We start from the raw sequence: 461,373 nt of genomic DNA on the forward strand, positions 1-461,373 counted from the left end.
TTTTTCAAAGAACTACAAGCCAACGTCATTCTGGAAGTCCTCGACTTACCCAACGGCGTTGAGCTACTCAGAAAATACTTAGCACACCAAGCCCGAAGGAGTTAAACCAATCCTTCGTACAGTACTGATTTTACATCAGTAGTGTACAAAGGATGCATTTTTTTCCACCCTCTTTGGCTGTTGGCGTAGAACGATCTTTAGAATGGTTTTTTCTGATACTGTAACGCGAATGAGGGGTGGTTGGCCGCGTAGCGGACGGATGTTTATAATGAAAAGACTACCCGGTTCCTCCCCCGTGCCTTTGGGTACGCAACAGGCAGGTGCAGGTGATTGCGTACCCAAAGGCACGCGGGCTTTCTTGATGGCACACTGTTGCTACAAACATCCGTCCGCTACGCGGCCAACCACCCCCTCATTTGCGTTAGCATCGACAAGAGTCTGCAAAAAAAATCGTGACCAAAAAAGGGAAGGAAAAACGGTTTACCAATCATCTTAAATCCTTCGTACAGTACTGATTTTACATTTGAAATTACCTTGTGCCTTTACCGCGTAAACATTCCTACCCGGCGGGAATCCAGTTTCAGGAAAATAAACAGCAGAATCGAAAACGACCAGAGTGAAGACCCGCCGTAACTGAAAAACGGCAGCGGAATGCCAATGACCGGCATCAGGCCGATCGTCATCCCGATGTTGATCATCAGGTGAAAAAAGAGAATACCCGCCACCGAATACCCATACACCCGGGCGAAGCGCGTTCGTTGTTTTTCGGCCAGGATTACAATCCGGCACAATAGAAAAACAAACATAATTAACACAACTGCACTGCCAATAAAACCGTGTTCTTCGCCAATTGTGCAGAAAATAAAATCCGTACTTTGTGCGGGTACAAAGTCCAGTTTGGTTTGGGTCCCTTCCAGAAAACCTTTTCCCTGTAATCGCCCGGAACCAATGGCAATCTTGGCCTGCGTCACGTTCCAGCCCACGCCCAGCGGATCGGCCGCCGGGTTGACCAGTACTTTGATCCGGTTCTGCTGGTGCTTTTGCAATACACTGTTCACAAAGAAATCGACACCGGCCACAATCGCAATCATCGAAACCGCCGTGATGCCGATGACCATCACATTCTGCACCGAACGCTGGTAGCGGGGCGTCAGGAAGAAAACCAGCAGACCGAGGGCCAGAATAACCCCAAACAAAATGAGTTTCGGCACAATCAGCGTCAGAATAAACAGGGCGACGATCACAATAGCGATCAGCGGGTAAAATCCCGGCAGCCCTTCCCGGTACAGCATGATGATGAAGGAGGCAAACACCAGCATCGAGCCGGTTTCGTTCGACGCAATGATGAGCAAAGCCGGCAAGGCAATGATCCCCGCACACGAGAGCTGGTCTTTCAGTTTGGTCAGGTTAACGTTTGGATAGTCGATATACCGCGCCAGTGCCAAAGCCGTCCCCAATTTGGCAAACTCGGCGGGTTGAAGGGAAAATGCCCCCAGTTTAAACCACGACCGCGAACCGTTGACATTGGATCCCGCTACCAACACCAGTAACAACAACAGAATCGTAATGCCGTAGATGACAAAGGCAAATGTATCCCAAAATCGGTAGTTGATAACCAGAATGGCAATAATGAGCAATACCGTTGTACCAATCCACATCAATTGTTTTCCCGCTTCCGTGGACATATCGAAGAGGTTCGTCTGGGTTTCGGGGCTGTAAACGGCCGCGTACACGTTCAGCCAGCCCATCAACACGCAGGCCATGTACAGCATGAGCGTTACCCAATCGATGTTTTGCGTAATTTGTGGTTCTCTCGAAACCAAAGGAATGATGACCGGGTCGCCGGTCTGCTTATAGACGATGAATACTTAATTTCCGTTGGTAGTCACCGGCCGGGAAGCCAGCGAGTGGGTTTCCGGTTGGGCAGGTGCCACCGGTCGGGCCGGAACCGTTTTTACGATCATCGGTTTGGCCGTACTATCCTTCGGCGGCTCTACAAACCTTTTGGGTGCCGGCTTCTTGGGTGGTGAAATCGCGGGAAGGTAGTTGGCTTCCTTCACTTTCTTGTCCAGCGCGTGGTTATCAACCCGTCGTTTGATGTATTTTTCAATCACCAGCGATGCCACCGATGCTGCGGCAATGCCGCCCCAACCCGCATTTTCGACAAAAACCGCAATGGCAATTTTCGGATTTTCGCGGGGTGCAAAAGCAACAAAGATGGAATGGTCTTTCCCTTTTTTGTTTTGGGAAGTACCGGTTTTTCCACACATCGTAATGCCCGGAATCACGGCGGCCAGGGTAGTAGTGCCGTGTTCAACCGCGCCCTGCATCCCTTCCGCGACAATTTCAAAATGGCGCGGATCAATACCGACATCGTGTTTTTCGAGGTATTTCGGGTCAATCCCTTTCCCCGGTTCCCCAATGCCACTCACGATGTGGGGGGTGTAGAACCAGCCCCGGTTAGCAATAATTGCAGCAACATTGGCCATTTTCAACGGACTGATCAACAACTCGCCTTCACCAATGCTGAGGGAATACACCGTCGAAAATTTCCAGTGTTTTTCACCGTAGAGTTTGTCATACAAGTCGGCATCCGGCAAACTTCCTCTCAGTTCACTCGGCAAATCGATGCCGAGCCGACTCCCGATCCCAAACTTCGAGACCATATCGTGCCAATGGTGCAAGCCCATCGCCGACGCCTTGAAGGTGTTGCGCTCGGCGTTGTTGTAGAGCAGCCGCCGGAAAACGTGGTAAAAGTAGGGATTGCAGGAATACTGAACCGCCCCGGAAAGATTCAACCGACCGGACCGGTTGCAGTGGCACTTCATCGGCGAACCCGCATGGCTGAAAATCGAACCGGGCGACACCGCGCCGTCCTGCAAAGCCACCAGGGCCTGGATCAGTTTAAACGTCGATCCGGGCCGGTAACTTGCCATCACCGGGCGGTTGATCAGCGGTTTATAGGGATTTTTGGCCAGTTTGGAATAGCTTTTGGAAAAAAACCGGCTCGACAAGGCATTGGGGTCGTAGGTTGGGGCCGAAACCATGCACAAAACCTGACCGGTCGAGGGTTCGATGGCGACAACACTGCCCACTTTGTTCTGCATCAGCGTATCGGCATACTGCTGAATTTCGACGTCGATCCCGGTGTGCAGGTTTTTGCCCGCAATGGCCAGTGAATCGAACGCACCGTCTTTCCAGGAGCCTTTCACCACACCGTGGACGTTCTGCATCACGAATTTGATACCTCGTTGCCCCCGCAAAACAGATTCGTATTGTTCTTCCAGGCCGCTTCGTCCAATATAATCCCCCTGACGGTAATAGGGCGTTTCCTGTTCTTCAAGCTGCTTGCGGCTGACCTCACTGACGTAGCCCAGCGCATTCGCCATGGTGTGGGCCGGATACGTCCGCATCGAACTCGTGACGTGCTCGAAACCCCGGTAATCCACCAGCGCATCCTGAATCCGGGCGAAATCTTCTTTCGACAATTGCCGCAAAAACAACGACGGTTTTCGGTAGGAATGCGCCTTGGCTGCCGCCATGATGCTGTCAAATTCCGTGCGCTCCAGGCTCAGTAACTGACAGAAGGCTGCGGTATCCGGAATTTGTACTTTTTGGGGGGTGACGTACAGATCGTATACCGGCGTATTGTAGACCATAAATTTCCCGTTCCGGTCATAAATCTGACCGCGATACGGGATCTCGATGACCCGTTTTATGGAGTTACTCGACGATTCCAGTGAATAACTGTCATCCAGGATTTGCAGATAAAACAAACGCGACAGATAGACCAGCCCAACCAGACAGAAAACGCCGATGACAATGTATTTTCTGTTCTCAATCATAACCTTATAACCCAGAAATCCTCACTACACATTTCATACCAGCTTCAGTACAAATATAGCGAGATTAAGAACAGCGTGAAGAATTATGAGTGAAGAGTTAAGAATAAAGTGATTGGCTCCCCGGAACCCCGGCTTTGACCCGGGGTTCCGGGGAGCCAATCGATGGCAGGTTTTAGAGGCCTCTGGTCAGGGTTTTGATCCGGATGAGGTACATATCGGCGGTAATGTAGAGCGTCGAGCCGTCGTTGCCGAAGGCGCAGTTGGCCGTGGCGACGCCGGTCCGAATCCGGCCCAGCAGCTTACCGGGACCGTCGGCCCGGTCGGGCGCAACGACGAGTATGCCACCCGGCCCGCTCGACCACACATTACCGGCTTTGTCGACTTTAAGACCATCGGGCAAACCCGGCAGTTTTTGTTTTATTCCATCACTGGCATCGTAAAAAATCCGCCCTTTGCCCACGGTTCCGTCGGCCTGAACGGGATAGGCCATGATGTACGGTTTTTCCGGATCCGACTGGGCAATGTACATCGTTTTTTCGTCGGGCGAAAAGGCAATTCCGTTCGGGCGGGTGAGGTCACTGATGAGCAAGGTCACTTTGCCGTCGGGTTCCACCCGGTAGACGCCGAAAACATCCAGTTCCCGCGCTTTGGTATCTTTTTCCCGGTTCGGCAAACCGTAGGGCGGGTCGGTAAAATAAACACTGCCGTTCGAATGCGGAGCCACATCGTTAGGGCTGTTGAAGCGTTTGCCCTTGTAATGGTCCGCCAGCGTTTTTTTACCGCCCGATGCGCCACCGAGTACGAGCACCGAGACGCGCCGGTCGCCGTGTTCCGCCGAAATCAGCCTTCCTTTGCCGTCCAGAGCCAGACCGTTGCTGCCGGGTTCGTCGCTGTAGTGACCAACCCCGGTGTAGCCCGACGGTTTGATAAACGGCAGACAACCGTCTTTCTCCGTCCATTTGTAAACCGTATTTTGCGGAACATCCGAGAACAGCAGATAACCGCCCTCCTCCCTGACCCAGACCGGCCCTTCGGACCAGACGAAACCGGAAGCCAGCACTTCCATTTGGGCGTCTTTTGCAATCAGCGCATCCAGTTTGGGGTCGAGTCGCTCGATGGAACCGATGGTGGGATAAGGCGTTTGGGCCAAAGCGGCACCGGCAAGTCCGGTCAGCAGGGCCGACAACATACTTCGTTTCATGATTTTCGGTAAGGCGTTAGGATTCAGGGGCAAATTACAAAAATATCCGGTTTCGGCCAGCCGACGTCTGTGGGCCATCCGAAACCGGAATAAACTCGGTAGACCGTATTTTAACGGGCCGACGTGAACCGGAAACTGTCCTTAAATTTTTTCCAGCAAGTTCAGAAACTCCTGTTTTTTGTTCCGCGACACCGGGATGTTCTTGTTGTTTTCCATGATCACCTCGCCCCCATCGCCCCGAATGTAACGCTGAACGTAACGCAGGTTGATCAGGTAACCGTGGTGAACGCGGCAGAACCCCTTGGTTTCCAGCACATCTTCCACTTCTTTCAATGTCTTGGAAATCAGAACGACCTTGCCGTTGGTCAGGAAAAACCGGGTGTAGCCGCCGTCCGATTCGCAGTAGTAAATTTCTTCACTGTTGATGATTTGCAACCCTTCGAGCGTGGGCAACGCGATGCGGTCACCGGTTTTCTGGCGGTGCAGGTAGTCGACAAAGCTCTCGACTTTGGCCGGGGTCCGGGTCAGGCGCTCCTGTTCGGCTTTCTGAACGGCCTTCACCAGTTCATCTTTGTCGATGGGCTTCAGGATGTAATCCAGGGCGTTGTGCCGAATGGCCTTGATGGCGTATTCGTTGTAGGCCGTTGTAAAAATAACGTCGAATGTATTGAAACGGCAGGCTTCGAGCATATCGAATCCGCTCATGCCGGGCATTTCGATGTCCAGAAAAACCAGATCCGGGTGGTGCATTTCAACGGCCTGGTAGCCTTCGGTTCCATCCACGCAGGACGCCAGCAGTTGTACTTGCGGGCAAAACCGCTGGAGCAACAGGGCAAGTACGTCCCGGCAATGTTTTTCGTCATCGACAATAATGGCTGTCATGGTTATTTGAGTTTCATGGTAAACGTTACGCAGGTTCCGGCCGACGCCCCCGCCGAATCGACCAGATCGGCCACATCGATTCGGGCATCGACGCCGTAAATTTCATTGACAATCTGCAAGCGTTCTTCCGCAATCCGGCTGCCGTGGGCTTTGTGGGCCATCAGTCCGTTGCCCTGCGACTGTTTCGACGCTTCGCGGCCAATGCCGTTGTCGGCAATGCAGATCACCAGAAAACCGGCCACCTGCTGACAATCGATCTGCAACAACGGTTTTTCGGTTTTCTGCTGCAACAAGCCGTGCCGGATCGCATTTTCGACGTACGGCTGCAACAGCAAAGGCGGTACATGAACGGTGTCCTGGCTGATGGTGGGATTGATCACCAGTGAAAAGTCAAAGGTATTATCACTCCGCAATTGTTCCAGTTCGATATACGTCTGCAAGGCCTTTAGTTCACTGCGCAACGACACCCACTCGGTTTGGGTGTTGTCGATCATCTGCCGCATCAGCCGCGAAAACTTGGTGAGATACAGCGAAGCTTCATCCACCTCGTTTTGCAGAATAAATTTATTGATGGCATTCAGGCTGTTGAACACAAAGTGCGGATTCATCTGCATCCGCAGGGCCAGCAGCTTGGTTTCCGCAATCCGTTTGTTATTTTCCAGCAATTGCCGCTCGGTTTGCTGATACGCCTGTTCGATCTGAACACGCCGGATTTTCTGGGCACACAGACGGGCAATGCTCGTCAGTATGTGCAGATGCCGGGGCTGAAAAAAGTCCTTGTCGGGGTGTTCAGCGTCGATGATTCCGATCACTTTTCCTTCCAGCAGAATCGGTACGGTAATTTCGGAATACCGCATTTCGTCATCCCGGAGATAGCGGGGGTCCTGCGAGGTATCGCCGATGATCTCGGCTTTTCCCGTCAGCAACACCGAGCCCACGATTCCCTGCCCGATGGGGATTTCAATGGGCTGGAGAATTTCGTACGACCGGGGATTTTTGGGTCCGTGGGCGGCTTTCTGCACCAGCACGTTCCGTTTCTCATCCAGCAGATAAACCACGCAGTCGAGGAAGTTAAGCCGGGCGATGCAGTTCTTGGCAACGTCCCACAGCACCTCTTCGACGGTCGTTTGATCAATGAGTGAAATCGCAAAAAAATTGATGGCCCGTTCGGTTTCGAGCTCTTCTTCTAACGTCTTTCTTTCGTGATCTGCCGTTTTGTGTTTCTCATGTTTTGACACATTTAGTCTGGTTGATGTCCTTAAAGCTATAGTGAATTCTTTAATCGAAAGTAGAGCTAATTGCGCTCTTTTGAAAGAACGGATAAATAACTGGTCGTTTCCGGCCCACAACTTGTCGAAATACGCCGGTAAGTCGCTTCCGGTTCTTATCCAGCGGCACAAAAAAACGCCCGGCCAGGGCCGGGCGCTTTAAACACTACAAAATACACACTACTTACTATCAACTACATAGGTCATCTTATCAGATTTCGACCAGCTATAGAGGTTTTGATTGAATGGCTTACTCAAAAGTAGCGGAGCTTCCCACGACCTCCCAACCGGAATCAACAACGGGGGTCTTCGGGTTGATAGTTGCCGGGTCTGAATCGGTAAGTAGCCTGCCAGCCGGTTTTCACGCACGATCGGGGAGCGTTATCTGAGACAAAACCGGACTCCCCTCCCCCCTTTACAGCACAATCCGGGGAAACGTAACCGTGTACTCGAAAGGTGTGGAAAGGATCAATTGAGCGTTCATAAGGTTATATGTATCCTGTTTTGTAACGTACCCATCGCCATTGATCGCGTACTGGTAATACGTATTGCTTAGCAAACTATACGGCGCAAAGGCTTCCCGCTTTTTGCCCCGCGCCAGGTGTTTGCTGTACTTGCCAAAAACCGTCACATACGGATCCACCTGCATCTCCTCCGGGTTTAGCGCATTCCGGTCGTTCTGAATCGGATCGCCAAAGGCCGTGTATTCAAACGTTGATTCACGGATTTTCACATTCTGGGCGTTATACTCCGTTGCCTTTGTTAAATCACCGGCAGCATTGTAGGCAAAGTCGATGCGTTTAAAAGGATAATACGTTCCCTGAAAGTTACTCAAATCCATCTTTGCCAGTTGTCCTTTGTCATTGTAGGTGTAGAGGTGTTCCGTTTTGATAATTTCATCCCCCTGCTTGTAGTGCATATACCTCTCGGTGCTAACCAGATAACACTGATCCGGATAATTTTTATAGTAGGCTCCGGCGGGCGGACTTGATTCGTACGGATAACCTCCGGCAACCTGTGCCCGGTGGATATAATAGGTCGTTGCCACATCCAGCTTGTTGTCATTGTACTCTTTGGTAAACACCCGCCGAAACTCCCCATCCTGGTAGGTATAGTCGATGTAATGGCCGGGGCTGAAGGTGACTTTCTTTAACTTCCCATCCGCAGCGTAGGCCAGCGTTTTCGTGCCGTGTTTTACCAAGGTGTATTTTTTGGACGCCACCACCAGAATTTCATCGTCAAGGCCAACGGTTTGGGGTTGTTCGGTCGCGGATTGACGTGGAAAAACCGGCGTTTCCCGCTCGCAGGATACCAACCCGGTCAACGCTGAAAAACAAAGAAAAAAGGTAAGTAGTCTGATCGATTGGTTCATTCTGATTGGTTGTGTTGGTTGGTGTGTGACTGATTGAACACAACAAAGGTAGAACCGCCCGATTCAGGCTTTCAACGGTAACTCACAGCGGGTAGTGAACGAGCCATACCGGGTCCCGCAATCCGGATAACGGGCTTGGAAGCAACCGGTTTAAACGCAAAAAAACGGCCTCTCGGCCGTTTCTGGGGCAATTTTCCAAAGATTTGTCACGCTTTCACCGGAACGCGGGGTTGATAAACTGGTTTTCGCTTCACTTCCTGACTGGCCGGCACCGGAACCCGCCGGGGCCGGGCTGCTGTTTTTTTGTATTTTTTCTGGTACCAGATCAGGAAACCGGTCCAGGGCAATGTAGCGGCAAAAAGGCTGGCCAGAAACATCAAAATCTTGCCAAATAAGCCAAAAGCCTGCCCGGTGTGCAGATCCCGGTTGGCGTGCTTGACGTTGTCGGCGGCCGAATAGTCGTTGAACAGCTCCGATTTCAGCAGCTTCCCGGAATATTGATCAAATTCGAACACGTTCTGTTTTTTAACGATCTCGTACGGATACCGCAGATTGACCTTGACCGCATCTTTTGAATGTTTGGCAAAATTGATGTGTGCTTCGTTCCAGCCGGGATGATGGGGCGCGACGGTTTCGAAAGCCTGCACCGGACTGAACGCCCGCCCCGGCTGAACGACGGAAACCGGCTTTTTTACCTCTTTTCTGGCATCGCCCAAAACCGCATACACCAGTTTCTGCGACGGTTTTATGGCCCACCAGATCCCCGTGAGGGTAATCAGCAGGAGCGGAAAGACGAAGTAAAAACCGAGAACGTTGTGGAAATCGTAATTGATCCGTTGCCATTTGGCATCAAATTTCAGCGTAAAAGCGGTTTTAACCTGATTTTTCTTCCGCGGAAACCACAGCACCAGCCCCGAAATCAGCATGACCAGGAAGATCACGATGTTTACCTTGATAATCCATTTGCCAACTTCTCCGAGCAACAGGGTCTTGTGCATTTTTTCAACCGCGTGCAGAAAATCCTGATCCATATTCCACGGCCCCAGCACGGCACCGGTATACGGATTCAGCGAAACGACTGTTCTCTTTCCTTCATACTCTTCCTCATCTTCTTTGCCCGGTTTCTTCTTGCTCACGGCATTTTTGTCGACCAGTTTGGCAATGATGGTTCGGTCGGCAGCCGAAAACAGCCGGATCTGCTCGATTTTCTGGTCGGGAAACCGCTGCGTCACCATCGACGTTGCCTGCGCCAGCGAGAGTTTAGGGCGGTTTTGCGGTTCGACAAAGCGAAATTCCTTCTGGGTAATGTTCCGGATTTCTTCTTCAAAAACGAAGAGGCAACCGGTAATGCTCACCACAAAAACTACGATCCCCGACGCCAGCCCAAGCCACAGGTGGAGCTGACCGCTTAGCCGTTTGAACGAACCTGTTGTTTTCATATCAGAAGCTGTACGAAAGATTGAGAAAAACCTGACGGCCCGGAATATCCTGGATTTTCTCGCTGGTCTGGGCGGTCGTATACTCGATGGTCTGCTTGTTGTTCGTGTTGAATACGTCCATCACGCGGACGCTCAACACCACTTTTTTCTGAACAAAATACCGGGATAAACTGGCATCCCAATACGCCAGTGTCTTTTCTTCTTTCTGGCTGGAAACCTTGGGGCCAATGCCGTTCCAGGCCACCTGAAAAAAGGTATTGCGTCCGATCGTCACGTCCGAAATCAGCTTGGCGCACCAGTCAAACTGGTCTTTGATGGCGTCTCCCCCACCCTGGTTTTCGTCTTTTAACTGGGAGTCGAACCGGGAATAACTTCCGTTGATACTCCAGAACGACAGCGGTTTAACGGCTGCAATCAACTCGACGCCCTGAATGTACGCGGCATTGAAATTGTCCGGTTTTTCGAGCACCACGCCCGGCGACACATCATACAACACTTTCTGGATCAGGCCGTCGATCTGGCGTCGGAAAAGGTTCATGCCCACATTCCATTTTGCCGCGGTTTTCATGTAGCCGAGTTCAAAACCCCAGGCTTTTTCCGGCCGCAACAACGGGTTGCCAGTTTTGATTTTAGCCACATCCGAGCTATCGACAAACGGACTCAGGTCCTTAAAACTGGCCCGCCGGATTTTCCGATCCACCGAAAATTTGATGAATTGTGTCGTATCCAGATTGAAGATAAACGACGCACTGGGCAGCGGAATAAAATAATTGCCGTGGGTGGAATAACTCTGTTCGAGCGTCTGGTTGTGAAAATCGGTATACTCCGCCCGAACGCCGATCACGCTCCGCAACCGGCCTTTGGTAATGGCCGACTGCACATAACCGGCCATGATTTTTTCGGAACTCGTAAAGTTATTGGCCGGGCTCTGGGTCCGAAGAAACTGGTTTTTAGCGTAGTCGAACTTGTCGACCAGTTGAATGTTTTCGCGGACGCGGCTGCTGTATTTTAAACCGGCGTTCCAGCTTACAATGTGATTGGTATGCAGTGAATAATCGGCCTGAACGAAGTCATTCCGGTCGTAATTATTCTCATACGTATTGGTTTTTGCCGGTTTGGCATCGGACGGCAATCCCTCGCCGTTTAATTTCTGATCGGTCTGGTATTTGGGTTTGGGATAATCGCCATCGACGTGGTTATAAGAAACCGTCAACCGGCTTTTGGGCGATAGTTTCTGCGAAAAATTGAGGATGTATTCGTTGAAACGCCAGTCTTCCGTCTGATCTTCCGTCCGCAGGGTGCGGCTCGAAAAGGAGCGGTCGGCTTTCAATACTTTGGTATCCTGGGTTTTGATTTTAAGCTCCCGCTGCCATCCTCTCACGTATTCGGCTTTCAGATCGGCGCCTTTCCACAAATCCCAGCGCGTTCCCAGCTTGATGTTATCACTCGTTATTTTCCGGCTTTCTTTGGAAAAAATGTCCTGATAACCCGTCACCTCCCCATTTTTCAACACCGTCACCCGGTTGGTTTCCGTCATGGAATTATCCCCGGTGAGCAGCACTTCGTTGCGATCATACGCCCCGTAAAACTCACCTTTGCCAAATTTGTGAGAAGCCTGCAACGAAGCATTGTAACCGCCCAGGCTGTTGATGCCGACCATCGCCTGCCCGTGGGTCCCATACCGCGAATTTTTCTTGAGAATGATGTTGACGACCCCGTTCATGCCGTCGCCATCGTATTGAGCGCCCGGACTGGCAATAATCTCGATGCGTTCAATGGCCGAAACCGGAATCTGGTTCAGCACGACTTCCCGGTTATTCCCCGTAATCCCCGCATTTTTTCCGTCGATCAACACCAACGTATACGATTTTTCCAGGCCCCGGTAGCGAATGTCGCGCGGCACACCCGGAGGGCCTCCCATCGCAACCGACGGCATCAGCCGCAACATATCGCCCACCGAAGATCCTTTGGCAATCGGCAAATCCGCTGCCTGATAAACAATCTTGCCCGGTTCGATTCTGGTCACACCAATCTCACCTTTGACCACAACTTCCGAAAGTTGTGATACGGCGGGCAGCAGATCCATGTTCAGACTGATCACCTGATTATCGCGTTCGATAACGATAGGTCCCTGTTCCCGGCTTTCGTAGCCGATGCCGCTCACTTTCAAGGTATAAGACCCTTTGCTCAGTTTATCAAAAAGATAATCTCCGTTCTCACCGGCAACCACCCCTTTTATGAAAACGCCCTTTTCGAAAAGTTGTAGTGAGCCATAACTCACCGATACGGTATTGTCTTTTTCCCCGATTTTGCCGCGAATCTGGGCCTTCTGCGCCCAGGCGAGTGAGCAGGTTAAACTGAAGAGTGCGAAGAATAGATATTTTGTCATTAAGTTACAGGATAGGCTTCCAGGCTATTATTAACTAGACTTGTTATTAATAGTGGCAAAGAAAAGCCCTGATCGCGTACCTGACAACTTAATTTAGATTTATTTTAAATAAACAACAGAAAAGCGTATCCCGTATACTGGAAGTACAATTTTTCAGGAGAGCAACACAAAATGCGGTTCCAGATGCTTCAGCATTCCACTGGCAAATTCGGCTGGTGTGCCGGTTTTCAGGATGTTAATCAGGTCCTGGTGCGTGACGGAACCGACGGCGTGAAACTGGTGGCTGGTTTCGTATTCAACTACGTATTCGAAAACCGGCATCAGCATCGTCTGAAACCGTTTGATGGTTTCATTCCCGGCCATTTCATACAAGGTGGAGTGAAATGCGATTTCGCATTCGACCTTTTCCGGTATGGAACTCACCTGACTTTCCCGCTTCACCACCTCCTGAAGTTTCTGAATGCCTTCCTCGGTTTTGCGGGCAAACAGCAAAGCCGCCTGCCCTACTTCCAGCACCAGCCGGAACTCAAAAATCTGCTTGCGGGTGTCGGCTCCCAGCATGTGCGGCTGCATCATGCGCTCCAGTCCGCTCAGGATGTCGGGCTGCGCCAGAATCATCCCCCTCCGTTTTTTGGTTTCAATGATGCCCAGCATCCGAAACCGGCTCAGGGCCTCACGCACCACATTCCGGCTGACACCCAGCGCTTCGGCCAGTTCAATTTCCTTCGGAATCGCGTCACCCGGTTTGAAGGCTTTGTTGGCTATGTATTCACGAAGCCGTAACTCAACCTGATCCGCCATGGAGGTTGAAATAATGGGCAACATCCCCAGCGAAGATTCTACTTTTTCCATTTTTTATGCACGTGTTGGTGTGCCTTTTGAAAAACTAAGGTATTATAAAAAAAGATATGTAGTACATTCCAACAAGCTCGGGTGATCAGAAACTTTTTAGGCCATCCTATAAAGCTGCAACCAGCGGGTAAATCCTTTTGGTTTGTAACTAAAACAGCTAAAGACTAAACTTCTGGTCGTTTGATTTGTCCAAACCCGAAATACGGATTTATGAAGGAGCGAGTCAACAAGCAACATCTCTTCTGGCGGGCGGGTTTTGGTGCCACCCCAGCCCAACTGCGGGAGGCTGATCGCCAGCCGCTGCGAAAAGTAGTGAGCCAGTTGTTCACCGACAGCCAGGCGTTTACACCCCTGTCGGTAGTCGCTGATGACCAACCCGACAAAAAAGAGCTAAAAAACCGGTTTAAAGAAGGCCAGCTAACCCGCGATATGCTGAAAGACCGCATCCGCGAAAACCGGGAATCCATCCGCGATCTGAATGTGCGCTGGGTGGAACAAATGACCTCGGGCCGGGCGGCCTTGCGGGAAAAAATGGCACTGTTCTGGCACGGCCATTTTGCCTGTCGCAATCAGAACAACGTCCGGATGGTGCAGCAGTATACGAACCTTATTCGTGAAAAGGCGCTGGGCAACTTCGGCGATTTGCTGATGGCGGTTTCGAAATCCCCGGCCATGCTGCAATTCCTGAACAACCAGCAAAACCGCAAGAACGCACCCAACGAAAATTTTGCCCGCGAGGTGATGGAATTGTTTACGCTCGGTCGCGCCAACTATACCGAACACGACATCAAAGAAGCGGCCCGGGCTTTCACTGGCTGGGGGTTCAATCCACAGGGCGAGTTTGTTTTTCGTCGGAATGTACACGACGAGGGCGAAAAAACCGTGTTCGGAAAAACCGGAAATTTCCAGGGCGACGACATCATCAAACTCCTGCTGGAACGGAAAGAAACCGCCACTTTCGTGACCACCAAACTCTACCGGTTTCTGGTTACCGATGAAATCGCCACGGATTCGGCAGATCAGCAACGGATCAGTCAACTGGCCGACCAGTTTTACCGGAGCGGCTACGACACAGCCGGTTTGCTGGAGACGATTTTCACGAGCGACTGGTTTTATGATCCGAAACACATCGGGGCGCACATCAAATCGCCGGTAGAACTACTGGCTGGCATGCAACACAGTCTCGGGATTCATTTTGAACAAAAACAGCCGATTTTATACGTTCAGCGCACATTGGGACAGGTTTTGCTCTATCCGCCGAACGTGGCTGGCTGGCCGGGCGGACGCAACTGGATCGACAGTTCGAGCCTGCTGTTCCGGATGAAACTCCCCGATCTGGTACTGAAAGCCGGTGAAGTGACGATCAAACCCAAAGACGATGGTGACGTGAATACGGCCCTGCTCGCCCGAAAAGTAAACCGCCTGTTTGCCTCCACCATCGACTGGTCGACCTTCGAAAAAGCCTTCCAGAAAGGCAGCGAGGAACACTTGTTAGACGAACTGGCTTTGTATTTTTTGCCGCAACCCCTGAGTCCTTCGCAACGGAATTTACTCTTGACAAAAGTAAAAAAAGAAGCCCCCCGCAGTGAACAAATCCGAACCCTAACAGCCCTGCTGCTCTCCTTACCTGAATATCAATTGTGTTAAAACCATTCAACCCATGCACCGTCGGAAATTTTTCAAACAGTCGGCCTTTGCCACAGTAGGAACCATGCTGATTCCCAGCTTCCTGAAGGCATATGAAAGCAAGCATCTGGGATTGAACCAGCCTGTGGGCAAAACGCTGGTGATCGTTCAGTTGTCGGGCGGCAACGATGGGTTGAATACCGTCGTACCTTTCCGCAATGACATTTATTACCGCGAACGGCCAACAATTGCCATTGCTCCGGAAAAAGTGTTGAAACTCAACGACGAAATTGGTTTTAATCCGGCCCTCGAAGCATTGAAAGGTCTCTACGATGACGGTTTGGTAACGGTGGTCAACAACGTCGGCTATCCGAACCCCGACCGTTCCCACTTTCGCTCGATGGACATCTGGCAAACCGCCAGCGATTCGGATAAATACCTGACAACGGGCTGGTTAGGACGCTATCTGGATGCCAACTGCCAGGGGAACGATTGCATCGCGCACCGGGCGATCGAGGTGGATGATACGCTGAGTCTGGCTCTGAAAGGCCAGGATCTGAACGGTTTGGCATTGCTCGACCCGAAGAAACTATACAACCAGACCCGCAGCGGTTTGGTAGCCGAGCTTTCCAACATAAAGCCCGCTGCGGAGGTAGTAGCCTCGCACCCGAACGTTTCGTATTTGTATAAAACCCTGGCCGAGACCGCTTCGTCGGCGGAAATTATTTACGACAAGTCGAAAGTCACGCACACGAAAACCGTCTATCCGGCCAGTGAACTCGGCAACCGACTCAAAACCGTCTCGGAACTGATTACGTCGGGCGTCAACACGAACGTCTATTACATTTCCATTTCGGGATTTGATACGCACATCAATCAGCCGGGGCAGCAGGAACGGCTGTTGCGTCAGTATGCCGAAGCCGTAGCGGCTTTTACCAAAGACTTGAAAACCAACGGAAAGCTAAACGACGTGCTGTTGATGACCTTCTCGGAATTTGGTCGCCGGGTGAAGCAGAACGCCAGCAACGGCACCGACCACGGCACGGCCAACAACCTGTTTCTGATTGGCGGAGGACTCACCCCGGGCCGGGTTTTCAACGAAGCACCGAACCTGACGAACCTGGATGAAGGGGATTTGAAATATACCGTCGATTTCCGGAGCATTTATGCGACCTTGCTCCGCGACTGGCTGAAAGTCGATGATCAGGCGGTTTTAGGGCGGCAGTTTGAAACTCTAAAAGTTGTTTCGCGGAGTTAAGCGGAGAAAAAGGGGAGTTACGCAGAGTTTTTTCTCTGATAAACTCTTTTTAACTCCGCTTAACTCTGCGAAACAATTTTAATTCTTATTTCTGCCACGACCCATCCACCAATCGAAAGATCGCCAGCGGGTTATCGGCTTTCAGTGCATCAGGCAATAACGCATCCGGGAAGTTCTGGTAACAAACCGGACGTGCAAACCGCCGGATCGCGTTCGTACCCACCGAGGTCGAGCGAACGTCGGTGGTGGCGGGATACGGCCCACCGTGGTTCATGGCGTGGCTCACTTCCACCCCGGTCGGAAAACCGTTGATCAGTACCCGGCCGACTTTCTGCTCCAGAATTTCCAGTAAATCAGCGTATTCCAGCAATTCTTCGGGTGTTCCGTACACCGTCGCGGTCAGGTGGCCTTCCAACCCCTGCGCCACCGCCAGCATTTCTTCTTTCGTATCGGCCGTCACCAACAAGCTGCTGGGTCCGAATACTTCTTCCGTTAATTCCGGATTTTCCAGTAATACATCGGCCGTTGTCGATAAAAGCGTCGGCTGGGCAGCCGCGAAACCATCGACGACGGTTTCGGATTTACTGGCGATGAGAACCCGCGAAAAGGAGTTCAGCTTTTCAATCCCGGCCGTATACGCCTGATAAATTCCTTTCGTCAGCATTGGCGTCGGCTGCGTCTGCGACATCGCCAGACGAGCCTGACTCACAAAAGCATCTCCTCCATCCGATTGTTTGACAATGGCCAAACCGGGATTGGTACAAAACTGCCCAACACCCAGCGTAACCGAATCGACGTAGGCTTTGGCCAAGTCCAAACCCTTCTGTTTCAGAATGGCGGGCAGGAAAAATACCGGATTCGTACTGCCCATTTCGGAATAAACCGGAATGGGTTCCGGACGGCGGACAGCGGCATCATAAATCGCCTTTCCACCCCGAAACGACCCCGTAAACCCGATGGCTTTGATCTGCGGGTGCAACACAATGGCCATTCCCACGTCAATACCCGTACCTTGAACCATTTGAAAAACGCCTTCCGGCAATCCGCTGGCTTCAACAGCTTTCCGAATAGCCTGACCCACCAGTTCCGAGGTGCCGGGGTGCGCCGGATGCGCCTTCACAACCACCGGACAACCGGACGCCAGGGCCGAAGTAGTGTCACCACCCGCCACCGAAAACGCCAGCGGGAAGTTACTCGCGCCAAAAATACCGACCGGTCCGAGCGCAATCAGCATCTGCCGCAAGTCGGGCCGGGGCAGCGGTTGACGGTCGGGCAGGGCGGTATCGATGCGGGCATCCACCCATGAGCCTTCGCGGAGGTATTGCGCAAACAACCGCAACTGGCCAGTGGTCCGACCGCGTTCTCCCGTCAGGCGGGGCAACGGCAGGGCGGTTTCGAGGTTGGCGCGTTCGAGCAGTTCCGGCCCCAGGGCCATAATTTCATCGGCAATCCGTTCCAGAAACTGCGCTTTGGCTTCGCCCGAAAGTTTGCGATAAATCGGAAAAGCTGCGGCTGCTAATTGGCAGGCCTGGTCAACTTCCTGACTCGTGGATTCACTGAAGGCCCCGTCTAATGCTTCGCCGGTGGCCGGATTAATGGCTTGAAAAGTCATGCTGCTAATTTTGTACCGTATTTACTAACGTACCGATTCCTTCAATCGTAATGTGTACTTCGTCACCCACCGCCAGCGTAAAATCATCGCCGGGAACAATGCCGGTGCCGGTCATTAAATAACACCCTTGGGGGAAAGTAGTTTCACGAAACAGGAACGAAACCAGTTCTGTGTGCTGGCGTTTCATGCGGTTGATGGCAATGCTTTCGTCAAAAACCGCCTTTCCGTTGCGCCGGATTTCAATTTTAATCATGGTTTCGGGCGAAATCGGAGCTTCCGGAACGTACAAACAGGGGCCAATCGCAGCCGCGCCATCGTAGGTTTTGGCCTGGGGCAGATACAGCGGATTTTCGCCCTCAATGCTCCGGGAACTCATGTCGTTACCAACGGTATAGCCCACGATTTTTCCGTTCGAGGTAATGAAAAGCGTCAGTTCCGGCTCGGGAACGTTCCAGACCGAATCTTTCCGGATGCGAACCGCATCGCCCGACCCAACGGCCCGCGCGGCTGTGGATTTGAAGAATAATTCGGGCCGTTCGGCGTCGTAAACGCGTTCGTAAAAATCACCGCCCCCGGCATCTTTCGACTCTTCCATGCGGGCGTTGCGGCTTTTGAGGTAGGTTACGCCCGACGCCCAGATTTCCTGCTGGCTGATCGGCGGTAACAATTGGGTTTCGGTCCAGACCCGGTATTCGTCGGAAGCGGCCGTTGAAGGGATTTCCTGTTGAAGAAATTGGAACAGATCATCCTGGTTAACGAGGTAATCCCAGTCGTCGCTCGGCGCGCGGTGAAAGCGGGATGGTCCGTCGGTGCGGTTATCTTCAACTACGATGCCCTGGCGGGTGCGGTACAGTTTCATGAAGGATCAAGGAATTGAGTGTTGACTTAAAGACCGCAAAAATGGACATTTTTACGGAGGATTTTAAGAAATTTCGAATGGAAAATCGCGCAAAAGGCATTAATTTAGGATGGAATTAGCAGCGCTCAACCGGCCATTCCCTCCTTCCACACCCATTGCCGGCTGAGATTTTTTTACTGAAAAAATGCTCCACAAAACCCGAGGCATCGTTCTGAGTTATTTTCGCTACCGCGAAACGTCGATTATTGTCCGCATTTACACGGAGGAATTTGGGTTACACAGCTACCTCGTCAACGGAGTACGGTCGGCCAAAAGCAAAACCAACCGAATCGCCTTTTTCCAGCCTTTGACCTTGCTGGACATGGTGGTTTATTACAAACCCGGCAAAGATTTGCACCGGCTTTCGGAGGTGAAGGTCAATTTTCCGTTTCAGCACATTCCGTTCGACATTGCCAAATCCAGCATGGCGTTGTTTGTTAGCGAAATGTTGACCAAAACCCTGAAAGAAGAAGCCAGCAACCAGGCGTTGTATTATTTTTTAGTTGACAGTATTCTGTACCTGGAAGAAGCGGAAGCCGACTACGAGAACTTTCACCTTTCTTTTTTGTTAAAACTGGCCTCCTTTCTGGGGTTTGGCCCGGCGAGTGCCCGTGAGTTTGAAGGGCAATTGCAGGAACAGAAATACCCATTTTTGCCCGACGATGCGGCCGAAAAAGCCCTGAATCACTTCCTGCGCCAGCCACTGGCCACGCCCATCAAAATCTCCCGGTCAACCCGCGCTGAATTGCTGGACGCACTCGTGGCGTTTTACCAGATTCACATCGACGGTTTGGGAGAAATCAAGTCGCTGTCGGTGCTGCGGGAGGTGCTGAGTTAAAAAAAGAGCTGTTTCGCGGAGTTAAGCGGAGAAACAGGGAGTTTAACGGAGTTATTATTTTTCTCTGCTTAACTCCTTTTTCTCTGCTCAACTCCGCGAAATAACCTCTTCAAATCTTCCGTTTTAACTCAAAATTCTGCCCCAGATACACGCGCCGAACCTGCTCGTCATTCGCCAGGTCCTCAGCAGTACCCTGCTTCAGAATTTTTCCTTCAAACAGCAGATAGGCCCGGTCAGTGATCGAGAGCGTCTCGTTGACATTGTGGTCGGTGATCAGAATGCCGATGTTCCGGTGTTTGAGCTGGGCGACAATGCTTTGAATATCCTCGACAGCGATGGGGTCAACCCCGGCGAAGGGTTCGTCCAGCAGAATAAATTTGGGGTCAACCGCCAGACTCCGGGCAATTTCGGTGCGTCGGCGTTCACCGCCCGACAACACTTTCCCCTTGTTTTTGCGAACGTGCGTCAGACTGAATTCTTCCAGCAACTGCTCCACCTTGTCTTTTTGCGCCTGCCGCGGCAGGTCGGTCATTTCCAGCACGGCCAGCACGTTTTCTTCCACCGTCAAATCCCGAAAAATCGACGCTTCCTGCGCCAGATAGCCGATTCCCAGCCGGGCACGCTTGTACATCGGGAGGCTCGTAATATCCTGATCGTCCAGATACACTTTGCCGCTATTCGGCTTGATCAAGCCCACCGCCATGTAAAAGGAGGTGGTTTTGCCCGCACCGTTGGGGCCGAGCAACCCGACGATTTCGCCCTGTTCGACCTGGTAGGTAACGCGGTCGTTGACCAGCCGGGAGCCGTATTTTTTAACTAAATTTTCGGTTCGAAGAATCATGGTTTTCGTGCTCCGTTTGTCGCCGGTTTTCCCAGCGACTGACGTTGTCTATTGCTCAACGCCCACGGTCGCCTTAATATCTTTCAAATATAACTGCAACGATTTGTTCCCGTTATAATTATTCTCTTCAATCTGGTAACAAATGGAAAAGGGCTGGTCGCGCCGGAGAAACAGGGCGTGGTGGGCCATGTTAAAGCCGATGGCCGTAAACCGCTGGTACGAACCGGCTTGCTGTACGGTCATTTTCAGGTGTTTTTCCTTCATGATATACGGTTCTCCCACCAGAAACACCTCGCTGGTTGAAAAAACCGGGGCCATATTTTGCGGCCCAAAAGGCGACATTTGTTTCAGAACGTTGTAGAACTTCTGGTCGATGGCGTCAAAATCAAGCGGCAAATCGATTTCAATCATCGGAACCAGTTGCTCCGCCTGAATGCGCCGGGTCACCACTTCCTCAAACTTTTGCTGAAACGCTTTGATGTTTTCCAGCTTAAGCGTCAAACCGGCCGCAAAGGTGTGACCGCCAAATTGTTCGAGCAGGTCGGAACATTCTTCAATGGCTTCGTAGACATCGAATCCCGGCACCGACCGCGCCGAGCCAGCCGCCCGGTTGTGCGATTCCGTCAAAATAATGGTGGGCCGGTGGTATTTTTCAATGCAGCGCGATGCCACGATGCCGATTACGCCCTTGTGCCAGGTATTGTTAAAAAGCACCGTACTTTTCGCGTTCAGCAGCCATTCATCGCCCTGAATCATAGCCAGCGCCTGTTCGGTAATGCTGGAGTCGTATTGCCGGCGGCTGTTGTTGTGTTCATTAATGGCAAACGCGAAGTCGGTGGCTTCTTCCTCGGTTTCGGCCAGCAACAACTGGACGGCGGCTTTGGCGTGCTTGATCCGACCGGCGGCATTGATCCGGGGCCCCAGTCCGAACACCACATTGGTAATGTCCAGTTCGGAGCTAAATCCGGCCACTTTGATGAGCGCCTGGAGTCCAAAACCGGGAGAAGCATTTAGCTTTTTGAGTCCGTAATACGCCAGAACCCGGTTTTCGCCCACAATCGGCACAATGTCCGACGCGATGCTGATTGCCAGCAAGTCCAGATAGTCAAACAAACGATCCAGCGGAATTCCCTTGAACACACACAAGGCCTGCAGCAATTTAAAGCCAACGCCACAACCGGTCAGTTCTTTGTAGGGATACTCGCAATCGGAACGCTTGGGGTCGAGCACAGCCGCTGCCCGGGGTAATTCGGCGCCGGGGCGGTGGTGATCGCAGATGATAAATTCAATGTCTTTTTCCAGGGCTTCGTCCACCCGATCGACGGATTTGATGCCGCAATCGAGGCTGACAATCAGCGAAAAACCGTTTTCGGCCGCCCACGCGATGCCCTGAGACGAAATACCGTAGCCTTCTTTATACCGATCGGGAATGTAATAATCCAGATGAGGATAAAGGGTTTTCATGAAGCCGTAGAACAACGCCACCGAGGTCGTTCCGTCTACGTCATAATCACCATAGACCAGAATCTTTTCCTCCCTGACCATCGCCATTTGCAACCGCTGAACCGCCTTGTCCATGTCCTTCATCAGAAAAGGGTCGTGGAGGTGTAGGAGTTCGGGGCGGAAATAGGTGCGGGCCTGGTCAAAAGTATGCACCCCCCGTTGGACCAGCAACATGGCCATAAACGGATTTACTTTCAGCTCGCGAGTCAAATTTTCAACCGCCAGTAACTCTTCCGGTGACTCCGGAACCGGTCGGTATAGCCAGCGTTTCTCACTCATTCTGCAAAGTAAAAAGAAAAGGGAGTACGGAAAACAAAAATCAGCAAGGTCACCCAGACGGTGCCTGTTTTGCTACCGGTTTTCCCAACGACGGTTTTATCGGACCAGAACCCGAACGGTCCGTTGCTGGTTCTGTTGTCCGGCACGAAGCAGATACAAACCCGGTTTTAACCGAACAGCCGGACGAACCCGCCAATCGGTTGCGGACAACTGAATCAACTGAAACGTAAGGAACTGGCCGGTGGTGGTTAGGAACTGCAAACTGGCCGGATCGACGTTGGCAACGTTTAGCCGGATTTCGTCTCCGGACGTTGGATTATCGCAAACCACGAACAACGCTTCGGAACGACTGACAAAAACCATTTTGGAAACCTGTGATGCCCCATCGTGATCGACCTGCCGAAGCCGGTAGTAGCTCGTTCCGGCGAGGGGTTCGCCATCGGTAAACGTATACAACCGCTTGCTGGCGGCATTACCAACGGCTGTCACCTGCCCGATCGCACCAAACTCTTTGGCATCAGTACTGCGTTCGATCACAAAATGACTGGTTCCCCGCTCCCAGACGGTTTCCCACGAAAGCTGATTGCCGTTGCGTTCTGCTGTTCCTCTAAAATAGGCTAATTCGACCGGAAGCGTACCATTCGAGCTTACCGTAAAATCATCGATTCGGAAGGCAGTCGCACAGGATGCCCCAGCCGGGGGCGTATACCGGAGACGAAAAGTCAGATTAGCCTGGTTTTCAGCGGCAGTAGGCAACGTAAAAACCGATAATCCCCAGGTGGTCGTTGCCACGCTCGAAACGTCGGAGGAGATGCTGGTCCAGTTTGTTCCCCCATCGGTGCTGAATTCAAAAATGACCACCTGTGGGCCAAACGCGTTCGTTTTTCGACGGCCGAAACCGACCATGATGTTGGTCTGCCCCACGGTGCTGATGGTTGGCGATGTGGCACTGTGCTCGGTATTGCCTCCGCATTCGCCAAAAGACAAATTATTGCCGCCCGAAGCGGTAAATGGCGTGGTGTAAGTATCGCTTGAGGAAGTGGAATTCACAACGATAGCCGTTGCGCTGCTTGGCGCCCACCCGCCCAGCCCAGACGTAAAATCCTGGGAATAAATAGTTTGTGCCAATACCGGTTTCGGCGCGAGGAAAATAAAAATTGCCAGACTGATCAATCGTAAAAAATGTCGCATGGTGTGGTGTTTCAAAGAGCGTGAGAAATGAATTGGATTGTACTGATTGGTTATTGAACCAGCAGATGCACAGCCTTCAAACCCGGTGCATGCAGGATGTACACGCCGGTTTTCAGCGGTTTTTGAGGTATTAGCCTAATCTGACCCGTGGTGGGTTCTACCAGTCGAAAGGCTATTTTTTGACCGGTCAGGTCGGTCAATTGCAAGGTGGCCGGATCGAGTTCGTTGCATTGCAAGCCCACGGAATGACCGTCGGACGGATTGGGATAAACGGCAAGGTCGGGCAGGCGGTTGTCGTGCCGAAGGGCGATGATTTTGGAATAGTGCTTCGAACCGTCTCTGTCGACCTGCTGCAAGCGGTAATAATTGGTCATCTGGTGCGACTGATCATCCACAAAGGAGTAAAATTGTGGGCGGGTCGCATCACCGCTGGCCATTACCCGGCCAATGGGTGTAAAGTCAGACACGTTTAAACTATGCTCCACCGAAAAATAGCTGGCATTTCGCTCCGAAGTGGTTTCCCACGTCAGTTGAACGACACTGCCGATGGGTTTGGCCCGAAAATAAGCAAGTTCAACCGGCAAGACGACGCCGGACCAATCCATGTGACCGATGGTGAAACCTTGTAAATTCGGATTGGAGCCTGCTAAAGGCCCATTTCCAAACATAATAGTTAGGGTTTTGACCTTTTCCGGAAAGAATACCTTATCAACACTTGAGGAGGTGGATGAAGTTGCCAGGATTTCATTACCACTAACACTGTATCCGGCCCCAGCCGGGATAACCGGTGTAACAGGATTACCAAATTCATCACTGGCAATAATGGTTATTTTATCTTGATAACGGTGATCAGGGTTTGTTATAGTGAGGTTGTATTGAAGAGCATTCAAAGAAAATTCTAAACCAACTACGGGATCGCCAAAAGTAAAGTTATAATTCTTTGTATCGCTTGATCTGTCGAAATCTACGCCTGGAGTATAAAAACCTGTACCTGCTATTCTTGGTGATCTATTTGAAAATTGACCAGGCCCACTGATGCTAATATCGACATTAACTGACGGCGTGCCTATGCCAATGTAAGAATGAGAGGTGGCTCCATCCGGATAAAGTGGCGCTGTAGTTTCAAAATTCAGATCCTGCGCAACAGCAGGTGACAAATTCAACAGAGCTAGAAGCCCGGCGAAAAGCAGATAACCGTATTTCATAGCACAGAAGTTTAGCTGTTCGAAATGCGAATTCTAACACTCCTGAGACGTACGGTTTTGAAAAAAGTAATGACCTTTTTTTATAATAATTTTAGAGTTGACAAATGCCACTTTTTAAGTAAAACCTATGCTTAATCCTGTAAACTTTAAGTAAACTGTTTGGCTTCCTGCCAATACACTTCCATTTCTTCCAGCGTCATATCTTTCAGGTGTTGGCCGTTGCTGCGAGCCTGTTCTTCGAGGTATTGAAAGCGTTTGATGAACTTTTTATTGGTGCGTTCCAGCGCGGTTTCGGGATTGATGTCGATGAAGCGGGCGTAGTTGACCAGCGAAAACAGCACATCGCCAAATTCCTTTTCGGCGCGTTCGCGGTCGATGATCTCGTCGGTTTCGGCATTAAATTCATCTTTAAACTCCTGCATTTCTTCCTCCACTTTTTCCCAAACCTGCTGTTTTTCCTCCCAGTCAAAACCGGCACCACGCGCTTTTTCCTGAATCCGCATGGCTTTCACCAGCGCGGGCAGCGAGCCCGGCACGCCCGCCAACACCGATGTATTGCCTTCTTTCAGCTTCAGTTGTTCCCAGTTCTGCTTCACCTTTTCCTCCGTGTCGGCCACGACGGTGTTGCCATTGGCGTCGCCATAGATGTGCGGATGACGCGAAATCAGTTTGTCGCAAACACTGTTCAGAACATCGCCGATGTCGAAGGTCGCCCCGGCTTGCGGCTCCGAAGCGATTCGGGCGTAAAAAACCAGGTGCAGCATCACATCGCCCAGTTCTTTCCGGATTTCGGACAGGTCTTTCTCCAGAATGGCGTCGGAAAGTTCGTAGGTTTCTTCGATGGTCAGGTGCCGGAGTGTGTCCATCGTTTGCTTGCGATCCCAGGGGCATTGTTCGCGCAGTTCGTCCATGATGGTCAGCAGGCGGTCGAAAGCCAGCAATTGTTCCTGCCGCCGGACGGGCATTGTTTCCAGTTGTTGATTCAGGTTGGTTTGCATCGGGATTATTTTTGACAAAGTTACGAAGCGGTTGGGAGGGTTTGGCGGTTTTTTGCATAGGAACACGGATCTAACGGATTTACACTGATCAAACCGGATTTTACTCGGTATAAATCCATCAGATCCGCTCAATCCGCGTTCCTATCCAATTTCTCACTAGAACAAACCCCGCTGGTTCAGGCAGCAAATCGAAAAAATCCTCCATTCCTAAATATTTTCCCCCATTCCCTTGCCCCGCATCACTTCAATGTGCTACTTTGTAGTTCAAAGTTCTTTCATGGTATGTTAAACAAACTACTTTCCGTTTACCGCTCCGGCGAAGGCCTGCGCATGTTGATCATGCTGTCCGTCATGAGCATCGCCATGGTGGTAGTCCGCCAGAATTACTGGTTCTTCAAAATGCTGAGCTGGAATCTGTTTCTGGCCTGGATTCCCCTCTTTGTTGCCCTGTTTCTGCGCGAAGGGCTGGAAGACCGTCAGTTGCCGAAATGGACGCTCTGGCCGGGGCTGGTCTTCTGGCTGCTGTTTCTGCCCAACTCCCCTTACATCATCACCGATCTGTTCCATGTCCGCCATGTTTCGGAAGAAACCGTGTGGTTCGATACGATGATGATTTTCATGTGTGCCCTCACGGGTTTACTCGCGGGCCTGTATTCCCAACTGCTGGTACACCGGATGCTCAGTGAGCGACTGGGTCGAACGCAGACATGGGTGGTCATGATCGGGTGTTTGGTGCTGACCAGTTTTGGCGTTTACCTCGGACGCTATATTCGCCTGAATAGCTGGGATTTATTCACCGATCCGCTGGAATTGGCCCAATTGATCGGCAAAAGCTTAGTGAATCCGTTTGCACTGAAACTCACACTTTCATATACATTTGCGTTGGTGACGCTTTATACGGGCTTCACCCAGTACGTTCAACGCCGAACGCATGAGCCGCTGGATTGATGTTCGGAAGAATTTGCGAAGCTTTCGGTTTGCCGCCGAGGGCATTCTCGCCCTCTTCCGGTTTGAGAATAATGCTAAAATTCATTTACTGGCGGCTTTGGCTGTCGTTGTCGCCGGCATCTGGCTCCGGTTGGATCGCGTTGAATGGGCGCTGGTGCTCACGCAGATGGGTCTGGTGCTGGCGGCCGAAGCGTTCAATACGGCCCTTGAAAAACTCGCCGATGTGGTTTCGCCGGAACATCACCCGATGATCAAAGCCGTCAAGGATCTGTCGGCGGGTGCGGTGTTGCTGGTAGTAATTGTGGCGGTTGTAGTAGGTATCTTGATTTTTGGCACTAAATTGATAAAAATGATGAATTGGAGTGAATGGTTTTGAAGGATTTCATGGTTACCAAGGTTAGGAAATGGTTTTATGGTTGAAATGGTTAGTATGGCTATTTATCCCGCTTATCCCCCACAAAAACCGTCCCTGATCCTAAAAAACCATTTCAACCATTTTAACCATTTAACCATTCTACAACCATTTAACCATTCTACAACCATTTAACCATTTTAACCATCAAAACCATTTTCAACCATTAAAACCATCTTAATTAGTTAACAATGTCCGATTCACACGAACATTTACAGACCCTGACGGAGATCCGGAGCCTGATGGAACGCTCCTCGAAATTCCTGTCGTTGAGCGGTTTATCGGGCATTTCGGCGGGTGTCGTAGCCCTCATCGGTGCGGGTGCCGCCTACGTCCGGCTGCACAACAACAACCTGACCCTGATGAGCTACGAGCGCATCACCCGGCTCAACGGCCCGGATCGCCAGGATATGGTTGATTTTCTGATTCTCGACGGTGCCCTGGTGCTGGTAGCCGCCCTATTGCTGGGCGTGTTTTTCACCGTTCGCAAAGCCCGCCGACAGGGCAATGGCGTCTGGAACAGCATTTCGAAGCGGCTGCTCTGGGCACTGGCGGTTCCGCTGGTTACGGGCGGTATTTTTTGTCTGGCCCTGATCCGGTTTAACCTGATCTGGCTGACGTTTCCAACTACCCTCATTTTTTACGGCATGGCGCTCTACAGCGGCAGTAAATACACCGTCCGCGATGTGGAATACCTCGGTTTGTCCGAAATTCTGCTGGGCCTGGTGGCTTTGTTCTGGACGGGGTATTCGCTGCTGACCTGGGCCGTTGGGTTTGGTATCCTGCACATTGTGTACGGAACCGTGATGTATCTCAAGTATGAACGAGACGAACTGAAGCGCTGATGGAGTTCCTGATAGGCTTTAACAAAGCGTTTGAAAGTAAGGCCCGGTTAGGCATCATGTCGGTTTTGATTGTGAATGAAACCCTGAGTTTCAATTCTCTCAAAGAACTGCTCGACATGACCGACGGGAATCTGGCGACGCACCTGCGGGCGCTGGAAGAGCAGGGCTATGTCTCCGTGAAAAAGCAGTTTGTGGGCCGAAAACCCAATACCACCTACACCGCCACCCCCGCCGGTCGTCAGGCCTTCACCGACCATTTGAACGCGCTGGAAGATTTTATTCGCGGTTCGGTATAAAAAAAGCGGTCAATCTAAATTGACCGCCGGGTGTATTCACTCTCTGGTTCTTATCAAAACAAATTCTGAATTTCTACTTTTCGTTGGGAGTGATGTCCGTCTTTAAACGGCAGATTGATCACCACATGGCCCTGCTCCTGAACCGCTTCAATGTGTTCCGCGTCGACAAAGTCCGGAATATCCAGTACCCTTAAAAACATCGGTACCGCCAGACTCTGGCCTTCCACGGGATTTTTTTGTTGGAGCAAAGTATATAGAACCAGTTTTTTGCCATCGATCAGAACATTGAACGCGTCCGGACCAACGCCGGGAGCCGACAATTTGATCAGCAAGCGGTCTGGCTCCTGCTCGGTTTCCATACGGGTCATGCTCGATCCGCCATACAGAGTATTCAGCAAATCGAATTGCCCACCCATTCCCTTCAGCGTGTTTTCTATCGGTTTCATAATCGTACTGGTTGGTTGTATACTGTTTAGTAAACAAATTACGTACCTAACTCGATCAGGCCGTATTTAGCGTCATTATGGCTGATAAAAAGCGATATGGCGGAAATTAGCGGACAATTGGTCAGTAATTTGTTTTATAACGCAAATAATCGTGATTTTTGATCCGTGAAAACCATAAAATATTTATGATCGGACTGGTAGCCAGTCTTCTGCTGGTTGGAATACTGTGGTATTTTTTCCGCACTTCGAACGCGGTACCTGTGTTAATGTTCCACAAAATTGACCCCGAACGCCAGGATTCATTAACGGTTTCGGTTCAACAGTTCGAACAGCGGTTGCAATGGCTCCTGGACCAAAGCTACCAACCCATTACGCTAAAACAGCTTGTGGCTGCGGTTGAACAAAACCAGCCATTGCCTCCCCGACCGGTTTTGATTACTTTCGATGATGCGTATGTCAACAACCTGACGTACGCGCTGCCGGTTTTGCAACGCCTGGGATTGAATGCGGTGCTGTTTGTACCCACGGCTTTTGTCGGCCAATGCAATCAGTGGGATGGTTGCACCGAAAAACTGATGACCACTGAACAGCTTAAACAACTGGCCCCCACGTTCGAACTTGCGTTACATTCACACCAGCACCTCAATTATAAAACCTTGCCCATCAGTGACATCCAGGCCGACTTGACGCAGAATATTATGGCTTTCGAATCACTGGGAATACCGTATGTTCGGGCCTTCGCGTATCCGTATGGCGGACGACCGAAAGATCCGGCGACCAAACAGGCGATGCAGGAAGCGATGCAACAGGCAGGCATCCGACTTGCGTTCCGGATCGGAAACCGCCTAAACCGTTTCCCGGTGAGCAACCGGTTTGAATGGCAACGACTGGACATTCGCGGAACTGATTCCATGGCCCGGTTTGTCCGGCAGGTGCGGTTTGGGAAACTCATTTAACTACATGACTCTATTCATCGATACGGAACGGCTTCGGGATTTAAACAGCGGTTTGGGGCAATTCTGCCTGCAACTGGGCCTGGAACTGGTGCGGCAGCGCCCTGATTCTGCCCAGCTCACATTTCTGGTTCCGGAAGGGCAACAGGGCATTTTCGGACCGGATGTAGCTTACCAAACGGCAACCTGGTGGCGAAAATGGTATTCGCCGGGCCGCTACGACATCTGGCATTGTTTGCACCAGGATTCCCGGTTTCTGCCCGCTTCGAAGAAAAACCGCCTGATTCTGACGATCCACGATCTTAATTTTCTGGAACGACCGGATTATGACGACGCAAAAAAAAACCGTAAACTGGCGGTTCTACAGCGTAAAGTCGACCGGGCCTCTGCCCTAACCACGATCTCGGAGTATACGGCTTCGGTTGTCCGCCAGCACCTGAAATTGCCCAACATTCCGCTGTCGGTCATTCACAACGGGTATTCAGCTCCTAGCGACTCAATCAATCAGCCAGCCACCCAACCGCTCCCCATCCAGAATCCGTATTTTCTGTTTGTCGGCGTCATTCATCCCCGAAAAAACCTGCACACGCTCCTGCCCTTGCTCGAAGCCTTCCCCGAATGGCGGCTGGTGCTGGCCGGACCCGACGGTCATCCGTATGCCGCACACCTGCGGAAACAGGCGCAACAACTCGACATTGCGGATCGGCTGATTATGACCGGTGCAGTTGACGAAGCGACCAAAAACAGCTTGTATCAGGCCTGCGATGCGTTTCTGTTTCCGTCGCTTTCCGAAGGATTCGGCCTGCCCGTGGTCGAGGCCATGAGTTATGGCAAACCGGTTTTCCTGTCGCGACGCACGAGCCTGCCCGAAATCGGTGGGAAAGATGCCTATTATTTTGATTCGGAAGAACCGGAGTCGATGGCCGAAACCATTTTTGACGGCCTGAATGATTTCCGCGCCAATCCCTTCCGTGCCGACCGGCTCCGCCAGCAAGCCGCCCGGTTTAGCTGGGAACGGTCGGCCCAACAGTATTGGAAGTTGTATTCAGAAGTCTTGTAATCGATTTTACCATCAGCTTGATAGGCGGATATACTTTGGCTACCTTTGCGGCTTATTGAACCATTTTAGCAGTATGCTACGTACTCATACCTGCGGAGAAATTCGCATCGAACACGTTACTAAACAGGTTATTCTTTGCGGCTGGGTGCAGCGCATTCGCGACAAAGGCGGTCTGATCTGGATCGACCTGCGCGACCGCTATGGCCTGACCCAATTGTTGCTCGAAGAAGGCAAAACCGACCCCGAAACCATTGCGATGGTTCGGACGCTGGGCCGCGAATTCGTTCTGAAAGCCACCGGCGAAGTGATCGAGCGCAAATCCAAAAACCCCAATCTGCCAACGGGCGACATCGAAATCCGGCTTGAAAAGCTGGAAATATTGAATCCCGCCAAACTCCCGCCGTTTCTGATTGAAGACGAAACCGACGGGGGCGACGACCTGCGGATGAAATACCGCTACCTCGATTTGCGCCGGAATCCCGTCCGGAAGAACCTCGAACTGCGTCATAAAATGGCCCAGCAAACGCGGATTTACATGGACGGCCAGGATTTTATCGAAGTCGAAACGCCGGTTTTGATCAAATCGACGCCGGAAGGTGCCCGCGATTTTGTGGTGCCGAGCCGCATGAATCCCGGCGAATTCTACGCCCTGCCGCAGTCGCCCCAGACCTTCAAGCAACTGCTGATGGTGTCGGGATTCGACCGGTATTACCAGATTGTCAAGTGTTTCCGCGATGAGGACCTCCGCGCCGACCGCCAGCCAGAATTCACGCAAATCGACTGCGAGATGTCGTTCATCGAGCAGGAAGATATTCTTCAGATGTTCGAGGGTCTGGTTCGGCATCTGTTTGAAACCGTAAAAGGAATCGGGCTGGACGAGGTACCCCGGATGACCTACGCCGAAGCCATGCGTCTCTACGGTTCCGACAAACCGGATACGCGCTTCGGCATGCCGTTCGTCGAGTTAAAAGGGTCTTTCGATACGGTGGATCTGACGTCGGGCAAAAACTTCGTGGTGTTCGATTCGGCCGAAATCGTGATCGGGATCAACGCCAAAGGCTGCGCCCACTACACGCGCAAGCAGATGGACGAACTGACCGACTTCATCAAACGTCCGCAGATCGGTGGAAAAGGATTGATTTACGTGCGGTATAATGAAGACGGAACGGTCAAATCATCGGTCGACAAGTTTTATTCGGAAGAAGACCTGAAACACTGGGTGGTCCAGTTTCAGGCCGAACCGGGTGATTTACTGCTGATTATGTCCGGCGAAACCAACAAGGCCCGCAAACAACTGAGCGAACTCCGGCTGGAAATGGGCAACCGTTTAGGCTTGCGTGATCCTAACACGTTCAGTGCGTTGTGGGTACTGGATTTTCCGTTACTGGAATACGGCGAAGAAGAAAAACGCTGGTTTGCGATGCACCACCCGTTCACATCGCCCAAGCCGGAAGATATTCAACTGCTGGAAACCGATCCCGGTGCCGTACGGGCCAATGCCTACGACATGGTGATCAATGGCACCGAAGTCGGTGGTGGTTCCATCCGGATTTTTCAGCGCGATTTGCAGTCGCGCATGTTCGATCTGCTCGGTTTCTCGCCCGAAGAGGCCAAGGCACAGTTCGGTTTTCTGCTGGATGCGTTCGAATTTGGTGCTCCCCCACACGGCGGTATTGCGTTCGGCTTCGACCGGCTTTGCTCCATTTTCGGCGGTGCCGATTCCATCCGCGACTTCATCGCTTTCCCGAAAAACAACTCGGGCCGCGACGTCATGATCGACTCCCCATCCGTGATTGCCCAGGGGCAGTTGGATGAGTTGCAGATTGCGGTGGCGAAAAAATGATGAGTTAAGAGTTAGGAATTAAGAGTTGCTGACGCATACTAATCCTGCGGAGCCAACTCTTAATTCCTAACTCTTAACTCATCACTCTAAAACAGCTTCTCATTCGGCGGTTTGATCCCCTTCATCCGGATGTAAATCGTGGCCTGTCCCCGGTGGTGGGTCTGATGTTCGAAGGCTTTGGCAAACATGGTTTCGCGGGACATTTCGCGCGGCCCCATTTTCACATTTTCCGCCAGTTGCGCATCGCTCAGGCCCTTAATACCTTCGAGTACAAAATCGTAGCTGTCCATGACGGTTTTGGTCAGGGCGGTTTTCGACTTCAATTCATCCATCGTCTCCAGTTTTTTCCCCTGCATGGGGTTGGCTTTCCCGGTCGCTGCCGCCGTGAAGTTGTAGTTTGCTGCGGTTAAGTGCAGCATCTGTTCCGCAAAGCTCCGGATTTCCGGTGTCGGTTTGTAGCCCATGCCGTCTTCCGGCATGGCGTCCAGGTATTCCTTCGTAAACTCCTTGGCGCGCTGCCATTCCGTCGTCATCTGGGCAACGGTTTTAGGTTTGATCGAAAAACCGCTGAATGTCATCCAGAACATCAGGGCGAGGGCCGTAAATCCAAGTTTTTGTTTCATGACGAAAAGGTAATGGTTTGAGTACCAAAGTTAAACTAGCTAAGCAGCTTTGCAAGTCCAAAGTCGGGAATTCTACTTAAGGAGATGTCGTAAAATAAATTATGAACGCAAAATGTAAATCGAATTGCTTTTTCGTTTAAAATGTAGTCCGGTAACTCAACAACAAATCGACTATGCTCCGACCTGCAGAATACGCCCGTTATGAAAAACACCTGAATCTTCCCGAAATTGGCGTGGAAGGCCAACTAAAATTACAACAGGCTCGTGTGCTGGTTGTAGGCGCAGGGGGGTTGGGTTGCCCGGTATTGTTGTATTTGACGGCGGCCGGCGTTGGCACGATTGGGGTCATCGATCCGGACACGGTTGCCATCAGCAACCTGCAACGGCAGGTTTTGTATACGACCGAGCAGGTGGGTAAACCCAAAGCTACGATTGCCGTAAATTCACTCAAAAAAATCAATCCCGAAATCAGCTTCAACTCCTATGCGTATGCCTTGGACCGTTCCAACGCCCGTTCGCTGATCGAGGAGTATGATGTGGTGGTGGATTGCACCGATAATTTTACCGTCCGTTATCTGGTCAACGACGTCTGCGTGATGCAGGAAAAACCGTTTATCTACGGTGCCATTCATCGTTTCGAGGGTCAGGTAGCGGTTTTGAATGCCCGGCTGGCGGCATCCGAAGTTCAACCCGAAGAAGTTCGGCGCGGCCCCACCTACCGGTGTTTGTTCCCCGAGTTTCCGAATCAGATGGAGATTCCGAATTGCGCCGAAACGGGTGTGATGGGCGTTTTGCCGGGGGTTATTGGAACCTATCAGGCCAATGAAGTCATCAAGCTCATCACCGGTATTGGCCATTTGCTGAACGAAGAACTGCTGATGGTGGATTTGCTGGCGATGTCGTTCCAGAAAATCCGCGTTCGTCGTCGGCTCGATGCTGAAGCTGCGGCCCAAAACGCCTGGGAAGAGGGCCAGCGGGTTGTCGTCAAAGCCGACGTTCGCAAAACCATCACCGCCACCGAACTAGCCGAGCGACTGGCGCAGGACGAAGATATTTTCCTGCTGGACGTCCGCGAGCGGCCTGAATACAACATTTGCCACCTCGACAATGCGGTATTGATTCCGGTCAACATCATCGCCAACAACGTCAAACGCATCCCCGTCGACCGCCCGGTGGTAGTCTATTGCCATCACGGTATTCGGAGTCAGTATGTGGTCGATTACCTGCAAAAAGAATTCAATTTCACCAACCTCATGAACCTTCAGGGCGGCATCAACAGTTGGGCCCGCGATGTGCAGCCGGAGATGGAGGTGTATTGATGATTGGATGATTCTGATGACTTAAACGGCTAAAAAAGGTTGGTCGAAGCCTCATTTTCCTCCAAACCGCTGCGGGGTAATAGGTCGCGGTTCGAGAATCTTCACCGAAACACGGCTTGATCCACTCCAAGCGCGCAAAAACTGCAGGCCGGAAGGCTGGCAGCTCACCTCAAACACCAGTCGCTCAATCCTGCCAGCCTTATCAATCTGAACCTGACTAACAAGCCGACTATTCACATCCGTCAAACCGTCTGGCGACAGGTGACCTGAAAGACCGTGGGTTCGGCTTTTCGGTGGTCTAAAAACCCTGCGCTGCCGCTCAATTCGTCATAAACCGCCACGTCACCTTCCCCACCGTATCCGGTTTTCCTTTTTCAGCCGCCGACATCCGGCCTTTCAGCGTGCCGTTTTTCTGCTTTTCAACCTCAATCAGTCGCCAGCTAAACTGGCCTTTTTCGTAATCGAACGTTTCGCCATCGTCGTCGTAGAGTCGGTATTGAGCCGGTTTTTGGCCGTAATGGCGGATTTCCAGGTCGACTTTCTGACCCGGTTTGGGCGCGTGCAAGAGCGGAGGCATCATCGGAATAATGCCGCCATCTTTCACGAAAACGGGAATCTTGTCCAGGCCTGGCGTCACCGTAATCACCTCCCCGGCCCCGGCATACTGCCCGGTGTAAAAGTCATACCAGTTGCCCTTCGGTAAAATCACCTTCCGCGACGTCTGCCCCGTAAACATCGGTGCCACCAGCAACTGATCGCCCGCCATATACTGGTCCTTAATTTCTTTCGTACTGGCTTCCTGATACGGATTTTCGCCCAGGTTCGTCACGGCGGTTTGCTTTTCCACCTTCTCGATAAAACCGTCTTCCAGATTCAGCGCCCGGAACGGCGGAGTGCCTTCATAGTGGTACTTGGCAAATTCGGTGTACCAGTACGGCATCATCTGCATCCGCAGTTGGGCCACGGCTTTCACCTGCCCGGCCACGTCCGGAAACGACCACGGTTTGGTGCCATCAGCCCAGGCGTTGATCATCGCCATCGGCGAAAAACAAACCGACTGAAACCGGCGCAACCATTCTTCGCTGGTTTTAGACGCACGAACTTCCGGTGTCCACAACACCCCGGCAAAACCGCTGTTGATCAGGCCCGTAATGAAATCCTGGTGGCTGTAATTGTCGTTGTAAATCACGTACGGAAACGACGAACCGCCGGCGTTGGACGCCCGCACCAGTCCGTAGGTTCGGGTGTTGCGGGCATGGTACAGATCCGTGCTTTGCTTCTGCACCAGCAAGCCGTAGGTCTGCCGCATCTGCTCGGCACTGATCCCCGACGGAAACGTGGCCACATCGGGCCACAACCACGAATCGTTGCCATCGACCTCATCAATCTTGTAACCGCTTACGCCAATTCCGACGTGATCTTTATCAAACTGACGCCAGTAAATAGCCTGCGCCTGCGGAATCGTCAGATCGGGCACGGCCCCCACCCAAACCGTGTGTGAGCCGGTAAACGGTTTGATCTGCGCGTAAATCGACGCGTCGGGCGAAACGTAGGGGTTGGTCCAGAGGTTAATCCGAACATTTTTGGTCAGCATGTCTTTTACAAAACCGGCCGGATCGGGAAACCGGGTTTGGTCCCATTCGAAGGTGCAGGGATACGATTTGCTCTGCCAGCCGGGTTCTAACCCGATGAAATCCAGTGGATACTGCCGGGCTTCAAACTCGGCGGCTTCTTTCCTGACGCTATCGGCGGTGTATAGCCGGTGAACGCGCTGTGTAAACCCCAGGCCCCAGCGCGGGGGCAGGCAACCGCCCCCGTTGAACAGGTTAAACCGCTGCACCACTTCCATCGGTTTGGGTCCGCCAAATACGTAGACCTCAACCCCCTCGGCCGGAACCAGCAGTTCGACGGCATCGGAATACGGGTGCGCCGACCAGTCTTTGTCGGTGTTCCGGTCCTGGGCCTGGGGCGGATTTTTACTATCCTGTCGAACCCCTGAACCGGCATATACGGTAATGTACCGGGCCGAATTGATGAAAACCCCGTAGCCGTTCGACGAAACGTAAAATGGTGTGGGCGAGTGCGTCCGGCCATTGTCGCGGTTGCCATAATGATCCATGTGCAGGGTAAGAATCTTGCCGCGCTGGTGAACCGTCTGGAAGTTCAGGCCAAAACCGTACAATTGCTCCCCGCGTTCCAGCGGAAACCGCAGATAGGTTTTTCCATCCAGAACCCGAACGGAAATATCGTCTTTGGGCAACGGGAAAGCGGTTTTGCCCAATTTTTCGAGCGCAGGCCGATTGGGCTGAACACCGGCTGCCGTGAGCAGGTTGTAGGCTTCCGGCTTGCCAACGGCCAATTTCCAGACGCCGGGTGCGGTTTCGGTCCAGATGGTTTGGGCGCGGAGGGCAACGCCGGTGGCCAGAAAAACCGTCAGGAGAAAGATACGGAGTTGTTTCATGGGGAAACGATGGGTGTTTTTTGAGAAAATATGGAGGGCAACGTTTCTACTCCTGAAACCAATTAAATTGTAAAAACGCCGATTTTCAATCGGCGACAGTGCTCTGCGGGATTTCTCAACCCAGAATCATTTTCCCCGGAAAAAAAACAAAAAACGATGTTACTTATTTGATTCTCCAGCGTCCTAATAACATTGCGTTTTTTATGCATTATTTTTCTCAAGGCATTTCCAACGCTCTATGCATTTTGGGTGTCTTTACCGAAGAATTGTCATTTCGTCTACCATACACCCATTTCCAAGATTACGATGAAACTCTTTACTCAATCCTGCCTGCTGCTGGCAAGCTTTATTCTTTTGTTTATTTCCTGTACGGTGCAAGATCATTTGCAACCTTCTTCGGTTTATCAGAATTGCCGTCTTTCCGTGGTGAGCCGCAACAATGCCGCGAAGCTCCTGCCAGGTGAAGACATAAAAGTGGGAGATCTGCATTACGCGGCTACCATCTATGATGCAGGAAAGCCATTCATTGTGAGGGAAATTACGGTTGAAGACGGCAAAACGTATGCAATAGGAGGCTCTCCTTATGATCTTATCTATGAATACGATGCTAATGGAAAAGTTCTAAAAACAGAAGATAATACCCCTAGTGATAAATACACAACGTACTATGAATATCTACCCAACCAAATAAAAACAAGGGAGACCGCTTTTAAGCGTAGCAATGATATATTGACGACTCATACCTTGAATAACCAAGGGCTTGTAACCAATACAAGTTTTGAATATGGAGCATTTGTAGCATCAACTCCAACCTATGATGAAAACGGATATGTGGTCGAGCGCAAAAATTCCTCAGGTGAAAGTATCAAATACACGATTAAAAATGGTAATACGATTAAAAAAGAATTTGCTGGTGCATCCACTGTCTATGAATATGATTTATCCCGGCCGAATTTACCAAATCCTCTCCCATTTTTTGGCAAAGAAAACCGTAATCTTTTGGTAAAAGAGTCTACCTCTACCGAAACCTCTCATATCGAATACAAATATTTATTTGATAATGACGGGCGCGTAAAAAGGATGATAACGAAAGTTATATCAGGAGGAGAAAGCTTTGTTCAAGGATTTACAGACTACGAATATAGCTGTCAATGATAGTTATTCCCTAATCTGCAGACGGTGTCGGTACCGTCTGCAGATTAGGGAATAACGAAAGTAATGCTCTTGATTGAGAAACCTGGTTTGAATTTTGTAACTTCGCACTATGTCAAAACCGGAATCGCTCGAAGATTTTTATCAGATCAAGTTCAACTGGTTGCCCGATAACCTGCAACAGGACATCGGGCATTTTAATGTTTTCCGGCTGGAAGATTGCATCGGAGAGGGCAAAGAACCGGTCCAGTACAGCCGCCGGGATTTTTATAAAGTCACCCTGATCCGAGGCCGGAACGTGTATCATTACGCCGATAAGAGCCTGGAAGTCAACGGAACGACGCTGATGTTTTTCAACCCGCAGGTACCCTACAGTTGGGAATCGCTTTCGGAAGATACCAGCGGTTTTTTCTGCATTTTTAAGGAAGCGTTTTTTACCGAAAAAATTAGGGGAAACCTGAACGAACTACCCATGTATGCCATCGGCGGCAAACCGGCCTACGTTCTGAACGACATTCAGGATCAGCAGGTGAGCCAGTTGTTCGAGAAAATGCTCGCGGAAATCAATTCGGATTACCTCTACAAATACGATCTGCTGCGGAATTATGTAACGGAACTGGTGCATTATGCGCTGAAAATGCAGCCCTCCGAAACGCTCTACCAGCATACGGATGCGAAATCCCGGATTACGGCCGTTTTCACGGAACTGCTCGAGCGGCAGTTCCCCATTGAATCGCCTTCGCAACGATTCCGGATGCGGTCGGCGAAGGATTTTGCCGACCAACTTGCCGTACACGTCAACCACCTCAACCGCTCCATCCGCGAAACCACCGGCAAAACGACCACCGACCACATTGCCGAGCGGCTGGCCAGTGAAGCGAAAGCCTTACTGAAGCACACCGACTGGAACATTTCCGAAATCAGCTACACCCTCGGTTTTGAAGAACCGGCCCATTTCAACAACTTTTTCAAGAAACACACCCACCTGACGCCTTCGGCGTTTCGCACTGTTTGAATTTTGCAAGGATCGGTTTGAAAACCGCAATGCCCGGCCTGCCAATCCAGCCTACTTTTGCTGCATCATAAAACAAACAAAATGATGAGCACGCAAAAAGTATGGTTTGTCACCGGAGCCTCCAAAGGCCTGGGACTTTCGCTGGTAAAACAATTGTTAAAAGATGGGTATCAGGTAGCCGCCACCTCCCGGAACCTCGACGACCTGCGCCGGGCTGTCGGCCCAACCCATGACCGCTTTCTGCCGCTGGCGGTCGATCTAAAAACCGAATCCAGCGTCGCCGAAGCGATTCAGAAAACCGTCGATCAGTTTGGCAGAATCGATGTGGTGGTCAATAACGCCGGTTATGGTTTGCTCGGCAGCATCGAAGAACTGAGCGACGAAGAATCCCGCGAAAATTTTGACGTCAACGTTTTTGGTTCCCTGAACGTCATTCGGAAAGTACTGCCCTATCTGCGCGAACAGAAATCGGGACACATCATCAACATCTCCTCCATTGGTGGTTTTACGGGTGCCTTCCCCGGTTTCGGGATTTACTGCGCCACCAAGTTTGCCGTCGAAGGATTTTCGGAATCGCTCGCGGCCGAAGCCAAACCACTGGGTATCAACGTAACCGTGGTTGAACCCGGTTATTTCCGCACGGACTTCCTGACTTCCAATTCATTAGGCGTTCCCAAAAACCAGATTGATGCCTACCAGGAGGTGCGGAATTCGCAGCAGGCCCACCAGCATCAGATCAATGGCAACCAGGCTGGCGACCCCGAAAAAGCCGTTGTCGCCCTGATCCGGATCGCGTCGGAAGCCAATCCGCCCCTGCATTTGTTTTTGGGTCAGGATGCGTATGATCTGGCGTATCAGAAAATCAACGCGGTTCAAAACGACCTGGAAACCTGGAAAGAAGTCACGGTTTCAACTGGTTTTGAAGCGGAAACAATCCGTGTCTGATGGGCTTTACAGAGACTCGAACCAGAGGAACAGAGCCGGGCGTTGACGCCCGGCTCTGTCTGTTTATATCGGATCAGCCTAGTTCTGTTCGTGATACACCCCAAATTCTGCAATGGCGGGTGGACTCGTAAACTCATCCAGCAAAATGCGTACCCGGCTGCCTTTGACGGTATTGAACCGATTAATCTTTGCGCGGCCGGTGTTGCTGCTGGTCAGAATGGGTTTCCAGTTTCCATTCGTAAAATACTCCAGCCGATACTGGGTGATGGCCGGTTGTTTCTCCAGAACTGTAATCAAATTGAAAGCCTTTTCCTGCTCAAAAACCACTTCGTACCACGGTTTTTTCACCGACGGATTGGACATCCAGGCGGTTTTAAAATTGTCGTCGTTGCCAAAATCCATGATCCACATGTCGTTGCTCCAACTGGCGTTGCTCGGCTGGTGCTTGGCCAGATTGGTCGAAATAATGGGTGCGTCAAAAACCGGCAGAATAGCCCGCAGATCGTTGTTTGGCCAGATTTCGCCGATTTTCGCCAGAGCCGCCAGCGCGTTGTCGTCGATCAACCCGTCGCGGTTCGGCGCCACATTCAGGATAAAATTGCAGTAGGCTTTGTTGAACGGAATCAGGTTATCGTTCACTAAAACCGCCGGATCTTTCACGGGTTCGGTCGGAAAGGCGGTTTTCCAGAACCAGGCTTTGTTGATCGGCAGGCACGACAGCGCGGGAAGCCGGTTGGTTTCCTTCGAAATATGCTGCCCCGCGCCCTGCTCATACGATTTGATGTCGGTATAAAACAAGGCTTCGGCGGGGTATTTGGCCGCGTTCAGATCCATGACCAGACAGTTCGGCTGGATAGACTTGATGTGCCGGTATACTTCTTCGAACGGTATGTCATCGTACGAAATCCGTGACCAGGGCGCATCCCAGCCGTCGATAATCAGCGCCGAAATTTCGCCGTAGTTGGTCAGCAATTCCGTCAATTGCGCTTTCACCATGGCGACGTGTTTCTTCGTAATAAAACCGGGGCGCAGTTTGTGGTGTGTATCAAGAATCGAATAATACAGCATGACTTTCAGCCCGTTAGCCCGAAAAGCCTCGGCGTATTCCTTCACGACGTCCCGTTTCAGCGGACTGTTCATGACGTTGTAATTGGTCGTTTTGGTGTCCCAGATGCAGAAACCGCTGTGGTGTTTGGTGGTCAGCGCGCCATACGACATTTTCGCCGATTTGGCGGCTTTGGCCCACTGACTACAATCCAGTTTAGTCGGATTAAAGAGCGTCGGCGACGCTTCCGGATCGGCCCAGTCGTCCTCCATGAACGTCGGGATGTTGAAGTGAATGAACATGCCAAACCGCAGATCGACAAAATCCTGCTGGCGCTGCGTCAAGGCAACGGGCTGCGACGGCTTCGTTTGGGCTTTCGAACCAAATGGCAGAAGCGAAACGACCAAAACCATTCCGATAAAGCTTCCTTTTATAACTTTTTTAAAAGACATTGCGTATAAAAAAGGTGAGTTCCGACAAATATACGTCAGTGTTCCCTATCCAGCTATTCCAAACCCGGTAAGATCATGCGCAGCCTTTTATCCCTTCTCCTCATCCTCCTGACGCCATCGGTTTTTGCGCAGGAACTGGTCAGCAATCGTCAGAAAGAAATTGTCTTTAAATCGGTCAACGTCATTCCGATGGATCAGGAGCGGGTTCTGGAAAACCAGACCGTGGTGGTCAAAAATGGCCGAATTACTGCTCTTGGCGCAGAAGGAAAAGTAAAATACAGCAAAGACGCTCAGGTGGTCGATGCCAAAGGAAAATACCTGACGCCCGGCTGGGCCGAAATTCACGCCCACGTGCCGCCCATCGACGACATCGAACCGATGAAGGAGGTGCTGATGCTGTATCTGGCCAACGGCATTACGACCATTCGCGGGATGCTGGGTCACCCCCGACACCTGGAACTCCGCAGCAAAATCAACAGCGGTGACATTCTGGGACCTCATTTTTACGCGTCCGGACCGTCGTTCAGCGGGCAAACCGTGAAGTCGGCGGAGCAGGGAGCCAAAATGGTGCGCGACCAGAAAGCCGCCGGGTATGACTTTCTGAAACTCCACCCCGGTTTGACCAAAGAGACGTTTCCGGCCATTGCCAAAACCGCCAAGGAAGTCGGCATTCCGTTTGTCGGCCACGTTTCGTTCAATGTCGGGGCCTGGATGGCGATCGATGCGGGCTATTCTTCCATCGATCATTTAGACAGTTTCATGGAAGCCATTACGCCCGGTTCGGACACGCTGGTGGAGCAGGAAACCGGTTTGTTCGGCTCCTGGATTGGCTACCGCGCTGACCCAGCGCTGATTCCGAAACTGGTGAAAGGCTTGCGCGACCAGAACATCCGCGTGGTTCCAACCGAAGCCCTCGCCGAACGGTGGCTCTCTCCCCTGCCGGCGGAAGAATTCACGAAAGACCCCGAAATGAAGTACATGAAACCGGAGGAAATTCAGAACTGGACGAGAACCAAAAACAACTACAACAACAACCCGAAATTCACGAAGGAACGTGCGGAAAAGTACATTGAAATGCGCCGGAAAATTCTGTACGAATGCCAGAAAAACGGCGTCGATATTTTGCTGGGTTCCGATGCGCCCCAGGTTTTCAACGTTCCCGGTTTTTCGATTCACCACGAAATGAAGTTCCTCGTCGGCGCCGGATTGACACCCTACGAAACCCTGCGCACCGGAACCGTCAATGTGGCTTCGTACTTCAAAAAACCGGATTCGGGCGTCATCAAAACCGGTAATGTGTCGGATCTGGTCTTGCTCAGCGGCAACCCGCTGAAAGACATCAGCCAAACCAAAAACATCGAAGGCGTCATGATCGGGACCAACTGGCTGTCGAAAGCGTATATCCAGAAGGAATTGAAGAAGCTGGAGAAGAATTGATGGGATATCAGTAAGTAAAATGAATAGTCCAACGTAATAGCTCCTCTAAAAAACATGAACATTTCGAACCTAAATCAGCAACTTCAAGGTGTTTACCAAACTTATCTTGATACCATATACAGTCAGACCTGGCCAGAAAACGTATCATCGCCTTTGCTGATGGATGTTTTTCAGGAATATGGTGAGATGGAAAAGAAAGTAATGTTTGTTGGTCAGGAAACCCACGGTTGGGGAAACATGAGTGGAAAATTCAGCGTAGAAAAATTACAGACCGAATACCATGAATTTGATTTAGGTAAACGGGCGAACTATCCAAATGGAAAACGTTACCTAAAAAGCCCATTTTGGAATTTTTCGAGAGCTTTTTTCTATAATCTGAACAAACAAAACGTGGCTGTTTCCCGAAAAACGAACGGTTTTCTTTGGACTAATATTTCAAAAATTGATCATAAAAGCACTACACCTTCATTTGAACTGCAACAACAAAATGAGTCCGGTTTCGAACTACTCAAGCACGAAATTGACATCACAAAACCTGATGTCGTAATTTTTCTTACAGGCACAAAATATGACAGTTGGCTCGAAAAGCTTTTTACAATAAAAAATGAAGTAATAATAGAAAATGGGTTTCTATCAATGCTTCACGATCAAAGCAAATTACTTCCGCTGCTGACGTTTAAAACGAAGCATCCACGAACACTAAGCAGTCAAAAAATGTACCATGCAGTTCTTCAAAAAATGACAGAAATGGCTACAGAACACAATTAAAATCTACGCAAATTATGAGTTTTTTGGCCGCATAGCGGACGGATGTTTATAGCAAAAAAGGGACCCAGTCCTCCTGCGTGCCTTTGGGTACGCAATCAGCAGTGGCGGTCGCGTACCCAAAGGCACGCAGGAGTAGTAAGATAATTGTTATTGCTACAAACATGTCGTGCCGATGGCACTTAGAGGGTATTTAGTCGAAGCATAAACTCCCATTATTTGCTTAAAAATTACTGTTTTATTTAATAATTCTTTCTCAATACGCCACATACGTCCGCTCCACCCAGCCATCGTCGAACAAGTCGATGAGGGCGTAACCGGCGCGGGTTTCGTGGTACATCGGTTTGTCCCACCAGTCGCCGGAAAGTGCGCCGTTGCAGAGGTAGGTCACGCCGTTGTAATCGACCCGGTCGAGCAGGTGTGTATGACCGCTCAGACAGACCTTTACGTTGGAACGTTTGTGAAACAACTGGATCAAATCCGGGGCGTCCGTGTGCAGCAAACCGCCCGAAATTTCCCGACGGCCGTTTTTCTGCACCCGCTGGTTGGAAAGCACCGACGCCGACAGAATGGGAATGTGCGACAGAATGAGCACCGGTTTTTTGGCATCGGTTTTCCGCAGGTCTTTTTCCAGCCAGTCGCGCTGTTTTTCGTCAAGCCGGGCCGTATACCAGCCGCCTTCGGGCCGGGGCTGCGTGCTGTCCAACACCACAAAATGCCAGCCGCTGTGGTCGAAACTGTAATACCGGTTGGAAAGCCCCAACTGCTCCACAGCCCACGCTTTGCCGTAGAGCGGATCTCTTTTGGAACCGTTATAACCCCACACATCGTGATTGCCGATGCAGGCATGAATGGGCAGTGAATTTTCCGCTTTGATGATCCGGTTCCAGACGTTCCACTGTTTCCGCACCGTGTTTTTATCCCGCGAAAGAGCGTCCATGATCGTGTCACCCCCGTTCAGAATAAATGCCGGACGGTCTTTCATCGACTGCAGGCGGTGCAAACATTTCGCCAGCGCGACTTCGGCGTTGGCGCGGGGCATCATGTGCATATCGGTGAGATGCGCCACCCGCAACACGCGTTTTCGCCGGTAGGTTTCGGGGAGTTCAGGTGTACTCAGGCTGGTGGTCAACAGCCCCAGGGAGGCAAGTGCTTCGCGACGATTCATGGCAGGTTGTTTAGCATTAGGTAGTCACTTTCGCAACGTCCTCCTTCTGCAACCTTATTTTCGGGCATCCTTCCCCAAAATCTTACTGAAAAAAGAAAAAATTGTATCTTGCGAAACGATGTTTTCAATTGTTGACGTAGAAACGACGGGGGGAATCGGTGGACAAACCCGTCTGACAGAGGTGGCCATTTTTCGGTATGATGGTGTTGAGGTAGTCGATAGCTTTCATTCGCTTTTGAACCCTCACTGCCCCATTCCGCCCTTTATTGCCCGCATGACCGGCATTTCGGATGAGATGGTGCAGGAAGCACCCGACTTTGCCGATGTCGCTCACCACATTGCGCGGGTGACGGAAGGGGCGGTTTTTGTGGCCCACAATGCCCCATTCGACTACGGTTTCCTGAAAAAAGAATTTGCCTGGATTGGCTTGCCTTTTGAGCGTCACCGGCTCTGCACGGTTCAATTAAGCCGCCGGATTTTTCCGGGATTGCCTTCGTATAGCCTCGGTAAATTGTGTCGTTCGCTCGAAATTCCGGTCAAAAACCGCCACCGCGCCGACGGCGATGCAGCCGCAACGGTGAAGCTTTTCGAACTGCTGCTGATGAACGACATGCACGGACTGATCAAAACCTGGCGGGTCAGCGTTTAGTCGTTACCGTTTTCCGGTTTATTCCACAATTTTATACACCTTTTTGGCTTCGGCACGGGACAGGGCGTTAAAGTGCCACCACTCGGTTTTCAGGGACGAGAAGCCCGCTGTTCGCATCACCGAGCGCAACAGCCGCCGGTTTTCCACCTGTTTTTGGGTCAATTTCCCCTGTTTCAATAGCTGAAGTTCTTTATCGGGATGTCCCAGTTCGCCGAAGTAATCGAATTCTGTTCCCATATCGAGCGGCTTTCCGGCCTGGGTCGCCAGCGTCAGATCGACGGCGCAACCGTAGTTATGAACTGATCCGTTGCGCGGGTTGGAAACATATTTTCCGCGTTCATTGGGCGGCAAATGGCCCAGCGTATTCCACAAATCCCACTGCACCGAGCGGGGCCGGGTGGCGTCATAGACGAGCAAACGAAAATCGGGGTGTTTTTGCTGAAGAAGTTTGCTCGCTTTCGCCAGTTTTTGAGCTGCCATCGGTTGCAAATACGCCCGCGTCAAATCGCCATAGACATCTTTTCCCACAAAATTATCAGTAGTAGAATACTTCAACTCGACCAGAATCGTCCGGTCAATTGTCTGAATATCAACCAATCCCTGCCGGATCATGGCCTGCTCCAGTTTCCCCTGAGCGAGAAGAAGCCGGGGAAACAACAAAAGAAACAAAGCGAGGTTTCTCATTATACAATCTCTGATAAACTCTGATGTTCTCTGCTTAACTCTGCGATACAACTCTTTTAACTGTTTCTCAGAGTTAATCAGAGAACATCAGAGGGAACCAGCGTTAATTCGTTGCGAAATAACGAAAAACCACCTATTTTGCCACGAACAACGTGTAAACATGGCCCTCAACTACATCTGGGTAGCTTTTTTCCTGATTGCCTTTCTGATTGCGCTCTTTAAACTGATTTTTCTGGGCGATACCGAGATTTTCAAAGTCATTGTCGAGGGGCTGTTCGATTCCTCCAAAACGGCGGTGATGGACATTGCCCTGCCCCTGGCGGGCGTGATGACCTTTTTTCTGGGTCTGCTCAACATTGGCGAAAAAGCCGGGGCCATCAATTTTCTGGCGCGCATCATCGGCCCGTTTTTCAACAAACTCTTCCCGGAAGTGCCGAAAGACCACCCCGCCAACGGGCAAATGATCATGAACTTTTCGGCCAACATGCTCGGCCTCGACAATGCCGCCACGCCCTTCGGCCTGAAAGCCATGCAGAGTTTGCAGGAACTGAACCCGGAGAAGGAAACCGCTTCCAACGCCCAGATCATGTTTCTGGTGCTGCACACCTCCGGGCTGACCATCGTTCCGCTCGGGATCATGGCGCAACGGGCTATTCTGGGGGCTAAAGACCCCTCCGACATTTTCATTCCCTGCCTGATCGGGACGTATGTAGCCACGGTTTTCAGTATGTTTCTGGTTGCCCTGAAACAACGGATCAACCTGTTCAACGGGCTGGTGATGGGCTGGCTGGGCGGTATTACGGCATTTCTTGCGCTGGCGTTGTGGTATTTGTCGTCGCTGCCGAAAGAAGAGATCGAGCAGATTTCGAAAGTCGTCGGCAACGTCATCCTGTTCGTGATCATCGTGGCGTTTCTGCTCGGTGCGATGCGAAAGAAGGTCGACATTTTCGACACGTTTATTGAGGGCGCCAAAGGCGGTTTTGAAACTTCGATCCGGATTATTCCATACCTGGTCGGGATGCTGGTTGCCATCAGCGCCCTGCGGAATTCCGGAGCAATGACCTACATCGTGGACGGGATGAAGTATGTCATTGGGTTGATGGGTGTCAACACGGATTTCACGGATGCCTTACCCGTCGCCCTGATGCGGCCCCTGAGCGGCAGCGCATCGCGGGCGTTGATGATCGACGCCATGAAAGAGTTTGGCCCGGATTCATTTGTGGGCCGGTTGTCCTGCATTTTTCAGGGGGCTGCCGATACGACGTTTTACATCGTCGCGTTGTATTTTGGGTCGGTCGGTATCAAGAAAACCCGCTATGCCATCGTCGCTGGCCTGATTGCCGATGCCGCGGGCGTCATCGCCGGGATTGCGCTGGGATACTTCTTTTTTCACTGAGCAAAACCCGATCGGAATTTGTTATCTTAAAAAAAAGATGGATTAATATGGCAACGATTGAAATAGAGGTAAGCGAAGAGGTGATCCGTGCTTATGGTATCAAGGCCATTCAGGAAAAATTTCAAAAACAGTTGGAATGGGAAAAACTGCGCTTGGCCGCATTGCATCTAAAATCGGCTCTGGACGAAGCCGGGCTGGATTACGATGAAATAGCAGAACAGGCAAGATCTCAGGCTTGGGAAAAATACAAATACAAGCTCAAAGATAAACTTCCCCCCGAAGCTTTCGAGTAATTTTTTCTCAAACAAGTCTGTAGAAATTGTTAAATGATCCATATACCCTCAGGAGATAATTTTGTTATTGACGCCAATATTCTGTTCAGTTGCTTGATAAGTGGTAAAGAAAATTATCTGACTTTTTTTGAATCAAACACCGTATATGTTCCCGATTTTCTCTATGAAGAAATTCAACTTCATCAGGAAGTAATTCGACTAAAAAGTAAATTGGCTGCCACAGAATTTAGACGGTATGCCTTAGCCGTTTTCAGAAGTTTAATCGTTATCCCAAATCTTCTAATTTCAGACCAGCATTTCTATCAGGCCTATTATTTATGCCGGGATGTCGATTTGAAAGATCTAAATTATGTGGCCTTATCCATTGAACTAAATTTTCCCTTGCTCACTCGAGACAAACCGCTTGCTGAGGGTCTTCGCGCCAAGGGGTACACAAACGTAATTTTATTGGATGAATTATTCGGTCAGTAGACCGAATCTTGCCTTACTTGCCATGAACATCAACGAAATACGCGAACAGTTGCACCTGCTCATCGACGAAGTGGACGACATCTACGTTCTGAATGGTTTATACCGCAACCTCTCGGCCGAAAAACGCCACCGCCAGGAATACGAACGGGAACAGGCGCAAAAGGCGCAGGCCGCTCGCCATAAACGCAGCAAATAAGCCCCTGATTTTGTTACTTTTGCTGAACCGTTGTATCAACAGGAATTCATCGCTTATGCTTTTCTTCGTCCGCTTACGTTTGCTGGCTTGTACGCTCTGTTTTTTAGTCTCCTTTCAGGCCGCTCATTCCCAGACGGTTCCATCCTTTCTGAAAGCAAATCCGCACTGGGTCGATTCGGTTTTTAACGCCCTGACGCCCGACCAGCGGATTGCCCAACTGATCATGGTAGCCGGTTTTTCCAACCGCAGCAAGGGCTACGAAGATTCGCTGATGGCGCTGATTCAAACGTACCAGATTGGCGGAGCGGTTTTCTTCCAGGGCGGTCCGATCCGGCAGGCCCGGCTGGTCAACCGGCTGCAAACCGTCGTGAAAGTCCCGATGCTCATTGCCATCGACGGCGAGTGGGGATTGGGGATGCGGCTCGATAGCACCGTGCGGTTTCCGTATCAGATGACGCTGGGGGCCATTCAGGGACGCGACGATTTGATCTATAAAATGGGTGCCGCCGTGGCCCGCCAAAGCAAGCGAATGGGCATCCACATCAATTTTGCCCCGGTAGCCGATGTCAACAACAACCCCAACAACCCGGTCATCAACTTCCGTTCGTTTGGCGAAGACAAAGAATCGGTGGCCCGCAAGGCACTGGCCTACATGAAAGGTATGCAGGACAACGGCTTGCTGACCTCGCTGAAACACTTTCCCGGCCATGGCGATACCAGTACGGATTCGCACTACGACCTGCCACTGATCTCGAAAAACCGCCAGCAACTGGACGAGTTGGAACTGTTTCCGTTTCGGAAACTGATCGACGCGGGGGCTTCCGGGGTCATGATTGCCCACCTGAACATCCCGGCGCTGGACTCCACACCCAACCTGCCCAGCACGCTTTCGCGCCGGGTGGTTTCTGACTTGTTGAAAAACGAACTCGGTTTTGGCGGTCTGGTCTTTTCCGATGCCATGAACATGAAAGGCGTTACGAAATATTTTCCGTCCGGAATAGCCGACCGGATGGGCATCGAAGCGGGTATGGATGTGCTCGAATACACCCTCGACATCCCGCGTGCCATTGCGGAGATCAAACAGGCCATTGCCGACGGGCGGCTATTGCAAACGGACGTCGACGCCCGCTGCCGCAAGGTGCTGGCGGCCAAAGCCTGGGCCGGGCTGGATCGGTACAAACCCGTCAACCTGATGAATCTGATTCGGGAGTTGAACGAACCCGAATCCAACCTGATCAATCGTCTGTTGACCGAAGAAGCCCTGACGGTGCTGAAAAACGACAAAGAGCCGTCTGGTGAGCCCATCATTCCGGTATTGAATCTGGGTACCAAACGGATTGCCTCTGTTTCGCTCGATGCTCCGAACGAAACCTATTTTCAGAAAATGCTCGCCAATTATACCGCCATCGATCATTTCAATCTGGCAGCCACGACCGCAGATACCACCGTTGAGCGGATTCGGAACGACTTGAAACAGTACGATTTGCTGCTCGTAGGCGTACATCTGAGCAACATTCGCCCGGCGGTGCAATACGGGGTTACGCCCAAAACCGTCGCGCTGTTGAAAGAATTGTGCGAAACCGGCAAAGCCGTCGTCTCGGTTTTTGGCAACCCCTATGCACTGGACAAGCTCGAAGGGCTGGACAAGGCAAAAGGTCTGATTATGGCCTACCAACTCACCCAATTCACGGAAGAACTGGCCGCTCAGCTCATTTTTGGCGCGATTCCGGCGAAAGGCAAACTGCCCGTAACGGTTAACCCGCAATTCAAACTGAACGACGGCATTACCACGCCCGCCATTGCCCGGTTGAAATACACCATTCCGGAAGAAGTCGGCGTCGATTCGTATTTCCTGACGGCCAGGATCGATTCGCTGGTGAAAGTGGCAATGGAGCAAAAAGCAACACCGGGTTGCGTTGTAGAAATGGCGAAAGATGGCAAAGTAATTTTTCGGAAAGCCTACGGAACGCACACCTACGAAGGGTTGACCCCGACGAAAGAAGACGATTTATTCGATCTGGCTTCCGTAACCAAAATCAGCACCTCGACGCTGGCACTGATGCGGCTGGTTGACGAAGGGAAGTTCGATCTGAACAAAACCATGGGTGACTACCTGCCGGATTTCAAACATTCGAACAAAGCCAATCTGGTCTGGCGGGACGTTTTGGCCCATCAGGCGGGTTTGAAAGCCTCCATTGCCTTCTGGACCGCGACCAAAAATCCCGACGGTACCTGGAAAGACCATACGTTTGACGACGAAAAACACGGCCCGTATAAAGTTGAGATTACGGATAATCTGTTCATGCATCGAAAATACCGGAAAACCATCTTCGAAACGATTCGTGACTCGCCGGTCAGTGCTAAAAAAGACTACGTCTACAGCGATCTGTCGTTTATTCTGTATCCGCAGATTGTTGAAAAAATGACGCACCAGCCCTTTGAAGACTATCTAAAACAGAACATTTACGAACCACTGGGCGCTACAACGCTTACGTTCAACCCGCTGCGGTTTTATCCCCTGCCGCGCATGGTGCCGACGGAATACGATTCGGTATTTCGCAAAACGCTGGTTTGGGGTCGCGTACACGACGAGGGAGCTGCCATGCTCGGCGGTGTTTCGGGCCATGCCGGTTTGTTCGGTTCGTCCAACGACTTGATGAAACTGGTCCAGATGTATTTGCAGAAGGGATATTACGGTGGAAAACAGTTCGTCAGTCCGGCCACCATTACGGAATTTACGCGCTATCAATTCCCGGAAAAAGGGAGTCGGCGCGGCCTGGGCTTCGACAAGCCGACGTTCAAATATTCAGGAAACGCGCCTAAATACGCCAGTCCACAGAGTTTCGGACACTCTGGTTTTACCGGACCCTTTATCTGGGTCGACCCGCAGTACAACACCTCCTACGTGTTCATGTCGAACCGGGTTTATCCGAGCCGGAGCCACACCAAGCTCATTACATTGAACATCCGGACCAGCATCGCCGATGCGTTGTACGAAGCGATTCGGCGGGGACCGACGTCCAATCTGGCGAGTATCCTGATGACGCCGTAAAAAGGAATCCATTTCGTATTTTTGTCTTGACTAATGCGGTAAAACGCCCGGCTTCGGATGAAAAACTACCTGATTCGCCTGGTTGACTACGAGCAGTGGGCCAACCGAACCGTGATCGATGCGCTCGACAGCGTGGCCAGTCCTCCGCTTCGGGCAGTGCAACTGATGGGGCATATCCTGTCTGCCCAGCAAATCTGGCTATCGCGGGTGACGGGAGAGATCAGTTACGTCGCCATTTGGGAAGACATTCCAATTGCCTGGATGGGGGAAACGTCCGACCGGAATTTCCTGCGCTTGAAAACCGTCCTGAATAGTGAATCGGACGACAGCCTGAACCGGATTGTTTCGTATACCACCTCAACCGGTCAGCCTTTTAAAAGCCCCCTGATCGACATTCTGACGCAGTTGAGTCACCATGCCGCCTACCACCGCGGGCAGATTGTCCAGTTGCTTCGACCGCAACTCGACCAGGCCCCGTTGACCGATTTTATTTTCTGGGCGCGGAACTGAGCCGCCGGGGTTGGCATCCGGTCGCTTGAGACTCCCCTCAGAACCTCATTATTTCAGGCGATAGGACAGCCTTGTCACCTCAATAACCGGGTCGAATCCGGGTTTCCACCGGATTTTTTCATTAAACACAATAGACGTAACCCGTTTATGGCGAACCTGTGACGTTTCCAGAAACTCTTTGGCATCCGCCAGATGATCGACCCGGGCGTTCACCACCATTCCCTTCTCCAGTAACACAGGCACCGCCCGGTAGGTAACGGCCCGGCTATTTTCTGCTCCAATGGTCATGGTCAGTTGCGGAGGCTGGAAAAGGACATTCAGGATTTTTCCATACAGGGAATAGTGGATTTTGGTATAAATGACATGCAACAGGGAGTCTTTTTCTGGAAGACGCAATGTTTCACCCATCCGCAGCCGGATGGTTTCTTTTCTGACAAGTTGCAGCGGCCGGATATCATCCGTTTTTTTCAGAAAAAGGCAACCATTGGCCTCATCGGCCACGCGGTAGCGTTGCAACACCGCCAACAGCGTTTGCGTCTCATCCGCAAGCGGGTATTTCCCGTCGATACTTTCGTAGGAGTAGATAATCCAGTCGGGAGCGGTTTTGGATAGATACTTCTCCCGATTCTTCGTATCGAGATACCAGTTGTAAGCCTGATAGGATTGAATAACCGGGCGGGGGTTGTAATTCAATCCGTTAAAATAAATTTCTGAAATTTCATTGGGGATCCGATCCGTCGTCTGATTCCCGATCTTTTGAAGAATCCGGGCGGGGAGTGTTGCCCTGGGAACGGGATATTTTTCCGTTAATGCTGACTGAAAATAATGCGTTAGAATGTATACTTTCTGGGTAAACATTGTCGTATAATTAACCGACATTTTCCCGAAAACCGGCGCATAAAAAACAAGATAAAAACTACCATTCAAGAGTAAATAGACAAAGAATGTTTTCCGGATCCAGCCTTCTTTTGCGGAAACGATAATCAGCACCAGCAATATGCTTGATTGCTTGATATAGACCGTTAAGTGGCCGCTATCGGCTCGGGTAAAAGCATACTTCAGGATAACAAAGGAAATGATCAGCATCCACACCAGGCTGAATAAGGCGGCATAAGGGTTGCTTTTAGGCTTGTAAACGGATGTCTTTATGGTATAAAAGTAAAGCAAGGTGGTTGCGATTTGCAGGAGATACATTCCATACGAAAGCAGTACGAGCCTGAGCCTGTTATCCGGATAAATAGCCTGAGATTCGTTATAACCACTGATTATATGCAGGCTGGAAATAAAGTAATTCACTAAATCGGTGTGCAAAAAATGAGCACCCGTCATCAGTAACACCAGCAGAATCGCTACCTGAAAAAGAAACCAACGCCCCGTTTTTTGCTTGCTCAAGTAAATATAAACCAACAATGAAACAATAAAACCCAGAATGAGAATGCCATAATTGGCCTTCATGAAAAAATTTACGGTGGAGAGGACCAATAGGTAGTAGAGCAAACCCTGCGTCGGCCGGTAGACATAGCGAACACCCCAGTAAATTACCGAATAAAACCACAGGAAATGCACCCATTCCCCATACATGTTGCTGATCAGGGCCCACAGGATAAAATAGACACCCAAATTCCACATTCTGAGCGGATTAGGCAACATATTGTAAAGCAAAACGGCCAAATTAACCGCGAAAAAAAGATCCACGGCCAAAAGCTCCAACCGACCGGTTGTAATCGTATATCGCTGAAGCCATCGGCCCAACGGCCCATACGTATAAATAATATCCTGCCCCCAGATCAGTTTCTTTTCCTGACTAAGCTCCAACGCAATACGCCATGAATTATCAATCCCGGCACTCGGTATATGGACGAAATCCAGGTACGGAAACGTCAGAATTAAAAGAAGTAATACGTAACTGATTTTTATAGTTTGATTCTCAATTTTCGTATTAATGAATCTTTCAAACGTCGGTAAGAGGTAGATTCTGCAATAGTTTATCGCTAATATCATACAAGAGTGGATAGAGGTTTTACATGGTCGGACGGGATAGAATTTATAAACTAGAAAATACGGCTATCAAGAATAAACGTAATCGATCATTCGGGTAAATATAATAAACCCAACTGATATATGTTTGCAAAAGCAAACATAATACCAATACGGCGAACTGATCAGCGAGATGGCGAGTTAATCAGAAAATCATCGAAAACGTGCTGCCTTGTCCGGGTGTGGAGGTCACTTTTAATTGCCCGTTATGAAGCTGCATAATCTGCCGCGAAAGGCTTAAACCGATGCCGGAACCGGTTTTCTTGGTGGTATAAAAGGGGATAAAAATTTTCTCGATGGCTTCCGGTTCGATGCCCGGCCCGTTGTCGGAAACGTAAATCATCAGCCGGTTGTCCTGCGATTTAACTTCCAGCCGGAGTTTCGGCTTTCGGTGTCCGTCCAGACTTTCCATCGCATTCTTGATCAGGTTGATCAACACCATTTCAATTTGCCCGGCATCGGCAAAAATCATCAGGTACGACGGCACGGGGGGAGCCTGTAAAATAATATGCCGCTGCTGCAACTCGGTCTGTACCAGCGCAATGACGTTTTTGAGTAGATTCTCGACGGAGATTTCGGCCAGTCTTGGTTGCGGAATGGCCGTGAAATTGCGGTAGGCATCCACAAACCGCATGATGCCGCGCCCCCGGTGTTCAATGGTCGTCAGGGCTTCGCGCAGGTCATTGACCGCTTCGGTATCCGCCCCAGCCAGTTCGGTGTTGACAATCTGCTGCATGGTGCCGACCAGCGAAACAATCGGCGTAACCGAATTCATAATTTCGTGCCGCAGTACCTTGGTCAGGTTCTGCCACGCTTCCAGTTCCTTCTGCTGCAGTTCGGAGCGAATGTTCTGAATCGACGCCACCGTGACCGGACGGCCCCGCAGGCTAACCGTCGCACAGCGCACCGAAAGCTCCTGCTCGAAGCTGGTCTGGTAAATGGCGGGCGTGCTGCTGGGGGTTCCGGTCAGAATATCATATAAACCGGCATGAACCGACTGTAAATCAGAAAGATTGCGGAGCCGGTAGATTCCCAGCAAACGCAAAGCAGCCTGGTTGGTCATCTCGACATTGCCGGCCATATCGAACGAAATCAGCCCCACGCTCACCTGCTGAACAATGGTGTTGAGGTAATGCAGATTCGCTTCTTTCTCGGCCCGCGCCTGCCGGAAAGCTTCCAGCACTTCGTTGAACTGCTGGTTCAACTCCTTAAAACTGGGACCCAACTCACTATCGGCTTTGAAGGCCACGGCAAAATCCGAATACCGTACGGACTCCATAAACCGGGTCAGTTTGCGGTTCAGGCTGGTGATGTAGCGGTGCAGATTGGCCGTTTGAATCGTCAATAGAATAATCCCGACCCCCACCAGCAACGACCGGCTGGCCGGAACCGTCCACCAGGCATACGCGATCAGCAGACAGGTAACCAGAATAATGGAAATCCGAATAAAAAGCCCGGTGGCGAATCGTTTCATGATTTAGAGTCCGTATTTCTCCAGACGGCGGTATAGTGCCTGCCGCGACAGACCCAGTTCGCGGGCGATGTCGGTGATGTTGCCGTGGTATTTCTGCATGGCCTGCTGAATCATTTTCTTCTCCATGTCTTCAATCTGAAGATTTTCCTGGAACGGCAAATCCTTGTCCGTCGGAATGGCCGCCGGTGTACTGGTGCCAAAGTAAAAATCTTCCGGTTCGAGCACATTGCCCTGCGCCAGAATAACCGCCCGCTCGATGGCGTGCTGCAATTCCCGGATGTTACCCGGCCAGCGGTATTGCTGCAATTGCCGCGTTAGGGCCGGACTGATCGAAGCGACTTTGCGGTTGTATTGCTTGCGGTATTGCTTCAGAAAATGCTCGGCCAGTGGCACAATATCTTCGGGCCGTTCGCGCAGGGGCGGAATGTGAATCTCGATGGTATTGATCCGGTACAGCAAATCCTGCCGAAATGTGCGGTCACTGACGTGCTGATAAATCGGTGAATTGGTGGCGCAAATCAGGCGGACATCAATGTTTTTGGGCTTGTTCGTTCCCAGTCGGGTCACCACCCGCTGTTGCAAAACCGTCAGCAGTTTGGCTTGCTGGGGCAGTGAAATGTTGCCGATTTCGTCCAGAAAAATCGTGCCACCCTGAGCTTCTTCAAACCGCCCGGTTCGGTCTTCGCGGGCATCAGTGAAAGCACCCTTGACGTGGCCGAACAATTCACTCTCGAACAGACTGTCGCTCAAAGCGCCCAGATCGACGCTCACAAACGGTTTGTCGCGTCGGAGCGATCGCTGGTGTAAGGCTCTGGCTACCACGTCCTTTCCGGTGCCGTTCTCACCCAGAATCAGCACATTGGCATCCGTTTCGGCCACCCGCTCTACGGTGGCAAACACCTGCCGCATGGAGGGACTGACGGCTATGTAGCTGGATTGGTTTTGCGACTTGCCGCCCACCGACGCCGATCCGGCCAGGCTACCGGTTTTCGACAGTCCGTTGCTGTCGTCCTTCCGCCCGTCCAGCGCACTCTGCAGGGTGGCCAGCAATTTATCGTTTTCCCAGGGTTTCAACACAAAATCCCGTGCACCGGATTTGATGGCCCGCACCGCCATTTCAACGTCGCCATACGCCGTGATTAACACAACCGCCGTGGTGGGTTTAATGTCGAGAATCCGGTCGAGCCACAGAAAACCCTCGCGACCACTGCTGTTGTCGCGCTGAAAGTTCATGTCGAGCAGCACGAGATCGTAGCTTCCGTTGGTGATCAGAAACGGAATTCTCTCGGGATTCTTTTCAATATCAACCTGGGGATAATGGCGTTTGAGCAGCAATTTGGCAGCACTCAACACATCGACGTCATCGTCGATAATCAGAAGTTTCGACATAAAATTTTCAAGACAGGGCCAGAAACAGTGCGGTTTTTTCCAGTCGGGATGTCCGTTTACCGCCTAAAGATAGGCAGTCTGTTGGTTCGCTGCAAAACGGCTTATCCGGAAGAAACAGCACGGCAAGATAAGGCGGTTTTGTCCGTGTCCGCTTTCGGACAAAACTTGTCCGCATGTGGACAGGAATTAGCCACCAAAACGACCATAACTTACTGTCTATCAGCACTTGTAAATTACTGGCACGTCAATTGGCATTAGACTGTCCGAGTGGATGATGCTGAAAAATCATTTTATTGCAGCCTTATTCAAGAATCAATTAGTCAACCAATCAATCAACGAATTAATGGATCGCGTATTACCTAAACGATTTTGGACAAGCCAGCGGATTGCCATCGCAGTCGGTGGAGTAGCCGTAATCGGATTGCTGGCTTACAACTTTCTATGGGCCGATCACCGTTCGAAACTGAACGTCGAAAAGGATAAAATTACGATTTCAACCGTTTCAACCGGCACTTTTGACGATTTCATTGTCGTAACCGGTGTGGTTCAGCCTTTGAAAACCATCCGGCTCGACGCCATCGCCGGGGGTTATGTGACGGAGAAACTCGTAGAAGGTGGGGCAATGGTGAAACAGGGCGAAGTATTGCTGAAGCTGGAAAACCAGAACCTGCGACTCAACTTCCTCCAGTCGGAAACCGAAGCCAACCGATTGGTGAACGATTTGCAAAATACCCGTCAACGCTTGCGGGTGGAACGCTACACGCTGCAAAAAACGCTCTCGGATCTGGATTTCCAACTCGACAAGGCCAAAGATGCCTATGACCGCCAGGCGAAATTATATAAAGACAAAGCCATTCCCGAACAGGATTACCTGACGGCCAAACGGGATTATGACCGGCTGGTGGAGCAACGGAAAATTGAAGTCGAATCGCAGAAATACCAGCAGGAAAACTCACTGATTCAGATCAAACAACTGGAGGAAACGCTGGCCCGGACGCAGAAAAACGTGGCCCTCTGGCAGCAAACGCTGAATAATCTGGTGGTGAAAGCACCGGTTTCGGGTCAGTTATCGTCGATGGACGTGGAAGTCGGTTCCAACATCAACCAGGGCCAGAACATTGGCCAGATCGATGACCTCAACGGTTTTAAAATGCGGGTCGGCATCGACGAACACTACAACAGCCGCATCTTCGCCGGTTTGAACGGAACGTTTGAATACAGCGGTACCAACAATGCCTTGCAGATCACGCGGGTTTATCCGGAAGTGCGGAACGGACGGTTTGAGGTAGACATGATTTTCCCGAAAGGCGCTCCGGCGGGGATCAAACGTGGCCAGTCGACGCCCATTCAACTGGAACTGGGCAAGGCTTCGAAAGCGACGCTGTTGCCCGTGGGCGGTTTCTTCTCCGATACGGGTGGCAACTGGGTCTATGTGGTTGATAAACTGGGCAACCGGGCGGTAAAACGGAGCATTACGCTGGGTCGTAAAAACCCCGAATACTTCGAAGTGCTGACCGGCCTGGAACCGGGCGAACAGGTCATTACGTCATCGTATGAGAACTTTGGGGATAACGAGGTATTGGAATTTTGAGGAGGATGGGATGAGAGGAGGAAGGAAAAAGGGGAAAAATGGCAATAATACCCACTCATCCTTTCCGCGCTTCCTCCTCTCTCCCGTTTTTAAAACTTTTCTAATCTTGTTTTTATTAAATTTTGCAGCATTGCAGAGATTAATCGTGTCTTTCCTAAGAGTTGTTCTCCAACTGGATTAGTAATGACACCGATAGCAATAGATAAATGAATTTGAGTTCGAAGTTCACCAGTTGATCCTTTGGCGATACGCAGATACCGGATAAATTCTTTATTTGAATGTCGTTCAAAACCTTCGGCGATATTGGAAGAAATTGAAACGGCAGCCCGACGCATTTGATCTTTTAAGCTATAATCTTGGCAGTCAATTAGTTCCTTATAAAGCGAAATAGCTAAATCAAGGCCTTCTCGCCAAACAATTAAATCTTCAAACTTTTCAATTTTAGACATGATTCAAAAAAGGAAGAATGGATGAAAGGATACAGGAAACCGGTTTTTAATTAGACGCGGATTTGTCTGAAAAGCAACGACTTTCCTTTTCTCCTTTCTTCCTTTCCTTCTCTAATCCTCAAACAAATGATACGTACCGTAAACCTACAAAAAGTTTTTGCGACTGAAGAAGTCGAAACCACCGCGCTGCACGGCATTTCCATGGATGTCAAGGATGGCGAATTTGTGGCTATGATGGGTCCGTCGGGCTGTGGAAAGTCCACGCTGCTCAACATCCTCGGCCTGCTGGACAACCCGTCGGAAGGCGAATACCATTTCTATGGCACCGAAGTGTCGAAGATGTCGGAACGCCAGCGGGCACAGTTGCGGAAAGGCTCCATCGGCTTTGTGTTTCAGAGCTTTAACCTCATCGACGAACTAACGGTTTACGAAAACGTCGAACTGCCGCTGCTGTACCTGAAAACCCCCGCCGAAGACCGTAAGAAAGCGGTGGAGGAAGTGCTCGAACGGATGAACATCATGCACCGACGCAACCACTTTCCGCAGCAGTTATCGGGTGGTCAGCAGCAACGGACGGCCATTGCCCGCGCGGTGGTTGCCAAACCCAAGATGATCCTGGCCGATGAGCCGACGGGTAACCTTGACTCCACCAACGGGGAGGAAGTGATGAAATTGCTGAACCAGTTGAACACGGAAGGAACGACGATCATCATGGTGACGCACTCACCCTACGATGCCGGTTTTGCCCACCGCATCGTCAACCTGTTCGATGGCAAGATTGTGACGGAGAATTTCCACGTATAATACATCTGAACCGGGATTCAACTGATTTCACTGATTCTTTTGATGATTCTGATTAAAAATCAGTTGAATCAATGAAATCAGCTTAATCCCGGTTCAGAAACCTTTTTATGAAAACGCTGATCCTTTTGTTTCTTATGGTTTGTATCGGCCAGTCGGCTTCGGCCATTGGTCATCCACACAACCTTTTTTCGGCCCACCGGAAGGTGAAACAGTATGTCCCAAAGACAAAGGATAGCCAGCGAACCCCTTGCCAGTTATCCCAACCGACGCTGGTGAAGTTCGTGCGGACTCTGGCACAGTAGTACGACGGCTCACCGACGATCCCGCTTTTTCTTATGCTTCTCAACTACACTAAAATTGCGCTGCGTAATCTGTGGAAACACAAAACGTTTGCGTTGGTCAATGTCATTGGCATGTCGGTAGCATTTGCAAGCTGCCTGTTGCTGTTTCTGGCCGCCTGGTCGCACCTGACGTTCGATAACTTCCACACCAACGGCAAGCAGTTGTTCATGGTGTATGAGCAGTCGGGACCCACCAGCAAATCGGCGACGATGCCCGCCCCTCTGGCTCCCTCACTCCGCAAAGAACTCCTGCCCGAGATCGCGCACATTACGCGGGTGGTCGATGGTGGTGGGGCGGTTCGGTACGGCGATCAGGAATTTGACAAGAGCGTCCGGTTTGTCGATCCCGATTTCTTCGAGATGTTTTCGTTCCCGATGCAGAAAGGCAATCCGTCCACGGTTCTGAACAGCCTGAGCAACATCGTTATCAGCGAAAAAACCGCCCGGTCTATTTTTGGTTCTACCGACCCCGTTGGAAAAACCCTGTCGCTGCGGCTAAACGAAACCTGGAAACCGTTCGTGGTGTCGGGCGTGATTGCCGATGCGCCTACCAATTCCAGCCTGAAATTTGACCTGCTGGCCCGGTTTGAAGCCTACCCGGAATACCAGCAGAACAAAGACCAGTGGGACAACCGGTTTCATTCGGTATTCGTCCAGGTCGATCCAAAAATCAGCGAAGCCACGTTTGAACAACGGCTCCGGCCTTTTGTCACCAAATACCTCGCCAATTCGATCCTGAACCTCAAACGCGACGGCGGGCAGCCCGACGAAAACGGCGACCTGACCAGCCTTCGGCTGTTGCCGATGACCGACCTGCACTTCGACACCGAGGTGGGCGGAGGCAATGGCTCGCCCGTCAAACGCTCCTACCCGATTCTGCTGCTGGTAGTGGCCGGTTTTATCGTGCTGATTGCCTGCATCAACTTCATCAATCTTTCCACAGCCCGGTCCATGACGCGCTCCCGCGAGGTCGGTATGCGCAAGGTGCTGGGGGCCTTAAAACAACAACTGGTCTTTCAATTCTGGGGCGAAGCCTTCATTCTTTGCCTGATTTCGCTGGTCTTGGGCGGTTTGCTGGTCACGGCTCTGGTAGCCGAGCTGAACAGCATTTTACGAACCAAAGCATCCCTCTCCTACCTCGCCGACCCTACGGTAATCGTCTCCATGCTGACGGCTTTCCTGGTGATCACCTTCGTGGCCGGTGGCTATCCGGCGTTGTTTGTGGCCCGGTTGAACACGACGCAGATTCTGAAAGGAAAAGTTTCACTGGGAAAAACCGGAGCGGTTCGCAACACCCTACTCATCGTTCAGTTTGCGATTGCCACATTCCTGATGGCATGTACGCTCATTGCCTGGCAACAAGTCAACTTCCTGCGCACCATGCCGCTTGGATTCAATGAAAATCAGGTCATTAGCATTCCGGTTGGCAGTTCGGTCAATGGGCGGCAGGCGTTAAACCTCTTCCGGGATAAGCTCGCACAACAGCCCCGGGTGCTGAGTGTGACGGGTGCGTATAAGAACTTTGGCCGTGGTCTGGATGGTTCCTCCGTGACGTCGATCGTGGGCTTTGACCACAAAAACCGGACGATTCGGAGCCACTGGCAACCCGTCGATTACGATTACCTGAAAACCCTGGACATCAAACTGCAGGCTGGACGCGATTTCTCCCGTCAGTACGCCACCGACACCACCACCAGCGTCATCATCAACGAAACGATGGCGAAGGAACTGGGCGAGAAAAACCCGGTCGGCACCTTGCTGAACGTGAGTGATGGCGAACCACCTTTGGTGGTCATCGGCGTGGTGAAAGACTACCACCACGAATCGCTCAAAAAAACCGTACAGCCCAACACGCTCCTCATGAGCCACGACTGGCCGATTGGGTATATTCTGGTCAAAATCGCGCCGGATAACGTGCCGGCCACGATGGCGGTTTTGAAAAAAGCGTGGGAGGAAGTTGCTCCAAAATCTGAATTTGAAGGCAGTTTCCTCGACGAAAATACCGACCGGCAATACCAGTCGGAAGAACAAATGGCCAAACTGTTCATTACGGCCGCCGGGGTGGCCATCGTGCTGTCGTGCATGGGCCTGTTTGCCATTGCCGTCATGATCATGGCACAGCGGATCAAAGAAATCGGGGTACGCAAAGTGCTGGGAGCCAGTGTTGGCAGTATTGTGATCCTGTTGTCGAAAGACTTCCTGAAACTGGTGTTGATCGGCATTGTCATTGCATCCCCGCTGGCGTGGTGGCTCATGAGTCAATGGCTGAAAGAATACGCGTTCAAGATCGAACTGGCGTGGTGGATGTTCGCCGTTGCGGGTTTGCTCGCCATTCTAATCGCCTTCGCCACGGTGAGTTTCCAGAGCATCAAAGCGGCCTTAACCAATCCGGTATCCTCACTTCGGTCGGAGTGAAAAGAGTGAAGAGTTAAGAGTTAAGAGTTAAGAGTTAAGAGTTAAAATGGATGTCTGCATTTCTAACTCTTAACTCATAACTCTTCACTCATAATTTTACACAACATGCTAACGAACTATTTCAAAATCGCGTTTCGGAATCTGGTGCGCCACAAGGTGTTCTCGGCCATCAACATTGTCGGGCTGTCCATCGGGATTGCGGCTTGTCTCCTGATTCTGCAATATGTGGATTTTGAGCTGAGCTACGACCAGTTTCACGCGAAGGGCGATCGGATTTACCGCGTCAAACAGGATCGGTATGACAAGGGCAAACTGAGCACGCAATGGGCCGGGGGTGCCCAGGCGGCTGGCAACTCGTTCAAAGCGACCTTCCCGGAGGTGGAAGATTACGTCAAAGTGCTGAAGCGCCGGGCATTGATTGCCGATTACGGCGAAAAAAGCCTGAAAGTTGAGAAGGTTTTTGTGGCCAGCCAATCGTTCTTCAAAATCTTCTCCTATCCCCTGCTCGCCGGTGATCCCACCACCGCCCTGGCCGAACCCAATACCGTTGTTCTTTCCGAAACCGTTGCTAAAAAGCTGTTTGGAAATGAACAGGCTATGGGCAAAACCATCCGGTTCAACCAGCGGAAGGCGGTTAAAGTAACGGGTGTTTACAAAGACATGCCAGCCAATACGCATCTGCACGCGGATCTGCTGATTCCGCACGTGACGTTTGTGAAAGAAATGGGGCCGGACAACAACCCGGACAATGCCTGGATGTGGGACGGGGCGATGTCGTATTTGCTGCTCCGCCCTGACGCGAATCCGAAAGCGCTCGAAGCCAAGTTTGTGCCGTACATTGAAAAAACCATTGGAGCCGAACTGAAAAAATACGATGCCGGTGCGGTCTATACGCTGCAACCCCTGAAAGACATTCACCTCTACTCGCACCTGATGGAGGAAGCCGAACCCAACGGCGACGGCAACACGGTTTATCTGCTGCTGGCGATTGCGTTTTTCATCGTCGTCATTGCCTGGGTCAACTACATCAATCTGGCGACGGCGCGGGCCATCAACCGCGCCAAGGAAGTCGGCATTCGCAAAGCCGTCGGGTCGCAGCGGGGGCAGTTGATCCGGCAATTTCTGATTGAATCGGTCTTGCTGAACGGCCTGGCGGTGGTTCTGGCGCTGGGGTTTGTCGTGGCCGTGATGCCCTTGTTCAATACGCTGTCGGGCCAGCACCTGACGCTGTCGCTGCTGGGAAACGGGTCGTTCTGGCTGGCGTTGGCAACCTTGTTCGTCATCGGAACCTTCTTTTCGGGCTTGTATCCGGCGTTTGTTTTGTCCGGTTTCCGGCCGGTCACGGTGTTGAAAGGCAAGATGGTGACGTCGCGGCAGGGCATCATTCTGCGGAAATCGCTGGTCATTTTTCAGTTTGCGGCTTCGCTGTTTCTGCTCGTCGGCACGCTGGCGGTTTTTCGGCAGATCAGCTTCATGCAGGAACAAAGTCTGGGTATCAACATCGATCAGACGCTGGTCGTCAATCCGCCCATCATCCGTCTGGATTCCACGTTTATGCGGCAGATGGTGGCTTTTAAAGAAGAACTGCTGCGCCAACCCGCCATCCGGCACGTGGCCGCGTCGTCGGTGGTGCCGGGTCAGGCGTCGGACTGGAACGCGGGCGGCATTCGATTGAAAGGCACCGACGAAAGCAAGGGAAGCCAATACCGGGTGATTGCCGTCGATTACGACTTCCTGAAAACCTTCGACCTGAAACTGCTGGCCGGGCGCGATTTTTCGAAAGAGTACGGCCTGGAAAAGAAAGCCGTCATTTTCAACAAAATGGCGATCAAGCAACTGGGTTTCAACAAGCCGGAAGAGTCGATTGGCAAAGAAATTGATTTCTGGGGCGAAACGTTTACCATCGTTGGCGTCACCGACAATTTTCACCAGCAATCGCTGCGGGATGCCTTCGAACCGCTGATTCTCCGGCTCATTCCGGATGCGGGCGGTTATTTTTCGATCAAGATGGCATCCAGTCAACTGAACACCACGATCGCTACCGTCCGAAGCGAATGGAACCGGTTTTTCCCCGGCAATCCGTTTGAATACTTCTTCCTGGATGAACATTTCAACGCGCAATACCAGGCCGATCAGCGGTTTGGGCAAGTGTTCGGTTTGTTCACCGGTTTAGCCATTCTGGTCGCGTGTCTGGGTCTATTCGGGCTGGCGTCGTTCACCACGGCCCAGCGGACCAAAGAAATTGGCATTCGCAAGGTGCTGGGGGCCACGGTGCCCGAGATCGTGCGGATGCTCTACAAAGAATTTGCGATTTTGATTCTGATTGCCTGCGTGGTAGCGACTCCGCTGGCGTGGCTGGCCGTGAGCCAATGGCTCAACACGTATGCGTTCCGGGCCGATATAAATTGGTGGCTTTTTGCACTGCCGTTCGTGCTGGTACTGGCGATTGCACTGTTGACGGTTTCGTTTCAGTCCGTGAAAGCGGCTCTGATGAATCCGGTTACTTCGTTGCGGTCGGAATAAGGAGTGAAGAGTTAATACTTCCGCTTTTTGCCCCTAAATCCCCTAAAGGGGACTTGGACGCAGCCTAATCCGGATGCTAAAAGTCCCCTTTAGGGGATTTAGGGGCAAAAAGCGGAAGTGCAATGAATTATCAGACGTAAATCCTAAGAGTGATGAGTTGGCTAATGCTCTTCACTCTTAACTAAAAAAAGGGTATGATTCGCAATTACTTCAAAACCGCCTGGCGGGGTCTGCTCAACAACAAAGGCTACTCGGCCATCAACATTGGCGGGTTGGCCGTGGCACTGGGAATCGGTATTCTGCTGCTCTGGTGGGTGAAAGACGAAATGAGTTTCGACCGCTTTCATGCGAATGCGGATCGGATTTACCGCGTCAACGGTGGTTTTGGCTCCGGCACGGCGCAGCAGTTTTCGGGCCAGATCGTGGCCCCCGTGGCGGCACATGCCAAACAGCAAATGCCGTCGGTGGAAGACGCCGTGCGCATCGTTGGAAACTACGATTCGTCGCCTTTCAAGGTGCAGGACAAAACGCTGGTGGAAGAAAAAGCCGTCTACGTCGATCCGGGTTTCTTCACGTTTTTTAGTTTCGAATGGGTTAAAGGGAACCGCGAGCGTCCTTTCCCCGACCGGCAATCGGTCGTTCTGACAGAATCGGCGGCTTTGAAATACTTTGGTTCGGCCGAACCGGTGGGAAAAATCCTGTATTCGGTTCCGAAAAAGCAGAACTTCGTCGTGAGCGGCATCATCCGCGATTTCCCGGACAACTCCAGCATCAAATGCAACATGCTGTTTCCGCTGGAGATCGTTGCCAAAGGCTATCAGGCCAACGATTACTGGAAGTCGATGGATTCGGATTGGGGAAACTGGTACGCCCAGACCTTTTTCCGGATCGATCCACGGGCCAATCTGGACAAGATCGTTAAAACCCTGAACGACGTTCATCACGCCAGCAACCAATACGATCAGGTGACGGTGTACCGCCTACAACCGCTGACCGACATCCACCTCTACCGGCCCGACGGCACGCCCGGTGCCATGCAGGAAGTGAAAATGATGGGCATCGTCGCCCTGATTCTGCTGGCCATCGGCTGTATCAACTACGTCAACCTGGCCACGGCGCGGGCCACACAACGGGCGAAGGAAGTGAGTGTCCGGAAGGTCGTCGGCGCGGGTCGCCAGCACCTGATCGGGCAGTTTCTGGCCGAATCACTCCTGATTTTTGTCGTCGCACTGCTGCTGGCCATCGGGCTGATCAAAGGGCTGGAATCTACTTATCAGGAACTGACCGGCAAAACCCAACCCTTCTCGCTGGCCGATCCGCAAACCTGGCTGGTGTTGGTGGGTGCTTTGGTATTTACCCTGGCCGTTGCGGGAATCTATCCGGCTCTGGTTTTGTCGTCGTTCGAACCCTTGAAAGTGTTGCGCGGAAAAATGGCAACGGGTGGCAAAGGCGTTACGTTCCGGCAAACGCTGGTGATCACCCAGTTTGCCTTTTCGACGGCTTTGATCGTGGGAACCCTCGTGATTGGCAACCAACTGCGGTTTATGCGCGAGCGAAATCTGGGCTATGACCGGGAAAATGTCTTCGCGTTCTGGATGACCGGCGATATGTTGAAGCATTTCGATGCGATCAAGGCCGAATTGTCGCGCCAGCCCAGTGTCCGGAGCGTAACCGCTTCGAATGGAAATCTGCTCAGTTTAGGCAATTCAACCGGCGATACGGACTGGGACGGAAAGCCCAAAAACAGCATGTTTATCATCAACCGGATGCAGGTTGAGAAAGATTTCATTTCCACCTTCGGTTTGAAAATGGTGCAGGGAGAAACCTTTACGGGCTCCCCCGCCGACTCGATGCACGTCATCCTGAACGAAACCGCCGTGAAAAATACGGGCATTAAAAATCCCATCGGCAAAAGTTTTACGCTCGGCCAAACGAAAGGAATCATCATCGGTGTCGTGAAAGATTTCCATTTTGCCTCCCTGCGCCAGAAAGTGGAACCGGCGGTTTTCTTTTACCGGAACAACACCAATTTGGGGCGGCTTTACATCAAAACCACGGGTCGGGATGCCTCCAAAGCCATTACGGCTACCGAAAAACTCTGGAAAAAATACAGTCCTGATTATCCGTTCGACTACCAGTTTATGGACGTGCAATACAACGAGCTGTATAAATCGGAACAGCGGACGGGGCAGTTGTTCAACTTCTTTGCGGGAATCGCCATTCTGGTTTCCTGCCTGGGGCTGTTCGGTTTAGCGACGTTTACGGCCCAGCAACGCACCAAGGAAATCGGAATCCGCAAGGTGCTGGGTGCGTCGATCGCGGGCATTGTCGCGCTGCTTTCCAGAGATTTCCTGAAGCTGGTGCTGATCGGCATTTTGATTGCGTCTCCGATTGCCTGGTGGACAATGAGCCAGTGGCTGACCGCCTTTGCCTATAAGATCGACCTGGAGTGGTGGGTGTTTGCGCTGGCGGGTCTGCTGGCCGTGCTGATTGCCTTTGCCACCGTCAGTTTTCAAAGCATCAAAGCCGCGTTGATGAATCCGGTGAAGTCACTGCGTTCGGAATGAAGAGTTAAGAATGTAAAGTTATGCTAGCGAACTACTTAAAAATTGCCGTCCGGAATCTCCTGCGAAGCAAGACATTCTCGGCCATCAACATTCTCGGTCTGTCGGTTGGCATGACGTGCTGTCTGTTGCTGTTGCTCTACATCCGGAGCGAATTATCGTTCGATCAACACCACCAACACGCGAAGCAATTGTATTTGATGTCGAGCGCCGTCAAATCGCCCGGATTAAATGAAGAATACCCCAGCCTTTCGGGGCCGATGGCAGCCGCGATTCAATCGGAATTTCCGGAGGTCGAAAAAGTCGCGCGGCTTTACGTCAACATCATGGATGACAAAACGTTGCTGCAGGTGCAGGAAGCGGGCAAGCCGATGAAGTCCTTTTACGAAACCCAGGGCTATCAGGTCGACTCGACGTTCTTTGATCTCTTTTCCTACGAATTCACGGAAGGCAATTCTAAAAAAGCCCTGTTTCAGCCCAACTCGATTGTATTATCGGAAGAAGTAGCCCATAAATTGTTCGGAAATACACCCGCCCTGAATAAAACCGTGCGGATCAGCGGCTCGACGGGCAACGGCTACAATTTCCGGGTGTCGGGCGTTTACCGCGATGAAAGTGCCCGTTCCCACATCAATGCCCGGTTTTTTGTACCGATGTATGTCGGCATGATCGGCGATTACCTTCGGCAGCCCAATCTGGATTATACCAATAACAACCTCTTTACTACTTACCTCCGGTTAAGACCGGATGCCGACGCGCAGCAGTTGGAACAGAAAATACCGGCGTTTGTCGAAAAATACATGCGCAGTGAACTGAAACGGTACGGTTACGATAAACGACTCTTCCTGATTCCGGTTCCGGAGCTTCATTTGTACAGCCAGATTCAGAGCATCGTAACGCCGACCAACAGCATGACGTACCTGTATATTCTGGCGTCGATTGCGGTTTTTACCCTCGTCATTGCCTGCATCAACTTCATGAATCTATCCACCGCCCGGTCGGCCAAAAGGGCGGCTGAAGTCGGTATTCGAAAAGTAATGGGCGCGCAGCGGGGTTCGCTGATCGGGCAGTTTCTGGGGGAGTCGATGGTTTTGTCGTTGATTGGGCTGGTAGTTGCCTTTACGCTGGTTTCGCTCCTGTTGCCGGTGTTTAACCAACTGGCTGGTAAATCATTACAAATGTCGGAGCTGATGGAGCCGCAGATCGCGCTGGCATTCATCGGGCTGGCGTTGCTGACCGGTTTAATAGCCGGCAGTTACCCGGCGTTTTTCCTGTCGATGTTCAATCCGGCTCAGGTGCTGAAGGGCAAGTTTGTCAACAGCCTGTCGGCGGTGGCTTTGCGTCGCGGGCTGGTGGTTTTTCAGTTTGTGGTCGCCATCGGGCTGGTGCTGGCCACGTTCGTGATTCAGGAACAGATGCGGTTTTTGCGGAATCAGTCGCTGGGTTTTACGCAGGATCAGCAAATTGCCATTCCGTTGCGGAGCATTGAGTCGCGCGGGATGTATACGGCGTTTCGGAACGAGATTTTACGGAATAACCAGGTGGTTTCGGCGGCCGGAACCCAGTATTATCCCGGCATTATGAACCCCACGACTTTTGGTTTGTATCGCCCGGATCAAACCGTCAATGAAATGCAGAATGTCAAAAACAGCGAGGTCGATTTTGAATATCTGCAAACGATGGGTTTCAAACTGGTGGCCGGACGGTTGTTCTCGCGGCAATTTCCCGGCGATACCAACAACCGGCTCGTTGTCAATGAATCAACCCTGCGAAAGCTTCAGATTCCACTCCGCAAAGCCATTGGGCAAAAACTGAATTTTAATTGGCACGGGCAGACGTACCAGTACGAAGTGATTGGTGTTCTGAAAGACTTTCACCACGAAAACCTCCATCAACCCATTGAGCCGTACGCTTTTATGCTGATGACCCGCCCGTACTTCAACTACATCATTGCGCACGTCAATTCAGACAATATGGAAAATGTGCTGGGTTTTCTGGAACGGAAATGGAAAGCCCTGCGCCCCGACGAACCGTTCGAATATTCGTTTCTGAACGAAGATTTCCAGAAAAATTACCAGGCCGAAGTCCGTACGTCGCGCATCGTGACTTATTTCACTGCCATTTCCATCCTGATTTCCTGCCTCGGGCTGTTCGGATTAGCGGCTTTTGCGGCCCAGCAACGCACCAAGGAAATTGGCGTCCGGAAGGTGCTGGGCGCTTCCATATCCCATATCGTGTTATTACTTTCCACCGATTTTCTAAAACTGGTCATCATCGCCATTCTAATTGCGTCACCGATGGCGTGGTGGGCCATGAATCGATGGTTGCAAAACTTTGCGTACAAGATCACAATTCCTTGGTGGATTTTCGTAGCCGCGGGCGGTTTGGCACTGCTTATTGCTTTTATTACCGTCAGTTTTCAAAGCATCAAAGCCGCGTTGATGAACCCGGTGAAGTCACTTCGGTCGGAATGAAGAGTTAAGAGTGAAAAGTTAAAAATTAAAATGTCTGCGGTTTTAACTCCTAACTCTTCATTCTTAACTCGTAACTAAAAAAGGACATGCTGCGTAACTACTTCAAAATCGCCTGGCGGAACCTGTTGAAACACCCGGCCACCACCAGTATTCACCTGATCGGGCTGACGCTCGGCCTAACGACCTGTTTGCTGATTCTGCTCTTTGTTCAGAACGAATGGGGTTACGACCGTCACCTGAAGCAGGGCGACCGGATCTACCGCGTGAACCTCATCCGAACGACGGGTGCCGAGGCCGAAAAGTCGGGAATTACCCCCTATCCGCTGGCACCCGCGATGCGTACCGACTTTGCCGACTGGCCGAAAGTGACCCGCATTCACGCTGACCGCGACCTTTCCGTGCTGGTTTCGCCCCAGAAAATTCTGAAAGAAGACAACGTCGTTTTTGCGGAACCCGACTTCATCGACCTGTTTGATATTGAAATGGTCGAAGGAAACGGGAAGAACGTTCTCGCCGAACCCAATAAAGTCATCTTAACCCAGAAAACCGCTCAAAAGTATTTCGGCTCGGCTTCGGCCCTCGGCAAAACGCTGCGAATCAGCAACGATCTAAAGGTGCAAGTGGCGGGTGTCATGCGGGACATGCCTTCCCAAACGAATTTTCCGGTAACGATGCTGGTGTCTTTTGTGTCGATGAAAACGTTCTTCTCGTTCGGCATCGACCAGTGGGGCCTTCGTTCGGGCGGGAGTGTGTTTACGGTTTTGCCCGAGGGCAAGTCGCCGGAGCAGTATGCCGCCCGGCTTCGGCAGGCTGAGAAAAAATACTTTTCCAGCCGCGACGGCGAAACCAGCACATTGGTTCTCCAGCCGCTCCACGACATTCATTTCAACCCCGACTACGAAGGCACCATCTTGACGGCTGCCATTTCGCCCACGTATCTCTACGTTTTCGGTGCCGTTGGTCTGTTTGTTTTGCTGATTGCCTGCGTTAATTTCATCAATATGTCGACGGCCCGCGCCATGACGCGCGCCAAGGAAGTGGGTGTCCGGAAAGTGATCGGTGCCACGCAAGGGCAGTTGGTCTGGCAGTTTTTGAGCGAGGCCCTGTGGCTGACCGGCATTTCGGCCCTGCTGTCGTTGCTGCTCACCAACTTCCTCTTGCCGGTTGTCAACGATTTTTTGCAGAAACAGATTACCTCGGAGTGGCTTCAGACCAGCGCTATTCTGGTGGCGCTGGCGTTGTTCACGGCCTTGCTAGCGGGTTTGTATCCGGCGTTTTTCCTCGCCCGTTTCCGACCGATTCGCGCGTTGAAAACCGCTACGGAAGCGGGTGGTCTTCGCTCCGGGCGCGTCTGGCTGCGGCAGGGACTGGTCGTTTTCCAGTTTTCCATATCCCTCATTCTGGCGGTGGGCGTCCTGATCATTTACCGGCAAATGAATTATTTCCGGCAGAAAGACCTGGGTTTCAAACGGGACGCCATTGTGACGGTTGCCATCCCGGATTCGAAGAAAATGGTGGTTTTGGGGCAGTCGCTGCGGCAGATTCCGGGGGTCGAGCACCTTTCGTTTGCGCTGGGAGCACCGACATCGCCCAACAATTTCGGTACCGACATGCGCCCCGACCCGGCGAATCCGACGAAGAAAATTAACATCTCGCTCAAACTGGCCGACGCTGATTACCTCAAGACGTACGGTTTAAAGCTGGTCGCCGGGCGTTTCCTCGAACACCGCGATACCGTGGCGATTTCGGGTTCCATACCGGAAGAAAAGCGCCGGTATGCGTTTGTGGTGAACGAAAATACCGTCAAGGCACTGGGCTATGCCAAACCTGAACAGATTCTGGGGCGTCGGATCCGGGTGGGTATCAACGACATTGAAGCCGAAGTCGTGGGCGTGGTGAAGGATTTTCACACCAGTTCACTCCACAATCCCATCGAGCCGATGGTGATGATGAACCTGCCGGAATTCTACTATTCCGTCGGACTCAACTTGCGGACGAGCAACTATACGGGCACGATGGCGGCTATTGAAACCGCCTGGAAAGAAATGTATCCGGAAAGCCTGTTTGACGCCAAATTCCTGGACGACAGCCTGCAGGAATTGTACCAAGACGAACAGCGGCAATTCGCGCTTCTCCGCGTATTTGCCGGTATTGCGCTGGTAATCTGCTGCCTTGGTTTATGGGGACTGGCCACGTTCACCATCGAACGGCGCACCAAAGAGATTGGCGTTCGGAAAGTGTTGGGAGCCTCCGTTACGGGAATTGTCGCCCTGATTTCCAAAGACTTTCTGAAACTGGTGCTGCTGGCGCTCGTCATTGCGACCCCGATTGCGTGGTATGCGATGGAAAGCTGGCTGAAGGAATTCAGTTACCGAATCGACGTGGAATGGTGGGTGTTTGGGCTGGTCGGCGTCGTTTCCATCCTGATCGCGTTTGCCACGGTTTCGTTTCAAAGCATCAAAGCGGCATTGATGAACCCGGTTACCTCACTTCGTTCGGAATGAAGAATAAAGAGTTATGAGTGAAGAGTTATGATTTGGCCGCCCGAGCGGTTGTCCGACGCATATAACTCTTCACTCATAACTCTTCACTCATAACTAAAAACCATATGCTACAAAATTACTTCAAAATCGCCTTTCGCAATCTGTGGAGAAACAAGGTTTTTTCCGGGATCAACGTGTTCGGACTGGCCGTCGGGCTGGCGTCCTGTCTGTTGCTGTATCTGTACATTTCGCACGAGTTGAGTTACGATTCCTTTCAGCAGAAAGCCGACCGGACGGTGCGGGTCGTGATGGAATACAGCATGGAAGGGCAGGTCAACAAAGTCCCGCAAACCGGAACGAAGGTAGCCCCGGAATTCGGGCGGCAGTTTCCCGAAGTAGAATCGGGCGTCCGGATGGAAAACCGGCAGGCTGTGGTCAGTTATGCCGACCGGAAATTCAGTGAGAAGAAAGTGGTCTACGCCGATTCAGCCTTGTTCCACATCTTCTCGTTTCGGTTGAAACAGGGAAATCCGAAAACCGCCCTGGCCGGCCCCAATCTGGTCGTCCTGTCGGAGTCGTCGGCCAAAAAGTATTTCGGGAACGAAAACCCGGTCGGGAAAACCGTCCGGATCAACGCCGGGGGTGGTGACAAAGACTATGCCGTCACGGGCGTGGTGGAAGATTGCCCGGACAATTCCCAAATCAAGTACGACCTGCTGGCTTCGTTTACGACCCTCTCCGCGTCGAAAAACGAGCAGTGGTTTTCGGCCAATTATGCCACCTATTTGCTGCTGCGCAAACCGGAGTCGATTGCCACGCTACAGGCCAAGATTCCGGGTTTCATGAAAACGCAGTTCAGCAAGGAAGAGATGACGGGCGGTAATTACCTGACCTACCACCTCGAACCGCTGCAAAAGGTGCATCTCCACTCCGACGTCGAGGGTAATTTCGAACCCAACGGCGATCTGGTTTACCTCTATATTTTCGGCTCTGTGGCGGTGTTGATCCTGATCATTGCCTGCGTCAATTACATCAACCTGGCCACCTCGCGGGCCGTGGAGCGGGCGCAGGAAGTGGGCGTTCGGAAGGTGATGGGCGCGTTGCAGGGACAATTGTTCGGGCAGTTCATCGGCGAGTCGGTGATCGTCACCTTTGCGGCTCTGGGGCTGGGTTTGTTGCTGGTTTACCTGGGTCTTCCACTTTTCAACGACTTGTCTGACCGGGAATTTTCGTTCGACGTTCTGATGGAATCCCGGAATCTGCTGCTTCTGATGGGAATTGTGCTGCTGGTCAGTTTCATAGCGGGCGGTTATCCGGCGCTGGTGCTGGCCCGCTATGAACCCGTTCATGTCCTGAAAGGGCATTTAAAAACCGCCGGAGCGGGGCAATTTCGCCGGGCGCTGATCGTGTTTCAATTTGCCATCACCGCCTTTTTGATTGTCTGCACGATGCTGGTTCGCAACCAGTTGTCCTACATTCAGGACAAAAAACTGGGTTACAGCAAAGATCATGTACTGGTGTTGCCCGCCGACCGGCAGGTGAACGAAAAAATCCGGGCCTTAAAGTCCGAATTCAAACGAAACGCCGATGTGCAGCAGGTGACACGGGCTTATGAATCACCGGTTTACATCAACGGCGGCTACGGCATGCACCGAACCGGCACCCCGGACGACCAGTACAAATCGGTGACGGCCCTGCCCGCCGATGAGGATTTCGTCAAAACGATGGACCTTCGGATTGTGGCGGGTCGCGACTGGACACCGACCGATCTGGAGCAGGCGACCACGCCCGGCAGCGACAGCCTGCTTCATTTTCATTTCATTCTGAACGAAGCCGCCGTGAAAGAAATGGGCTGGAAGACGCCCCAGGAAGCGGTTGGGCAGAAAATGGACATGGGTAGAGATCGGCCCGGTACGGTTGGCGCCGTGGTCGAAGATTTCCACTTTGCCTCCATGAAACAGAAAATCAGTTCGCTGGTCATTTTTCCGGAAGCCAGTGGCAATGTCCTGCTGGTCAAATTGTCGGGAAGCCGGTTGCCCGCTACGCTTCAGTTTATGGAAGAAAAGTGGAAAGCAGTCGTCCCCTCCCGCCCGTTCGAATACGAGTTTATGGACGAAGAATTCAACAAGCTCTATTCCGCCGAAACCCGTACGGGCCAGATTTTCAGCGTCTTTTCCTTTCTATCCATTCTGCTCGCGTGTTTAGGTTTGTTCGGCTTATCGGCCTATACAACCGCCCAGCGCACCAAAGAAATCGGCATTCGGAAAGTGCTGGGCGCATCGGTGCCGAACATCGTCCTGCTGCTTTCCAAAGATTTTCTAAAGCTGGTTCTGATCGCCATCGTGCTGGCTTCGCCCCTGGCGTGGTGGGCCATGAACCGGTGGTTGCAGGATTTTGCCTACAAAATTGAGGTCGAGTGGTGGGTATTTGTCATCGCCGGAGTCATTGCCGTTGCCATTGCGTTCTTAACGGTTTCGTTCCAAAGCATCAAAGCGGCTTTGATGAATCCGGTTAACTCACTGCGTTCGGAATGAAAAAGAATAATGAGTTAAGAGTGATGAGTTAAGAGTTGGCTGACGCACGTGTTTTCAGCTTGCGTCAGCCAACTCTTAACTCATCACTCTTAACTAAAAAAGCTTATGATCTGGAACTACTTCAAAATCGCCTGGCGGACGTTCTGGAAAAACCGCACCATCAGTCTGGTCAATGTGTTGGGTCTGGCCATTGGCCTGGTCGTGACCTTGCTGATCGTGCTCTATGTTGCCCATGAGTACAGCTACGACCGGTTTCACGCCAATGGCCGCCGGATCGTGAAGGTGGAACTCCGGCACGAGGAGGGCGAGCGGTCGTTTTCAGCCCCCACGATGTCATACCGGTTTGGCGAAAAGGTCAAAGCCGCCTGCCCCGGTGTTGACGACTTTGCCCGTTTGACGGAAAAAGGCTTTAACAGCAAACTGATTCAGAGCGATGCCGACCACAAAGCCTTTGAATCGGACTTCCGGTTTGCCGACCCCGGTTTTCTGCGGTTATTTTCTTTTCAACTCCTGAAAGGCGATCCCAAAACCGTGTTGACCCGCCCGGCCACGGTGGTGCTGACCGAGCGCATGGCCCGCAAGTATTTCGGTGATGCGGACCCGCTGGGAAAAACGATCCTGTACGATAAAGCCCACCGGTTACAAGTGGTCGGTGTGGTAAAAAATCCGCCGTTCAACTCGTCCATCCAGTTTGATTTTCTGGGCGATATGACCACCCATCGCGCGATTGAACGGAACTGGCATGCCGGTTTTCTGGGCGAAAAGAAAGCCGACGAAATTCAGGAGAGCGTGGGAACCGGCGGAAGTTATGAAACGTATTTTCTGCTCAGTGCCCGGACGACCACGCACGACATTGAACAGAAAATACCATCGCTGCTGAGTAAAGAAGAGATGATTAAAGATGGTAGAGACCGTTACCGGCTCTATCCGCTTTTCGATTATCATTTTCGCGTCCAGAACCTAACCTACAAACGGGTCGGTATCTTTTCAGTGGTCGGTGGACTCATTCTGCTCCTGGCACTCATCAATTACGTGAGTCTGACCACGGCGCGTTCTATAATCCGCGCGAAGGAAATTGGCATTCGGAAGGTGGTGGGAGCCGCCCGCAAAGCACTCGTCGTTCAGTTTTACCTGGAATCAGCACTGTATGTAACCCTCGCTTTCTGTCTTGCCATGCTGATTTTCACCGTATTGCAACCGGTTTTCTGCAATACACTCCAAATCACCATCGACCCGAACTTTTTGACAAGCCCCTTCTTCCTGATTCCGACGGCTGGATTTTTCATCCTGAGCATTCTGCTTTCGGGAAGTTACCCGGCTTTGCTGCTTTCCGGTTTTTCACCAATCCAGTCGTTAAAAGGCAAATTCAGCGCAGCGGGTAGTGCGCTCCGGATTCGGAAAGGGCTGACGGTTTTTCAGTTTACGGTTTCCATTGCGCTGATGATCGGTTCTATTCTGATTAAAAACCAGTTGGATCTGTTCCTGCAGAAAGACCTCGGCATTGATCGCGAGCGGGTGGTGACGGTACATCTGGACCCGGAAGACGGTCTGGATAAATACAGCAAAGCCATTCGGGCCGAGATCAATCAGTTGAAAGGCGTTGAATCGGTTGCGGCTTCAACCCTGCTGATGTATGGTCCCTTTTCGAGTAGCTGGCAGTTGAAACGAATGGATGGCAAAAAAGAAGTGATCGCTACCACTTATACGGTAGATGCTGAATTTATCGAAACCATGAACATCAAGTGGGCCATCGCTCCCCGAAAAGGGCTTGATTGGGCGACCACTAACCAGATCGTCCTCAATGAAAGTGCAGCGAAACAACTGGGAGTCGACCCAAAAAACTACGAACAAAGCCTTGATTTAGGGCGGGGAATGACAAAAACCGTAGTGGGCGTTGTGAAGGATTTTAATTTCATGACGATGGCTTATGGCATTGCACCCATGGCTTTGTTTGTCGGGAGTGATACGACTTTCCGGGATTATTTATACATAAAGCTGGCCAAAGGGGCACCCACTTCGGAAACGCTGGCGTCCATTCAGCAGGTGTATGATCGCTATAAAACCGCCAAACCGTTTTCGTATGCGTTTCTGGATCAAACCTACCGCCAACTGTACGTCAATGAGCTGAGTATGGGCAAAATCATTCTGGCTCTCACCGGCTTTGCCATCCTGATTGCCTGCCTGGGTTTGTTCGGGCTGGCGGCTTTTACCGCGGAACAGCGTACCAAGGAAATCGGCGTTCGGAAGGTATTAGGAGCCAGTGTTACCAACATTGTCCGGTTGCTTTCTGTAGATTTTCTGAAACTGGTTCTGATTTCCATCGGAATAGCCACGCCCATTGCGGGATACGTGATGAAAAACTGGTTGCAGGATTTTGCGTATAAAGTAGAATTGTCGTGGTGGGTTTTCGCGCTGGCGGGGTCGCTGGCGGTTTTCATTGCGTTCTTAACGGTTTCGTTCCAAAGTGTTAAAGCGGCTTTGATGAATCCGGTTACCTCACTGCGTTCGGAATAAGGAGTTAAGAATGAAGAGTTAAGAGTTGGCTGACGCATTCTTCTTTAATCGCACGGGCGCCCCGTCATAACTCATCACTCTTAACTCATCACTCTTAACTAAAAAAGCTTATGATCCGGAACTACTTCAAAATCGCCCTTCGCCAGTTGCGATACAACCCGTTGTTCAGCCTCCTGAACATCCTCGGCTTAACCGTCGGACTGGCCGTCAGCACGTTCATTGCCCTGTACGTCTGGCACGAATTCCATTACGACCGCCATCATCCGTTTGCCGAGCGAACCTACCGTCTGCTTTCCGTTGCCAACTACGGAGGTGAGGAATTTATGATGGCCGGTTTGCACGAGTCGTTCGCTACGGCCATCAAGCAACAGATTCCGGAAGCGGAAGAGGTGGTGCGGTTATCCGAAGGGTTTGGCGATGTTGTGTTGCAATCGGATGAAAAACACCGGTTTAAGGAAGAAAAGATCGGTGTTGCCGACAGCCCGGCTCTGTCGGTTCTGGGCGTTCGATTGCTCAGCGGAAATCCGAAGACGGCGCTCAGCGAACCGGGCCGCATCGTGCTGACCCGCGCGCTGGCCGAAAAGTATTTCGGAAACCAGTATCCCATCGGACGCCCGTTGGTCTACGACAAACACTACACGCTCACGGTTTCCGGCGTGCTCGACGACCTGCCGACCAACTCGGTTATTCAGTTCAACGCGCTGGTTTCACTCAGTTCAATGCCCACGCTGGGAGCAACGGCGCAAAGCGTCTATAAATCAGCCGGTTTTCTGACCCATTACCTGGTACTGCGTCCGGGAACCCATGTCGCCCAGGTTGAAGCCAAGCTCAAAAAAGTAAAAGCCGGGATTCAGTTCGTGGATATGACGGCCAACTACATTTTGGAAGCCATGCCTGCGCTGCACCTCGACAGCCGGATGGCACCCAAAACCGGCCGGCAATCACTCTATATTCTCCTGACCGTCGCCCTCGTCATTCTGGCGTTGGCAGTCATCAACTACGTGAGCCTGACCACCGCCCGCGCCACCAAACGCGCCCGGGAGGTGGGCGTTCGGAAAGCGGTCGGCGGACAACGCGGGGAACTGATCGGCCAGTTTTTTACGGAATCGTTCCTGACCACCACGCTGGCGTTTGCGCTGTCGCTGGGCATTTTGCAGGCGCTGTTTCCGTGGGCCAATCAGGCGCTGGACCTGCACATGGACAACCGGGTGTTGCAACAGGGATCCTACTGGATGTTGCTGCTGACGTTGTGGCTGGGCTGTTCGCTGCTGGCGGGTAGCTATCCGGCCCTGCTGCTGTCGCGGTTTCGGCCGCAGGAAGTCCTGAAAGGCACGATGAGTTCGGGACGAAGCGGGGCCGCGGTTCGGCGGGTGTTCACCACCGTACAGTTTGCCACCTCGATTGGCCTGTTGATTTGCAGCATCGTGTTGTATACCCAGATGCGGTTTTTACGCACTAAAAACCTGGGCATCAACCGATCACAAGTTGTAGCGATGAAAATCGATGCTGAAATGGCGACGCAATTTCCGGCCCTTCGTGACGCCGTTCGGCAATGGGCGGGTCCCGAAAACGTGGCGGTTTCCAATACGGCGTTGTTTACCGACAACATTTCTACCTGGTTTATGAAGACGGAAAAAACCAAAAAACAGGTCATGGTGAATGTCCTGTCGGTGGACAAAACGTTCTTCAAAATGATGGGCATTCGCTGGTTGTACGCGCCCGTCGGCTGGGAACAAAAACCGGTGACAAACGAACTGACAGTTTTCAACCAGACGCTGATGAAAGAAGCCGGGATCAAGGGCAATCCGCAGCAACAGGCTCCGCCGTTTAAAGGGGCGAAAACCGCCGGTGTGGTCGCCGATTTCCACGTACGAAGTCTGCACGGGCCGGTTTCGCCCATGCAACTGAGCGTTGTCAGTGATTCGGCCCGGGCGCTGGTTGCCAACGGCGGTTTTCTGCTGGTTCGGCTCAATGCTCATACGGACGTGGAAAAATCGCTGGAAAAACTGAAAGCCCTTTACGACGGCAGCAAGCCCATTGTGCCCTTCGATTATTATTTCCTCGACGATGCCTACGACAGACTGTACGCCAAGGAACAGCAACTGATGCGCTTGTTCAACGGGTTTACGGGCCTGACGTTGCTGGTGGCCAGTCTGGGCCTGCTCGGCCTGATCACGTTCTCGGTGGAGGCTCGTACCAAGGAAATCGGCATCCGCAAAGTGCTGGGAGCCTCCGTTTCCGGTATTGTCACGCTGCTGTCGAAAGACTTCCTGAAACTCGTGGTGCTGTCGATGCTGATTGCTTCGCCCATTGCCTGGTACGCGATGGACAAGTGGTTGCAGGATTTTGAATACAAAGTGGAAATCCAATGGTGGATGTTCGCGCTGGCGGGTGGTTCAGCCCTGGTCATTGCCGGTCTGACGGTCAGCTTTCAAAGCATCAAAGCCGCCTTGATGAACCCGGTTAACTCACTTCGTTCGGAATAACAAAGAGTGAAGAGTGAAGAATTAAGAGTTGGCTGACGCAAGCTGAAAACACGTGCGTCAGCCAACTCTTAATTCTTCACTCTTAATTCCTAACTCATAACTCTTCACTAAAAATGCTCCGTAACTACTTCAAAATCGCCTGGCGGACGTTGTGGAAAAACCGCTCCTACAGCCTGATCAACGTGCTCGGTTTGTCGTTGGGAATCACCTGCTGTTTGGTCATTTACGTATTCATCCGGTATGAACTGAGCTTCGATCATTTCCATTCAAATGCCGATCGAACATACCGGATTGTGGAGCACAACCGGAAAGCCGACGGGGTTCAATACTGGTCGAGCACCGCCTATCCGCTGGCCGAAGCCATTCGCCGGGAGATTCCGGGGGTGGGCGTGACGCAAACCGCTGGCCCCGATTCGCGCATCATCAGTTCGACGGATGGAAATGGAACGGTGTACCGGTTTGATGAAAAACGGGTGCTATTTGCCGACGCCCACTACCTGAAAACGTTCGATTTTAAAGCGATTTCACCGGACGGAATCTGGCTGGCGGGCAATGCCACCACAGCCTTTCAGCAACCCAACGCCGTGGTGCTGACCCAGAAAATGGCCGAACGGTATTTTGCCGGAGCCGCCCTTCCCTACGAAAGTTTGCTTGGGAAAACGCTGACCATCAACAATTCAGACCCGCTGGTGGTGTCGGGAATCATTCAAAACCCACCCCGAAATACCAATCTGCTGTTTGATATCCTGATCAATTACCAATTCTACAAAGCCAATAACCCGTATTATGCGACGAACTGGTCGGGCAACTACCAGGGTACCACCTACGTCACGCTACCGGTTGGTGCTGATCCGCAGGCGTTTGAGGAAAAACTGGTGGCCTTGCAGAAAAAATACATGAACGCCGAAGACATTCGCCGTAAAACCTACGTGCTGCAACCGCTGGCCGATGTGCATACCGAAACGCGTTATGGCGAGAATATTGGCAGTTACGTCATCAGCCGCACGGTTTTGGGCGGGCTGGCGAGTCTGGCGGTTTTTCTGATTCTGATCGGAGCGTTTAATTTCATCAACCTCAGCGTTGCGCAGGCCATTCAACGGCGCAAGGAAGTGGGCGTCCGGAAAGTAGTGGGCAGTTCGCAACGGCAATTGTTCGTTCAGTTCATTGGCGAAAGTCTGGTGATCACGGTGGTTGCGGGAATCCTGTCGCTGGGTGCGCTGAACGGGTTGCTTGCTTTGATCAACCAATCCATGACCCTCATCGAACTCGATCTGCATGCCGATTACACAGTCTGGTGGTTTGGGGCGGGTCTGGTGGGCGTCGTGGCGGTTTTAGCGGGTTCCTATCCGGCGGTTGTGTTGTCGAGGTTCCAGCCCATCAAAGCCCTGAAAAATACGTTTTCGGCCCCCCAAAAAGGGTTTTCGCTGCGCCAGGGGCTGATTGTTCTCCAGTTTTGCATTACCTACAGCTTGCTGGTCGGCACGCTGGTGGTTTCGCGACAGATGGCATTTTTCCAGCAAAAGGAATTGGGTTTTACGAAAGATGCGGTGATGACGATCAATAGTCCGCGCAACCAGCAGGACAGCAAGCTGACGGTATTTCGGGAACGGTTACTGCAAAATCCGGCTGTCAAAAACGTGAGCTTTTCGTCGGGCACTCCCCTGACTGAAAATCATTACGGAACGGATTTTCGCCTGAAATCGGAGTCGGAGCAAATGAAACGGCAGGCCGAATTCAAAGTAGTGGACCTGAACTATCAATCCCTTTTTGGCCTTCAGCTAGTCAGCGGCCGTTGGTTCACGACCTCGAATATCGTACCCAACGGCCAGCCTTTTAACGGGTTTGTCGTCAACGAAACGATGGTGAAGATGCTGGGACTCACGCCCGAAACCGCTATTGGTCAAACCGTTGTCATCAACGAAGGAGAAGCGCCGATTCTGGGTGTGGTGAAGAATTTTCACAACCGGTCGTTGCAAAACGTCATTGAACCGTGTGTCATGCTCTGCTGGAATACCGGATTTTACGGACAGATTCACCTCCAACTCATCCCGCACACCGGCAATGAACCGAACCTGCGACAAGCCCTCCAGGCGATTGAACAAACCTGGAAACAGATTTTCCCGGACGATGTGTATCGATATACCTTCCTCGACGAAGATCTGGCGAGAAATTACCTGATCGAGCAACTGGTATTCGACGCCTTCCGGATTTTTGCCGCCATCTCCATTTTCATTTCCTGCCTGGGTCTGTTCGGCCTCATTACGTTTGCGGCCAACCAGCGAACGAAAGAAATCGGCGTTCGCAAGGTGCTGGGCGCGTCGGTGGGCAACATCGTCGGATTGTTGTCGACAGACTTCCTGAAACTGGTTCTGGTCTCCATTCTGATTGCGACGCCCATCGCCTGGTACGGCATGAACCAGTGGCTACAGGATTTTGCCTACAAAATCGACGTAGAATGGTGGATGTTCGCCCTCGCCGGTTTTGCCGCCGTCGCCATTGCCTTTGCCACGGTTTCATTTCAAAGCATCAAAGCCGCGTTGATGAATCCGGTGAAGAGTTTGCGGTCGGAATAAAAACCAGGGACTAATCGTTCCAACGGTTCCTACAAAATGAATCATCCCGATGGGATTGTTTCGGTGTTCCTGCAAAGACGCGGTTCCTACAAAATGGGCCATCCCGACGGGATTCATCCTCCATAGAAGCAGACATGGTTCCTACAAAATGGACCATCCCGACGGGATTCATCCTCCGCAGAAGCGGACTTGGTTTCTACAAAATGGGTCATCCCGACGGGACGGATGGCATAACAGGTTGCCCGAATGAAAACCAAAAAAATCCCGGAGGGATGGTTCATTTTGTAGAAATTGGTTCGCGCAAAACCAAAAAATCCCGGAGGGATGGCCCATTTTGTAGAAATTGGTTCGCTTCTACGGTAGAAAGTCCCGTAGGGACGTGTCATTTTGTAGCTCCCGTGTAACCAGTTATTTATCACGATCCCACCGTCTGGCGATAGGCTGTCGGCGTCACGCCTTCCAGCATTTTGAACAGCCGCGAAAAATAATGCAGGTTGTTGAACCCTACCTGATAGCACACCTCGGTGACCGTAGCCGTTGGATTAGTCAGCAGGCGTTTGGCCAATCCGATCCGTTCGCGGATGATAAACTCCACCGGCGATAACCCAAAAGTCTCTTTGAAGGTTCGGAAAAAACCGGATTTGCTCATGCAGGCTTTCTGACACAGCACCTCGACGCTGATTTTCGCCGTCAGGTTTTCGCGGATGTATTCAACCACGGCGGCAAACCGGTTGTTCATCGCCAGCCCGTCTTCGATCAGCGCCATATTCTGCGTCTGAATCACCCGGATCAGCAGGGATTTGAGCGTCAGGTCGGCCAGGGCGTCTTTGGCCAGATCGTCTTCCATGCTGATGTTGATCAGCTTGTTCATGACGTTGGCCAGCTCCCGATTGTTGTAAAAATGATACTGACTAAAATTCAGCTTCCACTCCCCTCCCTCATCTTTTCGGGGATAGCGCTCGTTCAGAAAATCCAGCATTTGCGTCACCACATGCCAGTCGAGGGCAATGGTGGCACATTGTACCGGGTGCCGCTCGTCGGCTTCCGGGAAATCCACTTTCATCGAAATGCCTTCCGGCAAAATGACGGTTTCGCCGGGCAGAAAATCAAAACCGGGTTTCTGGGATAAATGCATCACCTTTTTCCCGCGCAACATGCTTGTAATAACCAGGCCGTTGTACGACAACACCACGTCGGAACATGGCCGATAAGTTTCGAAAATATTCAATTCGCAGTGATTCAGCGTAAAAACCCGCCGGTGTTCGACCAGCGAATCCAGCTCTCGGGTGTCCGACAAATTGATGGTCTGTAAGGGAAATCCGTTGTTCATCATGTTTCAGGGTATGCCTTATAAACGTTTTTTGATAAGAAAATTTACTGATCACTACGATAGGATTGGATAATAGTAGTATTTGTTGGTATTATCGTGTAACTAGAAGCTTTTCTGATTGCCTAGTTTTGCTCAGGTTCACCGAAGGAACCAACAGATTGGTCACTTTATCTAAAAGAACGAAATCATGAGCACAACTGGCATCACATTAGAACAGGCTGAGGTTGCGGTAAAAGCCGCCAAAGCCAAAGCCGTAGAATTGGGAACCGTCATGAACATCACGGTGGTCGACGCTGGGGCCAACCTGACGGCTTTTGCCCGCATGGACGGCGCCTGGCTGGGATCGGTCGATATTTCGCAGAAGAAGGCGAAAACCGCCCGCTTTTTTGATATGAACACGGGTGAACTCGGAAAGTTATCACAACCGGGTGGCTCGCTGTTTAACATCGAACACGCGAACGGTGGACTGATCACTTTTCCGGGCGGTATTCCGATCAAGAATGCCGACGGCGACGTGATTGGAGCCATCGGCGTATCTGGCAGCACCGTCGAAAACGACCATGCCGTCGCCAAAGCCGGGGCCGAAGCAGTTCAGTAAATCAGTACCATTGTTTGAATTTCTAAACCCTCTAAACCCTTGAAGTATGTGTCAAAACCACGGTGTTGCGTACATTAAACCCGGTGTGGTGGAAGTACAGTCCATTGAATACCCCAAACTGGCGATCGGCGACCGGATGTGCCACCACGGCGTCATTCTGCAAATCGTTTCAACCAACATCTGCGGCAGCGACCAGCACATGGTGCGGGGCCGGACCACCGCCCCGGCGGGCCTGGTGCTGGGCCATGAAATCACGGGCCTGGTGATCGAAGCCGGGCGCGATGTGGAATTTGTCAAAGAAGGGGACCTGGTGTCGGTTCCGTTCAACATTGCCTGCGGACGTTGCCGGAATTGCAAAGTGGGCCAAACTGGTATCTGCCTGAATGTCAACCCCGCCCGGCCCGGCGCGGCCTACGGTTACGTCGATATGGGCGGTTGGGTTGGCGGTCAGGCCGAATATGTGATGGTTCCTTATGCCGATTTTAACCTGCTGAAATTTCCAGATAAAGACCAGGCAATGGCCAAAATTCGGGACCTGACCTTGCTGTCGGACATTTTCCCGACGGGCTACCACGGTGCCGTCACGGCGGGTGTGGGACCGGGTTCCATTGTCTACGTGGCCGGAGCGGGTCCGGTCGGGCTGGCTTGTGCGGCTTCGTGTCACCTGCTGGGCGCGGCTGTCGTCATTGTTGGCGACATGATTCCCGAGCGGCTGGAACAGGCCAAAAGCTTTGGTTGCGAAATTGTCGACTTGCGGAAAGATACGCCACTAGCCGACCAGATTGCTGAAATTATTGGGGTGCCGGAGGTCGATTGCGCCGTCGATTGTGTCGGTTTTGAAGCCCGCGGCCACGGTTCGGATGCCGGTACGGAACGGCCGGCCACGGTTCTGAATGCCATCATGAGCGTTACCCGGGCGGGGGGCGCACTCGGTATTCCGGGGCTGTACGTAACGGGCGATCCGGGAGCCGCCGACGATGCCGCCAAGGAAGGAAGCCTCAGCATCCGGATTGGTTTGGGCTGGGCCAAATCGCACTCGTTCTATACGGGTCAGTGTCCGGTCATGAAATACCACCGGCAGTTGATGAACGCCATTCTGTACGACAAAATCCAGATTGCCAAAGCCGTGAATGTGGAGGTGATCAGCCTGGACAAAGCGCCGAAAGGCTACCAGGATTTTGATAAAGGAGCGGCTAAGAAATTCGTAATCGATCCGCACGGCATGATTCCGAATTAAAAGTTAAAAGTGAAGAGTTATGAGTTAACTTACACGCATAACTCTTCATTTTCTTTTTCGGGCAATAGTAAACTATTTCTGTCCAACTTGCTGCTGTTCAAAACCAACTTTCCGGTAAATATCGTCCATCAGCAGCGTACAGGCCCCGACCTTAACAACCTCATCCTGAGGAAGGTAATCGTGTAGCAACCATTCGTTCGACTCGGTTCGCCGAAAAACTTCCACCTTTTTCTTTTTGGATGCGACCAGCACGTATTCTTTCACGCTGGCAATTTGCTTGTAGCAGTCAAATTTCTCCGTACGATCAAACAGTTCCGTTGAATCCGACAGGATCTCGACAATAATTTCCGGATTTTCCAGCACATCCAAGCCGTGGCACTCCGTCAGAATGGGTTTTTGACAGACAATGGCCAGATCCGGAAAGACGTATTTGTAGCAATCCGCCAGATGCACCAGTTGATCGCTGTTTAGAACAAGGCAATCTCCGTCTTTAAGACAGTTCCATAAGGATGCAATCAGATTACTGGCGATGAGATTATGCGGTAGTTGAGCACCGGCCATCGCGACAACCTCGCCATCGTGGTATTCCAGTTTCTCAGTAGATTCTTTCAGGAGCGCAAAGTATTCTTCTTCGGACACGCGCGTAACGGGTGGTGCAGGTATCATAAGCTACTGTTTTGATCAAATATAGACAAAATTGACCAGGCTGGCAAGCCCGAATAGGGCCGATTCGACGCCCGGAGGTCGATGCCAAACACCACCAAAACCAACCTGTCCGTAAATGTACGGTCCGCGTCCGTTTACGGACATTTTATTTTATTTCCAATCCCTATAAAATTGATTATCAACGGATTAAAAATCTGGTATATCATTTGGTCGGGCTAGGTCGGTACCTGTCTCAATTCCTTTGATCCGGCCGATTATGCTACAAAACTATTTCAAAATCGCCTGGCGGAACCTTGTCAAAAACAAGGTGTTTTCGCTCATCAACATCATCGGTTTATCGGTCGGATTAACCTGTTGCATCCTCATTACCGCGTTTGTTGTAGACGAACTACGCTATGACCGGTATCCGGCACAAGCCGACCAGATTTACCGGGTTGGTCTGCATCTGACGGTCAATGATGCCATCACCGACTTCCCCAACGTCGATGTTGCCGTGGGTCAGGGCATCAAAAATGCGTTCCCGGAGGTCGAGGCAACCACCCGGCTGCTGCGGTGGAACCAGGTTTTTATTCGCTACAAAGAGAAGCAGATCAAGGAAAAATCCATTGCCGTGGTGGACTCCAATTTCCTGACGATTTTCTCGCTGCCGTTTCTGGAAGGTGACTCAAAAACCGCCCTGAAAGAGCCGAATTCCGTAGTAGTAACGAAAGAATTTGCTACACGTTTTTTTGGAAATGAATCCGCGCTCGGCAAACTGCTAACCTTTGGCAGTAACGGCGATGTCCGCAAAATCACCGGTATCATTCGCGAAATTCCGAAGAATTCGCACTTTCACTTTAGCCTGTTTTTCAGCACCGCCGACGTAAAATACGCCCAGAACCAGACCTGGAGCAACGTGGGCTGCTACACGTATCTGGTGCTCAAAAAAGGCACCGATCCGCAGAAACTGGAAGCGAAATTCCCACAACTGGTTGCCGAACACGTTGTGCCGGAAATTCAGCACGACATGGGCGTTAGCCGGGCCGAAGCGCAGAAATCGGTCGATACCTTCCGGTTTTTCCTCCAGCCGCTGACCGACATTCATTTGCACTCGGCCACGAAGTACGAACTGGAACCCAACGGCAACATCAGCTACGTCTATATTTTCAGCGTTCTGGCGGTTTTCATCCTCCTGCTGGCCATCGTCAACTTCACCAACCTGTCTACGACGGGAGCCGCCAAACGCTCCAAAGAAATTGGTATCCGGAAGGTGATGGGGTCGATCAAGGCCCAGTTGATGGGGCAGTTTCTGCTCGAATCGGTCATCATTACGTTTCTGGCCCTGCTGCTTTCGGTTGGGCTGGTGACGGTGCTTCTCCCCTTTTTCAATGACCTGGCCGGGAAACAAATTGAAGGGTCTGCGGTATTCAACCCGAAAAGCATTGCCGGTTTTCTGGCGTTCGGTGTTGTCGTCGGTATTCTGGCGGGCATCTACCCGGCTTTTTTCCTCGCTTTCTCCAAAATTACCGCCGTTCTCAAAGGCGGATCGGTTCTCCAGAGCGCCGGTCGCGGTGGCTTACGGAGTAGCCTGGTGGTTTTTCAGTTCGCCATTTCCGGGGCGCTCATCGTTGCCACCCTGGTGTCGTACCAGCAACTGAAATTCATGCAAACCAAAACGCAGGGCTTTGATAAAGAGCAGGTTCTGGTCATTCACGACACCTACATGCTGGGAACGAACGAAACCGCCTTTAAAGATCAGTTACGGCAGGACAGCCGCGTGGTTCAGGCGAGTCTTTCCCGCAGCATTCCGCTCAGTACCGAGACGCAGGAAAGTACCCAGATCTTCGGGAAAGATCCGGTCAAAAAGGCCAATACCAACGATATTCAGGCTACGGTTTTTCGCATCGACGACGCGTATCTGCCCACGCTGGGCATTTCATTGCGGGCGGGGCGGAATTTCTCGAAGGCGTTTTCAACGGATTCTTCCGCCGTGATCATCAACGAAGCCACGGTTCGGGATTTGGGCTGGGGGCGCAGCAATCCGATCGGCAAAACCATCGTCCGTTCCGGGCGTCGGGAATTTACGGTAATCGGCGTCGTTAAGGATTTTCATTATGCCTCGGCCCGGCAAAAAATCGCTCCGCTCATGCTAATTCTGGGTGGTAATTCGGGGGCCATTCAGGTGAAGGTGAAAGCCGACGATGCTTCCGGTGTTGTCGAATCGTTCAAACAGAAGTGGGCCGCGCTGAGTCCTCCGGCACCCTTTACCTACACGTTTCTGGATGATCGCTTTGCGGCATTGTATGAAGCGGAGCAAAAAACCGGTCGGCTCTTCACGGTTTTTGCCGGCATTTCGATCATTATCGCCTGCCTGGGCCTGTTCGGGCTGGCCACGTTCACCGCCGAGCAGCGCACGAAGGAAATTGGCGTTCGGAAGGTCATGGGTGCCACCTCGTCCAGCATCGTTGTGCTGCTCTCGAAAGACTTCCTGAAACTGGTTTTCATTTCGGTTCTGATTGCCTTCCCCATCGCGGGCTGGACGATGAATTACTGGTTGCAGGATTTTGCGTACCGCATCGAAATCGCCTGGTGGATCTACGTCCTGGCGGCTTTTCTGGCGGTTGGCATCGCGTTGCTAACGGTTTCGTTCCAGTCGATCAGGGCGTCGTTGATGAATCCCGTGAAGAGTTTAAAAAGTGAATAAAGTCCTCAGTACCAAACCTATCCTATGAGATGATTAAGAATTACTTGAAAATCGCCTGGCGAAACCTGCTGCGGCAGAAGACGTTTTCCTTCATCAACATCGTCGGTTTAACCGTCGGCCTGACCTGCTGTTTCCTGATTCTGCTCTTCGTGCGGCACGAACTCAGCTACGACACCTTTCAGCAGAAATTTGACCGGATTTACCGCATCAGCTACCTGCCCAAATTCGCAGGACTTGAAGAACCGCTGGCCCTGACGCCCCCCACGGTTTCGCCCTTGTTGACCTCCAATTTTTCGGAAATCGAGAAATCAGCCCGGGTCTACCGCAGCAGCGCCACCATCGAGCTGATGGACAACCGGCAATCACAACCCGTCAAATTCGACGAGGAACGGTTTTTCTTCAGCGATTCAACCCTGCTCGACATATTCTCTTTCAAGTTCCTGCAAGGCGATCCGCGTACGGCCCTGAAGGACAAATTCACGGTGGTGATTACCGATGAAATGGCTGCGAAATATTTCGGCAAAACCAGTCCGCTGGGCAAAACCCTGCTCTACGAAGGCCAGCATCCGCTGCGGGTGACAGGCGTGGTGGAAAAATTTCCGGACAACTCGCACATTCACATCGACCTGCTGTCGAATTACGAAACCATGTTTGCTACTGAAAGTGAGAATGTTCGGCAAAACCTTCCGCAAAACTGGGTCATTTCCCACGGCTACACCTACGTCCTGTTGCGCCCCGGAACCTCGCCGGAGTCGGTCAATGCCCGGTTTCCGCAGTTTCTGCTGACGCATGCCGACAAGCAGTTCGCCAAAGATATTGTATATGCGCTGGACCCGATGCGGGACTTTCACCTGCGCTCGCGGGCGCAGGGTGCCCCGGAAGCCCCCGGCAGCATGACCTACATTTACGTTTTTCTCGGCATTGCAGTGATTACCCTGCTGATTGCCTGCATCAATTTTGTAAACCTCTCGACGGCCCGCTCCCTCAAACGGGCGAAAGAAGTCGGTATTCGGAAAGTCTTAGGCAGTGAAAAACAGCAACTGATTGCGCAATTTCTGGGCGAATCTCTCCTGCTGAGCGTCATCGCCCTGGTGATTTCCTTCGTTCTGATTGCGGTTTTGTTGCCGGTTCTCAACAACCTGACCGGCAAAGAACTGACCATTCGCTACTTCCTGTCCGACGCCGGTTTGCTGGTGCTATTTGTCGGCATTGCGTTGTTGACCGGTTTATTATCCGGCAGTTATCCCGCTTTCTTCGTATCCGGTTTTCAGCCTATCGCGACCCTGAAAGGCAGTTTCGTCAGTGGAAAAGCCCGGGGAGGGCGGTTGCGGCAGGTGTTGCTCGGCGCGCAGTTTGTGGCCTCAATTGCGCTGATCATCGGCGCGTTGGTGGCTTTCCAGCAACTGGAATACATGAAAAACCGCCCGCTCGGGTTTGAAAAGGACTTCATGATCACGGCCAATACGCGAAACGAAAAGATTACCAACGTTTTCGCCAACCGCTCCGACAGCACGTATTTGCGGTTACGGACGTTCCGGGATATTCTGCTCAAAAACCCGCAGATCAGGCAGGTAACGCTGTCGACCCAGCAGATGGGTTCTGGTTCGGTTCGGCGGAATGTCATCGCCGAGGGCCATTCGCCCGACGAGAATGTTTTTATTGGAACAATGGGCGTCGATCACAACTTTGCCCAAACCTACGGACTTAAATTTGTGGCCGGGCGGGATTTCTCGGAGTCGTTTCCAACCGATAAAACGGCGGCTTTTCTGATCAACGAAACCGGGGTGAAACAACTGGGCTGGAAATCGGCCACCGAAGCCGTCGGCAAGTCGGTCAATCTGGAAGGCAAACAGGGCAAGATCGTCGGCGTTCTGAAAGATTTCCACAACCAGTCGCTGCAACGCCCCATCGAAGGCATGTTGATGACCATCGACCAGCCGTTGCTGCGGCTTTTCTCGATCAAGATTCAGTCGCAAAACCGGGCCGAAACCCTGAAATACATTCAGCAGGAATGGGATCGGTATTTTCCCGAAAAAGGCTTCGCTTCGCAGTTTCTGGACGATAACCTCGCCCGGCTGTATGAAAACGAGCAACGGCTGAGTCAACTCATCGGCTACTTTGCCGGGCTGGCGGTTCTCATTTCGTGCCTGGGTTTATACGGTCTGGTGTCGCTCGTTACGCAGCAGAAAACCAAGGAAATCGGCATTCGCAAAGTGCTGGGTGCCACCGTCAGCAGCATTGTCGGGCTGGTCTCGCGTGATTTTGTCATTCTGGTGATCATCGCGCTGGTCATTGCCTCACCGCTGGCGTGGTGGGCCATGACGAAATGGCTGGCGGAGTTTGCCTATAAAATTGACATCGAATGGTGGATGTTCGCGCTGGCAGGCATTCTGGCGGTTTTGGTAACCCTGCTGACGGTGAGTTTCCAAAGCATCAAAGCCGCCCTGAAAAATCCGGTCACCTCACTTCGTTCGGAGTGAAGAATTAAGAGTGATGAGTTAAGAGTTGCTGACGCAGTTCTATTTAACTCTTAGAGATTGTCCAAAAATTATAAATCATACTTTCTATGCCGCCCCCAACCCCCTGAAGGGAGCTTCTGATCCGGATGTTTTAGCCCCCTTCAGGGGGTTGGGGGCAAATCCGAAAGAGAGAGAATAAGATTTTTGAACAGTCTCTTAATTCTTCACTCTTAACTTTTAACTAAAATGTTCAAAAGCTATCTCAAAATCGCCTGGCGGAACTTCCGCAATCAGCGGTTTTTCTCGCTCATCAACCTGCTGGGGCTTTCTGTTGGGATGGCTGCCTGCATGGTTATCGGACTGTATGTGACGTTCGAGAGAAGTTACGACAATTTTCACACCGACGCCGACCGGATTTACCGCGTTGAACTTGATGGGTATCAGGAAGGAAAGCTGGCCTGGCGGTCGGCGACGTCGTATCCGGCTATCGCGCCGACGATGAAAAAAGACTATCCCGAAGTCGAGGATTTTACCCGGCTCTACGATGCCAATAACGGCGTTGTCAGCTTTGGTGATAAGCATTTTCGGGAAACGAATTTCTTCTTTGCCGACTCCAATGCGTTGTCGTTTTTCAACATCGGTTTGTTGAAGGGCGATCCGAAAACCGCTTTGGTGGGCACCAAAAAGGTGGTTTTGTCGGAATCGACGGCCCGGAAATACTTCGGTGCGGCCGACCCGGTGAATAAAATGGTGAAGCTGGATAGTGATTCGTATCTGGTAACGGGCGTATTCAAAGATTACCCCAAAAACTCCCACCTCGAAATTGACCTTCTGTTTTCGTACCGCACGGAACCAGACGCGCAAACCAGTTGGGGCTGGTACGACTTTTTCTCCTACGTCAAACTCCGGCCCACGGCTGATCCGCAACGGCTGGAAGCCAAATTACCGGCCATGCTGATGAAATACAACGGCGACTGGTACCGGCGGTCGGGCAAACGGAGCGTTCTGCTGCTGCAACCGCTGCGCACCATTCACCTGGAATCACACCTGAATCAGGAAGCCGAAGTGAATGGCGACGGCCAAACCGTGCAGTTTCTGGTGTGGGTAGCCTTTGCCATCCTGATCATTGCCTGGATCAATTACATCAACCTCTCGACCTCCCGAGCGCTCGACCGGGCGAAGGAAGTTGGTATTCGCAAGGTGGTTGGTGCCTTGCGCGCGGGCCTGATCCGGCAGTTTGTTTTCGAATCCTTCCTGTTGAATCTGCTGGCATTTGGGGTAGCGGTTAGCCTCGTTTGGGCACTCCTTCCGGCCTTTAACGACTTGACCGGAAAACCGCTCGATTTTACACAATTTTCAGAAAACCGGCTGTGGATCAACGGGTTTTTGATCTTTTTCGGGGGAACGATTTTGTCCAGTTTATACCCGGCTTTTATCCTGTCCGACTATCAGCCAATTGCAGTTCTGAAAGGCCGGTTTGCCCAAACCACACGGGGTGCGGGGCTGCGGCAGGGCCTGATTGTGGTGCAGTTTGCGGCTTCGGTCACGCTGATCATCGGAACGCTGACGGTTTACAAACAACTCCGGTTTATGCAGCAGCAGGAGTTGGGTTTCGCGAAAGAACAGACGCTGGTGGTCAATGCGCCCGGTGTGACGGATTCTACGTTGGCAACCCGCTCCGAAACCTTCAAGCAAATGCTCCGGCAGCAGAATCTGGCCGAAAGCGCAACGGCTTCGGCGTATGTGCCGGGCATTGAAATTCTGTGGACGAGCAGTTTCCGTCGAAAAGACCAACGTCGGGAAAATTTCACCACCATGTTTATGACCTCGATCGACAACGACTTTCTGAGTAGCTACAAAATTGGTTTGGTGGCCGGCCGGAATTTTGACCGCAGTTTCGGAACCGATACGATGGCGATTCTGCTGAACGAAACAGCCGCCAGGACGTTCGGTTTCCAATCGCCGGAAGATGCGTTGAACAAAGAGATCATTTCGGGCGATACGCCCCTCCATATTGTTGGCGTTGTGAAGGATTATCACCAGCAGGGGTTGAAACGGGCCAATGACCCGATGGCTTTTCTGTCCATATATGGCCGACAGAATGCGCTCCGGAATTTGAATTATTATTCACTAAAAGTCAAAGCGAACGATTTGCCCGCTACGATCGCAGGCGTTGAGCGTCAGTTTACGCAGGCATTTCCCGGAAACCCGTTCGAATATTTCTTTCTGGACGAATTTTTCAACCAGCAATACCAATCGGATCAGCAATTTGGTACGGTTTTCGGTTTGTTTGCCGGACTCGCCATTTTTATTGCCTCGCTGGGCTTGCTGGGCCTGATTTCATTCACCGTGGCCCGCCGGACGCGCGAGATTGGAATTCGGAAAGTGCTGGGAGCCGATGTTTCGACCCTTGTCTTTTTATTGACGAAAGATTTCATCCGGTTGGTGCTGTGTTCCATTGTTATTGCGGTGCCACTCGCCTGGTATTTAATGACCGGCTGGCTGGCCGGGTTTGCCTACCGTACCTCGATTGGTGTCGGCATTCTCGTTGTTTCCGGTGTACTGGCGTTGGCGATTGCCGTACTAACGGTTTCATTTCAATCCCTTAAGGCGGCTTTCATGAATCCGGTAACCTCACTTCGTTCGGAATAATCAGTGAAGAGTTAAGAGTGATGAGTTGCTGACGCATTTCTTTTTAACTCTTAACTCTTCACTCTTAACTCATCACTAAAATGCTTCACAACTACCTCACAACCACCCTGCGTCATCTCTGGCGGAACCGGTTATTCACTGCCCTCAACATCCTGGGACTGGCCATTGGCATCAGCGGGTGCTGGGTCATTTACCGGATTGTCAGCTATGAATTCAGCTTCGATACCCAACAGCCCAATCGTGAGCGGATTTACCGGGTGGTCAGCCATTTCAAGTCGGAGGGAAATGAGGGAAAAAATGCCGGGGTGCCGATGCCGATGGCCGAAGCGATCAATGAGCAGGTGCCGGGTCTGGAGAAGGTAGTGCCAGTTTGGGATCACTGGAAACAGAGCGTTCTCATTCCGGGCGGAAAAGCCGGTTCCAATCAGTTTTCAGAACCGGAAAAGCTCATTGTCACCAACAACCAGTATTTTGAAATGGTGCCGCACCGCTGGCTGGCCGGCAACCTGGCCACGGCCCTGGATGCGCCCAACCAGGTGGTTCTGACGCAAAGTCGGGCGGAAAAATATTTTCCGGGCGTTCCCATGACCAAGGTGCTGGGCCGCACGATCATCTACGACGATACCGTCACCGTGCGGGTTTCGGGCGTGGTGGCCGACCTCGGTTTTCCGAGCAGTTTCGATGCCCAGGAGTTCTTTCCCATAAAAGGAACGACCAACCGGAACCCGAACTGGGGCGGGGTCAGCTCCAACAACATGCTGTATATCCAACTGGTACCAAATGCGGTTCCGGCGAAGGTGTTGAAGCAGATCAATGCGATTTCTGCCCTGAATGGCGCGGAAAATATGAAAAAATACCACTTTAAACGCTGGCATGAACTGCTTCCGCTGGCGCAGGTGCATTTTTCGACGGAATACGGCGAAAACATGCGCAAGGCCAACCGGAATGTGCTCTACGGTTTGATGGGTATTGCGGCTTTCCTGCTGCTGCTGGCCTGTATCAATTACATTAACCTCACCACGGCGCAGATGCCGCAACGGGCCAAAGAGGTTGGCATCCGCAAAACGCTGGGCAGCTCGCGCTGGCACCTGATCCGGCAGTTTCTGGGCGAAACGCTGGTGATCACAATCCTGGCGGTTGTGCTTTCGGCTTTCCTGTCGCAGTGGACGCTGACGTATTTTGAGAAGTTGATTCCGGACGGCATGAATGCCTATCCAGCTTACGGAAAGATGGCCCTTTTTCTGGTGGTATTGGTGGTGGGGGTTACCGGTTTTTCCGGCCTGTATCCCGGCTGGCTCGTCACCCGCGTTCAGGCCGTGAGCATGATGCGCGGACAGGTCACGGCGGAAGTCGGAAAAGGCGGTTTGACGATGCGCAAAAGCCTGATTGTCTTTCAGTTTGTGATCGCCCAACTGTTCATTGTCGGAACGATGCTGGTGGGACGTCAACTGAATTACCTGCTCCATAAGGACCTGGGATTCAACCGGGAAGCAGTTCTGCTGGTCAACGTTCCCTGGAAACTGAGCGACAAACCCGCCTACAAGCATCGCCAGTTTACCATGCAGCAGGAACTGGCCAAACAACCCGGTATTGCCGGTGTCGCGCTGGGCAATGCGCCCATGAACCAGTCGTTCAGCAGCAACAGTTATCAGTATAAAACGAAGAAAGGCGAGGTGATTGAAAAGGGAATGTATCTCAAATACATCGATACGACCTTGCTGGCGATGTATAAAATTCCGCTGCTGGCCGGTCGGAATCTGACGGCATCCGACACCGCCCGCGAATACATCATCAACGAAACAGCCCTGCACGAATTCGGGATTGCGTCACCCCAGGAAGCGATTGGAAAATACATTCAACAGCTTGATGGACATCCGATCCCGATTGTCGGCGTGGTGAAAGATTTTCACATCGGCTCATTCTACCAGAAAATTGATCCGGTTCTGCTGATGACGAACAAAAATAGCCTGACGACCTTCAACATCAAACTTAACACATCGAATCCGGAACAGTGGCAGACAGCCATCCAGCAGATCGGAAAAATCTGGAAGAGCTTCTACCCCACCGAACCGTTTGAATACAAGTTCTACGACAGCACGCTGGAAGAAATCTACGCCAGTGATCGGAATATGTCCCAGGTCATTAATCTGGCAACGGCGGTGGCCGTGGTGATCAGTTGCCTGGGCTTGTTTGGGTTGTCGACCCTGATTGCCTATCAACGAATAAAAGAGGTGGGGGTTCGTAAGGTTTTGGGAGCCACGGTCGTTGGTATTGTGGGATTGCTGACCCGTGATTTTCTGAAGCTGGTGCTGGTCGCCATCCTGATTGCGTCGCCGATCGCGTATTACTTTACCGACAAGTGGTTGCAGGATTTCGCGTACAAAGTTGATATTGAATGGTGGATTTTTGGAGCCGGAGCCGTTTTGGCCCTTGTCATTGCTTTTGCAACCGTGAGTTTCCAGAGCATTAAAGCGGCTTTGACGAACCCGGTAAAAAGTCTTCGGAGTGAATAACTGAACTATCCAATCTCCTATACTATGGCAGCACATATCGCTATTCCCATTCCCATGATGCCCGGCAAACAGGACATCGAAATCGAAGTCACCATCAACGGCAAGCGGCAGGAATTGCACTACCGCGTGGAGCTGTTTTACTGGGAAGACTGCAATATTCCGACCATCGACCGCGTGGATTGCATCCGGCAGATGCTGGCGCACTATGATCAGGACTGGACGCTCTACTACATCGGCTCGCCCACCGACCAGTTTGTGCCGATCACCTTCGTGAAGCGGGAGGATCTGGTGAAACAACGGCGTATGCTGGTGGAGTCTTGAGTAGAAGAGATTATTTCGCGGAGTTGAGCAGAGAAAAAAAGAGGAGTTAAGCAGAGATTTATACCTCCGCTTAACTCCTTTCTTCTCTGCTCAACTCCGCGAAATAATCTCTTATTTATTCTTATCCCACCACAACGGCGTTGCCGCGTTGTCCGGGCCACCTAGCAATGCAACAGCCGCTTTAACCGCTGCCGTGTTGGAGTTTTCTTCCAGCAGCAGGAACGGAATCCGGCGGGGATAGGCCGTCGTCGGAACGTCGGTGTTGACCGAGTTGACGACCGGGTACAATTTCGGAAACCGCGTCCGACGAACTTCGGCCCACGCTTCGATGCCATCGGGATACACCGCCAGCCATTTCTGCGTACCAATCTGCTCCCGCTGAATCGCTTCGGTAGCGCCCCATTTAACCGGGATTGTCGACAAAGCCGGTGATTTCTGTTGATCCTGCGGAGCAACCGGCGTTTTGGTGCTGACGATGTAGGCATCGGTCAGGGCGCTGCTGATTCCCCATCCATCCATCGACGCCCGAATGCCTTTTTCGTAGGCCTGTTGCGCCGTCGTACCACCCACATTCCAGCCATTCAGAGCGGCCTCAGCCACCAGAAAATACGCTTCAGCCGTGTGCATAATATCCTGTTTGGTAGCGTATTGCTGCGCCCAAGCCGATCCGGCACCGGTATTTCTCACCCAACGCTCTCCGATGTTGGAGTTGTTGTCGTTGTTGTTGAGTGGATCGGTCAACTCGACGGAACCCAGCCCGTTGCGGACGCCTTCATACGTTTTGGTGTTGAAAGCCGGCTGGAAATAAATTCCGATCCGGGGATCATCGAAGCCTTTCAGGATCGACTCCATCGACGCACTCATCCGAAACTCACCCCAGCCCGAAATCGTCGCCAGACCGTTGTAATCATTCCCTACCTGGTTTTTGGTCATCAGCGCATTATCGGCAACGTCGGTCAGCAAACCGCCCGCAATGGCAGCTTCGGCCTCGGTTTTAGCCCGGGCCGGGTCTACTTTCGAAATCCGCATCGCCAGCCGCAGCCGCAACGTGTTGGCAAATTTGATCCATTTGTTGACATCGCCCGCATAGATAATGTCGTAGTTGCCATACGGTTTTTCCGCTGTTTTGCCTTTCAAAACCGTCGTAGCAGCCGCCAGACGTTTGAAGAAGTCGTCGTAAATTTTGTCCTGTGGATCGTATTTAACGCTGTTGGCCGGAATACCCGCGTCGAAATACGGCACTGGGCCGTAGTAATCCGTCAGGCGGTGAAACGCAAACACCCACCAGATGCTGGCCAGGGCATACTGCGACGAAGTCGGGTCGGTCTGGTCGAACAAGGTTTTCAACTGCGGCACCACCTGCGTATAAATCGGGTTCCAGTGCGAGTTGATCCAGGTCCGGTGCATAAAGTACCGGTCCGACTGGAAGTTCGGCGTCGTCGTCGCGTAGTATTGGGCGTACAGATCCGCAAACAGGTTCTGGGCTGTCTGGTACGTACCGGCTGCATATGACGCCTGTTGTTGCGCCCGCGAAAACAAATACGGAAGTTCGGTAGCACTCAGCGTGGTAAGAGCGGTTTTGCTGGTATTGATTTCGTCAAAATCGCTCGTACAGCCACTCCAAATGCCGGCCGCTCCGGCAATCAGGCCCACAATTGACAACTTGGTAAATTTATTGACGGGTATTTTCATGATTCGTTCAATATTGATTATTGATTCTGAAAAATTAGCCCCCACCCCCCTAAAGGGGGCTCAAAAATCCGGATTGTTAAAGCCTCCTTTAGGGGGGTGGGGGCTTTTATCGGACAATTCTTTTGTTTCAGAATGCCGATTAGAATCCTAATTTTAGGTTAAGACCAACGGTCCGGGTTGATGGCAGCGCGCCATATTCGGAACCCTGGTAGTTGGCCGCACTCAGGTTCACATCGGGGTCAAACGGCAGCTTGCGGGTTTTCAAACCGGGAATGTCCATCGTGGCGTTGCCCCGGTAGAAGAAAAACAGGTTGCGGGCCGTGAGCGACAGCCGGGCGTTTTTGATGAAAAAACCTTGCGGGAACGGAATGTTATAGCCCAGAGTCGCTTCTCTCAAGCGCACATTCGTAGTCGAATACGAGAAAAACTCACCCCAGGTATAGCGTCCCTGCGATACGGTTTGCCAGAATTGCTCGGAGGTAATCGCCTTCGTGTTGGTTTCGCCGGTTGCCGTTACACCCGGCAGTACCCAGCCTCCCTCACGTTTCTCAAGCGTGTACTCGGCCGTTCCGTCATACGCCAGGTTGCCATCCGTTCCGGAAACCATGATGCCACCCACCCGGCCGTCGACCAGGAAGCTCATCACAAAGTTCTTGTAGGAGAACGTGTTGCTGAAACCAAACGTAAATTTAGGGTTGAAGTTACCGATAATACCAAAAGCACTGACAACCGGAAGACCATTGGCATTTACCAACAAACGCCCCTGTGCATCTTTGGCCCATCCGTAGGCTTCCAGATCACCGTAAGAGCCGCCTTCAACAACCACGGCGGTGGTCGTACGCGTGTTACCGCCGAGGGTAGCCCGCTTGATGTTCGGGTGGAGTTCGACGATGGTGTTGACGTTCCGGGCAAAGTTCAGTGAGGCATCCCAGGTAAAGCGGTTGCCTTTTAACGGCGATGCGCTCAGGGTCAGTTCAAACCCTTTGTTGTTGATTTTCCCGGCATTGACAAACTGGCTGGCAAAACCCGATGCCGGAGCCAGACCCAATGAAAGCAACTGGTTGACCGTGTTGCTGTTGTAGTACGTAAAATCAACCCCTAAACGGCCACCCAAAAACCGGACATCGGCCCCAAATTCGGTGGATGACGAAATTTCAGGTTTCAGGTTTTCAGCCGGGCGGGTCGTGCTGCGGGAAATATAACCGCCCGTTCCACCCTGTGAGAACGCATACGTCTGGAGCAGGCTATACGGCGCGGCATCGTTCCCCACCTGCGCCCACGACCCCCGCAGTTTGGCAAAACTGATCCAGCTCGGCAGTTTTACCGCATCAGAAAGAATGACGTTAGCCCCGAATGACGAGTAGATGTAGGAATACGGTTTGGGCAGCGTAGACGACCAGTCGTTTCGCACCGAAGCATCGACTGTCAGGTAATCGCGGAACGAAACCGAAGCGGTTCCGAACACATATTGCAGTTCTTTTTCGCTATACCCGGTGATCTGGGTCAGGTTCGACGCAAAAGACAGGTCGAAGCGGTTGGCAACCGACAGGCCGTTGGTGCTGGCTCCCACCTGCGAGAAACGGTTGTAGGTAGACCCCGCTCCCACGTTGTAGGTCACGGCGAAATCCTTCCCAATGTTGTTGTTCCCGGAAATGATCACGTCCATGTTGCGTTCCAGTTGCTCACCCGTATAATCCGAATACGATCCACCCGCTCCGGCAAACAGCAGCGTGTTGTTCGCATACCCGAAGTTGTAGCGATCGGCATACCAGTCATAACTGAGCCGTCCCTGCACATTCAGCCAGTCGGTCAACTGATATTTGGCCGACCCGAGGGCAATCACCCGGTTCCGTTTTTCGAGCGCAAACGTTTTGTTGAGCGTCCAGTAAGGGTTCATATAAATCCCCGAACTGGTCCAGTAGGTCGGTTTGCCGTTGGCATCTTCATACGTATTGTAGACGTTGTTCAGATCCACACTGCGCGGCACCTTGTAGAGGTTCATTGTCACCGAGCTTTCCTCGCCGGAGCGGGGTTTGTTGTCAATCTTCTGGTTGACGTAGGTAATCTTGGCATCGGTCGAAAACCGCTTGGTGATCTGCGAAGTAAGCCGGAGGTTCAGCGTGTGACGCATCAGCTCGTTGTTCGGCAGAATGCCCTGGTTGTAGTTGTTGGTGTAGGACGTATAGGTCTGTACCTTTTCGCTACCAGCCGCGATGCCCACCGAATTGTTGGTCGAAACCGCATCCCGGAAAAAGTCTTTGATGTTGTCGGGATAGGTCGTGGCAGCGGCTCCCCAGCTATACGGCGAGTTGGCGCTGGTTTTGCCACCGGCACCCTGTCCAAACGTATTCTGTAGTTTGGGCAATACGAACGGCGATTCCATCACCACGCCCGAATTGACGTCCACCGAAACTTTCCCGGCTTTCCCTTTTTTCGTCGTGATCATGATGACCCCATTGGCAGCACGGCTGCCGTAGAGGGCCGAGGCTGCCGGGCCTTTCAGCACGTTCATCGACTCGATGTCGTCGGGGTTGATGTTGTTGGCACCGTCGCTGCCGTTGATGCCACCGAAGTCGCCGGTTACCTGGCCACGGACGGTGTTGTCGACCGGAACGCCGTCGATCACAAACAGGGCGTTGTTGTTACCGGTAATGGAGCGGTTTCCGCGCAGCACGACCCGCGTAGCCGAGCCCGGTCCCGAAGAGGCCTGCGTCACGACCATCCCGGCCACTTTTCCGGAAAGCGTGTTGACAAAGTTGGCATCCCGGACATCGACCAGTTTTTTGCCGTCGATCTGCTGGGTAGAATACGTCAGGGTTTTCGCATTCCGTTCGATCCCAAGTGCCGTCACGACGATTTCGTTCAACTGCTTGGCATCTTCCTGAAGCGTTACATCGACTACCGAACGATCGCCGACGGTAACTTCCTGCGACAAAGCCCCGATGAATGAGAAAATCAAAACCGTAGCGTCGTTGTCGACCATCAATGTATATTTTCCGACGCTGTTGGTAGTGGTGCCTTTGGTTGTGCCTTTGATGACGACGTTAACCCCCGGCAGCGCGTTGCCATTGTTATCCTTAACGGTTCCGGTTACTTCTTTTTCAAGGGTGACCACCGCTCCGGCTTTGGCCGGGTTGGCATAGGTTGAAGCCGGCGGAGCAGACAATGCCATTCCGATGGCCAGCAGAACAAGGGTGTAGGACCGAGACCGGCGGTTGAATGGCGCTTTCCGGTTCAAAAAAAGTACTGGTTTTCGCATGGGGGAAATGAAGTTAGAAATGGTAAAAGAGAATTACAGGTGGGTTGTTGAGTACGATTGGGAAACGAACAATTGTTTTGCTGAATAGTGACATTACTCTATTTAATTTCCCATTATGGCGGTAATTTAATAGGAAATTGGGGATTTTTCGCCAATCCCTATCCCAGAAATTATTTTTGCCGTTTTTGGATTATTCTCCTTTAAAAGATTTTTAAAGAATTAGAAGCGATTTCTTAAAAAAAGTTTGGCTCTTCCGACTCCAACGGTAACCATCGGATAGAAAGCCTTTTAATGACTGAATAGAAAGCTTTTACATTTCGTTTACAATGTTTTACGGGCATTGATTGGCTGCATTTGGAATGGGCCATACATTTGGTTCATTGTCCACTTAACGAAAAACCGCCATGTCAAAAAAATGGATTTTTCTCGCCTTCTTGTTCGGTGCGTTTCCCCAGCCATCCGTTTTTAGTGGTTCCGTACTATTGACCGAAAACCGGGTAACTGATTCTCACGAAAGCAGTAAGTCAACTGCTGAGAAAAAAACGAAAGAATTTTCCGATAATCCCTTGCTATTAGATGGCATTCCACTGGATTATTCCTTTTTCTCGCTCAATAGCCGGGGCAAATTGACCGTTGTAGCCGGCGACCCCTATTCGCCCGATGCCATCAAAATACCATTCCGGGTTTATCTGCGACGGGACGGAAAACCGCTCAATATGGCCAAAGCGGATGGGCGTTGCGAAAAGGCTGAAATTGAGCTATCAGACGTTCTGGCCTACGCGCACGTCGGCGACGATCTGGTGATTGAACCAATCCGAAAAGAAGATGAAGTAGCCCGACGGATCATCCGGTTGAAACTTTTCTGGTTTCTCAAACTCCCATACAGAAAAGGGGAAGGTTGTTAACCCGTGCCTTAAACACGATGAGAAAAATCTTAATTTTGGTGCTTGCACTACCGGTCTTTGGATTTGCCCAAACCCCGGAAAAATGGATTCAGAAACCGGTCGAACAGTGGCCGCCGATTGCCCTGGTCAATGAGGTATTATATAAAAACGGGGATCGATACGAGGACCCGACGATCACCTATGCCGCCAGCGGTTTTTTGCTCGATACCGGAAAAGACACGCTGGCGGTAACGGCGAAACACATTTTGTGGGTCGCCCGCAACAAAGCGTCGAAGCGGGTGATGATCAACGACCAGCTTAAAACGTGGAAGATGTACCCGAAACACCACCCCGCCGATTCGGTGGTCATCGATCGGTTGATGAACGAAGATTCCACGGAAAAACTGTGGGATGGTTTTGACAACGGGGTATTGCAGCGGGATTGGCTTGTTTTCTCAACCAAGTCGGTTTCACCAAAAATTCAGCCGGTCAGGATGCGGGAAAAGGCGGTTTCGGTCGGAGAAAACGTGTATCTAACGGGTAATCCCTACCGGTTTCAACAGACGCTGACGGCAAAAGGGACGGTTGTCAAAACGGAAGGCCCCGTCTTTTATGTCCAGTTTGAGGGCGCGGGCATGGATACGGTTTTTCTGGGTGGTGCCAGCGGATCGCCAATGATCGACACCAACGGGCGGCTGGTCGGCATCTATTCCAACGGCCGCACGGATGCGGAAACGGGTCGGCGGGTCAATGTCATCAATTCGACGGCTTATCTCAAAAAGATACTCGCCGGCGATAAACCGCTTAACGTCAACCGAAAACCGGTTTCGGTGTACCTCGATTCGTTGCTTCAGACAATACCGGTTGAAAAAGCATTGCCGGTATTCGATCGTTTTCTAAAAAATGAGTCGTTGTATTATACGTACGAATTGACGTATTTTAATCACGATAACCTCATCAAATCCGGCGAAAAACTGATCGAATCCAGCCGGAAAGCAGAAGCCGTTCCGTATTTTGAGTATTTCGTTGCGAAGTACGACTACCACGTCTATCTGCTGTCGTTGGCAAAGGCTTTGCTTCAGATTAATCAAAAACCGGAAGCCATCAGCCGGCTGGAGAAGGAACTGAAAAAAGAACGGATGGATCCCTACGTCAAAGCCGAATTGCAGAAATTTCTGACGGAGGTCAGGCGTACGGAATAAAAAGAATGGGCTATGGGAAAAGCAAACCGCATCATCGCAATCATCCTCGTTCTGCTAACGGGACTGCTGTTTGTGCAGTTCGTTCGGTCGACCCCCAACCCGGCGCAGGCCGACCAGAACCGTTTTGCGGAGAAGGCCAATCTCGCCCTTCGCCGGACGGCGCACCGGTTGCTGGCTGCCGCCGGTGATTCGACCTCCCGGATTTCGCCCGTTCAGCAAACCGATGCCAACACGTTCCTGATCCGGCTGAATCAGACCTTCGACTACAGCCAACTGCCCGATGTTTTGCAGGCATCCCTCCGGCTGCATGGGGTCACGCGACCGTATGACGTCGCCATCCTGAATTGTTCGAATGGCAAAATCGAGCTGGGTTATACGGTTTTGGATGTAACGAAAAAGCAGAAAGTAGCCTGCACCGGTCGCGAACAGGCCAAAGGCTGCTACAATCTCCAGATTCGGTTTACGGCTTCCGAAACACCCCCGCAAACGGCTTCTGCCTGGTGGATGATGGCTTTCGGAAGTTTGTTGACCGCCTTGGTTTTCACGGTTTTGCGCCGGTCGTCCCCGCCGAAGGAACCCATAGATCCGGATTCGGTTCCTAACGACGACCACCAGCTTCATTTTGGAAATTCCAGCCTTGACACCACCAATCTGACGCTGAGCGCCGGGGGGCATGTCCACAACCTGACCTACCGCGAAGCCAAGCTGCTCCGCCTTTTTGCCATGAATCCGAACCAACTGCTGGAACGTGATTTTATTCTCAAATCGGTCTGGGAAGACGAAGGCATCATCGTCGGGCGCAGTGTAGACGTGTTCGTATCACGTCTGCGGAAACTATTGCAGGATGACCCGACGCTCAAGATCGTTGCCGTCCACGGCGTGGGGTATCGCCTGGAATCCCGTCCTAACGCATCGGGAACCGCTTAATCCATATTTTTTTCCCTTTAGAACTTTCGCTTATATTCTCAGGACTGTGAAAAGTCCTCCGGCACGTTTATGCTCCAAAATTACCTCAAAATCGCCTTCCGCCACTTGTGGCAAAACCGGCTGTATTCGGTCATTAACGTCGTTGGCCTGGCCGTTGGAATCACCTGCCTGTTGCTGGCGATTCTCTACCTAAAAGACGAACGAAGCTATGACCGGTTTCACGAGAAAAACCCAAACCTCTACCGGATCACAACGACCGTGACCGAAACCCGGGGCGGAACCGGCGAGACGAACGGCGGCACGGGTCAGGTGCAGGGACCGGCCTTCAAAGCGGAGGTGCCCGAAGTACAGAACTACGTGCGGGTGATGGGCGGTGACATTCAGGGAATGTTCGTAGCCAACCATAAATCGTTTGTACTGCACCCCTTTTTTGTTGACTCTACTTTTTTCAACGTGTTTTCTTTCAGGCTATTAAGTGGCAATCTGAAAACCGCCTTACGGGGTGCAGGCACGGTCGTCATCACCGAACGGACAGCGCGGAAACTGTTCAACAGCCTTGATGTAATCGGGAAAACGTTGCTGGAAGATGGGCCTTCCGGCAAGCGGGTGGGGGCATCGATCATCACCGGTGTGGTGCAGGACCCACCCAAAAATTCCTCCCTTCAGTTCGATCTGCTGTTTCCGTTCCGGTTCATGCAGGTTTCTTTTGACGATACCAGTTGGCTGAACTCCTATCTGAGCACCTTTGTCGTGCTGCATCCACAGGCCGATCGCGATTTGGTTGTCCGAAAATTCAGTACCGTTTACGCGGTACACGCCCGGCAGCAGGTGGCGGAAAACCGGAAGAATTACGGTTTTGATCCGGCGATTCGGTATGGATTACAACCCATAACCGACATTCATCTCAACCCGTTATATCACAGCGAAGGGAACCGGGAAGGGGGTATCACCAATGGCAGTAATCCGGTTTTTTCGTACCTCTTTTTGGGTATTTCGGCCTTTATTCTGCTGATGGCTTCCATTAATTTCATCAACATCAGTCTGGCGAACTCGCTGAAACGGACCAAAGAAATCGGGATTCGGAAATTAACGGGGAGCAGTTCGCAACGCATCATGGCTCAATTCCTGGGAGAGTCGGCCCTTCTGTGTCTGGGTGCTTTTGGAGTGGCGATTCTACTGGCGCAGTTGACATTACCGGTTTTCAATCAGTTAGCTGGCAAAGCCATCGTTTTCCGTGAAATTCTGGATGGCGAACTTCTGCTTTATTTCATTATCTTATTGATTTTTAATATTTTAGTAACAGGTCTTTATCCGGCACTCGTTCTGTCCAATTTTAAACCCACCGATGTATTGTACAATAAACCGCGACTTTCGGGGCGGAGTTGGCTGGGACAAACGCTTGTCATGCTTCAGTTTGCCTTGTCGGTTTTTCTGGTGATTGCGACCACGGTTTTCTATCATCAGATGGATTATGTGCGGACGAAGGACCTGGGCTACGATCCGTATCAGGTCATCGGAACGTATATTCCTTTCAGCAATGATTTAAAAGTCGATCAGGCTTTTTTACGGACCGAACTGGCGGGCGAACCCTTGATCCGAACAGTTTCGTTTAGCAGTGATTTGGGGGGATCGTACGAGACCCGCGTGGGGAACCGGAAAATTGAAAGCCGCTACCAGTACATTGACGAAAACTACCTGCCGGTTTTGGGCATCCGTCTGAAAGCCGGGCGCAATCTATCCCCTGCTTTCGTGTCTGACAAAACCGAAGCGGTTCTGGTCAATGAAACGTTCGTAAAGACTGCGGGTCTTGAGAAGCCGATTGGAAAAACCATTCGATTGCACGAGAATTTCAGCCAGAAACCGCTGACCATCGTTGGGGTGGTCAAGGATTTTCATGCCAGTTCGTTGCGGGAGCGCATTCGGCCGATGGCCCTGTTCATGCGGGAAGATCAATCCAGCGGTATTTTGGTAAAAATTGACAAAAACCGCCAAAAAGAAGCCCTGGCCGTTTTGAAGAACGTATACCGGAAAGCCTACCCTTCATTTGAAATGGACTACGGTTTTCAGGATGAGCTGAATGCCAAAGCCTACGAATTGGAGCAGAAATGGCAGCGAATTATAAGCTATGCAACCCTGCTGGCGACCCTGATTTGCGGCCTCGGCGTGTTCGGCCTGGCGAAACTGGCCACCCAACAGCGGACGCGGGAGATCGGTGTGCGGAAAGTGCTGGGTGCCACGGTTTTGGACATTGTCGCCCTGCTGTCGAAAGACTTTCTGAAACCGGTGCTGGTTGCCATTGCCGTGGCCTCGCCTGTAGCAGGTTGGGCCATGAGTCGCTGGCTGCAAAGCTTTGTCTATCGCGTTGAGATTCAAGGGTGGATGTTTGCCCTGGCTGGTTTGCTGGCCATCGGCATCACCTTGCTGACGGTTTCGCTCCAATCGGCAAAAACCGCCCTGATGAATCCGGTGGAAAGTTTGAGGAGTGAGTGAGTTATTTCGCAGAGTTGAGCGGAGGAAATCAGAGTTACGCAGAGTAAAAAGAAAAATATTTCTCTGCTTAACTCTTTTTTCTCCGCTCAACTCTGCGAAATAACCTCTTTTTCCTGTCCGCCAGCGAACGGCCAACCGTCCGTAAACGGACAAACGAACCCGCAAATAGAATGTAAATATTTAATAATCAGCCTATTGGATATTATGGTATACAGTTTGAGCATTCTGAAAGCGTGCCTTGTACGGACAGTGAACGACGAACCTTATGCTGAGAAATTACCTGAAAATTGCGTTTCGCAATTTACTGAAACACAAAACATTCGGCTTTATCAACATTGTCGGTGTGGCCATCGGACTGGCCTGTTTCCTGCTGATCGCCCTCTACGTGCGCGACGAGGTTAGTTTCGACCGTTACAATACCAAAGCCGACCGGACCTACCGCGTTTTGCGCACTTTTCTCAACTCCAATGACGGTACCGTCGAGCTGAAACTCGGCACCGTGGCTCCTCCGTTCGGGCCGCTCATCAAACAGGATTTTCCGCAGGCCGAAGAGGTCGTTCGGACCCTCAGCACCAGTTCGTTGCTCAAATACGGTGAGCACACCTACAACGAAAGCCGGGTGCTTTTTGCCGAAGAAGCTATTTTTAACGTGCTGGATTTCAAGGTAATCAGCGGGAATCCGGCGCAGGCCCTGGCGCAACCTTTTTCCATCATGCTGTCGCGGCCAATGGCGGAGAAATATTTCGGAAACGAATCGCCAATGGGAAAAAGCCTGCGGAGTAACAACCAGTTTGAATTGATGGTGACGGGCGTATTTGAACCGTTGCCCACGCAGTCGCACATTCGTCCGGATTTTCTGATCTCATTCAACACGCTGAACGACAACCGGGTTTATGGTGCCGAAGGCCTGCGGACCAATTGGGGCAACAACTCGTTTCTGACGTATGTTTTGCTGGCCAAAGGCACCGATCCGGACAAACTGGTCAAGGCGTTTCCGGCGTTTCAAAACCGCCGGATCGAACCCAAAGCATCGACCTATTCGGTTCTGAATCTGCAAAAACTGACCGATATTCACCTGCGCTCCGACACGGACGATGCGCTGGAGGCCGATGGCGACATTCGCTACGTCTACATGTTTTCGGCCATTGGCCTGTTCATTCTGCTGATTGCCTGCATCAACTACATGAACCTGGCAACGGCCCGCTCGGCGGGTCGGGCAAAGGAGGTCGGAATGCGAAAAGTGGTTGGCGCTCACCGGAGTCAACTCGTGGGCCAGTTTCTGAGCGAATCCCTTATGCTGGTGGTTTTTGCATTGAGTCTGGCGGTGGTTCTGGTCGTTTTTTGTCTGCCTTTCCTGAACGATTTCACCCAAAAACAACTGACACTGAACCAATTGACACACCCGGTTTTTCTGGGCATCGTGGCCGGCATCACGCTGTTAACGGGTCTGGTGTCGGGGAGTTACCCAGCTTTTTTCCTGACCTCGTTTCAACCCATCAGTGTTCTGAAAGGGAAAATTGCGTCGGCCATGCGAACGGGGCGATTCCGGCAGGCGCTGGTGGTGACCCAGTTTGCCATTGCGGTGGTGCTCATTATCAGCACGATGGTAGTCTACAACCAGATGGATTACATTCGAAATTACAAACTGGGGTACCAGAAAGACCAGATCGTTTTGCTGCGGACGGTAGAAGACTCGACGGTCAATGTCGAAGCGCTGAAGCAGGAATTGAAGAGCAATAGCGCGGTGCTGGAAGTGGGGCAGTCATCGCGGATTCCGTCGGGTCGGCTGCTGGATTCCTGGGATGCCTATGTGGCCAAAGGCGACAGCATGGCACCTTCCAAAGTGATTCTAAAGGCCTTATCGATCGATCACGATTTTATTCCCACCTACGCTATGAAAATGGCGGCCGGGCGAAACTTCTCCCGCGCCTACGCAACGGATGACACGGCGGCTTTCATTCTGAACGAAACCGCAGCCCGCATGTTGGGCTGGAAAAATCCCGAACAAGCCATCGGAAAGGCGTTTGGCTACGGCCAACGGCGCGGTCAGGTGGTGGGCGTCACCAAAGATTTTCATTTTGAATCCCTCCGCCAGGCCATTCCGCCCATTGCGATGTTTATGTTGCCCGAGCGAAATAGCTGGATTTCGGTTCACGTGGCGGGTGGAGCCGGTTTGCAGACGGCCCTGGCGCACATCGAATCCGTCTGGAAACGGCGTTTTTCCAGCCAGCCTTTTTCCTATGAGTTTCTGGATCAGCGGTTTGGGCGGCTCTATACCACCGAGCAGACGCAACAGCAACTTTTCGGTATTTTTGCCGGTATTGCCATCCTGATTTCCTGCCTCGGTTTGTTCGGCTTATCGATGTTTATGGCCGAACAGCGCACCAAGGAAATTGGCATCCGCAAGGTGCTGGGGGCTTCGACGCCCAGTCTGGTGACGCTGCTTTCCAAAGATCTGCTGAAGCTGGTCCTGGTTGCCCTCCTGCTGGCGTCGCCGGTGGCGTGGTGGGTCATGAATCAATGGCTGGAGGGCTTCGTGTATCGAACCAGCATCAGCCCGTGGGTTTTCGTTCTGACGGCGGTCACCGCCATCGCGATTGCCTTTGCGACGGTTTCATTCCAGAGTATCAAAGCCGCGTTGATGAATCCGGTGAAGAGTTTGAAATCGGAATAGTTTTGATGAGCTGGTCAAGACCGGGCGGCCGGTGCCGTTGCAATCTTGACCAGCCCCAGCCTTGACCAGCATACACGCACCATTCAGCAAAGCAGATAACCTCCCCTGTAAAAAATAAACCGTCCTAAACGGTTGCTTCTTACTTTGCCCGAATGATGATGGCGGTTATTCGGGTTACCCGATTGCGCCCTGATCGTATGCCCGGTAACGATTCGTAACTTCAGATTCTGTCAACTCATGCGCAACGCCCAAACCAAGCCGGCCAAACCAAAAAAATCGTTCCTGCGGGAATGGCTCGATTCAATTCTGTTTGCGGTGATTGCCGCGACGCTGATCCGGTTTCTGACCTTTGAAGCCTACGCCATTCCGACGCCGTCGATGGAGAACAGCCTGCTGGTAGGCGATTTCCTGTTTGTCAGCAAACTGCACTACGGTTCCCGGACGCCCCAGACGCCTTTGCAGGTACCACTTACGCATCAGAAGATTTGGGGAACGGAAATCCCGTCGTACAGCGACCTGATTCAATTGCCAACGTATCGACTGCCCGGTTTTACGACCGTAAAAAACGGCGATGTCGTGGTCTTCAATTTTCCCCCGCCCAAAGCTGGCGAACCGGATTACCCGATGGATTTGCGAACCAACCTCATCAAGCGCTGCATCGGCATTCCGGGCGACCAACTTGAAATCCGGCAGGAGCAGGTTTACGTCAACGGCAAAGCGTTTCCGACGCCGGTTCGGGCCGAAACCAGTTATTTTATGAGAACGACGGAGATGCTGAACGAGCGGTTTTTCCGGAAATACAACATCATCAACGATTATAAATCGGCGGAAGGGCCGTTTATCAACTGGCAACCCATCGAAGAATACAACGAAACCACAAAAGCATCCGTTCTGGTGGGCTACAGCGTCACGACCACGCCGGATGTCATTGCCAAACTGAAAGAACTGGCGTGGGTGAAGGGAGTCGAGCGAATGACGGAACCGGCCGGACAGGTGGCTCCGGGCATTTATGGCGGCTCGGCGTATGCCTGGAACCGCGACAATTTCGGTCCGCTGGCCGTTCCGAAAAAGGGGCAAACCGTCCCGATCAACTCGCAAACCATCGCTGTTTACGGTACGTTGATTAGCCGCCATGAAGACAATGAGAAGGTGGAAATGACCGCAAACAGCCTCACGATCAACGGCCAGCCGATTACGTCCTATATTTTCAAACAGGATTATTACTTCATGATGGGCGACAACCGCCACAATTCCGACGACTCCCGCTACTGGGGTTTTGTGCCGGAAAATCACATCGTTGGCAAGGCGGTTTTCGTCTGGATGTCGATCGATCCCGACCCGGCGACGGTTTGGGCTAAAATCCGTTGGAACCGGCGGTTTCGCTTAATTGAATAAACCATGCTGCACCCTTTCCAACGCAGCTTTTACCCAGTTTAATTGTCTCAGATATAGCGGGATTGGTGTGGATTGGTAAAGGTTTTCCAAGAGCGGCAGGGCTTTCTGGTAATAAGCGCGCGCTTTATCCGGTATTCCGCTTTTTTCATATTGCCAGCCAATCCAGATATAGGATGTGGCTAAGCCATAAATCAAATTTACATTTTTCGGATTGTCCCGGTACAACTCTTCAGTTACTTGATTGTATTTCTGAAAGAAATCCAGGGCCTGGTCGGTTTTGCCCAGCGCCTGATGAATCGAGCCTAACTTCTCATAGGAAATGGCTAAGCCGTTTTTCAAGGACTCATTTTTTGGATTGTCCCGGTACAACTCCTCCGTTACTTGTAAGTCTTTCTGAAAGAAATCCAGGGCCTGGTCGGTTTTGCCCAGCGCCTGATGAATCGAGCCTAACTTCTCATAGGAAATGGCTAAGCCGTTTTTCAAGGACTCATTTTTTGGATTGTCCCGGTACAACTCTTCAGTTACTTGATTGTATTTCTGAAAGAAATCCAGGGCCTGGTCGGTTTTGCCCAGCGCCTGATGAATCGAGCCTAACTTCGAATAGGAAATGGCTAAGCCGTTTTTCAAGGACTCATTTTTTGGATTGTCCCGGTACAACTCTTCAAATAAGTCGGTTTCTTTCTGAAAGAAATCCAGGGCCTGGTCGGTTTTGCCCAGTGCCTGATGAATCTCGCCTAACTTCTCATAGGAAATGGCTAAGCCGTTTTTCAAGGACTCATTTTTCGGATTGTCCCGGTACAACTCTTCAAATAAGTCGGTTTCTTTCTGAAAGAAATCCAGGGCCTGGTCGGTTTTGCCCAGCGCCTGATGAATCTCGCCTAACTTCGAATAGGAAATAGCTAAGCCGTTTTTCAAGGACTCATTTTTCGGATTGTCCCGGTACAACTCTTCAAATAAGTCGGTTTCTTTCTGAAAGAAATCCAGGGCCTGATCGGTTTTGCCCAGCGCCTGATGAATCGAGCCTAACTTCTGATAGGAAATGGCTAAGCCGTTTTTCAAGGACTCATTTTTTGGATTGTCCCGGTACAACTCCTCCGTTACTTGTAAGTCTTTCTGAAAGAAATCCAGGGCCTGGTCGGTTTTGCCCAGCGCCTGATGAATCGAGCCTAATCGTTCCAGACAAACTGAATAATTATACGAATTGTCGGTTTTCTGATAAATGGAACTGCTCTTTTGAACAAAAGAAATAGCCAACTCCAGATTACCGGTTTCCCGATAAAAATCGGCCAGTTTTAAGGATAGGTAGGCCATTTCATCTTCTTCCATTTTCAAGGTTAGGATCAAATGCCGGGTCCATTCGGCAAATTCCTGTACCGCCGTATGGTTGAGTAATTCAAAACGCGTCGTCAGATGGGTGATGAATGGCCTACAGGTTTCAAATAGGTTTTCTTCATTTTTGCGGAGGATCACCGCCTGCACCACCGGGCTGATTTTCACCACCAGGTCTTCTTTTTTCCTCAGGTCGATCCAACCCTTCCGATACAGGTCATTGAGAACGTCTTCATCCGACTCGTCCAGCTCCAGTAATGCCGCCAGTTGGGCGAAGGAAATCTGCTCGGGCGGCAATACCGCCAGGTTGGTCAGGATGCGGAGTTCGGCAGGGGATAAGGGGCTGATGTCGTACATGGCCGCAATAATCACCTCGGGTTCGGCCCTGGCCAGGCCGTACCGGTGGCCGTAGTCGCTGGAAACTTTTCTGGTTTTAGGTACTTTCAAGAGTCCCTGGGTTTGCAGGTCGTGGAGCAAATCGGCCAGGTGATATTTTTTTATCCTATTGTAGTTGTTTTCGTGGTAGTTTTTGGCCAGTAGCGTCAGAACCAGAGTGTTATAACCAATGGCTTGCAATAGCGCTTTCAGCGTTTTCTGTTCTTCGTCCGAAAACAGACTGGCTGGTTTGGCGTGGTGGCAAAACAGCGCAACGGCTTTGGTTTCGGGCAAGGTATCGATTTGTAGAAAATGCCAGTCATCGAACGGATTCACCCGGGTGGTTACCAATGTCCGAAAATTACTACCCGCGAGTTCATAGAGAGTTTGTTCCAGATCGGGCAGGTCGTTGGCATTGTCGAGCACCAGCAGCGAGGGAGCCGGGAGCGTGGCCATCTTCGCCATCAGTTTTTCAAACCGTTGCGCTTCCGGTTCCTGTTCGCTAAAGGTCAAGTCCAGCGGGCCGGAAAGAGCTGCCAGCAGGGCGGTTTTGATCCCTTTATCGGCTACCACGAAGGCCAGGTGTTGGTAGGCGTGTTCCTGATTTCGGTAATAATGAGCCGCCAGCGTGGTTTTTCCGATGCCGCCTTCGCCGTTCATCAGCAACAACACCTTGTTCTGACCAAACTGCGCATCGATGTTTTTCAGATCATTTTCCCGCCCAATAAAATAATTGACTTCAAAAGGCAGTTTTATGAGGTGCTTCGGGATGAAAGGCGAGATTTTATTTTCAATCCGATCCAGCGTTTGTAGAGCGGTTTCCTGTCGGTCGGCAAACTTACCGATCTTCTGATCGATGCCCAAAACCAGGTCATAAATCTTGCCCAGCTTTTCATGAACCCGCTCAAACTCAGACTCAAAATACGAGCGGGCAACAGATAAACTCCGAGCGTTTTGCTCATTTCTCAAGGCCTGAATTTCGGCCAGCAAAACCGCTTGCATGGCCTGATTTTCATCCGATTGCTGGGTCAACCGATTGAGTTGTTGGATCACTCCTTCGAGGCTCTTGATCAGAAAAGCTTTGAGCGGTTTTTCGTCGTCCGGGTTTTTCATTCCTTCCGTAAAAACCAGTTTGAAGCAATCGGCAAAATGGGCTTCAAAACAGGTGCCTAGATAGATTAGGAGCGGATCGGACGCATCGCGGCCCAGAAAGAGGTAATCCGTAATGTCGCTGAGCCAGGCATCCCGATCTTCCAGCATGTTAAGCTGGTCGGTGGTTTTGGATGGCCGGATGCCTGCGTCATCGATCAGGCTTTTAAAAACCGCTTCAACGTCGGCATGGTCGTAGGAATGTTCTTCTAAAAACTTCTTTTTTAGAAGCATCAGCGCACCCGGCACCGAGGCTGTCATCAGCTTTTCGATGTCGTGATTCAGTTCATGCGAACCGTTCAGGTAGTTCAGTAATTCTTCGGGATCGTAATTCGATAAATACTGGTGGACAAAGTTGGGGATGACATCCGAACCGACCGAATGCAGCAATTTGGCAATGAAGGAAAAACCAGTGGGATCGATGAATGATGTCAGAGCGGCTGCCCCCAGCGAAGCCCCTAATTTAGTCGCATTGAGTACTGGTCTTTTCATTCGTTACATTGTATAGGTAGGATAGGGTAATGACGCATAAAATTCTTTCCCAAGATAGTGATTTAAACAACGTTGGCAATGTACTTTACTGGTCGGGATTTTTAACTTTGCTTGTCGAAAACGCACCGCCAGTAACGGAACAAAACCATGCTGTACTACACCCAGATTCTGTTTGTAAAACCAGGGCAGGAAACGGTTTTTCATACTTTCGAAGATCACGTTTTGCCTTTGCTTGGTCAGTATGGGGGCGAATTACTTTACCGAGTTCGGCCACCCCAATCGGCGGTGATCGCGACCACGCTGGGTTATGCGTACGAACTTCACCTCGTTACCTTTCCAACGAAGGCCGACTTTGAAGCGTACCGGGATGATCCGCAACGCCAGCAGTATCTGGCGTTGAAAGACCAGTCGATTGAACGAGTTCTGCTGATTGAAGGAGTGGCACTGTAGCCCGTCAGAGGTGATAATTTTCAGTTTTATGCCCAATATCGATCAGTTTCCGCTACTTTGTATCCGTTTAGCTTTGTAAATCGAATTTAGTAATCACTACAAACCGTACCATTGTACACCATGAAAACTGAAAAAGTAATCTTGAGCGTTTTGCTGGCAGCCACTGCCGGTGTGGCCCTGGGCATCTTGTTTGCACCGGAAAAAGGGGAAAAGGTCCGCAGAAAAATCCGGGAAAAGGGAGAGGATTATCTGGAAGATCTGAAAGATGAATACAACCATTCCGTCAAAAGCCTCAAGCGGAAAGTCGATGCCGCCTACGACGATATCGCCACGAAATTCAAAAGCCACGCGGAAGAGCCGAAAGAAAGTAAAACCGCGTAATTTTCACCTCACCGGGCAAGGTTCTTGTCCGGTGAGGTGAACTTCTGCATAATTTTCGGTAAAGTTGCCGGATTATCGATTCACTATAGCCCGCTCCAACCGAAAAAACATGGAAACCGCCATTGACCTCCGACTCGCGGTATTGATCGACGCCGACAATGTGCCTTATTCTAACGTCCGGGGTATGCTGGAAGAAATTGCCAAATACGGAACGCCGACGTTTAAACGCATTTATGCCGACTGGACTAAACCGACCGTGGCCGGCTGGAAAACCGTGCTGCTCGAAAATGCGATCACGCCGATTCAGCAATACAGCTATACCACCGGCAAAAACGCGACGGATTCCGCCATGATCATCGATGCGATGGACATTCTGTATACCGGGCGGGTCGACGGATTTTGCATTGTTTCGAGCGACAGCGATTTTACGCGCCTGGCCACGCGCCTGCGCGAAGCCGGGATGAAGGTGTTTGGCATCGGCGAAAAGAAAACGCCAACGCCGTTTATCTCCGCCTGTAACAAATTCATTTACCTCGAAATCCTGAAAAAAAACGAGCACGTTCCTGTTCTCGTACCGGCGGCTGCCAAAACCCGTTCCCGGAAAAAAGCCACGCCGAGACCCGTCGAGGTGCCGGTAAAACCGGCGAAAGAACCGGAACCGATTGCTGTTGTGGAACCCGAAGCGATTGGCAAAGTCAATAAAGACGTCATCAAGATGATTGCCGATAGCATCAACGACCTCGCCGACGAAACCGGCTGGGCGTTTCTGGGTGAACTCGGGAATCTCCTACCCAAAAAACAGGCCGACTTCGACCCCCGCAATTACGGATTTAAAAAGCTGGTTCCGCTGTTGAAAAGCATCGACCTGTTCGAAATTGACGAGCGAGAAACCGGAAAGGGCAATTTTAAACTCGTGTATGTGCGGGTAAAATCCTAGCGGTTTATGAAAAAACCGGGCGTTTTCAGTACCCGGTTTTTTCATATCCTCTAGTGTCCTCCTCCGTAGGAAGGCTTGTCGATTTGGGGTTTACCGTCCCGGTTGCGATTCGGGTGCGTCTCGCGGACATTAGCGGCTGTACGGTCTTCATCGCCGTCGAGATACCGGTCTTCGATGTCGGTTGGCGAAATGTCCTGAATTTCTTCATCCGGAAACTGGCTTCCGGGTCCACTGGTTCCGTTCGCCGACTGGTTGGCCAGTCCGGCCGGACCAATTGCCTTTTTGGCTTCGATCTCCTCTTTGCTCTTCTCTGCCATGCTACTGCTCTTTTCAGGTGAAAAAAGAAATTGATTGTCTTCAGGATAACCAATCAGAGCAGCTTCTGTTTGCTTCGTTTTTGTAATTCGTGCTTGTATGAGGTTTAAAAAGAACGAAAACTCCCCTCTCTCACTTCTTTTTCTTGTAAAAATTATAGATAATCGAAACCTGAAACGTCCGGTTGCGGTATTCGACAATGGAGCTGTTGGAGACGTCGTTCAATCCGTGAATATACCGGAGGTTCAGACTGAATTTTTCGGCCATGTCCAGGAAATCGTAGTGGACACCAATGGCAATACCGGTATCCTGCTTCTTTCCGGGGCCGTAGGGCGTGTCGATGGCGTAGCTGAACTCTGGCCCGGCCTGGAGCACAACGCCTTCGGTGGGAATCCAACCCAGCATCAGCGGAACACTCAGGTAGTTGTAATTATTCCGGATCGTTTGCGGATTGACACCCAGGCGTTTGAACGTACCTCCCTTGATGGAATACAATACTTCCGGCTGTGCTACGAAGCGTTTGTAGCGAAGGCGGTACACACCGCCCAGATGAAAGGCGGTTTTGTAGCGGGAAATATACGGGGTAATTCCTTCCTGCGCGGTGATGGACGAACTGGCACCGGCTTTTATACCAAATACACCCTGAAGCTGAGCAAATGAAGTAAACGAAGCGAACAAAAACGCCACTAGTATAAGTAGTCTGACTTTCAACATACGGTTTTGGAGAAATAAACAAATCCGTTCACCCCTGAGAGCGTGAACCGGCAGACAAATAACGGGAGAAATTCAGTTATCTTACGGATACAGCCCGAAGTTTCGGGCCATTTTCACAAAAATTAAGAGAATAGACAAGAGAGGTGAGACAAGAGAGTAACGAGTAGAATCGCCGGTTTTCAGGAATTTCGTCTTTACTCTCTTGTCTCATCTCTCTTGTCTACCCTGAATCAATTCAACCGCGGATCGACGGGGTAATGCGAGAGCACCCGGTATTGCCCGCCCATCTGGCGCAGAATGCCCCGCCAGAACTGGTCGGAGGGCGTATCAAAAATGTAGTTTGAATCGGCTTGGGTCACAATCCAGGCATTCTGGGCCATTTCGTCGGCCAGTTGCCCCCCCGACCAGCCGGAATAGCCGACAAAAAACCGGACGTCGGATTCTTTCACGGCACCGGCGTTGATGAGTTGCCGCAACCGCTCGAAATTCCCGCTCCAGTAGAGGCCGTTGGGCAGTTCGATGGATTCGTCCACCGTGTGGCCCAGTCGGTGGATGTAGTGCAGGGTGTTTTGCTGCACCGGCCCGCCAACATACAGGGAATAATCGTGGTACATTTCATCGGTCAGCACGTCGTTCAGCTTCACCTGCGCAATCTGGTTCAGAACCAGCCCGAACGTGCCCTCCTCGTTATGGTCGCACACCAGCACGACACTTCGTTCAAAATTCGGATCGCCCAGAAACGGTTCAGCGATCAGCAGACATCCATTGGTGATCGGTTGTGCGCTCATATCGGTTGTATTCAGGTTGAGACTAACGTGAATTTAAGAATATATACGAAAGAGTGGCCCACTTCGGTATACAGTTTTCTGTCTTTATGTAACACAATCTTAATACCAAAAAACCGCATAGGCCGGGAAGTCTCCCGAATTTTGATTTTTAGGTTCCGGCGCGTATTCTATTCATAAATCCTGTGTAATTTGTGATCAAAGCTACCCGAATGCTCAACAAATCCATTTTACGAAATCCGATCTTCTTCATTGCTTTCGGCGCAGTCGCTGCGTTTTGCACCTACGCCTGCATGTATGCGTTCCGGAAAGGCATCACAGCCGTCATTTTCGAAGGCATGAGTTACGCCGGTATCAGCTACAAAATCTGGCTCATCACGGCGCAGGTGCTGGGCTATGCGGTTTCCAAACGGATTGGGGTGAAAGTGGTTTCGGAGATGAGACCGGCCCAACGCGCCTTGTACATCTTGGTTTTTATCGGGTTGGCCGAACTGGCGTTGCTGGGTTTTGCACTGACTCCGCCCCCCTACAACATCGTTTTCCTGTTCCTGAACGGCTTGCCATTGGGCATGGTTTATGGCATTATGCTGGGCTTTCTGGAAGGTCGCCGACAAACCGACGCCCTCGTTGCCGGACTAACGGCCTCTTTCATCTTCGCGTCGGGATTTGTCAAAACCGTTGCCCTGACCATCCGGAGTGCCTGGGGCATTTCGGAGTTCTGGCTCCCCTTCGTCACGGGTCTGCTGTTTGTCGTGCCGTTGCTGATTTCGGTCTGGATGATGACGCTTCTCCCCGCTCCTACGCCCGAAGACCGCGACCTCCGCACCGAACGGCGACCGATGAACCAGACCGAACGGCGTCATTTTCTGCAAACGTTTTCGGTGGGACTCACCACACTCATCGTCTCCTACGTGCTGCTGTCGGCCTTCCGGGATTTTCGCGACAATTTTGCCCCCGAAATTCTCTCGGCCGTCGGTATTACGAATCCGGGCGTGTTTACCAAAACGGAAACCACGGTCGCGTTCGGAATTCTGGTGGTGATGGGGGCTTTGCAACTCATTAAGGACAACTTTCTGGCATTCAGGCTGATCAACATCGTGATGCTGCTGTCGGCGGTGCTGATTGGCGTCAGTACCTGGTTTTTTCAGCAGGGCATCCTGTCGCCCGGAACCTGGTTTACACTGGTGGGGCTGGGCCTCTACGGGGCTTACGTGCCGTGTAACGGGCTGTATTTCGAGCGGCTGGTGGCGTCGTTCCGCTACGTGAGCACGGTGGGCTTCATCGTGACCCTGGCGGATTATTACGGCTACATGGGGAGTGTCGCCGTCGTATTGTATAAAAACTTCGGCCAGCCCAACATCAGTTTCCTCGATTTTTTCATCTACTCGGCCTATGTAATTTCCGTGGTCTACGGTGTTCTGATTGTCGTTTCTTTCGGGTATTTTCAGCGGAAATACAAGGCGGTTGTTTCGCAGCGTTTGGAGGAAAGTGTTTCGCGGAGTTAAGCAGAGAAAAAAAAGAGTTGAGCAGAGAAGTTTTGAATATCCTCCGCTCAACTCCTTTTTCTCCGCTTAACTCCGCGAAACAACTCTTCTCTCTTTACTCCACGACACTCAGCTTCACCGTATTCGTTTTCAGGTTTTCCATCAACGGCATACTGAGCGTATTGATGAAAATATCACCTGACTTCAGCACGCCCTGCTTCACCAGCAGGTCCTTGATTTCAGAAACCGTTTGATCCACCGTGTTTTCCGGGTTGGGTTCATACGGCATCACCTGAACACCCCAATAGAGCGCCAGGGCGTTCATCATGATTTTGTTGGACGTAAAAACGTACAGTCCAGCTTTCGGGCGGTGGTGCGACAACCGGAAGGCCGTGTAGCCCGAGGTTGTAATCCCGATAATGGCTTTGGCTTTGGTATCACGCGCCAACCGGCATGCGCTCATCACGACGTTGTCGTTCAGGACGTTCTTGCCTGGCTGTTCGTTGACGAAAGCGTGGTAGCGGTAGTAGATTTTATCGCTCAGTTCTTCCACTTTCAGGATGGTGTTGGCCATGTTTTCGACCGCCAGAATCGGGTATTTGCCCGACGCGGTTTCGGCACTGAGCATCACGGCATCGGCTCCGTCTAACACGGAGTTGGCAACGTCGTTGATCTCCGCCCGGGTTGGACGGGGGGCGTCGATCATACTTTCGAGCATTTGCGTCGCCACGATCACCGGTTTTGCGGCCTTGTTCGATTTCTCGACGATCATTTTCTGAATCATCGGAACCTCTTCGGCGGGCAGTTCAACGCCCAGGTCACCCCGGGCTACCATGACACCGTCGGTAGCGGCAATGATTTCGTCGATGTTCTGAATCGCTTCCGGTTTTTCGAGTTTGGCAATTACCAGGCAGGATTTACCCCGCGCCCGGATGTACTCTTTAATTTCCAGAATTTCGGACGCCTGCCGAACGAACGACAGGGCAATCCAGTCTACTTCGTGTTCCAGACCAAAATCGAGGTCCTCGAAATCTTTTTCGGTTACCGAGGGCATCGAAACCTTTGTATTCGGCAGGTTGACCCCTTTTTTCGATTTCAGCGGTCCGCCATACACCACTTCCGTGATGACATCGGTGCCGTCTGTTCCAATTACTTTTACCTCCAGTTTACCATCATCCAGCAGGATGCGTTCGCCGTTCCGAACGTCGCGGTACATGCCTTTGTAGGGCGTACTGACGCGTTCAGCCGTTCCAATGATTTCGTCATTGGTAAAGACCAGCTTATTTCCGGAATAAATCATTACCCCGTTTTCATCCTCGACTTTACCGATGCGGATCTTGGGGCCCTGCAAATCCTGCAGGATCGCGAGGTTCAAACCGTATTCAGCGTTGATTTCCCGGATGCTCTTGATGCGGGCTAAATGATCTTCGTGTGTGCCGTGGGAAAAATTCAGCCGGAAAACATTCACACCGGCGCGAGCCAAAGCCAGCAGTTTTTCTTTGGTGTCGGACGCCGGGCCGACCGTGGCAACAATCTTGGTTTTTTTCAATGACATAGAATTTGACAGAAGTCAGTAGACCATACAGGTGCAAAATAAGCAACCCTTTCCGACAATCCAGCAAATTTTCTGTAAAGGTTGTATAATCAATGTTAAAAAATGCCTTTCAACCCCGTTTTTTCGGCTATACCGGTTGATCTGCCAGCGCGGTTTCACCCAGTTTTTCGCGCATCAATTGCCGGTAAACACCATTGGTCCAGCCAAAACCGTCCTGATTTGGGTAATAGCCCCCGCCCGCCGTCAGCGTATCGTCCTCTACATTATATTTTTCCATCATTTTACCGGTTTCCCGGAAAACCCGGTCGTTGAGGGCCAGCCAGCGGTCGCGCCCTTCGGCGGCCGTTTCTGAAAAACCGTAGTTCATAAGTCCCTTATACACAATCCACTGCAAGGGCGCCCAGCCGTTCGGCGAATCCCACTGCTGCCCGGATCGGACCAGGGTCGTCACCCAGCCACCGGGTTTCAAAAAACCGTCCCGCAGCCGGTCATGAACACCCTCCGCCTGTTCGGGCGTGGCCAGCCCGAAAAACAACGGAAAAGCAGCCGCCAGCGTTTGGGCAGTCGCCCGCCGGTTAGTAACCAGGTCATAATCAAAATAAAAGCCCCGGTCCTGATCCCAAAACGTCTGCAAAAGGGCGGTTTTCCGGTTTTCGGCCAGGTGTTCAAACCGTTCCGACGCCGGCCCGTCACCAGTTTGGCGGTAGGCGTCCCGCAACGTCAGTTCCAGCGAATACAGGAGACAGTTCAGATCGACTGGCAACAGGGTGGCTGCGCTGGTGGTCGCCATCGTCTGGCCGTCGCTGAACCAGCGGCTGCTGAAATCCCAACCCGACTCACACGCTGCCCGCAAATGACCGTAAAAAGCCGTGGACTCGATTCCAACCGCATTGGCGGCTTCGGTCAGTTCCACTTCCTTGTGATAAGCCTCGGCGCGGGGGCGTGGTGTCGCATCGAAATACCGGTTCAGCACCATGCCGTTTTTCAGCCGGGCCACGCGCTGGTCGAACGGATGATCCACGTCTAATAGTTCACTGCCTTTCATCCAGAACGTATACTCCTGCTGCAAATGAGGCAGATAGCGGGTCAGAACGTCCGGGCCGTCCAGTTCGGCCAGCAACTGCACCATCAGCGCAAAAACCGGCGGTTGTGAGCGGCTGAGAAAATAGGTGCGGTTGCCGTTTGGAATAAAACCGTAGGTGTCGATCAGGTACGCAAAATTATCGACCATGTTCCGAATCAGATTGATCCGCCCCGCCTGTTTGAGTCCCAGCAACGTAAAGTAACTATCCCAGTAGAAAATCTCGCGAAACCGCCCGCCCGGCACGACATACGGATGGGGCAATGGCAACCGCGAACTGCCTTCCACCGGCACATCCGGGTCGCGCGTCAGGACATCCCAAAGCTGATCGATGTGGGCCGTGGTCGTCATCGTGGCGTCGCTTACATAGCCGGACGCGGGGGAATCGGGCAGCGTAAAATACTGATCGACAAACGCTTTTAGGTAGAAATTCGGTTTGTCTTTTTGGGCTTCATACTGGGCCAGAATAGCCTCCGGAGCCATCAGCGGAACACTGTCGACGAAGGTTTTCGAGTCGGGAAATAGGCGGCTCAATTGAACGTCGAGAAATAATTCGCCAAAAAGTTCATCCGGCGCCGGAGCCGTCTGATAGGTTGGTGGGAGCATTGTACCGTTTTTTTGTGTTTCTATTTCAGTAACTCCGAAAGACATCTCGGGGTTTTCCGGATCATATCACCACGACAGCGGTTACTACGACTCGGAACACCAAGCCCCAACGGGGCGACTATCAATAGCCCCGGATGTAATCCGGGGACACGGACCGGGTTGCACCCAGGGACGCGGATATGACCAGAATAAGCGGTTTTCCCAAACATCTCGCTCCCGTATAAGTTAGTTTTAATAGGTAGACTGATTGAAACGGGACTTTTGACGAGAGAAATATGGCGACGAACAAAGCAGGCTTAGACGATAAACTTCACTGGTATAAGGATGCCATCATTTATGAATTACACATCAAAGCCTTTCGCGACAGCAGTGGCGACGGCATAGGGGATTTCGGGGGATTGCTGGAAAAACTGGATTATTTGCAGGATCTGGGCGTTACGGCCATCTGGGTGCTGCCTTTTTATCCGTCGCCCCTGCGCGACGACGGCTACGACATCGCCGATTATTACAGCATCAATCCGTCGTATGGCAACATTGAGCAGTTTCAGGAATTTTTGCAGGAAGCGCACAACCGCAACCTGAAAGTGATTACGGAACTCGTCATCAACCACACCTCCGATCAGCATCCGTGGTTTCAGCGGGCACGGAGAGCACCGAAAGGCTCACCGGAACGCGACTATTACGTCTGGACCGACGACCCCAGTCAATACAAGGATGTCCGGATTATTTTTCAGGATTTTGAAGCCTCCAACTGGACCTGGGACCCCGTGGCCCAGCAATACTACTGGCACCGGTTTTTCCACCACCAACCCGATTTGAACTACGACAATCCGCTGGTTCAGGACGAAATTATCAAAATTCTGGATTACTGGTGTAAGATGGGCGTGGACGGTTTTCGGCTCGATGCGGTTCCCTATCTCTTTGAACGCGAAGGCACCAACGGCGAAAATCTGGCGGAAACGCACGCGTACCTGAAAACACTGCGGAAACATGTCGACGAGCATTTTCCGGGAACCATCTTTCTGGCTGAAGCCAATATGTGGCCGGAAGATTCGGCTTCGTACTTTGGCGACGGCGACGAGTGTCATATGAACTACCACTTTCCGGTGATGCCCCGAATGTTTATGGCCGTTCAGATGGAAGACCGCTATCCGATTACCGACATTTTCGATCAGACGCCCGACATCCCGGAAACCTGCCAGTGGGCCATTTTTCTCCGAAACCACGACGAGTTGACGCTCGAAATGGTGACCGACGACGAGCGGGATTACATGTATAAGATGTACGCCAAAAACCCGAAAGCGCGCATCAACCTGGGCATCCGGCACCGGCTGGCTCCGCTGATGGATAACGACCGGCGGAAAATCGAGTTGCTGAATAGTCTGCTGTTTTCGCTGGCTGGCACCCCGGTTTTGTATTACGGCGACGAAATCGGCATGGGCGACAATGTGTACCTGGGCGACCGCGACGGCGTTCGAACCCCGATGCAGTGGTCGCCCGACCGGAATGCCGGTTTTTCGGTAACCAATCCGCAGAAGCTCTATCTGCCGGTGATTCTCGATCCGGCCTATCATTACGAAGCCGTGAATGTGGAAACCCAGTGGCAGAACACCTCGTCGCTGCTGTGGTTTACGAAACGGATGATCAACATGCGCAAGCGGTACAAAGCGTTTGGGCGTGGCAACCTGACGTTTCTGAACGTCGAAAATCCGAAAGTGCTGGCCTTTACCCGCAGCTACGAAAACGAGACGCTGCTGATTGTAGTCAACCTGTCCAAACACTCGCAACCGGCGGAGATCGACCTGATCGACTACAAAGGCTACCGGCCGGTTGAACTGTTCAGCAAAAACCGGTTCCCGGTCATTCGGGAAGACAGCCCGTATCCGTTTACGCTCGCGCCCTATGATTACCAGTGGTTTTCGCTGCAAAAAGCACACCCGGATATCGACCTCGAGAATGCGCTGCCGTCGCTGACGCTGGCGAAATGGGAAGACCTGACGCTGACCAAAGCCCGAACGACGCTCGAAAACGAGATTCTGCCGAACTACATCACAAAGGCCCACTGGTTTATCGGCAAAGGCCGGGAAATCGATAGTTTTGCCATCACCGACCAGGCCGTTATCCATCTGGACGACAAAACCGGCTCGCTCCTGCTGGTAGAGGTGTCGTATGAACAGGGGTTACCCGAATTGTATCAGGTGCCGGTCGTGTTCGTACAGGGTGACCGGGCCAGCCAGATCGCTACGAGTTGTCCGCAGGCGGTTTTGGCATCCTTAAGGCTCGGTGATCAGGACGGGTTGCTCTGCGATGCTTTCTTTACCGTCAAGTTGCATCAGTTGCTCTTTACCGGAATGGCCGCGAATCAGGCCATTCCGGCCAAAAATGGCAAGCTGGTTTTTACCGGGAATGACAAGTTGAAAAGCTATCCGTTGAACGCCGGGGAGATCAAATCCAAAATGCACACCGCCGACCGGGATTATACGGCCATTGCCTACGACAACCAGTTTTTCCTGAAGATGTACCGAAAAGTGGACTGGAATCTGAACCCGGACGTGGAAATAACCCGGTTTTTGAGTGATGAAGCCCATTTTGAGTACGTTCCATCGTTTATCGGTACCATCGAATGGCAGTCTGAGAAAGGCTCGATTGCATTGGGAATGATGGAGGTGATGGTGGAAAACCACGGCGACGGCCACAGCTTCATGCTGGAACGGATTCACAACTTCATCGAGCGGATTCTGGCGCGAAACAAAGAAACGCTGGCTTCGATTGGCCGCCAGGGCAGTTGGAGCGAACCCCTCAGTTTTGATGATTTAACCATCGAAAGCCGGGAATTGCTGGGCGGCACGGCTTCGGAAGAGGCCCGTCTGCTGGGCATCCGGACGGGTCAGATGCATCTGGCGCTGGCCAACACCACCAACAAGGACTTTGCCCCCGAAGAATTTTCGCTGCACTACCAGCGGTCGCTGTTTTCCGGTATGCAGTCGCTTGTTCGGGAAAGTTACCAGAGCCAGACCAAAAACCTGAAGGATTTGCCAGACGACAGCCGCCGGGAAGTGGAGGACATTCTGGGTAAAAAGCAGGCGGTTTTGGCCGCCATGAAACGGATTTATGACCACAAACTGGATGCGCTGAAAATTCGGATTCACGGGAATTACCACCTGGGACAGGTGCTGCTGACGGGCCGTGATCTTGCCATTCAGGATTTTGGCGGCAATCCGCTGCGGAGTTTCAGCACCCGGCGCATCAAGCGGTCGCCGTTGCGGGATGCTGCCGCCATGATCCGGTCATTTTATTACGTTGCTTACGATGGTATTCTGGCCACCAACCAGGTTCCGAAGGAGGACATCAAAACCCTGCTGCCGTTTGCCGACTGGTGGGCGTACCAGATCAGCCAGATCTTCCTGAAAGCGTACCTCGACACCGTTGAGGAAGCGAATTTCTATCCAAAAAACCGGGCTGATCTTCGGGTCATGCTGGAAGCTTATCTGTTGGAACGCGCCATGTTTGACCTCAATGATGACTTGGCCAACCGCCCGGACCGGGTTCTGGCACCGATCCGAATCATGAAAGCAATCCTTGATTGAAAGCCGTTCACAACCAATCAGACGAACCTCTGACGATTACACAATTTATTACAAATCAGAAGTTTAAATAAAAAATTTAGCATTCTGGAGATGGCTGTTACCCGGATTAGAATTTTTCTAATCCGGGTGTTTTCCGAACCATTCCACGCTAAATGGTCTTATTTAATTACCCGACGTGATTAGTATAAACCATTCATTATGAAGAACAATAGACTTATCATCGTTTCGTATCGGCTCCCTTTTGCCTTTGAAACCACCTCCGGTAGTACGACGCTGAAAGCCTCCTCAGGGGGATTGGTGACGGCCATGAAATCGCTGGATTTCAAAGGCGCCCGTGAAAAACCGGTTTGGGTGGGCTGTGCCGATTTCTCCCGCCGAACCTGGGAAAAACACAAACACCTCCTCAACGATGACTTTGAGTATGTCCCGGTTTTTTTAGACCGCAAGATTCAGCAGGATTTCTACAACGGTTTCTCCAATTCGGTCATCTGGCCCCTTTTTCACTATTTCACGACCTACGTCGACTACCAGGAAAAGGATTTTGTAGCCTACCAGAAAGCCAACGAGGCCGTCAGCGAAGCCGTTGCGCAACTGATGAAACCCCAGGACATCGTTTGGGTACACGACTATCACTTCATGGGTTTGCCGAGGTTGATCCGTGAAAAAAAGCCCGATGCGACGATCGGTTTTTTCCTGCATATTCCCTTCCCTTCCTACGAATTAATCCGGATTCTGCCCCAGAAATGCAAGCAATACCTGTTGACGGGCCTGCTGGGGGCCGATCTGGTCGGTTTTCATACCAACGACTACAACATCCATTTTCTGCAATCCGTCCAGATCAACCTCGGCGTTCAGCACAAAATCTGGAAGATCAACTACCAGAACCGGCTTATTCAGTCGGATGCGTTTCCCGTCGGCATCAACTATTCGCTCTACCACGACGCCTACGACAACGCGGATGTGGTGGAAGAACGGGCGGCTTTGAAGAATGCCTACAAAGATAATAAGATCATTTTTTCGGTCGATCGGCTGGACTATACCAAGGGTGTTATGCAACGGCTCGATGCGCTGGAAGCCTTCTTGCAACGCTACCCCGAATGGACGGAGCGGTTGACGTTTATTCTGGTGGTGGTGCCCTCCCGCGATGAAATTCTGAAATACGGCGAACGGAAAGTGATGATCGAACAGGCCGTCGGGCGAATCAACGGCAAATACGGAACCCTGATCTGGCGGCCCATTGTCTATCGCTACGGTTCGGTGCCTTTTCCGCAGTTGCTCGCACTCTATACGGCCTGCGACGTAGCCCTGATCACGCCCATTCGCGACGGGATGAATCTGGTTGCCAAGGAGTTTGTTGCGGCCCGCAAAGACCATCAGGGCGTATTGATCCTGAGTGAAATGACCGGAGCCGCCAACGAAATGAGCACCGCCCTGCACATCAATCCGATGGATGAAAATGAAGTGGCCGACCAAATGAAAATCGCCCTGGAAATGGAACCGGAAGAGCAGGCCCGCCGGATTGCCATCATGCAGCGCCGATTGAAGGAATATGATGTCAAAAAATGGGCCGGCAGTTTTGTCGAAAGTTTATTGAATATGCAAAGTACCCAACAGATTGAACCCGCTCCGCTCTTAAAATCACAACCCAACTTCTCCCTCCAAGAACGGTACGCCCAGGCCCGCTCGCGGCTGCTGCTGCTCGATTATGACGGCACGCTGGTGAACTACAAGACCAAACCGGAACTGGCTGCTCCGCCCATCGAAGTGATCAACGTGCTGGGCAGGCTGGCCAGCCGCCGGGAAAATTACGTGGTGATCATCAGCGGGCGCGACCAGCAGACGCTCGACGAATGGCTGGGTTTTCTGCCCATCGACATGGTGGCCGAACACGGTTCGTATATTAAGCAACAGGGATTGTGGCGACGGGACATTCTGGACGACGGTTCGTGGAAACAGATTGTCAGTCCGGTTCTGATCGATTTTGTGACCCGCTGCCCCGGCTCTTTTATTGAAGAAAAAAGCCATTCGCTGGCCTGGCATTACCGCTCTGCCGAATCGGAAACCGGCTTTGTGCGGTCCCGCGAGTTGATCACCACGCTCGAAAACCTGCTGCCCTACCAGTTGCGGGTGATCGATGGCAATTGCGTGGTCGAAATCAAAAGTACCGAAACTGATAAAGGCAAGGTTGCCAAGCAATTATCCCTGGCCAGACCCTACGACTTTGTGCTGGCCATCGGCGACGATCGCACCGATGAAGATATGTTTACGGCTCTGACGCTGGAAAACCAATATACCGTCAAGGTTGGCCCCGGCAGCACCCATGCTGCTCATCGGGTCGAAAATGTCCAGGAAGTCCTGGCGTTGCTGAAAGACTTCAGTGCTGAAAATATGCCGCTTTAATTAACCCGGATAGATACCAAAAAAAGGCAGTAAAATACAACGACTTTCTCCTTCTGCTAGCTTAACTCTCTAAGCAAACGCATCGGATGGATGTCCTCCTGGTTTTACTGCCTTTGGCTTTTTTGATTGTTGTTGCCTACCGCGGATTCAATGTTATCTTATTTGCACCCATTGCTGCTTTGCTGGCCGTTCTGCTAGCCAATCCGGCTTACGTCCTGCCGTTTTTTTCGGGCGTTTTTCTCGATAAAATGGCCGGTTTTATCAAGCTCTATTTCCCGGTGTTTTTGTTGGGGGCGGTGTTGGGAAAGCTCATCGAAATGGCGGGGTATGCCAAATCCATTTCCACGGCGGTGATTGATGTTATTGGCAAAAACCGGGCGATGCTTGCCGTGGTGCTGGTGGGAGCCATTCTCAGCTACGGCGGGGTGTCGCTGTTCGTCGTGGTGTTTGCCATTTACCCCTTCGCGGCCGAACTCTTCAAAGCCAGCGACATTCCCAAACGCCTGATTCCCGCGACCATTGGCCTCGGCTCGTTCACCTTTACGATGGACGCCCTGCCGGGAACTCCTCAGATTCAGAACATTATCCCAACTACATTTTTCAATACCGATGCCTGGGCCGCTCCCTGGCTGGGCATTTGCGGGAGTATCTTTATCTTTTCGATTGGCATGTTCTACCTGCAATGGCAACGAAACCTGGCGATCCAAACCGGCGAAGGTTACGGAAAAAACCACCTCAATGAACCCGAAAGACGGGCCGAAACGACGCTGCCTTCCGTCGCCCTTGCGGTGATCCCGTTGCTCGTTGTGACGGTTTTCAACAAGGTTTTCACCGTACTGATTCCCCAACACTACGGCAAAACGTTCGACTTCGCCAACCTGGGGATGGAAGGAATTCCATCCATTGAGATTTCAAAATTAACGGCTGTCTGGGCGGTGGAAGGGGCACTGATTCTGGGCATCATCACCGTTCTCCTTTTTGCCTTCCGGGCCATCAAAGCCGGTTTTACGGCGGGGCTTAACCTCGCCATCGGTGGTGCCTTGCTGGCCACGCTGAATACCGCATCCGAATACGGTTTTGGAGCCGTGATTGCGGCTCTTCCGGGATTTAAAGTGGTGAGCGCAGGCATCGCGTCCCTTTTCAAAGACCCGCTGGTCAACGAAGCCGTTACGACCACGACGCTGGCCGGGATTACGGGTTCCGGTTCGGGCGGTTTGAGCATCAGCCTGGCACTCATGAGCAAAACCTACCTCGAACAGGCCGCCCAACGGGGCATCGATCCGGAAGTGCTGCACCGGGTGGCGGCCATGGCCTGTGGCGGCATGGACTCCCTGCCGCACAACGGTGCGCTGATCACCCTACTGGCCGTAACCGGACTGACGCATAAACAGGCTTATAAGGACATTTTTATCCTGACCCTCGTCAAAACCGCAGCCGTGTTCTTTGTGATTGCCCTGTATTATGTCTTCGGTATCGTTTAAAAGTCCCGAAGCCTGACACCGATATTATATGAACCATCCCTACGGGATTCATCCCCGAATAATCGGACACGGTTCCTACAAAATGAGCCGTCCCGATGGGACGTGTCGTGCAACCCGGTTTCCGCAGGAATACCAATCAATCCCGTAGGGATGATTCATTTTGTAGAAACGGGCACACGAAAATTTAAAAACAATCCCGTAGGGATGATCCATTTTGTAGAATCGCACCACAGGAAATTCAAACCAATCCCGTAGGGATGGCCCATTTTGTAGGATCTTTTTTTATTTTCTCTTTTCTTCAAAAACACCCTTATAAAACAAGGCAGCTACAATTCCGCCCACAATCGGAGCCACGATAAAAAGCCACAATTGTTTCAGGGCCAGACCACCGGCAAAAATCGCCGGGCCAAAACTCCGCGCGGGGTTGACCGACGTTCCCGTGACTGGAATGGCCACCAGGTGAATCAGCACCAGCGTCAGACCGATGGCCAGACCAGCCATGTTGCTGTTGCCCAACCGCGACGTCGTTTTGAAAATAACCAGCAGAAACAGGAACGTCAGGACAGCTTCCGTAATGAATGCGGAGGAGGTGCTGTAGGCTCCCAGATAGCCGGGGCCCCAGCCGTTGGAACCGAGCGCCCATTGGCCCATCGAAAAACCGGGAGCCCCGCTCTGGATCAGATACAATACGCCCGCCCCCAGCGTGGCCCCGATAAACTGGGCAATGATGTAGGCGATGGCATCACTGACGCTGATTTTCCCGGCCACCAGCATGGCAATCGTAATGGCCGGATTGATGTGGCAACCCGAAACCGGGCCGATGGCGTAGGCCATTACCACCACCGCCAGACCAAAGGCAAACGAAATGCCCAACAAGCCGATACCGGCGGGTCCGGTGGTCGAAATTCCGGAAATACTGGCGGCTCCGCAGCCAAAGAGAACCAGGGAAAAGGTGCCGATCAGTTCGGCCAGTGACTTTTTCATAGACAGTTTTTAAGTTTAAGAGAAAGGGTTTGTTGGCCCATTCTTTTGACCTCAAAAACCGGATTAAGTCACAGGTAACCGAAGAAAAACACTACTGGTAATTTTCAAACCAGTTAAAGCGCTCCTGTATGATTGCATCCTTCTGCTTTTTAACGTAGGCCAGATACATACCGGCAACGGGCGACATTTTTTTGTGGGAAAGCCAGATCAGACTCCAAACCGATTTGATGGGAAAATTCTCAACCGGGATAATCCGGAGCTGACCGTTTTCAAGCTCATTTTTAATGCCGATCAGCGGCATAACGGAATAGCCTAACCCGGCAATAACCGCCTGTTTTACGGCTTCATTGGAAGTCAGTTCCATCTTTTTCAAAACCGTTAGCCCGTTGTTTTCCAAATACCGCTCCATCACCAGCCGGGTACCGGAGCCTGCTTCCCGGTAAATTAGTGGAATGGTTTCGAACAGGCGCATCGTGTACGGTTTCGGGCCAACGTCCGTCTCCTGACTCCCCACCAGATACAGCTTATTCTGCATCAGTTCAATCTGGCTGATGGCCAACTGAGTCGGCAAGACGGAAACCAGCGAGAAGTCAACTTCATTGTTCTCCAGACTGCTGATCACTTTCGATTTGTTCGTCACATCCAGCACCAGTTCGATGCCCGGATGCTGCTTCATAAAATCGGTCAAAAAATACGGCATTACGTATTTACCGGTACTAACCACCGAAATTTTCAAGCGCCCCGTTAGTTGCCCTTTATAGGCCAGTGTTTTGTAATTAATGGCGTAGACTTCATTCAGGATATTTTCGGCCGCAATGGCCATTTCTTTCCCAAAATCCGTGATGTATAACTTCTTTCCGATCACTTCCGTCAGCGGAATTTCAAATTGATTCTGAAAATTTTTCAGTTGGATTGAAACGGCCGGCTGGGTCAGATGCAATACTTCGGCGGCCTTGGTAATACTCTGGGTTTGAACAATCGTTGAAAAAATGCGAAGCTGATTCAGCGTATAATTCATAAATATCTTTTATACATATCATTACAAACATAAATAAAAATATATAATTCTGACACTGCAATTTTGTCGCATCAATAACTGCTTATTAAAATGACACGGATTACAGTAGCAAAGGGCGACGGCATCGGTCCCGAAATCATGGATGCCACGCTCGACATTATTCTGGCGGCAGGTGCGCAACTCGAACTGGATGAGATTCAGGTGGGCGAACAGGTCTACCTGGCCGGTAATTCAGCCGGGATTGCCAAAGAATCGTGGGAAGTCATCCGGCGAAACAAGGTATTTTTGAAAGCGCCCATCACCACCCCGCAGGGCGGAGGGTACAAAAGCCTGAACGTCACCACCCGCAAATTTTTAGGTCTCTACGCCAATGTCCGGCCCTGCCTGAGTCTCCACCCCTACGTAAAAACCAAACACCCGCACATGGATCTGGTGATTGTGCGGGAAAACGAAGAAGATCTGTATGCCGGTATTGAGCACCAGCAAACCGACGAAGTGGTGCAATGCCTCAAGCTCATCAGCCGACCGGGTTGCGAAAAAATTATCCGGTATGCGTTCGAATACGCCCGTCAGTATGAGCGCAAAAAAGTAACCTGCTTCACGAAAGACAACATTATGAAGCAAACGGATGGCTTGTTCCACCAGGTGTTCGACGAGATTGCCGCCGAATACCCCGACATCGAAAATGAACACTGGATTATTGATATTGGAGCCGCCAAGATGGCCGATACGCCCGAACTTTTCGATGTAATTGTCATGCCCAATTTATACGGCGATGTGCTTTCGGATGTAGCGGCTCAAATTGCGGGATCGGTGGGGCTGGCCGGATCAGCGAACCTGGGTGAAGAATGCGCCATGTTTGAAGCCATTCACGGATCGGCTCCGCGCCGGGCCGGGCAAAATCTGGCCAATCCGTCGGGGTTGCTTCAGGGCGCGGTCATGATGCTGATTCACATCGGGCAAACCGATGTGGCCGAAAAGGTGCAGAATGCCTGGCTTAAAACCATCGAAGACGGTATTCACACGTATGATCTCTACAAGGAAGGCATCAGCACGCAAAAAGTGGGCACAAAAGAATTTGCGCAGGCGGTTATTGCCAATCTGGGCCAGAAACCCTCGACCCTGAAAGCCGTTAATCTGGCCAATGGAACGCCGTTAAATCTGCCTAAATACCAGCGAAAACCGCCCGCCCGAAAAGAATTGGTAGGTGTCGATGTCTTTGTTCATTGGAATGGCACCAATCCAGACGAGCTTGCCCGGTTGCTGAAACCGCTGGAATCCGAAAAAACGACCCTTTCCATGATCACCAACCGGGGCATCAAAGTATGGCCGGACGGCTTTTCGGAAACGTTTTGTACCGACCACTGGCGGTGTCGTTTCAAACCCGCAAAAGGCAACACCCTGGGTAAACTGGATCTTATTTTCCTGCTGGTCAAAGCCGTCGAGAACAACATTGACACCATCAAGACGGAGAATCTGTACGATTTTAACGGAAAACCCGCCTTTTCGCTGGGGCAAGGCCAATAACTCATCAAATTCGCTCAAATCATCATGGAAATGCAGCTCATTCAGGGTCAGTTTTCGGCTCAGGATTCCATTCAACTCCTCACGGAGATGGTGCATGTTAAAATCAAATACCACGAAAGTAAGATCGGCAGCAACAGCAGCGAGGAAGACGTCAAAATGCGGGAAAAGCGGATCAAAACCTTGCAGAAAGATCTCTTTGACCTTCGGCAGGCCATTCAATCCAGCAGCGGGCCGGTTTCGATTGATTCAGTTCTAACGATCAGGCTATCATGAAAAAGCTCATGCACAATGCCCGGATGCTGAGTACCCGGCTCGAGTCCCGCTTACCGGTTTTACCGATCATGTTCCAGTTCAGTGTGTCAGTAGCCTGTCTGGTGGCGGCTTTCGTGATCCGGGACGATGTTTTGGCGAGTGAAGTCGTCAAAGTGCTGTCGATTATATGCAGCGCAAACCTGCTGCGAAGTCTGACGACTCACTAAACTTTTGACCAGTCTGCCGACCCGGTTGCGTTTTACCGGGTCGGCAACCTCTGGCAACATGGGTTATGGCAACGCTTTAATTTTCATGTTCTTGAAGTAAATCGGCGCTCCGGCGTGTTTGCCCTGAAAACCAACATACCCTTCATTCGGCAGCGTGGCCCAGGGCTTGTTGAGCCAGTTCGGAATTTCCGACCCGTCGGGGTTGGTCTTGCCGGAGGTCCACAGGCTCATGTCGATCTGGTTGATAAGCTGACCGTTCAGCAAAACCGTGATGTTTTTCCCCTGGCAGGTGATCGTGTAGCGGTTCCACTCGCCCGCCGATTTGACCACCTTGGGCAGCATGGCGGGTTTGTGGCCGAAAAACGCTCCGCATTGCCACGACGCCGGGGCTTTCGACCACTGTTCGCTATAGTCGTCGGCAATTTGGATCTCCACCGAGTTCGGAATAAAATTGGCGGTATCGCTGCAATACACGAAAACCCCGCTGTTGGTGCCGGGCGCGTTCTTGAATTCCAGGTCCAGCACGAAATTTTTATACGTTTTTTTGGTCCAGATCGGGATGTCTTCCGTGGCCGTCAAAACGCCGTTTTCAACGCTCCAGATGCCTTTTGGAAAACCGGCGTCGGACAAATCGGCGGCAAAAAGCGGTTGCCAGTCGTTCCCGGACGTATCGGGATGTTTCGGCGCGGTTTGGGCAACGGCCAGCCCGGTTAGCAAACAGCAAATCAGTACTAGAATTTTGTTCATGGAATTGGTTGGTTTCAAACTCGATTTAGCGACCCGAAGTTGAGGGTCTTTTTTGAAAAAGAAAAGTTTTATCAAACCATCCGGGCGTTCCGGCGTGAATTATGAACGAATCAATGTTCGAAAACAGGGACATGAACCTGAAGATTTCGTATTTCTTTTTTACCGGGGACCAATGACCTCACTGACCGTTGATACGCCGTTTTCATTGAACGACTCGATGGCGAAATAATACGGCACACCCACATTCAACGCCCTCAACTCCAGTTTATTCGGTTGATCATCCCAGATTTGATAGGTCTGGTACAGCTTGTCTCTGGCAATGCCCCACAGAATGTTGTAGCCCACCGCGCCGGGCACTTTCTCCCAGACAATATCGGCATTTCGCTGGTCTTTCTGCCGGATAGCCGATAGTTTTACGGGCGTCGCCGGGGCTTTCCCCAACCCGTTTCCAAAAACCCGAAAACCGTTGATGGCCACGTAGGGACCCGCCGTGTAGACGTGTTCATACCGCACATACCGCCCGCGCACCGGACGGGGCAGTTCCACATACGCACAGGCGCGGTCGCGTTTGGGCTCCGACGTCAGATCGGCAATTTTGTCCCACTTCTTTCCATCTTTCGACGCATATAGCCGAAACTGGGTATAAACCGTTGAATCACTGTCGAAAATGGTGTTTTTGTAATCAACATAATTGACCTGCACCGCCCGAATGTCGTGGTCGGCGCCGAGGTCGGTGGTCAGGGTTTCGCCGGGTTTGTTTTGGGTCGGCACCCAGAACGTCCGGGGGTTTTCGTCCACCGTCAATTCCGCGCGCAGGGTATCCAGTGTCGAGGAAGCCGTGACCGGTTTTTTGTAATTCAGCAACATCCAGCCCGTAAAGAGCGCATTGCTATCTTCCCATTTTTGGGTGGAAAGATGGTGCGGAAAGTCCCCAAACCGAGTGTTGGCGTAAAGCTGGTCGTCTTTGTCAAAACCGGCGGGGTGCATCACAATCCGTCGTTCCATACCCCAGACAATACCCAGCCAGGTGGTGCCAGTATTCCAGTAGTTACCAAAATTGTCCTGAAAGGTGTTTCCGTGGCCGGTGCCGGTGGCGTAGCCCCCCGGTTTGTAGGCAATGGGATTGTAGGGCGCGTATTCAAACGGCCCCAGCGGATCTTTGCCGACGTAGGTGCCGTTGGCGTACACGTTGTATTCGGTTCCGGGCGCTCCGTATTGCAGGTAATATTTGCCGTTGTGTTTGGTCATCCAGGCTCCTTCCGTAAACGGTTTGATGGGGTCGGAATGGTTCGGGCCGAAACGCTCCCAGCCGTGTTGCCAGGGGTCGAGCCAGAGCATGGGCTGGTAGGCTTTCGACGGTTCCGGGTTCATGTAGGTCAGCCGACGGCGGTGGTCGAGTTCGGCGCCAAAAATGGGGTAAACGTTCGAAGAACCCCAATACATAAACCACTTGTCGGTATCCGGATCGTGGAAGAGAGCCGGGTCCCAGGGGCCAATGTCTTTGGGCAGGCGCGGTAGCCAGCGGTTGTAGAACTTGAGCTTGCCTTTTTCGGGTTCGGTCGAATAAAAAATGGGGCGTTGCTCGAACGTCGACTGGAACAGAAACAGCGTATCGCGCACCGACAGGGCCGCCGGTGCGCACATGTCTTCCATCGGCCATTTATCAGGCACAACGTATTGCCAACTGACCAGATCCTTTGATTTCCACCAGCCCCCGGAAATGGTGACGAACAGAAAGAACTCGCCCGGTTTGTTGCCCACTTTGTGGTTGATAATGACGGGATCGGCCCCGGAACGGTACGAAATCCGTTCGTTCAACTGCTCAAAATTATACCGGTAACTGATGTCCATCGGGTTGCAGTAGGTTCGTTGCTGAGCCAGGCCGGAGGCTCCGGCGAACAAAAGAAGAGAAAGCTGCAAGACCTTTTTCAAAACGTTTTTTTTCATAACTCTCCTGTTTTCGATAACCAATTCACCCGCCAGTAGACGCCTTTTCTCCACTTGTAAGTACGGGACAAAAAATCGTTTCGATTTCGGGATGCTGGAAAATAGTTTTCAAAAAAACACCTGTTTGCGTTACATGCCAATCGGATCATTTACCCGGATTTACTTTAAACAAAATCAGCAACTTAGCGGTTTTAATAGACATAAAAAATACGTTGACCAGAGCGTCGGCTCAGCGGTTTTTTCGGGATTATCAACTTATTTCCTCCGATTCATAAGAGGATATTTTTTCGGCAACTGTCTTTTAGAAAGACTACGGTGGGTGAACCATCATCTCCTGACAGCCGTAGCGCATACCCTGTTTCTGTTATGTACGAACTCACTAAAGTTTCGCTGGATGATGAGCAGGATCTAATTCTTGCGCATAAACGCACGTTGAAACTGGGCGAACTGGCGGGGCTTTCGCTGGTGGTCCAAACGACTTTTGCAACGGCGGTTCTGGAAGTTTCCCGCGATGCCCTCCAACATGGCAGTGATGTGTCTCTAACGCTCGGGATTGTGACCCCAAACGGCTCCAGAGCCCGGATTATGGCCAAAATCATTGACAGCCGCATTCCGATTACCGGACAAAAAAATGAACGGATCGAGGTGGCCAGCCGCCTGGTAGACGAGGTTCAGATTTCCAAATCCGAAAAAGGATCGGAAGTACGGCTCAGTATTCCGGTTTTAGCCGATCAGTGCGTCAATGAAACCAACGTGGCCCTTTGGAAGCACCACTTCAACACCGAGCCGACCGAACTGGTAGCCGATGAAATCAAACGAAAAAATAACCAGCTACAGGAACTGGCCGAGCGGCTTCGCACGTCGGAACGGCAGTATCAGGTGCTGAGCGATTCGTTGCCGCTCATGATTTTTACGGCCACGGCAAAAGGCAAACTCCTGTATGCCAACGAATGGTTGCGAAAATACACCGGCGAATCGGTGGCCCAGTTGAATAAAACGAAATGGGAGACGGTTCTGTATGAAGATGACGCAGCCGTGTGGTGGGAAAAATGGGCCGAAACCGCTTCGGTCGACCACGCGTTCCAGATCGAAATCCGAATCCGGAATGCCGAAACTGGTGCTTACGTCTGGCACCGGATGACCGCCACCGCGCTGCTGGATGAGAAGAAGGAAGTGGTATACTGGAGCGGTTTTCTGGTGGATATTCAGGCCCAGAGAATGGTGGAACGAACCCTGCAGGACAACCGCGAACTGACCGAAACCAAGCAGAAACTGGAACAATACCAGCACGAACTGAAACTGAACATTGGCGAACTAAACCGCAGCAACCAGGAACTGGCCGAATTTGCCTACATTGCTTCCCATGATTTGCAGGAACCGTTACGGAAAATTCAGTCCTTTGGAACGCTGCTCGTCGAACAGTTTGCCAATGAGCTAAACCCAACGGCCCAGGATTTGATTCAGCGGATGCACCACGCAGCCGAACGCATGCACGTTCTGATCAAGGATATTTTGGCCTATTCGCGGCTAAACACCCACCACCAGCCCTTTCGACAGGTCGACCTCAATGCGCTGATCCAAGAGGTGTTAGGCGATTTGGAACTAACCATTCGTGAAAAAAAGACGCAGGTTTTTGTTGACTTTTTGCCCACTATCTACGGCAATCCGCTGCAACTGCGGCAACTGTTCCAGAACCTCCTCTCGAATGCCCTGAAATTCATCGCACCCGATCGCCCTCCACAGGTACGGATTTCCGCCCGGGACGTTACCATTTTCGACATTCCGGTTCCAATGCGGCAACGGGAACCGTCGTACCTGGCCATCAGCGTGGAAGACAACGGCATCGGTTTCGACGAACGGTATCACAACCGGATTTTCCAGCTTTTCCAACGGCTGCACGGCAAAGACTTATATGCCGGCACGGGCATCGGCCTGACCATTTGCAAGAAAGTGGCCGAAATGCACGGCGGCACCATCGCGGCCCAGTCGCAACCCGGTCAGGGAGCCACATTTACGGTATTTCTGCCCCAAAGTGTGGCGGTGTCTGTTCCGGCCAAATGAACTCCTCAACGCGAAACCCGCGTTTTGCTTTGCCGGATTTTGACCAGCAAGTCCGTTAACTCCCGCACTTTTTCGGGATTCTGCTGGTAAAGGTCAGTGGTCTCCGCACCATCCGTTGCCAGATTGTAAAGCTGCCCTTTAGGCCCCTGCTCCGGAGCTTTGATCTGTCTGGGTTCCGTAAAACCGCCCGAACCCAGCCCTTCGATCAGTTTCCAGTCGCCTTTTCGAATCGCAAAAAAACCGATGGATGAACTGTGCACCACGGCGGGTTGATCGGCAACCTGGCTGGTTTTTCCCAGCAACACGGGCAAAATGCTGTAGCTGTCTTCGGGCATGGCAGTACGGTTTTTCAGTCCAAGCACGTCATTACAGGTCGCCATCAGGTTGGTTAAAGTCGTGGTTGCCGCACTGGTCGTTCCCGGTTTTACGTGGCCCGGCCAGCGAACGATAAACGGAATGCGGTGGCCACCTTCAAACGCGTCGCCTTTCATGCCCCGGAATCCACCAGCCGCTTTGTGGTTGAACTGCTTCACAAAATTTTCCCGCCAGTAAGGGCCGTTATCGCTCGCAAACATAACGATCGTATTGTCAGCAAGTCCCGATTCGGCCAGGGTTCGCAGAACCTCTCCGACGGCGGCATCGACCTGCTGAACAAAATCGCCGTATTCCCCGGCTTTCGACTTCCCGGTATAGTCGCCAGTTGGCACCCAGGGCGTGTGCGGAGCAGCCAGTGGAAGATACAGAAAGAACGGTTTTTGCGTCGATTGCTTTTTCAGAAAATCCACAGCTTTAGACACAAACGTGGGCAGTACGCCATAGAAATCGAATGAGGGAGCCTTCTTGCCTTCGCGCCAGAACGGGCCGGTATAGCCAGTTTCCAGCTTATTACCGTCGGTGTAACCCGTCGGCAAGTCGGTGAGCTTCTGGTTTTCAAGGTAACAATAGGGCGGCATATCGAGCGAAGCAGGCAGGATGTAGGAATAGTCGAAGCCGACGGTTTTCGGCCCCTGCGCCGGTTCCCGCGAAAAATCAATATCACCGGGATTCATCTCGGTTTTGATCCCGTATCCTTCCGCCGTCAAAACCGCTTCACGGCCTTTTTGCACTTCCCAATCCAGCCCCAAATGCCATTTGCCAACAACCGCCGTTTGATACCCCTGGCTTTTCAACAACGAAGCCACCGTTGGGCGATCGGCTTCGATCAGCGTCCGGCTGTACCCCCGCAACACCCCGACCGGCAGACGGCTCCGCCAGGGATAGCGACCGGTCAGCAAACCGTAGCGCGTGGGCGTGCAAACCGATGAGGGCGAATGCGCATCCGTAAACCGCATGCCCTCCGACGCCAGTTTGTCGATATGGGGCGTCTTGATCTGCCCTTCCGGATTATACACCGACACGTCGCCATACCCCAGATCATCCGCCAGAATGTAGACGATGTTGGGCGGCTGTTTTTTGTCGGGTTGTGATGGATTCATGCCGATTAAAAAACCGGCCATCCCACAAATTAATACGCCTAAACTGAAAAATCTGATCATTTTCTAAATGCTTAAGGGATGGGAACACGGATTAATTTTACCGAACCGGAAACAGCCTGAGCAGGGCCACTCCATGATGCCGGATGTCGGTTTTAAATGTCCTTTCAAACACACCAAGATCCTTTTGCCGCCACACATCGCGCAGCCGGTAGTTACTTTTCAGTCCCGCTTTAGCCAGGTCAAATGTAAAGGTTTTAGCCGTCTCATTACCCCAGCGAAAATACGATTCGGGGGTTTTGCCATACTCCGCAACGTTGAACAGGCCTACCGCAAACGAGCCGTCTTCCAGCGGTTTGAGCCAGATTTGTACGCCATTTTCAGTCGAAACCAACCGGGCCGATTTCCCCAGCGGGTCCTGATTGATTTCAATGACCTCATCGTTGGTTAGTAAATTTAGCGTAAATACGTCCAGTTGCTCGATGGGGCAACCAATCAGCAAGGGCGCTGACAGTAAGCTAAATAGACTCACGTGGCTGTATTGCTCGTCGGGTGTCAAGCGGGTCGGATGAAGTTCAGGACCCGTGGATACATTGCCCAAAATCATCATGTCGGGGTCGTTCCAGTGGCCGGGGCCGTTGTAGGGTGCCCACTTGTCGAGCGTAAACGCCAGTTGGTACAGGCTCGTCCAGCTATCCCGAATATCGGGGCCGGTCCGATACATATTCGATAACCGCATCCAGTCGGTCACGTTGGCAAACGGGGCCGAGTTGGACAAACTGAACACAATATCCCGGCCCGATTGCCGCAGCGCTGTCGACATTCGTTCGGTCGAGTTCACATCGATTCGCCAGTCGTATTTCAGGAAATCAATGCCCCATTCGGCCATCTGCCGGGCGTCTTCGGTTTCAAACCGATAGGGGGCGATGTGATTAAACGCGCGTCGGTTTACCATGATCGACTCATGCGATTCTCCGCCCTTTGCAAAATCGGAGGAAGCCCCAACATAACCGCCGTAACTGGAAATATAAGGCGTCGAATACAGCCCCGCTTTCAAGCCCAGCGCGTGAATGTAATCCACCATTTCCTTGAAATCCGGAAACTTTTCGTTGGGCTGCAGGGCGTTCAGTGGCCCAGCCCGGACGCCCTGCCAGGCATCGTCGATGTTGATGTAGGTCCAGCCGTGGTTGATCAGCCCCATTTTGACCATCGCGTCGGCCGATGCAATAACCTTTTCCCGGTCAATCCGCGTTTCCCACGAATTCCAGCCGTTCCAACCAATGGGTGGCGTCAGCGCAATCGTATCGCCGATCCGGATCGTTACGTGCCGGATCGCTTCGCCCAATGCATTTTTGGCTTTCAGCGTGGTTTTATACGTGCCGCGCTGGCTAACTTTTCCCGTAATGATGCCGGTTTTTCGATCCAGTTCCAGCCCGGTGGGCAAACCCGTGGCCGAAAAAAGCATCGGACGTTTTCCGGTCGTCGCAATCGTGTACAGAAACGGATTTCCGGGTGTGGCCCCTACAATTTTTGCAGAATTGATCCGGGGTTTTTCGCCCGGTTTGGGCGTCAGAATGTATTTTTCGTCTGCGTTGGGAAGGTGTTCGGGTCGGTTTTCCCCCTTCATGATCAACTGCGCATTGGCCCAGTTGGCGTAGGTCCGTTTGTTGTTGGAACCCCCGACCGGATCGGTGATCAACAGGCCCAGTCGTTCGATCCCCGTCAGGTCCACCGTCACGTTCTGGGGAGCGTCGCCCACCTTCATTGCCCGGCTTTCAAAAAGGATTTTCCGGTCGCCGACGACGTAGAATTTGACCGGTATTTCTGTATTGCCCAGGTCATCGGCTCCAATCACGGCACTGAACCGCGTGGCATTTTTATTCAGGTAAAACGTCAGCACGCTAACGCTTTGCGCACCCACGCCCCGGCTGAAATACGTCCGGTTGATCCGCATCGAATCGTTGCTGTAATTTCGTTTCGCCGTCACCGGACGAATGCCTTCGGAAAACGTTTGAATCAGCAGATCATCCAGCCAAACCGTACTTGTCTTTTGCGCATACGTTGCGGTTGCGATAAACAGACATAAAACCGTAAACGACTTTGACATTGTAGGCATGTTTGTGGTGTATTTAGAGCTTTCACTTTTTGCCCCGTTCCCCTAAAGGGGACTTGGACACGGTTGAGCCAGATGCTAAAAGTCCCCTTTAGGGCCGGGCCGTCGTTACGGATTTAGGGGTGTACGGAAACAACCGGAGCAAAACCACCCCGTGATGCCGAATCTCGGTTTTGAATGTCCTTTCAAACACACCCAGATCCTTTTGCCGCCACACATCGCGCAGCCGGTAATTGCCTTTTAATCCTGCTTTCGCCAGATCAAATGTATACGGTTTGGCCGTTTCATCACCCCAGCGAAAATACGATTCGGGGGTTTTGCCAAAGTCGCCGACGTTGAACAGCCCGACGGCAAACGAACCGTCTTCCAGCGGTTTGAGCCAGATTTGCACACCATTTTCAGTCAAAACCAGCCGGGCCGATTTCCCCAGCGGGTCCTGGTCAATTTCGATCACTTCGTCGTTGGTCAGCAAATTCAATGTAAACGCATCGAGCTGTTCAATCGGGCAACCGATGAGCAACGGAGCCGCCAGCAGACTGAATAAACTCACGTGGCTGTATTGTTCGTCGGGCGTCAGGCGCGTGGGGTGAAGCTGCGTTCCGGTGGTGACATTGCCCAGAATCATCATGTCGGGGTCGTTCCAGTGGCCGGGGCCGCCGTAGGGTGCCCACTTGTCGAGCGTAAAGGCCGAAACATAGAGGCTGTTCCAGCTATCCCGGATGTCGGGACCGGTGCGGTAACTATTCGTTAATCGAACCCAGTCGTTAACATTCGCAAACGGGGCCGAATTGGAAATGCTGTAAAAAATATCCCGGCCCGACTGCTTGAGGGCTGCCGACATTCGCTCGGCAGACGGTACGTCAATCCGCCAGTCGTATTTGAGGTAATCGATTCCCCACGCGGCCAGTTGCCGGGCGTCCTGGGTTTCAAACCGGTATTTCCCGACGTAACGGAATGCGCGCTTGTTGGCCTGAATCGAATCGGGAAAATCGCCGTTTTCCAAATCGGAAGAACCGCCGATGTAACCCGCGTAACTCGTAATCATCGGCGTCGAGTATACGCCCACTTTCAGCCCCAAACCGTGAATATAGTCCACCATTTCCCGGAATTTCGGAAACTTTTCGTTGGGCTGAATGGCGTTGAATTTTCCTCCGCGCTTGCCCTGCCAGGCGTCGTCGATGTTGATGTAGGTCCAGCCATGCTGGCTCAATCCCATTTTCACCATCGCATCAGCGGAGGCCACTACTTTCTCCTGATCGATGTTTCGGGCCCAGGAATTCCAGCCGTTCCAGCCAATCGGGGGCGTCAGCGCAATCGTATCGCCAATCTTTATTTTCAATAGTTTCGTCGCTTCGCCGTGTGCATTTTTGGCGCGGATGGTCACGGGATACGTTCCGGGCAGCGACACTTTGCCTGTGATAATTCCCGTCTTTTCGTCCAGCAAAAGCCCCGTTGGTAGTCCTTTGGCCGAAAACCGCATCGGTCGTTCGCCCGTTGCCGCGATGGTATACAGAAATGGATTACCGGGCCTGGCTCCAAAAACCGCTGCCGAATTGATTCGGGGTGATGGGGCCGGAGCCGGGGTCAAAATGTACTTTTCATCCGAATTGGGAATGTTTTCAGGACGGTGACCCGCCAGCATGACCAGACGGGCATTGGCCCAGTTGGAATACAGTTTCGTCCGCCCCGCGTCATCGACCTTCACCAGAAGCCCCAGCCGTTTGATCCCGTTCAGCTTCACCGTGACGTTTTTGGGCACGTCGCCGAGCCGCATTTCACCGCTGTCGAACAGAATTTTCCGGTCGCCGATCACGTAAAAAGTATGCGGCAGTTCTTTAATTCCCTTGTCGTCAACGCCCACGGTTGCGGTAATTTCCGTCGCTTTTCCGTCCAGAAAAAACGCCAGAATGCTGGTCGCATTCACACCGACGCCCCGGTTAAAATACTGTCCGCGCATGACGATGGAATCACCAGCCGCCGTCGTTTTGGGCAACACCGCCGGAATGCCTTCCGAAAAGGATTTGATGGGTAAATCGTCCAGCCAGATTGCGCTGGTTTTCTGGGCGTTCGTGGCTGTAACACAACTAAATCCCCAGACCACGAGCAGCCAGAATCGCTTCGTCACGCTCATTGATCCTTCGTTTTTACTACCCCTTTGGCCTTCCTGACCGGTATTTTCAGCATTTTCATTTTTCGGATTTTGACGACATCGACACCGGTGCCTGCTCCGGTTTACTGCCCCACGCTTTATTCGGTTTTCCACCCATTTGCAGCCGCAGGGTTCCGCCGTTGACAACGGTTTCGTGCGTCACCCACGGCTGGTCGAGGGCTTTGCCGTTCACCTGTGCCGACTGGATGTAGAGGTTCCGGGGCGAGTTGTCTTTTGCTTCAATCACAAACTGCTTTCCCTTGTAATACCGGGGGTTAAGGTGAATCGTGATTTTGTTGAAAAGCGGGCTACTGATTTCGTAAAATGGCTCGGGCGTCGTGCCACCGTTGGTCGAAAACAAACCGGTTTTCAGCAAAACCGACAAACTGCCCATCAAGCCCTGATCTTCGTCGCCACTGTAGCCGAAATCAGGTGAAATACCGCTGTAGACTTTCTCGATGATCTGCCGCGTCCAGTGCTGGGTCAGCCAGGGCGAACCGGCGTAATTGAACAGAAAAGGCGTCTGCATGCAGGGCTGATTGCCGTAGTTGATAAACACCCGGCGCAACTCTTCCAGCGTCTCTTTGTCGTGCGATTTGCCCGACACGAAATCGTGTTTTTCGGCTTTCTCAAACGAACTGTTCAACTTGGCCGTAAAGGCTTCCCGACCGCCCATCAGGTTGATCAGGCCCTGCACATCGTGCGGCACAAACCAGGTGTATTGGGCCGCATTGCCTTCTTCCCAGCCGTTGTCATACCGCAAAATATCGGCGGGTTCACCCCACTTCCCGTCCAGCGTCCGGTTCCACATCCAGCCCAGTTCGGGGTTCCAGATGTTCTTATAATTTTCCGCCCGCTTCATAAACAGGCTGTAATCGTCGGTTTTGCCCAGTTTCTGCGCCATCTGCGCCAGCGTGTAATCCTGATAGGCGTATTCCAGCGTTTGGGTCGAACCGTCCTGATGAAAACCATAGCGGGTTTTGCCCATCGGGTGCGGCACATACCCTCGTTCCAGGTAAAATTCAAGACCGCCCCCTTTGAAGGTGTTGTGCTCATACCCCGCCTTGCTCATCATACCGCCGGGGAAGTGGTTTTTCCGCAAACCTTCGTAGGCTTTCTGGTGGTCGAAACCTTTGATTCCTTTCAGATACGCGCTGACAATGAAGGGAGTAGACGAAGCGCCTGTCATCACATAGGTGTAGTTGCCGCCCGCCGGTCCGCGCGGAATCAGCCCACCATCGTCGTACATCAGCAGCATCGAATTCACGAACGATTCCGTCACTTCGGGGTAAACCAGGTGCCAGAGCGTGTTGAGCGACCACTGCGCTCCCCACATCGAATCGAAATTGTGGTGATTGAATCGGGGTTTCCCGTTGGCATCCAGCGGAATCTGTTTGATGCGCCGTTCGGGACCGGTCATGTCACTGTATTTCCCGTTAACGTCCGAAATGATCCGTCGTCCCTGCAGCGCGTGCCACAAATCCGTGTAAAACCGGCTGCGTTCGGTTTCGGTGCCGCCCTGCACCTCGATCCGGCTCAGCCAGTTGTTCCAGTCGGTGCGGCTTTCCTGCACGGTTTTTTCAAAATCCCAATGCGGCAGTTCGGCCGTCAGGTTCAACCGGGCCTGTGCTTCGCTGACGTACGAAATCGCCACTTTCATTTTCCGGACGTCACCCGCCCCGGTTTTGAAACTGAGGTAGGCTCCCGTGCGTTCGCCCTCGATCAGGTCGCCGGGCGTTTCCAGTGTGCCGTTTCGCCAGCCCTTGAAGGACTCAAACGGTTTGTCAAAAACCGCCACGAAAAATACCGTCAGCGTTTTGGGCCGGCGAATGGTCGGAGCCATGATCGCGTAGCCTTCAATCTCCTGATTGCTAACCTTTTTCACGTATCCTTTCTGCGTATCGGATGGCCCCAGAAACGTCGAAAAATCAAACAGAATGTGGCTTTGGGCCGAGGCCGGAAAGGTGTATTGGTGAAAACCGACCCGGGTGGTCGAGGTTAGTTCGGCGGTAATTTTGTAACGATCCAGCACCACTTTATGATAACCGGCTTTGATGACTTCGCTGGCGTGCGAAAACGGCGAACCGTACTGCCCCGCGCCCAAATGCCCTTTAAATTCTCCCGTCGTGGGCATCACCGGAATGCCCGACAACTGCCAGCCGTGGATGTGGCTGAAACACTTGATGCTGTCGAGGTGAAACCGGTAGCCCGCGTTCCAGTCGGCGTTGACGGCATTGTCGGGGCTCAAATTGACCATGCCGAACGGTCGGCTAGCCGAATTAAAAAAGAACCAGCGGGAGTTGGCCGCATCCACCAGCGGATTCACCAGATCGACCGGTTTTGGGGGTTCTGTCTGCGCCCAAGAAGGCGTTGTTCCGATTTCAAGAACAAGCAGAAACAGGAGACTATAGAAGGGGGATTTAAACATGTTGAGGTGAATCTTATGCGTGTAGAGCAAGTTGTGTCCGATGACAAATCTACACGACTATCCTCTGGTTATAAAGGGGAACGCAAAACCGCTCCCCTTTTTTGGCATTGGGTTATCGATTAGTAGCCTTCGTTCTGTTTCATGGCCGGAAACGACAGGTCAATCTCGCCCTGCGGAATGGGTCGCAAATAGTGAATGTCTTTGATGGTGTTGCTTTTGGCCGCCCAGGGATTGTATTTTTTCACCCGTTCGACCAGTTTGCCGGTTCGTTTCAGATCGAACCACCGGGAATATTCGCCCATGAGTTCGCGGGCGCGTTCGTCCAGAATCAGGTCGACCGAGATGTTGGCCGCCGTGGCGCGGTACGACACCGCTTCCAGCGATTTTACATTGCCCGGATCTTTGGCACACAGCGGATCGGTCCCTTTTTTCACCAGCGCCCGGTCCAGCACTTTGTTGTAATAGACTTCAGCACCGCCCAGTTTTCCGTTTTTTGCCCCTTTCACCAGCGCTTCGGCCGCAATCAGATAGGCTTCCGCCGAGCGGAAAACCGCTTCGTTGAAGGTGCCAAATGCATCACCGTAGGCAATACCGGGCTGCCAGAACTTCCACATCATCGGCTGGTCCGACGGAAAACCGCTCACGCTAACCGCACTGCCGTTCACAAAACCGTATCCTCCGCTAAACTCATCCAGATTCACCACCGAATAATTCTTCTTGCCGCCCAAATCGATGCCGCGTTCATTCAACGAGGTGGCCGGTTTGTTCCAGGGCCGGAAATACACGACGGTATCGCCCGCTTTGATGTCAACTCTCAGATTCGGATTAACGACCGGCAAGGGTTTGAAACCGGTGACCGGCAATAAGGCATAGCCCACTTCCACAAAATTATGATCGTATCGCGAATCATTTTCCGGATCGAACAACCGGTACATGGCCGGATTGGTAATGTGAAAAGGTTGGTGCCGGTTATAGTCCGACGTACGGCCTTTCGTGCCCGGATAGCCTTCACCACCACCGCCAAAAACCGAATGCAGGTTGTTGCCACCAGCCGCATCCACGGCAAAAGCCGGGTCGGTTTTGTTGGTCAGCACATCCGAATTGTATTGCACGGCAAACACAATTTCCGGATTCTTGTCGTTCTGAGCGCCGGTGTACTGTTTCAGCGGATTTTCGGAATGAACCGGGAACAGTTGGGTGTAGGCCGTCGCCAGTGGATAGGCTTCAATCACTTTATCGGCGTATTGCAGCGCCAGATCAAAATCGGCATTGCTCCCACCCAACGAACTCTTGAAGTTCCAGCCCCTCGTCAGATACACCCGGGCCAGCAAAAACTGAGCGGCCCCTTTGGTGATCCTTCCGTAGTTGGAAGCGGTCACCGGCAATTTGGCTTCCGCATCGAGCAAATCATCAATAATCTGTTTGTATATCTCCGCCGAAGGCACCCGAATGGCTTCTTTGCTCGGGCTCAGCGATTCGGTCAGCGGCATCGGCACATCGCCCCACTGCTGAACCAGATAGAAATAGGACAACGCCCGCAGGAATTTCGCTTCCGAAACCCGCGTGTCCTTCAGTGCAGTCGCCATCGTCGTGATGCCTTCGGCCCGGCTAATGGCCGTGTTGGTTCGGGCCACTTCGGCATACAGGAGCGTCCAGAGGCTTTGCAATTCCGCCAGCGTGGCATTCAGGCGCACGTCATATTGCTCCAGCGGACCGCCCGTGACGGCCGGCGTGGCAAATTTGGGGTCGCCGAAACCGCTCTGCGAAAAAATATCGGTGCCGTTCAAAACCAGCGTCCGGTTCTGGTGGATATTCCGCAACAGGGAATAACAGGACCGAACCAGATCTTCGAAACCGGCTTCCGTTTTGTAGTATACGTCGGTGGTCAGGGTGGTAACCGGTTTTTCAACCAAAAATTCGTCTTTGCAGCCGGAAGCCACCATGCCAAGGAAGGCAAGGGACAGGGCCGTATATCGGATCGAGAGGAAAGGTCTCATGGGAATTACGCGTTGATTTCGGGGTTAGAAACTGATATTGACACCTACGGTATACGTCATCGACGGCACATCATCCTGGTAAATCGCCGAGTTAAATTCAGGGTCAAATCCCGTGAATTTGGTAAACACAAACGGATTCATAACCTGCGCATACAGGCGGGCATTGGCCAGTTTCCAGGAATTCATCACGCCTTTCGGCAAGGTGTAGCCTACCGTAATGTCCGAAATCCGCAAAAAGCTGGCATCCTGATAGTTGATGGCGTTTCGGTACGGATTGGCCGCGACTACGCCAAAATAGGTGTTCGACGGATTGTCGCTTCGCCAGTAGTCCAGCGAGGCCAGTTTATTGTAGCGGGTGCCGCTGATTTCGCCGAAGGTGCCCGACAGGGAACTGTTGTAATATTGAACGCCATCCCGGTAGTAGACGAAAAAGGACAGGTCCAGGTTTTTGTATTTGAAACGGTTGGTGATGCCCAAAATCCAGTTTGGCAACTGTGTTCCCAGCACCACGCGGTCGTCGATGGCATCGGTTGAGGAAATAACGCCGTCGTTGTTTTGATCGACCACGCGTACCGAGCCGGGCACCTGCTTGTATTTGGTCGCCTGCTCCTGCTGGGCGGTTTGCCAGATGCCATCGAACTCGTAATCGAAATTCGACCGGATCGGGTAGCCGACAAACAGCTTGTTGCCTTTATCGACGGTCTGGCCGTCGCCGTACAGTTGCAGCAGTTTATTCCGGTTGCGGGTGAACGCAAACGTGCTGTTCCAGCTAAAATCGTTGCGGGCGATGTTGACGGTATTGAGTGTCAGTTCCACGCCTTTGTTCTCGATCTGCCCGACGTTGGCAATGACCTGTGAAAACCCGGTTACGGTCGGAATCTTCTGATTCAGAATCAGATCGGCGGTTTTCCGGTTGTACAATTCCAGCGAAGCCGAAATGCGGTTTTTAAAGAACCCGAAGTCCAGCCCCAGGTTGTATTCCGTACTCCGCTCCCACTTCAGATCCTTGTTGGCCAGGTTGGAAGGCGCGAAACCGTAAGCCGCCGTGCCGTCAAAGTCATACCCGGTGTTGAGCAAACCGGCCTGCGTGCTGTAGGGACTCACCGTCGAGTTGCCCACCTGCCCGTAGCTCAGGCGCAGTTTGAGGTTCGAAAACACGTTGAGGTTGCTGATAAACGGTTCGTCACCCATCCGCCAGGCCAGGGCCACCGACGGAAAAAAGGCCCATTTGTTGCCTTCCGAAAGCTGCGAAGCACCGTCTGAACGACCCGTTACCGTCAACAGATACTTGTCATTGTAGGAATAGTTGACGCGCCCCATGAACGACAACAACGAACGCTCGACCAGCGAACTGTTGATGCCCGTCACGGTTCCGGTATTCAGGGCATACCAGTCTGAATTGTAGGGCAGGTCTTTGGCGGCAATCTGATAGGCTTCGTTGCGCTGGTAAAAGGCGCTTTGCAAACCCGTTACGCCAAATTTATGCTTGCCCAGATCCAGGTTATACGTGATAATGTTGTCCAGGGTGTAGTTTCCCTGCGTCCGGTTGTCATACTGCGCCCGGGGTTTGGACCCAATCTGCGATTTGGACCACTGCCCCCGGAAATCGCCAATCCGGTCGGTGTTATACGAAGCCGAAAGCGACGAGCGGAAACTGAGCCCTTTGATGGGGGTAAACTCAACGTAGCCGTTGCTCATCACCGACATTGTGGTGGTCTGCAGTTTCGAGGTTTTGGGGTCGACGTCCGCCAGCGGATTGGGCACCTGCTTGTCGTTGATTCCCATCCAGAACGCATACCCGTCGACATTGAAATCGCCGTTTTCGGACGGGTTGGCGAGGTCGCTAAAGTAGGGGGTTCCCGTCGGACGCGCCCGATACGCTCCCCGCAGCGACTCCTGCGACCCCACGTTCTGGTTGCTGTAGGTCAGGTAGGAAGTAAACCCCACCTTGAAGCGGTTCCCCAACTTGCTGTCCAGACCGGCGTTCAGGTTGTAGCGTTTGTAGCCCGTATGGAGCACATTGCCATTTTCGTTCAGATAACCACCTGAAAACCGGTAGGTTGTCTTGTCATTTCCACCCGCCACGCTGATGTTCTGGCTCATTTGCAGGGCCGGGTCGGTAATCAAATCCACCCAGTCAGCGGTTTTTCCCGCCTTGATGTTCGCCATTTCGGCGGCTGTGAATGTAGCCCCTGTGGCACCTTCCAGCACCCGGTCGGTGTAGGTCGCTTTGTAGAACTGCTCGCTCGACATCAGCTCAGGAATGTGGGCGGGCATTTTTACGCCCACGTAGCTGTCGTAACTGACGCGCGGTTTGCCGGAAATCCCTTTTTTCGTCGTGACGATGATGACGCCGTTGGCCCCCCGCGCCCCGTAAATGGCGGTCGACGATGCATCTTTCAGGATGTCCATCGACTGGATGTCGTTGGGGTTGAGGTTGTTGAGATTGCCACCCATCAGCCCGTCAATCACCACCAGGGGTTCGGTGGAGTTGTTGATGGTGTTTTCGCCCCGAATGGTGATGTTGTAGCCCGCCCCCGGTTTGTTGCTTGATTTGGTGACGGTTGCGCCTGCGACCTGCCCCTGAATCGCTTTGGAAGCCATCACCGGATTGGCCCGGACAATGTCCCGCGTTTGCACGGAGGCCACCGCACCGGTCAGGTCGGTCTTCTTGATTTCGCCGTAGCCAACCACCACGATTTCTTCCAGTTGCTTTAGATCCGCCTTTAAAACCACATCGAAAACCGTCCGTTTCCCAACGGCCAGTTCCTGTGATTCATACCCGATGAAACTGACGATCAATACCGCATCCTCGTTGGGAACCGACAGCGAAAACCGGCCTTCCGCGTCGGTGGTCGTACCTTTATTCAGGCCTTTGATGATGATGCTGGCCCCGACAATGGCCTCGTTTTTGTCATCTTTAATCAGGCCCTTAACGGATACATCCAGGGGCAGCATGGGCTGTAGACTGGCCTCGTTTTCCGGCGTTGCTACGGGTTTTACTTCAACCCGATTGAGAACAATCTGTTTCCCCAAAATCCGGTAGCCCAATTGAAGCGGTTCGAGGACGCTGGTCAGCACATCGCCAAGTGGTAAATTGTTAATCGTTAGATTAACCTTGTGCGCTGATTTTAACAAATTGGGATTATAAATAAACCGCACTTCGGCATTTTTCTCGATCTCAATCAATACCTTTTTGACGGATTGATTTTCGATTTTCAGGCTAATCCGTTTTTTCAGTACTTCCTGCGAATCGGCTCTGTATGCAAACAATGGCCCCATGAAGAGAACCGAAAGAAATAGCTGGCAAACAAAAGCAGGCAGAAAGCCCATGCCTTGTTTGCAATTTCGTAGCGCTATGTTCATAAAATTAGGGGTTAAGGGTTAGGAATAATGGGAGGCAGTGGTAATTACTTTTGCAAACACTTACACATTTAGGACTTACGTCTGTTAATTTTTTATACTTTCGTTTTTGCCCCTAAATCCCCTAAAGGGGACTTCTAGCATCTGGGTTAAGCTGTGTCCAAGTCCCCTTTAGGGGATTTAGGGGCAAAAACGAAAGTCTCAACATTCTAGAAACCGGTTTATTTACATCCGTTCGACTTGATCAGTATCCGACCGTCGTTTTCGACGTAACTGGCTTCAAGCGCAATGCAGATCAATTCAATTTTTTGCAATAAAGGTTCGTCCGACAAATGAGCAGTCAGTTTGCAGGAAGACAAGCGGGTGCTATCATAAACGATGTTCGCATGATAGGCCTTGTTTAACGTCTCGATAACGGTAATAGCCGCCGTCTCATCGAAATTAAAGCTCAGGCTTTGTATGGGGAGTTTCAGGTTGGTTTTATCGACCGTCAGCGGTTTGTTTAAGGAATGCTGATTCGGGTCCGTATTGATGCGTTCATCTTCTTTTAAAACCAGACCCTCCAGTTGGTTGCTGGTCATTTTCTTCTCCTTGTTTTTATCGCTATGCAGAAACACCTCGACTTTCCCGGTTTTTACCACGACTTCCGAAAATTCGGCCTGCGTTTTTACCAGAAAACTGGTCCCTAACACTTTGGTAATCAACCCTCTTGTGTACACAAAAAAGGGTTTTTCGGGATTTTTCTGTACTTCAAAAAAAGCTTCACCAACCAGAACTATTTCCCGTTTCCGATTATTAAATAGCTTCGGCGAATAACTAATCCGGCTTTGGGGCTGTAGAATGACGGAGCTTTTGTCGGGTAAGTTTACCAGAATAGGGCCATTGGTCAGGTTCTCTTTTTCGTAAATTTCGCCCGTTCCTTCCTTCACTGTATTGATGAGCGTTCGGTAAGTAATGGCAGGAGACTTTGCGTATTTAGTCCAGCCTATCCAACCCAGCACTAAAACAATGGAAGCCACGGAAAGCCATTTGAAAAGTGAATTTAACCGGAATGGTTTGGCCTGAACTACACTTATTTTTTGTCCGGTTTCCGGTGCCTGAATGGATCGGTATACTTTTTCCAATCCCCGGTCCGGATCAAAATTATACTGGGGATGTTGTGACTCCCATTCATCCAGATATTGGTGAAACAGATCAAGATTATTTTTATCAGCAAGCCACTCTTCAATCAGTTTCCGTTGAATCGAGGTACACTTATGATCAAAATAATCAAATACGATTTTCTTTATTAATGAAGATTCCATAATGGCGGGATTTGGACCGTATTACTCACTGACTTAGAGAATAAACAGCAGAAATAAACTGAGTAAGTACTCGTGTTTCAGCTCCTCTCTGATCCGGGATAACGCTCTGCTGATCAAGCGTTCTACCGCGCTAACCGACAATTCCATTTCGGAAGCGACTTCCGCATATTTCTTACCTTCCAGCCGGTTTAGCTGAAACGCTTTTCTGGATTGTTTGGGCAGGTGTTGAATGGCTACTTCCAGCTTTCGGCTTAGTTCATGGAAATGCAGGATTTCGTCCGGCTGCAATACCGCAATGGATTTAAAATAATCCGCGTCCTCATCACTGGTATCCAGGTTTTCATTCCGGTTTAACTCCTGTTTTATGTAGTTGTAGGAGCGGTTTTTGACGGAAGTATATAAGTAGGAACGGTACGAAATGGCGATGGTTTCATACACCTTATTATTCCAGAAATTCGTGAATACTTCCGCAACAACGTCTTCCGCTATTTCTTTCGAATACACATACCGAATGGCGTGGTTGCATAAATTGGTGTAGTACTTTCTGAAAAGCAACTCAAACCCTTTTTGGGGAGACGAAGCGAAATAATTCTGAATAAAATACTCGTCAGAAATCACCCGGGGTTCTTCCGGTTCTTTCGAAATCCGTGGCCCGGTTCGGTCGGCGTGATACTCTTCTAAAGGCTGCTCTTCAGGGTTCATCGGGTCAGAGAATACACGCTGCGCAAGTTGTACAGAATGGTTGACGTTGTGCCTACCACGCCGGAAAAATATTCTAATTCAAAGACAAAGTTTTGTTATTTTACCCCACACTAAAAAAACATTTCTTTTCTCCTATTTTTCAACACCTCCTTCCCAGCCTGAATTCGGGGTTTTGGGTGGCTCGTCAGATTGAAATCAGAGAAGAAGGCCTGAAGAAATGGCAAGAAAATAGCCGGTATACAGCGCAGCGAAAAGGCTGTCGCGTATACCGGCTAACGTTTACTGATCAGATCTTAAAAATAGCTCTGTACGGTTTTTCCGCCGTTCTATTTATCGGGTACGCAGTTGGCCAGTTTATAAACCCGGCCATCGGCTTTGGTATAGATGAAGAAATCCTGATTCAGCCCCAGGCCAAACCGCAGATCCGTTTTTTTGCTCTGGCTCAATTCCTGAAACGTAGCGGTTTTACCCGCCACTTCCACTTTCAACTCCTTGATTTCGGCCTGTTTGCCGGGCTGTAACTGGCTGCTTTCCACGTAGTAAACCTTCCCGCTGACAATATCGCCAAAGATGTATTTTCCCGTCAGGGCCGGAATGGCGGTTCCAGAATAGACAAAACCGGCGGAGAACGCGTTGCCCTCGTCGTGGTCATACTGCACGACGGGATACGTATACTTGAAGGTCGCGTCGTTGGCGGGCAGGGCGTAAACCCGGTCCATGCGGCCCCGATAATTGATGACAAAGGTGCCTTCGCGATCCGGCCAGCCGTAATTCGCCCCGGCAACGCCCAGGTTCAGCTCTTCCGATTGCGCCTGACCGATGTCCGAAATCAGCATCTTGCCGTCGGGCGTCCAGCTAATCCGGTTGGGATTCCGGAATCCCTGGCAAAAAATCTCTTTCAGCGCCGTCGGATCCTTCGCAAATGGGTTGTGGGGCGGAATACCGTACTTTCCGTTCGTGCTGTTGGTGCCTTTCGGGTCGATGCGCAGCACTTTCCCCCAAGGCCGACTCCGGTCTTTGCAGATAAAATAGAATCCGTTTTCGGTGGCTCCGCCATCGCCCACGCCTATGTACAACATGCCGTAATCGGCGGTGCCCGGTTTTGCCATCGGGTTAAACGTAATCTCCTGAACGCCGTGGATCGGGCTTACCATGTTGAGCCGCAGCAGCTCCCGGCCCGTGCCAGCAAAGGTCGGGGCCGTCGGGTCGGGCAGTTTCCACTCGGTCAGCACCCATTGCAGCGTCACCTTGATGGAGTCGGGATAGGCAAAATCGGCCGGGGCGGTGTTGGCTTTTTCGGTATGGGTCGTATAGAACAGGCCGTTGGTGTAGAAATCCGGGTGGAAGGCGTAGCTGCCAAAACCGGTAGCCAATCCGGGAACGTGAATGAAATTCGGGCGTTCTTTCGCCATCGACATATACGGCCGCAGCGAATTGCCCTCCATTTCGTACAGCGTTCCCCGCAGATCCTCCAGAAACAGCCGGTTTTTCGTTCCGGGCAGCACCTGCATCTTGTTGATGCGGGCCAGCGGTATTTTTTCGGCACTGGCCGGGGCGGTGGTCACCTCTTCCAACTGAATCCGCAACCCGGAGGGCGGTATTTTCGTCGGAATGGGGTCCTTCAGCACCGCACCGAGGTTTTCGCTGCCGACATCGACCGTCGACACTTTGCGTTTCGAGTGAAGGTAGGCCGTCAGGGCGGTGATGTCGCCCTCGCTGAGTTGCGTGAACGGCGGCATCATCTGCTTGTATTCTTCAAAAAGCTCGTGCGCCCGGGCGTCGCCACTGTTGATCACCTCCGGGGCGTTGCGAATGAACTTCCGGAGCCAGTCCACCGGCACTTCCGTCGTCACGCTGGCCAGATTCGGCCCGATGCCTTTTTGCAGGAAATTGTGGCAGGCCGTACAATTCTGCTGGAACAACTGCTGGCCTTTGGTCAAAACCGCCTTGTCGGTGGAGTATGCCGTGGTGGCGGTGACGGGCGGTTTGGCTGCGGTGGGCTTTTTGGCGGGTTTTTGCGCGTAGGTGTGGGTGCCAATTCCCAACCCATTGATCAGGACAAAGACCCAAAGGCCGATCCTATTAAAAACCCCTAAATCCCCTAAAGGGGACTTGGACACCGAATTATCCGGATCGATAAAGTCCCCTTTAGGGGATTTAGGGGCAAAAAGCATTCGTAATTTCATGCTGTGATTTAATTTTCAAAGGAGGTTTGAAAATTAGGTCATTTCTTTGCGAAAATCAAACGCGGGTCGCTTTTCAATCAGCCATGTTCACTAAAAATGCACTGCGCCAATTGGCCGGTAGTACGGTATTCGGTCGGGGTGAAGACTATTACCGGCAGGGTGCCGTAAAAAAACTCAAACAGCGGGGCAACACGTTTGAGGCAATCGTCTATGGCTCCGATCGATACAACGTCAGCCTGACCTTGCGGGGGAAGGAATTTGATGTGGAATGCGATTGCCCATACGGTTACGAATACGAGGGTATATGCAAGCATTGTGTCGCGCTGGGTTTGGCCGTTCTCGACCAGTTTGGCACAAAACAGCTCGCTGCGGAAGCGGTTTCATCCACGGATAGTCTGCCGCCTGTCCATCTGGACACGCTTTGGCAACAAACCACCGTCGAGCAGAAAACCGCCTTTCTACGCCAGCTTCTCGACAAACAACCGGATTTACGCGCTCAGTTGGCGCAGTTTGTCGGACTAAAAAACAACCCGGTTCCGTCCACAGAGCCCGCCAGCGTCGAGGCCGTCAGTACGGAAGTGTTCGAAGCCCTGTCGGATCTGCGGTTTGATGACGAGACGCTGGAGATGGACGATGACGATTATTATTCGGAAGAAAATCCCGACCCGGAACCGCTGATCGAAGACGTATTACGCCCCTACGCCGAGCAGGTGGGCACGGCTTTTCGGCAAGGGCGGCTACTGGATGCCATGCGGATTTACCTCGGCGTTTATGAGGGAACGCAGGCGGCTTTTGAACCGGCACACGACGAATATAGCTCCATTGAGGACTATCCAAGTCAATCCCTAAAAGTCTGGCATCGGCTACTTGAACCTGACTATCAGCGACTTTCGCAGCAGGTGATCAGTTCGGAGGATGTGCGTTGGGCGATGAATCAACTGGGCGAACGGGTTCATTTTTTTGACGAAGCCGAAAACAACGATGAGGAGCTTTACTACGACCTGAAAGCCTTCGAACCGTTGATGCTGGCGCTGTCGACCGACCGCGTTATGGCCGCCGAAGTGCGTCGGGCCATCGAAAATTTCCACTGGGAGCGAATGGGCGTTGAGTATGTGCTGCTGCGCATTGCCGACACCACCGGCGACACCGTGCTCTGGGTAAAAACCGCCGAGCAATTTTCGGAGCGAGATGCCCTAATTGGTTTGCAACTGCTTCAGCATCATCACCGTTCCGGCGATCATCCGGCACTCATCAACGCGCTGCTACGACTTACCAAACGGTTTCCCGGCACCTTCGATGCGTTTATTCTCGAAAATCTGAACGACCCGTTGCTCACGCCCGGCGATGCGCTGAACCTGTATTTGCAGGCGCTCGAAAACCGCAGCCGGTCGCAGGGCAGTCTGGCCGATTACCAGAAACTGCGCACGTTCTGGAGCGAAGACCAGCGCAACCGGTTTGTCGATAGTCTGAAAAGTAAAAGTGGGATGGTCCATAACCAGTTGTTTTACGCCCAGGTGCTGCAGGTCGAAAACCGTCCGGCCGAGCTTTTGAAACTGGTCAAAAATGCCGACTGGCTATATGTCCAAGGGATGAACACGATTCTGACCTTAACCGCGAAGTTTTACCCCAACGAGTGCATGGATCTGGTGATGGAGCGCAGCGCGCAATACCTCGACAACGGTCAGCGGGGCCGCGCAACGTACGTGTCCATCGCGAGCTGGCTGACGGCGCTCAACGGTTTCCAGTCGCTGAAACCGCAGGTAGCGATTTACGCCGAGCATTTGTATAAGACGTACAGCCGGTTGAACGCGTTGCGCGAGGAGTTAAGGAATGGGGGGCTGGTGCGGGGGAAGTGAGTTTGACAGGAATCGGATGTTGAACCACCAAAAAATAGTTGAACCTTGTGTCCGGTTTTCAACGGCTCAATCGTCTTTAGAAAGAAAGGATCAATCGTACTTAAAACTCACCACAAAATGACGTTCCCGAACATTTTCACCACCGCCGTTTCAGAAAAAGTAGTTCAACGCATCAACCAACTAAAACCGGACACCCAACCTCTGTGGGGTAAAATGACCGTCGCCCAGATGCTGGCGCATTGCAACGTCACGTATGAAATGACGTACGAAAACCAGCATCCCAGGCCCAATTTTCTGATGAAGTTCATCCTCAAGACCTTCGTCAAGAAAGCCGTCACCGGTCCGGCACCCTACCAACGCAATTCGCAAACCGCTCCCGCTTTTCTCATCAAAGACGCCCGGGATTTTGAAGCCGAACGAAACCGGCTGATCGCTTACCTCTCCAAAACGCAGCAACTGGGCGAAAACCATTTTGACAACAAGGAATCACACTCCTTCGGCAACCTGAGTAAAGACGAATGGAATACGATGTTTTATAAGCACCTGGATCATCATTTGGGGCAGTTTGGGGTGTGAGTTGCTGTCTCAAATGTCAAAGAGAGCATAGCAACGTGAAAGTTCAGGAATGTTAACTAGCCATTTTTATTCTCCTCAATCCAACCAATAACACAAGCAACATAGTCCAGGAAAGTCAGTCGTTCTTCGTCTAAGCGGGAAGCCTGGCAAATCGCAGACAGGTCATTTTCAAATGATTCATAACGGTCAGCAAAAAATGCCGCACCGGGCAACCGACGGCGGGAACTCGTTGACAAAAAATCTCTTACGTGACGGATTACCTGATCAATTTCTAAATTATGTGCTTTAATATCCTGCCCGCTCAGATCTGAAATGAATCGTTGATAGCGGTATTGTTCGACGTCCATCACAACGTACCGCTTGTTCCGATTGTAGCTTTTCGGAGGAGCAAAGTGATGAGCACCAATAAAAATTCCCAGTTCTAAAGGCATGTTAAACCGGGCGAGCTGCGAACGTTGATCGAGGTCTGCTTTTGAGATGTCGTGAATACCGTACCGGCACTCGTCAATTAACTTGATAATCTTCTGGATGCGAACGTCGCCCGTACTGTCTTCTTCCAATGCACAGCGGGCCGTGAAACCGCAGTCGTGAATCGTAAACGTGATGGCCCGGAAAAGAGGTTGGTAGGTTTCGTCAAAGGGACAATTGATAAAAACGTTATCCAGATAAGAACTCGGCTCGGTCATTTCTTCTTGATCGTCTTGACAGCCTTCCGGATCTTGTTGACCTCCGAAGATTTCACTTTAGGATGCCCTTTTACCTGTATTTTAGCCGCTAGCTTCTGATCAGGCGTCAGTTCGGCTTGTTGTTGCTTACGGGCCTCGCCCAATGTTTTGTCCTTCCGGATCTTCCGGCCATTTGCCCCATAGAGCGGGATGCCCAATTCTTTTTCAATCGTGCCTATCTTCTTGTCGGACCGGGTTCTGCGCTCTGTACTCATGGGCTTGCTTTTTCTGTTTAAAAATACAGGAATAACCGTAGTTTTCAAATTCAAGGCTATTTCTGAGTGACTTCGGAGCGTCATCTAGCGCAGTGCCTTACATTTGAACTGATCGTTGACTTTCAAAACACCCTATTATTCATCTGGGCGGTAATGTCTCAGTTTGGGAATAATTTCTTTTTTTGCTGGTTTCCAGCGTATCAATTCTTACTCGCATTGCGTTGATTGTTGAGTCAGTCTTTGTATCTATTGAGTCTTTTGTCAACAGCGGGGGTAGTAAAAAAGCAATTATTGCTGCGACTGCCGAAACGTAGGCTGCATACTTTGATTCCTTTGCGGATTTGGCAGCATCAACCGTTGCTTTTGCTGTATCAAGAGTAGCTTGGTGTATCTCGTTCTCTCTTTTCTTGTTGGCGGCTACCCAATTATCAAAGCCACCTGCTTCGTGGACTTCAATTCCTATCTGAGTTATGTCATAAGTTTTTTCTCGTGGCACAATAAGCCCGTAGGCTTTCATTTTACGGTAAGCACTACGATACAATTCAGTGCTGTTGCCGGTAATGGCTATATATTCGCCATCAATAATGTCCTGCAAAATTTGATTTATCTGTTCAGATTCGGTCATTTGTCCGTCAGTTCAACTAATTGCTGAATCGTCATTAGTCGGGTTGCCAACTGTGCTTCCATTGCTGGGGTGACGCGTAAGGTCTTATGTACCTTGCAGAAGTTGTAATATACAAAATGCAGTGCAATCGCATGGCAATGGTTTTCAACCTTCTTTGAAAAGCCGTTAGTCAGCCGCATAAACCGTCGCATGTGCATTCGCATCGTCAGTTTTTGACGTTCAACGTAGGAAGTAGAAATATGCGCTTCATCCGGGCGACCGTCGATAATAGTCTTTTTCGCCCCGGCGTATTCTACTGAACTATACCGCTTGTCATTTCCTCCCTGTGCTGAACCGTAAATCTTGACCAGTTGAGCGAAGTCAATATCACCTTCAAACGTCGCTTCAACCGCCGTTAAAGATGGCTTGAATCCGTCTGTAGTTAATTGAAGGCGGTTAGTGATGCGGCTTTTAACATCCTGTATGAATTCATAGGCAGATTCCGCGTCACGATTGCCCACAAACCAGCTAACAATCAACTTGCTATCCACTTCTATGCCTATCCAAGTCCAAACGTCACCTGCTTTATCCGGTGCAGCTATCGCACTTTCTACGTTCTTTTCTTTGGCATAAACGAAGCTCCAAATTTCGTCACACTGAACGCGCTAGCTATCCACACCAATAACCGTTACATCGTGGAACCGTTGGCAAGCCGCACCCACATCAACCAGTAACTTTGTAACGGTGTTGATCGAAACGTCCGCAACGCGTGAGGTAGCGCGTAGACTCAGGCCTTCAACTAGGAGTTGAATGATTTGGGTGCTTTTGGCAATTGGTAGCTTGTTCATGAGGTAAACACACAACATTATGCTTAGTCAGTCAAGCATTTAATCAGTTTAATTTTAACTGTTTTATTGTAATTAAACGGACGTGTTTATTGACATAAACTGTTGATAAACACTTGCTTCGTAACAAAACGTGTCGTATTATTGCAGTCAGAAAACGCTATATAGCGTAACGGGCAATTGCAAAAAGCGAACCCAAAAGTTGGACCGCATTGCAATTGAATGTAAAGAAAGTCAGGGGATTACGTTTAAGGAATTTGAGCGAAACAATTAGGAATTGTAACAGCGAAAGTGCCGAAAATGGACTCTTCTAAAGATAAGGGCTGACAAAAGCGCCAACTTCTGCCAGCCCCCGTCGCCTAGCGACGTTTACGTTGGTGACGACATGGACGGTCGTTGCCGATTCTGATTAACCCACGCTTCTTACGTGGGGGAAACGTTGGTCGTGTAACACCAAAGTGCTCACGGGCAATAGACTTGTTTTTTGTTTTCACAGTCTACTAGTTAACCCTGACGTTTGTCCGTCAGGTTGTGGAATGGGTGGGATTCGAACCCACGGCGTAGAGGTCTCTAATCTGTACGCGCCGTACCAAACGACTCCATCCTTTTCCCTTCACTCAACCCCGGATTCGGCTCGAACCTTGTCCGGGGTTATTTTTAACTCTCTTTTTCCTCACTAACTGGTATCTCACCACCTTCTGCTATTATTTCCTCTGCCGTCAAGTAATTCAAACTTAGACGCTTTTGCTCTAGTGCTGATTTATAGTTTGGCAGCAGGTCGTTTGGGCTCGTACCCCCATTTTCAAAAAATCGGGGCAAACCATGTATATAGTGTTTTCTTGCCTTTTTGCCTTTCCCTATGGCACGAGTATAAAATGGTAGGCCAATTATGGTTTTACGAATCCTCGATTCTTTCATTGCACTACGCATAACACCTTGCATAGCTTTGTCTGTCATTTGGTAGTATTCATAGAACTCCTCGGTAATCAACAGGGTGTCTAATTCGTTTAGAGCTATAAAAACCGAGTCCCGCCAATATTCACTTTCTGGTCTTACACGGGTTTTATATATCCCTGCCGGTGTTGGCGGTATTTGGTTGTCAGTCTCTGGGTTTTCTTTTTTAGGCTCTGTTTCAGCATCACCATCTTTAATATCATCAGTAGAAATAGGCGGGTCTGTTACTGTTTCCGGGGTTGTCACAACCACTTCGGACGGCGTAATAGCTTCTTTTATTCCATTCTTTGCCTTAGTGAATTCTTCCCTTATTTCGTCTGCTAACTTCTGAATGAGTTCCAGCTCAACTTTTGCCGCATTTGCCGCATCAGCGGCATCTTTTTCTTTGGTAACGATCTCACCCCATCTTTTGAGAACAAAAGAGAATTCAGCAGATATACCCTGTTTCCTTACTTCCTCTGGAATGAGGGATTCTCTAGGACTACGAGATATTGTCATGTTTGTTGTAGTTATAGGCAAATCTACGTAGAACCCATGTACTACACAAGGAGTTTCAACAAAGAATTTTTTTGTTGTAGCCACATAGTACGATTCGTACTATGTGGCTTGTACTGCTCTGGTAGTTACCTGGTACTTATTTGGTATGAGGTTGTTATAAACTGCGTATAGGTGTTTTGGGTAAGAAAAAACCAAATTGTAGAATCTGAGTCTACTTAGAATACCTTGTATTATTTCTGGAGCCATTATGCAGTACTACAACAAAGTCTAGCTGAATGTTCATGGCAGATTCCAAAATATTTTCTGGGATAAACGTGATAGTTTTACGCTCTATACAATTTCAACAAAAAAACCGCCGTGTCTGGGCGGTTTTAGCAAATCATTTCGTAGGTCTATATGCCTTATTACCCCTTCTTCCACCGCTTCGCTGCCGCCTTCTTCGCTATCTCTTTCCGTTGTTCAGGGGTTAGACTCTTCGCCCCTCGCTTCACCGCCCTTCAAACCTCCTAACCTTCCCAATGCCACCGCTGCCAGATTTTTTGTATCTTCGGGGTATCATTTGGTGCTTCGCCGGTTGCTATGTCAACAATGAGCTTTGCAAGCTGGTTTGCGTCTTTGGGTCTATCTTTCTTTGCCATACTACAAAGCCAAAAGGCTTCCTTGAACGATCAAGCAATTTCCAAATCGAAGAAATTCAAACTGAGACATTACCCGAATGTGGTCCGCTAATTCCCATAAGCTTGACACACAAACATAGACAGTATCAGCCTGTTCAATGGCTTTCACTGACCTGGTCGACAGTGCTTTTTGATTGCGAGTCAGGTAATCCAACACGATGGTATCGATAATGATCTCGTCCATCAAAAACTAAAATTACCTTCTCCCGTTTGAATATCCTTCTCCCAGATATTCTCGGGGCTTTTACCAAAAAACGGTTTTAGGGTCGAGTTATCCAGATTCCGCTTCTTCTTCGGTTTTGCTATTTTCTCCGGCTCCCGGGCGCGAACGGTTTTTGTCGGCTTCATCGGTTCATCATCGTTTACTAAATCAAATTTACATAATAATAAACTATCAAGACAACTTTGCTAATTGATCAACCAACCAAGTTGGTTCCGGTGACAGCTTCATAAAACCGCATGAGCATCACTTTGTCAATCAGCATTCCCACCCTCCCTACAACCCCTTCTCCGAAAACGTAATCATCGGAAAACACTCCGGCACGTGGGAATCCCAGACGCGGTGGGAATTCCAGGCCCAGCCGCCGTGGTCGCCGGAAGGGGCGGCTTCCTTGTAGGTGTTGAAGCGTGAAAAATCGATTCGCCATGGGTCGTTGTTTTTCGGAGGTAGCGCCCGGTTGTCGGCTTTGGCGAGGTCGCCCATGCTTTTCCAGGGGAAGGCCAGTTCAACCGTCCATTTTCGGTCCCGATCCTGGTTGTTGTTGAGGGTGCCGTCCACGAAAACCGCACTCTGTAGTCCCGGAAACCGGAAATCCCAGGAACCGTAGCGCAGCCCCCGGGGGTGGTTTTTGAACCCAACGCCGTTGAATTTTCGAACCGCCGGATTGGAAAGGGCAAAGCGGGGATCCTGCCCAAAACCGCCTTTTTCGTAAGCATCCTGCCAGATAAAAAACGCTTCGTAGCGCGTGCCTAACGCATTGATTTCAAATTCGTAATAGGTGTCCTTCCCGGCAATAAACACCTCCACGTCGTTTTCCGAATAAATCGGATCGTTGTGATTCGCCAGTTTGGCGTTGATGTAGGGCTCTTCCACCCAGAAGGCCACGTAGAGATTCTCCTGATCCCAACAGACGGCCGCCCGCGTGTCGTGCAACGTCTTCCCGCCCGAAACCAGATCGACAAACCGGGGTGAACGCGGGACTTTAGTCCAGATTTCCTCGTCCAGGTTTCCGTCGATCACGGGCGGTTTGGAGGTTCGGTAAGCGGTATACTGTTCAATGGTATTTTTGTCACACGGAAACGCCCATTTTGCCGTATCGGCAGCCGAGGGATTGGTGGGATGAAACGATTTTTGCGAACCCGAACCTTGAAAGAAGAGGAAACTGAGAGTCAAAATCAGGATTGTGGGGAAACCAGCCGGGCGGTATTTTTTCATTTGTGTATTGTAGCGTTATCCGTAAAAATAGGGATTCTACCCGGATTTCGCCCATTTCTGCCAGAAAAGACGGGGAAGTATTTCTTTGTATTCATGAATGAAACACAACTATTGTTGCAGCCATTAACGCTATGTCGGATAGACAGTCAGTAGTTGTTCCAATACCCAGTTACCTTCCAGCCGCTCCTGCTCAACCCGCCAATTGTTCACTAATAGCCGTTCATAAAGCCGCCGTTCCGGCTCCGTCAGATTAGTCAATTCCAGCGCGAGAAAGTCCCCGCCGATTCCGCTCCGGTGAAACCGGATGAAGGTCGTTTCGTCCATCAGCATGGACTGAATTTCGGGGTAATGGCCCCGAATCTGGGAGAGAATCTGAAAACCATGGACATCGATGTCACCCCAGTAAAACAGTTGTTTTTCGGACAGCCAATCGATGCCCCCGAGAAGGTTAACTGCAAAACCGCCACCCCAAATAGCCAGGCTATTGGGAATAGCCGGAAAAGTCAGGAAGGAAGTCAGGTTTTCGATGATGTAGATCCGCTCACAAGCCAGGTTCAGACCACGAAACTCGCTCAGCCACACGCTGATGTGCGACAGCGTGGCCTGGATGCGGAGGGTATTGTCCAGAAACCGGATTTTTACCATCGGCTCTTCAATTTCCAGGTGAAACCGTCTGTAGAAGTCGGTTTCGTCGGCGTTGATGTGGGACGGAATCAGGTGATCAAGCAAAATCCGGAGAATGGGCCGGTTCGTTTCGATAAACTTTGTGGGCAGGTCGATGGGCAGGTTCCGGACGTACTGCCGGGGCTGGGGATTTTGCTGGAAATACCGGACAACCCGCAATAAATCAGGCCATTTGCCCAATTGTTCGATTACCAGCCGGGGCATTCGTTCGAGCAGAGCAAGCAATTCCGGCACTTCGATCCGAATCTGGCTAACCGCCTGAACAAAAGCCGTATACTCGTCTTCTTTTCCCAGAAAAACCAGAAAATCATCCAGCGATTCAAACGAAATCCGGCTGATTTCGCTCTGCTTCGTGCGGCTATTTTGTTTGAGTTGAAGCGTGTAACCCCGACCGGTTTTGTTCTTCGAGTGAAGTAATAATTCCTGCTGCTGGGCAAAAATATGCTCGCTTCCCTGCCGACGATCCAGGGCTTTATTGGCGGAAATGACCAGCGGAAACCGGTTTTCGCCCGTCAGATGCCCCTTCAACAGGTTGATGTACTGCCGGTTGGCCTTGGTTGTCAATTCTGCTAACGTAATCATGCTTCGCTCGCGTCGGCCAGCAGGGTTTCTTTCTTCTCTTTGTATTCCAGAATCGGAATATCCCGAACCGTCGATTTGCGCCGGTCTTTCTGGGCGCGGGTTACCCAATGAATCACCGACACGTCGTTTTCCAGCAGGTGAATGGAGGTCAGGGGCGTCACGACCATCAGTTGCAGACCCAGACTGCGGCAGAGTTGCAGCAGGTACTTCGACTTGTCTTCGTCCAGTTTGCTAAACGCTTCATCGACCACAATAAACCGGAACGACTTATACGTATTAGCGTCGCGGTTGATACCAAACTGAAAAGCAATGGCCGCACCCAGCACGGTATAGGCCAGTTGAGCCGCTTCTCCCCCCGACAAACTGCCCGAACTTTCGTAAACCTGTTTCGGTGTCTGATCGGTTTTGAAATACTCACGGGCTTTGAAATCCGACCAATTGCGCACGTCACTTACCTCCTGTCTCCATTTTTCATCAGCTTGTAATTCGTTAATAAACGGCTGAATCCGGCTAACAAAATGCTCAATTTCAGCCTCTTTCGGATTAGTTGCCAGCGCCATTTGTGTACGGTCAGGCTGCCAGCTATTGAGTTTGCCAAACCGGAAATCCCGAATCCGGGGTTTACGCGTGTCGGTGCGCTCCAACTGAATATAGGTGTCAGGGTTGAGGTTGAATGCAATACCCCGCAGCGACTCGTTGATCTGGTCGATGGTTTCACAAATCCGCTCGTGTTGCAGTTCGAGCGAGTTACAATAATCGCTTAATGCTTTGGTCGCGCCACTCTTGAATTCCTCCTGAAACCGGCTTTCCAACTCAACCAGATTCTCATCCCGGATTTGCTCGTAACGATCGACGTATTCGGCCAACTGGTCAATGTCAGGCTCCAGATTGTTGGTTTCACTTTCCCAATCCGGGAATTTTAGCCGCACCTCTTTTTTCGGTATTTTAAAATCAGACATCCTTTTTTCAATGTCCTTTTCAAGTTTGTTCCGACTGCTTTTTAACGCAGCGATTTCGGCACTCAACTGGTTTTCCAGCTTTTGTTTTTCCTGAATAAAGTTGCCAAAATTCAACTGCCCGACCAGTGTACTCGTCAAATCATCGAGACGGTTTAATTCGATGTCAATATCCTCTGAATCAAAGTTATCCAGAAAATATTCGCCACCTCTTTTCTCTTCCTGCAAGGTCTTTATAGTCCGCTCAGTATCCTTGAATTCATCCCGCGTTGAGTCTTTTTTAGCACTCAGATTAGCAATATTTTTCCTCAGCATTTCGAGTTGTTCCAGCAACGTTTTCAGTGTCTGGTTCGAATTTTCGAGTTGTTCTTTTTGTCTCGATAAATCGGCAATTTTCAACGCGTCGGCTTGCCAGTCCAGTTTCGAAAATTGATCCATAGTCAGAAACAGCATCAGGCGTTTTTCGTCTTCATCGATCTTTTTCTCTTCACTAACTAATCGGTTTAAAGCCTGGTTGAGCTTGGTTATGTCGTCGCTCAACTCCCGGCCTTTGCGTTGTTTTTCACGGAGAAGTTCACGGTTATCCCAGCCCAGAATATGCCGGTGATTTGTTGAATCGTCGCGCTCGTGACGGTTCTTTGTCCGGTTCAGTCCCGATGGTAACAGGGCTTTTTCGGCCCGTTCAAACTCGCTCCGGTTTTCAGTACACAGGTAATTGAACCGGCTGAAGATGTGATTTTCAACCCAGTCGATATACCGGCTTTTAGGGTTAAAATCCAGTTTGGCCACCAACGTGCGGGGGTCCGGAAAAATCGGCGGGCCCGGTTTACCGGCTACAAGCTGAAAAACCACCTTTCCCCGCAAATCGGTCTGCGCGTTCACGTATTCCGTAACGGCCGAATAGTAGTCCGTCGGCACCAACAGGTTCAGTCCCAGGCTGTGCAATACTTTTTCGATGGCGTTGTTCCAAACCGCCTTTTGGTCGTCGCGCACCTGCATCACCTCAGCGACAAACGGAATATCGGCTTCGGTTGCGTTCACAGCCTCCAGAATTTCCTGCCGGATTTCGGCGGGTCGTCCGGTCACTTTTCCCGTGCTGTTCAGAAGTTGAGTGATTTCAGCCGTCAGTTTGTCGAAGTCGGTTTTCAAACCGTTCACCTTCGTTTGTGTATCGAATTTCTGCTGGCCAACCCGCTCCCTATCCTGAACCAGCGATTGTTGCAGGGTCACGGCGCGCTCGGTATTTTCACGAAAAGTCACTTCGTCGGGATTCTCGACAAATCCCAGCGGACGGGCGAAACGATTATAGTCTATTAGTTTCTCTTTCTTATCTGTCTTTATTTCCTCTAATCCTTTAATTTTCTGGGCTAACTCCTTGATTTTCTGATCAACTTTGTTGTTTTCTTTTGCGGCATAAACCTGTTTTTCCTGCTCACGCAGTTCTTCCAGTTGCTGTTCCTGGGTGGCCAGTTTGTCTTCCAGCCGCTTTAATTCGCGTTCCTGGCGGGCAATTTCTGCCTGCCAGATTCCGCCCTGTTGCCGGGCAAACCACGGTTCCAGCAAACGTTGCTGACCTTCAGCTTCCCGGATGCGATTTTCCAGTTCGGCGTAGGCATGACTGAGGTCATAAACCGGTTTTAGCAAACTGAGCTGAATCCGGGCTTTTTCGAGTGCCTGATAGGCCACCAAAAGCGTTTGGTAGTTATCCATCAGCTTTTTAAATGTGTCCTCGGCCGTACTCTCTTCGAGCATGTTGGTACGAATAAACTCGTCCAGATCGCCCAGAATTTTCATGCCCACCGTCTGGTTAAATAGCGTCAGTGCTTTGTCGCTCCGCATTCCGAACAACTGCTGAAACCGGGCTGCGTATTTCGGAAACGCATCAAAGTCGTCGATGCGGTCGGCAAACTGCCGCTTGAGTTTGCGGAGCCAGTTGCCGTCGGTACTGAACTGAATATGGTCGGCAATGGTGAGTTCGAGTTTGGCAATGACGTATTTTCGTTGCAAACCGCTGTTGTTGAACCACCGAATCTGCGCCAGCGTAACGGGCGTACTGGCAGCACCCTCATTGGTGAACACGCCCAGAATAATGGAATAGGTAGCCGAGCGGTTTGGACGCAGTTTTTCAACGCGCGAGTTCTGCTGGTCTTCGCTTTGCGTCCGGGAATAATGTCCCTCCACGTAGGATTCTTCGGTGCGTTCCCGGGCACTTTTCGCCCCTGACGACTGATTGAAAAACCGCTTTTGCGGATTGACCAATAAGGCCAGCAGCCCATCGACAAGCGTCGTTTTGCCCGATCCATTCGCGCCCGTCAGCAAGGTATTGTTTCCATCCAGCGACAATTTCCAGATGTCGCTCCGGTTATTGCCTTCATGAAACGTCCCCCAGTTGAACACTTCCAGCGTTTTCAGTCGGTAGCCCGTCCGCGTAGCAGCGGAGTTCCGCCCACCGGTGTCAAACAGACTCAACATAGTTGCGTAGTTTATCTCTGAATTCTTCGAGTTTCTCGTTGGTAATTTTGGCTTTTAGCAACGTTTTTACTTCGTATTGGGTGTTATCGAGATTGACTTCATCTTTCCGGGAAACCTTCAAAAAACCGTGATCGACCAGTTTTTCGATCAGGTTGTCCAGTTTTCCCAGCAAAGCCTTCTGATTCGTCTGGTTTTTGAAAAACAGTTCGATCCGATCCCGCAACTGCTCCCGCGTCACGAAAAGCCGACTGCTGCTCAGGTGAGCACTGATTTCGTGCTCTTCCAGCCATTCCCGCAACAGAATACACAACAGACTCTGTTCGTAACTGAGCGGCACCCGGCGAATCAGCCGGATGGGTGGATTGCCTTCATCCTCCGCAAACTCCTTCTGAGTGAGTCGGGCGTAGCCTTCCCGCCGGTTCAGATCGAGCGTGACGCCAATGACCTGAAAATAGTCGCGGATGGCCGATTCATACTGCTCCAGCAACAGCCAGTAGGACCGGTCATCGTCGTAAATGGCGTGCGTCTGAATGAGCTTGACCAACACGGAGGCATACGGTTTTTGCATGGCAGTTAACGGCAAAAGATAATTTCCGGGAAATCGACCATTCGTTGAGGTACGGAATTGGTCGGACTGATGACAAAAATTTCTTTTCGGGCATCGTTGATGATATGCTTCTCCGACGACGCGGCAATGCTTCCGTAGGCCATCAATTCCGTTAGCCCGTGAGTCAGCCCAAACTCGTCGACTACCCGGCGCAACGTTACCTGGGCCTCACTCCGGAGCAGGTATTTGATGTTTGCCAGCAATACCGACTTATCGATAACCCACTGGCTGACCAGCAAATCAAAATCAGTTTCTTCGCTTTCGGCAACAGACAAGGCACGCGGCATAATCTTGCTTTCGCGTTCCTGCAATGATATCGTCGTATCGGTGGACAGGTAATCCGGTCGTCCGTCAATTTCCAGAAAGGCTTCGTCTTTGGGCGGATTGTCCATCATTTCGAACGCCAAAGCTCTGATTTCGTTGATGAGCATCAGCGACTTTCGACGCTCCATCCTATTTTTTTCGGAGATAATTTTCTCCAATTTCTTCGCCAGCAGGTAAAAAGACGCGTTCACTTTTTGTCCTTCGCTGTGCAGGTAAAATTTAATTTTCCGGACAAACGTATCCTCCGGTGGCAGTCCCCGTTTGTTCAGGAGTTCAAACACTTGCCGAATCAGGTTATCGAGTTCAGCCTTCTGGGCCGGATCGGTCAGATGCTGATAAAAAGCCTCGAAACTACGTCCCTGATCGGTTTGACGCAGTTCATACAGTGCGTCGAGTGCATAACCGAGAAGACCGCCCTTCGTCTGGTCAAGGGCCGCCTGTTTCTGGTAAATCCGTTGGGTAATATCACGAAAATTGGATTCAACTTCCCGAAAATCGCGCAGCATACTCCGCGACAATAGATTCACTTCCTGAAACCGTTCTTTAATCTGATAATCTTCAAACGTCTGAACGGTTTGCGTCAACGTCAGTTGGCGAATCTGCTCATCGATCGCCAGTTTCTGTTTTTCCAATTCGGTCACCTTCGTCTGCCAGTCCTCCGACGTATTCTGAACCAGATCCCGCAGCTTGTTAACAATGTCCAGAAACCGGGATTCCGTCCCAACGAAACTCTGTTTTCGCATCAGCGATGCCACCCAATCCAGCACATTTTCCATGTCGGGCGTGAGCGAATGCATGTCCTGGCCCTGATCATCGGAGTACAATGTCAGGTATCCTTCCCGTACCCAGTCCCGGATAAATTTAGCAGCCCGGTCGTCAAAACCCAGCACCGCGCTGGCCAGATCACCTTCGTCGTCACGGGTATTCCAGGTTTCCAGAAAATCAGCCAGATTATTTACCAGTCGTTCATTCGTGAGAGCCGGTGTATAATCGGTATTTTTAAAATTTTCCTGTAAAAAACTGAGAATTAAGGGTGCTGTTCGGGCTCGCAATACCTTTAGCGGAACGGGGGTTCGTTCCGGGTTGAAGAATGCCTGGTATTTTGGGTAGAGCATAGTGGCGATTCAGACATTTACCAATAGTGAATATACCGAGATTTCTACCGATCAACAAACAGTTCATTTCCAAATGCCTCGTCAATACCGCCCCAGCGTCGCCCGCAACGACTCCGTAATGGTCTGCGCCAGACTCGCCGGTTTTAGCACTTTGACGTGTTCGCCGTAGCTGCGGAGGTGCATCAGCAGATCGCGGTTGGGGGCCAGCCGGAGCCGGACGACGCACTCAGTTTCATCGTCGCGCAACACCTCCTGTGTTTGGTGAATCGGCTTGGCTTTCACGTAATAACCGAACAGGGGCGTAAACGACAGCAATATTTCCTCCACCGGATCAGTGGTGTCCGTGATGCCGTAAATGTGGTCGAACAACTCGGCGACATAAGCCAGAACCGATGGCGGCACGGCGCAGGGTTCGTCCAGAATCTCCAGTTCGGCCATGCGGTCGAGGGCGTAGGTTTTCTCCTTGCCGCTCAGGGCATCATACCCAATCACATACCAGCTATCGGCCACCTCCCGCAGCAAAATCGGGTGCAGGGTGCGGGCCGACGCGGACGACTCGATTTCGGGATCGGCGTGTTTGCGGTACTGAAACGACACCTGCCGGTTTTGATTCACGGCCCGAATCAGCACCGGAACGTACTGCCGGTTTCCGCCCAGAATTTTCTCTTCCACATACACCACTTTCCGCTGCATCCCCGACGCATTGCCATCTTCGGGCCGCACTTCCCGGACAATGTCCAGACTTTGCCGGACTTTCTGGAGGGCGTTGGTCAGTTCGGCCACCACCGACGCGCCCTGTGTGGCCGCCAGCACCTCGCGGGCGTAGTCGAGGGCTTCCATGTCGTCGGGCGTGAGCATCAGCCGGAGCAGCCGAAACTGCGGATTCGTATAGTAATAGCCGTTCCTGCGTTTGTCGTAGGCAATGGGCGCGTTGTGGTCTTCGCGCAGCCGCTGAATGTCTTTTTCCAGCGACGAAACCGACCGGATGCCGCAACGGTCCTGGAGCAGTTCAAACAGCGCCTGTTTGGAATACCGGCGGGGGTAGCGGCTGATCACCTCGTCGATCAGGCGGTAGCGTTGGAAGGCGGAGCGGGTAATGGGCATGGGTTCCTTTTTGTCGAGGCAAAGAAGCGAAAAAAAATCGCAGAAAAATAAAAGGCCGTAAAAAGATTACGTTCTGGCAAAATCAATTTTGTAGTGTTCGAATTACCCAGCCGAACAGAAACAACACGACGATGAACACGCTATCTGCTTCTCCCCAACCAGCACCGCACCCGGTTTTAACCGATCAGCGCACCGCCCGGCGGTCGGTCCGGCTTTCTGCCCGCCAACTTTTGGATGTTGAACTGGGACTTTTTCTGCTCTCGCAACTCTTGCCGAGTGCCCCCCCTGACGCCCTGCCCGGTTTGCTCAGCGACCAACATCCGACCAGCTTTGCCTGCCTGAACTGGACCACCCGCCAGCACAAACTGCGCAACCGGGGTCTGGCGTTGTTGACGCATCTGACCCGGGAAACCTGCTGGCATGATCTGCTGGAACTGTACGTTGCCGTTCCGGTTCATCTGCAGGCCTACGACATCAGTTGTGACCGCTCCGGATTTCGCTTGAAAACCGTGGGCTTTTCGCGCAATCGCCTGACGGTTTTACGGAGCGTTCTTGGATGAAAGAAAAGTTAAAAATTAATTGACAACGTAAAAAGATTACGTTCTGGTGGGTTTATTTTTGTATACAACGAACGGTAAACAACCATACTCATGAACGCACTGCCCCTATCCAATTCACCCCTTGCCCGCCAACTGAGCCCGTTTCCGTTGCACTGGCAGGAGCCGCTGGCGACGCAACTCCGGTTTCAGCACGAGTTGCCCGGCCAGTTGGCCAACCGGCTGTTGAATGTTGAACTGGGGCTTTTTCTGCTGTCGGAACTGTTGCCCCTGGCGCCCCCCCAGGCCCTGCCCAACCTGCTCAACGGCGAGGGACTGGTCTACGGGGAGCGCCCCGTCTGGAAACCCCGGCAACACAGGTATCTGAACCGCGCCCGGGCGCTGCTGGCTCCCTACCAGGACCGCAGCGTCTGGCTGATGGCCCTGGCGCGCTACGATGCGCTGCCGACCAGCCTGCGGGCGTTCTGCTCGCAAAGTCCGGGGAGCTGCGGGTCGGAAGTAAGCCGGAGTATTTTTCGCAGTCGGGAAGAATTGTTCAGGAAAGCACTGGCTTAAGACGATGGTTCCTTTTTCTCAATCCGCACCCGCCCACACCCTCATGGCTTTGAAAATCGCACTCTTTATCGTGTTTCAGAATAAACCGCTGATGGTTTTCAGACTGTCCTGCTATTCGGTCCTGATTCGAGTACTGGTATTCACGCATGTCCTGATTTTACCTCCGGGGTTTTATCGGCGGTAATCACAGTTTTCGCTGCCGAATTCCATCTTCGTCAATGACCGTAAAATGGTTTAGAATGTCAATCTTACCGGTCGAAAGTAAGTCAATCAAAATTTTAGCAGCATCATCAGGAGTGTTGCCTTTTCGACGAAAATAAACAACCGCCGGTGGGGATTCCAATCGATAACGGAATAAAAGCTCTCCGTAATCCCGGTCAAAAGTCAAGATGATCAGTTGCTCAGCAACGGCCTGAGCCAGAACCTGCGTATCTTTCCACCCACCATTTGTTTCGGAGATACTAATCACGTCATAGCCTTCCGCACGCAGCCGTCGAATACTTGGACCCGGAAAATTTTCATTGGCAAGAAACCGCATCAGGCAGTGGCTTTAAACGGGAAATAGAGTTCCTGACGCAAACACTCGTTCAGGTAGAAAAAAACCGCCCGAATGTCTTCGCGTGTCAGTCTTGGATAGCTTTCCAATATCATTTCTTCCGTCCACCCCTTCCCGTAAAGTTCAAGCAGTAACTCTACTGAAATGCGGGTGTTTTTAATGACCGGTTTGCCAAGCAGTATCTCAGGGTCAGAATGTATATAATTTCTCCAGTTCATCGTACAATGTATAGACAATTTTACAAACAATCCACATCCGCCACCACCGTCACGGCTTTCAACCCCTTGTCGCTCAACAACTCATTGATTTTTTCCAGGATAAACACCTTGGCGGCTTTGGGACTGATGGTGCGTTCGAGCTTGATCAGAATCGTGTACAGATACTGGTTGCGAATACGCTCAACCAGCGGCACTTCCGGCCCCAAAACCCGCGCTTCACCGAGCTTTTCGGTCAGCGTGTCAACCAGCCGCTGGGCCGCGTTCTGACTGACGCTCTGCTCGGCGTGCCGGACCGTCAGCTTGATGAGCCGCGAAAAGGGCGGATAGTTGTAGTTTTCCCGCTCCACAATTTCTTCCTCAAACAGCCCCCGGTAATCGTTTTCCAGAATTTTGAGCAAAACCGCCTGCTGCGGATTGCTGGTCTGAATCAGCACTTTGCCGCGCCGGTCGGCGCGACGACCGGCGCGGCCGCTGACCTGCGTAATCATCTGAAACGCCCGTTCGATGGCCCGGAATTCCGGGTAGTGAATCATCCGGTCGGAGTCGAAAATGCCAACCAGGCTGACGTTGCCGAAATCCAGCCCCTTGCTGATCATCTGCGTTCCGACCAGAATATCGACGTTGCCGCCTTCAAACTCCGAGATAATCTGCTGATACGCATTCTTGGCTCGCGTCGTGTCCAGATCCATCCGCTGAATCCGGGCTTCGGGAAACACAATCTGAAGCTGATCTTCCAGTTTTTCCGTCCCAAAACCGATGGTCCGCACCTTGAACGAACCGCAGGCCGGGCAGCTTTTCGGCACCGGATCTTTGTGGCCGCAATAGTGACAACGCATCTCGGCATCGCGCATGTGGTAAGTCAGGCTGACGTCGCAGTTGGGACACCGGCCCGTCCATTCACAGTCTTCACATTGCAGATAGGGTGAATACCCACGCCGGTTCTGAAACAGAATGCTCTGCTCTTTCCGCTCCAGATTTTGCCGCAACTGATCGAGCAAGACCGACGAAAACTCGTTTTTCATCTTCTTCTGCTGCTTTTCCAGCCGGGTGTTCACCAGCACAATGTCGGGCAGCATGGCGTCGCCGTAGCGTTGCAGCAGTTCAACAAAACCGTAGCGGCCCTGTTGGGCGTGGTAGTAGCTTTCGATGGAAGGCGTGGCCGAACCCAACAGCACCTTGGCTTTTTGCCAATGCGCAATCATCATGGACACGTCGCGGGCGTGGTAGCGCGGGGCCGGGTCATGCTGCTTATACGACGTTTCATGTTCTTCATCCACGATGATCAGCCCGAGGTTATCGAACGGCAGAAAAATAGCCGAGCGAACGCCCACCACAAACTGGTATTGCCCGTCTACAATGCCCTTCCAGACTTCCACCCGTTCGTTGTCCGAGAATTTGGAGTGGTAAATCCCCATTTTATCGCCAAAAACCTTTTTCAGACGAACGACGATCTGGGTGGTCAGCGCAATTTCGGGCAGCAGATACAACACCTGCGAACCACTCTCCAGCGCATTCTGAATGAGGTTGATGTAGACTTCCGTTTTGCCGCTTCCGGTAATACCGTGGAGCAGCACAATGTCTTTTTCGTTGAACTGGCTGATGACGTCGTCGCAGGCTTTTTGCTGAATGTCAGTCAGTTTCACCTCTACATTTTGCATATCTTCGTCGCCAAAACGCGGAACGATGATCTCGAAGGTTTCAAATACCTGGTTTTTGATCAGCGTTTGCAGCGACGACTGCGACACCTCATCGTCCTGATTCAGAATGGTTTTATCGAGTCCTTTGCGGTTTAGCGCGGGATTGTTCAAAACCGGCACGTAGCTCAGGTATTTCATGACCACTTCCTGCTGCTTCGGCGACTTTTCCAGTCCGTTAATCAGACTCAGCATCACTTCCCGGTTTTCGTATTTTTCCGTCAGCCGGACTTTCCGCACCATCTTTGGCACGTACTTCTCCCGCACTTCGTCGAAAACGATCACCGCCCGTTTGCCCACGAGGAGTTTAATCGTGCCCGGCACGTTGGTCTCTCCCACCAGCCGACCCAGTTCTTCGTACGACAGCGACGAATGCTTTTTGAGTTCGTCCAGCAAGCGCACTTCGTCATCCGTCAGCAATTCGGGATAATCGAAATCCGGGTTATACTGCACTTTCGACTGGCTCGTAATTTTCAGTCCCGACGGCAGGGCCACGTTCAGCACATCGCCGATGTTGCAGAGGTAATATTCAGCCATCCAGGCAAATAGCTCCAGTTGATAGCCGGTAATCAACGGGTATTCATCCAGCAATTCGAGGATGTATTTGGCCTGATAGGCATTCGGTGGCTGGTGATGAATGCGCCCCACCACCGCCGTATAGACCCGGTTTTTGCCAAACGGCACAATCACCCGCGCGCCCACTTTCAGCTTTTCCACCATGTCGCGCGGCACGCGGTAGGTAAAAAGTTTCGGAATCGGAACGGGGATAATCAGGTCAGCGAAATAGGTAGTCTCTTCGTCGAAAGCAAATGTCTGGGGCAGCGATTGCACAATGGGTACGGCTTTATTTCTTATAGCAAGTTAGCAATTGCCACGATAAGTTCCTTTGTTACTTTCTTCGGCTGGCTCTTCCGGAACGTAAAATCGTTACTACTAACTATTGATTCATGGCGCATTTGCCAGCAATTTTAGGAGGATTTCACACCGCCTACATGCCGTACATACCTGAATATCAGCACGCAAAAAGCACTCCATTCAAATTTCCTACCAAAACCGCTGACATGCGCCGGGAAAGCCGGATGAATCATTGACGAAGCAATTGGTCTGTTCATTCGCAGCCTGCACAACCTTTACATCCGTGTTTTATGCAAACGCAACTTCTTACCTACACATTAAGCCAGAAATTGGGGGAAGGCGGTATGGCCACCGTCTGGTATGCCGAGAATTCGCTCGGGAAACGCTTTGCGATCAAGATCCTCAAACCCGGCATGGAAGTCAAAGAAAAACTGGCCGAACGGTTTCGGCTCGAAGCGAAGATGATGGTGAGCCTGGAACATCCGCACATCCGGCAGGTCATCGACTACCACGAAGATGCGACGACAATGGCCATCATCATGGAATACCTGGAAGGCCAGGACCTGGGGCAGTATCTGATCGAGCAAGGCCCGGTTTCGGAAAAGCAGGCGATTCAGTGGTTTACCGACATGCTGGATGCGGTGGCCTACGTGCATCAGAAAAACTACATCCACCGGGACATCAAACCCACCAACCTGTTTCTGACCCGCAACGGCTCCATCAAGGTGATGGATTTCGGAATTGCCAAGATCGTGGATGCCAACCTGGAACTGACCGAAACCAACACCAACATCGGCTCCCCGCAGTATATGAGTCCGGAACAAATCACGACGCCCAAAGCGATCGATCACCGAACCGATATTTATTCCCTGGGCGTGACGCTCTACGCACTCCTGACGGGCAAAAAACCGTATGACGACTCGTTGGGTTCAGCCTTCACCGTTCAGGCCGAAATCGTAAAAAAAACACTGCCGGTGGTTCCGGGCGTATCCGACCGCGTCAATGCCGTCATTCAGAAAGCCACCCGGAAGAAGCCCGCGGATCGTTTTCAGAGCTGCGACGAATTCAAGGAAGCCCTGACGGGGGTTAAGTCCATCGTCGTGGATCTGGAAGACGAAAAAACGTTGATCCGAAACCAGGATCAGAATCTGCGGAACCTGCCCGAAGATATTCGGAAAAATACCGCCCTGCCTTTGGAGGAAACCGTGAACAAAGAAGCCGATCAGCCCAAAAAAACGGACACGAAGCAAAACGAAAAAGAGAAAAAACCGAAGACGAGCCGCAACCTGCTGATCGGACTCGGTTCGCTGATTGTTTTGGTTGGACTTCTTTTGGGGGGCTGGACGTATCTGGTGAAGGCGGACATTACCAAAGGCATCGAACTGGCGAACAAGGGCGATTATACCGAAGCCTTTCACCTACTCTACAAACACCGCGAATCGCCCTTTATGACGCCCGAAGGCATCAATCACCTGGGCTATATGTACGGAACGGGAACAGGAACCCAGCGCGACTACACGGAGGCTTTGCGCTGGTACTGGAAAGCCGCCGATCAGGGGTATCTGCTCAGTTTGAACAACATCGGTGCCCTGTACCAATACGGTTTAGGCGTCGGCATCGACTACTACAAAGCCCGGGACTGCTACGAAAGAGCGGCTGCCGGTGGGATTGTCAAAGCCAAATACAATCTGGGTGAACTGTATTTCAACGGCAACGGTGTCAACCGGAATTATTACGAATCGGTTCGTCTGTTCCGGGAGGGTGCCGATGGCGGGGATGCCAGCGCCCAGTTTAAATTGGGGTTGTCGTACCAGTATGGTTATGGGATCAACCGGGATTATCAGCAGGCGGAATACTGGTTCCGGAAATCGGCGGCCCAACGCAATGCCGAAGCCCAGAATTCGCTGGGCGTCCTGTATTATTCCGGCAACATCGGCAGCAACGGCGTCGATTACGGAACGGCCCGGTTCTGGTATGAGAAAGCGGCTGAGCAGAACAACATCTATTCGCTCTACAACCTGGGCGTTTTGTACGATAACGGGCTGGGCGTCATCAAAAACTGGCCGGTGGCCGTCGCCTATTACCAGAGAGCTGCCCGGCTGGGGTATGCCGATGCGCAGAAACGATTGAATCAATACGCCATTCGCTGGTAGAAGATCCTAAACCCCTGAACGACATGACACCCGATGGTTCCAGGCGGTCGGCCCTGCGCGTGATCCGCATTGGAAAGAACAAAGACAACGATGTGGTTCTCGAAAAACCGGGAATCAGCCGGTATCACGCCCGACTCACGCTCTACACCGACTTTCTGGGGTTGCTGGAAGACCTCGACTCTACCTACGGAACGGAGGTGGACGGACGCCGGATTGTGCAGAAAATGATTACGCCCGGCAGTGCCGTGGTGCTGGGAACCATCGTGCGGCTGGACGTCAAAACGCTGTTCGATCAGGTTAGTCCACGGGTTTTGCCGCCCCCGGTTCCACCCCTGCCGAACCTGGGGCCAGGTTCTCAACCGGGTCTGACCGGAGGAAAACCGCCGGTTTTTGCGGAAGAATTCAAACGGCTAAGCTGGCACTTTGAACAGTATACCGGAGCCAAACAGGAAATTCTAACCGGTGATCCGAAGAAAAAAGCCTGGGTTCGCGTGGCCGTTGGCTGGGTTCCTTTCGCCGGGTTTCCCCTCGCATCACTCATCGATGCCTACGTTTTCAATACCAGCGAACGGGTTCAGGTGCTGGATGAAGCGTTCCGGCGCGACTACAAATGCCCGAACCCCGCTTGTCAGCAGTTTCTGGGTTACGTTCCCTATGCCGAGTTGCTCCGTCAGCGCCAATGCCGGTTTTGCAAATGCCTGTGGGTCGATTCGTGACCAATAAAAACTTTTTTCGCTCAGGCACTGACATCCGGGCTGCTCCCCGGATAAAAACGTAGAAACCGCTTCAAACGCGGCTCAAAAAACTCACTGATTAAATCTTCCGACGATGAACTCCTCTTCCGAATCCTTCGACCATCCGACGCAAGCAGGAAAACCCGGTGGCAAAAAACTGACCGCCCAACAAAAAGCCACCATTTTCGCCGGTCTGGGTGGCGTGACCCTGCTGGCCGGTGGCAGCGCCCTCGCCTGGGGCATGAGCCAGGACGGGGAAATCAACGAAAACCACCCGGAAACCGAAACCAAACCAGCTTCTGAAACCAGGGTTGAAAAACCGAAACCGGCTACCGAATCAACGCCATCAAAAACTGAAACCAACAACCCTACTCCTTCCGGCGAACCCATGATTGCTACGCATGTTACCGATGAAATGTCTTTCGAAGACGCTTTCAAAACCGCTCGCCAGGAAGTTGGCCCCGGCGGTTATTTTGAGTGGAATGGTCAGCTTTACAATACCTATTACAAGGAAGAATGGAATGCGCTTTCGGTGGAAGAACGTCAGGAGTATGCCGCGACCGTTCGCGATGAGCAGACGCCCGAAACGGATCATACCACCCCGCCTTCGTCATCGACCAGTTCTCCTGCCGGCCAGGCCGACATTCAGGTGGGTGATTATGAGGGTCGTAACGTCGCGCTGGCCGACATTGATCACGACGGCGACGCGGAAGTCATTGCTTTCGATGCAACGACGGGCGTTGTCGACATCAACAACGACGGCCTGATGGACACCCGCGTTGAGCTTGACCCCGACACCCACCAAATCGTTGCCCGGGCTCCGCTGGCCACGCCCTTCGAAGCCCCGAAAATGAGCAATCTGAATACCGACACGACCACCCCGGTTTCGACCGAACCGACACCGGAAGTGGAAGTGATCACGGTGACGCACGAAGGCGTTGAGCTCAACATGGCGGATTACGACCACGATGGCTATGTGGATGTGGCGGTTTACGATCATAAAATTGCAGTGGCCGATACCGATGGCGACCATGTGTTCGACACCAAAATGGCCCTGGATTCGACCGGAAACGTGGTGGCCACCGCTCCGTTGGAAAAGCCGTTCGAGGCTCCGACCGTGGAGAGTGTGTCGCCCGAAGAAGACCCGACCGTCGCCACGGATTATGACAACAATGCCGACGTCAGTGAGTGGGTTGCCTGATTCTTTTCGCCTGTAACATCCTTTCCTTCGACTCATCATGAACGTTCAGGAACTCACGCTCACGTGCGGAAATCCAGCCTGCCGGGCGCGGCTTACGGTTCGGGTTAAAGTCCCGACGCAGGCCAAGGAGGTCAAATGCCCGAAATGCGGTTACCTCAATCCCCTCCCCCAGACTCTGTCGGCACCCGAACAACCCGCGGATGGAGAAACGCTGATCCGGGAAAAAGACAACGAGGAGACGTGGATTAAAACGCCCGGTGACGCCAAACCGCCCCTGCCGGAAATCCTGGGCTGGCTGATCGTTCATGATGAAAAGACGGCCGCGCAAACCTTCAATCTAAAAAAAGGACGCAACACCGTAGGTCGGGTTTCCCAAAAATCACCTTCTGATCTGATGATTCAAACGGAAGACCGGTATATGAGCCGCCCGCATTGTACGCTCGACGTGAAGATCAACAAGATGGGACAGGTCGATTACGTGCTTCAGGATGGAGCCGCCCAACCCGATGGTACCCGAAAAAACAGCCAGAACGGAACCTTCCTCAACGGCCAGGAACCCGCCCTGCACCCTTCGGAACAAATCTATCTGAAAGATGGCGACACCATCCAGATCGGCGAAACCAAAATGGTGCTGAAAACCTTCCGGATGTCCGAATCCCTGCAAAAAGCCCATCGCCAGGTGGAAGGAAGTGACTACACCCGCACCATTTTATCCTTTACCTAAAACCGGCCCACGCCCATGAAACTCACCATTCACCAGCCTTTGGGCTATTCCAGCCAAGGTGGACGCAGCAATAATGAAGACACCATTTTTCCCGGAGCCGACGACGCCACCCCATTCCAGCCGTGGTTTATGGTGTGCGATGGGGTAGGCGGAGCCGCCCGGGGCGAAATCGCGAGCCATATCGCCACCGAAGGGTTTAACGACTACTTCATCCAGAATCCGGAGCCGGTGGCCACGCCGGTTTACGTGCAGTCGGCCCTGGATTATGTGCAGACCCGGTTCGACGAATACCTCGCCCGGCACCCCGAAGCCCACGGCATGGCCACCACCCTGACGCTGGTGTTTTTCCACGAAGCCGGGGCCACCGTAGCCCACCTGGGCGACAGCCGGGTGTATCACCTCCGCGACGGAAAAGTGATCTGGCGGACCGAAGATCATTCGCTGGTGAACCAATTGCTGCGCGCCGGGGTCATCACCCGCGAAGAAGCCCGCGAACATCCCCAGCGGAACGTCATCGAACGGGCCATTCAGGGCAGCAGCAAAACCGTGAAAGCCGATGTTCAGCTCCTGAACGACGTTCGGCCCGGCGACTATTTTTTCCTCTGTACCGACGGTGTACTGGAACGGGTCAGCGATGAACTGCTGGAAAACGTGTTGGGCAGCGATGCTTCCAATGAGCAGAAAAAGCAGACGCTGATCGACTGTTGCACCGGCAAAACCAAAGATAATTTTTCGGCGTATCTGATCCAGATCGAAACCGTTCAGGGCGAAGTGGCCGACGAATACCGGGTCCCCCAGCCCACCTTTTCGTTGCCCGAAACCGTACCGGACGAAACGATTGCCGTGGTGGCTGTCGACGCAAAGCGAACGACTCCTAGCCAGGAACATGACCCTGTACGCCCTGAGCCGAAGCGGTATACCGCACCGAGGCATGCACCGGAAGAGCCCGTTAAAAACGCCAAACTCCGAACCGATCTCCATTCACTGTTTCCATTGTTGACCATCGCCTTGCTGGCGGTCCTGCTAACGCTGGGCGGAGTCTATGCGTTTCGGCAATGGCGCCAGCCCGACACGACCGAAACCGTGGTGACAGAACCCGAAAACCGGTCAGAACAGCCACCGGGGTCTCCTCAAAAAACCACCGGTTTGCCTTCGCCGACAAAGCCCAAACCCGCCCCCGACCCCACACCGGGTGCCGAAGCTGTTCAGGGCATCACAACACAGGCTTTTGGCGACGGGGATCCCTACATTCTGATTACCGACGATCTTTTCAGAAAGAAAACCGGCAGTGGCTGGGTTCTGGTGGATAAAAAAGGCCATCAGAAGAATAAAAATGTCTACGATGAAGTCCGGGAACCCCGCGAGAATTTTATAGCCGTTCGAAAAAAGGGCAAATGGGGATACGTTACCGCAACGGGCATTCCGGCAATTTACTGCCAATTTGATCGGGCGGGCGATTTTGAGGACGGCCAGGCGCGGGTCATGGAAAAGGGCGAAGAATTCTACATCGACAAAACCGGCAAGCGTTTTTTATAAACCGATCCAGGCATGAAAGGATTTCTCATCAGTGCTTTGATGCTGGCAACGATCACCAGCGGATTCGCCCGGCAAACGTACGCGGTTGTGGTGGGTGTGGCCGACTATGTGGGAACGGTCAACGACCTGAAATACGCCGATGCCGATGCCCGGTTGATCACCCGGTTTCTGCAAAGCCCCCGGGGTGGCAGTGTCCCCCCCAACCACATCATCACGCTGGTGAACGGCCAGGCCACCCACGCCAACAGCCTCCGGGCGCTCCGGCTTTTTCAGTCGGCCCAGCGCGACGACCGGATTATTTTTTTCTTTTCCGGTCATGGCTTCGAAGGCACGTTTTTCACCGCCGACGGCATGGAATTACGGCACGAAGAACTGAAGGCGGCTTTTCGGAAATCAGCGGCCACAACCAAGATGGTCTGGGCCGACGCCTGCCATTCGGGAAGCCTCCGGCAATCTGCACACGTTCGTCCGGTGTCCCGCAAAACGTACCGCCCGCTCAGGGAGCCTTCGCTCAATATCATGGTCATGGCCTCTTCGCGATCCAGCCAGAAATCGGGGGAATATGGGTACCTCAAGCACGGTGCGTTCACCTATTATCTGGTGAAAGGTGCGCAGGGAGAAGCTGATCAGAACCGCGACAAGATCGTGACCATCGACGAACATTTTCAGTACGTCTATAACCGGGTTCGGGCGTTTACGCATAACCGGCAGATTCCGATTATCTACGGCAAATTCTCGAATGCAACCCCCGTTACGAGTTTGTTAACAAGCTGACAACCTGTAATGTAACACCCAATCCATTATTCAGTCGTATGATTTTGCCTTCCAATCCGTGCAGTGCGTTTTCGACCGACGAACTGCTATATGCCGGTTTAAAGAACAACGACGACCGGGCCTACGCCTGTCTGTATGCGCAGACGTTTCGCTCGTTCGCCCATTATGTGCAAACCAACCAGGGAACGATGGAACACGCGCAGGATGCCTTTCAACAGGGAATCGCCGAATTCTACGTCGCCGTCAAATCCGGGCGTTATCAGTTGTCGCCGTCGGCCCGGCTGAAAAGCGTCCTTTTTGAATTTTGCAAGCGCAAATGGATCAATGAGTTGCAAAGCGCCCGGCACCGCCGGACGCAAACGCTGGAAGTGTATGTGGACCAGCAGGAAGAGAATTTGTCGGACGAACTGATGACGTTTTCGGAAAATGTCAACAAAGTAAACCGGTTGCTCGAACGGATGGGTGCCAATTGCCAGCGGGTGATCGACCTGTTTTACATTCAGGGAAAACCGCTGGTCGAAATTGCCCGGCTGATGAACTATACGCCCCAAACGGCCCGCACCAAACGGTATGAATGTACCGAGCAGTTGAAGAAGCTCTTTTGGGGGAAAAGCCAATTAAACTACTGACCTCATGACATTAACGGAAGCAGAATTCGACCGCGTGGAAGCGTATCTGGACGGCAATCTCTCCCCCGACGAAAACCGTCAGATGGAGGAGGATCTGGCCCGCGATAGTGACCTGAAACAAGCCTTTGAAGAACATCGGGTGGTCTGGGAAGGCTTGCAGGTTCCGGTGGCAGTGGCGTATTTTCAGGATATGCACGAGCAACTGGAGGAGCAGGGCCTGCTGCAACTGGATGCGTTTTGGGTGGAAACCGACGAACCGGAGGTTTTTGTAATGCCCGAGCCGGATGAAACCACGTCTCCCATCGAAGTGGCGGTTCATGACGAGCCGGAATGGGATGACAAACCCGGTGGCTGGGACGGCCCGACCGAACCGGATGCCCCCGATGCCCATTTTGACGATTCCAACCCGTAAAGTCCACCCCTAAACGGAACGGTCTGGTGTTCTTACTTTTTCATCTCCATTGTCTACTATCCCAAAGGATACCGGTATCCTTTGGGATAGTGCTATCTTTTGCATAGTGATCCTCCGTACTTTTACAGCCGAACAAACGACGCCTTTCGGATCATTCTGGAAGACGTTCGCATTTAACCAAAGGAAGATCATGAATGCAAAAACGAAACGAATTATCACCATCCTGTTTACGGTTATCGCCAGTGGCATGGTCATTCTCAGCGGTGTTATGAAACTGATGGGGAACACCGAAATCGTAAAGTCCATGACGAACGCGGGCGTAGGCCCCTACATTCCGGTGCTGGGCATCATGGAAATTGCCTTTGCCGGCCTGTTTCTGTATCCCAAAACCATGAAGTTGGGCTTCGTGCTGTTGTGTTGTTATTTTGCCGGGGCAATGGCCACGGAGCTATCCCACGGTGGGCCACTCGCCGGGGCCGTTATGGTTATGGTGCTGGTCTGGATAGCCGCTTTCCTGCGTGACAAAACCGTCTTCTTTCCAACCGCCATCCAGGAAGGAATTTGAGGAGTTTTCAACCTTAGGACTTTCGCTTTCTGCCCCGTTCCCCTAAAGGGCAGGGCTGTTAAGTTCTTCCGCTTTTCGCCCCCAACCCCCTAAAGGGGGCTTCGAAATCCGGATGTTTTAGCCCCCTTTAGGGGGTTGGGGGCGAAAAGCGGATCGATATTGCTAACTTCAACGATCCTAATTTCCAGAACTTAACAGCCCTGCCCTTTAGGGGACTTGGACGTAGCTTATATCCGGATGCTAAAAGTCCCCTAAAGGGGAACGGGGCAGAAAGCGAAAGTGTAACAGAATTATCAGATACAAGTCCTACAACCTGATAACCAGCCGAAAAGCCAGACTGTTTCTGATTTAGAATCGGGATAAATTTACACTTTAAAGATTCTGCTGTTTAAACTCGTTCCGCAGGGATTCCGGGTCCCAGCCGTCTTCAATATCTTTCAGCCAGCGGTCTTTTTCGTCGGAACTGAGCAGGTCTTCAAGCTCCCGAATACGCTGTCTGGCACTGCTGAAATACTGCTTCCGGTCGTGCCGGACGGCAGCCAGCCCCGCCAGGGCTTTTTCGTCGTGTTTCAGAAATAACCGGGCCGCCCGCTGCGACTGGTAGGCCCGAAACCCAAGCAAGGTCATGGCATCGACGCCCATCCGGAGTGAACTGTCGACGGTTTCGCGGTAGATGTGCGTCAACCCCGCATCCATTAGATCGTAGGTATCTTCCCGGTCGGCGGCCCGCACCAGAACTTTCAAATGGGGAAAGTGTTTCTTAACGGTTTCGACCAGTTCCAACGATTTTTCCGCCGAATCCAGGGCAATGACCATCAGTTTGGCATCCTCCGCCCCGGCCGATTTCAGCAGGTCATAGCGGGACGCATCACCGTAATAGACTTTCATACCCAGTTTCCGCAACGTATCGACCCGGTCCGAATCAAAATCCAGAACCGTGGTTCCGATGTTGTTGGCCCGTAAAAACCGCCCGACGATGTTGCCGTACCGCCCGAAACCCGCGACAATCACCGCGTTCTTTTCGTCAATCGTATCCTGCTCTTTCTCAACCACTTCCTTCGTACCCAGTCGCGGCAACAGGAGCTTTTCGTTGGCCAGAAAAACCAGCGGAGTCAGCCCCATGCTGATGGCCACCACCGCCGTCATCAGATCCACCGTTTCCTTCGCCAGAATTCCGTTTTGCGACGCAAAGGAAAACAGCACGAAGGCAAATTCGCCCACCTGACAAAGTCCCAGCGAAAACAGCAGATTCTGATCGGTTTTTAATCGAAAAACCTTCCCCAAAACCGCCAGAACCAGCGCTTTGGCAACCATAACCGCCAGCACGATGCCGACCACCAGCAACGGATTTTCGGCAATCAGTTCAAAATTGATGGCGGCCCCGACGGAGATAAAAAACAATCCCAACAACAGTCCCTTGAACGGATCGATGTCACTTTCCAGCTCGTGTTTATACTCGCTGTTGGCCAGCACCACCCCCGCCACAAAAGCGCCCAGGGCCGGGCTGAGCCCCACCATTTCCATCAAAACCGAAATACCCGCTACCATCAGCAAGGCCGTAGCGATGAAAACTTCCCGCATACCGGTTCGGGCGATGATGCGAAAAACCGGCTGCATGACGTAGCGCCCCATCAGCACCAGCCCCACCACCGCGCTCACGACCACGATGGGACGCAACCAGCCCGGCAGACCGTCGATGAACGCAACATGCTCGTGCTCATTGGCACTGATCGGGAGTGGATAGGTGGCCAGCAGCGGCATGATGGCCAGAATGGGAATCACGGCGATGTCCTGAAACAGCAAAACCGCAAAGGTATTTTGCCCGGCGGCCGTTTGCATCAGCCCTTTTTCGTTCAGCGTTTGCAGCACGATGGCGGTGGACGACATGGCCAGAATCATGCCCAGCGCCAGCGACGGCTGCCACGGCAAACCGGTCGTCAGGGCCAGTCCGCTCGTCAGCAGTGCCGTCAGCAGCACCTGCAAACCGCCCAGGCCCAAAACCGGCATGCGCAGTTTCCAAAGCCGCTCCGGCTCAAGTTCCAGCCCCACCAGAAACAGCATGATGATGACGCCGAACTCGGCGAAGTGCATGATGTCGTGGCCCTCTTCGCCCACCAGCCCCAACACAGCGGGGCCGATCATGACCCCGGCGATCAGGTAGCCCAACACCGAGCCCAGCCCAAGCCGTTTGGCAATTGGGACAAAAAAAACACCCGAAGCCAGATAAACGATGGCCTGAATAAGTACGGATTGATTCATAAGGTTTTAATCGACGAGTAATTCATTCAAATACCGACGCGTTTTGGCGTCTTCGAGGTCAATCTGGTCGGTGGTCAGCATCGTCAACAGGCTTTTGTACTGACTCGCATACCGGCGCATTTCGGGTTCGGAAAGCCGGTGGGTGCCGTGGACCACGAAGGGCGGCAGGTAAATCATCTTGCACAAATACGCCGTTTGATCGAATGGAGCCAGAAATTGCTGCATGGTGAAGCGGTTATAGCCGCCTTCTTCGTAGGCTTCGTGGCGCCCGCCGGTGGTCAGAACGTTCAGTATTTTTTTACCCACCAGCGCCTTGCCTTCCCGCCCATACGCCCAGCCGTGTTCGAGCACCAGGTCTTCCCATTGTTTCACGATGGCGGGGGAACTGTACCAGTAAAACGGATGATGCAGGAGGATGTAATCGTGATCCAGTAACAACTGCTGCTCCCGGTCCACGTCGATGTCAAAATCCGGGTATTCTTCGTAAAGGTCATTGACGGTGACGCCCTCCACCGACCGGCAGGCTTCCAGCAAAAGCCGGTTGGTTCGGGATTTTTCTAAAGCGGGATGCGCAAAAAGGATCAGTACGGACGACATGCGATTCGGAAAAAAGATGGATTCAGACCAACCGCGCGACCGGTTTGCCGGTCCGGCACAGGAGGGCTGTCTACTCAAATTTAAGCCAAATCTAAAGAAATAAAAACCGATGAGGAGCGCGGGCGACTGTTTGAATACAGCTTCAGTCAACGGAATCCAGGCTATTTCGGGGAAATATCCCGCGAATCAGAACTTCTTTGGCTAATTTTGGTATTCTTTATTTGTCCATCTGATCCCAACTTGCTCAACGGGCAACGCTATATGTACGACGTGATTATCATTGGCGGAGGGCCTTGCGGTCTGGCGGCCGCTATCGAAGCTTCCAAAGCCGGACTGAGCCATCTGATTCTGGAAAAAGGCAGCCTGACCGAATCCATCCGCCGGTATCCGAAAATGATGCGGTTTTTCTCGACGGCCGAAAACATCGAGATCGGCGGCATTCCGTTTCCGATTGCGGGCGTAAAAGCCAACCGCACCGAAGCCTTGCAGTATTACCGAAAGGTGGCCGGTTATTTCAAGCTGAATTTCAAGCTGTTCACCGAAGTCAAGCACATCACCCGGTATCAACCGCCCCAGGAAGAAGGAAAAGAATCGGTAGACCTGTTTACGGTTTTCACGACCAACGACCGCACCTACCAGGCCCACAAAATCATTCTGGCGACGGGTTATTTCGACAAACCGCGCACGCTGGCGATTCCGGGCGAGGATCTGCCGCACGTCAGCCACTATTACGACGAACCCTTTCTGTATTCCTACACCAATGTGGTCATCATCGGCGCGTCGAACTCGGCGGTGGAAGCGGCTCTGGAGCTGTATCGGGCCGATGCCCACGTAACGATTGTACACCGGGCCGATGATTTTCGAAAAACCGTTAAATACTGGCTGGTGCCGGATGTTAAAAACCGGGTCAAGGAAGGGAAAATCCACACCCGGTTTAGCACCTGTGTCACCCGCATCGAACCCGGAAAAGTGTGCCTGACCCAGGTGGAAACCGGTGAAGAAAGCGAATTGCCCGCCGATTTTGTACTCATGCTGACGGGCTACATTCCCGATGCCGATCTGCTGAAAGAATGTGGCGTTTCGCTGAACCCCGAAACCCAGGTGCCGACCTACGACAAGGAAACGTTCGAAACCAACGTGCCGGGTCTGTACGTTTGCGGTACGGTGATGGCCGGGATTTACACCGAAAAAGTGTTTATCGAAAACGGCCGCGACCACGCCAAAGCGATCATCGACCACATCACGGGCAAGCCGGTGCGGAAAGTAGCGGAGTTAATTGAGCGGATTTGAGGAGGGGGTTCTTCGAAAACCCCTTACTCAAATCCAGCCTCAGGAAGCACAATTTTAAACGTAGTGCCCTGATTCGGGAAACTTTCAAAGGTGATTTTTCCCGCGTGGGCTTCAACAATCTGTTTGGTGATGGAAAGACCCAGTCCGAACGACTCTTCGCCGGACGTTCCTTTCCGTTTTGATTCGGTAAAGACATCGAAAATTTTGCTCCCCACCTCCGGTGGTATCCCAATTCCCTCGTCCTTGACGATGAGGTGAACAGATTCCCGGTTTTTTTCAATCGCTATTTCGATCACCGAGCCTTCCGGACTAAACTTGATCGCGTTGGAAATCAAATTACTAACCACCCGCCACATCTTTTCATAGTTGAGCCAGAGCACGGCGGGCTGGAGATTCAACCGGATGTGCTGCTGCTTATCGGCAGCCCGCAGGGACAGCATATCGGCACAATGCTGAACCAGATCGGCCAGGTTCACCTCTTCTTTGGCGAAGTGTTTCTCCGACGTGCCGCTCATGTGCAGCAGGTTGTTGACCAGTTCCAGAGAGTTGGTGCCGGAGTCTTTGATCAGCTTCAGAAACCCCCGATCCTCTTCGGCCCGGTTGTCATCGTCCAGCATCAGCTCGGCCATTGACGACATGGCGCCGATGGGGTTGCGCAGGTCGTGGGCCACAATTTTCATCAGCCGGGCATTTTCCCGCTGGCTGTTCTCCAGGGCCGAAAGCGCCTGCTGCATCTGGCTGTTGAGTTCCGTCAGGTTTTTCACATTGGTCCGGGAGCGGTGGTAGGAAAGCCAGATGACGAACGCCAGACACAGGGCCATTCCCAGAAAAACCGACAATCCAATCACATACGTATTCTGCAATTCACTGCTTTTCTCCAGCAACGAAAGCCGGTATTTCTGGTCGTGCTCCCGCAATACCTGATCGATGTCAACATTCTTCAATCCGTTGTTCAGGTGATCCAGCGAATCCCGGTAGGCATGGTATTTCTTTGAAAACCGGTAGGCCCCGGCCAAATCGCCCACCTTGTCGTAATACTGCCATTTTAACTGGTACCAGCTTTCCCAGATTTCCCCGTGCGAACTGCTCTTTCCGCGACCCGATACCAGATCCGACTCCAGTTCGTCGAGCAACGATTTGGCTTTGGGCAGGTGATTGTGGCCGATGTATAATTTGACCAACTTGGTTTTGCCCGTCTGGGCATCTTCAATCGAAAAGCCGGGCCGGTCATTGAGCCGGATGTTCGTCTGCAAATGCTTTTCGGCTTCCTCAAACCGGTTCAATCGGCCATACGCGCCCCCTAAATTCCCCTCAACCACGGCGCGGGCGGTGGTGATGAAATCCTGTTTGTGCGGATGCTGTTTGAAACTCGCTTTGATAAATGCCAGGGCGCGGTTGTAATAGAAGATAGCCGAATCGGACCTGCCGGTTTTTTCAAAACACAGCGCAATCGAATTGAGCGCGCTCTGGGGTTGAATAAAACTGTATTGAAAAGCCGGATTAGAACACGAGCTTACCTCCCGGTAAGCCTGTTTAAAATACGGAATAGCCTGCTGATATTGTTCCTGTCTGTAGCGGATAATTCCCAGGGCATTACTGAAATCACTCAGGCTACAATTGTCCAGACTTCCTTTCGAAAAGTTGCGCCCATCGTAATACACTTTAAAAGCGTGGTTATACTTTTTCTCTTCCTGCAAGAGATTAGCCATCGTATACAGGGTGTGGGCATATTCATACGGGTAGGTCGTTTCCTTGCTTTTCAGGATGGTAAACATGCTGTCGATATACAGCCTCCTGTTTACAAAATCTTGTTTGTAATAGGTATAGTAGGTCGCTTTTACCTTGTATTTTTTCCACAAATCGCCAATACCGGCGTTGGGCAGGGCATGATAAGCCGAGTCCACATAGCGCAGGGATAAAGCCGGATTTCTCCCGTCCATGAGGTTGGTAGCGCGTTCGGCCGTGCTGTCGGCCCAGGCAATGTGGTCAGAGTGGTGGTTGGGAGATTTTTCGCAGGCTATCGCTAATCCTAAAATAACTACAATAAAAAGAGTATATGTTTTTATCATACTTTCTATACACGTTGAGCACGCTAATCGCTATCAAACTACTCATATTTTTTTGGTAATTAAAATAGATTTTTTTCTGATTACAATAAAACGAGATACCAATTACTCGGGTAAACAAACAAATTCTATGTCTGTTTACCCGAGTATTCTGCCAAAAAAAACTTCGGTATATTAATGAAATAATCGACCTTTATAGATATTTTAAACCGTAATCCTGATGAGTCGCCTACGGTTTTTCCGGCTCGGCTTTTTCCAGATCGAGGTAATCTTTCAAACGTCCTTCCGTATCGTAGACTTTGAAATTCAGGTGACCGTCGGCCAGCGTTAGGGTGCCGTAATGGTAGCCCCGGAACGCTTTGGCCGTAAACCAGGGCCGGGTGGGTGCAAAGTCCTCCAGATTGCCGCCCGCTCCACCGACCTGAATGTAGGTAATGCCCTTTTTGCGGTTTACTTTCCCTTCCCGCAGCGGCAGCGTCCGGTGGTAGGTGTGCAAATGGCCGTAGAACACCAGATCGACGCCGTACTTTTCGTATAACGGAATGATTTTCCGGATTTGAACATCGCCCATGTCGGTGGATCGCGTCCAGGCATTGCCATAATCGTCTTCATCCGGTGAATAGGGCGCGTGGTGGTGGGCCACAAATTTCCAGCGGGCGGTCGATTTTTTCAGTTGCTCTTCCAGCCACACATATTGTTTGCCACCCGGCGCAAATTCTTTCTCTTCGTTGCTGTTGAGCATAAAAAACTCCGCGTCGCCATACCGGAAACTGTAGTACGCTTTCGGTTCGGGCAGCGCGTGGTATTGCTTATACCAGTACAAATCGCCTTCGCCGTTGCCCGGAACCGGAAAAAATGGAACGCGGCCCGAAAGCTGTCGGTTGCCGGTAAAAAACTCGTAGTTCCATTCAAATTTATACGGTTGCTCGCCCCCGTCGGTCAGGTCGCCCACGTGCAGCACAAAGTTGGGTCGTTCATCCCACAACAGACCCGCAACGCGGTTGTTGACGTGCGGTCGCGCTTCCGTATCGCCGATCACCCCAAACGTAAAAGCCTCGCCTTCCTTCACAGCCGTGCTGAAGGTCAGGATGCCCGACGAAATGGTTTCGCCGGTTTTCGATTTCGCTTCGATCTCGTAGAAATAGGGCGTTCCGGGTTTCAGGTCTTTCAGCATAACCTCCTGAATGTAACTGTGTACTTTTCCTTCGTTGTGGGTTTTGCCCTCGCTCAGCGGAACCGTTACGGTATGGGTCAAAGGCTGCCGGTCGCCGTAGCGAATTACCGCCGACGCCGGTCGATCCGTTTCCCAAACCAGCCGAATGCTTTCCTGCTGAACGCCATTCAGATACGGCCCGGCGTTGAAATGAAACAGATCCGGGTACAACCGCCCGTCTTCAACCAGTTGTTGCAGTTCAGCAAACCGGCCGGCGATGGCTTGTTCCGTCAGGGCCGCATTGTGAATTCGTACATTTTTGACGAGATCACCCCACTGCATATACGGTTCGTGACGCAGGTAAGCCGCCATTTCGAGTTGCAGTGAGTCGGTTCCGGAAGCAGTCAGGGAAGCCTGGGAAATTTCGCCGATTTTTTTGCCGTTCAGGTAGAGTTGCAAACCGGTTCCGTCGTAGCTGCCAACCAGGTGGCTCCAGCGTTTTTTCCAGCCTCTTTCCTGCACAGTTCGCAGGATGGATGCCTTGGTTGTCAGTTCCTGCCCGCCTTTGGGCTGTTTTTTGCCGATCGGGAGTTGCGACAGTTCATCGGGTTTCAGCGAAAACAGCATCGTCTGTCCGTAGCAACCGAGCAGCCAACTTCCCTGATCGGGCCGTTGCCGACGCCGAAGCGTCACCAGTGCGCCAACGGGCTCGTTGACGTGATTGAGCAGCCAGAGTTCAACAGCAAACGCCTTCCCGGACAGGGCAACGCCAGGCAGCAGGTTGGTGATGCGCTCCGTCGGGGATTCTCCGAAAAACGTGAGGGCAGGGGTTTCGACCACAGCCGCCACCACCGGCGTTGTTGGGGATTCTTTTCGGGGGCCGGGATAATTCCGGGCGTTTCGTTCCAGCGTATAATCGGGCCAGAACCACCAGTCGCCCAGAACGGTTTTCGGAGCGGGTTGCGCCAGAGCAGCAAAAATAGGAAGGAGCGAAAAGGCCAGCAGGGCCAATCCGAACGGTTTACGAAGAGGTTGTTTCATTCGTTAAAAATAGGGATTTATCGGGTTACGGCGGTGTTAAGAAATTGGGTATTATGGGGATCAGCGGGGCGAATAGAGAGGAAATGATCACTGGAGGAACCAATCTTCGATACGGACATCTTGCTCAAGTGCGGGCCGTTCCTGCGTATTCCAATGTAAACTTGCTTTTTTTGAAACCGCCAACAGAACAGTATGCTGAAAAGCTTCGCCGGAGGGACGATATAGCCGACCAATGAGTTGGCGAAAATGGCGGGAAACAAACGCTTCCAGTGTACTCGATTTGGGCGTAAGCGTAAAGAAATCGTAATGCTCGTTCAGGTAACCAACCATCCGTTCGCGGAATTGACTGCGGGCGGTTTTACGGAAACCTTCGCGTCCGGCTTTGTTGCCTGCCACGTAGGCATTCAATACATACAAAAAGTTGATGTTGTAGGCCTGCAACAACAACGTATCGCGGTCGAACAAGCGGTTTTCAAAATGGCGGTTGTGGTCGTAGTCTTTCCGAAACACCAGCCCATCGCGGGAAAAATCCAGGTCTTCCACCAACGCGCTGATGAAGAAATTGGGCGTTGGATTATAGCCTTCGGTCAGGTCATCCCGGTATCGTAACGGGTCGAGTACCAATCCCCGATTCAACAGGTCGATATTGTGCTGAATAACATTTCGGGCATACGTAAATTGCTTAAAAACCGATGCGTCGCCCACCTCATTCTCGGCTTTATAATACTTACTGTCGCCAATGTGGTAAATCTGATCAACATCGGGCCGAATCAAATCCCGGTAGGCGTAAATGTGATCGACCCGTTTGCCGTCGGGCTGGTCTTTCAGCTTAGTCGGCAGTTTTTCTTTTGGGTCAGAAAGCAGGTAGTCGATCATGTCCTCAAACACGATGTTGAAATCCCGCACCAGCAGCAACTCGCGGAAGGGTTTTCCTGAGCGTAGCCGCTCCTGCCGGTCGTAATACTGGTAAAGCAGCGTCCAGACCCGCACGAGTTTGTCCGAAAAATACCGGCTCCGAATTTCCTTCAACCGGCGGGTAGCCCGCTTCTGAAACTGCGCAAACGCCCGAGCCGACAATCGCTCGTACAACGGATTCAACTCCAGCCGAAAACCGTATTGCTGTTGCAGATGATCCAGCGTACTCAGGTACAGCACCAGCAATTCTTCATCATACTGGACGTGCTTTTGCTTCACCACCGGTTCGGTATACACGGGTCGCCCGTTTTGCAGGATGGGCTGTTGCCGCGACACCGTCCGGCTCCAGCTAACGGTATGCCGCTGGGCGGTATTGAACCGTTTGATGTAGGTTAGCAGGCTGTTGTTGTCGCGGTGAAATCGCACCAACGCCATCACCAGTTCGAGTTCTGACAGGGCCGTATCCCCCGCGTCCGAGACATCGAGCAAGGCCGCCCGTTCGGGCAGATCGGATTCGGGATGCCGCTGGCGGAACTGCCGGATGGCGCGGTAGAGCCAGACCGAAAACCGGAACAGGAAGTCGAGTTTCCCCTCAGTTTTGAGGGTTTTATACACCGCCGACTCCGGTTCGTGCAAAGTCAGGAGTTGTTCGGGTGAGTAACCACCCAACAGCGTCCGGCTGGCGTTTAGAAACACTTTGGGCAGGATGATGACCGATTTTTTCTGCCCCGCTTCAGCCAAATACCCCACATAATTGAGTTTAACCCGGCCACCCGGCGCGGGGGTCCTGTCAAGCGAATCAATCAATCCGTCCAGGTCGGTGGGTTGATAGGCGTAGGCTTCGACAAGGATGGTCATTGGGGGGATGAGATCGGTTCCAAGCCAAGTTGTCGCAAAAATGAGGGAAGAATTTCGAGGTCCAAAGCTGTTCCATCAGGCAACTTTTGGTAAAGTTGAGAAAACGTAAACAGCTCAACATCTGGCTTATCGGCAGGTTGATAAACAAAAATATTGGTCTCTTTATCAGGCTCATTTTTGTAAATTTCCGACCAGAGGTAAAACAAGACCTTCGATTTAAACATCGCCAGCCGGATAATTTTGTCAGCCGGATTGACAAACCGGTTTCCTAATTGCTTGTCTTCGCTCCCGGTCAAGTGCAAAATCCGCTGATTGATTACCTCGATAAATCTTCCCCACCGGTATTGAAAATCGTCACTCAAAACGATGGTGAATTGGTCAGCGTCTGCATAATCAATCGGTATATATTCCCAATCCCACCGCCGTTTGAACGCGCTATCCATCGGAAACAGCGACTGGTCAGAGGTGTTCATGGTGGCATAGAGGTAGAGATTGGGAGGGAAGGCCATGATGGCAAAACCGTCTTCGCATGTCATGTTTTGCTTTGCCGCATAGAACTCTTTTATTCTTTCTTCGTAATCCGAGCCAGAAAATACCTGTTTCAAATACCGGGACAAATCACTACCGATGGTCAGAAAATAATCAGAATAGTGCCGATCATCGCGGTCGAGCAGCAGAAAAAGATCACCAAAAATCTGAGCGCAGTTCCCCCGGTTAATTTCTTCAATCACCACAAAATGTTTGCGGGACGGATTTTTCCAGGCTGCAACGTAAGCAGTAACGAGGACGTTTGGCTCAAAACGATACGTAATTTTTCCGATCTCATCCTCGCTCTCAGCCGGCTTGTAAGCCCCGACAAAGTCATGGTAGTCGTAGTCCGGATGGAATGTCGTGGTGAAGGTGCGATGTCCGTTGGTCAGTTGGCGCACGGTTCTGGATTTACCGCTACCGGGACTACCAAAAAATAAGCGGTTTCGTTCGGAAGGGTCCTGGGGGAAATTGTTCAGAGATGAGGTGAGGGAAACAGGAACAGACGGTCGAACTAACTTATCTCCTTCACTTGAGTCTCCGATCTTCAGATCGGCAGCAGAAAGAAATCGAACTCTGCTTGCACTGAGCAAATTTTCTATTGATTCTGACATCTCTTATTTACAAATCGTGGTGTTCGCCAAAAACCGTACCGGTTAAGTAATTAATTTCACTATCATACAGTTCTTCAAATTCTTTTGACGGTCCCCCTTCCTCTAGATAACCAAACTCAGATTGGAAAATGTATATAAGTTTGGGTGGATTCATATCTACAGCCAAGAAACCGAAATCCCTGTATAAAAATGATGCCAATGCAAAGACTGGTATCTTCTTCCCATTCAACAAGTTCTTTTTAGCAGTCTGCCAATGCTTTTCTTTTAAACTGTAAGTAGCTTTTGAGCCTACTCCATTTACACCAATAACAGTATTGACAGGATTATCAGGTCTAATTGAGCTTGGTGCAAATGAACCTGCCAAGTTGTTATTAAGCCAAATTCTTGTACTTGACGATTCAAAAGGAATAATGTAAGGCTTATCTGCCGGGGCATTTCTGACCGTTAAATACCGATCAAAAAACTCCCGAAAATGTATTTTTAAATTTTCGTTTGAATGTTGAATTGTAGCGAATCTTTTAACGCATAAATACATTGTCAAGTTTCTGTGTGCACCAAGACTACGTAGTGTTTGCAATGAATCTGCGACAACTTCTGTGGATAGAATATACATTATTTCTCAGCAGCTAAACAGCCATAAATTAATCAAATGTACCAGGCTTATGTAGGTCAATCCCATAACCAGAGCGGTTTAGCCTTACAGCAACGTCAATAGACGTACCAGTACCCATGAATGGGTCCAGAATAACGCCTGGCACGGTAGGCCCTCCACATTTGCATTCCTGCCAACCAGTTGTTATTCGTTTCGCAAATGTAAACTCACGAAAGTAGCCTCCGAGAATTTCTTTAGCTTCGGCAGCCAAACGCTTTACTTCTTCTGAGTTTTTGCCCGTTCCGGTTTGGTAAACTTGTGCTTTACCGGCATCCGAAATACCCGTCGCCTGAATTGCTCTAATGTGTTGAGGACTTAGGTTGTACTCACGGGCTATTTCCATTGCCCGACGAGCTTGAGGGCGGGATTCATCTAAATCCGCCGTTTTACTTACAATACGCTCAATAGGTTGACCACATACAGTACAAACAGAATAGGGACATGCCAGTGTGATTGCCCGCTCAACTAACTCTTCAGGAAAAGGTGCTAAATGGCGTCCTGTATCGCGCGTTAAACCAACGTTCCATATATCGCCTGGATTTGTTCCATTTCCATACTTTTGCGCATAGCCAAATAAATCGTAATAGTAGTTTCTCTTTTTTACGAAGTGTATAATGTATTCGTGCCGGGAAACTAAGCGGTTTTTAACTGGATCTGGCATACCACTATTTTTTGCCCAAATGATCCGGTTTCGAACCATCCATCCGTCATCGATTGCGGCTGCTTCCAAACGGCCGGGAATTCCAATTAATCCATTGTTGTAATAGGTATCGCCCACATTAATAAAGATTGAGCCGGTATTACGTAATACCTTTTTCCAATCCTTCATGGCTTCAATCATGGCATTTACATACTCTTGCGGAGTATTTTCTTGGCCAATCTGACCTGCAATTCCATAATCACGCTTTTTCCAGTACGGGGGAGAGGTAATAATTAAATCAACCGAATTCGTTTCAATTACTAATGATACGTTACGAGCATCACCTTGAAAAAGCTTTTTAAAAGGAAGAATATCCGCGTTCGGCGGTGGTATATCACCGGGCGTTTCGCCCTGATTTTCGGCTTGTCTATAATTAAGCTGGACAGGATTGACATTCTTTTTCAGAACATCAAATAATTGGGTTTGACCAAAAACGTTTTCACCATTCATCATTAAAATAGGTCTTGTAATTGATACTCTTAAAACTCCAACTCCCCCTGCTTCACATTCTTACTCCGCAGGTACTTAATTTTTTCTTCCGCCACGCGCAGCACGTCGTCCGAGCAGCGTTCGGAAGCCAGTTCGTAGGCCACCCGGTCCGAGAGGTACAAGACCAGAACGTCGTCAAATGGCTCGTCAAACAACTCGGCCAGGCGTTGCAGGTGTATTCGGTTGGGGTGGCGCTGCCCTTTCTCCATCTTGGCGACAATGCTCGTGTCCACATCCAGATGGGCGGCTACTTTGCGCAAGGGTAACTGCCGGGCTTCCCGGCATTGCCGCATCCACTCTCCGAGCGTTCGGCGGCTGTTCACTGTCTTATCCATACGGTTTGGATAATGAATTTTGGACAAATAATGTCAATTATTCAAATCGATGCAAGACCTGCTATCAAAATAGTGTAAATAATGCCATTTTTGTAAAAAGAATCCTTCTCAACTCCGGTCTATGATTCGATTGTTGCTTTTTGGCCTGCTCCTGGTTGCCAACCCTATCTTCGCCCAACCCCCCGCGCCCCAACTGGCCAAGCCCTCCCCCCGCTGGCAAACGGACTTCTGGAAAGCCCAGTGGATTGGACACCCAACGGCTCCCATCCGGGCCTATGGTGTGTATCACTTCCGCAAGAGTTTTGATCTGGCCCAAAAACCGGCCCGCTTCGTCATCAATGTCTCCGGCGATAACCGCTACCGGCTGTTTGTCAATGGCAAAGCTGTGATTTCCGGCCCCGCCCGCAGCGATCTGCAAAACTGGAATTACGAAACCGTCGACATCGCCCCGTATCTGAGTACCGGCAAAAACACCCTGGCCGCCGTGGTGACGTACATGGCCGAATACGCCCCGTTTGCCCAGATGCACTACCAGTTTGGGTTTATCGTGCAGGGCGATGGCGACGCCGAACAGGTGGTCAATACCAACAACACCTGGAAAATCTTCCAGAATCCGGCCTATTCGCCGGTGATCAACGACATTCCGAAACTACGGACGTACATTGTCATGGGTGCGGGCGACCGGGTCGAAGCCGCCAAATATCCCTGGGGCTGGGAGGAACCGGCGTTTGACGATGCCGCCTGGGCACCCGCCAAACCGATCGGCTGGCCCGCCAAACCGCGGGGTCTGGGGACGGATGGCAACTGGAATCTGGTGGCACGCACCATCCCGTTCATGGAAGAAACTCCGCAACGGCTGGCCACGGTTCGGCGGTCGGAAGGCGTCGATGTGGACGATGATTTTTTGCAGGGCAAAAACGCGTTTACCGTGCACCGCAACTCGAAAACCGTCATCCTCTGCGATCAGGGGCATTTGACCAACGCTTTTCCTGAACTGACCGTCAGCCGGGGGAAAGATGCCGTCATTACGCTGGGCTACGCCGAAGCAATGGTGGACGATAAACGGCAAAAAGGCAACCGCAACCAGGTGGAAGGCAAGCAGTTGATCGGGTTTGAAGACCAGTTTGTGGGCGATGGCAGCAAGCAAAAGCGCACTTTCCGGCCGCTGCTGTTCCGGACCTACCGGTATTTGCAAATCACCATCGAAACCAAAGGCGACCCGCTGGAAGTTCATGATTTGATGGGCCACTTTACGGGCTACCCGTTTCAGGAAAAAGCCCGGTTTGCCAGTAGCGACGAAAGCCTGAAACCCATCTGGAACGTCGGCTGGCGGACGGCCCGGCTCTGTGCCGGTGAAACCTATTACGATTGCCCGTATTACGAACAATTGCAGTACACCGGCGATACGCGCATTCAGTCGTTCATTTCGCTATATGTAACCGGCGACGACCGGCTGATGCGGAAAGCCATTTCGGATTACGACCACAGCCGTTTCAGCGACGGGCTAACGCAAAGCCGCTATCCGAGTGCTGATTTTCAGGTCATTCCGCCGTTTTCGCTGTATTGGGTCACGATGGTGTACGATTACTGGATGCACCGCAAAGACGATGCGTTTGTGGAATCCATGCTGCCAGGCATCACGGGCGTGCTGGACTGGCACGAAAAACGGCTGGCAACCAACGGCCTGAATGGCCCGCTGGAATGGTGGAATTTTGTCGACTGGGCGAAGTGGGATGCGCCGGAAGAAGGCATGGGCGGGGTGCCGAAGGGCGCGCGGAAAGGCGGTTCGGCCATTCTGACGTTGCAACAGGCCTACACGATGCAGCGGATTTCGCAGGTGTTTTACCATTACGGCAAAAACCAGCAGGCCGAGCATTACCGCCTGGTTGGGCTCCGGCTGGCCAAAAATGTGTATGACCGCTGCTGGGATGCGGGCCGGGGCCTAATGGCCGACACGCCCGACAAAACCGGCTTCAGCCAGCACGCCAACATCTGGGCGATTTTGACCGACGCCGTGCCGGTGGCGCAACAAAAAGTACTGATGCAGAAGATCATGGCCGACCCAAGCTTGATTCAGGCGACGTTTTACTTCAAATTCTATCTGTTTCAGGCCCTGAAAAAAACCGGGATGGCCGATCAGTTTCTGCCGATGCTGAAACCGTGGCACGACATGCTGGCAATGGGCCTGACGACGTTTGCCGAAAACCCCGAACCCACCCGCTCCGACTGCCACGCCTGGAGTGCAGCCCCGAATTACGAGTTTCTGTCGACGGTTTGTGGCATCAATCCGGCATCGCCCGGTTTTGGTTCGGTCCTCATCACCCCGTATCTGGGGAATCTACAATTTGCGGAAGGCGCGATGCCGCATCCGGCGGGGGAAATTGCGGTCCGGTTCGATAAAACACCCACCGGCGGTTTGAAAGGCACCGTCACCCTACCCGAAGGCCTGACCGGAACGTTGAAATGGAAAGGGAAAACGGTGGTTTTGAAGGAAGGGCAGCAGACGGTTAGTTTGTAACCTTTTAAAAGACAAGCCTTTAAATGGTAATGATAAATTATAAATGTAAAATGATGAATGTTAAATGTAAAAGTCTCGCAATCCAGCACTTTTACATTTAACGTTCATCATTTTACATTTATAATTTATTCCTCTCCTTCTTCTTCCGCTCAAAAATCCGGACGTCTTCGATGGTTTTCACCAACTGATATTGCCGGTCGATATAGGTTTTGATGGCGGGGAAGTTTTCAAATTCAAAGGCGTCATCCGCAAACATGGAGATTCTGGGCGTCATCGCATCGACAAACAGAAGCGGTTTATTCCGTTCCATATCGGCCAGAAATTCCTTCATGCGGAAAGGCTGGGTCGAGGTCGGATAATACACCCAGAAGGTGTCGGACGCCCGATAGCCCATCGGTCGACGGGTATACACGTAAAGCCGGTCGACATACCCCCAAACAACCAGACCATCGTCCGGTTGGCTCCGTTGCTTTATTTCAGCCGAAACGGCCTGAAACAAAGGCTCACCGGGATGGATGGGAAGCGGTTTTCGGAAAAAACCGTTCACCGAAGCCTGCACGACAACCAGCCCTAAGCTGATGCCTATCCATTTCCAGTTCGTGGCAACACCCTGGATTTCGTACAAAACCGCGAGCAGAAACAGGCCCGGGAAAACCAGGAAAAGAAGGTAATGGGTGTAGTTGTTGCCCGCTTGCAGAGCGGCATAAAAGCTGGCCACCAGCCAGACCGTCCCCAACCAGAGCCGTTCCATTTGATCGGTCGATCGGAAAACCGGGCGACGAACCAGATGCCAGACACCCAGCAGCCCCCCCCCGAAAACACCAACCCAAAAGAGAGTAAGCTGTTGGGAATGAAACAGATAGCGAACTATGCGAACAGGAGAAAACCGGTCGCCGGTCGATAAGGCAGAATACTGGGTGGTGTAGGAATAGACGAAATAGTTGCTGAAATAATCACCCCAGAACGATTCCAGGTCATTCTGGCTGAAATAGTAAAGTGTTAGCAGCAAAACCGGCAGCAAGGCTGCACCCACCAACACCGGCACGCTGGTAAACCGACGGGTCCGATACAGTTTCCAGGCCGTAAACAGCCCTAGAACCAGCCCCATCGGTACGGTCTGGAATTTCACGAAGGGCAGACACCCCAGCCAGAAACCGAGGGCGAGAACGGACCCCATTGAGCGGAGGCTAAGGTTCAAAATCCAGAAAAGCCCGGTGATTAGCCAGAGATTTCCCATGATTTCGGTATTGTAACTCGCAAAGTCGTGATTAAAAACCGTACTGATGATCAGGATGGGTAACCAGACCAGCACGACCGCCGTTTCTTCAGCCAGGTATTTTTTCAGAATTCGCCAGAAAAGCCAGAGCGTCAGGCACCACAGCAATACCCCCATGAAGTCGGTAAGGCGGTAATCCAGCGGAATGCCCACCAGCTCGGCGATGGCCAGCGGCAGAACGGCCAGCGGTCGGCCATCCGAATAGTTGAGTAGTGTCGACAGCGGATTTTCGGCCTTGCCGACCGTCAGGGCCGTGGCAATCCAGGTGCTGGTATCCACATTTTGTTCCCGATCCGGGGCATAGAGCAGCCGAATTCCGATGAACAGCACGAACGAAAGGCCCAGGATGCTCCGCCCCGAAAGCCGGGGCCGGGAGTCCGGCGACCGGGCTTTCCACCCGAGCAGAAGACTCCAGCCCATGAGCAGAAAAATACCAAAAAGCCGGAAGGGAAGCGAATAAAGAAGGTTTTCCATCAACGCATCACCGTGAAAAGGGAACTCCCGAAAGGAGGAGTGCGAAAAAAGCGGTTTTCGACCATCAGCCAGTTGAAAATCAGTTCATTCATCCACAACGGCGGCAATTTTACATCGGATTGAACGGACGGGGAAGGGCTCAGGCGCTGCCCCAGAAGCTGCGCTTTGCGGAGCAGCCAGATCGGAACGGTCAGGCAGAAATTCCAGTATTCCAACTGCTCAACCGAAAAACCCGCCTGAGGAGCAAATTGGATAAACTCCGCTTTGACAAACCGCCTGAGAATGTTCAGCGCCATATCATGCGTGCCGCGCAAAGCCGGAAAAGCGTTGTTGTTGCTGATGAAAATTCCGCCGGGGCGAAGTCGCTTTCTGAAGCTGTTTAAAACCGCCAGAAGTTCTTCGTCCCTGAAGTAACAAAGCACATCGTTGCAGATGATGACATCGAACGTTTCGCCGGGATGGAAGGACGCAAACGCCCGCAAATCATGCAGTTCAGCGGCCACCTGCCGTTCGCGGGCGAAGGCAACCGCATCGACCGACGCATCGAAGCCCGCGATCTGTGCATAGCCCGCCTGACGCAACGCGTCCAGCAAACCGCCCGTTCCGCAACCGGCATCCAGAATATGAATGGACTGACTACCCGGAAAATGGGATTGAATTTGTTGGATAACTTTCTGGTGTAAAATGCGATACCACCAGAGTTTACGCTCCACTTGGAACATACTTTCGTACTCGTCCCGGTTTCCGATCATAGTTGAAATGTTCCGATTTAACCACGTATTGCGGCAGTCCGCTTTGCATCATAAAAAGTCGGCCGACGTACTCGCCGAGCAGTCCCATGCCAAAGAGCTGAATCCCGCCGATCAGGCAAATTGTCACCCATAGCAGGTGATCTGTTGCGGGCCAATGCTGCGTTAGCAACGAACCGACGGTTTCGGCCAGACCCGCGACCATACTCAGCAGGATCATGAAAATACCCAGCGTGGTCAGCAGGCGCAGCGGCTGAACCGAATAGCCGAAAAAGATGGTCAGAAAAAGCGAAATCAGCCGCTGGAAGGTATAGTTCGAATCGCCCTCCTGGCGTTTGTGGTGCTGCACGATCACGCGGCCGATGTTGCGGGTGGTCCGGAAAATCAGGCCGTCCAGATACGGATACGGGCCATTATACTGAATGATTTCCTGCACCACTTCCTGCCGGATCAGTTTGAAACTGGACAGGTATAAATCAGACGGTTTTCTCAACAGCCAGGTAGTCAGTCGGTTCACGAGCCAACTGCCCATGTTGCGGAACAGAACGTGGTTCTTTTTCTCATACTGTGAATACACCACATCGTAGTTGCCCTGCTGGGCTTCGCGGAGCAGCTTGATGATTTCCTGCGGGGGATTCTGGAAGTCGTCGTCGATAATCACGCAGTATTCGCCCCGGGCGTGATTCAACCCGCACATGACGGCCTGAAATTCGCCAAAGTTCTTGCGCAGGGAGATAAACTGAACCTGGGGAAACGTTTGGGCCAGCGTTTCACAGATTTCTTCGGAAGCATCGCGACTGCCGTCGTTCACCAGCACGATCTCGAAGGGATAGGCTGCGAGTTCGTAGGTAAGGCATTCCACCAGCGGAAAGATGGTGCGTTCGCTGTTATAGACCGGGATAACGACAGAGAGTAACATCAGTAAGGGGATTCATTGATGGTTTCGATAATATAATCCGCTTCGGCATCGGTCAGGACTGTATTGAGGGGCAAGCTCAACACTTCCCGGTGTAGTTGTTCGGTCAGGGGTAAATCCAGATAACGGTATTCCCTATAGGCGTCCTGCTGGTGGGGTGCCACGGGATAGTGAATCACCGTGCCGATGTTTTTCTGGCGCAGATACGTCATGAAAGCCTCCCGCTGCGGGTGCCGCACCACAAAGAGATGCCAGACATCCTGATCGATGGCGTCGGCGGGGGGCATTTGGAGCGAAGGATGATGAATTTCAGCCAGATACCGGGCTGCCAGGGCTTGCCGACGCCGGTTATCCGCGTCGAGGTGGGATAATTTGACCCTCAGAAATGCCGCCTGCAGTTCATCGAGCCGGCTGTTCATGCCCGGAATCCGGTGAATGTATTTCTGCTCGGAGCCATAGTTGCGGAGCAGCCGAACCTGATGCGCCAGTTCGTCGTCATTGGTAACCACCCCGCCCGCATCGCCCAGAGCACCCAGGTTTTTGGTCGGATAAAAACTAAATGCGGCCGCGTCGGAGAGGTTCCCGGCTTTGCGGTTTTGATAGGTAGCCCCGTGAGCCTGGGCCGCGTCTTCAATCAGTTTCAGGTTGTATTTCCGGGCCAGTTCCTCAATGGGAGCCATGTCGCAGCAGCGTCCGTAGAGGTGGACGACGACGATGGCGCGGGTTTTTTCCGTAATCAGGGGTTCAATCTGCGGTGCCGCCAGGGTATAGGTTCGCGGATCGGGCTCGGCCCAGACCGGTGTCAGCCCCAAAGCCGTAATGGGCAGGATGGTGGCAATGTAAGTATTGGCAGGCACGATGATTTCACTCCCTTCCGGAAAATTCATGGCCTTGAAAATCAAATGAATAGCTTCCAGCCCGTTGCCGACGCCAATGCAATGTTTGACGCCACAATAGGCCGCAAAACCGGTTTCGAAAGCCTCCACTTCGTGCCCCAGCACAAACCAGCCCGACGACAGCACCCGACAGGCCGCGGCCTGCAGAGCCTCTGCGTAGGGCTGATTCACCTGCCTGAGGTCTAAATGCGGAATCATGGGCGATCGAAGAAGTAATCGGATGGGTCATAGCACTCGTTCGAGAGCACCAGCAGAACGGTATCTTTCGTAAACTCGTCAATAATATGCCAGTCGCCGGGTTCGATCACCAGACATTCATTCGGTACGGTGAGATGAAAATACTTTTCTTCTTCTCCATTGGTAACGAATATCCGGCATTGGCCGGCCAGTGCAATCAAAGCATTCGACTCTTTTCGATGGCCATGCAATGCTCGTTCCTGGGTTGGCGACCCCACATTATAGATATAGAAAGCCCTTTTTATTTCACCGGGTAATATTTTTTCAAAAACGGTAAGATCTCCCCGCGCTGAGGAATGCGTTGCGAGTTGTATAAGTTTGGACATATTGGACAGGGTTACTCGTGCTAAATTTAATTATATTTTTCAGAATTTTGTGGTCGAAAAATGTTCGGAATAAGTGAAGATCGCATCATAAGTATTTTCTGCAATAAGCCCGCGTTCTTCATAAGGTATCATTTTTTGATGATTAAACCGGGGATCGGTTCCAGGGGTTTGTCTTACTACTATTGCAAAACCAGATGGACAAAGCCCCATTATCTTCCCAAAATCGACAGGAAACCCCGGCAGTTGTTCAAAAGTCCGCCTTTTGTCTCAGCCGTCAAACGGCTTCAGCCCCCATTTTTGACACTTGTTGCGGGGATCGAACCTGGATTGCTCCAGCCCCGGCCGACTTCGTAGCGCAACCCTACGTCTGCTCATAAAATACTGATAAACAACCGGTTTCTATTCAAGAATCGCTTTCCATCCGTTTCGGTATGGCTGCTTTCATCGCGTTGGTGCCAGCCGATGGCACTGGTTTGGTCAACGCGCTGCCCTCGCCGTCGTGGTGCATTTCCGCCGTTCATCGGGGAATTTCGGACAGACTGGTTTGGAAAGCTCCAGATTCCCACCCGAACGCCCGCCTTGTCTGATAAGGTGTTTTTTTTCGAACCGTTAAAGGCGGAAGAAATCACGGGTATGTACCATTTTCCCGATCGTTGTTAACGAAAAAATAATGAATAAAACGAGTGGGCGGTCACGAAAAAGAAGCCGACGGGAAAGAAAATAAGGGATTTCGACTCCTAATGTGATCAACGGACGGTTCAGTTGCGCACCAGTAATGAAACGATGTTTTTAGTTAGACTACCAGCCGTTAAGTAGGTGTAAATCCGGAATTGAAGATCTGAATCTACTCACTAAAAGGTAGGTTTTATAGGAAGGATCGCTACCAGACAATCGCGTCCTGATTGTTAAAAACCGACTGAAAATGTGCAAAAAAAAGACCGACATATGTCGGTCTTTTCAAAAAAACACAATCTATACTGAATTACATCGGCGCGGCAAAGAACGGGCCGGCAATGGCCAGTACCTGTTCTGCAGTCAACGCTTCGTCGAATGATTCGTACACGCTCCGGGTAGACATATCGGGGCTATACAACTTCATTTTATTTTCCTGCATGTTGAAGAAATCAACCAGGTTGGCACCGCCTTGTGTTCCCTGATCTTCATCCATATAAACTTTCGGATCCGGTTCTGTTCCGTTCTGACCTCCTGATGGCCATACGCGCAGATCCCGCATGTAGCGAACGGCGGCCGCGTGACGGGCTTCGACCGAGTGAATCCGCAGGGCTACCGCCAGAACGGTCCGGGATGTTGCCGTATCTTCTTCCAGCAAACAGGCGGCCTGTCCTTTATACGCCCGAACACCGGTGTCTTCCAAAGCCTGCGCATAAGTCAGGAAAGTTGGGTAGTCGGCCAGGGCAGCGTTCAGCGTAGCCATGTTGTATTTCGGCTGCATGGCATTCGGTTTGATCCCCAACACACCTTCCAGCAAATCAACGTGCTGCGCTTCGTGTTTGGCAATCTGCACCACGTAGGGACGGGTTCCCGCAGGAAGCAAACCCGCTTTGAATTGACCGGCACGGTAGAAATCACGTTCCAGGTATTCCAGCGTCAAGGCGTATTTGACAATGGCAATGGCATCACCGGCACAACCTTCAGCGGCAAAGGCCTTATTCACCATCGCGGCAAAAAACATCGGCGTAGCCGCAGCCGCTACCGAGGTGGTTTTCAACATTTTCCGGCGCGAATAATCCATTTTTTCGCCAATTTCCGGATCAGCTTTTTCAATTTGTGAGAATATTCCGAGAAGATTCATGATCGTTCGTAAGGTTTATGATTTGGATGATTCCAGGGCAAGCAGTGAAGCGGGGTTGATGGCGGTTTTGATGTATCGACCCGCTCTGCCCAATACTTCCGAAACCGTTAGGGCTTTCTCCAACCCGTTGTTATCCACAACGTAGTCACCGGCAAACAGTCCACCACCCGGTTGCAGAATGGAACTGATCAGGGAAGCGTGACGCGCTTCAACCGATACAATTTTTCCGGCAATGGTCAGGTAAATAGAGTTCGCTTTCGAGATCAGCGGACCCGCACCGTTGTAGGCGGCCACCCCGGTATCTTCCAGCACCCGCGCCGTGTTCAACACTTCCCGGCGGTTGGTGAAATCAATACTGCTTACGTCGAATTCCAGATCACCAATGCGCTTGTCGGCCGGAATCGCCAGTTTGAAAAACTCACGGTGAATCAGCTCATGATCGTGAATATCCTTGAAAATCATTTCTTCTTTGCTCCCGGCAGCGAACGTTTTCTTCTCGATAACGGCCATGTAGAATGCCGTTTCCAGTTGCTCCAGGGCATAGGCGTAGTTCAGAATGGCAAAATCACCTTCTCCGAAACTCACACCATCGGCCGAAAGCCGGGCTCCCGAATACTTGGGAGCAACATCGTTCATTGAATTTTGACAAGCCGTCAGAAAGGCAGCCGCCGAAACAGTAGTTAAGCCTAATGCGCGTAGAAACATCCGACGTTCAACTGATGGAATGGCGGGTACGCTCGGGCCTTTCTTGGGGGTAGAGGTACTTGTTAATTCTTCCATAAGAAAAGTGAATTTGTTAATAGGGTGTATAAAAAGGATCTTCTTAAAAGACACCCATACGAACGAGTCAACTTGATTTTTGGATTTCGCAACGATCAAAAAAGATTTTATCAGGGCCGTATTCGAGGGAACGGGACAAAAAAGGGCGGTTTTCGGGGAAAATAAGCCAGTTCAGGCCAAAGATTATTTTTTACCTGAAATCTGGATGCGGGAGCAGGAGCCGACCACGGGAGCAAAAAAACGAGCCGGTTCAGGGAGAATTCGTAACTGAAATTAGATGGGCAAATGATTCACTTCTTCGGCCAGAAACTGTTGAAACCGTTCCTGAAGTCCGCGGTAATACGTCAGGTATTTGAGGCCTTCTTCGGTCACGCTGGCTCCCCCACCCCGCTCACCACCGGTTTGGGTGCTCACCAGGGGCGCGTCGGCCTGGCAGTTCATGGATTGAACCAGTTCCCAGGCCCGTTTGTAAGACATTTTCATTTCCTTGGCCGCCTGGTTGATCGACCCCGTCTGCTGAATGTGTTCCAGCAGTTCCATCCGGCCGATGCCGAAAAACCGCTCCTGGGCTTCCAGCCAGACTCTTCCGTTGATGTGCAAATTGGTCATACCACCCTTAAGACGGAGTTAAAACAAAGCCGTCACTTTTTTGATCGACCGCTCCAGCCGGTTCAGCGAAAACCGGCTCGTCGGCCGGTAGGTTAATGTTACAATGGCCCGCGTACCATCGCCGGGCGTCGATTGCCAGTCGATTTCGCCGTTGATCAGCGCCACCCGCGACTCGATGTTGCCGATACCCAACCCCCGCCGGGCTTCTTTGTAGTCGAAACCCTGGCCGTCGTCGTTGTAATACAGTTTCAAAAGCGGTTCTTCATACACCAGCCGAATGCTCACCTGCCGCGCGTTGGCGTGTTTCAACGTGTTGTTCAGCAATTCCTGCGTAATCCGGTACAGCATCAGTTCGGTTTCCGGATTCAGCCGCGACGGCAGTTCGTCGGCCCAGAAGTGCGTTTCGATCGTAGATTTGTCGATGCGCGAAAGCAGTTCCTCCACGGCAGCCGCGTAGCCATACTGCTCGAGCGTCCGCGGACTCAACTCCCGCAGCAGGTTGCGGATGTTGCCAATGATGTCGCTAATGAGTTGCCGCGCCAGCTCGCTCAAAGAGGTCGATCGCACGGGATGACTGGGCGGATCGACCAGCCGACCGACGTACAGTTTCAGTGTTGCCAGTTGGGTGCCGATCTCGTCGTGCAGGTCGCGGGCCAGGTTTTTCTTGATCTGCTCCTGCAACTCCACGGCCAGCCGGGTGTTCCGCTGGTGCTGCCGGTGAATCCGGTTTTCGCGCCGGCGAAGCCAGTAAAAACCGATCGCGCCGACCAGCAATCCCAGCAACACCAGAAACCACGCCCGTTGCCAGAACGGCGGCTGAATCACCACCGTCAACCGCTTGATTTTCGGACTCCACTGACCATCCTTGTTGGCCGCTTTCACCCGGAAGGTATAGGTTCCCGGCGGCAGATTGGCATACCGGACGTAGGTGTCCAGCCCCGACTGCACCCACTGGTCATCATAGCCCACGAGCTGATACTGATACTGGTTTCGACCGTTGCTGTAATAGTCCAGGGCCGTAAATTCAAGCGCTACGGTATTCTGATTGAAAGGCAGTTCGACGCGGGCCACCTCTCCAATATAACCATCTGACTGATAAGGCTTTTCATTGACACTCATCGTGTGAATGTGAACCGCCGGCATATAGGAACTGGTTCGGAACTGCTCCGGATAAAACCGGTTGAATCCGTTTACACCACCAAAAAACAGCTCGCCGTCCTGGGTTCGGAAATACGCATTGCCGTTGAACTCGTAGCCCTGCAACCCGTCGGACATGTCGAAGTTCTTGAACTTTTTCGTGGTGGGATTAAAAAAGGCCAGGCCCCGGTTTGTGCTCATCCACAGCCGGTTCTGATGATCCGGCAGAATTCCGTAAATGAACGGATTCGCCAGGCCGTGCTGCTGGTCATAGAGGCTGATGCGGCCGGTTTTGGTGTTCAAAGCCGCCAGCCCTTTGTCCGTCGCCATCCAGACAATGGGATGCACAGGATCTTCGTAAAAATAAAGAACCGTGTAGCCGTCCAGACCTTTCACAATTTGCTGAGGTTCAGGATTTTTTCCGATGGGTGGCCGCTCATAACAGTAGAATCCGGCCGAGTAGGTTCCCACCCAGTAGCGACCGGCGCGATCGCGGGCCAGGCTGAAAATATTCTGATGAACCATTGTCGGCAGCAGGGTAAACTTCTTCTGGCGAACATCGAGCAGAAAAAGGCCATCTTCAGTGGCCGCCAGCATGGTATTGTCATCGATGGACAGCAGCCGACGTACAAAATTTTCGACCACCTTGCTGTTGGGCGAACCCGGCAGCGGAATTTTCCGGAAGGTGGATTTCTCTTTATCGAAAGTAAAAACACCCCCGTTCGTGCCGACCCAGATTCGGCCCTGCGGGTCTTTATACAGACATTTGATGAGGGTTCGGGAGGGTAAATCGCTGTATCTGGCCTGCGTCAGATACCGCCGGATGATGCGGTTTTGGGAGCGATCCAACACGTCGAGGCTTCGTTCGGTAGCAATCCACAACTCCGTTGGGGAAGTTTCCAGAAAACCGCGCACCACAAAATGGCTGAGCGTCGACGGGTCTTTGGCCACGTGCGGTTCGTTTTTGGAAACGGCCATGCCGCCAAAAAAAGTACTGCCCGGCACGATGCGGGCCAGGCCATCGGGGTCGGTATTCGCCCAGATAATGCCCTGTCGGTCGATATAGATTTTACAGATTTCGTAATCGGCCAGATGCCGGGAGCTGTTGGTAAAACCGCTCACGGGGCTGAACCGGCTGGTCTGTTTATCAAACAGCCAGATTCCGCTGCGCTGGGTGCCGAGCCACAACCGACCGTCGTGATCTTCCGCAATTGTATAAATCGAAGTCAGAGAACGCCCGCCATCCGGCATAAACGTTTGATAACGACCCGTTTGCGGCTCAAACCGAATCATACCGGCTGCGGTTCCGAGCCAGACCACCCCCGCCGTATCGCAATGAAACGAGAAAACGCCCACCGCCGGACCTGCTTCGTTTGTGGGGTGATTGCTGAAATAATAGTGAGCCCGCCGTTCGTAGAGATTATACCGAATCAGACCGGTTGGCGCGTGGAGCCACACATCGCCCAGTGGGGTCCGAACGGTTGAATTCAGTTGGTCGTATTCATGCGTGGGCCGCACGCCCGGGTCCAGCACCAGCTTCTGGCGGGTTTTGATCGTCAACGAAACCAGCCCTTCGGTTTCACTGTAATACAACACCTCCTGCCCGTTGGCGTAGAACGGAATGGTTTTGCTCTTTAGCGGTTTTTTGGCTTTCGAATAGGAATAAATGCAGGTGAAATGGTCGGTCGCCCGGTCGTAGTAGTTGAGTCCGTATTCCGTGCCAATCCAGAGATTGCCGTTGCGATCTTCCACAATCCCGGAGATATTGATGCCGACAATGGCGGTGGAATCGGTCAGATTGGGGCGGTAATGCCGAAAATGCGCCCCGTCATACCGGTTCAGGCCGTCCTGTGTACCCAACCACAGAAACCCCCGGCTGTCGGTCAGCATGTGATACACCGACCCTTGCGTCAGACCATCGTCAACGCCAATGTGATCAATCCGGAGGGACTGACTGAGCGGGTCTTTCGGGGTTCCCGAAGCCACCGGCGACCCGAGGACGATCAGCCAGCAGAGCAGGAACAAGATACGGGTTAGTTTCATTTGTCACCGAAACGGAAACATCAGGGTAAATTAACAGATAGATCGGTAACCTGCAAATGTTGTTAAGACAAGAGAGGAAAGACAAGAGAGAAAAGACAAAAAACCGCTACCGGCTGTCTTTATTCCCTCGTCTTTCCTCTCTTGTCTCTTGTCTTACCTCTCTTGTCTTTCTACGGTTTCAGCACCTTGACGGTAACCGCCTGCTGACCGCTCACGACCCGCAGCAAAAGCAAGCCCGTCGGCTGTCGTCCTACCGGCAAATGCTGAATTTCAACCGTCCCGGCTTCGGCCACGTCCTGTCCCGCCAACATGCGGCCATTCAGGTCGGAAAGCTGCAAATGCAGGAATTGTCCTTCGGCTCCGCGGACTTCCACCCCAACGGTTTCGCCCACCGGATTGCCCAAAACCGTCACCGTCAGGTTCCGCTCCGAAACACCCGCCGACACGCGGGCCGCCGGGGGCGCGCACGTCAGTGGTTTTGGCGCACCTTTCAGGGTATAACTGCTGTTCAGGATTTTTGCACTGATTTGATGTGTGGCATTATTCTTCAGACTGGCTGGCGTCGTAAAGCTGTAAGCATGAGCGCCGTTGCCCTTGGCGGCATCCTTCAGATCCTGCCGGTAGATGTTGGCTTCGGTCGTGCCGATGGAAACGCCGTTGGCATAAAATTCAATCGTCATCGGTGTGTTGGGCTTGTTCCGATCCCAGACCCAGCCCCGCATGGTGCCGCACTCCACTTTGTCCAGGTAGCCCTCGAAGCTCCCCGTCACCGTGGTCGACGACGGCGGTTGCGTCGTCGGAGGCTGTATCGTCAAGGTTACCGGTGTTGAGCCGGTGCCGCCCCGCGGATCGGTTGCCGTATACGTCAGGGTAAACGTGCCATTGACCGTGGGCGTCCCGCTCAGCACCCGGCTGGCCGGATTGAAGCCCAGGCCAGTCGGCACGGGTGACAAACCGTAGGTGAGCGTTTCTCCATCTGAATCCGAAAAAACCGGTAACGTGGTCGAATAGGCTACACCCTGCTGGGCCGACAACGCGGATACTGTGGGCGATTGGGGCGGGTTGTTGGCCGGTGGTGGTGTGCCGGTTCCCTGACACTCAATCACTTTGGGGCCACTTTTCAACACAAAACTGCTGCCCGTTACGCGGGCCGAAAGGCTGTGTTTCGCCCCGTTTTTCAGGCTGTTGTCGATGAAGTAGCGAAACGCATGGCGTCCGTCGCCTTTGCCGGCGTTGGCCAGATCCTGCCGGAATTCGTCGGCGGTCAGGGTGGCAATAACCGTTGTTCCGTCCAGAATCTGGACCGAAATCGGGGTATTTTTCTGGTTGGCATCCCAGGCCCAGCCCCGGAATGTTTCGCAGTCAGCACCGTAGAGATACCCATCGAAATTACCGCTAACTACGGGTGGCGTCGTCGGATTACACGCTACGTTGGTCGGCACACCGGTCGTTTCACCCTTGTTGAGCATCGGTACCGAAGCGTTGAAAAAGTTCTGCCCGTTATACGGCGTCGTCAGGGCCTTGTTCCATTCTGTCGCAACGGCACTCTGTCCCAGGTTGTTAAAGTGTGTTTTATCAGGATCCGGTTGCCGGTACGAATTGCCAAACTGGTCGGTATTGGGGCCGTTGAAAATGTTGGCCCGGCCATAGGGCGACACAAACGGATCGCCAAACGCTTTGGGTGCAGCGACCGGATTGCTGTTGTCGTGGGTGGCATACCCGATCACTTTAACCTGCCGCTGAATGACCAGCGGATCGGTGATGCCGCGCAGATGACTGGCCTGCGCGATAACCCAGGGAACGTCGGCACCCAGATCGGCCCGGCTTTGCCCAATCAATTCATTCAACAGGTTGTCATCGGTTTCTGACATATTGATTGCATTGGTCCGTACATCATAATACCGCGTCGCTCTCGGAAAACCGCCCGTCGTGTTGGCGGGCGAGTTGTTTGGCGTAGAGGGATCCCCGCGGATGTCGTTTTCGCCCTGGTGCCAGAGAATAGCCCGCAACCCCGTCTGTTTGGCCCGGCCCGTCAGAAAATTCTTCAAATTCCGGTACGGAAACCCGTTGATAAAACGGGGCTGTCCATCGTTGAAGGGCGTATTGCGGTTCTGGCTGCTGTTTCGCCATTCCACCACACTTGTCGACGACATGGAGTTCTGGTAGAATGCCACCGGCACATTCAGCGTCTGTATCAGCTTGTTGCCCAATCCGCCCCAATACCATTGAAAATAAACCGTTTCGGGCGAACAACCGGCACATTTTCCCGGATCATTTTCCTCAAAGCCTTGCAAATTATTGCTCTGATCCTTTTCGTTGAAAAACCGGACGAAGGTCGCATTCCCCGTTTCATAAGCCGGGTTGTTTGCATTCACAATGCCCGACGCATTGGATTGGCCGGCAATGGCAAACACCTCCCCGACCCCGAGATCGAACTCGGCCGTTTCCCGACCGCTGTTGTCCTTCGCCCTGACTTTGTACATGCCACCGGCCACGTCGATCTGCGCCGTGACCTGACACGTCCCGGCCCCCGAAATCGGTACCGTGGTCCAGCTTTGCGAATTACCCGTCACCGGATTGAGTGGCCCTTGCGTGTTGCCGGTCAGGGTATACTTGTAAAACAGCAGTTGCAGGGAGGAGATGGTCTGCCCGTTGGTCGAGGTGATGATGCATTTTACGCTCGCCTTGTTGTCGAACCCACGCTGAAAGACCATCCCGTTCTGCGGCCACGAAACCGCCACCTGGGCGCGGAGCGTTGCGGCTCCCAACAGCAATACCAAGACAATTCCAACTTTTGAAAGTAGATTTTTAGGCATACAATGCGGTTTATGGTAACTAGAAAGATAGGAATGAAGACAAACTCGTTTCGATTGCGAAATTGATTCGGTATCGATCACGCTGCAATACTATTTCATTTCCCGCTTTTATAAACTATTTCGTTTCACTATTTTATTCGGAAAGCTGAACGCTTTATACGTAAAAACCGGTGAAGTTGATACGCAGGCCGTGAAGAATTGGTGGGATATTTTGTAAAGGATTGGAACACGGATTGGGCGGATTGAACGGATCAAAACAGATTTTTATCTGCGTTAATCCGTTTAATCCGCCCAATCAGCGTTCCAATCAGATCAAAAGTCGTAATTTGGATTTTATCGACTCATTTTCTTATTAACCTATTTGATAGGCATGTTCTTAAAATCCATCCTGACTGGTCTGTTTATTATGCTTGAAATCTCCGGGGCTACAGCCCAATCCACTCCCCTAAACTATCCAAAAACCCGCAAAACGGATCAGATCGACGACTATCACGGCACAAAAGTGGCCGATCCATACCGCTGGCTCGAAGACGACCGTTCGGCGGAAACCGGTGCGTGGGTGAAAGCCCAGAATGCCGTTACCTTCGGGTATCTGGAGCAGATTCCTTACCGGAAGCAACTGGAAAAGCGGCTCGAACAGATCATCAATTACCCCCGTTTTTCGGCTCCGGGTCGTAAAAAGGAGTGGTTTTACTTCTACAAAAACGACGGACTGCAAAACCAGTCGGTTTTATATCGCCAGAAGGGCCTGACCGGCACGCCCGAGGTGGTGATCGACCCCAACCAGCTTTCGGCCGACGGCACGACGCGGCTCACGAGTTTCGATCTGTCGAAAAACGGCCGGTATGCGGCCTATGCGCTGTCGAAAGCAGGGTCCGACTGGCAGGAAATCTACGTGATGGACATGCAGACCTTAAAACCGCTGCCCGACAAGCTCGAATGGGTGAAATTCACGGGGGCGGCCTGGAAAGGCGACGGTTTTTATTACAGCCGGTATGACAAACCCGCTGCCGGACAGGAGTTATCGTCCAAAAATGAGTTCATGAAGGTGTATTTCCACCGGCAGGGAACCGCTCAGACCCAGGACGAACTGGTGTATGAAGACAAAGCGCATCCGTTGCGGTATTTCTTTTCACAAACTACTGAGGATGAGCGGTTTTTGATTCTGAACATTTCCGAGGGTACGGACGGGTCCGAGGTCTGGTACAAAGACCTGCAAGCCGGTGACAAGCAATTCAAACGACTTTTCGAAGGCTTTAAATACAACTACTCGGTTGTCGACAATGTGGGCGATCAGTTGCTGGTGTATCACAACAACGGCGCACCAAATTACAAGCTTTCCAGAGTGATGCCCAAAACCGGTGCGCTCAGTGATCTGATTCTGGAAAAGCCCGAAAAACTGGATGGCGCTTCGGTTGCCGGTGACAAAGTCTTTGCGAATTATCTGAAAGATGCCACCTCGCGTATTTACGTGTATGACCTGAACGGCAAGCTCGAAAATGAAGTGTCGCTGCCGGGCCTGGGAACCGTGAGCGGTTTTGATGGAGAGCGCGACGATAAATTCGTATTCTACACCTTCACCTCCTTTACGTTTCCGGCCACGATTTACCGCTACGACCTGGCGACGAAGAAAACCACCCTATTCCGGGCGCCGGAAGTCGATTTCAAACCGGCAGATTACGAAACCAAACAGGTGTTTTTCACCAGCAAGGACGGCACCCGCGTACCGATGTTCCTGACCTATCGGAAGGGCCTGCAACTGGACGGCAACAACCCGACCATGCTCTACGGCTATGGCGGTTTTAACGTCACCCTCACCCCCGGATTTAGCGCTTTGCTGATTCCGTTTCTGGAACAGGGCGGCATTTACGCATCCGTGAACCTGCGTGGAGGCAGCGAATACGGTGAAACCTGGCACGAACAGGGCATGAAACTCAAGAAACAGAATGTGTTCGACGATTGCATTGCGGCTGCCGAGTACCTGATCGCTCAAAAGTACACCTCACCACAAAAGCTGGCGCTGCGGGGCGGTTCCAACGGCGGTTTGCTGGTGGGCGCGGTCATCAACCAGCGGCCGGATTTGTTCCGGGTTGCCATTCCGCAGGTGGGCGTGATGGACATGCTGCGGTTTCATAAATTCACCGTTGGCTGGGGCTGGGTATCGGATTATGGCAGCAGCGATAATGCCGACGAATTCAAGGCGATTTATGCCTATTCGCCGATTCATAATATTAAAGAGGGAATCCCGTATCCGGCCACGATGATCACCACCGCCGACCACGACGACCGGGTGGTTCCGGCCCATTCGTTCAAGTATGCGGCCACGTTGCAGGAACACTACAAAGGCCCGAATCCGGCCCTGATCCGGATCGAAACCAATTCCGGCCACGGTGCCAGCAACACGAAGAAAAACATCGAGTCGACGGCGGATATTTACGCGTTTATGCTCTGGAATATGGGCGTGAAGAGTTTGAAATAGACGTGAGAGCAGAGACAAGAGAGTAGAGACAACAAAGCTGTTGGTCTTTATTCTCACCTCTCTGCTCTCACGTCTCACAACAAAAAACCGCCGGAAGCGTGCTTCCGGCGGTTTTTTGTTGTGGCGATGCCTGATTAAAATTTGAAGGCAACCCCTAATTTCAGTGCAGAAACACCGTAACCAACTTCTGCAAAGGCACCTAAATTCGGTTTGAAATAATACCGGCCACCCAAGTGGACACCAAACAGCACCTGGTTACCATAGGCATTATCATAAAATCCCGAGTAACCTGAATTGTCTTTGAAGCTTGAGATGTAATAGCCCAATGCCAGACCACCGTACAAGTCCAATTTGTCATTGTTCAGATTCAGGAGTTCGTTGACGTGGTAAGAACCGCGTACCGCTATCGGAAGAAAGGTATACCGCCATTTGTAACCACCGAAGTTGTAACCCCAGGTGTAAAAATCGACTTGTGCACCAACACTGATTTCGTCGGTTATTCCCACTTCAAAAGAAGCTCCGATCGGAAGACCACCACCATAGTAGCTTGACAAACCAATACCGGCATTCAATAATTTATCGCCTTTCTGATATTGTGCGAATGATTGCGTACCTACCAGCAGCAGGGACATTACGAGGAGTGAGGAGAATAATTTTTTCATTAGTATGAATGAGTTAGATGTGAAACTTAGGCCAAAATAAGGGAGTTTCTCAGGTTCTTACAAGTGGTGAATGGTTAGTTGGGCGCTTTTCGGTGAAAAACGGGTAGAATTCCCTTAAATTCTCGTAGTAGTTACCCTTATTTCTTTTTTAGTAGCAAGTAGTTCTACGTATGCTTCCGTTGTATTCCATGTAGTTACAATAATTACAACGGGCTTTTGAACGCTCCCGGACGGGCGGTTCCCAGACTATAATAGGTAGGGTGTCGAAAAAAAAATCGAATTTTCGCACAACCCCTGTAATGAATGCCCTCTTCCGTCGTCTTTGTCTCTGAAATGGATTTACAAGCCTTCAAACAAATCGTACTCCCCGTTCAGGGCCGGCTATTTCGGCTGGCCAAACTGTTTCTGCGCAACCGCGAAGAAGCCGAGGATACGTTGCAGGAGGTATTGATGCGGCTTTGGACGAAACGGCAGCAGTTGGATTCGTACCACAGCGTTGAAGCACTGGCGGTGCAGATGACGCGAAACCTGTGTCTGGACAAACTAAAATCCCAGGCAAACCGGACAACGGACGGCAATACCGACCTGACAACCGTTCAGGCAGACGATGTTTCGCCGTATCGCCAGACCGAATTAGCAGACAGCAGTGCGTTGCTGCGTCGCATCATCGGCGATTTGCCGGACCCGCAAAAGCTGATTCTGCATCTGCGCGATGTGGAGGAGTATTCGTTTGAAGAAATTGAACAAGTAACGGGCCTGACTATCAACAACATCCGCGTGATTTTGTCGAGAGCCCGGCAGCGGGTGCGGGACAGTTACTTAAAGACCAACGATTATGAAGCAGGATATTGAAAAGCTGCTCGAAAAATACTACGCCGGGGAGAGCACCCTGGAAGAAGAAAAAGCCTTGCGGGATTTTTTTCGCGGCCCCTCGGTTCCCGCCCATCTGGAGAACCAGGCCGGGCCGTTTCGCTACTTCGCCGAAGCCCGGAACGAGCAGCCATCCCCCGCTTTCAACAACCGGTTGGCTAACCGGCTGGGTTCGGAGGGTCGCATCCGAAGTCTGACGACCTGGGGGCTCCGAATGGCGGCCAGTGTGGCCCTGCTGGCGGGCGGTTTTGTGGGCGGTTTTTATTATAGTAACCGGGTTTCTGAACAAACCAATTCGCTCGAAACCTCGTCGACGGTGGCCATCAAAAAGGTGCTGAACTTCGACCCGGCGGCCCAGACATCGGCCAGCGAGCGCATTCAGGCCGTCAACCAGAGCTACGAGCTGGCGGAAGTCGATCAGGCAATTACCCAGTTGCTGATCAATACGCTGAATTTTGACGAAAACGTCAACGTACGGCTGGCGGCTTGTGAAGCCCTGATGCGGTTGCCCAACGAGCCGGGCGTTCGGGAAGCCCTGATTCAATCGCTGAAGATTCAGACCGATCCCTACGTCCAGATCATGCTCATCGAAACCCTGGTTTCGATTCAGGAAAAACGGGCCGTCGACGCGATGCAGCGACTCGCCCAAAACCGGCAACTCCTGGAAGCGGTCCGGCTGAAAGCGGAAGAAGGGCTGAATCGCCTGGCTCAGCCCAAAAACCGCTCTGCTTCCTGATTTTATTCGATTTCCACTTTTTACAGACCAAACCAATGAGAAAAATCAGTTTATTGATTGTCACGGCTTTATGCTGCCTTCCGGATGCCAACGCACAGGAATACAAGGCTAAACTCGCCAATGCCAAAGACCGGAAAATCGTTATCGAGATGGACGCCGGTGAATACAAAATTGAAGGATACGACGGCGATGAGGTCATCATCCGGGCGTCGTCGGGACTGGAAGCACCGCCGGAACGGGCCAAAGGACTGAAACCGCTGTATTATTCGGCCGTGGACAATTCCGGCATTGGGCTGGCCGTAACCCCGGAAAACGGCGGGTTAAAGATCGAAAAAGCCACCCGCAAAGACATTGACTACACGATTCGGGTGCCCAAAAAAGTCGCCATTCTCTTCCGGCAAATCAACTGGCGGAACGGAGCAGTCACCATCAGCAACATGGACGGCGACCTGGAAGTGCGAACCACCAACTCGCCCATCACGCTCAAAAGTGTGACCGGCCCCGTGGTCGCCAACACCACCAACGGCGAAGTCAACGTCTTTTTTACGAATCTAAGCCAGGAAAAACCGACGTCGATCACCACCATTTCGGGAGCGGTAGACGTGACGCTACCCGCCAATGCGAAGGCCAATATGAAGCTTCGGTCGATCAACGGCGAGATGTACACCGACTTTGATCTGGGCCTGAAAAGCGCGAAGGAAGGCTTGTCGCGTGTGGGTGGAGGCAACCACATCGAAGGAACGGCCAACGGCGGAGGAGTTGAAATTCAGCTCAATACCATCAGCAGCAACATCTACATCCGCAAGCAAAAGTAAGCCACCAAAAACTGCACTACTCCCGTGAAAAAGCTCCTCTTTTTGCTCCTGACCGGCCTGACTATCGGCCCGGCCTTCGCCCAAAAAATTATTGACAAAACCTTTCCGTTCACGCCGAACCAGCTCGTCAACCTCCACCTGAAGTTTGCCGACAGCATTCAGGTCCGGTATTGGGACAAACCGGAGGTTTACGTCCGCATTGCGGTGACCATCAACAGCGGTCAGCTCAACAATGCCCTGCTGGTTGAATCGGCGTCTACGGCGACTGAAATCAGCGTCAAAACCGATTACGACCGGGAGCTTTTGCGACTGGGCAAAGCCGAGGACTGTCCGGGCAAAAAAACGTCGACCTGGCGCACCGAAAAGAATGGTCAGGATTTTTACGTCTGCAGCACCATCCACTACCAGGTTTTTCTGCCCCGCAAAGCCAAACTGCGCGTCGAAACCATCAACGGCAACATCGACATCGAAGGCGCCAGCGAAGAGGTGTTTGCCAAAACCATCAGCGGTTTTGTCGACCTGAACTGGTCCGGAACCAAGGGCGCTAATCTGTCCATGAAAACCATCACCGGCGAGGTCTATTCCGATTTAAACATCGACTTCAAAAACAAAAAGCAGAAGAATCCGATGGTCGGTTATCTGCTGGAAGGAACCGTCAATGGCGGTGGGCCGGCAGTGCGGCTGGAGTCGATCAGCAACAATGTGTATGTTCGGAAGAAGTAGAAACTGGAACGCAAAGAACGCATCCAGTTTCGTATTCTTCTGACGGATTTTCACTATATACCGTTTGCTCAAAAACTACTGGTAGAACTGTGCATTATGGGTAGGTTGAGGGATCATAACCCGTTGGTTCAATGATCGATCCGACGGGGTTGTGAACCACCTAGACAAGCTTGCACCATGGTATTACTACTCAGGATCTGGATCTTTATCACCTTGGGAATCCTTCTGGCCGGAGCATCGGTCTGGTATGTGAACAGTTTATGGCAAACCTTTCGTCATAGCACGCGGGCCAGGGTCATTTTACCTTTCAATATTATCAATTCCAAAGCTGCCGGAACGGATGGTGAAAAGTTAGGTTCAGTGATGGCGCACATGCTCTCAGCCCGCCTTTCCCAACTTCAGCAGGAATTGATCGCAACGGCTGATGCGCTTGACACAAAAAATCAGAAAATCGTTGAAGATCAAAAAGTTCCACAGGATTTAACCAGAGTTCAACCCATTTCGATCGGTTATAGCGGGGTTGCCTTCAAAGAGGTGGACCTAAAGATGTCAGTGGGTGGCATTGATCTATCCGGTATCTTTTCGTTGGCACAACGGTTTTTCTCCGAAAGAAACGGCCTGCAGCTTTCTGTCAATTATGAAGAAGCGACCTCCGTTGTGGTTGGAACGCTGGAGGAAAGTAAGGGTTCCATCTGGTTGGCGGGAAGTGATAAAACCGGGGATATCATCGATCGGGTTGCCTATTATCTGGCCTATCAACGTTTTATTGAAGTCGTAAAGGAGGCTGAAGCCATTACCCCGGAAGAGTTTAAAGACCTGATGCTGGCTCTAAAAAAAGTGAAGGAATTAAACCGCCTTATTTCCAAAGGTCGACAACCCGAACAGCAAACGTTTCAAGAAATCATCACGACCTTGGATTCACTGGCGCAAAAAACGCCTAATTGGAGTGCGTTACTGCATGTCACAGCCGAAACGGCTGAAAACGCTAAAAACACCCCAAAGGCACTCGATTATTACAAATTAGAATATGCCCAGCTCCAGAAAGACCCCCAATCGGCTGAAAAAGAAGCGCAATCGAAACACATTCAGAACAAGATTGCGCTCCTCACCAAAGAATTTGATGAAAAACTAAAACTTTCCTTTCCTACGGCAACCACAAAGTCCGAACTGGAAACGAGTTCCATTACGGAGCGATCGGCCACCGAACGTCTCCTTGATCCGGTTCGCCGATTAATCGGGTATGTTCCCAATCAAGCCGAGAATACCAGACCGGTTCGAGTGGCCATTCTGGGAGGGGTACCGCCCAAAAATTTATTAAAAAGGGAGCAAATGGAAGTATTGAATAGTTCGTCGGCTGACACCGAGAATCAAGAGTCGTATTTGACGGATTATACAGCCTCCGTTACACAGGCGGTTCTACTAAGCGCTCCTCACGCTCATTTTATTTTCTCAAATGTTCATGCCAGCTCGGGCGGTATGGGAACAACAGCCCTGCTGGACATGATCAATGATCTGGCCAGGGCCAAACCCGATATTCTTGTGATCACCTACGGGCCGTTGGAAGGAAAAGTTTTTGAGAACGCTTTTGAAAGTTTTACCGAAGGAGGAATTCTCGTTTTACTGGCGGCCGGCAATGAACCCAAACGGCCCTTCCCGTTTGCAGGACGGCCTATCCTGAACAAAATCATGGTGGTGTCATCGGTCGATGAAAAGGGGTTTGCTTCCAGTTTTTCGCCAAGCGATCCGAAAAGTTTCTGGGCTCCCGGAGAAAAAATTCCGGTTCAAAAATACAAACTTCAGGATGGCCAATTCAGCGTCGAAACCGCTCCTGATTTCGTAAGCGGCACCTCTTTTGCTACGGCGGTTGCAGCCGGCATTGCGGCTACGGTTTTATCCGTACGCGCCCTTTCTCCGGATGCGGTCATCAAATTACTAAGAGAGACCGCCACGCCCTTCACCTCGTCAACTAACGCTACGCCTGCCATTCTTAACCAGAAAATGGCGCTGACAAAACTAGCCGATAGACCACATTAATGACGCTTACCGAATCCATTGAGAATCACGAAAGTTTGACCAAAACAAAAACGGCTTAACCGCATACAAGATGCGGTTAAGCCGTTTTTGGCAATCAGGTTTAGGATTATTCGTTCTCCTGTGGCAAGGTTCCTTTCGGCGTGTTCCCGGCCACTTCTGTCGCCGGTGCTTCCTGACCCGCTACGTTGAAATGCTGAATTTTGTAGTTCCGGTTGGCCAGATTTTCCTCAGCCGTATGCGGCACCAGAATACCGTTGACCGGTTCCGTATTGAGTCTTGGTTGCTTGTAGTTGGCTACCGCCCGGTTATTCACCGCCGGGGCGCTAATGCCTTCCCCTTTCTGGTTGGCCCACTTTTGGGCAACAGCCGCTTTGTTGGGGTGTTTGTAATTATGGGTCGAGTAGGTGACATCCTTCCGACGTTTGGTGTCGTCCTGGGCTGCTGCATTCAAAATCGTTAATCCACTAAGAGCTAGAGCAAAAATGTATGTTTTCATGGCTTTTTCTGTCTTTATAATAAATCAACCACTCGGTTTCAGGTTCATTTATATCCTACTGCCTGGTTGACTTTACAAAGGTCGTAAGCCGGTGTTAAGCTCGTGTTAGAACGACATTAGAACGGGGTTAGAAATGCAATTAGCGGGGAAGCGTGACGATAAAAGTGGTTCCGGCGCCTTCTTTCGACTCAACCCGGATATCGCCTTTGTGCAAGCGGACAATGCGCTCCGTCAGCGAAAGTCCAATCCCGAACCCCGGCAGTCCGCTGGCATTACGCCCCCGCTGAAACGGGATGAACACCTCCGCTAGCTGGTCGGGCGGAATCACCGACCCGGCATTATGCACCCGCAGTTCGACCGACTTCGGTTGTACGGATGCGTGAAGGGTTACCGTATGGTCGGTCGAAAATTTGCCGCCGTTATCGAGCAGGTTGAAAAAAGCCGTCCGCAGCAGGGGTTCGCTGCCCGTCAGTTGCCAGTCGGCGGGGGATGCATTCGGCGATTCGATGCGAAGGTGAACGGTATAGGTCGGTTGAAGCCGCTGAACGTCGAGTTGAACCTGTTCCAGCAAACGATCCAGTGGCACGGGTCCCATCGGCACGGCAGACGAGTCCATGCTGGCATTGGCCAACGCCAGCAGTCCATTGGCCATGCGGTTGAGCCCCCGGACATCGTCCAGCACCGAACGGAGCGTCGCCCGCAGTTCGTCGGGCTCATCGTCGGCCAGCAGCGACACTTCCAACTGCCCCGTAATGGCGGTCAGCGGAGTTCGCAACTCGTGCGACGCGTGCGACACAAACGACCGTTGCAGCCGAAACGCTTCCTCCAGCCGGTTGAGCATCCGGTTGAACCGCTGCGCCAGTTGGGTCAGTTCGTCGGCACTTTCACCTTCGGGCAAACGGAGCGACAGATTCGAGGCCGTAATTTCGTCGATCCGCTGATTGATCCGGCTGATGGGCTCCAGAATACGGCCCATGAAGTAGCGGGCCGCAATCAGCATGACGCCAATCATGACAAACCACCCCCCACTCAGCAACCGCGCCAAATCCTGCATGGATCGCACGCCATAGATGTCCACCGCCGAGGCAAAAATGACAAACGGAGCGGCTTTTTCGGTAAACATAATCCCTACGATTTCGCGATTTCCCTCCCGCCACTGCGTCGTTTGCAGTTCCCGCACCCGGTCTAAAACCGCGGGTGTTACCGTCAGAAAGTCCGTTCCGCTTTCGTAAATCAGGCGGTTTTGGGCGTTGTAGATAATGATTTCCTCGTCGGGTAAAACCGTCAGTTGATTCTTGTCGATCAGGTTGTAGAGGGCCGGACCCAGGTGCTCCTGCCCCACCAGCAGATGCCCCGCCGTCAGGGCTTCCGACCGCAGCCGGGTCAGGAATTCTTTTTTCCGGTACTGTTCCGCCACCAAATACAGAAACAGGCAGAAGAAGGCCAGCAAAATGGAAACGATGGCGGTTGATAAAAGGGTCAGTCGGTTTTGAAGGCTCATTTTTCTTTCAGCACGTAGCCCATTCCGATCAGCGTGTGGATGAGCTTGGTGGGATAATCCTTGTCGATCTTAGCGCGCAGGTAACTTACGTACACATCAATGACGTTCGTGCCGGTATCGAACCCGATGTCCCACACCTGCTCGGCAATGTCTACCCGCGAAACCACCCGTCCAGCGTTGCGCATCAGATACTCCAGCAGGGCAAATTCGCGGGCGGTCAGCTCAATGGTCTGCCCCTGCCGACGGGCCACGCGTTCGTGCAGGTCGAGTTCCAGATCAGCCACGCGTAAAACGCGATCCGCTTCTTCCGTCGTTCCTGCCCGGCGCAGGAGTGCTTTCACGCGGGCCACCAGTTCCAGAAAATCAAACGGTTTAGCCAGATAGTCGTCGGCACCGGCTTCAAATCCCAGCAGTTTATCGGCGGTCGTATCCAGCGCCGTCAACATCAGAATTGGCACCCGGCGGTTTTGCTGCCGGATGTACTCAGCCACATCGAGGCCGCTGATGTCGGGCAGGTTTACGTCCAGAATAATGAGGTCGAATGCCGTTTTATTGAACAACTCTTTTCCCAGCTCACCTGTCAGCGCCACCTCCACCGTATAGGCCTGCGTCTGCAATCCTTTTTTAATGAACGTTGCCACCTTGGGTTCGTCTTCAACCAAAAGCAAATGTGCAGTAGAACCTGTCGTCATAAGTCAGCGTGATGGTTCACAAGATAGTAAAGCAAAACCGGTTGTAAAGTACGAATCGAATGATTAGTAATCTACACCCGGCTTGATCGGGTAAAAAGTATTCATCAGTTATTCTAAATTATATAATCCTATCTTTGAGACTCTGAGAACCCAGCAGACCGTTTTCTCTTTTCTTCTGCTGCGTTTCTTATCACCCCAATCAGAGGGTTGCAGGTAAACTCATTTTTATAGCACGATGAATAAGACAGGGGCAATCGTAATCATAGAAGACGATGAAGATGATCAGGAGATGTTGACTCAAGTATTTAAGCAACTTGACTACAAGAATGATCTTGTCTTTTTCATGGATGCCGAGGAAGCCCTCCGCTATTTAGTCTCCACGTCCATCGAACCCTTTATCGTTATTTCGGATATCAACATGCCGAAGCTGAACGGATTGGAATTGAGGGAACAAATTCACGCGAACGAAGACTTACGATTGAAATGCATTCCGTATCTGTTTTTCACGACAAGCGCCGAACAGGAGCACGTTATTGACGCCTATTCCAAATCGGTTCAGGGATTTTTTATCAAACCCTCCAAATTTGACAAACTGAAGGAAACCATCCGAAAGATCGTAGAATACTGGCAGGAGTGTGTGTCTCCAAATTATATCAAGTAATCAAAAAAGCCCCTTCCGGGGCTTTTTTGATGTCAGGCATTACTCGTGATTGGACGTCACTTTGTCATTGCTCTTCAGCTTGTCTTTAAACACCTTGCGGAACTTGTCGAGCTTCGGCGCAATCACAAACGAGCAGTAGCCCTGCTCCGGGTTGTTGGCGAAATAGCTCTGGTGATACGCTTCGGCTTCGTAAAATTTCTCGGCCGGGCTGATTTCCGTTACAATCGGCTTGTCATACGCACCCGATGCGTTCAGCTCTTTCTTCACGGTTTCGGCCAGTTGCTTCTGCTCGTCGTTGTGGTAAAAAATCACCGAGCGGTATTGCGTTCCGATGTCGGCCCCCTGCCGGTTGAGCGAAGTGGGGTCGTGGCTGCGGAAAAAGGCCTGCAACAGTTCGGCATACGTTACTTTTTTCGGGTCATACGTCACCTCGACGCACTCGGCGTGGCCGGTGTTGCCGGTGCAGACCTCTTTGTAAGTAGGGTTCACTTTGGAACCGCCTTCGTAGCCGGAAACGGCATCCGAAACGCCGTCCAGCGATTCAAACATGGCTTCCGTACACCAGAAGCAGCCCGTGCCGAAGGTGGCTTTTTCCATGCCGGCGGCAGTTGATACAGGGTTGTTGGTATTCATAATTTTAGATTTTTTCTCGGATGATTGTTGTTTCGTTGACTGGCCACAGGCCGACAAAGACGCCAGGGGCAACAGGGCCAGCAGCCAGGTACTAACGCGTTTTAGATGCATGGGTTTAAACATTGTACGAAGTTGAGGGTTTTATTCCGACCTTACACCGGTATAACAAAATCGAGTTCCAGCCTGTATCTACGCGGGAATCAATCCAACGGTTTTTAAAGAACAGAATCTATTTTAAGACGGTTCGCCGGAAAAAGAAATTGCCCGGCGTAACCCGAATACCGCAAACCATGACAATAAAACCCATGACGGAATCATTTGCCCTGAAAACAGAGTCGTTTCGTTTCGACGGCCGCGGATCTGAAAAATTCGCCATCGCCGATTTCCCCACCAAACTAGACGATTTGTACGAAGATTCGGATCATTACGAGGTCTTACTGCGCAACCTGACCACCGAACTGAATGAATTGCAGGAGAAAATGTACGCCCACAACCGCTACGGTTTGCTGACGGTTTTTCAGGCGATGGATGCCGCCGGCAAAGACAGCACCATTCAGCACGTTTTTTCTGGTGTCAACCCGCTGGGTATGCGCGTCCACTCGTTCAAACGACCGACCGATCAGGAACTGGACCACGATTTTCTCTGGCGCAACCTCATCAACCTGCCCGAACGCGGCACCATCGGTATTTTCAACCGCTCCTATTACGAAGAAGTGCTGGTGGTGAAAGTCCACCCCGAAATTCTGACCCAAACCCAGCGGCTGCCCGAGGAACGCACCGTCGAACTGGACAAACTCTGGAAACAGCGTTACAAAGACATCAGCAACTTCGAGACGTACCTGAACCGCAACGGTTTTCCGGTGTTGAAATTTTTCCTGAACGTGTCGAAAAAAGAACAGGGCGAGCGACTCATCAGCCGCATCGAAGACCCGTCGAAGAACTGGAAATTCGACGATCAGGACGTGGTGGAGCGCGGTTTCTGGAACCAGTACATGCAGGCTTACGAGGATGCAATCAACGCAACCGCCAGCAAAAAAGCGCCCTGGTACATCATTCCAGCCGATGACAAGAAAAACATGCGGCTGATCGTCGCTAAAATTCTGGTCGAAGAAGTGAAAAATCTCAAAACCGACTATCCGAAAGTGAACAAGCGTCAGAAAAAGAGTTTGCAGGATCTGGTCGCCGTTATCAAGGGCGAGTAATCCGGCCTTCTTTTCGCCAAACCGTCTGAACCGGAGTGTCTTCCGGTTCTTTTTTTCGTCTAAGCAACTGAGAGAAGTTCTTTCAGCCGGAACGGGCCGTCCGGCGGAGGTGCGGCCTTCCCCGTTGCCACGACGATTTGAAATACCGTTCTACCCTTTGGCTGATCTGCGGTTTTCTGCTCATCCGGTCGTTTGCCGTCGCGCAGGAATACCGTCGGCGCGAAACCAACCTCACGGCGTTCATTCAGAACCTGTTTCCGGTTCAAACCGAAGGCATTGACTACCAGGCGGTTTACGAGAATCTGTACCAGCTTTACACCAACCCGCTCGATCTCAACACCGCCACCCGCGACGAACTGGCGGGCACCTCCCTGCTGACCGAACGCCAGCTCAATAGCCTGGCGGAATACCGCACCCGCTTTGGCAGCCTGCTTTCGATTTATGAACTCCAGGCCGTCCCGGATTTCGACCTGCCCACCATCCGCCGATTGCTGCCTTTTGTTACCGTCGATGCCCAAAACCGCTCGCTTTCGGTTCGCAACCCCACCGACCATTACCTGATCATGCGGGTGGAACGCGTTCTGGAAAAGCAAAAGGGATTTACGTCGGCAGAACCGGACAAAAACGGCAACCTGCCCCGGCGCTACGACGGCAGTCGGCAGCAGTGGTACTGGCGGTATCGCTACAGCCGCCCGCGCGAGTTCAGCTTCGGGCTGACGCTGGAGCAGGACCCCGGCGAACCGTTTCGCTGGAAACCGGGCCATTATCAGTACGGCATCGACTACGTTTCGTTTCACGCCCAATTCCAGAACCGGGGCCGCTGGCGGAACCTTCTGATCGGCGATTACCAACTGCAAATCGGTCAGGGGCTCATCCTGGCGTCGGGCTTTTCGCTGGGCAAAGGCACCGAAACCGTCGCGGGCGTCCGGCGGCCCTCGCTGGGCGGACGGCCTTACAGTTCGCTGAGCGAATCCGGTTTTCTGCGCGGGCTGACGGCCACCTATTCCCTGCACAAAAACTGGGACATTACTTTGCTGGCGGCTCGCAATTGGCGGGATGGCAACGTGGTGGAAGACCCTGAAAATCAGGAAGACAAGATCAGCTCACTCCAGACCAGCGGCCTGCACCGCACCACGTCCGAACTGGCCGACCGCGCCAGTCTGCTGGAACAGAATCTGGGCATTCACCTGCTTTACCACCGGGAGCAACGGTGGCAACTGGGCGCGACGGTTCTGCACACGGTTTTCGACAAAACCCTGCAAAAACGCGATCTGCCGTATAATCGTTTTGAGTTTGTGGGGAAACAAAACACGGTTTTGGGGCTGCACGGCAGTTATTTATGGCAAAACGTCAATTTTTTTGGGGAAGCCGCCCGTTCGTCGAGTGGGGGCGTTGGGGCCGTTGGTGGCGCGGTCGCCAGCCTGACCAAGCGGTTTGACGTCGCGATTCTGGGCCGGTATTACGCCCGAAATTTTCACAGTTTTTACGCCAATGCGTTCGGCGAAAACACGCGCAACAGCAACGAACGCGGCATTTATACCGGTTTTCGGTATGTCATCTATCGCAAGCTGACGCTGGGTGCCTTCATGGATTACTACCGGTTTCCGTGGTGGAAATACCTGGTCGATAAACCGTCGCAGGGGTACGATTACCTGCTGCAAACCACCTACACGCCCACCAAAAAGCTTACGGTCTACGGGATTTACCACGAAGAACACAAAGAGAAAAACCTGCCGACGCGGCTTAGCAAAGGCCAGGAAACCGTTGAAACCGTCCGGAAAAACTACGCGTTCAACGCCGACTACTCCCCTTCCAGAATCTGGTCATTCCGAACCCGGATTCAGTGGGGCAGCTTCCGGTACGCAGGATATTCCGCGTCAAACGGGCTGGCCATCGTGCAGGATGCTACGGCGGACTTCGGAAGATTATCCCTCAGTGGGCGGCTGGCGTGGTTCAGCACGAACGATTACGACAGCCGCCAGTATGTCTACGAGCGGGATGTGCTCTCCGCGTTTTCGATTCCAGCCTACGCCAACAAAGGCATCCGGAATTACCTGTTGATGCAGTACACCCTCAACAAACACCTGGACGTCTGGCTCCGCTGGAGCCGAACGGATTTCCGAAAACAGGAAACCGTCGGCTCCGATCTGGACGAGATTGACAAACCGCACAAGAGCGAGGTGAAAGTGCAGGTGCGGTGGAAGCTATGAAGGTTACGCCATCAGCTTGTAGTGATTTGACATTTTTGTTAATGATGTCAAATAATATTACTATATTTGTAGTGCAGTTGAGAGGCCCTGCCATTTTGGGCCGCGAGAACATGGTTTCTCCTTGGCTGTTTTTTTATGCATTTACTTTACGCTGACGAGTCCGGGAGCGCGGCTGATCCTAACCAAATACACTTTGTCCTGGCAGGGATTTCCTTCTTTGAAAGACAAACCTTTTGGATATCGAATGAACTCGACCGGATTGCCGAACGCTTCAATCCTGCAGAAATAAATTCCGTCGAGTTGCATGGCAGCCCCATGATGGGAGGACGGAACAGTTGGAAACCTTTTCCAAAACAAGATAGGGTACAAGCGATCAAAGATGCCCTTTCAGTATTAGCAAATTCGCATCCATCCAATCGTATTTTCGCTTGTGTCATCAACAAAGCAAAGGTTAGCCCACATGATCCTGTAGAGATGGCCTTTGAACAATTGGCCAGTAGATTTGATCATTACTTGGGCCGGTTACATAAAAAGAATGATCCACAACGCGGCATCATTATTTTTGATAAATCCACTTACGAAAGCACTATTCAGGGATTAGCTACAAACTTCCGGACGTTGGGACATACATGGGGAGTATTGCGTAATTTGTCAGAAGTACCTCTGTTCCTTGATTCCCGTGCGTCGCGGCTTATACAATTGGCTGACCTGGTGTCTTACGCAATATTTCGATATTATGAACGTCAGGACACCCAGTTTTTCTCCATTATTGCAGATCGATTCGATCAAGAGAGCGGTGTTCGTCATGGCCTTTGCGAACGGCTTTGAGTTAAGTTCGTTGCATTTTCAGAAGACGAAAAATAATTGAAGATATTCTTATTCTATGTTTGTTGGCTAACATACACTACTTCGTTGTCGCTCGCATGTCGCGAGCGACAACGAAGTAGTTGCATTTCCTATCTTCCTTTCAATCCTCGCTCGGCCGAATGTTTACCTCCTCCACTTTCACCGTCTTGCTGCTAACCGCCGAAACGCCGAAGAAACCGACGGCTTTGGGGCCGCTGGCGTTGCGGTTCACCACATTGGTGGGTACGTTGGCGGGCGGTGAGGCAAACAGCCCGCCGTTGTTGATCTGGGTGCTGAGCTGCTGGAAGAAATAGAACGCATCCGGCGTGATCGACAACACTTCCACTTTCACCGAGTCGTTCCGGTTGTACAAACTGTCAGGGTTGATCGACGTCCGGATGGGCTGGATAAACAACAAACCGTCTGTATCAGCCGAACCGTTGAACGAACCATTGTACGACACGACAATGTCGCTGGTTTCGTCGAGCCGCTTGCCGTTGCGATACGTCCGAATCCAGTAATAATCCGTCTGGTTCGGCAGGTCCGTTGCGTAAAACTCGCCCGCGAAACCCTTCCGATCCTCCAGCGGATTGGGTTTTTCTTCCCGGAAAACCAGCGAATCGATGGCGGGAACCGCATTCATCTGGGAAATGGCGTAATATTCCTGCCCTTCAAACCGGATGCCCAAGAGGTATTTTTTACCGATTTTTCCGAATACTTCGCCGGGTTTCGGGGTCCAGACGTAGGTACCGTTCCCTTTTACATCGATAAATTCGTGAATCACGCTGTCTTCGTCGGCCACAATCACCGTGGCACCCAAAGCGGCCGGGGGCTGCGCTGCGTCAAAATACCCGGTGGTTTTCGTGAGTTTGATGGTTTGTGGCCCCGGCTGATCGGTCAGCCAGCCATCGATGGCCAGTTGCGACGGGCCGGTTTGCAGGTCAATATCAATCGGATCTTCGCAGGACGACAGCCCCAGCAGGAGCAACCCCAGCAAGATTACGTGGATGACCGAAAAACCGAAAATGTGTATATTTTTCATGGCGGTTTCTATCGTCTAAAACTTGAAATTGTAGGTTGCCGACGGAATCAGCGTGGCAAAAACCGAATAGCGCACGGCTTCGGCGACCGGAATCTGCACCTGTTCGCCGTTCAGCGTCACCGTCCGTTTGTCTTCGGCCTGCCGGAAAAAGACCGAGAATGGGTTCTTCCGACCATAGGCGTTGTAGACCGAAAATACCCAGTTACTCTCCCACTTCTGCGTCGGTTTTTTCTTGCGGTTTTGTAACGTAGCCGCCAGGTCTAAGCGGTGGTAGGGCGGAATCCGGTAATTATTCCTGGAATTCTCGGCGTTGTGCGGTACCAGATACCCCTGAAAAAGGTAGCCATTCGTCGGGAACGTGGCGGGTGTCCCCGTCGCAAAAGCGAAGGTGGCCGAGAAACTCCAGCGTTTGTTCAGGTCATACAAAGCCACGGCATTCAGCGTGTGCCGCTTGTCGAAACGCGTCGGAAACCAGCGGTTGTTGTTGATGCCGTCCACAAACCGTTCGGTTTTCGCCAGCGTGTAGCTCACCCAGCCCGTCAGGTCGCCTTTGTTCTTTTTCACGAAAAACTCAGCGCCGTAGGCACGGCCTTTGCCGTTCAGCAAGTCGCCTTCGAGGTATTTGTTGAGCAACAGGTCGGCACCGTCGATGTAGTCGACCTGGTTTTGCAGCCATTTGTAGTAGAGTTCCACCGACACTTCATACTCCGTACCGGTTTTGCCCAGATTCCGGAAATAGCCCCCTGCAATTTGGTCGGCAATCTGCGGTTTGATGTTGTTGGTCGATGGTGTCCAGACATCCAGGGGCGTGGAAGCCGAGGTGTTCGAAACCAGGTGAATGTATTGCGCCAGCCGGTTGTAACTCATTTTCAACGAACTAACCTCATTCAACTCATACTTGGCCGAAAACCGGGGTTCCCAGTTACCGTACGTTTTGATGGTTTCGTTGCGGTCGTAGGTCGTGGTGGAAACCGGAAACCGGCGCTGGTTGGGCGGCACATCGGTCTGAAATTCGTAGGCTTCGCCGGGGCCGAGGTAATTATAGAGTGAATACCGCAATCCGTATTGCAACTGCAACCGCTTGGAAACCAGTTGCTCATTGCCTATGTAGAGCGCACTTTCCAGGGCATATTTATTCTCCAGCCCAAACGTCCGCACGTCGCCCCCACTGGCAGCATTGGCCAGCCCCGGCTGGAAATCGTAGACAATGGCCTGACCACCAAACGTCAGGGTGTTGTTTTTGAGGAACAGCGTAAAGTCCGGTTTGATGCTGTAATTGACGATGGACGATTTCCAGTTGAAATAATCTTTGGGATCTTTCCGCTTCAAATCACTGTCGAGCAGGTAGTCGTAATTGCTGTAAAAAGCCGTGGTGTTCAGGAAAAGCTTGTCGCTGAATACGTGATTCCAGCGCAAACTGGTCGTGGTATTGCCCCAGTTAAATCCAAAATCGGCCCCAAACACATCGCGACCCAGATAACCGGACAGGTAAATCGTATTTTTGTCGTTGATGCGGTAATTGGCCTTGGCGGTCAGGTCGTAGAAGAAAAACCGGGAGCCTTTCAAATCGCCGGACAGAAACGGTTTGGCCAGAATGTCGGCATACGACCGGCGACCGGCGATGATGAAAGAACCCCGGGCCTGCCCGTCTTTATCTTTAAACAGCGGCTGCTCCAGTGTCAACCGGCTAAAGATCAGGCCGATTCCGCCCGAAACCGTGGTTTTCTTGGAATTTCCTTCCTTCATCCGAACGTCGAGGATCGACGAAATCCGTCCGCCATACACCGCCGGAATACCGCCCTTGACCAGTTTCACGTCCTTGACCGCATCGGGGTTGAAAACCGAGAAAAAACCGAACAGGTGGGAAGAGTTATAAACCGGCGCTTCGTCTAATAATACTAAATTCTGATCGACGTTGCCGCCCCGGACGTTGAAACCCGTTGCGCCCTCGCCGACCGTCGAGACGCCCGGCAGCAGTTGAATGCTCCGGATGACGTCGACCTCGCCCAGCAACGCCGGAATTTTCTGAATCGTCTTCATTTCCACCGTATTGACGCTCATTGCAATGTCTTTCACATTGTCGTCTTCGCGTTTGGTCGAAACAACAACTTCCTGAAGGTCACGCCCTTCTTCTTTCAATTCCATATCCAGCCGGACGTTCTGGCTGGTCAGGTCGATGGTGCGGTTCTGTTTGGTGAACCCAACGTAGGTATACACCAGATTGTAGGTTCCCAGGGGTAAGGTCAGCGAGTAAAAGCCGTAAGAGTTGGTGGTGATGCCGGAACCGGTTTCTTTCACGAACACCGAAACGCCAATCAGGCCTTCGCCGTTGGCAGCATCTTTAATATAGCCGCTCACAGTGGCCTGCCCATTGGTTCGCCGACTTGCAGGAGCCGGATCGGGGGTGCCCTGCGCCAGAACAGCCGGGCCGACCAGCAACAGCAACAGGCCAATTTGTACGATTTTTTTCATAAGGCGTGTTTCATAGGATGGTGGTTTAACGTATATCGTGCGTTACGACGACATTGACGGAATGACAGCAAAGGTCGGCTTTCCCCCCATCCCGTAGGACAAAAAAATGATGAACCGCCAAAATCCAGCCCTGAAAGGCATGAGGTGTAGTATAAAATTAATCCTGCCTTTTTTTTCTCTTCTCCCTCTGATGAAGTACGGTTTTTCACGCTCTGCGGTGTAGGAAAAATTTGCCCCTTCAACCTACCAAATGCGTCCCAACGACAGATTGTTCCGGAAAGTCAGACATATTGTTAGAAAACTAATTACCTGCTGGCTAAGTATATACCATTCAATCTCAACAGTTGTGCCGGTTTATGGTTAGGATATAGCGTACTTACGGTTTTACGGCCCGGAGCGAAAACCACTTCTCACGTTTAACATCCACAATCTGAACGGTATCATGAGTAAAATAAAAGAACTGGGTTTAGGCATTATCGGTTTCGGCGGCTTCGGTCTTTTTGCCGCCCAGCATTTCCTCCAGACCCCCAATGTGAAGCTAATCGGCATTGCCGGTTCCCAGCGCGAAGAAGCCACCAAGGCCGCCAACCGCTTCGGAGCCACGCATTTCGACACCATCGACGAATTGCTGGACCAGCCGGATCTGGATATCGTTTACATTGCCACGCCCCCTTTTCTGCACTACGAACAGTCGATGCAGGCATTGCGGGCTGGCAAACACGTGATCTGCGAAAAACCGCTGGCGATGAATGCCGAACAGGGCCACGAAATGGTCAGCTTCGCCGAGAGCAAAGGCTTGTTGATGGTCACCAACCTGATGCAACGGTACAATCCGATGTTCGAGCGGGTTAAAAAACTGATTGACAAGAAGATACTCGGTGAATTCCTACACGGTTATTTCGAAAACTACGCGGGTGACGAAGGGCTTTCGCCCCAGCACTGGTTTTGGGACCGGGAACTTAGTGGCGGTATTTTTATCGAACATGGCGTTCACTTCTTCGATATGTTTGCGGGCTGGCTGGGCGAAGGCCGGGTGGAAGCCGCTCAGGTTTGCAAACGCGAGGGCAGCGACCTCGAAGACCAGGTGAACGCGACCGTTCGCTACGGCGATGCGCTGGTCAATTTCTACCACGGTTTTACGCAGGTGGGCCGGATGGACCGCCAGGAAATGCGGCTTTTGTTTGAGCGGGGCGACGTTACGTTGCAGGAGTGGGTGCCTACGCGGGCCGTTATCCGGGGGCTGGTCGACGAAGCCGGAACGCGGGCGCTGATGGATTTATTTCCGGGTTCTATTCTGGATATTACGGCCAATTATGGTGGTAAAGACCGGGCTGCGCGGGGACGCAACAAGGACTTTGAAATCGCCCAGCAGGTTCAGATCAGCTACGGTTTCGACCACCAGAAAATGCACCTCTACGGCGAGTTGCTCCGGCAGATGTTCATCGACCAGACATCGGCCATTCGCTATCCCGAAACCCACCGGAAGATCACCGAACAAAATGGGTTGGTTTCGCTGCTGACGGCGGTGGATGCCGATCGGCTGGCGCGTTCCTGATGTTATTCCACACCATCACCAACCATATTCAACCATACCAACCATATCAACCATACCCAACCCCCCCGGCCATCCCCCCCCCGGCCTATAGCCGGGGCTAGTGATGTGAGCCTTTCAGGCTCGTGGGATGAATCTAATCCGTAACCCATTGTAATTTATACGGTAAGCCCTTACCTTTGCGGCACTGCTGCATCGAATCATCACATACCGCCAACCTTCCCCGAAAATTCCCACCGAAATCCGGTAGGGTGTTTTCGCACGCCCTTTCTTTGGGGTAAATCAGGCTTTTCCTGGTAGTCTGACGATTTTTCAGTTTCATTCAATTCCTTCTTTTTTTCCTCATGAAATCAAACGGTTTCATGGTAGCGCTGCTATGCGCAGCGGTTTTTCGGATCGTTTCGTGTTCCAGAGCCATTTCCAAACAGACACTAATCATGCAAAATACAGAACGCAATAAATCCATCATCCGGGATTTCTACCGGCGCACGGTTGCCCACGGCGACCTCGATTATGCCGAACAAATCATTGCCGACGATTACATCCAACACAGCCTGATGGTGAAACCGGGCAAAGCGGGGCTACTGGAAGCCCTGAAAGCCATGCAGCAAATGCCCAAACCAACCACTCCGGCCAAACCGTTCATGCGACTTATTGCGGAAAATGATTACGTGGTGACAAACCTGCGCTTTGAATTCGGCGGGAAGCCAATGGTCGTCGTTGATCTGTTCCGGCTTCGGAACGGGCAGGTCATTGAACATTGGGACGCCATTCAGCAACAGCCCGAAACCACCCTGAACAGGCATCCGATGATGGACGGAGCCGTTGACATGGAGGACATTGGGGCAACCGAAGCGAATAAAAACGTAGTGAGCGCGTTTTTTCAACGCGTTCTGATCGAGCGGAAAATTGACGCACTTTCGGACTATGTCACGTCGGATTTGATTCAGCACAAGCCCGAAATTGCCAACGGGCGGGATGGGTTATGGCAGTATTTGCAGGAAAAAAAAGGCGATTTCGACATTCAAAAAGTCCTGCGGATTATTGGCGAGGGCAATTTTGTGGTGGTGCAATCCGAAGGTCAGCTTGATCAAAAACCGGGTGCGTTCTATGACATTTTCCGGTTGAGCCAGGGGAAAATTGTGGAGCAGTGGGGCGTTCAGCAACCAATGTCCTAACGTCATCCCGGTTTTAAGCTACAAAATGGGTCATCCCTACGGGATTCTTAGACCTACTTTGTTCAATCTATACCCCCGGTTAAAACCGAGGGCTACAAAATGAATCATCCCTACGGGATTATGAATACAACAATCCCGTAGGGATAAGTCATTTTGTAGGGGTGGGTTTCAACCCGCCCAACAAGGTAAAGATCGAATTCACAAAATCCCGTAGGGATGATTCATTTTGTAGCCCTCTTCACAACCGCGCCCCTCGCAAGCGCAGGCTATTACTAACGACCGACACCGAGCTGAGCGCCATTGCAGCTCCGGCAATCATCGGATTGAGCAGAAAACCGTTGATTGGAAACAGAATCCCGGCCGCAATCGGAATGCCAATGAGGTTGTAAATAAACGCCCAGAACAAATTCTGACGAATCACCCGCACGGTTTTCCGCGACAGTTCCAGTGCCTTCGGAATGCTGCCCAAATCGGACGTGATGAGCGTCATCCGGGCTACATCCATCGCAATATCGGAGCCTTTGCCCATTGCGATGCTGACGTCGGCCTGCGCCAGCGCCTGGGAATCGTTGATTCCATCGCCCACCATCGCCACCACCTTGCCCCGGCTTTGCAATTCCTGGATGAAGGCGGCTTTATCGGACGGCATCACCTCGGCGCGAAAATCAGTCAGCCCGACGGCTTGGGCCACGGCACGGGCGGTTTGCGGATTGTCGCCCGTCAGCATATACACGTCAATGCCCCGGTTTTTCAAAGTCTCAATCGCGGCTTTGGATGTTTCCTTGATCTGGTCGGCAATGGCGATGATCGCCAGCACGTTTTTTTCATCGGTGAAATACACCACCGTTCGAGCCTCGTCCTGCCACTGCTTCACGCGTTTTTCAACCACAGCATCAACCGAAATACCGTGTTCGTCCAGCAAACGAAGGTTGCCCACCCGATAGGTAACGCCCTCATACCGCGCCGAAACCCCGCGCCCGGTCAGGCTCTCGAACGATTCCAGCGGCAGACTTTTCACGGATAAACCGGTCAGATACTCAACGACGGCTTCGGCCAGCGGGTGTTCCGATTGGTTTTCCAGCGCGTATAGAACGGAGGATGCCTGAGCGATGTCGGAACGTTGCCATTCCAGGTTGGTAACCGTAGGTTTTCCGGCGGTAATGGTACCGGTTTTGTCCAGCACAACGGCGTTCACTTTGTGGCCTAATTCCAGACTTTCGGCGTCTTTGATCAGAATCTGGTTGTCGGCACCTTTGCCCACACCCACCATAATGGCCGTGGGCGTCGCGAGTCCCAACGCACACGGACAGGCGATGACCAAAACGGTTACGGATGTCAGCAAGGCCTGCGCAAACGCGTTTTCACCCGCGAATAACATCCAGACGAGGAAGGTCAACAGGGCGATGCTGATGACAACCGGCACGAAAATACCGGCAATCCGGTCGACCAGTTTCTGCACCGGTGCTTTGCTGCCCTGCGCGTCCTGCACCATACGAATGATCTGCGCCAGAACCGTGTCGGCACCGACCTTTTCGGCCCGAAACCGGAAGCTGCCTTTCTGGTTGATTGTTCCGGCAAAAACTGTCTGTTCCGCCTTCTTTTCCACCGGAACCGGCTCGCCCGAAATCATGCTTTCATCGACGAACGACGTACCGGCAACCACGACGCCGTCCACGGGAATTTTCTCACCGGGCCGCACCACAATCACCTGACCCACCCGAACCGACGCTACCGGAATCTCCGTTTCCACGTCGTTTTCCACGATCCGGACGGTTTTGGGTTGCAATCCCATCAGTTTTTTAATGGCCGAAGAGGTGTTCGATTTGGCCCGTTCTTCAAGCAGTTTTCCCAGTAAAATAAAGACGACGATCACCGCAGCGGTTTCAAAATAGACGTGCGGGTGAATGTTGCGCCGGTGCCAGAAATCCGGGTTGAGCGTGTTGAACGTGCTGAACAGAAAAGCAATGCCGGTCGACAAGGCAACCAGCGTATCCATGTTGGTTTTTCCGTGCCGGGCCTGTTTCCAGGCATTGACGAAAAACGAGCGGCCCAGACCAAACACAACCGGTGCCGACAACACCAGCATGATTTCGTTGGCGTACGGAATATTCATGAAAAACATCCCGATCACCACCACCGGAACCGACAGAACAGCCGCCCAGATCATCCGCTTTTTCAGGGATTCATACTGGCGTTCCTGCGCTTCGGCCTGCACCGCCTGTGGGTCTTCCACATCCATCACGAGGTCGTAGCCGATGGAACGGATGGCGGTTTGGAGTTCCTGCTGCGTAACAACCTGGGGATCAAACTCCACCCAGGCCTGCTGGTTGGCATAATTGACGCCCGCATCGACCACCCCCGGCGTCGTTTTCAGCATCGACTCCACGCTGACGGCACAGGCCGCGCAGCTCATTTCCAGAACGGGGTAGGTTTTCCGAACCGGTTTGGAGACGGCACCGGCCCGGGCGGTTTTCGCCACCGCCGTGGGTTGCGCGTTCATACCGGTTCCGCTTTATAACCAGCTTCTTTCAGCGCTTCCTTCACCTGATCGACCGTGGCGCCTTCCACCGTCAGCAGTTTGTTTGGATTCAGGGTATCGACCTGCCAATGAGTTTCGCCAACGGCTTTGTTCAAAAAGGGTGTTACGGTGGCCACGCAGGCGGCACACTTGATATTGGTTTTGAATTGTATCGTTTCCATGCTCTTGTTTTTGTGATTTGATACGGCAAAGATCAGTGATAGAACAAGAGCAAATGGTACAGAATTCCGGATGATTCGTGTAGAATTGTGTTACATCGCCAGGAATAAGGGAATGATCTCTTAATATTCTGCCAAACGGGGCAGTTCCACCGTCCGCAACCAATACCGCAAAGTGGTTTGTAACTGTTCCTGCCAGTCTTCAAACAAAACCGGCTTGGTGTGAAACGCCCGCGCACCGAGCCGGTAGGCCTGGCTGATGTCTTCGGGCCGCGATGATCCCGACCACATCACGACCGGAATCTGCTGGTAGTTTTCGTTGGCTTTCAATTGCCGGAGGGTCTTCAGCCCGTCCAGAACCGGCATAAAAAAATCCAGCATGATCAGCGACGGATATTCTTCCGGGAGAATGCTCTGAAGATGCGTCAGCAGAGCCGCGCCGTGCAAAAACCGGCGAATTTTCAGATCCGGCTGTATTTCATGAATGGCCCGATCGATGTAACTAAAATCGGTCTGATCGTCTTCCACAACGTAAAAAGTAATACTCGTTTCCATAGCGTTTTTGCCCTTCTAGATAATAGAAATTAGACCAGAGACAAAAGACTTAACAATCAGGCATTGAGAAGTTTGCACTAACTCCGGCCCCTCTTTATGCCTTTATCTTTTGTCTTTAATCTCTTGTCTTTAATCTCTTGTCTTTTGTCTTCTGCCTACTTCATCCAATCAAAATAAAATGTACTTCCTTTACCCATTTCCGATTCCACCCACACCTTGCCCCCCTGCTCCTCGACCAGCATTTTCAGAATAAACAACCCGACGCCGGTGCTGCTTTCGGCCTGGGCAACGTTGGAGGTGGTGCGAAATAATTTAAAAATCGCTTCGTGTTCATCCGGTGCAATTCCCGGGCCATTGTCTTTGACGTAAAATTCGATGGAACGGCCCCGGTCGCGGCAGCCGATTTCAACAAGGCCAGCGGGTTTGTCATTGTATTTGATCGCATTGCTGATCAGGTTTTGAAAGATCTGATGCAGCTTGATTTTTTTGGTATTTAACACCGGCAATTGCCCTTTAATTTCGATGGAAATGTGCCGGGGCGGAAAAATCAGCAGGGCAATCTGATCGACCAGTTCGTGAACATTCACCTCCTCGACGGTTTGTTGCGCCACATTTTTCCGCGAATACTCCAGCAGGGAATTGATCATGTCGGACAAATGAAAAGCCGCCGACTTCGAGTGTCCCACATATTCCTGAATTTCTTCGCGCGGAACCACCTCTTCCTCGTTTTTCATTTCGAGCAACGACAGAGCCGCAATCATGCCCACCAAAGGCGACTTCAGATCGTGCGCGACGATGTAGACAAACTTCTCCAGTTGCTTATTTATTTTCTCAAGTTGGAGCGCCGTCTGCTTCAATTCCTGCTGGTAGTGATACAATTGTTCAAATACATTCACTTTCGCTTTGGTCACGTTGACGTCCAGCGGTTTTTGCAGGTAATCGACCGCCCCTTCGTCAAATCCTTTCAGAATATACTGCTCTTCCTTGTTGATGGCGGTAACGAAAATGATGGAGATGTCCCTGGTTTTTGGATTTGATTTCAGAATCCGGGCCACTTCAAAACCGTCCATTTCGGGCATCTGAACATCCAGCATAACCAGCCCAATCCGATCGTTTTTCAGGGCGTACCGCAACGCTTCGTTGCCCGACGTCGCCTTGATGAACGTTCGCTGGTCGTTCGCCAGCATTTCTTCGAGCACAAGCAAGTTCTCCTCGCGGTCGTCGACCAGCATGATCGTCATATCGGGAGAGTGGTTCGCTGTTACCATTGTTTTTCAGTTAATCGTTGAGTGTGTGTAAAAAAGAGGCAATGTGTTCGGGTGTCAAAACGACCGCATTTTTATTTCGGTTAATGGCGGCCTGCGGCATCACGGGATACTCGGCGGTGGCCGGATCCTGAACAATGGCCACCCCACCCTGCCGGACAATGGCCAGCAACCCGTCGGCACCGTCCTGGTTGGCTCCGCTCAGCAAAATCGCCACCGCACTTCCGGCGTAGGCCATCGCAATGCTCTCAAACGTGACGTCAATCGACGGACGGCTGTAATGAACCGGCTCAGAATAATCCAGACTGATCGTCCGGTCGGCTTCAATCAGCAAATGGTAATTCTGCGGAGCCAGATAGACGCGGTGCGCCACAATAGCCTCCTTGTCGTCGGGTTCGCCAATCACAAGCCCCCGGCCTTTGCTGGTCAGGATCGTGTCCATGCTGCTGGTAACGTTCTTCAGCCGGTGCAAAACCACGAAAACCGCAAACGGAAAGCTCGTCGGCAGGGCCTGCAACAAAGCCGTTACGACCGGTATACTACCCGCCGAACCGCCAATTGCCACCACTCTACATCCGGTCATCGGTTTTTCTGGTTTATGGTTGCCCCCAACCCCCTGAAGGGCAGGGCTGTTAAGTGCTTTCGCTTTTCGCCCCCAACCCCCTAAAGGCCGGGCGGCCGGTGCCGGGCTTTAAAATCCGGATGTTTTAGCCCGGCACCGGCCGCCCGGCCTTTAGGGGGTTGGGGGTTTAAGTCTTACTCCGGTAAATCCGAACCACCGGGCTCACGACATCGAACTGATCCCGGGCCTCCGAAAACAGCAGCGATTCTTTCATGCCCAGCGCCAGATAGCCCAGCGGAGCCAGGCTGTTGCTGAACAGCGTCATAACCCGGTTTTGCAACTCCCGGTTGAAATAGATCAGCACATTCCGGCAACAAACCAGTTGAAACTCATTGAAAACCTGATCGGTTGCCAGATTATGGGTCGCAAAAACGATGTTCTTCCGGTATTCCTTGTGAATAATTGCGTTCTCATACCGGGCCGTGTAATACGATGAAAAATCGTTGGTTCCGCCCGACTGAATGTAGTTGGACGTATACTCTTTCATGTTCTGCAACGGCACGATGCCCTGCCGCGCCCGCTCCAGATTGGCCGGATTCAGGTCGGTGGCATACAGGCGCGTCCGGTTGAGCAAACCCGCTTCATGCAACAGAATCGCCATCGAAAACACCTCCTCGCCCGTCGAGCAGCCCGCATGCCAGATTTTTAGGATCGGATACGACGCCAGCTTGGGCAATACGGTATTCCTCAGTTCTTTATAAAAAGCCGGATCACGAAACATCTCCGTGACGTTCACCGTCAGCGACTCGATAAACCAGGCAAAAAACCGCTCATCGTTCGTCAGTTGGTACTTCAGTTCAAAGGCCGTCAGACAGCCCGCTTTTTGCATACACCGGATGACGCGACGCTGAAGCGACGCCCGGGCGTAATCGCCGAAATCGTAGCCATACTGCCGCCGAACCAGGTGAACGACCTCTTCCAGATCCTCCGCTGAAATGTAAATCGGTACGGTCATGCTTTGACGGATAACCAGACACGCATTAACGAAAATAACCGGCCGCTGTCGATCGGTTTGGTGATGTAATCCGACGCCCCGGCTTCGATGGTTTTTTCGCGGTCACCGGGCATGGCCTTGGCCGTCAGGGCAATCACCGGCAAATGCAGCAGTTTCAAATCCGAGCGAATCCGGCGGGTGGCTTCATACCCATCCATTTCGGGCATCATGATGTCCATCAGCACAATGTCCGTATCCGGGTGCTGCTGCAACACCTCCAGCGCTTCCCGACCGTCGACGGCGGTCAAAACGTTCATTTGCTGGTCTTCCAGCAAAGTACTGAGCGCAAAAACGTTCCGCATATCGTCGTCTACCAGCAACACTTTTTTCCCTTGCAGGCTCTGGTCGTTGATTTTAGTCAGCGGTTTAGGCAACTCCTTCTTCTCAACTTCCTGCACTTTATACAAAAACAGTTCCAGTTCATCCATCAGCCGGTCGATGGCCTGCGACGACTCCCGGATCACGACGTCGGACAGTTTTTTGAGCTGCCATTCGTCTGCCGGTTTCAAATCCTTGTCCATGTAAATGATCACCGGCAGCGATTCCATCGGCATGGCTTCGCGCAGGTCTTTCAATTGCCGGACACCTTTCTCCAGATCGCCCCCCATGTCGACAATCAGGCAGTCATACGGTTCTTTCCGCAGTTTTTCCAGTGCTTCCGCGTTGGTGGCGACGTATTCGCACTCCAGATCGAATTTTCGCTGTCCGATAAATTGCCGCAGCGAATCGTCGTTCAGGTAATTGCCCGACAACACCAGCACCTTCTTGATCTGCCCCTGCAAGTGGTCGCTGATCCGGTCAAACGCCTTCTCCAGATCGTCTTTTTCGACCGGTTTCCGGATATACGCCAGCGCACTCCCGATGCCCAGCTTCGGCTCGTCGGCCGCCGACATCACGTGTACCGGAATCGATTTCAGACTCTCGTCGTTTTTCAACCAGTTGATCACGCTCCAGCCATCCACCACCGGCAGTTGCATGTCCAGAATGATGGCCGACGGTTTGTATTTTCGGGCGTAATAAATGCCTTCGTCGCCCCGTAAAGCCACAATCGTCTTGTACTTTTTGTTGCGGGCAAAATCCTGCACAACCCCGGCAAAAATGGGATCGTCTTCCACAATCAGCATTACTTTGTCGCCTTTTTCCAGTGTGTTCCGGTCGTCTTTCAGCGTGTTCTGTTCAACAATGCCGTTTTGCAAACGCGGCATTGTTCCGTTCATAGGTGTCGAAGAAACACTTTCCTTTTTCGGTTCGGGGGCAACGGTGCTGGTTTTATCGCCGGTTTGTGCTTCGGTCAGCGGCAAATAAACCGTAAACGTGCTCCCCTGCCCTTCTTCACTTTGCAGCCGCATTTCGCCACCGAGCCGCTTCACCAGTTCCTTACTGATGGAAAGTCCGAGACCCGTGCCGCCATACTTGCGGCTGGTCGAACCGTCGGCCTGCTGAAACGCGTCAAAAATGACCTGCTGCTTGTCCGGCGAAATGCCGATGCCGGTGTCTTTGACGGCAATCACCAGCCACCGGTCGGCTTTCAGGAGGGGTTCGTTGGCAAAACCGTCCATCGGATTCCTGGTGCTGAACGACAGCGTGATCACTCCGCGCTGGGGTGTAAACTTGAAGGCGTTGGACAACAGGTTTTTGATAACCTGCTCCAGTCGCTGTTTGGCAATGAACAAAACCGGCGGCACCGACTCGTCGACTTCGGTGATGAGGGTGACGCCTTTCTGCTCCGCCACCACGCTGAACAGTTGCTCCTGATCGTAAACCATCCCGCTGACCGTCGCGTTTTCGGCCACCATGTCAATTTTTCCGGCTTCAATCTTGGACAAATCCAGAATGTCGTTGATCAGATTGAGCAGATCCGAACCCGATTTATGGATCACATTGGCGTACTCGACCTGTTTGCCCGTCAAATTACCGGCCTTGTTCTCAGACAGCATTTTGGCCAGAATCAGGACGCTGTTCAGCGGAGTCCGCAGTTCGTGCGACATATTGGCCAGAAATTCCGACTTATAGCGACCGGTTTCTTCCAGCTCACGCGCCTTCAGGGCGAGCGTCTGTCGACCCACCTCAACAGCTTCATTTTTCTCTTCCAGTTCGGCGTTGATCTGCCGCAATTCTTCCTCCTGCACCTTCAGTTCCTCTTCCGATGCCTGCAAAATTTCCGCCTGCCGCGTCAGTTCTTCGTTCGATTGCCGGAGTTCTTCCTGCTGGTTTTCCAGAATTTCTTTCTGTTCCTGCACCTGTTCCAGCAAGCGGTTTACCCTTCGGCGGGCATCGGCTGCGTTCAGCGCAATGGCAATGTTGTTGGCAACGGATTTCAGCAAATCGAGTTGCGTGGGGGTCAGCGGCTGGAACGTCGCCAGTTCAATGACGCCTTTCAGTTCTTTTTTGTACCAGAGCGGCACACAGACCACCTGCCCCGGAACGGCTTTTCCGCTGCCCGACTGAATGGCCCAATAGTCGGCCGGAACGTGGCTGGTCACGGCCACATCCGACCCCGTGGCCGACTGCCCCACCAGGCCTTCTCCAATTGCATAATACCGGGTTGAGTGGGTCGGCAGCGCAACCGATGCGTTCAGTTCCAGATGGTGTTTTTCGTCATCGTAGCAGTAAAAACCGCCCGCCTGAACGTCGAGATACCGGGTCAGCTTTCGCAGGACTTCCTGCGCCAGCGACTCCGATTCGCCCACGCCCTGAACCGAATCGTTCACCACCGTCATGCCGGTCAGCAGCCAGTTTTTTTCCGTGCTGACCTGGTTGAGCTGTTCGACCTCTTCCAGATTCTGCACCAGCCGGGCTTCCGCTTTCTGGCGCTTATTCATCTCATACCAAAACAGATAGGAAACAACGACGCCCAGAATCAACAGAATAACCGCCCCGACACTGAAGACATAAATGGCCGTGATAACGGCCTTGTCGCTTTCTTTTTCACGGTTGTTCAGGAGCAATTCCTCCGCCAGAATCATCTCGTCCAGCGTTTTCCGAACCTGGTCCATCCGGGCTTTTTCGCCGTCGGTGACGCGGACAATATCGGCCCTGGTGTAGAGAGCCGCATCATCGCCCAATCCTTTCCAGTAGTACAACAATTCCCGAATATGCCTTTCGGCTTCCACCACCCTTTCCGTTTGTTCGGGACTGTCGATCACCAGCTTCCGAATGGCGTCAGCCGATCCTTCGATTTTCCCAACGGCCTCATAATACGATTTTAGAAACCGCTTTTCGTTCGTGCCCCGGAAGCCCCGCCGGCCGGTTTCCATGTCAACCAGCAACTGTTCCGTAATGGCTATACTTTTCAGAACCTGATAGCTATGCCGAACCCACCGGGCTTCATCAAACTGATTTCGAATGGTTCGAAACGCGATGATACCAAGCGCAACAAAGAGAAACAGAGCCAGGACAATCCCAATATACAACCGATTGGTCGACGATAATTTCATACAGTTGAAGCGTCAAAACGGCGGGCAACAGAGGCCGAATATGCGCAAAGTAGTTTCGCCAAATATGCGGCTAATACGGGATTTGGCAACCCCGGCTTAGCCGTGACACGATCCAGTTGGCATACGATAAAACCCGATGATGAAGCCATTCAATAAATTACAAAAAGGCAAAAATCGTACCGCTATTGTTACTACATTTACAAAGCTGTAGATTTAATAGTATTCCCTAAAGCTAGTAAGGAATTCAGTTTATCAGACAAAGAATCATAAAAAAATATCAGACTATTGTTCCTAAAAATAGTGTTGTGTATTTTGCCGGCATCCCGATTTTGAATATGAACCCTCCAGGTGTGCAACAAACCAGAAAAACTGACTTGACTGTTCGGGTTCTGATCGTTGAAGACAATTTCATTAACCAGACATTTTTATCCACCCTCCTCCGCAAATACGGAATCCCCAGTGTGGTGGTCAACAATGGGCTGGAAGCCGTTAATTTCCTGAAAAAAGAAACCGTCGATCTGATCTTGATGGACATCCAGATGCCGGTGATGGACGGCCTGACGGCAACGCAACAGATTCGGGAAGAATTAGGCTTATCGATTCCGGTGGTGGCCGTTACATCCAATCCGGAGTTCGAGGTGCGGCCCCGGTGTCAGGAAGCCGGCATGGATGATTTTCTGGCAAAACCCATCCAAAAAAAGCAACTGGAGGCCATTCTGGAGCGGTTTTTACCCCGAAAAGACGAACAAACGCCGGTGGTAGATCAAACGTATTTACGGGAAATAACCGGTGGTGATCACGATTTAATCAACGACCTGATTGCCTTTTTTAAAGTAGAACTCCCGATCAATAAGCAAGCCCTGTTCGAGGCTCTGGACCAGAATAACCGCGATGAGTTCGATCACCTGGCGCACCGTTTCCGCTCGTCGCTCAACTCCGTCGCCATGCTCGACATTGCCGCCGGGCTAAAAAAGATTGAGAAAAATCCGGCCCTGACTGACCAGCAGGTTCGGGAAAGTCTGACGGATTTGTTCCGGCAAATTGCAATTGGTCTCGAAACGCTGGAAGTCTTGATCAAGCGCTAAGCCGCTCAAATCGATCCGCGAACGATCAGCTTACTCTCCAGAACCACCCGTTCGTAAGCAACCCTCGTATTTTTCAACTCACTTATCGATGGTCACTTTCGAACAGTTGATTTCCTCACAATCGCGGTTGAACAGCACCAGCGGGACGTTCTTGTTCTGAATCCTGTGTAAATGATCGAATTGCGTGGTGTTGGCCGAAACCGACAGAATAATGCCCGAAACCCGCGAACTCAGCAGACTCTGCACCTGCCGCACTTCCTTCTCATAGCTGTCGTCGGTCTGACAAATCAACAATTGATAGCCGTGCCGCTCCGACACGTCGACCATGCCCGGAATGGCCTGTGAATACAGCGAATAGGTGATTTTGGGAACCACCACACCGATGGTGTTGCTCCGGCGGTTGAGGAGTTGAAAGGCCAGTTGATTCGGCTCATATTCCAGTTGCCCGGCCAGTTCAAAAACCGCCTTCTTCGTGCTTTCCTTGATATCCGGATGATTCCGGAGCGCCCGCGAAACCGTTGAAATCGAAATACCGAGTTGGGTAAAGCCGGCGTAACGTCCTTGTTGATTGGTGCCTATGCCGCGCTCGACGGACAGGGCGCTTTCGGTGGAAACATCAGCGGTGGTACGGCCTGGGCCACACCGCCCGACAACTGGATTTACGGCAGCGAATACGGCGGTGAAGCCCACGCCAACGCCCTGGCCACCAGCATCGAAGCGACCAACGCGTTTTTCAACGAAAAATGGAAAGCCGATTACGCGGGGGTTAGTCGCTGCAATGCGGTGTTGCGGGTGGTCAATAAAGCCAGCGACATGACCGATGCCGAAAAGAACAATGTGATCGGGCAGGCCCGGTTCCTGCGGGGATATTTCTATTTTGACCTGAAGAAAATGTTCAACATGGTGCCGTGGATCGACGAAACGATGACAGATTACAAACAGCCCAACGACAAGGATATCTGGCCGAACGTCATGGCCAACTTCAAGTTCGGGATGGACAACATGCCTGAAAACCAGAAAGATGCGGCCAGTGCGAATAAATGGGCTGCGGCTGCGTTCCTGGCAAAGTCGTACCTGGACCAGCATAAATACGCCGAAGCGAAAGCGTTGTTCGATCAGGTGATTGCCAGCGGAAAAACCGCCAAAGGCCTTGCGTATGACCTGAACCCCGAATTTGAAGACAACTACCGTCCCGAGAAAGAACTGACCAGTCCCGAAGCGCTGTTCTCGGTGGAAATGTCGGCCAACGTCGGCAATGGAACCATCGCGACGGCCAATCAGGGCAGCATGTTGAACTTCCCGATCAACAGCCCCTTCCGGTGTTGCGGCAACTTCATGCCATCGTTCGATCTGGTCAATTCATTTCGCACCAACCCGGCGACCGGTTTGCCGTATCTGGATGAGTACAATGCGAATGCGATCAAAAGCGATCAGGGCATTCTGTCCACTCAGCCGTTTACGCCCGATGCCGGCACCGTCGATCCGCGTCTCGACTGGACGGCGGGTCGGCGCGGACTTCCGTTCAAAGACTGGGGCCTGATGCCGGGACAGGCCTGGATCCGGAACCAGTCGGCAACGGGGCCGTACGTCAACCTGAAGAACATTTACTGGAAAGCTACCAGCGACAAATATTACGACGGTATTTCGTGGGCACCCGGCTCGGCCATCAATTACATCGTCATCGGGTTTGCCGATGTGCTGCTGATGGCTGCCGAAGCCGAAGCGCAACTGGGTAATCTGGACAAGGCACAGACGTACGTCAACCGGGTCCGAAACCGGGCGGCCAATCCGGCGGGATTTCTCTACAAATACGTCGATGAAGCCAAGCCGGAAGCTGGTTTTTCCAAAAATCCTGCGGCCAATTACAAGGTTGCTCCCTATCCCACCGGAACGTTCGCGACCGGCGGAAAAGACTTTGCCTTAAAAGCTATTTATTTCGAGCGAAAACTGGAATTAGCCATGCAGGGCCACCGGTTTTTCGATCTGGTGCGCTGGGGCAATGCGGATAAAATGCTGAACAGTTATTATGCCTATGAATCGAAGCTGGTCACGGAAGCCATCGGCATGAGTTTTATCCCGAATAAAAACGAATATTATCCGATTCCGCAGGCCTAGATCGACATCAGCACCATCAACGGGAAGCCCACGTTGATCCAGAATCCGGGGTATAAATAATGAAGAAGTCCGCTCTGTTGCCCCGCTAGGGGCGTAACAGCGTAGCGTCGGTAGAGATTACTCATAAAATCGAAAGGTTGGTTAAAAGCTAATCACCTATCGGTAATGGTAGTGATTTTTCGAGAAACAACCTGAAGAGTAATGAAAAAAGCGTATCGGTATTTGGTGCTATTATGGATGAGTTGGACAGTATCACCCGTGGTATTTGCGCAGAAGGAGCGCAATCTGTTAAGCCGTTTTTCGACAGACGAAATCGCACGTTCGCTGCTGCCTAGGGAGCAATGGAAACCGTTTTCGAAAACCGGTATTGAATGGCAAAAAATACTGCCCGATTCCGTCCGAAACTCTATCATTCTGGACGCCGAAAAATACCGTCAGGCACCATTTGAAGCCATTCCCGCATCGCTGATGCTGGAATACCAACGAACCGGCATCCGCATCAATTACGAGAACGTTTCGCTCAAAAAAAGAGCACAGTTATTCACGCTGCTGCTGGCCGAAGTGATGGACAATAAAGGCCTATTCCTGGATGCCATTACGGACGGAATCTGGTCGATTTGTGAAGAGAGTTTCTGGGGCGTTCCGGCGCATTTATACCAGCAGAAGGCGGGTCTTGGTCTGGTCGATACGGAAGACCCTTCGGTCGATTTATTCGTCAGTGATACCGGAACACTCTTGGCGTTAGCCGATTATTTTTTAGGGTCGAAGTTGGATAGCATTTCGCCACTCATTCGAAAGCGAATTTACAAGGAGGTGAACACCCGGATGTTTACGCCTTTTGAAAAAGACAGCGGGCGGTATTGGTATCTGCAAAAAGGGCGGAAAGAAGCTCCCGTTAACAACTGGAATCCGTGGGTGATCAGCAACTGGATGGCGAGTGTATTGCTGTTGGAAAAGGACGATACACGTCGGGCAAAAGAGCTTCATCACGCCTTAACGTTGCTGGACCATTACCTCAACTGGCTGGGCGATGACGGCGCCATCGACGAAGGGCCAAGTTACTGGAATGGCGCCATCGGACGGTTATTCGACGCGCTGGTGGTGCTGGAAAGTGCCTCGGCCGGTCGCCTGACGATTTATCAGGAACCGCTCATTCAAAACGCCGGAACCTACCTCTACAAAATGCACATTGCCGGCAACTATTTCATCAATGTGGCCGACGCGTCGCCGGTTGTTCATCCCGACGGGGTGCAGTTGTATCGGATTGGGAAAACCGTTCAGGATACCATCATGCGCGATTTTGGAGCCTGGACGTTCCACAATGGCCTGGAGAAAAGAGCCCTTTCCAATGGGTCCACCCGCCTGTCTGTGCTCTGGAATTTGCTGGCTTTTCAGGAATGCGTGAGCCGGAAAGGCCGCCCGCCGATGTTGGCGGATGTCTGGTTACCGAGCATTCAGCAGATGGCGGGCCGGACACCGGGCGGTTTATTCGTGGCTTCACACGGTGGTCACAATGCCGAAAGTCACAACCACAACGACGTTGGCGATTTCATCGCTTACGCCAACGGCCAACCGGTGATCATCGATGTCGGCTTCGGAACCTATACCGCCAAAACGTTTTCCAAAGAACGGTATTCGCTCTGGTACAACAGCTCGGCATACCATAACCTGCCGGTAATCAACGGGTTTCAACAGGCAGCGGGTGGGCAATATGAAGCCCGGAATGTAACGTACAACAAAACCACGGGCAATTCTATCTTACAAATGGACCTTGCGGCCGCGTATCCGGCCGAAGCGGGTGTTCAGAAATGGCAACGAACCGTGGCCCTGGAAAAAACCGCGCATACCGTTTCCATCACGGATGATTATGTGCTTCAACAGCCTGTCCGGGAATTAACCCAAACGTTCATGACGGTTTGTCCGGTCGATCTGAGCCAGGCGGGAAAAATCCGGTTTGACATACCGGGTTCCAAACCGGCTTCGCTGGACTACGATGCCTCCGCCTGGACGGTTAAAAAAGAGTTGATGCCGGGTGATGCCCCGGACGAAAAACGCCTGGTCGAAAACTGGGGCCGTCGCCCGATCTGGCGGATTTTACTGGTCAGTAAAACCAAGCAGAAAGCAGGAAAATTTAAGTATGTAATTACGCAGTAAGCACCCTGTCAGCGGTCGGAGACCCTGACAGGGGTGAATTACCAGACTTAAACTTGACCACTGTCAGGGTCTCTGACCGTACGACGGCCCGACCCTGACAGGGTGTAAACCCGACTATTCCTAAACCTAACTATGTATAGCTTTCCAAAAATCAGAGCGGTCATAAGACTTCTTTTGATCGCTCTTTTTCTGCCTTTTTGGGCTCTCGCTCAGGACGATGCGTCTCAACAACCGTATCAGGATCTGACGCACGAAAGCCGGGTTTTCGGCCATTCAAAATACTATCGATTATACCTTCCAAAAAGCTACGGAAAATCGGCGAAACGCTATCCGGTCGTCTATTTTTTTCACGGTTGGGGTGGGCGACATTCCAGTGATGACAATGCCAAACTGGCATATGCGAAACTGAAACAACTGGTGGATCAATATGACCTGATTCTGGTAATGTGGGATGGCAATATCGACGGAAAAGAACCGCGTCCCTACAACATTGGCAACCACGAAGATGTCAAGTTTTCGGTGCAGATGAAGGATTATTTCCCGGAACTGGTTTCGCATATCGACCAGACGTATCGCACGCTAACCGACCGAAATCACCGGGGCATTATCGGTTTTAGCATGGGCGGTTTCATGTCTTTATTTTTGTCCGGCAAATACCCCGATCAGGTGTGCGCGGGCGTCAGTATGATGGGCAGTCCTGAGTTCTTTGTCGGAACGCCTGAAAATCACACGCTTTACCCTGTTCGCTACACGTTTAAAAACCTGCAGGATGTGGATTTCCGGATTCACACCAGCGATAACGACATCTTATTCAATCTGAATGAAGAAGTCAAACAGGGTGCGATCTGGGAAGGAAAACCGGTCGAATTTGAGCAGTTTCCCGGCGGGCATCGGGTCGACAACGCCGGCGAAACCCTCATCTTCGAAAAAGCACTAAAATTCGTTGCGGAATCGTTTAAAAAAGAACACAAAACACCCGAACGCTGGTCACATTATGACCTCTATCCGAGCTTCAGCTTGTGGGGTTATTCGGTGGAAAGTAACAAACAGCAACCCGGTTTTATTTTCCTGAAAAACGTGGATAAAAAAGGATTTGGCGGGTATACGAATCAGTGGCTACCCGACGGGCCTCCCCTGGCTATCGGCCCATTGAAAGTAACGACGGCGCCGGTTTATACGCCCACTAAAACGTATCAGATTGCCACGTATTCGGCTTCGTCCGGAAAAACCGTGTTGAGCGAAAAACAAAGTAGTTCAAACGGTCAGTTGACAATCGAAGTGGACGCTCTGGGCGGTGAAGTGGGGGTATTTGAAAAAAACGATGCGCCGGAATGGGTTTGTCTGGATTATAAAATAGACGAAAAAAGCCGGTTTTTGAATGTCGGTTCTGCGAATAAACTGGCTCTTCGTTTGTTTAACCGGGGCGGTGAAAGGGAGATTTTCCAACCGATTCGGGTGGTAGTCAGCACAATGGACGGCGAAGTCGTTGTACAAGATTCCGTCATTCAAATCAATCCTGTCGCTGCGGATCACATCCTGCGTTTGCCTCCTTTACGCATTGCCTGCTCCAAAAAACCGCCCCTGCACGCGGAGCCGTCGGCGGTTAAATTCAAGGTGACGGTTTATGCAGGGGATCAGGTGTTTAACGACGAAATCAACGTGCCGATCTGGTATGACATGCCGGTTTTCAATGAAGTTAGTGTCGATGATGGGAAGATCATTCGCGGAAAAGCCCAGGGGAAAGGTAATGCCGACGGCATCGTTAATGCGGGCGAAAACGTGATGGTGTACGAAGGAAAAAACCGGCTCCGGCTCTACACCGAAAATCCGTGGGTCCGGGAAGCATGGGCCGACGAAATGATTCCGGCCCGCTGGCCGGACGGTTTTACGCAAAATACCGTGCTGCATATTGCCCCCGATTGCTCGGATGGTCACCAGATCGAGTGCCTGGCCAGTTACGAAACCAAGACGTTCAACCCCATCGAGCGGAAAGTAACCTGGGGAAAGGTAAAATTTACGGTTCGTCGGAAATAACCGTTCAAAAAAATAGGGCATCATTCGAATGATGCCCTATTTTTTTGAACGGTCAGTACACCCCTAAATCCCCTAAAGGGGACTTATAGCATTCGGATTAAACGTGTCCAAGTCCCCTTTAGGGAATTTAGGGGCAAAAAGCGAAAGCCCTAGTCTGGTTTACAACAAGAATTTAAGCCGAATCACTTCCTTCTCGTTCAAATACCGCCAGGTTCCGCGCGGCAGTTCTTTTTTGTTCAAACCGGCATACACCGTCCGGTCCAGTTTCGTCACGACGTAGTCGAAATGCTCGAAAATCCGGCGAACAATGCGGTTGCGACCGCTGTGAATTTCGATGCCGATAACCTGGGCATCCGGCGTCACAATTCCCAGATCGTCAGGTTTAATATAACCATCTTCCAGTTCAAAACCGTCCCGAATCGCTTCAAAATGTTCGTTGGTCAACGGTTTGTCGAGTTCAACCTGGTATACTTTCTTGATTTCGTTCGATGGATGAGTCAGTTTTTCGACCAGTTCACCGTCGTTTGTCAGCAGCAGCAAACCGGTGGTGTTGCGGTCCAGACGGCCCACCGGATAAATCCGGTACGGCGTTGCTCCGGCCACCAGATCCATCACCGTGTTGCGGTCTTCCGGATCTTCTGTCGTCGTGATATAATCTTTCGGTTTATTCAACAACACGTAGGTCATTTTCTCCGGATTCAGCACCCGGGTACCGTATTTGATCACATCCGTGGGCTGCACTTTGTAGCCCATTTCGGTCACCACTTTGCCGTTCACGCTGACATCGCCTTTGGCAATCAGTTCATCGGCATCCCGGCGCGAGCAAATCCCGGCGTTGGCAACATACCGGTTCAGCCGGATCAATCCCGAGTCGGCATCGCGCGGTTTTTTATCACGGTCACCACTTCCGGCTTGCTCACGAACTTTCTCATGACCTACCCGCTTCGGGCGTTTGTCGCGCGAATTGCGGCCTCCCAACGCCTGCTCCTTCATCTTGTCGATGTCGTATTCCGGTGCCCGCGAACGGCCCACCTGACGACCCCGACTGTCTTCAATTTTTTGCTGTTTGGCCGCATCACTGTCGTCCTGACGGGGGCGGTCATAACGCGAGGGCTGATCGTCCCGGCGTTCCCGATCGCCCGGGCGACTGTCCCGGCTGAATCCTTTGTTCTCGTCACGCGGTCCCCGCGGACGGTCAAAATCCCGGCGCTCGCGGTCGGCGGGACGGTCTTCGCGCGATCCGCGATCATCCCGGCGCGGGCGGTCAAATTCCCGTCGTTCACCGCTGGACGGGCGGTCGTCCCGGCGGGGCCGATCAAACTCCCGGCGTTCGCGCGGTTCTGCTCCGGGTTCGGTGTTGCGGTCATCGCGCGGTTCGCTCTCGCGGCTCCGTTCGGTGCGCTCACCGTAGCTGCGTTCCGACCCAAACCGGCTTTCCCGGCGCTCGGGCCGGTCAGTATGTGGCCTTGCCTCGTCATTCCGCGACCGGTCACCGTGCGATTTTTCACTACCGAAACGGCTGTTGCGGGTTTCCGACTGACCGCCGTTGCGGCCATACCGGGGTTTGTCATCCCGCGAACCCGAACCGCCAAACCGGCTGCTGCGGTTATCCGGGCGGTCATCCCGGCGGAAATCTTTATTTTCATCCCGTGGTCCGCGCGGACGGTCAAAATCACGGCGGGGTCCACCGCCTTCAAACCGGCCACCACGCGGGCTATCACTGCGGGATCTTTCATTCCGATCCGGGCGATCCGATGACGGACCGGACGACCGGCGATCATCATTCCGTTCAAAACGCGGACGATCCGGGCGCGAACCCGCGTAATTAGAGCCACCCGTCCGGGGCCGTTCCGATCGTTTATCATCAAACCGGCGTTCACCGGACGAAGGACGTTCTCCCCGCGGTTTGTCGAAACCCGGTTTGTCGAAACTGCGCTCTTTGCGTTCATCCTTACGGTCTCCGGAGTCCTTGCGTTTGACGACGTTGCTGTAGAATTTATTCGTCGTCTCCGTCTGACCGTAGCCTCCCGATCTGCCTTCCCGGCGGCTCTGGGGTTCTTCTCTTTTCTTACTCATGAAAGTTGCAGTATCACTACTGTAGTTATTGTAGATTCTATTGATTATCAGCCAGTTCGAAAACGCATCCTGAAATGGGCTGCAAAGTTAGCGTATTTTAATGTAACTTCTGTCTTTGTTCTGAAACGGAACACCATTTTGTCCGGAAACAATTCCTAACCTCACAACAATTCCCATTCTGATTTCTCTTACCAATGGCTTCTGCAACTACTTCTATACAACCTGACTCCAAAGAACCAATCTGGAAACCCGACCGGCGGATGATCGACCAATCGCAGATGAAACGATACCTGGACTGGCTGTTTGTCAAGAAAGGTTTGTATTTCCGCGATTACCACGACTTGTGGGACTGGTCGACCACAGACCTCGAAGATTTCTGGCGAAGCATCTGGCAGTTTTTCAATATCCAAAGCCACCGCGATTACCAGGAGGTGATCGAAAAACCGGCTTCGGGCATGATCGGGACCCGTTGGTTTACCGGAGCGACCCTGAACTACGCCGAACATATTTTCCGCAACAAAACCAGCGAACGCCCGGCCATCCTTTTCCAGTCGGAACAACAGTCACTGACGTCGTTAAGCTGGTCGGAACTGGAACAACAGGTGACGGCCATCGCCCATTTTCTGCGCGAAAACAACGTCCGCCCCGGCGACCGCGTCGTGTCGGTGTTGCCCAACATCCCGGAAGCCGTCGTGGCCTTTCTGGCCACCAACAGCGTGGGCGCCATCTGGTCGAGTTGTTCACCGGATTTCGGTACGCCCAGCATCATCGACCGCTTCCGGCAAATCGAGCCCAAGGTGCTGTTTGCCATCGATGGCTACCATTATAACGGAAAACCGATCGACAAAACCGACGCGCTGAGCGACTTGCAGACGGCATTGCCCACGTTAAAGAAAGTGGTCTGGGTAGCCAATCTCGATCCTGATTTCGAACCGCCAACCGGCCCCCGCAGCAAGTCGGTTTTGTGGAATTCGGTCCTGCAAACCAACACGGCGATTCCCCTGGTTTTTGAACCGGTGCCGTTCGAACACCCAATCTGGATTCTGTTTTCGTCGGGAACAACCGGCAAACCGAAGGCCATTACCCACAGCGTCGGGGGCTGTTTGCTGGAACACCTGAAAGCGCTGGCTCTACACCAGGATGTTCAGCCCGGCGACCGGTATTTCTGGTACTCCACGACGGGCTGGATGATGTGGAATTATTCGGTGGCGTCGTTGCTGGTCGGGGCCACGCTAGTCATTTACGACGGTTCGGCGGGGTATCCCAACATGGACGTACTCTGGAATCTGGCCGAGCGCGCGCGGGTCAATCATTTCGGCGCGGGGGCGGCCTACCTGCTGGCCTGTATGCGGGCGGGGCTGTCCTACGTCGGAAGTTCAAAGTTAGTTCACCTGAAAACCATTGGCTCCACGGGCTCGCCGTTGCCGCCCGAAGGCTTCCGCTGGGTGTATGAATCGGTCAAAAAAGACGTCTGGCTGGTGTCGCTCAGTGGCGGTACGGACATTTGCAGCGGTTTTGTCGGCGGTTGTCCGCTGCTACCGGTTTACGAAGGCGAAATTCAGTGCCGGATGCTGGGGTGTAAACTCGAATCGTTCGACGAAAACGCGAAACCGATCCGCAACGAACTGGGCGAAATGGTGATTCTGGAACCCATGCCGTCGATGCCGATCTATTTCTGGAATGACAACCACAATGATCCGGCGGGTAACCAACGCTACAAATCCAGTTACTTTGACCAGTACGACGGCATCTGGCGGCACGGCGACTGGATCAAGATTACCGACCGCAAAACCGTCGTCATCTACGGTCGCTCCGACGCCACGCTCAACCGCGACGGCGTTCGGATCGGCACGAGCGAGGTGTATAGCGCCGTCGAGAGTGTTCCCGACGTAGCCGACAGCCTCGTGGTTTGCCTCGAACTCCCCGGCGGACGGTATTTTATGCCCCTGTTTGTGGTGCTCGAAGGCCAGACCACCGATCCGGCGACCGAACTCAACGCGGAAATGGCCCAGCGAATCCGGCTCGCGCTCCGAACCCAATACAGCCCCCGGCACGTTCCCGACGCCATTTTTCAGGTACCGGAAATACCGTATACGATCAGCGGGAAAAAAGTAGAGGCCCCCGTCAAAAAGATTCTGATGGGCATCTCGCCCGAACGGGTAACGAGTCGCGATACACTCCGGAATCCGTCGGCGCTGGATACCTTTATTCTGCTGGCAGACAGCATGAAATCTGATTTGTTGGTGAAATAGGAGAGTCGGAATAAATTCTATATCTTTCATTCAATTTCGGCAAACATTTTGCCCGTATTTTATCGTTATGCAGTAAGTGCGCACGGACTTCCGGGCAGTCGGGTTTTGGGCGTGTTAGTCGAGTAAACTAGTATCAACAACCTATAGAATGTTTTGCGGACGACTGTCCGTGGGTACGACTATGAGAGAACCTGAACGCGAAAAAATTCAGAACGACAAGGCGACCGTCCGGTTGCCGATGCTCCTGGGCATCACGCTGGCAGCCGGCATGTTGATCGGCGCTACATTTTTTAGTGGCGGAAAAAGCCTCAACAACATCGGACGCGGGTATTCTAAGTTCAAGGAAGTTCTTCAACTGATTGAGAATAACTACGTTGATTCGGTCAATACGGACGATCTGGTGGATTATTCCATCTCCAAAATGCTGGAGAAACTGGACCCGCACACCACCTACATGAACCCGACGGATGCCGTGGCCGCCCGAACGCAACTGGAAGGCGGTTTTGACGGAATCGGTGTCGAATTCAATATTTACAAAGACACGGTTTACGTCGTAACGCCCATGGCCGGTGGCCCGTCCGAAACCGCCGGGATTCTGAGTGGCGATAAGATCATCAAGGTCGACGAGACCGATATGACCGGCAGCAAACTGGACAATGCCCTCGTTTTCAAGAAACTACGCGGCAAAAAAGGATCGTCCGTCAAATTGTTCGTCCTGCGCAAAGGCGAGAAAAAACCGCTGACCTTCACGGTTCAGCGCGACCGGATTCCGACCTATTCCGTCGATGCGGCATACATGATCGATGACAAAACCGGGTATATCAAGGTAAACCGGTTCTCGGAGACGACCTACGACGAGTTCAAAAAAGCCCTGGGAACCCTGAAGCAAAAAGGCATGAGGCAGATGGTGCTCGACCTGCGCAACAACCCCGGCGGCTACATGGACCGGGCGACGAGCCTGGCCGACGAGTTCATCTCCGGTGATAAACTACTGGTGTATACCGATGGCAAGGATGACCGCTACGACCGCCAGACCAAAGCCCGCATTGCCGGCCAATTTGAAGAAGGCCCGGTGATCGTGCTGATGGACGAAGGCAGCGCGTCGGCGTCAGAGATTGTGGCGGGTGCCTTGCAGGATCAGGATCGGGCGCTGATTGTCGGACGGCGGTCGTTTGGCAAAGGGCTGGTGCAAATGCCGGTCATGTTATCCGACGGTTCCGAATTGCGGCTAACGATTTCCCGCTATTATACGCCAAGCGGCCGGAGTATTCAGAAACCGTATGTGGCCGGTCACGGTGAAGATTACGAAAAAGAACTGGAAGCCCGTTCGAAGAGCGGGGAATATTACATTGCCGACAGCATCAAGAACAACGCGAAATACAAATTTAAAACGTCGGGTGGCCGGACGGTTTTCGGAGCCGGTGGCATCACGCCCGATGTGTTCGTACCCCGCGATACGCTGTTCATGACCAAGTATCTGATTCAGTTGTTTAACAAAAACATTGTTCGTGAACAGGCGATGGAATACGCCAACGATCACCGCAAACAACTGGAAAAAGACGGTTTTAACAGCTACAAGAAGAATTTTGTCATCACAGACGCCATGCTGAAACGCCTGACGGACGACGCCACGGCGCAGGGCATCAAGTTTAACGAAGCCGAATACAAGCGGTCGAAGAAATACATCCAGACGCAGTTGAAAGCCTACATCGCGCAGTATGCGTGGCGGCAGGGCCACCGCGACGGTCTCAACAACGAATTCTTCGAAATGCTGTCGGAGGGCGACGAAACGTACAAGAAAGCCCTGACGCTCTTCGATCAGGCGCGGTTATTGGAAAAAGGCGGGTATGCCGCCCAAAAGTAGAAAGCAAAAAAGTAGAACGGAGGATCTCCGTTCTACTTCATCATTTTACTGAGCTTGCCCGACGACTGCATCTGATTCATTTTCTTCATCATCTTCCGCATTTCGTCAAACTGTTTCAGCAGATTGTTCACTTCCTGAATCGACGTACCGCTGCCGTTCGCAATGCGCTTTTTGCGGTTTCCGTCGATGATATCGGGGCGTTCGCGTTCGATCGGCGTCATGGAGCCGATGATGGCTTCGATGGGTTTGAACGAATCGTTATCGATATCGACATCCTTCATCATCTTGCCCATGCCGGGAATCATACCGATGAGGTCTTTGATGTTCCCCATCTTTTTGATTTGCTGCAACTGCCCCCGGAAGTCGTTGAAATCGAACTTGTTCTGGCGCATTTTTGAGCTAATGCGCTTGGCTTCGTCTTCATCGAAAGCCTGTTGCGCCCGCTCAACGAGTGAGATCACGTCACCCATGCCCAGAATCCGGCTGGCCATCCGGTCGGGGTAGAAGATGTCAAGGGCTTCCATCTTCTCGCCCGTACTCATGAACTTGATCGGTTTCTGGACGACGCCCCGAATCGAGAGCGCGGCCCCACCGCGGGCGTCACCGTCGAGTTTTGTCAGCACCACGCCGTCGAAGTTCAGCCGGTCGTTGAAGGTTTTGGCCGTATTGACCGCATCCTGCCCCGTCATCGAATCCACCACGAATAGCGTTTCCGACGGATTTAACGCTTTTTTGAGGTTTTCCACCTCTTTCATCATCACCTCATCCACGGCCAGACGACCGGCGGTATCGACAATAACGACTTTCTTGCCGGTTTTACGGGCGTGCGCCAGGGCATTCTGGGCAATCTCGACGGCATTTTTGTTTTCCGGTTCGGCATAGACCTCCACACCCACCTGCTCGCCCAGCACTTTCAACTGGTCGATGGCGGCCGGGCGGTAAATGTCGCAGGCCGTTAGCAGCACGTTGCGGCCCTGTTTTTTCAGGAAAGCTGCCAGTTTGCCCGAGAACGTTGTTTTACCGGAACCCTGCAAACCCGCAATCAGGATGATGGCCGGATCGCCTTTGAGGTTAATGCCTTCGGCTTCGCCCCCCATCAGTTCGGTCAGTTCTTCCTGAACGATCTTGACGAACAGTTGCCCCGGCTCAACGGCGATCAGCACCTTGCGGTCGAGGGCTTTCTCCTTGACGCGGTCGGTAACCTCTTTGGCAACTTTGTAGTTTACGTCGGCGTCGGTCAAGGCCCGGCGCACTTCCTTTACGGTCGCGGCAACGTTGATTTCGGTAATCCGACCCTGTCCTTTTAAGGTCTTGAAAGCCTGATTAAGCTTATCCTGAAGATTTTCAAACATGATTCGATGCTTATTTACCTCTGATTCCCTCTGATCGTCTCTGGTTAGCTCTGTGTACTAGCTATTAAATTGTTACACAGAGTTAACCAGAGAGTATCGGAGAAATCAGAGAACTGCAAAGTTAATGAATTTTAGGAGAGGGAGGAAATACCTGTTTGGTTGGTTAACGTTGACTTAATCGCAAATCTATCGTCTAAAGAGATATTAAAATGCGGCAATGATGAATGGAAGGCTACTCAAGCAAATTTCTGAAGTACGAATCAAAGAAGCGGCTGTCTTGTTATCAACAAAAAACTATTGTGGTGCCTATTATTTGGCTGGATATGCTATGGAATGTGCGCTAAAAGCCTGTATCGCTCAAAAGACAAAAAGACATGTTTTTCCGGATAAGAACTTTGCCCAAAAATGCTATACCCATGATTTAAAAGAATTGGTAAAACTAGCAGATTTAGAGGCACAACGACTAAATTTGAAAAAGCACAACTGCACTTTCGCTACCAATTGGACCATCGTGAAAGACTGGAACGAAAGTAGCCGGTATCGAATGATTACAAAAGCCGAGGCTAAAAATTTACTTGATTCAGTAACCGACCCGATTAGTGGAATATTAATATGGATACAGCACTATTGGTAAACAAACAACTGGAAGAAGGAAAGAAACTGCTCGAAAAGCTGGATGCTTCGGGTGCTTCCATTCCGGTTGCTCTCTGGATTAATCTTCCGGATACCGAAAATTGGCGTTTATTGTTTGCCATGAAAGGTATTGATCGGGACGGATCAAGAATGGCCTACACTAAAATATACAAGGTCATCAAAGAAAATGAAATCGACCTTTCATTAGGCGATGTATCGGTGATTGATACGCATAATACGTTGTGCCGTCAATTGAAACACATGATCCATACTGAACCCGGAATCAGTAACATTCCATTTTTTGGCAACTACATACACGGTCAGCGGTTTCCTGATTCGGTGCTTTATCGGGTAAATTGATAGACCCTACCCTATGGCCCAAACCCCTGCGGTTTTCACAACAGCAACCCGTGCCAGCCTTCCCGCAACTTATTCACCGCACGGTGTAGCAGATTACCGACGGACTGGTAGCTGAGCCCCATCACTTCCGCAATTTTATCGTTCGGCAAAGCCGCAAAAAACTTCAGGTGAACGGCTTCCTGCTGGCGGTCGGTCAGGGTTTTCAGGAGTGTTTCCAGGCGGCTGCGCTGGTAGGCCGATAATTCCGTTCGGATCAGTTCGTCCTCGAAGCTCTCGGCGTGGAGAAAACCGTCGGCCATCCCGTCTTCAAACGGCTCCGTCTGTCCCCTTCGGAGGGCATCTTTATACAATTTCCGGCGTAACGATTTGAAGAGATACACCCGCACATACTCCGTCTGGGCAATGTTTCGGCGGTAGGCCCAGAGTTCCACAAACAAGTCCTGTATACAATCTTTTAACAGGTCTGCGTCGCGGGTAAACTTAAAACCGTAGTGGTGCAGCGGGCGGTAGAAACGCCGGATCAGTTCTTCAAAAGCCACTTCGTCTCCCATTCGAACCTGATTCCACAGATCCGGGTCCGATATCGTTTCTTTCATACGGACGGAGAATTAAGCATACGAATGAATCAGTTCACGAAGATAAACCAAATGCCGTTCTTCTCAAAAAGTAGTAGTTTATCCGTAAAAATTTGCAGCGAGCTGCGAAAATGAGCGATGATCACCCCCAACAAAAATTTACCCGTCCGTGGGTATGAACTTCAAAAACCGTTCTATCTACCTAAACAAGACCGGAGAACTCACCCCGTTACATGCAGGCCTACCATTCCTATAAAGCCGAAGATTTTCTGACCGACGATTCCTTCATCGCCTGGGTTTATAACCGCGACGCAGCGGCTGCGGCTTTCTGGTCCGGCTGGATGGCGCAACCGCAGCCGAACCGGGCGGAAGCCTTGCTGGCGAAAGACATTCTGGAAGCCCTGAACCTGCCGGAAACGGAGGTGACCGAAGCCACCCTCACGCACGAAACCGGGCAGATTCTTCGGCGCGTAAGCCAGCAGCCGGAAACGCGCAGCCTGCCGGTTTTTAGGAGATCATGGTGGCTGGCGGCTGCAACGCTCATTCTATTGCTGGGTGCGGGCTGGCTGGTGTGGCGGATTCCTCAAAAGTCGCCGTGGCTAACCAGCCTCTTACCGGAAGCCCGGCCCAACGACGGCGTGGTGGAGCAGGCCAACCGCACCAGCAAACCGGTTCGGGTGACGTTACCGGATGGAAGCACGGTTCGGCTCCAGCCCAACAGCCGGATTCAGCACGTCGCCGGTTTTGGACAACAGGTCCGGGCCGTCGTGCTGACGGGGGAAGCGTTTTTCGACGTGGTTCCCAATCCGAAAGTGCCGTTTCTGGTCTACGCCCGTGATGTGGTGACGCGCGTGGTCGGAACCAGTTTCACGGTGAAAGCCTACGACGATCTGCCGCAGGTGACGGTGGCCGTGCGAACCGGACGCGTGACGGTGTATTCCCGGAAAGAACTGGAGCAACAGCGAAACGTCGAAAAACCGGAAGTCACCGGCGTGGTGCTAACGCCCAATCAGCAGGTGGTTTTTAACGCGAAACAGGAGATTTTTCGCAAGGAACTGGTTGAAAATCCGGTTTTTATCGCCAAAAATGCCACGTCGGTTTCCTTTGAATTTGACGACGTTCCGCTTACCGAAGTGTTTCGGCGCATCGAGGAAACGTACGAAATCGACATTGTGTACAACGAATCCCTCCTGCAAAAATGCAGCCTGACGGCGTCCCTGACCGGTTTGTCGCTGTATGAACAGCTTCGTTTGATCAGCAAATCGCTCCAGGGTTCCTACGAAGTAACCGATGGAAAAGTCCTCATCCTGGCAACGGGATGTGGCGAATAGACCTTAATCAGTACCAATGCGACACCTTTAGTTTATAAACCATGAAAAAACGACTACCAACCCGACCGTTTGGGTCTTACCTCCGTCGGATGACGTACCTGCTCCTGCTGATCACAGTCAGCCACGCCGGTTTTTCGTTCAACCCGGATCAGGCCACGAAAGAATTGCTTAGCCAGCGCGTCAGTTTACAACTGAAAAACAAATCGCTGAAACAGGTTTTGGCCACGATTGAAAAGCAGGCCCAGGTCAAATTTGTTTACATCCCGCAAAACATCCGGGTCGACCACGACCTTTCCGTGACCGCGACCAATGAACTGCTGTCCGGTGTGCTGGAACGCCTGTTTGCGCCCCTCGGCATCACGTATGAAGTAACCGAAAACCGCATCATTCTGACCAAAGGCAAGACCAGCGACCTGCAACCCATCGAACCCGCCACCGCAGCCGTGGATCAGGCGGTTTCGGGAACGGTTTCCGACGACAAAGGTGAGGGCCTACCCGGCGTCAGCATCACCGTCAAAGGCACCACGCAGGGAACGACCACCGACGCGCAGGGGGCTTTCAAACTCAATGTGGCCGATGGCAATGCGGTGCTGGTTTTCAGCTTCGTGGGCTATGCCAAACAGGAAATTACCGTAGGCACCCAGAGTGTCCTTACGGTTCGTTTACTGCCTGGTGACCAGACGCTGAACGAAGTGGTTGTCACGGCATTGGGGATCAAACGTGAGAAAAAAGCGCTGACCTATGCCGCCGGTGAAATCAAGGGCACCGACCTGGCGCAGGCGAATGTGACGAACCTGGGAACGGCGTTGTCCGGAAAAGTGTCGGGGGTTCAGGTCACTTCGTCGGCGGGCGGGATGGCCGGTTCGTCGCGGATCGTGATTCGGGGCAACTCGTCACTGTCGGGCAACTCGCAGCCTTTATACGTGATCGACGGCGTTCCCATCGACAATTCCAACCGCCGGGCCATCAGCTCGTTTCAGTTGCAGGGCGGTCTGGACGGCGGTGACGGTATTTCCAACATCAACCCCAACGACATCGAATCCATGACCATCCTGAAAGGCCCCAACGGTGCGGCTTTATACGGTCAGTTGGGCGCCAACGGGGTGGTGATCATCACGACCAAATCGGGTCGGCGCAACCGGCGGCCTTCCATTCAATACAGCGGCAGTTATTCCGTCGGTAACGCGCTCGTCAAACCGGATTACCAGAACGAATACGGACAGGGTTACAACGGACAGTTTACGTTTTACCGGCAGGCCAACGGCGTCGTTGTGCCTTTCAATGCCGCGTTAACGGGCGGTGTGCCCAAACTCAGTGCGGGCCGGAACCCGACGACACGCGGAAGCTGGGGTCCTAAAATGCAGGGTCAAACCATCGAAGACATGTGGGGTGATACGGTGAGCTATTCGCCCATTACTGACCCCTATTCGGCTTTTTTCCGTCCGGAAAAACAGGCCATGAATACCGTGAGCGTCGATGGCGGGGGTGAGAAAGTGAACTATTATTTTTCGCTGACCAACCTGACCAACGACGGCTTTACGCCCACCAACAAGCTGAACCGTAACTCGGTGACGGTGAAACTCTCGGCGGATATTGCCAAAGGACTGAACCTGGACACGAAAGTCAATTACGTCAACCAGTTTGTCAACAACCGTCCCTATGTGGGTGACGACGGTCTGAACCCGGTTTACCGGTTTTTGTACGTTCCCCGCAGTCTGAACATGGACGGTCTGAAGCGGTATGCCTACTCGGCCAAGGACATTCGCTATTCGCAGGACCTCGGCGGCAACGGGTATTTTGTCGGCGGTGAGAAAATCTTTGAAAGCAACTCCGTGACGTCCAACCCGTTCTGGACCATCAACAACACGCACAACGAGGACACCCGCGATCGCATCATCGCCTACGCCAAGCTGAATTACGAGTTCATAAAAGGCGTCAACCTGCAGGTGCGCTACGGAACGGATTTGTATTACGAGCGCCAGTATGGCTGGAAAGCCGTCGGAACGCGGATCTCGCAAACCGGCGATGTGTTTGAGAATGTAGAGTTTAGCAAAACCGAAAACGTGGACGCCTTGCTGATGATCAACAAAGAAGTCGGCGAATTTTCGATCAACGCCAACTTTGGGGCGAATCACCTGAGCAACAAATACCGGATTACGGGCAATACCGGCACGCAATTGAGCATTCCGGGCTTGTATGCCGTGGGTCGGACGGTGTTGAATACGCCCCGGCTGGGGGTTTCCGAGTCCATCATCAACTCGGTATATGGGCAGGCCAGCGTCGGCTTCCGCAATTACCTGTTCCTCGACGTGTCGGCGCGAAATGACTGGTCGTCGACCTTGCCAATCTCCAACAGCTCGTTTTTCTACCCATCCGTGGGGTTGAGCTGGGCCGTAACGGATGCCATTCCGCTGAACATTCCGGCGCTGGATTACTTCAAACTCCGGGCTTCCTACGCGCAGGCCGGCCGTTCGGGCGATCCGTATTCGACCACCGGCTATTACGGTCTGAATGCCAATACGTTCCTGAACCAGCCGCTGGCAACCTACACCAGCACGATTGTGGACCCGAACCTGAAAAACGAACTGAAAACGTCGTACGAAGCCGGGGCCGAGTTACGATTTTTCAAAAACCGCCTGAACCTGGATTTTACGTATTATCATTCCGTAACGAGCAACCAGATTTTGCCGATTGTCATCTCGCAATCAACGGGTTACAGCAGCAAACTCACCAATGCCGGCCGGATTGAGAATAAAGGGATCGAATTCCTGATTGCCGGAACGCCCATCAAACTGGCAAACGGGTTTACGTGGGATGCGGGTTTTAACTTCTCCGCCAACCGCAACAAAGTGCTTGAACTGATCGACGGCGTGAACGAAATCGTGGTCGGTTCCGACCGCAACATCCGGGTCGTCGCGGCACCGGGACAACCCTACGGCCAGTTGAAAGCCGCCGATTATGCCTGGCTAAAAGACGCCAACGGCAACCGGCTGATCGACGATAAAGGCCTTCCCATTGTGCAGAGCATCGGAACCGTGGCCATCGGCAACGCTACGCCCAAATGGATCGGTGGTTTTACCAACACCTTCTCGTACAAAGGCTTATCGCTGAGCGGCTTAATCGACATCCGGCAGGGTGGTCAGATTTTCTCGCAGGGACGCGTGCAGGAAGCTGCTTACGGTACGTCTAAACGGACGCTGGAAGGACGCGAAGGCGGTTTGATTGCCGCCGGGGTGAAAGCACGCCGGGAAGGCAACCAGTGGATCAGCACGGGCCAGGCCAACGACATTCCGGTGACGGCGCAGGCCTACTGGAACCGGGTAGCTTCGGACAAGGGTTTTGCCGTCGCCGAAGAATTCCTGTACGACGCCAGCTACATTGCGATCCGGGAATTACGGCTTTCCTACCAGCTTCCGTCGGCCATTCTCAAAAACAACAAGGTGGTTCGGGGCGCTTCACTGGCTTTGTATGGCCGGAACCTGGGCTACATCGAACGGCATACCGACGGTTTTTCGCCGGAAAATTCATCCATCAACGTCAACTCCGGCACGATGGGCATGGAACAACACTCGCTCCCGCTGCTGCGAACCATTGGTGTAGACCTCAACCTGAACTTCTGATCGGAACCCAAACGGCATCACAATCATGAAACGATTCTCTAAAAAAATACGCCTTTCGGTACTGGGTTTGCTCCTTACGGCATCAGCCTGTACCAATAACTTCGAGGAAATCAACATCTCCCCCACCCAGCCCCGCAGCGTTCCGGCTGAGTACCTGTATTCGCAGGCGCAACTCAGCGGTTTTCTGGCCGACGGCACCAACTGGTGGCAGGTCGGTTCGTGGGTGCAGCAGTGGGCCAGCGGCTCGTTGTCGGCCCCTTCGCAGTATCTCGAAGACCGCGATATTTACGAAACCAACAACTGGACCGCCCATTACGAACTGATCAAGAACCTGTCGCAGATTCGGAATCAACTTTTGAAAGGCCAGGAAGCTACGCCCACCGGCCGGACGAAACTGGCCATTGCCAAGATCACGGAAATCTATTTCTGGCAACGCATGACCGATTTCTGGGGCGATATTCCGTATACCCAGGCCGGTTTGCCCGACGACAACCTGATTCTGCTGCCGAAATATGACAAGCAGGAAGACATTTACAAATCCCTCATCACGGAGTTGGATGCGGCTGTCGCCCAACTGACGGCCACGGATGTGTCGTATGGCAACGCGGATTTTGTGTACAAGGGCGATGTCACCAAATGGCGGAAGTTTGCCAACTCGCTGAAACTCCGGATGGGCATGCGGCTTCGTTTTGCCGATGCGGCTCTGGCGCGTAAAACCGTCGAAGAGGCCCTGAAAGCGCCTTTGATCGAAAGCAACGCCGACAACGGGGCCATGCCGACGGTGACACAGGACGGCAATCCGTTTGGCTACCACCCGACCATCGGCGGTTACAACAGCAGTAAAGAGCTGAACCAACTGGCCGCTCCGTTCATCGACGTTCTGCTCGCCAAAAATGACCCGCGTCTGCCCCGCATCGCCGAGCCAACCGAGAACTCCAAGAAAGCCGGAAAACCCGTTTACCGGGGTCTGGGGGTTGCCTTGGGCGGCAGTGTCATCATCAACCGCGACGACTATTCGTACGGCACCATTGCTATTTACAACGACCGGAAAGCCACCTTTCCGTACGTTTTTCTGGCGTATTCCGACAACCTGTTTTTCAAGGCCGAAGCTGCTTTGCTGGGCTGGGGCGGTTTGACGCCGGCACAGGCTGAAGGTTTTTATCAGGCCGGCATCCGGGCCACAATGCAGATTCAGCCGTATGCCATTGCCGAAACCGCCATTACGGAATACCTGAGCCGGGAAGGCAAACTGACGGGCACTGAGGAGCAGCAGTTGGAGCAGATCATGAACCAGAAGTGGATCAGCCTATTCATGCGGCACTACGAAGCCTACGCCGAATGGCGACGCACGGGCTACCCCAAACTGAAACCCGGTCCGAATCCCGGCACGACCAACGGCCAGATTCCGCGCCGGGGCGTTTACTCAAGCACCGAGCGGCTCCGGAATGCCACCAACTACAACGAGGCCTCGTCGAGAATGGCCAACGGCGACACGTATTTGAGCAAAGTCTGGTGGGATAAGCGGTAATTTTTCTTTGAGCGTAAAGAGCATAGACAAGAGAATAAAGACTGCACGAAACGTCTTTACTCTCTTGTCTATGCTCTCTTGTCTTCTCTACTCTCTTGTCTCTACTCTTTACTCTCAAAAACCCTTTTTATCTTTGCGTTCAGGTTAACAGCTCCGGAAATTGAACGCGGTTTTTCACAGGAAACGATGGGTATGGCTGGTGTATCTCCTCATCGCATTGACCGTGGTGCTGGTGACAAACGATACGCCGTTCCGCGAGCGAATCCGGCTGCCGAGTTTCTACACCGATGTGCTGTTCGCCCTGGCTTATACTTTTGCCATAGGCTGGTACTTGAACCGGGTGACGGAAAAACTCAATCAAAAATACCCCTGGACCACCGACCGCCAGAACCGGATCCGGTGGCAGGTGCTTTGGGGCATTGCAATCCCCCTGCTTGTTCTGGTGTTTCTGGAGGTCGTTTACGTCCGGTTTTTCCTGCAATTGAGCCCGAATTTTAGCTCCATTTTTCTGGCCGAATTACCCCTCTCCGCCACGTTTTTGTTGCTGCTGAACATGCTGCATTCGCTGGTTTCCCTGCCTACTCCCGCCCAGCCGGTCACGCTTCCGGTTTTGGAAAAACCGCAGACGGCACCGTCGTTTCTGGTCAGCACGGGACACACCCAAAAACCGGTGTTGATGGATGACATCGCCTACTTTATCATCCTCGAAAAAGTGGTTTATCTGGTCAGCATCCGACAGGAAAAATTTGTGGTGTGGGAAACGCTGGACGAGGTTATGGAGAAGGTCGATGCCACCCGGTTTTTCAAGCTGAATCGCCAGGTCATCGCCCAGATTCGCAGCATCGAGTCCGTCGAACAGACGCCCACCCGAAAACTCCTCGTGACGCTCTGCCCGCCTATTCCGGAAGCGGTGTATGTCTCGAAAGACCGGGCCACGGTTTTTCTGACCTGGCTGGGGAAATAGCCGTCCGTTTCAGCGGCTATTTTGCCGGTTTGGGTTCCATTCTCCCGCCAAAACACCCGCTGTGCGCCATCAGACCGGTATTTTTGCAGCGCAATTCAGACATCCCGTTCCGAACTGCCCGACTGTAAACAACATCCACATTCGCACATGAAACAGTACCCGGCCTTCCTGAAGGCGCTTCTATGGGCTGGCTTTCTGGGAGCCGCCAGCCCGGTTTTAGCCCAGAAAACGAGCGGTTCGCTCCCCGTTCGCCTGACCCTTTTTTCCGAAAGCACGTCCATTCCTTTTGCCGACGGGCTGGTCACCAAACCGCTCCATCCCGGCGTGTCGATCGGGACCGAGTGGGCGTTGAAACGACGGTCAAAATCCCGCCTGGTTCAGGGTCTAACCGCCGGGTATTACCATCACAAAGAAGTAGCGCAGGGTATTTTTCTGGGCACGGATTTCCGCTACGAACGGCAATTGCCGCTTTCACTGTATGCCTCCATCGGGCTCGGCATCGGCTATCTGCATACGTTCCGAACGCAGGACGAATTCCGGCTGGAAGATGGGCGTTACGTCCTGAAAAAAGACCGGGGGACGCCCCACCTCCTGCTTTCCGTTCCGCTGGAAATCGGGTTGCGGCTTCGTCCCAACAGCCCCCGGTCTCCCCGGCTTTTTGTGCAGTATCAACCCTGGATCGAATATCCGTTTTCCCCGGATTTCATCCCCCTCATGACGCACACCAATCTGGCGGTTGGGTATGAATTTTTCCCCTTTCGTTAACCCCACACCCATGAACACAACCACCCATTTACTCAGAACCTTCCCCCTTTTCCTGCTGGCCTTCCTGTTGAGTTGCACGCACTCCGAAGTCATTGCCCCGGCTACCTTCGCCTGTTCCGTCGATTTCAACGACCAGAGCGACACGCACCCCAAACGGAGCCGTTTTCAGGCCCTGCTCGATCAGAAAGTCAGTCGGGGCGTACCGGGGATTATATTGTCCGTTCAGGACCCAGTCAACGGCGAATGGCTGGGAGCCGCCGGGATGGCCGACCTCTACAACCAGATTCCCTTGCAGAAATGCAACATCACCCGCGTCGGCAGCACCGTGAAAACGTTCACCGCCGTGACGGTTTTGATGCTTTACGACGAAGGACTTCTGTCACTGGATGATGCCGTTAGTAAATACCTGCCGAATTCGGTGCTCAGCAAGCTCGACAATGGCACGAAAGTGACCGTTCGCCAACTCCTGAATCACTCAAGCGGGCTGTATAATTACATCCAGAATCTGCAATTCCAGACGGCTTCGTTGAATGACCTGAAGAAAGAATGGTCGCCCGGCGAATTGCTGGCGTATGCGAACGGGAAGAAGGCCTATTTCGCGCCGGGAGCCGACATGCGGTATTCCAACACCAATTACATTTTGCTGGGAATGCTCATCGAGCAGATCACACAGAAGCCTTTTTATCAGGTATTTGAAGAAAAAATCTTTCGCCCGTTGCACCTGACCAGCACGCAGTTTGCCGCCCGAAACCCGGTTCCGAAAACCATTATCCGGGGTTACGTCGATCTGTACAATGATCTGAATGTGGTGGAAAGCACGTATTACAGCGGCTGGGATTATTACACGGCCGATGGCGGACTGATTTCCAATCCGCACGACATGGCGGTTTTTCTGCGCACCTTGTTCGACGGTAAGCTACTCAAACCGGCCACGCTGGCCGAAGCCATGCAGTGGAAAGAACCGCTCAAACAGGAACCGGAAACCTACAAAACAGCCGCCGGTCTGGGATTTTTCAGGATTGAAACGCCCTACGGAATCGCGTATACCCACAGCGGAGACGCCATTGGTTATTACGCCAACATGCTCTATTTCCCGCAACAAAAAACGACGGTGGTCTACGGCGTCAACGGCAACTACGGGCAAATCGACCCGCTGGTTTCGTCGCCGGAAGCCATCAATGGCATGCTGGAAACGGTGTTTCGGTAAGGTGTTCACGGGTTTTGGAGGAGGTTGCGCAGAAAGGAGTTGCCACTCCATCAATTCAGCAGGCAGTGGGGAACGTTACGGTTTAGGCTATGGTTAGAAAAAACCGTTAGTTTGTTCCGTGGAGCAGCCCGCAAACCGAAAAATCATCCACATCGACATGGATGCGTTTTACGCATCGGTGGAGCAGCGCGACAATCCTGCGTTGCGCCAGAAACCCGTGGCCGTCGGCGGATCGCGCCAGCGGGGCGTCGTGGCAGCGGCCAGTTATGAAGCCCGGCAATTTGGCGTTCGTTCCGCGATGGCGTCGTCGGTTGCCCTCCGCAAATGTCCCGACCTGATTTTTGTCAAACCCCGCTTCGATGTCTACAAGGCCGTTTCCAGCGAAATCCGCGCCATTTTTGCGGAATATACACCCCTGATCGAACCCTTATCGCTGGACGAAGCCTATCTGGATGTGACGGATAACTTAAAAAACATGCCTTCAGCCACGCAGATCGCGGAGGAAATCCGGGCAAAAATCCTGCAAAAAACGCAACTGACGGCTTCTGCCGGGATTTCGTACAACAAGTTTCTGGCCAAACTGGCCTCCGATTATCGCAAACCCAACGGTCAGTATGTGATCAAACCGTCGCAGGGTCTGGCGTTTGTCGAAACCCTGACCGTCGGGCAATTCCACGGCATTGGCCGCGTCACGGCCGCCAGGCTCAACCAGCTTGGTATTTTTACCGGCTGGGACTTACGGCAACAGTCCGAAGCCTTCCTGAAACAGCATTTTGGAAAAGCGGGCAGTTATTATTACACCATCGCCCGCGCCATCGACAACCGGCCCGTGACGCCCGACCGGCTTCGGAAATCGATTGGGTCGGAAACGACCTTCGACCGGGATTTAACCACCGAAGCCGACCTTCTGGCGGGTTTACAACCCCTGCTCGACTCGGTCTGGCGGTTGTGCGAACGCATTCAGGTGGTGGGGCGCACGGTTACGCTGAAAGTAAAATTTGCCGATTTTGAGCAAATTACCCGCAGCCGAACCACGCTGGGGCCGGTTTCCCAGAAAACTTTTCTGGATCGCATCGGCGTCGAATTGCTCACGTCACTTTTTCCCCTTTCCAAAGGCGTCCGGCTATTGGGCATTTCACTCTCCAACCTCGACGCTTCCGACCAGCCATCCGGCCAGCAATTGGTGCTTCCATTTTAGCCGCCGACGGGACTGAAACCGGGCAAAAAGCGCCATTCTTCCGAATACTGGAATTCGTCCTTTTATTTTCGCCGTTCGATAAATAGATCGCTTTCTGTACAGATTGTTTCGCCTAAATTATATTCGGTTTTGAACCGGCTGTAAAAGCGTACCTCATCCCCGATTTTTCCAAAAATCCGACCGGTCTTCCCGGCCCTTCTCCCTACCTCAACCATGAACACGACTCCTAAACCAAAACTCTACGCCCTGATCGTGGGCATCAACGACTACCGGGCTGATCTGATTTTGCAGGGGCAAATCCGGTTTCCGGCCCTCGGCGGATGCGTCATGGATGCCCTCAAGGTGCAGCGCTACCTCAAAAACGATCCCGCTTTTGAACCGCACGTTTTATTATTGCAGGACAGGAAAGCCGACAAGGCCAGCGTTGTCAGTGCTTTTCGTGAGCATTTGGGACAGGCGAAAGAAGGTGATGTAGCCCTGTTCTATTTCTCTGGACACGGCACGCAGGAATGGGCCGATCCGACGGTCTGGAAGCACGAAACCGATGGCCGGCTGGAGTGCCTGGCCTGTCATTATGACGAACAAACCGCTTCCGACTTTCTACTGGCAGACAAGGAATTACGGTATCTTATCCAGCAACTTTCGGCAAAAAAACCGCATGTCGTTACCATTTTTGACTGCTGTCATTCGGGCGACAATACCCGCAACGGGGCGCTGGTGCAAACCGTGTTCAAAGACGAAGCCCCCCGCGAAAAACGCATCCCATTTGCCTTCGCCAAACGTCCCTGGGAGCAGTTTATTTTCGGACAGACGATTGCTGCGGATACGATCCGGCAGCAGGGCGATGCGGTTGCCTTGCCCGAAGGAACGCACGTCCAGTTATCGGCCTGCGAATCCGACGAATCGGCGGTAGAGGTCAGCGGTGAAGGTGTTTTTACCAAAACGCTGCTGACGGTTTTGCGAGCGTCGGCGGGCGACCTGAGCTACTACACGCTGCGGAGCCGGGTCCGGCAATATCTGCGGAATGTGTACGAGCAAAAACCGCGCATTTACGTCGCCAACGGGGATGATTCGCTGCTGCATACCACCTTTCTCAACCGGCCGGGCCAACGGGGGCAATCGGCCATTGGCGAGGTGACCTACAACCGAAAAACCGGCTGGCAGTTGAACCTGGGCGCGATTCACGGCATTACGATGGAAACCAAAACCATCACGGTTTTCAATCCCGACGACCCCGGCCAGAAATACTCCGCCCAACCGGGCCTCATTCGGGTCGACTCGACGCAATTGCGGTTCGAGCCGTCGGTCAACCTGAACCAGAATGCGGTTTTTCAGGCCACCATCGACGGCCTGATGATGCTTCCGCTGCCCATTACCCTCAAAAACAGGGGCGGTTTGCTGGAAGACCAGCAAACACTGCTCGACAAGCTCTCCAACGAAAGCGGAGGACTTATTGTGACCGAAGAACGGGAAGAGTTGGCGAAGTATGTGGTTCACGATCAGGATGGTCGCTATTACATCACCTACCCCAATGACCCTTACCGCCCGCTGACGAACGTGATTGAAACCGCATCCGAAACGGCCATCCCGGAACTGGTGGAACAGTTGAAACACCTGTCCCGCTGGGAATTTATGAACAACCTGACCAATTCGGGCACCAACCAGCTACCGGGAAAACCGCTGACGGTGGAATTTGCCCGGATCGGGGCAGACGGGCAAACAACGGCGATTTTTCCGGAAAATGACCTCCTTCCGATTCACTATGAAAAACAGGCCAATGGCCGTTGGCAAAGCAACCTTCAGGTCAAGATCACCAATCCCGTCAGCAACCAGCGTTCGATGTACTGCTCGGCCCTATATCTCTCGTCTACGTTTGAATCGTTCACCGGTTTTCTGAACCCCAAAGCGTATTTGCTGGAACCGGGCAATTCGGTTTGTCTGGGTTTGAACAGACAGGATTACCTGCCCGCCACGTTGCAGGACACGATGCGGTTTTACAACTGGCCAACCCGTTTGGAACACATCAAACTGATTGTTAGCACGGATGAGTTCGATCCACAGGCACTGACGCTGGCAACCCTGCCCGACCCGCCCCTGCCCGGCGATGAAAACCGGGGTGGCAATCGGGGCAGTTTTGCAACCGATGACCGTTCGATTCAACTGACGGGCTGGACAACGCAGTCGTATACCCTGAAGCTGGTCAATCCGGAGCCCAATGTGATTCTGGATACTGAACTCAACGCGATGCTCCACGATCCGGTTACAACACCCTTTGCGTTGGGGATCTATTTCGATGCCCATCCGGGAACGAACTGGGAAACCGATTACCAGCTCAAACCGGACATTGAAGTGCTGGATTCGGCGCACCTGGACGAACGCGGGCTGATTAGCGACCTGGGTCTGGCTGCGGCCAACACGCTGGCCAACCGGTTGCGCAACCGGCAGTATGCGCAGGTAACCAAACGTTTCCCCAACCGCGTCCGGCTGGTTTCGGAGGGCGATTCGTGGTTTCAGCATCCGCTCGTGACCGACACCATCGACCACCTCTCGCGGGCGTTCGCCATCTATTGCGTGGCAGCCGCGGGCGATACGCTCCGGAATTACCAGAAAACCGGTGAATACCTCGATGCCATCGACGAACAGAATCCGGCCTTTTTTCTCATCAGCGGGGGCGGCAACGACATCCTCGGCGACCAGTTCCGCACATTTCTGAAAGCAAATCCGGATATGAGCGAACCACCGGGCCAGAATCCGCGTCGGTTTCTGAATGACAAGGTATTCGCCGAACTGGATGCGCTGCGCGACCTGTACAAAGCGATGTTTGGCCACCTGAAAATCTATAAACCGAACCTTCAGATTCTGGTGCATGGCTACGACTACGTGATTCCGTTGCAAGTGACCAACAAAGGCTGGCTGGGCCGCTATATGATCGAAATAGGCATCAATCGGCAGGAGGACCGATTTGCCACGATTCAATTTATTCTGGACGAGTTCAACAGCCGGATCAAAACGGTGGCCGAAGCCTTCGAAAATGTTTCCTACCTCGACCTCCGCAAAACCGTCCGGCCCGACCAGTGGTATGACGAAATTCACCCGAACAGCGACGGTTATCAGCAGGTGGCGATGAAGTTCATGGAACGCATCAACGTTGTTCTCGCTAAACACCCGGACCTTGCGCAGCCCCTGAACCAGAGCCGGGGCGAGGACTTTTTTTTCCCCCTCAGTGGTCGGGGACAGGTAGTGGCGTCAGAAAACCAAAAGCCCCAGTCACAACCCAGGACAGTAATTGGTTCGGCGGCACCGGAGAAAGTCCGGGGGGCAAACCGGATTACCATCAACCTGGAAAATGTCGAATATGAAACGGCCCCTTCCAGGTCGTCGCACATTCCTTCACCTGCTTTTATGCCCCCGCCCGCTCCGCCGGTCACTAGCCCGGCTGAAGCCAAACCCACGCATTCTCCGCTTCGCGAAGGCCAGCTTGATTATGACATCCCCGGTTCCATGAAGGTGAATTCGCAAACGACCTGCACGGTGCGGATTGCGGGGAAGGAAGTAGAAGCTGCCTTGTTGAAGATCAGCGAAGGCAGTGTTCATCAGGACATTATCATCGGCAACGAAATGAGTGTTCGGCTGGTCGATAGTTCGGGTGGGGAGTATTTCAAAATTACCACGATCAGCACCGAGCGGCAGGAAATCTGGACCGGCGACGACACCCAATGGAAGTTTTTTGTGCGCCCGCTCAAAGCCGGTCGCCATCCGTTGCTGCTTCAGATTACAGTTCACCTCGGAAACCGCTCCAGAGATCTGGATGTGCTCGAAAAAGAAGTACTGATCAGCAGTGACGATTTGGCCGTTCCCACGCCCGACACGAAAGCCTGGAAACGAATTTTATTTCTTTCGGCCAACCCCATGACCCACGAACCGCTGCGGCTGGGTGCCGAAGCCCGCGAGATTCAGGAGGAACTGCGGGGGAGCGACGGGATTCTGTTTTCCACCAGCCTGGCCGTTACTCCCCGCACGTTGACGCGCTCTATTTTGCAGGAAAAACCGACTATTGTGCATTTTTCCGGCCACGGCACCGATCAAGGGCTGTGTCTGGAAACGGAAAGCGGGCAGTTGAAAACCGTCAGTGCCGAGGCTTTGGGTCGACTTTTTGCGGTTTTCGACGACTCGGTGCAGTGCGTGCTCTTGAATGCCTGTTACTCCGAAACGCAGGCCCGCGCCATCGGCCAACACATTCCGTACGTGATCGGGATGCAACGTTCGATTGGCGACGAAGCTGCGATTGCTTTTTCGGCGACATTTTATCAGGCCCTGGGTTCGGGGCTGTCGATTGTGGATGCCTATGAGCTGGCCGTTGCCGGAATGGGCCTGGAAGACAACCGACAGGCCGCGATCCCGGTTTTGCTAAAAAAGAACCCCGTCAGCGGTCGAAGACCCTGAAAGCGGTTCTTTTTTAGCAAAACCGGGACCAAACTAAAGATTGCGTTGTTGTCTAACCCTGTCAGGGTCTTCGACCGCTGACAGGGTTAGACAACAACGCAATCTTTCCGTCCATCGTCGTCACCAGTACCCGGCGGTTTTTCAACGGCCAAACGCGGTTGAGCATGGCATTCGACAGCTTGTGAGACCAGACCAGTTTACGGTTCTGGCGGTCGATGACGTACAGCGCACCTTCGTCGGTCGGCACGTAAATCAGTCTGTCGCGCTCGGTCAGCGGCCCCGGACTGATTTCGTAGCCATACTGACAATTGACAAACCACGCGCCTTGCCCATTGGCCGAGTTCGTCGGAATGGCCCAAACGGAATCCTGCATACACTTGACGTAAATCAGCGAACGGTCTTCCGACACGCCCATCGACTCGAAGCCTTTGTGCTGGCTGGCTTTCCAGATTTCCTTCCCGGTTTCGGCGTCGATGGCCGTCACGGTGCGGTCGGGCGTCTGGATGAACAGGCGGTTTTTGACCAGAACCGGCACACAGGCTGCGGGCGAGAAATTGCGCATTTTCCCGTTGGTCCACCGCCAGACCGAATCGCCGGTTTTCCGGTTCAGGGCATACAACGACGAGCCCCACGAACCAAAATACACGCGCTTTTTGTCGACCACCGGCACCGATTCCACAAAGCCTTTGACGCCCGTGAACGTCCAGCGTACCGAGCCATCCGCCAGCGACAACGCCCGGAATTTCCCTTCGGAACTACCAATAAAAACCGTGTTCCGATCCATGACGGGCGACGCCACGATGGGTTGGCCGGTTTCCTGCTTCCAGAGCAGGGTGCCGCTGCGTTTGTCGAGGCAATAGATCGTGCCGTCGGTCGAAGCGACCACGACCCGGTTTTTGCGAATGGCCGGAGTTGAATAGACTTTTCCGCCCGTGGCAAACCGCCAGCGCACCGCTCCGTCAGCCGTGGAGAGTGCCACGATCTGCCCGCTGGTGTTGGGATAGATGCAAAAACCGTCGCTTTCAACGATACCCGCGCCAATATCGCTGCTGTCCTGTTTGGCCCAAACCGGTTTTACGCTGGCGTATTGCTCGTTCATGCTATAGTCGGGACGGGGATAGCTTTTGGCTGGTTGCTGACTGAAGTGATGGTTTTCCAGCACGATGGTTCGCCAGACGGTTTTTGTTGCCAGGCCGGGCGTCCGTTCGGCAAACGTCATGGTGTCGTTCTGCATCGTGACGATGTTGTATCCGCCCACTTGATCCTTCGCCCGCAGGTTGGAACGGCCCATCGTTCCCGGAATGCCTTCAAAATTAAGTTCGCGGTTGGCGTGTCCATGTCCGCAGAAAGCCGCCTGAACGTTGGTTTTCTTGAGTTCGTCAATCAGCAAATACCAGTTTTCCAGCGACTCATCGAGTGGATAGTGGTTCATAAAAATAACCGGCTGGTCGGAACCCTTCAGTTTCTCGACCTCAGTCCGGAGCCACAGCACGTCTTCGCGGGCCACCAGCCCCGGCGACATCCGCATGTTGGGGCCACTGCCGCAGCCAATAAACCGGTATTTGCCAAACGTGAAGGAAAACCGCTCCGCTCCAAACACCTTCCGGAAGCTATTGCAGCCGTTCTCCGACCATTTCGTGTCGTGATTACCTGGGAAGATATACCACTTCTTGTTCAGTCCATCCAGAATTTGTTTGGCAATTTGGAATTCTTCCTCCGAGCCAAAATCGGTGACATCGCCCGTAAAAACCGCAAAATCAAGGTCGGCCTGGGCATTGATGTCGTTGACGGTTCGCTGCAAATCGTCGGCAGCGGTGGCGGGTGCGCCCACGTGGGTGTCGGTTACAAACGCAAACCGGATGGGTTGGGTGAGTGCCGGTTTTAACCCGAGCAGGGAAACCAGCAGGAGGGCGAGATACTTCATACCGCAAATTACAACCGACAAAACCAGAAACAAGACGCGGGATGAAACCGATCGGCGGGAAGTTCAGTTATGGAAAATAACCGCCGATTGCTTATCTTTTGATTCTCAAACCGCTTTTTCATGGATTGCCTGACCGAACTGAAAAACAATCCGAGATTTACGGGTGTGCCGGACGAACAGCTCCTCTGGCTGGTCGATCGCTCGGAATGCCGCGAGTATCCGGCTGATGCCATGATTTACAAGCCCGGCGACCCGACCGATCATTTTTTGATTGTCCTGAAAGGTCACATCCGGTTTTACCTCATCCAGCAAGGGCAGCAGCAGGAATTGCGGGTGTCGGAAGATGGTTCGCTGGAGGGCGTCCTGCCGTTTTCGCGGATGGTAGAATCCGTGGCCTTTTGGCAAACCATCGGCCCAACGGCGGTTTTGGCCCTGCACCGCGACCACTTCCGCGAAATGATTCAGACGCAATTCGAACTGACCGAAACGCTGGTGCATGTCATGACCACCCGGGTGCGCGAAACGACACGGCAGTTACAGCAGAACGATAAAATGATGGCGCTGGGACGAATGTCGGCGGGGCTGGCCCACGAGCTGAACAACCCGGTTTCGGCCATTGTCCGGAGTTCCGACACGCTGAAATCACATTTGCACAACACCCCCCAACGGTTTAAGGACGTGATGGCGCTCCGGGTCACCGACGAGATGGTCGACCGGGTCAGCAACCTGCTCTTCCGCAAAACCCAGGGTCCGGCGGAGGGAAAGCGGTTGTCGCTGATGGAACGCAGCAGCCTGGAAGATGAACTGCTCGACTGGTTTGACGATAACGACGTGGCGGATGGCAGCGAGCTGACCGAATCGCTGGTTGATTTTGGCTTCACGACCGACGATCTGGACACCCTCCTGGTGGACGTTGCACCGGATAACCGGGCCACGGTTTTGAACTGGCTGGTCAATAATCTGGTGACGGAGCGGCTGGTCACCGACATCGAGGAAGCATCCAAACGCATTGCCATTCTGGTAAATGCCATCAAGTCGTATACGCACATGGATCGCGGAACCGGTCGGGAATGCATTCACCTGCGCGAAGGCATCGACAGCACGCTTGTTTTGCTGAAACATAAACTGAAAGAAAAAAGTATTCAGGTTGAGGTTACGATCCCGGACGATTTGCCGCAGATCGAAGCCTATCCCAGCGAACTGAACCAGATCTGGACCAACCTGATCGACAACGCCATCGACGCCATGCCCAACGGCGGTCAGTTGCAGATAACCGGCGAAGTGGACCACGAATTTGAACTGATTCGCGTGATCGACGATGGCTCGGGGATTCCGGCCGAACACCTCGACCATATTTTCGATCCGTTTTATACCACCAAAGCCATTGGCAAAGGAACCGGGCTCGGCCTCGACATCGTCCAGGGCATTGTCCGTCACCACAATGGCCGGATTTACGTCAACTCCAAACCGGGAAGAACCGAATTCAAAGTCTGTCTGCCCATTACATCCTAACGCATGAAACTCCCCATCATCCTTGCCATTGACGACGATCAGGCGGTTTTGCAGGCCATCCAGCGGGATTTACGGCAGCAATACCGGAAAAATTACAAGATTCTGGCCACCAACTCCGCCAGCGAAGCCCTGGAGACGCTGGTTGAACTGAAGAAGAAAAACGAGGAAGTAGCCCTGTTTCTGTCCGATCAGCGGATGCCGGAAATGCTGGGCGTCGACTTTCTGCTCAAAGCCCGCAAGACGTTTCCCAACGCTAAAACGGTGTTGCTGACGGCCTATTCCGACATTGAAGCCGCCATCCGGGCCATCAACGACGTTCAACTGGATTACTACCTGAACAAACCCTGGGACCCGCCCACAGAAAAACTGTACCCGATTCTGGACGAATTGCTGAGCGACTGGCAGTCGAATTACCGCCCGCCGTTTGAAGGACTCAAGCTGATCGGGTATCAGTTTTCACCCCAGACGCACGAGTTGAAAGACTTTCTGGCGGGCAACCTGTTTCCGTACCAATGGCTTGATTTTGAAACGAATCCGGAGGCCAAACGACTGGCTGACTTACACGGTATTCAGCCGAAAGAGTTGCCTGCGGTCTTGCTGGAAAATGGTGCGGTTTTGAAGCAGCCGTCGATGCCTGCCGTTGGTGAAATGCTGGGACTGAGTGCCAAAGCCACCCAATCGCTGTATGATCTGGCGATTATTGGTGCGGGGCCGGCCGGTTTGGCGGCCGCCGTTTACGCCGGATCGGAAGGGCTTCGGGCCATTCTGATCGACAAACGTGCGCCCGGTGGTCAGGCCGGAACCAGTTCACGGATTGAGAATTACCTCGGTTTCCCGTCGGGGCTGAGCGGTTCCGAACTGGCCCGACGGGCCATTACGCAGGCCACCCGCTTCGGGGTCGAGTTTCTGGCTCCGCACGAGGTGGTTGCCATCAAACCGAAAGGCCAGTACAAACACATCGAGCTGAGCGACGGAAGCGAGGTGGTAGCCCGGAGTATTGTGCTGAGTACGGGCGTTGCTTATCACAAACTGGACTGTCCGGGGCTGGATAAACTGACGGGCGCGGGGGTGTATTACGGCGCAGCGACCACCGAAGCCTACGCTTTCAAGGGCAAACCGGTTTACGTCGTGGGCGGGGGCAATTCGGCCGGGCAGGGTGCCATGTACCTTTCCCGAATGGCTTCCGACGTCCACATCATCATCCGGCGTCCTGATCTGACGGCCACCATGTCGCAGTATCTGATCGACCAGATCGAAAAAACGCCGAATATTCACGTCCATCCCTGCACCGCCATTGCCGAAGGGCTGGGTGAATCGCACCTGGAATGCCTGATCCTGGAGGACCTGCAAACTCAGGAGCGAACGAAGGTTCCGGCCAGCGCCTTGTTCATTTTCATCGGTACCAAACCGTATACCGACTGGATCCAAATGAACATTATCAAGGATCCCAAAGGCTTCATTGAAACGGGCCGCGACCTTGCAAGGTACGACGATTACAAAGAATTCTGGAAGTTAGACCGCGATCCGTTCCTGCTCGAAACGTGCAGCGTAGGCATTTTTGCCGCGGGCGACGTACGCGCCGGCGCCATGAACCGCGTGGCGTCGGCGGTGGGCGAAGGGGCGATGGCGGTCAGTTTTGTTCATAAATATTTAGCCGAAACCTAGTTCCGTTGCCGGAAATCCGACGACTGATTTTTCTTTACCATGAGACAAAAAGCCTGCTCCCATCTCCTTGCTGTTGAATCCGTTATACTACCGGATCGTCCGGCGGTTTGCGTGGAATGCGTCAAAACCGGTGATCGTTGGGTACATCTGCGGACCTGCCAGACCTGTGGGCAGACGCACTGCTGCGATTCGTCGCCCAACCAACACGCGACCAAACACTTTTACGCCACCAATCACCCGGTTATTGCCTCGGCCGAACCCGGCGAGTCGTGGCTGTGGTGCTTTGTCGATGAGCAGATTATGCCCTATATCTTACCCACAGCCTGAAGGCTGTGATTACATTATTTCGGAACCGGCAAAGTCACGTCAAGCGCGAGCGGCTGGCCAAACTGCGGCATTCCGTCGGATGTCCACGTAAATTTCTGCGCCCTCGGCGAGCGGTGTCCTCCGCAACCCTGCCCCGGATCGGGGTTGGCGTGATACAGAATCCAGTCTTCCGTGCCGTCGGGTGATTTGAAAAAGGAGTTGTGACCGGCGGCATGCGTTCCCGAAACGTTCACGGCTTTGAAAACCGGCTGATTCAGTTTGGTCCAGTTCCGGGTGTCCATCAGGTCTTTGTCACCATCAACATACAGCATCCCCAGGGCATAACTGTCGGTCCAGCAACCGCTGGCCGAAAACACCACAAACAGGCGGTTGCCGTGCGCCAGGGGTTGCGGCCCTTCGTTGACGAGCACGACTGGTTTGTCGTCAGGTCCCGGCCTGGGAATTTTGCCATCTACTTCCCAGGCGAAGGTCGGCGACGAAATTCGGACACGCTTGCCCGTTGCCGTCCAGGGGTTTTCCATCTGGCACAGGTAAATGTCCTGTTGTCCATTTTCGTCCCCTTCCCAGCCCGACCAAGTCAGGTACAGTTTACCTTTGTGCTCAAAAACCGACCCGTCGATCGCCCATTTGTCATCGGGTGTTTTAATCTGGCCTTTCATCGTCCAGGTGCCCAGCAAGGGGTCGGCAGATTCGTTTTCCAGCACCCACAGGCGGTGGTTGCGGTTTTTGCCGTCATCGGCGGCAAAAATCAGGTACCATTTCCCCCGGATAAAATGCAGTTCGGGTGCCCAGATTTCTTTGGAATACATCCCCGATGCCGGAGGTGTCCAGACGATTTTCTTCTCAGCGGTTTTCAAATCCGCCAGCGAACGCGTTTTCCAGAGCGTCAGGTTGCGCCCGGTGGTGTGCGTGTAGTAATAAAAACCGTCTTTGTGAATGCTCCACGGGTCGGCCCCCGATGGCAACAACGGATTGGACAACGTTTGCCCGAAGGCCAGCGAAGCAGAAAATAAGAGTAAAAGGAAGAATGCTTTTTTCATGAGACGAAACCCCTAAATCCCCTTCAGGGGATTTGGACGCAACCACATCCGGATGCAGAAAGTCCCCTTCAGGCCGGGCCGACGTTTCGGGATTTAGGGGCATTTTTATCAATACCCTTTCGACAACTCAACCTGGTTTTCCAGCGGTTTTCCGTTGATAAACCGGTTCAGATTCTGAAAAAACAGGTCGACTTTACCTTTGTCTTCCGTCGCCTGCCCTCCGCCCGTGTGCTGCGTCAGAATCACGTTGGACATCTCCCACAGCGGGTTGTCGAGCGGAAGCGGTTCCACTTCGGTGACGTCCAGCACCGCACCGGCTAATTGTCCACTTTGCAGGGCGTCGATCAGAGCCTTTTCGTCGGTCGTGCTGCCCCGGCCAATGTTGGCATAAACACTGCCGGTTTTCATAGCCGCAATCAGTTCGGCCGAGAAAAAGCCTTTGGCCGTTCCGGGTAAGCAATTGACCACCAGATCAGTTTCGGGCAGGGCGGCTTTCAGTTCTTCGGGCGTGTGCAGTTCGGCTTCCGGATTGGTTCGGGCCAGGAATTTAACCTCGCACTGAAAACCGGTCAGCATTTGCCGGACGGCTTGCCCGATGGTTCCCGATCCCAGAATGATCACTTTCTTGTTTTTGAGTAATCCCAGTTTAAACCGCAGCGGTACACCCACCCATTTCTTCTGCGTTTGCAACACGGCCAGTCCGTGAATATCCCGGTAAAACGCGATAATTCCGGCCACAATCGTTTCGGCGCAGGGCCAGGCAAAATAATCGCCCATATTCGTCACTGGCGCACTGAGTTGAATATTTTTATACCCGTCGAACCCCGCTGAATCTAACTGCCACCATTTCAGACTGGTACCGCCCGAAAACCAGGCCAGGGGCGGGTTTCCCAGCACCAGGTCGGCGCGTTGAAAAGCCGCTGGCTGTTCGCCTTCGGGAAGGTCTTTTTTGAAGATTACTTCATAGTTATCAGGCAATTGCGCACGGAAATACGCTTTATCGGACTCATTCAAGGGGGTGTTTACAAAAACAATCATGCCAGCGGTGTTAGGTGTATGAGGGTAAAAGTAATCAATCCCCCTTTTTTACTTCGACAAAACTACCTTCTGGTGCCGAACGGGTTGCCCCTCTCGCATCAACCGGATCAAATAAACGCCAATCGGCAGGGTTCCCAAATCCAGCGTAGCCTCGGTATGTGCCTGCACTGCCAGCCGGGCCGTCACGGGTTGGCCGAGCAGATTCATGACCTGAACGACGCCGTTGTTGGGCGATTTTACCCGCAAAAACCGGTCGGTCGGACTCGGATACACCCACGGCAGCTTTGCTTCTTCGTCTTCAAGACCGGTGATGATCACTTTTTCCGACGTGTTGCGGAGATACCGAACCCCACCGGTGCTGGTTCCGGCCAGCACATCCGCCAAACCGTCGTCGTTCAGATCGGCAGCCGTCAGGACCAGATTGGCACCGGGCGTGGCCTTGTCCGTGGTCTGGGTAATCTCGTTGATCACCAGCGTGGAGTCCAGCAATACCATTTTGTCGGTAGGTTTTTCCGGCAGTTGATAGAGTCGCAGGCTTCCGTCGCGGGTGCCGGTCAGCAGTTCGGGGCGCTGGTCGCCATTGAGGTCGATGACGACAATAGAGGGGCTGGTCGCGCCGGGCACCACGTTGATTTGGCCGTAATTCTGTTGCTGAAGTTCGTATTTGGGAGCGGTTGTCGTGCCGGTATTGCGGTGATACTCAATGGTTCCATTTTGCTTTCCGATCAGCAAGTCGGTTTTTCCGTCCCGATCCACGTCATACCAGGTCGGCATATCGATCACGCCCAGCCGGTCGGGCGTCGGGATTTGCTGCACCTTGGTCGGGTCAAGTTGAAAAGCCGCACCCCGGCCAGCCTGATTCAGAATGTACCGGATTTCCGGTGCGCGGTTGATCGAATTGCCGGTGAAAACCAGGTCGAAGCTGTTGTTGCCGTCGATGTCGGCCACGGCCACTTTCAGATCGGTCAACAGAAATTGCTCCGAAAGTTTCAGGTAGTCCGTGGTCCGCAACTCAAAAACCGGTTTACTTTTAGTGCCGGTATTTTCGAAATGCGCGATGCTGGCCCGGTAGCCATTCGCGGCCCGAACACCCGCGTTGCCCACCAGCAAGTCCATGTCGCCGTCGCCGTCGAGATCGGCCAGAACCGGGGTTGCCCCTTCGCCCAAATCAATCATGTCTTCCTGCAAAAAGCTTTTGCTGACGTACTGAAAATTGGGCAGTTTATTGGTTCCGGCATTTTTATAGAACCAGTTGGACGCCCGGTAATCGATCAGGTTGCCTTCATTTCCATACGTATTGGGCGACGCGACAAGGTCTTTAATCCCATCAAAATCAAGGTCTTCGGCGTAGAGGGCCGGAAAAATATCGAAGGAGATCGGGGTAACCGCCGGAAAGCGGCTGGTCGACGTGATGAAACGGGCCGAAGCACCGTTGCCGCCGACGTTAGTCAGCATCGAAACGTTGGGACAGGTGACGTGGGCCGTCAGCAAGTCTTTGTTGCCATCGCCGTCGAGGTCGATCACAAGCATGGAATTTCCGTTGTGCTTCACCCGCGCACCCGAATTGTCGCCCCCGGTTTCGTTGCCGACGTAGATACAATCCAGTCCGAAAATGAATTCGTCGCAGTGATCGTCGCTCTTAAAATTGCCCCAACAAAACCCGATTCGCTTGAAATCCAAGCCATTGGGATCGTTTTTCCGCTCAACGCTCATGTTCTGGTACAGATTCGCCGTTCCCCCGTTGATGTCGTAGGTCAGAATGTCGATGTCGCCATCGTTGTCGACATCCAGAATCGCCGGAATATCGACCGAGTTGATGTACAAATTCAGCGTGCCGGAAAGTCCTTCGTGATAAACCGGGTCGGCAATGGTTTTCCACGACAATTGGCCGTTTGCCGAGGTGTTTTGCAGAATCCGAAGCCCGCCGTTGGTGTGTGTAAAGAGGTCTTTTTTGCCGTCGTGGTCATAGTCGGCCAACAGCATCCAGGTGCCGAACGTAATGGCCGGAAACTGTTCCTCATACTGCGGAGCATACCGCCAGACGTAGCTCGCATCAGCCTGTCTTTCAGCCACAAATGTCATAATCCGACTGGTCTGCCGGTCGTATACCACCAGGTCTTCAACCGTATCGGTGTTGAGGTGAAGGGTAGAATATTGCGCCCCGTTGATGCCGCCCGCCCACGGATTAGCCAGGTTCCGGCCCACGATTTTGACGGTGGCCCCGGCCTCATAGCGGAAGGAAAAAGAACCGCCGGTTTGAGCCTGGGCGATTTGAAGAATCAGAAAACAAAGTACGGTAAACAGCTTTTTCATGTAACTTTGGCTCATTAACCGCGTGAAAGCGGCCGACTAGGAGGTCGTGCGGTTAACTGATAACGAACAGACTCATAACGTTGGTTTACTTCTTTCCGGAAAATGGTAATATCCATTCCTGAATTGTACGATCGCTTCCGCGAATGCGCGGGCGTATCGACTGATACCCGTAAAATTACAGAAGGTTGTCTGTATGTCGCGCTCAAAGGTGAGAAGTTCGACGGAAATTTATTCGCGAATGATGCGCTGGAAAAAGGCGCGCGCTACGCCCTGGTCGATACGCCGGAACTGGCGACCGACAGCCGGTATTTGCTGGTCGACGACGGTCTGACGGCTTTGCAGGAACTGGCTCGTTACCACCGGAATACGCTGACCATTCCCGTCGTCGGCCTGACTGGTTCGAACGGAAAAACGACCACCAAAGAACTGATCGCCAGCGTTGTGTCCCGAAAATACCGGACCTATGCGACGCAGGGAAATCTCAACAACCACATTGGCGTGCCGCTCACCCTGCTGGCCATCGATGAAAATTACGAGATGGCGGTTGTGGAAATGGGCGCTAATCACCAGGGCGAAATCCGGCTTCTGTGCTCCATCGCCCGACCGACGCACGGGCTGATTACCAACGTCGGGAAAGCGCATCTGGAAGGGTTCGGGGGCGTTGAAGGGGTTCGCAAAGGCAAAGGTGAGTTGTTCGATTTTCTGGCCGAAACGGGCGGCACGGTTTTTATCAACGCCCACAGCCCGGTTTTGATGGAAATGGCGGCCGAACGGCTGTTCCGCGAGGCTGTTTTTTACCAGCTTACCGATCAGTACGAAATTCTCAGCGACAATCCAGTGGTTTACAAGGATGAAGTCGGTCATGTCATCACCACGCACCTGCCGGGTCGTTACAACTTTGACAACATGGCGGCCGCGCTCTGCATCGGGAAGTTTTTTGGTGTTCCGGCGGAAGAAGCGAACGAAGCGGTGGCGGGGTATAATCCGACCAACAATCGGTCGCAGTTCATCCGGAAAGGCAGCAACACCATTTTGATGGACGCCTATAATGCCAATCCGAGTTCGATGGCTGCGGCCATTCAGCATTTCATGAAGCAGGATGCGACTCACAAAGTCGTGATTCTGGGCGACATGTACGAACTCGGACCCGAAAGCCCCGCCGAACACGCGGCTTTGGGCGAGTTGATTGCCCAAGGGAAATTCGACACCGTGATTCTGGCCGGGCAGGACATGCGGTATGCGCTGGGGGCGCTGCCGAAAGCATATTATTTCCCCGACAAATTTTCGTTACACAACTGGATTATGGACAATCCGTTTCAGAACACGGCCATCCTGATCAAAGGGTCGCGCGGCATGGGGTTGGAGTCGGTTGTGCAGTTTTTGTGATCAACTCATTAGTCAGGAAGATATGCTACAGGTAAGTAAAAAAACGGTTGGTCAATGGCTCTTACTGAGTCTGTTAGCTGAACAACGGGAGCTTCTGGAACGCACCCGACAACTTGAAATGAAGTACAGCCTTGGCTTCACTGATTTCGAGAAAAAGCTCCATCAGCAAGAACATGAAGTTTTTGGCCAATGGGACGATTTCATTGAATGGCAATCGCTTAATACAGCATTGGCAGAACTTCGTACCAAAATTGATGATGTAGAAAATGGAGCTATTCGAGTGGTTGACTGACACCCGCGTTGTTTCAGTTTATTTTATCAACCTTCCTAAACGATTCGTTATGAAAAAAATTCCCTTCCTTTTTCTGCTGACGTTCACGATTTCAATCGCTTCGTTTGCTCAGGAAGCCATTCCCTTTGAAAACGAGATCAAGGCTTTTGAGGAACAGGACCGCAGCGCGTCGCCCCCCCAGGATGTGATTCTGTTTACCGGCAGTTCGTCCATCAAGCTCTGGCAAACCCTCCAGGCCGATTTTCCGGACAAAAAGGTGCTCAACCGCGGTTTTGGCGGTTCTAAATTGACCGATGTCATTTACTTCGCCGACCGCGTGACGGTTCCCTACAAACCCAAACAGATTGTGATTTATGCCGGTGAAAACGATGTCGCCAGCGGCACCGTGACGGCTCAGGAAGTGCGCGACCGGTTTGTTACGCTGTTTACGAAAATCCGGAAATCGTTGCCCAAAACGCCCATCGTTTTCATTTCGATGAAGCCCAGCCCGTCGCGCCGGAAGTTTTTACCGGTTACGATGGAAGCCAACGACCTCATTAAGAACTACATTGCCAAACAAAAACAGGCGCAATACCTCGATATTTATACACCCATGCTCGATGCCAACGGCCAGATCCGGGGCGAACTGTTCCGGGCCGACAGCCTGCACATGAGCCCGAAAGGCTACGAAATCTGGACGGCCAAACTGAAACCGCTCCTGAAGTAAGAATGATTAAAACCAAACGCATTGACCAGTACCGCATTGATTAACACCGCATCCCTGGAAGAAATTTTTGAAGCGTTCAATTCGCTCCGCGTCCTGATCGTCGGCGACGTGATGCTCGACTCCTACGTCTGGGGTCGCGTGGATCGGATTTCGCCGGAAGCCCCCGTGCCGGTTGTAACCGTTCAACGGCGGGAACTGCGGCTGGGCGGTGCCGGTAATGTGATTCTGAATGTCCAGGCGCTGGGTGCCGAACCCATCATTTGCTCCGTGATCGGAACCGACGAACCGGGCGACCGGCTGATCGGTCAACTCCGGGGAAACGGCTTAAACTGCGACGGACTGATTCGGAGCGACGCACGCATTACCACCATCAAGGAGCGGATCATGGCCGGTTCGCAGCAGGTGGTTCGGGTGGATACGGAAACCGATCAATACATCTCCGAACCGGAACGGAATCTTCTGATTGCGAAAGCAAAAGAGCTAATCCCGACGTGTCAGGTAGTTATTTTTCAGGATTACGACAAGGGTGTTCTGAGCCAGGAAGCCATTGCCGAAATTACGAATTTTGCCAACGAACAGGGTGTTCCGACGGTGGTGGATCCCAAAAAGCGGAATTTTATGGCCTACCATCACACCACGCTTTTCAAGCCCAATCTGAAAGAGTTGAAGGAAGGATTGAAAATTGATTTCGATGTAACGAAAACCGGTGAATTTCAGGCTGCTATCGACAAGTTGAAAGCCCGGATGAACCTGAAAGGTGCCTTGATTACCCTCTCGGAGCGGGGCGTTTTTATCGATTTTCAGGGCGAAATTCACCGGTTTCCGGCCCACATCCGCCAGATTTCGGATGTTTCGGGCGCGGGTGATACCGTCATCAGCGTAGCCGCCTGTTGCGTGGCCCTCGGATTGCCGCCCCGTTTCATCGCCGGTCTGTCGAACCTGGCCGGAGGGCTGGTCTGCGAATCGCTGGGCGTCGTACCCATCGACAAGCAACGGCTGAAAACGGAAGCCATCAAGGAAGCACTATTGTAAACCAATGGAAGTTCAGAAAGAAAACTACACCATTTCGACCGATCCGGCGCGGCTCCAATTTGAAGTTATCTTCGATTTTCTGACCAACCGCTCCTATTGGGCCACCGGCATCAGCCGCGAAACGCTGCAAAAGCAACTGGAGCACACGACTTTGCATTTTGGCCTCTATGATGGCGAAAACCAGATTGGTTATGCGCAGGTGCTGACTAATTTTACGTCCTTTGCCTACCTCGGCAACGTTTTCGTGCTGGAAGACTACCGTGGCCAAGGGCTGTCGAAGTGGCTCATGGCGACCATTCTGGGCCATCCTGAGTTGCAAGTCATCCGGCGCTGGCTCCTGGCCACCCGCGACGCCCACGGTTTATACCGGCAATTCGGTTTCACGGAACTCACCAAACCGGAAACCATGATGGAGAAATTCGACGATTCGGCCATTCGGCGCTGAAACCGACTGATTTACTCCGCCTGTCTTCTGATTTCGTTGATGTAATCGTCGGTGTAGTCTTTACCCCGGTTGTTGTGGTATCGCCACACCACCTTGTAATTAAAAATCACCGCGACTGGCTGAATCGTCTTCTCCCTGGCTCCTTGCTCCAGAAATTGAATCGCTTCTTCTGAGGTATCGAACGGTTGAATTTCCGCTTCGGAATGCCGGGTAAATACGGCGTCGGCTTTCTTCTTCTCGCTCATGCGGTGAATTCTTTTACGGTTTCGATAAAATACTTAACCTTCTGCGGATCGGTATCGGGATAGACCCCGTGACCCAGATTGGCAATGTACCGCTGTGTTCCGAAAGTCTGCAGCATCTTCGTCACTTCCGTTTTGATCTGCCCATAATCGGCGTACAATACACAGGGATCGAGATTGCCTTGCAGGGTTTTGCCCGGAATCAACTGCCGCGATTCGGCCGCGTCCATGTTCCAGTCCAGCCCCACCACCGAGCAGCTCAACTGCCCGATTTCCTGGCGGGCGAAAAACGCGCCTTTCGCAAAAACCGTCACCGGAACGCTGGTGGTTTCGGCCAAGGCGTCGCAAATCTGTTTGATGTAAGGCAGTGAAAACGTTCGGTATTGATCGGGCGACAAAATGCCGGCCCAGGAATCGAAGATTTGCACCAGATCGGCACCCGCCCGGATTTGGGCTTTCAGATAGTCAATGGTGCTATCGGTAATTTTTTGCAGCAAGGCATGCGAAAAGGCCGGATCGGCATACAGCAATTTCTTCGCCACCGAGAAGGTCTTGGAGCCTTTGCCTTCGGTCATGTAGCAAAAAATCGTGAACGGCGCACCGGCAAAACCGATCAGCGGAACCCGGCCATTCAGCTCTTTTTTAACGATTTTGATGGCATCCAGCACATAGGCCAGATCGCTTTCGGCATCGGCAATTTTGATTCGATCCAGTTCCGTCTGGTTGCGTACGATTTGCGGAAAAACCGGCCCCCGTTGCTCGGCCATTTCGTATGGCAGCCCCATCGCTTCCGGGACTACGAGAATATCCGAAAAGATAATAGCAGCATCAACACCCAGAATATCAACGGGTTGAATAGTAACTTCGGCGGCTAACTCCGGCGTTGTCGCCAGTTTGATGAAGCTCCCGGCTTTCTCCCGAACGGCGCGGTATTCGGGCAGAATCCGGCCCGCTTGCCGCATCAGCCAGATGGGAACACGTTCTACGTTTTCGCCACGGGCAGCCCGTAGGAACAGGTCATTTTGTAAAATCATGGTGCAAAGATAGTCTGGTTAACAGGTTATTTCGCAGAGTTTAGCGGAGTACAAAAGAGTTTAGCGAAGTTTTTTCTCTGCTAAACTCCCTTAACTCCGCTAAACTCTGCGAAACAACCCCAAAACTGGTATCGTTTTATCAAACAAACGTTTGGTAAAAACAAATCAACCTTTTACCTTTGCACCATGCCAGTTCAGAAAGTCACGCGGGAGGAGATTTTGCAGAAAGCCATGCTGGTTTTCAAACGGCAAGGCTACCACCGAACCACGATGGAGGATCTGGCGCAAGCCTGCGGTTTGTTAAAAGGCAGTTTTTACCACTACTTTCGCAGCAAGGAAGTCCTGATGAACGAGGTGCTGCTGTATTTCAATGCGGTTAACGAAAAGCAGCTTTTTTCGATTGCTTATGATGAAGATAAGCCTCCGAAAAAGCGGCTGGAACACCTGATCGATGCCTTGTTCAACGGCATTGTGCGGTCGGAAGGCGGTTGTCTGATTGGTAATACGGCGCTGGAAACGACTTTAGTAACTGAAGCGTTTACCGAACCGTTGCGCGTTCATTTTAACAACGCCCTGGCGGCTCTCGCACACCTTTACCGGACGAACCATCCGCCGGAAAAAGCGCGTGAACTGGCCGAACAGGCTACTGCCGAAATCCAGGGCTCTCTGGTCTTGGTAAAAGTGTTTGGGAATGAACAATTGCTGACCGACTGCCGCAATCGCGCCGTCGAACGTCTGTAAAATCACCTCAGGTAGTTGACTATCAGACGGTTAAAAAACTATTATCTATTAAAAGACCGGATGAATAAATCCGGATGATCAAATGAAAAGAGTCGTCGTAACGGGATTAGGGGCTTTGACGCCCATTGGAAATACCGTAGAAGAATATTGGAACGGACTGGTTCAGGGGCGTAGTGGGGCGGCTTTGATCACCAAATTCGATGCCACGCTGTTTAAAACCAAGTTTGCCTGCGAGGTAAAAGGCTTCGATCCACTCCAGTTTCTGGATAAAAAAGAAGCCCGCAAAATGGACGAATACAGCCAGTATGCGCTGGTGGTGGCCGACGAAGCCGTCCGGGATGCGCATCTGATTGAGGATAAAGTCGACCAGAACCGCGTGGGCGTTATCTGGGCGTCGGGCATTGGCGGGATGTACAGCTTTCAGGAGGAGGTCATTGCCTACGGCGCCAGTGGCCGGAATCCGCGCTTTAATCCGTTTTTTATTACCAAAATGATCGCCAACATGGCGTCGGGCCTCATTTCGATCCGGTACGGTTTTCGGGGCGTCAACTTTGCGCCGGTTTCGGCTTGTGCCTCTGCGACGCACGCCCTGATTGATGCCTTCAACTACATCCGGTTGGGCAAGGCCGAGGTCATCATCGCCGGGGGTTCGGAAGCGGTCGTCACGGAAGTCGCCGTCGGTGGGTTCAATGCCATGAAAGCCCTGTCGGAACGCAACGATGACCCGGCTACGGCATCGCGCCCGTTCGATGCCAACCGCGACGGTTTTGTACTGGGCGAAGGGGCAGCCGCGATTGTTTTGGAAGAATATGAACACGCCAAAGCACGGGGTGCCAAAATCTACGCCGAACTGGTGGGCACCGGTGCCACCGCCGACGCCTATCACATGACGGCCACCCACCCCGAAGGTCTGGGGGCCACACTGGCGATGAATGAAGCCCTGCGGGAAGCCAACCTAAAACCGGAAGACGTTGACTATCTGAACGTTCACGCCACCTCAACGCCGGTTGGTGACCTCAGCGAAGCCCAGGCCATTCAGAAGGTATTTGGGCAGAATCCTGCACGACTGCACCTCAGCGCCACCAAATCGATGACGGGCCACCTGCTCGGAGCCGCCGGTGCCATCGAAGCCGTTGCCGGAATTCTGGCGATTCAGCACAACACGATTCCCCCCACGATCAACTTGCAGGAGCGCGACGAACGCATCAGTCCGGACCTGAATCTGACGCCCAACGTCGCGGTTCAAACGCCGGTGAATGTGGTCATGAGTAACACCTTCGGCTTTGGCGGACACAACGCGATTGTGGCCTTTCAGAGGGTGTAAGGTCCCCGAACACCATAAAACCTGTAAGGTATTTGAGACCTTACAGGTTTTTATATTTCCTAGTATTTCCTAATTTTGGTAAAATTTGGAAATACTGTGAAAAGACTTGAAAAACCTCCAAAGACAAAAAAGTTGGTGGAGTTTCTCATCGACCCCGTTAGTACAATAATCATAGAGCAATTCAGCGAATACAATCAGCTAGTTAAACAAATCAACGATGAATATCTTTATTGGGATAAAGCAAAATATAAGCTCCCAAATTCATTAAAAAATGCTGATATAAATTATGCGGAAGGATTGTGGCAGTTAGCCAAAGTCAGGCGTGAAATTGGACAGAAATCACTAAAATTCGCAAAACATCCATTTATTCTGTCTTTACCTGATCTTCTTTATAGCCAACTTCATCATTTCGATTTACATCTAGGCGGTTCGCTGGGTGGCCAATCTGAACTTTCTGAATCCGATAAACACCAATACCTGATTGGCTCGATCATGGAAGAATCCATTGCTTCCAGCCAGATTGAGGGAGCGATAACTTCGCGGATTGTGGCAAAAGATATGCTGCGAAAAAACCGTCCTCCTCGCAACAAGTCGGAGCAAATGATTTTAAATAATTACCAAACTATTCAGCATATTCTTCAGATTAAAAGCCAACCGCTTACTTCGGAGTCATTGTTGGAAATTCATCGGTTAATAACTGCCGACACAATGGAGAAGCCGGAAGAAACGGGGCAGTTTCGCCAACATGATGATATTCACGTAGTTGATGCGATTGAGGGTGAGGTAATTCACACTCCACCCAGCCACACAACGCTACCCGCTTTTATCGAAGATTTATGCGGCTTTTTCAATGATGAAACACCGAAATTCTTCATCCACCCCGTTGTTAAAGCCAGCATTATCCATTTTTTAATCGGTTATTTTCACCCCTTTACCGACGGAAATGGTCGAACGGCAAGAGCGTTATTTTACTGGTATTTGTTAAAAAAAGGCTATTGGCTGACCGAATACCTGTCTATTTCGAGAGTCATTTTACAATCCAGAATGCAATATTACCGGGCTTTTCAGTATACGGAAGCTGACGAAAATGACTTGACTTATTTTGTCATTTATCAGGTCAAAACATTACGGAAAGCCTACGAAGAGTTGAAGAAATATATTGATCGGAAGAATACCGAAAAGAAACAATTGGTTTCCTTTCAACGGATCGAAGGGATTTCACTACGGCAAGCCCAAATTATCAAGCTGATTCAGGAAGATGCGGATCGCATTCTAAATGTGAAAGAAATTGAGAACCGGTTTGGAGTCTCGAACCAAACCGCACGAAACGATTTGCAACAATTAGTCGATATGGCGTTTCTGGAAAAGGTATCGGTGAACCGGAAAGAACAGCGATTCGTGAAAAGTCGGCAATTTGATCAGGTATTGAAAAAACACCTTTCCCGTTAAGCCGTTAATGCCAGTATGCCAGCCATCGAAAAAGACCTCAAAAAAGAAATTCTGAAACTGCCGCCGGGCGAGAAAGACAAGTTGTTGCTGCGGCTGATTGCCAAAGACAAGGACCTGGTCGAACGGCTGAATTTTGTGCTGATCGAGGGCGAAACCACAACCGAGGAACGACGGCACAACCTGAAAGAGAAAATTGCCGAAACCGCCCACGGCCACTACACCCACCCCGACGGCTGGATGCTGAAAGCCCTGCGTTCGCTCACGTCGGCGATTGCCCACCACGTCAAAATCACGAAGGACAAGTACGGCGAAGTTGAACTAAACATCTACATCCTGACGGCTTTCTTCAACGTTCAGCCGAGTCTTTTTGCTCACCTGAACCACCACAACCAAAATTCGTGCGCCTTTGTGGCCAAAAAAGCGGAGACGATTTTGAAAAAACTCCAGAAAATCGATCCCGATTATTACATCGAATTCGAAACCGATGTTAACCAGGCCCTCGATTTCATTTATACCCACGGGCCGGGGCTGTATGCCCGACAGCTTGGCCTGCCGAAACAGTGGAAACCCTAGTACCGAATACTAGCCGTTTACAGTCAAAACCGGTCGATTTTTACGTCTGATAACCAACAAAAGGATAACACCAGCCAGAATAGCCGGAATGCTTAGAATCTGACCCATGTTAAGCACCATAGAATTCTCAAAATCTTCCTGACTGGTTTTTAAAAATTCGACCAGAAACCGGAAGCTAAACAGTAGGATCAGAAAGATGCCGGTTATAAAACCGTTGGGAAGTCGATAGCGTTTCTGCTTCCACAAGGCGAAGGTCAACGCGAGCAAAAACAGGCAAAAAAGCGACTCGTAGAGTTGCGTCGGATGACGGGGCACCAGGGGCAGTAAGGCCGGGTCGGTTTCCCGAACAAAGACAAAACCCCAGGGCAGCGTGGTCGGTTTTCCATAAATCTCGGAGTTCAATAAATTCCCCAGCCGAATCAGCGCTCCACCCAGGCTGACGGCAATCACCAACCGATCGACGACCCAAAGGTAAGGCTGATCACTCCGCTTTCGACTATACAGATACAATGCCACAGGAATAACGATTGTCGCTCCGTGGCTCGCCAGTCCTTCAAACGGTAAGCTCAGCATGGATTTTAGCCATCGACCGGGCTGCGAAATCAATAACTCCCACTCATAGAACAGGTAATGACCCAGTCGTGCGCCAATCACCGTAGCCAGCACGACATACAGAATCAGGATTTCCAGGTCTTCAACCGGTTTCTGGTCGCGTTTATAGAGGTATCGCATCACCATTTGGCCACCCAAAAAACTGGCGGCAAACAACAAACCGTACCAGGCAATCGGCCATTCAAGCCCGAAAATGTCCAGGGTGTAAATTCGGGAATCAAAGTCCCAAACGATAAATCCCAATGCGTGAGAAACCATAGAAATCCGGAGGTTAACAGCCCGTGGTGATACCCAATAAAAAAAGACTGACGCAAAAATTTAGGGCCGCGTGTCGATACGGTTTATACCACGGATAGACGACGGTTTTCGATTGAATCAGGCGCAAAAGATCATCCTCGCTCCACCGGGATTGTTTGCCCACCTGATCTTTATAGGCATTCCAGATCGGTTTCAAATCGTCGGTATTCATAGCGGTTCTTTTTTTAATAGTTTACCCAATCTGGCTTTAATTCGATTAATTTTCGTACTGACATTCGTTCGACTCATTGCCAAAATCGTCGCCATTTCCTCGTAACTGTGTTCGTCCAGGTAGAGCATAATGATGGCTTTATCGACGTCTGACAATTGACTAATGGCCCGATACAACCCCTGCGTTTCGTCATCGTCTGTTTCCGACGACGGAAGAAGAAACTCCTGCTCCGAAAAGGGCACACGCTCGGGTTGCGCTTTATCCTTCCGGATGCGGGCAAAAACCGTGTTAAGTGCTACGCGGTAAATCCAGGTGGAGACTTTAGACTGGTGATTAAATGAAGGATAGGACTTCCAGAGTTGCAGTACGATTTCCTGAAAAAGATCCTTTCGGTCTTCCGGCAACTGATAATACAGGCTGCAAAGGCTGTGGATCAGCTTCTGGTGCTGCGCAATGAGCTGTACAAATTCCTGTTGTATGGATGCTTTGGCCACAGACGGAGTCAACAAATGGATTCAGGGGTATTAGTTGTCCAAAGTCGGAAAAAGTCACACGCAGCCTTACTTTTTTAGCTGAACCCTTCCAGTTCCGATAAAATCTTCGAAACTGATTCTTCTTTTGCCGTGATTTCCAGCCGCTTGTGGGGATTGGTAAAACCGGAAACAATTTCAACCGAGGATTTAGAGATTCCGAATTGACGCGCCAGAAATTCTACCAGATACGCATTGGCCTTGCCCTCCTGCGCCGGAGCCTTGATTTTGGCGTTCAATTGTCCGGCCGCGTCGAAAAAGAGTTTGTCGATTTTGCTGCCGGGTTTCACTTTCAGATGCAGCACCATAGACGAACGGTTACACGTTGATTTTGTAATTTATTGCTGCTTCATCGCCGGTTTTGCCCCGAAAACCCCAGTTATGGGCGGGGCTTTCCAGAATGCAGATTTCAATGTCGGCCAACGCCAGGCCAATCTGCTGGCTGATGCGTTCAAAAAGCAGGTTGATCAGCTTCTTTTTCGTCTCAATCGTCCGGCCTTCAATCATTAGAATTTCGATGATGATGTACTGTTCCGAGCGACCTTCCGGCATGAAAAAATCGTCCGGTTCGAGATACAAAAACCGGTGGGCGCGTTTGTTCGACGGAAATTGCAGCGCATCGACCACACAGGAATGAATGACATCCGACAAGGCATTTCGGATGGCCCGCAACGGTTCCTGAAGACCGTAAATCTTGACCTGGCTCATGGTGAGGGACAAGAGAAGTTAGAGAAGAGACAAAAGAAATATTCTCCTAATATACAAACGTTCCGACTTCACTCTGAATGGTTACGCGCTTTCCTTCGAATGCTTCGACATGACCAATAATCCGGCCTTCGATGCCGAACTGGGCGGCAATGTCGATCACGCGCTGGGCGTTCGCTTCCGAAAGATAGATTTCCAACCGGTGGCCCATGTTGAATACCTTGTACATTTCCTGCCAATCCGTGCCGCTTTCCTGCTGAATCAACGCAAACAAAGGTGGTATCGGAAAGAGATTATCCTTTATAACATGCAGGTTATCAATAAAATGCAGCACTTTGGTCTGGGCTCCCCCGCTGCAATGCACCATACCGTGAATCTGAGAACGCAATTCATCCAACAGAGCTTTCGCGACGGGTGCGTACGTCCGCGTTGGCGACAGAATCAACTGTCCGACGTTCAGACCGGTTTCATCAACCGGGTCGGTTAACTGCTTCGAACCGCTGTAGACCAGGCTCCGGTCCACGGCGGGATCGAAACTTTCGGCGTATTTGTCGGCCAGATAATGCCCCAGCACATCGTGCCGCGCGGAGGTCAGGCCGTTGCTGCCCATGCCGCCGTTGTAGGTTTTTTCGTAGGTCGCCTGCCCGAACGACGCCAGGCCGACCACCACATCCCCGGCCTGAATCCGGTCGTTGCTAATGACTTCATCCCGGCGCATCCGGGCAATTACCGTGCTGTCGACAATGATCGTTCTGACCAGATCGCCTACATCGGCGGTTTCGCCCCCGGTGCTGAAAATGTCAATACCGTGTTGCCGCAACATCGCCAGAATCTCTTCGGTTCCGTCGATAATTTCGGCAATGACTTCGCCCGGAATGAGGTTTTTATTCCGCCCAATGGTCGACGACAACAGCATCGGACCAGTGGACCCCACGCAAATCAGGTCGTCGGTATTCATCACGACGGCGTCCTGCGCAATGCCCCGCCAGACCGACAGATCACCGGTTTCTTTCCAGTAGAGATACGCCAGCGACGACTTGGTTCCGGCGCCATCGGCGTGCATGATAGTGCAATAGTCCGGGTCGCCCGCCAGCGCATCGGGAACAATTTTGCAGAACGCTTTGGGAAACAGCCCTTTATCTAAGTTGGCAATGGCTTTGTGAACGTCTTCCTTGGAAGCCGAAACACCCCGCTGCGCGTAACGATCAGTTGGTTGATTCATTGGTTATTTTAAAACTTCAACGGTATTCAGTTCCGGGCCACCGCCGTGGTTGGCCGATCCGGCCAGGATGTAAATGTTATTTTTGTAGACCACCGCCTGCGTACCGTGCCGTCCTTCGTTCAGTTTCGGCCCCGACGTCCAGCGGTTGGTTTTGGGGTCGAGAATTTCGGCTTCGTTGTGCGACAACAACTGTTCACTTTCGCCCCCAATCACCCACACTTTATTGTCTTTCGTCACCGCCGTGCTGCCCGCCCGCAACGTCGGGAAGTTGCTTTCGGCCGGCAGGGTTTCCCATTTGCCGGTTTTGAAATCATAGACATCCACTTCCGGCATGGTCGTATCGATCACGTGACCGGTTTTGGCCGACGAGCGACGTCCACCCGCCAGATACATTTTGTTGCCCACCACGGCGGCACTGATGTGATCACGCGAACGGGGCGCGTCGGCCAGTTGTTTCCAGGTATTCGTTTTCGGATCGTATTCGTCCAGGCGGGAAACGTGGCCGTCAAAATGGCCGTCGATGATGCCGCAAACCATGTAAATCTTGTCGTTATACACCACCACGCCCGCCGAGCCACGAAGCTGGTCTTTCGGAATTTCCGGCCCCTTGCGCCAGACGCCGGTTTTGGGGCTATAGATATAAATGTTCGGAATGGGTGTTTCGTGCGGGTATTTCCCCTCAAACGCGCCCATCACGTAGATTTCTCCTTTGTAGTTAATAGCCTGAAAATGATTCATTTCTACCGGTGGCGTCGGCAGCTTTTTCCACATCAGGGTCTTGAGGTTCAGCGCTTCCAGCGGTTTCATGCCGCGACCGCCGATGGCATACAGACTATCGCCAACGAGGGCGGCTGCGTTTTCGTGACGCTTTTCGCACTCGTTTTTGTACTTGACCTGCTCCCAGGTTTGGGCCACCACCCAGGATTGACTCAGAAGCGTCAGGACGGAAAAGACAAGGCGTTTTTTGTTCATAATAATAGGGGTTTTGGGTTTACGGTATACGGTTGGCTGACGCATTCTTGTTGCTACGATAGCCAGCATGCGTCAGCCACCGTAAACTGAAAACCGAATACCGAAAACTATTTATCTTCCTCATATACAATCCCCGCTTCGGCCCGTACGGCATCCAGCAAACCGATCAGGTTCAGGCTGTCGTCGAGCGACCACAACGGACTTTCGGTTTTCTTCCGGCGCAAACAGTCCGAAACATGCTCGGCTTCGTAATCGTAGCCCCAGGTCATTCGGGAAAACGTAAAAGTCTGCGGTTCGCCATCCGCGGGTTGGTGAACGACGGAATCCCCTTCGTGGAAGCGACCGGGTAAATACAGATTTCCGGTTTCGCCGTACAGCACCGCGTCGGTTTCGGTTTTCGATACCACCGTGCTGTTCAAAACCGCCAGTTGGTTTTCGGCGTAGGTCAACACCATGCCGCATTGTTCATCGACCCCCGTTGAACCAAAAACCGCCGTAGCTTTAATCGTTTGGGGAACTCCTAGAAATACATACGACAAAAATAGCGGATAAATCCCAATGTCCAGCAGTGAACCACCGCCCAACGCCTTGTTGTACATCCGTTTTTCGGGAACAACGGGCGCAATAAATCCAAAATCCGCCCGCAATCCCTTCACCCGGCCAATCGCCTGATTTTCGGCCAGTTCCCGGGCTTTCTGCACCGACGGCATAAACCGGCTCCAGAGCGCTTCCATCAGAAACACCTGCTTCGATCGCGCCGTTTCGACCATCTGCCGAACCTGACCGGCATTCATGGCAAACGGTTTTTCGCACAAAACCGCAATGCCCGCATTCAGGCACAGGAGCGTGTTTTCGAAGTGGTGATTGTGCGTCGTGGCGATGTAGACCACGTCCAGCCCCTCGCAGGTCAGCAGGTCTTCGTAAGAACCGTAGGCGTGTTTGGCACCGTATTGGGCCGCAAATTCATCGGCCCGTTCCTGGCTGGTGGAGGCCACCGCGAGCAGTTCGACATCCGGGACGGTTTGGAGATCCTGAACAAATTTATGGGCAATCCGGCCCAGGCCGAGAACACCCCAACGAATCACGGCCATAAGCAGGGCAATTGAAACATTTTGGGAACAACTATAGACCAAATGTACGGCATCAGGGGTTATAGACAAGAAGCCATCGTATTTTTGCCTATGACTTTCTTTAAAATCAGCCTTCTATTCGGCCTGTTTTTACCGCTAATGGGCCACGCTCAAGTTGTTAAGCCAGACACCCTGAAATCGGCCGCGCCCGTCGACTCGGTCGCATCAGACTCCACCGCCCGTCTGAAAAAAGAGGAAGCAGCCAAGGCTGCACCGGTCGCAGCCAGCGACCCGACGGGTTTTCACTACAAAATTACAGCCGACGGCACCGTGACCGCCGGGAACGTCAACCGGGCGTTGATTCAGGTTGGCGGAGCGTTCGACTGGGCGGTGAGTCAGCTTTTCCGGTTTGCCAGCAACCCTTCTTTTGCCTACGGACGCCAGAATCAGCAGTTGAATGAACGGGAAATTCTAGCCGATTTTCGCACGACTTACCTCCACGAACGCAAGTTTTATTACCTCGGTTTTGGAGCCGTCGAAGTCAGCAACCTCCGCAAAATCCACCAGCGGCTCACCGGTGGAGCGGGCGTTGGCTACAAACTGCTCAGCCGCAAGAATGCTTACCTGTCCGTCACCAATGTGTTGTTGTATGAGTACACGGATTTTATCACCAACTCTGCCGAAGTACAGGATGTCAATGTGTTACGGAATTCTACGCGGGTTTTCGGGGAGTACCAGTGGAACAATGGCCGGTATTCGATCACGCACACGATTTTTATGCAACCGGCCCTCAACCAGCCCAACCTCCGCTGGAACGGCAATCTGGCTTTCCAGATCCGGCTGACCTCGCTCATCGGCGTACGCACGGCGGTTCAGAATTCGTATGAAAGCGTGGTGGCCGCGGGTCGGAAAAACAACGATTTCCGGTGGACAACGGGCCTGGTGCTGGAGGTGAAATAACGGGGTATTGTTGGTAACTATCCGCAAACCGCTTATCTTTTCCACTTTCGTGAACTCACCCACACTATACGTAACAGCCCCCACAGGCCCATTTTCATGAATTTGAACCAATCCTACACGGACTACCTGCAGCACACGTCGGTTTCGGCGCGGCCATTTCCGGCGGCCTGTCTGGAAGTGTTTTTGCTCGACCAGGCTCAGGATCGTCAACACCGGCGCGAAGTGGACACACTGAACGAATTCGCCGAGGTTTTTGACTGGAAACTCACCCGCGACTACGAGAAGGCGCTCAACGACGGCTACACGCTCATCGTTTCGAACGCAGCCCGGTCGATTCTATGGGTCAGTCACCGGTTTTTGGCCATGACGGGTTATACCCCAACGGAAGTCATTGGCCGCACACCCCGGTTTTTGCAGGGACCAAATACCGACCCCGTCCGCATCCGCCAGTTATCATTAGACCTGGAACTGGCCCAAAACGGTCAGCGTACGCAACCCATTCTTCAACGGCTTGTCAACTACCGGAAAGGTGGCACTCCGTATCTCTGTGACATTGAAATTGACCCGATCTGGAACAGGCAGGGCGAACTGACCCACTACATTGCCGTGGAAAAAGAAGTGTAACGGACGGGACAAAACCGCTTATTTCACCTCAAAAACCGCCTTCCCAACACCCGGTCGGCCATCGGTCGACGCGCCTTCGGCTACCACCCGAACCGGGGTGCGGGCGTCGGAAGCGAAAAAGGTGAGTTGGGCTTTCCCGTCGTCTCCGGTTTGAATCATCGGTGCCCAGTGCAGGGTCGACCGAAAATCCGGCCGGACGTGCTCGGGTTTGGTTTCATCGTAGCGCGGGGCATAAAACGCCCGGATGGCCCGATAACCCGGCACCACGGCCACCAGCGTTCCGGGCGACTTGTCCTTGGTATAGTCATAATCCGGTGATCCGCGTTTGGTGTACACGGCAATTGCTCCACCACTCGCCCGGCTGCCGAAGATCGTGGCTGAAGCTCCTTTCAGCACGTCGATGGACTCCACATCATACACCGACACCGTTAGGATGCTTTCTTTGGAAACCGGCATACCGTCGATGAGAAACAGGGGTTCAACAACCCCCGAAAAATTGGCGGAACCGCGAATCTGAACGGTTGGATTCATGGCACTGCCCGACACGTTGACGCCCGCAACCCGCCCCCGCAGCATATCCAGCACCGTCATGGCTCCGCCCGTCATGGTTTGGTCCACTTTGATGGTATTGCTGGCCTGCCCGTAAATTTTCCGGGAGTCCGTGGGGACTTCCCGTCTTTTACGAATCGTTACTTCTTTCAGTAGTATCTCCCGATTTCGCCGGATTTGGGCTTCAATTTCCTGGTATTCCTTCACGTGTTTCAGATAATCGGCCAGTTCATCCCGCTGAAAAACCAGGGGATTGTATGGTATTTTCGTCAGCTTCACCGCCGGATTGATCAGATTATCGAGTTGTATTTCCAGATTCCGGTTGTTTTTGCCCATCACCGCCTGAATCATCACCCGCGTCGAATCCTGAAACGACAGGCCGTATACGCCGAAACGGCCGTTTTCGTCGGCTTCGCCCGACAGGATGTCGCGGCTGCTATCGGGCTGCATCACCAGCACTGTCAACGTGACTTTGCCGGGCGTCTTCTGATTGGGACGAACCACCCGTCCCGACAGCACCAGCCCCTGTTCGATCGGATGCTGCGGAGCCGGATAGGTTTCCTGTAACACCTCTTTCCAGACAAACCGACGCCAGCCCTGCGTCATCATCAGCACATCCAGATCCGGCAAGCGCTCTTTGTTCGCGGGATCAAAATAATAACCGGGTTGCTCCACGCTGCCTTTCAGGTCGGAGTTGAGCAGCAGATGCGACACCAGATCGGCGGCATACGGTTCTTTCTCCAGCACCTGACCGGCATCAGTGGCCGCCAGCGCAAGGTTAGCCCGGACCGGTTTTTCCGACTCATCCGTCACGGAAATGTTCAACTCCACTTTCTCGCGCGGGCTGAACGTGGGTTTAGACGGTTTCAGGTGAATGGTCAGGCGGTTATTTTTTTCGATAAAAACGAGTCGTTCACAAACCGGCTGGTTGGCTTCGTCGAACAAGGTCAATTGCGAAATCCCCTCGGGGAACAACTGCCGGGGAATCTGGACCACGACAGCTTTTTTCGTGACCTCCCCCTGCGCTGCCTGAACGGCTTTCCCCCGCGATTGTGCAATCACGGTAAACCGCCCCTGAACGCTGGCCGGTTTGTTGTTTCGGACATAGATGCGCACATTTTCGCGGTTGGTAATGTTATCGACCACCATCATGTAGCCTTCCGGCTGGGCGGCTGGCAACGGATATTGATGCGTACTGCCATCGCCAAGTTTAACAAAAGCCGTATAGGTCTGACCGGTTTCCGGCTTGATCGAAAAATAACCCATACCCAGGTGTTTGGTCGAAAAACCGGTGACAGTATCACCCGCTGAACTCAGCACAAAACCGGATGTTTCCAGCCCTTTCCCCGCCGGACTCACCGTTTTGAAAGCCACCCGCCCTTCGATCCCGTTTACCAGTTGGCCCCCTTCTGGAAAAAACTGCACGTCCGGTTGCAGCGAACCCGGCGCAGTGGTCATGGCCTGAACAGGGCCGACGTCGGTTCGCAGCAACGTTAGCGGTTTACTGAAAAAATACTCTTCCGGAAAATTCCGCATCCAGCCCGTATAGGCCCGCAGCACGTACGCGCCCGACGCCAGGGAGTCGCCCAGGGCAATATCACCGGTGGCATATCCGTTTTCTGCTTTTAAAATTCGGTGAACCACCACTTTCTGGCTCTCGATTTGCAGCAGATCCACATACAGAACCTTGCTGACAGAATCGGCCAGGTGCGACGGCCCATCGAACAAATAGCCTTTCAGCCAGATCGTTTCGCCGACAGTATAATACGGTTTGTCGGTCTGAACGTAGACTTTTTCTTTCGGGTAGGCCGTGTTAAACGCCTGTAACCGTTCGACCAGGTAGACCGGAAAGGTGTCATCGGCCAAACTGAATGCCAGCAAAACCGATGCGGCAACAAACCATCCGAGACGTCGAAACGAAGTACTTAGTAGATTCATTTAGTAGTTTTTCAAAATAATGTGGTAAAAAAACAAATACTCGCTCATAAATTAGCAATCTTAACGGCCACTAACCCTAAATAATGACAAAGCCCACTCTTAAAACCGCGCTTGTTGTTGGAGCGACTGGTCTTGTTGGAAATGTACTGACCCATCGCCTGCTGGATTCGTCAGCCTACGAAAAAGTAAAAGTGCTGGTCCGGCATTCGTTAGGATGGCAACACCCCCGTTTACAGGAAATCCAGTACGATTTTGACCATCCGAACGGTTTACTGGTGCAGGCCGACGATGTTTTTTGCTGCCTCGGCACCACCATGAAAAAAGCGGGCTCTAAAGATGCCTTTCGAAAAATTGATTATAAATATCCATTAGACGTTGCGCAACGGGCTTTGGTCAACCGGGCGAAGCAATTTTTTTTAGTTTCGTCGATGGGAGCCAATCCGGACTCATCGATTTTCTACAACCGCATCAAGGGCGAACTGGAACGCGACCTGACCGCCCTGAACTATCCGGCCCTGTTTATTTTCCGGCCTTCCCTCCTGCTCGGCGACCGCAATGAATTCCGGTTGGGCGAACGCATCGGGGAAGGATTGATGAAGTTGCTCAATCCGCTGATTCCCGCCAAATACAAAGGCATCCGGGTGGAAAGCGTAGCCAACGCCATGTTTCAAAAAGCCCAGGAAGGACTGACCGGGAAGCACATCATTGAATCGGATCAGTTGCAGAATTTCTAACCTATGTACGCTACTTCCCTGATTCAGTACGGCCAGTCCGAGCCGCTGCCGGAACCCCTTATACTCCGCGCCGGACCGCTGACGATGCAGTATGAACACGGTTTTCTCCGGTATATCCGCCTGGGCAACCACGAAGTTCTCCGCCTGATTTACCACGCCGTCCGCGACCCCAACTGGGCCACGGCCCCGATGGTGATCGAAGACGAAACCATTGACCAACAGGCCGATTCGTTTCACATTCGCTATACGAGTGTTTGCCAAAATGAGACTGTCCACCTGCGCTGGCAATGCGAAATCATCGGCGAACCGGACGGAACAATCCAATTCAATATCGACGGTGAAGCCCTCGCCGACTTCCAGCGAAACCGCGCCGGTTTCTGCATCCTGCATCCCATTCCCGAATGTGCCGGTCAGCCCTGCACCCTTACGCACCCCGACGGTAGCCAGACCGTCGCTCCGTTTCCGGAAGGCATCAGCCCTCACCAGCCTTTTCTGAACATCCGGGAAATGCAGTGGCCAGTTTCCGACGACAGCTCGGCGGTCTTGTGGTTTGTGGGTGATGTTTTCGAAACCGAAGACCAGCGCAACTGGACCGATGCTTCCTATAAAACGTATTGTACGCCCCTTTCGCGTGCGTTTCCGGTGCTGCTCCAAACCGGTGATACCATTCAGCAATCGGTTGAACTCCGGCTGGTCGGTTCGTTTGCCCAGCCTTTGCCTTCAGAATCTGAAACAGACAAAACCGCTATTACCTTTGATTCAGAAACCCTTTCACTGCCCGTCATCGGGCTGGGTGCCAACCCGGAAGTGTTGACGGATTCGGTGGTGCATTTGCTCAAAGAAGCCCGCTTCCACCACCTGCGCGTGGAGGTTAACTTCCAGCATCCCGATTGGCACGGGACCTTCCGGAAAGCCGTCAACGATGCGGTTTTGCTGGGTTTAAAGCTTGAACTGGTTTTGATTTTCAACCAGTTGGCGAATTACGAGCTGTACAGTTTTTTGAAAGAGCCGGTCGATCCGTCGCTGGTTTATTCCATAACAATTCTCAGCAATTTTGCCAAATCAACCCCGGCGACGCTGCTGCATGAAGTGACGTCGCCAATCCGTCAGGCTTTTCCCGATGCCCGGATCGGTGCCGGAACCAACGTTTTTTTTGTGGCCGTCAACCGGCAAACGCCCCCGCTCGAAACCGTCGATTTTCTCAGCTACGCCATCAGCCCGCAGGCCCACGCGGTTGATAACCTGACGTTAATGGAAAACACCACGGCCCAACCCGACACCGTCCGGGATGCCCGGCACTGGACGCCGAACGTTCACGTTTCGCCCGTTACGCTGCGACCGCGTTTTAATCCCGACGCAACGGGCAACGATGCCGATTCTACGAACAATCAGATGCCTTTTTCGACGGATCCCCGGCAAATGTCGCTGTTCGGAGCTGCCTGGACGCTGGCCAGTCTGAAGGGATTGATTCAGGCCGGAGCCCATTCAGTTACCTATTACGAAACCGTAGGTGAAGAGGGGATTGTCCAGGGCGATTTCCCGTCGGCTTACCCCAACCAATTCGTTGCCGAAGCTGGTATGGTTTTTCCGCTGTACTGGATTTTTCGATTCGTGAACGATTTTCGGGAAGGAAAGGCGATTCCGACCACCAGCAGCCAGCCGTTCAAGGTCGAAGCCCTGTGCCTGCAAAAGGACGACAAAGCGGTTTTGATTCTGACCAACCTGACCGATGAACCGCAAACGGTTTCTGCTCCGATTACCCGGACAGTCAGGATGCGGACGCTGGATGAATCCTCTTTCATGAAAGCCTGTTTTTCGCCGGAATCCTTTTGGGAGGAACTGGGCAAAAGTCTCAGTCCTGATAATGAAGAGCAGTTGCGGTTTAGCTTACCCCCGTACGCAACGGTTTTCGCGGAATGGGAAACCAGGGCAGTATAATGTTCAGCCCACGGTTCAAACCGTGGGCTGGTATATTTTTTCAGACTAGCCAATAAGCCCTGAGCCGTTGTCCGGTTTATCAAAACGCATTTACAATTTCCGCTAATGTCACCCCCAGCCATTGCCGGGCCATTTTGTCGAGTTGCGATTCATCGCCCTGGATATGCAGCGTCGTGTGCGTATGCGTCAGGCGACCACCGGGCGCGAGCGCGGAAGCGGGCGACGAGCTTTCCAGTTCGTAGAATTTTCCCATCTGCGGCTGACCCGGTTTCATCGGCCCGTCGTTGTAGGCGTTAGCGACATCCCCCGCATACGGTTCTTTCTGGATTTCCCAGGCCGAATTGACGTAGTCGCGGTTGGCCGGATCGAACGTAAACGTGACCAGCGTGAGGGTTTGAGAACCGGGATCGTAGCTACCCAGCCGGTTTTTGACGCGGGCGGGCGGCACCCCGATTTTGCCACGGGCATTGGCATCGGCCTTAAAGAAAGCCACGCTGTCGTTCACCACCAGCCGCGACGCCGGTATTTTACCAAAATAACTGTCGTTGATGGCCTGCCCCGGGCCGGGTTGAAATGGCACCACAATCGTGGCTTCCGGCGACGCGTTGAACATGCCCAGAATCCAGACCGACAATAGCCCTTTTTCTTTCGTCCACGGCTCTTTTCCGGTATTGATGAGGGTATTGACGGATTCAACCCCCACGATCTTCAGTGAGTCGTTTAAAGACGCAGTCGTTGCGCCCAAAACCTGGCTGATCTGCTCCGCGCGCAACAGCCGGACTTCACGTTCCACGCCGACACTAAACTTTGTCCCGGAATAATTCGTCAGCTCAAAGGCTTTCGTAAACCGGGCCGAACGCTCATCTTTCGACGCCAGCACGAACGGTTCGGAGTCGATGGCTGCGGGCGTTTGCCAGTCGTCGCCGGTAAATTTTGCACCCGGTTTGAAGTAAATGGCAAATTGTCCACCCTCGGGTCCGAGCCAAAACCGGTCTTCTCCGCCAAACGCATTCATGTGCGGCAGTAATTTCCCCGATTGAATCAGCTCGCGGTTGATCCAGCCGTAGCTCGTTTCGCCATCGGCGGTGCTGGTCATGATCCGTCCCTGATACGCCGGACAGATGAGAACCTGGGATTTACCGTCTTGCAAGGTCACTAAATCGGGGTGGTATTGCTGGAGAAAAGCTGCGTCGGAAGCAAACATACGGGTTTGGGTAGTATCGGTTGGGGATGTTTTTTCTTCATTCGAAGAATTGGATTGGCAGGACAGCGCGCCCGCCAGAAAGGGCAAGACTACCCAAAAACTCATTTTTTTCATCATTTGGCTTAGGATTTGTCAGAATTTTCCGAAATTAACCACTTCTTATTCACTTCCCGAAAACCTCATTTAATCTTTCTCCGAATATGACCTTCGAGGCAACCATTCGCCCGGCTGATTATCAGGATGTTGGAACGCTTTACCGTTTCATTTGCGAACTGGAAGAAACCCAACTCAATGCGGTGGCGTTTCGGGCGGTTTTTCAACGGAACCTGACCGACAAACGGGTGCATTATTTGGTCGCGGAAGTCAACGAAGATATTGTTGGTTTCATTAGCTGCCATGTGCAATACCTGCTGCATCATACCGGTAAAGTAGGCGAAATTCAGGAGCTGTACGTTGTGCCGGAATACCGGAATCAGCAGATTGGTCGCCAACTCGTGGCCGCGATGGAGGAACTCGCCGAAGCCCACGGTTTTGTCAATCTCGAAGTGACGGCCAACCAGAAACGGACGCTCACGCACCGGTTTTACCAGCAACTAACGTTCCGGCCCTCGCATTTCAAGTTTGTGAAAGAGTTTCAGTAGGACGATCCTCCACTTGCGCCCCGTTCCCCTAAAGGGGACTTAGACGTTCCAGATGCAAAAAGTCCCCTTTAGGGGATTTAGGGGCGGCAGAAGTAGATCCGCTCTCCTACTCCCGCTTCGAGAAGTAATCATTCACGTCTTTGTAGCCTTCTTTCACCGTTTTGGTGCGGGTCGAAATGCGGTATTGGCTGAACAAATCGCCGTAGTCGCGGGCGGCTTTTTGCCCGGCGGCATCGTTGTCGAAGTAAAAACAGACCTCGAACCGCCGGAAGAGTTTCATCCACTCCCGCTTGAACATCGTCGCGCTGCCCAGGCTGACGGCGGGCATGCCTTCCTGCATCAGCGTCATGCAGTCGAGAGCGCCTTCGGTGACGTACAGCGTCTGCCCGGTTTTGATCAGGTCGGTTACATCCGCATTGAACAACTCGACCGGAACACCGCTCAAAAACTGATACCGGGATACGGTTTCGGACGGGTTTCGGATCACGCGACCCTGTAAATAAACGATGTGGCCCTTTCGGTAGTAGGGAATAATGATCGGATGCCGGTAAAAAATCAGGTTGCCTTTTTCGTTGAACAACCCGCATTCCTGCAAATCCGGCAGCGAGTAGGTCCTTCGCAGATACGCCTGTGCCGCCTGGTAATCATTGACGATAAACAGGCGAAACTTCCGCAAGGTGGTTTCTGAAAACCCACGACTTAGTAAATACTGCCAGGCTTCCTCCCGCACAGCATTAGTGGGTTGTAACGTACAAATCCGTTGAAAATCCTCGTAAATCGTGCTGTGCAGCGGTTGGTAAACGTAGGCATTCGTGTCGGTCGGCAGGGCTATTTTCGGCGGTTTTGCTGAAATCGGTGCCTGTATTTTGTTCAGATGGCCTTTCCTGTATAGCTCCGGCTTGTAATCTGGCAAGTAATTGAACGCCAGTTCGTGCATGGCCGCCGTATACTCCAGATTGGCAACTCCGGCGTAGAAGTTAATGACGTCTCCGTGTTTGCCGCATCCGAAGCAGTGATACGAGTTGTTTTGCGGATAAATGACCAGCGACGGCGTTTTTTCGGCATGAAACGGACACACGATCTTGCGGTTTTCGTGCAGTTCATACCCCAAATCCGTTACAACGCGGACGATGTCGATGGTACGGGTTTGTGTGAGCAGATCCATTTAGTAACCGTTTGACTCTGCATGTTAACAAAAAAAACCGGACATCGAAGCAGGTGCTTCGATGTCCGGTTTTTTGTTATGGAGTAAAGAAGTGAGAGCTAAGACTTAACCGCTCAGGTGGTATTTGTCTTACTTCTCTTGTCTATTCTCTTTTGTCTCAAAAAATCAATTCAGGAAGCTCAACCGCAGTTCAGCCAGTTGGTTACGGATCGATGCATCGATCTGTTGATCACCAATGCGGAGAATATATCCACCAATCAGTTTTGGATCAATGGCTTCTTCGAGTTCGATTTGCTTTCCGGTTGCTTTGGCAACGACACCGATAAACTGCTGCCGAATTTCCTCCGTCAGCGGCAGTGTTGTCGTGACCTGAATCTTCTGGATGCCTTTCAGTTCGTTATACTGCCGGACGAATTCGGTAGCGATGCTATCCATGATTCCTTCCCGGTTTTTCTTCGAAATGATGTTGAAGATCGTAAACGATAGCGGATCGACGCGGCTTTCAAAGATCGCCCGCAACACGTTTAGTTTCTTCTCATGACGCAAAATCGGGCTTTTCAGGGCCAGCATCAGGTCGCGGTTTTTACGAACCACGTCGCTGAAAAACAACATATCTTTGTACACCTCTTCGACCTTCTGCTTCTCTTTCGCGAGGTCGATCAGCGATTTAGCGTATCGGAATGCTACTGTAGATTCTGCCATCTTGGAGTGATGAATTAAGAGTTAAGACGGGGCCGCCCGTGCGGTGAAGAGTTGGCTGACGCACATAACTCTTCACTCTTAACTCTCAATTCTTAATTTAGTCGTGCTTCTGCTACCAGGCTTTTAACCAGTTCTTCCTGTGATTTTTTATCGCTCAATTCCTTTTTCAGAATTTTTTCGGCGATGTCCAGCGACAACGTGATCACTTCACGCTTCACTTCGGCGACCATGGCCTGGCGTTCGGTCTGCAATTCTTCGCGGGCTTTCAGAATGATGCGATTGCCTTCTTCCGTTGCCTTATCGCGTGAATCGGCAATAACGCGGTCGGCGGTTTCTTTGGCTCCCCGCAGGATAGCATCCCGTTCGGCGCGGGCTTCGGCCAGCAGTTTCTGGTTGTCGGCCTGCAGTTTCGCCATTTCGATCCGGGTTTTCTCGGCCATATCCAGGGCTTTCTGAATATCGTCTTCCCGTTCTTTCAGGCTTTCCGTAATCGGTGCCCAGGCAAATTTTGATAGAATGAAGTACAGCAGTCCAAAAACGACCACCATCCAGAATAGCAACCCAATGTCGGGAATGAGCAGATCCATTGACGTACGAAATTAGGATATATGAATACGTTGAATTTCTTTTTTTGATTGAAATCAGCCCGTCGGCTGACTAATTCATACCGACGGGCTTTTTCCAGTTTTGTGAGTCGTATGCCAACGCCTAATGCAATCAGCGACCCGGATGCGGTTTCCTGGTTAGCCCAGTGAGATCAGCAGACAAATAACGGCTGCGAACAGAGCCACGGCCTCGATCAAGGCTGCGATGATCAACATCGCGGTCTGAATCCGACCAGCAGCTTCCGGTTGGCGGGCGATACCTTCCATCGCCGAACCACCAATACGGCCAATACCCAGACCTGCACCGATAGCGGCCAGACCTGCGCCAATGGCGGCACCCATTACTGCGAAGCTACCCGTAGCTTCCAGAAGAATAGAGAGCAACATTGCAAACATGCTCGATAAATTGATTTATGGTTAAACAAAAAAATACAAACTAAAAACTCAATGCCCGTGATCGGCTTCGTGACTGTCTTCAATCGCGCTACCGATGTACATCGACGTGAGCAGGGTAAAAATGAACGCTTGCAGGAACGCAACCAGCAATTCGATCAGGTTCATGAAGAGCGAGAAAACGATAATCAGCGGGCTAACACCCCAGCCCATGCCGGAACCGCCCAGGTCATTGGCAATAAAAATCAGGCCTAACAAGCTCAAAATGATGATGTGACCCGCCGTGATGTTGGCAAACAACCGCACCATCAGGGAGAACGGTTTCATGAAAACGCCCACGATTTCGACCGGAATCATGATCGGCAGCAGCGCCACCGGCACGCCGGTCGGCTTGAAAAGGTGAGCCCAGTAATGCTTGTTTCCGCTCAGGTTGACGATCAGGAAGGTGATCACGGCCAGCGTCATTGTGATGGCGATGTTGCCGGTCAGGTTGGCACCACCCGGTAACAGTCCGAGCAGGTTATTGAACAGAATAAAGAAAAACAGCGTCAGCAGGAACGGCAGGTATTTGGCGTATTTCGGGCCGATGTTCGGTTTGGCAATCTCGTCGCGAACAAACAGGATGACGGGTTCCAGAAACGATTGCAGGCCTTTGGGTGCTTTGCCCCGGTTTTTCTCGTAGCCTTTCCGAACGGAGAAAAATACAAGTAAAAGCAGAGCCGCACTCAACAATAGAGAAGCTACGTTTTTCGTGATGGAAAAATCGTAGACCTTAATCGTCTTGTCGGCCTCACCGTTGGCACCGGCGCGGTAAATTTTATTGTGCTCTTTTACGTAACCATTGTAGTTGGCTTCGTGGGCGAAATGGGAAGACGAAAACACATCTAAGCCCTTGTCCTGCGTATACAGAATAACCGGCAAAGGCAGTGTTAATCCGTGCGCAAATTCCCAACCGTGGTCGTCTTTAATGTGGTGCATGATCATGTCGCCCACATTGAATTTCTTCTTCTCCCCGGTTGCGCCGTGGTCGTGATGCTCGTCGTGCTGTGCCGTAACGGCGGCCAACGTGCTCAAAAACAATACAATACTTAAAAATGCTTTACGAATCAGGAAACGAGACATATGAAGTAAATGGTATATATCACAAACCGCGTCGCAAGTTACGACTCAAAATGTAGATTTCAAAGGCTGTGTAAAATATATATAGTGCAAGAAAGTCCAGAATGAACAGTTTCACGCCATCGACTCCCCGCCACAAAAAGAACCCGACAAAAACAAGGCACAGAATCAGCCGGGCCACGATGGTCGCCATGTAAAACGGGATGAATTTTTCGCGATTATTCTGAAAACCAACCTCCATCAACCGGTGAATCAGGAAGGAGATACTGAGAAAAAAAATCAGCATGAACTTCCAGTAGGGATGTAACCAGCGTTCGGCTCCGTACTGTTCGGCTACAAAAAATACAATTGCAAGCAGGGCGGTGGCCCCAAGACTCGGGAGCATATCAGGGTTGTTTGGGTAAACTGCGGATAAAGAGGTACAAAGACGAGCCAATGGCGACCAGCGACAGCACCAGCGTCCAGATGGGTTTCTGGTTGCCCTGCCACTCGTCCAGTTTGATGCCGCCCCAAACGCCCAGACCAATCGTGGCCAACATTTGAAAACCGATCGCGGAGTATTGCACGAACGAGCTGGTCTTGCGGGTGACCTTCCGGAACGGCTTTTCCGGATCGTCGGAATGGGAATTATCGGGTTCCATGCGTCAGGTCTTCGGATTTGGTGTCAGTTATTTCGTATTTTTGTAGGCGTGGCACACTTTTCGATACGGATTTTGCGTCGACGTCGTTACTCTGTAGTGTTGGTTCTGCGAAGGTAGAAAGCCTTCCGTCGGTTACCAAGTATCTTACCATTTTCCATGCAAGGCGGGTTTTTCAACCGATATTTCATTTCTCCATCCGTAGCTGACGGTTTCCGGCTTTTTCTGCTGTGGGTGGTCTTGACGGTTTGGGTCAGTGGCTGTTCGCAATACAGCCAGAAAAAGCTTCCGGTGGCCTATCACAACCTGAACGCCCGCTACAATGCGTACCTCATTGCGCGCGACCGGCTTCGGGAGGTCGAACGTTACCAACAGAAAACCTACCAGGAAAATTACAACCAGCCGCTGCCCATTCTGTTGCCGCTCGATTCCACCAAACTGGAACCCGTGAAAGCGCAACTGGACGACGCCATCAAGAAAGCATCGCTGGTGGCCGAACGCCATCAGAACAGCAAGTGGCTGGACAATAGCTATATTTTGTTGGGAACCGCCCGCATGTATCGCCAGGATTACGGCAATGCGATGGAGGTGTTCAAATACGTGAATACAAAAGGCGAAAGCGAGGACGAAAAGCACGAAGCGTTGATTCTCCTGATGCGGACTTATGTCGAAATCGCTGACTATGCAAATGGGTTGAATGTGGCGGAATACCTTCGCGTTCAGCCGCTTAATAAGGTCAATACGCGGAATTATTATTTAACGAAAGCGTATCTGCACCAGAAAAAACAGGAATATGCCGTGTCGGCGGCTTTGCTGGATGCCACCTTCCCCTTCCTGAAAAAGGGAGAAACCACAGCCCGCTTGCATTTGATTGCGGGTCAGCTCTATGATTTAACCGGCAAATCGGAGAAAGCCGTTGCGCATTATCGCTCAGTGTTACGAAACCGCCCCACCTACGAGCAGTCGTTTTATGCTACGATTTATTCCATTCAGGGCGGACGAACCAGCAGCGAACGGTTTAGCAGGATGCTGAACGACCGGAAAAATATCGACCTGAAAGATAAGATTTATTATACGATGGGTTTGCTGGAAGCCCGAAACGAACGGTATCCGAAAGCCATCGAATACTGGAAAAAATCCATTAAGGAAACGACGACGAACACCCTCCAGATTCCGTATACTTACCAGGAAATGGGGAAACTGTACTTTGAAAAGTTACTGGATTTTCCCACCGCCAAGGCTTATTACGACAGTGCGCTGGCGCTGCTGCCCCAGCAATCGGCCGACTACAAACTGCTGGCCGGTCGAAAAGTGTTTCTCGATGAGTTCGTTGCCCAGCAGCAAACGATTCTGACGGAAGACAGCCTGCAAAAATTGGCGCAGATGAACCCGGCGGCTCTGGACCGTCATCTGGACGAAGCCATCGACCGCAAACTGAAACAGCAACAGGCTTTACTCAAACAGGCGCAGGAAATTGCCGCTCAGGCGTCGAATCGCCCTGCCACCTCGTCCGACATTCCGGCCGACCAGCGGTGGCTTCTGTACAATCCCATCATGATTACGCAGGGAAAAACCGAGTTCACGCAGAAATGGGGCAACCGGCAACTGGAAGATAACTGGCGCCGGAGCCAGAAAGAATCGACGGCGCAACTGGCCGCGGTTGACTCGGCCCCCCAAACCGGTACGGCCCTGAATGCGACGGGGGCCGACGGCTCTGCTCCGGCTACCCTGACGGCCGAAGAGCGAAAAGCGCAAAAAGATGCGCTGTATGCGACCATACCGTTCAGCCCGGAAGCCCGGAACCAATCGAACCAGCGGCTCGAAGACGCGTATTACCGACTGGGGAAATTGTATAAATTTCAGTTCAATCAGCCGGACAAAGCCATTCCGACGTTTGAAACCCTATTGACCCGTTTTCCGAATACTTCCGTGAAACCGGAAGTGTATTACCTGCTAATGGTTTCGAACGACCAGTTGAACCGGCCTTCGACCTGGAAAGACAAACTGCTAACCGAATTCCCGACGTCGTCGTATGCCCGGCAGGTCGGAAAAACCGGCACGAATGGTGCCCCCACGGCGACCGGCGAATCCGAAGCCCAGCGCGTTTATACGGAAATCTACGGACTGTATAAAGCCAACAATCTGAGTGAAGCCCTCAGCCGGGCCGAAACCGCCCTGGGTGCATTGACCGGCAGTTTGATTGAAGACAAGATGGCCGTTTTGCGCGTCATTCTGATTGGCAAAGTGCGCGGTGTGGAGCCTTACCGTCAGGCGCTGATCGAGTTCATCCGCGATTATCCAACCAGTTCATTGCTTCCGAAAGTGCGAGAAATGCAGGTAGCCGCCGAGCAGCAGACGGCCAAGCGAAAGTAACGTTTTTGGTTAAAATGTGTACATTTGACAAAAGCGGAAGTGTATCCCAGTATCAAGTTTAATCCCTGATTCCCCTATGTTTGAGTTACAACCGGGTTTGTATCGACGCCTGATTGCAAGACTCTGGAAATTGACCCTGGCCGGCGTTGTCCTGCTCATTCTGTATATCGTTGCGGTTAGTTTCAATTTTCTGTGGTTGTTTGGCGGAATGCCCAGTCTGAAAGCACTCGAAAACCCGCAGAGTTACCTGGCTTCGGAAATTTATACCGAAGACGGGGTTCTGCTCAGCAAATATTACCTCGAAAACCGGACGCCCATTGAGATTTCCCAGGTTTCGCCCAACGTCATTTCGGCCCTACTGGCAACGGAAGATGCGCGGTTTGTGAAGCATTCCGGAATCGACGCCCGCAGTATTTTCCGGGCGGTCAACGGCGTTCTGACGGGCCGGAGCAGTTCGGGCGGGGGCAGTACGCTCACCCAGCAGGTGGCCAAAAACCTGTTTGAAACCCGGACTGAAAAATTCCGGGGCGTCTTCGGCAGCATTCCCTACGTGCGGGTCATCATCGACAAAACCAAGGAGTGGATTCTGGCGGTACGTCTCGAACGTAACTATACCAAACAGGAAATCCTGATGATGTACCTGAACACGGTATCGTTTGGGAACAACACGTTTGGGATCAAAACAGCCGCCAAGACGTATTTTAACAAGGAACCCTGGCAACTGAACGTCGAGGAAGCAGCCATGCTGGTCGGGATGCTCCAGAATCCGTCGCGGTTCAACCCCCGGCTGTATGAAGACCGTTCGCTCTTACGGCGTAATGTGGTGCTGTTTCAGATGCGGAAATACGGTTTTCTGTCCGACGACCAGTTTGCGCTCTACAAACAGAAACCGATCAAGCTCGATTTTAACATCGAAAACCAGAATACCGGCCGGGCGGCTTATTTCCGTTCCGTTATCAAAAGCGATATTCAGAAGTGGCTGGATGAATACAACGAAGCCCACCCGGACGATGAACTGGATCTGGAAACCAGCGGTCTGAAAATCCGGACGACCATCGACTCCCGCTTGCAAAAAGCCGCCGAAGAATCGGTTTACGAACACATGCGCGAACAGCAGCGGAAGTTCTACGAACACTGGCGGGGCCGGAATCCTTGGACCCAGAAAATCGGCGGTAAATACCGCGAAATACCGGGTTTCATTGAGCAGGTAGCCAAACGAACGCCCCGGTATATTGCGCTGAAACGCGAATACGGCGACGACGAGAAGGCAATCTGGGCCGAAATGCGGAAACCGGTGAAGATGAAGGTATTCGTGTATGGCGGTCGGCGGAACGAGAAAGACACCGTGATGAGTCCGCTCGATTCGATCAAATACTACAAGCGGTTTCTGAATGTTGGTTTCATGTCGATGGACCCGCGCAACGGCCACGTGAAAGCCTGGGTGGGCGGGATCAACTTCAAATATTTCAAATTCGACCACGTTAAACAGGCCAAACGGCAGCCGGGTTCGACCTTCAAGCCGTTTGTCTACCTGACGGCCATCGACAAAAACTTCCTGACACCCTGCGACCGCGTAACCGATCAGCCCGTTCGGTTTGAACCGCAGGAAGACAACAACGGTCCCCGCGCTTGGGTACCGCATAATTCTAACGGCAAGTGGAGCTATCAGCAACTGTCGCTCCGACAGGCGCTAGGTCGTTCGGTAAACTCGGTCAGCGCGTACCTGATCAAGCAGGCCAAATCGGCATCAGTGGTCGAATATGCCCACAAACTCGGTATTGAAAGCAAACTGACCGAAAACCCAACCCTGTGTCTGGGAACAAGCGACGTGTCGGTCTACGAAATGGTGGCGGCCTATTGCACCTTCGCCAATGCCGGTTACCGGGTGAAACCGTTGACGGTTCTGGAGATCCGCGACAAAAACGGTAATTTGTTGAAGAGCTTTTTTGCCGAAAATAAACTGGTCATCAACGCCAATACGGCTTACCAGATGCTGTACCTGATGCGCGGTGCGGTGGAAGATCCCGATGGAACCTCACAACGGCTCCGAACCCAGTATAAACTGCTGGAAGGCGGTAACGAAATTGCGGCCAAAACCGGGACGACTTCCAGCTATTCCGATGGCTGGTTTATGGGCATGACGCAGAATCTGGTGTCGGGCTTGTGGGTGGGTGGCGACGACCGCAGCATTCACTTTCGCGATATGGCACTGGGACAAGGCGCGCGGGTGGCCATGCCGGCCTGGGGCATGTACATGCAGAAGGTCTACGCAGATCCCACGTTGCGACGTTCTTATCCAAAAGTTCCGTTCCGAAAACCCGACGGTTTCAACCTGTCGCTGGATTGTGGCGGTTATGCCATCGACTCCAGCCAGCGGTACATTGCGCCCAAAGTCGTTGAGTCGGAAGAAGAAGAAATTTTGAATTAACGTGTGAGACAAAAGAGGTGAGATAAAAGACAAGAGACTACTCAATCCACTACTACTTTAGTCTCTTGTCTCACCTCTAGCCTCTTTTATCTATTCATGAAAATCCTGCTGGCTCCTGATAAATTCAAAGGCTCACTGACTGCCCGGCAGGTTTGTGACGCCATGACGGAAGGCATTCGGCTCGCTCATCCCGACGCCGAAATCGTGGCCTTGCCGATGGCCGACGGCGGAGAAGGAACCGCCGAAGTGCTGACACAGGCCACCGGCGGGCAATGGATTACGGTTTCGGCTCTCGATCCGTTCGACCGACCCATTCAGGCTTCCTACGGTATTTCCTCCGACCAGCAGACGGCTTTTATTGAAATGTCCCAGGCTTCGGGCCTGCGGCTGCTCCACCGAAATGAGCTGAATCCGCTGAAAGCAAGCACATTCGGCACCGGTCAACTCATTCTGGATGCCATTAGCCGGGGTGTTACGCACCTGGTGCTGGGCATCGGCGGCAGTGCTACCAACGATGCCGGTATCGGTATGGCAGCGGCTTTGGGGTGGCAGTTCCTGGATGATCAGGGTGAACCCGTTACTCCCTACGGTAGGAATCTGGAGCAGATTGCCCAGCTCGTTCCACCGGTTTTGCCCCTGAATCTTTCCGTAGAAGTTGCCTGTGATGTGACCAATCCGCTTTTTGGCCCTACCGGGGCGGCTTATGTGTATGGCCCCCAAAAAGGCGCTTCGGCTGACGATGTTGCGAAACTGGATCAGGGCTTACGGCATCTGGCGCATCGGATTCAGGACCAGTTTGGCGTCGATTTAGCCGATATACCGGGAGCCGGGGCGGCTGGTGGACTGGGTGCCGGTGCGCTGTTTTTTCTGAAGGCTACGCTGAAAGAGGGGGTAAAAGTGGTCATGGAGCAAACCCGCTTCGCGGAAAATCTGCCGGGTACGGATCTGGTGCTGACCGGCGAAGGCAAGATCGACAACCAGACTTTGCAGGGTAAACTCATCAACGGCATTGCGCAGGAAGCCAAAAAGTTTGCCGTGCCGACCGTTGCCCTCTGCGGAACGCTGGAAGCCAAACCGCAGGAGTTGAAGGCCTTAGGACTAACAGCCGCCTTCTCAGTTTTGACCCATCCCCAATCGCTCGACGAAGCGTTATCCGGTGCCTACGACGCCGTCAGGCAGACAACTTTTAATGTTCTTCGTTTGTTAAATAGGAACACGGATTAAACGGATCAGACAGATTAAAACTGATTCTATCCGTGAAAATCCGTTTAATCCGTTACATCCGCGTTCCCATCCCAAAAAATGGCCGAATTCGATTATAAACCAGAACTGGCGAAGGTTCCGCACGAACCGGGCGTATACCGGTATTTTGATGCGTCAGGAGAAGTCATTTATGTCGGCAAAGCCAAGGATCTGAAAAACCGGGTCAGTAGCTATTTTGCCAAATCCAACCAACACGACCGCAAGACCCTCAGACTGGTTAGCCAGATTCGCAAGATCGAATTCACCATTGTCCATACGGAATTTGACGCGCTGTTGCTGGAAAACCAGTTGATCAAGCGGTTTCAGCCCCGGTATAACATTCTACTGCGCGATGATAAAACCTATCCGTTCATCTGCGTCACCAACGAGCGGTTTCCGCGTGTGATCACCACTCGTCGCATCGACCGTAAGATGGGCACGTTTTATGGCCCTTACGCCCAACTCCGACCCATGTATACCCTGCTGGAGATGTTCAGCCAGTTGTTTACGCTCCGGACCTGTAACCTTAATCTGACACCGGAAAACATCGAAGCCAAAAAATTCAAGGTGTGTCTGGAATACCACATCGGGAATTGCAAAGGCCCCTGCGAAGGGCTGGTTAGCGAGGCCGACTACCTGAAAGACATCGATCAAATCCATTCCATTTTGAAGGGGAATGTGGCACCGGCCCAGCAGTATTTCAAAGAACGCATGTTGGAATCGGCCAATCAACTGGCATTTGAGCAGGCCCAGCAATTCAAGGAAAAGCTGAATGTCCTGCAAAATTTCCAAAGCAAATCGACGGTTGTCAACCCCAAGATTTCGGATGCGGATGTGTATACGATTGCCTCGGATGAGTCGGCGGCTTACATCAATTTCATGAAGGTGGTGAACGGGACCATCACCCAGACGAATACGGTGGAGGTCAAAAAGAAACTGGACGAATCCGATATGGATCTGCTGACCATGCTGATTGTCGAATTTCGGACGCAATACGGCAGCGAGGCTAAGGAGATTATCACCAACATTCCGCTGGAGGCCGATCTGAAAGCCGAAATTACCGTACCGCAGATTGGGGATAAGAAGAAGCTGCTCGACATGTCGATGAAGAACGTGTTGTATTTCCGACGTGAACGGGCCGAGCGTGCAGCCGCCGAAGCCACCGGAAATGCCAGCAAAAAAGACCGGGTGCTGATTCGGCTAAAGCAGGATTTGCAGCTCAAGACCTTACCCAACCGCATCGAATGTTTCGATAACTCCAACATTCAGGGAACCAACCCGGTTTCGGCGATGGTTTGTTTCATCGATGGAAAACCGTCACCCAAGAATTACCGTCATTTTTCGATCAAAACCGTTGTCGGCCCCAACGACTTTGCGTCGATGCACGAGGTGGTTTCCCGGCGGTATATCCGCGTGCTGGACGAGCAAAGCGGTCTGCCTGATCTGATTGTGATTGACGGTGGTAAAGGCCAGTTAAGTGCCGCCTGTGAAGCACTGAAGGAGTTGAATCTGTATGGTCAGGTACCGATTATCGGCATTGCCAAACGATTGGAAGAGATTTACTTCCCGGAAGATAGCCTTCCGCTGTATATCGATAAAAAGTCCGAGTCGTTGAAGCTGATTCAGCGCATTCGCGACGAAGCGCACCGGTTTGCCATCACCTACCACCGCGACAAACGCAGCCGAAACAGTTTGATCAGTGAACTGGAAAACATCGAAGGCATTGGCAAAAAAACGGCAGCTAAACTCCTGAAATATTTCAAAGGCGTGAAAAAGATCCGGGAAGCACCGATCGATGACATTGTAACCGTCGTGGGAGCCGACAAAGCGCAGAAAGTCAAGCAATACTTCGAAACGATCGATCAGGTGTGATCAGTAGACAAGAGAATAAAGACGGAACGCTGACTTTTAGTCATAACAAAAAAGGGAGCTTAGGCTCCCTTTTTTGTTATGACTGGATTGGGATTAATATTCCCACAAACCGTGTTCCTGTTCCATCAACTGCTGTTCGAGTTGATATGATTTCAGCAAGCCTTCCCGTTCGCTACCGTACTGACCGATCAGGTCACGGTCTTTTGGGTTCGACACTTTATAAATCCGTCCGTAGAACAACCGCAGATCGAAGGCATCAGCCAGGTTCTTGTGCTGGGCCTGATTCTGTGAGTTATACCAGATGAACTTCTTCGGATCACTGCGGAACAGTTTGTCCAAATCTTTGTATTTAAAATAGGCCACCTGCGTTTCCAGACCCGATGGACTTTTATCGGCCGGAATCACAATGCCGACGGTTTGAATGTCGTAATACAAGCGGGAGCGTTTGCGATCGAAAACCCAATCTTCCTTGATATCCAGAACACTATATTCGTCACTCAGCCGTTCGATACCTGTAAACGGATTCGCCTTTGCCATCGCGCTTGAATCCACTTTTGGCACTTCCGGAACTACCGGAGCGGGTTTTACAGGCTTTTTACCTTTGGTATTTTTAGCCGTTGTCTTTTTCTTGGGAGCGGGGGTTCCCCAGCCATCGTCTACCGGTTTAGCCTTGGCGGTTTGCGGGGCAGGTGTTCCCCAGCCATCATCCGCCGGCTTTTTAGCTGCCGTATTTTTATCCTTAGCAGCATCGCCCCAGCCATCGGTTGCCTTGTCTTCATTGCCAAAACCGGCGGCTCTTTCTTCAGCCGTCAGGGTAGCGCCCTGTTCGGGTGCGGCCAGTTTTTCGGCGAATTTTTCTACCGGCATCGGCGTATTGACAGAATCATTGGGATAAGCAACCAGAACCCCGGCTTTCACGGCATCAATCAGATATTTGGTAATCTGATTGTTCTTGGAAAACATGGCCTGATTCTGCTTTTCGTTCAGATCGACGCGACGCCATAATGTTTTCTTCATCATGACATCATTTTCGTTGATCTCCCGAACCGACAATGGATTGGTTTTCGTATTGTCTCTTTCCTGCGCCTGTGCCACCCCTCCTGCCATTACTGCCAATACAGCAGCTACTGCTACGCTTCCCGCCTGTTTCATGACCTTGTGCTTTTTGCGTTTATTCTTCACAATAACGAACTGATTGTCAGCTATCGTACTGACTAATTCAAATTAATTTGATATACCTTCTGAATGACGGGAACATCACTAATCTCTCCCCGGAAGTTCCGGCGTTCGACCCCTTCAACCTCGATGACATACCGCATCCCTGGTTGGGCATCAGCCGCCAAAGCTCCAACCGACCCCCCGTTTGGCCCTAACGAAACCGGAGCCCCAATGGGGCGGCCGCCCTGCGCCAAACGAACCGTGAAGCCTTTTACCCGGAAATTCGCATCGTCCGGCATAAAGTTTTTAAAGCTTTCATCCGGAATCGCCCGAACCTGAATACTCCGTACACTGGATACCGGCATCCCCCGGCGCTCATCGATTTCGGCCCCACCGGCATATACCCGTAAGGTCGGGCGAGGCACCCGGTTTACCTTGAACTGATTGGTCCCCAACAGGCTACCGCCGTTGTTAACGTTCAGGCTTACCTGAGCCGAACTTGGAATAACCGTAATTTTACCCCGTTCACTGCTGGTTAAAACCGCTGCGCCATTGGCCGTAAACGTTGGGTTCCACAAGGCACCCAACTGCGGACTCTGAATGCTCAATTTGTTGGCACAACCCAGATACAGCGGAGGCATGGAAGCCGTTTCTATTTCGTAAGACGGTTTGGCGACAAAGTATTCCTGATTGAAGTTAACGGTTTTCATGCCGTCCGGTGCCTGATAACTGATCGAACCAACCAGGGAACGTTTGGCCAGCCCACTTTTATCGTAAGTGCCGCCCTGCGCCGTAAACTCAATTTTACCAACACCGTCTTCCACCCGAACCGCACCACCATTCAGGCTCATGCGGGGAGAAATTCCGCTCGACGAAGCTGCCAGGAACATTTCACCCTTGAACTTGGTGCCAGCCACAACCACTTTTGACTCCATGCTGACCCGGGCCAGAATCTTGTCAAACTTGATGTCCTGCGCGCCCACTTTGCTCGCCAGATAGTCCAGGATTTCGCCTTCCATCCGCCGGATGTCCGACTGACGCTGACTCAACACGGCCAAAGCCGCCGGAACCGGTGTTTGCTCAAAGTTCAGTTCAGCAAAATCCTTGTTGCGTTGTTCTTTGGAACGACTGGCGATTGGATCATCTTTGGCATCAGCCGCCAGCGATGTAAATTTGGCGTTGGGATTGTATTTCTGAAGTTGCTGGGTAAACTGGTTCAGCTTTTCTTTCAGTTCATAGGCTTTCCCGTTTTTGCGGCCACCCACCATGATAATCCCAACTTTGTCTTCTTCATTCGGGTTTTTCAGTCGGCCTTCCTCATCGAGTCCGCCCCCCGCTTCCGTGATCAACTGCTGTTTCACGGCTTCCAGTTCATCCACGATTTTGGAGGTCATGGTTCGAACTTCTTCCGCCTGTTTAACAACAGCCACATCGGCGGCCCGGTTTCCTGATTTATCAACGGTGGCCTTGATATTGTCTAACGTGGATTGGTTGATGCGGTTTGCAGAACCCGTCGACGTTTCCAGACTGCTATTCAATAAGATAAATTTCTCCAGTAAAGCCGAACTGACTTGTAAGGCCAGCATCGCGGTCAATACCAGATACATCATCCCGATCATTTTCTGACGGGGTGTTTCTTTTGCGCCTGCCATTAGTTTATGGTAGAGTAACTTGTAATGTAGATAAAAAAGTGTCGCTTAAAGTCTATAGTTGGTATTTAACGATACGATTGTAAGTCGTTAAATACCAACTTTCTTACTTTCAACGATTATTTAGCACCATTTCCGCGCATGGCCGTCAACATACTGCCGTATACGTTGTTGAGTGACGACAGGTTGTTGGTCAATTTTGACATTTCGCTTTTGAACTGCTGCGTGTCACGGCTGGCTTCCGACATGTTTTCCATCGCGCTGGTCAGATTGCCATAAAACGCATTCATGGCTTTCAGGTGCTTGTTGGTATCCTGTAATTCCAGTTCATACACGGCGTTCAGAGCGCCCATACTCTGGGTGATTTTCTGGAATTGCGTACGGTATTCTTTGGCATCCTGCGTTGCATCGGCCATCGCGTTCATCGAAGTGACCGCGACACCATACGATTTGTTCATTTCATTGATAGAACTAGCCGCCTGCCGAACATTCTGGGTGTATTCGTTGGTGGCAATGGTGGCATCCGAAACGTCACGCATTTTGCCAACTGTATCCGTAAAGCTGCGCAAACCCGTTCCCAGTTTTTCAAAAATCTCCGGCGACACTTTCGCATCAGCCAGCATTTTATCCATATTGGCGGTCAAACCGTTGCTTTGCAAAGCCGGGCGACGTTGGGGCAATTCACCATCGTAATCGTCGGATAATTCGGGATAAACCCGCTCCCAATCCGGCTCTTTCTGCGTTTTTTGAGCGAAGGTTTGAAAAGCAAACAAAACGAAGATCGCCACTTCGGTCAGCAGACCAATGGTCAAGATGGTGCCTCCACCCTCCCAGTGCTGAATTTTACCCAGTGCGCCGAGAATAACGACGGCAGCACCCAGACTATACATTGTCGGAAGGATTTTGTCAAAGAAAACACTCGAACCGTTACCGTTCTTTTTAGCCATGATTAAAGCAAAAATTAAATGGGTATTATGTGTTGTGTATAGTTATTAAATCAGGGGTTGAGTCTATTCCATTCCGAAAACGAACCGGATTAACGGCGGGCTCCCCGGGAAGCGGTTCTTCCCTGCAGGTTGTCCATCACACACCGGAAGCCGATGTACGACCGTTTGTTGTTTTCGAGTTCATAATACCGCGTTCCTGTTTCCAGATAATACGCGATATCTTTCCAGGAGCCACCCCGCACCACTTTCCGGGGCTCGTCGGCGTTCTGGTTGTCCGGGTTCATATCCCAAACAATGGCCGATGCGTTTTCGGCGTAGGCATCGCGGGTCCACTCGGCCACGTTGCCGGCCATGTTGTAGAGACCGTAATCGTTCGGATTGTAAGCGTTGGCCGGAGCGGTGTACGGATAACCGTCGGCGTCGAAATTCCCGCGTTGCGGTTTAAAGTTGGCCAGATAACAGCCTTTTCCGTTGGCGACATACGGCCCACCCCAGGGATACTTAGCGGAGTTGTGACCACCACGGGCCGCCCATTCCCATTCTGCTTCGGAAGGCAGACGATACCGGGGAGAAACAAACTGGCCTTCTTTCGTGCGGTAATCGTTGTACAGGTTCGTGCGCCAGGTGCAGAAATACTGGGCTGCCTGCCAGCTTACCCCAACCACCGGATAGGTGTCGAATGCCGGGTGTGAAAAATAGTACTCCAGCATGGGGTCCCCGTTGTGATAGGTGAAGTCGTTTTTCCAAACGGTCGTATCCGGGTAGAATTTCGTCATGATTTCTTCTTCGCCCAGCACCGAAACCGAATCGGTCAGCAAGGCATTGACAAACTGACGGTATTCGTGGTTGGTAATTTCCGTATCATCCATATAGAATGAACTGATCGTTACCCGCCGGTTCATGTTCGTCTGGGTTGCTGCTAAATCTTCATCGGCCTGTCCCATCATAAACGAACCCGACGGAACCAGCACCATACCATAAGGAGTGGTTTGTTTCCAGCCTTTTCGTCCATTGGCAGTGACTTCTCCATTGACAACGCCGACATCCTCGCCCTTGCCTTTTCCACCACCAAATTTTGATTTGATAAACCCGCAACCCTGCATCAGCAGAATCGTTGCCACCACCATCACCCCTCGGGCTGCGTTGCCGGTAAACCACTTGTTACTCATAGTTGTAGGGTACGTTAAAATCTGTTTCGCGTGCAAACCAGTCTTAGAACGAAAATAAAGCATTTTATTGTATACGTACATTTGAATTGATTAAATGCATCTATTATTCAAAAAAAGTACAAACTAACCTGCGATCAGTTCCATCACGTAGCCTACTAATTTTCTCAAAATTATCACTTTGGCCTTTAACAGCCTAACAATAATTACGCCAATCGTAGAAATGGCAACGGAGTAATGAAACGACGTCAGTTTGTGTAGTTGTTCTCTCAATAGCGGAATCGGGGCGTTCTGATGATCGGTTTACGGCCTGAGCGGGGTTCGGGAAGTGAATAAGACAAGAGTATTTCGTGCGACGTCGGGCTTTTCGCATCGCGGTTGCTCACCACAAAATCGAACGCATACCCGAAGCGCAGGGCATTATTCCGGAGTAAACTAAGGCCGGCCGTTGCAGTGAAAGCATCGCCCTGGCGGTAGCCAAAACCGACCCAGTGTCGCTTGTCGTACATGGCCAATGCGCTGACTTCGATCGACGAATACGTTGCGTTGGTGTTGAATTTGTAAATGGCTGATGGCATGATGTCGATGAGTTCATTCCACGCATACCGATACCCCGCCGTCAGGTAAGCAGTCCGGTAAAGTGGGTTGAGGCCCGTGTCGTTGCCTAGTTTAAAATCGGGCTGGGTCAGGTGTTTCATGCTGGCACCAATATAATAGGTGTCGGCATTGTAATAAACTCCCGCGCCCAGATCCGGCTGTGTCTGGTTGACGCGTCCGTTCTGAATCAGCGGATCGCCGGGATCGTTGGGCCGAAACCGGTCATAATTGATCGACCGGTTGTGAATACCACCCTCTGCCCCAAACGAAAGTGTTCCTTTTTTCAGGGGTACCCGAAAAGCGTAGGCGACCTGAACCTTCTGAAATCCCTGTGGACCAAATGTTTCGTTCACCGCGTTTAAACCGATCCCTCCCCGGATTTTATTCAGGGGCATATTGAACGAGAACAATTGGGTACTGGGAGCTCCTCCTTCGTCAAAAGTGCCCTGATAACCCAGGTATTGCGTCCGGTGTACCAACTGAAACCGGGTCACCCCTTCCGAACCGACTGCGGCTGGATTGTAGTAGACCGGATTGAACATGTACAAGCTAAACTGCGGATCCTGATCCTGAGCCTGAACGCCCAATGCCATCATGAAACAGGCTAAACCAAGCAGGACAACGTAAAACTTACGATTCATATACTATCAGAACAATCACCAGACTAATTTCAGAAAGCGGCCGAACGGATCAACCGCCCGATCAGTTGCCAAACCTGCTTAAGCGCATGTTACCTATTAAACGGAGATTTTCCAAAAATATTGGTATAAAAAAAGAGACTCCATTAAACTCCGATTGCGCGGTCTGAATGACTTACCGGATTCAAAAAAAATCACGGTTGTAGCTCATTCGGACAGCGCAATCATCACGCAGAATCGTTGCCATTTAGTGGCTGTTGGCCTTCTTCATATACAGTTCCAGGGCACCCGCCATCGACGGGGCATTGGGCAGCGGAGCTTCAATGTCCAGAATAAAACCGGCCTCTGTAACGGCTCGCGCCGTAGTGGGCCCAAAAGCCGCCATCCGGATGCCATTTTGCGTAAAATCGGGGAAATTATGCAGCAGCGAATTGACGCCGGACGGGCTGAAAAACGCAATGATATCGAACGAATGAATGTCCAGATCCGAAAGATCGGCCGGAACGGTTTCATACATCACGGCTTCGGCCAGGTGCAAACCGCTGGTGTCCATAAAATCCGGAATATCGTTGCCCCGGATGTTGGAACACGGAAACAGAAACTTCTCATTCTTGTGTTTCCGGATCAGGTCGAACAGATCGGCAGCGGTTTTATTGCCGGTAAAAATTTTCCGTTTCCGAATCACGATGTACTTCTGCAGATAGTTGGCGGTTTGCTCCGTCACGCAGAAATACTTCATATCGGCCGGCATTTCCAGTTTCGCTTCCTGACAGATTCGGAAGAAGTGATCGACGGCGTTACGGCTCGTAAAAATGATGGCCGTATGGTCGAGGATATTGATTTTCTGCTTGCGAAAGTCTTTGTAGGAAACGCCCTGAATCTGAATAAACGGACGAAAATCAATTTGCAGGTTGTATTTCCCTGCGATTTCAAAATAGGGCGAATTAGCGTCGGCAGGTCGGGCTTGGGTAACTAAAATACTGGCTACTTTGGTCAGCCTTTCCTGGTCGTACTTAGCAGAAATCTCACTCATCGAATACCTCGCGTTTTGTGTTTAAAGCTTGCCCACTGGCTACAGTGCGAACCGTACCCCAATGGTTAGCGGGATCAATTCAACGATGCAAAGGTACGAAAATAAATACAGATTTTTGATAACGGCTTTGTTTGCAATGACAACATATAACAGGGCCAGCCGAATGACATAGAAGCCGACAAAGGGAACAATCAGCCAGAGGCTGGGCCAGGTGTTGGTGGCGGAGGTGTTGGCGGCAATCGTAGCTACGCAAATGGTGCCGCCTGTAAAAAAAATCAGGGAAGACTGCATGACCTTGAAGAAGTGCAAATTCACTACCTCTTCCAGCCGGTATAAGCCCCCAATGGTCACGATAAAAAGATATTTTGCCAGCAACAGAAAAAAGGCCAGAAAACTCAATTCAAAAAACGTAAGGGTCAGATCCAGCAGCCCCTGCCCCCGCAGCAACAGGGCGCGCGACAGAAAGAGATCGATGTTTTTGCTCTGAATAATCAGGTATAAATACGCCGTGATAAACCCCAGATTCATCAAAAAAAGAAGATTCGTTCGGCTCAGCGGTCGGTTGACCAGAAACAATTCATCCCGAACCGTTACCGACAGCAAATCAGCCAGATTGAAAAACCGCAGGAAAGCCCGGTGGTGAAAATTGAACAAATACGCATTGACGGCCACAATGAATAGCAGGCAGAGCGTGAAAAAATTGGTGTACATCGACAACCGGCGGGGCAGAATACTGAGCCGGGTGTCGGTCACGACCACATCTTTCTGGGTGGCCGATTTCTGATGGCCGATAAACACCAGCTTGTCTTCGACACCGGGACTACCGTGGAGCGTCAGAAACAGTTCCGGTTTGCGGTAAGCGCGGTACAAACTGTCCAGGTTCAACACCAGCCAGTCATTAGCCACCAGTTTGTGTTTAAGAGCCGCGTCGATGAAGAGATAACCGTCCTGCCGGGTCGAAATCAGCAGACTGTACCGGCGGTTGCTTTCAATATCCAGAAAAAAACTAACGGAGGAAACCAGGGCGTGCTGTTCGTCGATGAAAGGCACGTAGGATTTGTAGGACTGATCATAGACCAACCAGTCGTTGCGGAAGTCGTGGACGGGAAAAAACTGTTGATTCGGCCCGACTCCCTGTGCAATACTTCCCAACGCCCACAGAACGAGGGCCAGGGTGGACAAAATAAAACGGATCCGCACGAGTCAGGAATAATGAGTTAAGAGTTAAGAATTAAGAGTTAATGCATCAGCCAACCGCATGGGCGGCCCCGTCTTAACTCTTAATTCTTAACTCTTAATTCTTAACTATCAATTCTTCCCGATGGCTTTCAACATCGTTTCACCAATCAGGGCTGGTGATTCGACGACGTGAATGCCGCATTCGGACATAATACGCATTTTGGCGGCTGCGGTGTCGTCCGCACCACCGATGATGGCTCCGGCGTGGCCCATCCGGCGGCCTTTCGGGGCGGTTTGTCCGGCAATGAAGCCAACAACCGGTTTGCGGTTTCCGTCGGCTTTGATCCAGCGTGCGGCTTCGGCTTCCATGCCTCCGCCAATTTCGCCGATCATTACGATACCTTCGGTTTCGGGGTCGTTCATCAGCAGTTCAACGGCTTCTTTGGTCGTTGTACCGATGATGGGATCACCACCGATCCCGATGGCCGTGGTTTGGCCAAGTCCCACTTTCGAAAGCTGATCAACGGCTTCGTAGGTCAGGGTACCGGATTTGGAAACAATGCCGATGGTGCCTTTTTTGAAGATGAAACCGGGCATGATGCCCACTTTACACTCCTCGGCGGTCATCACACCGGGGCAGTTCGGCCCAATCAGCCGGACGTCTTTTCCGGTCAGATAGTCCTTGGCCACCATCATATCTTTCGTCGGAATTCCTTCCGTAATGCAGATAATCACTTTGATACCGGCGTCGGCGGCTTCCATGATGGCGTCAGCGGCAAAAGCCGGTGGTACAAAAATAATCGAGACATCGGCCCCGCCCTTTTCAACAGCTTCCTTCACGGTGTTGAATACAGGTCGGTCGAGATGGGTCTGTCCGCCTTTGCCCGGAGTGACTCCGCCAATGACGTTGGTACCATACTCGATCATCTGTTGAGCATGGAATGAACCTTCAGAGCCCGTAAAGCCCTGGACGATAACCTTGGAATTTTTGTTAACTAATACGCTCATGATGAATGAAAAGCTGTGCTATGCGTGTGAAGGTATAAGCCCTTGGAACCGGCGCAAAAGTAGAGGGAAATGGCTAAAGAAAAAAGTTATGAGTTAAGAGTTAAGAATTAAGAGTTAAAACGCGTCAGCCAACTCTTCACTCATAACTCTTCACTCATAACTCTTCACTCATAACTCCCTTTTGCCTTTTTCCCCGAAAAATTGTTATTTCCAGCATGAACCTTTCAAACATGGTGTCAGATGCCGTCCTGGCTTTCACGGGTATCTGGGTCTTCTGGCGGTATTTTATGGCATTGAGCTGGTACAATCGGGTACTCTGGGGCTTATTTCTGATTACCATTTCGATGACCGCTCTGGTCGGCGTTCTGGTGTTTGCGGGCATCCAGGGCGTGGTGCCGCTGCACCGCTCGCTGGAAACGCTGGCGGCCAGTATGGGGGTCGTGTGCGTCATCGTCGGGGTGTGGGGCCTGATTCTCAAGCAGAGAATTACGAGATCCGGTTTTGTCATCACCGTTACGCTGGGCATTGTTTTATTTCTGCTTTTGCTGCTGAGTCCCACCATCCGGGCCTTTGAGCCGGTCATTCCGTCGATGGGCATGGTGATCGTGCTGCTGATCGCGTTTCTGGGCGTCGTTCGTCGGGATCCCCGCGCCACCTGGGTGGTGCTGGCCGTGATGATTCTAGCGCTGGCAACCCGCATGGGCCAATTAAAAAATCTGCCCATTCATCCCATCGATTTTTACCACTATACGCTTTCATTATCACTACTTTGCTTCGGAAAATCGGCTCAAAAGACGGACGCAGAAAACCGGCCGGGAGGAAAGTAATTTTGGAGAGCAGGGTTCCAAATCCTACGGCGGACCATTTTTTTTGGCTAACTTGCCGACATGGATAACTTCGTTGTCTCGGCCCGGAAATACCGTCCGGCTACCTTCGATACCGTCGTCGGACAGGCACATATTACGACTACACTCAAGAACGCGATTTTAACCAATCACCTGGCGCAGGCATTTCTGTTTTGCGGACCACGGGGGGTTGGAAAAACGACCTGCGCCCGGATTCTGGCCAAAACCATCAACTGCCAGAACCTTGGAAAAAGCGAAGCCGTCGAACCGTGTGACCACTGTGACTCGTGTGTGAGTTTCAATCAGAATGCTTCGTTCAACATCCATGAACTCGATGCGGCTTCCAACAACTCGGTGGAAGATATCCGGAACCTGATCGATCAGGTGCGCTATCCGCCCCAGTCGGGTCAGTATAAAATTTACATCATCGATGAGGTTCACATGCTGTCACAGGCCGCTTTCAACGCGTTCCTGAAAACACTGGAAGAGCCTCCCTCCTACGCCATTTTTATTCTGGCGACCACCGAAAAGCACAAAATCCTGCCGACGATTCTGTCGCGTTGCCAGCTCTTCGACTTCAACCGGATTCAGCCGCGCGACATCGCCGACCATCTGGCCAGCATTGCTCAGAAAGAAGGCATTCAGACCGAATACGAAGCCCTGGAACTCATCGCTCAGAAAGCCGACGGCGGTTTGCGGGATGCGCTTTCGATGTTCGACCTGAACGTGACCTTCTCGGAAGACCGGATTCTGCGCTACAAAGAAGTGCTGGAAAACCTCCACATCCTCGACTACGACTACTATTTCCGGCTAACCGACCTGCTGCTGGCGGGCAATTTGCCGCAAAGCATGTTGTTGTTCGACGAAATTCTGCGGAAAGGATTCGACGGGCATCAGTTCATTGTCGGGCTGAGCGAGCATTTTCGGAACCTGCTGGTTTGCAAGGATGTAGCGACCATTCAGTTGTTGCAGGTGACGGAAAGCATTCAGCAAAAGTATCTGCAACAGGCCGCCGAAGCGCCCCTGAGTTTTCTGCTCTCGGCCCTGAGCGTCGGGGCACAATGCGACCTGAACTACAAATCGGCCAAAAACCAGCGGCTACACGTGGAAGTTTGCCTGATGAAACTGGCGAATCTGCCGAATGTGCTGGACATCCATGCCGTACCGGTTTTAAGCAGTCATTCGGAACCTGGCGAAACCCGGAACCCGGAACAGGCTGAAAAAAAAAAGGACAGCTCAGCCGACCGTGACGCCTTAACCACAAGCCGGGAACCCGTCGCCCTGCCGTCGCATACCAGCGAACCTACGAACGGCTATCATCCCCAGCCGAATGGCAACGGAACCGCCAAACCGCTCCCGGAACGGAGTCCGGTGATCGCCGGGATTCCAAAACCGGTTGGTAGTAAGCTCCGGACCACGTCTAATCTGGTCACCGTCGAACGGCCGGTGGCCACAATGGCTGATGCCGTCGCGACGGCTTTGGCCGAGGCTCCCGAAATGATCAAAGTGGATAAACCGTTCACTTTCGAGGAGTTACAAACCGTCTGGCAAACGTACGCCCGGATGCGCGATCAGCAGGACGGCTCGCGAACGGAACAGGTGATGCTGAACCGCGCGTTTCGCCTGGAAGGTACCATGATCCACATTGCCCTCGATAACTCCCTGCAAGCCAACCTTTTGAACGACCTGCGACAGGATTTACTCACCTATCTCCGGCGGGAATTGCAGAACAGCCAGATTCAACTGACCGATACCATTGCGCTCCAGGAAACCCGAAAAATGATTTATACGCCCCAGGACAAATTCAATTACCTGGCCGAAAAAAACCCGGCCCTGCTGGAGTTGAAACGGACGCTGGGCCTGGATGTTGATTATTGAGCTTATCGCCCCTAAATCCCCTAAAGGGGACTTTTTACATCCCGTTTAAGCGGTGTTTAAAGTCCCCTTTAGGGGATTTAGGGGCAACAAGCCAAAGCCTATAGAACAATTAGCTAATCTGTTTCACGCTCAACTCTTCACATTCAAAAACGCTTTCACCGGGTTTTCCACCAGCATTTGCTTCCAGTCTTTCTTCGTAAATCCTTTGCGGTTTAAGGCCGGCATCAACTGGTTGAACAAAACCGTATAATCCCGACCGATGGAACCGCCGTCGGGTTGCGCGGGATCATACCAACCGGCGTCGTGGGAGAGCAGCGTCCGGTGCAAAAACCGGTTTTCTTTCATCAGGAGCAGGGTATCGACGTACTGACTCACATTTTTCCCATCCAAACCGTCCAGACTCACCCAGGCACCTTCCCGAACGGCGCGGGCGTAATGCACCATGTTTTGCCCCTGCGCATGTACCCACACAAATGCCGATGGAGCAACACCTTCCTGTTTCAAAATCTCTATTTGCTCGAAAGCGGGAACATACGGCCCGGTATGCGAGCAAATGGTCAAACCAGTGCGTTTGTGCGTCCGGGCGGCTGCCGTAATGAGTTTGCGGTGCAGTTCCGACAAGGGGCCGGGGTTGACGCCGATTTTCAGAAAAGCGGGCCGAATGCCGGTGCCTTCAATTCCGCTCTCGAACTCCGCCACCCAACGGTCGGCCAGTTGGTCGGCGGTTTCGGTTCGGGCGTGGGTGGGCAGGTATTTGTCATTCGATGCTCCGTAATAACCGGTGTTTGTCAGGATTCTAATTCCTGATTTTTCCGATAACTCTTTCAGCAACAGGGGGTCGCGACCCAGGTAGGCGGGCGTACAGTCGATCAGCGTCTGAACGCCCAGCTTCCGCAACGTCTGCAAATACGGCAGCATTTTCACCACCACATCGGCCCGTTTCCAGCGCTCCGGATTGATCTGATCAGCTCCAATAAAATCGACCAGCATGTGTTCGTGAATGAGCGTCAACCCCAGTTCCGACGCCTGAACCGCTCCGGTTACGGTGTTGATCATCGTTTTTTTTTGAAGAACCAGCCAAAACCCGGCGGCAAGTGACGTTTTCAGAAAGGTCCGACGTTTCATCATACTCGAATGGGTCATTAGGATTTTAAATACTTCCGGGCTTCCTGAATGGTCGACTTGTATTCGGCCATACTCAACACCTTTTTGTACATGGACTTCGCCCGGTTCCGGTCGCCGGACTGGGCCGAGATCCGGGCTAAACCGCTGTAGGCGTGGGCCGTAAACTCCTTGGCAAAGACCTCGTCTACCGGTAGTTTCAAGGCAGTTTGATAATTTTCGGCAGCCAGTTTGTGGTTACCATTCATTTTTTCTTCGGTAATGCCTTCCAATACTTTTACCGGCATGGCCAGAAACTTCTGGGGAAGATTCCGCAACCGTTCGATGTAGGCCTGGGCATCGCGGTACCGACCCGATTGCACCAGCGCTTCGGCGCATCCCAGCGTAAAGATCGGGTTTTGCGGGTATTTATCCGCCAAAGGTTTCAGAAACAGGGCCGCGCGGGCTGGTTGGCTTTCGTGTTTCAGGTAAATATGACCCAAATAGAGCGCGGTTTCGGTCCGGGTGAAAATCCCCCGGCGCACAGCCGTTTCCATCTGCTTCATTCCCAGTGCCATATCGCCATTCTGAAAAAAAAGCAGCAGCGGTTTCGAGACAGGATGATCCAGCGGATACCGTTCAATGTAGTAATTATAAAGTCCGGTTGAAAAATAAAATTCCGGATTTTTATCCATCAGTTTAAATCCCTTCCGCAAATAGCTATACGCCTTCTGCGCTTCACCGACGGCTTTCATCGTCTCGTTGTCGTAGTGGTTTTTCATCGCCAGATAGCCGTGTGAAGCCAGCGAGAAAAAGACGCCTTCCGGATCATTTTCATTGCGATCCAGCATTTTTTTCGACAGCGCAATGCCCTGATTCAGGTAGTTTACGTACTGTGTGGTGGCATTTTTGTTTTCTTTCAGCGGCAGATACTGCCAATAGAGCTGAATGGCTTTCATCACCGGCACCACCGGATGCTGGGGGTATTTGGCTTTTACCTGTCGAATATAGTCATCCGCTTCATCGAATTCGTAGTTGTAAATTTTATCGGTAGCCTTCAAAATAATCTGCTGAATACCAGCGTCATCGAGTATCTGGGCGAGAGCCGGCAAAGGGCCCGATAAGAAAAGCAGGAGCCAGAATTTTTTCATGGGAAGGTGTGTTCACGAGTTACGGGAATGTTCTTTTTTGAAGAATACGAATAGACCGTTACTTTTGTTAGTTCTCAAAACGCCTAACGACACCCCCACCGAAAAAGTTTGCCATGATTCGATTCGAGCATTTTGTGTTAGATAACGGTTTAAAAGTCTACGTTCACGAGGACCCGACCAGCCCGATGGCGACGGTCAATATTTTGTACAATGTCGGGTCGCGCGATGAAGATGCGGGGAAAACCGGTTTTGCGCATTTGTTCGAACACCTGATGTTTGGCGGCTCCCGCAACATTCCGAGCTACGACGAACCGCTGCAAAAAGTGGGGGGCGAAAACAACGCCTTTACCTCACCCGACATCACCAACTATTACATCACGCTCCCGTCGGCCAACCTCGAAACCGCCTTCTGGCTCGAATCCGACCGGATGCTGGGCCTGTCGTTCGACCCGACGGTTTTGGACGTGCAGCAGAAAGTGGTGATCGAAGAATTCAAGCAACGCTACCTCAACCAGCCCTACGGCGATGTCTGGCTGAAACTCCGCCCGCTGGCCTATCAGGTGCATCCGTATCAGTGGGCCACGATCGGCAAAGACATCAGCCACATCGAAACGGCGACAATGGATGACGTAAAACACTTTTTTTATACGCATTACCTGCCGAACAACGCCACGATGGTGGTGGGCGGAAACGTCACGCTCGAACAGGTCAAGCAATTGTCTAAAAAATGGTTTGAACCCATTCCGGCGGGCAAGGTTCACGCACGCAATCTGCCGCAGGAACCCATACAGACCGAAGCCCGGTTTCTGGAAACCGTGGCCGAAGTTCCCCTCAATGCGCTCTACAAAGTATACCACATGCCGGGTCGTTTCGCGGATAATTACTACTGCGCCGACCTGCTGAGCGACGTGCTGGGCCGGGGAAAATCGTCGCGGCTTTACCAGAAATTGTTGAAAGAACATGCGCTGTTCACCGGTATTTCAGCGCACTCGACCGGATCGCTGGACCCCGGTTTGCTCGTCATCAGCGGTTCGCTGAATCAGGGCGTATCGCTGGAAGAAGCCGATGCCGCTATTGAAAGCGTTGTGAATGAAATCATTAGCCAAACCGTACCGGAAGACGAACTGGCCAAAGTGAAGAATCAGGCAGAAGCGACGCTGGTATTTTCGGAGGTAGAACTGCTGAACCGCGCCATGAATCTGGCGTATGCGGCCAATGCCGGTAATGCGGACTGGGTGAATCAGGAAACGGAACGAATTCAGGCCATTACGCCAGACGACATCCAGTCGATTGCCCAAAAACTGCTCCGGAAAGAAAACCGCTCGACCCTGTATTACCGGGCCGCTTAAGTCGAACTGTTATGAAAATCCGCGTAGGGCAAGGATACGACGTGCATCAGTTAGCCGAAGGCCGGGAATTCTGGCTCGGCGGTATTTTAATTCCGCACACACACGGTGCGCAGGGGCATTCCGATGCCGATGTGATTTGTCACGTGCTCTGTGATGCCTTGCTGGGTGCCGCCAATCTGCGGAACATCGGCTACCATTTTTCGGACAAAGATCCGCGCTGGAAAGGCGTCGACAGCAAGCTGTTGCTGGCCGAGGTGATGCGGATGATTCGCGAAAAAGGCTATGAAGTTTCGAACGTCGATGTGACGGTGGTGTTGCAGGAACCGAAGTTAAATCCGTACATTCCGGCGATGAAAACCTGCCTGTCGGGCGTCATGGAAGTCCCGGAAGACGATATTTCCATCAAGGCCACCACGTCCGAACACATGGGCTTTGTGGGCCGAAAAGAAGGCATTGCGGCTTTTTGCGTCGCGCTGATTTATTCCTGAGTTGGTACTGAAAACGTTTCATTTACACTCATTGACCTGATAAACGATGCTTTTATCTCTGCGAAATCTGCGCCACCTCACCGCGCTTTCTGCGTTTTCTCTCCTCATCCTGTCGGCCCGCGCCCAGCCGAAAGTGGCAACCGCCAACGGCCCGATCGATTTTGAAGAGTATGAACCGGTTTCGACTTTGAAGACCCCGGAACACAAAATCACCCGCGCCAAATACCCGTTTATCGACGTTCACAACCACCAGTATGACATGGACCGGACGGATTTACGGAAACTGGTGACCCAGATGGATAGCCTGAACATGGGCATCATGGTCAATCTGAGCGGACGCGGTTTTACGTCGAACGTAGCCGAAAGCAGCACGTTCCTCGGCAATGCACTGGCCAATGTGCAGAAGTCGTATCCGAAGCGACTGGCGATTTTTACCAACATCAACTTTGCCAATCTGGGTGAACCCGGCTGGACGGAAAAAGCCGTCAAACTGCTGGAAGACGACATCAAAAATGGCGCAAAAGGCCTGAAAATCTATAAAAGCCTGGGTTTTAACGTGAAGGATACGGAAGGGAAACGCGTTCGGGTAGACGATCCGCGCCTGGATGCGATCTGGGCCAAATGCGGTCAATTGGGCGTGCCGGTTCTGATCCATACTGCCGACCCGAAACCGTTCTGGGACCCGATGGACCGCTTCAACGAACGCTGGCTGGAACTGAAAACCCATCCCGGTCGCAAACGGTCGGAAAGCAACCCGGTTTCCTGGGAACAACTCATTGCCGAACAACACAACGTGTTCCGCAAACACCCGAAAACGACATTTATCAACGCCCACATGGGCTGGTATCCGAACGATCTTGTAAAGCTGGACAGTCTGATGAAGGTGTTTCCGAACATGCTGGTGGAAATCGGAGCGGTTATTGCCGAACTCGGTCGCCAGCCCCGGGCGTCGCGGAAGTTCTTTGAAAAGTACCAGGACCGGATTCTGTTCGGAAAAGACAGTTGGGTGCCATCGGAATATGCGACGTATTTCCGCGTGCTGGAATCGGATGATGAGTATTTCCCGTACCACAAAAAATACCACGCGTTCTGGCGCATGTACGGCATGGCGTTACCCGACGAAGTGCTGAAAAAAGTGTATTACAAAAATGCCCTGCGGATTATTCCGGGCCTGGACAAATCGCAGTTTCCAAAATAAATTAAATGGTAAAAATCACCCAAATCGACGTTTTCAAGTACAACATTCCGCTCAAAGCACCCATCGCTATTTCGTTGGGGACGATTGAAAATGCCCGGAATCTGCTCGTCCGGATTCACGCCGACGGGTTGGTGGGTTGGGGTGAAGGCTCGCCGTTCTGGATGATTGTCGGCGAAACACAGGAAACCGGTTTTGCAGCCGCCCGCGATTTTGGCAAGCTGCTGATCGGGCAGAATGCCCTGGATATTGAAGGGAATCTGAACCGGCTGGACGCCTATTTACCCAACAATCCAACGGTGAAAAGTGCGTTCGATATGGCGCTGTACGACCTGGCCGCTCAGGCTGCCCGAATGCCGTTGTACGCATTTCTGGGTGGCGAGCGGTTTACGCTGGTCACCGACGAAACGATCTACCTCAATGCGCCGGAACGCATGGCCGCCGATGCCGTTCGGATCAAGGAAAAAGGCGGTTTGGCAATCAAAGTGAAGCTTGGCACCAACCAGCGCGACGACATCCGGCGCGTGGAAGTGATTCGCGAAGCGGTGGGCGACAGCATTCCGATTCGGACGGATGCCAACCAGGGCTGGAATTACGTCACGGCGGTCAACGTACTCAGAACCATTCAGGATTGGAACATCGAATACTGCGAACAACCCGTCAAGCATTGGGCCATCGCCGATTTGAAGCGCCTTCGAACCAAGACGACCGTTTCGATTATGGCCGACGAATCCCTGTTCAGCCATCGGGATGCTCTGCGGCTGGCGCAGGAAGAAGCCGTCGATTACTTCAACATCAAGTTATCGAAAAGCGGGGGAATTTTTAACGCCCAGAAAATCAACGCCATTGCAGAAGCGGCCGGCATCCCGTGCATGATCGGTTGCATGTCGGAATCCCGGCTGGCCATCACGGCCAAAGCCCATTTTGCCTCCGCCCGGCGGAACGTTTCGTTCTACGATCTGGATGCGCCTTTTGAACACGCCGACGACCCGGTTTTGGGGGGCGTTACGTACAAGGGCTACGAAATTGAATTGCCAACCGGGCCGGGAATCGGTGCTACCATTGACGAAACGTTTCTGGCTGGTATGGAGAGAATTGAGATTCGCTAGTTGAACAGCATGGTTATCCTCCCACAGTCTAATTTTTAACCAGCCCACGGTTCAAACCGTGGGACAACGAAGAATACAATTGGAATGGAAACCGTTTCAACGGTTTTTAAATCCTTAAACCTCCTTAAACCGTTAAAACGGTTTCAACCGGAAACGCAGGTATCGTGAACAAAACCCACGGTTAAAACCGTGGGCTGGAAAACGATCTTAATACGGATATTGGGGGATTTTCTGAATGCCTTACACTTCCTCCGCCTGCAACTGCTTCTCGTACAACTCGCGATAAACACCGTTGGCTGCCAGCAACTCCTCGTGGGTGCCGTGCTCGACCACTTCGCCTTCATCGAGCACCAGAATTTTGTCAGCCAGTTTGGCCGACGAAACCCGGTGGGAAATCACCACGGAGGTGCGGTTTTCCATAATCCGGTGGAGGTTGTTCAGAATGATGTTTTCGGTGTTGGTATCCACCGCCGATAAACAATCGTCCAGAATCAGGATTTTGGGGTCGCGGGCAATGGCGCGGGCAATCGAGAGCCGCTGTTTCTGACCACCCGACAAGGTGACGCCCCGCTCGCCAATCCGCGTGTCGAACTGCTCCGGGAAAGCGATGATGTTCTGGTATAAATCCGCGTCCTTGATGGCCTGTTCCACTTTTTCCTGCGGCATGTCGGGCATTCCGAATTTGACGTTATTGCTGATGGTTTCGGAAAAAAGAAACACCTCCTGCGGCACGTAGCCCATTTGCCGCCGAATGCTCATCAGACTGTAATCCTTCAGCGGAATTCCGTCGATCAGAATTTCGCCCCCGGTGGGATCATACATCCGCGTGAGCAGATTGGCCAGCGAACTCTTGCCCGAACCGGTGGTTCCCAGAATGGCGACGGTTTCGCCCGCTTTGACGTTCAGATTAAAATCTTTCAGTGCGACGATGCCCGAATCCGGGTACACAAACCGCACATTCCGGAATTCCACCTCACCCACGATTTCCCGTTCCAGCGATTTTTCGGAAACCAGATCGGTTTTCACGGCCAGAAACTCGTTGATCCGTTGCTGGGAAGCAGCCGCCCGCTGGGTCTGGCTCGTTGTCCAGCCGAGGGCCATCACCGGCCACGTCAGCATGTTGACGTACAGGATAAACTCCATAATGTTGCCCGGCGTCAGTCGCCCGGTCAGAATTTCCTGACCACCGATGTACACCACCAGCACGTTACTGAACCCGACGAGCAGCATGATCAACGGAAAAAACAGTGAATCGACGCGGGTCAGTTGCAGGGATTTCTGTTTGTAGACATCGCTTTCGGTCGTAAAATTGGTCGCCGAGTTGTCTTCGCGAACGAATGCCTTAAGCACCCGAATACCGGAAAACGCTTCCTGAACGAAGGTCGAAAGCCGCGAAAGGCTCCGCTGAATTTCTTCCGAGCGTTTGATAATGATGGTATTGACTACATAAATCGCAATGGAAAGAACCGGCAACGGCAACAGCACGTAGAGACTCAGCCGGACGTTGATCGAAACCATGTAGCTGATTACCAGGATAAACAACGTAATCAGGTTCAGCCCGTACATGATCGAGGGTCCAACGTACATCCGCACTTTGCTGACATCTTCGGAAATCCGGGCCATTAAATCACCGGTGTTGTGCTGACGGAAAAAACTGAGGGGCAGCGTCTGGTAATGCGCGTAAATTTCGTTTTTCAGGTCGTATTCGATGTGTCGCGACATGACGATCAGCGTTTGCCGCACCAGAAACAGAAAGAAGCCTTTCAGGAGCGCCATCGCCAGAATCAGCAACCCGTAGAACAGAATGCTGAAGGCAAACACATCGTAGAGATTGCTTTGCAGACGGCTGCCGTTGTAGAGAAAATAAATGTCGAGCGTTTCTTTCACCAGATCGAGCGAATACCGCACCAACTGCGCCGGAATAATCCCGAACAGGTTGGAGATGATGGTGAAAGCGGTTCCCCAAATGAGGTACCACTTGTATTTCAGCAGGTATTTATTGAGGTGGGAAAGTGCTTTCACAAATCAGCAGACGTCTTTCAATGAAACAAATCAGGGATATGGGCTGGTAACAGAAAACGGGCCGGAATAGTTTATCGACACGATAGGTTGATCGGTATTCGTCCTGAACCGGTATTTCGCCGGTGAAGACAAGTATAGTTCAAGACATTTTCCGTACTTTTGTACCCAATTACCAATCTTCGAAATATCGAACCGAGTTCTTTGTTTCTTGCCGGACCAGAATGCTAAACAGACGTTTATTGCGGATTAAGGTCATGCAGGCTTTTTATGCCCTGCGACAATCCGAATTATCCAATCGGCAGGCGGCTGTCGATACCATTACCGAAACTTTTCAGCGTGACCTGAATTCGATGGCGGTGCAGAACCTCCAGCAATTGGAAGGCTACCGCCGACTGGCTACGGTTTTGTTTGAAGAAGGATTAAAAGAAGGAAAACCGCCGGAAGAGGAGGAAATACCGCGTAAGGTGCTGGTAGCCGCCAACCAGGCCCTGGTAGATTACCGGAACAGCCTGACCCGGGAACGTCAGCGGGTGATGCAGGCGCTGGTCGATGACGTTCGGACGCTCGACAATTCCCTCATCCGCCTGCTGAGTCTGCTCCTGGAGCTGGCCCACGTGGCGCAAATTGACCGGGAACGGACCTATAAAAACCTGGATACCCGACAGATCGCCAAAGAATCGGGGCTGGACAGCAACCGGATTATCAAGGCCCTGCGCGAACACAAACCGCTGGAAGTTGAGCAGATTCGGCGGAAAATCGAGTGGGGCGACGACCGTCAGATGGTTCGGACCATCTACAACGATGTGCTGAAAGAAGACGACGTTTACCGCACTTACTGCGAATCCGAACAACACACGGCCGACGAAGACCAGCAACTGGCGCAGCACGTTTTGCGGAATGTATTGCTGAAGCAGGAACCAGCCCGGAGCTTTTTCGAGGAAATGGACCTGAGCTGGTCCGAAAACAGCGAAATTGTGCGGAGTATGGCCATCAAAACGCTGAAATCTGTGCAGGGACCGGAAGGATTGAAACTCGTGGCGCTGACCGAAGATTGGGTAGAAGACCGGGATTTTCTGGAAACACTGTACAAGAAAGCCCTGGAAAACGACGCCGAATACGAGAGCCTGCTGGCCGAGCAACTGACCAACTGGGATGTGGAACGGGTGGCACAACTGGACAAAATCATTCTGAAACTGGCACTCGCCGAGTTGCTGAATTTTCCGAATATTCCGGTAAAAGTGACCATCAACGAATACATCGAACTGGCAAAGCTGTACAGTACGCCCAAAAGTGGCAAATTTGTCAACGGTATTCTGGACAGTCTATCCGAAAAACTAAAAACCTCCGGCCAGCTTCGCAAAAGTGGCCGCGGTTTGATGGATAATAAATAAGTTTACCCGTTTCCGGTTGTTTCTCGTTTATAAAGACGAACAACTGATAACTAAGTACGATTATGAGCAGAACAAGTCAAACCCTGATTGCCTTTGTAACGGGATGCGTAACTGGTGCCGCACTGGGTCTACTCTATGCGCCCGAGAAAGGCGCCGTTACCCGTGACCGGTTAACCTATCGTTTGTCAAAATACCGTGAACAACTTCGCTACCTGCTGGATGATGTGTTAAGAACCGATAAACTCCCCGAAAGCCTGGCCAAAACCGAGGGCGAACGGGTCGTGAGCGATGCCCGCGAGAAAGCGGAAAAACTGTTGGAAGATGTCGATCGTCTGATGGCGCAGATCAAGCAGCAGGGCGCATAACAAGCCTATTTACCGGTCAGGAAGTCGGTTTCGACCGAAAATCGATTCACTTCCTGACCCTTCATTCCGTTTAAAAAAGTAATGAAAAACTTCCTCCTCAGTCTGGTTCTTCTCGCCGGTGTTACGGCCTGCAACCAGACCCAGAAAGACTCAACGAAAGCGTTGTCGGGCAAAATGCCTAAAATGGTGTTCACCGACACGGGTGTTTACGACTTTGGCGATATTACCGAAGGCGACACGGTATCGCGGAATTTCAAGTTCAAAAACGAAGGCGAGTTTCCGTTGATTATCAACAACATTCAAGCTTCCTGCGGCTGTACGACGCCCGAATGGCCTAAAAAACCGATCGAGCCCGGCCAGGAATCGTCCATCAAAGTGCTGTTCAACAGCCAGGGAAAACGGGGCGTTCAGAACAAAACCGTAACCGTTTATGCCAATACGGACCCGGCCTACAGCGAACTCGCTTTCCGCGTGATGGTGAATCCCCGGGATTCCAGCAGCGTCAAAACCGCCCAGTAAGCCATTGGCTGTTCAGCACCAGTAACTAATCCACGCATCCCATCAAACCCATTCATTTTAAACCGCTATTCGTCACAATGAATTTCCCTTCTATTTTAGCACAAGTACCGGGCGGCTCGTCCAATTCCATGGTTTGGAACATCGTCCTGTGGGTCGGTATTTTTGTGGTGTTCTACTTTTTCATGATTCGTCCGCAGCAGAAAAAGCAGAAGGATCAGAAGAATTTCATTGAGAACCTGAAAAAAGGCGACGGCGTGGTCACCATTGGCGGTTTACACGGCAAAGTATACGCTGTAGAAGGCACGACAGTGGTCGTGGAAGTGGACAAAGGCGTGAAACTGACGTTTGAAAAAACCGCCATCTCCCGCGAAGCAACGGTTAAATTACCGGCGTAATGCGAACGAATACTAAATGTAAAATGAGTAATGTTAAATGTAAAAGTCTCTTAGCAAGCGTTAAACACTTTTACATTTAACATTACTCATTTTACATTTAGTATTAAAATCTTTAGTTCCTCCTCCTTGTGCCGCTAACCAACACCCAACCCCGCCCGGTTCAACTGCCGACACTCGTTTTGTGTCTGCTGGCGGCTGCCGTGATCTGGTTGCTGAATGCGCTCAATAAGAACAACTACACGGTCAGCGTTCAGTATCCGATTGAGTTTGTTTACGACCAGAAATTGTACGTTCCAACGACGCCCCTTCCCAAAACCATTACCGTTAGCATCACCGGCAATGGCTGGAAGCTGTTCCGGAAGTCGTGGCTGCCGTTTCGGTCGCAACCCATCCGGTATTCCGTTCCCCGCCCGCTCGAAACCAAATACATCAATACCGCTTCGCTGGCGGCTTCTTTGACCGATCACGCCAACGACGTTCGGGTCAATTTTGTGGCCGGTGATACGCTGGCGTTGAATTTCGACCGGCTGGCAGCCCAGGAAGTTCCGATTGTAGTCGACAGCACGGGCATCGATCTGGCCGAAAGCATGGTGGTTTCCAGTTTGATCAACGTCAATCCCCGCGTGATCCGGTTTGAAGGCCCGGCCCGGCTGCTTCGGGCCATGCCGGATACCATCAAAGTGAAGATTCCGGCCCGTCGGCTGACCCAAAGCTACGACGAAGAGTTGCGACTGCCCATTCCGCGCCATCCGCTCATTCGGGCCAGTGCCGACCAGGTTTCGGTTAGTTTTGAAGTGGCCGAACTCCTGCAGCCGCTTCCTCCACCCCCTCCTCCCCAACCCGTAAAACCGGCCAAATCGACCAGGTCGGAAAAAACCGGAAAGTCCGCCAAAGCCAAATCGGTCCGTAAAAAATGAGTCAATCAGTGAAAAAACCCTTGTTAATTGGGGTTACGGGCGGAATTGGTTCCGGAAAAACCACGGTTTGCCGCATTTTCGAAGCCCTCGGGATTCCCGTCTATTCAGCGGATGAACGCGCCAAATGGCTGGTCGATCACGATGCCATTCTCAAATCGGATGTGACGCGCCTGCTGGGGTCCGAAGCGTATGACGAGGCCGGGCGTTACAACCGCAGTTGGGTAGCCGCTCAGGTATTTGCCAAACCCGATTTGCTGCTGCAACTCAACGCGCTAATTCATCCGAGGGTACATGCCGATACCGAACTCTGGGCGCGTGGCTATGCCGACAAACCGTATGTGATCAAGGAAGCGGCTTTGCTGCGGGCTGCGGGTGAAGACGGAAATAACCTTGACAAATTAGTTGTGGTGCAGTCGCCGTTGGAGCTTCGCATTCACCGCATTCACCAGCGCGATCCGCACCGCTCCGCGCAGGAAATCAAGAACATCATCAGCCGGCAGATCAGCGACGAAGAGCGGATTGAAATGGCCGATTACGTGGTCTACAACAACGATACCCAACTGCTGATTCCCCAGGTTTTGCGGCTCCACGAAGCCTTTTGCCAGACCGGTTTGTAATCCGCCTTTTTTACACTAATTGTTTTAAATTAACCGCATCAGCCCACAGCTAAAGCAGTGGGCTGACAAGCAAAACTGGTAATCCGGCGGTTATTTTACATCAATTAGTCCGTATTTCCTTGAAGCTATTTTGTAATTTGGCTATAAGAGATTACACTCAAAAACACGGACTTCAGCTCGTGGGTACATAACTATGAAAAAACGCTACTTTCTTGCCGCCTGCGCGTTCAGCTTTCTGGCGGGGGCTTTCGTCACCGACGCCGATCCGGCCAAACCGCTCACCGCCGACCTGGTCGATGCCGCGTCTAAAGTGTTCGGCCTGACCTTCACGCCAACCGAGCGGGATTCGATGCTGGGAAACCTCACCAATTACCGCAGCAATTACGAAGCCCTTCGGAAAATTGACGTGAGCAACGACGTGGCTCCGGCGCTGTATTTCAACCCTTTACCGGCCGGTTTTAAACTCCCGCAGGGAGCCGCTTCCTTCAAAGCCAGCCCCGTTGGTAAAACCGCCCTGCCCGCCAACCGCCACGACCTCGCGTACTATTCCGTCGCTCAACTGGGCGAATTGCTCAAAACCCGCCAGATCACTTCCGAAGAACTGACCAAATTCTTTCTCGAACGGCTGAAAACCCACAACGCCAAACTCTTCTGCGTCGTCACCTTTACCGACGAACTGGCCCTGAAACAGGCCCGGCAAGCCGATGCGGAAATCAAGGCTGGAAAATACCGGGGACCGTTGCACGGCATTCCCTACGGAGCCAAAGATTTATTCGCCAAAAAAGGTTACAAAACGACCTGGGGTTCAGTCCCGTACCAAAATCAGACGCTTGATTACGACGCTACGATCATTCAACGGCTGGAAAAAGCCGGAGCGGTCTTGTGTGCCAAACTGACCATGGGCGAACTGGCGATGGGCGACGTCTGGTTTGGCGGGAAAACCCGCAATCCGTGGGACCCAACGACGGGTTCCAGCGGTTCCTCCGCCGGTTCGGGTTCCAGCGTTTCGGCGGGATTGTTGCCCTTTGCGATTGGCACCGAGACGCTGGGATCCATTGTGTCACCCTCGAACGTCAACGGCGTAACCGGCCTTCGTCCCACCTACGGGCGCGTCAGTCGCTACGGAGCCATGGCCTTGAGCTGGTCGATGGACAAAATCGGGCCGATGTGCCGCTCCGTCGAAGATTGTGCGCTGGTTTTCAATGCCATCTACGGCCCGGATGGACACGATCCGACGGTAATTACGGCTCCGTTCCGGTATGCTCCGCTGCCGTCGCTGAAAGGCATTAAGATTGGGTATCTGAAAAAAGCCTTCGACGCCGATTATCCCACCAAAGCCAACGATCAGGCCACGCTGGAGACGCTGCGGAAACTCGGCGCGGAACTGGTGGTGTTTGAATTACCGGACATTCCGGTGGGCAAAATGTCGCACATTCTAAGTGCCGAAGCCGCTGCTTCGTTTGACGAACTAACGCGTTCGGGCAAGGACGATCAGTTGGTACGTCAGGTCAAAAACGCCTGGCCGAATTCCTTCCGTTCCGCCCGGTTTATTCCGGCGGTCGAATACATTCAGGCCAACCGCATTCGAACCAAACTCATCAACGAAATGGCGCAAACCATGAAAGGTTTCGACGTTTACATCACACCAACCTACGGCAACGCCAACCTGACCCTGACCAACCTGACGGGTCATCCGTGCGTGGCCCTCCCCAACGGGTTCAATGCCAAGGGATTACCCACAAGCATCACGTTTATGGGGCAGTTGTTTGACGAAGGGCGGTTATTGGCGGTGGCCAAAGCCTATCAGGATGCGACGGTTTTTCACAAAAAACACCCGGTTCTTTGAACATCCACGTTGGCGGCATGAAGTTTAAAGAACCGGGCGTACCTTCGCATGTTGCCCCTAAATCCCCTAAAGGCCGGGCGGCCGGAGCCGGACTTTCAGCATCCGGAAGGTTCGCGTCCAAGTCCGGCTCCGGCCGCCCGGCCTTTAGGGGATTTAGGGGCAACTACAGTATTTACTCGCCTTTGGCCTTCGTAAGTTCCGCGAACGGAATCACCCCGGCCCGTTGCGCCCAGACGTCATACAGTGCCGCCATCGCTTTGACCCGCTGCGGTTCTTTCGCGCTCAAATCCTGTAGCTCGGTCCGGTCGGTTTTCAGGTTGTAGAGTTCCCATCGATTGGACGGAAATTCCGACACCAGTTTCCAGTCGCCCTGCCGAACGGCCCGGTTGCCTTCGTGTTCGAAATAGAGCGCGTCGTGGCCTTTCCAGGTAGTTCCCCGAAAAACCGGCACCAGACTCACGCCCTCCGCCGGGGTGATGACGTTGCCTTTGTACGTTTTCGGATACGTGGCTCCCGCCAGATCCAGGCAGGTCGTCATGACATCGATGATGTGAGCGGGGCGCTGGTCGATCTTGCCTGGTTTCACAATCGAGGGGCCATAGGCGACAAAGGGCGTGGCCGTTCCGCCCTCATACTCCCAGTGTTTGTAGAACCGAAAAGGCGTATTGCTCAGGTTCGCCCCCCGCTTTCCGTAGGCCGTGAAAGAAGTGGGATCGCTCGACGTTTTTTTACTGCTTTCGTAAATGGCCGGCAGAAAATTGCCGGTTCCGATGTTTTCGTGGCTGGCTCCGTTGTCCGACAAAAACAGAATGACCGTATTCTGATCCTGCCCCATTTCTTTCAGTTTTTGCCGGATTCGGCCAATGTTCTGGTCCATCCGGTCGATCATAGCTGCGTAAACCGCCATCTTGTCTTCCCAGTCCTTCTTTTCGGCCTCACTGAGCGAATCCCAGGCCGGGATGGACGCATCGCGGGGCGAAAGCGAACTATTTTTCGCCAGAATGCCCATTGCCTTCATGCGCTGAAACCGTTCTTCCCGCAGTTTGTCCCACCCTTTCTGGTAAGCGCCCCGGTATTTCGCAATGTCCTCAGGCAGGGCGTGCAAGGGCCAGTGAGGAGCCGTAAAGGCCATATACAGGAAAAACGGCTGGTCTTTGGGAGTCTGGCCGATAAACTCAATGGCATGATCGGCGAAGGCATTGGTCGCGTAATAGCCTTTCTCCGGCGTGTATTCCTGATCGTCCAGCGCGATGGTGAGTTTCTGATTGGGGCGGTACGGGTCCTTGCCAAAATAACTGCTCGCTCCGTCGATCAACCCGAAATACCGGTCGAAACCGCGTTTCACGGGCCAGCCTTCCGGTTTGGTACCAACGTGCCATTTCCCGGCCATATAGGTTTTATACCCCGCCGGTTTCAAGGCTTCCGCAATTGTGACGCAATGCTGGTTGAGGTAGCCCTGATAGGCGGGTTGCTGTCTGGTATTGACCATATCGCCCACACCCGCCTGGTGCTGAAACAGGCCCGTCAGCAGCGACGCCCGGGTTGGGCAGCAACGCGACGCGTTGTAGAATTGTGGCATTCGAAGGCCATTTTTCGCCATCTCGTTCAGGTTGGGCGTCTGGATTTCGGAGCCGTAACAGCCAATGTCGGAATAGCCCATGTCGTCGGCCAGAATCAGGATAATGTTCGGTTTTTTCTCCGGCGGTTGCAGGGCGGGACAAAAAACGAACGTCAAAGCCAGAAAAGCCACTAAGAGTTTGAGTACCATTTTTTCAGGTCGTTAGCGTTTATTTTTAAGGATTTCGTACCGGTTTTACGCTCCGGTCGGCTTCATTTAAACACACCGGTATTGCCTTTTTCCCAAACCGGCATAAGCTGTTTGATAACGTCCGGGTTCGCGTCGGCCACGTTCCGGTTTTCGTTCGGATCGGTGCGGTGATCGTACAATTCCACCGTGGGTTCCTGCGCCCGGAAATACCGGGTAAAACGATAGCGATCCGTTCGGACGGTGATGCCCCGCTTGAAATAACTGTAGGCGGCATGCTCACCCCAGTCCGCCGGTTTGCCTTTTTTCAGGAGACTGCCGAAGCTCTTTCCGTCGAGCGTGGCCGGTGCTTTTATCCCGCATAACTCCATCAAGGTTGGATACATATCAATCGAACTCAGGATTTCATTCCGAACCGCGCCGGTTTTCATGCCGGGGGTTTTGACAATCAGCACACTGCGGACGGCTTGTTCGAAAATCGTGTGCTTGCCCCAAACCCGGTAATCGCCCAGGTGCCAGCCGTGGTCGCTCCAGACCACCACAATCGTATTTTTATCCATTCCCAACTGCTTCAGGGTCTCCAGAACTTTCCCCACCTGCGCATCCGTGTAACTCACACTGGCGTAGTAGGCATGACGCAATTTGCGGGCGTAGGCATCCGAAACCGGTTTTTCCAGCGAAGCCTGTTCGTCGCCCAGCGCATACTGATTGAACTCAGCGCTCTCGTGCAAACTGGCCGGGCTGACGTGCTCGGGAACCGTAGGCGACGGCGTCAGCGGAATGTTCGCTTCGTCATACAGGTCCCAGTATTTTTGGGGCGCGTTGAACGGCAGATGCGGTTTAAAAAAACCGATGCCCAGAAAAAACGGTTGCTTTTTACCCGCCAGTTCCTTCAATTTCGCCACCGCCAGATTGGCCGTCAATCCGTCGGGATAGTCCTCGTCGGCTACGTTTGCGGCTTCATACGGTTTGACTTTCGATTTCCGGCCCTGCCGGTTCGAACCGTCGGCGTAGCCAAAAAACGCATTCCAACCCGTCTTCCATTTTCCCGGATCAAACAGCATTTCGTCCCAGCTATGCGGCAGCTCCAACTGATTGCTTTTTGGGTCGTTGTAGCCATACACATAGCCATCGGGCGAGTGACTGATCTTCCCCATGCCGATAGTGTAGTAGCCATTCCGGCGCAACTGGTCGATGAACGTTTCCGGTTCGTCAGTCCGGGGTTTGCCAGACACCTGCTTTTCGAGGGCTTCGTTCGTAATGTCCACCGGATTGCGCGGCAGCCGCCCGGTTAACAGACTGTAGCGCGATGCTCCGCAGGTCGGCTGGGTGACATACTGCCGAGTAAAAAGCACCGATTGCTGCGCCAGCCGATCCAGATTCGGCGAATGAATCACCGGATTGCCGTAGCATTTGAGATCAGGACGCAGGTCGTCGATGCAGATAAAAAGCACATTCGGACGTTGCGGCTGACTTTCTCCGTTTCGGGTAAAAGCCAGCACGACCAACGCGCCAACGACCAGCAAACTGAACAAAATCCCTTTCATGAGCATACGGTTTTGGTTAATAACCGGGATTCTGCGTAAACTCACCCGGATTGGTCACCCGGTCGATCTGGGTTTGCGGAATGGGCCGAACCAGGTGCATTTCCTTGATGTTGGGAGCCGCATCGAGGTTGTATTTTTTGACCCGTTCCAGCAGTTGGCCCGTGCGTTTCAGGTCATACCAGCGATGCATTTCGCCCGCCAGTTCACGCGCCCGTTCGTCCAGCACAAATTCCAGGCTGAGGTCACTGGCCGTAATCTGCATGTCTTTTTCTTTGCCAGCCAGAGCCGCGCGGGTTCTCACTACATTGAAATAAGCAGCCGCTTCGGTCAGTTTGTTTTGGCGCCAGGCCGCTTCTCCGGCAATCAGGTACATTTCGGCCAGTCGAATCACGATGAAATCCCGGCGACCGTCGGTGGCATTGATGCTCGTCCGCAGCGGATCAATGTACTTTTTGATTACCGGAAACCGCCGACGCTGCCCTCCGCCAATCTCGTTGTTGGTGATGGTCGACGCGCCCACCCACGTATCCTTGAAGTCGATGTACCAGTAAGGAGCCGTGGTCTGAGCGGCATCCGGCACCGAATACGGAACAATTTTAATGGCCGTATCGCCCGGCATCACGGTTTTTCCGTTAATCGTACCCCGGTTGTTGGCAAACCAGACGGTTTTGAACGAACCTTCCCAGCGGCTGTCTTTCGACGGATCAAACAGCTTGATCAGGTAGTTGGTCGGCATAAACCGCTGATACGCCCGGCCATTGGGCAAATCCCGGATGATGGTCGGATTCTGCGTATAATCGAACAAAAAGAACAAATGGCTTTCATTACCAGCCCCGTTCGTCAACGGATCGGCCGTGTATTGCACCGACCAGACCACCTCCGCGTTGGCATCATTGTTAATATCCCAAAGGCTTCCATACGGTTTAATCATCTGAAAGTCATACGACTTTGTTACCTGACTCGCCAGCCGCTCGGCCTCGGCCCAGTTGCCCAGCGTCAGTTGAACGCGGGCCAGAAGCGCTTCCGAAGCCGGTTTTGTAATCCGTCCATACAGAGCGGCTTTGGCGGGCAGGTGTTCAATAGCGTATTGCAGATCCGGCACGATGCCTTGTTCATAAATCATCTTGGCGGGCGTTTTTTTCGCCGTGGTCTGCACGCCAATGGTTTCTTCCAGCGAAAAATGGACATCGCCGAACTGCTGAACCAGATGAAAATAGTACAAGGCGCGCAGAAAACGGGCCTCCCCGATGATGCGTGCCCGGTTGGCTTCCGTCACCCCCGCCACGCCCGGAGCGCGGTTGATGACGGCGTTGGCCTGGTTGATCCCGACGTAAAAATTGTCCCAAACCGCCCTGACAAACGCATTGGATCCCAGGAAGTTGGCGGAGTAATTGTTGATATCGGGATAATTGGTCACCCCACCAAACCCGTTGGTGAACATATCGGTGCCGGTGACGGTCAGGAAGAAGGCTTCTTCACGGCCGTAAAACCGGCGCAATGGCGTATAAACCGCTTTTAAACCGTCTTCCAGCCCACCGGGTGTTGCATAATAGCTGTCGGCGGTGGCGAGCCCAACGGGCGTTTCTTCCAGAACACTCTGGCAGGAAAAAAGACCGACCAGCAGAAGGGTCAGGCTGAGGATAGAGTTGACGTTTTTCATGTCTCGAACGGGTCGCTTAGAATTTAAGATTCATGCCGAATACAAAGGTGGCCGAGGTCATCGGGGTGCTGCCGCCCACAATGCCGGTCGCCGTTTCGGGATCGACCAGTTTATAAGGCGAAAAGATGAAAGCGTTGTCGGCGGTGGCATACAGACGTAGGCTCGAAATGTGTACTTTGGCCAGCAGGCTTTTCGGCAGCGAATACCCCAGCGTAATGTTGCGAATTTTGACAAACGAGCCGTCGAAAAAGCGAACCGCATCGGCATACAACGGCGCCGAAGCGGCATACGGCATCGGAATTTTGTTGGTCGGATTGTCGGGCGTCCAGTAATCGAAGTTCAGGCTGTTGTACCGCCCCTGCCACTGATTGCCGCCCAGATTGTGAAAATCGCTCCGGAGCATTTGTCCCTGACGGGCATAGACGAGGAACGAAAAGTCGATCCCCTTGAAGCTAAACCGGTTGGTAATCCCCCCGCTCCACTTGGGCACGATGGAACCCAATATCGTCCGGTCGTCGGCATTGATGACGCCGTCGGGCTGGTTGGTCAAATTTCCGGAGGCATCCCGGCCATTGACGTCGGCAATCTTGATGTCACCGGGGCGTTGTTTGGCTTCAGCGGCTGCCTGGGCGGCTTCACTGGTTTGCCAGATGCCGAGTTGCTTGAAGTTGTAGAAAACCGAGATTGGTTGTCCGATAAACCACTGATTTCCCACATCGTCCCGGCCGTTGAACAGGTCGACAATCTGCTCCTTATTCGAGAACAGATTCAGGCTGGCGTCCCACTTAAAACCGGAAGGGCTATTGACGACGTTGCCATTCAAGGTCAGCTCCCAGCCCCGGTTGCGGGTAGCACCGATGTTTTGCAGAACCGATGCATAGCCGGACGAAATCGGAATCAGCCGACTGAGCAATAAATCACTGGTTTTGGTATCATAGCGTTCCAGCGAACCCGAAATCCGGTCGCTCAGGAAACTGAAATCAACCCCCACATTGAGCGTCTTGGATATTTCCCATTTCAGATCGGGATTCGGAATGATGCTCAGGCCATAGCCATAGCCCGGTTCCGAGCCAAAGGCATAAATCGAGCGACTCAGTCCGCCGAGTGTCTGATAAGGCGCAATGGAAGTGTTGCCCACTTCGCCATAGCCCACGCGCAGCTTCAGGAAAGACAATACCGTATTGCCCGTCAGAAAGGCTTCATCCGAAATCACCCAGCCTGCCGATACCGACGGAAAAAAGGCCCAGTTGTTGCCCTTCGACAAGCGTGACGAACCGTCGGCGCGTCCGGTCAGGGTGAGCAGATACCGGTCTTTGAAACCGTAGTTAATCCGGCCCATATACGACAGTAACCCCCACTGTGTCAGCGAACTGGTGATGCCGGTGACGGTTCCCGAACTCCCTAAATCGTAGAACGAGGAGGTTTCGATCGGAATATTCTGACCGCTGGCACTCGAGGATTCAAAGCGGTTTTTCTGCGTACTGAACAGCCCCACCACATTCAGCGAATGCTGCCCGAATTTCTTGTTGTAACTCAGGAGGTTTTCCAGGGTGTAGGCAAAGTTTTGCTGATTTTCAACCGTCGCCCGACTGGTGCCACCCGCCAGCGTTCCGGAGTAATTCCCCCGACGGTAGGTGCTGAAATCCGGGCCGTAATTCAGGCGGTAGGTAAGCCCCTCCGCGAGTTGGTATTCCCCGAAAAGCGTGGCAAAAACCCGGTATTTCTTCGTTTCATCGACGTACTGATTCGGCTGAAATTCAAGCAACGGGCTGGTCGTATTGCCTTCGCGCGGGTTCGGATAGGCCACAAAAGCACCTTCCGCATTGTAAGGCTCAATCAGGGGCGAGAAAAGCAGGGCGTTGTTGTACGGCGCGTTCGACATCACGTTTTGCAGGTCGGTCGATACCGTCGCACTCACGCCGATCTTCAGCCGTTCGGTCAATTTGGTGTCGATGTTGGCGCGGAACGAATACCGGCGGTAATCGCTTTTTTGCAGCACGCCTTTTTCGTCGAAAAACGAGCCGGACAGGTAATACGTCGTGTTTTCAGACCCGCCACTGGCCGAAAGCTGGTGGCTTTGCTGAACGCCGTCGCGCAGAATGAGATCCAGCCAATCGGTCGAAATGCCTTTGCTCAGGTTGTCGATTTCCAGGCTGCTCATCAAAGCCGCGTCCTGGCTGGCGTTGTCAGGAGCGAGTCCCCGCGAAATGCGGGCGTAGCGGGCAAATTCATTCCCGTTCATCAGACTCAGGTCTTTTTTCGCCTTCTTGATCCCGTAATAGCCATCGTAGCTCAACACGGCTTTCCCCTGTTTTCCGCGTTTGGTCGTGATCAGAATGACGCCGTTGGCTCCCCGCGACCCGTAAATGGCCACGGCGCTGGCATCTTTCAGTACCTCCATCGACTCAATGTCGTTCGGATTGAAGTCGTTGATATTTACATCCGTCGGAATTCCGTCGATGACATACAGCGGGTTGTTGCTGGCGTTGATCGACCGGTTTCCCCGAATCCGGATGGTGGGGTTGGAACCGGGTGCGCCGTTGGCCCGGACGATGTCGACCCCGGCGAGTCGGCCCTGGGCGTTCGACAGAAAGTTGGCCGCCGGGGTTTCGGAAATGTCCTTGCTGGAAATGGAGGAAATCGCGCCCGTCAGATCCCGCTTTTTCTGCGTCCCGTAGCCCACGACCACAATCTCGCTCAAGGTTTTTTCATCCGTTTTCAGAACGATGTTCAGCGTGGTTTTGGAACCAACGGGGATTTCCTGCGTCAGATAACCGACAAAACTGAACACCAGCGTCACCGATTTATCCGGCACACTGATGCGAAACTGGCCATTTCCGTCGGTTGTCGTACCGCGCTGGGTGCCTTTGATCACAATGGAAACGCCGGGCAACCCTCCGCCTTTTTCGTCCGAAACCGTTCCCGAAATCACTTCCTCAACCGGCTGGGTCAGCAAAGAGGCTTCCGGCGACGAATTGGATTTAACCGCCGGAGCCACACCGGGCAAACGGTTCAGAATGATCTGTTTACCGGACACCTCATAGCCCAGATTCAACGGTTTCAGCATGTCTTCCAAAACCGTCCCCAGCTTTTCACGCTGCACATTCAGCGATATTTTGCGGTCGGCCTGAATCAGGCTGGTGCTGTAGAGAAACTTTACTTTCGTCTGCTCTTCGATCAGCGCCAGAACCGTTTTCACGTCCTGATTCTGCATCTGAATCGTCACTTTGGTGTTCAAAATAGCCTGCGCCCGAATGCCGGTCGCCAGAGCAATGCTGGTTACCAGTCCCGAAAGGAGCAGTTGCAGAAAACTCAGCTTCAGGGCCATTCGCCAGGAGATCAGGGTAGGGAGATTTTTTTTCATGCATTCAGTTTATTAGGTGTATTAGGGTAAGGGTCATTTGATTCCTCTGCCGCTTTCGAAGGGCGAAAGTATTTCATTTTTCAGTAATCAGAACGAATTTAGTAAATTAAATCACTAGACTAGATATACAATTCATAGGTAACCCCGGTTTCAAGCGCAAAACCGCTTCATCTACTGACACCCTTTTGCCGAAATAACAATCTGTGCATCAACGACTTCGTAATGCCCTTCAATGCCTTTGCAAAGAAGTGACAGCTTCTCAAAAAGGGGTTCTTCGGCTAAGGAGGCCGTTAACAGACAATTGCCCAGCAGTTCTTCATCATACACGATGTCGATTCCATAGGCCTGCTCCAGTTCCGAAAAGATCCGGGAAACGGGCGCATCCTTAAACTCAAAACGCTGTGGATAAACCGGTTCGGGTTCGGCAACCAGTGATTTCTTCATCCGAACCTCGTCGCGGGAGAAAGCCAGTTGTTGATTGGGGGCCAACACCACGCCTTCCAGTTCACGATTGGCCTGCATCGCATTGGCGCGGCTGTCGGTTCGGGCAAAAACCGAGACTTTGCCGGTTTTCACCTGCACCACCACCTGCTTGCCCGCTTCGGCGGCTTTGATCCAGAAACTGGTACCCAGCACTTTGGTGACCAGTTCGTCGGCGTACACAAAAAACGGTTTTGCCGGATTTTTGGTCACCTGAAAAAAGGCTTCACCGGTCAGATACACTTCCCGTTTTGCCTGACCGCCGAAATCCCGGGCGAAACTGATCCGGCTATTCGGCTGTAACAAAACCGTACTCTGGTCGGGCAGACGAACCGTCATTGGTTGCTCGGACTGGTTGACTTTTTCCAGTAAAGCCGTAGACGCCTGATCGATCAACTGCTCATACTGCGTCGGAAGGCGGTTTTTCTGGTAAACCCAAAGTCCCAGACAGAGCAGAATGGAAGCAGCCGCCAGCCAGCGCCACGGAACCGGGAGTTGGCGCACGGGGGCGGGTTGAATGCGTTCGCGGACGTTCGTGAACATCCGCTCGACCTGTTCCTCGTCCGGATATTCCTGAACGACAGCCTTATCGATCGATCGCAAAACCGTCCGGGCATGGTCGACAACCTGCTGTTTTTCAGGATACCGGTCCAGAAATTGCCGCCAGAAAGCATCGGTTTCCGGGGTCGGTGCATACACCCATTGTCTGAAAGACGCATCCTTTAGAAAGTCTTCCAAATCAAAATCCGCGTACTCCATCCTATCACTTTTTGGCTACGTAATTAGATTATGCCTTTAAAAAGAAAGAGAAAAGGAAGCCGCGGTTTAACTCACTTGCGAAGAAAAAAAAGTATAAACAGCAGAATGGTGCTGGAGAAAAAGGCAAACTGACGGAGTTTGTGAAGCCCGCGTTGCAGCAAATTCCGGACGGATTGTTCGTTGATCGCCAGAATGTCCGCGATCTGGGCGTAGCTGAAATCCTGGTAATAGTAGAGCATCAGGACTTCGTATTGGCGGAGCGGCAGTTTCTTCAGTTTGACCTGCAAATCAGCGGTTTGCGTTTGCAGCCTTTCGGCATTGATCACCTCCGTTTCCTGCGCCGGGCTGGTGGGCAGCCGCCACTCGTCGGTCATTTCCCAGCTTTCGGAGGCAAGCTGATCGGGCCGGAGGGCCTTATGAATTTTCCGGCGCAGAGAGCGAAACAAATAAAACCGGGCTGATTCGACGTCACTCAGGCGGCTACGGCTTTGCCACAAATCCACAAACAAATCCTGAACCGCATCTTCAACCGCCTGTTCGTCACGAGACAGCTTTTTACCGTAACTGAACAACACCCGGACATACCGCTGGTAGAGAGCCCCAAAGGCGGTTTCGTCACCCCGTTTGAAGGCCTGCCACAAGGTCTTATCGTCCGTAGCTTCCGAAAAAGACATCAACGTGTTGAAGTAAAAAGTTGCCCTGACCCGACGGTTTTGATCCAGAAATCAGCCGGTTTGCTTTCCCGCCTTGCCTGACCAGATCGCTAACCGACAACCCAAAGGTACAATTACTTCTTAAAATGTGTCTATCGTAAGCCAGAAATTGGTCGGCGTACGGGTGCGCCATCGAATTCATTTTTTCACTACTTTTGAACACACTTCACACTGACTGGCCTTATGTTCCGTACCTTATTTTCGTTTCAATTTCTTTTCGTTCTTTTTATTCAGTTTCCCGCTTTTTCCCAGCAAAAGCAACGGTTTCAAAATCTGCAACAGGCCCTGGCCTCGTCTGGCCAACTCGCTGGTTCACAAGGCCCTTCGAGTGTCAACTGGATTGATGGCGGTACCCGTTTTTCGTTTATCGACAAAGGGGTGATCAAATCGTTTTCGCCCAAAGACCAGCGCGAAGAGGTGGTTTTTGATGGCAGTGCGCTCAAGTTTCCCGAAACCGGCCAGCCCTTTACCTACGAATCGTTTCAGTGGTCGAAAGACTCCAAAAATCTGTTGTTTCAAACCAACTTCCGGCCTGTCTGGCGTCGCTCGGGCATTTCGGATTATTACGTGTACGGGGTCGCCGACAAAAGCCTGAAGCGGGTTGCGAAAGACGCCCAAACCGCTGAACTCTCACCGGATGGTTTGAAGATTGGCTACGAGCGGGACGGCAATCTGTTTGTGTTTGACTTTGCCACGCAGAAAGAAACGCAGCTCACCAACGATGCCGCGCCGTCGCTCTACAACGGCCGGTTTGGCTGGGCATACGAGGAGGAATTTGGTCTGGCGCAGGCCTGGGAATGGTCGCCCGACAGCAGGTTCATCGCCTACTGGCAGATTGACGAGCGCGAAGTGCCGATTTACGCCATGACCGATTACAAGGGGTTTGACGAAAACTTCACGAAACTCCCCTACCCGCGGGTGGGTGACAAAAATCCGACCGCGCGCATTGGCACCATCGAAATTGCCAATCGCAAGCAGCAGTGGATGAAGGTAGATTTGGGCGACGGCTATATTCCCCGCATTTACTGGACGTCGCAGGAAGGGCAACTGGCGGTGGTGCACCTGAACCGCAAGCAAAACCACCTGAAACTGTTTTTGACCAACGCCCGCACCGGCGACGCGAAGCAGATTATGGAGGAAACGTCGAACACCTGGGTCGACGTGTTCGATTTCTTTGCCGGCATCATGCACTATTTCTATTTTCCGGCCAATTCGCAGGAGTTTTTCTGGGTTTCGGAGCGGGACGGCTGGGCGCATCTATACCGCTACGACTACACCGGGAAATTGCTGGATCAGGTTACGAAGGGCAATTGGGAGGTGGTTTTTGTGCACAACATCGACGCCAAAAACAAAAAGATTTACTACACCTCGACCGAACAATCCCCGCTGGACCGGCAACTGTATGCCGTTGATTTCGACGGCAAAAACAAACGCCGACTGACCCCGGCTGCAGGTCGGCACAAGATCGATTTTGCGCCCAACAGCCAGTATTACATCGACCGGTTTTCGAACACCACCACCCCCACCCGCGTGGAACTGTGGGACACCAAAGGCAAGCTTGTCAAACCGCTGGAAACCAACGCCAACGTAACGAAATTCATCAACACCTACGCCTATGCGACCAAGGAACTGACCAACTTTACAACCTCCGACGGGCAGAAAATCGACATCTCAATCCTGAAACCGCTCGACTTTGACGCCACCAAAAAATATCCGGTAGTGGTGGATATTTACGGCGGGCCGGGTGCGCAATCGGTTTACAATGAGTTCAATACGTCCGGCTGGCACCAGTTTCTGGCGCAACAGGGATACGTCATTGTGAGCGTGAACAACCGGGGCAGTGGCGGTTACGGTTCTGCTTTTGAGAAAGTGGTGTACGAAAAACTCGGCCAGTATGAAAGCCGGGATTTTGTCGAAACCGCCAAATACCTGGGTACGCTGCCGTGGATCGATGGCGGGCGCATGGCCATCCGGGGACATAGCTATGGCGGTTACATGAGCAGCTACACGATGCTGACGCACCCGGGTATTTTCAAAGTTGCGCTCGTGGGCGCTCCCGTCACCGACTGGCGGCTCTACGACAGCATTTACACCGAACGTTACATGGGGTTGCTGCCCGAAAACGACGCGCAATACCAGAAAAGCGCGGTTTCGCCGAATGCCAAAAACCTTCAGGGCAAGATGTTCATCGCGCATTCGACGATGGATGAAAACGTCCACGTCCGGAACACCATGCAGTTGATGAATGCGCTGGAAGACGCCGGGAAAGACGCCGACCTGCGCATTTATCCACCAGGTGCGCACGGCGTAGCCTACAACAGCACCAGTTCATTGCTGCTGTATCAGCAGTATGCGGAGTATCTGGAGAAGTATTTGAAGAATGGCGCGGTGAACTGATAGAATGGCTGCTGTTTTTTCGTAATCAGTTTTCCACCTTAATCCCTTCCTCTTCCAAATACCGGCCAATATTAAATTTCTGCCCGTCAAGCAATTCCAGTTCCCGGTTCCAATCCATGGTTAACCAGGCATCGGCGGTTTGTTCGGCAATCATTACTTGCTGCGTATCCGTAAAAATCCAGATTACTTTGCTCGTACCAAAATCGAGAAGTTTTCGGGTTTTTTTATTGACGTAATTGAAGTCTTCTGTTTTAGACAGATCGGCTTTTACATCAATTTCCACGGCCACTTTGGCGGGGACGTCCACATAATGGACATTAATTTTATCCGGTGTCAAGACACTCTTTTCATAAATCGCGGCATCGTGCGACAAATTATTCCGGTGATCCAGGTGAACACCAGCTTCGTTGGAAGCAAACCAATATTTTTTCTCGTCCAGAGAACGAATCATTATTCGCATGAAATACGATACTAAAACCCACTGCAACGAACTGGAACCCATAATTTCTTCCGGTGTTTTTTTTCCCGCCAAAACGTCTTTATAACCGCTGTAATACAGCGATCGCCCATCCAACACCTCATAAATCAGCGATTCCAGGGCTACTTTTTGTTTAGACGTCTTTACCGGCGATTTGACACCCTGTGGTTTACGGGACTTTCCGGAAACTTCTTTCTTCTCAAGCGTCTGCATACCTTTTTCGTTTGATGCAAAATACGGTTTTTCCGGCAAATGTGCTTCAAGAATACCCTACACTTCCATTTTCAACGCCCGGCCGACGTCCTTCTGGTGCAGCCGCCCAATCGGGAGTTCCTGCCCGGCGACCTCGATGTGGCTGGGCGACCAGGCCGAAATCTTGTCGATGGCCACAATGAACGACCGGTGTATCCGCAGAAAATCCCGGCCCGGCAGCATGGCTTCCACCGAACTGATGGCCTGTTTCACCACCAGCGGTTTGGCGTTGGTCGTGATGATTTTGATGTAATCTTTCAGGCTTTCGACGTAAAGAATGTCCTTGGTATAGACCTTCACCATTTTGCGGTCGGCCCGAAAATAGAGAAACGCGTCGCGCTCCGACGGCACCAGTTCCTTTTCAACGGGCGGCTGATCTGGCTCCGAAATACCGTTCGCCATAATCTGGGGTTCAAGCCGCATGACTTTAGAAACCGCCCGCAAAAACCGCTCGAACGGAATGGGTTTGAGCAGGTAATCGACCACGTCCAGATCAAAACCGTCCAGTGCGTATTCGCGATACGCCGTCGTGAAAATCACTTTGGGGGGATTCCGCAAACTCCGCAGAAAATCGGTGCCGGAGAGTTTGGGCATTTTAATGTCTAAAAACAGCAGATCGACCGGCATCGACTGGAGCAGGCTGAATGCCTGAACGGCATTGTGACACTTGCCGACAATCTCAAGCCCATCGACCAGTTCGATGTACGATTCGATAATCTCCACAGCGTGTGGTTCGTCATCAATCAGCAGACAACGTACGTTCATAAGTAGTTTGTATTTGTTGTTGTTATTTTTTAAGCCCCTAAATCCCCTAAAGGGGACTTGGACACCGCATAACCCGGATTTTAAAGTCCCCTTTAGGGGATTTAGGGGCTAATTTCTATTTTACACCGGTATTTCAACGACCGGCATCCTATTCGGTTTCAAAACCGCCGACTCCCGGGGTAACCGCAGGGTCAAATCGACCAGAAACGTTTCTTCTTCCGGCTGAATTTTTAGTTCATAACGACCCGGATACAGCAATTCCAGGCGTTTTTGGACGTTTTGCAACCCAATGCCGCCGACCGCAGACGGGGCAAAACTGTCGGCATCGCGACTGTTGACCAGCTTAAAGGTCAGCACATGATCATCGACAGACAGGTCCAGAAAAATCCAGGCCTGCTCCAGTTGTTCACTGGTTCCGTGTTTGAAGGCATTTTCCAGAAACGGAATCAGCAACAGGGGCGCCATCTGTATTCCCTGCAAATCGCCGTGGAAACTCATCGAAACATCCAGCCGCGAACCGTAGCGCAACTGCTCCAGCCCGATATAATTTTTCATGAAGGCAATCTCCTTTTCCAACGGCACCTCCGACGCGTTGCAGTCGTAGAGCATATAACTCAGCAATTGCGACAGTTTCAGCACAACCGCCGGCGATTGCTCCGACTTTCGTAACGTCAAGGCATACAGGTTGTTGAGGGTATTGAACAGAAAGTGCGGATGAATCTGCGATTTCAGCAACTGTAACTCCGCGTTAAACTTTTCCTTTTCAATCTGCCGATAGGCCTGCTCTTTCAGATACCAGATTTTGACGAGTTTGATGGCAGCCGCAAAACCGCCCACCGTAATGCCGCCCCGTAATCCCGCCATCAATAAATAGGTTAGGCCACCCCCGCGAGCCCGCGACGTACCGAGCCAGGAATGCAAGGGCGTAACAACCGAGGTCGAAAGAAGGGCCGATGCCGACGCACTCAGAAATGAAAAAAGAATGACGCCAACCACCATTTTCCAATAGGGCCCTTGGTCCAGATACCGGGGGAATAAAACGTAAATAATACCGTATGACAGAACCATATGGGCCGGCATAAACACCAGTGAACTGACGCCGGAGGAAAAAAAACCCAGAAAGAACGCTTCGGTTTCTCCGTAACCGCGATGCAGGAAATCGGAGATCGGAAAAACACCATACAAAACCGTAAAGTAGAGTTGAACGACGCCCCAGAAAAGCCCATGCCGGGCCAGGCGGTAACGCGGCCGATTGGAAAAGATGAAGTTGGTGTTAGACAGTTGCATACGAGTACCCGATTGCCGACCGAATATAGATAAACGACACCTTTCCTGCCACGAATTGCGCGAATTGTAGACGAACGGTAACAAATCGTCGCCAAATGACTCTTTTCAGCGCCCTAACTACACTCGTCGCCAGCCCCTTGCCGTATCAGCCGGGAACCCACGCATTGGGCGATAATGCCGGCAGGCGGTTTTTCCCGTGTTTACCTTTGAAGCGTCAATTCCGACAACAACAACAACTACGAACGAACCGCTTCGGCGCTACCACCATGAAAATCAATCCACACTACCGTCTGGCGCTATTCGCCACTGCTTTCTTCCTGTCTTTGTCGGCTTTCAGCTTTGGTCAGGGACGACAAAACCGTCAGTCAACCTCACCCCGCCAGGGCTTCTGGGTTGTGGAATCCCAACCGAAGCAGAACTGCGTCGTGTTTTTCTACAACGATGACAACCAGCTCATTTACAAAGAGACGCTGGCGAAAAAACGACTCAATCTCAAACAGGCCAAAACCCGGGAGAGTCTGAATACCGTGCTGGAACAGGCTTTGCAACAATGGACCGTTTCGCAACAACCGGGTGGCGCGGCCATGCCAGCCGACCAGCAATGGCTGGCGACGGAGTTTCGAAAATGACAAAAGAGGTGAGACAAGAGATGAAAGACGCTCCCCTCAGCCAGCAAGCCCTAGTCTCTTCTCTCTTGTCTCACCTCTCACGTCTTTACTTTAATTTGGTTAAATTGGTTCGAGTCCCCCGGCATGGGCAGTTTGCTCCGGGCCGGGGGCTTTTTTGTGCGAAATAATTACCCGATTGCCAGACGGGAAGTTGAATTGGTGTTCGTAATCCGTATTTTCGGACTTCGATCCATCCGTTCTTCATGCAAACCGGCCTTTCTGTTCCCGCAACCCGCACCGAAATCCTGGCGGGCGTTTCCACGTTTCTGGCAACCATGTACATCATCGTGGTCAATCCGGCGATTCTCAGTCAGGCCGGTTTGCCGTTCAGCGGGGTTCTGACGGCCACGGTTTTGCTGTCGTTCGGATGTAGTGTGATGATGGGCCTGTATGCCCGCAACCCAATGGTGGTGGCGCCCGGTATGGGACTCAACGCCTTTTTCACCTTCACAGCCGTCAAAGGCATGGGCATCCGGCCCGAAGTGGCACTGGGGGCGGTTTTCTGGGCGGGCGTTCTGTTTCTGATCCTGTCGGTTTTCAACGTTCGGTCGGCCATTGTCAGGATCATTCCCAAACCGCTGCGGTATGCGGTTTCGGGCGGCATTGGCCTGTTTATCACCCTGATTGGCTTTGAAAACGCGAAGTTCATTGTGGCCAATCCGGCCACGCTGGTCAGCATCGCCAGCCTGAAAGACCCGATTATTCTGACGTTTATTTTCGGCTTATTGCTCACCAGCGTTCTGGTGATCCGGCAAGTTCCGGGAGCCATCATCATCGGTATTCTACTGACCACGTTAGCCGCACTGCCCATTGGCCGGTGGTGGGGCGATGCGTCGGCGGTGAATTTCGGGCAGAAAACACTCGTCAATTTTCAGGGGATCTTTGCCGCCCCGGATTTCAGCTTGATCGGTAAACTGGATCTGGTCAACTCCCTGCAATGGTCGCTCTGGCCGGTGATTTTTGCCTTCGTTTTCACGGATCTGTTCGACAGCCTGTCCACCTTCGTGGGCGTGGCCGAAGCCGCCGACCTGTATGACGAAGACGGTAATCCGCTCAACCTCAACCGCTCACTGACGGTCGATGCCGTGGCCACGACGATGGCGGGTTTGCTCGGCACCAGCCCCGGAACGGCTTACATCGAGTCGGCGGTGGGCATTGCGCAGGGCGGGCGTACGGGCCTGACGGCCATCGTGGCGGGTTGCCTGTTTTTGCCGTTCCTGTTTCTATCGCCTTTGTTATCGGTGATTCCGGCTATCGCCACCGCCCCGGCGCTGGTGCTGGTCGGTGCTTTCATGATGAAACCGATTACCAAAATCAACTGGGGTCGGCTGGACGATGCCTTACCGGCCTTTCTGGCGCTGGTGCTGATTCCGTTCAGCTACTCGATTACGCAGGGCATCATCTGGGGCTTTCTGACGTGGACGGTCGTCAAACTGGCCATTGGCCAATCGAAAGAGGTGCCGACCGGTTTATTGCTTGTCGATTTATTCTGCATTCTGGCGCTCTTTTCCGGACATTGATGGTCATGGAAGCACGGCCACCAGTTCCACTTCCACCAGCGCCGTTTCTTCGTACAGTCGTTGAATCTGTACCCAGGTTGCCGCCGGGAAATCGTTGTTGTAATACTTCTTCCGAACGTCGTTGTGTTTTTTTATTTCCTCGATGTTGGTCGTGTATAAATTCTCTTTGACCACATTCTGAAAAGTAGCCCCGTAAAAAGCCAGTGTTTTCTGAAGACCCTTGTACACGTTCGTCAGTGCAGAAGCCGCTTCGCCCCCGCCAACGGTTCCCGAAATGTAAATGGTTTTGCCGACCCGGACGGCCTGCGCATAGCCCGCTCCATCTTCACCTGCCTTCCCAAAATGAAATTTCTGTTTTTCAATTGCATTCTGGCTGGATTGTGCATTCACTCCATTAAAAACAACGGTCGAAAGCATGACAAGAATAGAAATGGCAAGTTTTTTCATCGTATTTTAGTTGTTTAACACTGAAATGTATGCGGCATAAACTATACAAAAGGATTCGTTTAAACAAATTTCTGATTTTGGGATTGTTCGTAATCGGGCTTGTCGCCGGCACTACGCCGATTCAGGCCCAACGGTATAAAACCCGTCCGATTACGGCCTTGCTCGGCGCTTTCGACGAAGAGGTGAAGCTGGTACAGAAATCCCTCAGGAAACCGAAAAGCCGGACGCTCAATGGAATCCACTTTATGACCGGCCGGATCAATGGACACAAAGTCGTGATCGCCGAAACCGGAATTGGAAAGGTCAATGCTGCCATGACGACGGCATTTGTACTGGCCTATTTCAAACCGGAACGGGTGCTTTTTACGGGAATCGCGGGTGGCACCAATCCCGACCTTCAACCCGGCGACATCGTGATTGCCCGGCAAACCGCCCACCACGATTACGGCTACATTACGTTTCAACAGCAGAAAACGAATCAAACCCGCAACGCCATCACGAAAGACCTGAACCCAACGTATTTTCCCGCCGATTCAATCATGATGCTGGCAGCACAGGAAGCCGCGAAAACCGTTCCGTTTGAGAGCATTCCCTCTACCTCGCGCCCGCCGTCGGTTGTGGTAGGCACGGTGGTGACGGGCGATGTCTTCGTTTCGTCCGACGAAAAAGTGGCCAGTCTCTGGTCGGAGTTCAAGGCTGACGCTACCGAAATGGAAGGCGCGGCTGTGGCGCAGGTTTGCTACCAGCAACAGGTTCCCTGTCTGGTGATCCGGAGTTTGAGCGACAAAGCCAACTCCAACGCCCGGCAGGATATGCTCACGTTTTTCAAGATTGCCGCCCGCAATTCGGCCAATCTGGTGATGACGATTGTGGGGAAACTGTAAGCTGGTCAGAGCTAAAAAAACGATTTGATCGCTTTGAGGTACTGAAAACCGTGTTGGGTTCCAGACAACAGTCTTCGATCCATTCGTTCCCGCAATTGATGGTCAGAATATGCCGGGACGAAATTACAAGGTAAGAATAGTCTGAAAACCGTCGCGCAAAATTCCCAGATCTGAACCAATGGCCAGACAGGAAAAACCGGCTTTTCGCAGCTCCGGTATATCGGCCGGGTTTCGCACCAGAATCCCGGCCTGCTTCCCGTTCTTTTGGGCCGCCTGGCTCACCCGCGCCAAGGCGTCGGTAAATGGTAGGGACGGTTTTGATGGGCAGCGTACGGCTAAATCCAGTTTCAGATCCGCTGGCCCCACAAAAAGCACATCGACCCCCGAAACCCCAGCAATCGCTTCGGCATTCATAACGCCTTCATAGTCTTCCAGTTGGGCCATAAAAACCGGAGCGGGCAGTTCCTGAATGACTTTGGACGCGCACAGTCCGTAGGCATACGCCCGCACCGAACCGGAATACCCGCGGGTTCCGTGGGGCGGATAGCGCATGGCGGCCACACAAGCGGAAGCCTGCGCTGGAGTTGAGACATGCGGCAGCATAATGCCCGATGCACCCCAGTCCAGCGCCCGGGCAATCAACGCCGGGTCGAGACTGCCCACCCGAACCACGAGCGTAACCTCCGGATTTCGGACGGCCTGCAAATTTGCCAGCAACCCGCTTTCCGTCAGACAGCCGTGCTCCAGATCGAACAGCAGCCAGTCCAGCGAACACGCCCCGGCCAGCTCGGCAACAACCGGTGAACCCGTTGACAACCAGGTTCCCAAACCCAGTCGAGGGACCTTTTTCTTTTCGAAGGAATTCATAAATCAGCGATCGTTTTATGGCCTTGCAAACCCAGCATCGCCGTTCGAATGCGCGCTTTGGTGAAGCTTTTCAGGGATTGTCCCGACGATCCGGCTCCGATCAGGAAAAAATCGTCCTGCCGGTCGAAGTACCCCGCTCCCACCCGGATAACGGCTTTGACGATCATATTCCGAAGCAGATGCAGCCAGAAACGCGGCAGAAATTGTTCCGGCAATTCCCGGATGGTCTGATAACCCGTCAAAACTGCCTTGATGAAGTCGCCGGAATGAAAACAGGCCAGCAGTGCCAGGTCGTCCGTGGGGTCACCCGATATGGTGTCGTCCCAGTCGATGACGGCTTTTAGTTCGTCCGGCGTTCCCAGCATGTTCCACAACGCCAGGTCTTTATGAACCAGACAACCGGTTTTCAACGCCAGCAAAGCGTCGTTTTCATCAACAAGATCCTGTACGTCAAGGCTTTCTTCGTTGGTCAGAAACTGGGCGTTCGTCAGAAAATCCAGATGCTGTTCCCAGTTCAGCCGGAAATAAGCGCGGTACGATTCGTGTAAACCGGTTAACCGACCGGTTTTTCGAAGCAGCTCCGGATCAAAGGGGCCGAAATTTTCAGGTGAAATTTGCTGCCAGCGGGCCAGATTAACCCCAATTTCGTGCGCAATACGGCCTTCATTCAACGCCCCTTTTTTGTGTAACGCGTTCAAATCCGGCGCATCGATAAACGCCAAAATCTGGTACGCAAACGGCACCTTCGACCGGGACGCATCAACGGCAAAAACCGCTGGCGTCGGCACCCCGGTTTGGCGAACCCGATCCAGAACGGCAGCTTCCACGTCCATGTAATCGTCTTTCTCCGGCCCATTTTCCAGCCGCAGAAAATACGTTTCTCCGCGATGCGTCGCCAGATACGTCAGGTGGTTTCCCTGACCGCCCGCCGGTTGCAACGTAAAGGAAGTGTCCCCAAAATGAATCTGCAAAACCGTTCGTAAGGCATCTTCTACGTCCTGATCCGGTACGGAAGCATGTGGCGTTATCAGACTATAAAAAGCGAAAGGCCGGTCGCATTTCCAATAATAAATCTGTTGCCGATTCACCATCCTAGTTTTCGTTCTTAGCTTCTGCCCTGGCTTCCAGCGATCGGCTAATCACCTGTTTGGCTTTGGCGTTCGGCGTCACAAAACCGCCTTTCAGTACGTCGTCTTCCGTAAACCGGGCCAGCAGAATTTCCCCGCCCGTACTCCGTTTCCGGCCCCGGTCGTAGGAAATATACAGGGTGCCGTCGGGTGCCTGAACACCATCAGGATACGTTACCATATTCCGTTCATCCAGCAACAAACCGCCCTGCCAGGTCTGCCCGTCGTCGTCAGAAAGATACGCCGTCAGGTGCGACCGGGCGATTTTGCCATCCACTTTAGCGTGCTTGACCAGCAGCAACCGACCCGACTGCAAACGGCGGATAAAATGCCGCGCGTTGGTGTTTTCAATCGCCGACTTCTGCGGTTCCGACCAGGTTTTCCCCTTGTCGTTCGAGTAGCTTTCCCAAAGTCCTTTGGCCGTGCGGGTGGTCAGCCAGAGTGTGCCGTCGCGCCGTTCGATAATGTGCGATTCGTCGTAGTCGGGCTGTGGAAACCGTACCCCGCCCCGGCGTTTCCAGGTGCGACCTTGATCGCTGGAAACGAAGACGTTAGCCATCCGGAGCGAATCCAGCTCGTGGTATGCTTCCCGATACGGAGAAGCCGGGTCCATCGCAATGATTTTCTCCCGGTTCCAGAGCGAAATCACCAGCAGCCAGTCGCCGTTGGCCAATAAGGTGGGTTTGTTCAGGGAGCAGCCGTGCCAGATTCGTTGCGGTTTCGACCAGGTGGGTTTGTCACTGTCCGGGTTGTCGCAAATGGTATACCAGTTACCGGCACGACCGTCGAAAAACGTCATCGATTGGTCGAAGAAAAGCCAGAGACGACCGCGCGGATCAGTCCACAAGGTTCCAACAATAGCCCGGCGGCTTTCGCCCAGCGACGCATCGTGCGGGTCGATCACGGCACGCGGTTTCGACCAGGTTTTGCCGTTGTCATCGCTGGTAGTCAAAGCAAAAAACGCTTCTTCGTTGTCGCCCCCGCCCACCCAACAAGCCCAAAGCCGGCCTTTGGGCGTTCGCTCAAGGCCGATGGTCATGTTGAAATCCAGCCGGTCCGGATCATATTCTGCCGACGGAGCGGTATTGATAACCGGTGGCACCAAAGCCGGATCGACCGATTTTTTCATCTGCGCCTGAACCGAAAAAACCGTCATCGACAAGCCAATTATCAGACAACAAAACTGTATTCTTAGCAGGTGATTCATGCTATCGTTACCTAAAATCCGCATACGGTATTTTCATGAAATAGTGACGAATACCATCTTCCATCGCCAGGTAGAGAACTTTCCGGGTGTCATCCGCAAAGCCATCGGGGTAGCAGATCATGGCCGGATTGTGTTCAATTTTCTCCATCGTGGCGGTATTTTCAATGGTCGCCAGCCGGATTTTTTTCGACCAGGTTTTGCAACCGTCTTTGGAAACCCAAAGAGACACTTCGCTGCGATCTTTGCATTGGTTTCCGATCAGCAATATGTCTTGCCCAACCTTCAACAAGGTAATTTTTGAATTTCCATTGGGAATATCGCTCGGCGCAACTTTAGTCCAGGTACGGCCAAAATCCCGGCTTTCGGTTCGGTACAGGACGCCGGTTCCGGAAGCCCGCATCAGCATCACCAGATGTCCGGGTGCCACTTCAACCGTGTTGGGTTCCCAGAGCATCCCCAGATCTTCGCGTTTGTGATAACCGTGCATTTCAACGTTTTTCCAACCCGGCTTGCAGATCAGCGCCGAGACGCAGAACGGCCAGTTTTTGCCCTCAATCAGCTTCTGACGGCTAAATTTCTGGGTAAACCCGTCGGCCTGTTCCTGACAAAAGGCGGAGAAAAACCATTCGCCGTTGGACATCACAAAGCCGCGTCGCAGCGTAAAACTGCTGGCGAACCCCGGTAAACTCACCGGCTCCGTCCAGGTTTTTCCGGCGTCGGTACTGACGGTCGTAAAGGTTTTCAGGTTGTTATACCAGGTCGGCGCGTCGAAGGTATTGACCGGCACAAACACGGTTTTATCGGACACAAACAGTTCCGGCGACCAAACCGCCCGGGTCGGATGTTTCAGAAACGGTTCCGGCGACGACCAGGTTTTGCCTTCGTCGGTGCTGCGGGTGGCAACCACAAAATTGCCATTGTCGGGTTCCCAGGGGCCACCCGTGTAGTGCAGACAGAGGAGTGAGCCGTCGGGCATCCGTCGCAGAATCGGCTCCCGCGACCAGCCATCGCCGTTTTTCTTGAAATCATTAATCAAAACCGGCGGATATGCAAACACCAGGCCGTTGAGTTTTACCTCGCTTTTCTGGGCTTTCAATTGAAAAACAGAGCCCAAAAGGAGCAACAGGACAAGAAACCGTCGGATATGGGACGAAAGTATTTTCATCGAATTAAAGAACAAACAGGTTGGAAGATCAATAGCCCGGATTTTGGGTTAACGCAGGATTCAGGTCGATTTCCCGCAGCGGAATTGGCATCAGCAGCTCATTTTCAGTCATTTTGAAATTGATGCCTTTGCTGGCAAAATGCGCATTCATGACCTCGATGGCGCGGCCTGTACGCACCAGATCGAACCACCGCTGCCCTTCGAACAGAAACTCTACTTTCCGCTCTTTCTCCAGCGCCAGCCGAACCGCCGGTTTATCCAGTCCGGTCAGATCCGACAAACCGGCGCGTTTACGCACCTGATTGATGTAAGGCAGCGCATCAGCGGTTTTGTCCTGCTCGTTGAGGGCTTCGGCGTACATCAGCAGCACGTCGGAAAACCGCGAAACCGGGTAGGTAACATTGCCATCGGACACGTTGATTGCGCTGAAATCCACAAACTTTAACCCATAACGGCTATACACTTTCGTGCCACCCAGCAAGGTGATCGTATCATGAACAGAAGCCGCTTTTCGCCGATCCGCTTTTTCAAATGCGTTAAAGGAATTCAACGTCGGCACCATTCGCCCACCGCCACTTTGGTTGTTGGGAAACAGCAGCATATTGGACAGAGCGGGCGTAAACTGCACCGAATACAAATTGCCCAGATTGGACCCGGAAACGAACTTAATTTCGAAAATAGATTCGGCTAAATTGTTATTTCCTTTGACCACCAACGTTTTATAGTCGGGCAATAAAGCATACTGTTTTTCGTCGATAACTTCTTTCAGTTTCGCAGCCGCCAACGCATAGTCTTTTTTAGTCAGATACACTTTTCCCAGCAGCGTTTTGACGGTTCCTCTGGAAACCCGGCCTTTATCGGCATTCAAGGTCGCGGGCATCAGCGACTCGGCACTGATCAGGTCGTCAATGATGGTTTTGTAGACCTCTTCCTGCGGTTTTAGCGATAAATCGGTGGCCGCAATATTGCCGGGACTTCGGAACTCCACGTCGGTAACCGGCACCCGGCCGAACAATTGCACCAAATAAAAGTAACTCCAGGCCCGGAAAAACCGGGTTTCTCCGATAATCCGATCCCTTGTCACCGGATCGAACGAAGCGCCTTTGATGCGGTTTAAAATGGTATTACAGCGGGCAATGGTGTACAAACCCACGTTCCAGGTCGCCAGCACCGTGGCGTTGGCGGCCGTAACGCTGTTGTCGTCGAACTCCACTTCGGCGGCTGTTGGCGCCAGCCACTGGAGTTCGGCATTGTCCGTTGCCAGTTCGTTGATGTAATGCAGATTACCGGTGTGAAATCCTTTGAATGAGCTGAAAACCCCCAAAAGAGAACTTTCAAAATCAGCCGCTGTGCGATAGAAACTCTCATCGTTAATCTGATTCTGGGGTTGCAATTCCAGAAATTCTTTACACGACGTATTTGAAATCATGACCAGAAAAACGGCCAGTATCGTGCTTAGTTTATGTAGTATTCTCGGTTTCATAATCGTATTCGATGATGTTTTTAGGACTTACGTCTGCTAATTCTGATGCACTTTCGTTTGTTGCCCCTAAATCCCCTAAAGGGGACTTTTAGCATCCGGAAGGTTCGCGTCCAAGTCCCCTTTAGGGGATTTAGGGGCAACAAACGAAAGTGCTAGTTATTTAAAAAAACCGGTAGCGTTATTTAAAAGCGACCCGTAACCCCAATGTGGCAATGCGCGGAACCGGATAGGAATAGAAATCGATGCCGGATTTGGCAATGTTATCCCCGCCGATGCTGGCTTCCGGGTCAAAACTGGGGTACTTCGTAAAGGTGTAAGCATTGGTCACATCCGCAAAAAGGGTAAAGTTTTGAAGGCCAAGCCGACCGGCGAGCGCGGTTGGGAATGAATACGAAAGATTGATGTTCCGGATGCGCACGTACGACCCGTCGAACAAATACCGCGACGACATGCTGTTTCCCCGCGCATAATCGTTCCGGATCGCTCGCGGAAGCAAGCCCTCGCCGGGGTCCTCAGCCGATTTCCAGCGGTTGTCGGCAATGGCAAGCTGATTCTGAACGCCCGCAACATTCAACTGGGTTTCACCGGCCTGGAAATAAACCAGATTACCTTCCGTTCCGATCACACTGACACTCAGGGAGATGCTCCTGAACGTAAACTTGTTGTTGAAACCCCAGGTATATTTTGGCCACGGATTTCCGACGATTTTCTTGTCCGCATCCGTAATCCGTCCATCCTTGTTGACATCTTCAAACCGCAGGTCGCCCGGTTGGGTGGCCGGATGCACGAGCGGACTGGCTTTAATCTCTTCCGGCGTCCTGAAAACGCCCAATGCATTGAGCATGAAGAAACTCGAAATGGGCGAACCGACCTGACTGACCTGATACGGCGAGTTGACAATCCGGGAGCTGGACGTGCTGAGTGCCAGCACCTTGTTGCGGTTGGTGCTCAGGTTCAGATTGGTGGTCCAGGAAAAATCTTTACCTCGTACGTTTTCCGAACTCACCGTCAATTCCAGCCCTTTGTTCTCCACTTCGCCGATGTTCTGAATGGACGAGTCGAAGCCGGAAGCCGCCGGTAACAAGGTGTTCAGCAACAGCCCTTTTTTGACGTTTCGGTAGGCGTCGACGGTGAACGACAGGCGGTTTTTGAACAGGGAAATATCGAGTCCGATGTCGGCTTGAAGCGACTTTTCCCAGGTAAGGTCGTCGTTGGCCAGGCTTTGGGGCGTAATGCCCAGCACAATACCGCTGGTGGTAACGTAACGCGACGTTCCGAGGAGTCCGATGTGAGCGTAGTTGCCAATCAGGTTATTCCCGGAGGTTCCATAACTGGCTCTGATTTTCAGGTCATTGACAAACGTAAGACCCGCCATAAACGGCTCATCGGACAGGCGATAGCCCAGCGAAAACGACGGAAAAGTGCCCCACTTGTGGTTGGCTCCAAACCGCGAACTGCCATCGCGACGCACCGTGGCCGTCAGCAAATACCGCCCGTTGAAGGTGTAATTGACCCGCGCCAGCATCGACAGCATCGACCATTCCGAGATAAAGTTATTTCCGGCGTTGACGTTTCCGCCCGACAAAAACGGGATGTAATCCGTCGGAAAATCGGACGCACCAGCCTGCAAAATATCATCCGAATTTTTCTGGACGGTAAACCCGATAACGCTGTTAAAATTGTGTTTTTCGCCCAGCATCCGCTGAAAACTGAGCGTGTTTTCGTTCAGCCAGTTCAGGCTTTTGCTGACGTAGGCTCCGGCCGTGGGCGGCCCCGTCAGGTTGAAACCGTCCCCAATTCGCGACGACTTCCAGATGCGGTTGTTGTTGGTGGTGTAGTTGACGCCCACCGACGATTTGAGCCGCAACCCATTCATCAATTCATACTCCAAATAGTTGTTGGTGAAGATGTTGGCCGCATTGCGCTTATCGCTAAACTCCCTGACAATCACCAGCGGATTCTCGACCGGAACGCCCATGGGATCAACCAGTTCGGAGTACGGATTGCCGTTTTTATCATAAATTGGGGCCAGCGGAGAACTGGATAAGGTGGCCGCCAGCAGTCCGCGCTGTCCAACGGTTCCCTCGGCGCGGGCAAAATTGCCGTAGGAATACGACCCGGCAAATGAAGCACCCAGTTTCAGCCGTTTGGTAAGCTGTGCGTCGATGTTGGTGCGGAGGGTGAATTTCTTCAGATTGGAGCCGATGATGATTCCTTCCTGATCAAAATAACCGCCCGAAACGTAGTAATTGATGTCGTTGGTGCCACCACTGGCCGAGAGCTGGTAATTTTGGACCGTCGCTGGCCGGAAAATCACGTCCTGCCAGTCGGTTCCTTCGGTGGGCAGCAACTGCGGGTTCCGATAGTCTGGACGCACCCACTGGGGCTGACCGCGCACGCTGTTGGGATCGGAGGCTTTCCCGCCCAGATACACCCAGGCGTTGTCGCGCCCGTCGGCCACCATCTGCGCAAACTGCTGTGGATTCAGCATATCCAGTTTCTTCGCCAGCGTCTGAATACCCACTGACGACTCCAGGTTGATGCTCGTTTTGCCCTGTTTGCCGCGCTTGGTCGTAATAATCACTACGCCATTGGCACCGCGTGAACCATAAATCGCCGTTGCCGAGGCATCTTTCAAGATCTCAACCGACTCAATATCAGACGGATTGATGGTGCTCAGCGGATTAATTTTCGTCGTTGAAGCATTTGTAGCCATGCCGCTGGCCGAGTAGGAATTTCCGGTGAAGCTGCTCAAATCCGATCCTCCGCCCATCGAACCGATGGCGTATCCGTCGATGACATACAAGGGCTGATTGCCGCCCGTGATGGAACTGATGCCCCGAATGACGACGTTGACGTTGCCGCCCGGCGCCCCCGTGGTCTGGGTAATCTGGGCCCCCGCCACCTTGCCTTGCATCATCTGATCGAAGCTGGCGGCCGGAACCGGCAGCAGGTCTTTGCCGCTCAGGTTGACAATCGAACCCGTCAAATCCTTCTTTTTCTGCGTCCCGTAGCCCACCACTACGACCTCATTCAAGGTTTTCTGGTCGGGTGCCAGTTGTACATCGATGGTGTTCCGATTGCCAATCGCCACTTCCTGATTCAGGTACCCGACGAACGAAAAGACCAGCACCAGCGCCGATGTAGCGGCATCTTCGGGAACGTTGAGCCGAAATTCGCCGTTTCCGTCAGTCGTGGTTCCGCGCGTGGTTTTCTTCACCACCACACTAACCCCCGGCAGACGTTCCCCGGTTTCGCTTTTCACACTTCCCGTCAGCACCCGGTCCGCTACGGGCGCTTTCGTCGGGGTCGCCAGCGGAAGTTCGGCGGTGGCCGTCCCCCTTTCCGTGGAGCCATTCGCCGGCGTTGGCAGGGAGAGCGCAGGATCCGGAAGCCGGGTTTCGGCATCGGCCACTTTCCGCGCCTTTTTGTCGCCGATGACCAGGTACGAACTGCTGTTTACTTTTTTGTACCGCAAACCCAGCGGCCGCAACACATTGCCGAGATTTTTTTCGAGCGTCGCTTTCGGATTAATGGCTTCCGCCGTAACCGTAAACCCCTCTACGGCACGCAGTTCAAACATAATATCGACCCCGTAGGTGTTCTTCAGATCGTTCAGTACGTCCTTGAGTTGCCGGACAGTTCCCCGCGGGGTTTCAACCGGTTTTTGCCGCATCGTACTGGCCAGAGCCAGGGACTGCGACCAGCCCGGCCGGAGCCCAAAAAGCAATAGGATAAACAGAAGCCCCGCTTGTGGAGCCCTTCGTAAAGGATTTACCATAGAAAGTAAGGGTTTAGAAAGTCTGGTTTAGTTGTCCATTAACTGGACATGATTGCCCTGCCGGACCACATTAATATCCAGCAATTCCGAGATGGATTGCAACAATTGATCGACATTGTCGGCCCGAAATGACCCCATCAGCACCCGTCCGGCCAGTTTCTGATCCTTGATATCGACCTGTAAACCGTAGTTTTCTTCGAGGAGATAGGCCACTTCCTGCAAAGGCGTTTCCTCAAAAACGAACCGTTTTTCGCCCCAGGCCGGATGCAACTGGGTTTGCTTCATCGTTTTCAGGGCAATGTGGTTCTGTGGGTCGAGCGTCACCAGTTCGCCGGGTTTCATCAGCACCTGCTTCACGGTTTGCCCGGTTTGCACCTGCACCTGAACTTTCCCTTTGTTCAAGGTTACTTTGGCTCCGCGTTTTCGGGCAAAAACGCTGAATTCCGTTCCCAGCACCACCACTTCGAAATTCTTGACGGTTTTGACAACAAACTTCTGATCGTCGGCGGTGTGGTTAACCGAAAAATTGGCTTCGCCGGTGAGCAGCACTTCGCGGATGCGCGTCCCAAATCCCCAGCGGGGTACGCGCAACGTCGAATTCGCATTCAGGAGCACGGCACTTCCGTCGGCCAGTTGCAGCGAACGGGTTTCGCCAAATCCCGTTTCGTAAGTTTGATACCAGATCGAATTGCGGAACAAAAAAGCACCGACGCTGACCAGCAGCAGAAAGGAAGCCGCCACCAGCCAGGGCCTGATCGACCAGCGGTTTTGCGCGGGCGCAACAACCGTTTCGGCGGTATCGACGTCGTCGGTTTGCGGATTGTCTTTCAAAAAAGCCGTGTAACGCTGAAGCGCGCCGTCGGTTTGGGTCAAATACTGCGGATGCAAATTTTCCCACTCTTCCAGCCATTCGTAGTAGCGCTCTTCGTTTGCTTTTTCCTGAAGCCACTGCGCAATCAACTCCCGCTGCAGCGGAGACGTTTTCCGGGCGAAGTGATTAAATAGCAAACTTTTGTTGACTTCCGATTCCATTTCCTGCTACCTGCTGTTTATTCATAAGACAACTTTTCGGCAAAAGCACCTTAGTGGTTCCAGGAATCTGCCCCTAAATCCCCTAAAGAGGACTTTTCAAATCCGGATTAGCCGCGTCCAAGTCTCCTTCAGGGGATTTAGGGGCTACACATCCACAGAGCCAGCAAAATCAGCCAGTGCTCTTTCAATCCTTTCCGAATAATGCTCAGGGCCTTCACCATATGCACCTCGACGGTTTTGATCGAAAGGCCCAGTTCGGTTGCGATGGTTTGGTATTTTTTCCCTTCGAAACGGCTCAGCAGAAAGACTTTCCGGCATTGCGGAGGCATCGATTCAACCAGATCTTCGACCCGGTGAAAGACTTCTTCAAACTGAATAATCTGGTCGGGGCGCTGGCTGAACGCACTTTCCTGCGTATCGGCGGTTTCGAGGTCTTCCAGTTTTTTGAATTCCAGGCGGAGGTAATTATAGGCTTCGTTGCGAACCGATCTAAACAGGTAATAGCGGTAGGAATCGGTAACAGATTCGTAGGCTTTTGTTTTCCAGAATTTACAAAAAACATCGCTAACGAGGTCTTCTGCTGTCTCTTTTGAGTAGACAAAACGGACGGCATGGCTGCACAGCGCCTGGTGATACCGCCGAAAAAGCAGTTCGCATCCTTTTTGCGGATTCTCGCTGAACGTCCGCCGAATAACCCATTCCGCATCCTGCCGAGCCGGTTTTTCATTCGCTGGCTCGATTTCCGGACCAGGGTCATTCCCGGGCGTGGTAATCGTCGGAACATGGAGGTCGGCAGAATCGAACCGTTGACGGGTTTGCATACCTTTTGATTAAAACGAGCGGGTCTTTGAAAGAGACAATCCTTTAGTAAGAAAGACAACTTTTCACCAAAACCACCTTAGTTGGTTTTAAAAAATTCTCAAATAAAGTCAAAAATTGTTGTGATTGTGATCAAACCCGCTGGGCTGGGCCGCTCCTCCGGAGCTTAGGGTCGTCATGGCAAGGCTTGTTTGCTATTAACAGGGAATCCCTCCGGGATTGAGGGTGCCGCTTGGTGTCGTGTTTGCATTACCCCGGAGGGGCAGGGCAGTTAGGTTCTTAAATTAGAATCGACTCAAGCCAACCATTTTGCCCCCCAGCCCCCTAAAGGGGGAGCCTGGAGCGCGAGAAAACTCCCCCTTTAGGGGGCTAGGGGGCAAAAGCGGGGCAGAACGTAACAGCCCTGTCCGCAGGGGTTTTCTGTTAATAGCCGACGGATTTTAATAGATATCATCATGTTCCGGAGGAACGTACTACTTTTTAACTCCGTCATCAATCCATTCAAACAGGTATTTCGTCTCAAACGGCACTTCAAATTTTTCCAGCAGTGTAAGGTATTCTTCCCGAAACGTGTGCTTCCGGTGATGTTCTTCCTGATTTAAAATATAGCGGACAACCGCACCGGAACGACGGCCCGGCGAAAACTGAAAACTGAAAACCGTAAACCTACCGTAAATTGTAAATCTTTACTTTTACACGAACTCCTTAACCCCTTCCTCCGTGCGTAAATTTTTCATTGGTTTCCTGCTCTTTCTGGTTGCGGTCGTCGTGCTGGGTGCGGGCTACGGTTATTACAACAGCCGCGACCGGCATCCCGGCTATTCGCTCGACCTGACCATTTCGGCTCCTGCTCAGCCCCAGCCGCTCAAAGTTGGTTTTTCGGCGCTGAAAATCACCCCCTACCTCCCCGACCGCTGGACGGACAAAAACCAGGATGCGGCTTATAAACCGGACGACGGCGACACCTTTACCGACGGCAACAACAACGGCGAATTCGATGCCTACTGGATGGCGGGATTCAGCCAGAAACGCGCGGCCAACGGCGTTCACGACGATTTGTGGGCGCGGGCCATGGTGATCGACGATGGCAAAACCCGGCTGGCCATCGTGGCCGTCGACCTGCTCGGCTTCACGCACAAAAACGTCATCAATGTCCGGAAATCCATCCCGGCCAGCGCGGGCGTTACCTATTCCATCGTGTGCAGCACCCACACCCACGAAGCGCCGGATTTTCTGGGCATGTGGGGCGGCAGTGTTTTGAAAAGTGGCGTAAACAAAGCCTATGAACTATTTGTTGAGCAGCAGGTGACGCGGGCCATCGTGCAGGCCGTCGAAAAGCTGCGACCGGCGCGGCTGCGTTTTGCGCAGGACCTAACCGGTGCGGATTCGCTGTTGATGGATACCCGAAAACCGCTGGTGAAAGACGCCGGTTTGTATAGTATGCAGGTGCTGGATGCGGTGAAAGACAGCACCCTCGGAATGCTCGTCGTCTGGGGAAATCACCCCGAAACCTTGTGGAGCAAAAACACCCTGCTGACTTCCGATTTCCCGCATTATGTTCGGGCGTATCTGGAAAAAGGAATCTCGCAGGGCGATTCGGTGGTGCAGAAGGGGCTGGGCGGCACGGTGGTGTATGCGTCCGGCTGCGTAGGCGGATTGATGACAACCTCGCCGAAAGTGACCATTCAGGACCCGCTGACGGGTGAGCAGTTTAAGGAGCCGACATTCGAGAAAGCCGATGCGCAGGGAAAACACCTGGCGATGCTGATTTACAAGTCGTTGCAGCAGGACACTACGACAGCCCGACCGGCCGACATCCGGTTGAAAGCGCATACGATTGAAATCCCGCTCGACAACCAACTGTTCCGGCTGGCGGTCGGATTGGGCGTTCTGGATGCCGGTTTTAGCAGTTGGGGGAACTTCCGGAGCGAAATTGCGGCTTTCCGTTTAGGCGAAGCGTCGTTTCTGTGTGTTCCGGGGGAAATCTATCCCGAAATCGTCAACGGTGGGGTTGAAAATCCGGTGGGTGCCGACTTTCGTATCAAACCGATCGAAACTCCTCCGCTAAGAAGTTTAATGCCGGGAAAATACAAGTTTGTGATCGGGCTGGCGAATGATGAACTGGGCTACATTATTCCGAAAAGTGAATGGGATACGGAAGCTCCGCATATCTATAACCAGGAGAACAAACCGTATGGAGAAGTCAACTCCACCGGACCCGAAACCGCTCCCAAATTATACCGGGCCATGGCTGAGTTATTGCGTGATTTATAGCAAATAAAGAGTTAGTTTTTTATATTCCAGTGGATATTATTCTCCAACCTAAACGGTTCAACTCCTGTAACATTAATTGGTATGCGGATTTTACTTGTTGAAGATGAACAGGAAGTAGCTTCATTTATTAAAAGTGGATTGGAAGACTACGGCTTCGAAGCCGACGTAGCCGGCGATGCTTTACAAGCTCAGGTGATGCTGGCCAACACCGACTACCCCACCATCATCCTGGATGTGAATCTTCCGGTGATCAACGGTTTCGAGTTGTGTAAACTCATCCGCAGCCGCTACGAAGACGTCTCGATTCTGATGCTGACCGCCCTGGGAAGTACGGAAAGCAAACTGAGCGGTTTTGACGCCGGGGCCGACGATTACCTGATCAAACCGTTCGAATTTCGGGAACTGGTGGCCCGCTTGCGGGCTTTAAATCGTCGGCGCTCGGCCCATCCTTCCGAGGCCACGGTGCTGAAAATTGCGGATCTGGAACTGAACCAGCAGAGTAAAACCGTCAAACGCGGCACCCAGAAAATCATTCTGACCGCCCGCGAACTGGCACTGCTGGAGTTCTTTATGAAAAACCAGAACAAAGCCCTTTCCCGCAATGAGATTACCGAAAAAGTGTGGGATGTCAACTTCGATACCGGCACCAATGTGGTCGATGTGTATGTGAATTACTTACGAAAAAAAATCGATAAGGATTTCTCCCCCAAATTGATCCATACCATCACTGGTATTGGCTACATCATGCAGGAATCTGAAGAATAACAGATGAAAATAAGAGCGCGTATTTCGGTTACTTTCCTGATTATTGTCGCCACCAATCTGGTGCTTTTTTCGCTGGCGATCTATTTTATTTCTGAATATTTCCGGCAACGCGATTTCTATTACCGGCTGGCCGACAAAGCCCGCATTACCGCCCGTTTACTGATCGAAGAAGACGAAGTTGACCCGGCTATTCTTCGTTTAATTGAACGCAACAACCTGACGTCTTTGCCCGAAGAACACATCGTTATTTACGACCAACAGAATAAACAGATTTACGCCAGTGCCGACACCGCACACGGTATTGCGAGCCAACGCGACCTGCTCGACCGCGTTCGCAAACAGAAGCAACTCTACATGCGTCGCAAAACCCGGGAGATCGTCGGGTTGGCCTACACCTACCAGCAGCAGGAATACGTGATCATTGCCACTGCCTACGACGAATCCGGACTGACGGAAATTGCTCACTTGCGGAATATCCTCGGTTTCGGACTGGTTTTCAGCCTTTCGCTGGTGGGTATTTCGGGCTGGATGTTTGCGGGTCGTTTTCTGCAACCGATTTCCAATGTGATCCGGCAGGTGGACCGCATCAGGGCGTCGAATCTGAACATGCGGGTGGATGCCAGCGATAACAGCGATGAGATTGCGCAACTGGCCAAAACCTTCAACTCGATGCTCGACCGGGTGCAGGAAGCGTTTGAGGTTCAGCGGAATTTTGTGGCCAATGCCTCCCACGAACTCCGGACGCCCCTCACGATCATTACCGGCCAGATCGAAGTGACACTCATCAAGAAACGCACGGTTGAAGAACACGAAGCCAAATGGGTGGCCGTTCTGGATGTGATCAAACGGTTGAACGTGCTGTCGAACAATTTGCTGGAACTGACGCAGGTGAGTCTCGACGATGCGCCCATCAAATTCCATGAGGTGGCTCTGGACGAAGCCATCTATCAGGCTACCAAGATGTTAACGACCCGCCGACCGGATTATCAGGTTATTTTTTCCTTCGAAAGCGAAACCATACAGTCTTCTCTTACGGTTCAGGGTAGCCTGGCGTTGCTGATTTCAGCTTTCGTAAACCTGATGGAGAACGGGTGTAAATTTTCGGCCAACAACCGGGTTGAAGTAATCCTGGGGGCGGATGAGCAGTGGGCCACCATCCAGTTCAAAGACGAGGGGATCGGAATTGACCCGGCCGACATCAAGCACATTTACGAACCCTTTTTCCGGGCCGAGAACGCCAAACGAATCCTCGGCTATGGCATCGGCCTGCCGCTGACCTACCGCATCATTCAACTTCACCGTGGTCAAATCTCAGTTGCGTCCAAAATCAACGAAGGCACAACCTTTACGTTGAAGCTACCCAAAACGTTCTAATCGTTTCCTAATTGACTTCTAATCGACTTCTCATCGACTTCTAATTACCCCTTAATTACCTGCTTTCCATACGGTTGTAGATTTGTATCATCACAAGGAAAGGTATTTACAACGATAAAAAGAATCATGAGTCCAGTTCGGTTCGACCCATTGCCTGTCAATGGGTTGGCGCATTTAAAGGCCTGGGATTGAGCTTGTATCGTGGAAAACCGTCCGACTGAGTCACACAAACTATGGAGAGCTATGATAGTCGATACGAACAACACCGAAAAAAAATCGAGTAAACTCGTTAACTGGGGAACGGTTTGGGGACTAATTTTTGCCACCATTGCCCTCGATTTATACATCAACTACCGCGAAAATAGCCAGGATAAGGAAATTTATCGCACGAAATACGAAGTCAAGGCATCGGAAGCGGACTCGCTGCGGGCCGTAAAAGTTGAGTTGGAAAAGCGGTTACTGGAGCTAAACCAGCGCGAAACCACCGCAATCGAGGTCAGTTCTGCCAACTGACCGGATCGGTTTAACCGCGTTGCGATTATCCTATTGTGACTTCATCCAACCATTCATCATCATGAAAACAACACAAAAAAACTTTCAAATCGTTGATTTGAGCAACGTAGAAGGGGATATCAAAGGAGGTGTTGTTTCATTTCTGGTAGCCGTCCCGCTTTGTCTGGGAATTGCCCTGGCTTCCGGAGCCCCTCTTTTTTCAGGAATCATTGCCGGGATTGTCGGCGGCCTGGTGGTCGGTCTGTTCAGTCGTTCAGCGCTGAGTATTTCGGGGCCTGAGGCAGGTCTGATTGTCGTTGTACTGGCCGCCATCGAGTCGCTGGGTTCGTTTCCGGCTTTTCTGCTGGCAACCTTCCTGGCCGGTGTTCTCCAGATTGGGCTGGGGTACATGCGGGCCGGGATTGTCAGCAACTTTTTTCCTTCATCGGTTATCAAAGGCATGTTGGCCGGCATTGGCGTCATCCTGATTATCAAGCAAATACCGCATCTGGTTGGCTATGATACGGATTCGGCCGAAGAGATTTCACTTTTTCAGCCCGATGGATTCAACATCGTTAGTCAGTTTCAGGCCGCTATCGGGCAACTCAACGGTGTCGCTTTTTTGATTGCCGTCGTGTCGCTGGCGATCCTGCTGCTGTGGGAACGCCCTTTTTTCAAAGAAAACAAGATTCTGAAAAATGTACCGGCAGCCCTGGTGGTGGTGGTTTCAGGCATTGCCATCAACGGACTGATCGGAATTTTTCAGAGTGATTGGGCCTTGCAAGGTAACCACTTGGTGCAATTACCGGTGCCCGATAGTCCGGCGGCTTTCGTCGATCTGTTTACGATGCCGGATTTTGAACAATGGACCAATCCGCAAGTCTACACCGCGGCCATTTCCATTGCATTGGTAGCCAGTCTGGAAGCCCTGCTGTCGATTGAAGCGACGGATGAACTGGACCCGCTGAAACGCAAAACATCTACCAACGCCGAACTGAAGGCGCAGGGAATCGGCAACATGGTTAGCGGCTTGATTGGTGGCATTCCGCTGACATCCGTCATTGTCCGGAGTTCGGTCAGCATCAACGCTGGTGCCCGGACGAAGCTCGCGGCCCTGGTACACGGAACGCTGTTGCTGGTGTGTGTGATTGCCCTGCCGACGGTGCTCAACCGGATTCCGTGGGCGGCACTCGCGTCGATTTTGCTGATCACCGGCTACAAACTGACCCGCGTCCGGATTTTCAAGCAGCTTTTTGAGGAAGGTATTGCCAAGTTTCTGCCTTTCGTCGTCACTGTCGTCGCGATTTTGATGACGGATTTACTGACCGGCATCGGCATCGGTATGCTGGTCGCCCTGTTTTTCATTCTGCGGGAAAATTACCTTAATGCCCATAAAATGGAAACCTTTCAGGACAATGGGCAGGAGCACATCCGCATCAGTCTCGGCGATTATGTTTCGTTCCTGAGCAAGGCCAGCATGGTGAAAGTGCTGATGAACGTGCCCGAAAACGCCATTGTAGAGATCGACAGCAGCAATTCGTCGTACATCGACAGCGATGTGATGAACACGATTCAAAATTTTAAAGAAACCGCCCACAAACGCAACATCCGTCTGATTTTTCTGCGTGAACCGGCTGATTATAAACCCGTTCCAGAATCGGTCATTGCCATGCGCAACCGTCACCTGCGGGAAATCGAAGAAATGAACTAGCACCGGTTTTCCGGACTTTCACCCCAATAATTAGCGTAGTCCTATCTTTGTGTGATAGAAGACCGATGACCCTGACCGCCCTTGCAGTCAGGGTCATTTTTTGGTTGGCAACCAGCATCCGAGCGAGACGGTAAAGCCGTAGGTGTTTTCTTTCGGTTTGGACGATGCCAGCGTCGAGGGATACTGGCTCAACCCGTATTGAAACCGGGCGTCTAAAAAGGTGGTGAGTCGCCCGATCCCCATTTCAATTCCACCACCACCCCAAACAGCCGCTTCGAGCCGACGCCTGAAAAGAACCTGATCTCGAAAAATCTCGGAGCCCTCAGCCGTAATCGTTAGCCTGCCGCCCAATGCATACCCCAGACTGGGGCCAAACAATCCGTAATAGGCCCAGCGATTTGTCACTTTCCGGCGATAAGAAATCAAGACAGGAAGCTCGGCAACTTCATAGTGCAAAACGAGTTTCCCGGTTCCGGCAGGCACACCAATTTCATCGGTATAATCTACACCTGACCGCCAGCCCTTCTGAATGACCGATGGTTCTGCCCGAATTGACCAGCGATTTTTCAGAACCATCTCAACAGGAACCGCAACAGCAAAGCCCCTCGCCAGGGAACCGTTGGCGAAAGAATTCCGGGTGTGAACCGTCGACCAGTGAGCACCCGCCCGCACACCAATCTGTACCTGAGCGTGCAGTTTTAGCGAAAAAATCGCAACAATAAAGGTCAAATAGAAAAGCTTTTTCATCAAGATCAGGCGTTATTTGTCTGGTAAACGATGAATCTGATTTTGTTCATATAACCGGTGATAAATATCTTCCGGGCGGTTTAACATTTGCCAGATCTTCGGGTTTATGCAATACATTTAACCGTACCCATGAATTTAGCCGAACTGGTTCACGACCCCGTCAAGGCCGCCAAAGCGGTCAAGTTAGTATACGTCAACGATTCTATACCCGGTATTTACCGCCATCGGTCGGGCGATCAGTTTGTCTACAAAGACCCGAAAGGCCACCTTATCGACGATGACGAAACCCTAGGCCGCATCAAAAAAATGGCCTTGCCTCCGGCCTGGGAAAACGTCTGGATCTGTGCCAAACCCAACGGACACCTCCAGGCCACCGGCATCGACACCAAAGGGCGGAAGCAGTACCGCTACCATACCAACTGGAACGCCATTCGCAGCGAAACCAAGTTCTTCCGGATGATTGCCTTCGGGCAACAACTCCCCGACCTCCGCGCCCGCATCGAACAGGATTTGAAAAACCGGGAACTGACCAAAGAAAAGGTGATTGCGATTGCCCTCAGTGTGATGGAGCAGACGTTGATCCGGATTGGCAACGCATCGTACGAGAAAGAATACGGCCACTACGGTTTGACGACCCTGAAAGACCAACACGTCAACGTGGCGACCTCCCAACTCCAGTTTCGTTTCAAGGGCAAAAAAGGCATTTACCACGACATTACCGTTCGCGACCGGCGGCTGGCCCGGCTGGTGAAAGCCTGTCGTGACATCCCCGGCAAAGAGCTGTTTCAGTATTACGACGAAACCGGCGAACACCGCAGCATCGACTCCGGCATGGTGAACGGTTATTTGCAGGAAGTGACAGGGGAAGAATTCTCGGCCAAGGACTTCCGTACCTGGGCCGGAACCGTCAACGCACTGCGCTTGCTGGCCGAACTGGAACCCTGTTCGACAGACCAGGAAGCGAAGAAAAACATCAATACGATTCTGGAACAGGTGGCCCATAGATTGGGTAACACGCGCACCGTCAGCCGGAAATATTACGTGCATCCGCAGATTCTGGAAGCCTATGAATGCCGGGATTTAAACCCGTATCTGAAGCGCAAAAACCAGTTTCGCCAAACGTCGCCCTATGGGCTGGACCCGATTGAGAAACTGTTGCTGACGTTTTTGAAGGATAAAGTAGAGCAGTAAATCTTTGAAATAAACTGAATTTATAAATACATTACTGTATTATAACTAAATTCAATTTCATGGATTTATTTACGCTCATTACCCTGCTGATCGTTACCTCTGCTCTTTTTGCTTACCTGAATACCCGTCTGCTAAAATTGCCCGACGCCATCGGCATTATGGTCGTCTCGCTGGGCTTCTCGCTGCTGCTGATCGGGTTCCATTCCATCAGGCCCGACCAATTTACGCTGATCCGACAGACCATTGCCGGCATCGATTTCAATCAGGTGTTGTTCGATGTCATGCTGAGTTTTCTGTTGTTTGCCGGGGCCTTTCACACCAATGCCGCCCTTCTCAGAGTAGAACGGCGCTCCGTTATTTTGTTTGCCCTGGTGGGGGTTTTGCTCAGTACGGTGCTTGTTGGAACGGGATTGTACTACAGTGCGCACTGGCTCGGTTTTGAGCTTTCGTACCCGTTGTGCCTGCTGTTTGGCGCGCTGATCTCACCAACCGACCCCATTGCCGTACTTGGCATTCTGGCGCGGTTTAAGTTGCCCAACAGCGTCAAAATGAATATTGTTGGCGAATCCCTGTTCAATGATGGTGTTGGTGTCGTAGTCTTTGCTTCCATTTACCGTATTGTGCTTGGCGGTACTGAAAGCGTAAGCATAGGCGGGATTACCTGGCTGTTTGTGGAAGAAGCCGGTGGTGGGCTTCTCTACGGATTGGTTTTAGGATACTGCCTATACTGGCTTCTGCGCTCGATAAACCACTACCAGACGGAGGTCATGCTAACCATCGCCTTTGTGATGGGCGGCTATCTGCTTGCCCAGAAAATCCATGTTTCCGGTCCGCTGGCCATGGTTGTTGCCGGTTTATTTGTCGGTAACCGAGCCCGTCAGGATGCCATGAGTCAGCAAACGGAGGAATACATCGACAAATTCTGGGAACTGGTCGATGTGATTCTGAACGCCCTGCTGTTTGTTTTGATCGGAATTGAATTACTGATTATCGACTTTGAAACATCCTACTGGATCATCTGTCTCCTGGCGATCCTGATTGTGCTCTTCTCGCGGTTTCTGGCCATCTGGATTCCCTTCCGACTGGCCCGGCGCTGGCTCACGCTCGATTCGAAAGCGCCCCTGATGATGACCTGGGGCGGATTGCGCGGGGGTATTTCCGTCGCCCTGGCTCTTTCAATCAGCAATGCCGTTCCCAACAAAAATCTGATTGTGGCCATCACCTACGCTGTCGTAGTCTTCTCCGTGATCGGACAGGGATTAACGCTGGAACGGCTCATTCGCCGATTGTATAAAACGGACTGAACGCACCACTACGACAATCACGCTGCCTTCACAATGTAGTAAATTCAGGCTTCACCCCTGCGCCCGCACCCACCGGTGATGGTCGCACCGCTGGCAGGTTGAAACCGGCCCTTTGCCGTATTCCACCACCTGGCCACACTGGCAGCAAGCATAAATCCCGGCTTCGGAAATCATATCGAGGGATTCTTTTAATTTATGGGGAAGAATCGGTAAACCCGGCTTTATATCGTCGTCTTTGAACTTAAAAATGCTGACTTCGCCGTTGTGTTCCAGAATCGCCGTCCGAACCTGTCCGAGATGTTCAATACCCGCCATCCGCAGTTCAGCAAACAGCTCATCCAGACCCAGGTCTTCGTCATCGAAGTTCTGCACCAGAATACAGCCATTTTCGATGACGTAAACCGGTTTCCCTTCCAGAAATTCGCGGACGGGTTTGCTCTTGTCACTGAGCCGGGTGAAGAATTTGTAACTGCCCATCATCACCACGAACACCACCGCAGCCGCCAGCAGCGGCACATCGTGGTAGAACATGGGATCGCCCGCGGCTGACCCCAGGCCGATGACCAGCACCAGTTCGAAAACCGAGAGTTGTTTCACCTCCCGCTTGCCCGATATTTTGAGGGCGGTCAGCAAAATCAAAAACATGACAAACGTCCGCAAAGCCACCTCACCGAGGTAACTCAAGGGAAAATCGTGCAGCAACATCCGTTGCCAGTCAAAAGCCTGAATCGGCTCTTCGTTGTTCATCGACCGTGTTTTCGATTTACTCAGGATGCCTTGTCTTTCCGGATTTTCAAGTTCCGGTTGGCCGCCCATTCTTCGGCTTTGGAGGTGGCAATCGGAATCGCCCGTTCCTCCTCCATTCCTTCTTTCAGCAGCGCATTGGCAATCGAAATCGCCTTGTTCCGCACCGGCGCCATAAAATTCTTCAACGACACCGGATAATCCTGCTTCGTCCAGGGCATGATGAGATAAGAGATAAGAGTGATGAGTTAAGAGTTAAAAAAAGCATCGTATCTGTTTTTTTAACTCTTAACTCATCACTCTTAACTCTTATCTCACTTCGTTTGTTGCAGAATCTGGCTGCTGAGCCGCAGGAGTTCGATTTCGGCAATTTTGGTGTTGTATTCGGCGTTGATCAGGCGGGTTTCGGCGGCAACGGCGTTGCGCTGTACATCCCGGAACTCGACCGCCGTCGAGTTGCCAACCCGGTAGCGTTCAAAGGCAATCTCGACGTTTTCATTGGCGATTTTGAAGCTTTCCAGTTCCAGATTGACCAGAATCAGGCTGTTGCGGTATTGGGAGTACGTCTGTTCGAGGGCCTGCTGCAGTTGCAAACGCTGGTCGGACTCCTGGTACTCGGTGATGAGCGCATTCGTCTGGGCATTGGCCAGCAACCGGCGCTGGTTAAAACCGGTAAAAATCGGAATGCTGGCCTGAATGCCATACTGTAGGGCATCGTTGCGGGCACTCCGAACCCCGAAACCGCCCTGGTTATCGATGGCCGTGAAATTATACCCCCCCACCAGATTGACAACCGGCAACCGCTGCGACCGCGCCAGCCGCACGTTCAGGTCGGCAACCCGCCGGTTCAGGGACGCAGCAATCAACAGCGGGTTGTTGTTGGTCAACGACTCCCGAAGCTGGTCGAGCGAAATATCCGTCCGCACAATGATCGTATCCCGAACGGCAAATTCCGTGGCGGGGTCCCGAACGATGAGCGTATTCAACAATACTTTGGCATTCCGCACATTCTGCTGCTGCGTTACCAATGCGGAGCTATCGGCGTTGTAATCGACCTGAGCACTTAGGAAATCGACCCGCGAGCGCGTTCCAACTTCGTAATTGGCACGGGCCAGTTCCAGGCGGTCGCGGGAAATATCCAGCGCCTGCCGGAGTGAAACCAGTTGTTGCAATTGCCGGATCACATCATAATAGCCCGTGGCCACATCGGCCACCGTGGCTTCAATGTTGGCGCGGGTGTTGACTTCGCTAATCTTCACGACTTCGCCCAGGCGGTCGTAGGTAATGAAGTTGCCAAAACCGTTAAAAACCGTCCAGTTTACCCCCACCCCAACCTGCGTGTTCCGGTTGGTGATTCCGTAGAGATTTTGCGGAGGACGCAATCCGTCGAGAAATTCCTGGCGTAAATTTTGTAAGTTGCTATTATTGGTTAGGTTACCCGTTACATTGGGAAAAAAACTGGCTTTGGCCGTTTTAAAATCGGTGCGGGCAATCTGCTCCTGCGACCGGAAGATGCGAACTTGGTAACTCTTTTCAAGAGCCGCCGAAATCGCTTCCTGCAAGGTAAGTGTTTCACCCTCCTGCGTAATGACGGAGGTGCGCCGGGTGCGCGGAGCGAGCGGTTGAACGGGTTGAGACCAGGAAGTAAAGAACGAAAAGAAAAGGAGCAAGCTTAGAAAGAAGCGCATTCTGGTATTATTTTTAAGTATCTGACCTTCAAAATTAAAAGATATTCTGTCATTCTTTGTATACCGGAATTAGATTTGGAGGTATTTCTTCTCTACCGAACATTTTCGAAACAATCTTCCACCAAAAGCGTAAATTTCCGGCATGAACCATCGCTACCTGCTCTTCGGTCTATTCATGGCCCTTTTAACGGCTTGTTCATCCAAAAAAAAGGCCGATTTACTGGTTCATCATGCGGTTGTTTACACGGCGGATTCCCTCTTCACCAGCGCTCAGGCTTTCGCCGTCAAAGACGGAAAATTCGTGGCCGTCGGCTCTTCGGAAAGCTTGCTGAATGACTACCAGGCGGATAGTGTTGTCGATTTGAAAGGGCAGCCGGTGTATCCCGGTTTCTATGACCCTCACGCCCATTTCCTGGGGTTGGGGCAGATGCTGGATCAGGCCGATCTGGTGGGAACAAACTCCTTCGACGAGGTGGTTCAACGGCTTAAAAACTTTTCCGAAAAACACCCCGCCAACCTTTGGGTCATTGGCCGGGGCTGGGATCAGAACGACTGGCGCGACAAGCAATTTCCGACCAAAGAGAAACTGGATGCGGCCTTTCCCAACCTCCCGGTTTGCATTACCCGCATCGATGGCCACGCCGTTTTACTCAACTCCAAAGCGCTACGGCTGGCCGGTATTGCCAAAGGATCAAAAGTACCCGGCGGGGAAGTGGTGCTCGCGAATAACGAACCGACGGGGGTCCTGATCGATAATGCGATGGGACTCGTCCGACGCGTCATCCCGCAGCCTGATGCCAACGACAAGGAACGCATGTTGCTGGCGGCTCAGAAAGTGTGTCTCTCGCTGGGCCTGACGACGGTTTCCGACGCCGGTCTGGATCGGAAAGATATTGAACTGGTGGAACAACTGCACCGGGAAAACAAGCTGAAGATTCGGGATTATGTGATGATCAAACTCGGCGAACCGAATCTGGACTATTACCTCAAACGGGGGCCGTTCCAGACCGACCGGCTGACGGTTCGCTCCTTCAAACTCTACGCCGACGGGGCGCTGGGGTCGCGGGGTGCCTGTCTGCGAAAACCGTATCACGACCGCCCCGAAACCGCCGGTTTTCTACTGCTGAACCCTGCCGAACTGGAACGGATTTTGACCTTGCTGGAAGCGAGCACATTTCAGGCCAATACGCACTGCATCGGCGACTCGGCCAATCACCTGATCCTGGATCTGTACGGCAAACTGCTGAAAAGCCCCAACCCGCGCCGGTGGCGGATCGAACACGCGCAGGTGGTTTCGCCGGACGATTTCTGGAAATTCAACCGGTATTCGGTCATTCCGTCGGTGCAACCCACCCACGCAACCTCCGACATGTACTGGGCCGCCGACCGCCTGGGGCCGATCCGGGTGAAGGGAGCCTATGCCTTCAACGATTTGATGAAACAAAACGGCATGATTGCTTTCGGGAGTGATTTTCCGGTCGAAGCACCGAATCCGCTCTACGGTTTTCATGCCGCCGTGGCCCGGGTCGATGCCAAAGGGTTTCCGGCCGGGGGTTACCAGATGGAAAATGCCGTAGACCGTGCATCGGCCCTGAAAGCGATGACGAGTTGGGCCGCTTACGCCAATTTTGAAGACCACCTGCGCGGCAGCATCGAACCCGGCAAGCAAGCCGATTTTGTGGTGCTGCAACAGGATATTATGAAGATCCCGGCCCCGCAACTCCGAGGGGTGAAGGTGTTGCAAACCTGGATCGGTGGAGAACGACTGTTTTGATCTATATGAGTTGACTATTGAACACTGAATATTGAAATGCAACCCTCTACTCACGTTCACGAGCCCGCTGCCAACCCGTTTCGCCGGACGGTTTACCGGGTACTGGAAACGTCTACCGGAAAAAAACGGGGTTTGAGTCTGGTATTCAACCTGACCCTGATCATCGTCATTACGCTCAATGCCGTTGCCATCATTCTGAACACCGTACCGTCGCTTAAGCTCCGCTACGACCATTTATTCGTTGATTTTGAGATCTTTTCCGTTATTTTTTTTACGGTTGAATACGTCGTTCGGGTCTGGATCTGCGTCGAGAATGAGAAGTATCGGCACCCGGTTTTCGGACGAATCCGGTACATGCTGTCCACCACGGCCATTGTTCACCTATTGGCGATTCTGCCGTTTTACGTAACGCTTTTTCACACCGACCTGGCCCTGATCCGGATTCTGCGGATTTTCCGGATTTTCCGGCTCTTCCGCATCACACGCTATTCCAAGGCGTTTCAGGTCATTCAGAGCGTGGTGGAAGACAAAAAGGAAGAACTGGTGCTGAGCGTCTCCTTCCTGATGTTCATGCTCGTCATCATTTCGAGTGTTATGTACTACCTCGAACACCCCACCCAGCCCGATCAATTTTCGAGTATTCCGGCCACCTTGTGGTGGGGCATCAACGCGATGGCCACCGTTGGCTACGGCGATATTCACCCCATGACGCCTTTGGGAAAAGTGTTGGCGGGTTTGACGGCGGTATTGGGCATCGGTCTATTCGCCCTGCCAACCGGTATTTTAGCCTCGGGTTTTGCCGAACACGTCCGCTCCCAAAAAACTGGTCAGAAGCGGCATTGCCCGCATTGTGGGAAGGAATTGTAAACCGTAACCTTATTTCCCTTTGTATTTTGCAATCGCTTCCTGAATGCGTTCGATGCGGTTATCGGGATCGGGGTGGCTGCTCATGAATTCAGAAGGTCGGTTGGGGCCACCGGCGGCTTTCAGCACTTCCATCACATCGATCATCGCTTCGGGATTATACCCGCTCTCGACCATCCACCGAACGCCGAGTTGGTCGGATTCGATTTCGTCATCACGGCCGTATTTCAAACCAATCAGATTAGCGACGTAAGCCGCAATGGCTGAATTGCGGCCCGGCGAGTTGGGGTCTTCCGTGGCAATGGCGGCTGCTCCGGCCAATCCCTGGGTAAGCTGTTGCTTGGCGATTTGCTCGGCCGAATGGCGACCTACCACGTGCGTAATTTCGTGACCCAACACCCCCGCCAGTTGATCCTCATTTTTCAATTTATCGAGCAAAGCCGCCGTAATGAAAATCTGCCCGCCCGGCACGGCAAAGGCATTAACCGTCTTGTTGTCGGCCAGAACGTGAAAATCAAATTGATACGGGCTGTTTTTCACATCGGTGGAATTGACGATTTTCTGGCCAACGCGTTTCACCGACTGCTGAACTTTTTCGTCCGGATAGAGACCGCCAAACTGCTGGGCCATCTGGGGCGCACTTTCCAGCCCCAACTGAACTTCCTGTTCGGGCGTGAGGCTGATGTGTTGCTTCTCACCCGTCACCGGATTTTCCTGCGTGTTACTGAAGTAGGTGAAAACGGCAATGAGGGCCGCAATCAAACCAAAAATTAAACGACCGGCTCGCGAACGCATGATGTGAGGAGTGAAAGGTTTTTACTTTAGTCGTATACTAAACCAAAAAGTAACAAAAAGTTCTCAGGTAATTTTCAGGAGATTCGTCAAAACCCGGTCTGAAGCCGCCATGATCGTTTTTTTGCTGCCTTTCTTTTCACTGCTCCAGCAACTTTCTTCTCAACTTTCGCTCTGCTGTTAATTCGAAATTATGTTAAAACCACCTGGTTGTAGTTCCGGGAAAAGGATGAAAAGATCAGGTGGTCTGCAAAGGGCGAACAAGAAACGGTTTACTATTTCGAGATTTCAACCCGCCAATCCGGCCCGCTGCTGATTTTATATTTTCGGGCGAAATCTCCCCTATTCACCGCTACTGAAAAATTGAGCAGGCTATTGAAATAGGCCACATTCCCGCCTTCTTTCGACTCGCCGAAGGTATTCACAAACAATACATTACCCTTAAAAACTCTCTTATTTTTATTAAAAATCCGAATGCGTAGGTTTTCACCGGTTTTAGCACCCATTTGCTCAAAAAGCAGTTTGGGAATGTTGGTCCAGACGTTGCCATACTGCACATCCAGCACCGGAACCGTTCCTTTCAGAACGCCATTTTCAAGTACCGGTTTCTGGTACGGTATTTTCCAAACCTCAGCAGGCAGCTTTTTGCCGACCTGTGCCAACGAAATGACCTTAGCCGCCAGTCGGGCTCCCGTGTAGGCATAAACGTCGCGGCCGTGAAAAGTATAGGATTCCGTCGAGTTGCGCAGGCGGTTGACGGCTTCGTCAATTTCGCGCACTTCCTGAATGCCTAGCTTTTCGGCAATGAGCGTGAGCGTTCCATTGTCGGGCGTCACAAAATAATGGCCTGATTGGGTGAGCAGCACCACCGATTTCCGATCCGTTCCCACGCCGGGGTCGCAAACCGAAACGAAAACCGTGCCTTCGGGATAATAGGGAGCCGTTTGCAACAACCGATATGCCGCTTCCCAGATGTTGTAGGCTGGAATGTCGTGGGTCAGATCAAAAATCTTCAGCGTAGGCGACACGCCCACCGCCACCCCTTTCATCGCCGAAACCGCCCCGTCTTTCAACCCAAAATCCGACTGAAAAACCAACACACCATTCTGGGCGAAAAGCGCAGTCGCCATCAGCCAGCCGTGGATCAAAAACAAGGCGGTTTTGCGGTTCATGATCTATCAGTTAAGAGTTAAGAGTTAAAAATTAAGAGTTATTCTACTAAGTTAAAATACGTTAGCCAACCGAACCGCACGGGCGGCCAACTCTTAACTCTTAACTTTTAACTATTTCCCTGCTCCCTTCAACTGCTGAACCAGCCAGGTGGTCATCAGTTCCGTTTGTTCGGGATAGGTCCAGTGGCCGGTGTCTTCGTATAATTTCAACTGTTTCGGAGCCGAAATTACGTTGTAAGAGGCATACATGGAGGTCGGCGGGCAGGTCTCGTCGTTGAATCCCCAGGAATAATAACCAGGTACTTTGATCAGGCGGGCAAAATTGACGACGTCGTAATACCCAACGGTTTTGATCTTGGCGGGTGTGTTGTTGAAAGCCAGTGCCTTCCCGTAAAACAGATGCGGCCACCCGCCAGCCCGGCCTTTCAGATACCCCGTCACATCCGACAAAGCCGGATAATAGGCTCCCAGCCACTTCACACGGCTGTCCAGACCGGCAGTGGTGATCGACAATGCGCCCCCCTGACTACCGCCCGTTACGGCCAGATTGCTGCCGTCATACTGCGGCAAACTCACCAGAAAGTCGTTGGCCCGCACGCAGCCCAGATACACCCGTTTGTAGTAATACCGGTCGCGGTCGTCGAGGTTGAAATTCTGATAACCACCCAGCCCACCGGCACTCAGATTGAGATAAACTGCCGGATCGAGGTTCACCGGAATGCCGTGAATCCCGATTTCCAGGGTAATAATACCCTTTTCTGCATCGGCGATATTGCCGTTGTACGGACGAATCCCCGCCCCCGGAACCCGCAGCAAGGCCGGATATTTCCCCTCCTGCTTCGGCACACACAGAATGCCATACAGCCGGGAGTTGGCGTAGTTCTGAATATTGACCTGATACACGTTCACTTTTTCGGTGCAGCGCTCGGGCAGCAGCGTCATGCGGGCATCGAGCGGAATCCGGCTGAGTTCGGCTTTGGCACTGTCCCAGAACATCTTGAAATCGGCGGGATTTTCGACGGTTGGCACTACCTGCAGCGGGTTGAAACCGGCCGTAGCCAGATTGCGGTAGGTCTTGCCATTGATTTCGGCGGTGGCGATGCAACGCAGAAAACCGGGTGTTTTCATTGTTCCACCATCGACGGTCGTCGTGCCGTTGGCCAGCGTCACGGTTTCCTGTTTCGTGGGCTCCATTTTTTCCGGCCCGATTTCATACCGGATTTTGGCCCCTTTGACGGGATTGCCGTATTGTAAAACGGAAATGGTAAATTTAACAGATTCGCCGGGACGGTATAACCAATCAGTATGATCGGGGGCCACGACGATTTTAATGGGACGTTCGGCGGGTTGGGCCAGGGCACAAACCGTTACAAGCAGGTACAGATAGACCAGCAGGAAGCATTTTTTCATAAGGCTCAGGTGTTGAAATTTTATTCAGCAGTTTTTGTTGGTAAGCAAAAAAGGGCGGTTCTCTACCTGTCCAGGCAAATTTTATTCATCCTCTAACCACTGCATTCATGAAAGACATCACGACCCGCTACACCAATGGCGAAATAACCGTCGTCTGGAAACCGGCCCTCTGTACGCACTCCCGACGCTGTTTTACGGGCTTACCGGACGTTTTCGATCCGCGGAAAAGGCCGTGGGTGACCGTCGCCGGAGCGACAACGGAACGCATCGTGGAACAGATCCATCAGTGTCCATCCGGGGCATTGTCGTATTTCCGGAACGATGCGGTAACGGCAGAGTAATGCCGATACCCCCTGAAAAAGCTACAAAATGATTCATCCCTACAGGATTTGTAATTTGATAATCCCGGAGGGATGAATCATTTTGTAGCCCCCGGTACAACCGGGGGTAGAGATGAACAAGGTGGGTCTAAAATCCCGTAGGGATGACCGATCTAACGCCCAGAAACGGGTATGGCTTGAAAAACCTACAATTTCCCCGTCGAACCATCCGGTTTGACGTAGATGAAATCACCGTTGATCGGCGCACCGAAATAATTGATTTTCAGCGCATCCAGGCGTTTTTTATGAACGTCCAGCCGCTGCTTGAAGCTGTCGAGGTTCCTGCGTTCTTTAGGCGTCCAGCCAATTTCGGCCATCGCAATTCCGCGGGGAAACAGCATGTATTCGAGGTGTTCCGGGGTTTTGACGTATTCCGTCCAGAGGTTAGCCTGAACGCCGATGATGTGTTTTTGCTGTTCTGCCGACAAACTGTCGGGCATGGGTTCGTAGGAATACGTTTTTTCCAGGGGCAGCAACCCGCCAATCGACACCGGTTGCGACACCGTCTTGGGGTCGGCCTGGTAATAATCCAGGTAGAAAAACGTGGTGGGCGTCATGATCGCGTCGTGTCCCTGCCGGGCGGCCGCAATACCGCCATCGACACCCCGCCAGCTCATCACCGTCGCATTGGGCGACAAACCGCCTTCCAGAATTTCGTCCCAGCCAATCATCTTGCGGCCTTTCGACGTAATGAATTTATCGATGCGTCCGATGAAGTAGCTTTGCAGTTCGTGTTCATCTTTCAGCCCCAGTTTTTTGATCAGATCCTGGCAAAACCGGCTTTCGATCCACTGCTTTTTCGGACATTCATCCCCGCCGATGTGGATATACTGGCTCGGAAACAAGGCGATCACTTCGGTCAAAACATCCTCCAGAAACTGAAAGGTTTCTTCCCGTGGGAACAGCACATCGTCGTGAACACCCCAGCGACCCGTTACCGGCACAATTTTGTCGGGATTGCTCCCCAATTGCGGATAAGCCGCCAGCACCGCCATCGAGTGGCCCGGCATTTCGATTTCCGGAATTACCGTAATAAACCGTTCCTGCGCGTATTTGATGACGTCCCGGATTTCGTCCTGCGTGTAAAAACCGCCGTAGGGCGTTTTGTCAAATTTGTTGTTCCGGTAATGCCCCAGCATGGTTTCTTTGCGGACCGAGCCGATTTCGGTCAGTTTGGGGTATTTTTTGATTTCAATCCGCCAGCCCTGGTCTTCGGTCAGGTGCCAGTGGAACGTATTGAGTTTGTGAAGGGCAATTTCATCAATGAATTTCTTCACCGCCGGAACCGGGTAAAAATGACGACCCACATCCAGCATCACGCCCCGGTAGCCAAACCGCGGCTGGTCTTCGATGTCACAGCACGGCACCGACCAATCGACGCCCGAAGCCACCGCTATGCCAAACACCTCGGCGGGCATCAATTGCAGCAGCGACTGCATCCCGTAGAAAAAACCGTTGGGCTGTTGAGCGGTCAGCGTAATGCGTTTGGGCGATACGGTCAGGAAATACCCTTCGCTGCCCAGTTTGGGGTTTTGTTCGGTTACAAAAACGATAGTCCCGCCTTTGCCGGTTTTGATTTTCGGCATCCGACCGGTGGTTTTGGCAAGCTGCCCGGCCAACATCCCGGCCACCCGGCGCACGTCAGCGTTGTCGGTACCGATGCTAATGACGACTTCGTTCGGGAGTTTGAAATTCCCTTTCTGCTCATCGAGCCGAACGGGTTGAGGAACCAGGGCATACCGGCTCGTCTGCGCTTCGGAAACCCGAATTATCAGACAAAATATTACTACACAGAAAAACAATTTTTTCATTCAATATGCGGATTTATTAAGGAATTTCTTCGTGCTCCAGTAAGCTCTGCACAACATAAGCCTGGGTGCCGTAGAGTTTCGCCATTTCACCCAGCCGGGAGACCGTGATCACTAACTTGTTGCGAAAATCCGCCAGGCAATACTTGTCGATGGCCTGTTCGATGGGGCGGGTAATGAGTCGTTCGGCTTTGGCTACTACGCCATTGACAATAATGAGTTCGGGGTTGAATAAATGAACAGCAATGGAAAGTCCTTTACCCAGCTCACCGCCCACTTCATTGAGCAGATCGATGGCCAGTTCATCGCCCGCTTTGGCTTTGTCGATCACCAGCTCGACGTCGATGTCTTCAAAGTTTTCTTCGGCCAGTTTCGAAACGCGTCCTTCCCGCAAACCGGCTTTTACCCGACGCACCAGCGAGGAAGCCGAGGTCAGGGTGTCCAGGCAACCCACTTTCCCACACGAGCACAATTCGCCATCGGCCTGGAGTTGGATATGCCCTAATTCACCCGCAAAACCGGCCAGACCCTGCAAAATTTCACCGTTGTTGATCACACCCAGACCAACCCCCCAGTCGATGTTGATAGACAAAACGTGGTTTTTCCCCTTTGCCAGCCCAAACCGGTGTTCGCCCAGAATGGTCGCCTTGGTATCGTTGATGAGGTAAACCGGCGAGTCGAAACAATGGGCCAGCAATTGCTGCAACGACTGTTCGGGCCGGTTCAGTTTCTTGTAGGTGTAATTGATCCCGGTTCGGGGGTCCACCAGGCCGGGCAGGGCGCAACCGACGCCAATGATGTTCAGGTTGTGTTCCCGAATCCGGTGCGAGATTTCCTCCAGCGGCCCTTTCAGCGATTCCAGAAAAGCCACGGAATCCTCTAAACGCAGGTTGACATCCAGGCGGTCGAGTACGCGGTTGGTCAGATCGAAAACCACCAGTTTAACGTCGTGAACGCTGATGTCGACCACCACAATTGCCTGATTTCCGGGCCGTAGTCCAAACAGCGCCGGTTTTCGCCCGTATTGAGCCGCGCCGGTACCGATTTCCTGAACCCAATTTTCAGTCGCCAGTTCATCGATCAGCATCGTGACGGAAGGAACACTGGCGTGCAACGCCTTGGCCAACTGGGCCAGCGTCCGGGAACCCAGTCGGTACATCTCTTTCAGAATACCGCGCTTTAAACGACTCTTTTTCTTATCGACAATGGATACCGTATAGTTTGCCTCCATAAATACAATACTCTATTAAAACCTCTACGAGATGAAAAGCGATGAAATATAAGAATGATATTTTTAAAATAATTTACTAATAGAACGATTTTATTAAATTATTTACAAAACAGCAATAATTTGCTTTAAACAATCCTACAATTCTGTCAAATCAGGCTCGATTTATACTAAAGCGAAAGCAAACGCAAAATTTACTTATGGTCAGCGCATCGGGCTTAAACTACTTTTCAGCCGTCCTGAGCACTGTTTTCCGTTCGTCCATCCAGGTTCGGATAATCTGGGTGAGCGGTTTGGTTTCGATCAGAAAACCGTCGTGACCATACAGCGAGTCGATTTCTTCGTAACGGGCGTCCGGAATATGGCGGGCCAGAATCTTTTGTTCGATGGGTGGAAAGAGAATATCGGATTTGATGCCGACGGCCAGGGTTCGCGAAACGACTTGCTCAAGTGCCAGGCTGATGCTGCCCCGGTTTCGGCCGACATTGTGCGAATCCATGATTTTCGACAAAATCCAATAGGTGTACGCATTGAAGCGATTGGCTAGTTTTTCGCCCTGGTATTGCTGGTAGGTGGAAGCTTTGTAGTGGTCGAGTTGCTCGTTGTTGTCGAGTGCCTGCGTAAAACCGTAGGTGTCATAGTTGCGGTACGACAACATGGCCACGGCCCGGGCAGCTTTCAGACCCGTCCGGCCGGCATCATCGTGGCTTTCGCGCCAGGTGGGGTCGGTGCTAATGGCCATCCGCTGCGCTTCGTTGAAGGCAATGCCCCAGGGCGACATCACGGCGTTGGAAGCAATCAGAATCAGGTTTTGAATCACTTCGGGTTGTTGAATGGCCCATTCCAGCGCCTGTTGCCCGCCAAGCGAGCCGCCAATGCAGGTTTGAATCTGTTCAATTCCCAACTCCTGCCGGAGCAGATCCAGGGCTTTGACAATGTCGTGGATCGTAATCAGCGGAAACGCGTGGTAAAACGGTTTGCCGGTTTGCGGATTGACCGACAGCGGCCCTGTGGAGCCGTAACAGGAGCCCAGCACGTTGGCACAGACGATGAACTGATGCGCCGGATCGTAGAATTTACCCGGCCCGATCATGCCATCCCACCATTCGCCGGGATCGGCACTCCCCGTGAGGGCATGGCAAATCCAGACGACATTTGAACGGTCACTGTTCAGCGTTCCACGCGTCGTATACGCCAGCCGGAAGCCCGGCAGAGCCGCACCCGACTCTAAAGCGAAAGTGTATTTGTAGTCAAAAAACCGGGTTTCCAATCGGAAAAAGAATTATCAGTTTTCAGTTTACGGTTTACGGTTTTCAGTTTACGGTGGCTGACGCATGAAGCCTAACGCGCCAGCTACCGTAAACTGAAAACCGTAAACTGAAAACCATGAACCATAAACTAAAAGATTAAGCACCAATGGCGGCAAACGCCCGTTCAAGGTCGGCTTTGATGTCGTCAAGGTGTTCGGTACCCACCGACAACCGCAACTGACCCGGCTCGACCCCGGCACTGATCTGTTCGGTATCGCTCAACTGCTGGTGCGTGGTGGCCGCCGGGTGAATAATCAGCGTTTTGGAATCGCCGACATTGGCCAGGTGGCTGATCATCGTCAGGCTGTCGATAAACTTATCGGCCAGTTCTTTCCCCGCTTTCAGCTTGAACGTCAACACGCCCCCAAAACCGCGTTTCAGATATTTTTTGGCCAGTTCATGGTAAGGACTGCTTTCCAGACCCGGGTAGAAAACCCGTTCCACCTGCTCGTGTTGTTCCAGCCACTGCGCCAGAGCAAGGGCGTTTTGCACCGTGCGATCAACGCGCAACGACAGCGTTTCGATGCCTTGCAAAAACAAAAACGAATTAAACGGACTCAGCGAAGGGCCCCAGTCGCGGAGACCTTCGACCCGGGCGCGAATGATGAACTGGATGTTGCCAAACGGCCCGCCAATGCCGAACACGTCGTTGAACACCAGCCCGTGGTAGCCTTCGGACGGTTCGGTAAACTGCGGAAATTTGCCGTTGCCCCAGTTGTAATTCCCGCTGTCGACAATCACGCCCCCGATGCTCGTGCCGTGGCCGCCGATCCATTTCGTGGCCGATTCAACCACGACAGCCGCGCCGTGTTCGATGGGCCGGAACAAATAACCGCCCGCGCCGAAGGTGTTGTCGACAATGAGCGGCAGATCGTGCTTTTTGGCTAAAGCCGCGAAGGCTTCAAAATCCGGAATGTTAAACTGGGGATTTCCAATGGTTTCCAGGTAAATGGCCTTCGTTTTGTCGTCGATCAGCTTTTCGAAGCTTTCCACTTTGTCGCCATCGGCAAAGCGGGCATCGATTCCGAGCCGTTTGAACGAAACCTTGAACTGGTTATAGGTGCCGCCGTAGAGATAGGAAGTCGTCACAAAATTATCACCCACACTTAGAATGTTGTTCAGCGCAATAAACTGCGACGCCTGACCGGACGCCACGGCCAGAGCCGCCACCCCGCCTTCCAGAGCCGCAATGCGCTTTTCGAAAACATCGGTCGTGGGGTTCATGATCCGGGTATAGATGTTCCCGAACTGCTGCAGAGCAAACAGTTTAGCACCGTGTTCGGCATTATCGAAAACGTAGGAAGACGTTTGATAAATGGGAACGGCGCGCGAATTGGTGGTGGGCTCGGGCTCCTGTCCTGCGTGCAGTTGCAGGGTTTCAAAATGCAATGGTGTTGACATACTTGCTGCTAGTTATGGAGTTAAGGATTGGTAAAGCGAGAGTTAGATTCTGAAATTGACGCGCCAGCCGGGACGTTGGAACGTCCAAACGCCGGTTTGCCGGAGTGATGGAGTTGTTGAATGGCGGAGATAAATCCATGGCGCATTCCGTCAACCCGCAGCCGATAGCCTCTCCCGGTTGTCGGTATCGTTGGTGTGTGTGAAATTAGTAGCCCGCCGGGGGCATACAGCATCGGATGTTGGTCATGTGTCTGTTCGATTTATATCTCCTATCGGATGCCGAAGCGATCCGTAGGCGGGATGTAGCACCTTGCCGCGCGGCAGGTTGCCAGAGGTTCACCGAGCCCGGTCTCTTGCCTCTTCTTTATAAATCAAGCGCAGCAGGAAGTCTGCTGCAACGATTCGAGGGTATTCGAACCGTGTTGGAAACTTGATTTGAGCCGCAAGTATAGCGAACGAAGCCCGATGCTGCAAATTTTTTGGCAGGAAACCGGTCGAGCAGGACTTCGACATGGTAGGTATTCCCAATAAAAAACCTCTCATTTCAGGGTCTGACGACCACAAAATGAGAGGTTTCAGGAGTCTGGCGCTGCCCGAAAATTCCGGAACATCGCCGAGGGTATTGACTAGGTCGTCAGCTTCCAGCCATCGCGGTATTGCCGCGAAACAAACTGGTTGGCATCGTCGAAGTTGGTAATTTTCATATTCTTGCCATCCCACATCAGGCGTTGGCGACCGGGGTAGTTGAAGCCCTTGCCGTCGGCTTTCGGCGTCCGGAGCATGTAGCTGCGAATGGCCAGGTTGCCCATCAGAACGGACTCGGTCAGCGGACCGGAGAAGTCGAACGAAGACGTCAACGCTTTGTGTTCCTTGCTGTTAAAACCGGCTTTACAGGCTTCGGTCCACAGAATCTGGTGGCCGTTTTCGGGCCACGGTTTTCCGTCGGCCGGTTTGGGCTTCGGAGCGGCTTCCATTTTCTGTCCGTCTTTGGTATACAATTTCGGGTCATCGCCGTACATGCCGCAGGCAATCAGACCTTTGTCGCCCACCATAAACATGCCGTTTTCGCCACCTTCCGGATAGGCTTCACCCGCGGGCAAAAAGTCGGGGCGGAACGGACGGATACCGCCATCGGCCCAGATCAGTTTGACATCGGATTTGTTTTTAGCCGACGCCGGGAATTTCAGTTCCACGTGCGACGCTGGCGGACAGCCTTCGGGGTTGTATTCCGGCGTCCAATCTTTCAGGAATACTGAGCTGATGCTGGTTTCCACTTCGGTGGGGTAGCCCAGTCCCAGAACGCGGAACGGAATATCCATGATGTGGCAACCGATATCGCCGAGTGCGCCCGCACCGAAGTTCCACCAGCCGCGCCATTTGAACGGGTGGTAAGCCGGTGTGTAGCCCACTTTCTGGGCCGGTCCCAGCCACAGATCCCAGTCCAGATCGACCGGTGTATTTTCGGCAGCCTGCGGCACCGGAATACCCTGCGGCCACACGGGGCGGTTGGTCCAGATCTGAATGGTGTGTACTTTTCCGATCAGGCCTTTGTCAAACCAGTCCACCATCTGTTTCTGCTGCGGGTTCGATGACCCCTGATTTCCCATCTGCGTCACCACCTTGTATTTACGGGCGGCTTCGGTCAGCATCCGGGCTTCGTAAATGTTGTGGGTCAACGGTTTTTGCACGTAAACGTGCTTGCCCCGCTGCATGGCGGCCATGGCCACAACGGCGTGTGTATGGTCGGCGGTCGAAACCGTAACGGCATCAATGTTCTTTCCTTCTTTCTCGAGCATTTCACGGAAGTCCTTGTAACGCTTGGCGTTCGCGTGCTTCGTAAAATTCTCTTTTACACGGGGAAGACCCCAGTCCACATCACACAGGGCCACGACGTTGTTGGCTCCGTTGTTGAACGAGTTGTTGATGTCACTGGACCCTTTTCCACCAAAGCCAACAGCGGCCAGGTTGAGTTTATCGCTGGGCGCAATGAAGCCCGGCCCGCCCAGAACATGGCGCGGCACGATAAAGAAACTACCAGCAGCTAATGCCCCGGCCTGAATGAACTTGCGACGCGATGTCTGCGACGGTTTTTCAGAAGATTGCATAAATCAGATAAGGACTATAGGTAAATCAATACAAATAAAGCTCAAATTAAGGAAGATATACCAATCGGGAAGCGAAAAAATGGTTAAAGTAAATGAGATGGTTTTAATGGTTGATGAGGGTTTAATGGTTAAGGATGGTTTTAATGGTTGGATGGTTAAGAATGGTTGAATGGCTGGTGGAGACCATCCCTAACCATTCAACCATTCTTAACCATTAAACCATTAAAACCATCCAACCATCCACTTTCCGCAGTTAAAATTTTTCCGGGATTGCCGGGCCATTCCTTCGGGTGGTTCGTTACCTTTGTATGAAGACACCGTTTCGTATGGCCCAATATTATCGTTTTGACAAAGACAATGCTTCCCGGCGTGCCGGAACGGTTGCCCTGAAGGATGCGATCGGGCAGATGCTGAAGTCGTATCAACTGCAAACCCGGTTCAACGAAACGTATCTGGAAGCTTTTTGGGAGAAGATGATGGGCAAAGCCATCGCTTCCCGCACCAACCGGCTCTACGTTAAAGACCGTAAGCTCCACATCGAAATCAACTCCGCTCCGCTGCGCAGCGAACTGGTGATTGCCAAACAGAAAATGATTCAGCTCATCAACCGCGAAATGGGTGCCGATGTGCTGGAGGATGTCATTTTTATCTGATTCACTTTGATACGACCCCCTTTTTTAGAACCCGGTCAGCGGGTGGGCGTGCTGGCTATGGCCAGCCGTTTGGATTATGAAACGCTCGAACCGGCCTTCCACATTCTGCGCGATCAGTGGCAGTTGGAGGTGGTAGAAGGCGAATCGCTCCGGAGTAGTTATTATCAGTTTGCGGGCGACGACGCCCTGCGCACCCGCGACCTGCAACAGATGCTCGACGACCCCGGCATCCGGGCGATTTTCTCCGCGCGCGGGGGCTACGGCAGCTACCGCATCCTCGACCGCCTTGACTTTACGCAGTTTCTGAAAAATCCGAAATGGATCATTGGCTTCAGTGACATTACGGTTGTACACTGCCACCTGCACCGGATGGGCATCCAGAGTTTACACGCCATTATGCCCAAATTATTTGGCGGTGAAGGCGTTACGGATTCCATCGAAACACTGCGGCAATGCCTTTTTGGGGAATCTCTTACTCCCTATACCAGCCCCTTCCACCTTCTCAACCGCCCCGGAACGGCCACGGGCCCACTGGTTGGCGGCAACCTGACGCTGCTCATGCACATTCTGGGCACGCCATCCGACATCGATCTGACCGGCAAACTTTTGTTTATCGAAGACATCGACGAGACACTTTTCTCCACCGACCGCATGATGATTCAGCTCCGGCGCTCCGGCCGGCTGGCCGATCTGGCGGGTTTGCTGGTAGGTCAGTTTACGGACATGCGCATCAACGACTCGTCACCCTTCGGCAAAACCGCCAACGAAATCATCGCCGAGCAGGTGGCCGGGTATAACTACCCGGTCTGCTTCGATTTCCCGGTCGGTCATGTCGCCCGCAATCTGGCCATGCCGATTGGAAAAACCGCAGAGTTAGTGGTGAAGGAAGAAGGCGGGCAATTGCGGTTTTAAGGGGAATAATAAATGCAAAATGATGAATTTTAAATGTAAAAGTGACTGGTAAGAGAGAGCGTCGTCTAATGGTTCATGAATACTACATGGAAATGGCCAATGACGAATGATAAAATGGGTGAACGAAAGACCCGGCAGTAGGATGTCGAAGAACGGCTTATTGATTTTGCCGTACTAATCATTGAAACCGTAAACCGAATCCCCCCCACAAAAGCAGGGAGTCATCTGGGCGGCCAACTTATTCGTTCGGGTACTGCGCCAGCCTTACATTATGGTGAAGCCCAGGGCGCGGAGTCTCGAAAGGGTTTTATTCACAAAATGAAGGGTGCCCTGAAAGAGCTTCGGGAGTCGCAGATCAACTTGAAAATCCTCAAAAAAACTCAGCACCTTACTTTTGCCGACGAAAAAACCACCCAGGAATGTCGGGAACTGGTTCAAATCTTCACGCGCAGCATTGAAACCGCTGAACGCAATCTAGCCCAGAAGTAGCCCCACTTTTACATTCATCATTTTACATTTTTCATTTATTATTCTTTTCTCAATCACTTCTTCTTCCCACCCGCCGTTGCGGCTCCTTTCCACTGCTCCATGTAATCGACGGTCAGGTGGCAGAGCGATTTGACGCCCAGGCCAAAGCCGCTTTCATCGATGAAAAAATCCGGGGTATGATGCGGGGCGGCATCTTCCAGTTTGCGGCCTTTCGGCATGCCACCCAGAAAATAGAAGAAACCGGGTACTTTTTGCTGGAAAAAGGAGAAATCTTCCGCACCGGTATCGAGCGGACGGATGATCACGTTGTCTTTTCCGGCCACGGCTTCGAGCGTTGGCACCATTTGGTCGGTTAAAGCCGGGTCGTTATAGGTCACGGGATACATCACGTCGATTTTTACGTCGGCTTTGGCTCCGGCACTTTCCGAAATGTTGGTGGCAATTTCGTTGATCCGGCGGTGGATGGTTTTTTGCATGTCGGGCGTAAACGACCGGATGGTGCCGATCATATTCACCTCTTCCGGGATGATGTTTTGCCGAATGCCGCCGTGAACCGCACCCACCGTCACCACCGCCGGGTATTCCGTAATGGCCAGATTCCGGCTGACGATGGTTTGCAGGCCCATCACAATTTGCGACGAGGTAACAATCGGATCGACCCCCGACCACGGTGCCGCGCCGTGCGTCTGTTTGCCTTTGACTTTGATGCTGTAAAAATCGACGGCTGCCATCGTGGCCCCCGGGCGGTATTTGATCGTCCCGACTTCGGTCTGGGAGTTGATGTGCAGGCCAAAAATGGCGTTGACCTTCGGATTTTCCAGAACCCCTTCTTTCACCATCAACTGCGCGCCCCCTTCTTCGCCAGCCGGTGGCCCTTCTTCGGCGGGTTGAAAAATAAACTTGACGGTTCCTTTCAGGTCGTTTTTAACACTGGCCAGCACTTCGGCCACGCCCATCATAATGGCGACGTGTGAATCATGGCCGCAAGCGTGCATGACGCCGGTTTTCTGACCGTTGAACTCCGTCGTTACCGTGGATTTGAACGGCAGATCGCCCCGCTCGGTCACCGGCAAACCGTCCATGTCCGCCCGCAACGCCACGACCGGCCCCGGTTTGCCGCCTTTCAAAATGCCGACGACCCCGGTTTTGGCCACATTGGTTTTTACCTCGATGCCCAGCGAATGGAGGTGAGCGGCAATCTTGGCGGAGGTTTGCAGTTCGCGATTGCCCAGCTCCGGGTTCTGGTGAATTTCCCGACGCCAGGTGACCACTTTTTTCTCCAGACCATCAGCCAGTTTATTCATCTGATTCTTCAGGGGCGACTGGGCCGGTAACGTAAACGGTGCCAGTGCAAGCGAAAAGACTATTGCACAGACTGTTCTAGTAGAAATCCTCATACACTCGTTCTGGTTTATTTCCTGTTTTGCCGAAAATGCAAGCTAAGTTGTTTTTCTAAGTAATATTTAGAAAAATTTTATCAAAATAGTATTATGCAATCATTTTTTGAACCATTTTTGCGAATAACCTAAACAAATATACAGATTTATGAAAAAACTATTACCATCCCTATGGGTGTGGTTTGCCTTGTTGTGTCTACCAGCACTGGCACAGGACCGCACCGTTACCGGGAAAATCACTTCATCAGATGACGGCTCCCCACTCCCGGGAGTGAGTGTTCAAATCAAAGGCACCACCCGCGGTGCCAACAGCAACAGTGACGGCACCTACCGCCTGGGCAACGTCCCGGAAAATGCCCGGCTCGTCTTCAGTTTCATCGGTTTTGCTTCCCAGGAAATCGAAACCGGCAACCGCTCCACGATCAACGTCACCCTCCAGGTCGATGCCACCAGCCTCAGCGAAGTGGTGGTGGTCGGGTACGGTACGCAAAGCAAAAAAACCATTACGGGTGCGGTTTCTTCGGTCAATGGCGAGACCATTGCCAACAAACCCGTTCAGAGTTTCGATCAGGCTTTGCAAGGCCGGGCCGCCGGGGTAAACATCATCACGCCGAACGGGGTTCTGAACAACGCGCCGGTGATCCGGATTCGCGGGGTTTCGTCCATCAACGGCAGTTCGTCACCGCTGATTGTCATCGACGGCCTGCCCATCAACTCCAACGACAACGTTTCGGCGGGCGGTTTTACGGTGAACAACCCACTGGGCGACATCAACCCGTCCGACATCGAATCGCTTGAAATCCTGAAAGATGCGTCGGCAACGGCCATTTATGGTTCTCGCGCGGCCGCAGGCGTCATTCTGATCACCACCAAAAAAGGCAAGGAAGGCCGGGTTCAGGTGACCTACGACGGCTGGGTTGGCGTTACCAAACCGTTCAAGCTGTTCGACATCCTGGATGCACAGCAGTACATGGATTACAAAAACCTGGCCGCCCGCAACGCCAACCTGCCCGACCAGTTTTTTCCCACCCTCAATGCCGATGGCAGCGTGGTCAACACCGACTGGTACGACGTGATTTACCGTACCGGAACCGCCCACAACCACAACCTGGGGGTCAACGGCGGGACAAAAGACACGAAGTACGCCTTCTCGGTGGGCTACACCGATCAGGAAGGGATGTTGAAACAGAATTCCTTCAGTCGGATGACGGGTCGGATGAACATCTCGCACCAATTGAACAAAGCCATTCGGCTCGGTGCCAACATTGCGCTGGCCAACAGCAAAAACCAGGCCCCCAACACCGGTACGACGGGCGCGTTCAGCACCGGCGGTCTGGGTCGTTTGCCGCTGGTGCTGGCTCCCAACCTGGCCCCCCGCAACCCCGACGGATCGTACAACATCAACCGGGCCGGTAACAACATGGGACTTGGCAAAAACCTGGTCGGTGCCGGTGGGTATTACAACCCGCTGCCTGACCTCGAACTCAGCCGGTTTACATCGGAAAACAACCACATACTCGGCAATATTTTCGCCGATTTCACCCTGCTCAAAGGGCTCACGTTCCGGACCTCCTACGGGATTGACAACACGACCGTCGAAGACATCGACTTCCGGAACAGCGTTCACGGTGAAGGCGGAACGGCTGGTGGTCAGGCGTTTAACATCTTCACCAACATTAAACAGTGGAACTGGCAGAACTACCTGACCTATGATCTTCAGGTGGGAAAAAACAATTTCTCGGTTGTGGGTGGTAACGAAGTCCAGAAGTATACGATCAATCGCTGGGGTGGTGCGCGGCAAGGGCTGTCGGACCCATTCTTTACGTCTTATCAGGGAAACTTTACGAGCAACCAGCCGCCGGCTGGTAACTTCCAGAGCCAGAATGGTTTGATCTCGTATTTTGCCCGCTTTGATTACAATTTCGACCAGAAGTACCTGTTAACCTTCAACTTCCGTCGGGACGGTTATTCGGCCTACGCGGCTGGCCGTAAATACGGCAACTTCCCCGGAGGATCGATCGGCTGGCGGGTTTCGGAAGAAAATTTCTGGAAAAATTCAATCGGCAAAGTGGTCAACGAGTTTAAAATCCGGGCCAGTCTGGGCCGCGTCGGAAACGCCGGCATCAGCGATTTCGGCTCGTTGAGTTTGTTTAACTCCGGGTTATACGGCACCGTGCCTACGTTCTTCTTCTCGCAGGCCGGCAATCCGTCGCTGCGGTGGGAAAGCAGCACGAGCACCGACATCGGTATCGCGTTTGGCCTGTTCGGCGACCGAATTACGGGTGAACTGACCTATTACAAGAAAGACGTCACCGACCTCGTTCTGCCCGAACCCCAGGCCCCTTCGCGCGGGATTCCGAACAACTTCATTTTGACGAACATTGGCTCGATGGCCAATACCGGAATTGAGCTGGCGCTGACATCTTCGAACATTACCAAAGGCAAATTTAACTGGACCACCAGTTTCAATATGTCGACGCTGAAAAACGAAGTGACGGCTTTGGCTAACAACAATGCCGACATTCTGGCCAATACCGGCGGTCTGGAAAGCTCCAACATCGTGCGGGTCAATGAGTCGATCGGGAGTATTTACGTCATCCGGACCGACGGCGTAAATCCGGCCAACGGTCGCCGGATTTTTATCAACGCCAACAACGATCGGGTGCAGTATGACCACTCGGCCCCGGCCGCCAGTCGCTGGACTTACGTCGACCGGGATGGCAACGCTCCGGCGATTTCCGGTACCGACCGGGTTGTGGTGGGTGCGGCCATACCGAAATGGTACGGCGGTTTGGACAACACCTTCAAGTATGGCAATCTGGAATTGGGGGTTTTCCTCCAGTTTTCGGGCGGCAACGTGATATACAACGGAACGAAAGCCGGTTTGCGCGATCAGCGGCCCTGGAACAACGACGTTGGCGTGCTGAACCACTGGAAACAGGCGGGTGATGTCACCGACGTTCCGCGCCCGGTTCTGAACGACAACATCTCGAACGGTTCGGCCAACCCGATTTCTGAAAATGTGGAAAAAGGCGATTTCCTGCGGGGACGGAACATCATGCTCGCCTACACGATCAAGAACGATCTGTTGCGGAAAGCCAATCTGTCGTCGATCCGGGTGTATGCGCAGGTGCAGAACGCCTTCATCATTACGAACTACACGGGATCTGACCCTGAAATCTCGACCAACCGGAACTCCAACACGGCACCGGGCGTCGACCGGAACTCGGTTCCGCAGGCCCGTACGTTCACGGCCGGTTTGAGCCTTAATTTCTAATCGATCGTTTGACGTCCTGATTGAACAGCCCTTTAAACGGTTAACACGACTTTCCATGAAAAATCATACTTCATATTTATTCACCAACCGACGGATGTTTCTGAAAGCTGCGCTACTTTCGGTGTGCCTGCTGCCCGTCGTAACCTCGTGCAGTGAGGAAGAACTCCTGGAGCCCAAACCCCTGACCAGCCTGGCCGACGTGGAAGCCTTTTCCAACCCCGATCGGGTGCTGGCGCAGGTGAACGGTCTGTATTCGAGCATTAAAAATGGCCAGTTCCTGGGTGGCCGGTATTTCATTTACGTCGACGTCCGGGGCGAAGAGTTTCTGAATGTGAGCAACAACGGCGTAACGGCCCTCCAGACCTGGAACCACACCAACAACTCCGGTTCCAACGAACCCACCAACCTCTGGAACCAGGCGTATCTGGCCATCAACCGGATCAATTTGTTTCTGGAAGGCCTGGATGCCAACCCGACGGTGGTCGATGCGGCACTGGCCAGTCAGTACAAAGGTGAAGCCCGGTTTTTGCGGGCACTAGCCTACCTGTCGATGGTGCAGCTCTACGCACAGCCCTACACGAAGGACAACGGAGCCAGTCTGGGCCTGCCCCTTCGCTTGCAAGGCGAGGTCGGAACGGGCAACAATGACCTGGTTCGCAGTACGGTAGCGCAAGTGTACGCCCAGATTCTGGAAGACTTGAATTTTGCCGAACAAAACCTGGCGGCCACCAATGCCTCTGCGGTTCTGAATACGACGCGCGCTCATAAAAATACCGCCATTGCCCTGAAAACCCGGGCGTATCTGGCGATGGGTCGTTACGCCGATGTAGTGACCGAAGCGGCCAAGATTGTTTCGGCAACGGCCCCTTACCGGGCGGCAACCGGTGTGGCCCACCAGTTGCAGGCATCGGTTGCGACGGTTTTTACCAATTACACCACGACGGAATCCATTCTTTCCATGCCGATGAGCAGCAACGACCTGCCCGGTACGCAAAACGGGCTGGCGAGCTATTACATGCCGATTGTCGGGATTGGTGACTACAGCCTGAACCCGAGCGGAATCATCGGCAACGCGGCTTTTACGGCCACCGACGCCCGCCGAACCAGTTTTGTCAAGAACGATTTTACGGGGGATGCGGGCCGGATTCGGCTCACCAAGTTTCCGACGGGGCCTCAGCATACCGACTATGTTCCGGTAATTCGGTACGCCGAAGTGCTGCTGAACCTGGCCGAAGCCAAAGCACGGCTGGCTGCAGGGGTCGATGCTGATGCGCTGGCGTTGCTGAACGCCGTTCGGGGTCGGTCGGCACCCACGGCGATTTATACCGCGATGGCCGACAAGGCCGCGCTGGTCGACGCCATCCTGCTGGAACGCCGGATCGAGTTGTTGGGGGAAGGATTCCGCTCCAACGATTTGCTGCGCCAGAATCTTCCGCTCCCCGCCAAAGCCAATATTCAGGCCGTGACGGTAGCGGCCTCGGTCTACATCTGGCCGATTCCACAGGGCGAACTGAACGTAAACAAACTGGCCGTGCCAAATCCGTAACGATAGCGTGAAGTAGCCTGGAAAACCGCACGACGGATTATCTCAACGCCTTCCGGAAAGGGTCGAAACTCGGTAATAACGGGTTAGAATCCTTCTCCGGAAGGTTTTCTTTTGATTTTAACACCATTTTGTTCAATTTATCATTATATTGATCCTACTATTATAGCAGTAGTTAGAAAGACAGTGGTCGTAGTTTACGCGGCTTTCCTGGTGTGTTGGAAAAAAATGTTACTTAACGCACTATTTGGTTTACTTATTGCTGATATAAAAGTACTTTTGCAACCATTTTTTTACGTTCATCCAAACAATAACCTATCTATGAGAAAACGTTTAGCCGGATTCTGGCTAGTGTGCGTGCTTTTTGCCCTGCCCGCGCTAGCCCAGGATCGGACGGTGACCGGTAAAGTCACCTCATCCGACGACGGCTCCACCCTGCCGGGTGTGAGCATCCAATTGAAAGGTACCAGCCGTGGTACCACCACCGATTCAGACGGAAACTACAGTCTGACCAACGTTCCGGCCGACGCCCGTTTGGTGTTCAGCTTCATCGGAACCGCCACCCAGGAGATCGTGGTCGGCAACCAATCTACCCTCAATGTGCAATTAAAATCCGACGCCAGTCAATTGTCGGAAGTGGTCGTAACGGCTCAGGGGATCGAGCGCGACCGGCGTTCGCTGGGGTATTCGACCCAGGACGTTCGGGGTGATGTGCTGGCCCAACGCTCGGAACCCAACGTGCTGAATGCGCTTCAGGGAAAACTGGCCGGGGTGAACATTACCGGAGCCAGTGGTGCGCCGGGTGCTTCCACCAACATCAACATCCGGGGGATTACGTCGTTCAACGGCAGCAACCAGCCGCTGATCGTGGTCGATGGCATCATTTTCAGCAACGACCTGAACCAGACCGAAAACACGCTGTTCGGTTCGCAACCCGCCAACCGGCTGGCCGACGTCAACCCCGAAAGCATCGAGTCCATCAACGTGCTGAAAGGACCGGCGGCTGCGGTATTGTACGGTTCGAGAGCGTCGGCCGGTGCCATTGTCATCACGACCAAAACCGGTCGGAACATGAAGGGAAAAACGGAAGTGACGGTTAACTCATCGTATAACATCCAGAATGTCTCCGGTCTGGCCAAACTGCAAAACGATTACGGACAGGGAACCCAGAACAACTTCGTCAACACATCCGGCAACTCCTGGGGTCCGAAATTCGGTGGGCCACTCACGCAGGTTGTGACTTTGCAGGGAGAAACGGTTCCCTACCAGGCCTACCCCAACAACGTAAAGGACTTTTATCGTCAGGGGAGCATTCTGCAAAACTCCTTCAACATTGCTTCCGGCGACGAACGGCGCAATTTCATTCTGGCGATTGGTAACACGCTCCAGAACGGGGTTATCCCCAACACCAAATTCAACCGGACCAACGTTCAGGTCGGTGGGGAATCACGCCTGAATAATGGCATCAAAGTGAACGGTACGGTCACTTACGTACAAACCGTTCAGCAGGGTGTTCCGGGCGGAAACGGCGGTAGTGCCTTCGGTCAGTTAACCCGGATTCCACGCAGCTATGATCTGATTGGCCGCCCTTATCAGAACGCCCTGGGCCGGAGTATTTATTACAACCCTACGCAGAACCACCCCCTGTGGAGTGCCTATAACGAAACACTGCAAGGCCAGGTCGACCGGGTTTTCGGCAATATCCAGATTGGCTATGACGTCACTAAATGGCTGAACGTTTCGTACCGGGCAACCGCCGATACCTACACCGATCGCCGGAAATTCGTTGCCGCCATTGGCGCAGCGCGTACCCCGGCTGGCGAACTCCGGGAAGATATCTTCTTCCGATCGGAGTTAAACGGAGATTTGATCATCACCGCCCAGAAAGACAACCTGTTTCTGGAAGGGCTGAACGCCAGTCTGTTGCTGGGAAACAACATCAACCAGCGTAAGACTCAGAATCCAACGATCATCAGCCAGCAATTGACCATTCCGGGATTTGAAAACGTCAGCAACGGATCGGTTTTCTCCGCCAGCACCGAGAGCAGCACCATGCGTCGGCTGATGGGGTATTATGGCCAGCTTTCGCTGGGCTACCAGAACTACCTGTTTCTGGAACTGACCGGTCGGGTCGATAAATCGTCGACCTTGCCCAAAGCCAACAATACCTATTTTTACCCATCGGCAGCCGTCAGTTTTGTCCCAACGGATGCGTTCAAGCTGAATTCAAACGTGCTTTCTTACGCCAAAGTGCGGGCCAGCATTGCCAGGGTGGGCCGGGATGCTGATCCGTATCTGCTGAACTCCGTGTTTGAACCGGCAGCTTACGGAAACAATGCCGCCCAAATTACCTTCCCTATTTCCGTCGGAACCGCCAGCTTACCCGGCTTTCGGATCGACGACCGGATCGGCAATTCAAGTTTGACGCCGGAATTCGTGCGGTCGTATGAATTCGGGTTGAACCTGGGGCTGTTCCGCAACCGGGCGAGCATTGATCTGGCGTATTTCGACACCCGCAGTACCAACCAGATTTTCAACGTTTCGGTATCTAACTCAACCGGTTACGACACCCGCACCACCAACGTGGGTTCCATGCGAAATCGGGGGATCGAACTGGTGTTGAACACGACCCCGGTTCGGTTGGCTAACGGCTTCAAATGGGATCTGATCCTGAACTTTACCCGCATCCGGAACAAAGTGGAGGAAATTGCCCCGGGCGTTACCCAATCACCGATTACCGGGAATGCGTTCATCGGGATCAACCCGTCCATTGTACTGGGGCAACCCTATGGTGTTATTGTTGGAACGGCCAACGCCCGCAGTCCGCAGGGTGAGTATCTGATCAACCCCAACACCGGCCAGTTTGTACCGGGTCTTGCCGGTCAGGTGATTGCCAATCCCAATCCGGACTGGACGGCGGGTCTGACGAATAACTTCAGTTACAAAGGGTTATCGCTGTCGGTTTTGTTCGACACCCGTCAGGGTGGAGACCTTTACTCGTTTAGTGCAGCCGATCTGAGAAGCCAGGGGCACCTGAAAGTCACGGGCATCGATCGGGATCAACCCCGCATTTTGCCGGGTGTCATTGAGGTAACCAATACGGATGGTTCGAAGACATACACGCCTAACAACATCCAGATTAGCGCGCAGAATTACTGGGCCGGTCTCGGTGGTCTGGCTTCCGAAGCAGCCGTGTTCGACGCGACAGTTTACCGGCTGCGTGAAGTCGCCCTGAACTACAGCCTGCCGGGTAGCCTGATTGGCAAAACACCTTTCGGAGCCATTTCGGTGGGAGTTAGTGGACGGAACCTGTTCTTCTACGCGCCCAACTTCTTCATGGATCCGGAAGTAAACACGCAGGGTGCCGGTAATATTCAGGGGCTTGATTTGAATGGCGCACCCAACACCCGGAATTATGGCGTTAACCTGCGGTTTACCTTTTAATTAACCTTCATCATTCTTCCGACAATGAAAGTCTTGAATTATAAAAAATTCCTTCTGGTTCCGTTGATGCTGTCAATCGGAGCCTGCAGCAATTTTGTGGACGACATCAACCTCGATCCCAACAAACCTACGGCCGTAACGCCACCGGTTTTATTACCCACGGCCTTGGCGGGTTCCGCGTTTGCCAACAATGGTGAACTCAACCGGTTTGGCTCGGTGGTGATGAACTATCTGGCGGGTGCCGGTGGTAGCCCGGCTGCCTACGACATCTTCAATACGAACGGTGCCGATTTCGGAAACCAGTGGCGTTTTGACATCTACGGTGGTGCGCTCGTCAACTACCAGAAATTGATCGAAGCCGCCGACCAGAACAATGCCAAAGCCTATACTGGTATTGCCAAAATCATGAAAGCCTACACGTTTAGCATTGCCACCGATGTGTGGGGCGATGTACCGTATTCGCAGGCGCTGAAGGGTGAAGAGTTCATTCAGCCGCGCATCGACAAGCAGGAAGATATCTACAAAGGGAATCAAGCCTTAGGAATTCAGAGCCTTTTTGATCTGGTGCGCGAAGGTCTGGCCGACCTGGAGGCTGCTTCGACTTCCAAGCCTGCCGCCGAAGACATGGTTTACGGTGGTAACATGGATAACTGGAAACGGGCGGGCTACACCCTGATGCTGAAACTTGCCAATACCATCAGCCGGAAAGAACCGCAACTGGCGACGCAGGTGATCAACGAAGTGTTGACCAAAAACCTGTATATCAACAGCAATGCGCTCGATTTGAACGTAAAATTTGGCAGTAACGTAGGTAGCACCAGTCCTATGTGGAACCTGGCCATCTTCGCTTCCTTCAGCAACGAGCTCATTATGAGCACCCGGTTTCTGAACGTGCTGCGGCCCAGTGCGACAGACCCAACCAAAACCGACCCCCGGCTGGCTAAGTTCTTCACCAAACCGGCGGCAGATTACGTCACGATGGATAATGGTTTTCGGGGAACCCTGCCACCTACAGCAACCTGGTCCCGCTATGCTCCTTACGTAACGGGAACAAGTGGTGAAGGTCCGGTCCGGCTGCTGACCAACTTCCAGCGGGCGTTTATTCTGGCCGAATCGGCCTTGATCCTGGGAACACCGGGCAACCCGCAGACGCTGTATACCGAAGGCATTACGGCTTCGATGAAACTGGCGGGTGTCGCTGATGCCGACATTGCGGCCTATCTGGCCGCCAATCCGGCAGTGGCGACCCTAACCGGAACCAAAGAGCAGCAACTCGAGCAGATTATCACCCAGAAATGGATTGCCTGGACCGGCAATGGCCTGGAAGCCTGGAACGACTGGCGCAGAACCGGTTACCCCCGCTTGACAGCATCGCAGAATGCCGTGGGGATCGATGGAACGCGTCCGGTGCGGGCAGCCTACATTACCCAGGAAATCGAGCGGAATCCGGCCTTCCCAAATCCGGGGCCGCAGTCCAATGAAAAATTGTGGTGGGATGTTGATTAATCGGTCATTCGTTAACGGAATTATATCATGAAAAAAATAGCTTTTCAATTTCTTATCCTTTCAATCGTGGCGTTTGCCGGTATTTCCTGCAAAGACGATTACGTCTACAGCGATCTGGTCAAGGATAACCGCCCCGCCGTTCCGGTCACCTACACCGGTGCCACGACTTACGGTTTCGACCCGTATTACGAAACATCGGTAGCTGCCGGTGGTGCCATCAAAATCACGCTTTCGATCCCGTCTTCCAGTGGCCGGACGATCAAGGAGATTTCGAAAATAGCAGCCGGTGCCACCAGCATCAACGTTGGAACACTGAATACCGCAGGCAACTACACCGCAGCGCCGATTGCCGGCAGCGGCACTACGGTGGAATTTACGACTACTGTCGCTGAGTTTGCAACCAAGCGGCCTGCGGTTCCAACGGCTCCCCTGGCTCTTCCAAATTTCCGGGAAATCGCTTTTGTTTTCCTGGTAACGCTGGACGATGGAACTGAAATCAAAGCTGTTCCCGTACGCGTACGCATCCTCGCCTAACGCACCGGTTTGATTCTACTAAAAAAGCCAGCCGTCAGATTGACAGGCTGGCTTTTTTATGGAAAAGCGTCTCAGATTCCGTTACTCTACGCCTTTTACCTGCATTTCCAGGGTATAAACCGACTCCGAAGCCGTAATAAACAGCGTACGACGGTCTTTGCCGCCAAAACAAAGGTTACCCACCCAGCGGGACGGAACCGGAATGACCTGGAGTTTTTCGCCCGCCGGATTGTAAACCGTTACGCCTTTTCCACTCAGGTAAATATTGCCCTGATCATCGATCGTCATGCCATCGGAACCCTGTGAAACGAAAAGCTGGCGATTGGTCAGCGTACCATCGTCGTTGATCTGGTATTTATACGTTTTACTGGCGCGGATGTCGGCCACATAGAGGGATTTGCCATCGGGTGTGCCCACAATGCCGTTGGGCTGCATCAGATCACCATCCACAACGACCGGTTGTTTTTTCCCTTTGGGCAGATAATAGACCTTCTGGCCTTCCATATCCGGTTTTTTCCGCTCCCAGTAATCCCGCTGATAATAGGGATCGGTGAAATAAATACCGCCTTTCGCGTCAATCCACAAGTCGTTGGGGCCATTGAGCCGTTTGCCTTCAAAATCCGTCAGCAAAACCGTCACTTTTCCTTTCGGGCTAATCGACCACAGCTCATTTTTCTCATCGGCACAGGCAATCAGGTTGCCTTTTTTGTCGAAGTAAAGCCCGTTGGAACGCCCGGTTTTGTCCCTATACAGCGACAGATTGCCGTCGGTGTCATACTTCCAGATTTTATCGTTGGGCTGGTCGGTAAAATAAATATCTCCTTTTTTATTGACGGCGGGACCTTCCGTAAACTTGAACTGGCTGGAAATCTGCTTCGGAACGGCGCCCGCTGCGGTTACTTTGACGGAATCGGCACCGCCATCACTAAAACCGAGGAATGCGTGTAGCAACAGGCCGGCGGAAAGAAGCCCGGCTTTTCCGGTAAAATTCATGGGAATCGGGTTAAGGTTCAGGAATAGGCAAAGATAGCAGATTCCGCTTACCAAGGCACTTCCCGCTTGTCTTTCCAGAATTTTCCGGTTTCGCCCTGGGGAGCTTCCGTGGCTAACCAGAGGGTGGTTTCGGCACCTTTTTCGGGTGTTCGGTTGGCACCGGTTCCACCCATACTGGTTTGTACCCAGCCCGGATTGACGCAGTTAACCGCTATATTTTTGCCCACTAAAGCAGCCGAAAACTGACGGGTCATGGCGTGCAGGGCGGTTTTGGAAAGACTATAGGCCGGATAGCTGTCCTGCATATGGGAAAGCGAGCCTAAGTCACTCGTGATATTGATGATGCGGGCACCCATCCGGCTTTTCTCCAGAAACGGCAGAAAATCCTGAATCACCATGATCGGCCCAATCAGGTTGGTTTTCAGGGTACGCTCCAGCGATTCAATATTGAGCTTGCAGATGGATACATGCCGGTCGGCCTCTTCCAGTATGGCAGCATTGTTGACCAGCACATCCAAATGACTGGCCTTCTGAGAGAAGGCACCATAGGCATTTTTAACACTAACCGGATCGGTAACATCCAACTGCAGAAAGATGGCTTCGTACCCCTGTCCACAGAGCTCATGAACAGCCTCACGGCCCTTTTCTATATCGCGGGAGGCCATGAAAACCGCATAGCCTTTTTTACACAACTCCTGAGAAATCTCTTTGCCCAATCCCCGGTTTGCACCGGTTACTAAGGCAACCTTTTCGTGACTGGTGTTCATGATTTCTATGATTGAATGGTAGAGTTGAAGCACGCCAACTCTTTTGAGCCGCGACGTAACCTCTCCAACTCTACTATTCAATCACGGAAATTGTTTAAAAAGCGGCCTTTTTCAGGCATTTTAAGGTCATACATGATTGCACAATCATTACTCCGTTTCGTGTTAAAATGGGAAATTATGAATCTTTTCCCAATGCTTTCACGGCTCCATACAACATGTCGGTCATCCGACGGGAGCTTTCATCACCCAGGATATCAGCGTAACGGCGCATCAGGTTGTCCCACGCTTTTTTGATGTCCGGTAACATGGTGATTCCTTTCTCTGTGGCATAAACCAACGTGTGTTTTCCTTCGATCTTCCGCTCTACCAGCTTTTTCAATTCCAATTTTTCAATCAGACGGGTAATGGTCGACGGTGTCAAATGCAATTCTCCACTCAATTCCTTCGGCTGAATACCGGGATTTTCGATGGCTTCTTTCAAGACAAATGCATGGGAAGCCGTCAGGCCCAACCGACCAAATTCGTCGTCGGAAATGTTAGTCATTACTCTCGCTAAAGCATTTGCCGTAAAATTCAGACAACTGCTGTACTTTGAAATCCGTTTTTTCTCTGCGATCATGATTGCTAGGGTTTTAAAATTCAATCACCTGTATTATGTTACCGATTTGTAAATATAACGAACTTAATTAGAATTAGTTTGTCAAAGCAATTGTTTTTTAAAATACTTGATTGCGTTTATTATTAATTTGTTAACACAAATGACTACAGTTTTAGAGAATTGAAAAAGTAAAAATGCGTGTTGCTACAATTAAGTTATTAAACGGTATTAAAGATGCAAGAAAATAAAGAATAAATACAATTTGGTAAAAATTAAGCACTAACTTATTATAAAGAGGATCCTGGCATCTTCCTCCGGTTTTAGCCCAGACTTAGTCCCTTCTCCAGGCTACATATCCCTGATTCTCTTCCCCTGGCCCTTCATTACCGGGAAGGCAAATGGATTTCGGCCATCATACACCGCGCCGATCCCCCCCCGTTTCCTTCGATTGTCGACAGGTTGAAATGGAACAGTGTAGCAAAATCGTCCAATTCGTCACGCTGCCGGGCCGAAAGCGAATCAAAGGCCTGCGTCGACATAATCAGCAGTTTCTGCCCTTTCCGCGCCGTTACCAGCAGCATGTTTCCCGCAAAATGAGCCATTTGCTCCAGCGTAATGTCGATCACGTGCTTCCCGCTGTTCACCAGTGACTGCCGCACCGTCAGCCGCTCGTCGGGATCGGCAATGGCTGCCAGACACACGATAGCAAAAACGTCGCCAATGCACATCATCACATTGGTATGATAAATAGGTATGCCTGCCGCATCGACGGCTGAAAAGGCGACGACATTGTACCCGGTTTGGTGGCTGAACTCGGCCAGAACGTCGGCATCGGTTCGGGGTGACAAACAGGCGTAGGCAATCTTCTTCATCCGGTCAAGCACCAGACTGCCGGTTCCTTCGAGGTATTTTCCTTCCTGCTCAAAGTGCGTCAGATCGACAATTTTGGCAACGTGGTATTCTTTTGCCAGGTCATCGATGATGTCCAGCCGCCGTTCGAGCCGGCGGTTGGGTGCCTGCATGGGATAGAGCACAACCGTACCGCTGTAATGAAACGACACCCAGTTGTTCGGAAAAATGGAATCAGGTGTATACGGCTCCGGCAAATCGTCGTAAATAATAACATTCACCCCGCTAGCCATCAACTGATGGGTCATCTCGTCAAATTCCCGCAGGGCATTTTCCTGCACCACATCCCGGGATTGAGTTGCCAGATCCGTGTTCTGAAAGGCGTTGCTCCCGGCGGTTTGCTCATTGAATCCAAACCGTACGGGCCTGATCATGAGAAGGTTTGAGGTCGTCTGCGATTGCATAGGGTTAAGGTTTAGGGTTATAACTCGGCACGTAACAAAGGTAAACTCATGCAATGGGAACCGCCCCGCGCCCTCGACAGTTCAGCCGACGGCAACAGGATGAACGTATTTTCAAGGGTTTCCGGGTCGGCTTCACCCCGCTCAAACCGGTCCAGCAGGTCAACCGCCCGCACGGTTTCGAAGCCCGCCTGGCGAAAAGCTTCGAGGGTCTTGTCGTTCCGGTCGTATCCAATCACCACCCCGTCTTTCAGCGCCAGCAGATTACAGGAATCCGTCCATTGTTCGCGGGCTCCGAACGGAAATTCGTTGTTTCCGGAATAAATAAACCGCACCGGTTCCGTGCAGCCCAGGTCATCCCGGCTGATGGCCGTCAGCAGGTCTTCCAGGTTTTCGATCTCCACCGGTTTCTGCTCTTCCCCTTTCCGGAACTGCATGATCCGCAAATCGTCCGGAACGTCTTTCGGGGCCAGAAAATGCAGCAAATCACGTTTCCTGGCTTCGTCACCCGTGCGACCCAACGACCCCAGCAACACCCAGACGTTGCGTTTTACCTGCGTAAAAATGGTGTCGATGTGCATATAATCCCGCTTTTTCGGAATCTTGACAATCGTCACTTTGTCGACCACATTTTTGTCAAACAACAAACGAATAACCTGCTGGGCGGCATACAAGGTCGTTCGTTCACTACAACCGATCAACAGGTGGTTTTTAGCCACCATCATCACATCGCCCCCTTCGAGTGTCGACCGCGAATAGTCGTTGCTCACCTCATTGTCGGGCAGCAGAAAATGATGCTCGTTGTCCGGTATTTCGATAATTTTATCCCGGTATTTGCTAAACAACGGGTGGTAAAAGAAAATGTACTGGGCCAGAAACGCTTCACGGGTACGGGCCAGCTTGGCGGGCTTGTTCAGTAAAATATGGCTATTAATAACTATGCCAATGTCACGCGTGAAGATAAAATTTGGCAAGGGTGCGAACAGCATCGTCCGGTCGGGCAGTGATCCGGAGATCAGAATTTTCGATAATTCAACCGGATCATAGGTATACAACTGACTCTGAATCAAGAAACTACACCGTTCAACAGCGCAAATTCCCGAAATCAGCCGGGTCCGGATCACTTCATCGGCTAAAATTTCGGTCAGCAGGTGCTGAATATCAATAACGGCGTCGGACCGAAAATAGTCCGGGTGGTCGGGTTTGAAAAAATTACGCTCGGAATCGGCATTGATTTCAGCCAATTTGCCCCGTATTTTATCCGGATCCAGAAAGTACAGCAGAATTTTTACGTAATAGTCATACTCATCTTTCCGCATCGTTTCCAGGTGAACGATGTCTTCAAAAAGCCAGTCCTGCGCCTTGGAAGGGACGACTTTTCCCAGGCCGCGGTCGGGGCTGTGAATCAGCAGCCGTTTCAGCGAACCGACTTCTGAACTCACCCTGATTTCCTGCGTGCGCACCTGATGATTACCATTTTGCATACTCCAATGACCAAAAAAGGGATAAGACTTACGTATGATAAGTCTATTGCATTACAAATTGCCCCTAAATCCCCTGAAGGACGGTCGGCCGCTGCCGGACTTTTGCATTCAGTGTGTTTGGCGTCCAAGTCCCCTTTAAGGGATTTAGGGGCAACAAGCGAAAGTACTAAAAGGGAATACTTCTTCCAGTTGCAAGGTAAGGTATTGGGTAATGAAAAAAAAAGTCGGGCCGTGTCTGCCAACGAAATGCGGTGAGCGTCAACTTTTAACGGGTCTAAATTGTTATCAAATCGTGTAGCTATCGCTTCATGCATTACCTTTGCAGTTTAATTGAGTCGAAATCAACCTCCTGTTATGCTAACTATTAGCAATTTACAAGCATCTATTGGCAGTAAAGAGATATTAAAGGGTATTAACCTGGAAGTCAAACCCGGGGAAGTACACGCGATCATGGGGCCGAACGGTTCCGGAAAAAGTACCCTGGCATCGGTGCTGGCGGGTCGCGAAGATTACGACGTGACCGGTGGCAGTGTGCTGTTTGAAGGCAAAGACCTGCTGGAAATGGCACCGGAGAACCGGGCCGCCGAAGGAATTTTCCTGGCGTTTCAATATCCGGTGGAAATACCGGGGGTCAGCACGACCAACTTCCTGAAAACCGCCATGAACGAGATCCGGAAATACCGGGGGCTGGACCCACTGGATGCCGTTCAGTTTCTGAAACTGATGAAGGAAAAGATGAAGCTGGTGAATATCGACCAGTCGCTGCTGAGCCGGTCACTGAACGAAGGATTCTCGGGTGGTGAAAAGAAACGGAACGAGATTTTTCAAATGGCGATGCTGGAACCCAAACTGGCCATTCTGGACGAAACCGATTCCGGACTGGACATCGACGCCCTCCGGATTGTGGCCGAAGGCGTCAATCAACTGCGCTCACCGGAACGGGCCACCATCGTAGTAACCCACTACCAACGCCTGCTCGACTACATCGTGCCGGATTACGTTCACGTCCTCTACAAAGGCCGGATCGTGAAGTCAGGCCCGAAAGAACTGGCTTTCGAGCTGGAAGAAAAAGGTTACGACTGGATCAAGGCAGAAGTGGAAACCGTTTAATTTCAGTTAAAAATTAAAAGTTAAAAATTAAAAGGCAATAACCCCTGAGGTTAGCTTACCAAATAAACGCTGAATGGCGTAGCCCCTATTTTTAACTTTTAATTTTTAATTTTTAACTCATTCAAATGACTAATCAGCCCAATAACGATCTCAAATCCAGGCTACTGGCGGATTTTCGAAACTCGGAAGAGCGGATGAATGGTGCCAGCAAGTCGGCATTGCATCAAATCCGGCGCGAAGCCCTCAACCGGTTCGATCGCCTGGGTTTTCCAACCGTCAAACACGAAGAGTGGAAATACACCAATGTCAATAGCTTAATCAAGGAGGTATTCGAATTCAATGCCCCGTCGGCAATCACGCTGGAAGATCTGGCCCAGTTGGAGTCGTCGCAGCTCAACGGGAACGTTCTCTACTTTGTCAACGGCCAGTATCAGCCCCAGTTGTCGAAGATTGTGAGCCCCGCCGATCAGCTTTCGATCTCGACACTGTCCGAAGCAGTTAAAAATACGCCGGATTTGCTGAACCGGTATTTTGCCAAATACGCTGATTTTCAAGACAATGCTTTCACTGCGCTGAACACGGCTTTTGCCAGTGAAGGCGTGGTGATTCATGTTCCGGCCCATACGACGGTGGAAGCACCGACCATTCTGCGCTTCATTTCCGATGCCCGGCAGATGAACGTGGCTTCGCAGCCGCGCAACCTGTTTATTGTCGATCAAAACGCGGAAGTCAAAGTCGCCGAATCGTTCCGCACCCTGGGCGATCAGGCCAGTTTTACCAACGTCGTCACCGAGATCGTGGTGGCCGAAGACGCCCGGATGGAGTATTACAAAATCCAGAACGAATCGGATATGGCCTACCATATCGGCACCACGCAGGTGTATCAGCAAGACCGCAGCCATTTTTATTCGGCGACCGTCACCCTCGACGGCGGTTTTATCCGCAACAACCTGAACATCGCCCTCGACGGTTCCAACTGCGAAGCGCACATGTACGGGTTGTATTTCCCGAACGGCCGCCAGCACATCGACAACCACACGCTGGTGGATCACCGCAAGCCGAATTCACACAGCAACGAACTGTATAAAGGAATTCTGGAAGACCGGTCAACGGGCGTCTTCAACGGCAAGATTTTCGTTCGTCAGGATGCCCAGAAAACCAACGCCTACCAGTCGTGCAAAAACGTGGTGCTCTCGAACGATGCCACCATGAACACCAAACCACAGTTGGAAATTTTCGCCGACGACGTGAAGTGTTCGCACGGTACGACCACTGGAAAACTGAACGAAGAAGCATTATTTTATCTCCAGTCACGCGGTATTCCGAAAACGGAAGCCCAATCGCTGCTGATGTTCGCTTTTGCGGAAGATGTGATTAAGAAGATCAAAATCGACCCCCTCCGCGAGCAACTGGAACGCCGGATTCAGGCCAAACTTGCGAGGTAGTTAAGAGTTAAGAGTTAAAAATTAAAATGGGGTTGCATCGGTCGTCCGACACCCGTGCGGTAAAGCTCATGCGTCAGCCTACTTTTAATTTTTAACTTTTAACTTATAATTCTTAATTCTTTATGGAAACTGCGACACACGAAATCCTTGATATTGAAGCCATTCGCCGGGATTTTCCGATTCTTGATCAGGTCGTGAACGGTCGGCAACTGGTATATTTTGATAACGCAGCGACGACCCAAAAACCGCTTCCGGTTCTCCACGCCCTGACCCGGTATTACGAAGGCTACAATGCCAACATTCACCGGGGGATTCATACGCTGGCCGAAAAAGCGACATCGGCGTTTGAAGCCTCGCGCCGGGCCATTCAACAGTTTCTGAATGCGGCTCACGTGGAAGAAATTATCTTTACCTACGGCACCACCGACGGGATCAACCTCGTGGCCCAGACCTACGGACGGCGGTTTTTGAAAGAAGGGGATGAAATCATCATCACCACGATGGAGCACCACTCCAACATCGTTCCCTGGCAGATGCTGTGCGAAGAAAAAGGCTGCGTGCTGAAAGTGATTCCCATTGATGACAAGGGTGATCTGATTCTGGAAGAATACGAAAAGCTGCTTTCGGAACGGACCAAATTCGTCTCCGCCGTTCACGTTTCGAACGCGATGGGCACCATCAATCCGGTGAAGTTTCTCATTGAAAAAGCGCATGCCGTGGGAGCCAAAGTGCTGATCGATGGCGCCCAGGCCAGTTCACACATCGACATCGATGTGCAGGCACTGGATGCGGATTTTTACGTCTTCTCGGCGCATAAACTCTACGGCCCGACCGGGATGGGTGTGCTTTACGGCAAACGGGATATTCTGAATGCCATGCCGCCCTGGCGGGGAGGTGGCGAAATGATCAAGGAAGTTACCTTCGAGAAAACTACTTACAACGATCTGCCGTACAAGTTCGAAGCCGGAACGCCCAACATCGCCGATGTCATCGCGGTGTATGCGGCTCTGGAATACATTGAAACGCTGGGCAAGAAAAAGATAGCGGATTACGAACACAGCCTGCTCGAATATGCGACCGAAGCGCTCGAAAGCATCGACGGGTTGCGGATTATTGGCCAAAGTGCTGAAAAAATCAGTGTGGTTTCGTTCGTTCTGGACGGGATTCACCACCAGGATACGGGCGTTATTCTCGATCAGCAGGGCATTGCCGTCCGGACGGGTCACCACTGTACGCAGCCGTTGATGCGCCGGTTTAACCTCACGGGAACCACCCGGGCCTCCTTTGCGGTTTACAACACGAAAGAGGAGATTGACCGGCTGGTGCAGGGTTTGCTACGGGTCAAAAAGATGATGTTGTAATCTTAATTTTAACGATCATGCTTACTACAGCGACTATTATTGAAGCTTTTCAAAACCTTCCACCAAAAATTTCGCTGGATGAAGCCGTAGAGAAACTGATTATTCTCGAGCGTTATGAGAAGGCAATGGAAGAAATTGAAGAGAATAAAGGTCACAAGCATGAAGTTGTGATGCAAGAAGCTCGTCAATGGATTCAGGAACGGAAATAATTTGGCGGGATGAAGCGAAAGAAGATTTCCGGGATGCCTTGCAGTATTTATCTCGATCTTCTTTGCGCTATACCGAACAATGGGTAGATGAGTTAAACCGCAAATTGACGCTGTTAGCTACATTTCCTGAGATGGGCCGAATCGTACCGGAAAAGAATACGAGTTTCTTTCGGGAAATCTTAGTCGGGAAGTACCGCGTTTTGTATATCTATTTGCAAAAAACCATTACAATCGTAGCCATTCGGCATTCTGCCAGCGACGTGGATCGGATACAATGACCATCAACGAGAAACAGGACGAAATTATCGAAGACTTCGATCTCTTTGACGATCAGCTCGATAAAACGCAATACATCATTGACATCGGGAAGAAACTGCCGCCCATGCCGGTACAGTTCCAGACGGATGAGAACCTGATTCGGGGCTGTCAGTCGAAAGTGTGGCTGCATTCCGAAATGCGGGGCGATACCGTCCATTTCGAAGCCGACAGCGAACCGACCGCCCAGATTAGCAAAGGGCTGGTGAGTTTGTTGATCCGGATATTGTCGAACGAGAAAGCCGAGGATATTGCCAACGCCGATTTGTATTTCATCGACCGGATTGGATTGAGTAACTTGGTAACCTCCCGGCGCGCCGGAGGGCTGGCTTCCATGATTCAGCAGATGAAACAGTTTTCGGCGGCACAAGCTTTGAAAAACCGTACGACTGAGCGGTCAACGCTATAAAGTAGAAAGTTATGAATGACGAAGAACTGAAAGCCGAAGTCGTAAAAGCCCTGAAAGAAGTCTATGATCCGGAAATTCCGGTAGACGTCTACGAACTGGGGTTGATTTACGAAATCAAAATATTTCCGATTAACAACGTCTACATTCTGATGACGTTGACCTCCCCCTCCTGCCCATCGGCGGGAACCATTCCGGGCGAGATCGAAGCGAAAGTCCGGAGCATCGAAGGCGTCAACGACGTGAGCGTCGAGCTGACATTCGAACCGACCTATACCACCGAAATGATGTCGGAGGTGGCCAAGCTGGAACTGGGCTTTATGTAACTTGAACGGTTCGATGGTTGTAATGGTTAAAGGGTTGGATGGTTGTAATGGTTGGATAGCTAGCCGTACGACAAACCATTCAGCCATTTCTAACCATCCTTCAACCATCTAACCATTACAGCCATCGAACCATTACAACCATTTACTATACACTTTAAAACTCAATACAATGTATCCTCCACATTTAGTTGCCCCGATGAAGGACGACCTGCTAAGCGTCGGTTTCGAGGACCTGAGCACTGCCGAAAAAGTCGATGAGGCCATGGACAATGCCGAAGGCACCATGCTGGTGGTCGTCAACTCGGTCTGCGGTTGCGCGGCTGGTGCGGCTCGTCCCGGCGTTAAGGCGGCTTTAAACCTGAGCGGTATCAAACCCGACAAACTGGTGACGGTTTTTGCCGGCGTCGATTTTGAAGCCACGGCCCGGATGCGCGAGTATTTGCTGCCTTATCCGCCATCATCACCGGCCATCGGTATTTTCAAAGATGGCGAACTGGTACACTTTATCGAGCGGCACCACATCGAAGGACGCTCTGCGCAAATGATCGCTCAGCACCTGGAAATGGCGTTCGAAGAATTCTGCGAAAAGGCGTAAGCCTTAGAATAAAGAGAAGAGACAAGAGAATAGAGACAGAAATCGGATAAATCCAGGTTTCAGGTCTTTATTCTCTTGTCTCTTCTCTTTATTCTAAACCGCTATTACGGCACTTTGGCCTGCCCCAGCACCCGCAGCAAATTACCGCCCCAGATTTTGGCAATATCCTGTTCCGAATAGCCTTTTCGCACCAGTTCCAGCGTCAGGGCTTCGATTTCGCTGACATCCTCCAGACCATTGACGCCCCCGCCCCCGTCGAAATCGCTGCCAATGCCGACATGGTCGATGCCTACCAGCCGGACAATGTAGTCGATGTGTTTGACGATGTCCGCCACGCTGGCCCGTTCGTAGGCATACCGTTTCTGAATCGAGTCTTCTTTGGCATCAAGTCGCGTCCGCATTTCCGGGGTTACCACCCGGCCCACACCCGCCATCCGGATAGAGTTCAACGCCTGGCGGTGTTCGTCCGACGGTTTTCGGAGGTAATCAGTTACGAAATTTACCTGAATCACGCCACCTTTGGCCGCCAGCGCCTGGATCATTTCGTCGGTCATGTTCCGTGGAAAATTGCAAAGCGCACGGACGTTGGAGTGAGACGCAATCACCGGTGCTTTCGACAATGCCAGCACATCGTAAAATGATTTATCGGAAATATGGGACACATCGATCAGAATGCCGAGTCGGTTCATTTCCGGTACCACCTTTTTACCAAAATCACTCAATCCATTGTAAAGTGGACCATCGGGATCGGTTGCGGAGTCGCAAATGGCGTTGTTGGCAAAGTGGGCGAGCGTAATGTAGCGGCAACCCAGGTCAAAATACGTTTTTAGCATCGCCAGATCTTCGCCCACCGGATAGCCATTTTCCATTCCGATAAAAACCGCCCGCTTCCCGGCTTTTTCAATCCGGTAGGCATCGGCGGGTGTCGTTGCCAGTTCGGCCTGATCGGGGTGTTTTTTTAAAGCGGCATCGATGCTTTTAAAAATAGCGAGGGCTTTGGCTTTGGCCTCCGCGTGGCCTTCCGGTGTGCGGGGTCCCTGCGCCAGATAAACCGCAAAAAACATGGCGTCCATCCCGCCTTCTTTCATGCGGGGAAAGTCGATCTGCGACTTGTCGCGCACCCGGTCGTGCCGCTCACCCACATCAAAACCGTCTTTTACCATGTTGATCGGTGCATCGGCGTGGGTGTCGAGCGTCAATATACGCTGGTGAATTTTATGGGCTTTCCGGGTCAGCCGATCGGAAGGTAGAAAAAAAACGGTAAGCAGCAGAAATAGGGAAAGAATGGGGTTCATTGATGAGTGGTCTAAATCCCAAGGTAAAAAAGAATCGCTAAATTCGTACTATACGTACCCGTTAAACGACCGGGAAGCCCGTTCGATTCTGATTTATCCGGAACATCCGCTTTCTTTACAACCTGTTTTTTTCAAATTAACGATTCAGAAAATGACCCCAACTGCCCTGATCACCGGCGCCACCTCCGGCATCGGCCTTGCCATTGCGACCGCTTTTTCCAAACTAAAATACCGGCTTATTCTATGTGGCCGACGCCAGGAACGGCTGGATGAGTTGCAACAGACCCTCAGCCCGGATTCAGAATGTTATACGCTCAACTTCGACGTCCGCGACCGGTCCGCCGTTGAAACCGCCATAGCTTCCCTGCCCGCCGACTGGAAAACCATCGATATGCTGATCAACAACGCCGGCAACGCGCACGGCATGGGACCGATTCACGAGGGCGACGTGGACGACTGGGATGCGATGATCGACGGCAACGTGAAGGGCTTGCTGTACGTTACACGGGCGGTTTCTCCGGGCATGGTGGCCAACGGGCGCGGTCACATCGTTAACATCAGTTCCATTGCCGGGAAACAGACCTACGCGAACGGCGGGGTTTACTGTGCTTCAAAAGCCGCCGTCGAAGCCCTGAGCGAAGGAATGCGGCTGGATTTGACCCAATACGGCATTAAAATTACCAACGTGGCGCCCGGCGCCGTCGAAACCGAATTTTCGCTGGTTCGTTTCAAAGGCGACGAAGCGCGGGCAGCCAAAATCTACGAAGGATTCTCCCCGCTGACCGCCACCGACATCGCCGACGCCGTCGTATACGCCGTCACCGCCCCCCCCCACGTCACCATCGCCGATATGACCATCCTCGCTTCTGCCCAGTCCGCAGCAACGACGATTCACAGGAAGTAATGGTTTTGATGGTTGAAAAATGGCTAAATGGCTTTAATGGTTGAATGGTTTAAAAATGGTTGGGATGGTTAAGAATGGTTGAAATACCGCTAGCCATCCAACCATTTTTAACCATCCCAACCATTTTCAACCATCAAAACCATCCAATCCTATTTCAAAATCATACACGTCGAGGTCGCGTGGGCGTAGAGTTTGCCCTGGGCGTCTTCTACCCGTGCTTCGGCGGTGGCTACGCTGCGACCGACGTGGATGACGGTTCCGGTGCAGACGAGCTTGCCGGTTTTGGCCGTCACGGGCCGCACCAGATTCACTTTCAATTCGAGGGTGGTGTAGCCGACGCCAGCCGCCAGTTTGGTGTGAATGGCGCAACCCATAGCCGAATCACAGAGGGTGCTCAACAAACCGCCGTGTACGACGCCAATCGGGTTGTAATGAAATTCGGACGGGATCACGGAAAAAACCGCTTTGCCATCTTCCATCGATACCGGATCAAAATCCAGCGTCTGGCAAATGGGCGGAAGCGGGTTGATGCCGTCCTGAATACTTTGCAAGTACTCCAGTCCGGACATGGTTTTGGCGGCCTGTGCGCCCTGCATGGGATCTTCCCAGTTATACGATCGTTCTCTTTCGTCTGCTGCCATTGGGTACGTAAAAAATATAGTTAATTAGTTAATTTCAAGGCATTTCCGCGTCAAAACCGTTCTTTTCAGGATTGAAAAATACCGGCCAGAACGCCTTCTTTCAACGAATATGTCGACACCCGGATCTGCTGAATCCCGTAGGCACGCAGCACGTAATCGATCAGGCAGACACCCACCACAATCATATCGACGCGCAACTCGATCATGCCCGGCAATTGCATCCGTTCTGCGTGGTTGCGGGTCAGCAATAATTCATAAGACCAATAAAATTCGCGGATCGGCAACTCAAAAGCCGTCTGGCTTTCGTCCGGCAAATGGCCTTTTTCGTGCATGAATTGCAGGTCGACCAGCGTATCGAACGAACCCGACGAACCCACCAGAACGACCGGCGCATACTGATGAACGGCATTCGTGAGCGGCAATAATTGCTCCTGAAAATAGCGGTTCAGCCGATTGACCGCCGTCGGACTAATCGGATCGGTGTCCATAAACCGCTCCAGCAACCGTTGCCCGCCGATTTCGAAACTTTGTTTCCAGTAAACCCGTCGCTCCATACACAAAATAAATTCGACGCTGCCGCCACCGATGTCAATCACCAGCGCCATTTTATCATCCAGCGCGCCCGCAGCCCGCACCCCGGCATAAATATAACCAGCTTCTTCGTCGCCCGAAATGGTGCGGATGACAATCCCGGTTTCCTGCCGAATCCGTTCAATAAACGCCGACTGGTTTCCCGCGTTGCGGATGGCGCTGGTACCGATGGCAACGACGTCTTCGGGCGAAACCTGGTGCCTGTCAAGCACATCCCGAAAATACCGCAAAACCGTTAACGCCCGCTCGGTGGCTTCGTCGGTGATAAGGCCCTGATTGATACCGGATTTCCCAATTTTCGTCGGTCGGCTTTCGCGAAAAAGCGTCCGCCCTGCGTCCGTAATCATCAAATGGAAGGTATTGGTTCCGAGGTCAATAACGGCTTGTTTCATGGAATGGATGGATTGAATGGTTGTTGATGGCTAAAATGGTTAAATGGTTAAAATGGCTGGTGTTCATTTAACCATTTTTAACCATCAATAACCATTTAACCATCCGACCATTTCGTTGTTAATCATTTCGTGCAAAACTATTGGTTTTTTCCTTCTGGAAACATACCTTTGCAATCCGTTTGGTATCAGAAAATTAACGAATTGCAGGATATGCTTATCATAAACGTCAAAGAAAACGAGTCAATTGACAAAGCCCTCAAGCGCTTTAAGAAAAAATTTGAAAAAACCGGCGTATTGCGCGCTCTGCGTTCCCGGACTGCTTTCCAGAAACCGTCGATCAAACGTCGTCAGGAAATTCTGAAAGCGGTGTACCGTGAAAAAATGTACGGCAGCAATAGTGAAGTATAGTCTGTAGTATAGCACCGACAACAGCATGGGTTGGCAGTAGGCATTCGCTTACTGCTTTTTTTATGGTATCTTGTTCGGTATTCCGACTCTCAACGCCCTATGGTTTCGACTTTCCTTGAACACATCCGCTACGAGAAACGCCTGAGCCACCATACCCTGACGGCGTATCGCATTGACATCGACCAGTTTCAGACCTATCTGAAAAGCCAGTACGAGCTGGAACAACCCGAGCAGGCGACCTTTCACATGATTCGTTCCTGGATTGTGAGCCTGGTCGAAAGCGGACTGGATAAGACATCCGTCAACCGGAAAATTGCCACCTTACGCAGTTTTTTCGGGTTTATGCTCCGCCGGAAAGCCATTGCCGCCGACCCGATGCTGAAAGTTTCGGCCCTGAAAACCAGCAAAAAAATTCCGGTTTTTGTGGAAGAAAAACCGATGGAAACCTTGCTGGACGATGTCGATTTCCCGGATGATTTCAAGGGATTGCGCGATAAACTGGTGCTCGAACTGCTCTACGGTACCGGCATCCGGCTCGCCGAACTGGTGGGGCTGAAAACCGCCGACGTCAATTTGTACGAAAAAACCATCACGGTGTTGGGCAAGCGCAACAAACACCGGATCATTCCGGTGCCGACGCCCTTGTTCACGTTGATTCAACAGTACCAGCAAACGAAGGAAGCTGAGTTTGGCCCCAACGCCGACCCGGTTTTTCTGATCCTGAGCGACCAGGGTGTTAAATCGTATCCGGTTCTGATTCAGCGGATTGTAAAGCGGTATCTGGGTTTGGTAACGACCCTGGAAAAGAAAAGTCCGCACGTGCTGCGCCATACTTACGCCACCCATCTGCTCAACCGGGGTGCCGATCTGAATGCCATCAAGGATTTACTAGGTCACAGCAGCCTGGCCGCGACGCAGATCTATACGCACACGACGATCGATAAATTGAAGAAAGCGTATAATCAGGCCCATCCAAAGGCCGGGTAAGTTGGCAGTCGTCAATCTGCTTACTACTTTTACGGCATGAATTCGCCAGCACTTTCCGACACCCTCCTCGACCTGATCCGGCAGCAGCCCGACGCCGAAAAAGCCGTTGCGTATCTGACCCAACAAGCCGACGCCTACCGGAACCAACCCACCACCGCGGTTTTCTACCGCGTTTTTACTGCCATTCCGCGGTTTGTCGGCAAACAACCCATTAGCGTTTCGCCCGACCAGACGCAGGAAATACAAACTTTGCGGAACGGTTTTACTATTGAAGGCTGGTCGCTCGACCGGCTGGCGCGGGTTTGGTGGCTGCTCCAATTGCCTGCCGACGATCCGGCGGTGTATTTCAGCACCATCGAAAACCTGTTCAAAGCGGCCGAAATGAACGAACTGGCGGCTTTGTATTCCGCAATTCCGGTTCTACAGTTTCCCGAACACTGGCGGTTTCAGGCTACTGAGGGCGTTCGGAGCAACATGAGCCCCGTGCAGGATGCGCTGATGCTTCAGAATCCGTATCCGGCCGAGCAACTGGACGAACCGGCCTGGAATCAACTGGTGATGAAGGCTTTCTTCTGCGACAAACCGGTAGAAGAAATCCTCGGTTTTGAAGAACGCACCAATGAAACGCTGGCGCGCATCGCCGTCGACTACGCCCAAGAGCGCCGGGCGGCCGGACGCACCATTCCCCCGCAACTCTGGACACTGGTAAAACCGTTTGTAACCGACGCAAACCGGGCCGAACTGGAGGGTTTGCTACGAAACCACGGGGCGGCTGGCACCCCTGTTTAGCCTTCAATGGGTCATCCCTCCGGGATTTTTTCACCCAATCCTGCCCGTTTCAGTGGGTTAAAACCCACCGCTACAAAATGAATCATCCCTCCGGGATTGTTGGCCTAAACAGTCCGGAGGGATGATCCATTTTGTAGCCCCCGGTTTTAACCGGCAGGGAAGGATGCAACATGACAAACCAGCAATCCCGGAGGGATGGTCCATTTTGTAGGAATGACCGATTAAAAACCAATAAACGGGTGATTCCTGAAACCCGGGTTTAACTTACAACCAGCGATACGATAAACCAACCGAAAACAGCAAATTCGTGCTGTTTTTCAACTCGTTGTAGTTAAAAAAAACGTGCTGGTACTGCGCCTGAATCTCTCCGCCCAGGTTATTATTTTTCCCAAACTGAAACTTAGCGCCCACAGCCGGAGCCACCGCACCCCGAACGCCGGTTTTCTGATCCACCAGCGTGCCGTAATACCGGACATAATCGACGTAAGCACCACCGGCACCCAGTTGGAGGTACGGACGAAAAACCGAGTTGATGTCGTTCAGGTATATCGACCCAATCGCTAGCAGCGGAATGGTAGTCAGCGCCCGGGTTTGCACCGCCGAGATGTCGGTTCCGTCTTCAAAAGAAAAAACCTGACGCGGCAACCGCTCCGAAACGTATTGCTGACCGATGCGCGCACCGACCGAAAACCGACCCGGAAACATTGCTTCGACGGCAACTGCAAAATTGCGGTTTCCTACCTTGTCGATGAAGTTCTGCTGGCTACCCTGAGGCAGTCCAACCCCGTAAAAAACCGTAGCGCGGCCCGATACAAACCGCTCGTAGAGGGTTTTGTTAAACTCGATGTCCCGCTCTTTTTGTTCCAGATCCGTCTGCGCCACCGCTCCCAGCGCCCAGAGGATGCCCATAAGACTCAATATGATTTTCGTATTCATGACTGTTTTTTTGATGAAAGATGATAGACAAGAGCGTAAAGACCTAACTCACTCGCAGTGTCTTTACTCTCTTGTCTAATCTCTTTATTCTCTACTGATTAGCCCGCAGGTAAGCCGATTGATCGAACACTTTGGTAATGATGGAATCAACCGAAGCGGCATCGAAAATACCGGTGCCGCGAATCTGGGCCTGCCAGATTACGTTCAACTCCTGACTGGCGGTATTGGCATTCTTCAAATCGATCAGTTGAATCAACCAGTAGGTGTCGCTTACCTCGTAGAACGAATAATAATTGGGGTAATATGGGTTGAAGCCCCCAAAACCGCCCAAACCGCCATAGCCCCAGTAATCGAGGTAATAAGGCGAAAAGGGCATGGAGGTAACCCCCACGTAACTGTTGTTGACCCGCATCACGGAAACTCCCAGATCGGAGTTGATGCTCCGGTTCACCCGCTGATAACCACGGCTGGTGAGCGTTTGCGCCAAACGATCCAGAAATGGCTGCTCAATCCCCGTCATGGAAAGTTGCTGCTGATTGTTGCTAACTTCCACCACCGAATCCGGCAGACTAAATGTTCTATAATTGGCAAAATTGACCGAACGATCATGATTGGTAATAAAAACCTGGCTCTCTTCGGGCGACAGGTTGTCGAGTGGGTCGGGTCGGCAGGAACTGACTCCACTTCCTATGCCTCCACAAACGCCCACCCACAGCAGAATCCGAACGATAGTTTTCATAAGTTACTGAATTTACCTTTTACATAATTAACGATAAACGCACCGCATCTATTTAACGAAATAGAGAAGGCTTCGGTTTTTAATAGTATTCTAATGGCTCAAAACCGGTTTTCGGAGCACCGGAATCAGAATCGTTCTCCCGGTCACTTGCAACTGGATGACTACCCAACTAACTTTGCTTTTTAAAGCCGATACACTCATGAGTTTTTTAGATACAGTACGCGGGATGAAGTTTTTTGACATGCACGTCCACATGACCTCCCGCACCACGGACGACTACCAGGCGATGGCCGATGCCGGGATTGTGGCCGTGATCGAACCGGCCTTCTGGCTCGGACAGCCGCGCACGGGCGTCGATTCGTTCCGCGATTATTTTGCCAGCCTTGTGGGTTGGGAACGGTTTCGGGCGTCGCAGTTTGGCATCCGGCATTACTGTACCATCGGTTTGAACTCCAAAGAAGCCAACAACGAGGCCCTGGCCGAGCAGGTGATGGAAATTCTGCCGCTGTTTATCTACAAGGAAGGCGTTGTCGGCGTGGGCGAAATTGGTTTCGACGACCAGACACCCGCCGAAGAAAAATACTACCGCGCGCAACTGGATCTGGCCAAAGAAGCCGGTTTGCCCGTTCAGATTCATACGCCCCACCGCGACAAAAAACAAGGAACCAGCCGCAGCATGGACATTGCGCTCGAACATGGCCTGGACCCCGGCATGGTGATTGTCGATCACAACAACGAAGAAACCGTCAAGGAAGTCCTGGATCGCGGTTTCTGGGCTGGTTTTACGATTTATCCGTTCACCAAAATGGGCAACGAGCGCATGGTGGAAGTGGTGAAACAATACGGCCCCGAACGCATCATGATCAACTCGGCGGCCGACTGGGGCATCAGCGATCCGCTGGCATTGCCGAAAACCGCTGCCCTGATGAAAGAACGCGGTATTTCCGACGAAACCATCCGCCTGGTTACCTTCGAAAACGCCGTGACGGCTTTCGCCCAAAGTGGCCAGATCAGCCTCGCCGACTTCGAACAACCCATCGACATCGACCAGAGCCAGCGCTACAATGGCAGCTCCGTGCTGCGGGGAGGACAAGCTCCACGGGTGGATAAATCATCAACAATTATTAAATAATAAATGTAAAATGATGAATGATAAATGTAAAAGTGTTTAACTGACCAGAACTTTTACATTTATCATTCATCATTTTACATTTATTATTCCCTTTACATGCTCCTCCCGCTTCTTCGCCTAACCCGCCCTGCCAACCTCATCACCTCCGTTGCCGATGTCATGGCCGGGATGGCCATTGCCGGTTATTACCTCATTCCCAATGCCGATCCGGCGCCGGTGGGCTGGCTTTGCCTGTCGACGGTCGGGCTGTATGGCGGTGGCGTGGTGTTCAATGATGTTTTCGATGCCGAACTGGATGCCGTCGAGCGACCGGAACGGCCCATTCCAAGCGGGCAGGTGAGTCTGGGACAGGCAACTTTACTGGGAAGTGTATTATTGCTGATCGGTATTGTGGCCGCCTGGATGGTGAACCCAACAGCGGGCTGGCTGGCCATTGCAATTAGCGTTGCATCGCTCGTTTACGACAAGTTTGGAAAGCATAATGCCATCATCGGGCCGCTGAACATGGGCCTATGCCGGGGGTTGAATCTGGTACTGGGTATCAGCATTTTGCCCAATCAGGTGCCAGTCTGGGCGTCGCTCGGGGTCATTCCGATTGTTTATATTGCCGCCATTACGATGATCAGCCGGGGCGAGGTGCACGGTGGAAAACCCATGGTTCTCAGGGTGGCCGGTTTGCTCTATGGACTCGTGATTGGCTGCATTGGCGCGATTGCTCAGCAGCAACAGCAATTAGGAACAGCCATTCCGTTTCTTTTGCTGTTCGGCTTCTTCATTTTTCCGCCCCTGTGGCAAGCGATTCGCGAACCAACGGGCCGAAACATCGGTATGGCGGTTAAATCGGGGGTGTTGTCGCTGATTGTGATGAATGCCGCGTGGGTGGCCGCTTTTGCCTCGTTTCCGCTGGCAATGCTTGTCGTCTGTCTGCTGCCGTTGTCACGGCTACTGGCCAAAGTATTTGCGGTGACGTAACCGAACGGTTCCGGCCAAACTCTTGTTTTAAAGAATAAACCGTTGGTTTGGTTGTTTCAATCCATTGCCCCCCCACCCCCCTAAAGGGGGCTTTTGCCATATGCTTAAAGCCCCCTTTAGGGGGGTGGGGGGGGCAAATCAATTAGTACCTATACATTCTATTAACTTAGTGTCCCAAGGAATGAATACCCTTCACCAGTCATTCAGCGTTCAGTTTACCTACAACGTTTACTTTTCCGACCGTTTGTTCGAAAGTACCAATCTTACCTTACTCGAGTTCCTGAATAAACGACATTCGGAAGGTTTTCGCAAAAAACTGTTATTCATTCTGGATGAAGGCGTTGTAAGCAGCCATCCCAGTTTACCGGAACAGATCAAAGCGTATTTTGCCAATGTGTCGATCGTTGATCTCGTTCCGGACCTTCTGGTTATTCCAGGTGGCGAAGGTGCCAAAAACGATCCGGCACTGGTCGATCAACTCATTGAGGCCGTGGATCGCTACGGCATCGACCGCCACTCTTACGTGATTGCCATCGGGGGCGGTTCGGTGCTGGATCTGGTGGGCTACGTGGCTGCCATCTCGCACCGGGGCATCCGCCACATCCGGATTCCGACGACGGTTTTGTCGCAAAACGATTCGGGTATCGGTGTCAAAAACGGCGTTAATTACCGGGGGAAAAAGAACTTCCTGGGTTCGTTTGCCCCACCGGTTGCGGTTTTCAACGACACCGAGTTTTTGAAAACGCTCGACGACCGCGACTGGCGGGCGGGTATTTCGGAAGCCATCAAAGTCGCTTTGATTAAAGACCAACCGTTTTTTGAATGGCTGGAAACGAACGCCGAAAAACTGGCCGCCCGCGATCTGGACGCCATGCAATACCTGATTCACCGCTGCGCCGAGTTGCACCTCGACCACATTGCCAGTGGCGATCCGTTCGAAATGGGTTCGTCAAGACCGCTGGATTTTGGCCACTGGAGTGCGCACAAACTCGAACAACTCACTGATTTTGAGGTTCGCCACGGTGAAGCCGTTGCCATTGGCATTGCCCTCGACAGCCTGTATTCGCAACGACTGGGCTGGCTCAGTGAAGCCGACACCCACCGCATTCTGAACCTGGAACGCACCCTCGGCTTTTCGTTATTCCATCCCGCTCTCGACGGCGACGGTTTACTAAAAGGGCTGAATGAATTCCGCGAACACCTCGGTGGTCAATTGACGATCATGCTGCTGAAAGCCATCGGCAAAGGCGTGGAAGTACACGAAATGGACATGGAGCTGATTCGCGAAGCGATTGGTATTTTAAAAGAAAACGAAATTCAGCCCGCATGAAAACCCCGCTGGGACACCTCGGTTATTGCACCAATATTCACGCCGGTGAGCATTGGGCGGATCATTTTATCGCGCTGCAACAGGCCATTCCGACGATCAAACAAAAGCTTTCGCCCGATGCGCCCTTCGGCATTGGACTCCGGTTATCCAACGTCGCCAGCCTGGAACTGGTGCAGCCCGAGCGGCTTAAGGAGTTTCAGAACTGGCTGACCGACAACGACTGCTACGTCTTTACGATGAACGGTTTTCCGTACGGCGGTTTTCATAATACCCGTGTTAAAGACCAGGTTCACGCCCCCGACTGGCGAACGCCCGAGCGGGTCGACTACACCATCCGGCTTTTTCGGCTGCTAACCGCACTGCTGCCTGTCCAGATGGCAGGCGGTATTACGGAAGCCGGGATTTCCACGTCGCCCCTCTCCTACCGCTACTGGTTTCAATGGAACAACCGGGATGAGCGCGATCTGGCGTTCGAAGCCACTACGCAACGGCTGATGACGGTCGTGGAAGAACTAGTGCGCATCAAGCAGGCCGAAGGCATCAGTCTCCACCTCGACCTCGAACCCGAACCCGACGGTTTGCTGGAAACCGGTGACGAGTTTATCGAATGGTTCAACCTGTATCTGCTGCCCATCGGCATTGAACGGCTCAACGATGAGTTTGGTCTATCGGCGGGTGAAGCGGAAGCGGCTCTGCGCGAACACGTACAGTTGTGCTACGACGTTTGCCATTTTGCGGTCGGTTATGAACGCCCGGACGAGGTGCTGAAAAAGCTGAAAGAGAATGACCTGAAAGTAGGCAAAATCCAGATCAGCGCGGCTTTGAAAGCCACATTTCCGGTGGAAGAAAACAGCCGGGAAGCGGTTCTGGACCAGTTCCGGCAGTTCAACGAGCCGACCTATCTGCACCAGGTCGTAGCGCGGGATTCGAACGGTGATCTGCTGCGGTTTCCGGATTTACCCGAAGCACTGCTGGCCTTCGACGAAAGTCACGTCGAGTGGCGGTCGCATTTCCACGTTCCGCTTTTCGTAGCCGATTACGGTCTGCTGCAATCGACGCAGGAGGATATTACGGAAGTGCTTCGGTTACAGAAAGAAAACCCGTTTACGCAGCAACTGGAAGTCGAGACATATACCTGGGAAGTGTTACCCGAAGACATGAAGCTGCGGCTGAATGATTCGATTGGGCGGGAACTGGAATGGGTATTAAAGGAAATATTAAATGTAAAATGATGAATATCAAATGTAAAGGTGCTGGATTGAGAAATACTTTTACATTTAATATTCATCATTTCACATTCAGTATTTATTCAGTATGCAATAGTATTGCTCTCCATCATTAGCAATGAAAAAAACCGTAGTAATCGACGTGGTGGGCTTATCAGCCGCTTTGATTGGTGAACATACGCCTTTCCTGAAACAGTGGGTGGCCGAAAAGCAGCTTTCCAGCATCGAGCCGATGTTGCCCGCCGTCACAACTTCGGTTCAATCGACCTACGTAACGGGAAAATGGCCCACCGAGACCGGGATTGTCGGCAACGGCTGGTATGACCGCACCGAATGTGAAGTCAAATTCTGGAAACAGTCGAACAAACTGGTTGGTGGCGAAAAAATCTGGGAACGCGCCCGGCAACTCGATCCGTCGTTTACGGTTTCCAAGATGTTCTGGTGGTACAACATGTATTCGTCCGCCGACTTTTCGGTAACGCCCCGCCCGCAATACCACGCCGACGGAGTCAAAGCACCCGACTGTTACAGCCAGCCAGCCGACCTGCGCGACCGGCTTCAGGAAGCACTCGGCACCTTTCCACTGTTCAGTTTCTGGGGCCCTAATGCCAACATCAAATCGACCCGCTGGATTGCCGACGCGTCGCTGCTCGTCGATCGCTGGCACAACCCGACCCTGACGCTCATTTACCTGCCGCACCTGGATTACTGCCTGCAAAAATTCGGAAAAGATTTCAGCAAAATCTCGCAGGAATTACAAGAAATCGATGACGTTTGCAAAGACTTGATTCAGCACTACGAACGTCAAAATGCGGAAATCATCCTTCTGTCGGAATACGGAATCACGAACGTCAGCCAGCCGATCCACCTGAACCGCCTGTTGCGGGAAGCCGGGCTGATTCAGGTTCGGGTTGAACAAGGGCTGGAATTGCTCGATGCAGGCGCGTCACGGGCCTTTGCCGTGGCCGACCATCAGATTGCACACGTCTACATCAACGACCCGTCCTGTGCCGCGCAGGTGCGTTCGATTCTGGAAAAAACGCCGGGCGTGGAACTGGTGCTGGATGAAGCCGGGAAAAAGAAGTACCACATTGACCACGAACGGTCGGGCGATTTTGTCGTGATGGCCGACGCCAAAAGCTGGTTTACGTATTACTACTGGACGGATGATGCCAAAGCGCCGGATTACGCCCGGCTGGTCGATATTCACCGGAAACCGGGCTATGATCCGGTCGAGATGTTTATGGACCCGGCCAATCCGATGATCAAACTCAAAGCCGGTTATAAACTGATGCGCAAAAAGCTCGGCTTCCGGTATTTGATGAACGTCATTCCGCTGGATGCCACGCTAATCAAAGGTTCACACGGGCGGGTGGGCACCCAGCCCGCCGATCACCCGGTTTTTGTGTCGACGCGTCCGGGTCAGGCGAGTGCAAAACCGATACCGGCCATTGACGTTTACGATAAAATCTGGGAAGCCCTGACGACGGAAATACCCCAGAAAGCAACCTGATACAGAACTCCTTACCAAAACCCAAAGCCGACTGTTTTCGAACAACCGGCTTTTTTTATAGCCCGTTCGATAACAGAATCCAGTCAAAAGCATGGGGATTGTGTTGTTGAGTTAGTAGACAAAAGCGATGAGACGTGAGACCAGAGAGGGGCGCAATGCTAGTGAACTCATCAACCCTTGTCTTTCTTCTCTCATCTCACCTCTATTGTCTATCCACGCTTTCTGATTTACTCAACAACGAAAGAAACGGTATGGAAACTAAAATTCCACCCCAGCACCAGGCTCTCCAGCCCGGTCTGGAAAGTGAACTCAATCCGCAGCCGAAAGTGATTCGGTACACCTGCGTCGGGTCGGGAAAATTGAAAGATAAAGTGGCGTTGATTACGGGAGGTGACAGCGGAATTGGCCGGGCCGTCGCCGTCCATTTCGCCCGTGAGGGAGCCGACGTGGCCATTGCCTACACGCAGCGCGAAGAAGGTGACGCGCAAAAAACCCGGGATCTGGTGAAAGCCGAGGGGCGGCAGTGCCTGCTCATACCCGGCGATTTGCGCGATCCGACCTACTGCGAACAACTGGTCGAAGATACCGTCCGGCGGTTTGGCAAGCTCAACATTCTGGTGAACAATGCCGCCCTGCAACTCCAGCACAAGCGGTTTGAAGACATGACCGACGACGATCTGGTCAACACCTTCGAGATCAACATCTATTCGTTTTTTCGGGTGACACGAGCCGCCGTGAAGCACCTGCACGAAGGCGACAGCATTATCAATACGACATCCGTTACGGCTTTTCAGGGCCGCGCCGATCTGCCGGAATATTCGGCCACGAAAGGCGCGATCATGAGTTTTACCCGCGCGTTGTCGTCCAACCTGGCGAAGAAGAAAATCCGGGTGAATGGCGTGGCCCCCGGCCCGATCTGGACACCCCTGAATCCGGCGTCGGTTCCGGCGGATGAAGTTGCCCAGTTTGGCAAGGATGTGCCGATGAAACGCCCCGGTCAGCCCAGTGAAGTGGCGCCGGCGTATGTCTATCTGGCGTCGAACGATGCCAGTTATGTCACCGGTCAGACGATCCACCCCAACGGCGGAACGATTATCAATGCCTGACCCAAAACTTTTTACAGCCATGAATCTGGAACTTGAAACACCACCTCAGCACCAGGAAGCGCAACCGGGTCTGGAAAACGAGATGCATCCGCAACCAATTTACATTCAGGATTCGTACGTCGGCACGGGAAAGCTGGAAAATAAAGTTGCCCTCATAACGGGGGGCGACAGTGGAATTGGCCGGGCTGTTGCCGTTCACTTTGCGCGGGAAGGTGCCGATCTGGCTATCGTTCATCACCCGCGTGAACAGGAAGACGCCCAAAAGACCAAATCGCTGGTCGAAGCCGAAGGACAACGCTGTTTGTTAATCGCTGGTGACCTCAGAAATCCCTCATTTATCAGACAATTAGTAGATCGGGTCATCGGTGAATACCACCACATTAATATCCTGGTTAACAACGCAGCCAATCACGTCGAGCAACACGAGTTTACCGACATTACGGATCTGCAGTTGACCGAAACCTTTGAACTCAACATCCTGGCCATTTTCCGGCTGACCAAACTGGCGCTACCCCACATGAATGCCTACGACTGCATCATCAACACCACCTCCGTGGTGTCGTACCGGGGCAGCAAGGCACTGATTGATTATGCATCTACGAAAGGGGCCGTAACGGCATTTACGCGCTCTTTATCGGAACATTTGGTGGAACGAAATATCCGCGTCAACGCGGTAGCCCCCGGCCCCATCTGGACACCCCTGATCGTGTCGACCAAAACGGAAGAGGAAGTCGCCAGATTTGGCAAAGACACGCCCCTGGAGCGGGTCGGGCAACCGGCGGAAGTGGCTCCGGCTTTTGTTTTTCTGGCTTCCGAAGATGCGTCCTACATCACCGGCCAGGTCATGCACGTCAACGGTGGTGAGGTCGTCAATTCCTGAAAGTCTCTGCCAATTAGACCCAAAAGGGCAAATCAGCCCGGTTTTCCAGACGGCGTAATTAGACAATAAAAAGAATCTTTATGCCGGTCGGATTGAGGGTTGGTACGATAAGTGTTGGTTGTGAGTCCTGAAGTAGCATTCGTACAGTTTCGGACAATATACTGAGTTGGATATTTCTGTCAGCCTATTGACTCTGTCAAATGGTTTTCCAAACTTAGGTAGTCCGTGGGTTCTTTGTTTAACTTTTAAACCATGTGACACGTATGAGAATTCAAATTCATTGCGTCCATTTTACAGCAGATCAAAAATTGCTGGACTTCATTCAGAAGAAGCTTGACAAATTAGAAACCTTCAACGACCGGATCATCAGCGGTGAAGTGTATTTGAGGTTAGAAGGAAGCGATACCAACAAAGTCAAACAGAAAGTTTTCGAGGTTAAACTGTTTTTGCCCGGTGACTCCATTTTTGTCCGCCAGCAGGGTACCACGTTTGAGGAAGCAACCGACGTGGTGATCGATACGCTCAAGAACAAGTTAAAACGCCATAAAGATAAACAGCGAAGTATTTCCGCCCAGCAGATCAATGAGTCGACCGACCTCGTTGAAGCCGACACCGTTAACGAAGACATCGAATATTAACCGATATGTTTCAACGAAAAAAGCCGCCCCAACCGGGCGGCTTTTTTGCATCTATCGATTTTAGTTCATCGACTACAAACCAAACGCTTCTTTTACTTTATCGACGTAGTCGAGTTTTTCCCACGTAAACAGCTCTACTTCAACTTCTTTCGTGCTGCCATTCATCCCGAATACCTTCTTCACAATCTGATTCTCCCGGCCCATATGCCCGTAAGCGGCCGTTTCGGAGTAAATCGGATTCCGGAGTTTCAGCCGTTGTTCGATGGCATACGGACGCATGTCGAACAGTTCTTCGATTTTGGTCGCAATTTCACCGTCGGTCAGATCGACTTTGGCCGAGTTGTACGTGTTGACGTACAAACCGCAGGGTTTGGCCACCCCGATGGCGTAGGAAACCTGAACCAGAATCTGATCGCAAAGACCAGCCGCTACCAGGTTTTTGGCAATATGACGCGTGGCATAAGCCGCCGAACGGTCCACTTTCGAGGGGTCTTTGCCCGAGAAAGCACCACCGCCGTGCGCCCCTTTTCCGCCGTAGGTATCGACAATGATCTTACGACCCGTCAAACCCGTATCGCCGTGTGGTCCGCCAATGACAAACTTGCCCGTCGGGTTGATGTAGTAGGTAATGTTATCGGTAAACAAAGCCTGCAATTCCGGCTTCAGTTTCGCTTTTACGCGCGGAATGACAATGTTGATCACGTCTTCGCGAATCCGCTCCAGCATCACCGCATCGGCAGCAAAATCATCGTGCTGCGTCGAAACCACGATCGTATCGATCCGGATGGGCCTGTCGTCGTCGCTGTATTCAATCGTCACCTGCGACTTGGCATCCGGACGGAGATACGTCAGAATATCCCGGTCGTGGTTGCGGATATACGACATTTCCTGCAAAATCTTGTGGGCCAGATCCAGCGGCAACGGCATGAAATTGTCCGTTTCGTTGGTCGCGTAGCCAAACATCATGCCCTGATCGCCCGCGCCCTGATCTTCCGGATTGGAGCGCTCGACGCCCTGGTTGATGTCGGCAGACTGATCGTGGATGGCAGATAAAATACCGCACGAATCGGCCTCGAACATGTATTCACTCTTGGTATATCCAATACGCCTGATAACCTCCCGGGCAATTTTCTGAACATCGAGGTAGGTGTTCGTTTTCACCTCACCTGCCAGCACCACCTGTCCGGTGGTAACCAGTGTTTCGCAGGCGACCTTGCTGGAAGGATCGTAGGCCAGAAAATGATCGATCAATGCATCGGAAATCTGATCCGCGACTTTGTCGGGATGTCCTTCAGAGACTGACTCTGAGGTAAATAGATAGGGCATTGTACGTAAGATTTAAGACTAAAAACAGCCGCAAAGCTACTGGAATTTTACGATAGGTCAAATGCTAAATTTAGGTTCGACCCAAAGCGCGGTCAACCCGCTGAGGAATAGCAGGATCCAGACCCAATCCGGGATTTTCGCCGGAAAACCGCCTTCAGAATCGGGGTTCGTTTCAACCGCAACGGTCGACCGGGCACGCAGGTAATCACTCACCAACCGATTTCCAAACACCGGTTTTTCGTTCGGGTTATCAACGTAAACCGCCAAACTGTCCTGAAAAGACTGCCAGCCCACCCGGCCAAATCCATACGAAACATCGGCCGACAGGGGATTGATGGCTGAATAATCGAGCCTGACCGTGTCGTTTCCAAGTCGGATTTCAGCCGGTTTCCGGGTCAGATTGTTGAAGTGGATGATGGATCGAAGGCTTTTGAAAACCGGCGCGTCGAGCTGGATATTATTCGCAAAGGTAGGTTGTAAGGGCGTCAGAATGGCCGTCCAGATCCGGTCGTACGTAACACTGTCGCCACTCAGTTTCAGGGGAAACGTCTCGCTCACCAGACTTACGCCGATTTTAGCGGTCGTTTTCTGAACCGCCACCGGAGACCCGGCCACGGAAAACTGATTCAAGGCTTCGCTAAATTGAAACGGCAACGCCTGCAGACCGGTCCCAATCGGAATGGTCGCTTCATTCGATAAGCGCTTCAATTTCCAGCTCGTACCCAAAGCCCGGTTGATGGTTTTCGTGTCGGTTTCGGCGTCCGACAGATTGATAAACAGCACCGGTTTTCCCTGCATCACGGCTTTTTTGACGACAGGATTGGTCGCGTTGGCCGGATCGGTGATGATCACGTCGGGCATAGCCACCCGGTTGATGCTCAGCCGGTTGCTAAGGTCTTTGGAAATGGTAGATGTTACCTGGACGGAATACCCTTTTTTGCCAAGCCAGTCGGCGAGTGTTTTACTTTCAAAATCCGGGCTGTCGAGAATGAACTGATACGCAATGGGTTCAGAACTTCGGGTGAAATACCGAAGCGTATCCAGCGGTTTCTGATCCAGCACCAGCGTCAGTTCGGTGCGTCCCTGCGAGAAGGCCGGAAACTGAAAATTAAACGCCGTCGTGCCGGTTTTCACCGATAAACTATCCAGCGTCTGGTTGCCAAACCGGAGCTTCAAAATCTGTTCCTGCGACGATTGAAGACGTCCCCGCACCGACTGCATTTCGCCTTTCCGAAGGATGGCTTTCCAGCGCAGCATCTGCACCTGATCGGGTTGGGCATACGGAATCCATTCAACGGTTTGCCGACTCAGTTGCCCCAGCACATCGGGCGAAAAACCGGTACCAATTAAAGTAACGGTATCGATCATTCCGTCGGTCAGCCGCGATCGGAATGAGGCTTCTTTGAACGCATTGATCCGAACAACTTCCCGGTTTTTCAGACTGTCTTTCAGTTGGTTGACCGCCGAACCGGGCACGTCCGAATCCACAATCCATACCGGTTTTGAATCCGGTTTGATTTCCCATTCGATCTGGAGAAAATACGCCAGCAGCAGGCTCCAGAGCAAGATATTTAAAATACCCCGAATCCATTTTCTCCGAACCGGAAGGGTGTCATTTCGAACGACCAGCCCCACCTGCACCACGAGCAATACCGCTAGAAGCAACAGGATCAGCCAGCTAACAACATCAGCCGGGTTAAACGTGACCGTAAACCGATTCAATAGGCTCATTTTAAATGCCGCCAGAACGACTGTTCTAATTTCTTTTCGCTGGAATACGAGCCCAATCCGGATCGTTTTCGGTTTTGGGATGAACCAGCCGCCAGACGATACAACTTTGTTTTCAAATCCATTCGCTCTTTATCAGACAGGTTTTTACCAGATCCCAGTTTTTGTAACCCACTGATCACGGACCAGTTCGACAACCCACTGTTCAGGATGTCATTCGTCAAAGAAGAACTCAGTTGTTGTACAGTCCTTTTCTGGTTTTGATTCAAGGTTTTCAATTCCAGATAGCCCAATACTTCCCCAACCAACTGCCCGGTTTGAACATGGTCATACATCCGTTCCTGATTCAAATTAGTATTGACCTTGTTTAATTCGCCGGTCAGGCGGGTTTCTTTCTCTTTAATCGGTGGCGGATCGTAGCCGCTTTTCTTCACAAACGTTCGGGCTTTGTGCTGAGCGGCTTTCAGATAAATCAGCGCTTTATTCTCAAAAGGCAAGGCTTTTTCCGGTTCGTATAAACGCAGGTGCAGCTCAGATTGCCACATTTGTTCCAGCGCCATTTTCAACAAACTGCGGGTCGATTGTTCGTAAAATGTGTTGGTTTCCGCATCGTCGTGCGCGTGGATATATTGCTCCATCAAAGCCGCCACCGGGTCTTCGTTGTCGCTTTTGGCCTCATTCGCGTGGTCGTGGCCGTGTGCATCCGGAGCGGGAAGATCCTTTTTCTGCTGCTCCTCGGCTTTCTCGGCCAACTTGAACGCAAACGGTTTGGGCGCATTTTTCTCTTCTTCGGTGTCGTGCTTGTGGATAAACCCTTCCAGCACATTGCCCTCGGCCACCAAATCGTGTCCGCCAATCGAATTTTCAAACTCCTCGCCCAAATACTGCCCATACCGCAACCGCAGCACTTTCTGGTCAAAACCGATTTCGTTAGACGTACTTTTAAAATCTTTAGCCGCCAGCTTTTTGCGTTTGGCAATCAGCTTTTCCGTATCGATAATAATTTGCCGCTGGCTGCGAAAATACTCCGGCATGATGTTTACCGCCATCGTCGCCAGTTCGGCTTCTTCCACCCGGGCGGTGTCTTTGTACACCACAAAATAGGTGTCGGATTTGGAAAAATTGGCTTCCGGTTCTTTGTTATCGATAGCCGCCCAGTAATAATAAAGCTCGTCGCCCGGCGCAAAATTGAGGGCTTTCAGGTCAATGATTTTTGTCAATTGGGCCTCTTTGAAATTGGTTTGTGGCAACGCAAATTTCACTTCCCGAAACTTCACACTTTCACCGGAACCTCGTGCCACCGTGGCCACAATGAAGGCTTGCCGAACTTTAAAATCGTCGGAAATCCGCGCCGAAATCCGCAGGTTTTTATCATCTTTCAGAAAATGAAACCGGTATACTTCCTTGGAATCCGGCTGAATTTTCGGAGCCAGATCGGGTTGCGCTTCCAGTCGGTAATAATCAGATTGGTAAATCAGCGAGTCTTTTCCGGTCGGTGTTTTCCAGTAGCCTTTCAGGGCATAAATCCCGGAACTGACCAACTTATCGCGGTATTCAAAAGCGGGTCCGGCCTTCTTAAAAGCGATCTCTTCGCCCCGGCTATTGACCAGGCGAACCGAAACCGCCTTGGATTCGCTGAACGTTAACTGCCATTTTAGCAGAGAACCGCTTACCGCCGATGCGTTCAGATTAGCCGATTCTTTGACCGGCAAACCGGTATAATTGGGCGGTTGAATCTGCAACAACGCCGACTGAAAAGCGGGCGCAACAGGGCGGTTATCGTTGGCAAGAGCCGGCACGTATTCCGTCAACTGTTTCTGAACAACCGGATTCGATTGCAGGAGGGGATAGCCGTAATAAACCGCCACGGAAAGCAACACGAGCAACCCGTAAAAACCGGTTTTTGAAAAAATCACCGAAAGATACCGGCTCGCAGGAATCCGGACCGTCTGCACTCGCTCGTTCAACCGCGCCAGTTGGAGCTGTTCCGCAATGTTCAGTTCGTCTTTCTCCAGCAACGGCAAACTGTATTCCGCATCGCCCACCAGCCGATGCATGATCCCGATGGCCTGCGGTTTTTTGTCCCGAAACAGACCGGTAAACCAGGCACCGAGCCCAAAACCCAGCAACCCGAAAATGCCCGCCATTTCCAGCGAAAAACCGCAGAGCCGGGCGATCATACTCACTGCAATGCCCAGCAAACTACTCTTCAGCAGCGCGTTGGCGACGAGTTGGTAGATAATCGCCGACAGGGTGTTTTTCAGTTTGTTCATGCGTTCTGTCTTAAAGCCATCCAACGTTCCAGGCCGATCAAACCAACGAACACCAGCAACAGCCAGTTACGAATGTTCTCCGGTTGCTGCGCTCTTCGCTCCTCCGTCGTAATAAACAGCGTGTTTAACTGCTCCTGACTCAGTGGAAACGAATTCGGTTTGAGGTTAAAATGCCGGATCAGAAGTTCACCCAATTGTTCCGGCAGTTGCCCGGTTCGCACCCTTTCGGCGGTTTGGGGGGTCAGTTTTTCTTCCCAGAATATCACATTCGGAACCCTCGGAATCTTGAGTTTTCCCGAAACTACATAAAGCGTTTTGGGAACGGGAGCAATCACATCTTGGTCCGTTAAAACCCAATCGTATCCGGTTTTCTGATTTTTTTTCACATCGATTTGAATCCCAAGCGCATACACGTCCGACAGGGCATTCAAAGCCGCCAGTACAGTTTGCTGCTCGGTTTTATCGCGGAAATCAACCAACGCCGTCAAACGCCCCGAATGCGCCTGAACATCCTGAAAACGAATCCCTTTGCTCAAGGCCGTACTGTTGACTAGCTGATTGGAAGCATTCACAAATACGTTGCCACTGCCCGGTAATTTCAGATACGGCCGAACCGGGCGACTCGCCGAATCAACCATCGTATGCAATTTAAACTGCGCCGGAACCCGAATAAATGGAGCATTCGCCAGTTGCTGGTTATTCAGGACATACAGGTGTAATTCCGACGGTTTTGCCGATGCGGTATTGATGGCCGATTGCAATACATTCGGGTTAAACGTTCGTTGATCAGGCAGTTGCGCCGGATCCTTTATTGCTTCGGTCGCGGTATTAATCCAGTAAACCGCTTCTCCTTTTTTGATCGCTTCCTCCAGTTCAAACCGGTAATTATCGACCACCAACTGCTCCGGCTGCACCAGGTGGATTTTCTCGACAACCACCGGTTTTGTCAATCCGGTCAGGATCGGTTGGCTCAGTAAGAGTGCCAACAGAATTATAACCAGGCAGCGCAGGATCAGCAACAGGAGGTTGTCAAGCTTAATGCCCCGCTGCTGTTGCTGGTTCTTTTCCTGAAGCCAGCGTGTGGCCGCCCAGGCCAGGGTTTTGCCCCTTTTCTGGTGCCAGAAATGGATGACCACCGGAATCACTACGGCGCCAATCCCCCACAAAAATAACGGTTGTATGAACTCCATTAAACGCTTCTCCTGGTCAGAAAATCTTTTAGTGCCCCGGCGATGGGTTCACTCAGTTTTATGCGAATCAAATGAACGTGCGGCAGCAACAATTCTTCCTGTAATTTTTTGAAATAGGCCGAAACCGCCTGTTGAAATGTCTCTTTAATCGTTTCGGCCTGCACTTCAATTTCCCGGTCGGTTTCCAGGTCTTTAAACCGATAAAAACCGCTCAGGTTAAAATCCGTTTCCTGATCGCCGAGCAGTTGAAAAATGACAATTTCCCGGCGCGGACTGGCTACGGTTTTAATCAGTTGTAACCACTCATCGTCCACTTGCAGAAAGTCCGAAACCATCACCAGCAACTCCTTTTGCTTCTGCTGAAATTCCGGAAACCGGGCCTGTTTGGGTAGCCAGGTTCCGGAAGCGGTGGCATTTTGCAGGGCAAACAAAATCCGCTGAAAAGCCTGCTTACCGGTCGGCACCAACGTCTGCAAGGCCCCGTTTTGCAGCGCATACAAACTCATCTGATCGCTTTGCCGGTAGCCCAGATAGGCCAGCGAAGCCATCAATAGTTTCGCGTACTCCAATCGGCTGACGCCCTGCTCGGTGTAATTCATCGAACCGGATAAATCCAGCAAAAAGCGGATTTGCAGGTTGCTTTCCGTCGCCGATTCGCGCACAAGATGCTTGTCGGTTCGGGCATATAATTTCCAGTCGATGCGCCGGGGATCATCGCCGGGTTCATAATGGCGGTATTGCTCAAACTCCGTCCCCGACCCCGACCGTTTGCTGGCGTGAATCCCCAACAGCAGCTCATCGCTGACGAGTTTGCCGGCGAGTTGCAGGTTATTGAGCTTGATGAGATCTGTGGCTAGCATGATTTGGGGCTGTTTCGCAGAGTTGAGCGGAGAAAAAGGGAGTTAAGCAGAGTTAATCAAAATCTCCGCTTAACTCTTTTTTTCTCCGCTCAACTCCGCGAGATAACTTTACTTTAATAACTCTTTTATCACCTGATCAGTCGTAATATTCTCAGCCTCAGCCCGGAAGTTGAGGGCGATGCGGTGGCGCAGGATGGGGTAGGCCAGCGTCTGAATGTCCTCCGGGATCACCGAAAACCGTTCGTTCAAAACCGCCCGGGCTTTGGAACAGAGCACCAGTGCCTGCCCAGCGCGCGGCCCCGCCCCCCAGTCGCACCACTGCCTGACAAACGCCGACGGACTGCTTTCGGGGCGCGTCGACCGGACAAGTGTGTTGATGAAACCGATCAATTCATCGCTGATGTGGACCTGCCGCGTCAGGCGTTGCAAGTCCACCATTTCCTGATCGGTCAAAATGGTTTGCAGTTCCGGGCGAGCGGTGCCGGTGGTATTTTTCAACACACTCAGTTCCTCCTGTTCAGACGGGTAACTCAGCTTGATGTACAGTAAAAACCGGTCTAGCTGGGCTTCCGGCAGCGGATAGGTTCCGGCCTGTTCGATCGGATTTTGGGTGGCAATGATCAGAAACGGCCGGGGCAGCTCGTAGTCGGTTCCGGCGTAGGTCACCTTGCCTTCCTGCATGGCTTCCAGCAAAGCCGCCTGCGTTTTGGGTGGTGTCCGGTTGATTTCGTCGGCCAGCACCACATGGGCGAAGATCGGCCCCCGGTTGAATTTGAAGAATTTCTTACCGGTATTATGATCCTCTTCCAGAATTTCCGTCCCGATAATGTCGCCCGGCATGAGATCCGGCGTAAACTGAATCCGTTTGAAATTCATCTCCAGAGCCTCCGCCATCGTTTTCACCATCAGCGTTTTAGCCAGCCCCGGAACGCCTTCCAGCAAACAATGGCCACCCGCCAGCAGGGCAATCAGGATTTCGTCAATGGCTTTCTGCTGTCCGACAATCACCTTACCGATTTCTTTCTTCAGGCGCGGAAGCTTGGCGACTACGGTTTTGTAATGGGTCAGTTCCTTTGTTTCCAATGCTTATGCGGTTAATGCGTACGTGATAATGTTGACGCCAAATTTGGTATTATCCTCGGCCAGAAATCGTTTGTTGCGGAAGTCGTAATCCCACTCGCAACCATAATCCTTGTTACTGTACAAAACGCCAATGCGCCCGTTGATCAGCACGGCTTTCAGGTAGTCATGCACCAGGTCGTCGCCCCAGCCGTTCAACTCGAACGTCGTAGTCGGCGGTCCTTCTTCAAACTTGAAAAAGCAGGTGTAAATCGGGTGGGAATTCGGGATTTTCTGCAAAGCTTTCGGACCAAATGTGCGGGCCATTTCCTGCTCGAACGACTTGGCAAAAAGCCCGTCGATGTCGTGGTTGCAGTCGTCCACAAACACAAAACCGCCGTTCTGGACGTAGCGCTTGAAGTGATCCCGTTCCTGGGTCGAAAACTCCACCAGTTTATGACCGCTGAGGTAGCAGAACGGGCTTTTGAAGATTTCGTTACTCGTTAACTGAACCACTTTTTCCTTCTCATCCACGGGTATGGTGGTATACTCGACCAGGGAATGCAGCAGGTTGGAGGGCATTCGTTGGTCCGTATCCCAATCGCCGGAGGTATACTGGATGCGGGTGAAAATGAATGGTTTCAAGTTGAGTTGATGAAGTTGATGAAGGTTGTATCGCGGAGTTGAGCGGAGTAAAAGGGAGTTAAGCCGAGGATAGTATAAAAAAACTCTGCTTAACTCCCCTTTTACTCCGCTCAACTCTGCGAAATAACTAAACGGCGTCCGACAGCGAACTGAACGTAAACTCCCGTATTTTCATCGGGGGAATCAGGTAGTTGGAATTCGACTCCGTGCTGACTACCCGCTCCGGTTTACCGAGGGCTTCGAGGTTGTTCAGCATAATGATCGGACTTTCGTTGAACCGGAAGTTCTTGACCGGGTGTTTAATCTTGCCATTTTCGATGTAAAACGTTCCATCGCGGGTCAGGCCCGTCAGCAGCAGCGTTTGCGGATCGACGGAGCGGATGTACCAGAGCTTCGTCACCAGAATACCGCGCTGGGTGCTCTTGATCATATCTTCCAGCGAAGCGGTGCCACCCGCCATGATCACGTTCGTGGGCGATGGAACCGCCTTCACGCCTTTCTTCTGCGCCCAGAACCGGGAATAAGCGATGTTTTTCACCACCCCTTTTTCAATCCAGTTGACCTTTTCCTGCGCCCGGCCATCGCCCGACCAGGGCGAAGCCGGCAATTCGGGGTTCGTCGGATCGGAATAGATCGTAACGCGCTCATCCACAATCTTCTCACCCAGCTTGGTCTTGCCACCGGGTTTGCTCAGGAACGACCGGCCTTCGTCGGCACTACGGGCATCCATGTTAAAAAAGATGTTTTCAAGCAACACGGCGGCCGCCGTTGGTTCCAGAATAACCGTGTATTTTCCCGGTTCCAACGCCCGCGCCCCCACCGAACCGAGGCATTTCTGAACGGCAATTTTAGTGGCCGAAACCGTATCCAGTTTGGAAAAATCACTGTAGCCGCGCGTCACGTAGCCCGAGCCGGTTCCGTCGTCGGTGCGAACCGTCAGCGAAAAATTCACGTTCGTGCTGGGGTAATACGCAAACAGTCCTTTGGAATTCATCATGGCCGAATAGCCCCGGAAATCCTCCAGAAAACCGGCCGCAGCCAGTTTTTGCTGACCCGATTCCTGCAAGCTTTTCGCAACAGCCTCCGCCCGAATGGCGGGGGTAACTTTGGCGGTCGATTCAAAATAGCCCGTCGATTTCAGGTATTGCTGCGGTTCCAGAACGCCCATGTACTCCGGGTTTTCGGGAGCCAGTTGGGCCAGTTCCTCGGCCCGGCGAACCACTTTTTCCAGGGAAGCATCGTCAAATTCGTCGA

General features: G+C 52.1%; 362 protein-coding genes, 3 pseudogenes and 1 riboswitch (1 of these 366 only partly in view). Of the genes and pseudogenes, 179 read left to right on the forward strand and 186 right to left on the reverse strand.

The window, feature by feature from the left end; all coding sequences use genetic code 11:
- Window positions 1-542: 542 nt before the first annotated feature.
- The 9 genes from rodA to DUE52_RS00045 form a co-directional block, all read right to left on the reverse strand.
- Window positions 543-1,772, reverse strand: coding sequence for a rod shape-determining protein RodA (gene rodA / locus DUE52_RS00005; RefSeq protein ID WP_114403890.1), 1,230 nt, complete (start codon window positions 1,770-1,772; stop codon window positions 543-545).
- 96 nt (window positions 1,773-1,868) lie between these two features.
- Window positions 1,869-3,845 carry a penicillin-binding protein 2 gene (gene mrdA / locus DUE52_RS00010; RefSeq protein WP_114403891.1) on the reverse strand — a complete coding sequence of 659 codons (1,977 nt, stop codon included), beginning with the start codon at window positions 3,843-3,845 and terminating at the stop codon, window positions 1,869-1,871.
- A gap of 172 nt (window positions 3,846-4,017) precedes the next feature.
- Window positions 4,018-5,046, reverse strand: coding sequence for an SMP-30/gluconolactonase/LRE family protein (locus DUE52_RS00015; protein ID WP_114404228.1), 1,029 nt, complete (start codon window positions 5,044-5,046; stop codon window positions 4,018-4,020).
- 141 nt (window positions 5,047-5,187) lie between these two features.
- Window positions 5,188-5,928, reverse strand: a complete 741-nt coding sequence (locus DUE52_RS00020; protein WP_114403892.1) for a LytR/AlgR family response regulator transcription factor — start codon at window positions 5,926-5,928, stop codon at window positions 5,188-5,190.
- 2 nt (window positions 5,929-5,930) lie between these two features.
- Window positions 5,931-7,166: a histidine kinase gene (locus DUE52_RS00025; protein WP_229312012.1), complete on the reverse strand. Its 1,236-nt coding sequence runs from the start codon at window positions 7,164-7,166 to the stop codon at window positions 5,931-5,933.
- Between the two features lie 445 nt (window positions 7,167-7,611).
- Window positions 7,612-8,568, reverse strand: coding sequence for a DUF4595 domain-containing protein (locus DUE52_RS00030; RefSeq protein WP_114403894.1), 957 nt, complete (start codon window positions 8,566-8,568; stop codon window positions 7,612-7,614).
- A 206-nt stretch (window positions 8,569-8,774) separates the two neighbouring features.
- Complete coding sequence (locus DUE52_RS00035) at window positions 8,775-10,007, reverse strand: PepSY-associated TM helix domain-containing protein (RefSeq protein WP_114403895.1); 1,233 nt, start codon at window positions 10,005-10,007, stop codon at window positions 8,775-8,777.
- 1 nt (window position 10,008) lies between these two features.
- A complete protein-coding gene (locus DUE52_RS00040; protein ID WP_114403896.1) occupies window positions 10,009-12,396 on the reverse strand; it encodes a TonB-dependent receptor in 2,388 nt (795 codons plus the stop codon).
- A 153-nt stretch (window positions 12,397-12,549) separates the two neighbouring features.
- Window positions 12,550-13,248, reverse strand: coding sequence for a FadR/GntR family transcriptional regulator (locus DUE52_RS00045; RefSeq protein ID WP_114403897.1), 699 nt, complete (start codon window positions 13,246-13,248; stop codon window positions 12,550-12,552).
- 210 nt (window positions 13,249-13,458) lie between these two features.
- Between DUE52_RS00045 and DUE52_RS00050 the strand changes: the two genes are divergently transcribed.
- Both DUE52_RS00050 and DUE52_RS00055 read left to right on the forward strand, forming a co-directional pair.
- Window positions 13,459-14,895 (forward strand): DUF1800 domain-containing protein, encoded by a 1,437-nt coding sequence (locus DUE52_RS00050; RefSeq protein WP_114403898.1) that lies wholly within the window; start codon window positions 13,459-13,461, stop codon window positions 14,893-14,895.
- 13 nt (window positions 14,896-14,908) lie between these two features.
- Complete coding sequence (locus tag DUE52_RS00055) at window positions 14,909-16,132, forward strand: DUF1501 domain-containing protein (RefSeq protein ID WP_114403899.1); 1,224 nt, start codon at window positions 14,909-14,911, stop codon at window positions 16,130-16,132.
- A gap of 85 nt (window positions 16,133-16,217) precedes the next feature.
- On the opposite strand, the gene DUE52_RS00060 is transcribed toward DUE52_RS00055, so the two are convergent.
- Window positions 16,218-17,744: an aldehyde dehydrogenase (NADP(+)) gene (locus tag DUE52_RS00060; RefSeq protein WP_114403900.1), complete on the reverse strand. Its 1,527-nt coding sequence runs from the start codon at window positions 17,742-17,744 to the stop codon at window positions 16,218-16,220.
- Window positions 17,745-17,748: 4 nt separating this feature from the next.
- Window positions 17,749-18,603, reverse strand: a complete 855-nt coding sequence (locus tag DUE52_RS00065; protein ID WP_114403901.1) for a fumarylacetoacetate hydrolase family protein — start codon at window positions 18,601-18,603, stop codon at window positions 17,749-17,751.
- Window positions 18,604-18,787: 184 nt separating this feature from the next.
- Between DUE52_RS00065 and recO the strand changes: the two genes are divergently transcribed.
- Window positions 18,788-19,480, forward strand: a complete 693-nt coding sequence (recO, locus tag DUE52_RS00070) for a DNA repair protein RecO (protein ID WP_114403902.1) — start codon at window positions 18,788-18,790, stop codon at window positions 19,478-19,480.
- Between the two features lie 109 nt (window positions 19,481-19,589).
- On the opposite strand, the gene lptB is transcribed toward recO, so the two are convergent.
- The 5 genes from lptB to mazG all read right to left on the reverse strand — a co-directional run bounded on the left by lptB (window position 19,590) and on the right by mazG (window position 25,497).
- Window positions 19,590-20,321: an LPS export ABC transporter ATP-binding protein gene (gene lptB / locus DUE52_RS00075; RefSeq protein ID WP_114403903.1), complete on the reverse strand. Its 732-nt coding sequence runs from the start codon at window positions 20,319-20,321 to the stop codon at window positions 19,590-19,592.
- Window positions 20,322-20,369: 48 nt separating this feature from the next.
- Complete coding sequence (gene recJ / locus DUE52_RS00080; protein ID WP_114403904.1) at window positions 20,370-22,103, reverse strand: single-stranded-DNA-specific exonuclease RecJ; 1,734 nt, start codon at window positions 22,101-22,103, stop codon at window positions 20,370-20,372.
- 96 nt (window positions 22,104-22,199) lie between these two features.
- Window positions 22,200-23,294, reverse strand: coding sequence for a T9SS type A sorting domain-containing protein (locus tag DUE52_RS00085; RefSeq protein ID WP_133299731.1), 1,095 nt, complete (start codon window positions 23,292-23,294; stop codon window positions 22,200-22,202).
- A gap of 50 nt (window positions 23,295-23,344) precedes the next feature.
- Window positions 23,345-24,499, reverse strand: a complete 1,155-nt coding sequence (locus DUE52_RS00090) for a T9SS type A sorting domain-containing protein (protein ID WP_114403906.1) — start codon at window positions 24,497-24,499, stop codon at window positions 23,345-23,347.
- 146 nt (window positions 24,500-24,645) lie between these two features.
- Entirely contained in the window at window positions 24,646-25,497 is an 852-nt protein-coding gene (gene mazG, locus DUE52_RS00095) for a nucleoside triphosphate pyrophosphohydrolase (RefSeq protein ID WP_114403907.1), read from the reverse strand.
- A 282-nt stretch (window positions 25,498-25,779) separates the two neighbouring features.
- Between mazG and DUE52_RS00100 the strand changes: the two genes are divergently transcribed.
- The 4 genes from DUE52_RS00100 to DUE52_RS00115 all read left to right on the forward strand — a co-directional run bounded on the left by DUE52_RS00100 (window position 25,780) and on the right by DUE52_RS00115 (window position 27,998).
- Complete coding sequence (locus DUE52_RS00100) at window positions 25,780-26,445, forward strand: DUF1361 domain-containing protein (RefSeq protein ID WP_114403908.1); 666 nt, start codon at window positions 25,780-25,782, stop codon at window positions 26,443-26,445.
- Window positions 26,429-26,821: a diacylglycerol kinase family protein gene (locus DUE52_RS00105; protein WP_114403909.1), complete on the forward strand. Its 393-nt coding sequence runs from the start codon at window positions 26,429-26,431 to the stop codon at window positions 26,819-26,821. The genes DUE52_RS00100 and DUE52_RS00105 overlap by 17 nt, the downstream gene beginning before the upstream one ends.
- Window positions 26,822-27,048: 227 nt before the next feature.
- The gene (locus tag DUE52_RS00110) at window positions 27,049-27,702 is read left to right on the forward strand and encodes a hypothetical protein (RefSeq protein ID WP_114403910.1); all 654 of its coding nucleotides are present in this window, start codon (window positions 27,049-27,051) and stop codon (window positions 27,700-27,702) included.
- Window positions 27,702-27,998: a winged helix-turn-helix domain-containing protein gene (locus tag DUE52_RS00115; protein WP_114403911.1), complete on the forward strand. Its 297-nt coding sequence runs from the start codon at window positions 27,702-27,704 to the stop codon at window positions 27,996-27,998. Before DUE52_RS00110 ends, DUE52_RS00115 begins: the two co-directional genes overlap by 1 nt.
- 53 nt (window positions 27,999-28,051) lie before the next feature.
- On the opposite strand, the gene DUE52_RS00120 is transcribed toward DUE52_RS00115, so the two are convergent.
- Window positions 28,052-28,444, reverse strand: a complete 393-nt coding sequence (locus tag DUE52_RS00120) for an Hsp20 family protein (RefSeq protein WP_114403912.1) — start codon at window positions 28,442-28,444, stop codon at window positions 28,052-28,054.
- Window positions 28,445-28,710: 266 nt separating this feature from the next.
- Here DUE52_RS00120 and DUE52_RS00125 point away from each other — a divergent pair, with 266 nt between their 5' ends.
- The 3 genes from DUE52_RS00125 (at window position 28,711) to aspS (ending at window position 32,300) form a co-directional block, all read left to right on the forward strand.
- Complete coding sequence (locus DUE52_RS00125; protein ID WP_165840826.1) at window positions 28,711-29,400, forward strand: polysaccharide deacetylase family protein; 690 nt, start codon at window positions 28,711-28,713, stop codon at window positions 29,398-29,400.
- 4 nt (window positions 29,401-29,404) lie between these two features.
- Entirely contained in the window at window positions 29,405-30,457 is a 1,053-nt protein-coding gene (locus tag DUE52_RS00130) for a glycosyltransferase family 4 protein (protein ID WP_114403914.1), read from the forward strand.
- Window positions 30,458-30,530: 73 nt separating this feature from the next.
- On the forward strand, window positions 30,531-32,300 hold the full coding sequence (gene aspS / locus DUE52_RS00135; protein ID WP_114403915.1) for an aspartate--tRNA ligase: 1,770 nt from the start codon (window positions 30,531-30,533) through the stop codon (window positions 32,298-32,300).
- Between the two features lie 86 nt (window positions 32,301-32,386).
- On the opposite strand, the gene DUE52_RS00140 is transcribed toward aspS, so the two are convergent.
- Complete coding sequence (locus DUE52_RS00140) at window positions 32,387-32,923, reverse strand: DinB family protein (protein WP_114403916.1); 537 nt, start codon at window positions 32,921-32,923, stop codon at window positions 32,387-32,389.
- 173 nt (window positions 32,924-33,096) lie between these two features.
- Here DUE52_RS00140 and moeB point away from each other — a divergent pair, with 173 nt between their 5' ends.
- Complete coding sequence (moeB, locus tag DUE52_RS00145; RefSeq protein ID WP_114403917.1) at window positions 33,097-34,242, forward strand: molybdopterin-synthase adenylyltransferase MoeB; 1,146 nt, start codon at window positions 33,097-33,099, stop codon at window positions 34,240-34,242.
- A 319-nt stretch (window positions 34,243-34,561) separates the two neighbouring features.
- On the opposite strand, the gene DUE52_RS00150 is transcribed toward moeB, so the two are convergent.
- A complete protein-coding gene (locus DUE52_RS00150) occupies window positions 34,562-36,703 on the reverse strand; it encodes a glycoside hydrolase family 31 protein (protein ID WP_114403918.1) in 2,142 nt (713 codons plus the stop codon).
- Between the two features lie 306 nt (window positions 36,704-37,009).
- Here DUE52_RS00150 and DUE52_RS00155 point away from each other — a divergent pair, with 306 nt between their 5' ends.
- From DUE52_RS00155 to DUE52_RS00165, 3 genes are all read left to right on the forward strand, one after another.
- A complete protein-coding gene (locus DUE52_RS00155) occupies window positions 37,010-37,858 on the forward strand; it encodes a DUF4595 domain-containing protein (RefSeq protein ID WP_114403919.1) in 849 nt (282 codons plus the stop codon).
- Window positions 37,859-37,967: 109 nt separating this feature from the next.
- Window positions 37,968-38,870, forward strand: coding sequence for a helix-turn-helix domain-containing protein (locus DUE52_RS00160; RefSeq protein WP_114403920.1), 903 nt, complete (start codon window positions 37,968-37,970; stop codon window positions 38,868-38,870).
- Window positions 38,871-38,954: 84 nt separating this feature from the next.
- On the forward strand, window positions 38,955-39,815 hold the full coding sequence (locus tag DUE52_RS00165) for an oxidoreductase (RefSeq protein ID WP_114404229.1): 861 nt from the start codon (window positions 38,955-38,957) through the stop codon (window positions 39,813-39,815).
- Window positions 39,816-39,893: 78 nt separating this feature from the next.
- Here the strand turns inward: DUE52_RS00165 and DUE52_RS00170 are convergent, their stop codons facing one another.
- Window positions 39,894-41,312, reverse strand: a complete 1,419-nt coding sequence (locus tag DUE52_RS00170; protein WP_222930239.1) for an alpha-L-fucosidase — start codon at window positions 41,310-41,312, stop codon at window positions 39,894-39,896.
- Between the two features lie 75 nt (window positions 41,313-41,387).
- On the opposite strand from DUE52_RS00170, the gene DUE52_RS00175 reads away from it, so the two are divergent.
- Window positions 41,388-42,749 (forward strand): amidohydrolase family protein, encoded by a 1,362-nt coding sequence (locus DUE52_RS00175; RefSeq protein WP_114403922.1) that lies wholly within the window; start codon window positions 41,388-41,390, stop codon window positions 42,747-42,749.
- 54 nt (window positions 42,750-42,803) lie between these two features.
- Window positions 42,804-43,517, forward strand: a complete 714-nt coding sequence (locus DUE52_RS00180; RefSeq protein ID WP_114403923.1) for a uracil-DNA glycosylase family protein — start codon at window positions 42,804-42,806, stop codon at window positions 43,515-43,517.
- Window positions 43,518-43,770: 253 nt separating this feature from the next.
- On the opposite strand, the gene DUE52_RS00185 is transcribed toward DUE52_RS00180, so the two are convergent.
- Entirely contained in the window at window positions 43,771-44,682 is a 912-nt protein-coding gene (locus DUE52_RS00185) for a metallophosphoesterase family protein (protein ID WP_114403924.1), read from the reverse strand.
- 118 nt (window positions 44,683-44,800) lie between these two features.
- Here DUE52_RS00185 and DUE52_RS00190 point away from each other — a divergent pair, with 118 nt between their 5' ends.
- Complete coding sequence (locus tag DUE52_RS00190; protein ID WP_114403925.1) at window positions 44,801-45,331, forward strand: 3'-5' exonuclease; 531 nt, start codon at window positions 44,801-44,803, stop codon at window positions 45,329-45,331.
- Window positions 45,332-45,349: 18 nt separating this feature from the next.
- On the opposite strand, the gene DUE52_RS00195 is transcribed toward DUE52_RS00190, so the two are convergent.
- The gene (locus tag DUE52_RS00195) at window positions 45,350-46,015 is read right to left on the reverse strand and encodes a M15 family metallopeptidase (RefSeq protein ID WP_229312013.1); all 666 of its coding nucleotides are present in this window, start codon (window positions 46,013-46,015) and stop codon (window positions 45,350-45,352) included.
- A 160-nt stretch (window positions 46,016-46,175) separates the two neighbouring features.
- On the opposite strand from DUE52_RS00195, the gene DUE52_RS00200 reads away from it, so the two are divergent.
- From DUE52_RS00200 to DUE52_RS00220, 6 genes are read left to right on the forward strand one after another with little or no spacing between them, the layout of a single operon-like run.
- Complete coding sequence (locus tag DUE52_RS00200) at window positions 46,176-47,411, forward strand: spore maturation protein (protein ID WP_114403926.1); 1,236 nt, start codon at window positions 46,176-46,178, stop codon at window positions 47,409-47,411.
- Between the two features lie 47 nt (window positions 47,412-47,458).
- The gene (locus tag DUE52_RS00205) at window positions 47,459-47,704 is read left to right on the forward strand and encodes a hypothetical protein (RefSeq protein ID WP_114403927.1); all 246 of its coding nucleotides are present in this window, start codon (window positions 47,459-47,461) and stop codon (window positions 47,702-47,704) included.
- 33 nt (window positions 47,705-47,737) lie between these two features.
- Window positions 47,738-48,175: a PIN domain-containing protein gene (locus DUE52_RS00210; protein ID WP_114403928.1), complete on the forward strand. Its 438-nt coding sequence runs from the start codon at window positions 47,738-47,740 to the stop codon at window positions 48,173-48,175.
- Between the two features lie 22 nt (window positions 48,176-48,197).
- The gene (locus tag DUE52_RS32280; RefSeq protein ID WP_165840827.1) at window positions 48,198-48,371 is read left to right on the forward strand and encodes a hypothetical protein; all 174 of its coding nucleotides are present in this window, start codon (window positions 48,198-48,200) and stop codon (window positions 48,369-48,371) included.
- Between the two features lie 55 nt (window positions 48,372-48,426).
- Window positions 48,427-51,423 carry a serine hydrolase domain-containing protein gene (locus DUE52_RS00215; protein ID WP_114403929.1) on the forward strand — a complete coding sequence of 999 codons (2,997 nt, stop codon included), beginning with the start codon at window positions 48,427-48,429 and terminating at the stop codon, window positions 51,421-51,423.
- A 57-nt stretch (window positions 51,424-51,480) separates the two neighbouring features.
- A complete protein-coding gene (locus DUE52_RS00220; protein WP_114403930.1) occupies window positions 51,481-51,933 on the forward strand; it encodes a DinB family protein in 453 nt (150 codons plus the stop codon).
- Between the two features lie 48 nt (window positions 51,934-51,981).
- Here DUE52_RS00220 and DUE52_RS00225 read toward each other — a convergent pair whose 3' ends face one another.
- From DUE52_RS00225 to DUE52_RS00235, 3 genes are all read right to left on the reverse strand, one after another.
- Complete coding sequence (locus DUE52_RS00225; protein WP_133299732.1) at window positions 51,982-53,562, reverse strand: hypothetical protein; 1,581 nt, start codon at window positions 53,560-53,562, stop codon at window positions 51,982-51,984.
- Window positions 53,563-54,115: 553 nt separating this feature from the next.
- Window positions 54,116-55,444: a sensor histidine kinase gene (locus DUE52_RS00230; RefSeq protein ID WP_114403932.1), complete on the reverse strand. Its 1,329-nt coding sequence runs from the start codon at window positions 55,442-55,444 to the stop codon at window positions 54,116-54,118.
- 3 nt (window positions 55,445-55,447) lie between these two features.
- Entirely contained in the window at window positions 55,448-56,833 is a 1,386-nt protein-coding gene (locus tag DUE52_RS00235; RefSeq protein ID WP_114403933.1) for a sigma-54-dependent transcriptional regulator, read from the reverse strand.
- 343 nt (window positions 56,834-57,176) lie between these two features.
- Here DUE52_RS00235 and DUE52_RS00240 point away from each other — a divergent pair, with 343 nt between their 5' ends.
- Window positions 57,177-58,424 carry an efflux RND transporter periplasmic adaptor subunit gene (locus DUE52_RS00240; RefSeq protein ID WP_114404231.1) on the forward strand — a complete coding sequence of 416 codons (1,248 nt, stop codon included), beginning with the start codon at window positions 57,177-57,179 and terminating at the stop codon, window positions 58,422-58,424.
- Window positions 58,425-58,513: 89 nt separating this feature from the next.
- On the opposite strand, the gene DUE52_RS00245 is transcribed toward DUE52_RS00240, so the two are convergent.
- Window positions 58,514-58,873, reverse strand: a complete 360-nt coding sequence (locus DUE52_RS00245) for a four helix bundle protein (protein ID WP_114403934.1) — start codon at window positions 58,871-58,873, stop codon at window positions 58,514-58,516.
- Between the two features lie 126 nt (window positions 58,874-58,999).
- On the opposite strand from DUE52_RS00245, the gene DUE52_RS00250 reads away from it, so the two are divergent.
- From DUE52_RS00250 to DUE52_RS00300, 11 genes are all read left to right on the forward strand, one after another.
- Complete coding sequence (locus DUE52_RS00250; protein WP_114403935.1) at window positions 59,000-59,677, forward strand: ABC transporter ATP-binding protein; 678 nt, start codon at window positions 59,000-59,002, stop codon at window positions 59,675-59,677.
- A 107-nt stretch (window positions 59,678-59,784) separates the two neighbouring features.
- Window positions 59,785-59,979 (forward strand): hypothetical protein, encoded by a 195-nt coding sequence (locus DUE52_RS00255; RefSeq protein WP_114403936.1) that lies wholly within the window; start codon window positions 59,785-59,787, stop codon window positions 59,977-59,979.
- A 33-nt stretch (window positions 59,980-60,012) separates the two neighbouring features.
- The gene (locus tag DUE52_RS00260) at window positions 60,013-62,433 is read left to right on the forward strand and encodes an ABC transporter permease (protein ID WP_114403937.1); all 2,421 of its coding nucleotides are present in this window, start codon (window positions 60,013-60,015) and stop codon (window positions 62,431-62,433) included.
- 105 nt (window positions 62,434-62,538) lie between these two features.
- Window positions 62,539-64,956 carry an ABC transporter permease gene (locus tag DUE52_RS00265; RefSeq protein WP_114403938.1) on the forward strand — a complete coding sequence of 806 codons (2,418 nt, stop codon included), beginning with the start codon at window positions 62,539-62,541 and terminating at the stop codon, window positions 64,954-64,956.
- A gap of 194 nt (window positions 64,957-65,150) precedes the next feature.
- Entirely contained in the window at window positions 65,151-67,523 is a 2,373-nt protein-coding gene (locus DUE52_RS00270; RefSeq protein WP_114403939.1) for an ABC transporter permease, read from the forward strand.
- Window positions 67,524-67,543: 20 nt separating this feature from the next.
- Window positions 67,544-69,994 (forward strand): ABC transporter permease, encoded by a 2,451-nt coding sequence (locus tag DUE52_RS00275; protein ID WP_114403940.1) that lies wholly within the window; start codon window positions 67,544-67,546, stop codon window positions 69,992-69,994.
- 86 nt (window positions 69,995-70,080) lie between these two features.
- Window positions 70,081-72,498 carry an ABC transporter permease gene (locus DUE52_RS00280; RefSeq protein ID WP_114403941.1) on the forward strand — a complete coding sequence of 806 codons (2,418 nt, stop codon included), beginning with the start codon at window positions 70,081-70,083 and terminating at the stop codon, window positions 72,496-72,498.
- A gap of 104 nt (window positions 72,499-72,602) precedes the next feature.
- Entirely contained in the window at window positions 72,603-75,011 is a 2,409-nt protein-coding gene (locus tag DUE52_RS00285; RefSeq protein WP_114403942.1) for an ABC transporter permease, read from the forward strand.
- A 105-nt stretch (window positions 75,012-75,116) separates the two neighbouring features.
- Window positions 75,117-77,525: an ABC transporter permease gene (locus tag DUE52_RS00290; protein ID WP_114403943.1), complete on the forward strand. Its 2,409-nt coding sequence runs from the start codon at window positions 75,117-75,119 to the stop codon at window positions 77,523-77,525.
- A 110-nt stretch (window positions 77,526-77,635) separates the two neighbouring features.
- Complete coding sequence (locus tag DUE52_RS00295; protein WP_114403944.1) at window positions 77,636-80,011, forward strand: FtsX-like permease family protein; 2,376 nt, start codon at window positions 77,636-77,638, stop codon at window positions 80,009-80,011.
- Between the two features lie 113 nt (window positions 80,012-80,124).
- On the forward strand, window positions 80,125-82,584 hold the full coding sequence (locus DUE52_RS00300) for an ABC transporter permease (protein WP_114403945.1): 2,460 nt from the start codon (window positions 80,125-80,127) through the stop codon (window positions 82,582-82,584).
- Window positions 82,585-82,999: 415 nt separating this feature from the next.
- On the opposite strand, the gene DUE52_RS00305 is transcribed toward DUE52_RS00300, so the two are convergent.
- A complete protein-coding gene (locus DUE52_RS00305) occupies window positions 83,000-83,917 on the reverse strand; it encodes an AraC family transcriptional regulator (RefSeq protein ID WP_229312014.1) in 918 nt (305 codons plus the stop codon).
- 184 nt (window positions 83,918-84,101) lie between these two features.
- Between DUE52_RS00305 and DUE52_RS00310 the strand changes: the two genes are divergently transcribed.
- Entirely contained in the window at window positions 84,102-84,512 is a 411-nt protein-coding gene (locus tag DUE52_RS00310) for a GlcG/HbpS family heme-binding protein (protein ID WP_114403947.1), read from the forward strand.
- Window positions 84,513-84,558: 46 nt separating this feature from the next.
- Window positions 84,559-85,749 (forward strand): formaldehyde dehydrogenase, glutathione-independent, encoded by a 1,191-nt coding sequence (gene fdhA, locus DUE52_RS00315; RefSeq protein WP_114403948.1) that lies wholly within the window; start codon window positions 84,559-84,561, stop codon window positions 85,747-85,749.
- A gap of 72 nt (window positions 85,750-85,821) precedes the next feature.
- Here fdhA and DUE52_RS00320 read toward each other — a convergent pair whose 3' ends face one another.
- Window positions 85,822-86,415: a Uma2 family endonuclease gene (locus tag DUE52_RS00320; protein WP_114403949.1), complete on the reverse strand. Its 594-nt coding sequence runs from the start codon at window positions 86,413-86,415 to the stop codon at window positions 85,822-85,824.
- Window positions 86,416-86,671: 256 nt separating this feature from the next.
- Here DUE52_RS00320 and DUE52_RS00325 point away from each other — a divergent pair, with 256 nt between their 5' ends.
- The 5 genes from DUE52_RS00325 (at window position 86,672) to DUE52_RS00345 (ending at window position 97,043) form a co-directional block, all read left to right on the forward strand.
- Complete coding sequence (locus tag DUE52_RS00325) at window positions 86,672-89,098, forward strand: ABC transporter permease (RefSeq protein WP_114403950.1); 2,427 nt, start codon at window positions 86,672-86,674, stop codon at window positions 89,096-89,098.
- Between the two features lie 29 nt (window positions 89,099-89,127).
- On the forward strand, window positions 89,128-91,578 hold the full coding sequence (locus tag DUE52_RS00330; RefSeq protein WP_114403951.1) for an ABC transporter permease: 2,451 nt from the start codon (window positions 89,128-89,130) through the stop codon (window positions 91,576-91,578).
- 225 nt (window positions 91,579-91,803) lie between these two features.
- Complete coding sequence (locus DUE52_RS00335) at window positions 91,804-94,209, forward strand: ABC transporter permease (RefSeq protein WP_114403952.1); 2,406 nt, start codon at window positions 91,804-91,806, stop codon at window positions 94,207-94,209.
- A gap of 80 nt (window positions 94,210-94,289) precedes the next feature.
- Window positions 94,290-96,722, forward strand: a complete 2,433-nt coding sequence (locus DUE52_RS00340) for an ABC transporter permease (RefSeq protein ID WP_114403953.1) — start codon at window positions 94,290-94,292, stop codon at window positions 96,720-96,722.
- Between the two features lie 24 nt (window positions 96,723-96,746).
- Window positions 96,747-97,043, forward strand: coding sequence for a hypothetical protein (locus DUE52_RS00345; protein ID WP_114403954.1), 297 nt, complete (start codon window positions 96,747-96,749; stop codon window positions 97,041-97,043).
- Between the two features lie 111 nt (window positions 97,044-97,154).
- Here the strand turns inward: DUE52_RS00345 and DUE52_RS00350 are convergent, their stop codons facing one another.
- The gene (locus DUE52_RS00350; protein WP_114403955.1) at window positions 97,155-98,735 is read right to left on the reverse strand and encodes a SusD/RagB family nutrient-binding outer membrane lipoprotein; all 1,581 of its coding nucleotides are present in this window, start codon (window positions 98,733-98,735) and stop codon (window positions 97,155-97,157) included.
- A gap of 139 nt (window positions 98,736-98,874) precedes the next feature.
- The gene (locus DUE52_RS00355; RefSeq protein WP_114403956.1) at window positions 98,875-101,994 is read right to left on the reverse strand and encodes a SusC/RagA family TonB-linked outer membrane protein; all 3,120 of its coding nucleotides are present in this window, start codon (window positions 101,992-101,994) and stop codon (window positions 98,875-98,877) included.
- 404 nt (window positions 101,995-102,398) lie between these two features.
- On the opposite strand from DUE52_RS00355, the gene DUE52_RS00360 reads away from it, so the two are divergent.
- The 6 genes from DUE52_RS00360 (at window position 102,399) to lepB (ending at window position 111,566) form a co-directional block, all read left to right on the forward strand.
- Window positions 102,399-102,899, forward strand: a complete 501-nt coding sequence (locus DUE52_RS00360; protein WP_114403957.1) for a hypothetical protein — start codon at window positions 102,399-102,401, stop codon at window positions 102,897-102,899.
- A gap of 17 nt (window positions 102,900-102,916) precedes the next feature.
- Window positions 102,917-104,080, forward strand: coding sequence for a S1 family peptidase (locus tag DUE52_RS00365; protein ID WP_114403958.1), 1,164 nt, complete (start codon window positions 102,917-102,919; stop codon window positions 104,078-104,080).
- Window positions 104,081-104,092: 12 nt separating this feature from the next.
- The gene (locus DUE52_RS00370; RefSeq protein ID WP_114403959.1) at window positions 104,093-105,007 is read left to right on the forward strand and encodes a winged helix-turn-helix domain-containing protein; all 915 of its coding nucleotides are present in this window, start codon (window positions 104,093-104,095) and stop codon (window positions 105,005-105,007) included.
- 69 nt (window positions 105,008-105,076) lie between these two features.
- Window positions 105,077-107,497, forward strand: a complete 2,421-nt coding sequence (locus tag DUE52_RS00375) for an ABC transporter permease (RefSeq protein WP_114403960.1) — start codon at window positions 105,077-105,079, stop codon at window positions 107,495-107,497.
- 265 nt (window positions 107,498-107,762) lie between these two features.
- Window positions 107,763-110,171, forward strand: coding sequence for an ABC transporter permease (locus DUE52_RS00380; protein ID WP_114403961.1), 2,409 nt, complete (start codon window positions 107,763-107,765; stop codon window positions 110,169-110,171).
- Between the two features lie 237 nt (window positions 110,172-110,408).
- Window positions 110,409-111,566, forward strand: a complete 1,158-nt coding sequence (gene lepB, locus DUE52_RS00385; protein ID WP_114403962.1) for a signal peptidase I — start codon at window positions 110,409-110,411, stop codon at window positions 111,564-111,566.
- Here the strand turns inward: lepB and DUE52_RS00390 are convergent.
- Window positions 111,555-114,911 carry a tetratricopeptide repeat protein gene (locus DUE52_RS00390; protein ID WP_114403963.1) on the reverse strand — a complete coding sequence of 1,119 codons (3,357 nt, stop codon included), beginning with the start codon at window positions 114,909-114,911 and terminating at the stop codon, window positions 111,555-111,557. The two genes, lepB and DUE52_RS00390, sit on opposite strands and share 12 nt — an antisense overlap.
- Window positions 114,912-115,058: 147 nt before the next feature.
- Between DUE52_RS00390 and DUE52_RS00395 the strand changes: the two genes are divergently transcribed.
- The 3 genes from DUE52_RS00395 to DUE52_RS00405 all read left to right on the forward strand — a co-directional run bounded on the left by DUE52_RS00395 (window position 115,059) and on the right by DUE52_RS00405 (window position 116,679).
- Entirely contained in the window at window positions 115,059-115,361 is a 303-nt protein-coding gene (locus tag DUE52_RS00395; protein ID WP_114403964.1) for a DUF1330 domain-containing protein, read from the forward strand.
- 120 nt (window positions 115,362-115,481) lie between these two features.
- Window positions 115,482-115,742, forward strand: a complete 261-nt coding sequence (locus tag DUE52_RS00400; protein WP_114403965.1) for a YtxH domain-containing protein — start codon at window positions 115,482-115,484, stop codon at window positions 115,740-115,742.
- Window positions 115,743-115,851: 109 nt separating this feature from the next.
- Window positions 115,852-116,679 (forward strand): NYN domain-containing protein, encoded by an 828-nt coding sequence (locus DUE52_RS00405; RefSeq protein ID WP_114403966.1) that lies wholly within the window; start codon window positions 115,852-115,854, stop codon window positions 116,677-116,679.
- 50 nt (window positions 116,680-116,729) lie between these two features.
- Here DUE52_RS00405 and DUE52_RS00410 read toward each other — a convergent pair whose 3' ends face one another.
- From DUE52_RS00410 to DUE52_RS00420, 3 genes are all read right to left on the reverse strand, one after another.
- Complete coding sequence (locus tag DUE52_RS00410; protein WP_114403967.1) at window positions 116,730-116,996, reverse strand: hypothetical protein; 267 nt, start codon at window positions 116,994-116,996, stop codon at window positions 116,730-116,732.
- Window positions 116,997-117,126: 130 nt separating this feature from the next.
- On the reverse strand, window positions 117,127-117,708 hold the full coding sequence (locus DUE52_RS00415) for a porin family protein (protein WP_165840828.1): 582 nt from the start codon (window positions 117,706-117,708) through the stop codon (window positions 117,127-117,129).
- A gap of 230 nt (window positions 117,709-117,938) precedes the next feature.
- Window positions 117,939-118,496: a YqgE/AlgH family protein gene (locus DUE52_RS00420; RefSeq protein WP_114403968.1), complete on the reverse strand. Its 558-nt coding sequence runs from the start codon at window positions 118,494-118,496 to the stop codon at window positions 117,939-117,941.
- Window positions 118,497-118,705: 209 nt separating this feature from the next.
- Between DUE52_RS00420 and DUE52_RS00425 the strand changes: the two genes are divergently transcribed.
- Complete coding sequence (locus tag DUE52_RS00425) at window positions 118,706-119,998, forward strand: DUF5690 family protein (protein ID WP_114403969.1); 1,293 nt, start codon at window positions 118,706-118,708, stop codon at window positions 119,996-119,998.
- 94 nt (window positions 119,999-120,092) lie between these two features.
- On the opposite strand, the gene pyk is transcribed toward DUE52_RS00425, so the two are convergent.
- Window positions 120,093-121,532, reverse strand: coding sequence for a pyruvate kinase (gene pyk / locus DUE52_RS00430; protein WP_114403970.1), 1,440 nt, complete (start codon window positions 121,530-121,532; stop codon window positions 120,093-120,095).
- 127 nt (window positions 121,533-121,659) lie between these two features.
- Window positions 121,660-123,219, reverse strand: a complete 1,560-nt coding sequence (gene treF, locus DUE52_RS00435) for an alpha,alpha-trehalase TreF (protein ID WP_114403971.1) — start codon at window positions 123,217-123,219, stop codon at window positions 121,660-121,662.
- A 275-nt stretch (window positions 123,220-123,494) separates the two neighbouring features.
- Between treF and treS the strand changes: the two genes are divergently transcribed.
- From treS to DUE52_RS00450, 3 genes are all read left to right on the forward strand, one after another.
- Window positions 123,495-126,806, forward strand: a complete 3,312-nt coding sequence (gene treS, locus DUE52_RS00440; protein ID WP_114403972.1) for a maltose alpha-D-glucosyltransferase — start codon at window positions 123,495-123,497, stop codon at window positions 126,804-126,806.
- 198 nt (window positions 126,807-127,004) lie between these two features.
- Window positions 127,005-129,206, forward strand: a complete 2,202-nt coding sequence (locus DUE52_RS00445; protein ID WP_114403973.1) for a bifunctional alpha,alpha-trehalose-phosphate synthase (UDP-forming)/trehalose-phosphatase — start codon at window positions 127,005-127,007, stop codon at window positions 129,204-129,206.
- An 86-nt stretch (window positions 129,207-129,292) separates the two neighbouring features.
- Window positions 129,293-130,687, forward strand: coding sequence for a GntP family permease (locus tag DUE52_RS00450; protein WP_114403974.1), 1,395 nt, complete (start codon window positions 129,293-129,295; stop codon window positions 130,685-130,687).
- A gap of 282 nt (window positions 130,688-130,969) precedes the next feature.
- Here DUE52_RS00450 and aqpZ read toward each other — a convergent pair whose 3' ends face one another.
- The gene (gene aqpZ, locus DUE52_RS00455) at window positions 130,970-131,671 is read right to left on the reverse strand and encodes an aquaporin Z (RefSeq protein WP_114403975.1); all 702 of its coding nucleotides are present in this window, start codon (window positions 131,669-131,671) and stop codon (window positions 130,970-130,972) included.
- A 91-nt stretch (window positions 131,672-131,762) separates the two neighbouring features.
- Window positions 131,763-132,689: a LysR substrate-binding domain-containing protein gene (locus tag DUE52_RS00460; RefSeq protein WP_114403976.1), complete on the reverse strand. Its 927-nt coding sequence runs from the start codon at window positions 132,687-132,689 to the stop codon at window positions 131,763-131,765.
- 90 nt (window positions 132,690-132,779) lie between these two features.
- Between DUE52_RS00460 and DUE52_RS00465 the strand changes: the two genes are divergently transcribed.
- The 3 genes from DUE52_RS00465 to DUE52_RS00475 are packed head-to-tail and all read left to right on the forward strand — an operon-like array spanning window position 132,780 to window position 134,695.
- Window positions 132,780-134,216: an NADP-dependent isocitrate dehydrogenase gene (locus tag DUE52_RS00465; RefSeq protein WP_114403977.1), complete on the forward strand. Its 1,437-nt coding sequence runs from the start codon at window positions 132,780-132,782 to the stop codon at window positions 134,214-134,216.
- Between the two features lie 30 nt (window positions 134,217-134,246).
- Window positions 134,247-134,489, forward strand: coding sequence for a hypothetical protein (locus DUE52_RS00470; protein WP_229312015.1), 243 nt, complete (start codon window positions 134,247-134,249; stop codon window positions 134,487-134,489).
- Complete coding sequence (locus DUE52_RS00475; RefSeq protein WP_114403979.1) at window positions 134,486-134,695, forward strand: hypothetical protein; 210 nt, start codon at window positions 134,486-134,488, stop codon at window positions 134,693-134,695. The genes DUE52_RS00470 and DUE52_RS00475 overlap by 4 nt, the downstream gene beginning before the upstream one ends.
- A gap of 63 nt (window positions 134,696-134,758) precedes the next feature.
- Here DUE52_RS00475 and DUE52_RS00480 read toward each other — a convergent pair whose 3' ends face one another.
- Together DUE52_RS00480 and DUE52_RS00485 are read right to left on the reverse strand one after the other, a co-directional pair.
- A complete protein-coding gene (locus DUE52_RS00480; RefSeq protein ID WP_114403980.1) occupies window positions 134,759-135,442 on the reverse strand; it encodes a 3-keto-disaccharide hydrolase in 684 nt (227 codons plus the stop codon).
- Between the two features lie 159 nt (window positions 135,443-135,601).
- A complete protein-coding gene (locus DUE52_RS00485; protein WP_114403981.1) occupies window positions 135,602-137,389 on the reverse strand; it encodes a family 43 glycosylhydrolase in 1,788 nt (595 codons plus the stop codon).
- A 366-nt stretch (window positions 137,390-137,755) separates the two neighbouring features.
- On the opposite strand from DUE52_RS00485, the gene DUE52_RS00490 reads away from it, so the two are divergent.
- Entirely contained in the window at window positions 137,756-139,450 is a 1,695-nt protein-coding gene (locus DUE52_RS00490) for a sensor histidine kinase (RefSeq protein WP_114403982.1), read from the forward strand.
- Between the two features lie 5 nt (window positions 139,451-139,455).
- Here DUE52_RS00490 and DUE52_RS00495 read toward each other — a convergent pair whose 3' ends face one another.
- The 9 genes from DUE52_RS00495 to DUE52_RS00535 form a co-directional block, all read right to left on the reverse strand.
- Window positions 139,456-140,925: a sulfatase family protein gene (locus DUE52_RS00495; RefSeq protein ID WP_229312016.1), complete on the reverse strand. Its 1,470-nt coding sequence runs from the start codon at window positions 140,923-140,925 to the stop codon at window positions 139,456-139,458.
- 97 nt (window positions 140,926-141,022) lie between these two features.
- Complete coding sequence (locus tag DUE52_RS00500) at window positions 141,023-143,029, reverse strand: NPCBM/NEW2 domain-containing protein (RefSeq protein WP_114403984.1); 2,007 nt, start codon at window positions 143,027-143,029, stop codon at window positions 141,023-141,025.
- Window positions 143,030-143,126: 97 nt separating this feature from the next.
- Entirely contained in the window at window positions 143,127-145,166 is a 2,040-nt protein-coding gene (locus DUE52_RS00505; protein WP_114403985.1) for an NPCBM/NEW2 domain-containing protein, read from the reverse strand.
- A gap of 55 nt (window positions 145,167-145,221) precedes the next feature.
- Window positions 145,222-147,612: a GH92 family glycosyl hydrolase gene (locus DUE52_RS00510; RefSeq protein WP_114403986.1), complete on the reverse strand. Its 2,391-nt coding sequence runs from the start codon at window positions 147,610-147,612 to the stop codon at window positions 145,222-145,224.
- Between the two features lie 119 nt (window positions 147,613-147,731).
- Window positions 147,732-149,555: a RagB/SusD family nutrient uptake outer membrane protein gene (locus tag DUE52_RS00515; RefSeq protein WP_374755885.1), complete on the reverse strand. Its 1,824-nt coding sequence runs from the start codon at window positions 149,553-149,555 to the stop codon at window positions 147,732-147,734.
- Between the two features lie 78 nt (window positions 149,556-149,633).
- Entirely contained in the window at window positions 149,634-152,975 is a 3,342-nt protein-coding gene (locus DUE52_RS00520) for a TonB-dependent receptor (RefSeq protein WP_114403988.1), read from the reverse strand.
- Window positions 152,976-153,193: 218 nt separating this feature from the next.
- Window positions 153,194-154,276: a FecR family protein gene (locus tag DUE52_RS00525; protein ID WP_114403989.1), complete on the reverse strand. Its 1,083-nt coding sequence runs from the start codon at window positions 154,274-154,276 to the stop codon at window positions 153,194-153,196.
- Between the two features lie 33 nt (window positions 154,277-154,309).
- Window positions 154,310-154,978: an RNA polymerase sigma-70 factor gene (locus tag DUE52_RS00530; RefSeq protein WP_114403990.1), complete on the reverse strand. Its 669-nt coding sequence runs from the start codon at window positions 154,976-154,978 to the stop codon at window positions 154,310-154,312.
- Between the two features lie 326 nt (window positions 154,979-155,304).
- On the reverse strand, window positions 155,305-157,164 hold the full coding sequence (locus DUE52_RS00535) for a PQQ-dependent sugar dehydrogenase (protein ID WP_229312017.1): 1,860 nt from the start codon (window positions 157,162-157,164) through the stop codon (window positions 155,305-155,307).
- An 83-nt stretch (window positions 157,165-157,247) separates the two neighbouring features.
- Between DUE52_RS00535 and DUE52_RS00540 the strand changes: the two genes are divergently transcribed.
- Together DUE52_RS00540 and DUE52_RS00545 are read left to right on the forward strand one after the other, a co-directional pair.
- A complete protein-coding gene (locus DUE52_RS00540; protein ID WP_114403991.1) occupies window positions 157,248-159,020 on the forward strand; it encodes an SWIM zinc finger family protein in 1,773 nt (590 codons plus the stop codon).
- A gap of 117 nt (window positions 159,021-159,137) precedes the next feature.
- Window positions 159,138-159,596, forward strand: a complete 459-nt coding sequence (locus DUE52_RS00545; protein WP_114403992.1) for a DUF1569 domain-containing protein — start codon at window positions 159,138-159,140, stop codon at window positions 159,594-159,596.
- 56 nt (window positions 159,597-159,652) lie between these two features.
- On the opposite strand, the gene DUE52_RS00550 is transcribed toward DUE52_RS00545, so the two are convergent.
- From DUE52_RS00550 to DUE52_RS00610, 12 genes and pseudogenes are all read right to left on the reverse strand, one after another.
- A complete protein-coding gene (locus DUE52_RS00550) occupies window positions 159,653-160,282 on the reverse strand; it encodes a hypothetical protein (RefSeq protein WP_114403993.1) in 630 nt (209 codons plus the stop codon).
- Window positions 160,279-160,584, reverse strand: coding sequence for a hypothetical protein (locus tag DUE52_RS00555; RefSeq protein WP_133299733.1), 306 nt, complete (start codon window positions 160,582-160,584; stop codon window positions 160,279-160,281). Before DUE52_RS00555 ends, DUE52_RS00550 begins: the two co-directional genes overlap by 4 nt.
- 91 nt (window positions 160,585-160,675) lie before the next feature.
- Window positions 160,676-161,161 (reverse strand): hypothetical protein, encoded by a 486-nt coding sequence (locus tag DUE52_RS00560; RefSeq protein WP_114403995.1) that lies wholly within the window; start codon window positions 161,159-161,161, stop codon window positions 160,676-160,678.
- A pseudogene (locus tag DUE52_RS32705) lies at window positions 161,158-161,988 on the reverse strand (IS1 family transposase). The gene DUE52_RS00560 and the pseudogene DUE52_RS32705 overlap by 4 nt, the downstream one beginning before the upstream one ends.
- 654 nt (window positions 161,989-162,642) lie before the next feature.
- Window positions 162,643-163,437 (reverse strand): hypothetical protein, encoded by a 795-nt coding sequence (locus tag DUE52_RS00570; protein WP_114403996.1) that lies wholly within the window; start codon window positions 163,435-163,437, stop codon window positions 162,643-162,645.
- 860 nt (window positions 163,438-164,297) lie between these two features.
- Window positions 164,298-164,462 carry a hypothetical protein gene (locus tag DUE52_RS32285; RefSeq protein WP_165840829.1) on the reverse strand — a complete coding sequence of 55 codons (165 nt, stop codon included), beginning with the start codon at window positions 164,460-164,462 and terminating at the stop codon, window positions 164,298-164,300.
- A 148-nt stretch (window positions 164,463-164,610) separates the two neighbouring features.
- Window positions 164,611-165,549, reverse strand: a complete 939-nt coding sequence (locus tag DUE52_RS00585; protein ID WP_114403998.1) for a carbohydrate-binding family 9-like protein — start codon at window positions 165,547-165,549, stop codon at window positions 164,611-164,613.
- A 129-nt stretch (window positions 165,550-165,678) separates the two neighbouring features.
- Window positions 165,679-166,815: a Wadjet anti-phage system protein JetD domain-containing protein gene (locus tag DUE52_RS00590; RefSeq protein ID WP_114403999.1), complete on the reverse strand. Its 1,137-nt coding sequence runs from the start codon at window positions 166,813-166,815 to the stop codon at window positions 165,679-165,681.
- Entirely contained in the window at window positions 166,812-170,243 is a 3,432-nt protein-coding gene (locus tag DUE52_RS00595; RefSeq protein ID WP_114404000.1) for an ATP-binding protein, read from the reverse strand. The genes DUE52_RS00590 and DUE52_RS00595 overlap by 4 nt, the downstream gene beginning before the upstream one ends.
- A complete protein-coding gene (locus tag DUE52_RS00600) occupies window positions 170,227-170,811 on the reverse strand; it encodes a DUF4194 domain-containing protein (RefSeq protein ID WP_114404001.1) in 585 nt (194 codons plus the stop codon). Before DUE52_RS00600 ends, DUE52_RS00595 begins: the two co-directional genes overlap by 17 nt.
- 5 nt (window positions 170,812-170,816) lie before the next feature.
- Window positions 170,817-172,289: a DUF3375 domain-containing protein gene (locus DUE52_RS00605; protein WP_114404002.1), complete on the reverse strand. Its 1,473-nt coding sequence runs from the start codon at window positions 172,287-172,289 to the stop codon at window positions 170,817-170,819.
- A gap of 81 nt (window positions 172,290-172,370) precedes the next feature.
- Window positions 172,371-173,393: a helix-turn-helix transcriptional regulator gene (locus tag DUE52_RS00610; RefSeq protein ID WP_114404003.1), complete on the reverse strand. Its 1,023-nt coding sequence runs from the start codon at window positions 173,391-173,393 to the stop codon at window positions 172,371-172,373.
- A 131-nt stretch (window positions 173,394-173,524) separates the two neighbouring features.
- Between DUE52_RS00610 and DUE52_RS00615 the strand changes: the two genes are divergently transcribed.
- Together DUE52_RS00615 and DUE52_RS00620 are read left to right on the forward strand one after the other, a co-directional pair.
- Window positions 173,525-173,953 carry a pPIWI_RE_Z domain-containing protein gene (locus DUE52_RS00615; RefSeq protein ID WP_165840830.1) on the forward strand — a complete coding sequence of 143 codons (429 nt, stop codon included), beginning with the start codon at window positions 173,525-173,527 and terminating at the stop codon, window positions 173,951-173,953.
- Between the two features lie 90 nt (window positions 173,954-174,043).
- Window positions 174,044-174,505: a pPIWI_RE_Z domain-containing protein gene (locus tag DUE52_RS00620; protein ID WP_114404004.1), complete on the forward strand. Its 462-nt coding sequence runs from the start codon at window positions 174,044-174,046 to the stop codon at window positions 174,503-174,505.
- Between the two features lie 184 nt (window positions 174,506-174,689).
- On the opposite strand, the gene DUE52_RS00625 is transcribed toward DUE52_RS00620, so the two are convergent.
- The 3 genes from DUE52_RS00625 to priA are packed head-to-tail and all read right to left on the reverse strand — an operon-like array spanning window position 174,690 to window position 177,804.
- A complete protein-coding gene (locus tag DUE52_RS00625; RefSeq protein ID WP_114404005.1) occupies window positions 174,690-175,043 on the reverse strand; it encodes a DUF5615 family PIN-like protein in 354 nt (117 codons plus the stop codon).
- The gene (locus DUE52_RS00630) at window positions 175,043-175,279 is read right to left on the reverse strand and encodes a DUF433 domain-containing protein (RefSeq protein ID WP_114404006.1); all 237 of its coding nucleotides are present in this window, start codon (window positions 175,277-175,279) and stop codon (window positions 175,043-175,045) included. Before DUE52_RS00630 ends, DUE52_RS00625 begins: the two co-directional genes overlap by 1 nt.
- Before the next feature lie 20 nt (window positions 175,280-175,299).
- Window positions 175,300-177,804 (reverse strand): replication restart helicase PriA, encoded by a 2,505-nt coding sequence (priA, locus tag DUE52_RS00635; protein WP_262510975.1) that lies wholly within the window; start codon window positions 177,802-177,804, stop codon window positions 175,300-175,302.
- Between the two features lie 314 nt (window positions 177,805-178,118).
- Here priA and DUE52_RS00640 point away from each other — a divergent pair, with 314 nt between their 5' ends.
- From DUE52_RS00640 to DUE52_RS00685, 9 genes are all read left to right on the forward strand, one after another.
- Window positions 178,119-179,981: a serine/threonine-protein kinase gene (locus DUE52_RS00640; RefSeq protein WP_114404007.1), complete on the forward strand. Its 1,863-nt coding sequence runs from the start codon at window positions 178,119-178,121 to the stop codon at window positions 179,979-179,981.
- Window positions 179,982-180,004: 23 nt separating this feature from the next.
- Window positions 180,005-180,697, forward strand: a complete 693-nt coding sequence (locus DUE52_RS00645; RefSeq protein WP_114404008.1) for an FHA domain-containing protein — start codon at window positions 180,005-180,007, stop codon at window positions 180,695-180,697.
- Window positions 180,698-180,809: 112 nt separating this feature from the next.
- The gene (locus DUE52_RS00650; RefSeq protein ID WP_114404009.1) at window positions 180,810-181,916 is read left to right on the forward strand and encodes a hypothetical protein; all 1,107 of its coding nucleotides are present in this window, start codon (window positions 180,810-180,812) and stop codon (window positions 181,914-181,916) included.
- Window positions 181,917-181,953: 37 nt separating this feature from the next.
- The gene (locus tag DUE52_RS00655) at window positions 181,954-182,640 is read left to right on the forward strand and encodes an FHA domain-containing protein (RefSeq protein ID WP_165840831.1); all 687 of its coding nucleotides are present in this window, start codon (window positions 181,954-181,956) and stop codon (window positions 182,638-182,640) included.
- Window positions 182,641-182,655: 15 nt separating this feature from the next.
- Window positions 182,656-184,176: a protein phosphatase 2C domain-containing protein gene (locus DUE52_RS32290; RefSeq protein WP_165840832.1), complete on the forward strand. Its 1,521-nt coding sequence runs from the start codon at window positions 182,656-182,658 to the stop codon at window positions 184,174-184,176.
- A gap of 12 nt (window positions 184,177-184,188) precedes the next feature.
- Window positions 184,189-184,950, forward strand: coding sequence for a caspase family protein (locus tag DUE52_RS00665; protein WP_114404010.1), 762 nt, complete (start codon window positions 184,189-184,191; stop codon window positions 184,948-184,950).
- 38 nt (window positions 184,951-184,988) lie between these two features.
- Window positions 184,989-185,579 carry an RNA polymerase sigma factor gene (locus DUE52_RS00670; RefSeq protein WP_114404011.1) on the forward strand — a complete coding sequence of 197 codons (591 nt, stop codon included), beginning with the start codon at window positions 184,989-184,991 and terminating at the stop codon, window positions 185,577-185,579.
- Window positions 185,580-185,583: 4 nt separating this feature from the next.
- Entirely contained in the window at window positions 185,584-185,991 is a 408-nt protein-coding gene (locus DUE52_RS00675) for an anti-sigma factor (protein ID WP_114404012.1), read from the forward strand.
- A 190-nt stretch (window positions 185,992-186,181) separates the two neighbouring features.
- Entirely contained in the window at window positions 186,182-186,556 is a 375-nt protein-coding gene (locus DUE52_RS00685; protein ID WP_114404014.1) for a DoxX family protein, read from the forward strand.
- Window positions 186,557-186,928: 372 nt separating this feature from the next.
- Here DUE52_RS00685 and DUE52_RS00690 read toward each other — a convergent pair whose 3' ends face one another.
- Together DUE52_RS00690 and kefF are read right to left on the reverse strand one after the other, a co-directional pair.
- Entirely contained in the window at window positions 186,929-188,815 is a 1,887-nt protein-coding gene (locus DUE52_RS00690; protein WP_114404015.1) for a monovalent cation:proton antiporter-2 (CPA2) family protein, read from the reverse strand.
- 6 nt (window positions 188,816-188,821) lie between these two features.
- A complete protein-coding gene (kefF, locus tag DUE52_RS00695; RefSeq protein ID WP_114404016.1) occupies window positions 188,822-189,412 on the reverse strand; it encodes a glutathione-regulated potassium-efflux system oxidoreductase KefF in 591 nt (196 codons plus the stop codon).
- Between the two features lie 261 nt (window positions 189,413-189,673).
- Here kefF and DUE52_RS00700 point away from each other — a divergent pair, with 261 nt between their 5' ends.
- Window positions 189,674-190,702: a YpdA family putative bacillithiol disulfide reductase gene (locus tag DUE52_RS00700; protein WP_114404017.1), complete on the forward strand. Its 1,029-nt coding sequence runs from the start codon at window positions 189,674-189,676 to the stop codon at window positions 190,700-190,702.
- 23 nt (window positions 190,703-190,725) lie between these two features.
- Here the strand turns inward: DUE52_RS00700 and DUE52_RS00705 are convergent, their stop codons facing one another.
- The 7 genes from DUE52_RS00705 to DUE52_RS00735 form a co-directional block, all read right to left on the reverse strand.
- A complete protein-coding gene (locus tag DUE52_RS00705) occupies window positions 190,726-192,771 on the reverse strand; it encodes a tetratricopeptide repeat-containing sensor histidine kinase (RefSeq protein ID WP_114404018.1) in 2,046 nt (681 codons plus the stop codon).
- Window positions 192,772-192,997: 226 nt separating this feature from the next.
- Entirely contained in the window at window positions 192,998-194,962 is a 1,965-nt protein-coding gene (locus DUE52_RS00710; protein WP_114404019.1) for a metallophosphoesterase, read from the reverse strand.
- Between the two features lie 87 nt (window positions 194,963-195,049).
- Window positions 195,050-196,735, reverse strand: a complete 1,686-nt coding sequence (locus DUE52_RS00715; RefSeq protein WP_114404020.1) for an LlaJI family restriction endonuclease — start codon at window positions 196,733-196,735, stop codon at window positions 195,050-195,052.
- On the reverse strand, window positions 196,732-197,877 hold the full coding sequence (locus DUE52_RS00720) for an AAA family ATPase (protein ID WP_114404021.1): 1,146 nt from the start codon (window positions 197,875-197,877) through the stop codon (window positions 196,732-196,734). The genes DUE52_RS00715 and DUE52_RS00720 overlap by 4 nt, the downstream gene beginning before the upstream one ends.
- Window positions 197,878-197,884: 7 nt before the next feature.
- On the reverse strand, window positions 197,885-198,490 hold the full coding sequence (locus DUE52_RS00725) for a hypothetical protein (RefSeq protein ID WP_133299734.1): 606 nt from the start codon (window positions 198,488-198,490) through the stop codon (window positions 197,885-197,887).
- Window positions 198,491-198,518: 28 nt separating this feature from the next.
- Window positions 198,519-199,682: a DNA-methyltransferase gene (locus DUE52_RS00730; RefSeq protein WP_222930242.1), complete on the reverse strand. Its 1,164-nt coding sequence runs from the start codon at window positions 199,680-199,682 to the stop codon at window positions 198,519-198,521.
- Between the two features lie 26 nt (window positions 199,683-199,708).
- Window positions 199,709-200,053 carry a helix-turn-helix domain-containing protein gene (locus tag DUE52_RS00735; protein WP_114404023.1) on the reverse strand — a complete coding sequence of 115 codons (345 nt, stop codon included), beginning with the start codon at window positions 200,051-200,053 and terminating at the stop codon, window positions 199,709-199,711.
- A 121-nt stretch (window positions 200,054-200,174) separates the two neighbouring features.
- Here DUE52_RS00735 and DUE52_RS00740 point away from each other — a divergent pair, with 121 nt between their 5' ends.
- Entirely contained in the window at window positions 200,175-202,571 is a 2,397-nt protein-coding gene (locus DUE52_RS00740; RefSeq protein WP_114404024.1) for an alpha-L-rhamnosidase-related protein, read from the forward strand.
- Between the two features lie 118 nt (window positions 202,572-202,689).
- On the opposite strand, the gene DUE52_RS00745 is transcribed toward DUE52_RS00740, so the two are convergent.
- The 7 genes from DUE52_RS00745 to DUE52_RS00780 all read right to left on the reverse strand — a co-directional run bounded on the left by DUE52_RS00745 (window position 202,690) and on the right by DUE52_RS00780 (window position 210,038).
- Window positions 202,690-204,321, reverse strand: a complete 1,632-nt coding sequence (locus DUE52_RS00745; protein ID WP_114404025.1) for a hypothetical protein — start codon at window positions 204,319-204,321, stop codon at window positions 202,690-202,692.
- Window positions 204,321-205,043, reverse strand: a complete 723-nt coding sequence (locus tag DUE52_RS00750; protein WP_165840833.1) for a class I SAM-dependent DNA methyltransferase — start codon at window positions 205,041-205,043, stop codon at window positions 204,321-204,323. The genes DUE52_RS00745 and DUE52_RS00750 overlap by 1 nt, the downstream gene beginning before the upstream one ends.
- Entirely contained in the window at window positions 205,024-205,989 is a 966-nt protein-coding gene (locus DUE52_RS00755; RefSeq protein WP_114404027.1) for a glycosyltransferase family 2 protein, read from the reverse strand. Before DUE52_RS00755 ends, DUE52_RS00750 begins: the two co-directional genes overlap by 20 nt.
- On the reverse strand, window positions 205,989-207,080 hold the full coding sequence (locus tag DUE52_RS00760; protein ID WP_114404028.1) for a DegT/DnrJ/EryC1/StrS family aminotransferase: 1,092 nt from the start codon (window positions 207,078-207,080) through the stop codon (window positions 205,989-205,991). The genes DUE52_RS00755 and DUE52_RS00760 overlap by 1 nt, the downstream gene beginning before the upstream one ends.
- On the reverse strand, window positions 207,077-207,445 hold the full coding sequence (locus DUE52_RS00765; RefSeq protein ID WP_114404029.1) for a sugar 3,4-ketoisomerase: 369 nt from the start codon (window positions 207,443-207,445) through the stop codon (window positions 207,077-207,079). Before DUE52_RS00765 ends, DUE52_RS00760 begins: the two co-directional genes overlap by 4 nt.
- Window positions 207,446-208,427: 982 nt before the next feature.
- Window positions 208,428-209,258 (reverse strand): ferritin-like domain-containing protein, encoded by an 831-nt coding sequence (locus tag DUE52_RS00775; RefSeq protein ID WP_114404031.1) that lies wholly within the window; start codon window positions 209,256-209,258, stop codon window positions 208,428-208,430.
- A gap of 15 nt (window positions 209,259-209,273) precedes the next feature.
- Entirely contained in the window at window positions 209,274-210,038 is a 765-nt protein-coding gene (locus DUE52_RS00780) for a ferritin-like domain-containing protein (protein WP_114404032.1), read from the reverse strand.
- 79 nt (window positions 210,039-210,117) lie between these two features.
- On the opposite strand from DUE52_RS00780, the gene DUE52_RS00785 reads away from it, so the two are divergent.
- The gene (locus DUE52_RS00785; RefSeq protein WP_114404033.1) at window positions 210,118-210,309 is read left to right on the forward strand and encodes a hypothetical protein; all 192 of its coding nucleotides are present in this window, start codon (window positions 210,118-210,120) and stop codon (window positions 210,307-210,309) included.
- Window positions 210,310-210,311: 2 nt separating this feature from the next.
- Here the strand turns inward: DUE52_RS00785 and DUE52_RS00790 are convergent, their stop codons facing one another.
- The 3 genes from DUE52_RS00790 to DUE52_RS00800 form a co-directional block, all read right to left on the reverse strand.
- Window positions 210,312-210,647, reverse strand: coding sequence for a winged helix-turn-helix domain-containing protein (locus tag DUE52_RS00790; protein ID WP_114404034.1), 336 nt, complete (start codon window positions 210,645-210,647; stop codon window positions 210,312-210,314).
- 18 nt (window positions 210,648-210,665) lie between these two features.
- A complete protein-coding gene (locus DUE52_RS00795; RefSeq protein WP_114404035.1) occupies window positions 210,666-213,827 on the reverse strand; it encodes a ligand-binding sensor domain-containing protein in 3,162 nt (1,053 codons plus the stop codon).
- A gap of 170 nt (window positions 213,828-213,997) precedes the next feature.
- Window positions 213,998-216,643, reverse strand: coding sequence for a putative Ig domain-containing protein (locus tag DUE52_RS00800; RefSeq protein ID WP_114404036.1), 2,646 nt, complete (start codon window positions 216,641-216,643; stop codon window positions 213,998-214,000).
- Window positions 216,644-217,013: 370 nt separating this feature from the next.
- Between DUE52_RS00800 and DUE52_RS00805 the strand changes: the two genes are divergently transcribed.
- Complete coding sequence (locus tag DUE52_RS00805; protein WP_165840834.1) at window positions 217,014-219,122, forward strand: prolyl oligopeptidase family serine peptidase; 2,109 nt, start codon at window positions 217,014-217,016, stop codon at window positions 219,120-219,122.
- 134 nt (window positions 219,123-219,256) lie between these two features.
- On the opposite strand, the gene DUE52_RS00810 is transcribed toward DUE52_RS00805, so the two are convergent.
- The gene (locus DUE52_RS00810) at window positions 219,257-219,784 is read right to left on the reverse strand and encodes a hypothetical protein (protein ID WP_114404037.1); all 528 of its coding nucleotides are present in this window, start codon (window positions 219,782-219,784) and stop codon (window positions 219,257-219,259) included.
- Window positions 219,785-220,087: 303 nt separating this feature from the next.
- Here DUE52_RS00810 and DUE52_RS00815 point away from each other — a divergent pair, with 303 nt between their 5' ends.
- From DUE52_RS00815 to DUE52_RS00840, 5 genes are all read left to right on the forward strand, one after another.
- Window positions 220,088-220,636, forward strand: a complete 549-nt coding sequence (locus tag DUE52_RS00815; protein ID WP_229312018.1) for a GFO_1088 family ECF-type sigma factor — start codon at window positions 220,088-220,090, stop codon at window positions 220,634-220,636.
- Entirely contained in the window at window positions 220,620-221,390 is a 771-nt protein-coding gene (locus tag DUE52_RS00820; protein WP_114404039.1) for a HEAT repeat domain-containing protein, read from the forward strand. The genes DUE52_RS00815 and DUE52_RS00820 overlap by 17 nt, the downstream gene beginning before the upstream one ends.
- A gap of 35 nt (window positions 221,391-221,425) precedes the next feature.
- The gene (locus tag DUE52_RS00825; RefSeq protein ID WP_114404040.1) at window positions 221,426-222,205 is read left to right on the forward strand and encodes a DUF4097 family beta strand repeat-containing protein; all 780 of its coding nucleotides are present in this window, start codon (window positions 221,426-221,428) and stop codon (window positions 222,203-222,205) included.
- Between the two features lie 24 nt (window positions 222,206-222,229).
- A complete protein-coding gene (locus DUE52_RS00830) occupies window positions 222,230-222,928 on the forward strand; it encodes a DUF4097 family beta strand repeat-containing protein (protein WP_114404041.1) in 699 nt (232 codons plus the stop codon).
- A gap of 177 nt (window positions 222,929-223,105) precedes the next feature.
- Window positions 223,106-224,962, forward strand: coding sequence for a S8/S53 family peptidase (locus tag DUE52_RS00840; protein WP_165840835.1), 1,857 nt, complete (start codon window positions 223,106-223,108; stop codon window positions 224,960-224,962).
- Between the two features lie 106 nt (window positions 224,963-225,068).
- On the opposite strand, the gene DUE52_RS00845 is transcribed toward DUE52_RS00840, so the two are convergent.
- From DUE52_RS00845 to DUE52_RS00855, 3 genes are all read right to left on the reverse strand, one after another.
- Complete coding sequence (locus DUE52_RS00845) at window positions 225,069-225,413, reverse strand: hypothetical protein (RefSeq protein ID WP_133299735.1); 345 nt, start codon at window positions 225,411-225,413, stop codon at window positions 225,069-225,071.
- A gap of 184 nt (window positions 225,414-225,597) precedes the next feature.
- Window positions 225,598-226,959 (reverse strand): HAMP domain-containing sensor histidine kinase, encoded by a 1,362-nt coding sequence (locus tag DUE52_RS00850; protein ID WP_114404045.1) that lies wholly within the window; start codon window positions 226,957-226,959, stop codon window positions 225,598-225,600.
- A complete protein-coding gene (locus tag DUE52_RS00855; RefSeq protein ID WP_114404046.1) occupies window positions 226,956-227,651 on the reverse strand; it encodes a response regulator transcription factor in 696 nt (231 codons plus the stop codon). Before DUE52_RS00855 ends, DUE52_RS00850 begins: the two co-directional genes overlap by 4 nt.
- Window positions 227,652-227,886: 235 nt before the next feature.
- Here DUE52_RS00855 and DUE52_RS00860 point away from each other — a divergent pair, with 235 nt between their 5' ends.
- Window positions 227,887-228,312, forward strand: coding sequence for a response regulator (locus DUE52_RS00860; protein WP_114404047.1), 426 nt, complete (start codon window positions 227,887-227,889; stop codon window positions 228,310-228,312).
- 39 nt (window positions 228,313-228,351) lie between these two features.
- On the opposite strand, the gene msrA is transcribed toward DUE52_RS00860, so the two are convergent.
- Window positions 228,352-228,945: a peptide-methionine (S)-S-oxide reductase MsrA gene (msrA, locus tag DUE52_RS00865; RefSeq protein ID WP_114404239.1), complete on the reverse strand. Its 594-nt coding sequence runs from the start codon at window positions 228,943-228,945 to the stop codon at window positions 228,352-228,354.
- Between the two features lie 305 nt (window positions 228,946-229,250).
- On the opposite strand from msrA, the gene DUE52_RS00870 reads away from it, so the two are divergent.
- The 3 genes from DUE52_RS00870 (at window position 229,251) to DUE52_RS00880 (ending at window position 233,185) form a co-directional block, all read left to right on the forward strand.
- The gene (locus DUE52_RS00870; protein ID WP_114404240.1) at window positions 229,251-230,147 is read left to right on the forward strand and encodes a PPK2 family polyphosphate kinase; all 897 of its coding nucleotides are present in this window, start codon (window positions 229,251-229,253) and stop codon (window positions 230,145-230,147) included.
- A gap of 137 nt (window positions 230,148-230,284) precedes the next feature.
- Window positions 230,285-232,357, forward strand: coding sequence for a ComEA family DNA-binding protein (locus DUE52_RS00875; RefSeq protein WP_229312019.1), 2,073 nt, complete (start codon window positions 230,285-230,287; stop codon window positions 232,355-232,357).
- 135 nt (window positions 232,358-232,492) lie between these two features.
- On the forward strand, window positions 232,493-233,185 hold the full coding sequence (locus tag DUE52_RS00880; protein ID WP_114404048.1) for a DUF3800 domain-containing protein: 693 nt from the start codon (window positions 232,493-232,495) through the stop codon (window positions 233,183-233,185).
- A gap of 139 nt (window positions 233,186-233,324) precedes the next feature.
- On the opposite strand, the gene DUE52_RS00885 is transcribed toward DUE52_RS00880, so the two are convergent.
- Window positions 233,325-234,245 carry a DUF4249 domain-containing protein gene (locus DUE52_RS00885; protein ID WP_114404049.1) on the reverse strand — a complete coding sequence of 307 codons (921 nt, stop codon included), beginning with the start codon at window positions 234,243-234,245 and terminating at the stop codon, window positions 233,325-233,327.
- 15 nt (window positions 234,246-234,260) lie between these two features.
- A complete protein-coding gene (locus DUE52_RS00890) occupies window positions 234,261-236,717 on the reverse strand; it encodes a TonB-dependent receptor (RefSeq protein WP_114404050.1) in 2,457 nt (818 codons plus the stop codon).
- 442 nt (window positions 236,718-237,159) lie between these two features.
- Here DUE52_RS00890 and DUE52_RS00895 point away from each other — a divergent pair, with 442 nt between their 5' ends.
- Entirely contained in the window at window positions 237,160-238,272 is a 1,113-nt protein-coding gene (locus DUE52_RS00895; protein WP_114404051.1) for a Gfo/Idh/MocA family protein, read from the forward strand.
- Window positions 238,273-238,706: 434 nt separating this feature from the next.
- The gene (locus DUE52_RS00905) at window positions 238,707-239,447 is read left to right on the forward strand and encodes a nuclear transport factor 2 family protein (protein ID WP_114404053.1); all 741 of its coding nucleotides are present in this window, start codon (window positions 238,707-238,709) and stop codon (window positions 239,445-239,447) included.
- Between the two features lie 238 nt (window positions 239,448-239,685).
- On the opposite strand, the gene DUE52_RS00910 is transcribed toward DUE52_RS00905, so the two are convergent.
- The 7 genes from DUE52_RS00910 to DUE52_RS00940 all read right to left on the reverse strand — a co-directional run bounded on the left by DUE52_RS00910 (window position 239,686) and on the right by DUE52_RS00940 (window position 249,017).
- Window positions 239,686-241,947, reverse strand: a complete 2,262-nt coding sequence (locus DUE52_RS00910; RefSeq protein ID WP_374755883.1) for a heavy metal translocating P-type ATPase — start codon at window positions 241,945-241,947, stop codon at window positions 239,686-239,688.
- Entirely contained in the window at window positions 241,944-242,147 is a 204-nt protein-coding gene (locus tag DUE52_RS00915; protein WP_114404054.1) for a heavy-metal-associated domain-containing protein, read from the reverse strand. The genes DUE52_RS00910 and DUE52_RS00915 overlap by 4 nt, the downstream gene beginning before the upstream one ends.
- A gap of 120 nt (window positions 242,148-242,267) precedes the next feature.
- Window positions 242,268-242,699: a response regulator gene (locus tag DUE52_RS00920; protein WP_114404055.1), complete on the reverse strand. Its 432-nt coding sequence runs from the start codon at window positions 242,697-242,699 to the stop codon at window positions 242,268-242,270.
- 155 nt (window positions 242,700-242,854) lie between these two features.
- Window positions 242,855-243,967: a sensor histidine kinase gene (locus DUE52_RS00925; protein ID WP_114404056.1), complete on the reverse strand. Its 1,113-nt coding sequence runs from the start codon at window positions 243,965-243,967 to the stop codon at window positions 242,855-242,857.
- 10 nt (window positions 243,968-243,977) lie between these two features.
- Window positions 243,978-244,547: a chemotaxis protein CheB gene (locus tag DUE52_RS00930; protein WP_114404057.1), complete on the reverse strand. Its 570-nt coding sequence runs from the start codon at window positions 244,545-244,547 to the stop codon at window positions 243,978-243,980.
- A 166-nt stretch (window positions 244,548-244,713) separates the two neighbouring features.
- Window positions 244,714-245,541, reverse strand: a complete 828-nt coding sequence (locus tag DUE52_RS00935; RefSeq protein ID WP_114404058.1) for a CheR family methyltransferase — start codon at window positions 245,539-245,541, stop codon at window positions 244,714-244,716.
- Window positions 245,538-249,017, reverse strand: coding sequence for a response regulator (locus DUE52_RS00940; RefSeq protein ID WP_114404059.1), 3,480 nt, complete (start codon window positions 249,015-249,017; stop codon window positions 245,538-245,540). Before DUE52_RS00940 ends, DUE52_RS00935 begins: the two co-directional genes overlap by 4 nt.
- Before the next feature lie 374 nt (window positions 249,018-249,391).
- Between DUE52_RS00940 and DUE52_RS00945 the strand changes: the two genes are divergently transcribed.
- Window positions 249,392-250,102: a response regulator gene (locus DUE52_RS00945; RefSeq protein ID WP_165840836.1), complete on the forward strand. Its 711-nt coding sequence runs from the start codon at window positions 249,392-249,394 to the stop codon at window positions 250,100-250,102.
- A 78-nt stretch (window positions 250,103-250,180) separates the two neighbouring features.
- On the opposite strand, the gene DUE52_RS32710 is transcribed toward DUE52_RS00945, so the two are convergent.
- Both DUE52_RS32710 and DUE52_RS33045 read right to left on the reverse strand, forming a co-directional pair.
- On the reverse strand, window positions 250,181-250,480 hold the full coding sequence (locus DUE52_RS32710; RefSeq protein ID WP_229312020.1) for a substrate-binding domain-containing protein: 300 nt from the start codon (window positions 250,478-250,480) through the stop codon (window positions 250,181-250,183).
- A gap of 57 nt (window positions 250,481-250,537) precedes the next feature.
- Window positions 250,538-250,699, reverse strand: a pseudogene (locus DUE52_RS33045) (helix-turn-helix domain-containing protein); the annotation flags it as partial.
- Here DUE52_RS33045 and DUE52_RS32715 point away from each other — a divergent pair.
- Window positions 250,640-252,217, forward strand: a complete 1,578-nt coding sequence (locus DUE52_RS32715) for a RagB/SusD family nutrient uptake outer membrane protein (RefSeq protein WP_114404062.1) — start codon at window positions 250,640-250,642, stop codon at window positions 252,215-252,217. The pseudogene DUE52_RS33045 and the gene DUE52_RS32715 overlap by 60 nt on opposite strands.
- Here the strand turns inward: DUE52_RS32715 and DUE52_RS32940 are convergent.
- Entirely contained in the window at window positions 252,214-252,342 is a 129-nt protein-coding gene (locus DUE52_RS32940) for a hypothetical protein (protein ID WP_262510976.1), read from the reverse strand. The genes DUE52_RS32715 and DUE52_RS32940 overlap by 4 nt on opposite strands.
- A gap of 76 nt (window positions 252,343-252,418) precedes the next feature.
- Between DUE52_RS32940 and DUE52_RS00960 the strand changes: the two genes are divergently transcribed.
- Both DUE52_RS00960 and DUE52_RS00965 read left to right on the forward strand, forming a co-directional pair.
- Window positions 252,419-254,371 carry a heparinase II/III domain-containing protein gene (locus tag DUE52_RS00960; protein WP_114404063.1) on the forward strand — a complete coding sequence of 651 codons (1,953 nt, stop codon included), beginning with the start codon at window positions 252,419-252,421 and terminating at the stop codon, window positions 254,369-254,371.
- Between the two features lie 174 nt (window positions 254,372-254,545).
- A complete protein-coding gene (locus DUE52_RS00965) occupies window positions 254,546-256,405 on the forward strand; it encodes an alpha/beta hydrolase (RefSeq protein WP_165840837.1) in 1,860 nt (619 codons plus the stop codon).
- Between the two features lie 159 nt (window positions 256,406-256,564).
- Here DUE52_RS00965 and DUE52_RS00970 read toward each other — a convergent pair whose 3' ends face one another.
- Window positions 256,565-258,481, reverse strand: coding sequence for a pseudouridine synthase (locus tag DUE52_RS00970; protein ID WP_114404065.1), 1,917 nt, complete (start codon window positions 258,479-258,481; stop codon window positions 256,565-256,567).
- A gap of 194 nt (window positions 258,482-258,675) precedes the next feature.
- Here DUE52_RS00970 and DUE52_RS00975 point away from each other — a divergent pair, with 194 nt between their 5' ends.
- Window positions 258,676-260,733 (forward strand): acetoacetate--CoA ligase, encoded by a 2,058-nt coding sequence (locus tag DUE52_RS00975; RefSeq protein WP_114404066.1) that lies wholly within the window; start codon window positions 258,676-258,678, stop codon window positions 260,731-260,733.
- Window positions 260,734-260,914: 181 nt separating this feature from the next.
- Window positions 260,915-262,597, forward strand: coding sequence for a S41 family peptidase (locus DUE52_RS00980; RefSeq protein WP_229312021.1), 1,683 nt, complete (start codon window positions 260,915-260,917; stop codon window positions 262,595-262,597).
- Between the two features lie 32 nt (window positions 262,598-262,629).
- Here the strand turns inward: DUE52_RS00980 and ffh are convergent, their stop codons facing one another.
- Window positions 262,630-263,949 (reverse strand): signal recognition particle protein, encoded by a 1,320-nt coding sequence (gene ffh, locus DUE52_RS00985; RefSeq protein WP_114404068.1) that lies wholly within the window; start codon window positions 263,947-263,949, stop codon window positions 262,630-262,632.
- Window positions 263,950-264,166: 217 nt separating this feature from the next.
- Here ffh and DUE52_RS00990 point away from each other — a divergent pair, with 217 nt between their 5' ends.
- Entirely contained in the window at window positions 264,167-264,583 is a 417-nt protein-coding gene (locus DUE52_RS00990; protein ID WP_114404069.1) for a HEPN domain-containing protein, read from the forward strand.
- Entirely contained in the window at window positions 264,562-264,942 is a 381-nt protein-coding gene (locus DUE52_RS00995) for a hypothetical protein (protein ID WP_133299737.1), read from the forward strand. Before DUE52_RS00990 ends, DUE52_RS00995 begins: the two co-directional genes overlap by 22 nt.
- A gap of 35 nt (window positions 264,943-264,977) precedes the next feature.
- Here the strand turns inward: DUE52_RS00995 and DUE52_RS01000 are convergent, their stop codons facing one another.
- Complete coding sequence (locus tag DUE52_RS01000; RefSeq protein ID WP_114404071.1) at window positions 264,978-265,538, reverse strand: RNA polymerase sigma factor; 561 nt, start codon at window positions 265,536-265,538, stop codon at window positions 264,978-264,980.
- Window positions 265,539-265,750: 212 nt separating this feature from the next.
- Between DUE52_RS01000 and DUE52_RS01005 the strand changes: the two genes are divergently transcribed.
- From DUE52_RS01005 to DUE52_RS01040, 8 genes are all read left to right on the forward strand, one after another.
- On the forward strand, window positions 265,751-266,848 hold the full coding sequence (locus DUE52_RS01005) for a FecR family protein (RefSeq protein WP_114404072.1): 1,098 nt from the start codon (window positions 265,751-265,753) through the stop codon (window positions 266,846-266,848).
- A gap of 41 nt (window positions 266,849-266,889) precedes the next feature.
- Entirely contained in the window at window positions 266,890-270,468 is a 3,579-nt protein-coding gene (locus tag DUE52_RS01010; protein ID WP_114404073.1) for a SusC/RagA family TonB-linked outer membrane protein, read from the forward strand.
- A 25-nt stretch (window positions 270,469-270,493) separates the two neighbouring features.
- Complete coding sequence (locus DUE52_RS01015; RefSeq protein ID WP_114404074.1) at window positions 270,494-271,996, forward strand: SusD/RagB family nutrient-binding outer membrane lipoprotein; 1,503 nt, start codon at window positions 270,494-270,496, stop codon at window positions 271,994-271,996.
- A gap of 199 nt (window positions 271,997-272,195) precedes the next feature.
- Window positions 272,196-272,960, forward strand: a complete 765-nt coding sequence (locus DUE52_RS01020; RefSeq protein ID WP_133299738.1) for a LytTR family DNA-binding domain-containing protein — start codon at window positions 272,196-272,198, stop codon at window positions 272,958-272,960.
- Window positions 272,961-273,107: 147 nt separating this feature from the next.
- Window positions 273,108-273,725 carry a hypothetical protein gene (locus DUE52_RS01025; protein ID WP_114404076.1) on the forward strand — a complete coding sequence of 206 codons (618 nt, stop codon included), beginning with the start codon at window positions 273,108-273,110 and terminating at the stop codon, window positions 273,723-273,725.
- A 10-nt stretch (window positions 273,726-273,735) separates the two neighbouring features.
- On the forward strand, window positions 273,736-274,932 hold the full coding sequence (locus DUE52_RS01030) for a serine hydrolase domain-containing protein (RefSeq protein ID WP_165840838.1): 1,197 nt from the start codon (window positions 273,736-273,738) through the stop codon (window positions 274,930-274,932).
- A 118-nt stretch (window positions 274,933-275,050) separates the two neighbouring features.
- On the forward strand, window positions 275,051-276,130 hold the full coding sequence (dinB, locus tag DUE52_RS01035) for a DNA polymerase IV (RefSeq protein ID WP_114404078.1): 1,080 nt from the start codon (window positions 275,051-275,053) through the stop codon (window positions 276,128-276,130).
- Between the two features lie 213 nt (window positions 276,131-276,343).
- A complete protein-coding gene (locus tag DUE52_RS01040; RefSeq protein WP_114404079.1) occupies window positions 276,344-280,573 on the forward strand; it encodes a caspase family protein in 4,230 nt (1,409 codons plus the stop codon).
- 61 nt (window positions 280,574-280,634) lie between these two features.
- Here the strand turns inward: DUE52_RS01040 and DUE52_RS01045 are convergent, their stop codons facing one another.
- A complete protein-coding gene (locus tag DUE52_RS01045) occupies window positions 280,635-282,497 on the reverse strand; it encodes an outer membrane protein assembly factor BamB family protein (RefSeq protein WP_114404243.1) in 1,863 nt (620 codons plus the stop codon).
- Between the two features lie 120 nt (window positions 282,498-282,617).
- Between DUE52_RS01045 and DUE52_RS01050 the strand changes: the two genes are divergently transcribed.
- From DUE52_RS01050 to DUE52_RS01060, 3 genes are read left to right on the forward strand one after another with little or no spacing between them, the layout of a single operon-like run.
- A complete protein-coding gene (locus tag DUE52_RS01050; RefSeq protein WP_114404080.1) occupies window positions 282,618-284,009 on the forward strand; it encodes a sensor histidine kinase in 1,392 nt (463 codons plus the stop codon).
- Window positions 284,010-284,012: 3 nt separating this feature from the next.
- On the forward strand, window positions 284,013-285,674 hold the full coding sequence (locus tag DUE52_RS01055; RefSeq protein WP_114404081.1) for an NAD(P)/FAD-dependent oxidoreductase: 1,662 nt from the start codon (window positions 284,013-284,015) through the stop codon (window positions 285,672-285,674).
- A 39-nt stretch (window positions 285,675-285,713) separates the two neighbouring features.
- Window positions 285,714-286,001 carry a UBP-type zinc finger domain-containing protein gene (locus DUE52_RS01060; RefSeq protein ID WP_114404082.1) on the forward strand — a complete coding sequence of 96 codons (288 nt, stop codon included), beginning with the start codon at window positions 285,714-285,716 and terminating at the stop codon, window positions 285,999-286,001.
- Window positions 286,002-286,015: 14 nt separating this feature from the next.
- Here DUE52_RS01060 and DUE52_RS01065 read toward each other — a convergent pair whose 3' ends face one another.
- The 3 genes from DUE52_RS01065 to DUE52_RS01075 all read right to left on the reverse strand — a co-directional run bounded on the left by DUE52_RS01065 (window position 286,016) and on the right by DUE52_RS01075 (window position 290,392).
- Window positions 286,016-287,041: a glycoside hydrolase family 43 protein gene (locus DUE52_RS01065; RefSeq protein ID WP_114404083.1), complete on the reverse strand. Its 1,026-nt coding sequence runs from the start codon at window positions 287,039-287,041 to the stop codon at window positions 286,016-286,018.
- Window positions 287,042-287,149: 108 nt separating this feature from the next.
- Entirely contained in the window at window positions 287,150-288,079 is a 930-nt protein-coding gene (locus DUE52_RS01070; protein WP_114404084.1) for a D-2-hydroxyacid dehydrogenase, read from the reverse strand.
- A gap of 48 nt (window positions 288,080-288,127) precedes the next feature.
- Window positions 288,128-290,392: a T9SS type A sorting domain-containing protein gene (locus DUE52_RS01075; protein ID WP_114404244.1), complete on the reverse strand. Its 2,265-nt coding sequence runs from the start codon at window positions 290,390-290,392 to the stop codon at window positions 288,128-288,130.
- 102 nt (window positions 290,393-290,494) lie between these two features.
- Between DUE52_RS01075 and DUE52_RS01080 the strand changes: the two genes are divergently transcribed.
- From DUE52_RS01080 to DUE52_RS01100, 5 genes are read left to right on the forward strand one after another with little or no spacing between them, the layout of a single operon-like run.
- Window positions 290,495-291,778 carry a UDP-N-acetylmuramoyl-tripeptide--D-alanyl-D-alanine ligase gene (locus DUE52_RS01080; protein WP_114404085.1) on the forward strand — a complete coding sequence of 428 codons (1,284 nt, stop codon included), beginning with the start codon at window positions 290,495-290,497 and terminating at the stop codon, window positions 291,776-291,778.
- A 22-nt stretch (window positions 291,779-291,800) separates the two neighbouring features.
- Entirely contained in the window at window positions 291,801-292,070 is a 270-nt protein-coding gene (locus DUE52_RS01085; RefSeq protein ID WP_114404086.1) for a hypothetical protein, read from the forward strand.
- 49 nt (window positions 292,071-292,119) lie between these two features.
- Window positions 292,120-292,776 (forward strand): SGNH/GDSL hydrolase family protein, encoded by a 657-nt coding sequence (locus tag DUE52_RS01090; protein ID WP_114404087.1) that lies wholly within the window; start codon window positions 292,120-292,122, stop codon window positions 292,774-292,776.
- A gap of 21 nt (window positions 292,777-292,797) precedes the next feature.
- Entirely contained in the window at window positions 292,798-293,808 is a 1,011-nt protein-coding gene (locus DUE52_RS01095) for a bifunctional heptose 7-phosphate kinase/heptose 1-phosphate adenyltransferase (RefSeq protein ID WP_374755884.1), read from the forward strand.
- 4 nt (window positions 293,809-293,812) lie between these two features.
- Window positions 293,813-294,253 (forward strand): GNAT family N-acetyltransferase, encoded by a 441-nt coding sequence (locus tag DUE52_RS01100; RefSeq protein WP_114404088.1) that lies wholly within the window; start codon window positions 293,813-293,815, stop codon window positions 294,251-294,253.
- Window positions 294,254-294,264: 11 nt separating this feature from the next.
- Here DUE52_RS01100 and DUE52_RS01105 read toward each other — a convergent pair whose 3' ends face one another.
- The gene (locus DUE52_RS01105; protein ID WP_114404089.1) at window positions 294,265-294,498 is read right to left on the reverse strand and encodes a hypothetical protein; all 234 of its coding nucleotides are present in this window, start codon (window positions 294,496-294,498) and stop codon (window positions 294,265-294,267) included.
- On the reverse strand, window positions 294,495-295,529 hold the full coding sequence (hemE, locus tag DUE52_RS01110; RefSeq protein WP_114404090.1) for a uroporphyrinogen decarboxylase: 1,035 nt from the start codon (window positions 295,527-295,529) through the stop codon (window positions 294,495-294,497). The genes DUE52_RS01105 and hemE overlap by 4 nt, the downstream gene beginning before the upstream one ends.
- 186 nt (window positions 295,530-295,715) lie before the next feature.
- Here hemE and DUE52_RS01115 point away from each other — a divergent pair, with 186 nt between their 5' ends.
- The 4 genes from DUE52_RS01115 to DUE52_RS01130 all read left to right on the forward strand — a co-directional run bounded on the left by DUE52_RS01115 (window position 295,716) and on the right by DUE52_RS01130 (window position 299,616).
- Entirely contained in the window at window positions 295,716-296,270 is a 555-nt protein-coding gene (locus DUE52_RS01115) for a TetR/AcrR family transcriptional regulator (protein ID WP_114404091.1), read from the forward strand.
- Between the two features lie 82 nt (window positions 296,271-296,352).
- Window positions 296,353-297,594 (forward strand): beta-ketoacyl-ACP synthase II, encoded by a 1,242-nt coding sequence (gene fabF / locus DUE52_RS01120; protein ID WP_114404092.1) that lies wholly within the window; start codon window positions 296,353-296,355, stop codon window positions 297,592-297,594.
- A 96-nt stretch (window positions 297,595-297,690) separates the two neighbouring features.
- Window positions 297,691-299,043: a Fic family protein gene (locus DUE52_RS01125; RefSeq protein WP_229312022.1), complete on the forward strand. Its 1,353-nt coding sequence runs from the start codon at window positions 297,691-297,693 to the stop codon at window positions 299,041-299,043.
- 15 nt (window positions 299,044-299,058) lie between these two features.
- On the forward strand, window positions 299,059-299,616 hold the full coding sequence (locus tag DUE52_RS01130) for a hypothetical protein (protein WP_114404093.1): 558 nt from the start codon (window positions 299,059-299,061) through the stop codon (window positions 299,614-299,616).
- 9 nt (window positions 299,617-299,625) lie between these two features.
- Here DUE52_RS01130 and lgt read toward each other — a convergent pair whose 3' ends face one another.
- The 8 genes from lgt to DUE52_RS01170 all read right to left on the reverse strand — a co-directional run bounded on the left by lgt (window position 299,626) and on the right by DUE52_RS01170 (window position 305,211).
- Entirely contained in the window at window positions 299,626-300,486 is an 861-nt protein-coding gene (gene lgt, locus DUE52_RS01135) for a prolipoprotein diacylglyceryl transferase (RefSeq protein ID WP_114404094.1), read from the reverse strand.
- A gap of 13 nt (window positions 300,487-300,499) precedes the next feature.
- Window positions 300,500-300,697: a hypothetical protein gene (locus DUE52_RS01140; protein WP_114404095.1), complete on the reverse strand. Its 198-nt coding sequence runs from the start codon at window positions 300,695-300,697 to the stop codon at window positions 300,500-300,502.
- Complete coding sequence (locus DUE52_RS01145; RefSeq protein WP_229312023.1) at window positions 300,694-301,206, reverse strand: RNA polymerase sigma factor; 513 nt, start codon at window positions 301,204-301,206, stop codon at window positions 300,694-300,696. Before DUE52_RS01145 ends, DUE52_RS01140 begins: the two co-directional genes overlap by 4 nt.
- A 59-nt stretch (window positions 301,207-301,265) precedes the next feature.
- Complete coding sequence (locus DUE52_RS01150) at window positions 301,266-301,535, reverse strand: DUF167 domain-containing protein (protein ID WP_114404096.1); 270 nt, start codon at window positions 301,533-301,535, stop codon at window positions 301,266-301,268.
- Window positions 301,536-301,545: 10 nt separating this feature from the next.
- Window positions 301,546-301,935, reverse strand: coding sequence for a tautomerase family protein (locus DUE52_RS01155; protein WP_114404097.1), 390 nt, complete (start codon window positions 301,933-301,935; stop codon window positions 301,546-301,548).
- 46 nt (window positions 301,936-301,981) lie between these two features.
- On the reverse strand, window positions 301,982-303,154 hold the full coding sequence (locus DUE52_RS01160) for an AIR synthase related protein (protein ID WP_114404098.1): 1,173 nt from the start codon (window positions 303,152-303,154) through the stop codon (window positions 301,982-301,984).
- 3 nt (window positions 303,155-303,157) lie between these two features.
- Window positions 303,158-304,126, reverse strand: coding sequence for a Kelch repeat-containing protein (locus tag DUE52_RS01165; RefSeq protein ID WP_114404099.1), 969 nt, complete (start codon window positions 304,124-304,126; stop codon window positions 303,158-303,160).
- 107 nt (window positions 304,127-304,233) lie between these two features.
- Entirely contained in the window at window positions 304,234-305,211 is a 978-nt protein-coding gene (locus tag DUE52_RS01170; protein ID WP_114404248.1) for a Gfo/Idh/MocA family protein, read from the reverse strand.
- Window positions 305,212-305,307: 96 nt separating this feature from the next.
- Between DUE52_RS01170 and DUE52_RS01175 the strand changes: the two genes are divergently transcribed.
- Entirely contained in the window at window positions 305,308-306,156 is an 849-nt protein-coding gene (locus DUE52_RS01175) for a DUF481 domain-containing protein (protein ID WP_114404249.1), read from the forward strand.
- A gap of 96 nt (window positions 306,157-306,252) precedes the next feature.
- Window positions 306,253-306,780, forward strand: a complete 528-nt coding sequence (locus DUE52_RS01180) for a PAS domain-containing protein (RefSeq protein ID WP_114404100.1) — start codon at window positions 306,253-306,255, stop codon at window positions 306,778-306,780.
- 18 nt (window positions 306,781-306,798) lie between these two features.
- Here DUE52_RS01180 and DUE52_RS01185 read toward each other — a convergent pair whose 3' ends face one another.
- Window positions 306,799-309,267, reverse strand: coding sequence for a TonB-dependent receptor plug domain-containing protein (locus DUE52_RS01185; RefSeq protein WP_114404101.1), 2,469 nt, complete (start codon window positions 309,265-309,267; stop codon window positions 306,799-306,801).
- Between the two features lie 83 nt (window positions 309,268-309,350).
- On the opposite strand from DUE52_RS01185, the gene DUE52_RS01190 reads away from it, so the two are divergent.
- The gene (locus DUE52_RS01190; RefSeq protein ID WP_114404102.1) at window positions 309,351-310,001 is read left to right on the forward strand and encodes an oxidoreductase; all 651 of its coding nucleotides are present in this window, start codon (window positions 309,351-309,353) and stop codon (window positions 309,999-310,001) included.
- A 3-nt stretch (window positions 310,002-310,004) separates the two neighbouring features.
- Entirely contained in the window at window positions 310,005-311,939 is a 1,935-nt protein-coding gene (locus DUE52_RS01195) for a D-apionate lactonase family protein (RefSeq protein WP_114404103.1), read from the forward strand.
- Window positions 311,940-312,018: 79 nt separating this feature from the next.
- Here DUE52_RS01195 and DUE52_RS01200 read toward each other — a convergent pair whose 3' ends face one another.
- Window positions 312,019-313,248 carry a DUF6786 family protein gene (locus DUE52_RS01200; RefSeq protein WP_114404250.1) on the reverse strand — a complete coding sequence of 410 codons (1,230 nt, stop codon included), beginning with the start codon at window positions 313,246-313,248 and terminating at the stop codon, window positions 312,019-312,021.
- A 95-nt stretch (window positions 313,249-313,343) separates the two neighbouring features.
- Here DUE52_RS01200 and DUE52_RS01205 point away from each other — a divergent pair, with 95 nt between their 5' ends.
- The gene (locus tag DUE52_RS01205) at window positions 313,344-313,784 is read left to right on the forward strand and encodes a GNAT family N-acetyltransferase (protein ID WP_114404104.1); all 441 of its coding nucleotides are present in this window, start codon (window positions 313,344-313,346) and stop codon (window positions 313,782-313,784) included.
- 106 nt (window positions 313,785-313,890) lie between these two features.
- Here DUE52_RS01205 and DUE52_RS01210 read toward each other — a convergent pair whose 3' ends face one another.
- The 7 genes from DUE52_RS01210 to DUE52_RS01240 all read right to left on the reverse strand — a co-directional run bounded on the left by DUE52_RS01210 (window position 313,891) and on the right by DUE52_RS01240 (window position 318,409).
- The gene (locus tag DUE52_RS01210) at window positions 313,891-314,949 is read right to left on the reverse strand and encodes a CHC2 zinc finger domain-containing protein (protein WP_114404105.1); all 1,059 of its coding nucleotides are present in this window, start codon (window positions 314,947-314,949) and stop codon (window positions 313,891-313,893) included.
- Window positions 314,950-315,114: 165 nt separating this feature from the next.
- Window positions 315,115-315,651 carry an ATP synthase F1 subunit delta gene (gene atpH, locus DUE52_RS01215; RefSeq protein ID WP_114404106.1) on the reverse strand — a complete coding sequence of 179 codons (537 nt, stop codon included), beginning with the start codon at window positions 315,649-315,651 and terminating at the stop codon, window positions 315,115-315,117.
- 92 nt (window positions 315,652-315,743) lie between these two features.
- Window positions 315,744-316,238, reverse strand: a complete 495-nt coding sequence (gene atpF / locus DUE52_RS01220; protein WP_114404107.1) for a F0F1 ATP synthase subunit B — start codon at window positions 316,236-316,238, stop codon at window positions 315,744-315,746.
- A gap of 156 nt (window positions 316,239-316,394) precedes the next feature.
- Window positions 316,395-316,652: an ATP synthase F0 subunit C gene (gene atpE, locus DUE52_RS01225; RefSeq protein WP_114404108.1), complete on the reverse strand. Its 258-nt coding sequence runs from the start codon at window positions 316,650-316,652 to the stop codon at window positions 316,395-316,397.
- 48 nt (window positions 316,653-316,700) lie between these two features.
- Window positions 316,701-317,771: a F0F1 ATP synthase subunit A gene (gene atpB, locus DUE52_RS01230; protein ID WP_114404109.1), complete on the reverse strand. Its 1,071-nt coding sequence runs from the start codon at window positions 317,769-317,771 to the stop codon at window positions 316,701-316,703.
- Between the two features lie 19 nt (window positions 317,772-317,790).
- Window positions 317,791-318,153, reverse strand: a complete 363-nt coding sequence (locus DUE52_RS01235; protein WP_114404110.1) for a hypothetical protein — start codon at window positions 318,151-318,153, stop codon at window positions 317,791-317,793.
- 1 nt (window position 318,154) lies between these two features.
- Entirely contained in the window at window positions 318,155-318,409 is a 255-nt protein-coding gene (locus tag DUE52_RS01240; RefSeq protein ID WP_114404111.1) for an AtpZ/AtpI family protein, read from the reverse strand.
- A gap of 156 nt (window positions 318,410-318,565) precedes the next feature.
- Between DUE52_RS01240 and porW the strand changes: the two genes are divergently transcribed.
- From porW to uvrC, 4 genes are all read left to right on the forward strand, one after another.
- Complete coding sequence (gene porW, locus DUE52_RS01245; RefSeq protein ID WP_114404112.1) at window positions 318,566-320,779, forward strand: type IX secretion system periplasmic lipoprotein PorW/SprE; 2,214 nt, start codon at window positions 318,566-318,568, stop codon at window positions 320,777-320,779.
- A gap of 76 nt (window positions 320,780-320,855) precedes the next feature.
- Window positions 320,856-323,207 (forward strand): penicillin-binding protein 1A, encoded by a 2,352-nt coding sequence (locus DUE52_RS01250; RefSeq protein ID WP_114404113.1) that lies wholly within the window; start codon window positions 320,856-320,858, stop codon window positions 323,205-323,207.
- Between the two features lie 96 nt (window positions 323,208-323,303).
- Window positions 323,304-324,431 (forward strand): glycerate kinase, encoded by a 1,128-nt coding sequence (locus DUE52_RS01255; RefSeq protein ID WP_114404114.1) that lies wholly within the window; start codon window positions 323,304-323,306, stop codon window positions 324,429-324,431.
- Window positions 324,432-324,509: 78 nt separating this feature from the next.
- A complete protein-coding gene (uvrC, locus tag DUE52_RS01260) occupies window positions 324,510-326,321 on the forward strand; it encodes an excinuclease ABC subunit UvrC (RefSeq protein ID WP_114404115.1) in 1,812 nt (603 codons plus the stop codon).
- Window positions 326,322-326,414: 93 nt separating this feature from the next.
- Here uvrC and porN read toward each other — a convergent pair whose 3' ends face one another.
- The 8 genes from porN to sucD form a co-directional block, all read right to left on the reverse strand.
- Window positions 326,415-327,473: a type IX secretion system ring subunit PorN/GldN gene (gene porN / locus DUE52_RS01265; RefSeq protein WP_114404116.1), complete on the reverse strand. Its 1,059-nt coding sequence runs from the start codon at window positions 327,471-327,473 to the stop codon at window positions 326,415-326,417.
- 62 nt (window positions 327,474-327,535) lie between these two features.
- Entirely contained in the window at window positions 327,536-329,131 is a 1,596-nt protein-coding gene (gene porM, locus DUE52_RS01270) for a type IX secretion system motor protein PorM/GldM (RefSeq protein WP_114404117.1), read from the reverse strand.
- 116 nt (window positions 329,132-329,247) lie between these two features.
- A complete protein-coding gene (porL, locus tag DUE52_RS01275) occupies window positions 329,248-330,075 on the reverse strand; it encodes a type IX secretion system motor protein PorL/GldL (protein WP_114404118.1) in 828 nt (275 codons plus the stop codon).
- 89 nt (window positions 330,076-330,164) lie between these two features.
- On the reverse strand, window positions 330,165-331,244 hold the full coding sequence (gene porK, locus DUE52_RS01280; protein WP_114404119.1) for a T9SS ring complex lipoprotein PorK/GldK: 1,080 nt from the start codon (window positions 331,242-331,244) through the stop codon (window positions 330,165-330,167).
- A 266-nt stretch (window positions 331,245-331,510) separates the two neighbouring features.
- Window positions 331,511-332,479, reverse strand: a complete 969-nt coding sequence (locus DUE52_RS01285; protein ID WP_114404120.1) for a PorP/SprF family type IX secretion system membrane protein — start codon at window positions 332,477-332,479, stop codon at window positions 331,511-331,513.
- 244 nt (window positions 332,480-332,723) lie between these two features.
- Entirely contained in the window at window positions 332,724-333,509 is a 786-nt protein-coding gene (locus DUE52_RS01290) for a uroporphyrinogen-III synthase (RefSeq protein ID WP_114404121.1), read from the reverse strand.
- Between the two features lie 39 nt (window positions 333,510-333,548).
- On the reverse strand, window positions 333,549-334,709 hold the full coding sequence (locus tag DUE52_RS01295; RefSeq protein ID WP_229312024.1) for a DUF4271 domain-containing protein: 1,161 nt from the start codon (window positions 334,707-334,709) through the stop codon (window positions 333,549-333,551).
- 108 nt (window positions 334,710-334,817) lie between these two features.
- Window positions 334,818-335,696, reverse strand: a complete 879-nt coding sequence (gene sucD, locus DUE52_RS01300) for a succinate--CoA ligase subunit alpha (protein WP_114404122.1) — start codon at window positions 335,694-335,696, stop codon at window positions 334,818-334,820.
- A 215-nt stretch (window positions 335,697-335,911) separates the two neighbouring features.
- Between sucD and DUE52_RS01305 the strand changes: the two genes are divergently transcribed.
- Together DUE52_RS01305 and DUE52_RS01310 are read left to right on the forward strand one after the other, a co-directional pair.
- The gene (locus DUE52_RS01305) at window positions 335,912-336,523 is read left to right on the forward strand and encodes a DUF6962 family protein (protein ID WP_114404123.1); all 612 of its coding nucleotides are present in this window, start codon (window positions 335,912-335,914) and stop codon (window positions 336,521-336,523) included.
- A gap of 60 nt (window positions 336,524-336,583) precedes the next feature.
- Entirely contained in the window at window positions 336,584-338,419 is a 1,836-nt protein-coding gene (locus tag DUE52_RS01310; RefSeq protein ID WP_114404124.1) for a DNA polymerase III subunit gamma/tau, read from the forward strand.
- 129 nt (window positions 338,420-338,548) lie between these two features.
- Here DUE52_RS01310 and DUE52_RS01315 read toward each other — a convergent pair whose 3' ends face one another.
- The gene (locus DUE52_RS01315; RefSeq protein ID WP_114404252.1) at window positions 338,549-339,547 is read right to left on the reverse strand and encodes a phosphotriesterase family protein; all 999 of its coding nucleotides are present in this window, start codon (window positions 339,545-339,547) and stop codon (window positions 338,549-338,551) included.
- A 14-nt stretch (window positions 339,548-339,561) separates the two neighbouring features.
- Window positions 339,562-340,671 (reverse strand): tetratricopeptide repeat protein, encoded by a 1,110-nt coding sequence (locus DUE52_RS01320; RefSeq protein WP_114404125.1) that lies wholly within the window; start codon window positions 340,669-340,671, stop codon window positions 339,562-339,564.
- Between the two features lie 113 nt (window positions 340,672-340,784).
- Between DUE52_RS01320 and DUE52_RS01325 the strand changes: the two genes are divergently transcribed.
- Genes DUE52_RS01325 through DUE52_RS01340 form a run of 4 tightly spaced genes read left to right on the forward strand, consistent with a single transcriptional unit; the run spans window position 340,785 to window position 344,812 of the window.
- Complete coding sequence (locus DUE52_RS01325; protein WP_114404126.1) at window positions 340,785-342,020, forward strand: M16 family metallopeptidase; 1,236 nt, start codon at window positions 340,785-340,787, stop codon at window positions 342,018-342,020.
- 11 nt (window positions 342,021-342,031) lie between these two features.
- Window positions 342,032-342,508 (forward strand): 2-C-methyl-D-erythritol 2,4-cyclodiphosphate synthase, encoded by a 477-nt coding sequence (ispF, locus tag DUE52_RS01330; protein WP_114404127.1) that lies wholly within the window; start codon window positions 342,032-342,034, stop codon window positions 342,506-342,508.
- A gap of 46 nt (window positions 342,509-342,554) precedes the next feature.
- Window positions 342,555-343,706: an amidohydrolase family protein gene (locus tag DUE52_RS01335; protein WP_114404128.1), complete on the forward strand. Its 1,152-nt coding sequence runs from the start codon at window positions 342,555-342,557 to the stop codon at window positions 343,704-343,706.
- Between the two features lie 5 nt (window positions 343,707-343,711).
- Window positions 343,712-344,812, forward strand: coding sequence for a mandelate racemase/muconate lactonizing enzyme family protein (locus DUE52_RS01340; protein WP_114404129.1), 1,101 nt, complete (start codon window positions 343,712-343,714; stop codon window positions 344,810-344,812).
- A gap of 240 nt (window positions 344,813-345,052) precedes the next feature.
- On the opposite strand, the gene DUE52_RS01345 is transcribed toward DUE52_RS01340, so the two are convergent.
- Window positions 345,053-346,834 (reverse strand): ABC transporter ATP-binding protein, encoded by a 1,782-nt coding sequence (locus DUE52_RS01345; protein ID WP_114404130.1) that lies wholly within the window; start codon window positions 346,832-346,834, stop codon window positions 345,053-345,055.
- Between the two features lie 221 nt (window positions 346,835-347,055).
- On the opposite strand from DUE52_RS01345, the gene nusB reads away from it, so the two are divergent.
- The 7 genes from nusB (at window position 347,056) to DUE52_RS01380 (ending at window position 352,884) form a co-directional block, all read left to right on the forward strand.
- On the forward strand, window positions 347,056-348,225 hold the full coding sequence (nusB, locus tag DUE52_RS01350; protein WP_229312025.1) for a transcription antitermination factor NusB: 1,170 nt from the start codon (window positions 347,056-347,058) through the stop codon (window positions 348,223-348,225).
- Window positions 348,226-348,287: 62 nt separating this feature from the next.
- Entirely contained in the window at window positions 348,288-348,590 is a 303-nt protein-coding gene (locus DUE52_RS01355) for a YtxH domain-containing protein (RefSeq protein WP_114404132.1), read from the forward strand.
- Window positions 348,591-348,671: 81 nt separating this feature from the next.
- Entirely contained in the window at window positions 348,672-349,109 is a 438-nt protein-coding gene (locus tag DUE52_RS01360; RefSeq protein WP_114404133.1) for a DUF1573 domain-containing protein, read from the forward strand.
- Between the two features lie 77 nt (window positions 349,110-349,186).
- Entirely contained in the window at window positions 349,187-349,504 is a 318-nt protein-coding gene (yajC, locus tag DUE52_RS01365; RefSeq protein WP_114404134.1) for a preprotein translocase subunit YajC, read from the forward strand.
- Window positions 349,505-349,632: 128 nt separating this feature from the next.
- Entirely contained in the window at window positions 349,633-350,421 is a 789-nt protein-coding gene (locus tag DUE52_RS01370) for a YbbR-like domain-containing protein (protein ID WP_114404135.1), read from the forward strand.
- Complete coding sequence (coaE, locus tag DUE52_RS01375; RefSeq protein WP_229312026.1) at window positions 350,418-351,038, forward strand: dephospho-CoA kinase; 621 nt, start codon at window positions 350,418-350,420, stop codon at window positions 351,036-351,038. The genes DUE52_RS01370 and coaE overlap by 4 nt, the downstream gene beginning before the upstream one ends.
- Window positions 351,039-351,231: 193 nt before the next feature.
- On the forward strand, window positions 351,232-352,884 hold the full coding sequence (locus DUE52_RS01380; protein ID WP_114404136.1) for an amidase: 1,653 nt from the start codon (window positions 351,232-351,234) through the stop codon (window positions 352,882-352,884).
- A 172-nt stretch (window positions 352,885-353,056) separates the two neighbouring features.
- Here the strand turns inward: DUE52_RS01380 and DUE52_RS01385 are convergent, their stop codons facing one another.
- The 6 genes from DUE52_RS01385 to DUE52_RS01410 all read right to left on the reverse strand — a co-directional run bounded on the left by DUE52_RS01385 (window position 353,057) and on the right by DUE52_RS01410 (window position 363,133).
- Complete coding sequence (locus DUE52_RS01385; protein ID WP_114404137.1) at window positions 353,057-354,652, reverse strand: arylsulfatase; 1,596 nt, start codon at window positions 354,650-354,652, stop codon at window positions 353,057-353,059.
- Between the two features lie 62 nt (window positions 354,653-354,714).
- Complete coding sequence (locus DUE52_RS01390) at window positions 354,715-356,196, reverse strand: sulfatase (RefSeq protein ID WP_114404254.1); 1,482 nt, start codon at window positions 356,194-356,196, stop codon at window positions 354,715-354,717.
- A 16-nt stretch (window positions 356,197-356,212) separates the two neighbouring features.
- Window positions 356,213-357,856, reverse strand: a complete 1,644-nt coding sequence (locus tag DUE52_RS01395) for a RagB/SusD family nutrient uptake outer membrane protein (protein WP_114404138.1) — start codon at window positions 357,854-357,856, stop codon at window positions 356,213-356,215.
- Window positions 357,857-357,872: 16 nt separating this feature from the next.
- On the reverse strand, window positions 357,873-361,220 hold the full coding sequence (locus DUE52_RS01400; RefSeq protein WP_114404139.1) for a TonB-dependent receptor: 3,348 nt from the start codon (window positions 361,218-361,220) through the stop codon (window positions 357,873-357,875).
- 171 nt (window positions 361,221-361,391) lie between these two features.
- Window positions 361,392-362,459 (reverse strand): FecR family protein, encoded by a 1,068-nt coding sequence (locus DUE52_RS01405; protein WP_114404140.1) that lies wholly within the window; start codon window positions 362,457-362,459, stop codon window positions 361,392-361,394.
- 71 nt (window positions 362,460-362,530) lie between these two features.
- Window positions 362,531-363,133, reverse strand: a complete 603-nt coding sequence (locus tag DUE52_RS01410; RefSeq protein WP_114404141.1) for an RNA polymerase sigma factor — start codon at window positions 363,131-363,133, stop codon at window positions 362,531-362,533.
- 222 nt (window positions 363,134-363,355) lie between these two features.
- Here DUE52_RS01410 and DUE52_RS01415 point away from each other — a divergent pair, with 222 nt between their 5' ends.
- Window positions 363,356-365,569, forward strand: a complete 2,214-nt coding sequence (locus tag DUE52_RS01415) for a S9 family peptidase (RefSeq protein ID WP_114404142.1) — start codon at window positions 363,356-363,358, stop codon at window positions 365,567-365,569.
- A 25-nt stretch (window positions 365,570-365,594) separates the two neighbouring features.
- Here DUE52_RS01415 and DUE52_RS01420 read toward each other — a convergent pair whose 3' ends face one another.
- The 3 genes from DUE52_RS01420 to DUE52_RS01430 form a co-directional block, all read right to left on the reverse strand.
- The gene (locus DUE52_RS01420) at window positions 365,595-366,260 is read right to left on the reverse strand and encodes a Uma2 family endonuclease (RefSeq protein ID WP_229312027.1); all 666 of its coding nucleotides are present in this window, start codon (window positions 366,258-366,260) and stop codon (window positions 365,595-365,597) included.
- Window positions 366,261-366,317: 57 nt separating this feature from the next.
- On the reverse strand, window positions 366,318-367,064 hold the full coding sequence (locus tag DUE52_RS01425) for a LytR/AlgR family response regulator transcription factor (protein WP_114404143.1): 747 nt from the start codon (window positions 367,062-367,064) through the stop codon (window positions 366,318-366,320).
- A 120-nt stretch (window positions 367,065-367,184) separates the two neighbouring features.
- Window positions 367,185-368,351 carry a sensor histidine kinase gene (locus DUE52_RS01430; RefSeq protein ID WP_114404144.1) on the reverse strand — a complete coding sequence of 389 codons (1,167 nt, stop codon included), beginning with the start codon at window positions 368,349-368,351 and terminating at the stop codon, window positions 367,185-367,187.
- Window positions 368,352-368,446: 95 nt separating this feature from the next.
- On the opposite strand from DUE52_RS01430, the gene DUE52_RS01435 reads away from it, so the two are divergent.
- Both DUE52_RS01435 and DUE52_RS01440 read left to right on the forward strand, forming a co-directional pair.
- On the forward strand, window positions 368,447-368,980 hold the full coding sequence (locus DUE52_RS01435; RefSeq protein ID WP_133299739.1) for a hypothetical protein: 534 nt from the start codon (window positions 368,447-368,449) through the stop codon (window positions 368,978-368,980).
- Window positions 368,981-369,222: 242 nt separating this feature from the next.
- Window positions 369,223-370,539, forward strand: coding sequence for an NCS2 family permease (locus tag DUE52_RS01440; RefSeq protein WP_114404146.1), 1,317 nt, complete (start codon window positions 369,223-369,225; stop codon window positions 370,537-370,539).
- 3 nt (window positions 370,540-370,542) lie between these two features.
- Here the strand turns inward: DUE52_RS01440 and DUE52_RS01445 are convergent, their stop codons facing one another.
- Window positions 370,543-370,986 (reverse strand): RidA family protein, encoded by a 444-nt coding sequence (locus DUE52_RS01445; RefSeq protein WP_222930243.1) that lies wholly within the window; start codon window positions 370,984-370,986, stop codon window positions 370,543-370,545.
- Window positions 370,987-371,015: 29 nt separating this feature from the next.
- Here DUE52_RS01445 and DUE52_RS01450 point away from each other — a divergent pair, with 29 nt between their 5' ends.
- Entirely contained in the window at window positions 371,016-371,870 is an 855-nt protein-coding gene (locus tag DUE52_RS01450) for a 5'-methylthioadenosine/adenosylhomocysteine nucleosidase (RefSeq protein WP_114404147.1), read from the forward strand.
- Between the two features lie 123 nt (window positions 371,871-371,993).
- On the opposite strand, the gene DUE52_RS01455 is transcribed toward DUE52_RS01450, so the two are convergent.
- The 8 genes from DUE52_RS01455 to DUE52_RS01490 all read right to left on the reverse strand — a co-directional run bounded on the left by DUE52_RS01455 (window position 371,994) and on the right by DUE52_RS01490 (window position 383,353).
- Window positions 371,994-372,737: an HpcH/HpaI aldolase family protein gene (locus tag DUE52_RS01455; protein ID WP_114404148.1), complete on the reverse strand. Its 744-nt coding sequence runs from the start codon at window positions 372,735-372,737 to the stop codon at window positions 371,994-371,996.
- A complete protein-coding gene (locus DUE52_RS01460; protein WP_114404149.1) occupies window positions 372,734-373,828 on the reverse strand; it encodes a phosphotransferase family protein in 1,095 nt (364 codons plus the stop codon). The genes DUE52_RS01455 and DUE52_RS01460 overlap by 4 nt, the downstream gene beginning before the upstream one ends.
- A 1-nt stretch (window position 373,829) precedes the next feature.
- Window positions 373,830-375,071, reverse strand: coding sequence for a sialidase family protein (locus DUE52_RS01465; RefSeq protein WP_222930244.1), 1,242 nt, complete (start codon window positions 375,069-375,071; stop codon window positions 373,830-373,832).
- 7 nt (window positions 375,072-375,078) lie between these two features.
- Entirely contained in the window at window positions 375,079-376,236 is a 1,158-nt protein-coding gene (locus DUE52_RS01470; RefSeq protein ID WP_114404151.1) for a sialidase family protein, read from the reverse strand.
- A 28-nt stretch (window positions 376,237-376,264) separates the two neighbouring features.
- Entirely contained in the window at window positions 376,265-377,719 is a 1,455-nt protein-coding gene (locus DUE52_RS01475; RefSeq protein WP_114404152.1) for a RagB/SusD family nutrient uptake outer membrane protein, read from the reverse strand.
- Window positions 377,720-377,897: 178 nt separating this feature from the next.
- The gene (locus DUE52_RS01480) at window positions 377,898-381,500 is read right to left on the reverse strand and encodes a SusC/RagA family TonB-linked outer membrane protein (RefSeq protein ID WP_229312028.1); all 3,603 of its coding nucleotides are present in this window, start codon (window positions 381,498-381,500) and stop codon (window positions 377,898-377,900) included.
- A 27-nt stretch (window positions 381,501-381,527) separates the two neighbouring features.
- The gene (locus tag DUE52_RS01485; protein WP_114404153.1) at window positions 381,528-382,532 is read right to left on the reverse strand and encodes a FecR family protein; all 1,005 of its coding nucleotides are present in this window, start codon (window positions 382,530-382,532) and stop codon (window positions 381,528-381,530) included.
- Window positions 382,533-382,669: 137 nt separating this feature from the next.
- Window positions 382,670-383,353, reverse strand: coding sequence for an RNA polymerase sigma-70 factor (locus tag DUE52_RS01490; RefSeq protein ID WP_114404154.1), 684 nt, complete (start codon window positions 383,351-383,353; stop codon window positions 382,670-382,672).
- A 718-nt stretch (window positions 383,354-384,071) separates the two neighbouring features.
- Between DUE52_RS01490 and DUE52_RS01500 the strand changes: the two genes are divergently transcribed.
- The 5 genes from DUE52_RS01500 to DUE52_RS01520 all read left to right on the forward strand — a co-directional run bounded on the left by DUE52_RS01500 (window position 384,072) and on the right by DUE52_RS01520 (window position 389,967).
- On the forward strand, window positions 384,072-385,625 hold the full coding sequence (locus DUE52_RS01500; RefSeq protein WP_114404155.1) for a neutral/alkaline non-lysosomal ceramidase N-terminal domain-containing protein: 1,554 nt from the start codon (window positions 384,072-384,074) through the stop codon (window positions 385,623-385,625).
- Between the two features lie 81 nt (window positions 385,626-385,706).
- The gene (locus DUE52_RS01505; protein WP_114404156.1) at window positions 385,707-386,390 is read left to right on the forward strand and encodes a response regulator; all 684 of its coding nucleotides are present in this window, start codon (window positions 385,707-385,709) and stop codon (window positions 386,388-386,390) included.
- Between the two features lie 3 nt (window positions 386,391-386,393).
- Window positions 386,394-387,764, forward strand: a complete 1,371-nt coding sequence (locus tag DUE52_RS01510) for a sensor histidine kinase (protein WP_114404157.1) — start codon at window positions 386,394-386,396, stop codon at window positions 387,762-387,764.
- 243 nt (window positions 387,765-388,007) lie between these two features.
- A complete protein-coding gene (locus DUE52_RS01515; protein ID WP_114404158.1) occupies window positions 388,008-388,277 on the forward strand; it encodes a hypothetical protein in 270 nt (89 codons plus the stop codon).
- A gap of 61 nt (window positions 388,278-388,338) precedes the next feature.
- Window positions 388,339-389,967 (forward strand): SulP family inorganic anion transporter, encoded by a 1,629-nt coding sequence (locus DUE52_RS01520; RefSeq protein ID WP_114404159.1) that lies wholly within the window; start codon window positions 388,339-388,341, stop codon window positions 389,965-389,967.
- 93 nt (window positions 389,968-390,060) lie between these two features.
- Here the strand turns inward: DUE52_RS01520 and DUE52_RS01525 are convergent, their stop codons facing one another.
- Window positions 390,061-390,714 carry a porin family protein gene (locus DUE52_RS01525; RefSeq protein ID WP_114404160.1) on the reverse strand — a complete coding sequence of 218 codons (654 nt, stop codon included), beginning with the start codon at window positions 390,712-390,714 and terminating at the stop codon, window positions 390,061-390,063.
- Between the two features lie 129 nt (window positions 390,715-390,843).
- On the opposite strand from DUE52_RS01525, the gene DUE52_RS01530 reads away from it, so the two are divergent.
- On the forward strand, window positions 390,844-391,905 hold the full coding sequence (locus tag DUE52_RS01530) for a DNA topoisomerase IB (RefSeq protein WP_114404161.1): 1,062 nt from the start codon (window positions 390,844-390,846) through the stop codon (window positions 391,903-391,905).
- Between the two features lie 59 nt (window positions 391,906-391,964).
- Complete coding sequence (locus DUE52_RS01535) at window positions 391,965-393,209, forward strand: cation:proton antiporter (protein ID WP_114404162.1); 1,245 nt, start codon at window positions 391,965-391,967, stop codon at window positions 393,207-393,209.
- A gap of 51 nt (window positions 393,210-393,260) precedes the next feature.
- Here the strand turns inward: DUE52_RS01535 and DUE52_RS01540 are convergent, their stop codons facing one another.
- From DUE52_RS01540 to DUE52_RS01550, 3 genes are all read right to left on the reverse strand, one after another.
- On the reverse strand, window positions 393,261-393,956 hold the full coding sequence (locus tag DUE52_RS01540) for a DUF421 domain-containing protein (RefSeq protein ID WP_114404163.1): 696 nt from the start codon (window positions 393,954-393,956) through the stop codon (window positions 393,261-393,263).
- A 20-nt stretch (window positions 393,957-393,976) separates the two neighbouring features.
- The gene (locus DUE52_RS01545; RefSeq protein ID WP_114404164.1) at window positions 393,977-394,174 is read right to left on the reverse strand and encodes a DUF2188 domain-containing protein; all 198 of its coding nucleotides are present in this window, start codon (window positions 394,172-394,174) and stop codon (window positions 393,977-393,979) included.
- Window positions 394,175-394,267: 93 nt separating this feature from the next.
- Window positions 394,268-395,641, reverse strand: a complete 1,374-nt coding sequence (locus DUE52_RS01550) for a TolC family protein (RefSeq protein WP_114404165.1) — start codon at window positions 395,639-395,641, stop codon at window positions 394,268-394,270.
- A gap of 142 nt (window positions 395,642-395,783) precedes the next feature.
- Between DUE52_RS01550 and DUE52_RS01555 the strand changes: the two genes are divergently transcribed.
- The gene (locus DUE52_RS01555) at window positions 395,784-397,415 is read left to right on the forward strand and encodes an amidohydrolase (protein WP_114404166.1); all 1,632 of its coding nucleotides are present in this window, start codon (window positions 395,784-395,786) and stop codon (window positions 397,413-397,415) included.
- Window positions 397,416-397,451: 36 nt separating this feature from the next.
- Window positions 397,452-398,282, forward strand: a complete 831-nt coding sequence (locus DUE52_RS01560) for an ion transporter (protein ID WP_114404167.1) — start codon at window positions 397,452-397,454, stop codon at window positions 398,280-398,282.
- Between the two features lie 9 nt (window positions 398,283-398,291).
- On the opposite strand, the gene DUE52_RS01565 is transcribed toward DUE52_RS01560, so the two are convergent.
- The 3 genes from DUE52_RS01565 to DUE52_RS01575 form a co-directional block, all read right to left on the reverse strand.
- Complete coding sequence (locus tag DUE52_RS01565) at window positions 398,292-399,074, reverse strand: M48 family metallopeptidase (RefSeq protein ID WP_114404168.1); 783 nt, start codon at window positions 399,072-399,074, stop codon at window positions 398,292-398,294.
- 272 nt (window positions 399,075-399,346) lie between these two features.
- Window positions 399,347-400,243 carry an SAM hydrolase/SAM-dependent halogenase family protein gene (locus DUE52_RS01570; RefSeq protein WP_114404169.1) on the reverse strand — a complete coding sequence of 299 codons (897 nt, stop codon included), beginning with the start codon at window positions 400,241-400,243 and terminating at the stop codon, window positions 399,347-399,349.
- 111 nt (window positions 400,244-400,354) lie between these two features.
- Complete coding sequence (locus DUE52_RS01575) at window positions 400,355-401,653, reverse strand: acetylxylan esterase (RefSeq protein ID WP_114404170.1); 1,299 nt, start codon at window positions 401,651-401,653, stop codon at window positions 400,355-400,357.
- Window positions 401,654-401,760: 107 nt separating this feature from the next.
- On the opposite strand from DUE52_RS01575, the gene DUE52_RS01580 reads away from it, so the two are divergent.
- Window positions 401,761-401,994, forward strand: coding sequence for a (4Fe-4S)-binding protein (locus DUE52_RS01580; RefSeq protein ID WP_114404171.1), 234 nt, complete (start codon window positions 401,761-401,763; stop codon window positions 401,992-401,994).
- A 185-nt stretch (window positions 401,995-402,179) separates the two neighbouring features.
- Here the strand turns inward: DUE52_RS01580 and DUE52_RS01585 are convergent, their stop codons facing one another.
- From DUE52_RS01585 to DUE52_RS01605, 5 genes are all read right to left on the reverse strand, one after another.
- Window positions 402,180-403,844: a beta-N-acetylhexosaminidase gene (locus DUE52_RS01585; RefSeq protein ID WP_114404172.1), complete on the reverse strand. Its 1,665-nt coding sequence runs from the start codon at window positions 403,842-403,844 to the stop codon at window positions 402,180-402,182.
- A gap of 16 nt (window positions 403,845-403,860) precedes the next feature.
- Window positions 403,861-405,072, reverse strand: a complete 1,212-nt coding sequence (locus tag DUE52_RS01590) for an ROK family transcriptional regulator (RefSeq protein WP_114404173.1) — start codon at window positions 405,070-405,072, stop codon at window positions 403,861-403,863.
- A gap of 220 nt (window positions 405,073-405,292) precedes the next feature.
- Window positions 405,293-406,339 (reverse strand): homoserine O-acetyltransferase family protein, encoded by a 1,047-nt coding sequence (locus DUE52_RS01595; RefSeq protein ID WP_114404174.1) that lies wholly within the window; start codon window positions 406,337-406,339, stop codon window positions 405,293-405,295.
- Between the two features lie 136 nt (window positions 406,340-406,475).
- On the reverse strand, window positions 406,476-407,780 hold the full coding sequence (locus tag DUE52_RS01600) for an O-acetylhomoserine aminocarboxypropyltransferase/cysteine synthase family protein (RefSeq protein ID WP_114404175.1): 1,305 nt from the start codon (window positions 407,778-407,780) through the stop codon (window positions 406,476-406,478).
- Between the two features lie 257 nt (window positions 407,781-408,037).
- Window positions 408,038-408,153, reverse strand: a riboswitch (SAM riboswitch).
- Between the two features lie 253 nt (window positions 408,154-408,406).
- Window positions 408,407-409,885 carry a Gfo/Idh/MocA family protein gene (locus DUE52_RS01605; protein WP_114404176.1) on the reverse strand — a complete coding sequence of 493 codons (1,479 nt, stop codon included), beginning with the start codon at window positions 409,883-409,885 and terminating at the stop codon, window positions 408,407-408,409.
- Between the two features lie 326 nt (window positions 409,886-410,211).
- On the opposite strand from DUE52_RS01605, the gene DUE52_RS01610 reads away from it, so the two are divergent.
- The 3 genes and pseudogenes from DUE52_RS01610 to DUE52_RS01620 all read left to right on the forward strand — a co-directional run.
- Window positions 410,212-410,538 (forward strand): DciA family protein, encoded by a 327-nt coding sequence (locus tag DUE52_RS01610; protein ID WP_114404177.1) that lies wholly within the window; start codon window positions 410,212-410,214, stop codon window positions 410,536-410,538.
- A gap of 6 nt (window positions 410,539-410,544) precedes the next feature.
- Complete coding sequence (locus DUE52_RS01615) at window positions 410,545-411,450, forward strand: S66 peptidase family protein (RefSeq protein WP_114404178.1); 906 nt, start codon at window positions 410,545-410,547, stop codon at window positions 411,448-411,450.
- 156 nt (window positions 411,451-411,606) lie between these two features.
- Window positions 411,607-411,939, forward strand: a pseudogene (locus DUE52_RS01620) (four helix bundle protein); the annotation flags it as partial.
- Between the two features lie 53 nt (window positions 411,940-411,992).
- On the opposite strand, the gene DUE52_RS01625 reads toward DUE52_RS01620, so the two are convergent.
- Window positions 411,993-413,336: an amidohydrolase gene (locus DUE52_RS01625; protein ID WP_114404179.1), complete on the reverse strand. Its 1,344-nt coding sequence runs from the start codon at window positions 413,334-413,336 to the stop codon at window positions 411,993-411,995.
- Between the two features lie 148 nt (window positions 413,337-413,484).
- Here DUE52_RS01625 and DUE52_RS01630 point away from each other — a divergent pair, with 148 nt between their 5' ends.
- From DUE52_RS01630 to DUE52_RS01650, 5 genes are all read left to right on the forward strand, one after another.
- Complete coding sequence (locus DUE52_RS01630; protein ID WP_114404180.1) at window positions 413,485-416,613, forward strand: SusC/RagA family TonB-linked outer membrane protein; 3,129 nt, start codon at window positions 413,485-413,487, stop codon at window positions 416,611-416,613.
- 55 nt (window positions 416,614-416,668) lie between these two features.
- On the forward strand, window positions 416,669-418,159 hold the full coding sequence (locus DUE52_RS01635) for a RagB/SusD family nutrient uptake outer membrane protein (protein WP_114404181.1): 1,491 nt from the start codon (window positions 416,669-416,671) through the stop codon (window positions 418,157-418,159).
- A gap of 318 nt (window positions 418,160-418,477) precedes the next feature.
- A complete protein-coding gene (locus tag DUE52_RS01640) occupies window positions 418,478-421,600 on the forward strand; it encodes a SusC/RagA family TonB-linked outer membrane protein (protein ID WP_114404182.1) in 3,123 nt (1,040 codons plus the stop codon).
- 24 nt (window positions 421,601-421,624) lie between these two features.
- Complete coding sequence (locus tag DUE52_RS01645) at window positions 421,625-423,106, forward strand: SusD/RagB family nutrient-binding outer membrane lipoprotein (protein ID WP_114404183.1); 1,482 nt, start codon at window positions 421,625-421,627, stop codon at window positions 423,104-423,106.
- Window positions 423,107-423,133: 27 nt separating this feature from the next.
- Window positions 423,134-423,640 carry a hypothetical protein gene (locus tag DUE52_RS01650; RefSeq protein ID WP_114404184.1) on the forward strand — a complete coding sequence of 169 codons (507 nt, stop codon included), beginning with the start codon at window positions 423,134-423,136 and terminating at the stop codon, window positions 423,638-423,640.
- A gap of 81 nt (window positions 423,641-423,721) precedes the next feature.
- Here the strand turns inward: DUE52_RS01650 and DUE52_RS01655 are convergent, their stop codons facing one another.
- The 5 genes from DUE52_RS01655 to DUE52_RS01675 form a co-directional block, all read right to left on the reverse strand.
- Window positions 423,722-424,633, reverse strand: a complete 912-nt coding sequence (locus DUE52_RS01655; RefSeq protein ID WP_114404185.1) for an SMP-30/gluconolactonase/LRE family protein — start codon at window positions 424,631-424,633, stop codon at window positions 423,722-423,724.
- A gap of 47 nt (window positions 424,634-424,680) precedes the next feature.
- Window positions 424,681-425,400, reverse strand: a complete 720-nt coding sequence (locus tag DUE52_RS01660; RefSeq protein WP_114404186.1) for an SDR family oxidoreductase — start codon at window positions 425,398-425,400, stop codon at window positions 424,681-424,683.
- A 175-nt stretch (window positions 425,401-425,575) separates the two neighbouring features.
- A complete protein-coding gene (locus tag DUE52_RS01665) occupies window positions 425,576-425,944 on the reverse strand; it encodes a MarR family winged helix-turn-helix transcriptional regulator (protein ID WP_229312029.1) in 369 nt (122 codons plus the stop codon).
- 437 nt (window positions 425,945-426,381) lie between these two features.
- Window positions 426,382-427,311, reverse strand: coding sequence for a citrulline utilization hydrolase CtlX (gene ctlX / locus DUE52_RS01670; protein ID WP_114404188.1), 930 nt, complete (start codon window positions 427,309-427,311; stop codon window positions 426,382-426,384).
- Window positions 427,312-427,328: 17 nt separating this feature from the next.
- Window positions 427,329-428,792 carry an arginine deiminase family protein gene (locus DUE52_RS01675; RefSeq protein ID WP_114404189.1) on the reverse strand — a complete coding sequence of 488 codons (1,464 nt, stop codon included), beginning with the start codon at window positions 428,790-428,792 and terminating at the stop codon, window positions 427,329-427,331.
- Window positions 428,793-429,146: 354 nt separating this feature from the next.
- On the opposite strand from DUE52_RS01675, the gene sufC reads away from it, so the two are divergent.
- The 8 genes from sufC (at window position 429,147) to DUE52_RS01715 (ending at window position 434,559) form a co-directional block, all read left to right on the forward strand.
- The gene (sufC, locus tag DUE52_RS01680; RefSeq protein WP_114404190.1) at window positions 429,147-429,902 is read left to right on the forward strand and encodes a Fe-S cluster assembly ATPase SufC; all 756 of its coding nucleotides are present in this window, start codon (window positions 429,147-429,149) and stop codon (window positions 429,900-429,902) included.
- 125 nt (window positions 429,903-430,027) lie between these two features.
- Window positions 430,028-431,347 (forward strand): Fe-S cluster assembly protein SufD, encoded by a 1,320-nt coding sequence (gene sufD, locus DUE52_RS01685; protein ID WP_114404191.1) that lies wholly within the window; start codon window positions 430,028-430,030, stop codon window positions 431,345-431,347.
- Between the two features lie 122 nt (window positions 431,348-431,469).
- Window positions 431,470-432,708, forward strand: a complete 1,239-nt coding sequence (locus DUE52_RS01690) for a cysteine desulfurase (protein ID WP_114404192.1) — start codon at window positions 431,470-431,472, stop codon at window positions 432,706-432,708.
- Between the two features lie 17 nt (window positions 432,709-432,725).
- The gene (locus DUE52_RS01695; RefSeq protein WP_114404193.1) at window positions 432,726-432,917 is read left to right on the forward strand and encodes a hypothetical protein; all 192 of its coding nucleotides are present in this window, start codon (window positions 432,726-432,728) and stop codon (window positions 432,915-432,917) included.
- Window positions 432,896-433,195: a type II toxin-antitoxin system RelE/ParE family toxin gene (locus DUE52_RS01700; protein ID WP_114404194.1), complete on the forward strand. Its 300-nt coding sequence runs from the start codon at window positions 432,896-432,898 to the stop codon at window positions 433,193-433,195. Before DUE52_RS01695 ends, DUE52_RS01700 begins: the two co-directional genes overlap by 22 nt.
- Window positions 433,192-433,641, forward strand: coding sequence for a SufE family protein (locus DUE52_RS01705; protein WP_114404195.1), 450 nt, complete (start codon window positions 433,192-433,194; stop codon window positions 433,639-433,641). Before DUE52_RS01700 ends, DUE52_RS01705 begins: the two co-directional genes overlap by 4 nt.
- Before the next feature lie 11 nt (window positions 433,642-433,652).
- Entirely contained in the window at window positions 433,653-433,964 is a 312-nt protein-coding gene (locus DUE52_RS01710; RefSeq protein ID WP_114404196.1) for a DUF59 domain-containing protein, read from the forward strand.
- 169 nt (window positions 433,965-434,133) lie between these two features.
- Window positions 434,134-434,559 (forward strand): BrxA/BrxB family bacilliredoxin, encoded by a 426-nt coding sequence (locus DUE52_RS01715; protein ID WP_114404197.1) that lies wholly within the window; start codon window positions 434,134-434,136, stop codon window positions 434,557-434,559.
- Window positions 434,560-434,663: 104 nt separating this feature from the next.
- On the opposite strand, the gene DUE52_RS01720 is transcribed toward DUE52_RS01715, so the two are convergent.
- Window positions 434,664-435,854: a dipeptidase gene (locus DUE52_RS01720; protein ID WP_114404198.1), complete on the reverse strand. Its 1,191-nt coding sequence runs from the start codon at window positions 435,852-435,854 to the stop codon at window positions 434,664-434,666.
- A gap of 151 nt (window positions 435,855-436,005) precedes the next feature.
- Here DUE52_RS01720 and DUE52_RS01725 point away from each other — a divergent pair, with 151 nt between their 5' ends.
- The gene (locus tag DUE52_RS01725; protein WP_114404258.1) at window positions 436,006-436,758 is read left to right on the forward strand and encodes an SDR family NAD(P)-dependent oxidoreductase; all 753 of its coding nucleotides are present in this window, start codon (window positions 436,006-436,008) and stop codon (window positions 436,756-436,758) included.
- Between the two features lie 149 nt (window positions 436,759-436,907).
- Here the strand turns inward: DUE52_RS01725 and DUE52_RS01730 are convergent, their stop codons facing one another.
- Both DUE52_RS01730 and DUE52_RS01735 read right to left on the reverse strand, forming a co-directional pair.
- Window positions 436,908-437,399, reverse strand: coding sequence for a PaaI family thioesterase (locus tag DUE52_RS01730; RefSeq protein WP_114404199.1), 492 nt, complete (start codon window positions 437,397-437,399; stop codon window positions 436,908-436,910).
- Between the two features lie 65 nt (window positions 437,400-437,464).
- Window positions 437,465-438,382, reverse strand: a complete 918-nt coding sequence (locus DUE52_RS01735) for a Ppx/GppA phosphatase family protein (protein ID WP_114404200.1) — start codon at window positions 438,380-438,382, stop codon at window positions 437,465-437,467.
- A gap of 210 nt (window positions 438,383-438,592) precedes the next feature.
- Here DUE52_RS01735 and rpsU point away from each other — a divergent pair, with 210 nt between their 5' ends.
- The 3 genes from rpsU to DUE52_RS01750 all read left to right on the forward strand — a co-directional run bounded on the left by rpsU (window position 438,593) and on the right by DUE52_RS01750 (window position 440,566).
- On the forward strand, window positions 438,593-438,790 hold the full coding sequence (gene rpsU, locus DUE52_RS01740; RefSeq protein WP_114404259.1) for a 30S ribosomal protein S21: 198 nt from the start codon (window positions 438,593-438,595) through the stop codon (window positions 438,788-438,790).
- 99 nt (window positions 438,791-438,889) lie between these two features.
- On the forward strand, window positions 438,890-439,777 hold the full coding sequence (locus DUE52_RS01745; protein ID WP_114404201.1) for a tyrosine-type recombinase/integrase: 888 nt from the start codon (window positions 438,890-438,892) through the stop codon (window positions 439,775-439,777).
- A 36-nt stretch (window positions 439,778-439,813) separates the two neighbouring features.
- Window positions 439,814-440,566 (forward strand): EboA domain-containing protein, encoded by a 753-nt coding sequence (locus tag DUE52_RS01750; protein ID WP_170315677.1) that lies wholly within the window; start codon window positions 439,814-439,816, stop codon window positions 440,564-440,566.
- Window positions 440,567-440,830: 264 nt separating this feature from the next.
- On the opposite strand, the gene DUE52_RS01755 is transcribed toward DUE52_RS01750, so the two are convergent.
- Both DUE52_RS01755 and DUE52_RS01760 read right to left on the reverse strand, forming a co-directional pair.
- On the reverse strand, window positions 440,831-441,502 hold the full coding sequence (locus DUE52_RS01755) for a hypothetical protein (RefSeq protein ID WP_133299740.1): 672 nt from the start codon (window positions 441,500-441,502) through the stop codon (window positions 440,831-440,833).
- A gap of 91 nt (window positions 441,503-441,593) precedes the next feature.
- A complete protein-coding gene (locus DUE52_RS01760) occupies window positions 441,594-442,241 on the reverse strand; it encodes a DUF4136 domain-containing protein (protein ID WP_114404203.1) in 648 nt (215 codons plus the stop codon).
- Window positions 442,242-442,440: 199 nt separating this feature from the next.
- Between DUE52_RS01760 and DUE52_RS01765 the strand changes: the two genes are divergently transcribed.
- The 8 genes from DUE52_RS01765 (at window position 442,441) to DUE52_RS01800 (ending at window position 451,038) form a co-directional block, all read left to right on the forward strand.
- Window positions 442,441-443,373: a TatD family hydrolase gene (locus DUE52_RS01765; RefSeq protein WP_114404204.1), complete on the forward strand. Its 933-nt coding sequence runs from the start codon at window positions 442,441-442,443 to the stop codon at window positions 443,371-443,373.
- Between the two features lie 96 nt (window positions 443,374-443,469).
- Window positions 443,470-444,345: a UbiA-like protein EboC gene (gene eboC, locus DUE52_RS01770; protein ID WP_114404205.1), complete on the forward strand. Its 876-nt coding sequence runs from the start codon at window positions 443,470-443,472 to the stop codon at window positions 444,343-444,345.
- 181 nt (window positions 444,346-444,526) lie between these two features.
- Window positions 444,527-445,675, forward strand: a complete 1,149-nt coding sequence (locus tag DUE52_RS01775) for a 3-dehydroquinate synthase (RefSeq protein ID WP_114404206.1) — start codon at window positions 444,527-444,529, stop codon at window positions 445,673-445,675.
- Entirely contained in the window at window positions 445,672-446,907 is a 1,236-nt protein-coding gene (gene eboE, locus DUE52_RS01780) for a metabolite traffic protein EboE (RefSeq protein ID WP_114404207.1), read from the forward strand. Before DUE52_RS01775 ends, eboE begins: the two co-directional genes overlap by 4 nt.
- A 112-nt stretch (window positions 446,908-447,019) precedes the next feature.
- On the forward strand, window positions 447,020-448,414 hold the full coding sequence (locus DUE52_RS01785) for an alkaline phosphatase family protein (RefSeq protein ID WP_114404208.1): 1,395 nt from the start codon (window positions 447,020-447,022) through the stop codon (window positions 448,412-448,414).
- A 251-nt stretch (window positions 448,415-448,665) separates the two neighbouring features.
- A complete protein-coding gene (locus DUE52_RS01790) occupies window positions 448,666-449,520 on the forward strand; it encodes an SDR family oxidoreductase (RefSeq protein ID WP_114404209.1) in 855 nt (284 codons plus the stop codon).
- Between the two features lie 19 nt (window positions 449,521-449,539).
- Entirely contained in the window at window positions 449,540-450,400 is an 861-nt protein-coding gene (locus DUE52_RS01795) for an SDR family oxidoreductase (RefSeq protein ID WP_114404210.1), read from the forward strand.
- A gap of 263 nt (window positions 450,401-450,663) precedes the next feature.
- A complete protein-coding gene (locus DUE52_RS01800; protein ID WP_114404211.1) occupies window positions 450,664-451,038 on the forward strand; it encodes an HPF/RaiA family ribosome-associated protein in 375 nt (124 codons plus the stop codon).
- A gap of 72 nt (window positions 451,039-451,110) precedes the next feature.
- Here DUE52_RS01800 and metK read toward each other — a convergent pair whose 3' ends face one another.
- The 8 genes from metK to DUE52_RS01840 form a co-directional block, all read right to left on the reverse strand.
- A complete protein-coding gene (gene metK, locus DUE52_RS01805; RefSeq protein WP_114404212.1) occupies window positions 451,111-452,364 on the reverse strand; it encodes a methionine adenosyltransferase in 1,254 nt (417 codons plus the stop codon).
- 57 nt (window positions 452,365-452,421) lie between these two features.
- Entirely contained in the window at window positions 452,422-454,095 is a 1,674-nt protein-coding gene (locus DUE52_RS01810) for a hypothetical protein (protein ID WP_114404213.1), read from the reverse strand.
- Entirely contained in the window at window positions 454,092-456,365 is a 2,274-nt protein-coding gene (locus DUE52_RS01815; protein WP_114404214.1) for a hypothetical protein, read from the reverse strand. The genes DUE52_RS01810 and DUE52_RS01815 overlap by 4 nt, the downstream gene beginning before the upstream one ends.
- Window positions 456,362-457,555, reverse strand: coding sequence for a BatA domain-containing protein (locus tag DUE52_RS01820; RefSeq protein WP_114404215.1), 1,194 nt, complete (start codon window positions 457,553-457,555; stop codon window positions 456,362-456,364). The genes DUE52_RS01815 and DUE52_RS01820 overlap by 4 nt, the downstream gene beginning before the upstream one ends.
- Window positions 457,555-458,415 (reverse strand): DUF58 domain-containing protein, encoded by an 861-nt coding sequence (locus tag DUE52_RS01825; RefSeq protein ID WP_114404216.1) that lies wholly within the window; start codon window positions 458,413-458,415, stop codon window positions 457,555-457,557. Before DUE52_RS01825 ends, DUE52_RS01820 begins: the two co-directional genes overlap by 1 nt.
- A gap of 108 nt (window positions 458,416-458,523) precedes the next feature.
- Window positions 458,524-459,498: an AAA family ATPase gene (locus tag DUE52_RS01830; RefSeq protein WP_114404217.1), complete on the reverse strand. Its 975-nt coding sequence runs from the start codon at window positions 459,496-459,498 to the stop codon at window positions 458,524-458,526.
- A gap of 3 nt (window positions 459,499-459,501) precedes the next feature.
- Window positions 459,502-460,119: a DUF4159 domain-containing protein gene (locus DUE52_RS01835; protein WP_114404218.1), complete on the reverse strand. Its 618-nt coding sequence runs from the start codon at window positions 460,117-460,119 to the stop codon at window positions 459,502-459,504.
- Window positions 460,120-460,246: 127 nt separating this feature from the next.
- Window positions 460,247-461,373 carry the 3' portion of a TldD/PmbA family protein gene (locus DUE52_RS01840; protein WP_114404219.1) on the reverse strand. The gene runs 208 nt beyond the window's last position, so only the last 1,127 of its 1,335 coding nucleotides appear in the window; the start codon falls outside the window, past its right edge; its stop codon occupies window positions 460,247-460,249.

This window comes from Larkinella punicea (assembly GCF_003334855.1).
GTDB lineage: Bacteria > Bacteroidota > Bacteroidia > Cytophagales > Spirosomataceae > Larkinella > Larkinella punicea.

Excerpts from the sequence above, each read along its gene's own strand:
- DUE52_RS00235 (WP_114403933.1), bottom strand. The coding sequence starts at position 56,833 with ATGTCGAAACTTCTGATTATCGACGATGACGTCGATGTGTTGAGTGCT.
- DUE52_RS01700 (WP_114404194.1), top strand. The coding sequence starts at position 432,896 with ATGGATTCAGGAACGGAAATAATTTGGCGGGATGAAGCGAAAGAAGAT.
- DUE52_RS01720 (WP_114404198.1), bottom strand. The coding sequence starts at position 435,854 with ATGAACCCCATTCTTTCCCTATTTCTGCTGCTTACCGTTTTTTTTCTA.
- DUE52_RS00405 (WP_114403966.1), top strand. The coding sequence starts at position 115,852 with ATGGAAACCGCCATTGACCTCCGACTCGCGGTATTGATCGACGCCGAC.
- DUE52_RS01660 (WP_114404186.1), bottom strand. The coding sequence starts at position 425,400 with ATGAACACCAGTCACGAAAAGGTTGCCTTAGTAACCGGTGCAAACCGG.
- DUE52_RS00375 (WP_114403960.1), top strand. The coding sequence starts at position 105,077 with ATGCTCCAAAATTACCTCAAAATCGCCTTCCGCCACTTGTGGCAAAAC.
- DUE52_RS01250 (WP_114404113.1), top strand. The coding sequence starts at position 320,856 with ATGTTTGAGTTACAACCGGGTTTGTATCGACGCCTGATTGCAAGACTC.
- DUE52_RS00850 (WP_114404045.1), bottom strand. The coding sequence starts at position 226,959 with ATGAGCCTTCAAAACCGACTGACCCTTTTATCAACCGCCATCGTTTCC.
- DUE52_RS00510 (WP_114403986.1), bottom strand. The coding sequence starts at position 147,612 with ATGTTTAAATCCCCCTTCTATAGTCTCCTGTTTCTGCTTGTTCTTGAA.
- yajC (WP_114404134.1), top strand. The coding sequence starts at position 349,187 with ATGAATTTCCCTTCTATTTTAGCACAAGTACCGGGCGGCTCGTCCAAT.
- DUE52_RS01465 (WP_222930244.1), bottom strand. The coding sequence starts at position 375,071 with ATGAATCACCTGCTAAGAATACAGTTTTGTTGTCTGATAATTGGCTTG.
- DUE52_RS00740 (WP_114404024.1), top strand. The coding sequence starts at position 200,175 with ATGATTCGATTGTTGCTTTTTGGCCTGCTCCTGGTTGCCAACCCTATC.
- atpB (WP_114404109.1), bottom strand. The coding sequence starts at position 317,771 with ATGTCTCGTTTCCTGATTCGTAAAGCATTTTTAAGTATTGTATTGTTT.
- DUE52_RS00930 (WP_114404057.1), bottom strand. The coding sequence starts at position 244,547 with ATGACCGGATGTAGAGTGGTGGCAATTGGCGGTTCGGCGGGTAGTATA.
- DUE52_RS01695 (WP_114404193.1), top strand. The coding sequence starts at position 432,726 with ATGCTTACTACAGCGACTATTATTGAAGCTTTTCAAAACCTTCCACCA.
- DUE52_RS00175 (WP_114403922.1), top strand. The coding sequence starts at position 41,388 with ATGCGCAGCCTTTTATCCCTTCTCCTCATCCTCCTGACGCCATCGGTT.
- DUE52_RS01210 (WP_114404105.1), bottom strand. The coding sequence starts at position 314,949 with ATGGATCTGCTCACACAAACCCGTACCATCGACATCGTCCGCGTTGTA.
- DUE52_RS01510 (WP_114404157.1), top strand. The coding sequence starts at position 386,394 with ATGAAAATAAGAGCGCGTATTTCGGTTACTTTCCTGATTATTGTCGCC.
- DUE52_RS01090 (WP_114404087.1), top strand. The coding sequence starts at position 292,120 with ATGAAAAAAATTCCCTTCCTTTTTCTGCTGACGTTCACGATTTCAATC.
- DUE52_RS00795 (WP_114404035.1), bottom strand. The coding sequence starts at position 213,827 with ATGAAACTAACCCGTATCTTGTTCCTGCTCTGCTGGCTGATCGTCCTC.
- aqpZ (WP_114403975.1), bottom strand. The coding sequence starts at position 131,671 with ATGAAAAAGTCACTGGCCGAACTGATCGGCACCTTTTCCCTGGTTCTC.
- DUE52_RS00910 (WP_374755883.1), bottom strand. The coding sequence starts at position 241,947 with ATGAACGCGCAACCCACGGCGGTGGCGAAAACCGCCCGGGCCGGTGCC.
- DUE52_RS32280 (WP_165840827.1), top strand. The coding sequence starts at position 48,198 with ATGAACATCAACGAAATACGCGAACAGTTGCACCTGCTCATCGACGAA.
- DUE52_RS01195 (WP_114404103.1), top strand. The coding sequence starts at position 310,005 with ATGTACGCTACTTCCCTGATTCAGTACGGCCAGTCCGAGCCGCTGCCG.
- DUE52_RS00120 (WP_114403912.1), bottom strand. The coding sequence starts at position 28,444 with ATGAAACCGATAGAAAACACGCTGAAGGGAATGGGTGGGCAATTCGAT.
- DUE52_RS01645 (WP_114404183.1), top strand. The coding sequence starts at position 421,625 with ATGAAAGTCTTGAATTATAAAAAATTCCTTCTGGTTCCGTTGATGCTG.
- DUE52_RS01070 (WP_114404084.1), bottom strand. The coding sequence starts at position 288,079 with ATGATTGTTTTTGTAAACACCCCCTTGAATGAGTCCGATAAAGCGTAT.
- DUE52_RS00500 (WP_114403984.1), bottom strand. The coding sequence starts at position 143,029 with ATGTCAAAGTCGTTTACGGTTTTATGTCTGTTTATCGCAACCGCAACG.
- DUE52_RS00380 (WP_114403961.1), top strand. The coding sequence starts at position 107,763 with ATGCTGAGAAATTACCTGAAAATTGCGTTTCGCAATTTACTGAAACAC.
- DUE52_RS00665 (WP_114404010.1), top strand. The coding sequence starts at position 184,189 with ATGAAAGGATTTCTCATCAGTGCTTTGATGCTGGCAACGATCACCAGC.
- DUE52_RS01745 (WP_114404201.1), top strand. The coding sequence starts at position 438,890 with ATGGTTTCGACTTTCCTTGAACACATCCGCTACGAGAAACGCCTGAGC.
- DUE52_RS00215 (WP_114403929.1), top strand. The coding sequence starts at position 48,427 with ATGCTTTTCTTCGTCCGCTTACGTTTGCTGGCTTGTACGCTCTGTTTT.
- rodA (WP_114403890.1), bottom strand. The coding sequence starts at position 1,772 with ATGCTGTACATGGCCTGCGTGTTGATGGGCTGGCTGAACGTGTACGCG.
- DUE52_RS00715 (WP_114404020.1), bottom strand. The coding sequence starts at position 196,735 with ATGACCATCCTTGTCGAAGCCTACGCCTATCAACCCACCGACCTGGAC.
- DUE52_RS00130 (WP_114403914.1), top strand. The coding sequence starts at position 29,405 with ATGACTCTATTCATCGATACGGAACGGCTTCGGGATTTAAACAGCGGT.
- pyk (WP_114403970.1), bottom strand. The coding sequence starts at position 121,532 with ATGTCATTGAAAAAAACCAAGATTGTTGCCACGGTCGGCCCGGCGTCC.
- DUE52_RS00260 (WP_114403937.1), top strand. The coding sequence starts at position 60,013 with ATGCTTCTCAACTACACTAAAATTGCGCTGCGTAATCTGTGGAAACAC.
- DUE52_RS01030 (WP_165840838.1), top strand. The coding sequence starts at position 273,736 with ATGAACACAACCACCCATTTACTCAGAACCTTCCCCCTTTTCCTGCTG.
- DUE52_RS00055 (WP_114403899.1), top strand. The coding sequence starts at position 14,909 with ATGCACCGTCGGAAATTTTTCAAACAGTCGGCCTTTGCCACAGTAGGA.
- DUE52_RS01400 (WP_114404139.1), bottom strand. The coding sequence starts at position 361,220 with ATGAAAAAAAATCTCCCTACCCTGATCTCCTGGCGAATGGCCCTGAAG.
- DUE52_RS01415 (WP_114404142.1), top strand. The coding sequence starts at position 363,356 with ATGTTCCGTACCTTATTTTCGTTTCAATTTCTTTTCGTTCTTTTTATT.
- DUE52_RS00585 (WP_114403998.1), bottom strand. The coding sequence starts at position 165,549 with ATGAAAAAATACCGCCCGGCTGGTTTCCCCACAATCCTGATTTTGACT.
- DUE52_RS01040 (WP_114404079.1), top strand. The coding sequence starts at position 276,344 with ATGAACACGACTCCTAAACCAAAACTCTACGCCCTGATCGTGGGCATC.
- DUE52_RS01520 (WP_114404159.1), top strand. The coding sequence starts at position 388,339 with ATGAAAACAACACAAAAAAACTTTCAAATCGTTGATTTGAGCAACGTA.
- DUE52_RS01240 (WP_114404111.1), bottom strand. The coding sequence starts at position 318,409 with ATGGAACCCGATAATTCCCATTCCGACGATCCGGAAAAGCCGTTCCGG.
- DUE52_RS00640 (WP_114404007.1), top strand. The coding sequence starts at position 178,119 with ATGCAAACGCAACTTCTTACCTACACATTAAGCCAGAAATTGGGGGAA.
- DUE52_RS01050 (WP_114404080.1), top strand. The coding sequence starts at position 282,618 with ATGGATTGCCTGACCGAACTGAAAAACAATCCGAGATTTACGGGTGTG.
- sucD (WP_114404122.1), bottom strand. The coding sequence starts at position 335,696 with ATGAGCGTATTAGTTAACAAAAATTCCAAGGTTATCGTCCAGGGCTTT.
- rpsU (WP_114404259.1), top strand. The coding sequence starts at position 438,593 with ATGCTTATCATAAACGTCAAAGAAAACGAGTCAATTGACAAAGCCCTC.
- DUE52_RS01115 (WP_114404091.1), top strand. The coding sequence starts at position 295,716 with ATGCCAGTTCAGAAAGTCACGCGGGAGGAGATTTTGCAGAAAGCCATG.
- fabF (WP_114404092.1), top strand. The coding sequence starts at position 296,353 with ATGAAAAGAGTCGTCGTAACGGGATTAGGGGCTTTGACGCCCATTGGA.
- ctlX (WP_114404188.1), bottom strand. The coding sequence starts at position 427,311 with ATGCAATCGCAGACGACCTCAAACCTTCTCATGATCAGGCCCGTACGG.
- DUE52_RS01410 (WP_114404141.1), bottom strand. The coding sequence starts at position 363,133 with ATGTCTTTTTCGGAAGCTACGGACGATAAGACCTTGTGGCAGGCCTTC.
- DUE52_RS01760 (WP_114404203.1), bottom strand. The coding sequence starts at position 442,241 with ATGAAAACTATCGTTCGGATTCTGCTGTGGGTGGGCGTTTGTGGAGGC.
- DUE52_RS00425 (WP_114403969.1), top strand. The coding sequence starts at position 118,706 with ATGCTCAACAAATCCATTTTACGAAATCCGATCTTCTTCATTGCTTTC.
- DUE52_RS00225 (WP_133299732.1), bottom strand. The coding sequence starts at position 53,562 with ATGTGGAATTTGGGTGTCTATTTTATCCTGTGGGCCCTGATCAGCAAC.
- DUE52_RS00180 (WP_114403923.1), top strand. The coding sequence starts at position 42,804 with ATGAACATTTCGAACCTAAATCAGCAACTTCAAGGTGTTTACCAAACT.
- DUE52_RS01315 (WP_114404252.1), bottom strand. The coding sequence starts at position 339,547 with ATGATGAAACGTCGGACCTTTCTGAAAACGTCACTTGCCGCCGGGTTT.
- DUE52_RS00490 (WP_114403982.1), top strand. The coding sequence starts at position 137,756 with ATGTACGAACTCACTAAAGTTTCGCTGGATGATGAGCAGGATCTAATT.
- DUE52_RS00050 (WP_114403898.1), top strand. The coding sequence starts at position 13,459 with ATGAAGGAGCGAGTCAACAAGCAACATCTCTTCTGGCGGGCGGGTTTT.
- DUE52_RS00480 (WP_114403980.1), bottom strand. The coding sequence starts at position 135,442 with ATGAACAAAATTCTAGTACTGATTTGCTGTTTGCTAACCGGGCTGGCC.
- DUE52_RS00870 (WP_114404240.1), top strand. The coding sequence starts at position 229,251 with ATGACGGAATCATTTGCCCTGAAAACAGAGTCGTTTCGTTTCGACGGC.
- porM (WP_114404117.1), bottom strand. The coding sequence starts at position 329,131 with ATGGCAGGCGCAAAAGAAACACCCCGTCAGAAAATGATCGGGATGATG.
- DUE52_RS01810 (WP_114404213.1), bottom strand. The coding sequence starts at position 454,095 with ATGAGCCTATTGAATCGGTTTACGGTCACGTTTAACCCGGCTGATGTT.
- DUE52_RS00735 (WP_114404023.1), bottom strand. The coding sequence starts at position 200,053 with ATGGATAAGACAGTGAACAGCCGCCGAACGCTCGGAGAGTGGATGCGG.
- DUE52_RS00255 (WP_114403936.1), top strand. The coding sequence starts at position 59,785 with ATGAAAACGCTGATCCTTTTGTTTCTTATGGTTTGTATCGGCCAGTCG.
- lepB (WP_114403962.1), top strand. The coding sequence starts at position 110,409 with ATGCGCAACGCCCAAACCAAGCCGGCCAAACCAAAAAAATCGTTCCTG.
- DUE52_RS01445 (WP_222930243.1), bottom strand. The coding sequence starts at position 370,986 with ATGAAAAAACTTGCCATTTCTATTCTTGTCATGCTTTCGACCGTTGTT.
- DUE52_RS32290 (WP_165840832.1), top strand. The coding sequence starts at position 182,656 with ATGAAACTCACCATTCACCAGCCTTTGGGCTATTCCAGCCAAGGTGGA.
- DUE52_RS00670 (WP_114404011.1), top strand. The coding sequence starts at position 184,989 with ATGATTTTGCCTTCCAATCCGTGCAGTGCGTTTTCGACCGACGAACTG.
- atpE (WP_114404108.1), bottom strand. The coding sequence starts at position 316,652 with ATGTTTGCAATGTTGCTCTCTATTCTTCTGGAAGCTACGGGTAGCTTC.
- DUE52_RS00655 (WP_165840831.1), top strand. The coding sequence starts at position 181,954 with ATGAACGTTCAGGAACTCACGCTCACGTGCGGAAATCCAGCCTGCCGG.
- DUE52_RS01320 (WP_114404125.1), bottom strand. The coding sequence starts at position 340,671 with ATGAAAAAATTCTGGCTCCTGCTTTTCTTATCGGGCCCTTTGCCGGCT.
- DUE52_RS00370 (WP_114403959.1), top strand. The coding sequence starts at position 104,093 with ATGGGAAAAGCAAACCGCATCATCGCAATCATCCTCGTTCTGCTAACG.
- DUE52_RS01190 (WP_114404102.1), top strand. The coding sequence starts at position 309,351 with ATGACAAAGCCCACTCTTAAAACCGCGCTTGTTGTTGGAGCGACTGGT.
- DUE52_RS00230 (WP_114403932.1), bottom strand. The coding sequence starts at position 55,444 with ATGAAACGATTCGCCACCGGGCTTTTTATTCGGATTTCCATTATTCTG.
- DUE52_RS00905 (WP_114404053.1), top strand. The coding sequence starts at position 238,707 with ATGCAAAATACAGAACGCAATAAATCCATCATCCGGGATTTCTACCGG.
- moeB (WP_114403917.1), top strand. The coding sequence starts at position 33,097 with ATGCTCCGACCTGCAGAATACGCCCGTTATGAAAAACACCTGAATCTT.
- DUE52_RS00390 (WP_114403963.1), bottom strand. The coding sequence starts at position 114,911 with ATGAAAAGACCAGTACTCAATGCGACTAAATTAGGGGCTTCGCTGGGG.
- DUE52_RS01550 (WP_114404165.1), bottom strand. The coding sequence starts at position 395,641 with ATGCGCTTCTTTCTAAGCTTGCTCCTTTTCTTTTCGTTCTTTACTTCC.
- DUE52_RS00765 (WP_114404029.1), bottom strand. The coding sequence starts at position 207,445 with ATGTCCAAACTTATACAACTCGCAACGCATTCCTCAGCGCGGGGAGAT.
- DUE52_RS00505 (WP_114403985.1), bottom strand. The coding sequence starts at position 145,166 with ATGAGCGTGACGAAGCGATTCTGGCTGCTCGTGGTCTGGGGATTTAGT.
- DUE52_RS00445 (WP_114403973.1), top strand. The coding sequence starts at position 127,005 with ATGAAGAACAATAGACTTATCATCGTTTCGTATCGGCTCCCTTTTGCC.
- DUE52_RS01005 (WP_114404072.1), top strand. The coding sequence starts at position 265,751 with ATGCAGGCCTACCATTCCTATAAAGCCGAAGATTTTCTGACCGACGAT.
- DUE52_RS00725 (WP_133299734.1), bottom strand. The coding sequence starts at position 198,490 with ATGTATATTCTATCCACAGAAGTTGTCGCAGATTCATTGCAAACACTA.
- DUE52_RS00810 (WP_114404037.1), bottom strand. The coding sequence starts at position 219,784 with ATGAAAAAATTATTCTCCTCACTCCTCGTAATGTCCCTGCTGCTGGTA.
- DUE52_RS00710 (WP_114404019.1), bottom strand. The coding sequence starts at position 194,962 with ATGAAACAACCTCTTCGTAAACCGTTCGGATTGGCCCTGCTGGCCTTT.
- DUE52_RS00355 (WP_114403956.1), bottom strand. The coding sequence starts at position 101,994 with ATGCGAAAACCAGTACTTTTTTTGAACCGGAAAGCGCCATTCAACCGC.
- DUE52_RS00840 (WP_165840835.1), top strand. The coding sequence starts at position 223,106 with ATGGTATTACTACTCAGGATCTGGATCTTTATCACCTTGGGAATCCTT.
- DUE52_RS00700 (WP_114404017.1), top strand. The coding sequence starts at position 189,674 with ATGTACGACGTGATTATCATTGGCGGAGGGCCTTGCGGTCTGGCGGCC.
- DUE52_RS00320 (WP_114403949.1), bottom strand. The coding sequence starts at position 86,415 with ATGATACCTGCACCACCCGTTACGCGCGTGTCCGAAGAAGAATACTTT.
- recO (WP_114403902.1), top strand. The coding sequence starts at position 18,788 with ATGCTCCACAAAACCCGAGGCATCGTTCTGAGTTATTTTCGCTACCGC.
- DUE52_RS00250 (WP_114403935.1), top strand. The coding sequence starts at position 59,000 with ATGATACGTACCGTAAACCTACAAAAAGTTTTTGCGACTGAAGAAGTC.
- DUE52_RS00925 (WP_114404056.1), bottom strand. The coding sequence starts at position 243,967 with ATGGTAACAGCGAACCACTCTCCCGATATGACGATCATGCTGGTCGAC.
- DUE52_RS01310 (WP_114404124.1), top strand. The coding sequence starts at position 336,584 with ATGGATAACTTCGTTGTCTCGGCCCGGAAATACCGTCCGGCTACCTTC.
- DUE52_RS00625 (WP_114404005.1), bottom strand. The coding sequence starts at position 175,043 with ATGCGGTTTCTTGCCAATGAAAATTTTCCGGGTCCAAGTATTCGACGG.
- lgt (WP_114404094.1), bottom strand. The coding sequence starts at position 300,486 with ATGGTTTCTCACGCATTGGGATTTATCGTTTGGGACTTTGATTCCCGA.
- DUE52_RS01340 (WP_114404129.1), top strand. The coding sequence starts at position 343,712 with ATGGTAAAAATCACCCAAATCGACGTTTTCAAGTACAACATTCCGCTC.
- DUE52_RS00415 (WP_165840828.1), bottom strand. The coding sequence starts at position 117,708 with ATGTTGAAAGTCAGACTACTTATACTAGTGGCGTTTTTGTTCGCTTCG.
- DUE52_RS00160 (WP_114403920.1), top strand. The coding sequence starts at position 37,968 with ATGTCAAAACCGGAATCGCTCGAAGATTTTTATCAGATCAAGTTCAAC.
- DUE52_RS01150 (WP_114404096.1), bottom strand. The coding sequence starts at position 301,535 with ATGGTGCTGCATCTGAAAGTGAAACCCGGCAGCAAAATCGACAAACTC.
- DUE52_RS00330 (WP_114403951.1), top strand. The coding sequence starts at position 89,128 with ATGATTAAGAATTACTTGAAAATCGCCTGGCGAAACCTGCTGCGGCAG.
- fdhA (WP_114403948.1), top strand. The coding sequence starts at position 84,559 with ATGTGTCAAAACCACGGTGTTGCGTACATTAAACCCGGTGTGGTGGAA.
- DUE52_RS01580 (WP_114404171.1), top strand. The coding sequence starts at position 401,761 with ATGAAAGACATCACGACCCGCTACACCAATGGCGAAATAACCGTCGTC.
- DUE52_RS01420 (WP_229312027.1), bottom strand. The coding sequence starts at position 366,260 with ATGCAGACGCTTGAGAAGAAAGAAGTTTCCGGAAAGTCCCGTAAACCA.
- DUE52_RS00750 (WP_165840833.1), bottom strand. The coding sequence starts at position 205,043 with ATGTTCCAAGTGGAGCGTAAACTCTGGTGGTATCGCATTTTACACCAG.
- DUE52_RS01775 (WP_114404206.1), top strand. The coding sequence starts at position 444,527 with ATGAATACCCTTCACCAGTCATTCAGCGTTCAGTTTACCTACAACGTT.
- DUE52_RS00545 (WP_114403992.1), top strand. The coding sequence starts at position 159,138 with ATGACGTTCCCGAACATTTTCACCACCGCCGTTTCAGAAAAAGTAGTT.
- DUE52_RS01535 (WP_114404162.1), top strand. The coding sequence starts at position 391,965 with ATGGATTTATTTACGCTCATTACCCTGCTGATCGTTACCTCTGCTCTT.
- DUE52_RS01650 (WP_114404184.1), top strand. The coding sequence starts at position 423,134 with ATGAAAAAAATAGCTTTTCAATTTCTTATCCTTTCAATCGTGGCGTTT.
- mrdA (WP_114403891.1), bottom strand. The coding sequence starts at position 3,845 with ATGATTGAGAACAGAAAATACATTGTCATCGGCGTTTTCTGTCTGGTT.
- DUE52_RS01285 (WP_114404120.1), bottom strand. The coding sequence starts at position 332,479 with ATGAATCGTAAGTTTTACGTTGTCCTGCTTGGTTTAGCCTGTTTCATG.
- DUE52_RS00690 (WP_114404015.1), bottom strand. The coding sequence starts at position 188,815 with ATGAATCAATCCGTACTTATTCAGGCCATCGTTTATCTGGCTTCGGGT.
- DUE52_RS01470 (WP_114404151.1), bottom strand. The coding sequence starts at position 376,236 with ATGAAAATACTTTCGTCCCATATCCGACGGTTTCTTGTCCTGTTGCTC.
- DUE52_RS00190 (WP_114403925.1), top strand. The coding sequence starts at position 44,801 with ATGTTTTCAATTGTTGACGTAGAAACGACGGGGGGAATCGGTGGACAA.
- DUE52_RS00110 (WP_114403910.1), top strand. The coding sequence starts at position 27,049 with ATGTCCGATTCACACGAACATTTACAGACCCTGACGGAGATCCGGAGC.
- DUE52_RS00465 (WP_114403977.1), top strand. The coding sequence starts at position 132,780 with ATGACACGGATTACAGTAGCAAAGGGCGACGGCATCGGTCCCGAAATC.
- DUE52_RS00630 (WP_114404006.1), bottom strand. The coding sequence starts at position 175,279 with ATGAACTGGAGAAATTATATACATTCTGACCCTGAGATACTGCTTGGC.
- DUE52_RS00285 (WP_114403942.1), top strand. The coding sequence starts at position 72,603 with ATGCTACAAAATTACTTCAAAATCGCCTTTCGCAATCTGTGGAGAAAC.
- DUE52_RS01430 (WP_114404144.1), bottom strand. The coding sequence starts at position 368,351 with ATGCAACTGTCTAACACCAACTTCATCTTTTCCAATCGGCCGCGTTAC.
- DUE52_RS01130 (WP_114404093.1), top strand. The coding sequence starts at position 299,059 with ATGCCAGCCATCGAAAAAGACCTCAAAAAAGAAATTCTGAAACTGCCG.
- DUE52_RS00395 (WP_114403964.1), top strand. The coding sequence starts at position 115,059 with ATGCTGTACTACACCCAGATTCTGTTTGTAAAACCAGGGCAGGAAACG.
- DUE52_RS00525 (WP_114403989.1), bottom strand. The coding sequence starts at position 154,276 with ATGGAATCTTCATTAATAAAGAAAATCGTATTTGATTATTTTGATCAT.
- DUE52_RS00060 (WP_114403900.1), bottom strand. The coding sequence starts at position 17,744 with ATGACTTTTCAAGCCATTAATCCGGCCACCGGCGAAGCATTAGACGGG.
- DUE52_RS00595 (WP_114404000.1), bottom strand. The coding sequence starts at position 170,243 with ATGTTGAGTCTGTTTGACACCGGTGGGCGGAACTCCGCTGCTACGCGG.
- metK (WP_114404212.1), bottom strand. The coding sequence starts at position 452,364 with ATGCCCTATCTATTTACCTCAGAGTCAGTCTCTGAAGGACATCCCGAC.
- DUE52_RS01460 (WP_114404149.1), bottom strand. The coding sequence starts at position 373,828 with ATGGTGAATCGGCAACAGATTTATTATTGGAAATGCGACCGGCCTTTC.
- DUE52_RS00540 (WP_114403991.1), top strand. The coding sequence starts at position 157,248 with ATGTTCACTAAAAATGCACTGCGCCAATTGGCCGGTAGTACGGTATTC.
- DUE52_RS00165 (WP_114404229.1), top strand. The coding sequence starts at position 38,955 with ATGAGCACGCAAAAAGTATGGTTTGTCACCGGAGCCTCCAAAGGCCTG.
- DUE52_RS00610 (WP_114404003.1), bottom strand. The coding sequence starts at position 173,393 with ATGCCCATTACCCGCTCCGCCTTCCAACGCTACCGCCTGATCGACGAG.
- DUE52_RS00980 (WP_229312021.1), top strand. The coding sequence starts at position 260,915 with ATGAGAGAACCTGAACGCGAAAAAATTCAGAACGACAAGGCGACCGTC.
- porL (WP_114404118.1), bottom strand. The coding sequence starts at position 330,075 with ATGGCTAAAAAGAACGGTAACGGTTCGAGTGTTTTCTTTGACAAAATC.
- DUE52_RS00220 (WP_114403930.1), top strand. The coding sequence starts at position 51,481 with ATGAAAAACTACCTGATTCGCCTGGTTGACTACGAGCAGTGGGCCAAC.
- DUE52_RS01045 (WP_114404243.1), bottom strand. The coding sequence starts at position 282,497 with ATGAAGTATCTCGCCCTCCTGCTGGTTTCCCTGCTCGGGTTAAAACCG.
- DUE52_RS01635 (WP_114404181.1), top strand. The coding sequence starts at position 416,669 with ATGAAAAATCATACTTCATATTTATTCACCAACCGACGGATGTTTCTG.
- msrA (WP_114404239.1), bottom strand. The coding sequence starts at position 228,945 with ATGAATACCAACAACCCTGTATCAACTGCCGCCGGCATGGAAAAAGCC.
- DUE52_RS00530 (WP_114403990.1), bottom strand. The coding sequence starts at position 154,978 with ATGAACCCTGAAGAGCAGCCTTTAGAAGAGTATCACGCCGACCGAACC.
- DUE52_RS32285 (WP_165840829.1), bottom strand. The coding sequence starts at position 164,462 with ATGAAGCCGACAAAAACCGTTCGCGCCCGGGAGCCGGAGAAAATAGCA.
- DUE52_RS00100 (WP_114403908.1), top strand. The coding sequence starts at position 25,780 with ATGTTAAACAAACTACTTTCCGTTTACCGCTCCGGCGAAGGCCTGCGC.
- eboE (WP_114404207.1), top strand. The coding sequence starts at position 445,672 with ATGAAAACCCCGCTGGGACACCTCGGTTATTGCACCAATATTCACGCC.
- DUE52_RS01405 (WP_114404140.1), bottom strand. The coding sequence starts at position 362,459 with ATGGAGTACGCGGATTTTGATTTGGAAGACTTTCTAAAGGATGCGTCT.
- DUE52_RS01105 (WP_114404089.1), bottom strand. The coding sequence starts at position 294,498 with ATGAGCGAGAAGAAGAAAGCCGACGCCGTATTTACCCGGCATTCCGAA.
- DUE52_RS00890 (WP_114404050.1), bottom strand. The coding sequence starts at position 236,717 with ATGAAAAAAATCGTACAAATTGGCCTGTTGCTGTTGCTGGTCGGCCCG.
- DUE52_RS00280 (WP_114403941.1), top strand. The coding sequence starts at position 70,081 with ATGCTGCGTAACTACTTCAAAATCGCCTGGCGGAACCTGTTGAAACAC.
- uvrC (WP_114404115.1), top strand. The coding sequence starts at position 324,510 with ATGGCCGAATTCGATTATAAACCAGAACTGGCGAAGGTTCCGCACGAA.
- DUE52_RS01165 (WP_114404099.1), bottom strand. The coding sequence starts at position 304,126 with ATGAACAAAAAACGCCTTGTCTTTTCCGTCCTGACGCTTCTGAGTCAA.
- DUE52_RS32940 (WP_262510976.1), bottom strand. The coding sequence starts at position 252,342 with ATGAGTAATCTCTACCGACGCTACGCTGTTACGCCCCTAGCGGGGCAA.
- treS (WP_114403972.1), top strand. The coding sequence starts at position 123,495 with ATGGCGACGAACAAAGCAGGCTTAGACGATAAACTTCACTGGTATAAG.
- DUE52_RS00775 (WP_114404031.1), bottom strand. The coding sequence starts at position 209,258 with ATGAATCTTCTCGGAATATTCTCACAAATTGAAAAAGCTGATCCGGAA.
- DUE52_RS01605 (WP_114404176.1), bottom strand. The coding sequence starts at position 409,885 with ATGCAATCTTCTGAAAAACCGTCGCAGACATCGCGTCGCAAGTTCATT.
- DUE52_RS00105 (WP_114403909.1), top strand. The coding sequence starts at position 26,429 with ATGAGCCGCTGGATTGATGTTCGGAAGAATTTGCGAAGCTTTCGGTTT.
- DUE52_RS01025 (WP_114404076.1), top strand. The coding sequence starts at position 273,108 with ATGAAACAGTACCCGGCCTTCCTGAAGGCGCTTCTATGGGCTGGCTTT.
- DUE52_RS00705 (WP_114404018.1), bottom strand. The coding sequence starts at position 192,771 with ATGATAAAAACATATACTCTTTTTATTGTAGTTATTTTAGGATTAGCG.
- DUE52_RS01450 (WP_114404147.1), top strand. The coding sequence starts at position 371,016 with ATGCGGCATAAACTATACAAAAGGATTCGTTTAAACAAATTTCTGATT.
- DUE52_RS00975 (WP_114404066.1), top strand. The coding sequence starts at position 258,676 with ATGGCTTCTGCAACTACTTCTATACAACCTGACTCCAAAGAACCAATC.
- DUE52_RS00265 (WP_114403938.1), top strand. The coding sequence starts at position 62,539 with ATGCTAACGAACTATTTCAAAATCGCGTTTCGGAATCTGGTGCGCCAC.
- DUE52_RS01380 (WP_114404136.1), top strand. The coding sequence starts at position 351,232 with ATGAAAAAACGCTACTTTCTTGCCGCCTGCGCGTTCAGCTTTCTGGCG.
- DUE52_RS01065 (WP_114404083.1), bottom strand. The coding sequence starts at position 287,041 with ATGAAAAAAGCATTCTTCCTTTTACTCTTATTTTCTGCTTCGCTGGCC.
- DUE52_RS00570 (WP_114403996.1), bottom strand. The coding sequence starts at position 163,437 with ATGACAATATCTCGTAGTCCTAGAGAATCCCTCATTCCAGAGGAAGTA.
- DUE52_RS01705 (WP_114404195.1), top strand. The coding sequence starts at position 433,192 with ATGACCATCAACGAGAAACAGGACGAAATTATCGAAGACTTCGATCTC.
- DUE52_RS01625 (WP_114404179.1), bottom strand. The coding sequence starts at position 413,336 with ATGAGGATTTCTACTAGAACAGTCTGTGCAATAGTCTTTTCGCTTGCA.
- DUE52_RS00420 (WP_114403968.1), bottom strand. The coding sequence starts at position 118,496 with ATGAGCGCACAACCGATCACCAATGGATGTCTGCTGATCGCTGAACCG.
- DUE52_RS00325 (WP_114403950.1), top strand. The coding sequence starts at position 86,672 with ATGCTACAAAACTATTTCAAAATCGCCTGGCGGAACCTTGTCAAAAAC.
- sufC (WP_114404190.1), top strand. The coding sequence starts at position 429,147 with ATGCTAACTATTAGCAATTTACAAGCATCTATTGGCAGTAAAGAGATA.
- DUE52_RS00310 (WP_114403947.1), top strand. The coding sequence starts at position 84,102 with ATGAGCACAACTGGCATCACATTAGAACAGGCTGAGGTTGCGGTAAAA.
- DUE52_RS00790 (WP_114404034.1), bottom strand. The coding sequence starts at position 210,647 with ATGACCAATTTGCACATCAACGGAAGAGTCTGGCTGGAAGCCCAGGAG.
- DUE52_RS00460 (WP_114403976.1), bottom strand. The coding sequence starts at position 132,689 with ATGAATTATACGCTGAATCAGCTTCGCATTTTTTCAACGATTGTTCAA.
- DUE52_RS01505 (WP_114404156.1), top strand. The coding sequence starts at position 385,707 with ATGCGGATTTTACTTGTTGAAGATGAACAGGAAGTAGCTTCATTTATT.
- DUE52_RS01490 (WP_114404154.1), bottom strand. The coding sequence starts at position 383,353 with ATGCAAACCCGTCAACGGTTCGATTCTGCCGACCTCCATGTTCCGACG.
- DUE52_RS01555 (WP_114404166.1), top strand. The coding sequence starts at position 395,784 with ATGAACCATCGCTACCTGCTCTTCGGTCTATTCATGGCCCTTTTAACG.
- DUE52_RS01255 (WP_114404114.1), top strand. The coding sequence starts at position 323,304 with ATGAAAATCCTGCTGGCTCCTGATAAATTCAAAGGCTCACTGACTGCC.
- DUE52_RS00410 (WP_114403967.1), bottom strand. The coding sequence starts at position 116,996 with ATGGCAGAGAAGAGCAAAGAGGAGATCGAAGCCAAAAAGGCAATTGGT.
- treF (WP_114403971.1), bottom strand. The coding sequence starts at position 123,219 with ATGCTCCCACCAACCTATCAGACGGCTCCGGCGCCGGATGAACTTTTT.
- DUE52_RS00245 (WP_114403934.1), bottom strand. The coding sequence starts at position 58,873 with ATGTCTAAAATTGAAAAGTTTGAAGATTTAATTGTTTGGCGAGAAGGC.
- DUE52_RS01175 (WP_114404249.1), top strand. The coding sequence starts at position 305,308 with ATGACTTTCTTTAAAATCAGCCTTCTATTCGGCCTGTTTTTACCGCTA.
- DUE52_RS01725 (WP_114404258.1), top strand. The coding sequence starts at position 436,006 with ATGACCCCAACTGCCCTGATCACCGGCGCCACCTCCGGCATCGGCCTT.
- DUE52_RS01085 (WP_114404086.1), top strand. The coding sequence starts at position 291,801 with ATGCTACAGGTAAGTAAAAAAACGGTTGGTCAATGGCTCTTACTGAGT.
- DUE52_RS00685 (WP_114404014.1), top strand. The coding sequence starts at position 186,182 with ATGAATGCAAAAACGAAACGAATTATCACCATCCTGTTTACGGTTATC.
- DUE52_RS01765 (WP_114404204.1), top strand. The coding sequence starts at position 442,441 with ATGAGTTTTTTAGATACAGTACGCGGGATGAAGTTTTTTGACATGCAC.
- lptB (WP_114403903.1), bottom strand. The coding sequence starts at position 20,321 with ATGATTCTTCGAACCGAAAATTTAGTTAAAAAATACGGCTCCCGGCTG.
- hemE (WP_114404090.1), bottom strand. The coding sequence starts at position 295,529 with ATGATTTTACAAAATGACCTGTTCCTACGGGCTGCCCGTGGCGAAAAC.
- DUE52_RS01675 (WP_114404189.1), bottom strand. The coding sequence starts at position 428,792 with ATGCAAAATGGTAATCATCAGGTGCGCACGCAGGAAATCAGGGTGAGT.
- DUE52_RS01785 (WP_114404208.1), top strand. The coding sequence starts at position 447,020 with ATGAAAAAAACCGTAGTAATCGACGTGGTGGGCTTATCAGCCGCTTTG.
- DUE52_RS01585 (WP_114404172.1), bottom strand. The coding sequence starts at position 403,844 with ATGAAAAAATTGTTTTTCTGTGTAGTAATATTTTGTCTGATAATTCGG.
- DUE52_RS00990 (WP_114404069.1), top strand. The coding sequence starts at position 264,167 with ATGATGAATGGAAGGCTACTCAAGCAAATTTCTGAAGTACGAATCAAA.
- DUE52_RS00730 (WP_222930242.1), bottom strand. The coding sequence starts at position 199,682 with ATGATGAATGGTGAAAACGTTTTTGGTCAAACCCAATTATTTGATGTT.
- DUE52_RS01825 (WP_114404216.1), bottom strand. The coding sequence starts at position 458,415 with ATGCTAGCCACAGATCTCATCAAGCTCAATAACCTGCAACTCGCCGGC.
- DUE52_RS01530 (WP_114404161.1), top strand. The coding sequence starts at position 390,844 with ATGAATTTAGCCGAACTGGTTCACGACCCCGTCAAGGCCGCCAAAGCG.
- DUE52_RS01385 (WP_114404137.1), bottom strand. The coding sequence starts at position 354,652 with ATGGTACTCAAACTCTTAGTGGCTTTTCTGGCTTTGACGTTCGTTTTT.
- DUE52_RS01735 (WP_114404200.1), bottom strand. The coding sequence starts at position 438,382 with ATGAAACAAGCCGTTATTGACCTCGGAACCAATACCTTCCATTTGATG.
- DUE52_RS01515 (WP_114404158.1), top strand. The coding sequence starts at position 388,008 with ATGATAGTCGATACGAACAACACCGAAAAAAAATCGAGTAAACTCGTT.
- porW (WP_114404112.1), top strand. The coding sequence starts at position 318,566 with ATGCAAGGCGGGTTTTTCAACCGATATTTCATTTCTCCATCCGTAGCT.
- DUE52_RS00675 (WP_114404012.1), top strand. The coding sequence starts at position 185,584 with ATGACATTAACGGAAGCAGAATTCGACCGCGTGGAAGCGTATCTGGAC.
- DUE52_RS00085 (WP_133299731.1), bottom strand. The coding sequence starts at position 23,294 with ATGCGACATTTTTTACGATTGATCAGTCTGGCAATTTTTATTTTCCTC.
- DUE52_RS01575 (WP_114404170.1), bottom strand. The coding sequence starts at position 401,653 with ATGAAAAAATGCTTCCTGCTGGTCTATCTGTACCTGCTTGTAACGGTT.
- DUE52_RS01100 (WP_114404088.1), top strand. The coding sequence starts at position 293,813 with ATGGAAGTTCAGAAAGAAAACTACACCATTTCGACCGATCCGGCGCGG.
- DUE52_RS01155 (WP_114404097.1), bottom strand. The coding sequence starts at position 301,935 with ATGAGCCAGGTCAAGATTTACGGTCTTCAGGAACCGTTGCGGGCCATC.
- DUE52_RS00620 (WP_114404004.1), top strand. The coding sequence starts at position 174,044 with ATGAACGCACTGCCCCTATCCAATTCACCCCTTGCCCGCCAACTGAGC.
- DUE52_RS00275 (WP_114403940.1), top strand. The coding sequence starts at position 67,544 with ATGCTAGCGAACTACTTAAAAATTGCCGTCCGGAATCTCCTGCGAAGC.
- DUE52_RS00895 (WP_114404051.1), top strand. The coding sequence starts at position 237,160 with ATGAGTAAAATAAAAGAACTGGGTTTAGGCATTATCGGTTTCGGCGGC.
- DUE52_RS01355 (WP_114404132.1), top strand. The coding sequence starts at position 348,288 with ATGAGCAGAACAAGTCAAACCCTGATTGCCTTTGTAACGGGATGCGTA.
- DUE52_RS01630 (WP_114404180.1), top strand. The coding sequence starts at position 413,485 with ATGAAAAAACTATTACCATCCCTATGGGTGTGGTTTGCCTTGTTGTGT.
- mazG (WP_114403907.1), bottom strand. The coding sequence starts at position 25,497 with ATGCAAACCAACCTGAATCAACAACTGGAAACAATGCCCGTCCGGCGG.
- sufD (WP_114404191.1), top strand. The coding sequence starts at position 430,028 with ATGACTAATCAGCCCAATAACGATCTCAAATCCAGGCTACTGGCGGAT.
- DUE52_RS01055 (WP_114404081.1), top strand. The coding sequence starts at position 284,013 with ATGAAACTCCCCATCATCCTTGCCATTGACGACGATCAGGCGGTTTTG.
- DUE52_RS01600 (WP_114404175.1), bottom strand. The coding sequence starts at position 407,780 with ATGTCAACACCATTGCATTTTGAAACCCTGCAACTGCACGCAGGACAG.
- DUE52_RS00615 (WP_165840830.1), top strand. The coding sequence starts at position 173,525 with ATGAACACGCTATCTGCTTCTCCCCAACCAGCACCGCACCCGGTTTTA.
- DUE52_RS01655 (WP_114404185.1), bottom strand. The coding sequence starts at position 424,633 with ATGAATTTTACCGGAAAAGCCGGGCTTCTTTCCGCCGGCCTGTTGCTA.
- DUE52_RS01795 (WP_114404210.1), top strand. The coding sequence starts at position 449,540 with ATGAATCTGGAACTTGAAACACCACCTCAGCACCAGGAAGCGCAACCG.
- DUE52_RS00475 (WP_114403979.1), top strand. The coding sequence starts at position 134,486 with ATGAAAAAGCTCATGCACAATGCCCGGATGCTGAGTACCCGGCTCGAG.
- atpH (WP_114404106.1), bottom strand. The coding sequence starts at position 315,651 with ATGGCAGAATCTACAGTAGCATTCCGATACGCTAAATCGCTGATCGAC.
- DUE52_RS01160 (WP_114404098.1), bottom strand. The coding sequence starts at position 303,154 with ATGAATCAACCAACTGATCGTTACGCGCAGCGGGGTGTTTCGGCTTCC.
- atpF (WP_114404107.1), bottom strand. The coding sequence starts at position 316,238 with ATGGATCTGCTCATTCCCGACATTGGGTTGCTATTCTGGATGGTGGTC.
- DUE52_RS01440 (WP_114404146.1), top strand. The coding sequence starts at position 369,223 with ATGCAAACCGGCCTTTCTGTTCCCGCAACCCGCACCGAAATCCTGGCG.
- DUE52_RS00295 (WP_114403944.1), top strand. The coding sequence starts at position 77,636 with ATGATCCGGAACTACTTCAAAATCGCCCTTCGCCAGTTGCGATACAAC.
- DUE52_RS00450 (WP_114403974.1), top strand. The coding sequence starts at position 129,293 with ATGGATGTCCTCCTGGTTTTACTGCCTTTGGCTTTTTTGATTGTTGTT.
- DUE52_RS00535 (WP_229312017.1), bottom strand. The coding sequence starts at position 157,164 with ATGAAATTACGAATGCTTTTTGCCCCTAAATCCCCTAAAGGGGACTTT.
- DUE52_RS00205 (WP_114403927.1), top strand. The coding sequence starts at position 47,459 with ATGGCAACGATTGAAATAGAGGTAAGCGAAGAGGTGATCCGTGCTTAT.
- DUE52_RS00350 (WP_114403955.1), bottom strand. The coding sequence starts at position 98,735 with ATGAAAATACCCGTCAATAAATTTACCAAGTTGTCAATTGTGGGCCTG.
- DUE52_RS00200 (WP_114403926.1), top strand. The coding sequence starts at position 46,176 with ATGGCCCTCAACTACATCTGGGTAGCTTTTTTCCTGATTGCCTTTCTG.
- DUE52_RS01565 (WP_114404168.1), bottom strand. The coding sequence starts at position 399,074 with ATGCGTTCGCGAGCCGGTCGTTTAATTTTTGGTTTGATTGCGGCCCTC.
- DUE52_RS01570 (WP_114404169.1), bottom strand. The coding sequence starts at position 400,243 with ATGAACCGCAAAACCGCCTTGTTTTTGATCCACGGCTGGCTGATGGCG.
- porN (WP_114404116.1), bottom strand. The coding sequence starts at position 327,473 with ATGAAACAGGCGGGAAGCGTAGCAGTAGCTGCTGTATTGGCAGTAATG.
- DUE52_RS01455 (WP_114404148.1), bottom strand. The coding sequence starts at position 372,737 with ATGAATTCCTTCGAAAAGAAAAAGGTCCCTCGACTGGGTTTGGGAACC.
- recJ (WP_114403904.1), bottom strand. The coding sequence starts at position 22,103 with ATGAGTGAGAAACGCTGGCTATACCGACCGGTTCCGGAGTCACCGGAA.
- DUE52_RS01435 (WP_133299739.1), top strand. The coding sequence starts at position 368,447 with ATGACTCTTTTCAGCGCCCTAACTACACTCGTCGCCAGCCCCTTGCCG.
- DUE52_RS00040 (WP_114403896.1), bottom strand. The coding sequence starts at position 12,396 with ATGACAAAATATCTATTCTTCGCACTCTTCAGTTTAACCTGCTCACTC.
- DUE52_RS00650 (WP_114404009.1), top strand. The coding sequence starts at position 180,810 with ATGAACTCCTCTTCCGAATCCTTCGACCATCCGACGCAAGCAGGAAAA.
- DUE52_RS01690 (WP_114404192.1), top strand. The coding sequence starts at position 431,470 with ATGGAAACTGCGACACACGAAATCCTTGATATTGAAGCCATTCGCCGG.
- DUE52_RS00115 (WP_114403911.1), top strand. The coding sequence starts at position 27,702 with ATGGAGTTCCTGATAGGCTTTAACAAAGCGTTTGAAAGTAAGGCCCGG.
- ffh (WP_114404068.1), bottom strand. The coding sequence starts at position 263,949 with ATGTTTGAAAATCTTCAGGATAAGCTTAATCAGGCTTTCAAGACCTTA.
- DUE52_RS00290 (WP_114403943.1), top strand. The coding sequence starts at position 75,117 with ATGATCTGGAACTACTTCAAAATCGCCTGGCGGACGTTCTGGAAAAAC.
- DUE52_RS01755 (WP_133299740.1), bottom strand. The coding sequence starts at position 441,502 with ATGAATACGAAAATCATATTGAGTCTTATGGGCATCCTCTGGGCGCTG.
- DUE52_RS00065 (WP_114403901.1), bottom strand. The coding sequence starts at position 18,603 with ATGAAACTGTACCGCACCCGCCAGGGCATCGTAGTTGAAGATAACCGC.
- DUE52_RS00045 (WP_114403897.1), bottom strand. The coding sequence starts at position 13,248 with ATGGAAAAAGTAGAATCTTCGCTGGGGATGTTGCCCATTATTTCAACC.
- DUE52_RS01305 (WP_114404123.1), top strand. The coding sequence starts at position 335,912 with ATGAACCTTTCAAACATGGTGTCAGATGCCGTCCTGGCTTTCACGGGT.
- eboC (WP_114404205.1), top strand. The coding sequence starts at position 443,470 with ATGCTCCTCCCGCTTCTTCGCCTAACCCGCCCTGCCAACCTCATCACC.
- DUE52_RS00605 (WP_114404002.1), bottom strand. The coding sequence starts at position 172,289 with ATGCTCTACCCAAAATACCAGGCATTCTTCAACCCGGAACGAACCCCC.
- DUE52_RS00550 (WP_114403993.1), bottom strand. The coding sequence starts at position 160,282 with ATGACCGAGCCGAGTTCTTATCTGGATAACGTTTTTATCAATTGTCCC.
- DUE52_RS00300 (WP_114403945.1), top strand. The coding sequence starts at position 80,125 with ATGCTCCGTAACTACTTCAAAATCGCCTGGCGGACGTTGTGGAAAAAC.
- nusB (WP_229312025.1), top strand. The coding sequence starts at position 347,056 with ATGCTAAACAGACGTTTATTGCGGATTAAGGTCATGCAGGCTTTTTAT.
- DUE52_RS00365 (WP_114403958.1), top strand. The coding sequence starts at position 102,917 with ATGAGAAAAATCTTAATTTTGGTGCTTGCACTACCGGTCTTTGGATTT.
- DUE52_RS00270 (WP_114403939.1), top strand. The coding sequence starts at position 65,151 with ATGATTCGCAATTACTTCAAAACCGCCTGGCGGGGTCTGCTCAACAAC.
- DUE52_RS00035 (WP_114403895.1), bottom strand. The coding sequence starts at position 10,007 with ATGAAAACAACAGGTTCGTTCAAACGGCTAAGCGGTCAGCTCCACCTG.
- DUE52_RS00960 (WP_114404063.1), top strand. The coding sequence starts at position 252,419 with ATGAAAAAAGCGTATCGGTATTTGGTGCTATTATGGATGAGTTGGACA.
- porK (WP_114404119.1), bottom strand. The coding sequence starts at position 331,244 with ATGAGTAACAAGTGGTTTACCGGCAACGCAGCCCGAGGGGTGATGGTG.
- DUE52_RS00645 (WP_114404008.1), top strand. The coding sequence starts at position 180,005 with ATGACACCCGATGGTTCCAGGCGGTCGGCCCTGCGCGTGATCCGCATT.
- DUE52_RS00305 (WP_229312014.1), bottom strand. The coding sequence starts at position 83,917 with ATGATGAACAACGGATTTCCCTTACAGACCATCAATTTGTCGGACACC.
- DUE52_RS00880 (WP_114404048.1), top strand. The coding sequence starts at position 232,493 with ATGCATTTACTTTACGCTGACGAGTCCGGGAGCGCGGCTGATCCTAAC.
- DUE52_RS01235 (WP_114404110.1), bottom strand. The coding sequence starts at position 318,153 with ATGCTCCCGAGTCTTGGGGCCACCGCCCTGCTTGCAATTGTATTTTTT.
- DUE52_RS00015 (WP_114404228.1), bottom strand. The coding sequence starts at position 5,046 with ATGAAACGAAGTATGTTGTCGGCCCTGCTGACCGGACTTGCCGGTGCC.
- DUE52_RS01390 (WP_114404254.1), bottom strand. The coding sequence starts at position 356,196 with ATGAAAGGGATTTTGTTCAGTTTGCTGGTCGTTGGCGCGTTGGTCGTG.
- DUE52_RS00400 (WP_114403965.1), top strand. The coding sequence starts at position 115,482 with ATGAAAACTGAAAAAGTAATCTTGAGCGTTTTGCTGGCAGCCACTGCC.
- aspS (WP_114403915.1), top strand. The coding sequence starts at position 30,531 with ATGCTACGTACTCATACCTGCGGAGAAATTCGCATCGAACACGTTACT.
- DUE52_RS01610 (WP_114404177.1), top strand. The coding sequence starts at position 410,212 with ATGGCCCAATATTATCGTTTTGACAAAGACAATGCTTCCCGGCGTGCC.
- DUE52_RS01750 (WP_170315677.1), top strand. The coding sequence starts at position 439,814 with ATGAATTCGCCAGCACTTTCCGACACCCTCCTCGACCTGATCCGGCAG.
- DUE52_RS00515 (WP_374755885.1), bottom strand. The coding sequence starts at position 149,555 with ATGGTGGCTTCCGGCTGCAAAGACGAATTTTTGGTTGAAAAACCGGTT.
- DUE52_RS01185 (WP_114404101.1), bottom strand. The coding sequence starts at position 309,267 with ATGAATCTACTAAGTACTTCGTTTCGACGTCTCGGATGGTTTGTTGCC.
- DUE52_RS01820 (WP_114404215.1), bottom strand. The coding sequence starts at position 457,555 with ATGGAGTTCATACAACCGTTATTTTTGTGGGGGATTGGCGCCGTAGTG.
- DUE52_RS00805 (WP_165840834.1), top strand. The coding sequence starts at position 217,014 with ATGTTCTTAAAATCCATCCTGACTGGTCTGTTTATTATGCTTGAAATC.
- DUE52_RS00995 (WP_133299737.1), top strand. The coding sequence starts at position 264,562 with ATGGATACAGCACTATTGGTAAACAAACAACTGGAAGAAGGAAAGAAA.
- DUE52_RS00030 (WP_114403894.1), bottom strand. The coding sequence starts at position 8,568 with ATGAACCAATCGATCAGACTACTTACCTTTTTTCTTTGTTTTTCAGCG.
- DUE52_RS00195 (WP_229312013.1), bottom strand. The coding sequence starts at position 46,015 with ATGAGAAACCTCGCTTTGTTTCTTTTGTTGTTTCCCCGGCTTCTTCTC.
- DUE52_RS01545 (WP_114404164.1), bottom strand. The coding sequence starts at position 394,174 with ATGCCCTGGACGAAGCAGGATTATCCGGTGTCGTTGAAGAATTTTATG.
- DUE52_RS00825 (WP_114404040.1), top strand. The coding sequence starts at position 221,426 with ATGAGAAAAATCAGTTTATTGATTGTCACGGCTTTATGCTGCCTTCCG.
- DUE52_RS00820 (WP_114404039.1), top strand. The coding sequence starts at position 220,620 with ATGAAGCAGGATATTGAAAAGCTGCTCGAAAAATACTACGCCGGGGAG.
- DUE52_RS01015 (WP_114404074.1), top strand. The coding sequence starts at position 270,494 with ATGAAACGATTCTCTAAAAAAATACGCCTTTCGGTACTGGGTTTGCTC.
- DUE52_RS01335 (WP_114404128.1), top strand. The coding sequence starts at position 342,555 with ATGCTTTTATCTCTGCGAAATCTGCGCCACCTCACCGCGCTTTCTGCG.
- DUE52_RS00340 (WP_114403953.1), top strand. The coding sequence starts at position 94,290 with ATGCTTCACAACTACCTCACAACCACCCTGCGTCATCTCTGGCGGAAC.
- DUE52_RS00970 (WP_114404065.1), bottom strand. The coding sequence starts at position 258,481 with ATGAGTAAGAAAAGAGAAGAACCCCAGAGCCGCCGGGAAGGCAGATCG.
- DUE52_RS01000 (WP_114404071.1), bottom strand. The coding sequence starts at position 265,538 with ATGAAAGAAACGATATCGGACCCGGATCTGTGGAATCAGGTTCGAATG.
- DUE52_RS00590 (WP_114403999.1), bottom strand. The coding sequence starts at position 166,815 with ATGATTACGTTAGCAGAATTGACAACCAAGGCCAACCGGCAGTACATC.
- DUE52_RS00560 (WP_114403995.1), bottom strand. The coding sequence starts at position 161,161 with ATGACCGAATCTGAACAGATAAATCAAATTTTGCAGGACATTATTGAT.
- DUE52_RS00470 (WP_229312015.1), top strand. The coding sequence starts at position 134,247 with ATGCAGCTCATTCAGGGTCAGTTTTCGGCTCAGGATTCCATTCAACTC.
- DUE52_RS01425 (WP_114404143.1), bottom strand. The coding sequence starts at position 367,064 with ATGAACGTACGTTGTCTGCTGATTGATGACGAACCACACGCTGTGGAG.
- ispF (WP_114404127.1), top strand. The coding sequence starts at position 342,032 with ATGAAAATCCGCGTAGGGCAAGGATACGACGTGCATCAGTTAGCCGAA.
- DUE52_RS01665 (WP_229312029.1), bottom strand. The coding sequence starts at position 425,944 with ATGACTAACATTTCCGACGACGAATTTGGTCGGTTGGGCCTGACGGCT.
- DUE52_RS01080 (WP_114404085.1), top strand. The coding sequence starts at position 290,495 with ATGGTAATATCCATTCCTGAATTGTACGATCGCTTCCGCGAATGCGCG.
- DUE52_RS00745 (WP_114404025.1), bottom strand. The coding sequence starts at position 204,321 with ATGGAAAACCTTCTTTATTCGCTTCCCTTCCGGCTTTTTGGTATTTTT.
- DUE52_RS00020 (WP_114403892.1), bottom strand. The coding sequence starts at position 5,928 with ATGACAGCCATTATTGTCGATGACGAAAAACATTGCCGGGACGTACTT.
- DUE52_RS00720 (WP_114404021.1), bottom strand. The coding sequence starts at position 197,877 with ATGTCAGAATCAATAGAAAATTTGCTCAGTGCAAGCAGAGTTCGATTT.
- DUE52_RS00940 (WP_114404059.1), bottom strand. The coding sequence starts at position 249,017 with ATGAAATTATCGTCGACCAATCGGTTGTATATTGGGATTGTCCTGGCT.
- DUE52_RS01075 (WP_114404244.1), bottom strand. The coding sequence starts at position 290,392 with ATGAAAAAGCTGTTTACCGTACTTTGTTTTCTGATTCTTCAAATCGCC.
- DUE52_RS01395 (WP_114404138.1), bottom strand. The coding sequence starts at position 357,856 with ATGAAAAACGTCAACTCTATCCTCAGCCTGACCCTTCTGCTGGTCGGT.
- DUE52_RS00140 (WP_114403916.1), bottom strand. The coding sequence starts at position 32,923 with ATGAAACAAAAACTTGGATTTACGGCCCTCGCCCTGATGTTCTGGATG.
- DUE52_RS01790 (WP_114404209.1), top strand. The coding sequence starts at position 448,666 with ATGGAAACTAAAATTCCACCCCAGCACCAGGCTCTCCAGCCCGGTCTG.
- DUE52_RS00885 (WP_114404049.1), bottom strand. The coding sequence starts at position 234,245 with ATGAAAAATATACACATTTTCGGTTTTTCGGTCATCCACGTAATCTTG.
- DUE52_RS01525 (WP_114404160.1), bottom strand. The coding sequence starts at position 390,714 with ATGAAAAAGCTTTTCTATTTGACCTTTATTGTTGCGATTTTTTCGCTA.
- DUE52_RS01815 (WP_114404214.1), bottom strand. The coding sequence starts at position 456,365 with ATGAACAAACTGAAAAACACCCTGTCGGCGATTATCTACCAACTCGTC.
- DUE52_RS00935 (WP_114404058.1), bottom strand. The coding sequence starts at position 245,541 with ATGACCGTACCGATTTACATTTCAGCGGAGGATCTGGAAGAGGTCGTT.
- DUE52_RS01010 (WP_114404073.1), top strand. The coding sequence starts at position 266,890 with ATGAAAAAACGACTACCAACCCGACCGTTTGGGTCTTACCTCCGTCGG.
- coaE (WP_229312026.1), top strand. The coding sequence starts at position 350,418 with ATGAGTCAATCAGTGAAAAAACCCTTGTTAATTGGGGTTACGGGCGGA.
- DUE52_RS01485 (WP_114404153.1), bottom strand. The coding sequence starts at position 382,532 with ATGGAATCGGAAGTCAACAAAAGTTTGCTATTTAATCACTTCGCCCGG.
- DUE52_RS00855 (WP_114404046.1), bottom strand. The coding sequence starts at position 227,651 with ATGACGACAGGTTCTACTGCACATTTGCTTTTGGTTGAAGACGAACCC.
- DUE52_RS00240 (WP_114404231.1), top strand. The coding sequence starts at position 57,177 with ATGGATCGCGTATTACCTAAACGATTTTGGACAAGCCAGCGGATTGCC.
- DUE52_RS01325 (WP_114404126.1), top strand. The coding sequence starts at position 340,785 with ATGATTCGATTCGAGCATTTTGTGTTAGATAACGGTTTAAAAGTCTAC.
- DUE52_RS00815 (WP_229312018.1), top strand. The coding sequence starts at position 220,088 with ATGCCCTCTTCCGTCGTCTTTGTCTCTGAAATGGATTTACAAGCCTTC.
- DUE52_RS00780 (WP_114404032.1), bottom strand. The coding sequence starts at position 210,038 with ATGGAAGAATTAACAAGTACCTCTACCCCCAAGAAAGGCCCGAGCGTA.
- DUE52_RS00800 (WP_114404036.1), bottom strand. The coding sequence starts at position 216,643 with ATGCCTAAAAATCTACTTTCAAAAGTTGGAATTGTCTTGGTATTGCTG.
- kefF (WP_114404016.1), bottom strand. The coding sequence starts at position 189,412 with ATGTCGTCCGTACTGATCCTTTTTGCGCATCCCGCTTTAGAAAAATCC.
- DUE52_RS00155 (WP_114403919.1), top strand. The coding sequence starts at position 37,010 with ATGAAACTCTTTACTCAATCCTGCCTGCTGCTGGCAAGCTTTATTCTT.
- DUE52_RS01475 (WP_114404152.1), bottom strand. The coding sequence starts at position 377,719 with ATGAAACCGAGAATACTACATAAACTAAGCACGATACTGGCCGTTTTT.
- DUE52_RS01590 (WP_114404173.1), bottom strand. The coding sequence starts at position 405,072 with ATGGAGGCAAACTATACGGTATCCATTGTCGATAAGAAAAAGAGTCGT.
- DUE52_RS00185 (WP_114403924.1), bottom strand. The coding sequence starts at position 44,682 with ATGAATCGTCGCGAAGCACTTGCCTCCCTGGGGCTGTTGACCACCAGC.
- DUE52_RS00495 (WP_229312016.1), bottom strand. The coding sequence starts at position 140,925 with ATGAATCCATCACAACCCGACAAAAAACAGCCGCCCAACATCGTCTAC.
- DUE52_RS00915 (WP_114404054.1), bottom strand. The coding sequence starts at position 242,147 with ATGGAAACGATACAATTCAAAACCAATATCAAGTGTGCCGCCTGCGTG.
- DUE52_RS01060 (WP_114404082.1), top strand. The coding sequence starts at position 285,714 with ATGAGACAAAAAGCCTGCTCCCATCTCCTTGCTGTTGAATCCGTTATA.
- DUE52_RS01480 (WP_229312028.1), bottom strand. The coding sequence starts at position 381,500 with ATGGTAAATCCTTTACGAAGGGCTCCACAAGCGGGGCTTCTGTTTATC.
- DUE52_RS00170 (WP_222930239.1), bottom strand. The coding sequence starts at position 41,312 with ATGTCTTTTAAAAAAGTTATAAAAGGAAGCTTTATCGGAATGGTTTTG.
- DUE52_RS01560 (WP_114404167.1), top strand. The coding sequence starts at position 397,452 with ATGCAACCCTCTACTCACGTTCACGAGCCCGCTGCCAACCCGTTTCGC.
- DUE52_RS01715 (WP_114404197.1), top strand. The coding sequence starts at position 434,134 with ATGTATCCTCCACATTTAGTTGCCCCGATGAAGGACGACCTGCTAAGC.
- DUE52_RS01540 (WP_114404163.1), bottom strand. The coding sequence starts at position 393,956 with ATGAACAACGAAGAGCCGATTCAGGCTTTTGACTGGCAACGGATGTTG.
- DUE52_RS01140 (WP_114404095.1), bottom strand. The coding sequence starts at position 300,697 with ATGAATACCGACGATTTGAAACCGATCTGGAATGCCTATAAAGATCAG.
- DUE52_RS00860 (WP_114404047.1), top strand. The coding sequence starts at position 227,887 with ATGAATAAGACAGGGGCAATCGTAATCATAGAAGACGATGAAGATGAT.
- DUE52_RS01800 (WP_114404211.1), top strand. The coding sequence starts at position 450,664 with ATGAGAATTCAAATTCATTGCGTCCATTTTACAGCAGATCAAAAATTG.
- DUE52_RS00345 (WP_114403954.1), top strand. The coding sequence starts at position 96,747 with ATGGCAGCACATATCGCTATTCCCATTCCCATGATGCCCGGCAAACAG.
- DUE52_RS01640 (WP_114404182.1), top strand. The coding sequence starts at position 418,478 with ATGAGAAAACGTTTAGCCGGATTCTGGCTAGTGTGCGTGCTTTTTGCC.
- DUE52_RS00125 (WP_165840826.1), top strand. The coding sequence starts at position 28,711 with ATGTTCCACAAAATTGACCCCGAACGCCAGGATTCATTAACGGTTTCG.
- DUE52_RS00600 (WP_114404001.1), bottom strand. The coding sequence starts at position 170,811 with ATGCAAAAACCGTATGCCTCCGTGTTGGTCAAGCTCATTCAGACGCAC.
- DUE52_RS01290 (WP_114404121.1), bottom strand. The coding sequence starts at position 333,509 with ATGAGTGAGATTTCTGCTAAGTACGACCAGGAAAGGCTGACCAAAGTA.
- DUE52_RS01710 (WP_114404196.1), top strand. The coding sequence starts at position 433,653 with ATGAATGACGAAGAACTGAAAGCCGAAGTCGTAAAAGCCCTGAAAGAA.
- DUE52_RS00485 (WP_114403981.1), bottom strand. The coding sequence starts at position 137,389 with ATGAAAAAAAACGTTTTGAAAAAGGTCTTGCAGCTTTCTCTTCTTTTG.
- DUE52_RS01205 (WP_114404104.1), top strand. The coding sequence starts at position 313,344 with ATGACCTTCGAGGCAACCATTCGCCCGGCTGATTATCAGGATGTTGGA.
- DUE52_RS00760 (WP_114404028.1), bottom strand. The coding sequence starts at position 207,080 with ATGATTCCGCATTTAGACCTCAGGCAGGTGAATCAGCCCTACGCAGAG.
- DUE52_RS00150 (WP_114403918.1), bottom strand. The coding sequence starts at position 36,703 with ATGAAACAACTCCGTATCTTTCTCCTGACGGTTTTTCTGGCCACCGGC.
- DUE52_RS00210 (WP_114403928.1), top strand. The coding sequence starts at position 47,738 with ATGATCCATATACCCTCAGGAGATAATTTTGTTATTGACGCCAATATT.
- DUE52_RS00755 (WP_114404027.1), bottom strand. The coding sequence starts at position 205,989 with ATGTTACTCTCTGTCGTTATCCCGGTCTATAACAGCGAACGCACCATC.
- DUE52_RS01360 (WP_114404133.1), top strand. The coding sequence starts at position 348,672 with ATGAAAAACTTCCTCCTCAGTCTGGTTCTTCTCGCCGGTGTTACGGCC.
- DUE52_RS00335 (WP_114403952.1), top strand. The coding sequence starts at position 91,804 with ATGTTCAAAAGCTATCTCAAAATCGCCTGGCGGAACTTCCGCAATCAG.
- DUE52_RS00360 (WP_114403957.1), top strand. The coding sequence starts at position 102,399 with ATGTCAAAAAAATGGATTTTTCTCGCCTTCTTGTTCGGTGCGTTTCCC.
- DUE52_RS01200 (WP_114404250.1), bottom strand. The coding sequence starts at position 313,248 with ATGAGTTTTTGGGTAGTCTTGCCCTTTCTGGCGGGCGCGCTGTCCTGC.
- DUE52_RS01180 (WP_114404100.1), top strand. The coding sequence starts at position 306,253 with ATGAATTTGAACCAATCCTACACGGACTACCTGCAGCACACGTCGGTT.
- DUE52_RS01730 (WP_114404199.1), bottom strand. The coding sequence starts at position 437,399 with ATGGCAGCAGACGAAAGAGAACGATCGTATAACTGGGAAGATCCCATG.
- DUE52_RS00920 (WP_114404055.1), bottom strand. The coding sequence starts at position 242,699 with ATGGAAACGAGTATTACTTTTTACGTTGTGGAAGACGATCAGACCGAT.
- DUE52_RS00520 (WP_114403988.1), bottom strand. The coding sequence starts at position 152,975 with ATGAACATAGCGCTACGAAATTGCAAACAAGGCATGGGCTTTCTGCCT.
- DUE52_RS00090 (WP_114403906.1), bottom strand. The coding sequence starts at position 24,499 with ATGAAATACGGTTATCTGCTTTTCGCCGGGCTTCTAGCTCTGTTGAAT.